Raw genomic sequence first — 443,110 nt, 5'->3', positions numbered from 1 at the left:
TCGACAATCCGGACGCCGCACCAAAAGGCGTTGGGCTTGGAGAGACGGACGCGCGCGACATTGTCTGGGCGAATGACGACCGGGTCTTCCTTCTTGCTTCTCAGTCAAGCCAGGTCAGCACTTTGTCCGGCATTGATACGATCGAATTCTTTCGCTGGCTGACAGTTTCGAAATCAAAAGAGAAAGCCAAAATTCTTCTCGGCAATGAACCCGGCTTCTTTGTCGCCAACGCCGGCGACCTCCTCTCCGTAATGCCGAACGACCCAAAGAAAGCGGTCTTCGCGCGCCATTCGTCTAGCGGCAAAAGAACCACCAGCGGCGGCCCGTCGCGGTTGAAAGACAATACGGTGCAACCTTTCGTCTATTCGCTTTTTCTTGTTGATGCAGAAAACGGCTCGCAAAAGCGCCTCGAGACCGGCGATGAATACACGATCGACTGGATCGTAAACGCCGATGGTGAGGCGGTCATGCGTATTGACATTGACCCCGCGACAGGCGGCAAAAAAGTCTACTACCGAAAAGACCCCAAGGCTCGCTTTGAGCTTATGGATCAGAACATCTGGAATTTTGATTTCTACAGCCAGGCGGACAAGCCGGACACCTTCTTCGCGGGCGCCGCGGCCAATAACAAGGCCGCTGTATTCGAAGTGAATCTCGCCAACGGCGACCGGTCAATTGTGTACTCGAACCCGACGTATGATGTAGCCGACATGATCTATGACCCCCGCAAAGCCAAGGTCACCGGCGCCCGCTATGTGGGCGATCTGTCACGCTCTTATCATTTCGACGAGACGCAGCGCGCGACCCAGGACAGCCTGCGAAATGCAATTCCCGGCTCAGAACCCATGATCATCTCCAAGTCAGCCGACGGAACGCGGATGGTTGTAAAAGTACTGTACACTGATCATCCGCCGCAATTCTACTTATATGACAAGACGGCAGGCACGCTGAACATGATCGCCGCCAGCTATCCCGAACTCGATGGTAAAATCGTCGCAAAAAAAGAGAAATATGACTACACAAGCCCTGACGGACTAACCATCCATGGTTATCTGACTGTACCCGCCGGCGGTTCTAAAGAAAATGCGCCGCTCATCGTTCTACCCCATGGCGGACCGGAAAGCCGGGCCGATCAAGAGTTCGACTACCAATCCTTCTTTTATGCGGCGCGCGGCTACACCGTCTACGAGCCAAACTTCCGCGGCAGTGAAGGATACGGCGTTTCTTTCCGCACCGCCGGTTATGGCGAATGGGGCCGCAAGATGCAGGACGACATTTCTAACGGCGTTAAGAAGCTGATTTCTGACGGAATCGCCGACTCGGATCGCATCTGCATCGTTGGCTCTAGTTATGGCGGTTACGCTGCGCTGGCCGGCGCCACGCTAACGCCAGAGCTTTACGCCTGCGCCGTTAGCATCAATGGCATCTCCAATCTGCCAGGCATGCTGGGCGATGTCGCCCGAGACAGCTCATTGGGCGAACAATATTGGACGACGCGAATCGGCAGCCGGTACCGTGACAACGATCAACTCACGGCAGTCAGCCCCGCCAGCAACGCAGAAACAGCCGGCGCGCCAATCCTTCTCATTGTATCGAAAGACGACGTCGTCGTGCCACAATGGCAAAGCACGCAAATGCGTGATGCGCTAAAGCAAAATGGCAAGCCGTATGAAATCGTCGAGCTTCCAGGTGAAGACCACTGGCTGTCCACATCTACCGCGCGCACAGAAATGCTGCAGCGATCAATCGACTTCATTGACAAGCATATCGGTCAGTGAAAGGGCGACTGCCTTAATTTCACTTCAAGGTGTGCGGACGAAACTGACCGTCAATGGGTGTGCTGGGATAGATACGAGACAGGCTAAACGCGTGTCACAAAACAGGCGTGGTGTTCATTCATCCGCAAAAATGCGGCGGATCATCACTAGAGTCGGCGCTGTTCCGGCAATACCGCCTGTCACGAGAGCGCCTTTTTCCGATCGAAGCCCGGTTTGCGACCCGGACCCTCAAAGATGGGCCAGACGCCTCGTTGCCGGAAGCAGAAGCTTCCGCAGAACGACAGTTTCTTGTCGCTTATGCGCTGGAGCGTGGCGTCAAATGCGTAACCGGACATGTGCCATACACCCCGGCGCTACAAATCAAATACGGTGACACGCACAAATTCATTACTGTCCTGCGCGAGCCGTTGGAGCGCTTCTGTTCGCATTTGCGCTACGCATATAATAGCGGCATGGAAACATCGGCTGGCGGCGATGTCGACGCCTTTCTCGAAAGCCGTCGCGCGCGATATAATGGCGCCCTTTACGCCTATTGTTTCGGCGGCTGGACCGATCTTGATGAACCTGTCACCGATAAACATATCAACGACGCCCGGGAAAATATTCTCTCACTCGACGCCGTTGGCTATCTGGACTGTTTTCCTGCATTTCTGGATGAGATCAGCACGCTTCTGGGCGCCCGGATCACAGCCGGTCATGAAAACAAAACGACAGACCTCAAAAGATCATGGCGCGGCGAGTTCACACCGTCGCAGATGACAAAGATACGCCAATTGTGCGCGCCCAGCATGGCGATTTACGAACATGTGCGGCAAAAGCGGCCGCCCCGAGACTAGATCGAAAGCCCGAGGCGCAGGCCCATCTGATCGAGGCCTTCATTGTCGGAGCACAGACCGGCATTGGAAATGTGGTTCCAGTGAAACGATGCTGAAAGGCGATCGGTGACTCGATAGCCGACATCGCCGGCGAGGCGGAACAACGCCCGGCATCCGAAAAAGATCGTGTCATCGACGCGCGCCGCATCGGCGATGGGGTCGTAACGGTCGGTTTCCCCATTATGGATCGCGGCGCCAACGCCGGCCGCCACAAAAAAGCGGGATACCTCAACGCGCCATTCCAGCCCGGTGTAAATCTGGCTGGTGGCGTCGCCATCCGTCGCCACCGTCGCGCCCACGACCGGGCGCGGCGAAGCCAGCACGCTCAGAAAGCGCGGCGACGAAAACACCGCTTCGCCGTTGATGGCCGCGCCGTCTTCCTTGCTTGACCCGAAGCCGCAGCAGCTTTGGGCAAAGACGCCGAAACGCACCTCATCCAGATCCACCGCCTGCGCTTGGCCAATAAGCGATGCCAAAGCGAACGCTGTAAATATGATATGTGACAGTCGTTTCATTTTTTCCGTCTCACCCCAAAAAGCGGGATATATTAGAGCCCTAAAGGGTTAACCTAGCGTTTACCGAAATCACGGACGCAAGGCCGTACGGCGCAATTCTTGCTCTGCGAGGGAAGCTTTTCTCCGATTTTCAAAGGAAATTCATGACACCCGCCGCGCCCCAGATAAAAACCGTTCACTCAATCCAGTTTCTGCGATTTCTTGCAGCGGCGCTGGTGGTCGCTTATCATTCATTTCATTTCGTGGATCTGAAAGTCCTCGCCCTTAGCGAGCGGCTGATGCATTTCACGACCTTCGGCGCCTCTGGCGTTCATATATTCTTTGTCATCAGCGGCTTCATCATGGTGTGGACGAGCGAAGGCAAATTCGGCAAAGCGTCGAGCATCAGCGGCTTTGCACCGGCGCTTTATCAGAATCTATCCGATCTACTGGGCGCTTGCGGCGGTCAACATTTTCATCGCCTACGCCTTTCATCTCGGCCTGCCCCAATCCACCAGTGAGGCTATAGGCGCAGCGCTGCTCGCGCCCGGACACTCGTCAAAACTTATTTTTGTGGGATGGACGCTAACCTTCGAGCTTTTCTTTTACGGTGTGTTCGCCGTGTTGCTCTTGTTGCCAAAACGCATGAGCGTGATTGCGCTTTCCCTTTTGTTCACCGCGCTCGCCGCCCTTGGTGTTCTCTTCAATCCCACACACCCCGCCCTGCATGTGGCGACCGATACCTTGTTGCTCGAATTTGTCATGGGCGCATGGATCGCCGTGGTCGCCAGATCGAACCTTGCCTTGCCGCGATGGGCCACACCGGCGTTTGTGGCTGCGGGTCTTGTAGGTTTCGCCGGAGCCGCGCTTATCGGTCCGGCGGCCTTGCCCACGGTCATCAGCTATGGCGGACCGAGCGCGCTTTTGATCTGCGGCCTTGTCTTGATGGAAAAGCAGGCCGTCTTTCGCAAACTATCAAACGCCTTAGTCCGCTAGGCGACAGTTCCTATTCGCTGTATCTTGTTCATGCAATGCTCTTGCCGCCTTTGACGATGCTCGCCGAGAGCGCCTTCGGCGCAAGCCTATGGGCAGCGATCGCCCTTGTAGTTGTGCTGACCCTTGTCTGCATTATCGTCGCTCATGGCGTATATCTGTGGCTGGAGCGTCCGCTGATCGGCACCGTCAGAACTTTCATCAGCCCACGGAAAACCTAGAGAAAAGAATAGGGATTGATGTCGACGGTGACGCGAACCGGCCCCGGCACTTTCACGGCGGCAAGCCAGTCTGCGAGATAAGCCTGAAGGCTCACATTGCGGCGCGCCTTGACGAGCAGGCGCATGCGGGCGACGCCCCGTAGCCGATAAATCGGCGCGCGCGCCGGCCCCAACACCTCGACACCATCGGCATAAGGCGCCGCCACCTTCAGGGCGTTCGCCGTCCTATCGAGCGCCTGCTCATCGAGCGAGCGCAAGGTCACAGCGGCAAGGCGCCCATAGGGCGGAAAGCCGAGATCGCGCCGGCCGATCGCCTCAGCCGCCAGAAAGGCGTCGCGATCGCCGGAGGCAAGCGCGGCCAGCACCGGCGCCTCAGGTTGATAGGTCTGGAGAAAGGCGCGGCCAGGCTTTTCTGCGCGCCCGGCGCGCCCTGTCACCTGGGACAGCAACTGATAGGTCCGCTCCGCCGCCCTCAGATCACCGCCCGCAAGTCCGAGATCAGCGTCAACCACACCCACCAGCGTAAGATTTGGAAAGTGATGTCCTTTCGCGGCGACTTGCGTCGCTATCAAAATGTCGATCTCGCCCGCCTTCATGGCGTCGAGCACGTCGCGCATAGATCGCGGTCCCGGCGCGGTGTCGGACGACAGGACTGATATGCGCGCTTGCGGCCAGCGCTCTTTTGCTTCCTCGGCGACGCGCTCGATGCCCGGCCCACAGGGGGTCAAGGCATCAACCGCATTGCAGGCGGGACATGCTGTTGGTTTCGGCATGGAAAAACCGGTGTGATGACAGATCAGGCGGTTTTCAAACCGGTGCTCCACCAGCATGGAATCCGAGCCCGGCGCCGTCATCTTGTGACCGCAGCGCCGGCAAAGCGTCAGCGGCGCATAACCCCGGCGATTGAGAAATAGGAGAGATTGTTCGTGTGCGGATAGATTCTTGTCGATCTCGCGCACCAGCCCCGGCGACAACCAGCGCCCCGCCTCCGGCGCATCTTCGCGCATGTCGATGAGATGGATGTCAGGCATCGCCGCATCGGCGAAACGCGAGGACAGCCCCACCGCTTCATAGCGGCCCTCATCGACATTGACGACGGTTTCCAGCGACGGCGTCGCCGACGCCAGCGCCACCGGAAAACCACCGAGACTGCCGCGCGCCACCGCCATATCACGGGCGTGATAGATAACGCCTTCTTCCTGTTTATAGGCGTTGTCATGTTCTTCATCGACAACGATGAGACGCAATTTCTGAAACGGCAGAAACAACGCCGATCGCGCGCCCACCACCAACCGCGCGCTTCCATCCGCCACGCGCCGCCAGCTGCGCCGCCTTTGCGCGCCCGTCAGGTCCGAATGCCAAGGCGCGGGGGCCGCACCAAAGCGCTCCTCAACGCGGGTCAAAAACGGAAGCGTCAGCGCAATTTCCGGAAGCAGGATCAGCGCCTGCGCTTCCGGGTCTTTCTTCAGCGCCGCTGCGACCGCTTCGAAATAAACTTCGGTCTTGCCGGACCCTGTGACGCCATCGATCAGGACCGCCTTGTGCCCGCCCTCCTCAACGATGGCGGCGAGCGTCTCCGCCGCAAATTGCTGGTCGTCCGAAAGCTCGGGGCCCTGGCGGTCAAGATCGGGCTGCGCAAATGGCGGGTCGGGATCGATGTCCACGCGGGCAAGCGCGCCCGCATCGGCGAGACCGCGCACCACCGCCTCGCTGACATTCACTTGCGCCGCCAGATCCGAAGCAGAGCGTGGGCTAGCCCCGGCGGCGGCGAGCACCGCCTTGCGCTGCGCCGTCATGCGCAGCCCTTCCGAGGCATCGGTGCGAATAAAAGCCGTCTGCATGCGCGGGCCCTCCAGCGCATCGGAGACCCGCATGACCATCCGCAGGAGCGCGCCCTTGGGAAACATCGTGTAAGCCGCCGCCCAGTCGATGAAGGCGATCAGATCAGGCGAGAGCGGCGGCGCATCGAACACACCAGCCAGCGTTTTCAGCTTTTCAAGCGGCGGGGCCTCCCCCTTGGACGGCCAGACAACGCCCGCAACCTCCCGCGGACCAAAGGGCGCCGTCACGAAAGAGCCCAGAGGCGGGACGTCGCCATCGCACGCATAATCATAGGCTTTGGGCAGCGGCATGGGGAAAAGCACGCTCACACGCTCAGGTTTTTGCGCCGCCGCGCCGTCTTCATGGCGGTTTTCCGTCAGGGGTGGAGCCTTATTCATCTCAGACGCGCTTGATCCTCAGGTCAGTTTCGGCTGAATTACGCACCAAACAAAGCGCCAATGTGGCGATCAGTAATTTCCGGGCCCTGCGCAATGCGTCTTATCCTTTTATCGATCCTGCTATTCGCCCTCAGCGCCGGCGGCGCCTCAGCCAAATATAGCTTCTGCAACAAGTCGAGCTACGCGCTTTCTGCGGCGATCGGCTATGTGGACGGCGACCGGCTCGCCACAAGAGGCTGGTGGCGGCTTCGACCCGGACAATGCAAGGTGGTGCTCACGGAAACGGCGAAACCAGGCCGCTATTTTGTTTACGCAGAGGCCATCCCCGGACACAAGGGCCCATTGAGAACATGGTCCGGCGATACTGCGCTTTGTGTGGAAAACAACGGCTTCTTCAATCTGCGCAATCAGGATGTCTGCCGCGACGATCCCATGCGCCAGCGAAAATTTTTCAATGTTGAAGTCACCGAGGCTGCAGGCGGCGCCTGGCAAACTGATTTCACCGAAGCATCAACTTACACGGTCTACTCAGCCGAAGTCGCGGGCGTACAGCGGCTTCTTTCCGATATCGGCAAGAATTCCGGCGATATCGACGGCGCCATGGGCCGGGAAACACAGCGCGCGCTCGCAAATTACCGTAAGGAAAAGGGCCTACCCGATGGCTACAATATCGACGACGAACTAATCGACGCCTTGATTGAAGACGCCAATTCGAGCGAAGCCAAGCTAGGTCTTTTCTACTGCAACAAAACCAACAATGCGGTCTGGTCCGCAGTTGCGGAATCAGAAGGCGATGAAAAATACCGCTCCAAAGGCTGGTGGAAGATCGAGCCCGGCGACTGCGCCAAGATCATCAAGGGCGCGCTCGGGAAAGATCATTATTACGTCTATGGCCTGATCGAAGATCCCGCCGGTGAGCGCGCCATGACCGGTGGCGAGAAAAATTTCTGCACCAATCTGGTGATGTTCAACAGCGCCAACGATCTTTCCTGCGCGGATCAGGATCTTGACGAGGCTGCGTTCCGGCGCGTCGACATCGGCGGCGCCGAGTCGGCGACGTTCGACTTCACGCCAGCGATGTTCGCGACCTCGCAGGACGACGCCGCACAGTGACGGCGGCGCCCAAAAGCCAGAACGTGACGCCGGATCTCACCCATGTGGAAAGCTGGGTCTTCGATCTCGACAACACGCTGTATTCCGCCGACTGCCAGCTTTTCGCACAAATCGACGCGCGCATGACCGAATTCATTTGCGGCCGTTTTGAGATGGAGCGCGGCGAAGCGCGGCGGCTGCAAAAAGCCTATTATGTCGAATATGGGACGACCATGAGCGGGCTGATGACTCGCCATGATGTCTGCCCCGATGAGTTTCTCGAATTCGTGCACGATATAGATGTGAGCGTCGTGCATGAAAATCCGGACCTTGGGGCAGCGCTGGCGGCCCTGCCGGGACGAAAATTTATTTTCACCAATGGCTCGGTGAAACATGCGGAGAATGTCGCAGGCGCACTCGGCGTACTTCATCACTTTGATGAAATTTTCGACATCAAGGCCGCTGGCTATGCGCCAAAGCCGCGACGCGAGCCCTATGAAAAATTCCTCGCCTCTCATGGGATCGCACCGCAAGGCGCCGTCATGTTCGAGGACATCGTCCAGAACCTCGAAGCGCCGCACGCGCTGGGCATGACGACGGTGCTGGTTCATTCCGACGCCGCCTGGCTCGATGACGAACCCCACGAAAAAAGACCGGCGCGGCGGGGAGACAATGCAGCCCATGTGCATTATGTCACCGATGACATCACCGCCTTCCTGAAGGCCGCGACCATTTCATCCTAAACGATCAGCCAAAGTAAAATCATGACAGACCATTCTTCGCTCCAAGCCGTCATCGACACCGCATGGGAAGACCGCGCAAACGTGTCGCTGGGCACAAAAGGCGAAATTCGCGACGCCGTGAACGAAGCGCTTTTATTGCTCGACAGAGGCGCCGCACGCGTCGCTGAGCCGCATAAAGGCGGCAATGTCATCGACTGGCGCGTCAATCAGTGGCTGAAAAAAGCGGTGCTGCTTTCATTCCGGCTAAATGACAACGGGCTGATCGAAGGCGCGAACGGCCCCTGGTGGGACAAGGCCGCAACGAAATTTGAAGGCTGGACAAAAGACGACTTCAAGAAAGGCGGCTTTCGCGTCGTTCCGCCCGCGACCGTGAGGCGCGGATCGTTCATAGCAAAAAACGCTGTTCTGATGCCGTCCTATGTCAATATCGGCGCATATGTGGATGAAGGCGCGATGATCGACACCTGGGCGACAGTCGGCTCCTGCGCGCAGATCGGCAAGAACTGCCACATCTCCGGCGGCGCAGGCATCGGCGGCGTTCTGGAGCCGTTGCAGGCGAATCCGGTCGTCATTGAAGACAATTGCTTTATCGGCGCCCGCGCAGAGGTCGCCGAAGGCGTCATCGTGCGCGAAGGCTCGGTCCTGTCCATGGGCGTTTATCTCGGCGCCTCGACGAAGATCGTCAATCGCGAGACCGGCGCCGTCACCTATGGCGAAGTCCCGCCTTATTCCGTTGTCGTTTCCGGTTCCATGCCGTCAGCGAAAGGCGGACCTAATCTTTATTGCGCCGTCATTGTCAAACAGGTCGACGAAAAGACCCGCTCCAAAACATCTGTGAACGAATTACTGCGCGACTAGGGCCTCGCCGATTGCATTTTCCAACGGAAACCGGCCTCTCCCCTTCCTGAACACGTTCAGTAAGCTTCACCGTTCTTGCGGAAGAATTTCCAGGCGCCGTTTTCCTTGACGACTTTCATATCACCCGCGGGATCGGTATAGCTCGCGACCTCGTCCTGCGCGCGGGTTCCCACTTCAAGCAAGACCGCATAGGCGTCTGAACGGTTGACGACCATATGACCGTTTGGGGCACCCGCTTTGAACGTCGCCACATCACCGGCGCGCAACACAGTTTCACCATCATCCTCGACCAGCACCGCTTCGCCTTCGAGCATATAGATCAGTTCGTCTTCCTTGAGGTGCCAATGCTGATGGGCGGAGGCGGCGCTCGGCGCGAGACGCGTCAGATTAACGCCGAACTGGTCGAGGCCCCCAAGATCGCCAAGGGCGATTTTCGACCGGCCCTTGCAGTGGTCCGCGAGCTTGCCCGGATAAACGCAGCTCGTCCGCACGGGAGCGTCGGAAAGGTCGAGTTTGGGCATAAAGAGGCTCCTGCTTGTTTCGGCTTCGCGGCTAGTCTACCTCAGGCCCATGAGCGAGATCGATACACAATTATACGACCCGGTGGAGATCGCGCGCGCGCTCATCCGCTGCCCGTCCGTCACGCCCGCAGATGAAGGCGCGCTGGATGTCTTGCAAAAAGCGCTGACCGGTCTCGGATTCCGCTGCACGCGCCTTCCCTTTGAGGAAGTCGACAATCTCTACGCAGAAATTGGCGAGGGGCGCCCGCATTTATGTTTCGCGGGGCATACCGATGTGGTGCCGCCGGGCGACACCGAAGACTGGACCTCACCGCCTTTCGATGCGGCAGTGAAAGACGGCAAGCTCTGGGGACGCGGCGCGTCCGACATGAAAGGCGCCATCGCCGCTTTTGTCGCCGCCGCGTCACGGGCGCTCAAAGACGGCAAGACCAAAGGCAAGCTCTCGCTTCTCATCACTGGCGACGAAGAAGCCAAGGGCGTCAACGGCACCGTCAAAGTTTTACAGTGGCTGCGCGATCAAAATATCAACATCGACCACTGCCTTGTGGGCGAACCTTCAAATCCCGACGCCATGGGCGACATGATCAAGGTCGGTCGCCGTGGATCGATCAATTGCTGGCTCACCATCACCGGCAAACAGGGCCATGTGGCCTATCCCCACCGCGCCTCGAACCCTATCCCGGCATTACTGCGCAAGCTGTTGCATTTGAGCGAAACGCCGCTTGATGAAGGCTATGAACGGTTCCAGCCGTCGAGCCTTCAGGTGACGGACATCCATATCGGCAATCCGGCGCATAATGTCATTCCCGGCAAGGCGTCGGCGCGGTTTAACATCCGCTTCAATCCCACCTGGACGGGGCTCAGCATTCAGGACTGGTTGCGCGCGCAACTCGATCCCATCGCGAAACAGATCAACGCCGCCTACCAGCTTGATTGCGTCGTTTCCGGTGAAGCGTTTCTGACAACGGACACACAGTTTCTCGGGCTGCTTTCCTCCTGCATCGAAGAGAAAACCGGACGCAAGCCGGAATATTCAACCTCAGGCGGAACATCCGACGCCCGCTTCATCAAGGACTATGCGCCCGTGGCGGAGTTCGGCCTCGTTGGCGCGACCATGCATCAAGTGGACGAGCATGTGGATGTGGGCGATATCGAGCTTCTAGCCGATATCTATGCGGCAATCATTGCACGCTATTTTGAGGTTGCTGCTAAATAGCGATCAATAGTCCGCGCGCAGAAAATAGAGGCCGTCAGGCGGCGCGACCGGGCCGCAGCGCGCGCGGTCGGCAGCCTCCAGCGCGGCCTTCAAATCGCGCGCGCGCCATTTGCCCTTGCCGACTTCAACAAGCGAGCCAACGAAAGACCGTACCTGATTGTGCAGGAAAGACCGAGCGGCGCATCGGATATAAATATCTTCGCCAAGACGCAAGACCGAAATTTCATTCAGCGTTTTCACCGGCGTCTCCGACTGGCATTTAGCGGACCGGAAGGTGGTGAAGTCATGCTTGCCCAACAAAACCTGCGCGGCGTTGTCCATGGTTTCGGCGTCGAGCCTGGAGGAAACCCGCCATGCGCGGCCGCGATCAAGCGCCAGCGGTGTCCGCCGGTTGACGAGGCGATATTCATAGGCCCGCCCTACACAGGAAAACCGGGCGTGGAAATCATCCGCGACCCTTTCCGCCGCCAAAATAACGATCGGGGCTGGCCGCAAATGCTGGTTCAGCGCGTCGCGCACAACATCGGGGCGCCAGTCCTTTTCCAACTCAACATGAGCCGCCATCGCGAGCGCATGCACGCCCGAATCGGTTCGTCCCGCCGCATGAGCGCTTACGGTTTCACCGCAAAAAGCCTTAACGGCGCGCTCAACGGCCTCTTGAATCGACAGCCCGTTCTCCTGGCGCTGCCAGCCGACGAAATCGGCGCCGTCATATTCGAGAATGAGTTTGTAGCGAACCATGGCGGGAGCTATATTTCCAACTTCACGGAGGATGCAATGCTTTCAAAACTGCCCTGGAAGAAGATCAGATCGGAATTCCTGTTTTTCGCCTGTATTCTCGCGGTCTTGCTGACCTTCCGGACGACCGCCTATGGCATGTATTTCATCCCCAGCGAAAGCATGTTGCCGACCCTGGCGGTGGGCGATCGCATTCTCGTCAATAAATTCGCTTATGGCTATTCCCGCCACTCCGTACCCTTTTCCATCGGGCCGGAAATCGCGACGCCCACTGGACGCCTTTTCGGCAGATTACCCGCACACGGCGACCTTGTGGTATTCAAACATCCGGACTCCAGAGAAACGCTGATCAAGCGGGTCATCGGCTTGCCAGGCGATACTATCGAGCTGCGCGAAGGCCGCCTCTTCCTCAATGACGCAGAAGCCCCGCGCGTGCTCGACGACCTGTTCCGCTATCGCGAACATCACGGCGGCGTCGCCAGCGTCGCGGCGTTTTCCGAAACCCTTCCTGGCGGGCGCGAACATGAAATCTATGAGCGCGGTGACAATTATCGCGGCGATGATTTCGGCCCGGCGGTCATTCCCGCAAACCATCTCTTTGTTATGGGCGATAATCGCGACAATTCCATCGACAGCCGCTTTCCTTATCCGGGCGTTGGGTTCCTGCCTGTCGAAAATCTTGTCGGGCGCGCTGATCTGTTGATGTTTTCTCTCAACAGACAGCGTGAGGAAGAAGACCTGAAGAAACTGAAACGCCAACGCAGTTTCATGGCGCCCCTGCAATAAAACGCCGCCTCGTTACGAAACACGCGCGCCTTGTTTCAAAGGAAATCCGCGCAGAAACTCTTCCGCGTTTTGTACTTTTTTACCGGCGCGCTGGAGACTGCTCAGCTCGACAGCGACGTCGCCGCAGGCGATCACGAGCTTTCCATCCGTATCGAGAATATCTCCAGGGGTACCGGTTCCAGCTGCCTGGTTTGACATCAGCGCTTTCACGCGTTCGCCATCGGCCTCAAACCAGGCGCCCGGGAAAGGCGACAGGCCGCGAATATTGCAATCAATCTCAGCAGCCGGGCGCGACCAGTCGATGCGCGCTTCCTTCGCGCTGATTTTATGGGCGTAGATGACGCCCTCTTCCGCCTGCGGCGTCGCCACAAGCCCGCCGCGCTCAAGCGCCGCCAGCGCAACCGGCGCAATCCGGGCCGCAACGCCGGAAAGCTTGTCATGGAGGCTGCCGGCAGTGTCATTGGCTGCGATGGGAACGGTTTCAGAGAGCAGGATCGCGCCCGTGTCGAGTCCCGCCTCCATCTGCATCACCTGGACGCCGGTCACCTTGTCGCCCGCCATGATCGCCCGCTGGATCGGCGCGGCTCCGCGCCAGCGCGGCAGGAGCGAGGCGTGGAGGTTGAGGCAGCCATGGCGAGGAGCGTCGAGCAAGGCTTGCGGCAGGATGACGCCATAGGCGACGACAATCGCCGCATCGAGATCGAGTGCCGAGAAGGCGTTGATCTCTTCGCGGGTTTTGAAATTTTTCGGTGTCCGCACCTCAAGACCGTTTGCTTGGGCGAAAGCATGCACAGGCGAGGGCTTCAATTTGTGGCCGCGCCCTGAAGGCGCCGGCGCCCGGGAATAGACCGCCGCAATCTCATGGCCCGCCGCGATCAGCTCGGCGAGCACAGCGACGGAAAAATCGGGCGTTCCCATAAAGGCGAGGCGCATGGGTCAGGTTCCTGCCGAAATCGCTGCTGCGGGAAGCCCCGCCCTACATGGCCGCGGCGAGGCGCTGTTCTTTCTTGAGTTTCTTCAACACCCGTTCGCGCTTCAGGCGCGAGAGGTGGTCGATGAAAAGAACCCCTTCGAGATGATCCATCTCATGCTGGATACAGGTGGCGATCAGCCCCTCGGCCTCGAGGATCTGTTCATTTCCGTCATAATCGAGATATTTGACGCGGCAGCGAGCAGGACGCTCCACCTCGTCGAAATATTCGGGCACGGAAAGGCAGCCCTCTTCATAGACGCTCATGTCCTCGGATGGATCAAGAATTTCCGGATTGACGAAATAGAGCGGCGCCGGCTCCTCGTCCTTGCCAGCCAGATCCATGACGATGACGCGGACGGGCGCGCCGACCTGGATCGCGGCGAGCCCGATCCCCGGCGCGTCATACATCGTCTCAAGCATGTCATCCATGAGCGCGCGCAACGCGTCATCCACCTTGTCGACGGGCTTTGACACCTCGCGCAGGCGCGGATCGGGCGCGGTCAGGATTTCTCTAATGGCCATGGCCCTCACCTATGGTCGGCGGCCTTGTCCGTCAAGACTCCGGCGCGGCTTCCCAATTACCCCACGCGCAACTCCCGGGCGAAACATGGTTAACGCTAAACCCTCGCTTTTGATGGGATTTTCCCATATGGTCGGCTCAGTTTGTGTTCCTTGTTGGGGGTTCGACAATGCAGACGCTGTCGCCGTCGGTCCAAAATCAGGCCGAAGGCATCGAAAGCGTGGGAGAAACTGCGCAGACTGAAACCCAGACACCGGCGCCGCTGATCAGCGGCCCGGCCCCTGCTCTATGGGCTGGAGTCGGCGCCTTTCTGCTTATCTTCATCATCGGCATGATGTTGATCATTCGCGGACGCGTCACTCGTCCGGCCAAGCGTCGCGCCGAAGTCGCTGGCACAACATATTTCGAACCGGCTGGCGAGGACGCCGACATCACATTCGATGATGACGACTCGCTTCACGCCGATGCTAAAACGGCGGACCCTGACGACGCGCGCTGGCGTGACGAAGAGGTTGGCGACACTGAAGTTATCATCGAACGCAGCGACGCCCAGGAAGCCGAAAGCACGGAGGCCCATCACGAGGAAGAAGTCGAACCGCTTTTTGACGAACCTCTCGATAAACCTCAGAAAAAGAAGTCAGCTTTCGCCGGCCTGTTTTCGAAGAAGCAACCGCAAGAGGTAGCCTCTGAGCCGGAAAGCGAACCTTTCTATGATGAAGAGGAAGAAGAAGGCTTCTTCGCCGCCGCTAAAGAGCATACAGCCGAACCGGTAGCGCAACCCATCCGCCACGAAGCTCCTTCGAGCGTCGACACCGAACGCCTGGCGCACGCTGAAGAGGCCGCGCAAGCGGCGCTAAAGCGCGCCGAAGAAGCCGAAGCCCTCGCCCGCGATTTAAAACTCGCCAATGAGGAAGCGCAAAACGTCATGAATATCGGTTTGCGGAAAAGAGAAGCGGCCCTCGACGAACGCGCCAGCGCGCTGATCGCCATGGAGAAACGGCTTGCGGCGCTCGCCGACGAATTTCAACAGCGCGGCGAGGCGGAGGCGCGAGCTGCGCAACTTTCACCGGGGCAAGCGGCTGCTTTCCATGACGCCCCCACAGGCGTTTCCGAAGCGCATTTCGCTGAATTCGCCGATCTGATGGGCGAGCAGTTTGATGCGCTGCGCGGCGCCGTCAACGCCGCTATCGAGAAACTGTCCCGGCGCATCGACACCCTGCCTGTGGCGCAGTCCGCCGCAGCAACGGCGACGGCGGCGCGTGTTCAGCTATCGGATCTGCTTGGCGATGCGCTGGCGCCCGGACGCTTCAAACTGGCGCAAAAACTTTCAACCGGCCGCACCGCAGACGCGCTCATCATCATGCCGGGCCCCATGGCCCCGATCGCCGTCGATGCGCGTTTTCCCACGGAGGCGTTCGACGCCTGGCAGCTATCGCGCAACGCCGGCACTGAAACCGAATTACGCCGGGCGATCCTGCGCCATATCGCGGACGGCGCCGAAAAACTGATCTCGCCGGAAGAGACCACAGACTGCGCAATGATGTTCGTGCCGTCAGAAAACATCCTCTCCGAACTGCATGCGCATTTTTCCGACCTGGTGCAGGAAAGCTATCGTGCGCGAGTCTGGATGGTGTCGCCGACCTCATTAATGGCGACGCTCCACACCATAAGCGCCGTCATGGCCGGCGCCGGCATCAAGGAAATGAGCTCGGTCAATATGGTCGACGAGCTTCACGATCTTCGCAGCCGCGTCGCGACGCTTGAAAGCCAGCGCAAGAACGGGTCGACCTCAACGCATGCGGAAAAGCCTGCGCCGAAACCGGAAACGTCCTACAAGCCGGCGGAGTACAGCGATGTCTTTGAAAACGTTCCGCATGAAGCGGGCGGCGAAGATAAACCGCCCTTCCCGCTGCGTTAATTGCGCTTACGCGGCATCCTGAGAATTGTCGCCATCGTCCTCTTCGAACAGATCGCCGCTGACGTCGCGTAAAAGCCGCGGCGTTTCTTCCACAGGCGAAAGCGCTTCAATGTCGGTTTCAATGCCCGGAATTTCATATTCCGCGAATTTACGGGCCCGGGAAAGAACACGGGATTCAAATCCGCCCACCGTAGAATTGTATTTGCCGATGGCGGTCGACAGCGCCTTTCCGACCCCGCCAAGATTTCTGCTCATGACCGACAAGCTGTCATACAAGTCCTTCGCCATAGCCGCGACCGCTTGTGCATTCTCCGTCATTTTTTCCTGACGCCAGTTAAGCGCCGCCGATTTCAACATCGCTATCAGGATCGTCGGCGATGCTATGAGAATCTTGCGGTCGAAAGCGTCCTGATAAAGCTGTGGGCGCGCTTCGAGCGCAGCGGAGAAATAATTTTCACCCGGCACGAACATGACAACGTAATCCAGCGAATCCTTCAGCGACGCAGCATATTCCTTCGCCGACAGGCTCTTCACATGCTTCCAGAGGTCGTCCGCATGGCGCGCAAGATGCGCCGCGCGCGCATCATCCGCCTCAGCATCGATCGCGTCGAGATAAGCCCCAAGGGAAACCTTGGAATCGACGGCGACGACACGTCCGCCGGGCAGGCGCACCACCATATCGGGTTGTTTGCGGCGCTGTTCAGCGTCGTCATGGCTCGCCTGTTCGACAAAATCCACATAGGCCGCCATACCCGCAATCTCGACCACATTGCGCAGCTGTTCTTCGCCCCAGCGGCCTCTTGTTTTCGGGCCCGCGCGCAAGGCCGCCGCGAGTTTTTGCGCTTCAGCGCGAACATCATGGGTTTGTTTTGTCAGCTCGCCGATCTGGCTCGCCAACTCGCCACGAGACTTGTTCTGCTCGTTACGCATTTCCGCAAGGCCTTTTTCATAGCGGGTGAGGGTCTCGCTGACGGGCTTGAGCAAATCATCAAGCGCCTTGCTGCGTTTTTCGCCTTCGCTCTGCGCCTTCTCGCTATAGCGCTGGAATGTTTCCGCTGCGCGTTTCAGAAACGCCTCATTAGCACCTTCCAGAAGCTGTGCTGTCGTCGCCTTGAATTCCGTTTCCATCCGGGTTTTCAATTCGGCGAGCGCGCGTTCACGCTCTGCGATGGTGGCGCGGCTTACCGCAACATCGCTTTGCAGATCTTCTCTTTGTTGTTTGACGTGATCCAGTTCGTCACGAACCGCATCAAAAGCGCTGAGTTGTTCTTCCGCTTTGGCGAGGCGGATACGCGCGTCTTCAAGCTCGCTGCGCCGGGCATTGGCGTTCTTGCCCGCGCGCCAGGACTGAACGGCGAAAAAGACCGCGGCGGCACACAACCCAAGGACCACCCAGAAGGCGGCGGCGTCCGGCGGCAGTCCTGCATCTTTGAGAAAAGCGTAGATCATCGCCCATTTTTAGGGCGATTCGGCCTCTTTTACCGGCGCTTCTTCCCCAGCCTTGAAGACCAGCATCGCGCTCGCGAAATAATTGATGAAAACGGTGACCGCGATGGCGGAAAATTTGGCGAGGAAAGGCCCGATAAGAGGCGCGAGCCAGAAAACCAGCCCTGTGGAAATCGCCAGAGATAAAAGATGGGCGGCGCAGAATTTGCCATACCCCCGAAGCGACAGCGCCGCCGGGCCGTTCACCCCCCGGAATGTCACCCGAGAATTGACCACATAGCTGAAGGGATTGGTGACGCCGAAGGCGAGAATATTGGCGATCGCCGGGGGAATCCCCAACAACACACCGGCGCTGTAAACGCTGAAATCGACGATCGTGTTGGCGACGCCCACAATGCCGAAAAGGATGAGCCCGCGCCCGTGTTGTTTTACTTTCTCGGGATATGAAGTCACGCCACGGACCGTCCGGTAGAGCTTGCGGCGCCCGCCTCATCTGTGGCCATGTCACCTGTAGCCGCTTCAACGGAAGACGCCTCGACCGCATTGGTGAAATAGAGCGGGCGCTGTTTCGTCTCGTTGAAGACCCGGCCGAGATATTCCCCCATCACGCCGAGCACCATCAACTGCACGCCGCCAAGAAACAGCGTGAGCGCGGCGAGCGTTGCAAATCCCTGCACCGGATCGCCGAAAATAAGTTTTTTCACAATGTAAAAGACGCCCAGCAAAAATGCGAAACCGGCGACAACAAACCCCAGATAGGAGGAAAGCTTCAGCGGCGCCAGCGTCGATGATGTCATTCCTTCAAGCGAGAGATTCCAGAGCTTCCAGTAATTCCATTTCGTCGTTCCTGCTTCACGGGACGCACGATCATATTGAACGGTCGTCGAAGGAAACCCGGCCCAGGCGAAAACACCTTTCATAAATCGATGCTGCTCGCGCAAGGTGCAGACGGCGTCAACCACCTTGCGGCTCATCAGTCGAAAGTCACCGACATTCTCCGGAATAGGGGTTGGACCGACATGACGCATCATCCGATAGAACGCGGCGGCGGTCGCCTTTTTCAGCCAGCTTTCGCCGGCGCGCGTCAACCTTTGTCCGTATACGACGTCATATCCCTTGCGCCACCCGGCAATCATGTCTTCGATCACATATGGCGGATCCTGAAGATCGGCGTCCATCACAACGACGGCGTCTCCGCGCGCATGATCAAGCCCGGCGGTGAGCGCAATCTCTTTTCCGAAATTGCGGCTCATATCCACAATCGTCGTGTTGGGATGAATATTCCGCAACTCACGCATCTTGAGAAGGGTGAGGTCGAGGCTGCCGTCATTTACGAAGACGATCTCAAAAGGCTGGGCAAGGCGGCGCATAGTTTTCGACACGGCCTTGTGAAAGGCGACGATCGTATCCGCCTCGTTATAGGCAGGGCAGACAATGGACAAAAGCGCCGGGGCCGTTTGCGGGCGCGGCGTAACGCCTGTGTCCGGATCGATGACGTCGTTCGGGGCTGGCAGCATGAGGCGGGCGCTTTCCAAAAGGTTGGTTAACCAGTTCCAAACTAAACCTTTCTTTATTTCCCAGAGGTAAACGGAAAGCCGTTATGACCGTAGAGACCGCCAGCCCTGCGCCCTCGCCCGGCGACGCGCCCAGCGCGCCATCCGGAAGCTTCGCGGCGCGCTATCCCTTGCTGTATGGGCTTGCGACCAATCCCGGCCTGAAAGTCCTATGGGCCGCGAGCGCTGTCGCGCTCTTGCTCTATGGCGCGACCTTCGCCCGGACCGTGCTTGCATCGAAGGATTTCGTCATATCCGACATCGCGGTGGTCGGCGGCGATTTCACGACGTTCTGGATCGCGGCCAAGACCCTCCTCGCCGACGGCCCGCTCGCGCTCTACCAACCGGACACACTGAATACACGGCTTGAAGCGGCCTTTCCGTTGAGCCGGGACGTCATGCTTTTCTGGCAATACCCGCCCACATTCTATTTCATTGTGGCGCCGCTAGCGTTCCTGTCTTACCCCGCAGCGCTTTGCGGCTGGATGGCGGTCACCACCAGCGCCGCCGGCGGTGCTCTTGCCATTCTTTGGCGGAGCAGAACCCCTCTACTCGTGGCTTTCGCTTCAGCCGCCGCATGGCAGGCGTGGATTACAGGACAAACGGGGTTTCTGACCGCGGCCCTGGTGACCTTGGCCGCGGGCTGGGCGGACCGGCGGCCTGTTATCGCAGGCATTGCGGCCGGACTGTTGACGGTGAAGCCGCAGCTTGGCCTTTTGATCCCTGTCGCTTACGCCGCCGCCGGATGCTGGCGCGCCTTTGGCGCGGCGGCGGTCACCGCCATCCTCCTCGCAGGCTTGAGCGTTGTCTTCTTTGGCGTTGAGAGCTGGGTTGGTTTTTTTGAAGCCATGGGCGCCCAGGGCGCACGCTTGAGCCTGTCCAGCTTCCCCCAATACAAACTGATCACCCCTTACGGCTTTCTCACCACATTGGGGACGCCGGCGGGCCTGGCGATTTTCATTCAGGGGCTCGTGGCGCTCGCTCTTGCAGCGTTTGTTTTTGGCGTCTGGCGAAAAAGCCTGTCATGGGAGACCCGGCTGATCGCACTGGCCGCAGCAACTCCGCTGGCGGCGCCATATGTCTTTTATTATGAGGCGCCGATTTTTTTCGCGGCGATGATCATGCTCGCCAAATGCGGAATTGAGCGCGGCTGGCTCCGTTTTGAAAAACAGGGCCTGATGGCTTTGTGGATTTTGCCAGCCTTTACGCCAGGGCCGGACTGGTTGCCCATCTCAGCGCTGATCGCCTTCGCCGCATTCGGCTTGTGCGCATGCCGCGTCCTGCACGACTGCCCGCTGGACTTACGCGACTACAGCTTTTCTACAAAGAATAAGGGACTTGTCGCCTAGGCGACGGACGAGACCGACACCGGGCCGGCGATGTTTTGTGATGACGCTTCGACGGTAGAGGCTTCAATGCTCGTTGTAAAATAAAGCGGGCGTTGCTTTGTTTCATTGAATATCCGGCCGAGATACTCGCCCATCACACCCAGCACCATGAGCTGCAATCCGCCGAGAAACAGGACCAGCGCGGCGAGCGTCGGAAAGCCCGGCGCCGGATCGCCCACCATCGCCGCTTTCGCAACCACAAAAGCTCCGTACACAAAAGAAAGCGCCGCAACGGCGGTTCCGATATAGGTGGAGATTTTTAGCGGCGCCAATGTGTGCGACGTGACGCCTTCAATCGAGAAATTCCAGAGCTTCCAGAAGCTCCACTTAGACGCCCCGGCATAGCGCGTTTCCACGTCGAATGGCACCGCCTTGGCGGGAAAGCCGACCCAGGCGAAAACGCCTTTCATAAAACGGTGATGCTCGCGAACGGAACGCACCGCATCCGCCGCCCGCCGACTCATGAGGCGAAAGTCGCCTGCATTGGGCGGAATGGGAGAGCGCCCGATGCTGTTCATGACGCGGTAAAACGCGGTCGCCGTGGCGCGGCGCAGAAAGCCTTCATCTTCGCGGCCTCTACGCTGTCCATAGACAACGTCATAGCCTTCGCGCCAGCCGGCGATCATCTCTTCGATCACCTGCGGCGGATGCTGAAGATCAGCGTCGATAATGACCACGGCGTCGCCGCGCGCATGGTCGAGACCGGCGGAGACCGCCACTTCCTTACCGAAATTGCGGCTGAGATCGATGATCGTCGTGTTGGCATGAGCCTCGCGCAATTCGCGCATTTTCAGGATCGTATCATCGCGGCTGCCGTCATTGACGAACACGACCTCAAAAGACTGCGCGATATGGCGCATGACTTTCGCCACCGCCTTGTGAAATGGAATGATGTTTTCCGCCTCGTTAAAAGCCGGGCAGACAATCGACAGGAGCGCGGGCGCGGTTTCGGCGCGCGGGCGCAGGCCCGGAGGGGCGTCACTTGTATTGTTCTGGCTGGGCGTCATGGAAAAGCGCTCTTCAAAGCAGTCGGTTAACCGGCCCTAAACTAAACCTTTCTTTATTTCCCAGAGGTAAACGGAATGGGTCATGACCACAGAGGCCGCCAGCTCCGCCCCTCCTCATGCAGAGGAGCGCATATGCCCGCCCGGCGGCTTCGCCGAGCGCTACCCAATCCTCTATGCGCTTTTTGGCGCTCCTTCGCCGAGGACGATCCTGCTGGTCTCGCTATTCGCTTTTGCGCTTTACGCGACCATTATCATCCGAGGCGCGCTCGAATCTGAGAACTTTGTCCTGCCCGGCATCGCCGTGATCGGCGGCGATTTCACTGTCTTCTGGATGGCGGCCAAAACCCTTTTCGCCGAAGGGCCGGGCGCGCTTTATCAGCCCGGCGTGTTGAATGAGCGGCTCGGCGCCGCCTTTCCCACCTACGGACAGTTCTCGCTGTTCTGGCAATACCCGCCGACAATCTATTTCCTGGTCGCCCCGCTTGCCGCCTTGCCATATCCTGCAGCGCTTGCCGCATGGGGCGCAGCAACCGCAGGGTTCGCCGCCGGCGTAATCAGAAGTCTGTGGCGCGCGCGCTTGCCGCTAATTGTCGGCTTCGCCTCAGCCGCCGCCTATCAGGGATGGATCACCGGTCAGACCGGATTTTTGACGGCGGCGCTTCTGACGCTCGCGGCGGGACATGCCGACCGGCGCCCCCTAATCGCAGGGATCGCGGCCGGGCTACTCACCTTCAAACCGCAGCTTGGTCTTCTCATCCCGGTCGCCTACGCCGCCGCCGGATGCTGGCGCGCTTTTGGCGCAGCGGCGGTGACGGGCGTGTTGATGGCGGGTCTTAGCGTTCTGTTCTTTGGCGCCGACACATGGCTCGCCTTTTTCGACGCCATCACCGCCCATGGCGAGCGCATGAGCGAATTGATCTTTCCCGATCACAAGCTGATTACGCCTTATGGGTTTTTCATGACCCTTGGTGCGCTGTCATCGCTCGCCTTCGCCGTACAAGCCGCGGCCAGTCTAGCGCTCGCCGTCTTTGTTTTCATGGTGTGGCGACGGAGCGACGCATGGGAGACGCGTCTTTTCACGCTCATCCCCGCCGCTGCGCTGGCGACGCCTTATGCGTTTTATTATGAAGCGCCCATCTTCATCCCGGCGCTGATCATTCTTGCAAAACGCGCCATGGAAAAAGGCTGGCTGCCTTTTGAAAAACAGGCGCTGATCGCCTTGTGGTTCCTGCCGGTGCTAACGCCGGGGCCCCACGCGATTCCGGTTCCGGCAATGATCGCCTTCGCCGCCTTCGCCATTTGCGCGCGCCGCGCGGCGCATGAATGCGGGTTCAAGCTCCCGCAGATCAAAGCGGCCTAAAAAGGCCTTCTTGATTTCATCGCCGCCGCCAGCGTTCCCTCGTCGAGATAATCAAGCTCACCCCCGACAGGTACGCCCTGGGAAAGCCGCGTGACGGCAAGCCCGGAGGTTTCGAGATGCTCGGTCAGATAATGCGCCGTCGTCTGACCGTCGACGGTCGCCGGGAGCGCGAGGATGATTTCACTGATCAGCCCGTCTTTCGCCCGCGCAATGAGCGAACCCAGATTCAAGTCGTCTGGGCCAATTCCGTCGAGCGGCGAGAGCAACGCGCCCAGCACATGATAGCGGCCCTTATGCGCCCCGGCGCGTTCGAGCGCCCAGAGATCGCCCACATCCTGAACCACGCAGAGAATGGAACTGTCGCGGTCAACGTCGGCGCAGACGGCGCAGGGGTCGATCGAATCCCAGTTGCCGCAGACCGAACACGCCTTCACTTTGTTGGCCGCATCGTCGAGGGCGAAGGCGAGCGGGCGCATCACCGGATCGCGTTTTTTCAAAAGATAAAGCGCAGCGCGTTTGGCCGAGCGCGGCCCCAAGCCCGGCATCTTTGCAAGGAGGTCAATCAGGCGCTGTAACTCGGGACCGATGGTGGCGGCGGGCATGAGGACGCTTTCACAAGGCAATCACAAAAGGTGGTTATGCTGCCTTCCGCCATGAACTGGCAAGCCATCGATTTGCCCTCGCGCAGGATTGATCCCTCCGGCATTCCTACCGGTCTGCCGGCAAAGGCCTTGCCGCCGCGCCCATCATCCCAAATACTGCCTAGAAATTGTTTGGAATATGCAGAGGAGAGAACCATGGTCGCAGCGCCGGAAACATCGAATGCAACGCTCGGCCGGCTCGCCGGCGCCGCCTATGTGAGCCTTGTGATTACCGGCATTTTCGGGCTCGCCTATGCGCCAAAAAAGCTGGGACTTTCTTCCGACGATCCGCAAGCCGTTTATAACGCGATTAGCGAGGCGACATTCTTTTACAGCGCGAGCGTGGTGACGGAACTTGTCTGCTATGCGCTGTTCGCAATTGTCGGCGTGTTTTTATACCGCCTGTTCTCCTCGCGCGCGCCGTCTTTGTCGCTGATCATGCTGGTGCTCGTCGCGGCGAGCGTGCCGATTTCTTACATAGCCATGGCGCAAAAGGTTGAAGTGCTCGACATTGCGCGCGGGTCGGGCGATTTCGCAGCGCTTGCCGCCAGCGAACGTCCGGCGGCGGTTGCGGAGATGCTGAACGCCTATTCAGCCTATACGAGCATGGCGGAAATTTTCTGGGGCTTGTGGCTGATCCCCTTTGGCATGCTGGTTCTGAAAACCCGCTATATTCCGCGTCTTCTCGGCCTGCTGTTGGTGCTCGGCGGGCTTGGCTATATCGCCAATGATTTCGGGCCGATGCTCTTTCCCGCCTATAAGGGCACGATGGCTTACGACATCGCCTCAATGCCTTCTTCCTTTGGCGAGATCAGCGCGGCGCTGTGGCTGCTTATCTTCGGCGCAAAGAAAGATGAGACCGCATAAACCTAGCCGATCTCCCGTACGCGATGCGGCGCGTCAGCGCTGCTTCGCAGAAACGGGATGACCGGGGAGTGGTTTAAAACGGCAGCTTCATGCCCGGCGGCAGCGGCAACCCCGCGGTCATTTTTTTCATCTGATCTTCGGTCTGTTTTTCGAGTTTCGCTTTCGCGTCGTTGATCGCGGCGGCGATGAGGTCTTCGAGGATTTCGGCGTCGTCTTCCTTCATCAGGGAACGCTCGATGGCGACGGCCTTCGCATAGCCCTTGCCGTTCAGCACCACTTTCACCATGCCGGCGCCGGCCTCACCCGTCGCCTCAATGTAGGCGAGTTTTTCCTGCATTTCCTGCATCTTGGCCTGCATCTGGCCGGCCTGCTTCATGATCTCGTTCAAATCCATTACGCTTTTCCTGTCTCTTTGCGCGCCGCTATCGCATCGGCCACCGCATCGTCATCGGGGTCGATAGGCGCGTCTTCTTCGTCTTCGTCAGTTACGGGGGCGACAATTGTGTCGGCCTCGCGGATCGCCGTCACTTTGGCGTCGGGAAATAGTTCCAGCGCCTTTTGCACCATGGGATGGGCCATCACTTCGCGCGTACGCGCGTCGCGCACCGTCTCCTCACCTTCATGCTCCGAAGTAACCGAGATGACCCATGGCTTTCCTGTCCATTCTTTCAGACGCAGGGTCAGCCGGTTGGCGAGATCGCGCGGCGCATCATTGTGAAGTCGAAGCTCGATCTTGCCTTCGCGGAACGACACGATGTGAACATAGGACTCAAGCTCGGTGCGGAGCTTTGCGTCGCGCATGCGGCCCGCGAGTTTAACCACATCATCAAACGCGCGAAGCCACGGACCTCCGTCCGCAGGCCGTTGCGACATGGACGGCTTGATGTCGATCACCTGCGCGGTGTGTTGCGGCGGCGACTCTTGATGGTGCGCGCTGGCGGGCGCCCGCTGCGGCGAAGATGATTGCGCCGTCGAGCCTACCCCGTCGCTATTGTTTTTTTTTAAGGCTTTGAGCGCCTCATCAGGCGTCGGCAGATCCGCCGCGAAGCACAGACGGATCAGCGCCATCTCTCCCGAGGCGGCGGCATCCGGCGCCATTTGCGTTTCCGTGAGGCCCTTCATCAATAGCGACCAGACGCGCGTGAGCGCATTCATTTCCAGCCCTGTCGCCATGGCTTTGGCGCGCTCTGCATCCGCCTCACCTGCGGGCCCATGTGACGCGGCGGTCGGGCCCGCAGCCTTGATCCGTGTCAGCAAATGCGTGAGGTCAAGGAGGTCGCGCAAAATCTGCGCCGGTTCCGCGCCTGCAGCATATTGCGACCGGAAGTTTTCGAGCGCGGTTTTGGCGTCGCCCTTCATCGCCGCTTCCAAGAGCGCCCAGACCGAGGAACGGTCCGCAAGACCCAGCATATCGCGGATCATGTCAGCGCTGACGATTTCTTCTCCTTGCGCAGCATGCTGAACAATCGCCTGATCGAGGATGGAGAGCGCATCACGGACCGAGCCTTCGGCCGCGCGCGCGATCATCCACAAACCATCGCGATCGACCTTCACCTTTTCCTGTTCGGCGATGCTGGCGAGGTGGTCGGTCAAGACTTCCGGATCAATGCGGCGCAGATCGAAACGCTGACAGCGCGACAGCACCGTGACGGGCAACTTTCTGATCTCCGTCGTCGCGAAGATAAACTTCACATGGGGCGGCGGTTCTTCGAGCGTCTTCAACAGCGCATTGAACGCCGCCGTCGAGAGCATGTGAACCTCATCGATGATGTAGACCTTGTAGCGCGCCTCAACCGGGGCGTAGCGCACGCCCTCAATCAACTCGCGAATATCGCCGACGCCCGTGCGCGAGGCGGCGTCCATTTCCATGACATCCGGGTGGCGGCTTTCAGCGATGGCTTTGCAGTGAAGCCCGTTCTCCGCCATGTCGATCTGCGGGCCATTGTCTTCGCCATTGGGGCCCACATAATTCAGGGCGCGGGCGAGAATGCGCGCCGTTGTGGTTTTCCCGACCCCGCGCACGCCAGTCAGAATATAAGCATGGGCGATACGGTTAGCGGCGAAGGCGTTTTTCAGCGTCTTCACCATGGGGCCATGGCCGATCAGATCATCGAAATTTTGCGGACGGTATTTGCGCGCCAGCACCTGATAGGCGCCGCCGCTTTTCCCGCTATCTGTTTCCTGTTCCGCCATTACGCTCCAGCCATACCCCCCGCCAGCGAATATGGCGGTGCGGGCCGCGCTTCTCAACCGTCCTTTTTCACCGCATTTTTCTGGAGCTTCAAAAAGGCGGCGTCGGCGTCCGGTTCGTACTGAAAGACATCGCTGAAGGGAACGCCGAAGACCGCGGCGATGCGGAACGCCGCCTCCAGCGAGGGCGCGTATTTGCCCTTTTCGATGGCGGCGACGGTCTGGCGGGTCATGCCAATGCGCGCGGCGAGATCGCCCTGGCTGATATCGCCATGTTCAGCGCGCAAAACACGAATGCGGTTGGTGACAGGCGTTTTCCCCATCCGGGTCAGGCGCTCCGGCGATAAAGGAACACCTGATAGGCATTCTTGGCGATCTCAGACGCGGCAAGGCCAAGAAAGAGAATGTTCGCGATAAGGTAGTAGCCCTTGAAGAGCGCCACCGCGAGGGCGGCGAAGGTCCAGGCGCCGAGCACGTAGCCCGCGAGTTCGTCCGACCGCAACGAGATCCGCCGGTCGCGCTCATCGGCGGCCTCATCGCCAGTCCGCACTGCGAAGATGGCGACAATGACATGCGCGACGACCACGATCACCACGAAGCCGATAATGGTTCCAAGCATCATTCCCGTCGTCCCGGCGCCGAAGTTTTCAGCTTCGCGGAGTGCAAGCGCATAGCAGCCGAACACCCAGACCATGGCCGCGAGCACGATCCACGAACTGATTTCCCTGAACGACATGGCTGTCTCTCCTGTTTATATAATGCAACATAATGTTAGATATGTTTTACATTATGTCAATAATAGAACACAGAAAATACACCCTACCGCGGGAGATTCTGTCGTACAGGCTTAAAATGTCATGAAAATCAGGGTGGAAGACTGAACGACCCGCGGCTGAAACTCGTTGTGGCTGCTTCCTTCCGGACCTGACCAGGTTGGCGAGAGCTACGTCCGCCAGTCTTCCGGGAGCCTATATCTGCGCTCGGCTTCGTGAATGCAAGGGGGCCGCTTCGTGATCCCGCGTGACCGGACGCTTGTGATAGATGGCGCTTCAGCATTCAGATCAGAACGGCGTCGCCGGGGCATGGCACGCATCAACGGGGGGGCGAACCCATGAAAAAACTCATCTCACTTTTCCCCTGGGCCGGCGGGCTCTTCATTTCGGCGATCTTTCTCGACTCGCTGCGCTTCAAATTCACCGGTCACCCAACGCCGCAGCATATCTTCTCAACGCTGAAGGAATGGTCCGGCATCGGGCTGTTTTATCCGGCAGGTCCCTGGATCATCGGGCTTGGCGAATTGTTATCGTCTATACTGTTGATCGGTCTGCCGGTGCTGTTTCTTCTCATGAACCGCAAGGCGCTGGTTGCGCCGGCGCAGTTTCTCGGCGCCCTTGTCGCCATTGGCATCATGAGCGGCGCAATCACCTTTCACCTGTTTACGCCGCTCGGCATCGAGACGCCGACAGAGTGGGTGAACGGCGCGCCGACAGAATTTTCCCCGGCGCTTTTCTATGCGGCATGCGTCAGCTGGGTTTGCGCGTTGATTATTCTCTTCATTCACCGCAGCGCCATTGGCTTTTTCCTGCGCCCGAAGGTGTAATTCCACAGCGCATGAAGCTTGCGCAGGGGCCGCGGGCGGGCGACAAACACGCCCATGAAACACGGAACCAATCCGAACTGGTTTGCGAACAGCCCCCTGTCGCGCGTCAATATCGAAAAGGATCAGGAGGCGTTTTTCAACGCGCGCCTCGCAGACCCAAAAAGCCTTGTCATCCCATTATGGCGCGGCGACCCGTTGATGACGGATGGAAGCCCCGCGTTTCTTTCCGTCGGCGCGCTGTCGCAATTTCCAAAAGATGCGCCAGTCATTCTTTTGGGAATGAAAGACGAGCGCGCCTATTTCGCCGTCGATGTCTCCGCCGCCGAGAGCGCGGAGACGGCGCCCTTTGCTGATATTGGCGACTATGTTCAACTTCGCATCGCCGCCGGGGTTTTAACACGCGACGACCTCGCCATTATCGGGCAAGGCCGCTGGTATTTCGAATGGCGCAGGAAACATAGATTTTGCGGCAATTGCGGCGGAGAAACGCGGCTTGAAGCGGGCGGCGCCAAGAGCCGCTGCACCCGATGCGAGGAAGAACATTTCCCGCGCATCAATCCGGTCGCCATCATGCTCGCTATTCATGACAACGCCTGCCTGCTAGGCCGCGGACATCAGTTCCCGCCAGGCTTTGTCTCTGCGCTCGCCGGTTTCGTCGAGGCCGGCGAAACGCCGGAAGAATGCGCACGCCGCGAGTTGTTCGAAGAAGCGGGCGTCGTCATCGACGATGTCCGTTACCAGTTCTCGCAACCATGGCCCTTCACCTGTTCTTTGATGATGGGCTTTATCGCCGAGGCCGAAGGGCGCGAAATCAATCTCGATATGGAGGAGCTTGCAGAAGCGCGCTGGTGCGACAAGGCCGACGTGATCGCCGTCCTCAATAACGAAACCCGCGACTTCAATGTCCCGCCCAAATTCACTATCGCCCGGCAATTGCTGGAACGCTGGGTGAAGGAATAGCGGCTATTCCCCGCGCTCACGGCCTTTTTTATAGACGCCCAAAATTTTCAGCGACGACGAAAAGAAGCTCAATTCCTCAAGCGCAAGGCGCACGGGCTCGTGGCTCGGGTGGCCTTCGACATCAGCGTAAAACATGGTCGCGGAGAACGATCCGCCAAGCTGATAGCTTTCGAGCTTGGTCATGTTGACGCCATTGGTCGCGAAACCGCCAAGCGCTTTATAGAGCGCCGCCGGAATGTTCCGTACCTCAAAGATGAAGCTCGTCACCACCGGGCCGTCATCAGGCGAGGCGTCCATGGGCTCATGCGCCATCTCAAGGAAGCGCGTCGTATTGTGAGGCGCATCCTCAATATTCCCCTTCAGGATATTGAGGCCGTAAAGCTCCGCCGCCAGAACAGAGGCGACCACCGCCTCATCCATGTGGTTTGACTCGGCAAGGCGGCGTGCGGCGCCCGCCGTGTCCCCGGCGGTTTCGGGACGGATATTGTGAGCGTGGAGAAACTCCCGCACTTGCGCGAGCGCCACCGGGTGGGAGCGCGCAATCTTGATATCCTCGAACTTCGCCCCGGGCTTCGCCATCAGATGGTGCTCAACGGGGAGGAAGTGCTCGGCGATGATATGGAGGCCCGCGCGCGGCAGAAGGTGGTGGATGTCCCCGACCCGGCCGGCAAGGGAGTTTTCCACGGGCAGCATGGCCCGCTCTGCCCGCCCTTCGGCCACCGCCTCGACCGCCTCGTCAAAAGCGCCGCAGGGCAAGGGCTCGTAATCGGGCGCATAGCGGCGGCAGGCGAGCTCTGAAAAAGCCCCCGGCTCGCCCTGATAGGCGATGCGTTTCTTCTGTCCTGCCGCGGCGTCGGTCATGGCGCGTTCCTGTCCGTTCTTCCAAACCCCTTCAGGGCCGTCGGGGCTTATGCACAAACAAGGCCTTAAGGGCAATCGCAGGGCCGCATCCCCCGCGCGAAAAGGCCGCGCGGGCCGTGCGCCAAAGCCGCATTGCGCGCCGCGGAGAAGGCCGTTAGAACCCGCCCGGCTTTATCTGGCATTCCCGCCCGCTTTGCGCCGGGCCAACCTACCGGGACGACACATGAAAGATCCGCTTTTTGGGAACAAGCTCGCTGCGGCGCTCCTCACCGCTGCGCTTTTGGTCTTCGGCCTGCCACAGCTGACGAAGGCGCTGATCGGCGGCGGTCATCATGGCGGCCATGGGGGCGAACTGCATCTGGCCTATGGCGGCGAACTTGACCTCGGCGCGAGCGCCGGCCCCGTTGAAGCTGCGCCGAAAGTCGATCTCGGCACGCTGCTCGCCAATGCCAGCGCAGCCGGCGGCGAGCGCCGGGCGGCGCTCTGCAAGTCCTGCCACACCTTCGACAAAGGCGGCGCTAACGGCACAGGCCCTAATCTCTGGGGCGTTGTCGGCCGCGAACTCGCGAGCCATGCCGGCTTCAACTATACGAGCGCGCTGCAGGAAGCCGGCGGCGCCTGGTCCTATGACCGCCTCGACGCGTATCTGAAGAATTCGCAGGAATATATTCCAGGCACCGCCATGGTGCAGCGCTTCGCCAAAGACGAGCAACGCGCTGATATTCTAGCTTATCTCTCAACACTTGATGACACGCCGGTTGCGTTCCCCGCGCCGGCCGCGCCCGAAATCGACACTGCCGAAGAAGTGCTTGAAAACGAGCCTGTTGAAGGCCCTGGCGACGCCAACCCGGAACCCGAAGGCCACTAACAACCTTCACTTTCAGTAATCAAAAAGGCTTCGCTTAAAGCGAAGCCTTTTTTGTAGGACGCTTACCGCAAGATCACCGCGGTGCCGTTGCAGGAAACCAGCAACATGGCGCCTTTCTGGGTGTCCATGGCTTCATAGTCGATATCGACGCCGATAACGGCATGCGCTCCAAGGCGCGCCGCCTCTTCCTCCATATCGCGCATGGCGTGATCGCGCGCTTCCCTGAGCGCCTTTTGATAGCCTTGCGAACGCCCGCCAAGAATGTCGGTGATCCCGGCGAAAAGATCGCGGAAAATATTGACGCCCAAAATCGCTTCGCCTGCGACAACCCCAAGGCTGTCCGACACTTCGCGGCCAGGCGCGGAATCTGTGGTGGTTACGATCATCGTGTCGCCTCCCTGTCGCGTTAAAAACATGGGAAGCGCGCCCGTCGCTTCAAGCCGCATCGCGATAAGCCGTCGTCATCTTGCGATTAAAAGAGGCCGAAGAGTTTCTTACGCTTGTGCTTTTTGAAATGCGCCTTGCCTTCCTTCGAGGAGAGAAAGACGTTGTAATCAAGCTCCGGGCGCTCAACACGTAAAGCGGTCGCGCGAAGCCCGCGGATCAAATCATCGCCCGAGGCGGAAAAAGCCGTCGCCGCAACGAAATCCTCCGCCTCGCTCGGTAGAGCGGCGTCGCCCTTAGCGTTTTTCTTCTTGGGCGAAAACAGTTTCTCTTTCTTCGCCAGATTCTCCCGCAAAGCAGAAAACGCCGCCGCCGCCGGTGTCGAAAAATCTTCGGGCAATGCGCCCGCATCAACGGGAGAATAGTCGGTGCGATGAGGAACCGGGATGTTTTCGACGCCCCGACCCGTCAATTGGCGGGTCGTCGTTTCGGTAAATCCGCTCCAGATTTGGTTCAGTCTGTCGGTCATTATTTAACCCCTAAAGCTCAGGCTTCTCGCGTTTCCATTCGAGCCCGCCATTGCGGGTGATGACGGCGACATCAATGGGACCGCCCACAGTTTCAACCGAATGCATGACTTTCTGCTGGAAAGAGTTGAGCTTGATTAACGAGGACGCCGTCTCGCCAAGCTCTTTCTTCGGCAGCGTGTTGATCGCACGCAGAATCGGCCGCGTATGCACTGCATACTGATAATTATCGACCGAGTTGAAAAACTCGTTCACCGCGCCGGCTAGATTGTTGTTTGAGTAATCGCGGAAGATGGTGGTCTTTTGCGCCTCGCTTAAGTTTGGCGTGCGCCCCACAATATCGGCGACAAGCCCGCGCGACAGTTTCAGCGTCTCGGAATAGATAAACATCCGCAAATACTGGTCCATGCCTGTCAGGAAGGTCCGGATCATGCGGTCCTGAGCGAAAGGTTGAAACACAGGGCCCGAATCCGCGCCGATATCGGCCCGCCGGTCCTGCTTGCGCTTGAGAATGCCCAGCACCACCGAAGACGCAAGATAGGAGCGCATGGAGGGAAACTTTTCCTTAGAGCCGAAGCCCGCGAAAACAACGCCCGTATAGTGCTCGAAAAACGCATCCTTGGTGACCGCAAAGACTGCGATTTCCCGCAACCGTCCAAGGGTTTCTTCACTGATCGACAAGCCCGGATATTCGTTTTTCAAGGAGCCCGTCAGGCTCATGATCAGTTGGTCAACCTCTCCGCCATAGCGGCGGCGCACCTGCTCGCCCATGCCTTTTGGAAAACAGCCCAGATCGCCGCGCGGCGAATCGTCGGGGCAGCGCTGATAATCGGCATGCATCTCCCCAACCACAAACTCGAAAATGGAAGAGATATGATCACGCACTCCGCCTGGATGAGTCTGCTGGAATTTCTGGACCTGATAGTCGAACTCTTCCGCAAGCACCGTATAAACGACGGCCACGACCTTGAAATATTCTGTATCCTGATGGTCAGCGGGAAAGATATCGGGATTGCCGGAAAGGAACTCCATGAAGTCCTCGGCATAGGCCGCAACTGTCTCCAGTGAGCGCCCCCGCGATTGCTCGCGATAGAGAGAGATCACCGTCTCCCAGGGCGTCGACATAATTTCGGCGTTGTTATAGATCATCACCGCGATCGGCTGGCCATCGACCAGCGGAAACAGCTTGTCCGCCGAATTATAGGTTTTGAGATAACGGTCGCCAGAGATGGTCACGGCGCTATCCGCCGCCATCGCCACCGCCTGACGGTTCATCAACACGACTTCAGACGTCATCGACCCTCACGACTCCCCAAGCAGGCCGGGCGAGCCCCTCCCGGCCCGGCGTTAAGGGGATGTTAACTGGAAAAAACCGGTTTGGAAACAAGCGCGGGCAAGGCGATTGGCGGGAAATATCGCGAAATCAGGCCTTTGGACGGTTACCCTGAATTAGCCAAGACCCCTGAAAAACTAGGCAAAATTTTCACTTCTCCAGATGAACATTTGTCCATGTCTCAGGGAGGAGAGCCCCATGGCTTTAGACATCGTAGCAAGCTATCTCACCGATCTCAGCCTCGTCGAATGGCTGATTTTCGGATTTATCGGGACCAACGCCCTTATCGCAGCAGTTTGCCTTATTGAGCGCAGCGTCCAGCGCGAGCCCGCCCGGATCAAGGAATAAACCGGTTCGCCTCAAAGCCGAACGCCTCACGCATTCGGCTGATTTCCTCTATCTTGGCCTCGAAGGGCGCCCAGTCGTCATTTTCGGCGATCGGCGCCCAGATCTTTTCGACCTCATCGATCAGCATGGTGCAAGGCTTGGCGCCTCTAAAATAATCATGGTCCAGCCGCTCCGGACTTTCCGGCGTCGCGGAAGTGAGCGCGTTGCGAATGCTTTTGAATTTTTCCTGGTCATAAAGCTCGGCGGCCGGGCTCTGCGCCGCTCGCTCCGCCGAGGCTGAACCGCAGAACCAGTCGAAGAAAACCCGCTCATAGGGCGCGCCAGTCTCGGTCATCCATCTCAGGAAATCGGCGACAAAAGCAAAGTCCCCTTCGCCTGATCGCTTCAATCCGAGGCGTGCAAAAAATGCCTCCGCCATCGCCTCTTCATAGGCGTCGGAAAAGCTTTGCAAGGCTTCATTCAGCGCATCCGCCGGCGCCAAGAGCGATAACGCCCCGCCGAGCTGTGCAAGGTTCCAGGCGACCGCCTCAGCCTGCCGGCCAAAAGCATAAAGTCCCGTCTGATCGAAATACGCCGCCGTGAAGGAAGGGTCGGCGACCGGCGCAAATCGCCACGGACCATAGTCAAAACTCTCGCCCGTTACATTCATGTTGTCGGTGTTCAAAACGCCATGAACAAAACCCGCAGACATCCATTGCGCGACAAGCTGCGCCGTGTGCTGAACAACGCGCCGGAAAAAAGCGGCGACCCGTTCCTCACCCATTTCATGAAGCAGCGAGGGGTAAAAATGCTCAACGCAGTAATCCACCAGCGCAGCGATCGCCTCCGCATCCTTCTCATAGGCAAGACGCTGGAAGGCGCCGAAGCGAATATGGGAATGAGAAAGCCGCACCAAGACAGATGACCGCGCGGGCGATGGCTCATCCTCACGATAAAGTTTCTCGCCTGTTTCGATAAGGCTGAAGCTCTTGGAGGTGTAAACGCCGAGCGCTTCGAGCATTTCCGTCGCCAGCACCTCACGAACGCCCCCCTTCAGCGTCAGGCGCCCGTCGCCAAAGCGCGAATAAGGCGTCTGACCGGAGCCTTTTGTGCCAAGATCAAGAAGCCGCCCGTCGCCGTCGCGCAGTTGCGCAAACAAAAACCCGCGGCCATCGCCAATATCGGGATTATAAGTGCGGAACTGATGGCCGTGATAACGAATGGCCAAAGGCGTCTTCAAGTTGCCGGGCAGCGGTTCAAACCGGCCATAATGGGCGATCCAATCATCATGCGACATCCCTCCGAGGCCAACCTGTTCCGCCCAGCGCTGGTTGCGGAAGCGCACAATATGATCTGAAAACGCCGCCGCCTGGACAACGTCGTAAAAGGGAGCGCCTTCAAATGTTTCAAAGGCGGGATCAGGACGGTAGGCCGCGGGTATAGGATCGGTCAAAGGCGTTCGCCTGCAAAGTTATTTTGCGTTTGGATCGGGCATGGAAATGAGAATCTTCTGCCCGACCTCACGACAGTCTTCAACGTCCTGATTGGTCGCATATAATTGGCCATGCTTTTCTTTCAAATACGCGTCGCCATTGGCGTAGGGAAGCGTGGAGCCTGCAGGAAGACTAAGCGATTCCCGCCGAACACGGGCGTAGACATTCAACCGGCCACGGATTTCAGTAAGAGATTTTTTAACGGTCTCTGTCCTGCTGTTCTGCTCCAGCCTCTCATACTCTTCCAGTAAGGCGGCCCCGTAATTCAAGGTTGCCGCACAGGCTTCAGCACGCAGATAGTCATTAGCAGGATACCCGGAAACGGCGCCGAGAGAAAAATCCAACCCTGAGGGCATATAGGATGCGCATTTTCTGGCGATAGAGCGAAGCTTCCACCGGGACATACCCTTCCCTGCAAACACATCTTGCGAGAGTTGAAATCCCGCCATCGAGGTGGCGACAAGCGCATAATAAGAAGCGGCGGTTTTATATTCATCCGCCACCCGCTCCCGCTCTTTCGTCGCCTGAAGGATCAACGCGCCCTGGCACAAATTCGCCCGGTCGGTCATGACTTTTTGCATCGTGGCGAAGAAATCTCCTTGGCCCGAGGCCCCTGCGTTCACGGAAAACACCGCAACCATCATCACCGCACCGAACACACGCCGCATCATTTCTCCCCTTAGCTCGCCCGGCCAACCGCCGCGTCCGAGATATAGCCGCCGGGACCGGCGAGAACCACCATCGCGGCGCTAACCAATACGGTTATCTTCGATAAATCGCCCGGCCATGATTATTTTCCACCGCGAATATGGACCTTCTTGACCATTTGCGCCAAAAGTCAGCGCTTGCTGCGGGCGCGAAAGACTGGCCCGTTTTTTTCAGACCTCGAAACCGAGATTGACCATGGACGCCGCCCGCCTTCCCACCGCTGATGATGTTCGCGCCGCCGCCGAACGGATCGCCGGCCGGATTAAGCGCACGCCGCTCGTCCATGCGCGCAAGCTTTCGGCGATCACGGGCGCCGACATCTATCTGAAGCTTGAAAACCTGCAATATACAGGCGCCTTCAAGGAACGCGGCGCGCTCAACAAACTGTTGCTGCTTTCCGAGGCTGACCACAAGCGCGGCGTCATCGCCGCATCGGCCGGCAATCACGCCCAAGGGCTCGCCCGCAATGCGCAAGCGCTAGGCGTTCCCGCCGTCATCGTCATGCCGGTGACGACGCCCGACGTCAAAGTCCGCCAGACCCGTGAACTTGGCGCCGAAGTGGTGTTGACCGGCCACGATTTCGACGAGGCGAAAGCCGCCGCCGCGGCAATCGAAAAAGAGCGCGGACTGGTTTTCGTTCACCCTTTTGACGACGCCGACGTCATCGCAGGGCAAGGCACCGTCGCCCTTGAGATGATTGAGGACGGACCTGATTTTAATTGCATGATCGTTCCGATTGGCGGCGGCGGCCTGATCGCAGGGATGGCCCTCGCGATCAAGGATTTGTCGCCCAAAACAGAAATCATCGGCGTTCAGGCGGCGCTGTTTCCATCCATGGCGAACGCCATTGACGGCGGCAAGCGCAACACCGGGGGCTCAACCCTCGCCGAAGGGATTGCCGTGAAAGAGGCCGGCGCCCTGACCCGCCAGATCGTTCGCGAAAATGTGGATGATATCGTGCTGGTCGAGGAACGCATCCTCGAGCGCGCCCTGTCGATGCTGATCATGGATCAGAAGCTTCTGGTAGAAGGCGCCGGCGCCGCCGGGCTCGCGGCCATCCTTGCCGACCCCTCGCGCTTCAAAGGCAAGACTATCGGGCTTGTTCTATGCGGCGGCAACATCGATGCACGACTGTTGTCGATGATCATCATGCGCGACCTTGCGCGTTCCGGCCGACTTGCACGGCTTCGCGTTCAGCTTCTCGATATGCCGGGACAACTTGTTCGCGTGGCCTCGATCATCGCCGAGAATGACGGCAACGTTATCGATGTGGGGCACCACCGCACCTATTCAGACCTGCCCGCCAAGATGACCTGCATGGACGTCACCATCGACACCCAGGGGCAAGAGCACTTGAACCGCATCATCGAGAATCTCCGCAAGGAAGGCTACGAAGTCGAGATTGCGGCCTATTAGGCGCGCCCTTTGCGCGTTCCCGTATCATTTTGAAACTATGGGAAAAGTTCTTTTCCGTTGAATCTCTCCCGCGCGAGCTTATCTTTATAGATGCACGTCAGGGGCGAGGGCGAGATGACGCGATTAAAACGGCTTTGGGGATTTTCCGCAATTTTTGCGCTTGCAGCGGCGATGGCGTGTTTCAGCGCCTTCGCGCAAGCGCCCGCTAATAACGCCCGCACCGGCGTCATCCTCACCCTCAACGGCGCCGTGACGCCTCCTGCCGCACAATATCTTGAACGCGAGATCAAGGCCGCCTCAGATGCTGGGCGCGAAATCGTCATCATCGAAATCGATACGCCCGGCGGGCTCATGGATTCCATGAAAACCATCATCAAGGCGATCCTTGCATCCGATACGCCGGTGGCGACGTATGTTTCGCCGCAAGGCGCACGCTCGGCGAGCGCTGGTCTTTACATCATGTATTCGGCCCACGTTTCGGCCATGGCGCCCGCGACAAACACCGGCGCGGCGACACCAGTTGAAATCGGCGGCGCTCCGTCTGAAGACAATCCGCTTGACGATAAAGCGCCGGCGGAAGGAACGGATAAGACAACCAACCCTATCGCCACCGAAGGCGGCGCTGAAGCCGAAGAGACCGACGACACGCGAGAGGCCGCGCCCGACACAATTCGCGACGCCGATCGCACTCTTTCCAACGACGACGCGCTGCGCTCCAAAGCAATTAATGACGCCGTCGCCTATATCCGCGCGCTCGCCGAAGAACGCGACCGCAACGCCGACTGGGCTGAAAGCGCTGTCCGCGACGCCGCTTCCATTACGGCCAATGAGGCGCTGGAGCTCGGCGTCATCGACCTTATCGCCACCGACATTGACGACCTGATGACCCAGATGAACGGCCGCACAGTAACAGTCGCCTCCGGCGAGAAAACGCTGAACACGGACAATGTCCGCCTTGAACGCGCTGAGCCAACCCTTGTGGAGCGCATCCTTCACTTTGTCGCCGACCCCAATGTGGCGGTGATCCTGATGTCGCTGGCGACGACAGGCATCATCATCGAAATGTGGAATCCGGGTTCGATCTTCCCTGGCGTTGTCGGCGTTTTGTGTCTCCTGCTCGGCTTCTACGCCTTTCAGGTTCTGCCGTTCAATTCGCTTGGCCTCGCCCTGATGGCGGTCGGCGCGGTGATGATCCTGATTGAAGCCTATACGCCGACCTTGGGACTGGTCGGCCTCGCTGGGCTCGCCGTCTTTGGGTTCGGCATGTTTGTCGTCTTCCCCGAAGGCTTCCGTGTCTCCGCAAGCGTTATCGGAACCATTCTCGTGATTGCAGGGGCATTTCTCGGCCTCATCCTCTTCGCCATTGTCGGTTCGCGCGGACACGGCCCCATGATCGGCGCAGAGGCGATCCGCAAGCGCGAAGGCCTGGTCGACGAATGGAACGGCAAGGACGGGTGGGTGATCGTAGAGGGCGAGCGCTGGCGCGCGCGGTCGGACAAACCCCTTGCCCCCGGCGACAAGATCCGCGTCGTCGAAGTCGACGGACTTGTCCTGGTGGTCAAACAGGCCAAGGCTTCCGGTCTGCTCTCAGCGATGCAGCCAAAAGAGGCGTGAACGGATGTTTGAGGTAACAGGGCTTCCAGACGATCCGTTAAGATTCATCGTCATTATGGTCGTCGGCGGTTTCGCCGCTGTCGCGGCCGCAAAAATTTACGGTCTTCTCTTCATGCGCTGGAAAACGCCCTTCCGCGTCGGAGAAGCCATGAACGTCAACCGTGCGGATGTCACCGAATGGGCGGACGGAAAAGGATATGTTTCAGCTGGTGGTGAGTTGTGGCGTGCAGTCTCTAAAGATGACCTCAAGCCCGGCGACCCCGTGACTATTCTCTCCGTCAACGGATTATTGCTTCACGTTAAAAAGAACGCGCCCTAGCGCAATGCGGGCGCAGCCGCGCCAATAGAACGATAAACAAGGAGGCCCCCATGGGCGGAATAGGTTTTCTCATCCCGTTGCTGGCGTTTGCATTCGTCATCGTCACCAGCATCATCAAAATCCTCAAAGAATATGAGCGCGGGGTCATCTTCACCCTTGGCCGCGTCGGCCGGAAAGCCGCAGGTCCCGGCCTCATTCTGCTGATCCCGATCATCCAGACCATGCGCAAGGTGGACATGCGCACGCTGGTTCACGACGTGCCGACGCAGGATGTCATTTCGCAGGATAACGTCTCGGTAAAGGTGAACGCAGTCATCTATTACCGTGTCGTCGATGCGGTTCGCGCGGTAGTGCAGGTGGAGAATTATATGGCGGCGACGAGCCAGCTCGCCCAGACCACGCTGCGCTCCGTTCTCGGCAAGCATGATCTCGATGAAATGCTGCAGGAGCGCGACAAGCTCAACAAGGACATTCAGGAAATCCTCGACACCCAGACCGAGGCCTGGGGCATCAAGGTCTCCAATGTGGAGATCAAGCATGTGGATGTTGACCAGTCCATGATCCGGGCCATCGCCCGTCAGGCCGAAGCCGAACGCGAACGGCGCTCGAAAGTCATCCTCGCGGAAGGCGAATTTCAGGCGGCGGCGAAACTTTCCGAAGCCGCGCAGGTGCTCGCCACATCGCCCGGCGCCATGGAGTTACGTTATCTCAACTCGCTCCAGGACATCGCCGGCGACAGGACCAACACCATTGTCTTTCCCTTCTCCATGAACGATCTGGCGAACCGCCTTCGCTCTTAGTCAGGCGTTCTCCACAATAAAAAAGGGGTGCGCAGAAACTGCGCGCCCCTTTTGCGCATGCGAAGGCCTGTTGAATTGAAGCAACAGGGGCGCAACGACTGCGTCTATCTGCATGAACTTCTATTACCGACCCCGCTTCCGCGCTACACTGGCGGTGGGAGTAACAGGAACAGGCGCCGGTTCTCCCAAAAAAAACGCATGACGCCGGAAAACCGGCGCGGCAACATCAGGGAGGACACCATGAAACTTGGCCTAATCGCCAGAACGTCTGTGCTTGCGCTCGCCGCAAGCATGGCCGCAGGAACAGCCGCTTCAGCCCAGACATCCGTCGAAACGCTCCGTGACACGATCTTTGTCACTGGCACCAAGAAAGCGAACGCAGAAGACGTGCAGGACGTCCCGCTCGCCATTACAGCTTATGGCGGCGATCAGCTCGACGCGCTGAAAGTTCGCGATCTTCAAAGCCTGTCTTATTCGATCCCCAACGTCTCCTTTGATGATATCGGGACGACCAGAGGCACGGCGAATTTTTCCATTCGCGGCGTCGGCATCAACTCTTCCATTCCATCGATTGACCCGACTGTCGGCGTGTTTGTGGACGGCGTTTATCTCGGCATCAATGGCGGTGTCGTGCTCGACATTTTCGATCTTGAATCCGTTGAAGTCTTGCGCGGACCTCAAGGCATTCTCTTCGGCCGCAACGTTACCGGCGGCGCTGTGTTGCTAAATTCGAAAAGGCCGACTGACGAATTCGAAGCCTCCTTCAAGGGCGCAGCAGAAAGCGGCCTCAATGGCGGCGGGGCGAATTATTACGCCATGGCCGCTGTCGGCGGCCCCATCATCGAAGATATTTTGAAAGCCCGTGTCTCTGTCTATTACAACAAGGATGAAGGCTATTTCCGCCGCTATCTCGGCGGGCCGGTGCCTAATGCGATAGCGCCCGCCGTGTTTGGCGCGCTGGCCCCACTTGTGGCGACATCCGGTCCCGACGCCTTTGAGGATTTCGGCGCGGCGGAAACATGGATGATCCGTCCATCAATTTCCTTCACGCCATCGGATGATTTCGAAATTCTTGTGCGTTACGAGCATTTCGATAGCGAAGGCGACGGCCCGCCAGCCCAGAACCATACCAATGGCGCAGGCGTTACAAACCCGTTCTTCAGCGCCGATCGCAACAGCTTTGATTTCTCCATCGACAATCCGGGCTTTTACACGTCCAAACGTGATGCTGTGACAGCGGAGATTAACTGGAACGTGCCTTTCGGCGACGGCGTTATCACGAATATTTTCGGCTGGCGTCAGGGCGAAGGCGAAACCGGAGGCGACATTGATGCGACCCCGCTGTTCCTGTTCCACTCAAATTCGACAACCGATCAGGACCAGATGTCGAACGAGCTGCGCTATGCCGGACGTTTCTTTGATACGGTGGACATAACCGTTGGCGGCTACTGGTTCACGCAAGATCTGGAATATAACGAGATCCGCAACATTCTGGGCGGCTTCCGTTTCTTCAATGGTGGCGGCGTTCAGGACCAGACCACTTATGCGGCGTTCGGTCAGGCTGACATTGATCTCGGTGAGAACTTCACCCTGATCCTCGGCGGGCGCTGGACCCACGAAGAAAAAGACGCGGTGATCTCAACCCTTGTCGCCAACACCACGCCTTGCGACGTCCGCATTTCAGGATCGTGTTCTGAAGATTTCGTCGACAGTGACAGCTGGGAAAACTTCACCGGCAAGATCGGTTTCGAATGGCGCCCGCGCGAAGACCTGAATGTCTATGCGCATTTCACACAAGGGGTTCGCTCCGGCGGTTATAACTTCCGCAACACATCTGCGGCGTCGCTGCCCTTCGTGCCAAACCCGGCGCCGCCGCCGGCGATCGTGCCAAACCCGGCCTATGATCCAATCTTCCTGCCAGGCCCGTTTGACGAAGAAAAAGTCAACGCTTGGGAAGTCGGCTTTAAGGCGCAGCCTGCTGAGGGCAAAGCGGTCATCAACGCCGCGCTCTTCTATAACGACATCAGCGATATGCAGCGCGAGCTGAACCTGTCCGACCCCATCGCCGGCGTGGTGCAGGTCATCACCAACACCGCAGACGCCACTATCTGGGGCTTCGAGATCGAGAGCCAGATCGCCCTCACGGACAATTTCCTTTTTGAGGGATCTCTTGGTCACACAAGGGGCAATTACGACTCGCTTCTGTTCGACATCGGCGCCCCGGCGGTCAGCCCCGGCGTCGTTGACGAGGCGGATCTCAATCTCGAAATCCCGCGGCTTGCGCCCTGGACCTATGGCGCAGGCTTTCTCTATTCTTGGGATCTTGGCGAAACCGGATCCGTCGACGCCCGGTTCCGCTATTACCACCGGGATCTATCCTATTACACGGATAACAATCTCGGCACACTGAACCCGGTCAGCTCGATCGACGCCAGCGTCAGCCTGACCACATTCAGCAATCGGGCGACGATCTCGCTCTATGGCAAGAACCTCCTCAATGAGGTCCAGTTCGGCGGCGACACCCAGCTTCCGGGGTCTCTGGGCGGCGGTTCATTTGCACCGCTGAATAAAGGCCGCATCGTGGGGATAGAGCTGCAACTCGCGACCAATTAAGGGCTAAACCATTGCAAGCCCGGGCTCCGCATCTTCGGATGCGGAGCTTTTTTTAACGCAACAGCCACTCGGTCTTGCCTGAACGTCGCCGCGGCTTCATTACTATCCTTCTGTTTTGCCTATTCTTTTTTTGGAGAGCCGCGTGACCGATGACGCCCCTCAAATCCTGGATGTCACTGGTTATCGTTGCCCCCTGCCGGTCATCCGGATGGAGGCGGCGCTGCGGCGTCTGACCCCAGGCACAGCCCTGCTCGTTCGCGCGGACGACCCCATTGCCGCCCTTGATATTCCCCATTTCTGTCAGGAAGCGCGCCATCAGTCCGTACGCCAGCCCGATGAAGGGCCGGCCGACAGGCCAGTTTGCGTCTTTCTGGTCACGCGGGGGCCGAATCCGGCCTGATTCAGCGGGCCTCAAGTCTGAGTGACGCCTTTGGGGCGCCCTTTTGCTTTCAGAAATGGTAAAGGTTAATATGGAGAGACACGCCGAGCCGTGCTTTAATGCGGATTCGACGGAGGTCGTGGACTAGCGAGCGACGCAAGCGCGCTGGTCGTGTGAAGCGCCGATCCGGGTCTGCTAGGGCCGGGGGAGTTTGTCAGGGGAAGCGGGGATATGAAGAGAGATCCAAAAATGCTGTTTGGAAAAGCGCGCCGTCTGGTCGGCGGCATGGCGGCAGCGTCTGTTTTGGCGCTGGCGGCGGTTTCGCCGTCTTACGCAACTTACGAAGCCGGTCTTGAGGCTTACAAAAACGGGCAATATTCGCAGGCGCTCGATATCTGGCGGCGTTTCGCGTTCGCTGGCGATATCCGGTCGAAGAAAATTCTAGGCGATGTCTATTCTGGCAAACCCCTTGAAGCCGCGCGTAACGCCGCTGCGCCGCTCGAGGAGCTTCCGGTGGACAATGTCCAGTCGCTGCTCTGGTACACCCTCGCCGCTTATCACGATTTCTCCGCATACCAACTTCCCACCGCTGATGAGGTGAATGCACAGATCCTCGCCGAAGCGCGCCTCACGGATATCCGTTTCCGCATGAGTTCATCCGATGTGACGAAAGCGGAAAACCTCGTGGCGCAGACATTCGAGGCTGGCAGCCCTTACGACATCTATCGCCTCGGCGAGATGTATCAGAAAGGCGCTGGCGTCGACAAAAGCAACTCGAAAGCCCTTCAGATGTATGCGCTCGCCAAGGAGCGCGGCGTCGGAGAGGCGAGCGCCGCTTACGAATTTCTCGAACCTCTGATGACGTCTAACGAAATCAAGCTCGCTAAAGAATCTGTCGAAGACTGGCAGCCGCCGCTGCCGCCCGAGCACACCGGCAAGACGCGCCAGCAGGAAGAGCTTGAGCGTCTCAAGCGTGAGCTCGAAGAAATCCGCATGGCCGACGCGCTTGAAGCGGTTTCCGACATCGATGTGGAACTGGTCCAGCGGGCGCTGAACGCCCTCGGCTTCCGCGCTGGTACGGTCGACAACAAGCTCGGGCCATCAACCCGCGACGCCATCCGCCGCTTCCAGTACTCACAGGTCGCACGCGACTATGAGATGACGCCGGAAGAAAAAGACGCTGTCGTGACCGGTGTTTTGACGCCGCGCCAGACCGTCGATCTCTTTGCCGACGCCGCCAAGGCGAAACATCCGATGTCTCAATATGTCTATGGCATCATGTTTGTGCGCGGCATTGGCGTCGAACAGGATGGCCAGCAGGCTGTGAAATGGCTCTCCGATGCGGCGAACCAAAACCTCGCCATCGCCCATTACGCGCTTGGCGTCGTCTTCCGCGACGGCACGACCGGCCTCAATGAAGTGGCGCCGGATGAACGCCAGTCGGCCTTTCACCTCGCCCGCGCTTCGGCGCTCGGCTACCGCCCGGCCAATGACGCGCTGCGTCGGCTGAGCTTCGAATCCACGCGTGATATTCAGTAGGGGGACTTGAGATGAAACGCATGAATAAATCCCAATTCGCCCTGAAGATGGCCAAAGCCGGCGCCGTCGGCCTCCTGGCGGCGAGCGTCGTGGCGACCAGCGCTTACGCGCAATCGCTCGGCGGCTTTCCAATCCGCGAGCCTGGCGCCGGGTCTTCTGGCTCGTCGGGCTCCACCGGCGGCGGGTCGAATAAAAAAGGCCCGATGCAGATCATTGTCGACGTCAACGGACCGGGTCCCTACAAAACCATTTCAGGCGCCATCAACGATGTCGCCGAAGGCGGCGTCGTTTATGTGATGCACGGCGTCTACAATGAATCCATTTCCCTCGAGAAATCGGTATTCATTCAGGGAGATCGCGGCCCTGGCTCCGGCGTTGAGATTTCCGCGCCCATGAACATGCCTTGCCTTAATTTCGCTCCCAAAGACGGCACGGCCCACGCGGTAGTAGCCAATGTGCATTTCGCCGCGAAGATCAATTCCGGAGCCGACGCCTGCATCAACGTGCATCAGGGCGTCTTCACGCTGAAGGAAAGCGACGTGCTCGGCTCCGGCGTGCGGCCTGCGGTGAAAATCAATGGCGGCACTGTGATGCTGGAGAAAAACCGCATTTCCGCTGGCTCCGAGGGCGTCTATGTTGCTCAGCAACACTCGCTCTCGCAGAGCTTCATCATCGACAACAAGATTTTGCAAAACAAAGTTGGCGTCGACATCGCCAATGGCACCCGTTCCGACGTGGTCATCGCCGGCAACGAGATTTTCGACAATCTCGACGCTGGCGTAAAATCTTCGGGCTACGGTTCGGCGAGCCTCATCGGCAACAAGATCCGCAACAACAAAGGCTCCGGCGTCATTCTCGACAAATACGCCAAGCTCTCTCTCGTGCGCTATAACGAAATCGCCCAGAACACGCGCGACGGCGTCGCCATTCCGTTCGGCGTCAATGGCGTCATTGAAGACAATGAGATCATCGGCAATGGCGGTCTCTCAATCTTCCTGCGTGACGGCCTGGAGCCGAAGATCACCAACAACACGATCGACAATAATGGCGGCGACAGATGCTCCAAAAAGGATCGCCGCAAAGGCCGCTGTTAGGTCTAAAAACAACCGTTTTGAAAAACCCCGCTTCGGCGGGGTTTTTTCATTCCTGAAAGGACGCCGAAAATGAGTGATCTGCCACCCTGCCCGCAATGCGGATCTACGCTTAGCTATGAAGACGGCGCAATGCTGGTTTGCCCCGAATGCGCTCATGAGTGGAGCCCTGCGGGGGTAGGCGCTAATACCGAACAAAGCGGTGTGGTCGACGCCAATGGAACGCCGCTCGTAGATGGCGATGCCGTCACCGTCATCAAGGACCTCAAGATAAAAGGCTCCTCGCAGGTCGTGAAAGTCGGCACGAAAGTGAAAAACATCCGCCTTGTGGACGGCGATCACAACATTGATTGCCGCATTGACGGCGTCGGCGCCATGAAGCTGAAATCGGAATTTGTGAAAAAAGCCTAGGCTCTGAAAAAACGAGCTGCCGCCACAACAAGAATGGTGCCCCCCGCCGGAATCGAACCGGCACTCCCGAAGGAACTGGATTTTGAATCCAGCGCGTCTACCAGTTCCGCCAGAGGGGCACAGATCACGGGCGACGTGAGGGCGGCATATTAGGTAGCGCGAAGGCGCGGTCAATGGCTCCCGAAAGATTTGTTAAGCCGGGCTATGTAGCATGAGCAAAACCGCCTAGATCACGGCGCAAGAAAGGGCGTTGCCGTTCATGACCATACCTGCCGATGACACAAAACCCATGCGCGGCGCGACGCGCGTGCTGCGCGACATTCTCGACGAGCTGACGCGCCTGGCCCCGGAAAACACCGCCGCCGACAATGAAGACCCGACCGCCAGATTGGGCGATGTCGTCGACCGGCTGGATGAACGCGCCTTCGGCTTTCTGCTGCTGTTGCTCGCCTTGCCTTGCTGTCTGCCTTTCATCTACGTCCTGCCGCAGATAGTCGCCCTGCCCATGCTGTTTCTCGCCGGACAGATGGCGATCGGCGGACGCCATCCCTGGCTGCCGAAAAAACTTCACGACCGCCGTTTCGCCATTCCCGCTTTTTCATCTGTTCTGACCCGCGCGGAAAAATATGTGGGCTGGGTTGAGCGCATCGCATCGCCACGCTTCCGTCCGGTGACAAGCCATCTGGCGCTGCGCATTATCGGCGCCTTGATGCTGGTCCCCATCGCATCGATCCTGACGCCCTTTCCCTTGACCAACACCGTCCCCGGCATCGGCGTCGCAGTGATCGCGCTCGGCCTGATTGAGCGTGACGGCCTTCTCGTCATTGGCGGCCTGTTGATCGGGTTTATCTGGGTGTTTCTGCTGGTGTTTCTCGGCGCAGAAACCCTGAGCCTGGTCAAAGCCTGGCTCCTTTCGCGAGGCTGACATTATTCGGCCTACCTGCATGTGACGATCCGCCAGAGGCGTCGCAGGGCTTGAAAGGTTATATATCGGGCATGTTCGGTTTTGTGAAAAACCTCTCTTTGACGGAACGCGCGCTCGGTCTTTCCTTCGCCGCGAGCGGCGCCATGCTCGCTGGCGCGCATCTGTTCGAGAAAGTCGGCGGCCTTGTCCCTTGCATTCTCTGTCTTGATCAGCGCGAAGCCCATTGGACAGCGCTAGGCTTAGCTGCCGCCGGCCTTGCTGCCTCGCGTCTTTTCAAATCTAAGCTCGCCGCCGCTGCTGCGGTTGGCGCCGCCGCGCTTGTCTATGCGGTAAGCTCAGGCCTCGCCTTTTATCACACGGGCGTTGAATACGATTACTGGCCCGGCCCCGCAATCTGTTCCGGCGGCGGCGGACTTGGCGATATCGACATCAACAATCTTGGCGCTTCCCTGACGGAAAAAACCGACGCGCCGTCCTGCGAAGATGTGCAGTGGCGGTTTCTCGGCGTTTCCATGGCGGGCTATAATCTGCTCGCTTCCGCCGGCCTGTTCGCCTTGACCCTGTTTGCGGCGTTTACTGAAACCCGCGCCGCGCGGCTCGTTCGACGGACGGCGTCCGCATGAACAATTCCCACAGTAAAGCGCCCCCAAAACCGGGGCCAAAAGCCGCCCAGATCGGCGACATGCTGCGCGTCGATCATGCGGGCGAATATGGCGCCGTCGCGATCTATCGCGGCCAGCGCGCTGTCTTTGACCGCCTGCCTCATAAAGCGCGCACCGCCGCATTGTTGAAAGACATGGAAGAAGGCGAGCACCATCATCTGTCGACCTTTGACCGGCTGCTTACCGAGCGCAACGTCCGCCCCACCCTGCTGGCGCCCCTCTGGAACGCCGCCGGCTTCGGGCTGGGCGCCGCAACGGCGCTGTTGGGCGAAAAAGCCGCCATGGCCTGCACCGAGGCGGTCGAGGACGTCATCGAAAAGCATTACGCACAGCAGATCGAAGATCTTGGCGAACGCGAGCCGGAATTGCGCGAAACCGTGCGCCAGTTCCGCGAGGATGAGCTCGGGCACAAGCATACGGCGGAAGAAGAGGGCGCGCGCGAGGCGCCGGGCTACCGCCTGCTCTCAAGGGCAATCCGGCTTGGCTGCAAGGCCGCCATCCGGGTTGCGGAGAAAGTTTAGCCCAAACTTTGCGACGGGCGGTTTTGCTTCCCTCCTCCCGTCCCGCTATCATAGCGCCAACTAAACTGTCTCAGGGAGTTTCCATGACAAAAAGACACCTCGCGCGCCCATTCGGCGCGCTCGCCGCCGTTTCCATGCTGGCGCTTGTCGCCGCCTGCGGCCAGGACACAGGCGACGCCGAAACCAGCGCCGCAGCGCCCGCCGCCTCCGCGCCGGAAAACACCGCCGAAGACGCTGCGCCGACCGACGCCGACGCCGCCAACTTCATCGCAGAAGTGGAGAAATGGACCCGGGATTTCGGTGAATATTACGCCCGCATCTCCTGGGTGCAGGCGACCTATATAAACTACGACACAAACTGGCTCGTCACAAAAGCGGACACAGAAGCCACGGAAAAAGGCGTTGAATTCGCCAATGAAGCAAAACGCTTCAACGATCTCGACCTGCCTGCCGGCATGCGCCGCAAACTTGAAGCGATCAAACTTGGCGTCAATCTCCCGGCGCCGTCGCGCCCGGGCGCCGCCGCTGAACTCGCCGAAGTCAACACCCGCATGGGCGCAGCATACGAGACCGGCAAGATTGAGCTCGACGGCGAGATGGTCCCCCGCTCCGACCTCGAAGTGATGATGGGTGAAGTGCGCGACCCGGCGAAACTTCAGGAAATCTGGACCAAATGGCGCGAAGTGCCGGTGACCGCCGACGCAGACGGCAACACCATCAAATCCGACTACGCCAAGATGGTGAAGCTCGCCAATGAAGGCGCCCGCGAGCTTGGTTACGCCGACGCCGGCGCCATGTGGCGGTCGCGCTACGATATGGACCCTGACGCCTTCGCGGCCGAGATGGACCGCCTCTGGGGTCAGGTGAAGCCGCTTTATGATGAGCTTCATTGCTATGTCCGCGCGGAGCTAAACGAAGAATATGGCGACGATGTCGTGCCGCTGGATCAGCCGATCCGCGCCGATCTTCTCGGCAATATGTGGGCGCAAACATGGAGCGGGCTCAACGATCTCGTCGCGCCTGAAGGCGCTGCACCCTCCTACAGCCTCACCGACCAGCTCGTCGCAAATGGCTATGACGCTGAAAAAATCGTCAAAACCGGCGAAAGCTTTTTCTCCTCGCTCGGCTTTGAACCGCTTCCCGAAACATTCTGGGAGCGCTCGATGATCACCAAGCCGGCCGATCGCGAAGTCGCCTGTCATGCGTCCGCATGGGACCTCGACTGGGCCGACGATATCCGCATCAAGATGTGCACATCGGTCAACGCCGACGATTTCCGCACGGTCCATCACGAGCTTGGCCACAACTATTACCAGCGCGCCTATCAGGACAAGTCGGTCCTGTTCCAGACGGGCGCCAATGGCGGCTTTCACGAAGCCATCGGCGACATGATCTCTTTGTCGATTACGCCGGAATATCTCAACAAAATCGGCCTTATTGACGAAGTTCCGGACGCCTCGAAAGACTTGGGGCTTCTCATGAACGAAGCCATGGAAGGCGTTGCGTTCCTGCCCTTCGGCCTCCTCATGGACAAATGGCGTTGGGAGGTTTTCTCCGGCGAGCTGACGCCGGAAACCTACAATGAAGGCTGGTGGAAGTTACGCGAGCAATATCAGGGCATTCGCCCGCCCGTCGCACGCGGTTCGCAATATTTCGATCCCGGCGGGAAATATCACATCCCCGGCAACGTCTCTTATGAGCGTTACTTCCTCGCCCGTATCCTGCAGTTCCAGTTCCATAAAGCGGCGTGCGAGATCGCCGGCTGGGAAGGCCCGCTGCACCGCTGTTCCGTCTACGGATCGAAGGCGGTTGGCGCGCGCTTCAACGCGATGCTGGAGCTTGGCGCGTCCGAGCCCTGGCCGGAAGCGCTCGCGGCATTCACCGGCTCGCGCGAAATGGACGGGTCGGCCATGGTCGATTATTTCCAGCCGCTGCTAGACTGGCTGCAAGAACAGAATGAAGGCCGCTCCTGCGGCTGGTGATTTGATCCTTAAAACAGCAAAAAGCCCCGGTTCTCCGGGGCTTTTTTATTGCGCCAGCGCCGCGCAGCCATAAAGAACGCAAGGCCCCATTGCCTTCGCCCAGGCCGCATAACCCGCTGCATTGAGATGCAAGCCATCCGTCGTCAGATCGGTGCGCAACGTTCCGTCCGCCGCCGCGAGCACCGGCGTCAGATCAAGATAAACATACCCGCCCGCCGCTGCGCGTTCTTCCAACAGCATATTTGTCGCTGTCACCGCCGCCATCGCTTTGTCCTGGCGCGGCAGGATCGAGATCACATAAAACTCTGTATCCGGCATATCCTGTCGAAGCGACGCGGCGGCGGAAACAACATTGCCTGCAATGTGTTCCGGTGTGTGATCGTAATGAAGGTCATTGGTGCCGATCAGGATGAATACGCGGTCCGGTTGATTGCGGGCGATCTGATCAAGGCGTAACAACACGCCATCGCTTGTCCCCCAGCCAATACCGTGATTGGCGACAGGAACGCCGGGAAACATCGACGCCAGAGGCGCATTTTTAGTGATGGAATCGCCAATGAAAAGCGCGCCGCCTGTTATGGACCTGAGACTTTCAAGCTCGCGAAGCCGGCGCGTCACATGGGTTTTTGCTTCTCGCTTGTAGCCGCTCCAGACACTGGCGGATATCAGCGCCGCATCATCGCCAGCAGGCAGCCGCTCACGCGTAAGGATAAGAAAAACAAACGAAACAGCGCACAAAAAAAGCACGCCAAGCGTGATTTTCCGCCTCACCGGCTTCATGTTTTGCGAGATGCTTTTTCGTCGTGTCCCGACCTTCCCTCCCGCGCGGCGAGCGCGTCGGCGACGTCATTGAGAGAAACATCTTGCTGCGCCAGCATAACGATGAGGTGGTAAAGCACGTCCGCCGCCTCGGCGGTGAGATGGCTTTTGTCGCCGGAAACGGCGGCAAGCGCAGCTTCAACCGCCTCTTCCCCGAATTTCTTGGCGCATTTTTGCGCACCGCCCGCGAGCAGTGACGCGGTGTAGGAACTATCCGCGCTGGCGCCCTTGCGCGAAGCGATGGTCGTCTCAAGACGCCGCAACACGTCGCCGATATCGTTACTTCCGGACATGCTTTCTCCTTATGCCGCTTTGGGAAGCCGCATGGGCAGGCCCGCCGCCGCCATGGCCGCCTTCGCCTCAGCGATCGTGATCTCGCCAAAATGGAAAATAGACGCGGCAAGCACTGCGGAGGCCTTGCCCTCTGTCGCCGCCTCAATGAGGTGCTCTACGGAACCCGCACCGCCAGAAGCGATAACAGGAACGTCCACCGCTTCGGCGATGGCGCGCGTCAAGGCAATGTCATAACCGGTTTTGACACCGTCGCGATCCATGGAGGTCAACAGGATTTCTCCGGCGCCGCGGCTCACAACATCTTTTGCAAATTCGACTGCGTTGACGCCTGTCGCATTGCGTCCGCCATGAGTGAAAATCTCCCAGCTATCTCCGACCTGCTTGGCGTCGATGGCGACAACAACGCATTGAGCGCCGAAACGCGCGGCCGCCGCGTTGATCAGGTCAGGATTTTTCACCGCAGCCGTGTTAATCGCCACCTTGTCGGCCCCGGCGAGCAGGAGCGCACGAAAATCATCGATCGAAGCGACGCCGCCGCCCACGGTCAGCGGCATGAAACAACGCTCGGCGACTGTTGAAACCTTGTCGAGCAATATCCCCCTGCCCTCATGGCTCGCCGAAATATCGAGAAAACAAAGCTCATCAGCGCCGGCTGCGTCATAGGCCTCTGCGGCGGCGGCGGGATCGCCAGCGTCGCGTAAGTTGACGAAATTGACGCCTTTGACGACGCGGCCGTCCTTTACATCGAGACAGGGAATAATCCGTATATTGAGCATTAGCTTTATCTGCGCCGCGTTTTCTGACAGAAAACCGGCCTCCACTTTTTCGGAAAACGCTAGGTCTCCCGCCAGAACGGCGTCATCTTTTCAAACGCCTCAAAGGCGGCGTCAATCTTTTTAGCGGCCTCGCGCGCTTCAGCGGCCTTGTAGCCTGAAATAAACCCAGCCGCGCGCATGGCGCCCTCACCATTCCCCTTTGCGCCGCCTTGCGCCGCCTCGTCCGCGAGATGCTGCGCGACAACTGAATCATTGACCGCGCCAAAGGCGTCCTGAAGTTCTGACAAGGCCGACATATACGGCTTGCGCCGCTCTTTCGGATAAAGGTCCCGGAAAAGCTGGACCGGGTAGCGCAGTTTTTTGAGCGCGATGCGCAAAGGGTGGCGCGCCGCCAGATCAACAGCGCCCTTCACCTCCTCCGCCGTACGGAAGGTCTTGCGCAAGGCGCGGTCGAGCGCTTTCGGCGCAAACTCCGTGACCGGCCGGTCGAGCGGCGCCCTGACGTCCTCCCGCCAGCGTTGAAGCGAGCCCGCCGCCGCGAGATCGATCAGAAACCGCGTGAAAGCTGGCGAACAGATGATGGCGACGGCTTTCGCCCAACCCTCAGCCCGCTTCGCCTCGGCTGTGGCTTTTAACGCCCGAAGGCTCTCCGGCGCATAGTCGGCCTCCAGCGCCGCCGGCAAGGTCTCGCCAAGGAACACGTCCCAATCCCGGGCGGGGCCCAAACCTGCTGCGAAAGTTTTCGCCCTTGCGGCGAGGTCGGCAATCTCGCCCGATTTCAGGTGGCGGCGGTAAATCCGCTCCATGGCGCGCAAGCGCCTCAGAACCACCCGCATCTGGTGAACGCCCTCGGTCCGGCGAAGATCGACCAGCGCGCCCTGAAGCGATGACGCGCGAGTTGCACATGCGGAAAGGGACATGGCCAGCACCTCTCCCGCACTCATTTCGGGATCGAGATCGACCCGCGCCGCCTTACCGACGGGGTCCGCGCCGGGAAGCCGCGCCAAAGCCGTTTCGAGTTTGCTCACTGTCGAAAAGCGCAAGGGCGCATTCGCGACAAGAAGCCGTGCGAAGTCGAACACCGCCGCCGGCTCGCCCGCAATCAGCTCCAACTCGACCTCGGCAAGCGGGCCCATATGGGCGCGCCCTTCCCCGTCCAGCGCTTCGGCAGAGCCTAAATCAACGGCGAGTTCGATTTCGGCGCCCTTGAACCGAATGACCGACGCCCAGCGATCAACGATGGTTTTCGCCAGCGGCAAGAGGCGATCACGATGTCCGGCGATCAACCGGTCAATATCCTCATCTCCGGTCGCGACCGGAAAGTCAGATGCGCGGTCCAGAAAAGTTTCGAACTCCAACCGGCGCGTCGCATCCTTGCTTTTGGCTTTCACGGCCTGAACGAGATCCGCCCCCTCCTCCCGCAGACGCATGCTGAGGCCCCGGGCCGCCAGGGCGCCGTCAATCGTGTCATAATAGGCTGAGGAAAGCCGCTCCCACGACCCGCCGCCTTCTCCAGATGAAGGCGCCAGCGCGGCAAAGAAGTCATTGGCCGGGAGTGCGGCCAAGTCCGCCGGCGGACCGGTGAATTTCAGTTCAAACTCGATGCGGCCCCTATCCATGACCCGGCGCCCGCCCCCAAAATACGCAACAGGGTCAATCATACTGGACCCAGCGGCAAATGACCAATTGCAGCCCTACCGGGCCGCGGCGATAGCCTCCGCCGGGTCGATGCGCCCGTCATAGAGCGCCCGGCCGATAATCACGCCCTCGATATTGTCATGGGCGGTTTTCAAGGCCTTGATATCGTCAAGCGACGCTACCCCGCCTGATGCGATCACCGGTATGGCCGAGACATCGGCAAGCGCCGCCGTCGCTTCCAGATTGACGCCCGCGAGCGCGCCATCGCGGCTGATATCGGTATAGACCACCGCGGCAACACCCTGATCTGCATAGCGTTTCACCAAATCGGCAGGACTTGTTTCAGTATCTCCATCCCAGCCATCGGTTTTCACCCGGCCATCGCGCGCATCGACGCCGAGAACAATCCGGCCCGGATAACGCTTGCAGGCTTCGGTGACGAATTCCGGGTCGTTGACGGCGGCCGTACCCAGGATCACACGGGCCATACCCGCCTCTAACCAGCGCTCCACCGCCGCGAGATCCCTCACCCCGCCGCCAAGCTGGGCTTTCAGGGATATGCGCTTGAGGATCGCGTCTACGGCCTCGCCGTTCACGGCGGCGCCGGCGAAGGCTCCATCAAGGTCCACAATATGCACCCAATTAAAGCCCGAAGCCTCGAACGCCGCCGCCTGCGAGGCTGGGTCTGTATTATAGACTGTTGAATCCTCCATACGGCCATGAAGGAGGCGCACGCATTCGCCGCCCTTGAGGTCGATGGCGGGATAAAGGGTGAGGCTTTTCGTCATGAAGGGGACCAAGAAAGAAAGCGGCCGAGAAACGCCAAACCGGCAGTCTGGGACTTCTCGGGGTGGAACTGCGCGCCCAGCAGATTATCCCGGCCTATTAGCGCAGCCACATCATGCTGGTGGCGGGTAACGCCATAAAGATGCGCATCATTTTCGGTTTCGAAATGGAAGGAATGGGCAAAATAGAAAGACTCGCCATCGAGCTCTTCGAACACCGCATGCGGGGTCGTGAGCCGCACCTCGTTCCAGCCCATCTGGGGCGCACGAAATTCCGCTGAATGGGGCAGTGGAACGACCTCGCCGAGGATCCAGCCGAGCCCTTCCGAGCCGCCAAATTCAAGGCCTTTGGTCGCAAGAAGCTGCATCCCGACACAAATGCCTAGAAATGGCCGGCCTTCAATCAGCGCCACATGTTCGATCGCTTCGAGAACCCCGTCGCGGGCAGACAGTCCTTCCATGCAGGCGGCGAAGGCGCCAACGCCCGGCAGGATGATCCGGTCGGCCTTCCGGATGATGTCAGGGTCATCAGTCACCGATACATGACGCGCGAGACCAGCTTCGCGCGCAGCCCGCTCCACCGCTTTTTCGACGGAGCGCAAATTGCCGGAGCCGTAATCTATGATCGCCAAGGTCTCAGCCATGGCCGAGGCTTGTAACCGCGCAGCGTCCCAGAGCAAGAGGGGCGAGGGGAGAAGCAAACAAAAACCGCGCCTTTAGCGGGGCGCGGTTTTCAACCTAGAGACGGAAAATGGCCTCAGGCAGCCGGGAAACAGGCCTGAATGGCGCCTTTAGCGTTATCGCTCAGCGCTTCAAGGTCAGCTTCCGAAGCAACCGCCATCAATTCGGCTGTCGCATCAGCATCAGCGGTTTCTGCGAGACACGAACATCCTGATGGGTCGGTGCCGTTCTCCGCCGCATAGGCTTCACAATGGCTTTCCAGCTCGCTCGCCATAGCGGGGGTGAGGGCGGGACTGAGAGCGAAACCTGAGGCGGCGAGGGCGATCACAAGTTTTTTCATAAGCGTTTCCTTCCTTTGTTCTGTTCAGATTTTAGCGTGTGCATTTATCCATGGCGGATTTCGCGTCATCGGACGCCGCGCTGTAGCGCTCGGCGGGATCGGCGATGTCGGCGAGCGCCAGAAATTCATCGGCGAGATCGCCGGCCTCGATTTCCGCCTCGAGACAGGCGCAACCCGACGGGTCCCGGCCATCGGCTTCGAGCGTCGCCGTGCAGGCGTCCGCCCATTCCCCCGCAACGCTTACGGACATCATGACGCCCGCAACCATGACGGCGGGCAGACCTATTTTGAAAAGCATGAATACTCCCTTGTTGCTTGGCGCGCTCGCAAGCCCTTGTTTCCGGGCGATACGCAACAGGAGCGCTTGGTTTCCTCCCAGTCCCCGGGCGGGATGTCACCTGAAAGCGCCGGGAGCGTCAATTGTCTTATGCTGCGGGTTTGGGGAAAGGAGAGGGAACAAACCGCGCCGGCGGCTGTTTTTCCTACATGACCCAAGCAACTACCGCATATGAACCCGGCTCCAAGCCTATGGAAAAATCACCGGAAGAAGCCGAAAACACCGACGCCACATTGCGCGTCGCCAATGAGGACACCGCTGCTCCCGCTTCCGAGAAGCGCACAACCGAAGAGGTCCGCCAGGGACATACAGGCGACCATGTCCGTTATATTCTGATTGCGTCGATCGCAGGCATTGCGTTTGTGTTTGCGATCCTGCTGGCGCTCTATGTATTTTAGAAAGAGCGTCTAGAGCGAGCCTTTGGTTGAGGGCGCGCCGCCGTCGCTGCGCGGATCTATTTCCAGCGCTTGGCGAAACGCGCGGGCAGTCGCCTTGAAACAGCTTTCAATGATGTGGTGCGTGTTTTCGCCATAGAGGTTTTCCACATGCAGGGTGAGCCCTGCATTCATGGCGAAAGCGTGGAACCATTCCTTGAATAGCTCGGTGTCCATATCGCCGACTTTAGGTCTCGCAAAATTGACCCGCCAAATCAGGTAGGGGCGCTTTGAGATATCGATAGACGCCCGCGACAGGGTTTCGTCCATGGGAATGTAGGATGCGCCGAAACGGCGAATCCCCGCGCAGTCGCCCAAGGCCTTTGCGACGGCCTGGCCCATCACAATGCCAACATCCTCCACCGTGTGATGCATATCGATATGGAGATCGCCCTCGGCGCGCACTTTAAGGTCAATCATGGAGTGCTTGGCGAAGGCTTCGAGCATATGATCGAAAAACCCAACGCCGGTTTCGATATCGTAATCGCCCGAGCCATCAAGCTCGACCGCTACGAAAATCTCCGTCTCCCGCGTTTTCCGTTCAACCGTCGCCGCGCGCATGATTGTCTCCTTTGACGCCGCCCTGCGAGGGTGGCATTGAACCTCTAAAATCTCAGGCGCCGGGGCCCGGTTTAGTGAAAAAACCCGCCGCCGTCCATGTAAAGCCCGTTCCCTGAAACGGTTATGAAGAGTTTAAAGGCAAAGTCATGAGCAATGCGTCAATGCACGGAACAACCATTCTGGCGGTCCGGAAGGGCAGCGCCGTCGCCGTAGGCGGCGACGGGCAGGTTAGCCTCGGCAATACGGTGGTGAAGGGGGATGCTCGCAAGGTGCGCCGGCTCGCCGGGGGCAAGGTGATCGCCGGGTTCGCCGGCGCCACCGCGGACGCCTTCACCCTTCTCGAACGTCTTGAGGCGAAGCTAGAACAATATCCCGACCAGCTCACCCGCGCTTGCGTAGAGCTTGCCAAGGACTGGCGCACAGACAGGTATTTGCGGCGCCTTGAAGCAATGATGATCGTCGCCGACAAGTCCGTCACGCTGACGCTATCGGGCGTCGGCGACGTTCTGGAGCCGCAATTCGGCGTCACCGGGATTGGATCGGGCGGCGATTATGCGCGGTCCGCAGCAAGGGCGTTGATGGAAGAGACCGATCTTTCCGCCGAAGAGATTGTGAAAAAAGCGATGGCGATCGCTGCTTCGATTTGCGTCTACACGAATGAGACTTTGACGCTCGAAACCATTTCAGAATAAGCGCCGCGGCGTTCCCGCCGTTAAGTATCTCTTTCACAACACTGGCCAGAAATCATACAAGGCCGCTTTTCGCAAGGCGACGCGTTAACCACGGCGCGCAGCGTCAAGCGCAGGTGATTAACTTAAAAACAAGTTGATTTTATTGGCGGCCCGTATGCTCTTTACACTCCCCCATTAAGAGCTTCGCCTGTTTGCCATAACCCTTGCATCTGGCGGTTGTATTGCGCCGCAACGATACATGATTGACGGCCGAACAAATTCCGCGTTCGGATTAGTTACAGTTTTCTAATGTTGCGTAAGGGTACTATCATGAAGTCGATTATCGGCCTCGCCGCCGTCGCAGCGCTGAGCATCTCCAGCGCACACGCGACAACCATCTACACAACCTCGGGCAGCAGCGACCTGGTGTCCAACAACGGCAGCTCGCAAGTCTACGAAGATGACGGTGTCACCATGACCCTGTCAGCGGGCCTGTTCACCGATACGCCTGTCACCGGCGATGCGGTCGTTACACCTGGTCAATATGGCGCCAGACCAATTGCCTACAGCCCGGGGACTGGGATCACCCATAACCAGAACGATGGCCAGCATCTGGTCGACGGCTATTTTCCGGAAGTGGCGATCCTCAGCTTTGACAAGACTGTGCAGCTCACCGGCGCGCTGTTTACGTATGTGGACACCTACGACACTTTCGATCTTTTTATCGACAGCAACAATGACGGCATCCTCGAGCGGGTTTTCGAAAACCTGTCGATGCCGAACAACAGCACCGCTTTCGTAGACTTTCTTTCTTTGAACCTGGTCGGCAAACTTTTCGGCATCGGGACCAGCTCTTACTCCTATAACTGCCGGATGACGATGCATGGTCAAAAGTGCGACAGCTACTCTTCAGCATGGAAGCTGAAGAAGCTGGCGTTCGAGGAAGTGCCGGATGTGCCGCTTCCGGCCGCGCTGCCGCTGTTCATGGCGGGCCTTGCCGGGTTCGGCTTTGCGAGCCGCAAGAAACAAGCCTGAACGCCGCATCTTTTGCGAAGAGGGGATGAAGGGTGCGCTTTTTAGCGCGCCCTTTTCTTTTTGGGGTTCTTTTCGGCCGCGGGATTGAGATTTGCGGCGGGAGGGCTATGTCAGGGCGATGTTTGTTCAAACCCTGAAGCTTCAATGACTGATTTTTCCCCACGCGAAATCGTTTCCGAGCTCGACCGTTTCATTGTCGGGCAGAACGCCGCCAAGCGCGCCGTCGCCATCGCCCTGCGCAATCGCTGGCGCCGCCGCCGCGTCGAGGGCGCCATGCGCGATGAGATCACGCCGAAAAATATCTTGATGATTGGCCCCACAGGCGTCGGTAAAACCGAGATTTCACGGCGGCTTGCAAAGCTTGCCGGCGCACCTTTTCTCAAAGTCGAGGCGACCAAATTCACTGAGGTCGGATATGTGGGCCGCGATGTCGATTCCATCATTCGCGATCTCGTGGAAATCGCCATGGGCATGGTGCGCGAGAAAAAACGCGAGGGCGTGAAGGCCGCTGCACAAAGCGCCGCTGAAGAGAGAGTCCTTGACGCGCTTGTGGGAGAAAATGGCGCCGAGGCGACGCGTGAGGCCTTCCGCAAAAAACTCAGAGACGGCGAGCTTGATGATCGCGAAATCGACCTCGACCTGCGTGAGCCTCAAGGCGGCGGTGCGCCCATGTTCGAAATCCCCGGCATGCCGGGCTCACAGATGGGGATGATCAACCTTTCCGACATGCTCGGCAAAGCGTTTCAAGGACCGAAAACAACACGCCGCATCAAGATCCGCGACGCGTATGATCCGTTACTTGCGGAAGAGGCCGACCAGCTGATGGACGAGGAAGCCATCGCTCGCGAGGCCGTGGATCTCGTCCAGAATGACGGCATCGTTTTCCTCGACGAAATCGACAAGATCGCGCGTTCATCGGATCGCGCGAGCGCCGACATTTCCCGCGAGGGCGTGCAACGCGATCTGTTGCCGCTGATCGAAGGGGCGACCGTCGCCACCAAATACGGGCCGGTGAAGACCGATCATATCCTGTTCGTCGCATCGGGCGCGTTTCATCTGTCGAAACCTTCGGATCTGTTGCCGGAGCTTCAGGGGCGCCTGCCGATCCGGGTGGAGCTCGACGCGCTTTCCCGGGACGATCTTCGCCGCATCCTGACCGAACCCGAGGCGAGCCTTATCAAACAATATTCGGCGCTGCTTTTGACAGAGGGCGTGACCCTTGATTTCACCGAGGACGCCATCGACGCGCTGGCCGATGCGGCGGCGGAAGTGAATGCGGGTGTGGAAAATATCGGGGCCCGGCGCCTCGCCACCATCATGGAGACGGTGCTGGACGAGATTTCCTACACGGCGGCGGACAAATCCGGCGAGACCGTCGCCATCAATAAGGACTATGTGACGGCGCGGTTGGGCGAAATCGCCAAGAACGCCGATTTGTCCAAGTATATCCTATAGTTATAAAGATCGATTTCGGTGCCGCAACGATTTCTCAGTGATGCCTTTTGGCGTCATCGGCGAAGAATTCCGGTCTGAAACCCCTCCAGGAGCCCCTGCAGGGCCGAATCCGCGCCATCCCGGCTAAATGCGGGCTTTCACGATGCTTAATGACAGGTTAATCTGTTTGTTCTTGAGGGAGTAGGAGCGGGGATTACTCATGGCGGACGGCGCATCACGGCCCTGGAAACGGCAAACCATGATGGCTTTTGCCGAGGATGCAGATCCCCGGTTCACTGAAAAAAGCGTCGAAACGGACGAGAAGTCCAAGAAGAAATTCGGGGCGCCTGAGAAAAAACCCGCGCGCATCGCCTTCACCGGCGAGGAGTGGGGCTTCGGCTACCAGGCGACGAAACAATTCCTCGATAGCGCCCGCAAGCGCGGCACCGTGCCCGACGCCGGCTTCGGCGCCATGGAGCTTCGGGTCGAACGCGAATTTGACGAGGCGAGCAAGAATAACCGCTTCGACTATCAAAACCCCGACACCCAGCCGTTGCGCACCAAAGAGCAGGCGCTCATGGCGGTGCAACAGAACATCGCCGATTTTGCGCTCGTTCCGTTTTACAATCCTTATTCGGGTTACGATTACGAGTCGCTGCGTGCGGTGGCGAGCCTTTCGCGTCTGCGCGGTGTGCAGCAGATTGAAGCGAGCGATCATTTCTGTCTCGCCGTACATGAATCCCAGCTTTACGACATCGTACAATCATCACATCCCGGCACCGGCTTCTCCGCGCTGCAAAGGCGCATGAGAAAATCATGGGGCCTGATTGATACGGGCAGCGGCAACACACCCGGCGGCGACGCCGGCTATGACGGAGAGATGCCGCGCGCTGGTCTGCCCATCGACATGGCTGACCAGAAAATGATCCGTGACCGGATTGATATGGTTTTCGCCGGTCCTGACGCTTCGCGCCGCTGCAAGGCGAAACTTGACGGCATGCGCGCTATTGGCGTCGATGTGCAGGAAACCGCGCAAATGGTCGAACCTCATCGCGAGCTTGCGCGAATGGCGCGCTCCGCGGTGTCGAACACGCGTCAGACGAACACATTTTTCGATCCGATTTCTGGCGATACGCGGCATTTCTCGACGCTCGGCGCAGAAGCCCAGAACGGCAAGCTGTTCGCCATGGTGCTGCCATATGAAGTCGCCATGCGCTCCTCGGACTATCTGATCATCGATCACAATTTCGAACAGGGCGACCCCATGAAGACCCGCTTCATGGTGGTTGAAAATAACCCGGACCATACGCTCTACGAAGATCGCTATCGCACCACAGACGCCAAAACCGGCTACTGGACAAAGCGCCTTGCAACGATTGCGAACCCCAATTTCGGCGATGCGATCCCTGCGGGCCTGATGCGCATGCTGGGCATGGCTGTCGGCGCTGTCGCCATTCTCCTGATGGTGTTCGGCCTTTACGGCTGGAGCGCTTCCATGACGGCGCTCAACCTGCCGAGCAGTCTTGAGTGGATTTCATCCCTGACCGCGACCGGCGCTCTAGGGCTGGGCGTCGCAGCGGCGATTGCTTCCTTCGTCATGCTTTCGTCGCAAGCGACTGGATCGCGTGGCGTGCGCGTCATGTTCCTGTTCCGTCGCGACAAGACTGCAGCGTCCATCGGCGACATCGAAGATTATCTACGCAATTACGGCGTGCGTCATACGGTGGTGCGCGTTGATGAGGACAGCAACAAGGATGCGCCAGCATCCATGGTGCTGGATGTCGAATTCGATCCGGAAGATTTCAAATACGGATTGTTTGCGCTGCTGACACGGCGGCTTCGCGGTTCTGTCGTCAATGGCGCGGTCAAGAAAGCCTTTGCGCGTTGGAAAAATCGCGGCGTCACCATTCTCGCCGCAATGCCGGTCGAAGCCGGTCAGTCGCAATTGCCGAAGCATCAGGCGCGCCGCTGGTGGAGCGAGGCGATCGGCGATTGGCTCGCCGATGCGACGGAAACGTGGTTCATCCGCTTGTCGCGCATTTTGTTCTTCTACATTTTCCCGGTCGCGCTTGTTCTCGCCGTTGCGCTGAAATTCCTCAACGCCTGGTAGACTTGAAAGGCGTCCGCTTGCGGCGCCCAGCTCTACCGTTTCAGGAACAGATAAAACGCCCCGGCGCCGCCATGGCGCTGATGGGCCGGGCTCGCACGAGAGACGAGCTTGCGCAGAGGGTCTTCTGCGAGCCAGTCCGACAACCGCGCTCTGAGGACTCCTTTACCGCCCGACGCCTCCCAGCCTCTTGCCCCTGAAGTGACAGAGCCTGACGGATCGGGCGCGCCCTTGCCGGTAATCACGAGGACGCATCTGGCGCCGCGCGCATGCGCCTCCGCCACAAACCGCTTCAATGTCATCTCCGCCGTCCGCTGCGTGTGGCCATGGAGATCGAGCGAGGCGTCGATGGCGAGACGGCCGCGCCCGGCAAGTTTATCGAGGCGCGGGTCGCCGGCCACGAAAGGGTGCTGCTGGCGGCTGGGCAGGGGGTCTGCATGGCGGACTGGGGGATATCCGGGGGTCTGGCGCGGTTTCAAAAGCCCCGGAGTCCCTGATTGCGCCCCCGAAACTAGGCTTTCCGTGACAGGCTTTTTGCGCCCATAGGCCGCCACATCGCGCATCGCCTTGCGCCACAGCGCCTCTTCTTCAGGCGTGAGGCCACGACCACGACGACGGCTCACGGGGCGTCTCTCAGATATTTCCGGGGGATGCGCTCAGCGAGCCGGCGCGGCAACAACACGGTCATCCGCCCCTTCGCGTTCATCGCCCCGGCGATGGCCGCTGCTTCATCCCCTGAGCCCCAGAAGACATCGCCGCGCACCGGCCCCTTGATGGCGCCGCCTGTGTCCTGCGCAATCATCAATCGGCGGATCGGCTTCTCGTCATATTCTTCGACCGGCTCGATATTGACCCACACAGGCGCGCCGAGAGCATGATAACGCCGGTCGACGGCAAGTGAGCGTTCCGGCGTCAGCGGCGCGCCCTGCGCGCCCAGCGGCCCCAATGCTGGATCGACATCATCGAGAGAGCGAAAATAAACATAAGAGGCGTTTTCTTCACGCAGCGTCTGCGCCTCTTCCGGCGGCGCCTCTTCAAGCCATCCGCGGATCGACTGCATGCTTACCGCTTCAAGCGGCATGATCCCGCGTTCCACCATGACGCGCCCCACCGCCTTATAGGCATGGCCGTTCTGCGCAGCATAGCCAACGCGCATCATCGCGCCATCGTCAAACACCAGCCGGCCCGAACCTTGTATCTGCAAAAAGAACAGATCGTTGGGATCAAGCCAGGCGAGGGGAGCTTGGTTTCCATGATCGGCGGCGTCGATGGCGGCGCGCGTATCGTAAGGAATGAGCCTTCCCCCCTCAACGCGGCCGGCGATGCGTTCGCCTTTCAGCGCATCGCGAAACTGGCCAAGATCGACTTCAATCAGATCGTCCGGACGCGGAAGAACCGGCGCTGTATGATCACCGTCTTGTTGTAATGAGGCTTCATAGACAGGTTCGAAATATCCTGTGAAAGTTCCGGTGTCTTCTATGCGCGGCGGCGCACGACGCGCAGGACCGTCCGGCAAAGGCGCGCGCGAAAGGGCAATCTCGACGGGCGAAAAATGAAATTCAAAAAACGCGCGGAGCGCGCCGCGCCGCCCGCCGGGATCGGAATAGGCGCTGACAAGCAGCGCCCGCGCCTCGGCGCAGGGCCGCAACCAGTCAGCCACCGCCCCGGAAAGGCTTAGCGCAGGATCGTCAATACCGAGATTTTCCAAAGGGTTGGCGGGCGTCTCCGGATCGCTTTCTTCAAACCTGGCGCAAGACCGCACAAAGGTTTCAAGCGCCGGGCCGGGATCGTCCTGAAGCCACCCCGAAAGATCGTCAAAGCGCACAAGTTTGAGATCGAGCGTGGGCGGTCCGAAATCATCATCGCTGAACTCGCGCTCATAATAAGGCGGCAAGACGCCACTGAAAACGAGCGCGGCCATTATCGCCGCGATCATTACTGCGCCGGCGAAAAACAGGCGCAGTTGTGTTCCGGAAAACGCTCTCATATTGGCGTGACTAGCGTCATGGAGAAACGGCGCTCCCTGAAAACTCGCGCCGCAAAGTTTTATTCGGCGCCGCCGGTCCCTACAAGCATCCAGTTGGGATCGTTGCTCGCGGTTTTGCGGGCGAAGGTCCAGCGGTCCTTGACGAGATCAATGCGATTGGGATCGCCGTCGACAATCTCGCCTTCCTTGTCGCGCGTGACACGCACCTGATCCGAGGTGAACTCAACCACCGCCGACATTACGCCATTTTCAACAGCGCTATCGACAACGCCAGCATGCTCGATGCCGACGAATTTCAGATCAGAGGAATAGCCAGCCGCATCGCGTTCCGTCACGGCGGACTTGAACGCGCCATATACAGATTCATCGATATAGGGACGAATGGATTTCAGATCGCCGGCGGCAAACGCCTCGACGATCATCTCATACGCGCCCTTGGCGCCGGCGAGGAATTCCGCTTCGTCAAAAGCGGGGTCCGCGTCACGCAATATGCGGGCGTTGGTGGAGACCGGCTTGGGCGGACGCGCCTCTTCGGCTTCCGCGTCATCGTCGCGCAGGGTTTCAGCAGCCTGAGCGCTCGCCGCGCGTTGCACCGCCTCCAGATCATGATTTTGCTCATGACCGGTACGCGTGCCCATCACAGAGATCAGGCGGAAAATGACAAACGCCGCTACACCGGCGAAAAAAAGAAGCACTGGATCCATATCGTCCAATATCGCTCCGAAACCTTAATATTGCTCAAGTTCGTTCTATATAGGAGCGATAGCTGAAGAATGCACCCGGGTCTTATGTTCTTTATCCTCCTTGCCGTGTTTATCCTTGGTCCAATCGCGGAAATTTACGTGCTTTTGACCGCCGCTGACGCTTTCGGCATCCTGCCCGTGATTGCGGCCTGTCTTGGGACCGCCTTTCTGGGCGGCTTTCTGATCCGCTTGCAGGGCCTTCGGGCGCTCAACGCCGCGCGTATGGACCTTGAGACCGGCCGGCTGCCCGTAGCCTCTGCTGTGGATGGAGCCCTGTTGGTGGTCGCCGCGCCGCTTCTGATGACGCCGGGCTTTCTCACCGACAGCATCGGCTTCCTGCTTCTTGTCCCGCCAGTCCGCCGGCTTCTCGCCCGATGGGCCCTCAAAGCCATTCGCGGTCATATCGTGCGCCACGACGACAGGATGGGTTAAGCCGGGTTGCAGCTTCGGGGTTGGGCGTGTATTGAGCGCCCTCTTTTTCCTCAGCCAAGACGGTGCGCTCCATGTCCGACACCCCCGCCACACCTAACGCCGATCCGCAAGGGGTCGATCCCAACGCCGCGCCTTCTCTGACGGTTCTCGCGCAATATCTGAAAGACCTTTCTTTTGAGAACCCTCGCGCGCCAGCGGTGTATCAGTCCAATTCAACGCCGAAGATCGACGTCAATGTGGATGTGCAGGGCCGCGGACTGAACCAGAATCAGTATGAAATCGAACTTTCCGTCGCGTCTCGCGCCAATCGCGAAAATGGCGACGCCATGTTCGTGGTCGAGGCGACCTATGCCGGCGTTTTCGAGATCGTCAATGTCCCGAAAGACCAGCTTGAAATGGTGATGATGGTTGAGTGTCCGCGGCTTTTGTTCCCGTTCATGCGCCAGATCGTCGCCGACGCCACACGCAACGGCAACTTCCCGCCGCTGATGCTGGAGCCCATCGATTTCATGGGAATCTACATCGCCAACGCCCAGCGCCGCGAAGCCCAGGCCGGACAGGCCTAAGCCTCAGGACGCCAGCACTTTTTTCCAGACCGCATCGTCGCCGAGTTCGGCGACAAACTCTGTATGCGCCTCACGTTCCGCATCGGTGACAAGTGAAGCGAGCGCGTGGGGACGCTGGCGCGCCGGCGCGCGCATGCGCTTGCCATTCGATCCGGTTGCGCTGTCGTCCCGGCGAAAATCGAGCCCCGCCTGCAGGCCTCCTGTCAGTTCGATATAGACAGTAGCGAGCAGTTTTGAATCGAGCAGGGCGCCGTGACCGTCGCGCTCGCGCGTCGAGGTGTCGATGCCGAAGCGCGAGCAAAGGGCGTCGAGGCTCGCCGGAGCGCCCGGAAATTTCCGCCGCGCCAGATGCAGCGTGTCGACGATATTATCCTTGTCGAGCGTCCTGAGCCCCGCCGCTTTCAGTTCCGCATTGAGGAAAGGCAAATCGAAGCCGATCCCGTTATGGGCGACCAGCTGGGCGTCGCCGATAAAGTCGAGAAAAGCCGCCGCGACGCTTTCATCGGTAAATACAGGCTTGTCGCGCAAGAACTCCGCCGACAGCCCGTGCACCTGATAGGCGCCGATGGGCATATCGCGCTCCGGGTTCACATAGGTATGGAAATTGCGGCCAGTGACGGCGCCATTGACCATTTCAACGCCGCCGATCTCAACAATCCGATGGCCTTCAGAGAATTTGAAGCCCGTGGTTTCAAGGTCAAATACGATCTGCCGCATGCCGCCGCCCTTTGATTTCCTTACTCTCGTGTCGCATCCGCCAATTCCGCGCGCCGCCAGCGCGCTTTATTCCGCAGGCGGATAGAGCGTATCCTTCACCGTCGAGGCGATGCCCTGCAGGGTGAAAGGCTTCTGGATATAGCCCGCGCCCTCAATCAGGTCGAGTTGGTCGCGCACCGCCGCTTCCGCATAAGCGGACATGAAGATGATTTTCGACTGAAGCCCCAGAGTTTCGCGCGCCTGTTTCACCATGGTGGGGCCGTCAATATCAGGCATCATCACGTCGGAAACGACAAGGTCGAAATCCATGTCTTCTTCGAGAAGCTCAAGCGCCTCTTCGGCGTCCGCCGCCTCGCTTACTTCATAGCCGCAATCGGTAAGCGTCGCGACGACGAAATTGCGCACCGGATCCTCGTCCTCAACGATCAGAACCCGGCCAGCGCCGGTGAGGTCCTGCGGCTCTCTTGCGCGCGTCTGCTTGGTCTCTTTCGGAGTCTCAACGACCGCCTCCGGCGCATCATAAGCGGGCAGATAAATCTCGAATGTGGCGCCTTTCCCTTCCTCGCTTTTCAGCGAGATAACGCCGTCAAGCTGGCGGATGATGCCGTAAACCGTAGAGAGACCCAGACCAGTGCCCTTGCCCATGGCCTTGGTCGTGAAGAAAGGATCGAAAATCTTGTCAGCAATTTCCTGTGGGACGCCGGGACCGGTGTCAGAGACTTCGATCAACACATATTCCTGATCCAGAAGACCTGGAATATTGCGCGCCTTCGCCTCTTCGGCGGAAACGCTCTGGGTACGGATGGTCAGGGCGCCGCCGCCTACGCCCATGGCGTCCCGAGCGTTGACGGCGAGATTCATCACCGCCGTTTCAAGCTGGTAGCGATCAACCTTGACGAAAGGAAGGGCGCGGCCATTGACCAGTTCCAGCTTCACCTTCTCGCCGATGGAGCGCGTCAGGAAGCGCGAGAAATCCCGAAGGATTTCGGTGATGGAGAGGACTTCTTTCTTCAATGTCTGCTTGCGCGAGAAGGCCAGAAGTTGCTTCGTCGTGTTCGCAGCGCGCTGGGCGTTTTCCTGAATCTGAACGAGATCGGCATAGGCCGGATCACCCGCCGGATGTTTCAGCATCAAGCGGTCGCAATGGCCGATCACCACTTGCAGGTAATTGTTGAAGTCGTGGGCGACCTTACTCGCCAGTTCGCCAATGCCGCGCAGTTTCTGGTCCTGCGCGTATTCTTCTTCCATCTGCTTGCGATCAGTAACGTCGACAGAATAAAGCAGTGTGCGGCGTACGCCGTAGCTGCCCCGTTTGCGGCGAACCGGGCGGGCGAACAGCGCATAGGTGCGCGAAGCGGCGCCGGCGCCGACTGTCGCCTCAATGGGCTTTGGCGAACCGCCGGCGCGAGTCTTGCGGCGAATTTCCTCGGCAAGTTCTTCTAACGTCGCCTGTGCAACGGATTTGACCAGCGGCGCATTTTTCTTGTGCGCGCCGAAAGCATCGGCGAACGCCTTATTGGCTTCCACAACGCGGCCGTCGCGATTGATTTCGCCTTCAATGATGGCGACGCCGAAAGGCGATTCAGAGATGTCGCCGGAAAGCGCTACATCTTCGACTTCATCGGCGCTTTCGTCGATGCTCATTTCCACGCAAGCAAAGCCTTCGCCGATGCCCCCGCGACGGAAAGCGGAAAAGCTCGCTTCGGCGGGCTCAGCGTTGCGCCGGCGCACCTGCGCCGTGATCGGCTCGCGATCGATACGCCACAGACCACTCACCAGATCGCTCGTCTCACCAAGAACGATATCGTCAATCGCCTGCAACTGGCCGCGCTGGGCGCCGAGCTTTTCACGCGCCGCTGCGTTCGCCCAGGCGATCTGGCCGGATTTCTCAAGCGCAAAAACAGGGCGCGGGAAATCCGCATAGGCCGCCGCAAGGCTGTCCTGCACTTCCTCTTCGACCGGAAGCTCGCGCAGGCGCCAGGCCACATGATCGTCAGCGCCGCGAATAGGGCGCACGCTCACCTCAAACCGGCGCCGTTCGCCGCCGCCAGCGAGCCCCATGGTCTGATAAATGATTTCCTCGGCGGCTTCAGCGCTCTTGGCCGCTTTGCAGAGACGGAAAACTTTTGTCGCTTCGGCGCCCTGCTGCGCAAAAAGCCGGTCAATGCGAGGCGGAAGACCAGACGGCCCCATGACGCCCGCCGCCTTGGCGAGCTGAAAATAGACACGGTTCGCATAAGTGACGACACCATCGCGGCGGGCGACAAGTCGCGCATCCTGATCGGCGTCCAGCACCCGTTCGGCCAGCCCCAGCGCGCCAAGAATTTCTGCGCCCGCCAGCTCGACCGCTTCGGCCGGTTTTTTACCGGTCGCCCTGCGCAGCATAACGCCAGCAACCAAAACCGGTGAAAACATCTTCATCGCCGCGCCAGTGAGAAACACAGCGATGAGCAGGGCGAGCCCGCCAGCAAGAATGATCCCGGCGCCGCCCGAATCGCGCGCGCTGATCACCACATACACAATGGCCGCGATCGCCGTGAAAACGCCTGCCCAGAGAAGCCAGAAGGCGGCGGCGTTGATCAAACCGCCATCATCCTTGTCGGGCTTGACCTGTGCCTCTCCGCCCGACTTCGCGGCGGCGGCGTCCATCAGCGCGATAATTTCCTCGCGCGTATGGGGGCGGGGACCATCCGAGCCGTCGCCGGTCTGGTCTAGGAGTTCTTCCCGCAGGGTTTTGACATTGTCTGCGCCGGACACTTGCGAGCTTCTCCAGTTAGGTGATTCGAACAGATGACTATGGCGCGCTTCGCCAGTTGCCGCCACCTTGGGGCCGCCTAGTTTTCCCCGCTTTTATAAGCCCTTTTCGGCCATTTGGGCGTTTCACGGAAGCCGCCTCCGCCTTAAGCTTCTGCAAGGCCGCGGCGCCGTTGACGGGCGCGGGCGCTGCCCCCATTTCCCCGACAGACAACATGAAAGCGGGCTCATGACGAAAAAACTCGGACTGGTCCTCGGCTCCGGCGCCGCGCGCGGATGGGCCCATATGGGCGTTTTGAAAGCGCTCAAGGAAATCGGCGCCGAGCCATACGCCATCGCCGGATGCTCCGTCGGCGCGCTGGTTGGCGGCGCGCATCTGATTGGCGCGCTCGACGAGTTCGAGCGCTGGGCGCGCACCCTGAAGCCGATCTCGGCGCTGCAAAGCTTCAACCTGAAAGTCCATCGCGGCGGGTTTATCGACACCGCGCCCGCTTTCGAGGCCTTCCGGCAATTTGACAAGAATATCGAAGACCTGCCCGTGAAATATGGCGCGGTCGCCGCCGACCTCGCCACCGGCGAGGAGGTGATCATCACCTCTGGCTCCGTCATTGATGCGGCGCGCGCGTCGAGCGCCATACCTGTGGTTTTCCATGCCGTTCACACGCGCGGTAAATGGCTGGTGGACGGGGCCCTCACCAATCCGGCGCCGGTTTCGCTGGCCCGGCAATTGGGCGCAGACGTAGTCATTTCTGTTGATTTGAATGCGGTGCCGCGGGTTCTCGACCGCTTCGACGCGCCGGACCAGCGCTTGCCGATCCCTGTCGCCGGTTCCGCTCCGCATCCGGCCACCATGACCGGCGCCGTCGCCAAGCTGATAGACGACACTGTCGCCGCCATCGACCACCAGGTCGCCATGGCCAAGGCGCGCGCCGGGGCGAAGCCGCATCTGTTTGAAACCGCCTACGCCGCCGCCGATATTTTCCAGATGCAGCTCGCCCGGGCTCGCGCCATCGCCGAACCCCCCGATATTCTGGTGCAACCCGACATGCGCGACGCCATGCCTACCGCCTTTGACCGGGCCGATGAATTTATCGAGCAGGGCTATCGCGCATTGATGGAACAGCGCCATGACATTGAGCGCTTGTTGGGCGCATAAACAGGGAGAGCGATGCGCTGGCGTATTTTTCTGAACAGCCTTTTTCAGCGCTGGTCCTTGGCGCGTCCGGCGGCATTGGCGCAGCCTTGACCGCCGCGCTTCGCGCGGACCGGAACTGCTCGCATCTTGTCGCGCTCTCGCGCAGCAGGAACGGCCTGGATCTGGCGGATGAGGAAAGCGTTGCCGCCGCGGCGCTAAATATCGCTCCGGGCGAGGGCTTCGATCTCATTTTCAACGCCGCCGGCATCCTCGAAGCAAATGGCGCAGCGCCCGAAAAAGCATTCAAGGACATTGACGCCGCCGCGATGATGCGCGCCTTCGCCGTCAATGCGACAGGAACTGCGCTCGCCTTCAAATATTTTCTGCCGCTGTTGAAACGCAACGGTCGAAGCGCCTTTGCAACTTTGTCCGCGCGGGTCGGGTCTATTGGCGACAACCGGCTTGGCGGCTGGATGAGCTATCGCGCGTCCAAGGCCGCGCTCAACCAGATCGTCAGATGCGCGGCGATTGAAGAAACCCGGCGCAACAAAAACAGCATCGTCGTCGCCCTGCATCCCGGCACAATCCAAACGCCCTTGACGAGAAAATACGCCCGGGGCCGCTATACGGCGAGCACCGAGACATGCGCCCGCGACCTCCTCGGCGTGCTTGCACGTCTCACTCCGGAGCAGTCAGGGGGCTTTTTCGATTACGCCGGCGAGGCTGTTCCCTGGTGAGTGATAAGCGCCTCATCCTGATCATGGGCGATCAGCTTTCGCGCGATATTTCCGCGCTCAAAGAAGCACGTAAGACAAAAGACGTCATTGTCATGGGCGAGCTTTGGGATGAAGCGACCAGCGTCAAACATCATAAAAAGAAAATCATTCTCGTTCTCTCGGCCATGCGCCATTTCGCTGAGGCGCTGAAAAAAGACGGCTGGCGTGTCGACTATCAAAAACTCGATGATGAAAACGCCGTAAAGTCTTTTTCCGCACTAGTTAAACGCGCCGTTAAGAAACACCGGCCTGCAACGCTTGTGGTGACGGAGCCGAGCGAACGGCGCGTGAGACAAGAGGTTGAAGCCTTTAAAAAGACGCTTTCCATTGACGTGGATATTCGCGCAGACGACCGTTTCATCGCAAGCCATGACGACTTTTCCCAATGGGCGGAAGGCCGCAAGCAATTGCGCATGGAGTATTTCTATCGCGAGATGCGCCGAAAAACCGGGCTTTTAATGGAAGGCGACAAGCCCACAGGCGGCGCATGGAATTACGATAAGGAAAACCGCAAACCAGCCTCCGCCGATCTATTCATGCCTGCCCCAAAAGCGTTCAAGCCGGACCGTATAACATCGGATGTGATTGATCTGGTGCAGACCAAATTCGCTGATCATTTCGGCGATGCCGAGCCTTTTCGTTACGCGGTGACTCGCAAAGAAGCGGTGAAAGCTCTTGATCATTTCATCAGTAAAGCGTTGCCGCGGTTCGGCGACTTTCAGGACGCCATGCTGACGGGTGAGCGCTTCCTTTATCACTCTGCGTTGTCGGCCTATATCAATATTGGTCTTCTCGATCCGCTCGAAGTCTGTCAGCGCGCGGAAAATGCGTATTTATCGGGCGATGCGCCGATCAATGCTGTCGAAGGCTTCATTCGCCAGATTATAGGCTGGCGCGAATATGTCCGCGGTCATTACTGGCGCGGCGGAGAAAATTACGTCCGCCAGAACTATTTCGAAAACAGGAGAAAATTACCCGCTTTTTACTGGTCCGGCGACACCGATATGGCGTGTATGCGCGAGGCGATAGAGCAAACACGCGAGGACGCCTACGCTCATCACATCCAGCGGCTGATGGTGACAGGGCTCTTCGCCATGCTTGCCGGGGTCGAGCCTTATGACGTGCACGAATGGTATCTGATCGTTTATTTTGATGCTTTCGAATGGGTCGAGGCGCCCAATGTTATCGGCATGTCGCAATATGCCGATGGCGGCGCGCTCGGCTCCAAACCCTATGCGGCGTCCGGCGCTTATATCAACCGCATGTCGGACTACTGCAAAACCTGCCGCTACGCCGTGACAAAAAAAAGCGAAGAGGGCGCCTGTCCCTTTAATGCGCTTTACTGGGACTTCCTCGCCCGCAATGAAATGAAACTGAAAGACAATCCGCGCCTTTCACAGATGTACCGGACCTGGGCGAAAATGGAGAAAGGAACGAAACTTTCCTATCGCGCCCATGCAAGAGCGACACTGGAAAAGCTGGATGCGGGTGAAAGGATTTAAGGCTCACAGAATATCCAGCACGTTTTCCGGCGGCCGGCCAATGGCGGCCTTCTCGCCATTGACGACAATCGGTCGCTCTATCAGCACAGGGTTCTCCGCCATAGCGTCGATCAGCGCCGTTTCCGCCGTCGCGCTGGCGAGATCAAGCTCGATATAAGGCGCCTCTTTGACCCGCATCATCTTGCGCGCAGAAGACAATCCTAGCTTTTTCACAAGGCCTTTCAACGTCGCCTTCGATGGAGGGTTTTCAAGGTAAAGGATAACCTCCGGCTCAATCCCTTTTTCTTCCAGAAGCGCCAGCGTCTGGCGTGATTTCGAGCATCGGGGATTGTGGTAGATCGTGACCGGCATCGTATTTCCTAAAGAGATAATCTGTACCCGCCGCTTTCGGTCAGGAGGATCGAAGCATTGGAAGGATCAGGTTCAATCTTTTGGCGCAGACGGTAAACATGGGTTTCAAGCGTATGTGTCGTAACGCCTGAATTATACCCCCAAACCTCGTCCAGCAGAACATCGCGGGTGACCGGCTTGCCGCCGGCGCGATAGAGAAATTTGAGGATCGAGGTTTCTTTTTCCGTGAGGCGGATTTTCTTGTCTTCCGGCGTCACCAGCATTTTCACTGCAGGACGAAACTCATAGGGCCCGACTTTGAAAACTGCGTCTTCGCTTTGTTCATGACTGCGCAAATGCGCCCGCACACGGGCGAGAAGAACGCCGAATTTGAACGGCTTTGAGACATAATCATTGGCGCCGGCATCCAGCCCGAGAATTGTGTCTGCTTCCGAGTCGGCGCCGGTCAACATGATGATCGGCGATTTGAACCCGTTCTTGCGCATGATGCGGCAGGCTTCGCGTCCATCCATATCCGGTAGGCCCACATCCAGCAGCATCAGATCGATATGCGCCTCTTCCTTGGCGCGCTCTATCGCGGCGCTCGCGGTCAGCACCGGCTCGACGGCGAAATCGTCATGCACGGAAAACTGATCGACCAGCGCATCGCGCAGCAATTCGTCATCGTCGACTAAAAGGATTTTCTTGACGCGGTTCATGGTTCTCTCGCCCAAATGATAATTTTTGTCCGGCGGGTCATAGCGCCGATTAGTCTGAGATTGCACATCAACGTTTCTACAACTTTTCGTTATAGGCCCGTGATCGCCTTAAGGAACAGGACGAGCGCCGAAAATCGCAGTCCCAATGCGGACATGGGTCGCCCCAAGCTGAGCTGCAAGGAGATAATCACCGCTCATCCCCATGGAGAGACCCGCCAGCCCCAGATTTTTCGCCATCTTCGCCAGCAACGCGAAATGCGGCGCCGGGTCATCTTCGGCCGGGGGGATGCACATCAGCCCGTCGATATCGAGGCCGAACTCATCCCGGCATTGCGCATAAAAAGCCGGAACCTCCGCCGGGGGGATACCGGCCTTTTGCGGCTCTTCGCCTGTGTTGACCTGAATATAGAGCTTCAGGCGCCGGCCCTGCTTTTCCATTTCGGCGGCAAGCGCCCGAGCCAGTTTGGGCCGATCGAGACTCTCAATGACATCAAAAGTCGCTACCGCCTCTTTCACCTTGTTCGTTTGTAAGGGGCCGATCAGTCGTAGTTCAACACCCGGGAAATCGGCTTTCAGCGCCGGCCATTTCGCCATCGCCTCCTGCACCCGGTTTTCGCCGAAGACCTTGTGGCCGGCCTCCAGCGCCGGGCGAATCCGCGCCGCCTCATGGAATTTCGAGACCGCCGTGATCGCGACGGAGCCCGGCGCGCGGTTCGCCTCTTTCAGTGCGCTCTCGATTTCTGCTGTTATGCTTGCGAGATTGGCGACTGGATCAATTGCGTCATCACTGGACTGAACATTGTGAGAAGACATGAAGGGCTCCGCTTGCGGGCCGCGAAACTAGCAGCCGCGGCTGCCGACCTCAAACGCCGTTCTGGTGTTGCGGCGCCTTTTTCGCTCGCCTTTCTGACCGACCAGCGCCGGGTTCCCCATCCACTCACCGTCGTCCGAGCGATGCCGCGAGGGGCCGCGGTGATCCTGCGCGATTATGGGCTGCCCCATCGGCAAGGGTTCGCGGCGCAACTGAAATCCATCGCGCGCGCCCGCGGCCTGAAACTGATCATCGGCGCCGACATTGACCTCGCCCGGCGGATCGGCGCGGACGGCGTTCATGTCCCGCGCTGGTTTTCACCCGCCGCGCCTTTCCCCGAAAACATGATCGTGACCGCCGCCTGTCACAGCATGGAGGAGCTTCAGCGCGCCAAGACGATGGGCGCAGATCTGGCGCTGTTGTCGCCAGCTTTCGTGACGTTCAGCCATCCTGGCGACGGCGCCATGGGCGCGGCCGCTTTTAAAACGCTGGCGGCTTCATCGCTACTGCCAGTGCTGGCCCTAGGCGGCGTCGATGAACGCAACGCCCGCCTTCTCGTAGGCCCGAATGTAGCGGGCCTCGCCGCCATCGGCGCTTTTCTTGACTAGTTACTCTTCCGCCTTGGTCCAGACGGCAAGCTCATTGCCGGAGGGGTCGCGGAAATGGAACCGCCGCCCGCCGGGGAAGTCGTGACGCTCGGTGATTTCCCCGCCCGCATCGACAACGCGTTTTTCACTCGCCTTAAGGTCATCCGCATAGAGAATAACGGTCGTAGACCCTCGAACCGGCTTTTCGCCGCCTCTTATCCCGCCATCAAGACCGGCGCCGGTGAAGCTCACATAGGTCTCGCCCCAGTCCTGAAACTCCCATCCGAATGCGGCGCCGTAAAACGCCTTGGCGACAGCGAGATCTTCCGCCGCCAGCTCCACATAATCGATATGATTGTTCTTCTGGCCCATGACGGTCTCCCCGGAAATTGACGTTTCGGATTTATCTGCGGGCGAACAGGCGACCGCAAACGTCAGCGTAGCAAGCAGAAACATGAGACGCATGGCTCTTTTCTCCCCATTGCGGTATTTGCGCTTTTACTACAGCGTTCACAGATGCAAACAGGGCGGCCCCGAAGAGCCGCCCTGTTCCATATCCCCTCTAAGCAGCAGGCGCTTAGAAACTTTAGAATTTGATCGAGCTCTCGATCACAACCGTGGCGGCTTCTTCAGGTCCGCCTGCGGCTGCAGGTTTCTTGGCTTCGGTATACTGGGCGGCGGCGCCGACCGTAATGCCGCGGCCAAGAACATAGGTCACGCCCGCTTGTGCGGTGCGCGTATCGCGGAAAAGAGTTGGGTCAAGCGGATCAAATCCCAGAGAATTCGATTCAGACTGGCCATAACCGAGCATGACGGCGACATCGCCTTCTTCCTCGCCGGTGCGGAAGGTGACGCCCGCATCGAAAGCGAGATAGCCGTCATCCTCAAACGAGGCGAGGCCAGCATTCGTGGTCTTGACCGAACCGCCCAGCGTAATGCCGCGATAGGCGAGGTTCAGACCCACCGAATAGGCTTCATAATCGTCGTAAACAGTCTGCGGCGTGTTGAGCACCGCATGCTCGTCCGCAGTCACGAAACTCGCGCCGACGCCCACAAACAGGCGATCGGAACCGCCCACCCGGATGCCTTTTTCGTAATAAAGCGCCGCTTCAATCGCGTCGTCCCAATGACTGTCCGTGGCCAGCATGACGCCGTCAGGCGCAATCACAAAACCGGTCTGGGGCGCGCAGAGCGGATCGCCGCAATTCTTCAATACCGGTGAATAGGAAACGCCGAGCTGCAAGCCGCCCAGAACCCCACCGAGGAAATTCGCCGGCGGCATATAGGTGAGCTTTGAAGAATAGCCGCTGAAATCGTTGATCGTATGAACATCATTGAGGCCGGAAAGATCCGTTTGCCAGTCATTGACGTTCACAGAGGAGAAGATCGTCGGCGATGATACTGAAAGGATACGCGCAACGCCCGCATCGCGGCCGACAATTATCTGGCCGAAGGAGCCGCGCGCATAGGCGTAGGCGCCCTGGAGATATGCATCGCTTGTGTCAGGCCCGACGCCGCGTGGCCCGCCGATCAGAAGGCCCGAATAGCGCCCGCCGCCGAAAAGCTGGCGCGGCTGGTCGGCATCAAGACGGCCCGTGAGCACGGCGCCGATTTCAACGCCGTTATCGAGAACCGTTGCGCCCTTGAAAGAGACCTTGGCGTTAACATCGCCTTTGGCGTCGCCATCGGTGAGACCGGCGACGGCGCTTGCTTCACCGCTGACATCGATCTTGATCGGGTCCGCGGCATAGGCAGCGCCCGCGGTCAGAACCGCAGCGCTCGCGCCTAACAAAATTGTCCGCAGACTGGTCACAGCCGTTAATCCGTCTCTACCTTTGAACAGACACCCGCAAAACCTTAAAGCCGCGAGGCCGCCTCGTTGTTTCTTCCATGCGCCCAAAGCCGTTTCCCCAAACCGCTTCAGACCTTCCGCCCCGGTAAACCGGCGCTTCTCCCAACGCAACGCCCCGAGCCCAAAAGCTTCGCCGCACCCGGAGAAAATCCGCCCCACGCAGATTCCCTTTATCCGATCATGCGCCTCACAAGGTTGCGAGTCACACGCAAGGGTTAACGGCATAAAGTTAACAGCTTTATGACCAGCCTCCATATTGGCGCCCGATTTCTCTCCATACAAGGGAAGCGGGGCCCGCCCGTTGTGTAATTGGCGGTTTGTGGTAGGAAAGCCACGGCTCATGCGGCATGGACCGCAACCGGCCCCTCCATGACACAGGATTAACGGTAATGAAGACCGAAAAAGTTACTATGTTCAAGGTATTAGCTTTAGCAACCGCGGCTGCGATTCTCGCCGCCTGCGGCGGCAACAGCTCTGGCGGCAGCCGCAACGCGACCCTGGCTGAATACAAGGCCGGCCGCGCCCAGGCGACCACGGTGAACCGTTATTTATGGGCGGCGTCGCTGGAAACCCTTGATTTTCTACCGGTCTTTTCAGCGGACCCGATCGCGGGCCTGATCATTACCGACTGGTATGTGAACCCGGAGACCCCGGGCGAGCGATTCAAGACCAATGTCTACATTCTTGACTCGGCGCTCCGCGCGGACGCCTTGCGCGTCTCCGTCTTCCGCCAGACCCAGGGCGAAAATGGCGTGTGGAACGACGCTACGGTGAACCCGGCCACCGGCCGCGAGATCGAGAATGCGATTCTCACCCGCGCGCGCCAGCTTCGCCTAAACCAGATCGAAGACTAGAATTCAGCGCCAGAATGATGGAAAGAACGGCGCCCCGGGCCTGTTGATAAACAGGCTCGAAAGCTAAGTTTGCGCATTTCCTGCAAAAAACCGGTGGCCACTTTTTCTGGAAATGCGCGGCGCCGTTTTTTATTGCCGGAAGATCAAGAAAATGTCCCGCTACAATCCGAAAGAAGTCGAGCCGAAATGGCAGCAGCGCTGGAACCAAGCGCGCTCCTTTGAAACCGGCGCCAGCAAAGACAAACAGAAATACTACGTCCTTGAGATGTTTCCCTACCCGTCGGGACGCATCCATATCGGCCATGTGCGCAATTACGCCATGGGCGACGTCATCGCGCGTTATAAAAAGGCCTGCGGCTATAATGTCCTGCACCCGATGGGCTGGGACGCCTTCGGCATGCCGGCGGAAAACGCGGCCATGCAGACGGGCTCGCACCCGGCGAAATGGACCTATGGCAATATCGACATCATGCGCGGGCAGCTCAAACAGATGGGGCTCGCCATCGACTGGTCGCGTGAATTCGCCACCTGCGACGCCAGCTATTATGTTCATCAGCAGCGCATGTTTCTGGAATTCTGGCAGGCAGGCCTCGCCTACCGCAAGGAAAGCCAGGTCAACTGGGACCCGGTCGATCAGACGGTGCTCGCCAACGAACAGGTGATCGACGGCAAGGGTTGGCGCTCCGGCGCGCCGGTTGAACGGCGCAAGCTGTCGCAGTGGTTTTTCAAAATCACCGATTACGCCGAGGATCTGTTGGCGGCGCTTGACGATGGCCGCCTTTCGGGCTGGCCGGACAATGTGAAGCTGATGCAGAAAAACTGGATCGGCAAGTCGAAAGGCTTGCAGATGAGGTTTCCTTTTGCACCGGATGTAAAAGCACCCGCAGGCTTCGAAGGCGGCGTTGAGGTTTTCACGACACGGCCCGACACGCTTTACGGCGCAAGCTTCGTCGCTATTTCACCGGACCATCCGATCACCACGGAACTCGCCAAAACCGACAAGGCGCTGGCGACGTTCATCGCCGAATGCGCAAGCGCCGGCACATCCGAAGAAGCGATCGAAAAGGCGGAAAAGCGCGGCTATAAAACATCGCTGGAAACCGGTCATCCGTTTGATGCCCGCAAACTGCCGGTCTATGTCGCGAATTTCGTATTGATGGGCTACGGCACGGGCGCAATCTTCGGTTGCCCGGCCCATGACCAGCGCGACTATGATTTCGCAACCAAATACGGTCTTGCGATCCCGCCCGTGGTCCTGCCGGACGGGGCCGATGCGGCGACATACAAGCTGGATGGCGAGCCCTATATCGGGCCCGGCAAGATCTTCAATTCTGATTTTCTGGATGGCCTTTCGGTCAGCGACGCCATCGCCGCCGCGATCAAAAAGATCGAAGAGATGGGGTTGGGCCAGGGCGTCACGCAATATCGCCTGCGCGATTGGGGCGTATCGCGCCAGCGCTATTGGGGCTGTCCGATCCCGGCCATCCATTGCGAAAAATGCGGGATCGTTCCGGTTCCTGAAAAAGACCTGCCGGTGGTGTTGCCCGAGGAAGCGGATTTCTCCGTCCCCGGAAATCCCCTCGACCGTCACCCCACCTGGAAACATGTGGATTGCCCCCAATGCGGCGGCAAAGGCCGGCGCGAGACCGACACCTTCGACACCTTTATCGATAGCTCATGGTATTTCGCGCGCTTCGCCTCACAGCCCGATGACAAGCCGGTGGATAAAGACGTCGCCGACTACTGGCTGCCTGTGGATCAGTATATCGGCGGCATTGAGCACGCCATTTTGCACCTTCTCTATGCGCGGTTTTACACCCGCGCCATGAAGAAAGTTGGGCATTTATCCGTGGACGAACCCTTTGCGAATTTGTTCACACAAGGGATGGTGACGCACGAGACTTACCTCGACCCGGATGACACAAAAAAACTAAGTGAAAGATGGATTCTTCCAGAAGACGTTACAAAGCAAGATAATGGCGTCATTTGGAACAAAACCGGCCAACCCGTTATTGTCGGCGCCATCGAAAAAATGTCGAAGTCGAAAAAGAACGTGGTCTCTCCGGAAGGGATCGCGCAGACCTATGGCGCGGACGCGGCGCGCTGGTTCATGCTGTCAGACTCACCGCCCGAACGCGATGTGGAATGGACGGATAGCGGCGTTGAAGGCGCCTGGAAGCTGATCAACCGCATCTGGGACGCGGTTGCGGCGTCGCCCGGCATTCTCAAAACCGTCGATCTCGAAAAAACCGCCGCCGGCGATGACAAAACCGAGTTGCGTCAGGCGACCCATGCGGCCATCGCCGGGGTGACCGACGACATCGACCATTTCCGTTTCAACAAGGCGATTGCGCGCGTCTATGAATTTCTGAACGCGCTGAAAAAAGCCGGCGGCGCGTCTGACTGGGCGAAGGCCGAAGCGCTTTCCGCGCTATCGCGCCTGGTCGCGCCATTTATTCCCCACCTCGCCGAGGAATGCTGGGAAACCCTTGGCGGAGAAGGCCTTATCTGCGACGCACCATGGCCAAAAGCCGATCCGGCGCTGCTCGCCAAAGACGAAATCGTCCTCGGCGTTCAGGTCAACGGCAAACGCCGCGCCGAGATCACCGTGCCTGCCGAAGCCGACAATAAAACTGTGGAAGAGGCGGCCCTTTCCGACGCCGACGTTAAACGGCATATTGACGGCAAGACCGTTCGCAAAGTGGTGGTGGTGCCCAAACGCATCGTCAACATCGTCGCGAACTGACCCCTCAGAACGGAGCCCGCATGAAACGCACCGCCGCCCTTTTCGCCGTCATTGCGGGCGCGCTCGCTGTTTCGGGCTGCGGGTTTCAGCCGATCTACGCCACAAGAGACGGCGACGCGCTGATCAGCAGCCAGATCAATCTTGAGCGGATCGTCGCGCCGGAAAATGTCGCGCCCTATCTTGAGGACGCGTTTAACGCCCGGATCGTCTCGGTCGAGGGCGTGGCGCCGCGTTACGATCTTTATGTGCAGGCGCGCGAAAAGGCCGACCGCCTCGCCGTTCAGATCGACGCCACGGTGACGCGCTATAATTACCGTCTCGTCGCGCGCTACTGGGTTATCGACAAGGAGACCGGAGAAAAAGTGCGCGGCGTCGCCCGGGCCATCACCTCCTACAACATCGTCAACTCGCAATATTCGACGCTTTTCGCAGAACGTGCAGCGGTGGAAAAAGCGGCGCGCCAGCTCGCTGAACAGATTGAGCGCGACATGCTGATCCGGTTTTCGCGACCGGCCGATGAACGCGACGATGTTGACCCGGAAGCGTTTGAAAGCGTTCTGGACCCTGATGAGATCTTGAACGAACGCCGCCAGCCGGCGCCGGACCAGCAGATCGACCTGCCTGAAGACCTGTATTATCTGGAGCCGGAGACCGAGCAGCCGGCGGACACGACGACAAATTCAGATAACACAGGCGTTGTTGAAACCGGCGCTGCCTCAGCGAGCGAAAACGCGACGCCCGATGTGCCGGACCCGGTGATTGATGGCCGCCCTTAAAGGCAAAGCGATAAAGAGTTTTCTCGCGGCGCGGGACGAGCGCATCGCCGCCGTGTTGCTCTATGGACCTGACAGCGGGCTTGCGCGTGAGCGCGCGCTGCTGCTCGCCGCCCGCGTCGTCGCCGATCTGAAAGATCCGTTCAACGCGCTTGAGCTTTCCGACATGGAATTGAAGGAAGAGCCGGGCCGTCTTGCCGACGAGATCACCGCGCTTTCCTTCGCCGGCGGCGAGCGGGTGATCCGCCTGCGGACCAGCGGCGAGGCGGCGGTGAAGGCCGTGCAAAATCTCCTCGACGGCCTCGATAGCGGTCATCTGAAACCCAATGGCATGGTGATCATTGAGGCGGGGGAATTGACCCCGCGATCGGGGCTCAGAAAAGCGTTCGAAAAAGCGAAATGCGGCGTGGCGCTCCCTTGTTACGCTGACGGTCCGGCGGATGTGCGCAGTATGGCGCAGGAAGCCGCCGCCGCCGAAGAGTTGCGTTTCGATCCGGACGCGCTCGATCTCGTTGTCGCCATTCTCGGCGAAGATCACGGCATCTCCCGCGCGGAAATCGACAAGCTGATCCTCTATAAGGGCCCCGCCGTTGTGCGAAACGGACCGGCCTCGATCTCCCTCGAAGATGTGCGCGCCTCGCTTGTGGACGGGCTCGGCGACGCCATGGATGACACCGCCTCTGCGGCGGCCGATGGCGCGCCCGCAAGGCTCGCCGCTGCACTCCACAAAGCCGCCGCCGCGGGGGCAAGCCCCATCGGTCTGTTGCGCGCGCTGCAGCGCAATTTCATGCGTCTTAAAACCGCACAGGATCTGATGGAGGGCGGCGCCAGCGCCTCGGCGGCCATGAAAAAGCTCCGCCCGCCGGTGTTTTTCGCGGAAGAGCGCGCCTTCGAAAATCGGCTCTACAAATGGCGCGGCCCGAAGCTGGAGCGGGCGCTGCGCATGCTGGTCGACGCAGAGCTCGACGCCAAAACCACCGGCGCCCCGCAGCGCGAGATTGTCGAGCGCGCCGCGCTGGCGCTTGCGGTGATGGGGTCGCGTTAAGCCAGGCGCAAAAGTTCAGGGAAGGGGCGACACATGCTGGGCCGGCCTTTTTTAGCGCTCGGACTTCTTTTGTGCGGCCTTTCAGGCGTTGAGTTCATTTTCGCCGCCCTCGACGCCACGGTCAGCGATGAAAACTGGCAGGGCTTTTTAATCAGCGCGATCATGTCCGGGCTGATCGGCGTCGGCCTTGTCAGCGCTTTCTGGAGCGCGGCCCATGACAAACATTTCGATTTGCGCAGCGGCTTTATCCTGACGGCCTTGAGCTGGACGGTTTTTCCGCTGATGGCGTCCTTTCCGTTTTTCTTCAGCGATCTCGACATTTCCCTTACCGACGCGGTTTTTGAAACCATCTCCGGGGTGACGACAACCGGCTCAACCGTGTTGACGGATCTCGATCATCTCGATCCGATGCTGCTCCTGTGGCGCTCCGTCCTGCAGTGGATCGGCGGGGTCGGCATCATCTTGATGGCGGTCTTGATGATGCCCTTTTTGCGCATTGGCGGCATGCAGCTTTTCCAGCTTGAAAGCTCGGCGCGTTCGGAAACCGGGCTCCATACGCGGCCGGGCGCGCTCATCCGCGATATCGCCGCGTTGTATGTCGCGCTGACGCTGTTATGCGCGGCGTGCTTTTCCATTGCCGGCATGTCGGCTTTTGACGCCCTCAATCACTCCATGTCGACGCTGGCGACGGGCGGCTATTCAACTCATGACGCCTCCCTCGGATACTTCAACAACGCTGCGATTTACTGGGTCGCGATCATTTTTATGGCCGCCGCCGCGCTGCCTTTCATGATGTATTTGCGGGCGATAAAGGAGGGTCCCCGGATCATCGCCAGCGACCCCCAGGCGCCGCTTTTTCTGTTGATGCTGGTCGGTATGTGGCTGATCGGGGCCGCTTTTCTCAATGAGGGGGGAGACTATTTCACGACGCTCACCCGCGTCGCCGTCAATGTCACTTCGGTGATCACGACCACCGGATTCGCCAGCGAGGATTACCAGCTCTGGGGCGCCGGATTTATTGGCTTTTTCTTCGCACTCACTTTTTTCGGAGGCTGCGCCGGATCGACCAGCGGCGCCATCAAGATCTACCGGCTGCAGCTCCTCGGCCTTTATGCGGGCGCCCATTTGCGGCGCCTGCATTCACCCTCCATCGTCCAAGCGACCACCTATGGCGGGGTCAAGCTCGACCGCGAAACCGGCCTCAGCGTGCTGGCGTTTCTGGCGCTTTTCGTCGGCGCCTTCAGTGTTGGCGCCTTTGCGCTGGCGCTCACCGGCCTCGATTTCCCGACCGCCCTTTCGGCGTCGGCGACGGCGCTCTGCAATGTCGGCCCCGGCCTTGGAGCGGTTATCGGACCGGCGGGAAATTTTTCAACGCTGCCCGATCTCGCCAAATGGATCCTGCTCGGATTGATGCTGCTGGGACGGCTTGAGCTGTTTGCCTTGCTCGTGCTGTTCGATCCCTATTTCTGGCGCTAGCGCCGAAGCAAGGGCGCTAGTCTTCCTTACGCGGAATAATATGCAGGTCGCGCTGCGGGAATGGAATGGCGATGCCGTATTTGCCCAGCGCGGTTTCAAGCTCCCAATTATAGGCGGCGTGAACCTTGGCCGGCCGCTTGACGGCGTCGTCGGTGAGCCAGACGACAAGCTCGAAATCAAGACTTGAATCGCCAAATCCGACGAGCCAGACATCGGGCGCTCTTTTTGCGTTATTTTTCAAGGTGAAAGGCACTTTCTCGGCGGCTTCCAGCGCGGCTTTTTTCACCAATTCCTTGTCGGTGCCATAGGCGACGCCGAAGGGCACCCGAATGCGCCGGTTCACCTCGCGCAAAGTCCAGTTCGTGACTCGGTTGGTGATGAATTCCGCATTCGGCACCAGGATGTCGACATTATCGTTGGTCGTCACCAGCGTGGAGCGAACATTGATCTCGCGCACTTCGCCGGTGATCCCGGATTCAAGATCGACGAAGTCGCCGACCTTCAAGGTCTTTTCCAGCAGGATGATGATTCCGGCGATGAAGTTGGAGAAAATCGACTGCAGGCCGAAACCGATGCCGACGCCGATGGCGCCGGTCAGGACCGCAAGGCCTGTAAGGTTCACCTTCGCGACAGAAAGCGCCAGCAGAATGGCGCCGGAGACGAGGCTGATCTGGATGAGCTGGCCCAGGAGACCGCGCACCGAGGGCGTCAGCTTCGATGAGCTATTGAGACGTCCCTGAATAATCCGCGAAGCGAAATTGGCGCTCCATAAAAGGATCGCCGCTAGCGCGATCGCCCAGAGAACATCGAAAGCGGAGACGGCGTTTTCACCGCCCGGCGGCAGTTTGAGCCCGTCGAGAAAGGCGATAGTCGGTGCCAGAAGATGCAGGATGTTGAGCGCCGCGGCGGTCCAGGCGAACAGGGCGAAAACCCGCGCCGCAAAAGGATCGCTGACGAGGGAAGAGACGAGCCGAATGCCGACCCAGGCGGTGAGGAGGCTGGCGACGATCCGCATCAGACTGATCGGCTGCCCAAGTCCGTTGAAAATCGCGATGGCCGCCCACAGGAAGGCGGCGCCGAGGGCGAGGGGGATCAGGAGGGAGAGGTTTTCAAAAAACCGCGCGACGGCGGAGTTCACAGCGGCCGCCTTTCGCGCGGCGACGGATTTGCGCGTCGGTTGCGCAAAGAGCCAGCCAAGGACCAGAGCCGCAGCAATGGCCCCGACCTGATAGAGCGCCGATACGGAGGAAAGCTGCTCACCGAGCCGGTCGGCCATTGCGGCGAGGGCGGTCTGAAATCCTTCGGTTAGTTGCTCCGTATCCGGAATATCACTGTCGCTCTCCATTAGACCTTGGCGCCCATGAGGCGGCGGCAAATATCGTCGAGCTGGTCAAGAGTGAGGTAGTTGACGGTCACCGACCCGGCGCCTTTTTTGGAATGCTCGATGGCGACATCGAGACCCAGGATCGCGGAAAGGTCGCGCTCAAGGGCGCGGGTGTCGGCGTCTTTTGATCCGCCAGAAGCTTTTGATTTTGCTTCGCTTTTTCCAGAGTCGCCTGCCTTGCCGGACGCCGCCCCGCCTTTGATCTCGGCCTCAGCCTCCCGGATATATTTCTCGGTCTCGCGAACCGACAGATCGCCCTTGAGGACGATGCCGAGCATCTGCACCGGGCTTGAGGAGCCGAGAAGCGCGCGCGCATGGCCCATGGAAATAGCGTTAGCCGAAAGCGCGTCGAGCGCCTTTTGCGGCAGGCCGAGCAGCCGCATGATATTCGCCACATGGCTGCGCGACTTGCCAACGGCCTTGGCGATGTCTTCCTGGGTTCGTCCGTATACATCAGAAAGTCGGGCGTAGGCGGCTGCTTCCTCGACCGGATTCAGATCGACCCGCTGGACGTTTTCAATCAGAGCGATCTCCGCCGTCTCTTCGTCCGTCAGTTGGCGGATGATGACCGGGACTTTGTGAAGCTGCGCTTTTTGCGCAGCGCGCCAGCGGCGCTCGCCAGCGACGATTTCGTAACTGTCGCGACCTTTGGGGCGGACAAGGATCGGCTGCAACATGCCCTTCGCGGCGATGGAGTTTGCAAGCTCCTCAATCGCGTCCTTGTCAAAGACACGGCGAGGCTGGTCGGCATGGGGTTTCAACTGTTCGATCGGAAGCTCACGCTTCGGCCCGGCGGGCGCGGGCGCCTCCCCGGCCGGCTGGCGCGCCGATGCATGAGAGGACGGCGCATCGCCCAAAAGGGCGTCGAGACCGCGACCCAATCCCTTGACATTGCTCTTCTTTTTCTCGGCCATCGCCATTTTGCGTCGCCTTCCCTTACGCCGCTTTCGGCCGCGTGCGCTCGCGTTGAATGACTTCCGAAGCAAGCTGGATATAGGCCTGGCTGCCCGGACATTTGAGATCGTAAAGAAGCGCCGGCTTGCCGTGCGACGGCGCTTCGGAGATGCGCACATTGCGCGGGATCACGGTGCGATAAACCTTGTCGCCGAAATGGCCGCGCACATCATCCTCGACCTGGTTAGTGAGATTGTTGCGCCGGTCATGCATGGTGAGCACCACGCCCTGAAGCTCCAGATCCGGATTAATTCGTGTACGGACTGTCTCGATGGTGCGGACGATCTGGCTGAGACCCTCCAGGGCGAAAAACTCGCATTGTAGGGGAATGATCACCGCCTGCGCCGCGGCGAGGGCGTTCACCGTCAACAAACTCAAAGAGGGCGGGCAATCAATCAGCACATAAGTGATGGGCGCGCCTTTTTCGCTCGCCGCGAACTCTTCGATCGCGTCTGCGAGACGGAAATGGCGCCGGTCGGCGTCGATCAGCTCGATTTCGGCGCCAGCGAGGTCGACCCCGGCCGGCGCCAGCACCAATCCCGGGATGTCGGTCTCGGTGACGGCCGCTTCGAGGCGGTAATCGCCCGACAACACCTCATAGGTCGTCACGCCGCGGTCGGCCGCGCGTATCCCAAGGCCTGTGGAGGCGTTCCCTTGAGGATCGAGGTCGATCAGCAGCACTTTTTCGCCCACCGCCGCAAGCGCAGTCGCGAGATTGATCGCGGTCGTGGTTTTGCCGACGCCGCCCTTCTGGTTGGCGATGGCGAGAACCCGGGGGGCGGAGGTCCGTCGTGAGGCGCTATTTCCGGACACGGGCAAGATTTCCGATTTCTAAAATGGCGGCGCGGGGGTCGGTCCGGCTCGGGTGTTTTATGACCTCCATATGCCAAGATTTAGCGGCCTCGGTCAATTCACCCTCTACATCTTGTCCCTTGAGCAGGAAATACCGGGTATTTTTACCTTGAATTCCAGCGCCATAGGCGAGCAATTTATCAAGCCGGGCGAGGGCGCGCGCGGTGATAATATCGGGCTTGAAACCAAGCCCTACCGATTCGATTCGCTCCGGCGCTACCTGCAAATTTTCGAGGCCCATTTTGGCGGCGGCCTCGCGCAGGAAGGCGCATTTCTTCTGCGTCGATTCAATCAGCGTGACCTGAACTCCCTTGGGCGCCAGCATCGCCGCGAGCACCAGCCCCGGAAAACCGGCGCCGGAGCCGAGATCCACCAGGTTTTTGGCGTTCCCGGGAAGCAGCGGCGCCAGTTGCGCAGAATCGAAGAAATGCCTCTCCCATCGGTCTTTAATGGTCGAGCGCGCAATCAGATTATGCCGCTCCGACCAATCGATCAGCACACGGTCCATCTCCAGCAGACGGTCGAATGTTTCACGTGGAACATTCGTATGGCTGAGAAAGTCTTCGGGGGTCATTGGCGGCGGTCTGTCGGCGGGATGTTTCTCCTTTCCCGTAAACGGGGGAGGAGAAGATCGCCACAGCAAATCATACCGCCTTCGCCTGCTTTTTTACCCAGGCCAGCAACAGGGCTAGAGCCGCCGGGGTGACGCCTTCAATCCGTCCGGCCTGACCGAGGGTCGCCGGTCTGGCGTCAACCAGCTTCTGGCGCACCTCATTTGAGAGGCCAGAGATCGCCGAATAGTCAAAATCGGCGGGCAGGGCGAGGCTTTCGTCCTTTTTGAAGGCGACAATGTCCGCCTCCTGCCGGTGCAGATATCCGGCATAGAGCGCGTCGAAAGCCAATTGTTCCGCCACCGCATCGTCCAGCTCGCCGATTTCCGGCCAGATCGCGCTCAGCGCCGCCAGATCGACCTCGGGCAGGGCCAAAAGGTCTGAAACTGAACGCCTCCGGCCATCCTGCTTCAGTTTGAGGCCATGTTTCGCCGCTTCGTTCGGGGTCAAGGCGGTTTCCGCCGCCCATTTGCGCGCCGCCGTCAGAGCCGATTGTTTCACGTGGAACAATTCGGCTCTATGCGTCCCGACAATTCCAGCGGCGATGCCGATGGGTGTGAGGCGCTGATCGGCATTGTCGGCGCGAAGCGTCAGGCGGTATTCCGCCCGGCTTGTGAACATGCGGTAGGGTTCTGTAACTCCGTTGGTTACAAGGTCATCAATCATCACGCCGATATAGGCCTCGGACCGGTCGAGGATGAAAGGCACCGGCTTGTCGGTCCCCGAAGAGAGCGCTGTCCGGGCGGCGTTCACCCCGGCCATCAGCCCTTGGGCCGCCGCTTCTTCATAGCCGGTGGTGCCGTTGATCTGGCCGGCGAGATAGAGGCCGGGCAGGGTGCGTGTCTCCAGCGTCCGGGTCAGTGAGCGCGGGTCCACATAATCATATTCGATGGCGTATCCATATCGTATGACCTCCGCATTCTCGAGCCCGGGAATAGTCTTCAGAAACGCCGCCTGCACATCCTCGGGCAGGGAGGTGGAGATCCCGTTGGGATAAACCGTCGTATCACCGCCCTGGCCGTCTTCCCCGGCGGGCAGGCCTTCCGGCTCCAGGAAGATCTGATGGCTCTCGCGCTCGGCGAAGCGCACCACCTTATCCTCGATGGACGGACAATAGCGCGGCCCCCGGCCGGAGATGGCGCCCCCATAGACCGCGGATTTACTGAGGTTCGCCTCGATGATCGCGTGGGTCTCCGCCGTCGTATAGGTGACGCCGCAGGCGATCTGCGGGACCGTGATTTCTGAGTTCAGGAAGGAAAACGGCACGGGCCGGGCGTCCGCCGGCTGCATTTCCAGCCGGTCCCATTCGATGGTGGCGCCATTCAGTCGCGCGGGCGTGCCGGTCTTCAGGCGGCCCATTTTGAGGCCCAGCCCGTAGAGCCGGTCAGCCAGACCGACCGACGGCGCCTCAACCCCGCCGCCCCAGGACTTGTCCTGCGCGCGCGCATTGGCGCGTCCCGCTGGAATGCGCTTGTCGCCAATGTGGATGACGCCTTTGAGGAAGGTGCCGGTGGTCAGCACCACCGCTCTGGCGGCGATACGCGTCCCGTCGGATGTAACGATTCCCGTGACACGCGGTCCGGTCACTGTTTCACGTGGAACATCGTCTTCGACAATCAGATCCTCGACCGCCGCTTCCAGAATATCGAGACCCGGATAGTCGCCCAGGATCGCCTGCATGGCCTCGCGATAAAGTTTGCGGTCCGCCTGTGCCCGCGGGCCGCGAACCGCCGGGCCCTTGGAGGCGTTGAGCATACGGAACTGGATGCCCGCCTGGTCGATGACCCGCGCCATGACGCCATCCAGAGCGTCGACTTCCCGCACCAGATGGCCCTTGCCAAGCCCGCCAATCGCCGGATTGCAGGACATTTCGCCAATCGTGTCGCGCCGGTGTGTGGCGAGCAGAGTCCGGGCCCCCGCGCGCGCGGCGGCGGCGGCCGCCTCGCAGCCCGCATGACCGCCTCCAATCACTATGACGTCGTAGTCTCTATCCATGTCCTGTTCCTATGGAGGCGGGATATAGGCCCCGGCCCGGCGCAATGCACCTGTTTTCCGGGCGCACTCTTTGTTTTTGAGGCCCGGAATGTTTCACGTGGAACAGATCAGTAAAAGCACGCGCCGGCGACGGTGACGACGATGAAGAGCCAGATCCCGTTGACGATCAGCGCCGGGACATGATCGAGGAGAACCTGCACAAGCCCGATCGGGCTTCGCGCGCCCAGCGCCTGCCGAAAAAGCTGGCGCAGCGTCAACAGGCACAAAAGGCTCACCAGAACCAAGAGCCCTGAGATGATCCAGAAAAACTGGCTGTCTGGCGCAAAACACATAGCCAAAGCCTAGCAGCCCGCGCTTTCCAATCCGTTCACGACCACAATCATAAGGCCTGGCGGAACGTGGGGGATGGATTTTTCCGTCACGAATTGTTGCGCAATATGGAGTGCGAAAGGCCCGAACTTTACAATTTGGAAAGCATAAGCCCGAAGCCCCTTTTCGGGCACGGGTGCTGCACTACCACCCCTATCGGAGCGCAACAAGACAAGAAGGGGCTCATACCTATGGCGCAAATCGCAATTCTTCGTTCCGGGGGAAAACCTTTATTCGGCGGGGCCGATCAGACCGACACGTCCCGTCTGGCCGCAACACAAGGCCAGGCGCTCGCCGACCAGCTCAATGAGCGCTTGAGAGAGAAATACCGCAATTACGAAAAAGCCGCCGCCCGGCTCGAACTCAGGGGCGATCACGATGCGGCGGAGCTATTACGCCGCGCCGCAGGCAAGGCGAGGATGCTGAAAAACGCCCCACCGGCCAAATAGGCTCACTTCCCGATACAAAAACGCGAGAAAATCTCGCCCAGAACATCCTCGACGCCCACGGCCCCGGTGATCTTGCCGAGGGACCGGGCGGCGAGGCGGGCGTCTTCGGCCGCCAGTTCCGGCGCGGCGGCAATATTTGCTTCCGCCCGGGTGAGGGCCGCGATCGCTTCTTCCACCGCAGCGGCGTGCCGCGCGCGGGTGAGGGCGGGGCCGTCATGATGCGCGCCCTCCACGGCCTTCTGCGTCAAAGCCTGAACAAGTTCGGCCATACCGGCGCCGGTTTTCGCCGACACGCTGAGCTCCGTATACGGAGAGTGTTCATTTTCGGGACTCGCAACAGCATTTAACTTGTCTGATTTGTTCCAGACGATGATGTCCCTGGGCTGAAGCAGATCGAGTGTTTCACGTGGAACATTTTCCACACCCCCCGATAACAATGTTTCACGTGAAACAACTGCGGCGGCGTCCAACACCAGTACGCGGACATCGGCCTCTTCGGCCCGCTTTTTCGCGCGTTTGACGCCTTCTTCCTCGATGACGTCACTGGCCATACCTCGCAGGCCGGCTGTGTCCGCGATGGTCGCCACAACGCCAAGATCGAGTCTCGTTTCGACAATATCGCGCGTCGTCCCGGCGATGTCGGAGACGATGGCGACCTCCGATCCCGCAAGCGCGTTGACAAGGGATGACTTGCCGGCGTTTGGCGGGCCGATGATCGCGATGGAAACGCCCTCGCGGATCTTCCGTGCACTGACGGACTGGTTAAGAAACGTGGTTAAGGAAGTCTTAAGGGCGGCGATGGCGGGCCCGGCGCGCGCGGCGACGGCGGCCGGCACATCGCCCTCATCGGGGAAATCGATGTCCGCTTCCAGCGGCGCCATGACCGCCAGAATGTCCTTTCGCCAGCGCTCCGCGGCCTCGGAAAGCCGCCCCTCGAGCTGACCCAAAGCCTGCTTTCTTTGCAGGCTCGTTTCGCTATCGATAAGGTCTGCGAGCGCCTCAACTTGGGCGAGATCGAGCTTGTCGTTTTTGAGGGCGCGGAGCGTGAACTCCCCAGCCTCGGCGGGCCGGGCGCCGGCGCGAGAGAGGGCGTCGTAAAGCGCCTCCTCCACCGCCCGCGACCCATGAAGGCTTAACTCTAAAGTGTCCTCGCCAGTGAAGCTTCTGGGCCCTTCAAAAAGTATGGCCAACCCCTGGTCGATGACAGACCCATCCGCCGGATCGCGCACGGCGACATAGGCCGCCTCGCGATTAACAATCGGTTTACCAACTAATTTCCTGAAAATACTGAAGGCTTCGGGGCCCGACAGGCGATAGACCGCGACACCGGCTTTTCCGGCGCCCGAGGCGCGCGCGAAAATGGTGTCCACAGCCATGGCGTCCGGCCTTCCGCTACTTCTTCTTCGGGGCCATGCCCATCATCGACTGGAACTGTTCGAAGCTTTTGCCGGACATCGCCATCCATTGCGCCATCAGCCGCTCCGGGTCGGCGAGGGTGTCCATATTCTCTTTCGCCCGCTTCTTCATTTCCTCGACGATCATGTTGTTCATGGGCTCAAGGTCCGGCTGGCCGAAAAACGCCCGGGCCTCCGCCGGGGTGCAGTCGATATTGACGGTGAGTTTCATCTTTGGGGGCTCCTTGGCTGGGCCACAAATGGTGGGGCCCAGCCCATAGCGCAATACGGCGCTAGGGGACAATCACTGCGGTCGCGGCAGGCCCAAATTGGTTAAATCGGCGGGACGGGAACCGGCGGGGCGTCTGGCTCCGCTTCAGCCACTTCGACAATGCCCCGCCCGAGATGACTGTGGCCGCGGCTATAGACGAAATAGACCGCCAGACCGAGCACCGCCCAGCCGGCGAACAAGGCCAGCGTATAGGCCGACAGGCTGAAAAAGAGATAGACGCAGCCCAAAATTGAAACCGGCGCGATCACATAAACCGCCGGGGTGCGGAATGGGCGGGCGCGGGCCGGATCAGTGCGCCGCAGCACCATGACCGCGACCGAGACCATGGCGAAGGCGAACAATGTCCCGGAATTGGAAATATCGGCGAGCGCGCCAACGGGAAAGAAAGCCGCGAAAATCGCCACGAAGATCCCGGTGACGATGGTGATGACGTGAGGCGTCTTAAATCGGGGGTGTACGGATGAAAACACTTCCGGCAACAGCCCGTCGCGGCTCATCACGAAGAAAATCCGGGTCTGACCGAACATCATCATCAGGATCACCGAAGGCAGGGCGATGCCCGCCGCCAGCCCCACAAGATTGCCGATCTGCGGCCAGCCGATTTCGCGCAAGGTCCAGGCGAGCGCTTCCTTCGAACAGACAACAGCGCCGTTATTGATGGCGTCGCAGGCGGCAGTGAGGTCAGCGCTGCCCGGATGGATCGCCGCGCCTTCAGGCGTCAAAAGCGGATGCGCTCCGACCGTGCCGATGACGCCCGCCGACACCAGCATGTAAAAGACCGTGCAGATCCCGAGCGAACCGATCAGGCCGATGGGCATATTGCGCTGGGGATTGCGGGTTTCCTCGGCGGCGGTCGACACCGCGTCAAAGCCCACATAGGCGAAGAAAATGGATGCGGCGGCGGCGGAAATCCCGCCAAAGCCAAGCGGCGCGAAAGGCTCGAAATTCTCCGCCCTCATGACGGGGAGCGCGAGCGCGATAAACGCCGTCAGGGCGACGATCTTGACGCAGACAAGCACCGCGTTGACGCGCGCGCTTTCCGTCGTGCCCACCACCAGCAAGGCGGTGACCGCAAGCGCGATCAGCGCGGCGGGAAGGTTGATGACACCCCCGGCGGCGGGGCCCAGGGTCAGGCTCGCGGGCAGATCGATCCCCGCAACATGGCTCAAAAGCCCGACAACATAACCGGACCAGCCCACAGACACCGCGCCCGCCGCAATGGCGTATTCCAGCACCAGCGCCCAGCCCACCATCCACGCGAAAAGCTCGCCCAGCACCGCATAGGTGTAGGTATAGGCGGAGCCCGAGACGGGAACCATCGCCGCGAGCTCAGCGTAACACAGCGCCGCCACGGCGCAGACCGCGCCCGCGATGACGAAGGAAACCATCATGCCAGGCCCGGCCTTTTGCGCCGCCTCCGCCGTCAGAACGAAAATTCCTGTGCCGATAATTGCGCCGACGCCCAGCATGGTGAGATGAAAAGCGCCAAGCGTGCGCGGCAACGCCTTCTTCCCGGCGGTGGCCAGGATGGCGTCGAGCGACTTCACCCGATCGAAAATCATATGAGAGAGGACTTTCAGAAAACCGGCCAAACGCCGGCGCGCAAAAGGCTACGCCGAATTTTACGCTGCGCAAGATGGATTTTCACGGGACGTCTGCGTGGCCTCGCTTCATCTTTCTGCTAAGCAAGGAGTAGCGACCAGCATGAAGGAGACCCTCTGAAGCCATGAGCAAAGCCGTCTTTCTCGATGACCATGGCGGACCCGAAGGGTTCTCCCTGCGCGATCATGACCTTCCTGCGCCGGGCTTTGGCCAGATCCAGCTGCGCCACACAGCCATCGGTCTCAACTTCATCGATATCTATCAGCGCAAGGGATTATACCCGGTTGAATTACCTGCGATTTTAGGGTCGGAGGCGGCCGGCGTGATAGAGGCTGTGGGCGAGGGCGCTTCCGGCTTCGCCCCCGGTGATCGCGTCGCTTGCCTCTATTCGTCCGGCGCCTATGCGGAACGCGCTAACTGCGCCGCCGTGATGTGCGCGAAAGTCCCCGACGGCGTCAGTGATGAACAGGCTGCGGCGGTCTTCCTGAAAGGGCTCACCGCCGAGATGCTGGTGCGCCAGGTCTATCCGCTGAAAGCCGGCGACACCTGTCTTGTTCACGCGGCGGTCGGCGGGGTCGGCACCTTGCTGTGCCAATGGGCGAAACATCTTGGCGCGCGCGTGATCGCGATTGTCGGGTCGCCCGAGAAAGAAAGCATCGCGCGCGAGAACGGCGCCGATGAGATTATCATTCGTACACAGACGGATAACATCGCCAGCGATGTGCGCCGCCTGACCGGCGGCAAGGGCGTCGAGGTGGTCTACGATTCCGTCGGCGAGGCGACATTCGAAGCCTCGCTCGACAGTCTGGCGTTGCGCGGCCACATGGTGACCTTCGGCAACGCCTCCGGCCCTGTCCCGGCGGTGGCCCCGCTGGAGTTGATGCGGCGCGGCTCCCTGACGCTGACCCGGCCCTCTCTGTTTCACTACGCCACCCCGGACCGGCTCCCGGCGATGGCCGCGACCCTGTTTGAGATGGTCGCGAAAGGCGCCCTTAAACCGAAGATTGAGCGCCGCTTTCCCTTAAGCGATGTTGCGGGCGCCCACCGCCTCTTGGAGAGCGGACAAAGCGCCGGGGCGATTGTGCTGTCCGTCTGACAAGTCTTCAGCTTTCAAAAGCAGACTTTACCGATTATTCTGCGGTTATTCATGCCGCTAATAATAAAGAGAGGATTCCCAATGAAGTTGTTGAACATAGCCGCCGCCGGTCTGCTCCTGGCGATCGCTGGATGCGCCAGCGCGACCACGACTGTGCTTGAGCCAACCAGCGTATCCGTAAAATCCTCCACCATCGCCGTCGCGCATGGCGACGACACGGTGCCGATTGATCCAGAATACAGCGCTTACTTCCGCACCAAGCTGGGCGAAGAGCTTTATAATGAAGGTGGTTTTGCTGAAGGCGGCGGCGTCACCTTGCGTTACCGTTTTCTGCAGCTCGACGAAGGCAGCCGCGCCGCCCGTTACATGCTCGGACCGATTGCCGGTAAAGGCTCTATGACCATCGAAATTCTGTTCCTTGATCCAGAAGGCGTGGAACTCTCTAAAATCCATACCGGCGGAGAAATCTCCGGCGGCCTCTTTGGGGGATCGTTCAAGTCCGCGCTGGACAAGGCCGCGAAAGAAGCGGCGGAATACGCCATTCACAACTTCCTTCAATAACCGCATCACCGACCGACGCCCCCGCCTTCATATGGCGATGGGCGTCGGGGCGAATGTGTTAACCTTACGTATTCAAGTGTTTTCAAATGGATAGATGGTTAATCGCCGTTAGCTTTTGCGCGCTCGCTGCTTGCGGTGACTCTGTAACCAACACGGATTCATATGGGCTTTCGTCTTCTGACGGCTGGTCGATCGCGCCGGACGGCGACCTCAACAGCTTTTTTGAGTGCCTTGAGGGGAACGGCGCGGCGCTCATTTCCGCCCATCGCGGCGGGCCCTATCCGGGCTATCCGGAGAACGCGGTCGAGACCATGGCGGCCCTGATAGCGGATATCCCTGCGATCATGGAGATCGATGTGGCGACCTCGGCCGACGGCGCGCTCTATCTCCATCATGACGACACGCTGGAGCGGACAACGACAGGCGCCGGACCCGCCGACGCGCTTTCCTGGGCTGAAATTTCCCGGCTCACCCTTGAAGACAATGACGGGCGCAAGACGGCGTTCGCCCCCACCTATTTCGCGGACGCGCTGCGCTGGGCTGAGGATCGCACGATCCTCCAGATCGATTTCAAAAAAACGACGCGCTATGAAGACGTGATCGCGGAAATAAAAAATCAGGATGCGGAAGATCGCGTCATCCTGATCGCCTATTCCATGGCGTCGGCGGCGAAGCTCCACAAGCTGCTGCCCCGCGCCATGATCTCGCTTTCCCTCGACACCCAGTCGGAGCTTAATCGCGCCGTCGCCGCTGGCATTCCCGACGATCACCTTATTGGTTTCACCGGAACCGAAGATCCGCGCCCGAGATTATTCTCGATTCTCAATGGCCGCGATGTGGAAGTGATCTTCGGCACGCTGGGCGGGCGCGATTCCATTGACGAAGATATCGCCCGCTCCGGCTATGAAGCGCTTTACGCCGATATCGCGAGCCAGGGCGCCGACATCATCGCCACCGACCGACCGCGCGAGGCCTATGCGGCGCTGAAAGCCGCGGGACGCGCGCCGGAAGCCGGCGAGTGCGGCATTACCCAGGAGAGTTCCTCTTGAAATTCAATGCCTTAGCTATCTTGTCCACAATCTTGCTGGCCGCCTGTAGCGACGCCCCGGAAAGCGCCGGCGCCAACGCAACACCGCCCATAGAAGCGGCGGCCGAGATCAACGCACCCGCCGGCGAATACCGGACCGACCCGGCTCATGCGACCCTCGTATTTCGCATCCTCCATATGGGCCTGTCGCATTATACGGCCGGGTTTTCGGACTTCAGCGCAACGTTGTATTTCGATCCGGCGGCGCCAGAGACCATGAATGTCAGCGCCGTCATTAATGTCCGTTCCCTGACAATTCCCAACCCGCCGGAAGGCTTTCACGATACATTGCTCGGCCCCGACTGGCTCAAAGCCGCGGATTACCCAAACATCACCTTCACCTCGACCAGGGTCACCCGGACCGGCGCGCGAACCGCCAATGTCGAGGGTGAGCTGACATTGCTGGGCGTCACCGCGCCGGTGACAATGGAGGCTGAATTTGTCGGCGGCTATCCCGGCTTTCATCCCCATGATCCGCAAGCCCGGATCGGTTTCTCCGCACACGGAATATTACATCGCGCCGATTTCGGCATGACCCAGTATCTGCCGACGAATGAGTCGCCGGGCGCCTTGAGCAACGAAATCGAGTTCCGCATCGACGCTGAATTTCTGGGCCCGCCAACCCCGCCGGAGATTACCGAGGCTCCTTAATTTATATTGTTTTACAAAGGCTTGCGCCATGATCGCCATCCACACCGTCGACTGGGTTCCGGATTTCGCGCGCGGCCTGTTGCGCGATCTGCGCCTGCGATGGGCGCTTGAAGAAGCAGGCCTTCCCTATGAAATGAAATTTGTGCCGCTGGGCGGGCGCGATGCGCAGGACTGGCGCGCGAGACAACCCTTCGGCCAGATCCCGGTCTATGAAGAAGACGGCAAGACCATGTTTGAAACCGGCGCCATTCTGCTTCATCTCGCAGAGAAGTCAGACAAGCTGGCGCCCGGCGACGCAGACGCCAAAGCGGAGATGACGACCTGGCTGTTCGCGGCGCTCAACACCGTAGAGCCGCAGTTACAAGCGCTCGTCATGCATGACCGTTTCCACCGCGACAAGGACTGGTATCAAGGCGCGCGCGACGGCGTAGAGGAGATCGCAAAAAAGCGGTTAGGCGATCTCGCATCGGTTCTCGAAAGCCGCGACTTCCTCGCTGGCGGCCGGCTCACCGTCGCAGACATCGCCATGGCGACGGTGTTGAGGATCGTCATGCACACTGATCTTGTAACGCGCGATAATCGCCTGGCCGCCTATCTGAAACGCTGCGAAGGCCGGCCCGCCTTCCAAAAGGCGCTCAGCGATCAGCTCGCCGATATCGACGCCCATGCGCCGAAGGGCTGATTGGCCAAAAAGCTGATCTGGAAGCCGCAGCCGCTTTTGGGCAGAATGGCCGCATGAAACGCACTATCGCCCTTTACGCTCTCGGATTGGCGCTCGCCGCCATGGCGCTGTCCTGGCTCGAATTCAAATATGTGACCCGGGTCCATGCGGGCGAGATTTATCTTCTCCTGATTGCGGCGGCTTTCACGGGGCTCGGCGCCTGGGCGGGCTCGCGCCTCACCCGCAAATCGGCGCCGCCCGCTTTTGAGATCAACCGCGCGGCCCTCGCCTCGCTCGGCATTACCGGCCGCGAACACGAAACACTGGCGGCGCTCGCCGAAGGCCTCTCCAACAAGGAGATCGCAAGGCGCTTCAACGTTTCCCCGAATACTGTGAAGACGCAGTTGTCGAGCCTTTATGACAAGCTCGAGGTCTCGCGCCGCACCCAGGCCATTCAGAAGGCGCGCGCGCTGGCGCTGATCCCTTAACCTGCTGAAATCGCCGTATTTCACCCTTTCGGGCGATGGCGAAACCCCTCCACCCATCCCAGACTTTTGCGCAAATGACGGCGCCGAAAGAGGGAAAAGATGGACGAATTCTGTCAGGGTCTCGATGACATGACAGCCGCGCTCGCCAAGGCGATCCATGACGCCGTCCGTCAGGGAGACAAGACCGTGACCATGAGTTTCAGCGCCTTTAACAACGCAAAAGCCGCCCTGCGCTATCGCGAACAGGACGTCATCAAATACGCCCTCACCCACACAGTGCGCGGCCTCAGCTTTCATTCCATGGTGATGTATTCAAGCGACGAAACCCTGCGCTTCGCCCGGGCCCGGCTGACGGGTGTGCGTCTCCAAAAGGGCTGTTTCACCATCACCGCCCCCTGCGCGTTCGACCTTCCCGGGTTCCGCGACTTCATAGGCTGCAACGCACGCCAGAACTTCCAGCCTGTGATTGAGCGCTATGCGCGCCGGGCCCGCCGCAAAACACTCGCCGCACAATAGGAGGAAACTATGGGGGCGCCTGTAATCCGTTTTGACATTGGCTGCCGCGATAAGGCGAAAACCGTCGCGTTCTATGAAAAGGTTTTTGACTGGACCCCGAAGCAAGCCCCGTTCAACACCGAAATGGAAACCGGCGGCGGCAAGGGCATCGACGGCGCCGTCACGGCGCTCGGCCATGAACCGCACAACTATGTCATGATCTATCTCGAAGTCGCGGATGTGAATGCGGCCTGCGAGGCGATCCGCGCCGAGGGGGGCCAAGTGACGGTCGGGCCGGTGGAAATCCCCGGTGAGGCCCCGGGCGGCGGCGGAAAATTCGCCTGGTTCAAGGACCCCGAAGGCAATCAACTGGCGGTTTTCGAGCCGCCCGCGACAGCATAAACATCAACAAAACGGGAGACCCAAATGCTTCGCATCGCTCTGATTTACGGCGCCATATCCGGCGCCATCACCATCGCCGTCATGAGTCTCGGCATCAACAGCACCGACACGCTCGGCGAAGGCTCCAGCAGCGCGATTTTCGGTTACACGGTGATGCTGGTTGCGCTGATCCTCATTTTCCTGGGGGTGAAGCGCTATCGCGATCGCGATCTTGGCGGCGTCATCAAATTCGCACCGGCCTTCGGCCTCGGCCTCGCGATCGCCAGCGTCGCAGGCGTTTTTTACGTGATTGGCTGGGAGATCAATCTCGCCGCCACCGACTACGCCTTCGTCAATCAATATCCCGAAGCAGTCATCACCCAGAAAGAGGCGGCCGGGGCAAGCCCGGAACAACTGCAAAAGCTGACTGACGACATGGCGAAATTTGCAGAGCAATATAAAAACCCGCTCTACCGGTTGCCGATCACCTTCCTGGAAATCTTTCCTGTCGGTCTCATCGTGGCGTTGATCTCAGCCGCGATCCTGCGCAACCCGAAAGCGTTTCCGGCGCGCTAGATTATCGCCGCACATTTCATCAGAAAATCGGTTTCCGCTTTTCCGAATGCGCTCTAACGCACTGAATCAATGAGGATTCTAAGGCGCGTCAGTTCGCCCAGCATGGCGCCCCAGTCAGCGCCGGGCGTTCCGTCCTTCAAGGCGGCGAGGCCCGGCGCAACCGCTTTGACGGCGCGGTCGCGCGCCGCCCGACCCGTCGGCGTCACCTTCACGCGCTTCACCCGGCGATCCTCCGTATCCGGAATAAGATCGACATAGTTCTTGTCCGTCAGTTTTTTCACAGTCGAGGACATAGAGGGCTGGGCCACCTGCATAGCCGACGCGATTTCACCGATCGTCTGCTGCACGCCAAGCCGCAATAAATGATTGAGGACGCCGAACTGCGCGAGCGTGAGCCCGCCCGGCATCAACCGTTCAAACTCACGATCGGCGAGATTGGAGATAATCGAGATCTCCGTCAGCACCTTGAAAAGAACCGGATCGCCCGGCAGCCCCGCCTGGGCTTCCGCGCTCGCGAGGCCGTCATTTTTATCATCCATCGGCGGCGATCAACCTCGTCTCGAGGGGCCACCGCGGCGCGGCCGGGCCGGGCTTGGCGTAGCCGAAGCGAAACAGCCCCTGAAGTCGTCCGTCGGTCGGACCCGCAGGCGTCTCGATCCCAGTAAAGTCATGAATTTCCTCATATATATCCGCCATCTCGGGAAACTCCTGCAGCGCCTGGCTGAATGGCTGCATGGAAAGACCGAGCGCCGTCGCCGCCAGTTGCATACGCACCCAACCCGCCCCGGCGCGCAACTGATCCGTACGGGAATTACTAGACGTGGAAAGCCAGCCAAAGGCCATCGAGGTGTCAATATTCTTATTATAGAAATCCAGGGTCGCCTGATAGGCGGCGGAGCCTTTTTCGTCCATCTTCTCTTTCGTCAGCATACCCATCAAATGCGCCGCTTCCATGGCCGGACCAAACAGGGAGATGCCGTCCGGATTGGCGTTGATTTGATCGTCGCCGATGCGCGTGAGCATGGCGGATTCATGGCGTGTCGCATCTGTCTCCAGTTCGACGCGCCAACCTGCGCGGCAAATGGTTTTCAACGCCGCAACATTGGCGGCGTCATTCACCCATTCGAATTCGCCGTCCCCGGGACGCAACGCCTTATCGAGCGCATTCAATGTCTCTGCGCTGACAGGCCGGCTCTGATCGAAAGCGACGCGAGATGTGCGACGGTTGAGAATCTGCGCAAATAAAGGGTCTTTCACATCAGTCTTCTTAACAAACCGGATGCTGGCGATGGACCGCCCGTCAAGGCGTGGTTGCGGTTCGCCTTCCGGAAAACGCTCAATGTCGAGCCCGAAACCCTGCTCGGCCGCCGCCAGACGAAGCAGCTCCAGAAACGCCCCGAGGCCGATGACGATCTGCCGGTCCTGCGGATCGGTGTCGCGCAGGAGCCGGGTCTCATCGCAAAAAAGCGTAAGCGCGTCATCGCCATCAAGACGAATAAGCCAGGGCTGCATATTGTGAGGGTTGGGCGCCAGCACCGCATAGGAAAGCGCATCGAGGCGTATGTCGCCAAAACCCGTTCCCGCCATCCGCCACGGCGCACGCGCCTTTGACAGATCCGAATGCAGCAGCGGCGCAACTCCGGCGCCCAACAGGACCACGGCGCCGGCGCCGGTCCACAAAATCGCGCGTCTCGTGACCATGGGTTTTCTCCTCCCACCGCCATATATAGACGCCTATTATATAGATGTCTATATATTTTACGCCACCTTGATCTACCAATGAAAAACCATGGCCAATTTATACAATCATGCGCTGAAAAAAGGGGGCATAGGATCGCCCGTGGCGCGCCAGTGGGAGAGCCGTTATCGCAACGGCGGCCCGCCATGACATCTCAAGGGGAGACCCGTGGGGGGATGGGAACGCCGCGGCGCCGTGAGGCCCGCGGTTTTTTCATGCGCGCCAATATTGCAATCGTCTTCTCAGGGTTTAAGCGCCGAAGCCTGCTTCCATCCATCACGCTCGGATAGCCGCGCAAAATACGCGGCGGTCTTTTCCCCCATCAATGCGCCATTACGAGAGACCTTCACCAGAAACAGGATGTAGCCGACAGAAATATCGGCCAGCGAAAACTCGTCCAGCAAATAGCCGTCAGCCTCGAGGTTGCTTTCAAGGAAGTTGAGGCATGTCTTCATCTCCCCTTCCGCCCAGAGACGCATGGATTCAATCCGAAATTCTTCCGGCAACAGCATGGAATGGCCGAGAAGCTGTCCCACATAGCCGCCCATGCCCGCCTCGCCGAACTCCATCCATTGCAGATAATCGCCATAATCCGTATGCGAAGCATTTCGGCTCAGCGCGCCCTTAGCGTATTTATTTGAAAGATATTCAATGATCGCGACGGATTCGATCATGCGTTTACCGCCATCGAAAAAGACCGGCGTCTTGCCGAGCGGATTGAGTTTCAAATATTCAGGCTCTTTCAGTTTCGCGCGATCAAAAACCCGTGTCTCAATCTCGAGATCAAGCCCAAGTTCATAGCCCGCCCACGCGACGCGTAGGCTACGCGTCATGGGAAAATGTATAAGTTTCAATGACATAAATCCTCCATTCCGCTCAGCATAAAACGCTCCCGCCGCGGGGCAAGGCTGATGCGCAGACGACTTGCCAATGATCCAATGCGGCAACAGGTCTCTGGGGTCGCAGCTTTCGCCCCAGTAAGCGACCGCCTATAGCAAGCGCACGCAACGGAGCTTCCTGATGGAACTTGACGCGTTAATTTTGTCGCGCCTGCAATTTGCTTTTGTTGTCGCATTTCACATCATGTTTCCCGCTTTCACCATCGGGCTCGCTTCCTTTTTGGCGGTCTGTGAAGGCTTGTGGCTGAAAACGAAACGCGACGTTTTCCTGAAGCTCTATCTGCACTGGGTAAAGATTTTCGCGCTCGCCTTCGCCATGGGCGTCGTCTCCGGCGTGGTGATGAGTTACCAGTTCGGCACCAACTGGTCAGTGTTCTCCGACAAGGCGGGGTCGGTCATCGGTCCGCTGCTTGGCTATGAAGTGCTGACGGCGTTTTTCCTCGAAGCGACCTTTCTCGGCGTCATGCTGTTCGGCTGGAAGCGGGTCGGCAAACGGCTGCATTTCATCGCCACCTGCGCGGTCGCCATCGGCACCACCATTTCCGCTTTCTGGATTCTTTCCGCCAATAGCTGGATGCAGACGCCGGTCGGCTACGCCATTGACGCCGCCGGTAATTTCTATGCGACGGACTGGCTCGAAGTGATTTTCAGCCCGAGTTTTCCTTCGCGCTTCGTGCACATGATGCTGGCGGCCTATATTACGACAGCCGCGGTGGTGATGGCCGCCGGCGCGATCCAGGTTTTGCGCGGCCGTGTGGCGCAGGCGACGCGCTATCAGATGCGCATGGCGGCGGGCACGTTGGCGCTGTTGATGCCGCTGCAGATCTGGGCCGGTCACTGGTCCGGCGAGATCGCCCATGAATATCAGCCCGCCAAAGTCGCCGCCATGGAGGGCTGGTGGGAGAGCGCCGATAAACAGGGAACAATTCTTTTCGGCATTCCTGACGAAGAAGCCGAGAAAACACGTCTCAAAGTCGAGATACCGAACACCAGCGATTATCTCTTCCCCGGGGCGGAAGAGTTGCACGGCCTTAAGGAGTTCTCAAAGCAGGATCGCCCGCCGGTCTTCATCACCTTCTGGGCGTTCCGCATCATGGTCGGCGCCGGGCTCGCCATGCTGGTCATAGGCTGGTGGGGCCTGTGGCTCTGGCGCAAGGACAGCATCCAGAAACCGGGTCTGTTTCACTGGCTCGCAGTCCCCGGCGGCGCGCTCGGCTTTATCGCTGTGATTTCCGGCTGGGTGACCGCCGAGGTTGGACGCCAGCCTTACACCGTATACGGAGTGTTGCGCACCGAAGACAGCGTCGCGCCCGTCGCCGCCGGCCAGGTCGGAACGACTCTCCTGATTTTCATGGTCGTCTACGCCATCGTCTTCACCGCCGGGGTTGTCTATATGGGTCGCATCGCGACGCGCGGCTTTGACGATGAGCCCGCCGGACCGCCAGAGGAAGAACGGCGCGCGCCAGGCTCTCCCATGGGCGCCGTCGATGAACCCGCCAAAACCGCAGAAGATGAGGATTAGGAGGCGAGTATGGATCTGCCGCTGATCTGGGCCGGGCTCATCGCCGTCGCGGTCATGCTCTATGTGCTCCTCGACGGGTTCGATCTCGGCGTCGGCATGCTCTGTCATTTCGCTGATGACGAAGAAGAACGATCAATGATGACGGCCACCATCGAACCGGTCTGGGACGGCAATGAAACCTGGCTGGTGCTTGGCGGCGGCGGACTTTTCGCGGCCTTTCCCCTCGCTTACGCGATCATCATGCCGGCTTTTTATCTGCCGATCACTATCATGCTGGCGGCGCTGATATTTCGCGGCGTGGCGTTTGAATTCCGGCACAAGGCGGTGCGCAAAACCACCAAACGCTTCTGGAATGGCGCCTTCGCCGGCGGCTCGTTCGCCGCTGCGGCGATGCAGGGGCTTATTCTCGGCGCCTTCGTACAAGGGATCGCAGTTGAAGGGCGCGCCTATGCAGGCGGACCGTTTGACTGGCTGACGCCGTTTTCAGTGCTCACTTCGGCCTCGGTGATTATCGGTTATGTGCTGCTCGGCGCCTGCTGGCTGGTCCTGAAAACCGAGGGCCCCACGCAACAGGGCGCGCGCAAATGGGCCCGCCGGGCGCTGCTCGGCGCCACCATCGCCATGGCCGCAGTGAGCCTCGCGACGCTCTCCATCGATCCGCGCGTGACGGAACGCTGGGGCGTTTCCATGAGCGCCATCGATTTTTCAAAATTCATCACGGTCGCGCCGGTGCCGATTATCACGGCGGCGCTGATTATCTGGCTGTGGCGCGATGTGGTGATGAAACCGGAAAAAGCGCCGGACTGGCGGCCCTATCTTCTCTCCGCCGGGGTTTTTCTCACCGGCTATGTCGGCCTCGCTATCTCGCTGTTTCCCTATAATGTGCCCTTCGCCAAAACCATCTGGGAAACCGCGGCGCGCGACAATGCGCTGGGTTTGATGCTCGCCGGCGCCGGCGTGATGCTGCCGGTGATCCTGATCTACACCGTCTATGTCTATTCCCTGTTCTGGGGAAAGGTGAAGCCCGGCGACGGCTATCATGGCTGAGCGCTTCACCCCCGTAGGGCCGCCGTCAGATAATGAAAAACCGGCGCCGCTCGGACGCCGGTTCTTTTGGTTTTTCGCGCTGGCTCTGGCAAGCCTCGCTGCGGTGGCGAGCCTTGCTTATCTCCTGCGGGCGATCCTGTTTTCCGCCTGATCCTTATGTGTTCATTGAATCGAAGAAGTCGCGGTTGGACTTCGTCTGTTTGAGCTTGTCGATCAGGAACTCAATAGCGTCGGAAACGCCCATGGGCGACAGGATACGGCGCAGAACAAAGATTTTCTGCATGTCGGCCTTGGAAGTGATGAGGTCTTCCTTGCGTGTGCCGGACTTGGCGATGTCGATCGCCGGATAGGTCCGCTTGTCCGCGACCTTGCGGTCAAGGATCAGCTCGGAGTTACCGGTGCCCTTGAATTCTTCGAAGATCACCTCGTCCATTTTCGAGCCGGTCTCGATCAGCGCCGTGGCGATAATGGTGAGCGATCCGCCTTCCTCAATGTTCCGCGCGGCGCCGAAAAAGCGTTTCGGGCGCTGCAGCGCATTGGCGTCGACGCCGCCGGTGAGAACCTTGCCTGAGGACGGCACAACGGTGTTGTAAGCGCGGCCGAGGCGGGTGATGGAATCGAGCAGGATCACCACATCGCGGCCATGTTCGACAAGGCGCTTGGCCTTTTCGATGACCATTTCAGCAACCGCTACGTGACGCGTCGCGGGTTCGTCAAAGGTTGAGGACACAACCTCGCCCTTTACCGAGCGCTGCATGTCAGTCACTTCTTCCGGGCGCTCGTCGATCAGCAAAACGATCAGGTAACATTCGGGATGATTGGTTGCGATGGAGTGGGCGATATTTTGCAGGATGACGGTCTTACCGGTTCGCGGCGGCGCGGTGATGAGACCGCGCTGGCCTTTACCCAACGGTGCCACGAGATCGATGACGCGGCCGGTAAGATCTTTGGTCTTTTCGCCTTCGGTTTCCATCTTCAGGCGCTCATCAGGATAGAGCGGCGTCAGATTGTCGAAATGCACCTTGTGGCGGGCTTTTTCGGGCTCTTCGAAATTGATCGTGTGAACTTTGAGAAGCGCAAAATAACGCTCGCCGTCTTTCGGGCTGCGTATCTCGCCCTTGACCGTATCGCCGGTGCGCAGCGCAAACCGCCGGATCTGGTTCGGCGAGACATAAATATCATCGGGACCCGCGAGGTAATTCGCGTCCGCCGAGCGCAAAAAGCCGAAGCCATCAGAGAGAACTTCCAGGACGCCGCCGCCATGAATTTCAACTTCCAGGTCGGCAAGCTCTTTCAGGATTGAAAACAGCATGTCCTGTTTGCGCATGGTCGAGGCATTTTCAACTTCGAGCTCTTCGGCGAAAGCCAGCAGCTCAGCCGGGGTTTTTTCTTTGAGCTCATCGAGCGTCATGGTCTTGGGCAGCATGGAAAGCCTCAATCAGGAAAAGACCCGCGCAGAAAAGGCGGGCAGGGGGGGAAACCAACGATGGAAATACGGAGCGCGCAGAGGGCGGCCTTGCGGGCCGGACGGCGCTGATAAGGAAAGTTTGGAGTAGATATAGGCGAAAAGTCCGCGCCGTCAATGATCGAGATCAAATCCCGCCCGGACCCAGCGAGTGTTCCAATCCGGGCTTATTCTGTGGGCGAGCGCCATGAAGGCTCCCCTGCGCTCGACAGTTCTAACCGGTTTCTTCAGCCCCTATTTACCGTTTTCGCCTTTAATAATCCCTCTCAATGGGGGCGTTTTCTATGGTTCGTCAGGGTCCGGTCCGTGCTGTGGCGGCTTTCGGCGCGGTTCTTTTCGCCGCCGGTTGCGGCGATGAAACCCCGAAGCCGACAATTCTCGACGCCGCCGCGATCTATGCCGATCACGAAGGTCTCCTGCGTTCTGTTCGGGCCGCCTATCCCGGCCCTTACGAAGACTTTGTCCGGATACCCTCGCGCGACCCGACGAAAGCCGACCCGATGGATGCGGACTTCCTTAAATTTCTCCGCGAAGAAATTCCCGTCGAGTTCATCGACTTCTTCCCGATTGGCGACAGCGGCAAGGATGAGCTTGATGTGGTTCTCTGGCGGTATCAGTCCGGCAATCACTGGAATACGGTGAGCCTTGTCTATTTCAGCATGGCCATGACTTTTGCTGAGGGCGAGGAGAATATGCGCGCTTTCGATCGCTGCGATGACGAAGCCCTAAACTGGCTTCAAAGTCAAAATCAGCCGGCCTCAGCCTTTTGCCATATCAACGATCACTGGCTTGCTTATCAGAAGGTGGAATAGGCCGCGCTAGTCTTCGTTCTGTTGCAGATTATCGAGCCAGCCCTTCATCGCCGCATCGAGTTCCTCGGCATAAAACAAAACCTCCGGCGGCTCTTCACGCCATGCGGTCCGGTTCTGGGTAAAGGCGATAAACATGTCCGATTCATGGGATGGATCGCCATAAGCCTCTTCCAGAACCTTGACGATTTTGTCCTTGTCTGCGGCTTCGACCATCACCCAAACCATTTGCAGCCGGTCATCGCCAATGACAAATTCCGTCCAGCGCGGCGCACCCATAAATTCAAGACCATCGCAATCGATCTGAACCTGCTTGGCCGGATCGTTGGGGAGAAATGGCGGATCAATCGGCCTGTTGATAAAGCCGTTGGCGCATTTGCCCTCAAGCGCCTTTTCAATCTCAGTGGCGCTAGCGCCCCATTTGATAACCTCAGGCACGATGGCGTCGCTTTCAGCACTCGCTGAACTCAACATGCTGATCATCATCATGATCAAGGCAAAAGTGGTTTTCATAGCGGCGGCTTTCCAATGCTCAACATCCGGCTACCGCCGTGAGATCTGCTTTGGAACCCGTTTTTCGACAAGCCGGTGCGGCGGCAAGGTCAGCGGTGTAAAAATCAGCGTCAGAACGGTTTCACAATCACCATGATCACAATGACGATCAGCGCAAGGAATGGCGCTTCATTCATGATCCGCCAGAATTTTTCGGTGCGCGGCCGCTCGCCTTTTTCAAATTTGCGGCGCGATGATGCGTAAAAGCCGTGGATCGCCGAGATGATGACCACCAGCGCCAGCTTCACATGAAACCACCCGGCGGACAGGATCGCCGGATTGGCGATCAGCATCAAAATCCCCAAGACCCAGACGAGAACCATCGAAGGATTGATGATGCCCTTCAACAGTCTGCGCTGCATCTGGATGAAATATCGTTCGGCCTCACCGCCCTTTTCCGATTGATGCTGATAGACGAACAGGCGCGGCAGATACATCATCCCCGCCATCCAGGCGATGACCATGATCAGGTGGAAAGATTTGATCCACAGATAGGCGCCCGACAGAATTTCAGCCATCAGCCATTTCTCCTGACAAACTTCACCAGCGCCGCCACATGGTCCGGCGGGGTTTGCGGTGTGAAGCCATGGCCGAGATTAAAAACATAGGGCACATCATGGAAAAGCCTGAGATAGGTTTCTGCGGCTTCTTCCATCGGTTTGCCGCCGGTGACGGTCAGTAGCGGATCAAGCCCGCCCTGCACAACAACGCGTTCTCCCAAATTCGCCCGCGCCCATGTGGGGTCCATGGCGTAATCGATCCCGAACCCGTCACAGCCCTGAAGCAGAACGTAATCCAGCGCCTTTTCGCCAACGCCTTTGGGGAAAAGGATTACAGGCACATGAGGCCGCGCCTTTTTCACCGCCTTGGCGATTTTGTCGAGCGGACGAATGGAAACACGATCGAGGACGGGCCAGGGCAATCCACTCGCCCAAGTGTCAAACAACTGCACCGCATCAGCGCCCGCATCGATCTGGGCAAGAAGATAATCAATGGTTTTCTCTGCGAGAATATCAATCAGCCCGTCGATCAGCTCGGGCTCCTCATAGAGCTTTTGACGCAGCACGCCCGGATCCTTCATGGGCCCACCCGCGAGCATATAGGTCGCCACGGTCCAGGGAGCGCCAGCGAAGCCGATCAGCGCCTTATCCGACCCCAACCCCGCCCGGGTTTTCGAAACCGTCTCAAAGATCGGCGAGAGTGTTTCAAGGACATCGCGTTTTCGAAAGGCGTCGAGGTCTTTCAGCGCTGCCACCGCTTCAAGGCGCGGTCCCTCATTTTCAACAAAACTTAGCTTCTGACCCAGTGCGTGCGGGATCAGCAGGATATCTGCAAACAGGATCGCCGCATCGAGATCGAACCGCCTGATAGGCTGAAGCGTCACCTCGCTCGCCAGGTCCGGATCAAAACAAAGATCGAGGAACGATCCCGCTTGTGCGCGAAGCTTTCTGTATTCGGGGAGATAGCGCCCGGCTTGCCGCATGAACCAAGTTGGAGGAGATGCGAAAACCTCGCCATCAAACACTCGCAGGAATTTTGAATCTGTCGTCATATGCCGCGAATGTTCCTTCTTAACTTTCTATAAAGGATTCTTAATAAAGGGTTAATATTAAGAGTCAGCCGGGAAGCCGGGGAAAACAGGCGGGGTCGAGTTTATCCCTTGAGTTTCAGCAAAAGACTCACAGGATTTCCCATGAGGAATAAGAGATCACTATGATGTTGAAAAGCGTCATAAACGCCGCATCTTCCATGCGAAATTTCACCAGGCCCTACCGGGAAACTGGATTCATCCCATGGATTTCGCCTTTATGGTGAAGAAAGTATGACCAGTATGACTTTACAGAGGGGGCTGGGCGCCAACCCGGTATGACTCGGGAGTTTTGGGCGCCCCAAAAAGCAGGCTCGCGAAAAGGCGGAACTTTCCCCTATAGTTCCCCAGACCAGAGCGTGTGTTTTGGATAACCGGACGGAGACGATGGCGAGAGCGCAGAGCAATGAGAAGAAAATGACGAGCGCCGCGCGCAAAACGCAGCCGATTGCGACTTTCTTCCATGTTCATCTTGTTTCGGACTCCACGGGCGAGACATTGAACGCAATGCTCAAAGCCACCGCCTCGCAATTTGCGGCGGCGAAACCGCTTGAGCATATTTATGCGCTGATCCGCTCACGCGCGCAGATGGAAAAGACCCTCGCCGAGATCGAAGCTTCGCCGGGTCTTGTTCTTTACACCGTCATCAATCCGGAATTACGGCGGCTTCTGGAAATCCGTTGCAGCGAGTTACAGACTCCGGCGATTTCGGTGCTTGATCCGCTTTTGCACGCCTTCACCGATTATCTTGGTCTGGAAACGACGTTGCGCGCCGGCGCGCAACATGAACTAAACGACGCCTATTTCAAACGCATCGGCGCGCTTGATTATACGCTGTCTCATGATGACGGCCAGATGACCTGGGATTTAGAGACGGCGGATGTTGTGCTGGTCGGCGTCAGCCGCACCTCAAAAACCCCGACCTGCATGTATCTGGCGAACCGGGGCATTAAGGCCGCCAATATTCCGCTGGTTCCGACATCAGAGCCGCCGCCGGAATTATTCACCTTGCGAAAACCGCTGGTCATTGGCTTGGTGGCGAGTCCTGAACGCCTTTCCCAGATCCGGGAATCCCGGCTCGGCGGATTAAATGCGGGCGACGCTGTGGAAGATTATTCCGATCTCGACCTCATCCGCCAGGAAGTGCTGCGCGCGAAACGGCTTTGCACGAAATATCGCTGGCCCATGATTGATGTAACGCGAAAATCCGTGGAGGAAACTGCCGCAGCGATCCTCACCAAACTTTCCGCCCGCCAGAACCAGTAATTCCATGACCAGCACTCCCCGTATTATTCTCGCATCCGGCAGCGCCATCCGCCGTGAAATATTGACTGGCGCCGATATCCCCTTTGAGGTCATGAAACCCGATGTGAATGAGGACGTCATCAAAGAGGCCGGGCGCGACGAGGGCCTCGATCTTGAAAGTCTCGCGATGCGCTTGGCGGAAGCCAAATGCATGGACATTGCCTCAAAGACCAATGCGATTGTCATCGGTTCAGATCAAATCATGGAATTTGAGGATCGCGCCTATGACAAGCCCGCTGACATGACAGCAGCGAAGGCGCGGCTGATGGAAACACAAGGCGCGCCGCATACGCTGATCAACGCCATTGCAGTTGCGCGTAATGGTGAGATCGTCTGGCGCAACCTCGATCGGCCGACGCTGGTTATGCGGGCGCTTTCGGAAACGGAAATCGACGCTTATCTTGAGGCCGCCGGCCCCGATATTCTCCATTCCGTCGGCGCCTATCAGATCGAAAAGCTCGGCAGCCGGTTGTTCGAGCGGATCGAAGGCGATCATTTCGCAGTGCTTGGCCTTTCCCTCTATCCGCTGCTCGATTTTCTTCGCCGCGAAGGGGCGATAGCGTTCTGATGGCGAAGACCCTTGAACAAACGCCCATTTTAGCCGGTGTTGTCGGCCATCCCGTTAGTCATTCCCTATCCCCGATCATCCACACGATCTGGGCGCAACGGGCCGGAATTGACGGCTATTACATCCCTATTGCGGTTCCGCCTGATTATGACGATTTCGCCCGGGTTATGGAAAGTTTGCGCAATGTGGGTTTCGCCGGGGTCAATGTGACGATCCCGCATAAAGAGCATGCGTTGCGCTATGCCGACATTGTCAGCGATGCCGCGCGCCAGCCTGGCGCCGCGAATATGCTGACTTTTTCCGAAGATGGATGTTTAGCGGAAAATTCCGACATCACCGGCTTCGCCGAAGCGGTGCGTGAAAAGAACTCCGCACCCGGAACATCGGCGTTGGTGCTCGGCGCCGGCGGCGCTGCGCGGGGCGTGGTTCTTGCCTTGAAGTCGCTGGGCCTCACCGATATTCGCATCGCCAATCGGACAATGGAGCGTGCAAAAGATCTCGCGGGGGCGTTTGACTTGGCCGTGATGGATTGGAAAAAGAAATCAGAAGCCATTGATAATATTGACTTATTGGTTAACACAACAAGCCTTGGCATGTCCGGCCAGCCGCCGCTGGAGATCGACATTAGCGGGCTCAATCCCGCGGCCATCGTCGCCGATATTGTTTACACGCCGCTGAAAACAGCCCTCCTTGAAGATGCTGAAAGCAAAGGCCATCCGATTGTTGACGGTCTCGCCATGTTGATGCATCAGGCGGTTCCGGGATTTCAAAAATGGTTTGGCGGGCATGCGCAAGTTGATGAGGCGTTGCGCGCGGCGCTGGTGAGCGAACTCGAAAGGCGGGCCAAGATATGATCCGCATCGGTCTCACCGGATCTATCGGCATGGGCAAATCCACCGTGTTGCAGATGTTCGCCGATCTCGGCGCCGCCACATGGGACGCCGACGCCGCCGTTCATCGTTTATATGAGAAAGACGGCGCGGCGGTTGAGCCCTTAAAAGAGTTGTTTCCTGACGCCATCATCGACGGCGCAGTTGATCGCGCGGCGCTGGCGAAGATCGTGCTGGCGGATACGCAAGCGCTCGCCAAACTTGAAGCGCTGGTGCACCCGCTGGTGGCGGAAGACCGCGAGGCTTTCATGCTCGCCGCCGCGGCGGCCGGGGAGGACGCAGTGGTGCTCGACATTCCGCTCCTGTTTGAAAACGGCACCGAAAAGTTCTTTGACGTTACCGTTGTCGTCAGCGCTCCGAGTGAAGTGCAGCGATCGCGGGTGCTCGCCCGGCCGGGGATGAGTGAAGAAAAATTCAACGCGATCCTGCGCCTGCAAACTCCCGACGAAGAAAAACGTCAGTGTGCGGATTACGTCATCGACACCGGCGCCCCGTTGGACGAAACCCGGGCGCAGGTGCGTTTAGCCTATAGCGAAATTCTGAAAAGAGTTTCAGAGGCTTAGAGTAGACCCGCCTGTTCAGCCAAAGCTTTCAAAGACTGTTCCGGGCGGGCGCCGAAATGGCTGATCACTTCGCTGGCGGCGAGGGAGCCAAGCGCCCCGGCGCTTTCCAGCTCAAAGCCGCGCGCAAGACCGAGCAACAGCCCGGCGGCATAGGCGTCGCCGGCGCCGGTGGTGTCCACAAGCTGGGCCGGTTTCACTGCATCGACTTTCACGACGTCTCCATCGCGCGGGATCAGGATAGAGCCTTTTTCAGAGAGCGTCACAGCGGTGAGCGGGCAGAGCTTGCGCGCTTTTTCCGCAATCACATCCAGATCGTCGGAGCCGAACAGGGTTTCAGCCTCGCGGTCATTGGCGAGCAGGATGTCGATATGCTGCGGAATGAATTGCTGCAAAACATCGAACTGACGATCGACGCAGCTTGCATCCGATAACGTCAAGGCGGCACGCTTGCCTTCGCGTTTGGCGATGGCGCAAGCGCGGATAAACGCCTGGCGCGCCACCGGCTGTTCGAACAGATAGCCTTCGAAAAAGGTGATTTCCGCCCGTGCGATCTGGCCTTCGTCGATATCGTCCGGGGAGACCAGACCGGCGGCGCCGAGAAAGGTCGTCATCGAGCGCTGGGCGTCCGGCGTCACATTGACAAGACAGCGCCCGGTCGCGGGTCCATCGCCTAAAGGTTTGGTGTCAAACTCGACGCCGATGGCGTGAAGATCGTGACGGAAAATCTCGCCCAGCGCGTCATCGGCAACCTTGCCAACAAAACCGCCCTTGCCGCCCATGGATGCGATGCAGGCGATGGAGTTCGCCGCCGACCCGCCGGAGATTTCAACGCCCGCCGCCATGGCGTCGTAGATCGTGCTCGCCTGGGCCTCGTCAATGAGGATCATGCCGCCTTTGGGGATTGAATGGGCGGCGAGAAAAGCGTCATCAGCTTTGGCGAGAACGTCAACGATGGCGTTGCCGACGCCGATCACATCGAGAGAAGCGGTCATGAAATATCCTTACAAGGCGAAAAAAGGTCTTGCGGGCTTATAGGAAGGGCCCAGTCCAGACGCAAGGAGAGGCGCGTATGGGGTCCAGCCTTTCCGGCTTGTCACTTCGGCGGCGCTTGATAGCGCCGATGACGAGGCTTAATCATCGCTTCAGAATTCTCGCCGTAAAGGTTTTCCATGAAATTCACGCGCTTCTTTTTGCCGTCATCTCTGATGCTGCTCGCCGCCGCTTGCGCCACTGCGCCGAATGTCGCGCAACAGCCTGCGAAAACGCCCGTAACGCCTGCGGCGCCGGTCTATGTGCTGGAGGATTTCCTTGGCGCGGGCGCGACTGCGCTTGACGGTCTTCTCGGTGAACCGGCGCTGACACGGCGCGAAGGAAACGGCGAATACCGCCGCTACGCGCTCACCACTTGCACGCTGATTATCATTCTGTATCCGGATGAACTGGGCGTGCAGAAAGTCACGCAAGTGGATGCGACGGCGACCACGTCAAACGCTGACAAGCCTGACCTGAACGATTGCCTCGCGGCGGGCTAGTCGGCGGCTTCCAGCTCCGCCGTCGCCTGTTTTCGGTCTATAGAAAACTTCTCTTCTGAATATTTCAGGAAGAAAACCAGGATGGCCGCGGGAATGCCGACAATCGCTGTGATCGCGAAAAACCAGGCGAAGCCCGCCGCCTCAACCATATAGCCGGAAAACCCGCCGACAAACTTGCCGGGCAGGGCGTAGAAGGAGCTGAACAGCGCATATTGCGTCGCTGTAAAGGCGGTGTTGGTGAGGCTCGACATATAGGCGATGAGGATCGTTCCCGCCGCGCCATAAGCGATATTGTCGACAATCACCGCAAAGGCGAGCCCGCCTGTGGTCGCGTCGGAGAGCGCCAGCCAGCTATAGATCAGATTGGTCAGCGACTGCGCGAGCACGCCAAACAACAGGCTCCACTTAAAGCTGAGGCGTGAAACGATAATCCCGCCTAGAAAAACCCCGCCCATGGTGGCGAGGAGCCCCGCACCGGATCGGATGGCGCCAATCGTCGTTTTGTCATAACCAAGGTCGATATAAAGCGGCCCGGTCATATATCCCATCAGGAAGTCGGGAACGCGGAAGAGGGCGATAAAAAGCAGGATGACAAGGGCGTGCACGCCATAGCGTTCGAAGAAATCGCGAAATGGTCCGATTACGGATTTTGACATGGTTTCGGTGAAGGACGCCTTTGGCGGCGGCACATATTCTCGCACCTCAACCTTCGGCGCGAACAGCGCGGTGAGGAACCCGATCCCCATCAACAGCGCCATGAACTGATAAGCCGCCGGCCAGTTTATATTGTCGGCGACGATCAGCGCGCCGGCGCCGGCGACCATGATCGCGACGCGATACCCATATTGATACATGGCGGCCATAACGCCTTGCTCTTCATCTGTGGCCGCCTCGATGCGCCAGGCGTCGATGGCGATGTCTTGCGTCGCGGCGGCGAAGGCCATGGCGACAGCGATGCCCGCGACAACCCAGAGATTTCCGGCCGGGTTCGCCATGGACATAGCGACCAATGTCAACGCGATGCCGATCTGGGCGGCCGCCATCCAGGCGCGGCGCCGGCCGACAAGCTTTTCGAGGAACGGCACGGGCGCACGGTCGACAACCGGCGCCCAGAGAAATTTGAAAGAGAAAGCGAAGCCGGTCCAGGCGAACAGTCCGATCTCACCCTTTTCCACGCCCGCTTCAGCAAGCCAGAGCGACAGGTTTTGGTAGATCATGTAAAACGGAAGCCCGGCTGAAAAACCGAGCAGCAGCATGACCAAACTGCGCGCGCGCAAATAGGCCGATAACGACCCGAGCAGGGTTTTTGTTTCGCCAGTCTGTTTTATCGTCTGGTCGCGGGTTTGCGGCGCATTTGCTTCTTGTGTCATGGCGCGGGAAGCTACTGGCGTTTTCCGGCGAAAGAAAGGCGTGAGACCGTTACAGAGCGGGCTGTCAGGACGCCTCACTCCACTCACTTTCACAGTCGCCCCATTTGTTGAGAAGCGCTGTCAGGTCTGACGGCTCAAAGGGCTTCGACAGGAAGTCATCCATCCCGGCGGCGAGACATTTCTGGCGGTCCGCCGCCATGGCGTTGGCGGTTAGCGCGATGATCGGCGCCTTGCGCATATGGCCGGGCAGTTTGCGGATCCGCCGCGTCGCCTCAAGCCCGTCCACATGGGGCATATGCATGTCCATGAGGATGAGATCGTAATCACCCTGTTCGCAGGCTTCGACCGCTTCGCCGCCATTGTGGGCGACATCGACGGTGTGTCCGGCGCGCTTGATGATGGTGGTGGCCAGCACCGCATTGATCTGGTTGTCCTCGGCGAGAAGGACACGGAAGGTTTTCTCGCCATTATGCGTTTTGGGTTTATCCTCGACCCGCGGCGTTTCTGGCAACGCCGGGGCTTCATTCATATCGTCGGTCAATTGTATGTGTAAGGATGATTGCCGGATCGGTTTGATAAAATAGCCGTCGAAGCCGGCTTCGCGTAATTCATTGATGCGTCCGCGCGCCAGTGGCGAGAGCAGCACATAGGAGCGCGCGGCCTTGCGCGCCAGCGGTTGGGCGCTTTCCCCGGCGATGTAGATATCGCACAGAAGAATGGCGTCAGGATGTTTGGTCATGGCGCCGATGGCGGCGGCGGGCGTTGTGACGGAAATGATGTTTTCCGCGCCGATGGCGGCGAGCTGTAATTCCAGGCTGCGCGAGAGAACCTCGGAACGCGCCGCGACGATCACGGGCGTTTCGAAGGGCTGCGGTTTCGCCGGCGCGTCGCCCTCAAAATCGAGCGCGACAGTGAAGGTGAAGGCGCTGCCCTCGCCGGGTCGGCTGGCGATGGCGATGTCGCCATTCATAGCGCGCACGATCTTACGTGCGATCGCAAGGCCAAGACCCGTGCCTTCGCGTTTGCGCTCGCCGGCCGTGTCGGTCTGGGAAAATTCCTCAAAGATCGCGGCCTGTTTGTCTTCGGGAATACCGATGCCGGTATCGCGCACGGAAAACGCCAGATGCGCCGCGCCATTATCGAGGGTCACAAGACGCGCTTCGATGCCGACGCCGCCTTCATCGGTGAATTTGACGCCATTGCCGGCGAGGTTGATCAGCACCTGACGAAGACGCGCTTCGTCGCCATAAAGCTCGGTAGGCACCGAACTGTCGACATAAGCGGTGATCTCGATCCCCTTGTCGGCGGCTTTTGGCGACAACAGCTCTGCCACGGATTGAACCAGGTTTAACGGAGAAAAAGCAGCGCGTTCAATGTCGAGGCGACCCGCCTCAAGTTTCGAATAGTCGAGAAGGTCGTTGATCAGCGCCAGCAAGGCGACGCCGGATTCGCGCACACTTTCAGCATATGCGCGCTGATTGGGTTCAAGCGACGTGTCGAGCAGCAGCGACGTCATGCCGAGAATGCCGTTTAGCGGCGTTCTCATTTCGTGGCTCATGGTCGCCAGCAACTGCATTTTCGGACCGGCGTTGACTTCGCGCGCGTCGTTGTTTTCAGTTTCGGCGCCGTCGCTTTGGGGCGCGCCGACATAAAGCCGCTCGCCGCCGGAAAGCACGGTTTCAACCCAGTCGACAATGAAGGCGCGCTCGCCGGCGCGCGCTTCCGTGCGATAAGAGGCCGGGGCGCCGGGCTCGGCCGCATTGCCGCCGGGCGCAAAGGCGCGGCCATGCCATGACGCCGCAGGGGCGCCGAAAAAGCGCGCAAAACTTTGCGAGACAAAACGAATGACGCCCTCGCCGTCACAGACGACGATAAGCTCACGAGTTGAATTGGATGAAACGCCTTTGTGCGATCCAAGATTCGGCATTGACAGTGAAACCCCATTACGCAACCGGCCTCATCATCGCGGCATGGCCTTGAAAAATGGTTGATGGAGTTGGTTAATTCGGACAGTAAAAAGCGATGGAAATGCCCATATAACAAGCGCTTCCTGCAAGTCTGTTGACTAAGCCTGAGCCGCGCGCCGAGTTGTCGCAGCGCTGCCGGCGCTTCTTTCGCACGCTTTTCTAAAGCTGACGGCTTCGGCGATATGCCGGCGCTTGACGCCATCGGCGCCGTCGAGATCGGCAAGGGTGCGCGCCACCCGCAGTATTCTTGTATAGGCGCGGGCGGAGAGAAACATGGCTTCGGCGGCGCGGGATAAAAGGCTCGCTCCTTCTGCATCGGGTGCGGCGATCTTCGAAAGGTCGGCGTCGCAAAGCGCAGCGTTGGACGCGCCTTCGCCGCTGCGCGCCGTTTGCGCTTCGCGTGCGCGCGCCACTCTTTGGGCGACGGTCGCGGTGGTTTCCCCATTTGCGGGTCCGGCGAGATCGGCGGGCGTGACGGCGGGAAGTTCAATCGACAGATCCATGCGATCGAGTAGCGGTCCGGAAATGCGCGACTGATAGATCTCCTCGCAATTGGGGCCTTTGCCGCAGGCGCGTCCGGACGCTCTTCCATAGCCGCAACGGCAGGGGTTCATGGCGGCGACAAGCTGGAACCGCGCCGGATAGCGGACATGAAAGTTTGCGCGCGCAATGAGGACGTCACCCGTCTCCAGCGGCTGGCGCAGACTGTCGAGCACCGGCGCGGTGAATTCCGGCAGTTCATCAAGGAAAAGCACCCCATGATGGGCGAGGGAGGCCTCCCCGGGTTTGGCGCGCACGCCGCCGCCGATCATCGCCGCCATGGAGGCGGAATGGTGCGGCGCGCGGAATGGGCGGGCGTGGGTGAGGCGCCCGCCCTCAAGCAACCCCGCCAGCGATTGCACCATGGAGATTTCCAGCATTTCCTTGGGCGACAGCGGCGGCAGGAGTCCCGGGAGCCGGGCGGCGAGCATCGACTTGCCCGCGCCCGGCGGCCCCACCATTAAAAGATTATGACCGCCGGCCGCAGCCACCTCGAGGGCGCGTTTGGCGGTCTCCTGACCTTTGACGTCGGCGAGATCCGGTATGGCCGGGGGCGCTTCGAGGGCGCCGGGCTTCGGCGCCGTTAAAACCTGCGCGCCCTTGAAGTGATTGACGAGCTGGATCAATGATTTCGGCGCCAAAATCGCGGCGTCGCCGCCTGCCCATGCCGCCTCCGCGCCGCTCGCCGCGGGGCAGATCAGGCCGAGCCCCATGGCGTTCGCCGCGACCGCGGCGGGCAAGGCCCCGGCGCAGGGCGCAATCGATCCATCGAGCCCAAGCTCGCCCATCACGGCAAAACCGGACCCGGCGTCATGGGGCGCCGCGCCCATTTCAATGAGAAGCCCGAGGGCGATGGCGAGGTCGAAATGACTGCCTTCTTTGGGCAGGTCCGCCGGCGCGAGATTGACGGTGATCCGCTTGACCGGCAGGCCGAGACCAACAGCAGACAAGGCGGCACGCACCCGCTCCCGCGCCTCGGAAACGGCCTTGTCGGGGAGGCCGACCACGGAAAAAATATTGCCGTTGCCATTGGTGAGCTGGACCTGAACGGTCACCGGGCGGGCGTCGACCCCGTGAAAGGCGAAAGTGGTGATCTGCGCGACCATGAGCTCTCCCCGTAAAGCCGTTAGAACATATCAGGAACAAACTCTAATGGAAAGGGTTAATCACCCTACGATTTTCCCCATGTTTTTATTGCAAAGTTTTTAGCTTAACCCTCTCGGCCTGCGGCCCCGATTCGCCTTAGAAGGGCGATTGCCCTCCAGTCCGCAGCCCTTGGGCGAACTTGATTGTCGCGATTTAGAAACGATTAACCCTCACACATGCCGATGTCCCCGATCTCCATTCTTCATGCTCCTCGCGATGAGGCGCTGGGCGCGAAAATCGCCGCCGCGCTTGCGCATGCCGGGCACGCGGCTACGCGCGTAAGCGCTGATCAGTGCGACCCCGGTCCGCAGGCTGGCGGCAATGGCGACAGCGCCGCGATTGTGGTCTGGACTCATGCGGCGGCAAAGCTCGCCAAGCTCCACCGCCAGGCCGAAGAGGCGATGGATCGCGGCGCATTGATTCCCGTGGCGGTCGGCGGCGCTCTCCCGCCTGGCGGGTTCGAGAATTTGCCGCCGGTGGATCTTTCCGGATGGACCGGCGCGCCGGATGATCCGCGCTGGCGCTTTGTGCTGGAGGAGATCCAGTTGACGACGCAGCGCATGGGGCTCAGCGATGCGGATGTCTGGTCAGCGCCCGATCTGGAGCCGCATAATGATGAGCCGGGGCTTATCGGCGATCAGGAGTTGTGGACGCCCGGCGCCGAGATGCTGGCGACAGACTATAGCGCCGCCAATGCGCCGTCAGAGCCAACGGAGCCGGTGACGGCGCGCCCCGCCTTATTGCACCGGCCAAAACCGAAACGGCGCTTCAGTGCGAAGGAAGTCGCCTTCGGCGCCACCGCGGGCCTCGTTTTGATGACGGTTGCGACGGCGGTGCTGGCGCCGGTGATCCTTCCCGCGCCGGAGCTTGCGGCGCAACCGCAACTCGCCGCGCGTTCCGCCGAGATTGCTTCACGTCCGGCTGAAAACGTGATCCCTGACCCTTCGGTTGAAACGCCGTCGTCGCTGGCTTCGCTGACGGTCAAGCCGGAAGATAATCCGTCTACGGAAATTATAATTCCGCCCGCCCCGGAAAGCGCTGACGATATGATAGGGGCGCAGGCTAACAGCGAAGAGCCGGTTCAGCTTGCGCTTACCGTGACGCCCGCCTCTGCTGAAACGGATATGGCAGCGTCAGGCGCGGCGGATGATGACGCGATCCAGACCCTGATCGCTGCTGTCGCTGCGGAGACGCCGCAAGAAAAAAGCTCTGCGGGCGATATTTTCCGCGATTGCGCCAACTGCCCAGATATGGCGGCCTTGCCTGCGGGCGTGTTTCAGATGGGCGCGCGGCCCGGCGAGGTCGGCGCCAAGCCCGCTGAAAGCCCCGTTCGCGACATCACCTTCAGGAATGGCTTCGCACTATCGTCGCGCGAAGTGACTTATGAGGAATGGGACACCTGCGTCGCCGATGGCGGCTGCGCCTACAAGGCGCCGGATCATGGCTGGGGGCGCGACCAACGCCCGGTCGTTTCCGTTTCTTACGAAGACGCGCTTTCCTATGTCGCCTGGCTTTCCAAAAAGACCGGCCAGCCTTACCGCCTGCCGACGGAAGCCGAATGGGAGTATGCTGCGCGCGCAGGCTCGTCGGCGCCGTTCGCCACCGGCTCGACGGTGCGCGCGGGACAGGCGAATTATAATGGCCAGTATCCTTACAGCGGCGAAAAAGAAACCTACCGTGGACGGACGGTTCCTGTGGCGAGCTTCGCGCCAAACGCTTTCGGCCTCTATGATATGCATGGCAACGCTTGGGAATGGACTGCCGATTGCTGGACGGAGACTCATGCGGGCGCGCCGTCAGACGGATCGGCGGTGGCGACCGGCGATTGCACGAAGCATGTGTTGAAAGGCGGCGCGTGGAACACGGGCGGCTGGCGCCTGCGGTCGGCGCATCGTATTGGCAAGCCTGCGGGTGCGCGCGAGTTTGACAACGGGTTCCGCGTCGCGCGCGATTTAGGATAGTCGAACCGCGTCCCGCGTCTCATTTTCGCCCCAATGTCTGCCGTAACTGTCAGCGGGCAGGGCGAGAGAGAGGGGCTATCTCATGAAAATTCAGCGGTTGTGCGTTCTGGCGGTTGGCGCCGTTGCGTTCGGATTGAGTGTGGGCGGCGCGCCTGCTTCGGCGCAGCAATTGTCAAACGGCGATTACCAGCAATGTAGCGTCTATGACGAAGACGGTGATTTCGCCGGCTATGACAGTGTCTGTCTGGAGCGCAAGCGCGCGCAGCTTCGCCGCTATCAGGAAGATGCAAGCGCCAGCTATTCAACTTATGCCGCAGTTTATTATTGCCCTTCCTGGGCCAATAACGGCAATGGCTATCCGGGTACGGTCTATTCTTATGGCGGGACGGTATCGACTGATCCCTACGGGACATATGACCGGCCGGTGGATGGCGTCAGGTGCATTGCGCGGCCGGTCTATTACGGCACTGGTTATTACTAAGGATGAGGCGGCCTAGGCCGCCTTTTTCTTCCGCTTACGGAATTTTTTGACCTTGGCGTCATTGCCGCAGGTGGCCATATCGCACCAGCGCCGCCGGCCGTTCTTGGACAAATCAATAAACAGCCACTCGCAGCTCTCGCCGCCGCAGGCATGCAAGCGGTCAAGGCGGCCATGAAGCAACAACTCTTCCGCCGCTTCGACAATGAGGCGTAAGGCGCGCTCAAGCGCCGGCGCTTCATCGGCGCAACGCCGTCGGAAGCCGTCGCCGTCATGCGCGATGCGGCAATGGCGCGCTGCGCGCACCTTACATTCATCGAGAAGAGCAAGGTCGCCCTCATCCACATCACCATGTGTGACGATGGCGTTGAAAATCCGCCATAAAGCTGCGCGTAGAGCGACGGCTGTTTTGAAGGCTTCTTCTCCGGCCTTGGGATCGTCCGCGATCTCTTTTTCAAGCCGCGCCATGTCATCCCCATAGAGAAGACCCGCGGCCGCGGCCCATTTCCCGAACCCTTCAGGCCCGCCCAGGCGGTCTTCCGGGTCGCCGGTCGTCCAATATGCGGCGGTGTTGACGAAATCGAGGGCGGCGTTGCCGCCGATCATGTCCTTCTCGGACCAGGCGTAAGAAGAAAATCTCATCACATAACCAGTAAAAATCGATTGAACGGTTACAATATAAGCGCTAATTCGTAACCGTCAATATGGATATGAAAGGTTACAAGCCGGAACCCACCGTTCCGCCAATAAAGGGAGAGCCGCTCCATGCCGAACGCAGTCTTCATTTCAGTTCTGTTGCTGACCACCGCTGTGGCGCTTGCATTGATCGAAAGCGTCATCAGCAACGGCGTTTAAGTCTTACCGCAGGTATAGCGCCTGTAGCGCGCGCCGCCTGCCATCAGGAGAAAGATCATGACCAATTCAACCGTATTCATTTTGCAGATTGTCGCGTTTGTCTTTGTCGTCGGAATTATCGGCCAGACCGTCGGCGGCGCTATTTAGGCGCTTTCATGCTGACGGCAGGTCAGGCGCCGGGCCGCCCCTCCTTGGCGCCTGACAGTTTTCAGAAGATGAAGGCTGCCGTATTTTCGCCCTTTCCGCCCGCCAGACTTCGTCCGGGCGTGAATTTGGGAGAGGGACTTCATGAAAATGAGATTATTGGCGGCGGTGTCCGCCGGAGCCATGCTGTTGATCGCAGCTTGTTCAACCACGGATGAAGCGTTTGAAGATCAGTTTGCGGAGGCTGAAGAGTCGGACACTGTCATCGTTACTGCGCAAAAAATGCAAGGCCCGCAGCCCGGATCCATGGCTTTCGCAAGCGTAGCGCGTCCGATGATGGCGCCCCCTCCGGAACCCGCCATCACCGAGCAATATGAAGAAACCGATCCGAACCCGGTGAAGCTCACCAGCGAAGAGCCGGTTTCCACTTTTTCATCGGATGTGGACACGACCGCCTATTCGGTGATGCGCCGATATATTTCTTCAAACAATATGCTGCCGCCGTCGGATTCGGTGCGGGTCGAAGAATATGTAAATTACTTTGATTATCAGTATACTGAACCAAAGAGCGCCGACGCGCCGTTTACACCGACCGTCTGGGTGACGCCATCGCCCTGGAACGCCGGGACAAGGCTCATGCATATCGGCGTGAAAGGGTTTGATCTCCAGCCCACAGAAACGCCGGACACGAATATCGTTCTCCTGCTTGATGTTTCGGGCTCCATGCAGGCCGACAACAAGCTACCGCTGGTCAAGAAATCTGTGGAATTGCTGGTCGATGAAATGTCGAAAGACGACCGTATTTCCATTGTCGTCTATGCGGGCGCTGCTGGCGTCGTCCTTGAACCGACGCCCGGAAACAAGAAAACCAAAATCATGGAAGCCCTGAATGCGCTCGAAGCGGGCGGTTCCACTGCTGGCGGCGAAGGGCTGTCGCTGGCCTATAAACTCGCGGAAGAAAATTTCGCTGACGACAAGGTGAACCGCATCATCCTGGCCACTGACGGCGACTTCAATGTCGGCGTTATCGACGCCGACAGCCTTGAGGACTTTGTCGCGCGCAAAAGAAAAAGCGGCATTTATCTCACGGTGCTCGGTTTCGGCGAGGGCAATTACAATGACGTCATCGCCCAGAAGCTGGCTCAGGCTGGCAATGGCGTCGCCGCCTATATCGATACGCTGAACGAGGCGCGCAAAGTGCTGGTGCGCGAGTTTCGCTCGACCCTGTTCCCGATAGCGAAAGACCTGAAATTCCAGGTGGAATTCAATCCGACGGTGGTCGCGGAATATCGCCTCATCGGCTATGAAACCCGGCTCCTCAACCGCGAAGATTTCAACAACGACGCCATCGACGCGGGCGATATCGGTTCCGGCCATACGGTGACGGCGCTTTATGAGCTGGCGTTGGCGGGCTCGGATGCAAGGCTGATCGATGACCGGCGCTATGGGGCGGCCCCTGCGGTTTCAGGCAAAACCGATGAAGTCGCCTTTGTGCGCCTGCGCTACAAATTGCCGGAAGAAGAGGACAGCCGCCTGATCGAAACGCCGGTGGCAACCGCGGATGCTTTTTCATCGCTCGATAAAGCGCCGGCTGATGCGCGCTTTGCCGCCGCCGTCGCCGCTTTCGGACAAAAGTTGCAACGCGCCGGTTACACGGACCGCTATTCCTATGAGGAGATCATTGCGCTGGCGCACGACGCCAAGGGCGACGACCCCTTTGGCGACCGTGCGGAATTCATCAATCTCGTGCGTGCGGCGGCGAAAATCGACAAGGAAAAAAGCTGAGATTTTCCGGAGACTTCATTCGGTTTTCCCCAAACACCTGCCGCAAGACGGGGTTGCTTAACGCATCGTAATGTCGTTGAGAGGTCCGTCGTGCAATCTTGCGCGCCTTAAAAGCAGCGGCGGCTTGGGGGCTAAGCTGTTTTCCTGCGCGGGCGATGTGACCGGGGATCATGCCTCAACAAGAGATAGAGCCGGGCGCCAAAGGCGTCGTTCAGCTGCTAGCGGCGAGCGCTAATGCGAACTTCGCGGATAAAATCGCGAAGGCGCTTTTGCGTGCGGGCTACAAGCTTGATCCCGGCGCCTTCGATCCGGCGCGCATCGACGCGGTGGTGGTGTTATGGACCGGCGTCGCGCTCGATAAGCCTGGTTTGATTGAGGTCGCCCGTGACGCCTGGAAAGCCCGGCGCCTGACGCCAGTCAGCATCGGCCGGGTTGAGCCGCCTTTTGGCTCTCGCGATGTGGCGCCTATGGATCTCGCCGGATGGCGCGGCGACGATGGTGATCCGCGCTGGCGCTTCGTCCTCTCAGATATCGAAGCGCTGAAGGCGCGGGCGGGACTCGATCAGCCCGCCCATAAGGATTTTCGCGGACCCGTTTCCGCGCCTCAATTCAGGGGAGAGGACGTTCCGGTTGAGCCCGTCGCCGCTTGCGGAGAAACGCAAGCCGGGACGCAGGCTGATGGTTCTGCGCCGCGCCTTCTCGATGATCTGTTTACGGAGGATGGTGCTGTTCCACATCATCCGGCGCGGGCCTTGTGGCGCAAGCGGCTTTTCCCAGCGGCGCCCCTTCTGGCCGGCGGTCTCGGTGTTCTCGCCTTTGCTGCGGGTGTTTCTTTCATGGTTGGGTCGCTGCGCTCGCGTCCGGCGCCGATCGCACCCGTGTCCGCGCAATCGGCGCCGCTGGAAGAGGAAGAAAAACCCGCGCCTGGCGCCAATATCGCGCTGGTGCGGCTGGCCCCCGGTGCGCCGCCGCCTGAAGAATTTACTGCTGAAAGACGGACGCTCAACAATCCAGAACCGGCTGAATCGGACGCTCCGGAGAATATTCCCGGCGCGGCGGAAAATGCTGACTTTGCGCAAGCCGAGCCGTTATCGGCGGAAGAGACCGATGACGACGAAACGTCGCCGGAAGAGCCCGCGACTGCGCCGGCGACGCTCATGGTTCCGAGCCTCAAGCCTCCGGCGCCAGTGGAGGAGCCGCTTGCTGCGGATCTCAATCAGGCGGCGCTGGCCCAGCTTGCGTCAGCGGTGGAGGCGGCGGCCCTCTCCGGCGACGAGGTCGCCCCTGAAAATCAGGCCGTCGCTGCGGCGCCCGATACCTATCTTGGTGATTATTTTACCGACTGCGAAGGTTGCCCCGATATGGCGGCGCTTAATGGCGGCGCTTTCATGATGGGCGCGCGCAATGACGAACAAGACCGCCAGCCCGAAGAAAGCCCGCAGCGGCGGGTCGATATCGGTTATCGCTTTGCCATCGCGACGCGCGAAACCACTTTCGACCAGTGGGCGCTATGCGTCGCCGAAGGCGGCTGCCGCAATTATGAACCCGATGACGCCGGTTGGGGCCGCGGCGAGCGGCCGGTGATCAATGTTTCCTTTGAAGACGCCTCGGCCTATGCGCGCTGGCTGTCGGCGAAAACCGGCCATTACTATCATCTCCCCAGCGAGGCGGAATGGGAATACGCCGCGCGTGCGGGCACGGGCGGCGCGTTTCATTATGGCGATCAGCTTTCCGCAGAGACGGCGAATTTCAACGGCCACTATCCTTATCGGGCGGGCGCGGCGATTTTCCGTGGACAGACGGTTCCGGTGACGCGTTTCCGCCACAACGCTTTTGGTCTTTTCGACATGCACGGCAATGTCGCCGAATGGACGCTCGATTGCTGGAATGCGAGCCATAATGGCGGGCCTGTCACCGGGGCCGCCCGGATCGACGGTAATTGCGCCCGCCGGGTGGTGAAAGGCGGCGCCTGGAGCTCGCCGGGCTGGCGGTTGCGCTCGGCCTCCCGGCGGAGCGAGGCCTCCGAAACCCGCAATAGCGAGACGGGCTTTCGCGTCGTTAGAACGCTCGATTGATGACGCAGTTTACCGCACGCGCAGCCATGCCTTACCGATGTGTAAATCTGGGCGGCCAAATCCACCGGGATTTTTTGCCCTCTAAGGGCTTTCACCGGGTTGCGGCGCCGAAACACCCTACTTATATCCCGCCCGAACGCGGGGGTTTGGGCTGTTTTCGGCCTTTTCCCCCGCATCCATCAACTGTCACCCCTAGGGGCGTGTCCACTTCCGGCGCTTTGCGGCGCCATAAGGGCCGATATGAAGGCCGGAAATAATGGGACCGCTCGCTGCGAATGGAGAATACAAGAATGGGTAAAGTTATTGGCATTGACCTCGGGACGACGAACTCCTGTGTCGCCGTCATGGAAGGCAAAGAGCCGAAGGTCATCGAAAACGCCGAAGGCGCGCGCACGACCCCGTCGGTTGTGGCCTTCACCGAAGATGGCGAGCGCCTGATCGGCCAGCCCGCCCGCCGCCAGGCGGTCACCAACCCCGAAAACACGTTCTTTGCGATCAAACGCCTGATCGGGCGTCCGTTTACGGATCCGACGGTCGCCAAGGACAAGGGCATGGTCCCCTATGAAATCATCAAGGGTGATAATGGCGACGCATGGGTCAATTCGCGCGGCGAGAAATACGCCCCGTCGCAGATCTCGGCCTTCATCCTTCAGAAAATGAAAGAGACCGCGGAAGCCTATCTCGGCCAGGATGTGGATCAGGCCGTGATCACCGTTCCCGCCTATTTTAACGACGCTCAGCGTCAGGCCACCAAAGACGCCGGCAAGATCGCCGGTCTCGAAGTCCTGCGGATCATCAACGAGCCGACGGCGGCCGCGCTCGCTTATGGTCTCGACAAGAAAACCGGCGGCCAGAAAATCGCGGTTTACGACCTCGGCGGCGGCACCTTCGACGTCTCGATCCTCGAAATCGGCGACGGCGTGTTTGAAGTTCTGTCGACCAATGGCGACACCTTCCTCGGCGGTGAAGATTTCGACCTTCGCATCGTCGACTATCTCGCCAGCGAATTCAAAAAAGATCAGGGCATTGATCTGCGCAAGGACAAGCTTGCGTTGCAGCGCCTGAAAGAAGAAGCGGAGAAAGCCAAGAAAGAGCTTTCCTCGACCTCTTCTTATGAAGTGAACCTGCCCTTCATCACCGCAGACGCCTCCGGGCCGAAGCACCTGACGATGAAGCTTTCGCGCGCCAAGCTTGAAAGCCTTGTTGAAGACCTCATCAAGCGCACGGTCGATCCGTGTAAAGCGGCGCTCAAAGACGCCGGCGTCACCCCCGGCGATATTGACGAAGTCATCCTTGTGGGCGGCATGACCCGCATGCCGAAAGTGCAGGAGACGGTGAAAGCCTTCTTCGGCAAGGACCCCCATAAGGGCGTGAACCCGGACGAAGTTGTGGCTCTTGGCGCGGCGATCCAGGCGGGCGTTCTGCAAGGCGACGTTAAAGACGTTCTCCTGCTTGACGTGACCCCGCTGTCGCTCGGCATCGAAACGCTCGGCGGCGTTTTCACCCGCCTTATCGACCGCAATACGACGATCCCGACCAAGAAGTCGCAAACCTTCTCCACGGCTGAAGACAATCAGTCGGCGGTGACGATCCGCGTCTTCCAGGGCGAGCGGGAAATGGCGGCCGACAACAAGATGCTCGGCCAGTTCGATCTTGTGGGCATCCCCCCGGCGCCGCGCGGCGTGCCGCAGGTGGAAGTCACCTTCGATATCGACGCCAACGGCATCGTCCACGTCTCCGCGAAGGACAAGGCGACCAACAAAGAGCAGTCGATCCGCATTCAGGCGAGCGGCGGCTTGTCCGATGACGATATCGAGCAGATGGTCAAGGACGCGGAAGCCAACGCCGACGCCGACAAGGCGCGCCGCGAAGGCGTCGAAGCCAAAAATCGCGCCGAAGCGCTGGTCCATTCCACCGAGAAAAATCTCGAGGAATATGGCGACAAGCTCGAAGGCGACGACCGCAAGGTGATCGACGAAGCGCTTGCGACGTTGAAAGAAAAACTCGAGGCCGAAAACGCCGACCTTGAGGAAATCAACAGCGCCGCCGGCGCCCTTGCGCAAGCGACCATGAAGCTTGGCGAGGCCATGTATAAAGCTGGCGCAGGCGACGAAGCCGATGCGGGCGCGCAGGCAGCGGCTGCGGACGCCGCCCGTGAAGAAAGCGGCGACGACGACATCGTCGACGCCGATTTCGAAGAAGTCGACGGCGACAAGAAAGACTAAAAAATGACAAGGGGGCCGTGCGATCAGTGCGGCCCCTTTTTTCTTCCCGGTCCATGTCAGCCTCAGGGGGAGGCCGGATCGGTTGAGTGGGGCGGCGATCAGAAAACCCGAACATCCGGGCGCGTGAAGTGTTATGGCGCAAGCTTGTTATTATGAAGTTCTAGGGATCGAGCGTGGCGCAGACAGCGCGGCGATCAAATCCGCTTTCCGCAAACGCGCCATGCAATATCATCCTGACCGCAACAAGGATGATCCGACCGCTGAGCAAAAGTTCAAAGAGCTTGGCGAGGCCTACGAAATTCTTTCCGATGATCAAAAGCGCGCAGCCTATGACCGCTTCGGCCATGCTGCCTTTCAAAATGGCGGTCCCGGCGGCATGGGCGGCGGTTTTGCGCGCGGTGCCGGTATGGGCGCTGGCGCGGGCGGTTTTTCCGATATTTTCGACGAGATTTTCGGCGAGTTCATGGGCGGCCAGCGCGGCGGGCGGCGCACCGGCCCCGGTCGCGGCGCCGATCTGAAATACAACCTTGAAATCAGCCTCGAAGAGGCTTTTCGCGGCAAGAAAACCGAAATCAAGGTGCCGGGCTCGGTCTCCTGTGAGAGCTGTGAAGGTTCCGGAGCCAAACCTGGTTCCGGTCCGACCGAATGCGGCACCTGCAAGGGCGTTGGCCGCGTGCGCGTTCAGCAGGGTTTTTTCACCATTGAGCGGTCCTGCCCTCATTGTAATGGAGAAGGCCGGGTGATCGCCGATCCGTGTACGGATTGCGGCGGCCAGGGCCGGGTCCGGCGCGAGCGGACCTTGTCCGTCGACATCCCTGCGGGTATTGAAAACGGCACGCGCATTCGTTTGTCAGGCGAGGGCGAGGCTGGCCCGCGCGGCGGACCCGAGGGCGATCTCTATATTTTCGTGCATGTCGCCGACAATGATCTGTTTGAGCGCGATGGGCCCGATCTTTTCTGCGTCATGCCGATCCCCATGACCACGGCGGCGCTTGGCGGCGATTTCGAAACGCCGACCATTGACGGCGGGCGCGTTAAAATCTCTGTGCCTGAAGGGTCGCAGACCGGCAAGCGCTTCCGCGTGCGCGGCAAGGGCATGACCCAGCTCGACAGTTCCGGCCGGGGCGATGTGCGCCGGCGCGGCGATCTCTATGTGGAGATTCAGGCCGAAACGCCGACCAATCTCAACGCCGAACAGAAAGAGCTCTTGCGCCAGTTCTGCGAGGCCGGCGGCGGCGAAGCCTCCTGCCCGCAGCATAAAGGCTTCTTCGAACGCGCGAAAAATTTCTGGGACAACGTCACCGACGGTCGGTAGCAGGCAGATCGAGTAGCGAGCGGCAACGCATAAATCTATCAATGCTTCGCTCTATTCCGATAATTCGATGCTATTGCATGATCGCCCAATTTTCTTCTACCCTCGGTTGCGCCAAGTTTTGTGCCGCATAACACGATTATGCACGTGGCGCTTGCGACCGTGTGCCGGTCAGCTGTTTGAAAAGAAACCGTTTTCAGACGGAGCAGCCCCAGTTGGGTAAGGTAAAATAGCCGTATCGGCTAAAACTATACTTGTTTTATTGGGAGATTTAATATGGCTGATGACGATAAGCAGATAAAGACTTGTCCGTTTTGTAAGGAAACCATCAAGGTAGGAGCAGTAAAATGCAAACATTGTGGCTCCGGCTTGAAATCGTCTGGGCCATCGCATGGTGGCGAATGTCCGTATTGCAAAGAAGATGTTCACCCCGAAGCAATCAAATGTAAGCACTGCGGATCAATGATCGGCGCCTCTCAAAAACCTGAATCGGGTTGTGGTTGCAAAACGAACGGCTGCGGTCCTGAAATGCGGGCGATGCGGCGGGCTGCACTGGGGGGCATGGGCGGCGGTTTTGGCGTCAATGACACGAATTGTGACGAGCAGCGCGCAGATTGCTATGTATCGTGCGGACTGAAATATCCAAATGATCCCGTAATGGAAATATTTTGTATGGACAGCTGTGACGCTGTCTACAACATGTGCAGGCGGGGTTTTGGTTCTGGATTTCGCTTCTGACAACTAGCTGCAGGTCGTAGTGTGTTCGTTGGAGCACCGTCCCCCAACTGTCACAAAAACTCCGTCTACGTCTTAAAATACTGTCACACGGATCAGTCATAAGCGCGGCCATCAAGGTGGCTCGGTCTTGCGTTTATGAAGGTCGGAAAATTCTTTCGCGCGCCTTTTCTGGCTCTTAATGCGCTGCTTTTTTGCGCACACGCTGCGCTTTCCGCGACGTCGTCTTACGCTGATGCGCCGCCGCCGCAAAACATCGCCAAAATCCCAAAGCTTCAGATCGACCCCATGCGCGGGACCGCGAGCGCCGAGCTTTCGGTCATGACCTACAATGTGGCCGGGCTTCCCTGGCCCATCAAAAAAGGGCGCGAAGCGGCCCTGAAGGATATCAAACATGAAATCGAAACGCTCCACGCGTCGGGCCGTGCGCCAGACATTGTTGTCCTGCAAGAGGCGTTCACGCCGGCTGCGGCGCGCATCGGCGCAGCCTATCCGAACCGGGTCCGGGGACCGGCAGCGTCAGACCGGAGCGTAACAGGCGCGCCGCAGATCAGCGACGCGTTTATCCGCGCGCGGCGATTTGAAAAGGGCGAACGCTCCGGCAAGCTGATGCCGTCCGGGCTTTATATCTTGAGCGATTATCCGGTGGTCGACGCGTCGATGACGCCGTTCCGGGCGACAAGCTGCGCCGGTTATGATTGCCTCGCCAATAAGGGCGCCATGATCGCCTCCATCCAGATTCCCGGCGCGCCGGCGCCCGTGCAAATCCTGACGACGCATTTGAACTCCAACCACAGTTCCGGCGTTTCCGAGGAACGCTCACGCGCCGCCCATCGCCAGCAGGTGGATGAGCTGGGCGATCTCGTGGCGCGCGGTCTTAATCCGCGCTGGCCGTTCATCTATGCGGGCGATTTCAACACCCGCCATTCGAAGGACCGGTTCGGCCATAATGCGCAAACCCTGCCGGGGGTTTTTGTGCGCCAGCATTGTTTCGATGCGGCGGCAGGCTGCGATGCAAGCAACGCGGTTGAGGGCGGCGCGGCGCCATGGCTTGAGACCCAGGACCTTCAGGGCTTTGTGAGCGGCTCGGACATCGAGGTGCGCCCGGTCAGAGCCGAAAAGATGTTTCATGAACCGGTCAACGGCCGCGTACTGTCAGATCATGACGCTTATCTCGTCACCTATCGGTTGACCTGGAAACTTGAGAAGCTGGCGGCGGCTGATTAGGGCGTTGGGGCCGTTCTTCCGCTTGCGATTATATCGGCATCCACTTCCTCAAACCGGTCCGCTTTTGACAAGGTCGGAAACAGCTTCAGCCATGAGGCCGCCGCGACCAGGGAGACGACGCCGCCCAAAATCACCGCGTTGATCGGCCCCAGGAACCGCGCCGCGACGCCGCTTTCAAAATCGCCGAGCTGGTTCGAGGCTGAGATAAAGATAAACGAGACGGAGGAGACCCGGCCTCTCATGCCGTCAGGGGTTGCGTGCTGGACGATGGACATGCGGATGAACATGGACACCATGTCGGCCGCGCCGGTGATCGCGAGCATCACCATGGACAGCCAGAAGGTTTTCGAGAAGGCGAAGCCGAACATGGCGAGGCCGTAAATCACGATCGAGCCGAGCAGCCATGGCCCGACTTTGCGAGACAGGGGATTGGCGGCGAGGATGAAGGCGACAATGGCGGCGCCGATAGCCGGCGAGGCGCGCAGGAGCCCGAGCCCTTCGGCGCCGACCATCAGGATGTCCCGGGCGAAGACCGGCAGAAGGGCGGTGACGCTGCCGAAAAAGACCACCACGAGATCCAGCGTGATCGAGCCGAGGACGAGCTTGTTGTCGAACACATAGCGAAGCCCCTCGATGATCATCGACCAGCCGCGCACATTTTCCACCGGCTCATGCGCCGGGGTTTCGGCGGTGGCGAACATCACGACGGCAAGCGCGGTCAGGCCGCCGGCGAAGGCGTAGACCACATGCGCGCCGGCGATGAACAGAAAGCCGCCCACGGCGGGGCCGAGCATCGCCGCGCCCTGCATGCCCAGCGAATTCCAGGCGATGGCGAGCGGCAACTCGTCCCGCGGCACCAGGCGCGGATAGAGCGAGTTGGAGGCGGCGGGCGTGAATGCGCTCACGGCGCCATTGCAAAAGGCGGCGAGAAAGATCAGCGGGATCGCCAGCGACGGCTTGGTAAAGCTCGCCCCCAGAAGCATCATGATGACGAAAAACCGGATGGCGTTCGAGTAAACGAGAATTTTTTTCCGATCGAAACGGTCCGCCGCCTGCCCGCCGGGCAGCGACAGGGCCAGCACCGGCACAAACTGCGTCAGCCCCACAAGGCCGAGCATGAAGGCGGATTCCTCGATGGAGCGGGTGAGGCGCGCCAGATCATAAATCTGCCAGCCAATGGCGATCGCGACCATCTGGCGTTCGGCGCTGATCAGCTGCCGCGCGATCCAGTAATGGCGATAGCCCTGGTGGCGAAAGATGGAAAAGGAAGGAACCGACCGCATGCGCGCCGGACAATAGAACGGCTTCGGGCTTGCGCAATATTGAATGTGAATTATTCGCGCGCTTTGCAAATTCGCCGCGGGCGCAGTAGCGTCGCCGCGCAAATCAGGAGGGGACTATGGCGCTAAAGGTAATCGGGGCGGGCTTCGGCCGGACAGGCACGGCGTCGTTGAAGCTCGCGCTGGAGCAGCTGGGCTTTGGTCCCTGCTATCATATGAGCGAAGTGCTCTCCAATGGCGGCCATATGGATCTGTGGAACGCCGCCGCCGGGGGCTCGCCCGACTGGGACGAAATCTTCAAGGGCTACGCCTCGACGACGGATTTTCCCGCCTCAATCTATTGGCGCGAGCTTGCCGAGTATTATCCCGACGCAAAAATCATCCTCTCCCTGCGCGATGCCGAGCGCTGGTTTGACTCGACGCAGGAAACCATCCTCAGCCGGAAGATGATGGCGATGTTGGAGGGCACGCCATGGCGCGCCATGCTTCGCAACACAATCGACGCCCTGTTTGACGGAAATATTCATGACCATGACACGCTGATCCGCGTCTTCAACGATCACACCGCCGCCGTCAAAGCCGCCTTCGGGCCGGACCGTCTTCTGGTCTTTGAGGCCAAACAGGGATGGGCGCCTTTATGCGCGTTTCTGGGCGTTGATGTTCCCGAGGCCGAATTCCCCCGCGTCAATTCGAAAGAAGAATTGCAGGGCATGATCGCCATGCTGGAATCGGATATGGGCCGCGATATGATGGCCGGCAAGGGCATGCCCAAGGCCGCCCGTGAGCAGGTCTTCGGCAAAGAGTAGATCACCAGACGATGCAGATCCTTGAAGACGACCTTTCCCGCAAGGCGGTGCGCGATCTTCTCGCTTATCATTTTGAGCAGATGCACGAGAACTCACCCCCGGGCATGGCCTATGTGCTTGATGTGGACGGGCTGAAAGCGCCCGGGATCAGTTTCTGGTCGGTGTGGGACGGCGACGAACTTCTCGGGTTTGGCGCGATGAAGGAGCTGTCGCCCACGCAAGGCGAAATCAAATCCATGCGCACTCATCCCAACCATTTGGGCAAGGGTGTTGGCGCGGTTATGCTCGACCATATTATCAAGATGGCGCGTGAGCGCGGTTACAAGCGCCTCAGTCTTGAGACCGGCTCAACGCCGAGTTTCGTTCCCGCGATCGCGCTTTACAAAAAGCGCGGTTTTGAAAATGGCGAGGTCTTTGCCGACTATGACACCAGCGATTTCAACCAGTTTTTTCATCTCGATCTTTAGGCGGATTTGATGACCCGGGACATTCTCTTTCTGCTGGCGCCGGGTTTTGAGGATATGGGCCGCCGCGAGTTCTGCCCGGAATGCGCTGAGGTCTGGGGCGTTCTCCATTATTTTCCGGCGATCAAGGAAGCGCTCGATATTCGCTATCAGCCGCTTGGCCATCCGCGCCCCGGTCTTGTGGAGCTTCTCGGCGACGGCGACTGGAATTGTCCGACACTAGTTCTCGCCGAAGATGTCGACGCTGGTTCGGCCGCAAAGGTTCAAACAGCGAATGGGTTGCGTTTTGTCGACAACGCCCGCGACATTGCCAGATATTTCACCCATCGTTACGGAACGCCGTCACCCCGCTAATTGCGGTGTGCGGGCTTCGCTTTTCTGCGGCGACTAGATGGGTTGATGAAATACGGGATAGTGCAACTACCCCCATTTTTCCGTGCGCCATGACGGAAAATCTATTCTTTATTTTTCTTTTTTCTCCTTATAGTTGTTAAGTAGAAGACTAATCACCAACGCGGGGAGAGCAATGGCGATGCGATCAACCACATTTATCCTTGTGCACGGCGCCTGGTGGGGCGGCGACTGGTTATGGCGTGATGTCACTGATCGCTTGCGCGCTGAAGGTCACCGGGTTTTCGCGCCGACCTTGACCGGGCTTGGTCCGCGCGAACATCTCGCAGGCAATGGCGTCAATCTGACAACCCATATTCAGGACATCGTCAATCTCATCAAATGGGAGGAGCTGACGGATATTGTTCTGGTCGGCCATTCCTATGGCGGCATGGTGATTTCAGGTGTCGCTGAACAGGTGCCGGAAGGAACGATCCGCTCCATCGTCTATCTCGACGCGTTCCTGCCCGAGAACGGACAGAGCCTTTCTTCCATCGCCCTTAATTTCAAAGATGTCGCCGGCGATCATGATCCTGTGCCGCCGCCGTTGTTTTTCGCCGGAGACAATCTTGAATTGCGCGCTGTTCTGGAAAAGGGCGGCACGCCCCATCCGCGCGCCTGCTTTGAGGAAGCGCTGACGCTCAACGGCGCGCGCGACCGGGTTGCAACCAAGACATATGTGCTGGCGGCGGTCGGAGATATCTTCAAACCCTTCTATGAAAAGGTCAAAGACGATCCGTCATGGCGCAAGGAAACAATTGGGTGCAGTCATATGACCATGCTTGAGGCGCCGATTGAGACCGCGGAGATTTTGCTGCGCGCAATGTAACCGATTTGATGGCGCGCTGACCGGGTTGCGCTTTTGCTCCGTTGCGCTAGGCCATTGCGCGAAGATTTCGAGTGAAGTGATCCATGGCCAAAACATCCATTCTTGTCGCCGGCGCCGGGGGCCGCATGGGCCGCGCGGTGGTCGCTGAAATACTGAAAACGCCGGGCGCGGCGCTCGCAGGCGGGTTCGAACGCCGGGGCGGGCCCGATATCGGTAAGGATATTGGCGTTCTCGCCGGGCTCGATGCGCTGGGCCTCGCGGTGGAGGATACGGCGGAGAAGGGCCTTGTCCGCGCAGGCGCCCTGATCGATTTTACGATCCCCGCAGCGACGGTCGGCAACGCCCGGGCTGCGGCGGAAAAAGGCGTCGCCCACATCATCGGGACCACGGGGTTTTCGGCGGATGACGAGGCCGCTATCGCCGAGGCCGCCAAAACCATCCCCATCGTCAAATCCGGCAATATGAGCGTCGGGGTGAACGTCCTGACCGCCCTTGTGGAGGCGGCCGCCAAGGCGCTGAACGATGATTACGACATCGAAATCTTCGAGGCGCATCATAGGGCTAAGGTCGATGCGCCGTCGGGGACGGCCCTAATGCTGGGCCGCGCCGCTGCTTCGGGCCGCGGGGTCGAGCTCGACGACAAAATCGCCTCAGGCGAGCGGGCGGGCGACCGTGAAAGCGGCGATATCGGCTTTTCGGTGATGCGCGGCGGCGGGATCGTCGGCGATCACCGGGTCGCCTTTGCCGGGATGCAGGAAGTCATCACCCTTTCCCATTCCGCCATCGATCGCGGGCTTTTTGCCAAGGGAGCGGTCGCCGCGGCGCGCTGGGCCATGGGCAAGCCGCCGGGACTTTATTCCATGCGTGACGTACTCGGTCTTGGTTAACCGGATAGAATAGAATTCGAACAAGCCCCTAGACCTTCGGGAAACCAAGCTTTGCCACAATAGGGCCCAAGGAAAGGGCCCTTCATGCGCACGGAAATCATCGCCGCCGCCGGAATTGTCGCCGCCGCTGTTATTGGTGTGCGCGTGATGGATGCGCGCGAGGCTGTGGCTGAAGCTCCCGAGCTTGAATCCATGACCGTGCGCGCGGCCTCGCTGACGCCCTCCGGTTCCGGCGTTTCAGGCGCTTGGGGCGATGAGGTCCGCATTTCCGCGTCCCCCGACCACCAGTATTACGTGAACGCTGATGTCAATCGCCGCTCGGCGCGGTTCCTTGTGGACACCGGCGCAAGCTATGTCGCCTTGCGTGATTCCGACGCCCGCAACGCCGGCATCTATACGTCCTACACGGATTATACTTATCCTGTGCATACGGCGAATGGTGAGACGAAGGCGGCCTTTGTCACCATCGACGAGATTGAAATCGACGGTCTCAGGATCGAAGGCGTAAAAGCGTTTATCCTTCAGGACGAACAGCTCGCCGTGAATCTTTTAGGCATGAGCTTCCTGTCGCGTCTTGAAAGCGTGGAAGCTCGCAGGGGCGAGCTGGTGCTCCGGGGCTAAATCCCTAACACCTGATCCGTCAGGTCTTGATTAGAAATACAAACTTTTGTACAAACATTTGTATGATAATAACAGACCAAAATTCCGAACAGGCATTTTCATACGCACCTGATTTGCGTCCTGGCTTTGTAGCGCATATGGCGAACCGGCTTGACGCGCTCATCTGTGCTCAAACCAAAGAGATTTTAGAGGCGGCCGAGGTTAAAACGCCGGTGCATTCAGTTTCTGTAATGCTGCACCTCTTGCGACAAGGGCCGGCAAGCATTGCCGATATTGCTCGCAGTCAGGAACGGTCGCACCAGCTGATCGTTTCACGCGTGGCTCCGCTTGAAAAGTCGGGCCTCGTGAAAATGGAAACAGATCCTGAAGACGAAAGGCGAAAAATCCTGAGCTTTACACGGGCGGGCGCCATCGATGCACGCAAGGCTGAAAGGGTCAGCCTGAAAATTGCAGCCTCTTTCACTGATCTCCATGAAGAGCTGGGGGTTGATCTGATGGCCCTTCTTGAAAGAGCGGAACAGCTTTTGCGGCAAAAACCTCTCGCTGTGCGGAATGCTGCGCCGGCCAAGAGGGTGAGAAGAAAGGCCTCTACTCGTGCGGCGTGAGCAACAGTTTATTCAGAGCGCTATAATTATTGGCCTTGTGTTATGCCTGAGCGCCTGCGTGGCCGCCCCGATTGGTGGCGAGGTTTGTGCGCCGGGCGCTTATAAGAGCGGTGTCGATAGGCTCGTGCTATATGAGCGCGAAACGAGCGATGGCGTAATAGCAACCAGATATATTTACACTGATGGAAGACGCGGTGTTGTTGGCGGCGAAGCCGCGGAACTGGACTGTGTAGATGGAGCGCTTTTTTCCTTCGAACATTCGAGTTTCGCGAAAATCAAACTCAATCAAACAGATGTGACGTTCACCAGCGACGGGCTTCGGCTTTCAGGGCGACTGATCGAGCTTGAAAACGACTCAGATGGCCGCAAGCCGCCTCTGGCCGTTTTTGTCCACGGTTCGGAATCAACACCGACAGTTGAATATTCTCCCTATCCTTATCTTTTCGCGGCTCAAGGAGTGTCCGTTTTTGTCTACGACAAACGCGGCACAGGCGCGTCTGAAGGCGAGTACACACAGGATTTCCATGCGCTGGCCGCCGACGCCGCAGCAGCTGCAACTGAGGCGCGGCGTTTGGCCAAAGGGCGTTACAGCCGGTTCGGATTTTTCGGGGGCAGCCAGGGCGGATGGGTGGTGCCTCTTGCCGCAAAGAAAACTGGCGCTGACTATCTAGTCATCGGATTTGGTCTCGCTCTCTCTCCACTTGAAGAAAACGCCGAGCAGGTTTTCGACGAAATGCGCAGAGCCGGTTATGACGACAAAGAAATTGAACTTGCGCATGAAGTGGCGGATGCAACAGGAGAGATCGTTGCATCGCATTTTTCAGACGGTTTCGATGAGCTAAAGCGCATAAAAACGAAATACAAAGACAAGCCTTGGCTCGCGGAAATTGAAGGCGAATTCACGGGACTGATTTTGCGCGCAAGCGATGAAGAGTTAGAGCTGGGAATGATCGACGGATTTGATGATGCAGAAGTTCCATGGCGCCATAATGCGTTGGCTGTGCTGCGAACATTGTCCATGCCGCAGGTCTGGATTCTTGCCGGTGAAGACCGGGCTGCGCCGGGCAAAGTCACTTACGACAGACTGTCTATGCTGCAGAAGGAAGGCCTTCCGATCACAATAGCGGTCTATGCGAATACGGATCACGGTATCGTGGAATTTACTCGAAATGACGATGGCGCGCGCATCTATACGAGATTTGCTGAAGGCTATTTTCGTCTTGTCACAGATGCGATGAAAGATAGATTCGACCCACCTTATGGCCGCGCAGAAATTGCAACGCCCGACTAACCCTCCCGCGCCATGAGGCTCGGCAGGGCGCCCATGTCGGCCCCCGCCTGGCGCATGAAAAATTCGCGCATGGGCTTGAATTTTCCAGCGGCGCTCATGCCTATGTCGCGGACAAGGCGCAGCGGACCGATATCGTTTGAAAACAGCCTCACGAGGCTATCGCAGCCCAGCGCCAGCGCAGCGGAATCGAACCGCCGCCATTTCTGATAGTTCTGCAATACGGTGAGTGCGCCGATATCAAGGCCCACATCGCGGCCGTCGGTCAAAACATCGGCAAGCGCGGCGATATCCTTGATGCCGAGATTGTAGCCTTGTCCCGCAATTGGATGGATCGCGTGGGCGGCGTCGCCAATCAGCGCAAGGCGCGGCGAAACATATGACTGCGCCAAGGTGAAGGCGAGGGGGTAGGACCAGCGCGGCCCGGCGGGCGCTACGGCGCCAAGATGTTCGCCGAAACGATTTTCAATCTCTATACGGAATTTATCGTCGTCAAGCGCCATATAGGCGGGCGCCGCCTCCGCGCGTTCGGTCCAGACAAGGGACGAGCGATAGTTCGTCATGGGCAAGATCGCGAATGGTCCCGACGGTAAGAAAAACTCATGGGCGACGCCGTCATGAGGTTTTTCATGAGCGACCGTGGCGACGATCCCCGCCTGACCGTAACTCCAGTCATTGGTTTTAATGCCGGCCTCGGCGCGCAAGGCCGAGCGGCGCCCGTCGGCAGCGATGACAAGCGCGGCGGAAAGGCGGCGCCCGTCGGCGAGATCAACAATCGCCTCGCCTGGATTGAACTTCGTTGCGGCGCGTGACGCCGGCGCCATCAGCGTGACATTGTCAGACGCGTCGATGGCGTCGAACAGAACATCGCGTATGACGCGGTTCTCGACGATCCAGCCGAGCGGCTGATCCGGGCCCAGCTCGCTGCTGTCGAAATGCAGGGAGAAGGGCGAGACGGCGCCGTCCGAAAGCCATGACCGAGCGCGCCCGTCTGTAACCAGTATATCGCGGATCGCTTCGGCGTCAGGCGCGATGGCGTCCCACAGCCCCAGCCGCTTGAACACACGCGCTGAAGCGTAGGAGATCGCTGAGGTGCGTCCATCAAAGGCCGCGCCGCGCATGACGCCCGGGTCGGCGGCGTCGACTAGGGCGCAGGAAAAGCCGCGCGCGGCAAGGGCGAGGCTCGCGAGCCCGCCAGCGGGGCCGCCGCCAATAATGACAATATCGAAATCGAGGGTGTCGCTCATGAGGGCCAACATCGCGCGTCGGGGCCCCTTCGTCCACTCACGGGGTCACCGCTGCGGCGAATGGCGCGGACCGGCTCACCTCTTCGGGAAGATAATCCCGAGCTTTAACCCTTCGGGAAACACTTCTAGGAGAGTGTGGCCTTGAACCTTTGATGGATGATGATGCGCCACGCCCGTTTTCTTTTTCCGGCATTTTTCCTCGCTCCTTCAGCGGCGTTCGCACAGGATATGTCCCCGGCCAGCGACGTGACCCGCTTTGTGCTCGACAGCGGGTTGTTGATCGTCGCTGGCGTCGCGGCGTTGATCGCGATTGCGGGTCTTGCACTGAAAGACATTGGTCTTGCGCGCACCCAGAACGCGCCGCAGGTGTGTCTGCGCACCATCGGCGCCCTTGGCGTGTGCGTCTTTGCGTTCTGGGCGGTCGGCTATCATCTCCTGTTCGGCATTGAAGAAGGCGGCTTTTTAGGGCCGTTTCAAAGCTGGTCCCTGATGGACGACAATCCGGCCGATACGGGGCGCGCGTCCGGCGCCCACTGGTTTTTTCAGATGACGCTCGCCGCGCTCGGTGCCGTGATTGTGTCGTCGGCGATTTCAGAGCGGGTGCGGCTCTGGCCGTTTCTGTTTTTCACGGCGTTATGGGCGGGACTTATCTATCCCATCAGCGCCTCCTGGGTCTGGGGCGGCGGTTATTTCGCCGATGAATGGAGCTTTCGCGACGCCGGCGGGGCGGCGGCGGTGCATTTATCCGCGGGCGCCGCGGCGCTTGCCGCCATTATCGTAATCGGCCCGCGCTCCGGGCGTTTCGGCCATGGCGTCAGCCGCCCGCAAGTCTCCACCGCCCTGCCGCTGTCGGCTTTTGGTTCGCTGCTCACCGTCGCCGGTCTTTTGTTGATCATTATCGGTCTTTTGGGTCCGATCAGTTCCGTTGAAGCTGCGATCACCGCCGGCGCCGTCACGGCGAACGCGCTTGTGGCGTCGGCCGCCGGTGCCCTCGCGGCGATGATCCTGACACAGACGGTCTACAAGCGAACGGGTCTCGTCTCGGCGATGGTCGGCTCGGTTGGCGGCATTGTCTCGATCGCCGCCGATCCGGTGTCGCCGCTGCTGTGGCAGGCGGCGATGATCGGCGCCATTGGCGGCGTGATCGTCACCGTCACCCCGCCCTTTCTGGACCGGCTGCGCCTCGACGACGCCGGGTTTGTCATTTCATGTCATTGTTTCTGCGGCGCCTGGGGGGCGATTGTCGCCTTCTGGATGACGGAGCGGATCTGGCTGCCGGGCCAGCTTCTGGGGACGGGCGCCATCGCCGGTTTTTCCTTTGTGATGAGCCTCCTCATCTGGACGGCGTTGAAATACACCATTGGCGTGCGCTCCGCGCCGCTGGAGTCCATCCATCCGGGCGATGCTGCAAATCGTTAACACCCGTTAACCCATTTTTGAAAAAGCCGTGGCAAAGTCCGCGTTAACGCTTTTTCGTCCGCAAACTGTCCGTTCCAAAGCCAGATTCAGTCGTCTTATGTCGTCTACATCCCGCACCTATTCCCGTTCGGCCCGAGGCCGCAGCCGGCCTGATCCGTTCGCTGATCTCGCTGAGCGCCTGCGGGCGTTTTCGCGCGGCGCATTGATGCGCGCGGGCGGCGCCGCGATGATCCTGCTGGCGCTTTGGCTGGCGGTTTCGCTGGCGAGTTTCACGATTTCAGATCCGACCCTCAACACGGCGACGCCGGCGCCGGTGCGCAATCTCGGCGGGCCTCTGGGCGCCATTGCGGCGGACCTCTTGCTGCAGTTTATCGGCGGCGCGGCGGTGCTGCTGGTTGCGCCGCTGGCGATCTGGGGCGGCGCGGCTTTGTTGCGCGGCGCGCCGGAAGAAACCCCTTCCGATTTCTGGCGGCGTCTTGCCGTCGCTCCGGCCGCGATTTTGGCGGGCGCGGCGTTTCTCGCCTCCTGGCTGCCGCCGCTCGACTGGCCTTATGTGGTGGGAACCGGCGGTCTCATTGGCGGCGTTCTGTTCAATGGCGTGACCGGGCTTTTGTCCTTTCTCGGCGCCGGGATCGCCCGCGCGTTGACGGCGGGTCTTTTCGCGATGGCGACGCTGGTCGCCTATTCCATTCTTTGCGGGGTCACGCGCGAACGCCTCGCCGACGCATGGTGGACGGTGGAAGACGGCGCCCTTGCCTTGCGCGATGCGGTTGAGGATTTGCGCGCGCGGTTTGCGGGCGAAGCGGCCGAGGAAGATGACGAAGAATACGAAGAAGGCGACGAGGAAGAAGACGAGTACGAATACGAGGATGAGTATGAAGACGAGGATGGCGACCTCGAAACGGAATATGACGAGGATGGAGAGCCCATTCTCGCCGCGCCAGCGCGCTCCAAACGCCGCAAGATCATCCGCAAAAAGAGCAAAAAGAAAGAAAGCAAGCGTGAGCGGCGCGAGGCGCAGCCGTCGCTGCCGGTCTTCTCCGCCGACGATTTCGAATTGCCGCCGCTTAATCTCCTCTCTAAGCCGAACGGTGCGCGCCGGGCGGTGGTCTCCGACGAAGCGCTGGAACAGAATGCGCGCATGCTCGAAAACGTGCTCGCCGATTTCGGCGTTCGCGGCGAGATCATCAATGTGCATCCGGGCCCGGTGGTCACGCTATACGAACTGGAGCCGGCGGCAGGAACCAAATCGTCCCGTGTTATTGGCCTTGCGGACGATATCGCCCGCTCCATGAGCGCGGTCGCCTGCCGCGTCGCAGTCGTCCCCGGACGCAACGCCATCGGCATCGAACTGCCGAACCAGGACCGGGAAATGGTGTTCCTGCGCGAACTGCTCGGCGCAGAAGACTATGAACATTCCGGCGGCGATCTGACCCTGGCGCTCGGCAAATCGATCGGCGGCGAGCCGACTTTCGCCGACCTTGCGCGCATGCCGCATCTTCTGATTGCGGGCACCACCGGGTCGGGCAAGTCCGTCGGGATCAACACGATGATCTTGTCGCTGCTTTACCGGCTCTCGCCGGAGCAGTGCAAACTCATCCTCATTGATCCGAAAATGCTGGAGCTGTCCGTTTATGAGGGCATTCCGCATTTGCTGTCGCCGGTCGTCACCGATCCGAAAAAAGCGGTCGTTGCGCTGAAATGGACCGTGCGCGAAATGGAAGAACGCTACCGGCGCATGTCGAAGGTTGGCGTACGGAATATTGAGGGTTTCAACACCCGCGTCGCCGAAGCGGAAGAGAACGGTGAGCTGCTGAGCCGGACCGTTCATACCGGCTATGACGAGGAGACGGGCGAGCCCGTCTATGAAACCGAAGAACTCGAATATGAGCCCATGCCGTTCATCGTCGTCGTGATCGACGAGGTGGCGGATTTGATGATGGTGGCGGGCAAGGACATCGAGGCGATGGTTCAGCGCCTCGCGCAAATGGCGCGCGCCGCCGGCATCCATCTCATCATGGCGACCCAGCGGCCGTCCGTCGATGTCATCACCGGCACGATCAAGGCGAACTTTCCGACCCGGATCTCGTTCCAGGTGACGTCGAAAATCGACAGCCGGACGATCCTTGGCGAGCCCGGCGCCGAACAGCTCCTCGGCCAGGGCGACATGCTCCATATGGCCGGCGGCGGGCGCTTGCGCCGCGTCCATGGCGCGTTTGTTTCCGATGACGAGGTCGAGAAGATCGTCAGCTTCCTCAAGAAACAGGGCGCTCCCGATTACGTTCAGGAAGTCACCGAATTGCGCGAGGATGACGGCGGCGCCTTTGACGGGCTGGATCTCGGCGGCAATACCGGGTCCGGCGATGCGCTCTATGACAAAGCGGTGGCGGTCGTTATCCGCGACCGCAAGGCCTCGACATCCTATGTTCAGCGGCGGCTTCAGATTGGCTATAATCGAGCGGCGACCCTCATCGAACGGATGGAGGATGAAGGGGTGATCTCGCCTGCGAACCATGCGGGCAAGCGCGACGTTCTGGTGGGCGACGACGCCGCCTGACGTGTTTTACCGGCTTGTTGCTGGCGCAATTCGTGCAGTGCGGCGCTATGTCCAAGGCGGAAATCCCTCAATATGCCCGTTTTTGATAGCCGAAACGATATAGAATGCTCCGCACGCGCCAGTTTTCTCTGCTTTGATTGCGAATCCGAGTTTTAACCATCGGTTTTCCGCAGGAAGCTTGCGTGATACGTTGTTTTTTACGATTTGTTAGGCATACTCCGAATGAGGGGAGAGTTTTATTTGGGGTGGCGTAATGTCGAAGAGCTACGAGAATCTCCCCGGCGCAGCCGGTAAGGCGCGGTTTTTCCGCCCGAACCGCTATGAGGCGTCGACGGTCTTTGCCGGGTCTCCCCCGCGCCTGACCTTTGAAGATGAAGTCTTCGATCTCGACAATATCAGCGCTGCTGGTGCCGGCTGCATCGCCCGTGGCCGCGGCGGCGATCTTGGCGCTCCCGCAGGTACGTCCGGCGTCCTGCGTCTCACCCAACATGGCCGTGAACTCTTTCTGGGCGCCGCTCGCAAGGTCCGCAGGCTCGCCGGCTCGAGCGGCGTCAGCGTCGGCTTCGAGCTTGAGGCGAACCGGTTCGACCTCGACTGGCTGATCCGCGAAAACGCCAGCGTGCTTGCGCGCGAAGGGCGCGGCGTCGCGCCGGACCTTGAGCCCGACATCCACTATAAATCATTTTGCGCTGACGCGACGGCCTTTCTCGGCGGCTATCTCCTGCGCATTCAAAAACATGTGGCGCCGATCGAAGACCGTTGCACGGCGGACGATCTCAATGACATCGCCCGCGATCTCGCCGCCGCCGCCGAGACCGAGTGGCTCGATCTCATCAGTCGGGGTAACGAGCTGACCGCACGGATCCATAACGACAAGCAAAAACGCATCGCCTACAAATCCTACACCGAACGCACGGTCTCCCAGGTTCTTATGGGCGGCCCGGGCTGGGCGCGCTGCTATTACAAACCGGCGGGCTATCCGGGCGACTACAAGATCATGAATTACGGGTATGATCCGAGGCCGGAAGGCGACACGGTCGCGCAGAAATTCCTCCACCTTCTCGGCATGAGCGCCTCGCGCTTCGTCATTACGCGCATGGAAACCGTGGCGAGCCTTATCGCCGACTATGCCGCGGCGCGTGGTTCCGAGGGCGGCGAGTTTACCGTCACCAGCGTCGGCGCCGGGCCCGCTCGTGAAATCAAAGACCTTCTGGAGCTGGCGCCTGAAAACACGCGCTGGCGCATCAATCTCGTCGATCAGGAGCCGGCCGCGCTCGACTACGCTTTTGACAGCGTCGCGCGCCTTTCGGAGCGGGATCGCCTGAGCATTCGCGGCCTCAATATTTCCTTCCGCGAGATGCTTCGTCCGTCCTCTGACAATACCGTCTTTGTCGGCAATGACGTGATTTATTCCTCAGGTCTTGTGGATTACCTGAACCCGCTGCTCGCCCAGCGCTTCGTCAAACGGCTTTATGATTTCGTGAAGCCGGGCGGTCAGGTGATTATCGGCAATGTGAACAATCTCGAGACTGGCCGGATCTGGCCGCTCGAATACGTCACCGACTGGAGCCTTTACTTCCGCAACGAGGACGAGATGCGGGCCATGGCCTGCGATATCCCCGGCGCGAAAGTCTCGGTCGTGTCCGATCCGCTCGAAGCGATCTACTTCCTCGTTGTCGAGAAACCGGCCGAGTAAGCCGCATTCTGTTTTGATTTTGACGCTGGAAAGCCCCGGTTCGTCAGGCGTAGCGCGCCTTTTTGGGCTTGCCTTCAGCTTTCGCTTTTGGCGGGTTGAACCGGACGATGGCGCAGGTGCCTGTATGCCCGTCAGAGGCGAGCCTGACAGTCGCGTTCTGATCTTCAAAAATATGCTTGGCGACGGTCAGCCCTAGACCCAGCCCTTCGCGCGACCGCACCAGCGCCGACTCGCTCTGGGTGAACGGCTTCATCGCTTTTTCGATTTGCTCCGGCGACATGCCCCGGCCTTCATCGCGAATAGCGAGTTCATAGGCGCCGTCTTCAAGTTTTTCTCCGCTGATATGCAGCGTCGTGCCCGATTCTGAGGCGTGTATCGCATTCTCGATCAGGTTGTTGATGGCGTAGCAGGTATGGACGATGTCGATATGGAGCGTTGCATCCTTAAGCGCTTCCGTTTCGACGCGGATGCCGGCCTTTTCCAGCGATGACCGCATGCGTTCTATCGCGACGTCGACAAGCTCTGTCGCCGATGTGTCGACGATTTCATATTTCATCTTACCGGCAGTGGCGTCGACAAAACGCAACATTTTCTGGATACGCGACAGAAGGATATGCGCCGAGCCGTGAATCTCGCTCAGGTGACGGGCGTTATTGCCGGGATCATTCGCCGCCTTGAAGGAATTAGAGACAACTTCGGCATAGCCAATGATCTGATGCAGCGGCGTTCTGAGCTCGTGGCTCATCATGGACAGGAAATTGATCTTTGACTGGTCGGCTGCGGTGGCTTCGATCAGGAGTTTCTCGATGACTTCATTGTCGCGCTTGCGCTGTTCGTCGCGCAGCCAGATCATCCGCGAGCGGATCTCCTGCATGTAACTCGTCGCCACGGCGACCGCGGCTATGGAAAGCATGAAGAAGTGGCCCGAAATTACATCCACATTCGAAAAGGCGGGTCGCATATTGAGAACCGCCAGATAGACCGCCGAGGTCGAGATATAGGCCGCCGCCGCCACCCGGAAGGGAATCCGCATGATGCAGGACGCCGCAACAAAAGTGACAAGGACGCCGATGATATAGGGCGGCGCGCCCTGCGGCGGGATGATCGCGATCATTCCGATGATGGAAAGCCCTGACAGCCAGATGCCGGCGGCGCTGAGCCAGCCGAAATGCGGTTTCACTTTCGGCACGAAGGAAAGCGGGATCAACGCCGCAATGGCGCAAGCGACGATCACCCGCATGGTGAGCACCGTTTGCAGCCCTTCGGAAATAGTCAGGACGTCGAGGATCCAGTAGCCGAGATAGGTGAAGATCACCGTGTACCAGAGCAGGCGCTCGGTCGGCAGGGTGGTTTCCACGAGCTTGTGGATATAGCGCCGCTCCGTGTCATCGGCTCTGAAGCGGGCTGTCCATGGCGAAATGCCGTCTCGTTCCAGGGTTTGCTGGAAGACGGTTAGCGGATTTGGCTTCTTCTGAAGATCCAATCCGGCGGAATTAAGAGGCGGCGCCATGATTTTTACTACCGCAAGAGAGTTAACGAGGTTTTGGCGGCGGCCAGTAAAGACGCGCCCTTTCGATTGATTTTCAGTAGGTTTTTCACGGCGGAAGTCGCTTGCGGGAAGGTAAACAAAGACTTAATGTTTCCTTATGACGGATGTTGGATCCCTTGATGCTTTTGCGCGGGCGCGGCCCGTAGCCCGCGGCGCCGCATGGCCGACCGTGGCGTTCTTCTTCGCGCTCTGGACCGGTCTTATCGCATCCGTAACGGCTTCTTTGAACGGGGCGTTTCCCCTCTGGGCGGGGTGTCTTGTGAATGCGGTGCTTCTTTATGTGCTGGCGCATGTCAATCACGAAGCCATTCACCGCAATATTTCCGGCGGCAATCCGCGCCTGCGCTGGCTGAATGAGGCCATTGGCCATTATGGCAGCATCTGGTTCTTTTTGCCTTTCCAAGCCTTCAAGGCGGTGCATCTTGCGCATCACCGCGCGCCCAACGATCCGGCGACGGATGGTGATATGTGGGTGGCGAAAGAAAATCCGGTGACGGTTTTTCTGCGCTGTTCGACCATTCTCTGGGGGTATGAGCTGCAGCTCTGGCGGATGATGCGCGAGGGGACGCTGAAGCGTAACGAGGCGATTTCGATTTACGGCCAGCGCCTTGTTGTCCTCGCCGCATGGATTACGCTGACGGCGCTTGGCTATGGCGCTGAAACATTCTTCCTCTGGATTTTGCCGGCGATGCTGGTGATGCCGGTGCTCGCGATGTTTTTCGCTTACATTGTGCACCGCCCCCATGACGAGACCGATCCGTACCGTTCAAGCAATGTCATTCTTGCGCGCGGTCCGCTTCAATCGATTGTGACGGCGGTCTTCGTTTTCCAGAATTATCACCTCATCCACCATTTGAATCCGCGCATTCCATTCTATGGTTATGGCGAACATTTTCGCGCCCGCCGCGCTGAGCTTGAAGCCAAGGGCGCATCGATTACGACGCTCTGACGTGCGCTTCTCCTGTTCAAGATAAGCCTGTAAAATAAGGGAAAGTCGAACGCCGCAGCATTGCGCGAACGCTTTTGCTTAAACCAGTCTTGCGCCGTTCGGTACGGCAACGTCCGGGCGAAACAGGACGATGTTTCTGTCATCATCCGGAAACCCCAGCACCAGCACTTCGGAAATGAACGGGCCGACCTGACGCGGCGGGAAGTTGACGACCGCCGCCACTTGTCTGCCCAGCAGCGCCTCGGGCGTGTAGTGCGCCGTGATCTGCGCCGAGCTTTTTTTAAAACCAATGCCGGCGCCGAAATCGACCTTCAGTTTGTAGGCGGGCTTGTGCGCCTCAGGGAAGGGCTCGGCGGCGATGACCGTTCCCACCCGGATGTCGACTGCAAGGAAGGCGTCGAAATCGATGTCTCCTGCGGCGGCGGCAGTGGGATCGAATACATTATGCATGAGCGGCTCCAAAGACTGGCCCGGCCCTGTCTAATGCGCCGGGCGGAAAAGTGGAATGCCTTGGCGGCGCTCTCACGACGCTTGGGCATGAAGCCTGAACCGTCAGCGGCCCCGCCGTATTTTCCGGGCTGCCGGCCCTGTCGCGAAAAGAGCCCTTGCGCCATATATATTTTTGAAATTCAAAATAAACTTCCTCGGCGGATATATTTAAGTCATTATAATCATATAGTTATGATCAAGTCATGGAATTTTGCAGCCGATATGTTTCGTTTTTCGAAACACTCTCTATAACCCCCTCATCACCATCATTTTGCCGGTGTGAGCTGCGTTGAGGCGCTTTGATGCGTCTTCCGCGTCCCGGCATTCAAAAACCTGCCGAAAAGGCGGGGCAACCAATCCGAGGGGATTACAAGTGAAACAGTACCTGACCGGCGCATCCATGCTCGCCGTTTCCACAGTCTTATCTTCCGCCGCCTATGCGCAGGTGGACCAGATCGTCGTCACCGCCACCAAGCGCACCGAGAATGCACAGGACATTCCCGTCGCCGTTCAGGCGCTCGGCTCCGACAGCCTCGACGAACTGCGCGTCGATAATTTCTCCGACTATCTGGTTCAGCTTCCGGGTGTCACCGCCGGGGGCAGCGGGCCGGGCCAGAACACGATCTATATTCGCGGCCTCGCCTCAACGACGCCGAACCTGACGACAGCGGGCGTTGCGGGTCTTGCGCCGAATGTTGCGCTTTATCTTGATGAACAGCCCCTGGCGCAGCCGGGCCGCAACCTTGATGTTTATGCGGTTGACCTTGAGCGCGTTGAGGTTCTGCCCGGACCGCAGGGCACCTTGTTCGGCGCCAGCTCTCAGGCCGGCACGATCCGTCTGATCACCAACAAGCCGCGCCTTGGCGAATTGCAGGCGTCGGCCTCCACCGGGGTTTCGACGACTGACGGCGGCGAGATGAGCGCCAAATTCGAAGGCATGCTCAATATTCCGGTGACGGACGATTTTGCTGTGCGCATCGTCGGCTATATCGATGATCGCGGCGGTTATATCGACAATGTGCCGGGCACACGCAACGCCTCTGAGTCCGCGCGCTTCCGTCCGGAAGGAACCGTTCGCGCCAATGGTGTTCCGGTTTCCGCGCAGCGCGCCGGTTTTCAGTCAACGGATGATCTGTCAGGCGTCACCTTCCTTGACGCTGACAACGCCAATCTTGTCGAGGAAGATTTCAACGACACCAAATACACTGGCTTTCGTGCATCGGCGCTATACGAAATCAATGACGACTGGCGCATTACGGTCGCCCATGCGCGTCAAAAGCTCGATTCGGAAGGGGTTTTCTTCACCGATCCCGATCTTGATGAATATGAGATCCAGCGCTTTTCCGAAGATCGTCTGGACGATGACTTCAACAACACAAGCTGGACAATCGAAGGCCGCCTTGGCGCGCTGGAAGCGCTTTACACCGGCGCCTTTACTGATCGCGACACCAATCAGCGCGTTGACTATTCCGACTATCTCTTCGCCGGTCAGTATCTGCCCTATTATATTTGCGACGGCGGGGTTTCTTACCCGGGCGGCGCGCCCATGGGGACGTGTCAGGCGCCGAACCTCCTGGTCGATTCCGTTACAGAGACACAGGTCTTCACCCACGAGTTGCGTTTCAACACGCCGGCGGAAAAGCGCCTTCGCGCCACTGTCGGCGGCTTCTACAGTGATCTGACGCTGGAAGAGCGCAATGATTTCACCTATCCGGGCTCCGTCCTCGCCGATGTTTTCGGACAACCGGTGCCGGGTCACCCCAATAACGGTTTTGCGCCTAACTTTCCGTTCACAACCGGCTTCACGTCCGATGCGGGTCCGTTCCCGGCTGACGTGATTTTCAGAAATGACATTCGCCGCACGGACAAACAATTCGGCTTCTTCGGTGAGGCGAGTTTCGAGCTTGTGCCCGATACGCTGACGCTGACCTTCGGCACGCGCTATTATGATATCGAAGTCGATTTCGAAGGCAGCGCGAACTCGTCTTTCTGTAACTCCTTCCAGGCGGACGCAAACGCGTTCGGCACGGATATCAGCGACATTTATAATGGCGACGGTCAGGTAACATTCCGCGGCTCGTGCGACACCAGCCGTCACATCACCTACAATCAAGGCCAGACTATCGCCGATATCATGGCGACGGACCCGGCCTTGTCGACAGCGCAGGCGACGCAGATTTTCAACGCCCTCAGCGCGCCCGACAAAGCGGCGACAGACGGTTTCATTTTCAAGGGCAATATAAGCTGGACGCCGACGGATGATCTGTTGTTCTACGCAACCTATTCCGAAGGCTTCCGCCCGGGGCTTCTCAACCGTCCCGGCGGTGCGACCAACGGGAGCGGCTACACCGTACCCTTCGCCATCGATTCTGATGAGGTGACCAATTACGAGCTTGGCTGGAAAATGCAGCTGTTTGAAAATCAGCTTCAGCTCAACGGCAATGCGTTCTTTGTTGAAATCGAGCGCCTGCAAACGACGATCTTCGATCCGAGCATCGTCAACCTCTTCTTCTCCGACAATGCGGCGAATGCGGAAATTCTCGGCGTCGAAGGCGATGTCATTTTTGCGCCCACCGCGATTGACGGCCTGACGCTCACTGGCGCCTTTTCGGTGCTCGACACGGAGATCAAGGAAGTCCTGATCCCGACCAATGACGTTCTTGTCGGCGGCGATCTTGCTTATGCGCCGAAATTCCAGGGCAATATCCGCGCCCGTTATGAATGGGAGCTTTCAACCGGCCTGCGCGCGCATCTGCAATCGCAGCTTGTTTATTCCGGCTCGTCTTTCAGCGACATCATTGAAATCAACAAGGCGAAAGTGAACGCCTGGACGACGGTGAGCGCCTCTTTCGGCGTCGCCGGCGAAAAATGGTCGATGGAAATTTTCGGCGAAAATCTCGGCAACACTTATGGCGAGCTTGCAAATAACTTTGTCTATGATCGCGATCGCACCACCGTCCTGCGGCCGCGAACCATCGGCGTGCGGCTCGGCTACACTTACTAGGGGACGCGCCGGTGAAAGTCGGTTCGTAACCCATCTCATGAAAGCGCCCCTTAGTCAGGGGCGCTTTTTCGTCAAAAGGCGGCGCCCTTGTCGGCAACGGAAGAAAGCACAGAGGCCAGACTTCGAGAAGCGCAGCGGTTGATGACCGCCGGGCGGTTTGAAGATGCGCGCATGGTGTTGGCGCCGATGCTTGATGAGGCGCCGGATAATGTCGATGCGCTTTATATGAGCGCTGTTTGCGCGCGCTATCTGAGCCAGCCCGAAAAGGCTGCGGCGTATCTGCAACAGCTGAAGTCCGCATCGCCGGATTTTGGCCGCGCCTATCAGGAAGAAGGCCACCTCGCGCGTTCGACAGGTGACTTGGAAAAAGCGTTGTCCGCCTACGGACAAGCCGTGCGGGCCAATCCGGGCCTTGAAGCGAGCTGGCGCGCGCAGGAAGAGATTCTGAGGGAGCTCGGCCGCACCGCCGCCGCCGCACAGGCGAAAGCACAGGCCGAAAGACTGGCGAGCATTCCCCGGGAGTTGCTTGCCGTCACGAATTTCATTCACGAAGGAAAATACATCAAGGCGGAAAATCTCTGCCGCCGGTTCCTTCAGCAACATCCCCGCCATGTGGAGGGAATGCGGTTGCTGGCCGATGTGGGCGCGCGTCTGGGTGTGCTTGGTGACGCGGATTTCCTTCTGGAAAGCGCCATCGCCTTTGAGCCGGACAATATTCAGCTTCGCCTTGATTACATTCAGCTGTTGCGCAAGCGGCAAAAATTTCAGGCGGCGCTGGACCAGGCGAAGGCGCTGTATGAGCGCGACCCTCACAACCCCCTGTTCCAGTCGCATTACGCCATTGAGAGCCTGCAAACCGGTGACTTTGAAAAAGCGCTGGGCCTTTTCGACAAGGTGCTGGAGACGCTGCCGGACGATCCGGCGACCCTGACATCGCGCGGGCACGCCTTGAAGACATGGGGGCGCACGGACGAGGCAATCAAGTCCTATCGCGCGGCCTTTGCAGCCAAACCCGATCAGGGCGACGCCTATTACGCGCTCGCCAATCTCAAGACTTATGAATTCACTGACGAAGAAATTGAGGCGATGCGGGTGCAAGAGGCGCGCAGCGAGGCCGCCTATCAGGACCGTTTCCATCTTTGCTTTGCGCTTGGCAAAGCGTGCGAAGATCGCGGCGATGTTGAAACGGCGTTTTCTTACTATGCGCGCGGCAATGAATTGAAGCGCCTGAAAAGCGCGTATCGCGCCGACGACATGGACAAGGAGTTCCAAGCGCAGGTCGATATCTGCACCGCAGAGCTTTTCAATGCGCGCGCGGGCGCCGGTTACGACGCGCCGGACCCGATTTTCATCGTCGGTTTGCCGCGCGCGGGCTCCACCTTGCTGGAGCAAATTCTGGCGTCGCACAGTCAGGTCGACGGCACGCTGGAGCTGCCGAATATCCTGTCGCTTTCACAAAGTTTGCGCGGGCGCCGTCGCGCTGGCGGCGAGTCCGATTATCCGAAGATCCTGCAAACCCTGCCGGCGGAAAAATTCGCCGACATGGGCAAGGCCTATATTGAGGATACGCGCATCCATCGTGCGGGTGCGCCCTATTTTATTGACAAGATGCCCAATAATTTCAGGCATATCGGGCTCATCCACCTGATCATGCCGAACGCAAAGATCATCGATGCGCGGCGCGAGCCCATGGCCTGTTGTTTTAGCGGCTACAAGCAACTCTTCGCAGAAGGCCAGGAATTCACCTACGGCCTTGAGGATATCGGGCGTTATTATCGCGGCTATGTGGAGCTCATGCGCCATTGGGATGCGGCGCTGCCCGGGAAAGTGCTGCGGGTGCAGCATGAAGATGTGATTGACGATCTCGAACGTGAAGTGCGCCGGATGCTCGATTTCTGCAGGCTTCCTTTCGAAAGCGCATGCCTGGATTTTCATAAAACCGAACGGTCCGTGCGCACGGCGAGTTCCGAACAAGTGCGCCAGCCCATCAACAAATCCGGCGTCGATCAATGGCGCCGGTTCGATCCTTTTCTTGACCCTTTGAAAAAAGCGCTCGGCCCAGCGCTGACGGAGTATCGCGCGTGACGAATGAGCATGAAGAATTATTGCCTGAAGAGCTGGCGCCCGAAGAGTCCGTTTATGAAACGGACTACACCACGGGACAGGACAATATCGAGGTGTTGGGACTTGATATTCATAACCCGGTCTTTTTCGCCAGCGCCGCGTTGATTTTAAGTTTCGCCGGGTCGGTGCTGCTTTTCCCCGACAGCGCCGGCGGGGTTTTGACCCATGCGCGTGACTGGACGCTTCAGCATTTCGACTGGTTCTTTGTCCTCGCGACTAATGTCATTTTTCTTTTTTGCCTGTTTATCGGCATATCGCGCTTCGGCGATATCCGGTTGGGCGGGCCTGACGCCAAACCTGATTTCGGCGTCTTGTCCTGGCTCTCCATGCTGTTTTCTGCTGGCGTTGGCATCGGACTGGTGTTTTACGGCGCGGCGGAGCCGACGGCCTATTACACGGACTGGTTCGGCACGCCGCTTGACGTCGCGGCGCGCACGCCCGAGGCGGAACGGCTCGCTTTCAGCGCAACGATTTTTCATTGGGGCGTCACGCCCTGGGCCGTCTATGCGGTGATGGGATTGTCGCTCGCCTTTTTCACTTTCAACAAAGGTCTGCCGCTCACTATCCGTTCCGCTTTTTACCCGCTTCTGGGTGAACGGGTCTGGGGCTGGCCGGGGCATTTGATCGATCTCCTGGCTGTTGTCGCCACGATCTTCGGTCTCGCGACATCGCTCGGTCTCGGCGCCAAACAGGCGGCGAGCGGCCTTCATTTTCTCTTTGGCGTTGACAACGGGCTTGGCACGCAAATCGTCCTGATCGCCGGCATTACTTCCATGGCGATTTTTTCTGTGGTGCGCGGGCTTGATGGCGGCGTGAAGCTGCTCAGCAACATCAACATCGTGATTGCTATCCTCTTGCTGCTCTTTGTGATTGTCGCCGGCCCGACACTGGCCATCTTCAAAGGCTTCGGCCTCAACGCCGTCGCCTATGCGATGGACAGTTTCCGCCTCAGTAACTGGATCGGCCGCGACGACACCGAATGGTTTCATGGCTGGACAATCTTTTACTGGGCGTGGTGGATTTCCTGGTCGCCTTTTGTGGGCATGTTCATCGCGCGGGTGTCGCGCGGACGAACAATTCGCGAATTCCTGATTGCGGTGATGGGCGTGCCGGTGATGGTCGCCATTGTCTGGTTCACGGCGTTCGGCATGACCGCGATCGATCAGGTCAAGGACGGCGTCGGCGTGTTGCCGGCTGGGATTACGGAAGTGTCACTTGTCTTGTTTCAGATGCTTGAGAATTTGCCGTTCCACCAGATCTCTTCTTTTGTCGCGATTGTTTTGTTGATCGTGTTTTTCGTCACGTCGTCGGACTCAGGCTCTCTTGTCATCGATAGCATCACGGCGGGCGGCAAACTTCATGCGCCGGTGCCGCAACGCATCTTTTGGGCGACCATGGAGGGGCTGATCGCCATCGTTCTGCTCGTTGGCGGCGGCTCTGCGGCGCTTTCTTCGTTACAGGCCGGGGCGATCACTGCGGGCCTGCCCTTTACGGTGGTGTTGCTGGCGTGTTGCGTGAGTCTTTTGCGCGGCTTAAGGGAAGAACTGACTGGTTAGGAAAAGAGCCAGCCTTGCAGGGGGAGCCACCTGACTTATGACCAGCCGGATCGATCACGCTCTTATCGCCCTGCGGCAGATTTTGCGCGCGACAGAGATCAGCTCGCGCGCGCTTGCAAAACAGTGCGGCCTGACGCCGTCGCAACTCATCCTGATGGAGATGATCGCCAAATCCGGCGGCGCGGCGCCGAGCGCGCTTGCAAAAGACATTTCGCTTTCTCATGCAACAGTAACTGCGCTGATCGACAAGCTGGAAAGCCGCGGGCTTTTACAACGCACGCCGGATGCAACCGACAAACGGCGAGTCACAGTGATGTTGACGGAACAGGGCGCGGCCATTCTCGAAAACGCGCCGAGTATTTTACAGCAGCGCTTTGAGCGCGGTTTTGAAAGGCTGGAAGACTGGGAGCAGTCTTTTCTGGTCGCGGGCCTGGAGCGGGCGGTGGCGCTGCTTGACGCCGAGGAGCTTGACGCCGCGCCGGTTCTCGATGTCGGCGCGATTGGCGAGCCGACCGGGTGAGGCGACGCCGAAGATTGGCCGCGAAGCCGCGACCTTCATCCAAGGAATTGATTTTATTGCGAAAATTGGAGCGGGCGATGCGATTCGAACGCACGACCTAAACCTTGGCAAGGTTTCGCTCTACCCCTGAGCTACGCCCGCTCACTGACGTATTCGACCGTCTTGATGGTCGATCGGGGCCGCTATATGCACGAGGGCCCGGCGCTTTGCAAGCCTCAATCTGTGGCGGTGGAAACAGCGGTGAAAGAAACGATTTGGGAGCTTTTCGATGAGCCTTGAGGAGAAGACCGACAGCGCAGACAGGGCTTCGGCGGCGGGCCCCCAACCTGGGCCGGACGCCAAGACGCGGTCGGAGCTCTTCAGTTTTTTCGATCAGGCTGACATCCCCAACAAGACCGTGGAGCATCCGGCGATCTTCACCGTGGAAGAGGGGCGCGACTACAAGAAGTCCATGCCCGGCGGGCATTCAAAGAACCTTTTTCTCAAGGACAAGAAAGGCGTTCTTTATCTTGCGGTGGCGCTGAGCGAGACCAGGGTCGATCTCGTGGGGCTTGGTAAAAGGCTCGGGGCGAAAGGCCGGCTTTCCTTAGGCAAGCCAGAGCTCATGACCGCCACCATGGGGGTCATTCCTGGGGCCGTTACCCCCTTTGCTTTGATCAATGAGAGCGCCCGGGCGCTCTCGACGGTGATCCTCGACAAGGCGCTTCTTGACCATGATCCGGTCTGGTTTCACCCTCTGGAAAACACCGCTTCCACCGCTATTCGCCCCGCCGATCTTGTGCGTTTTGTGGAAGCCTGCGGCTTCACGCCGCAAATTCTTGACCTCGCAGCTCCGTTTGAGGGCTGAAACGGCCCCGCTTGCCGGTTGCGTTTCGCTGCGTGCGCCCTCATTTATGAGGGAAGGTATGGAGACTAGGCATGACTGAGATCATCGGCGGCGGTGCGGCGCAAGGACAGGCGGATGCAGATCTGATCAAGGACTCAACGATTGAGACCTTTGAGGCGGATGTTCTCGCCGCGTCCATGAAAGTTCCGGTTATCGTTGATTTCTGGGCGGACTGGTGCGGCCCGTGCAAACAGCTCGGCCCCATGATTGAACGCGCCGTCCGGGCGGCGGGCGGCAAGGTGCGGCTGGTGAAGGTTGATATCGACAAGAACCAGATGCTTGCATCGCAGATGCGCATCCAGTCGATCCCTACGGTCTATGCGTTTTTCCAGGGTCGTCCTGTCGACGGTTTCCAAGGCGCCTTGCCGGAGAGCGAGATCAAGGCGTTTATCGATCGCTTGCCTCAGATGGACGGCGCCGCGGGCTCCATGGGCGGCCCCGATCAGGATTATCTCGCTATGGGCGATGCGGCGTTTGAGGCTGGCGACGTGACGACGGCGGCGCAGTTTTATGCGCAGGCCGCACAGTCGGACCCGGAAAATATTGCCGCGCTTGCGGGGCTCGCGCGCTGTCATCTTGCCCTCGGCGACAAGGATCAGGCGCGCGACACTCTCGCGATGATCCCGGAAGCCAAGCAAAACGACCCAGCGGTGGCGAGCGTCAAGGCCGCGCTTGCGCTAGCCGAGAGCGGTGGTAAGGGCGGTGATCTTGCGGCGCTAGAAGAAGCGGTGGCCGCGGCGCCGGACGATCTTGAAAAACGGTTTGCGCTCGCCAATGGGCTTCTCGGCGCCGGCGCCATGGAATCGGCGATTGACGCGCTTCTCGCGGTCATTGAACGCGAGCGCGACTGGAACGAAGGCGCGGCACGCGAAAAACTTCTGACGGTGTTCGAGGCGCTGGGCCATGGCCATCCCGCCACGGCGCGTGGCCGCCGCCGCCTGTCCTCGATCCTGTTTTCCTAAAGCCCGGAGCAAACGCCCATGAAGGGGACGAAAGGTCCCGCGAGACTGAAAGCGAAGCCGGAAACATTACCCTTGTTTCCGCTTGCTGGCGCCTTGCTGCTCCCCGGCGGACAATTGCCGCTGAATATTTTCGAGCCGCGTTATCTCGCCATGGTGGATGCAGCGCTCGCGGGCGACCGGCTGATCGGCATGGTCCAGCCGCGCGACGAGACCAACCCTGAAAACCCGGCGCTTTACGATGCGGGTTGCGCCGGTCGCATCACTTCTTTCGCGGAAACAGCTGACGGTCGTTATCTGCTCAATCTCACCGGCACCCACCGGTTCCGTCTGGCCGAAGAACTGGCCGGTGATGCGCCCTACCGCAGGGTGCGCCCGGACTGGTCGGCTTTCGGCGCCGATGATGAAACCGACATCACCGCCGATGCGGTCGACCGTGATGCGCTTCTCGCCGCGCTTCGCGATTATCTCGATACGGAGCAATTGGAAGTCGAATGGGAGAAGGCCGCCGCAGCGCCGATCGAGGCGTTGGTGGTGTCGCTCGCCATGGGGTGTCCGTTCCAGCCCAATGAAAAACAGGCGCTGCTCGAAGCCAAAACTCTTGCGGACCAGGCTGAATGCCTCACCGCGCTGATGGCGTTGGCGGGCGGCGGCGATGATGACGGCGCGCCCCTGCAATAGGGCGTTTGCGCAAACAGGAGACATGCGATCATGACGGAAATGGTGCCGCCGGAGCTCGACAAGCGGCTTTTGGAAATTCTTGTCTGCCCCCAGACCCGCGGGCCCCTGGTTTATGACCGCGAGCGCGGCGAGCTTTTGAGCAAAAAAGCGCGGCTCGCCTATCCGGTGCGTGACGGGGTGCCGATCATGCTGACGGATGAGGCGCGCAGTCTTTCCGATGATGAAGTGCGCGCGCTTTAAGCCGCAGCCGCGAGAGGCGCGAACCGGCAAGAGCTGTGCAAGAATTCGGGACAGGCGGGCGTAAAACCGCGCCTTTATGTGCCGTAAGAAAACAGGTTCGGAGACAAAGCGCCGGTGACTGCGCAGGGGGACATCATCGAAGGCGGGGCCAGCGGCGACAAAGTTCGCGCGGCGCTGATCTCGTGCGGTGAGGCGGCGGCGCTCGAGGCCGCCATGCCGGCCCTGTGTGAAGGACTGATTGAAGACAATCCCTTTTTTGCCCCGGCGGCGCTGTTCCCCGCGCTCAAGGCCTATGGCGATGAGAAAACGCGCCTCGCCTGTGTCTGGTTCGGCGAGCGGCTGATCGGCCTGTGGCCCGTCGAGCAACGGCTGTTCTACGCCAAGCTTCCCTATCGTTACTGGGCGACCTGGACACATCCTCATTGCTATTATGGCGCGCCGCTGATCGCGCGCGGATTTGAAGAGACCGCGCTTAAGGAGCTGTTTGCGCTATTATGTGAAAGCGATGAGGGCCGCAGTTTTGTCCGGCTTGGGCGTATCGAGCGGGATGGGCCGGTCTATGCCGCGGCCGCAACGACTGCCGGGTTGGACAAGCGCATGGCCTATGAGGCTGGCGCCATTGCGCGCGCGGCATTGCAGGGCGGGGCGAGTGCGGAGGCGACGCTGGCGGTCCATGTGCGCAAAAAGAAACGCAAGGAATTGCAACGGTTGCGCAACCGCCTCAACGAATTGGGCGAGATTGCCGTACGAGAAGCAACGCCTACGGATGATGTCGCCGCATGGGCGGAGGAATTTCTGCTTCTCGAAGACAAAGGCTGGAAGGGCAAGAAAGGCACCTCCCTGAAATCGAGCGATCACGACGCCGACTGGTTCCGTCAAACATTGAAACGCGCTCATGATGCGGGCGAGCTTCACCTGATGCGCATCGACCTTGACTGGCGGCCCATTGCGATGCTGGCGACGCTCGTCATCAACGGAGCCGGATATTCGCTCAAGATATGCCACGATCCCGATTTCGACCGGTTTTCTCCGGGCGTGATGATCGAGATTGAGGCGATGCGCTCACTATTGGGTCGTGCTGAATTCCGCTTTGCTGACAGTTGCGCCGCGCCGGATCATTCTATGATTAACGGCCTGTGGCGGGCGCGCCGCGTGATCACCGGGCTGAATGTCAGCGGCCGTGGGCTCGTATCGAAAGCGGGGTTAGCGCTGGCGAAAGCGCTTGAACAAGCGCGCGACCGGTTTCCGAAGGAGTAGGGCGATGGCGTTCGATCCCGCATGTCTTTCTGTGTTTTCGGCGCGCTATCCGGCTGCGGCGGCGCGGTTGCGCCACCATCTGACGGACCATCCTCTATTCGCCATGGACCGGCTGGTCGCGCTCGCCCAGACGCTGCCGGAAGCGTCCGTTGAATATAATTCCGGCGAGCTTCCCATTGGTCAAAACCCTGCGGAAACGCCCATGAACGGGCTGTCGGCGGAAGAAACGGTCTGCCGGATCGCGGAAAACAAGTCCTGGATCGTTCTGAAAAACATCGAACAGGACACGGACTATGCGGCGCTTCTTGAAAGCTGTCTTGCCGATGTGGCTCCGGCGGCGCGGGCTGCAACCGGCAAGATGCATATGCGCGAGGGTTTTATTTTTGTCTCTTCTCCTGGGTCGGTGACACCGTTTCATATGGACCCGGAACACAACATCCTCATGCAGGTGCGCGGAACGAAAGTCTTCACGATTTTTCCAAGCGATGCAGATAGTTTCCTCGGCGATGAGGCCCATGAGGTGTTTCATAAGCCGGGCGGACACAGAAACCTTCCTTACCAAGATGAGTATGAAGGCAAAGGCGACAAGATCGAGCTGGCGCCCGGCGATGCGCTTTATGTGCCGGTGAAGGCGCCGCATTGGGTGAAGGTCGGGCCGGATGTTTCTGTGTCGCTTTCCATCACCTGGCGCTCCGAGGCGTCTGACGCTGAGGCGCATTTGCGCCGGGCGAATGGCTGGCTGCGGGCGAGGGGTGTTGCGCCGCCGCGTCCGGGCGACGCCCCGCTGCGCGATCGCGCCGCCGTGCTGGCGTCCCGCGTCATTGAGCGACTTCGACGCTCCTGATCCTTTGATGTCCAGTGCGCTGGCTTCTGACGGCGCGGCGGTGTAAAGAGCGGGACTTTTTTTGATTTTCAGGAGGCAAGCATGGCGGAAATGCTGGATTTTGATGTCCCCGCCAGCGATCTCGTCGCCTGCGCCAGCCCGAAAGAGGCGACGGCGCGGCTCGAGGCGCTATATGAGGAAGCTCATGCGCAGATCCGAGCGCGGTTCGACCGGTATCTCGCCGGCGAGGCGGTCGATGATGTTAATCATGGCGAGGGCGGGGCTGTTTATCCCTATCTGTGCGCCGTGGTGCCGGCGGAGGCCGCGCCGCAGACCTCCAAGCTTGCTCTCGGCCAGATCGCCTCAGTAAGCGTGCATGGCGCCACAGTCACGCAGCCATCGCTGTTCTCGAATTATTTCGAAGAACAGCTTGCGCGGATCATGGACCGGTTTTCGGCGAAAGTTTATGTGGGCCGCTCTTTCACGCCCATCCCGCTCACCTTCGCGCTTGAGAAGGCGACGGCGAACCTTACGGCGGAAAAGCGCAACCATCTTCAATATCATTTCCATACGCCCAATCTCGTCTCCACTAATGACGATATTGTCGACGGTCATTTCATTCTGAAACGTCACGGCGCCATGCCCTTGTCGTTATTTACGGCGGAGCGTATCGATTATTCGCTTCACCGCATTCAGCATTACACCGCGACGAAGCCGGAGCATTTTCAGAATTATATTCTGTTCACGAATTATCAGCGTTATGTTGATGAATTCGTTGAATTCGCCAAAGCGGAAGTTGAGGCGGGCCGCGCCGAAGCGCTGATCGAGCCCGGCGACCGCGTCACCATGAAAGGCAAGGAGCCGAGCGCGCCGCCCACGGCGCGGCTGCCGCAAATGCCGGCCTATCATTTGGCCCAGAAGGGCCATGACGGCGTGACGCTGGTGAATATCGGCGTCGGCCCGTCCAATGCGAAAACGATCACCGACCATCTTGCGGTGCTGAGGCCTCATGTGTGGCTGATGATCGGTCACTGCGGCGGTCTGCGCCGGTCGCAGCGGCTTGGCGACTATGTGCTCGCCCACGCTTATCTCCGCGAAGACAATGTGCTCGACGATGTGTTGCCGCCGTCGGTGCCGCTGCCGACGCTTGCCGAAGTGCAGCTTGCGATGACGCAGGCCGTGCAGGAAGTGTCGAAAGTTGAAAAGCGCGAACTGAAAGAACATTTGCGCACCGGCACGGTTGTCACCACGGGCGACCGCAACTGGGAGCTTCGTTTTGAGCGCAACGCCGTGCGCCTCAATCAGGCGCGGGCCATCGCTATAGATATGGAATCGGCGACGATTGCGGCCAATGGCTATCGTTACCGCGTCCCGTACGGAACGCTGCTATGCGTTTCCGATCGCCCGCTTCATGGCGAAGTGAAGCTGCCGGGCATGGCCGATGCGTTTTATCAGGAGCGCATCAGCCAGCATCTCGATATCGGCCTTCGCGCGATTGATATCCTGCGCCAGGAAGCGCGCGGCGGCACGCTTCATTCGCGCAAGCTGAGAAGTTTTGATGAGCCGTTTTTCCGCTAGGCTTTTTAGTTAGTTCGTCAGCTCGACAAGTTCGATCTTGAAGAGCTTCGGCCAATATTTGCCGGTGACGTAAAGGACGCCGTCTTCACCGGCATGGGCGACGCCGTTGAGAACGTCCGTTTCACCGGGGACGATGTCTTCGGCTTCTAGCAGGCCGCGCAGATCGACGATGCTGGTAACGACGCCAGTCTCAGGATCGATCCTAACCAGCGCATTGGTCTTCCAGACATTAGCGTAGACGGCGCCATCGATCCATTCGAGTTCGTTGAGCTGCTTTAACGGCTTGCCGCGCAGCGTCACCTCGACACGGCGCTGTTCGGCGAAGTTGGCCGGATCGATAAAGCGCAATTGCGGCGTGCCGTCGCTCATGACGAGGCTTTCGCCGTCATAGGTCAGGCCCCAGCCTTCGCCTTTATAGGAATAGCTGTTCTTGAGGGCGAAATCCTCGGCGTCAAAGCGAAACGCCGAGCCTTCGCGCCAGCTCAGCATAAAGATATCGCCGTCTGCCAGCGTTGCGCCTTCACCGAAAAAGGATTGGGGCAAGTCGGTTCTGCGCATGACATCGCCGCTTGTCAGATCCACTTGGCGCAGGGAGGACTGGCCATATTGGCCGGTGGATTCATACAGTGCTCCGTCATGGAAAAAGAGCCCTTGCGTAAAGGCGTCTCGGGCGTGGGGATAGGTTTCAAGAATGCGGTAGCCATAAAGGATCGGCTCAGGCGCCTGCGCCGACGCGGCGCCGATCAACGCAACTAAAACGATACTGATAAGCCGGATTATCTTCACAGCGCTTTCTCATACATACGATAAGTTTTGTAAATCTCCGCGCCCATGTCGAGGAGCATGGTGAGCATGGATTCATTGCTTTCGAGTATCCATGACAGCTCAGAATGAACCACGCCGCGGGAGACATTGGCTTCCTGGGCCATGATGATCATTTTATAGGCGATCGCAGTGCCAACAGGTTTTCTTTGCAGCTTGCGGACAACGCCCATCAGCGGCATGCGCGCGCGCGGCACTGGCTGCATTTTCAGCCGCCATAACAGCTTCGCCCAGTTGAAGGGCAGCAACTTTCCGCCAAAATCGCGGGTGAGGTTGTTGACGTCAGGCAGGACCAGCGCGAACGCCGCCGGTTCGCCGTCATAATAACAGAACACAACATTATGTGGCGAGATGATCGGGCGCAGCTCCGCCGCCATATGCTCGATCTGTTCTTCCGTAAACGGAATAAACCCCCAATTATCGCTCCAGGCGTCATTGAAGATATGAATGACCCGTCTGATCTCCGCTTTGAAATCCGACATGTCGATGTTGCGAAACGAGACTTTGGGATTGGACAGCGCCTTGTCGATAAAGCGTTGGCGCTTTTCCGGCATCAATTGCGGGCGCGGCACATATTGCAGCGCGTGCATGTCCACGGCCTTGTGAAACCCTTCCGCCTCAAGAAGGCGCGCGTAATAGGGCCGGCCATGGGGCATCATCACATAAGGCGGCGTGTCGAAGCCGGAGACGAGAAGGCCTGTTTCCTCATTGATGCAGTTGTTGAAGGGGCCGAGGATCTTTGTCACGCCTTGGCTTTTCAGCCAGTCGCCTGCCGCCGCAATGAGCGCGTGGGCGACCTTCTGATCGTCGATGCATTCGAAAAAGCCGAAATGACCGGCGCCGTCCTGGTGACGGTCGAGATGTGACTGGTTCACCAGCGCCTGAATGCGTCCCGCCGGCGCGCCGTTTTTATAAGCGATCCAGCGTTTCAGTGGCCGGTCCTTGATTGACGGATTCTTGTTGGCGTCAAGCCGCGCCAAAAGCTCATATTCCAGCGGCGCCACATAATTCGGGTCGCCGGCATAGATGTCATTCGCCAGGCGGATAAAGGTTTTGAGATCGGCCGGTGTTTGAACGGCGCGGATTTCCAGCGCGGCGGTCTTGTCGAGCATGCGGGTTTCCTGAGCTGATATTGTCTCGCAGCTTAACGCGAATGAGGGTCTAGTAAAACGCAGCTCAAGCAAAGGCCGTCAATTAAGGTCTATATTGACATGGGCGGCGCTGTCCGCGCTGACGCTGAAAAGGGCCTTCTCCACCGGCGGCGGGGCGAACACGACTTTAGGATTGTTTGAAATCCCCCATGGCTCCGCGGGCAGGCCGAGACCGGTTTTGTCGAAATCGCCATTGGCGTTTTCATCGTGATAAGCCGAGAGCGCGAAAAGCCCGCTTTCCGGCGCATGCAGGCAGAGTTTCGTCACTGGCGCCTTGGCGGCGAACCTGACCTGATCGAGACGGCCGCGCCCGCGCAGAAAGCCTTCTTCCCTGTTCGGAAAGAGATCCACCGTGACGAGACCCACACTCTTCTTCACACCCGTGACAAGAACGCGGATTTCATTCGCCGCGCCAGTACAGCTGACATGCTCGAAGGCGAAATCCGTTTCACTCAGCTCCACTTTCTTGGCGAAAGCCGGCGCGGCTGCGCCCGCTAAAAATATTGCTGCGATGATCCCGACAGATTTCACTTTGGCCACCTCATCAAACATTTAACGCCAGCACTCACATAGTCGCTTTGAAGGCCGACCCTAGGGCTCAAATGCGGCGGTTTTGCGCCTGACGCATTTGTGACCACCGCGTTAGTCAGCCCCCTTAGCAAGGGTTTGCGACAGGGTTATGTCGCCGCCCTGACGGGCGTTCCGGGCTGCGGTGAGAACAGGGCGGCTGCTCAGGCGGCCCCGTCGACGCGCGCAGAAGGAAAAGCCTCGGCAAGCGCGCCATAGGCGGCGACAAGCCGGTCGATGTCCTCATTCGTATGTGCGGACGACACCGCCAGACGCAGGAGCGATTCCTTGCCCGGGGTGCCGGGCGGGATGGCCATATTTACGTAAACGCCCTGATCCAGAAGGAAACGCCATGCATCGAAGGCGTCTTCCCTGGTTGGCAGGAGCACTGAAATAACCGGTGCCGGCTTGGCGGCGAGGCGAAGGCCAAATTGCACGAAAGCGCCGTGAAGACGCCGCGCATTCTCCCAGAGTTTCTCGCGGATTGCCGGGTTCTCGCTGATATTGGCGAGCGCTGCTCCAGCCGAGGCGATTGTTGATGGAGAAGGCGAGGCGGTGAACCGGTAGGGATTGGAAGCGAACCGGATATATTCTGCTTCCGGATGATTGGACGCCATGAACCCGCCAATTGACGCGAGCGCTTTTGAAAAGGTGCCGGTGTAAAAGTCGATCTTGTCCATCACGCCTTCGGCCTCGGAAACCCCCTTGCCGGTCTCGCCATAGACGCCGAAAGAATGCGCTTCGTCGACGAGAAGGTGTGCGCCGTGTTTATGGGCGACCTCGACGAATTCCTTAACCGGAGCAATGTCGCCATACATCGAATACATGCCTTCGATGCAGACCAGCTTGCCGTTATATTTTGGATCGAGCCGGGAGAGGCGTTTATCAAGGCTTTCCGGATCGTTGTGGCGGAACCGGACGGTCTCCGCGCCGGAGAGCTGACAGCCGTCATAGATGCAGGCGTGGCAGTCTGCGTCGATCAGGACGACGTCTTCGTTGCGGTCCACAAATCCGGCGATTGCGCCGAGGTTGGCAGCATATCCGGTTGAGAAAACAACGCAGTTTTTCATCGAGAGAAAGTCTGCGATGTCACGCTCGAGTTTTGTATGCCCGGCGAAGGTGCCGTTGGCGACGCGCGATCCGGTGGTGCCGGTGCCGTCATGGTCAAGGGCTTCTTTCGCCGCCGCAATCGCCCTGGGTTCGAATGTTTGTCCGAGATAATTATGGGTGCCCGCGAGCACGGTTTCGCGGCCTTTAATCTTGGCGCGCGTCGGCCCTAGCACCTCTTCCATAACCACGGTGAAAGGGTTTTTTCCTGCTGCGGACAGTTGATCCAAGAGCGCCGCATTCTTTTCGAATTTGTCAAACAGGCTCATTGTCAGGTTTGTTCTTTCTTGATCTTGTGAATGGCGTCCACAAGCTCGCCAATGGTCTTGATCTCGGAGATCGTGTTGACCGGAATAGAAATGTCGTAATTATCCTCGATATCCATAACGACATCGAGAAGGGAAACGGAATCGATCTCGAGATCCGCAATGATGTCGGTCTCGCGCGTCAGTTTCACGCCCTTTTCGTTGAGCGGCTCGAGGAGCGCTGTGATTTTGTGGAATACGAGATCGTCGTCTTCCTGAATGCCGGACATGAGTGTATCTCCCTGGCGGCGTCGAACGTTGTCGCGCCGCGTCCGATTAAAGCAAATCGTGTTCTTGATACCAACAGGCGGTTTTTGCAAATCCTTCTTTCAGCGGTGTCTTGGGCCTCCAGTCACAGGCCGCATCAAGGAGGTTTTCCCGTGCGACCCAGTCGGGATGAAAAAACTCATTGATCTGGCCTTCCCGCACGCTGGGCGTGTGTCTGAGCGCGCCTTCCACCGTTCGCACAATCCCATGATAGCCCGCGATCAGGGGCCGTGGAACCGCAATCGGGCGGGGCCGCTTGCCAAGAACATCGCCCAGGGCCGCGCCGATTTCGCTCCAGGCCCAGCCTTCCGGGCGCTCGTCGCCAACCTCATAGACGGCGCCTGAAGGCGCGTTGACGGCGGCGAGCAGCGCCCCTGCGGCGTCCTCAACATAAAGGATCGAGGCGCGGGCCGCGGGATCGGTCTTCGGCGCTAGGGCGAAGCCGGTTTTGACCAGCTTGAAAAAGGGCAGGGTCACCATGTCCCGGGGGCCGTAAATCGCCGGCAGGCGCAGCGCCCGCCAGTCGCCGCCGGGCTCCGCGACAGCGCTTTCGCTGTCCGCCTTGCTGCTGGCGTAGGGCGAGACATCGGGCCGGCGCGCCGACATGGAGGAGGCGTGAATGAGTTTCGCGCCGGCGTCTTTGGCGGCGCGGGCCGCCGACCGCGCGCCCGCAACATTGACGCGTTCATAATCGGCGCGCTCGCGCGCATGGGTGAGCCCGGCGAGATGGAAAAACACATCCGCATCCTTGGCGAGCGCGGCGAGCGCGGTTTCATCCTCAAGCGGGCCTTTGACGGCGCGCAGCTTGCCGGCCTGCGGCAGCCGCGCCGGATCGCGCGCCAGGGCTGCAACGTCCCAGCCTTCTTGCAAAAGCAGATCAATAAGCGCGGCGCCGACAAAGCCGGTGCCTCCTGTTAGCGCAGCTTTCATTCTGACTTCCGGCGGCTAGAGCGTTTTCAGGAAAAACAGATACCGTTTTTCCGCCGAAAAAGCGACCAAACTAGACGCGCGCTTCAGCGAGCGGGCGCGGCTCTTCTTCTTCGCCTGCGTCTTCGGTAAAGGCGCCGCTTTGATATTTCTGTTTCACTTTCGCGCGTGACAGTTTGCCTGACGACGTCATCACCATTGAGTGCGGCCGGGCGAGCACGATTTCCGCCGGCGCGCCCACTGCGTTTTGCACGACGCTGGCGATTTCACGTTTCAGCGCCGCCAGCGCTTCGGCGTCCATGCCCCGGCGTTCCGCGACGACGACAATGCGTTCGCCACGGCCGTCATCGACGGAAAAGGCGGCGACGCCGCCGCCGCGCACGCCAGCGACTTTTTCAACCGCCCACTCGATGTCTTGCGGCCAGATATTACGGCCGTTGATGATGATGAGATCTTTGGCGCGGCCGGTAATCACAATCTGACCATTGAGGAAGTAGCCCATGTCGCCAGTGTCGAGCCACTCGCCGTCATACATCGCGTTGGTGGCGTCAGCGTCGGAAAAATAACCCGGCGTCAGGCTCGGCCCCTTGATGAAGATGCGGCCCACATGGCGCTCGTCGCAAAGCTCGCCATTCTCATTGCGCACGATGATCTCATGACCCTCAAGCGCGCGTCCGCAAAGGACGAAGCCGCGTGTGTTTTCCGGCGATGTCAGCGCAGAGGCGGGCTGGGCGACGCCAGAGCGCGTATAATGACGCATGTCGACTTCATCGACGGTCACCGGCGCGCCAAGCTCAGGGAAGGAAATCGCGAGCGTCGCTTCGGCCATGCCATAGCTCGGCGTGAAGGCGTTGCGATTGAAGCCGACCGGACCGAAGGCGTCTGCGAATGCGTTCAACGCTTCAGGGCGCACCATGTCGCCGCCTATGCCGGCGACACGCAATGTGGAAAGATCGATTGCGCCGGGCTCGGCCCGGCCGGAACGCTTCGCCGCGAGATCATAGCCGAAAGACGGGCTGTAGGTGATCGTCGTCTTGAGGTCGGTCATGATGCGAAGCCACAGAAGCGGACGGCGCACAAAGTCCGAGGTTGCAAGGAAATCAACCGGCACCTGCGCGGTCATGGGCGTCAGCACAAAACCGATCAGGCCCATATCGTGATAGAGCGGCAGCCAGCTTGTCGCGCGGTCGCCGGGCTGCAGACCCATGCCATGACGCGCGATCGCCGTCAGGTTAGCGCAGACCGAACGCTGCATGCCGATGACGCCCTTGGGCGCGCTTGTCGATCCTGACGAGTATTGAATGTAGCAATAGTCGTCCGGTCCGAAGCGCTGCGGTTCGGCGCCGTCGCCGTCAAGCGCATCGAGACCGACGAAGCTGTAAACGGCTGCGCCGCCGGCTTTGTCCGCCGCTTCGTCTAGGAATTCGCGCAAGGTTTCCGGTCCGATCGCGGCGGCGGCTTTCGCGCCTGCAATCATCTGTCGGATCTGGTTGATATAGCCGTCCTTGCCGCCAAGATTGACGGGCATCGGCATGGGCGCAGGAATAAGGCCCGCATACTGACAAGCAAAGAACGTGACGATGAATTCAGGGCTCGTCTCGGCGATGACGGCGAGTCGGTCGCCGCGTTCGAATCTGCCGGCGAGCTTTGCTGCGAGCGCGAGCGCTCGCTCACGCAATGCGGAATAGGACAGCGTAGCGGCGACATCGCCGCGCAGGTTGAAGAAGGTGTAGCCAGTCTCGCCTTGTGCGGCGTAATCGAGCGCGTCGCAAAGAGTCGCAAAGCCGCTGAGTTTCAGCGGCAGCGCCTCATTGCGGATCGGCAAAGCCGTCTGCTGCTCCGTTTGCTGACTGACGGTCATGATACGCCCCGCACTCTCTCCGGCTATCCCGGCTCTTTAACCGCCGGACGGAAAGCCGGCCTGCATGCGCCGCAAGCAGCGCGTCATGGGCGTATGCCCCTCGCCCCAACCCATGACATTAGCCATATGGTTCCGGGTAATCTTGAGCCGATACAAGGCCTTGGGTCAACGGGCAAGCCCTAGATGGGGTTTGACGGACCCTCAGCGCTTCAAGATTTGCGGCCGGATATTACAGCATGTTGCAAAGCGGGCACGATAATTGATCGCGCATCGCGGTTTGCGACGCTCTGGCTTCTTGAACCGCCGGGGCGGCAGGCCTAATTTCGCGACGCAAGGCGCCGGTCACGATCGCCGTTGCAGGTTTGGATTTTTGACCCACTGACCCCCCGAGGAGCGCCTGATGCGCCTGTTTATTGGCTATAAAGCCTGGAAAGAGGAAGAGTATCTCCTCAACCGGATGACATTCGACGACCTCGTAAAGGCCTATGTGACCTATCCGGCGATCCAGGTGTATGCGCTGATCCTGATCGCGGCGGTGACGGCGGGGGTCGCCACGATCCAGTCTATCCCCTTGTTTTTCCTTTCACTTGTTCTCGGCGCGCTGATTTTCCCGATCGCCTGGTACATTACGCACCGCTTCATTCTGCATGGAAGCTGGATGTATAAGACCCCCTGGCTCGCCGGGCTGTGGAAGCGGGTCCATTACGACCATCACCGCTATCCCAATGATTTGTCTGTGCTTTTCGGCGGCCTCCATACGACGTTGCCGCCAATATTGCTGATCGCCGGGCCTGTGGGCTGGCTCATCGGCGGACTGCCCTGCGCCTGTGCGGCGGTGGCGGGCACGGTCACGATGACCATGTACACGGAATTCCTTCACGCCGGAGAACATCTCGCCTTCGAACCGAAGTCGAAATTCTGGCGCGACATCAAGCGGCGTCACCTCGCCCACCACTTCCACAATGAAAACGGCAATTACGGCATCGCCGAATTCTTCTGGGACCGGACGTTCGGCACGTTCTATCCTGAAACGGCGGATGCGCCGCGCAGCGCCACGGCACGCAATCTTGGTTACACAGACGAAATGGCCGAGAAGTTTCCTTGGGTAAAAGAGCTGACAGAGGCCGAGGCTGGTCCGCGTAAGGCAATGCGCAATCGTGGCGCGGTTTCATAGGATTTCTTGTTTGCGCTCTTTCTCCGGCGCACATGGAAATCTCCATTGTTTATTCCCCAGCCCCCGGATCCGACCCCGGCGGGCTGTGCTGCGTCTCGCCCTTGTAACTTTTAGTTGATTTTGCCCAAGGGCTTTGTCAGGTTTCGCGCCGACATCAACTAGGGGGCTGGTTGAAGCGCGCGCGGGGAGTCCATCCCGTTGCTGCGGCCATGCCGGCGGCCATCAATCAAGAAAAATTTTTTCAGGAGAGGTTAAGACATGAGCTTAGCGCTTTGGCTGGTCATTGGGGCCGGCTTGCTTGCCATCGCTTACGGCGCATTCACCGCCAATAAGGTCTTGTCGCTGCCCACAGGCACCGACCGCATGAGAGAAATCGCCGCCGCTATTCAGGAAGGCGCGCAGGCCTATCTCAACAAACAATACACAACCATCGCTATCGCAGGCGCGGTTGTGTTCATCGTTCTTCTGCTCGCTTTCAAACTCGATTTTGTTCCGGCGTTCGGTTTCGCGATTGGCGCGGTTCTTTCTGGCGCCGCCGGGTTCATCGGCATGCTTGTTTCCGTGCGCGCGAATGTGCGCACAACGCAGGCGGCAAGCGAGAGCCTCCAAAAAGGTCTTTCCGTTGCGTTTGACGCAGGCGCGATCACCGGCATGCTTGTCGCCGGCCTCGCATTGCTCGGGCTTGTTTCCTATTACGCGATCCTCACCGTCGGCATGGGCCATGCGCCTGAAAGCCGTTCGGTAGTGAACGGCCTGATTGCCCTGTCGCTTGGCGCGTCGCTCATCTCCGTGTTCGCGCGTCTCGGCGGCGGCATCTTCACCAAGGGCGCAGACGTTGGCGGCGACATGGTCGGCAAGGTTGAAGCCGGCATTCCCGAAGACGATCCACGCAACCCGGCGACGATCGCTGACAATGTCGGCGATAATGTGGGCGATTGCGCTGGCATGGCCGCCGACCTTTTCGAAACCTATGTCGTCACCGTTGCGGCGACGATGGTGCTGGGTTCGATCCTTTTTACCGCCGACGCTGCGCAGTTCATGTTCTACCCGCTCGCCATCGGCGCGGTCTGCATCCTGACCTCTATCGCCGGCACGTTCTTTGTGAAGCTCGGTAAAGGCTCCACGAACATCATGGGAGCGCTTTACAAAGGCCTTATAGTCACTGGCCTGACTTCGCTTGTCGCGGTCGGGATCGTGACGTTCCAGATGTTCGGTTTTTCTGAAACCATCGGCCAGACGGAACAGGGCGCGCCCTTCACCGGCCTCTCGCTGTTTCTTTGCGGTGTGCTTGGCCTTGTCGTTACGGGTCTCATCGTCTGGATCACCGAATATTACACCGGCACCGCCTATCGTCCGGTGAAGTCAGTGGCGAAATCGTCGGAGTCCGGTCACGGCACCAACGTCATTCAGGGCCTTGCTGTCTCCATGGAGGCGACGGCGCTGCCGGCGATCGTCATCGTTGTGGCGATTGTCACCGCCTATAATCTCGCAGGCCTTTTCGGCATTGCGACGGCGGTGACGACCATGCTTGCGCTCGCCGGCATGATTGTCGCTCTCGACGCCTTTGGTCCGGTTACGGACAATGCGGGCGGCATCGCGGAAATGTCGGGCCTTGAAGGTTCAGTCCGCGACACCACCGACGCCCTCGACGCTGTCGGCAACACGACCAAAGCCGTCACCAAGGGCTATGCAATCGGTTCGGCGGGCCTTGGCGCGCTAGTGCTGTTTGCAGCCTACACCAAGGATATTGAGCACTTCATCACGCTCGCCAATGCGCCCGGCTCCACCGTGCATCCTTATTTCAAAGGCATGACGGAGCTGACCTTCTCGCTGTCTAACCCCTATGTGATTGCGGGCCTTCTGATTGGCGGCCTGTTGCCTTACCTCTTCGGCGGCATCGCCATGCAGGCTGTCGGCCGCGCAGCGGGCGCTATCGTTGAGGAAGTGCGCCGCCAGTTCAAAGAAAAGCCGGGCATCATGCAGGGCACCGAAAAGCCGGACTATGCGCGCGCGGTGAATATGCTGACGGGCGCTGCGATCAAGGAAATGGTCGTGCCGTCAATGCTGCCGATCCTGTCCCCGCTCGTCGTCTACTTTGTCGTGCTGGCGGTCGCCGGGAAAGTCGCGGCCTTGTCCGCGGTCGGCGCCATGCTGATCGGCGTCATCGTCACCGGCCTCTTCGTCGCCATCTCCATGACGGCCGGCGGCGGCGCCTGGGACAACGCCAAGAAATATATCGAAGACGGCCATCACGGCGGTAAGGGTTCCGAAGCCCACAAAGCCGCGGTGACCGGCGATACGGTGGGCGACCCATACAAGGATACGGCGGGCCCGGCGGTAAACCCGATGATCAAGATCACCAATATCGTTGCGCTTCTGCTTCTCGCGGCGCTCGCCGGTTAAGCGGTACAACATAGACGAAAAGAAAAGGGCCCCATTCGGGGCCCTTTTTGTTATAAGAAGCCGTCCAAGGAGAAGGGATAAACCATGACTGAAACCGCCCGCGCTTTTTTGATGTTTGTCGGCGACGCAGAAAAAGCGCTTTCGCTTTATGAAAAGACTTTCGCCAGCGCCGAGATTGTTTCCGTCGAGCGCTATGGTGACGAAAACGAGGCCATGAAGGGCCAGATCAAATTTGCTGAAATGCTGCTGGGCGGCCAGCGCTTCATCCTCAATGACACGCCGCCCGTGCATGACTTCACCTTCACTCCGTCCATGTCCATCTTCGTCGATGTGGAAACTGAAGTGGCTTTGGACTCAGCATTCGCCGCCCTGTCGGCAGACGGGAAAGTGATGATGCCTCCGGACAATTATGGCTTCAGCGAAAAATTCGCCTGGGTGTCGGACCGTTTCGGCGTCTCGTGGCAGATCAATCTTCCAGCTTCGTGAGCGTTGATCAATCCACGTAAAACACGTTTTTCGGAATCTCGCGGCGTTTGATCGACGTGTTCCGTAAAATGACGTCCGCGAGCGTGGTTTTCTTGACCATATTCTGTTCCACGCGGGTCAGGTCGCGCTCCCACCAGAAGCGGTCATGATCGCGCAGCGCCGAAAACTGCATCACGACAATCGCGCGGAATGTTTCGCCAAGCTGCGAGCCCTGACGCGCGAGGGCGTCCTCGGAAATGCCGCCGACCCACAGATCGACTTCATCCACATCGCCATAGGCGAGGCGCAATTTTTCCTGCAGTGCAGGGTCTGAGGTGATGTCGTCGAAATCCTTATGCGGCTTCAACCCGATGGCTTTGCGCACATCGTTGAGGCAGGGCAGGCCGCGATCGCGACCGCGCTGGATATTCAGCGAGGCGAGATCGAAACCGCCTGCGCCCGGCGGTCCGAAGAGAAAGTTTCTGAGATCATCAACAATCATGTTATCATAGGTCTGGCTTTCTTGCGCAGCGAGTCCGCGCAGAACCGGATCGATGTCATTGCGTTTTTTCAGGAGCAAGGGCGCGTTGAAAAACGCGTCGCGCAGGGGCAGGTGGCCCGCAGGGATTTCATTGCCGCGCCGATTGACGCGCATGATCCGGGCATTGATCAGCGTATGGCCAAGGCGCCAGGCGGCCCCGGAAAATTCGGTGAAAAGACCCGGATCGCCGGGCGTGTAACCGCCATAGCGCGGTAGGGGGCGCTTGCCGATCAGGGCGGGGAGAAATTCGTCATAGGTGATGATCTGGATTTCCGCGATCACCATGCGCCGCGCGGCCTGAAAAACGTCGTCGCCTGAAAGCCACGGCCGCGTACGCCGGATATGATCGGCCCAGCGATTATGCTCACGCACAAACAGCGTGTGCATGACGGTCAGCCCCACCTGCTCGTTTGAGCGTACATCGCCGGCGACAAACAGGTCCGCCGGATCAATCGGTCCTTCATTGGCGTTTGGAAGAAGGCTTGTGTTGAAGGGCAATAGATCGCCGGCGCTGGTTTTCAGGCGGCCTGTGCCGTCATTGGCGCGCAGCGCCGCCGCGCGTTCGTTGCTGGAGCCGTAAACTTGCGATCCGTCGAGCCAGGAGGTGATCTCGTTCATCTGCTCGCGTGGATTGGAAAGATCGGTGCCCGTCTCTTCGTCGAAAATGGCGCGGTCGAACCGGATCCATTTGTTCCCTTCGGAGAACGGATCGAAATGCGCATCGCCCAGGGGAACGGGAATGTCATGCGAGCGGTCGTCCGATTTAACGCCGTCGCCCAGCGCAAAATCATGATCGATGAACTGTCCCCACTGCCACAGGAAGTCGCTGGTGCCGAACGGGTTCGGATAGGATTGGCCAGCCTGATCGACGACAATATTGGAGATTTCCCGTGGGCTTTTGCGCAACGGGCCCGACATGCCGGAAATTCCGTCTGAATAGTCGTTGGGCATCATCCGGATCAGCTGTGAAAAGGCGGCGCCGGCGGACGGGTCGCGGCGGTTATTGCCCGAGCCGTCAAAGCTCCTGACCTCACGTCCCTGATGGAAGGCGGGCGCCGCTGGTCCCAGGCGGTCGCGTAGGCGCGCCTTCACCTGCGCCTTGACGTCCCGTTCAATATTCTGCGCCGGGGCTTGCGTGTCGGCGCGGTAATCCTTGTCCTTGCGGGCGTCGGCGCCCGCACTCATGATCAGCGCCGCCGCGCTCGCGCCCAATAAAATTCCTACCCGCATGGTCCGCCCCTAACGCAAAGTCCCTTACTTCGCGGCACTATCCCTCTTTTTAGGGGCTGTTTTCAAGGAAAAGCGGCGCCGCGAGCATGAAGTTTCGTTGACGTGCGCGCCTTAAAGGCGAGGCGTGCTGAAGACTCACACGCGGGGGGCGCAGGGCTTGAATGACTAGAACCGGCGACAAAAAAGCCAGCCGCGTTGAGGCGCGACCGGCTTTCAGCGTTGGGTGGTTATAGTCTAGTCAGCGAGACATTCGGCCAGCGCCGCGTCATAGGCGGTTTTTTGCTGCTGATAGTAAGCGCTCTCCTGCGCATAGCGCGCATCGGCCTTTTGCTGCTTGTCGGCTTTCACCGCCTGACCGCCTGCGGCGCCCGCTGCGGCGCCTGCGGCTGCGCCATAGCCGGCCTTATCGCCAATCACTTCACCGGCGACCGCGCCAATTGCGGCGCCCACGGCCGTGCCTTTGAGCACCTGTTTATTGCCCGCGTCCTGCTGCACCGGAACGGGGGTCGTCGCCGGATCAAAGCCGGTTTCCGCAGTCGCGAAGCTGCGGCAGTTGCGGGGCTCACTGGCGACGACGGCGCTATCGGCTTCAAATGCGGCGGTTTGCGCGCTTTCATCTTCAAACGCGCCTGTCATCGCGGCGCCAACAGCAGTGACCGCCAGCGCGGCGCCAATTCCCGTTGCGATAATCAAACTCTTACGCATGGCTAACTCCTATGTTCTGACACCGATGGTGGGTGCAGACGCGCTGCGCCCCCGGCGATGGAGCGCAAACGGTTGCGCTGATGGAGAGTTCCGCAAAAACATTTTTATGGGTCAGTCAGCCATGGCGTTTACGGTGTTTTCCCAATAGACAAGCGGCTCACGCAGAAAAGATGAAATATCGGTCATGACGCCTCAAACGGGAATTTCTTTCGACGCTATTATCTTTGATTGTGATGGCGTGCTGGTCGATTCAGAGGTGCTCTCGATCAAGGGGGAGCGCACTGCGCTTGAGGCGTTCGGGATTTTTTATTCGCCTGAAGACTATGTGCGCAAATTTGTAGGTCTCCATGACCGCGCGTTTTTCGATGCGCTGCGCGATGATTATCGCAAGGCCCATGACCGCAACGCGCCGGAAGGTTTTGAAGAGCAGATTCTGGAAGGCCGCCGTCGCGAGCGGCACTTGCTGACGGCGGTCGCTGGCGCTGATGTTGCGCTTAAAAAGGCGCGGCTCTATGCGCGCGCGATTGGCGTCGCTTCATCCTCGCGCGCGCATTTTCTGACGTCGAAGCTTGAACGGACCGGGCTTTACGATCTGGCGCACCCGCATGTTTATTCCGCCGATCTTGTCGCCCATGGTAAGCCGGCGCCGGATATTTTCCTCTATGCAGCGGAAAGGCTCGACGTCGATCCCGCACGGTGCCTGGTTCTTGAAGACAGTGAAAACGGGGTCAAAGCCGGTGTCGCAGCGGGTATGACCGTTTGGGGGTTTCTTGGCGGCGGTCATATTTTCGATGGCCATGGGGAGCGGCTCCTCAATGTCGGAGCGGCGCAGCTTGCAAAAAATTTCGCCGATTTCACGGATCAACTTGACGCGCTTTATCAGAACACCGAACACTCAGCCTTATGAGTTTTGCATCGGACAATTGGGCGGGCGCCGCCCCTGAAATTCTGGACGCCATTATACGCGCGAATGATGGCGCAGCTCCCGGCTATGGCGGGGACACGCTGACAAAAAAGGTGGAGGCGAAGTTCGCTGAAATCTTTGAACGCGATTGTGCGGTTTATTTTGTGGCGACCGGCGGGGCTGCGAACGGTCTTGCGCTTTCGGTGATGACGCCGCCTTACGGCATGGTGCTGTGTCATGAGGAAAGCCATGTGCAGATGGATGAATGCGCCGGGCCGGAGTTTTTCACCGGCGGCGCCAAGCTGCTTCCCATTGCCGGCGAGAACGGCAAGCTGAGCGCCGATGCAATCCGCAAGACATTAAAAGGATTTCCTCACCGCCCGCCCCATGGCGCCCCCGCGAGCGCCTTGTCGCTGACCCAGGGAACCGAATGCGGGACGCGTTATTCCGTAGATGAAACGTCTGTGGTTTGCGCCGCCGCGTGCGAGGCGGGCTTGTCCGTGCATATGGATGGCGCGCGTTTCTCCAACGCGGTCGCTGCGTCCGGCGCCAGTCCTGCGGAACTGACCTGGAAGGCTGGCGTTGACGTCCTTTGCTTCGGGGGCACCAAAAACGGATGTATTGCGGCGGAGGCGGTGATCTTCTTCGACCGTCACCGGGCCATGGATTTTGAATTCATGCGCAAGCGCGCCGGTCATCTGTGGTCGAAAATGCGTTTTATCGCGGCGCAGTTCGACGCTTATCTCGAAGACGGACTGTGGCTGAAGCTGGCGTCCCATGCGAACGCCATGGCGCAACGGCTCTCCTCCGGCCTTGCTGCGATTAATGGCGTCTCGATCATGTATCCAACGGATATCAACGAGCTTTTCGTGACCTTTCCGGATGGCGTTGCGGATAAACTCCGCGACGGCGGCGATATTTTCTATCCCTGGATCACGCCCGGCGATCCGGCGGACGGGCGCGGCCACCGGCTCATCTGTTCGTTTCGAACGACTGAGGAAGAAGTGGACGAGTTTTTAGAGCGTGTCAGAAAAGTCTGCGATTAAGCCTCTTTCGACCACCACCGCCGGGTTGTCCAGCCGAGCAGCAATACGAACAGGATTGCCGCGCCGAGCATCATCCAGCCGAGCCATGGCTGGTCGGTCATTAACGCGCCGATGGAAACAAAGGCGTAGATCGGCGGCGCCATACCGATGGCGGACGTCCATAAAAACGTGCGGAACGGAACCGGGGCCACGCCGGAGCCGTAATTGACCACCGTATAAGGGATCAGCGGTATCATCCGTATCAGGAGTAAAAAAGGCGTTCCGCGCTTTTTCACGGCGTGCTCGAAATGAGTGAGACGCTCCGCTGACATGAAGCGATGGACCAGCGGCCGGGCGATCGTGCGGGCGAGGAGAAAAGCGAGCGCGGCCGCAATCATGGCGCCGACCCATGTGAGGACGAAGCCTTCGGCGCGGCCGAAAACCATGCCGTTGGCGACGGCCACAGTTTCAGCGGGCAGAGGCAGGAAGGAAACAATGACCATGGCGGCGACCGCCATCACCGGCGCCCATGGCCCCATCTCTTCGATCAGCGCCTCATAACGCTCGCTGTCCCACAGAAAAGACCAGAAGGCGGGATCAAGAAATTCCATGCAGCGATCCCCTTGTTTCGCGATCTGGTGGAAAGCCCATGATGGCGCGGCTTTTCCCCGTGGCAAGCGTTCTCTCGGCGAGCCGCCGCGGCAGCAAGACAGGACGAGGACCGGTTAGGCGGTCCAGCCCGCGGTCTCGCGGCGAGCGATGGTTTCGAGGAGCATGGTCATTTCCGGCGCATCATTGAGGCAGGGGATGGCGGTGAATGCCTCGCCGCCCGCCGCCGTAAAGGTCTCGCGTCCGGCGATGTCGATCTCTTCAAGGGTCTCAATACAGTCGGCGACAAAACCCGGCATGATGACGCCAAGCTTTTTCACGCCCTCGCCGGCAAGGCGTTTGATCGTATCTTCCGTTGCGGGCTCCAGCCATTTTTCCCGTCCGAATTTCGACTGGAACGCCAGCGGCGCAAAATCCTCCGTCCACCCCATTCTCGCCCGCAAGAGCCGCGCGGTCTTGGCGCAATGGCAATGATAAGGATCGCCGAGATCGAAATAGCGCTGCGGCAGGCCATGGAAAGAAATAACCACGCGCTCCGGCGCAAAATCCTGAGCGGCAAGATGACGGCGCGTCACGGCGGCCAGCGCCTCGATATAATGCGGCTCGTCGTGAAAGGCTGGCGCGGTGCGCAGCGCCGGTTGCCAGCGCATGGCTTTGACGGCGTCGAAGACGGCGTCCGCGACGCTGGCGGTCGTCGTCGCGGAATATTGCGGATAGAGCGGAATGACGAGAATGCGTTCGCATCCGCTCTCTTTCATCGTCTCAAGGCGCGAGGCGACGGACGGATTTCCATAGCGCATGGCCCAATCCACGGTGACGCCGTTCAGCCGCGCCGCGAGACCTTCCGCCTGCGCGCGGGTGTAATAGCGCAAAGGGCTCTCATTGCTTTCGCTGCGCCAGATCTTGGCGTAGTTGCGCGCTGTCGCCGCTGGGCGGACATTGAGAATGACGCCATGCAGAATGGGCAGCCACAAGGCGCGGGGCAGATCCACAATGCGCTCGTCGCTCAGAAATTCGCTGAGATAGCGGCGCACGGCGCCAGGCGTCGGTTCGTCGGGCGTGCCGAGATTGACGAGCAGAACGCCAATTTTCGAAGGGGCGAGCGGGGGGTGATCCGCCGGCAAGGGAGAGGGCGCGCGCCCGTCTGTTTCCGTCATCATAACTTCTCTGTTCGCTTTCTTTGCGATCATTTCTCTGGTGAATTGACGATTTCCACCAGCCTTGTGGCAAAATCCGCCCCTTTGTCACAATAGTGAAACATAAAAAATAGAGGGTGCGCGCGACTTTGTGAGGCGGCGCTCTCGGTGCGCCGGACCTGTATCACGGCGCGGCCGGAAAAGGCAGACATGGATATTGATATCGGATTTTGGGCCGCCATCGGCTTTGCTTTCGCAGCCTATGCGGTCGTCGGCAATGACGCGCTGCAGACCCTCGGCACCTTTATCAATTCAAACCGCCGCCTTCCCTGGTGGGCGCTGTTTCTGTTCGCCTCCACCGTGCTCGTGATTGTCTTCGCCTATGGCTACATCACCAATGGCGGGGACCCGTCCTATGGGCGTCTCAACAATGTAGAGAAATATCCGATCCTGCAGCCAACCTGGTATTACGCAATTCCGCCGTTAGTGCTGGTCATCATCACGCGGCTCGGCATTCCGGTTTCGACGAGCTTCATGATCCTGTCGATCTTCGCGACGCTCGACGGCATGTATTCCATGCTGATCAAGTCGCTGATGGGTTACGCCGTCGCTTTCGTAACCGGCGGCGTTATCTATGTGGCGCTGGCGCCGACGCTGGAGCGCTGGTTTTTGAAAACCGCCGAACAGCAACACGCGCCTGTCTGGGTGTTGCTGCAATGGATATCCACGGGCTATCTCTGGTCTGTCTGGCTGATGCAGGATTTCGCCAACATCTTCATTTTCCTGCCGCGGGGCGTCGATGCGTCGGGCGCGCCTGCCCTCAACCCTTATGAAGCCAGCATCGCCATCGGCGGCATTATTGTTCTGCTCGCCTACACCTTCTGGAATGGCGGCGGTCCGGTGCAGAAAGTGCTGAAGTCGAAAACGAACGTCACCGATATTCGCTCGGCGACGATTATCGATTTCACCTATGCGTCGCTGCTTTTCTACTTCAAGGAAGTGAACAATATCCCGATGTCGACGACCTGGGTGTTTCTGGGGCTGATCGCCGGCCGGGAATTCGCCATCGCGACGCTGGATAAAATCCGCTCGCCCGGCGACACGGCGAAAATCGTTCTGACCGACATTGGCAAGGCGACGGTCGGCATCATCATCAGCGTTGTGCTGGCGCTTGGCTTGCCTTTTGTGGCGCAGTCACTCGCCGGCTAATCGCTCGGAGCCGTTCGGTCTTTCGCCGGTTTGAATTTCGCAGCCTTGTCTTTGACGCGGTAGCGCGCCTCGTCCTGACGGCGAAAACGGCGCCGCATCGCCTCATCGTCATCTTTCTGGGTGTATGTCGCGACGGACTTCTGCGCTTCGCGGCTGTCACGCAGTCCAGCCGGTTTGCGCGCCGTGCGATCTTTCAGGCGATATGAGGGGCGACGGCCATGTTTGACGAGATCGGGATCATCCTTGAGCGCGAGAAGCCCCAAAAGGCCATCGGAACGGGCCTCGGCGTTGCGTAGATACCAGATGATAACGACGGCGAAACTCGCGACGATCAGGAAAAATTCGATGCTGTCCATGGCCGTTCCATCATCCTTTCGCCGCCGATGATAGTCCCTCTTCCGGGGGCAAGGAAATATCAGGCGGCGGCGCAGTTTACCATGCAAGCTCCATGCTACGGCATGGTCAGACGTTAACCCTGAGCGTTTTCATGGACCGCCTGTGCGGATCAATCTAGACAGGCTGTCTTACTGAGGCTGGCATTGGGCAAGGATGGACGCCATGAAGTATAACGGAAAATGGGCGCTGATCACGGGCGCTTCGGCGGGCATCGGCGCGACTTTTGCGCGATCCTACGCCGCGAGAGGCGCCAATATCATTCTCGTGGCGCGGCGCGAAGACCGCCTCAAGGACCTCGCTGGCGAGCTTGAAAAGGCTCATGGCGTCAAGACCCGCATCCTCGCAGCCGATCTTTCGGAGCCCTCCGCGCCGCAGATGATTTTCGATGCGCTGTCGGCGGAAGGAACGCCGGTCGACATCCTCGTGAACAATGCGGGCTTCGGCATGCCCGGCGCCTATACCGAGAATGACTGGGCGCAACATCGCGCCTTTCTGGAGTTGATGGTGACGTCCTATGCGCAGATGACGCGGCATTTTCTGCCCGGCATGCTGGAGCGAGACTTCGGGCGCATCATTCAGGTGGCTTCACTTGCGGGGCTTGTTCCCGGCTCGGCGGGGCATACGCTTTATGGACCGTCAAAGGCGTTTCTTGTCAGCTTCGCGCAGTCGATTGCGGCGGAATGCGATGGGATGGGCGTGCATTCCACGGCGCTGTGTCCGGGTTTCACCTATTCGGAATTCCATGATGTGAACAACACGCGCGGGCTGGTCTCGCAGCTGCCAAAATACATGTTCATGGAAGCCGAGCCGGTGGTCGAGGGCGCGATTGAGGCGGTTGAAAACAAGCGCGCCGTTTATGTGCCGGGCGCTTGGAACAAATTCGCCGCCTGGCTGGCGCGCACGCTGCCGCGCTCTGTCGCAGAGCGAATGGTCAAGAACCAGTCAGCGCGGTTTCGCAAGAAACAGAGTTGATAAATGGGGCGGCTTCGCCAGCTTGCGATCGGAAAACGCCGTCTGCCGCCAGCGTTTCAGCGTCGCCAGGCAAGGCTCGGAGGCTCCCCACACGGCGACTATAGTCTTTTTATTGCAAGGCTGACGAAGCCTGCGCCGGCCTATTTCGCCGACGCAAATTGAGACGCGCCATTTTGCGCATGCATTCTGTTGAGGCGGGAATCGTTGATGCCCGCGATCCAGTCCTCGACGAGGGTCGCTTCGCATTGCGCCGCGGATTGCTTCGCGTAGAGCGCGCGGGCGGCATCGGCGCCGCAGACGCTTTCGGCGCGATTTTCAATGCGCTTGTACAGACTGCCTAGGCTGGCGGTTGATTGCAGTTCGCTCTGCTTGTAGCTGAATTCGGCATGATCGCCCGCATGTGCGGCGCCAAGAATGGCAAAGCTGGAAACAGCGGCGATAGCAATAGTTTTGAAAGCGTTTGAGTTAAGGGGCATGGGGTTTCTCCTTTGGCGATTTCGCCTTTGTTGTTGAAACTGACCCGCGCCCCGCGGCCACAAGGCCGCCGGATCGCACTCACGCGTCCTTGGCCTTGATGAAAATATAATAGGAATACGGATGATTTTTTGAAAGCCGTTTCGCCGCGTGCGTTGAACGGTTCGTCGAAAATTACTTCGTAAAAAGCGAACGAGGTGCGTTTAAGAAGATTTAATGACAGATCTGTGCGCCAGTCGCGCACAAACTGCCAAATGCGCTTAAGCGGTCTTTTCAGCCCAGTTGCGGTGCTCGGCGTCAAGCTCATACGCCGCCATCGCCGCCAGAGTGACCAGATCGCCCACGGGCGCGCCGACCTGCGCAATCTGCACTGGCCGTTCAAGGCCGATGAGAACAGGTCCGAGCACCAGAGCGCCGCCGACTTCGCCAAGAAGCTTGGTTGAGATCGCAGCGGAATGAACGCCCGGCGTGATCAGCACATTGGCTTCGCCTTTGAGTCGTGAGAACGGATAAATCCCGCGCACATTTTCATTCAGCGCCATGCGCGGCGTCATCTCGCCTTCATATTCAAAGTCGACATCAATGCGCTTGTCGAGAATTTCCACAGCGCCTGCGACCCGGCGCGAATGCTCCGTATCGGGATTGCCGAAATTCGAATAGGAAACGAACGCGACCTTTGGCGGGAAACCAAGATGGCGCGCCGCATGGGCCACCTGCATGGCGATTTCCGCAAGGTCTTCCGGGCCGGGAAGTTCGGTGACATTTGTGTCGGCGACAAAAAGCGTGCGGTTCTTGGTCAGAATGATGGAGACGCCGATCATGCGTTCGCCGGGGCGGGAGTCGAGCGCGAGGCGGACATTCGACAAGGCGACATCATAATGCCGGGTGACGCCTGTCACCATGCCGTCGGCGTGCCCATGGGCGAGCATGCAGGCTCCATAGACATTTCGGTCCGTGTTCACGAGGCGCACGGCGTCGCGGTGAAGGTAGCCTTTGCGCTGAAGACGCTTGTAGAGGTATTCCGTATAAAGATCGCTATGTTTGGCGGTGCGCGAATGGTGGATCTCGAAATCCGCGTCTTCGGGCAGGCCCGCGTCTTTCAGTCCCTGACGGATATATTCCTCGCGCCCGATCAGGATCGCCTTGCCAAGCTTTTCCTGCTGGAAGCCGTATGCGGCGCGAATGACCGATTCTTCTTCGCCTTCAGGGAAGACGACGCGCTTTGGCGTTTCGGCGGCGCGCAGCGATGAGTAGATGCGCTGCAGGAAGGAGGCGGCGGGGTCGAGCCTTGCGGCGAGGGTGTTTTTGTATTTCGTAAAATCTTCAATCGGTTTGCGCGCGACGCCGCTATCGACGGCTGCCTTGGCGACGGCGGGGGGAATCTCCGAAATCAGGCGCGGGTCGAACGGCGCCGGGATGATATAGCCCGGACCGTATTTGAGGCGCTTGCCATAGGCGGCGGCGACTTCGTCAGGCACGTCTTCACGGGCGAGCTTGGCAAGCGCCTGGGCGCAGGCGATTTTCATTTCTTCATTGATGGTGCGCGCGCGGGCGTCGAGCGCGCCGCGGAAAATATAAGGAAAGCCCAGAACATTGTTCACCTGGTTCGGATAATCCGAGCGCCCGGTGGCGATGATCGCGTCGTCGCGCACCGCCTGAATATCTTCGGGGGTTATTTCCGGATTCGGGTTCGCCATGACAAAGACGATGGGGTTCTTCGCCATGGATTTGATCATGCTTTGGGAGATCGCGCCGGCGACGGAAAGGCCAATGACAACATCGGCGCCGTCCATGGCGTCGGCGAGGCTTTTCTTGTCGGTCTCCACCGCATGGGCCGAGCGCCACTGATCGAGCTGGCGGCCCTTGGTCAGGATGCCTTTGGAGTCGCAGACAAAGGCGTTTTCATGAGGCAGACCCATGGCCTTGATCAGCCCGATGACGGAAAGGGCCGACGAGCCGGCGCCGGAAACCGCGACCTTGATGTCCTTGATAGACTTGCCGGTGACGTCGAGCGCATTGAGAAGACCCGCTGCGGCGATGATCGCCGTACCGTGTTGGTCGTCATGAAAGACGGGGATATCCATCAGCTCTTTGAGGCGCTGCTCGATCATGAAGCTTTCGGGCGCGGCGATGTCTTCGAGATTGATGCCGCCGAAAGCGGGCCCGAGATAACGAACCGCGTTGATAAAGGCTTCGGGGTCTTTGGTGTCTACTTCGATATCGACGGAGTCGATGTCGGCAAAGCGTTTGAACAGAACCGACTTGCCTTCCATCACCGGCTTCGACGCCAGCGCGCCAAGATCGCCCATGCCGAGGATCGCCGTGCCGTTGGAAATGACGGCCACCATATTGCCCTTGGAGGTGTAATCGTAAGCCTTATCCGGATCCTCTGCGATGGCGCGGACCGGCGCAGCGACGCCCGGAGAATAGGCGAGCGACAGGTCTCGCTGGGTCGACATCGGCTTGGTCGGCGTGATTTCCAGCTTGCCCGGCTTGCCGCGGCTGTGAAAATCGAGGGCTTCCTGATCGGTGTATTTGGTCGAGCTTTCGTCCATGGGGGCGTTTTCCGCTGTTCTGGTGTATCGCCGAGGCATACGCGGCTCGCCAAGCCCCTGCAATCCTGCAGGGCGAGGAATCCGGAATTCAATGAATTAGGTCGCGGGCGGCCGGGACTGATTGTTAGTTCTGACCGAAGCCGCCGCCGCGCAGTTTTTCCTGACGGATGCGGTCCTTGTCGCGGCGGATGATTTCGCCGAAATCGACATCAAGCCCGATACCGGAAAAACGAGGCCAGTCATCGTCGCCGATCCAGCGGCGGATCAACTTGTTGTCGAGCGAAAATTTCGCCTGTGTCGACATGACCGCCAACAAGGCTGAGCCAGAGAGCCCCAATATGGTAGCCGCCAGGAAAGGCGCGTTTGAAACGCCGGATATCTGCGCGACAATCAACATGGCAGCCGCGCAGGCAAGCCATGTCAGGGTCGCCGAAAGATTTCCCAGAGCATCCGTCCAGATCCGGAATACGCGAATACGCTGCATTTCCGATTGAAGGAACTTCTCCAGATACTCGATCCGCTTGGGCATCCACATCGCGAGACGCGCCCACCACTTTGCGCGATCTGTCCATTCGGCGCCGTCGGAATCGCGCCCGGAAAATTCCTCTTCGGCAATCGCCTTGTAGAACCGGGTATAATTCTGCCGGAGCGTGTTCATGCGCCGCTGCAACTTCGCGTTCAGATCCTTTGCATTGCCGCGAAACGCCGATGTCATATGGGTTGTGGTGATGCCGATCGTGATGCGAGTGACAAGAAAACCGATCAGGAGAAAGAGAGCCAATACGCCGAAAAAGGCCATGGATTGCGGCCCGAAAGAGAGCAACGCCTTCTGTCCGCCTTTAACGAGCGCGTCTGGCAGCAGCGCATCCTGAAACAAAGAGAGCGCGAGGGCTGGCGTCAGCATGGCAAAGGAGCCCGCAAACTGAAAAAGCCGTTTGCGGCGAATGTTTGTCGCCTGATTTTTACGAACGGTGATGTGATATGCGGAAATGCAGGCTCTAAGCGACATGTCGCGCGGAAACTTCGCTTCCATCATTTCGTCATTAATATCCGCGAACCAGGTGCGCGCGTTCCAGTCGAGCAGGCTCGCCCTGGCTTCATAGCCGGGAAAATAATCGATCCGGAAATTGAAATAGCGGTGCAGATCGGGATCGTAGGAATTGAAATCCTTGAACACTTCGAGATCCTGAGGTTCTCGCGGCACGTCCATGTCCTCGCGGAAGGTGTAATAGCCGCCGCACTTTTCACCGCGCGTTACGAAAGATTGCGCGAGGCGCCAGCGCTTGGCTGACAAGGGGAGCCGGCCGCGATTACGCGAGCGCATGGAGCGGGTGGTGTCGGCTTCATTTGGGGCCCGGTGCGCAGCGTTCGTTTCCGGATCGGGAAGCCGTTCGGTCGGGAAACCGCGTGGATCCTTGTCTCCGGAGTCCTCTTCCTCGGCATTGTGCTCATCAAGCATAGCGGACTCCCCTTCAGCGAGGAGATAGTATTAACCATGATCTATATTGGCCAGCGCTAAATTGAGAGTCGTCCCAATTTGGGAGAAGACACTAAAAACACTTTATCAGCGTAGGTGAAAATAGCGCGATGCGTGTCAGCGCCATTGTGTTCGCAGCTGGCCTCGGCGGCGTTGTATAAAGGCCTCGGCTGACCTAATTAAGGGGCAAGTCCACAGTGAAAGAAACGTCCGCCATGTTCATCCAGACCGAAGACACCCCGAACCCGCAATCCATGAAGTTCCTGCCCGGACAGGCCGTGCTTGGCCATGGCGCGCTGGGGATCGACTTCCCGACCCTTGAGGCGGCGGCGGCCTCGCCGCTTGCGGCCATGCTGTTCGAAACGGACGGGGTCATGGGGATCTATCTCGGCGCCGACTTCGTCACCGTTACCAAGGCCGAGGCCGTTGAATGGATGCATATCAAGCCGGCGCTGCTCGGCGCTATCGCGGATTTCTTCACTGCCGGCCTGCCTGTATTGGCTGAGGGCGCCGGCGCGCAATCGTCATCTCTGGCGACGCCGCTCGAGGATTATGAGGGTGAGGATCGCGAAATCGTCGAACAGATCGTTGAATTGATCGAGACCCGCGTTCGTCCCGCTGTGGCGGCCGATGGCGGTGATATCGTGTTCAAGCATTATGAACCGCGCACCGGCGTTGTGTTTCTCTCCATGCAAGGCGCCTGTTCGGGGTGTCCGTCCTCGACGCTGACCCTCAAAAACGGCATCGAGAACATGCTGAAGCATTATGTGCCAGAGGTTGCGCGCGTCGAGGCGGCGTAACGCCTGTTCTTCACCCGGCGGGCTGAACCCCGGCGGGCGGTCAAGTGTTCCTTATCTGGCGCGCCGGATGTGCGCCTTAGAACCGAAAGGAACGCCTCATGTCAGATAATGTCTACGCCGTCAGCAAGGTCGTCGGAACCTCGAAAACCTCGATCGAGGACGCGATCCATAACGCCATCGCGACAGCGTCGAAAACGCTGAAAAATCTCGACTGGTTTGAAGTCACTGAAACCCGCGGCCTGATTGATGATGACAAGGTCGCCTATTATCAGGTCGCGCTGGAGCTTGGCTTTCGCTATGAAAAATAGCATGAAGGGTGGCAACGACCGAGCCCATGGAGCAAGCCCCTCATGTCCGACAAGATGATCAACGACCAGGCCCTCGATATCATTTTCCGCGATGCGCGCACCCATAATGGCTGGGAGGCGCGCAAGGTGACGCGGCCGTTGATGCAGGCGGTCTATGACCTCATGAAATGGGGGCCGACGTCGGCCAATTGTTCGCCGGCGCGGTTTGTCTTCGTGTCGTCCGATGAAGCGAAGAAACGGCTTGAGCCGCATCTCGGCGATGGAAACAAGGCGAAAACCATGGCCGCGCCGTGCTGCGTCATTATCGGGCACGATATGGAGTTTCATCAAAAGCTGCCTGAGCTTTTTCCGCATACGGACGCCAAAAGCTGGTTCGCCGGGAATGACGACTTGATCAAAACCACGGCGTTTCGCAACGGCACTTTGCAAGGCGCCTATTTCATGATTGCGGCGCGCGCGCTGGGGCTCGATTGCGGGCCCATGTCCGGCTTTGATAATGCCGGCGTTGACAAGGAGTTTTTCGCGGGCACCAATTACAAGTCGAATTTCCTCTGCAATATCGGTTACGGCACGGAAGAAAACCTTTTCCCGCGCTCGCCCCGGCTGGAATTCGACGGCGCCTGTCAGGTTGTTTAAGATCGCTTTCTGGAAATGGCTGTGAAACAGCGGCTTGTTTCTCTTGCGCGCGCCGCCGGTTTGTTGCCTGCGTTCGATGCGTTGCGGTACATGCGCTCGAAATGGGCGAGCGCGAAGGAGAACGCCCGGTTTTGCGAGGCGCATCCTGATTTTATCCCGCCGCCGCTGTGGTGGATGCATGATATGTATCGCCACACTTCTTTCGATCTTTACTGGAAGACGGGCGGGGAAACGGCCGCGGCGCTCACCAGGCTGATTGACGCGCATGTGAAAACGGATACGCCGCGCGTCGCCGATTGGGGATGTGGGCTTGCGCGGGTGCTGCGCCACCTTCCGGCGCAATATCAACGCACGGGTTTTGATTATAATGAACATGCAGTTCAGTGGTGTGCGGATCATATTGAGGGCGCTCAGTTTTTCCACAACGGCCTGATGCCGCCTTTGCCCGCCGCCGCGGCGTCCTTCGATGCGCTTTATGCGCTGTCGGTGTTCACCCATCTGTCCGAAGCAGCACATGACGCGTGGATGCATGACATCGCCCGCGTGCTGGCGCCGGGCGGGATTTTTCTCGGCGCGTTTCACGTCAATCTTGCGCCAGGCCAGCTCCTGCCGGAAGAACAGGCGCGGTTCGACGCCGGGAAGCTGGTGGTGCGCGGCCGCGTCAAAGAAGGTTCGCGCACTTATGTTGCGTATCATCCCGAAAGCTGGCTCAGAAATCACCTCTTTCACGGTTGGGAAATTCTTGAAGGGCCGGTGGAGTTTTTTGGCCAGACCCTGTTTGTCGCCCGCCGTCCTTAATCCAGAACCATCGCTTTAAATTCCGCCCACGGAAAATTAGGGCCGGGGTCGGTGCGTCTTGTGGGGTCTAGGCGCGCATGGCTCACCACATGAGTGAGGTTTGGATATTTCCCTGCGGCGTAGCGCACAATGTCTGCGGTGGCTTCAAGTTGCCATGAAGAAAACGGATTCTCTCCATCTTGCCGGTTGACGATCTCAATGCCGAGGGAGGCGCGGTTGAGATTATTCGCCCCGCCGCAGATATCCGGATGTGCACATGACCGGCGCACATGCCAGGCGGCGAGGCGTTCGGGGCAGGTCGCCCAGACATGGACTCCATGAGTTGGTTCATCCTTACCCGGAACAATCCAGTGAAAGCTGGCGCGCGCCTCTTCCATGACGGAAACGGCTCCGTCGGTTGTTGCGCCTGCGGTCGCGTGAATGACGATGACTCGGACCGCTTCGCGCGTTTCGGCTCCCCGTAAAGAGGCGCAGCCGTCAGCCGCGGCCCAGGCGGTTTTGTGGATGCGTTCGGCAAGGGGCATGGGCGCCCAGTGACGGTCTGGCGGGAGGTCGAATTGAAATTCTGTCGGATCGGCCATGGCGGCCTCCTTTGCTTCAACAAGAAGGGATTTGCGGGAGAGCGCCGCTGCGCCTATGGAGGCGTCATGTTGGTCTTGGGATTGGATACGGCGCTTCAACGCTGCTCGGTCGCTATCATAAGGGGCGATGAGGTGCTCGCGGATGAATCCGTGGGGATGGAGCGCGGCCATGCGGAGCGGCTCGCCCCCATGGCGGCGGCTGCGCTGGCTAAAGCGGGGGTTTCCATTGGCGATCTGTCGCGGGTCGGCGTGGTGGTCGGGCCCGGCGGTTTCACCGGGGTCAGGGTCGCCTTATCCTTTGCGCGCGGGCTCGGCGTCGGGACCGGCATCCCTGTCGTCGGGGTTACGAGCCTTGCGGCGCTGGCCGCGCCTCATTGGGCGCAAGAGCTGGTCGCGCCCGTTATCGACGCCAGACGGGGGCAGGTTTACGCTGCACTTTATGGTCGGGGTGGTGAAATCATCCTGCCGCCATTTGTCTCGGAACCGAAAGAAGCATTGAAAAAACTACAGGATAAGGCTGCGGATCGTTCTGTCCGTGTTCTGGGATCGGGGGCGCGGCTGCTTGGCCCGGCGCCGGCTGGCTGGAGCGTGTCTGAGGCCCGGGAGGAGATCGACGCGAGGATCGTCGCCCTGCTTGCCGCCAAAGCGCCCGCGCCGGACGGACCGCCGGCGCCGCTCTATCTGCGCGCGCCGGACGCCAAGCCCGGCAAACCCGGCCTGTTTGACGGCGCCGCGCGATGATCGTTGAGTGGCGGATCTGGCCTGCCGGCCTCGAAGACGCCGACATGCTCGCCCGGCTTGAAGCGCTCGCCTTTGGCGGGCGCAGCTGGGGATCAGACAGCGTGAAGGAGAGTTTTGTCGCGCCGCGCGTGACAGTTCTTTTCGGCGGCGCCAGCGAAACGGCGCCGCAAGGCTTTGCAGTCTGGCGCGATCTTGGGCCGGAAGCCGAGATCCTCACCATTGGGGTCGTCGATGAGGCGCGCGGCGGCGGGCTTGGGCGCGCTCTGTTATCCGGCGTTTTAGAGGCGGCCCGGCTTGGCGGCGCAAAGCGGTGTTTCCTGGAAGTCGATGCGCGTAACGCTCCGGCGCAGGCGCTTTATGCGCGCGCGGGTTTTGCACAGGTGGGTGTGCGCCAGCGATATTATCGCGATGGCGGCGATGCGGTGGTGATGGCGCTCGACTTGTAGAGTTCGCCGCTGGTTCGCTTTCGAGTTGCATGGCGCGGCGGGGACGGCGATAAAGACGCCCGCTATCCCATGCCGGATCGAGGAGATTTCATGGATCGGCTAGAAAAAATTTGTGTCGCCAAAGGCATGCGTATGACGGAACAGCGCCGGGTGATTGCGCGCGTCCTGTCGGTCGCTGAGGATCATCCCGATGTGGAGGAGATCCACCGCCGCGCGACGGAGATCGACGACAAGATTTCGATCGCCACCGTCTATCGCACCATGCGCCTTTTCGAAGAGGCTGGCGTTGTTGAGCGCCATGATTTTCAGGATGGGCGCGCCCGCTATGAAGAGGCGACGGAGACCCATCACGACCATCTCATCAATCTCAAGTCGGGTGAGGTCATTGAGTTCGTTAATGAAGAGATCGAGGCGCTGCAAAAGAAGATCGCCGAACAGCACGGGTTCAAGCTTGTGGACCACCGGCTGGAACTCTACGGCGTTCCGCTAGATAAAGCCAAAAACTCTTAAATTTTTGACCAAAAATAGCGAACGACATAAGGAAATCTTGACGCCCTCAAGGTAAACTGGTCAGTGTAATAGCGAAGAGCCAGCGTGGCGGACCGTAGAGTTCAGAAGAAAAACCATCAGCGCGGCCTCTGATCTGCTTTGAGCCAGTTTTGGGAGGAACCACACATGGCGTCTTTGCGCGAGCTTTATCCGATCCCCGATATCGATCCTTGCTGGACCGTGCCCCAGAACTTCGAAACGACATTCGACTGGGAGTATGACGACGGCCGCAAGCAGATGATGCACCTTTATCAAAAGGGCAAGGACATGCAGTGGGATGCGCTCAATCGCATCGACTGGACCCTTGAGCTCGATGATGAAAATCCGATGCAGATCCCGGATGAGATGGGCGGCCTCGTCAACACGCCGGTCTGGGGCAAGATGAACAACAAGGAACGGGCGGAGCTGCGACGGCATTTGCAGGCCTGGACGACTTCGCAATTCATGCAGGGCGAACAGGCGGCGCTGATTTGCGCGGCGAAGATTGTCCAGCAGGTGCCCGACCTCGACGCCAAGTTCTACGCCTCAACGCAAGTTATGGACGAGGCCCGCCATGTGGAAGCTTACAAAAAGCTGCTGCATTGTTTCGGCGTCGCCTATCCGATGACCCATCCGCTGCAGACGCTGGTGGATCAGGCGCTGCGCGACTCGCGCTGGGATATGACTTATCTCGCCATGCAGGTGGTGATTGAGGGGTTGGCGCTCGCGGCCTTCAACAATATCCGTGAGACCTCGCAGAACCCGCTGGCGCAACAGGTCAACGCCTATGTGATGGAAGATGAATCCCGTCACGTCGCCTTTGGCCGGCTGACGCTGAAGGAATACTACCCGCATCTGACGCAGGCTGAGCGCGACGAACGCGAAGAGTTTCTGGTCGAGGCTTGCTACCATATGCGCGACCGCTTCGAGGCGCGCGAGCTTTATCAAAGCCTCGGCTTGCCGGTGGACGAGATTGTCGAAGCGCAGAACGCTTCGGGCTATCAGAAAATGTTCCGCACCATGCTGTTCCAGCGGATCGTGCCGATCGTGCGCGATATCGGCCTCTGGTCGGATAAAATCCAGGCGGCCTATGGCGAAATGGGTGTGCTCGGATTTGCTGATATTGATTATTCCGAGCTTTCCAAACGCGATGAAGAACGCGCCGAAGAGTTCGATGAGATCAACAAGCGCAAGCGGCAAGAATATGTAGAGAGTGTTGCGGCGCTGGGCGCATCTGGCGGCGTCGCCGCGGCTGAATAGGTCTTCCTAGCCTTGAAAACAAAATGGCGCGTCCCTGATCGGGCGCGCCTTTTTCTTTTTCAATAAATTGAATTCGCTTAAACGCCTGAAAGATTATTGATGAGCGGTCTTGGGGCGGGGGAAGCGTAATTTTCCGAGAGGTCGCGGTCGAGCCGGTCGGCCAGCCCGTCGGCGGCTTCGCCGAGATCGCGGATCGCATTATTATACGCTTCGCGAATGGCATCGAGGCGATCATCGTCCACGCGCTCGCCGAGCTTTTCAATCTGATGCGCGGCGCTCACATAAATCTGCCGATTTTCACGAAGCGTCTGAATGGCGCCCTCAACGATCGCGACGTCATTGCCGGTAAGGCGCGGCGCCATGACGGCGCTTTCGGCGACGCCCAGCAGCCGCTCAGCGGCTTTGAGATTCGATTTGGCGTCTGATTCCAGGCGGGAAAAGCGTTCGCCCACGGGCTGAAGCGTGCTGGCGTAGACCTCGGCGGCGTCGCTCTTGGAAAAGCCGTCATCAATAGCGCCGGCGGTCATGCGCGATACAAAGGAGACAGGCTCCGGCTTTGGCCAGGGCGCATCCGCCACATCGCGCGCCGCGTCGGCGAGGAGATCACGCTCCGCAGCTGGTTGATGGTTGACGCTGGATTGAGAGGAAACGGGGTTCACCGCGCATCCGCCGGTCAACGCCGTGAAAGTCAACGCTATTACCATTGCCGCGAAAGTCCGATTAAACGACTTGGCGGCCTGAACGCCCCTGATCACCAAACTCTTATCCCACAGAAAGACTTGTTACACATGCCTCTCCCCACTAAACGCTAACCGATTGAAAAAGGCTTGTCAGTAGGGAAATGACCGCGCTCCGCAATTTATATCCGCCATTTGAGCCGTTCGACGCCGGTATGCTGCGCGTCAGCGATGTCCATGAACTCTATTATGAAGTTTCCGGCGCGCCCGGCGGCAAGCCTGTCGTGGTGTGTCATGGCGGCCCGGGCGGCGGCTCGACGCCGTCCATGCGGCGCTATTTCGATCCATCGCGTTATCGCATTGTTCTTTTCGATCAGCGTGGATGCGGCAAGTCGCAGCCCCATGCGGACCTGACCGACAATACAACATGGCATCTTGTCGAGGACATGGAGAAATTGAGGCGGCATCTGGGCATTGAGCGCTGGCAGGTGTTTGGCGGCTCATGGGGGTCGACCCTCGCGCTCGCCTATGCGCAGACCCATCCGGACGTTGTGACGGAACTGGTGTTGCGCGGGATTTTCACGCTCCGCCGGGCCGAGCTCTTGTGGTTCTATCAGGAAGGGGCGAGCTGGCTCTTTCCCGATCTCTGGGAGAAATATCTGGCGCCGATTCCCGAAGAAGAGCGTGGCGATCTCATCGCCGCCTATTACAAACGGCTGACGGGAACCAACCGGGCGGAGCAGATGCGCGCCGCCAAGGCGTGGAGCATGTGGGAAGGCGGCACGGTTTCGCTTCTGCCCTCCGATGAACGGGTGCAGGCGTTTTCAAGCGACGCCTTCGCGCTCGCCTTCGCGCGCATCGAAGCGCACTTTTTCCAGCATGGCGGTTTTTTCGAGCGAGACGATCAGATTCTCGCCAATATTGACCGTATACGGAGTATTCCTGGGGTCATCGTGCAGGGGCGCTACGACGTCTGCACGCCCATGAAAACGGCGTGGGAGCTGCGCAAGGCCTGGCCCGAGGCGGATTTCAAGCTGATCGATGATGCCGGCCATGCGGCGAGCGAGCCAGGGATTATCGATGCGCTAGTCAAGGCGACCGACCGGTTTGCGTGATTGTGCGTTAAGGGTGAAATAACGAAGGAAGTGTTATATTTTCCGTGTACAAAATAAATTTCTGCAACGCCATTCGCCCATTGTATAGTCGTCATGAGCTTCCCATCTAAGAGTGGCGCCGGCAAATCAGTGCCGATGCAGATGGAAGTTCAGAAAATGTTTAAAAAAAGCGATAATCAAGGCGATAAAACCCCGAAACAAGCTGAAATAAAAGGCTCTGAAAAGGCGCCGGCCGCAGCCAATGAAGCAGCCAAGGCTGAGGAAACGACAACGCCAGCAACGGCCGAAGTCAAAAAAGCCTAAAAGCTCAATGGAGAGGCTTCGTGCTTCTCCGCGCTTTTACTAAAACGACGCTTACAACACCCTCGCGCCTCGCCGGCTGCGAGGGTGATGCTGCGCATATATCTGGCGAGCAGATCATCCGGCCGCCTTCTGCTGCGCGGCGCACGGCAATCAGGATATTTTTATGAACAATTTTCGAGCAGATTTTATTGATGTTCGCCGGGCGGTTTCGACGCTTGCGCTCATGCTTGTGGTTCTTGTTTTCGCAGGAGTTGCATCAGCGCAGGAGTCCGCGCTTCCCGCCAATTCGATCAGCAAAGGCTATCTTGGGGGTTGGGAATGCGCGCAAGGATTTACGAAACGATCTGATGCGTGTGTTGAAATCGCAATTCCCGAAAACGCATACGCCACGAACTCCTCTTATGACCGCGGCTGGGAGTGTCGGTATGGATATCGCCGCGAGGGTGAGGCCTGTATCGAAGTTATTATACCTGACAACGCCTATTTATCATCGCTTGGTTTTCAATGGAGTTGCGTTCGCGGATTTCAGAAGGTCGATACGTCGTGCCGGCTTATTACTGTTCCAGAGAACGGATATCTTTCCGGCGAAAGCTTTGGTTCAGGCTGGGAGTGCAAAAGAGGATTTCGCGCCAGCGAGAATGAGTGTGAGCCTATAGTTGTTCCGGAAAACGGCTATGCAACAAATTCAACTTATGGCCGGGGATGGGCCTGTGAGCGCGGATATAAAGAACGCGCCGGCGAATGTGCGCGGCTCGTGGCCCCGGTGAATGGATTTTTGGCGTATGGGCTGAGCGGAAGCGATTGGGATTGCGATCGCGGCTATAAAGTGGCCAGGGACGCTTGTGAGAAAGTGGTTGTTCCCGAGGGCGGCTATCTTACGGGCGCGTCATATGGCGCAGGCTGGCAGTGTGAGCGCGGGTTTCAGTCCAATGGCGCGGCTTGCATCGCTGTCAGGGTGCCTGAAAACGCACATCTGGATTACGCTGGCGATGGATGGGAGTGCGACGCCCCATACAGGCGCAATAATGATAGCTGCGTAGACGCATGACTGTTTTCATACGCTCTTAGCTAGTTCTTCCCGCCTTTTTTCTTTGGCTTTCCGTGAAAGACTTCTGTCGTTTGCGAGGCCGCCTGTTCAACCTTCTTGGGTTTGTTTTGTTTCGGCTTTTTCGCTTCACGATTGCTGCGTTGTTGACCTTTGGCCATGACAGAAATTCCTTATTTGCTATGGCTACTGAAGAGCCCGCGACTGTGCGTTGAGCGGTGCTTGAGATTGCGCTCTCCGCCCAAAGATCAGCCTGCCGGATATGCACACCGGCAGGCGATCAGTCTCCCCCAAGTTTTGTAGTGTTAGATTAGCGCTATCAGCGAATGCCAGTTGCTGAAGAATCGCGAATTGTTCGGGTCGTCATCATCTAATGCGCCTGAATCTACGTAAAGGCAATAGAATTTCCGTATACGAAATATATTCTCGTAATATTAATATCCGATGATGGCAGGCGCTGATAAGACATGAAGGCGAAGGCGACTGAAATAGCAACATAGGAGATTTTGCATGACGACAAAATTCATAAATAAAGAGACTGAGGGCGACGCGGCGCAGGTGATGCGGGAACATGGCGTGAAACGCGTCCCGGTCGATTATTTTCATGTCGGCGGTTATCGCTACACTGATATGAAGGACGCCATCGCGCAGGCAAAAAGGACAAAAAAGAAATCTTAAGGCGTGCTTTGCCTAAAGCGGGCAATAGACCGCCGCGCTGATGCGCTTTTGTCCGGGCTCCTGCACGATCAGGGCGCAGCTTTCGCCCTCTGAAGGTTTTTCAACCCACAATTCGCCGCCGCGTTTGCGGACAAGGCCCAGGGGCCGAATGCCGGTCACCACATTGGCCTCTGCGAAAATTTTGCCGGCATTGGCGCCGCCGGTAATGCGCGTCGATGTGCTTTTTTTAAAGGTGACGATATAGGCGTTGCCGCCGGCGTCGCTTTCGCCGATTTCAAACTGCATCCCGCCTCGCGAGAGCGACGCCTCAATCGGCGCGCCGGTTCGCGGCGCGGTCTCAATGAGGGCGCTTATTTTTTCTTTCTTGCCGCCCACTGTTTCCATCTCGCCGCCGACGACAATCTGCGGCGTATAGATCGAGCTTTTGTGACGGATATTCTTGTTGTAGCGCTTCTGGCGCGCGGTGAATTCCGATTTTGAGTAAGGGTCTTCCCAGCGGCCGTTCGCAGAACTGGTCATGTTCCAGTAATCGATATGCCAGGACAGGGCGACGACGTCGTCGCGGGCGGCGATTTCCGGAAAAAGCGCCGCCGCCGGCGGGCACATAGAGCAGGCCTGGGACAGGAATAACTCCACCAGAACGGGCGGCTCCCCCTCTGCGGAGGAAGGTTCCTGCGCGCCCGCCGGCTTCACGACCAGGCTCAATCCTGCTGCTGCGCCGCATAACGTGCGCAAAAAATACCGATTTGACGTCATCAACACCCTCAGAAAGCGATACGCGCTCTCTCCCTAGTGGTAGTTTGCCGCGCAACCAGTGCGCGATCAAACCAATAATGCTCACAAGCCCGCGATTTGGCGGCGATATCGCAGCCTCATTGCATTGCCGCGCTCGCCCGCCTAAATAGCGGCGCTTTCGTGATATAGATGACAAGAGACCATGACCGATCCGCGGCCAAAACAAGGTAAATCCGTCTTCATCCGCACCTATGGGTGCCAGATGAATGTCTATGATTCCGAGCGCATGGCGGGTCTGTTGAAGCCTTTGGGCTACACTGTCGCCGATGCGCCGGAAGCGGCGGACCTCGTCATTCTCAATACTTGTCATATCCGCGAGAAAGCCGCGGAGAAGGTTTATTCCGACCTTGGGCGGCTGAAACAGCTCAAGGCCGACAAGGCTAATGCCGGCGTCGATATGAAGATCGCCGTCGCCGGCTGCGTTGCCCAAGCTGAGGGGGCGGAGATCACGCGCCGCGCGCCGGTGGTCGACATGGTGGTGGGCCCGCAAGCCTATCACCGCCTGCCGGAATTGATTGCGCGCACAGCGCGCGAGTGCGGAGATGTTCTGGATACGGACTTTGCCGTTGAAGAGAAATTCGACCGGCTTGCGACCCGTGAGGCGGACGGCCCGACGGCGTTCCTGACAGTGCAGGAAGGCTGCGACAAGTTCTGTACCTTCTGCGTCGTTCCCTATACGCGCGGCGCCGAGGTGTCGCGCAATGTGGACGCAATTGTCGCTGAGGCGCGCTCACTCGCGGCGCAAGGCGTTCGCGAAATCACGCTGCTGGGTCAGAATGTGAACGCCTGGGGCTCAGCCCCGCCCGCTGGCGTCGCCGGAGATGAATGGGGGCTGGGAGAGCTCTGCCGTCATCTGGCGAAAATCGACGGGATCGACCGCATCCGCTTCACCACCTCTCATCCGCGCGACATGGATGACGGGCTCATCGCCGCTTTCGCTGAGGAGGAGAAACTGATGCCCTATCTCCACCTTCCGGTGCAGGCGGGCTCGGACAAGATCCTGAAGGCGATGAATCGCGGCCATACCGCCGAGCACTACGTCAAGCTGATTGAGCGTATTCGCGCCGCCCGGCCCGATATCGCCCTTTCCGGCGACTTTATCGTCGGTTTCCCCGGCGAAACGAGTGAGGATTTTGAAGCCACATTGGCTCTCGTCGAGGCTGTCGGCTACGCCTCGGCCTATTCCTTCAAATATTCCCGCCGGCCCGGAACGCCGGGCGCTGCGATGGCCAAACAGGTGGCCGAAGACGAAAAGGATGACCGTCTCGCGCGTTTGCAGAGCCTTCTTGAAGCCCAGCGTCAGGCCTTTAATCAGGCCCGGATCGGGTCCGAACTCCCGGTTCTGTTTGAAAGACCCGGCCGCAAGGAAGGCCAGCTCATTGGCCGCTCGCCCTATTTGCAAAGCGTTCACGTTGAGGCGCCACAATCTTGTCTTGGAACGATTGCTAAGGTGAAGATTGAAGGCGTCACGCCGAACGCCCTTGCGGGCGCTATGTTGAAAAGGGAAGAGGCCGCCGCTTGAGCGAACAGAAATCTTCAGGCGAAATCGAGCATATCGACTTTGACGACAATCGTCTGGTCGCGGCCCTTTCAGGCGAACATGACGCCCATCTCTCCATTCTCGAAGACGCCCTTGATGTGCGCATCAATCCGCGCGGCAACCGCTTTGCGGTGACGGGCGCGGCTGGCGCACGCGCGCGCGCGATTGCGGCGCTGTCCTCGCTTTATGCGCGGCTCGCCCACGGCGAGGCGGTGGGCGCCGGCGAGGTGCGCGCGGCTGCGAAACTTTCCGAGGCGCCGGTGGAGGTTCAGTCCATGAGCCCGGGCATCAAGACGCCCAAGCGCTTAATCACGGCGCGCACGCCCAATCAGGCGGCTTATTTGCGCGCCTTGTCGGAAAGCGACCTTACCTTTGGCGTCGGTCCCGCCGGCACTGGCAAGACCTATCTCGCGGTCGCCCATGCAGTGGGCCTGCTTTTATCGGGCCAAGTTGAACGGATCATTCTGTCGCGTCCCGCTCTTGAAGCTGGCGAGCGCATCGGTTTCCTGCCCGGAGAAATGCGCGAAAAACTCGACCCTTACATGCGCCCGCTTTACGACGCGTTGCACGATATGATGCATGCGGATTATGTGGAGCGGCGGATTGCGGCGAACGAAATCGAGATTGCGCCAATTGCGTTTATGCGCGGGCGTACGCTTGCGCGCGCAGCGGTCATTCTCGACGAAGCGCAAAATGCGACGCCAGCGCAGATGAAAATGTTCCTCACCCGTCTGGGCGAAGGCGCCCATATGGCGATCACCGGCGACCCGACGCAGACCGATCTTCCGTCGGGAGAGGTTTCGGGGCTCGCCGACGCGCTGAGCGTTCTCTCGGGCGTGAAGGGGGTCGCCGAAGTCCGCTTCGAGGCGTCCGACGTCGTGCGCCATCCGCTGGTGGCGCGCATTATCGCCGCCTATGAAAGCCGCGGCGCCCAGAAATGACCATCAGACGATGATTGAGGCCGTGATCGAAGATGAGGGCTGGACCGTGATCCTGCCTGACGCGGCCGCGCTTGCCGAGGAATGCCAGGGGCGGGCGGCTGTGTTCGAGGCCCCGATCGGACGCGAGATCGCTCTTTTATTCTGTGATGACGCCGCCATGGCGGACCTCAACGCCCGGTTTCGGGGCAAGGAGGGGGCCACCAATGTCCTGTCTTTTCCGTCAGGTGAAGAGGAGGGCTTCCTTGGCGACATCGCCCTCGCGCGTGAGACCTGCGCTGCGGAAGCGGCCGAGAAGCAGATTTCGTTGCGCGATCATGCGGCCCATCTCATTATCCATGGCATGCTCCATCTGATCGGTTATGATCATGAGACGGAAAGCGAAGCCGTTTTGATGGAGCGGCGCGAAACGGAAATTCTGTCAGCCATGGGCGTGGCGGATCCCTATGGCCAAGATGGCGAATGAAAGAGATAAGCGGCGAAGCTGATGACGATTGACGATAGCAGTGACGAAAACGGATTTGGCGACAGTATTATGGCGCGGCTGCGCTCCATGATTGGAAAACCCGGCCGCGCAGAAGACCTCGCCGCCCTCGAAAATGGGGACGAGGCTACGGCGCGGACTTTCGATCAGGCCCGCCGCGAAATGATTGAACGGGTCATCGCCTTTGATGAAAAGAAAGTTTTCGACGTGATGGCGCCGCGCGCGGATATTTCCGCGGTCGACATCGACACGCCGCTGCAGGAACTCATCAGACTGTTCTCCGACGCCGGCCATTCGCGCATGCCGGTCTATCGCGGCGATCTCGATGATCCCGTCGGCATGGTGCATCTGAAAGACGTCATCGGTCTCATCGCCGACGACGCCAAGCCTTTGCCGGCCTCGGGCCCGATCCTGAAAACCTTGCGCCGGGATGTGCTTTACGTGCCGCCCTCCATGCGCGTCACCGATCTGCTCCTGCGCATGCAGGCGTCCCGCATTCATATGGCGCTCGTCATCGACGAATATGGCGGCACCGACGGGCTTGTCACCATCGAAGACCTCGTTGAACAGATTGTCGGCGAGATCAATGACGAACATGACGACGAGGATGAACTTGTTATAGCACCCCTGCCCAGCGGCGGCTGGGAAGTGGATGCGCGCGTCGAGCTTGCCGATTTCGAAGAAGAGACTGGGCTTCACCTCGATACGGAGGATGATGAGATCGACACGGTCGGCGGTTTCGCCGTTTCGCTGGCGGGCCGCGTGCCCCAGCGCGGAGAGGTTTTGTCCGCCCCCAACGGCTTTGATTTCGAAGTGACTGAAGGCGATGCGCGCAAGGTCAGGAAGTTGCGCATCCGACCGTCCGCCGCGAATGCGCCGGGCAAGGCCGCGGAGTAGGCGTTTGCAAGACGTCTTGTCTCGATGTTCAGAGCTGTTAACGCGCGCCGCCGAAGGAATTCGCGGCGCTTCGGGCTGGCGGCGCTGGCTCATTTCCTTTGTCGCCGGGCTTGCCGCCGCAACGGCGTTGGCGCCGCTTTATCTTCTGCCCCTGATGGCGGTGGGGATGACGGTGCTGGTGCTCCTGATTGACGGCGCCGCCGCGCACAGCAAGCCAGGACGCAGCGCCTTCATCGCCGGCTGGTTCTGGGGCTTCGGCTATTTCCTCGCCGGGGTTTACTGGATGGCCCTGTCGTTTTTTGTGCAGGCAGACCAGTTCGCCTGGATGGCGCCTTTCGCCTTGGCTGGCATGCCAGCGTTTCTTGCGCTCTTTACAGGCGCCGCCGCGTTATGTTGTGCGGCGTTTCCGAAAACCGGCTGGGCCCGCATTGTTTTCTTCGCCGGCGTTTTCGCCTTGGTCGAATATGGGCGCGGCCATATCCTGACTGGCTTGCCATGGAACCTGACGGGACAGGTTTTCGCAGGCAGCGCTGTCGGGGCGCAGACGGCGGCATGGTATGGCGCATACGGATTAAGCCTTGTCGCAATTTTCCTGGCCGCGGCGCCTGCGGCCGGGCTTGAGGCCGATGACAAAACAAAGCCGCTTTCCGGTTTCTGGGTCATGCTTGGCGGCGCGGCGCTGTTGTTCGCCGCCGGGGCTATCCGCCTTGCGATGCCGGAGCCCCAAGGCGACGCCCGCCAGCTTGTGCGGATCGTTCAGCCCAACATTCCCCAGCGGGAAAAAATCCAGTGGAGTTACTGGGCGAAAAATTTCGAACGCCAGATGGAGCATTCGCGTGGGGCCGTGCCGCCCGATGCGCAGCTTTTCATTATCTGGCCGGAAAACGGCGCGCCGCTGTTGAGCGAATCGCCGTCGGCGCTGGAGGCGCTCTCAGAAGAACTCCCCGAAAACTCAGTGCTGATCGCCGGGACGGTGCGGCGCGAGGAGGCGGAGAATGGCGAGGAGCGCTGGTATAATTCCATCGCTGTTGTCGAGCAGGAAGAAGACCGCCGGCGCATAACCGCCCATTATGACAAGCATCACCTGGTGCCCATCGGCGAATATCTGCCCTTCTACGATTTTCTGAGCCAGATCGGCGTCGCAGCGCTGACCCCCTATCAGGATCGGGGGTTTTCATCCGGGTTGGGCCCGACGACACTCTCTGCAGGCGGCGCATCTTTCTCCCCCATGATTTGTTATGAGGCGATTTTTCCGGGCGCCTCCTATTTCAAGGGCGAGCGCCCCGACTGGCTCGTCGTCGCCACGAATGACGCCTGGTTCGGCGACAGCTCCGGGCCGCGCCAGCATCTCGATATGGCGCGGTTGCGCGCGGTGGAAACCGGACTGCCCATGGCCCGCTCGGCTAATACCGGGGTTTCCGCGCTGATTGATGCAAAAGGACGCATCCTTGCCCGAATCCCGCTCTATCAGGCGGGTAAGATTGACGCGCCTTTGCCGCCGAAATTACCGCGAACGCTCTATGATCGCGCTGGAGACTGGCCTTTTTTGCTGTTTGTGCTGATTTTCCTGATACTGCCTTTTCAGGGAAAATTGTTTGCCCGTGTATGAGTTGGGCCTTATCGCTTTGCGCCTTCAGGGGGCTGCACTATAAGCGGACAGTTCGGTAGCCGGGGCGAGAACGCCTCGTCAGTAATGCGTGGGGACTTAGCATGGCGAAACCGCAGAAAGCGGCGGAAACGACATCAGACGATACGGGCAAGCGAAGCGGGCCGCATCCGATTGATGTCCATGTGGGGTCGCGCGTCAAACTCCGGAGAATGATCCTCGGCATGAGCCAGGAAACGCTCGGCAAGGCGCTCGGGCTGACTTTCCAGCAAATCCAGAAATACGAAAAAGGCGTGAACCGGATCGGCGCAAGCCGGATGTTCGAGCTCTCGCGTTTGCTCGAAGTGCCGGTGCAGTTCTTTTACGACGATTTTGGCGACGGATCGGCCGCTGCGGGTTTTGCCGAAGGCGAGGCCAGCGAATCGCTTATGGCGCTGGTGAACTCGCCTGACGGGGTTCAGCTCTGCCGGTATTTTGCAGAGATCAAGGATCCCCAGGTCAAAAAACGGGTGCTCGATCTGGTGAAATCCATCGCCGAAACCGAGGGTGTCGAGATTTCATAAGGACCGCCCTGCGCAGCTGTGCTATTTCCCTGGTGTCTCGCACCTCTGGAAAAACGGTTCTCTTTCGGTTGGACACAGCCGCGCCGATTCTGTATAGCCGGGCATATAAAGTTTTCCTTATATGTGAGGTCCAGCATTTCTATGGCTCGTCAGTCCTATCTTTTCACCAGTGAAAGCGTTTCCGAAGGCCACCCGGACAAGGTTTGCGACCGCATTTCCGATGAGATCGTCGATCTGATCTATCGCGAGGCGCAGGCCGGAGAAATGAACCCGTGGGATGTGCGGGTCGCGGCTGAAACCCTCACCACCACCAACAAGGTTGTCATCGCCGGCGAAGTGCGGGCTCCGGAAGCGTTGATGGACGGGAAAGGCGGCGTGAAGCCGGCTGCGTTTGAAAGCGCGGCGCGGGAGGCTATCAAGGCGATTGGCTACGAACAGGACGGCTTCCACTGGGAGACCGCTGATATTGATGTGTTGCTGCACGGCCAGTCGGCCGATATTGCGCAAGGCGTCGACAAGGCGTCAGACGCCAATGCAGAGGGCGCCGGCGATCAGGGCATCATGTTCGGCTACGCCTGCCGGGAAACGCCGACGCTGATGCCGGCGCCGATCTATTACAGCCACAAGATTCTCGAAGACCTCGCCGCTGCGCGTCACGCCGGCAAAGGCGACGCCGGCAGCCTCGGCCCCGACGCCAAGAGCCAGGTGACGGTGCGCTATCGCAATGGCGAAGCAGTGGAAATCACCTCGATTGTTCTCTCGACGCAACATCTCGACGCCTCCTGGAATTCGGCCAAGGTGCGTGAAGTGGTCGAGCCTTATATTCGCAAGTCTGTCGCTGAGCTGCCGATTGCGGCGAACTGCGTCTGGCACGTCAACCCGACCGGCAAGTTCGTCATTGGCGGGCCTGACGGCGACGCAGGGCTCACGGGCCGCAAGATCATCGTCGACACCTATGGCGGCGCTGCGCCTCACGGCGGCGGCGCGTTCTCCGGCAAGGACACCACCAAGGTCGACCGGTCTGCGGCTTACGCTTCGCGCTATCTCGCGAAAAACGTTGTCGCCGCCGATCTCGCCGACCGCTGCACCATTCAGCTTTCCTATGCGATCGGCGTCGCTCAGCCGCTATCGATCTATGTGGATCTCCACGGCACCGGAAAGGTCGATGAAGAGGCGCTTGAGCGCGCGCTGGGCGAGGTGATGGATCTGTCGCCCTCCGGCATTCGCCGCCAGCTCGACCTCAACAAGCCGATCTATGCGCGCACCGCCGCTTACGGCCATTTCGGGCGCGAACCCGATGCAGAGGGTGGTTTCTCCTGGGAAAAGACCGATCTTGTCGAGGCGCTGAAAAAAACAGTCTAGCGCCGGACGCCAATCAGCGTTCCTTTGGTCCCCGTCTTCTCCAGGTGGAAATCGAAGTCGGGCCAGCGTTTGCGCCAGCGCCGGGCGATGATGCGCTCGCCCGGTCGCGCGCCGTCATCCATCAAAATGACGCCGCCTGACGGAATGCGCTCGAATACGCAGTCTGCTGCGCCCCGTCCGAAAGGATGCACCGCCCATGGCGGCCCGTCGACGATAAGCAAATCGATGCGTTCGGGAAGCGAGCCATGCATATACCAGCGCCCCGGCCAGTCTTTCGAGGTGGCGATAAGGGGCGCATGGCGGAGATCGGCTTCAAGTTCATGCTCCCATAGCCAGTCGCGAACTAACGCCACATATTCTTCATGCTGATCAAAGCTGATAAGCTGACCGCTATCATTCAAGGCGAGCGCCTGCGCAATGACAAGTGTTGTCGCGCCCATACCGAATTCCATGACGGTTTCGGGGCGCCGCTCCAGAACCGTTTCGGCGATGATATCCAGCAACGCCGCATCCGCCTTCCAGCTTCCGAGATTGGGCAGGGCGTCTTGCGGCAGGCCAATTTTCTCCAAGACAGCCGCCCGGCGTTCGGCGGAGCCGCCGGAAAGGCTGCGCAACAGCCATGGCCAGCCGATGGCGCCAAAGGCGAGAATATGAGCCCAATCGGAAAGGGATTTTCGGCGGATACGGTGATCGACGGTTTCGCGCAGCGGCAGATAGCTGGTGGCGTCTCGGCTCGTCAAAGGGGGAACTCCTCGCCGCAATGTTGAAAATATGGAACGGCAAGGGAGAAATTCAATTCGGTTCAGGGATATATTTTTATCCACATGCCGGTAAGGACCGATTGGGCGCAAGTCGTCGATTACGAGCCGCCATGATCGTCTATGACCGCAACCATTATCGGGAGGGGATCATGATCCGCACGTTGTTCACCCTTGTGGGGACATTGTTTTGGTTTGTTCAGCCTGTGGCGGCGGCGAGCCCGTCTGCGCTTCTTGTGCAACTGCAGGGCGAGTGGCGGTCCGATGGTTCGGCCTTTGGCGGCGCGGCGGAAAGCGAAATGGTCTGGGCGCCCGCGCTCAACGGCAAGTTCTATCGCCTCGATTACCGGGTTGCGGTGACGCGCGATGACGGCGCGGCTTTCACCTTTGAAGGCGTCGCTCATTATCAGCTTGGAGAAGGCGATGTCCTGTCGGCCTATTGGGCAGACAATTCCGGCGATCTGCATCCGATCCGCGCCGAGCGGGACGGCGATGCGCTGATCGCTCATTGGGGCCTCGAAGGCGCCAAGCAGGGCCGCACCCGGTATGAGCTTTTATCTTCCGGCGAGATCGATGTGACAGACTGGATCAGGACGGAAGATGGGTGGCGCCAGTTCAACCACAACAGGTTTTTTCGCGCCGCCAGAAAAGTCGATTGAAACCGGATTACGCCTTACGCGCAGCGCGATATAACGCGTTTCTTTAAGAAGCGGGTTTCAAATGCAGTCCAATATCTTGTTATATGCGGCGCCGGTGATTTTGTTGTCCCTGTCGAATGTCTTCATGACCTTCGCCTGGTACGGACATCTGAAATTCAAGGCCGCGCCGCTGATTATCGTCATTCTTGCGAGCTGGGCCATCGCTTTTTTCGAATATTGCCTCGCGGTGCCTGCGAACCGGATCGGCCATGGCGTCTATTCCGCCGTCGAACTGAAAACCATGCAGGAAGTGATCACGCTGGCCGTGTTCGCCGTGTTTTCGGTGCTTTATTTGAACGAGCCCCTGACCCTGCGCCAGCTTGGAGGATTTGCGCTGATCGCCGCCGGCGCCGCGCTGGTGTTCTACAAGGGTTGAGTGGCCGGTCTTGCGCCGCTAAGCACCGCCTCAATGAGCGACAAGACATACATCCCCCGGCTTTATGGCCGCCAGATCGACAAGCCTTTAAAGCCGCGTCAGGCGCAGCTGATGGAAACTTTGCTGCCGCGTCTCGCCATCCCGATGGAGGAGCCCGCCAAGGGCGCCATCGATCCGCAAGAGCTTTTTCCGCAGGCGGAGGAAATCCATCTCGAGGTCGGTTTTGGCGGCGGCGAACATCTCGCCTGGCAGGCGGCGCATAATCCGAAAATCGGTTTCATCGGCGCGGAGCCCTTCGTCAACGGTGTCGCCAAGCTGCTCGTTCATGTGGATGAAGGCAGGCAGGAAAATATACGCATTCATCACGGCGATGTGCGCCCCTTGATCGAGGCGCTTCCGGACGCCTCGCTCGCGCGTATCTATGTCCTCCATCCTGACCCATGGCCGAAGAAACGTCATCACAAACGCCGGATGATTTCACCCTGGTTTTTTGCGCAAGCCGCGCGGCTTTTAAAGTCCGGCGGGGAACTTCGCGTCGCTTCGGACATTCGCGACTATATCCGCTGGACCCTGATGCATGCGCAGCAGGCGAGTGAATTCGAATGGACGGCCACATGCGCCGCCGACTGGAAGAAGCGGCCCGGCGACTGGCCGCAGACGCGTTATGAGGCGAAATCCCTGCGCGAAGGGCGCACGCCCGCCTATCTCGTCTTTCGTCGCAAATGAGCGTCCCTTTCGGGATTTTGACTTGCGGTGATGGGCGGGGCGCAAGCAAATAGCCCCATGACAAAGTTCCTCACGCAACTGCTTTTCCTGATGGCGTCGCTGGCGCTGCTTTCCGGCTGCGCCAAGATGACCCTGGCATGGGCTGATCTCAAACCGGCCGGGCCCGTCGCCGCGCCGCAGGCGCTTGGGACTTTCGCCGGAGACGCCGCGGTTACAAATTCATCCGATTGGGAAGCGCGCAAGCCGGCTCTGCAAAAAGCGTTTGAATCGGAAGTTTACGGCGTCTTTCCTGACGCCTCGTCAACACGGATTCTTGGCAAGCTTGTGCTCAATGACAACGCCTTTGACGGGCGCGGCGTGCTTGAAGAATGGACCCTCTCGGCGGATGCGACCTTCAACGGCCGCACAGTGGAGACAAAGCCATTCCCCGGTCGCGACGGGTTTCTGCTCGAGGTCGCGTTGCCGAAAGAGGCGACAGGACCGGTCCCGATTATTCTGATGGAGACATTCTGTCCCTCGTGGGAAGTTGTTCCTGACCCTGCTGTTTCGCGGCCTTCCGATGCGCGGGAGATGGGCGGCGGACCTTTGGGCGGGGTCATGACCTATGTGTTCGGACGCTATATCTGCACACCGCCTTTCGAAATGATTCTGGAGCGCGGTTATGGTGTCGCTGTGCTCTATCCCAACTCTGTGCCGGATCAACGCGACGAGGGGCTTGCAGAACTGCGCCGCCTTTCCGCCGGCTATGAAAATGATGATACGCGCTGGGGCGCGGTCGCCGCGTGGGGCTGGCTATTTTCGCGAGCGGTGGATGCGCTGGAGCAGGACCCGCGTATTGACGCCAATGCCATCGCGACCTGGGGGCATTCGCGTTACGGCAAGGCGGCGCTGGTCGCCGCTGCCTGGGACCCGCGCATCGCCGCCGTCATTGCGCATCAATCCGGCACGGGCGGCGCCTCCCTTAATCGGGAGAAGAAAGGCGAAAGCGTCAGCGCCATTACGAGCGCCTATCCTCACTGGTTTGCCAAAAGTTACGCTGAAATTGCCGGTGAGGAAGAAACGATGGATGTCGATCAGCATCTTCTGATTGCGCTGATCGCTCCCCGGCCCGTCCTCCTCGGCAATGCGCGCCGCGACGTCTGGTCCGATCCGAACGGGGCCTTCCGGGCGGCGCTGGGCGCTGATCCGGTTTATGAGCTTTTGGGCTCGGACGGTTTGTCGCAGTTGCGTCTCGATGAATGGCGGCCGCAGGCCGGAATCGCCTTCTGGTTGCGTCCTGGGACTCACGGCGTTGTCAAAGAAGACTGGCCTGCTTTCCTTGAGTTTCTAGACGCTCACCTTGGTGACTGACAACAGCAGCGCTGTCCTAAAACTAAAAAAGTCTTGCCGGGAAATTTTCAAATCAATTTCTGCCCTTAGCGGGATGGTTTCTCCTTCTCGTATAAGTTGCACCACGCCTCGGGGGGAGGCGTGTGCAAGAGGCGAGAGAATGAACAACAGCTCCGATGAAAACCGCAAGAGTTTCCGCTTTGGGCTAACGGCTTCTGTCGACGTGATGGACGGTGTGGAGCGTCATGCTTTTGGAACGCTGATCGACTTTTCCCGGGACGGCGCCGGGATTCGCAGCATGACGCCTTTGAATATGGGGCGGAAATACAAGTTTCACGTTCGCGGGATCGGCACCTGGAGCGGCGTTGTGGTGCGCCGTTTTGACGGGCGCAGCTACGGTGTGCGTTTTGAGAATTCTGAAACGGAAAAGCGTCAGATCGACCGCATCCTGATGAGCATGATGGATGGCACGATGGACACCTCCACGATCTGCCAGATCCGTCCCCGCATTCGTGCATTCTGATCAAAGAAAAGACAGAGGCCGAATAACAAGGCGCCGCCTGTCGACTTCAGGCTCGCATGCGTCTCCAGCCGCGGCGGGCCTGTTTTGTAGGCCTGCAAAATTTCCGTATTCGGAAAAAAATATTGGTGGAAGGAATAATATGCTGAAAATTGTACTTAAATGACTCAGCATATTTTCCGCCAGGTTTTCTTCCTTACCTTATAAAGGCGTCTCCTGGGAGGACGCTATGACCAACGATAATAAACAAGGCGGTGTTGTCGGCCGCAAAAGCTTCCGTTTCGACTATGCCGCGCCGGTGGATATTTTGCGTGGTTCTGAACGCTATTCTTTTGGCGTGATGCTCAATGTCTCGCGCGGCGGCGCCGCGTTTCGCGCCTTTGCGCCGTTGCAGACGGGCGTTGCTTACGAGCTTCATATCCGCGGCGTGGGCACATATCCGGGCACAGTCGTGCGCCGGTTCAGCGGCGATTGTTATGCGGCGCGCTTTGATGTTGAGGAAGCCGTGAAGCGCCGTATCGACAAGACGCTTGCGGCGCTCTTTGGCCTGCAAAAACAGGATGCGGACGCAAAGACCCGCTTTTCGGCGTGACAACGCCCCGGTCTTTATGGTTTTAGAGGCGCAGTCCAAAAGGAATGCGTTTCCATGGCCGACGGCCTTGCCTTTGAAGAAGACCAAGAAACCGGTGCGGCGATGTTGCCGGCGGCTTACGCCAATGCGCCCTCATCGGTTTCGTTCAAAAAACTCAGGAAGCGGCTTTTGCGCCAGACACAAGAAGCGATCCGCCGTTTCGGGATGGACGGTCCGGCCGCGGATGGCGGACCGCAGAAATGGCTGATCTGTCTGTCGGGCGGCAAGGACAGTTACACATTGCTGGCCGCGCTGATGGATCTGAAATGGCAAGGCGCGCTGAAGGCGGAGCTTGTCGCCTGCAATCTCGATCAGGGCCAGCCGGGTTTTCCCAAGCATATCCTGCCTGACTATCTCAAGGGCCTCGGCGTCGCGCATCGCATCATCACCGAAGACACCTATTCCATCGTCACGGACAAGCTGCCCGAGAATAAAACCTATTGCTCGCTCTGTTCACGCCTTCGCCGCGGCATTCTCTATCGCGTGGCGCGCGAAGAGAGCTGCGATGCCATCGTCCTCGGGCATCACCGCGACGATGCGCTTGAAACCTTTATGATGAACATGTTCCATGGTGGGCGGATGGCCGCGATGCCGCCCAAGCTCGTCAATGACGAGGGCGATTTGTTTGTCCTGCGTCCGCTGATCCTGTGCGCCGAAGACGATATCGCCAAATTCGCCGGCGCCATGAAGTTTCCGATTATCCCCTGCAATCTTTGCGGATCGCAGGACGGTCTCCAGCGGCAGGCGATGAAAGAGATGCTGGACGAGTGGGAACGCCGCCGTCCCGGCCGGCGCGAGGTAATGTTCCGCGCGCTCCAGAATGTGCGGCTCTCCCATCTCGCCGATGAGAAGGTCTGGGATTTTGAAGGGCTGACGCGCAAGCCCTAGGCGTAGCGCCGCCCGCCGGTCATCGAGCCGAGCAAGCCGAAGATGAAGCTTGCTCCGCCCCACAGCACCGCAAAACCGCCGCCCGCATAGATAAGCCCGTCCGCAGTTGTCGGAATTGCGGGCTTATATTGTTCGTATACGGAAAGCGTAATGTCTTCGATCTGCGTTTTGGCGAGGACGAGCGGGCGCACCATATCTCCCGCCGCTTCAAGCTCGGCCATATGGACGCGCAACATTTCATAGCGTTCAACCGCCGACACATAGGCCGTGCATAACGCGTCAAGAAGACCTTCCGCAGACTGGCACTCAGCGATAGCGCGGGGCCGGTCATAGCCATATTGGGCTATATTGGCGTCGAATTCTTCAACGATCGGGGCAAGCTCGTCGATGCGCCCTTGCAGGTTCTGCATATATTGCAGCGTGAAGCCTGGTCCCTGACTGCCGATGACGGCGCCAGCGACACCCAATAAAAAAGCTAGAAATCTTCCCACGTTGGTCCCCTCCGGCAGATCAATCCCCAACGCGATCTTGGCCGATTGGCGCGCGAAAATCCAGAGTCGGGGAAGGCGCTGGAATTGTGGGCGTTTTCAGATGCGTGCGCGCTTGCCGGCCGCGAAAAGCGCGGCGAGGCCAGTGAGCATAAAGGGAAGCGCGCCCGGTATCGGCGTCACCAGCACAGGCGGCTCATCAATGCCGGGCGTTGGCCCGTCCGGGCCATTGGTGGTCGGTGGGCTGACGGGGCTTCCCGGTTCGCCGGGCGGAGTGTTGGTCACGGGAGGGAAGGCGCCTGGGATGATCGCGCCGGGATATCCGCCGGGTTTATTGACCGCCCCGCCCTGCATGACGCCGCCGCCCGGCGAGAGCCCGGGCGCCATGGCGAGGCTGAAAGGTGACGGCGCCTGGTCTTCGCCAGTCGCGGAGCCATCCGACACGCCGGAGGGGCCGCTGGAGATTGCGCGCAAAACCGCCTCGCGCAACGCCGCTGGTTTCGCCGATGGCGTGCGCGGTCCGAAAGCGGCGTTTGCATTCGGGCGTTCCGGAGCGGCTTGAATATCGTTTCCCGGTGAGCCGTCTTGCGGCGCCATGGCGAGAGAAATGGGCGCCTCAATCGCGTCAGCGCCTGTGCCATTTTGCAACAGGCTGTCGCGCGCGCCTGAATTGAGGCCCGCCCTGTCGGCGCCGCGCGCCTTGCCTGTCATGAACGCGATAGGCGTTGAAACCGCCGTGATCATCAGGAAATAGATGATCAACGCCAGTATCCCGCGTTTTTTCAGCCTGCCATTCATGGCCCGTTTGTCCTTCACTTGAAGGAACGGACATTCAAGAACGGCGCCTGTTGTCTATGGTTTTTTCGCTATGTCCGGCGGGGTGAAATCGGGGCTCGTCCAGATGTCGAGCGCGCGTCCCCTGGCGGTCTTTTTCGGCGCCTTCAGGGTCAGCGCCCGGGCGTAATTGACCGCGCGTCCGAGGAGCCAGAACAGATTGGCGGCGATCAGCCCAGTGCGCCCGTAATGATCGATGAAGTACCGCGACCGCGCGGCGTAATAATAGCGCGGCAGGGGTTTGTGCGCAGCGGCGGCGTCTTCTATCCCTGAAGATTTCGCCTCGAAATGTTTGACCGACGCCTCTTCGATGCGCGCCGCGCGCCAGCCATTCGCGGCCGCTTTCAGGCCATAGGCGCTGTCTTCGAAATACATGAAGTAGTTTTCGTCGAGGAGGCCGATCTCGTCGATGACTTCCTTGCGGATCATGACGCAGGCGAAGCTGATCCAGTCCGGGGCGTCGGCTTCGCCCTCGAAGATAGGCACCACATGTTCGCGATAGCGGCGATAAAAAAAGTCGAGGCCTGTCGCTTCCACAAACTCGCTGAAGGGCGTGCGTTTGCGAAAGCGGCTTACGGCGGGCGCGCCGTCTTCGTCGAGGATTTGAGGTCCGGCGAGACCGAGCTTTGGCCGTTCTTTCATGGCGTTGAGAAGCGCCGCCAGCGCGCCAGGAGCCGCCAGCGTGTCGGAATTGAGGAGGAGATAGAAATCGGCCTCGCCCGCCTTGATGCCGAGATTATTGCCGGCGGCGAAACCGCCATTGACCGCCGACAGGATGATCTCAACCGGCGCAGCCGGCCGTTGCGAGGCCCAGGCGCTGAGTAAGTCTGCGGAATTGTCAGGCGAGGCGTTGTCTACAAGGATCAGCCGTCCGCCAATCGCCTCAATCTCCGGCAGGACGCTTTGCGCGCTCGCAATAGCGAGGTCGGGCGTTCCGTAATTGAGAATGATGACGTTGAGCGGCGAGCGGGCCATATTAACCTTTTAGAGGGGCGATCCGCCCTGTTTTCCGCGGTTTATATGAAACCGGCCTTAACGAAAGCCTTTGCCGGCGTTCCACAGGGCTTAAATCAGTGACGAGGGGGCTGACAAAGGGCCTTTTCAGTCCTATATACGCGATCAAACGCTAATCGATTTGATAAGCGGGCCCCGCGGGGCCCGCTTTTTCATTACCCCCTCCGCGAATGCGGCGGAAAACCCGAAGGGCCTTATATTGCTGCTTGAAGACCGTCTTGTCGCGCTGATCGAACCCGTGGCCACCGCTGCCGGCTTCGAGCTTGTGCGCGTACGCGTCACGGGCGGCCAGACCAAGACCCTGCAAGTGATGGCTGAACGCCCGGACCGGACAATGAGTGCGGGCGATTGCGCCAAGCTTTCGCGCGCGTTGTCGCCGGCGCTGGAAGAGGCGGATCTGATTGACGGGGCCTATACGCTCGAAGTCTCGTCGCCGGGCATCGACCGGCCGCTGGTGCGGCTGAAAGATTTCCACGACTGGCAGAGCTGGCCGGCGAAGCTAGAACTGAACCGTCTTGTCGAGGGCAGGAAGCGCTTCAAGGGCGTTGTCGCTGGCGTCGATGACGGCAAAGTCGCCTTCGATATTGAGGGCGAAGAAGATACGGCGTTGTTTCCGCTTGAGTGGATCGCCAGCGCCCAGCTCGTCCTGACGGACGAGTTGATCAAACAAACCATGAAGGCGGACAAGCAAGCCCGCCAAGCTACAGGAGAAGATGAGATGGAGACCTCTCAATGAACGCGGTTAGCGCCAACAAGCTGGAGCTTATCCAGATCGCCGATGCGGTCGCACGCGAAAAATCCATCGACAAGTCGCTTGTCATCGAGGCCATGGAGGATGCGCTGGCCCGTGCGGCGCGCACCCGTTACGGCCATGAAACGCTGGTGAAAGCGGAGATTAATCCGAAGACCGGCGAGACCAAGCTGTGGCGTCTTCTCGAAGTGGTCGAAGAAGTCGAAAACGATCAGACCCAGATGGCGCTTTCTGAAGCGCTTCACCGCAATCCGGAAGCTGAAGTCGGCGCGTTCATGTCTGAACCGCTGCCGCCGATCGATTTTGGCCGTCAGGCCGCCATGGGCGCCAAGCAGGTCATCACGCAGAAAGTGCGCGAAGCCGAACGCGATCGTCAGTATGAAGATTTCAAGGATCGTCTCGGCGAGATCATCAACGGCATCATCAAGCGCGTGGAATACGGCCATGTGATCGTTGATCTCGGCAAGGCCGAAGCGATCATCCGCCGCGACCAGCAATTGCCGCGCGAGAATTACCGCAATGGCGACCGTGTGCGCGCCTATATCATGGATGTGCGCCGCGAAACGCGGGGGCCGCAAATCTTTCTGTCGCGCTCGCATCCGCAATTCATGGCGAAGCTTTTTGAACAGGAAGTGCCGGAAGTTTATGACGGCGTGATTGAGATCAAGGCCGTCGCCCGCGACCCGGGCAGCCGCGCCAAAATCGGCGTTTTCTCGAACGATCCCGGCATTGACCCGGTCGGCGCGTGCGTCGGCATGCGCGGCAGCCGCGTCCAGGCGGTGGTGAACGAGCTTGGCGGCGAGAAAATCGACATCGTGCCGTGGAATGACAATGACGCGACCTTCGTCGTCAATGCGCTCGCCCCGGCGGAAGTCACCAAGGTCGTCCTCGACGAAGACCTGAAGCGCATCGAAGTGGTGGTGCCGGACGAGCAATTGTCGCTCGCCATTGGCCGCCGCGGTCAGAATGTGCGTCTCGCCTCACAGCTCTCGGGCTACGAGATCGACATCATGACCGAGGAAGAAGAAAGCGCGAAACGCCAGGAAGAGTTCCGCGTGCGGTCCGAGCTGTTCATGGCGGGTCTTGATGTGGATGACATGATGGCCGGTCTGCTTGTCTCCGAAGGTTTCTCCAAGATCGAGGAGATCGCCTTTGTGGAGGTCGAGGAGCTGATGGATATTGACGGTCTCGACGAAGAAACCGCTGAGGAGCTTCAGGCCCGGGCGCGGGACTTCATCGAGGAAGAGAACAAGAAACTCGACGAAAAACGCCGTGAAATGGGCGTTTCCGACGATATCCTTGAAATGGACGGCCTCGATCTCAAAATGATTGTGACGCTTGGCGAAAATGACGTGAAGTCGGTTGAAGACCTTGCCGGCTGCGCCACGGACGACCTGACCGGCTGGACCGAGCGGGTCGATGGCGAACGCAAGCATTATGACGGTATGCTTGAGAAGTACAAAATCACCGCTGAAGACGCGGAAGATCTGATCATGCGCGCGCGGCTTCAGGCCGGGTGGGTGACGCAGGAAGATCTCGACGCCATGAAGGCGGCGGAAGAAGCTGCGGAAGACGAGGAGGCCGCGACTGACGTCAGCGATTGAAAAAGCCAAGGCCGCTTCCGAGCGGCGTTGCGTGGCGACGGGCGCCGCGCTGACGCCGGAGGAGGGGCTGCGGTTCGTGCTCTCGCCGCAGGGCGAGCTGGCGCCGGATTTTACGGGCAAGCTTCCCGGCCGCGGCGCTTGGCTGACGCCGCAACGGCAGGCGCTTGAAACGGCCCTGAAGAAAGGCGCTTTCGCGCGGTCTTTCAAGCAGGGCGTCGCCTCGCCTGAGGATCTTGCGGGGCGCGTCGAAGCGGGTCTTGCGAAACAGGCGCTCTCTGCGCTTGGGCTTGCGCGCCGGACCGGCGATGTGGCGACGGGCTTTGAGAAGGTCCGCGCCATGCTGGCGGACGGCGCTGCGGCGGCGTTGGTCAACGCCGCGGATGGCGGTGAGGACGGGCGCCGGAAACTGGAAGGCGCCGCCGGTGACGCGGTTGTTGTTATGTTGTTCGAGGAGGCCGAGCTTGCGGCAGCCCTCGGGCGGGAAGAGCCGACGGTTCATGTGGCCGTCAAAAAAGGCGCGGCGGCGCAGCGTTTTCTTAACGCGGCGCGGCGTCTCGAAGGATTTCGAAGCGGCGTATAAAGCCGTGAAACATTAGGGGTTCGCTGTGGACCCCGGCCCTGAGGGGCTGTATGTCGATGGCGGCTTCCCGAACAGGGGTCGCCGCTAAGAAAGGCGCTTCTGAAGAGGCGCATTTGGAGATTGGATGAGCGACGACGTCGAAACTGAAACCAGCAAACCGCGCCGGCCGCTGACGCTGCGCCGCACGGAGACGGGCGCCGTTAAGCAGAGCTTTAGCCACGGCCGCTCCAAGACGGTTGTTGTCGAGACCAAGAAACGCCGCGTCCTGGCGCCGAAGAAGCCCGGCGAGGCGCCGGCGAAGGCTGCTGATGTAAAGGAAGCGCCTGAGAAAAAGGCTGCGCCTAAAAAGCCTGTTGAGGATAAAGCCGCAGCGGCAAAGGCGGCGGCGGCCGCCAAAGCGGCTGACGATAAAAAGCGGGGCGCAGTTCTGCGCACGCTTTCTGCTGACGAAAAACAGGCTCGTGCGGCGGCGCTTGCGACCGCGCGCAAAGAAAAGGCCGAGCGCGATAAACGCGACGCCGCAGAACGGATTGAGCGCGAGGCTCGCGAAGCCGAAGAGCGCAGCCGTCTGGAAGAAGAGCGCAAGCGTCAGGCCGCGGAAGAAGAAAAACGCGCCCTCGAAGCCGAGGAGCGCCGCAAGGCCGAAGAGATCGCCCGCGAAGCGCTTGAAGAAGAAGAGCGCGAACGTAAAAAGCGAAATGCCGCCAAAACGGATGCGCGCGCCAAAGGGCGCGAGGAAGAAGAGCAGAAAGCCGACGCCAGCAAGGCGGCGGATGCGGATAATCCGCTTGCTCAACTCGGCGGCCGTCTCAAGACAAGGCGCAAGGGCGGCGACGATGATCGCCGCGACGCCACGAAGACGAAAGAAGCGCCGCGCCGGCGTTCAGGCAAGCTGACAATTGCGAATGCGCTCGACGACGAGGAGCGCCAGCGCTCCCTCGCGTCGGTGAAGCGCGCTCGCGAACGTGAAAAGCTCGCGCGCCAGCAGCGCGGAGGCGAACGCGTCCTGCGCGATGTCATCATCCCTGAAACCATCACCGTGCAGGAGCTTGCCGCGCGTATGTCCATGCGCGCTGTCGATCTCGTCAAGGAATTGATGACGCAGGGCCAGATGGTCACGTCGAATGAAATTCTCGACGCGGATACGGCGCAGCTCATCGCCGAAGATCTCGGCCATTCCGTGAAACGCGTCGCCGAGTCTGACGTTGAAGTCGGTCTTGAGGGCGAGCAGGACAACGAAGCGGATATGAAGCCGCGCCCGCCGGTTGTCACCATTATGGGTCACGTCGATCACGGCAAGACGTCGCTTCTTGACGCCATGCGTCAGACCGACGTGGTCGCCGGCGAAGCTGGCGGCATCACGCAGCATATCGGCGCTTATCAGGTCACGCTCGGCGACGATCGCAAGATCACCTTCCTCGATACGCCGGGCCACGCCGCCTTCACGCAGATGCGCGCGCGCGGCGCCAAGGTGACGGATATCATCATTCTCGTCGTCGCGGCGGACGACTCCATCATGCCGCAGACGGAAGAAGCGATCAGTCACGCCAAAGCGGCGGGTGTGCCGATCATTGTCGCCATCAACAAGGTCGACAAACCGGACGCCAATCCCAACAAGGTTCGCACCGATCTCCTCCAATATGAGATCCAGGTCGAAAGCATGGGCGGCGACGTTCAGGATGTTGAAGTTTCGGCGCTGAAAAAAATGAATCTCGATGGCCTTCAGGATGCGATCCTGCTGCAGGCCGAATTGCTCGATCTCAAGGCCAATCCGAACCGCCCTGCGAATGGCGCGGTGGTTGAGGCGCGCCTCGACAAGGGCCGCGGCGCGGTGGCGACTTTGCTGGTCGAGCGCGGCACCTTGAAACGCGGCGACATTCTCGTCGTCGGATCGGAATGGGGCAAGGTGCGCGCCATGACCGACGACAAAGGCAAACCCGTCCAGGAAGCGGGTCCCGCTTTCCCAGTGGAGGTCCTCGGTCTCAACGGCGCGCCGGAGCCGGGCGATACGTTCAACGTGGTCGACAGCGAGGCCAAGGCCCGCGAGATCGCGGAATTCCGTCATCGCCAGCGCCGCGAAAAAGCCGCCGCAAAAACCTCGGGCACCTCGCTCGAGCAGATGATGGCACAGCTTCAGGACTCGGAGATCAAAGAACTGCCGATCGTCATCAAAGGCGACGTGCAAGGCTCGATCGAGGCGATTGTCGGCTCGCTGGAGAAATTCAACAATGACGAAGTCCGCGTGCGGGTTCTGCATACGGGTGTCGGCGGGATTTCCGAAAGCGACGTCATCCTCGCCGAGGCGTCGAACGCGCCGGTTATCGGCTTCAATGTCCGCGCCAACAAACAGGCGCGCGACGAAGCTGAGCGGTCAAAGGTCGAAATCCGCTATTATTCGGTGATCTACAACCTGATCGACGACATCAAGGCGACGCTATCCGGCATGCTTGAGCCGGAACTGCGCGAGACCTTCCTGGGCAATGCGGAAATTCTCGAAGTGTTCAACATTTCGAAACACGGCAAGGTCGCCGGCTGCCGCGTGACCGAGGGCAAGGTGGAGCGCGGCGCGAAAGTCCGCCTCATCCGTGACAACGTCGTGATCCATGAGGGTGAGCTTTCTCAGCTCAAGCGCTTCAAGGACGACGTGCAGGAAGTGCCTGGTGGTCAGGAATGCGGTATGAGCTTCGCCAATTACGAAGACATGCGCGCCGGCGACGTCATCGAATGCTTCTCCGTTGAGAAGATTACGCGGACGCTGTAACGCCCGCTTTCGATGACGGAGAAGACCTATGCTCCGCTTTCTTGATCCCGACTGCGACGGGCGGGCGCTGCATGCGATCTTCGGCGACGAAGATTGCTGCACCTATCTCGCCGACCCGGCGACAACGTCTGTCGCTGAAACCGTCAGCCTCCTGAAGAAATGGAATGACGGGACGGAAAATACGACTTGGGCGATTGTCGAGCGTGAGGATGGCGACGCGCTGGGCCGGGCGACGCTGATCCCGCGTGAGCGCGATATCTGGGAGATCGGGATTATGCTCTGTCCTGGCGCACAGGGACGCGGCCTTGCGATGAAGGCCCTTGCCGACATCATTGATGACGGCTTTGACAATCGCGGCGCGCGGCGGATTTTCGCTGATATCGACACCGATAATACGCCTTCCATCCGCCTGTTTGAGCGGCTGGGATTTCAGCGCGAAGGCGTGTTGCGGGGAACCTGGCTCACCCATATCGGCGAACGCGACAGCGTTATTTTTGGCCTTCTTCGATCCGATAAGCGCGTTTGGGCGCGTTAAGGGGCCGACGTGGCGGGGAACCGAACGCCTTCTGCCGCCTTAGGGCAGGATAAGAAATGGCTTTCATTCTGTAAGGGTTACACAAGTGCAACACGAAGAGCGATTGCAGGCTTCAGGGCGCGCCGCTAGTTTCGTTGCGGTATAAGGTATGGGGGAGTTTTTGACCGCACGGTCTCCACATTTCATGTATGTCCTGGTTGCGCCCGGCCCCGGCTATTTTGCCGAAATGGCGGCTGTCTCCGCGACGACGCTCAAACGGGTTACGCCTAATGCGCGGATTACATTCATCACTGACGAGGCGACGGCTGCTCTTGAAACGCCTGCGACGGCGATTCTGCGCGACCTCGCCTCGGACTGGATAGCGCATCCGACGGGCGATTTCTCCCCGGCTATGTCCAGCCGGTTGTTAAAGCTGTCCAGCCGGTCGCTGGTCAAAGGCGATGTTGTCTTTCTCGATTGCGATACGCTGGTCGCCAAGGATCTGACGCCCCTCGCAAACCATCGCGGTGAGTTCGCCGTTGTTGAGGACAAGCCGGAGATGCCTGACCACATTCGCGACTATGCGCAGAAATCGGGGCTTTCCATTCCGGCCCGCTATTTCAACTCCGGCGTGATGGGCATGCGCGACACCCCTTCCGTACATGCGGCTGTCGGCGGCGCGCTTGAAACATGGCGCGCCAGTATGGGCGACGGATTTTATTTCGATCAGGTGTTTCTCAATTCGGCGCTGCATCGTTCCGGGCTTGAGATTGAATGGTTGCCGCCGGCGTTTAATGCGCAAATCTGGGCGAAAACCTATCACGCCATCCGGCCCAGATTGTTTCACGTCTTTGCCGAAGATTTTGAAAATCGCAATGAAACGGTGCTGCATGTCATGGCGAAAGGCCTCAAGCAAAACGGCGCCATTGATGAAGAAGAATTGGCGCGTTTTCTGGAAACCGGAAATCCGTGGACGGAGCTTTCGCGTCCGGGACAATATATTGCCCTGGCGCGCCCCGCATCGGCTGTAGCTTCCACCTTGCGCCTCGTCCTGCGCGGCAAGCTGTAAGGGTTAATGCGCCGATGCGCGAAAACCCTTTTCCTTTGCGGTTGAAACGCCTATTTTCCTCTCATGGCTAATCGATTTTCCAGTAAAAAAGGTCTCTCACAGCGCCAGCTTCGGGCGGGCGAGCTGATCCGTCATGCGCTTGTGGAGATTCTGCAGCGCGAAACACTGCGCGATCCGGCTCTTGCCGGGGTCTCCATCACGATCAGTGAGGTCCGTGTTTCGCCCGATCTGAAGCAGGCGACCGCCTATGCGGCCCCGCTTGGCGGAGGTCATGAGGGGGAAGTTGTGGCGGGGCTCAACCGCGTCGCGCCCTATTTGCGGGGGCTATTGGGTAAAAAGATCGCCATGAAGTTCACGCCGGCCCTGACGTTTGCTGTGGATGAAACCTTTGCCGAAGCGCAAAAAATTGACCAGCTTCTGGCGCGGCCTGACGTCGCCCGCGATCTTGGCGGAGAGTAAGGCCGCATTTACCTTGTTCGCCGACTGTCTGTAGTTTCAGCTTGGTTGATGATCTGTGCTTGAAATAGCGGATAGCGCCGTCTGCTGTGGGGACTGATGTTGGCATTGACGGCCTTTTTGCGGCACTCGAAGATTCAGGTTCCATTGGCGAATCTGCGCAGCCGCGCGGGCAGCTTGTGGCGCGGGGTCTTTTCCGCGATAGGCCGATATCAGCCGATCCCTCTCAGTGAAAAAGAAACTGTATCGGGTGAGCTGGCGCCCTTTAAAGGCGATATTCCTCTTTCCGCTGGTGACGAATTCGGCCAGCGGCGAATGACTTTCGTTACGGCGCGGCCGGTTTTCGAGGAAGTTGAGAATTTGTTGGTGACGCCTCGGGGCGGCGGCTGGAAGGATGGCGTCCTTTTTGAGAAATACAGCGCCCAGAAGCCCGGCCTCAGAATGCTGATGGCCAGCCGCCAGCCAGCGCGCACAGCGCCGGAAGGGTTCTTCATCCAATCGGAACATGTGGACACTTTTGGTGACTGGATGGGGGAATATCTGGTGCCGCTCGCGCAGGTTTCCCGGATTGATGCGCCGGTTTTTTTGCCGGCGGCTTTGGCGGCAAAGGGGTATGTGCAACGCGATGGCGCCCGTCTTGGCGTTGATTTTGTCGGTATAGATAAACCTCTGCTGATCAAGCGTGCAAAGGTGATGCGCCAGAACCGGTTCGTGCGCTATTGGCTGCCAGCGCAGGCCAGCGCGCTCAGAGCGTTGTTAAAGGTCGACCCGGTCCCTCCCGCGCCCGGCTCGCTATTATACCTATCGCGATATGGTGAGCGTTCCGAAGTGGCTGACCGGACACATCCAAATCTGATGCTGGAAGAGCAGGTGCGCGCCCGCGGAGGAACCGTCCTGCGCACCGCAGACGCGTCTCTTGAGGATTATCTAATGGCGGGTGAGCAGGCGGAAACGCTTTTGTATGATCACGGCTCGGCCGCCTATAATATGGTTTACTGGCGCCCGCGCCGCATAATCGAATTTGCAAGCGACGACTGGTGGATGAGCTCTTTCCTGTTTTTCGCGAATGCTTCCGGCGTTCGTGATTACACCATTATCTGTACGGATCGCCCAGGCGCGGCGGAGCGGTTAAACGCAGCGCTTGATGCGCCGGTGGAGGACGCGTGAAGCGGCTGACGAAGACGCTTTCAGCCGTATTGGGGCCTGTGCGCGCTGCAGAGTTGCGCAATGACATCTCCAGTTTCTGGCGTATGGGATTCGCCGCCGTCGGGCGCTATCGGCCGATTCCCGCCGAAGAAATGGAATTCGTTCTCGCCAAGCGGATGACGTATAAAGGCGATGTCCCGGTTCAGATCAAGGACGGCGTCTATGAACAGGGGCGCATGGCGTTTCGCTTGCCCCGGCCTCAGTTTGAAACCGCCGCCGGGCTGACCGTCACGCCCAATGGCGGCGCCTGGCGCGAGGGCTGCTTCGAGGAGCGGTTCAGCGCAGGGCGGCCGGGGCTGCGCCTGCTTCTGGAAAACCGCCGCGCTGCAGAAACGCTGCCTGCAGCGGTTGTCATTCAATGCGCCCATAACGATACATACGGAGATTGGGTGTCAGAATATCTGATCCCGGTTCTGCGCGCGGCTCCCTTATCCGCGCCTTTGCTGCTGCCTGCAAACATCGCGTCGAAACCTTTTGTCGCGCGCGACCTCGGCGTGCTCGGCGTTGACTGGCGGGCGATTGTCCGGCCGATCCATATCGAAAATGCGTGCGTGCTTCGTCAGCAGAAGTTTTTCGTTCATTTCTCCGAAGACGAGGTGAGGCTTTTGCGCCGGGTTTTTGGCGAGCCCGCATCAGAGCCTCGTCGCGGTGGCCTGATCTATCTCTCCCGTCACGGCGAGGGCTCCGATGTCGCGGACCGCGGCTATCCAAGCCTTGTGGTTGAAGCGATTGTTAAAGCCCGGGGCGGGCGCATCATCCGGACAGGCGAAGCGTCGCGTGGAGATTATGTCGCCGCGGCTTTGGATGCGGAAACCGTCATCTTCGATCATGGGTCCGCCTTTTACAATTCGCTTGGCTGGCCCGTGCGCCGCATTGTGGAAATCGTTTCGGACGATTGGTGGAACAATGCTTTCCTGATGCTGTCCCATGCCGCCGGAAACCGGGACTACACGATTATTCGCGGCGATCTGGGCGATGCGCATGTTGAAGATCTGCTCACGCATACGCTCGATGCGCCGCTTGACCTTAGCGCCGCAAGCTGATTGAAAGCCGCCCAATGCCCTCGCCGCCGTCCGATCCGGCGCGTGAGGTGGATTTGCAAGTTGCATCATAGAGAACAGGACCCCCCGAAAGATGGGAAGACGGCGCAATAAAAAGGGCCGGCCGGTTTCCGGCTGGCTGATCATCGACAAGGCGTATGATTTTGGCTCCACCGAGGCGGTGTCGAAGGCGAAATGGCTGTTTCAGGCGCAAAAAGCCGGTCATGCAGGCACGCTCGATCCGCTCGCGACTGGCGTGCTGCCGATCGCGTTCGGCGAGGCGACCAAAACTTCCGGCTATGTCATGGACGCCGAGAAACATTATCGCTTCACCGCGCGCTGGGGTGAGGCCCGCGCCACCGATGACGCCGAAGGCGATGTGATTGCGACATCGGATAAACGGCCGTCGCGAGAGGAAATTGAATCCGTGCTCGGGCGTTTCACAGGTGAGATCGAGCAGATCCCGCCGCAGTTTTCCGCCATCAAGGTGGGCGGCGAGCGCGCTTATGATCTCGCGCGCGACGGGGAGTCTGTGAAACTCGAGCCGCGCCAGGTCATGATTTATGATTTGCGCGTTGTCGAAACGCCGTCTGAAGATGAAACTGTCTTCGAAGCGGTGACCGGTAAAGGCGCCTATGTGCGCGCGCTGGTGCGCGACATGGCCCGCGCGCTTGGCACGCAAGGTTATGTGTCCTCGCTTCGCCGCCTCGCTGTTGGCTGCTTGCGCGCCGAAGACGGAATTACGCTCGCTGAACTGGAGGCGATGGACTCTCTTGAAGACCGCGATGCGGCGCTTCTGCCGATCAGCCACGCGCTCTCCTCCATGCCGCAGGCGATTATAGATGGTCCGCAGGCGGATAAATTGCGCCGGGGCCAGGCGGCGGTCGTGTCGCCTGCGACGGCGAAGGGCGTGCGTGGTGATGCGGCGGGCCTTATTGAGGGAGTTCTTGCGGTCCTCCATGACGAGGCGGTGGCGATTTGCGAACTGGATGGCCTTAAACTAAAACCCAGCCGGGTCTTCAACGCATAAGCTATATGGGCGGGTGCAACAGGGAAACGGCGTCATGGCGCATCACAAACGCAAAAAGCCCAAATCGGGGCGGGCGGGCTGTCTTTTATGCAAGCCCTATAAACGTCAAGGCGCGCCATTGAAGACGCGCCTCAAGGCTTCGGTGTTGCGCAGGATGCGGGTGGCGAACGCCCGCCGGACGGCGCTTTAACGCACAACTTTCCATGCCGTCACCGTGCCCGGATTCCAATTTGGAACGATAACGGTGTCGGCGAACATTGTGAGATCGTTCTGCAATGTTCCGGCCTCTCTGGTGTCGAGGAGTTCTGTTGTTTCGCCTTCCGGTGAGACATAATAGATCGCGCCCGGCCAGGACGAGACGAGCCATCCGCCGCCGGGAACAAGGCCGATGCCGTCGGCGTTTTCCATACCGTTTGCAATTTCGGTCAGATTTCCTTCGGCGTCCGCTGACAGCAGGGAGCCGGATGTCATGGTGCTGATGTAAAGCGCGCCGCCATCGCCGAGAAGGCCGTTCACGCCGTCAAGACGCTCATCTTCAAGCCACAGGGTTGCAGTTTCGCCATCGAGTTTGTGAATGCTCGCGCCCCCGGAATCGGAAACATAGACCGCGCCGTTCCAGACGGTTGCGTCATTCAGGAACCGCGCGCCGTCGATTGCGATCGACCCGGCGGGCTCCCCGGTTTCAGCGCTGAAGATGCGCACCTGATCGATATCGGTGACGTATAAGCGGCTGTCATGGACCGCCATGCCCTTGGGGGCGTCGAGACCTTCGGCGAATTTCTCCGTCACTATCTCGCCGTCTTCAGAAAGGACCGAGATCCAACCCTCACCGTCCTTTCCTGCGCCTTCGCCAACGATGTTGGAGATGAAATACCCGCCCTGCGGGGCGGCGGCGACGCCTTCGGGTGCGTTGAAGCCATCGGCGATCCAGGCTTGCTCCAGGTTCGGCGTCGTCGAGGCGCTGTCGCTGAGGGATTCCCCTGCGTTCGGGTCCGAACAGGCAGCGGTGAATGTAAGCAGGGCGATGGAGAAAAGGCGCATTTTCAACCTCAATTTCCTAATTTTCTGGCCAGTTCGGCCATGGCACGGTCAGCCCTCAGGCGCAAGCCGGCTTGTCGCACAGGCGGGTCGGCTCGCCCTTGCTATCCGTCTCCTTTTCCCCCATAAGCCGCGCACAATTTCGACCCTGCTGGACGGCGTCCCGGCGGGGCCGCCATTTTCAGGGGACGCCGCGGAGAAAAAGACATGTCGATTACGGCTGGCCGTAAGGCTGAACTTATCAAAAAATTCGCCACGAAAGCAGACGACACCGGTTCGCCGGAGGTTCAGGTTGCGATCCTGTCCGAGCGCATTGCGAACCTCACCGAGCACTTCAAAGAGCACAAAAAAGACAATCACTCGCGTCGCGGTCTGCTGAAAATGGTTTCCCAGCGCCGGCGTCTGCTCGACTATGTGAAACGCGGCGATGAAGACCGCTATAAAAAGCTGATCGAAGAACTCGGCCTGCGCCGCTAATCGTTCCGCCCTGCGCGTCTTAGGCCGGCGCGCACGGCGACATCCCTAAATCTGGCCCGGCCAGGAGACGCTTATATGAAATTTTCCGGAACCTCAGCGATCATTACCGGCGGCGCATCTGGCCTTGGCGCCGCGACCGCTGAGGCGCTGGCGAAAGAAGGCGTCAAAGTCGCGCTTTTTGACCTCAATGAGGAAAAAGGCGAGGCGCTGGCGAAGCAGCTGGGTGGGGTTTTCTGCAAAACCAATGTCGCCAATGAAGACAGCGTAAAAGCCTCTATCGCGAAAGCTGTCGAAGCGCACGGAACGCCCTTCATCCTCGTCAATTGCGCCGGTATCGGCACGGCGGAAAAGACCCTCGGTAAAAACGGGGTCCACAATCTCGACCATTACAAGCGGGTCATTGAAATCAACCTGATCGGCACGTTCAACTGCATTCGCCTTGTTGCGGAGCAGATGGAAAAGAACGATCCGCAGGCTGACGGTGAGCGCGGCGTTATCATCAACACGGCGTCCGTCGCCGCTTTTGACGGCCAGATCGGCCAGGCCGCCTATTCCGCTTCGAAAGGCGGCGTTGTCGGCATGACCTTGCCGATTGCGCGCGACCTCATGAATATCGGCATTCGCGTCAACACGATCGCGCCCGGCATATTCTGGACGCCGATGATGGCGGGCATGGACCAGAAGGTTCAGGATGCGCTCGCCGCTATGGTGCCGTTCCCCAAACGCCTCGGAAAGCCCGAGGAATATGCGTCGCTTGCGGTGGAGATTTGCCGCAATGTGATGATGAACGGCGAAACAATCCGGCTCGATGGAGCCATCAGAATGCAGCCGAGGTGAGTTCCCGCGCCGCCCTTACAGAGGCGGCGCTCTCATTTCAGGCTTCATGTAAAGGGCGTCATGCGATCCGCGTATGGCGCATCACGAAAGAGAAGAGAAAACATGTTTAATATCACTAAAAAATCGATTGAATGGGGCGGTCGCACGCTGACCCTGGAAACCGGACGCATCGCGCGTCAGGCCGATGGCGCTGTGCTCGCCACTTATGGCGACACAACCGTGCTCGCCGCCGTCACCGCCGCGAAGGAGCCGAACCCCAATTTCGATTTCTTCCCGCTGACGGTGCATTATCAGGAACGCTATTACGCGGCTGGCCGCGTGCCGGGCGGTTACTTCAAACGTGAAGCGCGCCCGACCGAAAAAGAAACGCTGACCTCACGTCTTATCGACCGTCCGGTCCGTCCGCTGTTCGCCAAAGGCTTCAAGAACGAAGTGCTCGTCGTGGCGCAGGTTCTCTCGCACGATCTTGAAAACGATCCTGACGTCGTTGCGATGATCGCCGTTTCCGCGGCGCTGACGGTTTCCGGCGTGCCGTTCATGGGCCCGATCGGCGCCGCCCGCGTTGGTTACATCAATGGCGAATATGTTCTGAACCCGCAGATCGACGAAATGCCGGAAACCCAGCTCGATCTCGTCATGGCCGGCACATCCGACGCCGTGATGATGGTGGAATCGGAAGCCAAGGAGCTTTCCGAGGAAGTCATGCTCGGCTCCGTGGCGTTCGGCCACAAGGCTGCGAAAGAGGCGATTGGCCTGATCATCGATTTCGCTGAAGAATGCGCGAAAGAGCCCTGGAATTTCACAGTGCCGGATAATTCCGACGTTGAAAGCAAAGTGCGCGGTCTCGTGGAAGACGATGTTCGCGCCGCCTATAAACTTACCGTCAAGCAGGAGCGCCAGAACGCCCTCGCCGCAGCGAAATCCAAAGCGGTTGAGGCGCTCTGCAATGATGAAGACGACGCTGCGCCGTCAAAATCGGTTGTCGGCGGGGCCTTCAAGTCCATCGAGTCCGACATTGTCCGCAACGGTATTCTCGATACGGGCGAGCGTATTGACGGCCGCGACACCAAGACGGTTCGTCCGATCGTTGCGGAAGCGGGCATTCTGCCGCGCACGCACGGATCGTCGCTGTTCACCCGCGGCGAGACGCAGGCGCTGGTCGTGGCCACGCTCGGGACCGGCGAAGATGAGCAATTCATCGACGCGCTGGCCGGCACCTACAAAGAACAGTTCCTGCTCCATTATAACTTCCCGCCTTATTCGGTCGGCGAAGTGGGCCGCATGGGCTTTACCGGCCGCCGCGAAATCGGCCACGGCAAGCTTGCCTGGCGCGCGCTGAAGGCGGTTGTTCCGAGCCAGGAAGAATTTCCTTACGTCATTCGCCTCGTGTCAGAGATCACCGAATCCAACGGTTCGTCTTCCATGGCGACGGTTTGCGGCGGTTCTCTCGCGATGATGGATGGCGGCGTGCCGATCAAGCGTCCGGTGGCGGGCATCGCCATGGGGCTTATTCTTGAAGGCGAAAAATACGCCGTTCTGTCGGATATTCTCGGCGATGAAGATCACCTCGGCGATATGGATTTCAAAGTAGCGGGCACCGATCAAGGCGTGACGTCGCTGCAGATGGATATCAAGATCGCGGGCATCACCGAAGAGATCATGCAGGTCGCGCTTGGCCAAGCCAAAGACGGCCGCATGCATATCCTCGGTGAAATGTCGAAAGCGCTCGAAACATCGCGCGCCGATCTTGGCGACTACGCCCCGCGCATTGAAACGATGCAGATCGCCAAAGACAAGATCCGCGACGTCATCGGCTCCGGCGGCAAGGTTATTCGCCAGATCGTTGAAGAGACCGGCGCCAAGATCAATGTCGACGATGAGGGCCTGATCAAGATCGCCTCCAGCGACAAGGAAAAGATCGACGCAGCCTATAAATGGATTCATTCCATCGTCGCCGAGCCGGAAGTTGGCGAGATCTACAAAGGCAAAGTGGTCAAGGCCATGGATTTCGGCGCCTTTGTGAATTTCTTCGGCGCCCGCGACGGCCTCGTGCATATTTCGCAGCTTTCCGACGGCCGTCCCGAGAAAACGACAGATGTGGTCAAGGAAGGCGACGAAGTTTATGTGAAGCTTCTTGGCTTTGACGATCGCGGCAAGGTTCGCCTTTCCATGAAAGTTGTGGATCAGGAAACCGGCAAGGAGATTGAGCGCGACTAAGCGCCGATCCCTTCGGGTTTTTCTTGAACCCATTGAAAAATCACGCGAAAGCGGCGCCTGTGGCAATCAGGCGCCGCTTTTGTTTTTTCCGCGCGCCATACAAGTCGCAAGCCTTTGGCGAAGCGGCGTAGGGCGTTAGACTTCGCTGAAATCGGGCCGCGGGAGCCCAGGGAGGGACGGGGATGCGCAATCTCAATAAACCGATGCTGGCGGTGATGAGCGGACTTGCCATGATGAGCCTCGCCGCCTGCGGTGAACGCCGGCCAGCGCCGGAAGAACAACAAGCGCCGGCGGCGGAAGCGCCAGCCCCGGTCCTGACCGCCAATGAACAGCTGGAGGCCATGGCGTCGCGCCACGCGGCGGCGGTTCTGCAATCATCGCCGGAACTCGCAAGCTTTCTCGGCGTCAGCGAGGATATTGCGGGCGCCGGCTACCGCGCGCGGCTAGGCGGGTATGGCTTCGCCGCCTTCGAAGATGTGCGCGCGCTCAACGAAGACTTCCTGCAGGATGTTCGCAGCATCGACCGCGCTTCTCTCTCCGGCCCGGCGCTCGTCACCTATGATGTCTTGCGCGACGCCTATCAGACGGCCGCGCGGCGCAACCAGTTTTCCTTTGGCGGCGCGACGCCCTACGCCTCGGCGAGCCCCTATCTGGTGACGCAGCTTTCCGGTCCGCATCTTTACTTGCCCCGATTGATGTTGACCCAGCACCGGCTGGAGAGCCGTCAGGATGCGGAGGATTACATTTCGCGCCTCGCAGAATTCAGCCGGGTTTTCGATGAAACCATCGAAACCGTAACCGGGGACGGCGCGCAGCTGGTGACGCCGCCGGTCTTCGCCATTGACGGCGCCATGAATTCAATCGCGGGTTTTACGGCGGCGGCCCCAGCGGACAACCCGCTGGTCAAGACCTTTGCGACGAAACTGGAAGATATTGACGGCCTTTCCGAAGAAGACCGTTCGGCCTTGACGGCGCGCGCTGCGGAAATGGTGGAGGCGAATGTCTATCCTGCCTACACACGCCTCGCCGCCGCTCTCGAAAATCTCAAATTTCAGGCGAGCGCCGACGCCGGGATCTGGCGTCTCGGCGATGAAGGTGCAGCGTTTTATGCGCTGGCGCTATCGTCTTACGGCGCCGGCGGGATGACCGCCGATGAAGTGCATGATCTGGGTCTTTCGGAAGTCGAGCGCATCTCGGGCGAGATGGATGCGATTTTGAAAGCCCTGGGGCTGACGCAAGGAAGTGTCGCTGAGCGGTTTTCGGCGATCGGCAAACGTGAAGGCATGCGCTATCCGAATAACGATGAGGCGAAAGAGGAGCTGCTCACCGATCTCAACGGACAAGTGGACGAGATCATGGCCCGCGCCGGCGATTGGTTTGGAACCTTGCCGACGCAGCAGGTCGAGGTGCGGCGCATTCCTGTATATGAGCAGGATTCCTCGCCGGGCGGTTATTATTCCGCGGCGCCGCTCGATGGCTCGCGTCCCGGCATTTTCTGGATCAATCTCAAAAACACCGCCGATTGGCCGAAGCACATGCTGAAAACCCTGACCTATCACGAAGCTGTGCCGGGCCATCATTTCCAGCGTTCGCTTGAACGATCCGCGGGACTTCCGCTTATCCGCACAATGCTTGGCTATTCTGAATTTTCAGAAGGCTGGGCGCTTTACGCCGAGCAGGTGGCGGCCGAGATGGGCATGTATGCGGACGATCCGCTCGGCGATCTGGCGCGGTTGCAATCGGAGCTGTTCCGGGCCACGCGCCTTGTGGTCGACACCGGCCTTCACCACAAGCAATGGACTCGCGAACAGGCGATCACCTATATGCAAGGCGTGACCGGCGATACGCACGATCAGGTGACGCGCGAGGTTGAGCGTTATTCGGTCTGGCCGGGACAGGCCTGCGCCTACAAGCTCGGTATGCTGAAAATCAACGAGCTTCGCAACAAGGCGGAAGAAGCGCTTGGCCCTGATTTCGATATTCGCGAATTCCACGACGAAGTGCTGCTTACTGGCGCCATGCCGCTGCCGGTTCTGGACCGCAAGGTCTCTGCGTGGATCAAGAAAAAACAGGGTGCTTAAGGCGCGCTTGCTCATCAACAAAAACAGACAGGAGCCGATATGATCATCCGGACTCTCGCGGCGATCTTTTTGCTGTCATATAGCGGCGCCTGCGCCGTGGCGCAGGAAGAAGACAAAAGCCAGGAAGCTGTGGCGGCGAAAGACGGGAGTGAGCCGCGCCGCTATGAAACGAAGGCCCGGGTGACCGCCGGCGGCGCCAATGTCGCCTATAGGGTTATCGCTGGCGAAACTTTTATCGAGAACGACAAGGGTGAGCCTGTCGCGTCGATTTTTTCGACCTCCTATATTGCAGACGGGTTCGCTGATCCGCGCGAGCGGCCGGTGGCGTTTATTTTCAATGGCGGGCCGGGCTCGGCGTCGCTATGGCTGCATATGGGCGTCTTCGGGCCGAAGCGCGTTCGTCTTCCGGAAGGACCCGATGATGACGGCGCTGCGCCGTTCGATCTTATCGCCAATCCGGAATCGATCATCGACGTCGCCGACATGGTGTTCATTGATCCGGTTGGCACGGGCTGGTCGAAGACCCTGGGTGAAGGCAAAACCGATGAATATTGGGGTGTCAAACAGGATGCGGCGTCAGTGCGTGAATTCATTCGCCGCTGGCTTGTCGAGCACAAGCGCTGGAACTCGCCGAAATATCTGATTGGAGAAAGCTACGGCACAACGCGTTCGGCCGCCCTTCTCGAAGCGCTTGAAAGCGGATGGACCGACATTGCCGTCAATGGCGTGGTCCTGATTTCGACCGTGTTGAATTTTGGCCTCGACGCCACCGATGCAGGTAACGATGTCGGCTATATCGGCCTGATGCCGGGTTACGCCGCGACCGCCTGGTATCATGACAAAGTCGACAAAGCCGCCTGGGGAGGCGACATGCAGCGCTTTCTCGATGAAGCGCGCGCCTTCGCCACGGATGATTATATGCCGGCGCTGCTCAAGGGTCAGCTTGCCTCGGCGGCGGAGCGCGAGGCGGTTGCGGCGAAGCTTGCAGCCTTTACGGGACTTTCCGAAAGCTATGTGACGCGCTCCAATATGCGTATTCCCCTGCGCCGTTTCATGCGTGAGTTGCTGCGCGATGAAGGGCTCGCCGTGGGCCGCCTCGACTCACGCTTTACCGGCGTGGAAGCTGACGGCGTTGGTGAAAATCCTGAATATGACCCATCCGCCTATGGCATCGACGCCGCCTATACAGCCGGCATGCTCGATTATTTCGGCCGCGATCTCGGCGTCGATATCGCTGAACCTTACACGACCCTTGGCGGCGTGCGCGGATGGAACTGGGATGCGGAAGATGGCGGCGGGCAGAACGCTTATGTGAATGTGGCGCCTTGGGTGGAGCGGGCGATGCGTCAGAACCGGGATTTGCGCGTCCTGTCCGCTAACGGATATTACGATCTGGCGACGCCGTTTTTCGGAACGGAAATGACGCTGGCCCAGCCGGGCTTCGACCGCTCGCGCCTGACCATCACCTATTATGACGCCGGCCACATGATGTATATCCATCAACCCTCTTTGGAGGCGCTGGCGAAAGACGTGCGCAGCTTTATCAGGAACGAGCCATGAGCCACTTTTTGAAGTCCGCTTGTGCGGCGCTGCTGTTTTTTACGGCGGCCTGTCAGCCGACATCGGAAGCGCCAGACACGCCGGAGGAAGTTGCGGCGCCATCTGAGGATGCTGCTGAGGTCGGCGGCCTGCCGATCGCTCACATCCTGTCGGGAAAGGTGGCGCTGAACACAGAAGACGGCGCAATTTCGATTATTGATATCGAGTCCCTGCTGGCCGCGCCCACCTACCAAAATCAGCCGACTTTTTTGCAGCCTTATGATGGCCGGTTTTACTACGTCGCCGGCAATGAGAACGATAAAACCGACCTTTGGGTTTACGACCTTTCCTCTGGCGAAAAGAGTCAGGTCACGCAAACGCTTGAGAAAAGCGAGTTCTCGCCAAAGCCGTCGCCCGATGGCGGGGTCTCGTTCATTCAGGAAAGCGAAGACGGTGAAATGACTCGCGTCCATGCGCTTCGCGAAGTCGGCGAAGCGGGCGCCGCCGTCATCGAAACCGGCCCGGTCGGCTATTATGAATGGCTGCAGGGTGGGGCGATGCTGGCGGTATTCTATCGCAGCGAACCGCCAATGCTGCAGTTTGTAGATGTTGCGAGCGGAGAGGCGCGCGACGGTTTTGAAAATGTTGGACGCGTTTTGTTGTCGTCTCCCGATGGCGCGACCTTGTTTGCGGCGCGCGGCGATGAGGCCGGAGACTATGAAATCGTCGCCGTCGATGTGGCCAGCGGCGCTACCGAAACTTTGTTGCCGCTGCTGCCCGGAGCGCAGGATTTTTTCCTCGTCTTCAGCGAAGAAGGGTTTCCCGCCATGGCGTATTCTTCCATGGGGTCCCAATTAGCGACCTATGACTTAGTCAATGATTCAGTCTGGCATGTCGCCGCTGACATTGGCGATCTGGGCTATGGCTCCATCACACGCATAAGCGTTGCCGGTGTTCCGGATCAGGACGGCAATCTGCCAATCCTCTTTGTTGCTCACCCGAGAGAGGAGTGACGCGGATCGAATAATCGCGTTGTTGAAGCCGTTCGTCGCAAACGCCTTTACGGCCGCATTTCGCGTGGGCACGGTGACGCTTGGCAAAGACGGGGACGGTCATGAAAAGATTATTAGCGCTTGTCGCATCATTGAGCGTGGCGGCCTGCGCAACCGCAGCGCCGGTTGAAAAAACGACGATGACAGAGCCGGACGCGGTTCAGGTTATGGTGATCGGCGCCTTTCATATGGGCAATCCCGCTCAGGATGTGGCCAACGCAGAAGTCGATAATATGCTGACCGATGAACGCCAGGCGGAAATCGCCGCCGTGGCGGATGCGCTCGTCGCGTTCAAGCCGACCATCGTCGCCGTTGAGCGCATCACCGAGGCGCCGGATTATATCGATCCGAAATTTCAGGCTTTTACGCCGGGTATGCTGAGTGAAAACGCTGATGAGCGTTACCAGATCGCCTATCGTCTTGCCAACATGTCGGGCGTGAAGCGCGTTTATGGCATTGATGAACAGCCAAGCGACGGCGAGCCTGATTATTTTCCCTTCGGCGCGTTGATGGCCCATGCGGAGGAGACCGGCCAGGCCGAGGCGCTGCAGGGACAGATCGCGGATATTCAGCAATTAATGGCGGATTTCAGCGCTGCGCAGAAAGATAATTCTGTCGCTGACATGTTGTTGATGTTCAATTCGGACGGGCCTCTATCGAGCCCCGATTTTTACTACCGCACCTTCACTTACGATCGCGGCGAGACGCAGCCGGGCGCCGAGCTTCAGGCCTATTGGTTCATGCGCAACGCAAAGATCTTTTCAAAACTGACGCAAGTGACGAAGCCCGGCGATCGCGTCGTCGTGGTTTACGGCGCCGGTCACAAATTCTGGCTCGATCATTTTGCGGAAAATACGCCGGGCTATGTGCTGATCGATCCTGCGCCTTATCTCGAAAACGCGGCGGCGGAATAATCAGCTTTCCGGCGTCCAGTCTTTCGGCGCCATTTCAAAGCCGGAAAATTCAAACGCTGGCGACACGGTGCAGCCCACAAGGGTGAAGTCGCCCAAGCTTTGCGCCGCTTGCCACGCATGGGGCGGTACAATCCATTGCGGCGCCTCGCCGTTTGAGAGATCAGGGCCGAGGATCAAATCTTCTTGGGCTTTTCCATCGGGTGAGATGGAAAGCTTCAACGGCGCGCCGGCGTGATAATGCCAGATCTCCGTTGCGTCGACGCGATGCCAGTGCGAGCGTTCGCCCGCCTTCAGGAGATAGTAGATCGCAGTGTCGCTGGCGCGCTCGCCGTCTTTTGTATCTGCGCGCCAGGTTTCGCGGAACCAGCCGCCTTCGGGATGGGCGCGGAGGTTCAGCGCCGCAATGATTTCGTCAGCGGTCAAGATGCGCCAATGCCGTCGGGCACGGCGACGACGTGGAAGCCGGCATCCACATGCAGCACTTCCCCGGTGCATGAGGCGCCGATGCCGGAAAGAAGATAAAGCGCTGCGCCGGCGACGCCTTCCATGGTGGTGTCTTCTTTCAGGAGCGACCAGTCGCGGCCCGTGGACATAAGCTGGCGCCCGCCGGTGATGCCTGCCATGGCGAGCGTCTTCATCGGCCCAGCGGAGATGGCGTTGACACGAATGCCCTTGGGGCCAAGGTCGCGCGCCACATAGCGCATGGACGCCTCGAGCGTCGCTTTGGCGACGCCCATGACGTTGTAATTCGGCACGACGCGTTCGGAGCCGAGATAGGTGAGCGTGATCATGGCGCCGCCGTCAGGCATGAGCTCCGCCGAGCGCCGCGCTGAGTCCACAAATGAAAACGCGGACACATCCATCGTATCCTTGAAGTTCTGGCGCGTGGTGTTCTCGACAAAGGAGCCCTTCAGCGCCTCCTTGTCGGTGAAGGCGATGGCGTGCACCAGAAAATCAATCTTGCCCCATTTGTCTTTGATTTCAGCAAACGCCTTGTCCATGTCATCGTCGCTCATGACGTCGGCTTCAACCAGAAACTCGACGCCGACGGTTTCGGCGAGCTGGCGCACCCGTCCTTCCATCGCTGGAATATAGGAAAAGCAAAGCTCCGCGCCTTGCGCGGTGAGCTGCTGCGCGATGCCCCAGGCGATAGAGTTCTTGTTGGCGACGCCCATGATGAGGCCGCGTTTGCCTTTCATCAGATCGCCTTTGGGGAAAGCGGATTCGTCGCTCATAAGTTCTGTCCTTGTTTGCGCCGGGCGCTCAGGCGCCGCTGCGGCCGATCATGATCATGACCACTATGAAATAAGCGAGCCAGACAATGGCGTAAACGCCGAAGCGCGTCGTTTTCGGCTGTTTTTTAACAACGGGCAGGATCAGCCTGAACCACCACAATCCGGCGCTGGCGATAAGCGCCGCTACCAGCCCGGCGATCAGGGATTCCTGGCTCAATTTTTTAGACTTTCGCGACGACGAGGCAGCCATTGGTGCCGCCGAAGCCGAAGGAGTTGGTCAAGAAGCAATCGACTTTCGCATTGTCGACGCGCTCGCGAATGATTGGCAGGTCCTCAAACTCGGGATCGATGTTTTCGATATGAGCGGAAGCGGTGAGAAACTTGTCGCGCATCATGATGAGCCCGTAGACAAGTTCCTGCGCGCCAACCGCGCCGAGGGAGTGGCCTGTCAGCGACTTGGTTGAAGAGAAAGGCGGGATTTCCGAGCCGAACACTTCGCGGATCGCCTGCGTTTCTTTCTGGTCGCCGACGGGCGTCGAGGTGCCGTGCGGGTTCACATAGTCGATCGGCTGGCGCACGCTGTCAAGCGCGCCGCGCATGCATCTGACGGCGCCTTCGCCGGATAATTGCACCATGTCGTAGCCGTCTGAATTGGCGAAATAGCCGACGATCTCGCCGAGAATATTCGCGCCGCGTTTTTTTGCATATTCATATTCTTCGAGCACGACGGTCGCCGCGCCGCCGGCGATGACGAAACCGTCCCGGTCTTTGTCATAGGCGCGGCTTGCGACGTCAGGGCGGTCATTGAAGTTTGTCGACATGGCGCCCATGGCGTCGAAAATATTCGCGAGGGTCCAGTCGAGTTCCTCTCCGCCGCCGGCGAAGACAACATCCTGTTTGCCCCACATGATTTGTTCGGCGGCCGCGCCGATGCAATGCACCGATGTGGCGCATGCGGAGGAGATTGAATAATTGACGCCGAGAATTTTGAACGGCACGGCGAGCGTTGCTGAATTGGTGGAGCCCATGGCTTTCGGCACTACGGTGGGGCCGATCTTTTTGGTCGCGCCGGTTTTGCGGGTGATGTCCGCCGCTTCGACAATGGCTTTGGTTGAAGGGCCGCCCGACCCCATGATGATGCCAGTCATCGGGTGGCTGACCTGATCCTCGGTGAGGCCCGACTGCTCCAGCGCCTCTTTCATGGCGATGTAGTTCCAGCCTGCGCCTTCGCCCATGAAACGCCGCGTGCGGCGGTCGAGGGCGTCTTCAAAATTGACGGAAGGGCGAGCCGAAACCTGGCATTTGAAACCATGCTCAGCGAAACTGGCGTCATGGGCGATGCCTGAACGGCCTTCGTAAAGCGCCGCCTTTACCTCTTCCACATTGGCGCCAATGGAAGAGACGACTCCCATGCCGGTAATAACTACGCGCCGCATAAAATTCCTTTCGCCTTCCGCCGAAATCGTATCTACGCCGCCTTACAGCGACAGTCCCGCGTCGAGCTGTTCGCGCGAGAAAAGTCCGACCCTCAGATCCTTCGCTTCGTAGATGGTCCGGTCGTCGACTTTCATGATGCCGTCAGCAATGCCGAGGATCAGGGGACGGGCCATCATGCGCCGTACATTCAGCTCGTAAGTGACGCGTTTAGCGCTCGGCACCACCATGCCGGAGAAACGCACATCCTTCGCGCCGAGAGCCCGGCCATGGCCTGGATGCCCTGACCATGTAAGGAAGAACCCCACCAATTGCCAGAGCGCGTCGAGGCCGAGACAGCCCGGCATCACCGGATCGCCTGGAAAATGACAATCGAAGAACCAGAGATCAGGATTGATATCGAGTTCGGCCGTCACGAAGCCCTTGCCATAGCCGCCGCCATCGGACGTGATCTTGGTGACCCTGTCGAACATCAGCATCGGGGGCACGGGCAATTGCGCCGTGCCGGGTCCGCGAAGTCCGTGATAGCCGCACTCGAGGAGCTCCTCGCGGCTGAAACTGTTTTTTTGTTCCGTCATGCGCCCTGTTCAGTTGTGGTTTACGCGTAGACGATTGTCGCGCGCTGTGGTCGCTTGGTAAAGGCGCGCCAGCACAGGGTCAATTATGCGTCGCAACATTCAGGGGCTTAGATTGCCCGCCAGCGGCGCATCTGCCCTTGCGCCCCAGAACGCCGATGCGCGGGCCCAGCCCTTGCGCCCGTCGGCGGAAACCCGCAGCCAGCCCTCTTTTCCGCCTTCCACATGAGCGATGACGCCGCGGCCGAGCCTCGCCCGGGCCGGTGCGCTGGGGTCCGGACGGGTCCGCAGCGCAAGCCCGTCTTCCAGCACCAGCGCGGTTTCGTCGCCGGAGAGCTTGGATTTATGGGTCCAGCACTCATCGCCTTCCGCGTCGCGAATCTTGCGCCAATGGTCCTTGGTCTCAGCCACGATCAACACTGGCAGACCGGCGCGCATGAAGGTCAGCCGCACCGGGTGGGAAAAGGTCGGGCCTGAACGGCAGAAAGTCTTGCTCGCCTTGAGGGAGACGAGCCGTGGGACGGGCAGGCCAGATGGGGTGTCGAGGCGCAGCTTCACCGGCGCGGGCGCCTTTGCGGCCTGGATATTTCCGTTTGTGGCGGCCTGGGCCAGCGCGATCGTGTTCACGGCTTGCGCCGGAGCTTTACTATTAGCGGCTTGCGCCGCGGGGGCGGCTCCGGTCAAATAGAGGGCGGCGAAAAGGCTGACGGACAACACTGAATATAAACGCGGCATGTACAAGCGCTCGAAACAATCAAAGATGGTGAATAAAGCCTTACCTGGCGGCAAAGCCGTTAATCTTGGGTTAACTTTGCGCTCTTTTTGGGATTTGCGGAAAACCGCAAGCCTTTCCACCATTGTCGCCGGGATTATCCGATGAGTGCGAAGCAGGTCAGGGTCGCGTTGACGCGAAAATTGCCGGCCCCGGTGGAGGCGCGGCTTTCTGATCTTTTTGACGCAGTCCTGCATAGCGCCGACGCTCCGCTTTCCCCGGCGGCGCTGATTGAGCGCGCCCGGGACGCCGATGTGCTGGCCCCGACGCTCGGCGACAGGCTCGATGCGGCTTTTTTCGAGGCCGCGGGGGAACGGCTCCGTCTTGTGGCGAATTTCGGCGCGGGGATCGATCATATCGACGTCGCCGCCGCCAATGCGCGCGGGATCACCGTCACCAACACCCCCTCCGTCCTCGCTGAGGATGCCGCCGACATGGCTATGGCCCTGATCCTCGCGGTGCCGCGCCGCCTTGTGGAGGGCGTGAGAGCCCTGGAGACGGGTCAATTTCATGGATGGTCGCCAACCTGGATGCTGGGCCGGCGGGTGCGCGGCAAAAAGCTTGGCATTATCGGCCTGGGCCGTGTGGGGGAGGCGATCGCACGGCGCGCTAAAGCCTTTGGTTTGTCCATCCACTATCACAACCGAACGCCGATCAATCCACATATCGAGGAAGAGCTTGGCGCGACCTATTGGGACAGCCTCGACCAGATGCTGGCGCGCGTTGACATCGTTTCCGTCAATTGCCCGCACACCCCGGCGACATTTCATCTCCTGTCGCGGCGGCGTCTCGAACTCCTCCAGCCGCAAGCTTATGTGGTGAACGTCTCTCGCGGCGAAATCGTCGATGAAGATGCGCTCGCTGAAATGATCGAAGGCGGACGTCTCGCCGGCGCCGGGCTTGATGTTTATGAGCGCGGCGCGCCCAGCGAAAAACTCCTCAAGGCGCCGAATGTGGTGCTGTTGCCGCATATGGCGTCGGCGACGGTGGAGAGCCGTATCGAAATGGGCGAGCGCATGATCATCAACATCAAGATGTTCGCCGACGGCCATAAGCCGCCGGACCGGGTGATCCTCGGACTTGATGACGGCCGCCTTCCAAAGGCAGGCTAAGCCTAAGAAGCCGGGAAAGGCGCGCTAAATCGGCTCTAAAACTTCACTGACAGACTGACGGCGCCGAAGCGCTGGGCGCTCGTCTGCGTTTCAAATTCCTTGGTGCGGGTGACGTAGGTGTAGGCGATCTGCGCCCGGCGGAATTGCAGCGCAATGCCGGCCTGCACCTCACCGACCAGCACATTCTTGTCGAGATTGGGATCGCTGTCGTTGAACAGACTGCCGTCGAGAAAAATATTGTGGGCCACCGCCGCGCCATTCACGCCTGCGAAAAAATACCAGCTGAACCGGTCCGCCGCAGAGAAGGAGCCGATGCCGGTAAGCGCCGGGCGCACGCGCGGCGGGCCGTAAGGGTTTGCGTAAAGATCATTGCCAATGCGCAAGGTGAAGCCGCCGCGCACGCGCGTGTCTACATTACCGAGGGTGACGCCGGCGCTTGGTGTGATATCCGCGCCAAAGCCGCCGTCGCCGAATTCATGCAGGGCGCGAAACTGCCGGTCATAAGAGAGCGTAAAGCCCGGTTCATTGCCGATCTGGTTGTCCCAGCCATTGACCGGGTCGCCGTCGATCAGGTCATGCCAGTTGTTTTGAACCCATTCGCCCTGCGCCGCCGGGCCGACCACGCCCGCCTGCAGTGTGATCTGATGGACGCGCTGGCGCTGCTGCACGAGGACGGAATATTCGCCATAGAGCCACCCGGCGTAAGGGTGCTGATCGGGGAGCGGCGCTGTCGCCGCCGTGTCTTCAGGGGTGAAAATAGAATGGCCGATGGCGAAGCCGCGGCGAACGCCGGCGTCATCATGCGCGCCTAGAATATCATAGGCGAAGAAGCTCGATACGCCTTCGGGCTTTTTGAGACCCGACAGGTAGGAAATTCGAACGCCATTCGTGTAGTTGCGATCGGTGTCAGCGAAATAATCGTTCTCCCAGACAAAGGACCAGGTGGCGAGATCGTCGTTCCGCAAAGGCTCCGGCGCATTTTCTGCGCGCAACGGCGTGGCGCTGAAAAGGGCGAGGCTTACGAGCAATGCTGAGATGACGGCGGCTTGTTGCATTAGTTTTCCGTTGTATCGCGAAGGGGGATAGGCGCGCGCGATAACACCCGCCATCCCATAACAAAAGTTAGCAACGCTTTAATATCCGATGGCTGTGCCCGCGCCACCTCTATCGCGATAATTCCTGTTTCCTTTGAAATCGGGTAAATGAAGTTATGGGTTTTTACGCCAATCATATTGAGCCGCGCCTCGTCTCGTGTGTCTGCGGGTCGGGACAGATATCAAAACAACGCGAGCGGATTGTCCCCAAGGCGCAGGGCCGCGTCCTCGAAATCGGCTTCGGCTCCGGCCATAATGTTCCCTATTACGATCAGTCGAAGATCACGCATCTTTATGCGCTCGAACCCTCGGCGGCGTGGCGCAAGCTTGCAGCGCCGCGGGTCCGCGATCTCGCCTTCCCGGTTGAGTGGCTCGACCTGCCTGGCGAACACATCCCTCTTGCCGATGAGAGCGTGGATTGTGTGCTGGTGACATTCGCTTTGTGCACCATTCCCGGCGTGGAAGAGGCGCTGGCCGGCATGCGGCGGGTGCTGAAGCCGGGCGGCAAGCTGGTGTTTCTGGAGCATGGGGCGGCTCCCGACCGGGGCGTGGCCCGCTGGCAGGACCGATTTGATGGGCTATGGAGCAAGGTCGCGGGCGGGTGCCACTTGAACCGCAAACCCGCAGAGATGGTGTCCGCAGCGGATTTCCGGATTGCGGAGATGGATCAACAATATCTGCCATGGACGCCGAAAATCGCCGGTTACGTCACCGGCGGCGTGGCTGTCCGGTAACATCTTCGGCACAACCGGCGGAATTTCCGCAATTTTAGTTGAATCGCAAGTTTCCGGGCGCATGATTAGCTTAACGATCAGTAAAAGCGCTTGCGTTGCGGCGCTTTTTCACTAGATGAGTTTTTTGCGGGTGCGAAGAGCGCCCGAGCTGATTGAGAAGCGGTCCATCCGAAATTCAGGACCGCCAGTTCACAGAGCCCGAAGGGGCGGTTGAAAGAGAGCGTATCGTGCGTCGAGTATTGGGGATCGGGGTGTTGTTGGCGGTTGCTGGCGCCGCTCATGCGGATTCTGTGCCTGCTGACCGCATTTTCGCCAAATATGCTGATCCGGCCCATGTGGTCGCCGCGGTGAACACTGAGTTCAACGCCGCGCCGGGCCAGGCGGTGCGCCTCACCATCTATAATAGCGAGGAAGCTTTCCTCGAGCAGGCATGGGCGAAATATGAAGCGCGCATCGACGAAGATGGCGTTGCGGTTCTGCCGCTCGGCGATCTTGAGCCCGGCGAATACGCCTTCGCTGCCTATCTCGACGAAAATGGCGACGGCGTTCTCAATCGCGGTAAAATTCTCGGCCGGCCGAAAGAGCCCGTGGCGTTTTCCAATGGCGTCAAGCCGAAGCTCAGAAAACCGCGCTTTGATGAAACCAAAGTTTCCGTCACCCATGGCAGCGTCGTCGTCATCACTCTCGACGACTAGTCTTCTAAAAAATCTATTTTGATCCGTGTGCGCTGCAATCGGGGCAGGCGGGATCGGCGTTGAGCCTGACAGTGCGAAACGAAGCGCTGAGGCCGTCATAGATCATCAGCCGCCCGGCGAGGCTGTCGCCAATGGAAAGAAGCTCTTTCAAAACCTCCATGGCGGCGAGCGTTCCCATGACGCCAGTGACGGCGCCGAGAACGCCTTCCTCGGCGCAATTGACCTGCTGGTCGCGGGGCGGTTCCTCCGGAACGAAACAACGATAACAGGGAAGAACGCCCGGCTGTGCAAAAGGTTTGAAGGTCGCAAGCTGCCCTTCGAACCTGCCGACGGCTGCTGAGACCAGTGGTTTTTCCGCCACGAGGCAGGCGCGGTTCAGCACATATCGTGCGGCGAAATTATCGACGCCCTCGACCACAAGATCATAAGCGGCAATGATTTCCTGTGCATTCTCCTGCGTGATGCGCGGATGAGTGACTACCTTCACATGAGGATTGAGCTGCGCGAGGGCGTCTTTCGCTGCGGCGGTTTTCTCCCGGCCCACATCTTCGGTACGGAAAAGGATCTGGCGCTGAAGGTTCGAAAGCGAAACGGCGTCGCTGTCGGATATTCCAATCGTTCCGACGCCGGCGGCGGCGAGATAGGAAAGAATGGGGCTGCCGAGCCCGCCCGCGCCCACCACCAGCACGCGCGCGGCGATCAGCTTTTGCTGGCCCTGTCCGCCCACTTCGCGGAGCAGGATATGGCGGGCGTATCGTTCTCTTTCTTCGGGGGTCATTTCGACAATAGCTCGGCGCGGACTTTCAGCGCGCGGGTTCCAATATCAATTTCCCGCACGAACAACATCAACCCGCCGGCCATGGCGAACATGGCGGCGATAAAGATCAGTGCGATAAAGGGCCCAATCGCGACATGGATGAAGTCGCCGATAAACATGGTTGCAATGACGAGACAGATGAGCAGCGCGGCGATTGAAAACAGGAGCACGGCGCGCTGAGCGAGTTGCATGCGTTTGTCGAGACTGATCAGCTCGGCGCGCATACGCCCAGCTTCTTCTTCGTTGCGCGGATTTAGCATCCGCTCCTCGAGCACACGGGCGCGGTCGATGACCCGGGCGAGGCGGGTCGTGACGACCCCAAGGAGCGACCCGGCGCCGGCGATCAGGAAGGCCGGCGCAACCGCGAGCTGGATAATGTGGGCGATGTCGGAAATATTGTTCATGAGCGTCTTTTGTGGCCTTAAGCGAAGAGTTCGTAAAGGACGCGGTTCAAAATCCGCCGTCCGTCGGTGGTGGCGGCGAGATTTTCTCCGTCCCAGGTAAGCAGCTTGTCGCCAATCAGGCGGTCGATGCGTTCATAGGCGCCGGCCCCGGCGGCCACGTCGGTGAAGAACGGATCCGTTTCGTGCAACGGGATGCCCTTGCGCAGCCGCAGCCCCATGGTGAAGCGCTCCATAGTCGCTCCACTCTTGTTCAGGATCGTTTGCGTATGAGGCGCCCCGGCGAGATAGTCTTTCGGCGCGAGCGGCGTTTCGGTCGCGACGCGGTCGCCCTTTTCGGTCAATCTGCCATGGGCGCCCGGTCCAACGCCGACATAATCGCCATAGGTCCAGTAAACGAGATTGTGCCGGCTCTCCTCACCCGGTCCAGCATGATTGGAGATTTCATAGGCGGGAAGCCCCGCCGCCGCCGTCATCTCCTGCGCGGCGTCATACATGTCTGCGGTGATGTCATCCTCAGGCGGCGACCAGCGGCCTTTCTCTACAGCGGTGGCGAATGCCGTGCCAGGCTCAATTGTAAGCTGGTAGAGTGAGAGATGCTGCGGCCTCAAGGCCAGCGCCTCGCCGAGTTCCGTGCGCCAGTCGTCCAGCGTCTGGCCGGGGCGGCCATAGATCAGATCGAAAGTGACGCGGGGGAAGGCGGTTTTTGCGGCTTCAATTGCGTGTTTGGCAGATGCTGCGTCATGATCGCGGCCAAGAAAGTTGAGCGCCTCATCGCGCAGGCTTTGCACGCCTAAAGATAGGCGGTTGATTCCTGCCTTGGCGAAGGCGTCGAAACGCGACTGTTCCGCGTCGGTCGGATTGGCTTCAAGAGTGATTTCGGCGGCCGGCTCAAATCCCCAAAGGCGCGTGCAAGTTTCGATCACGCTTTCGATGACCTGGAGCGGCGCTAGCGACGGCGTCCCGCCGCCAAAATAGAGGCTTGTCAGCTTACGTCCTTGCGTTCGCGCAGCGTAATGCTCGAGGTCGCGCTTCAGCGCAGCGATCCACGCCGCTTCATCCACGGCGCGGTTCTTATAGACGTTGAAATCGCAATAGGGGCAGATGCGCACGCAATAAGGCCAATGCATATAGACGCCGAGGAGCTTGGTCACTGCGCCGCGGCCGCCTTTTCCGCAAGCTCGATTGTGTGATCGAGAAGCTCCCGTCCACCCATGGGTCCGTGGGATGGGATGACGATCTCGGCGTCAGGAAAAGCCTCGGCGATGTTCCTCACGGCTTGCGCCCAGTGGCCCACATCACCGTCGGCAGTGTTGCCGAGATTTTTCGACGCGCCGGTTCGAATGAGACATCCGCCAAACAGCACTTTCGCCGGTGCGTAATAAACGACGATATTGTCGCGTGTGTGACCCGGGCCCGGATAGAAAACCGTCACGCCTTCCTCATCTTCAGCGCCGAGCAGCATTTCGCGGTCTGTGCCGTCGAGAATGGAATACATGGTCTTGCGCAAGCCCCGCGCCGGCGCGTCTTCATTTGTGAGAGGGTGGGCTCTCCCGCCAATGCCGTTCTTTTGTAGCGCGCCCATGCCGCCCATTTTGTCGGCATGCGCATGCGTTACGATGGCGATGTCTGGACTCTCTCCCACTTCGTTTTTGATTAGTGAAAGAAGCGCCTCGGTTTCTTCGTCCGTCCAGGCTGTGTCGACAAGGGCGACGCCGCCTTCGGTCCTGACCACAAGACCTTGCGACAAGACGAGACCCCAAGGGTCGACATAATCATAGCTTTTGTGAATCCAGACATTGTCGGCGATTTTTTCAAGCGTTGGCGCGGGTAGCGCTTCCGCTTGCTGGGACGTTTCTTCGTTTGTTGCGCAAGCTGCCAGAGCAACAAGGGCTAGAGCGGCGAGAAATTTTTTCAACATCAAAAATGCGCTTTCATCAGTTTACGGAACGCATCCGCGCGGTGGGAGATGTCGTGTTTTTCGTCCGGCTCCATTTCCGCGAAGGTGACATGATAGCCGTCCGGAACGAAGATCGGATCATAGCCGAAGCCTTTTTCCCCGCGCGGCGGAAAACACAGGACGCCCTTGATCTCGCCTTCGAAGGTTTCGGTGTGCCCGTCGGGCCAGGCGAGGCAGAGGGCGCAGACGAATTTCGCGGAAAAGTCCTCCGTGCCGCTGTCAAACAGCGCGGATTCCACCTTTTTCATGGCTGCACCGAAATCCCGGGGCTCGCCCGCCCAGCGGGCCGAAAATATCCCCGGGGCGCCGGAGAGGGCGGTTACGGCAAGGCCACTGTCGTCGGCCAGCGAGGGCAGGTTTGCAGCCTTCGCAGCGGCCAGCGCCTTCAATTCGGCGTTCCCGGCGAAGGTCGTTCCGGTCTCTTCAGGGTCATCCAGGCCAAGTTTTTTTGCCGAGACCGCCTCAATCCCCAGTGGGGCCAGTAATTCATTGATTTCCCTTACTTTTCCGTCGTTGTGAGAGGCGATCACAAGGCGTCCAGGCCCTAATTTCCGCACATTTTCGCCCATGTTTTTATCCCTTATCGAAAAAAAATTATCGTTTTTCGGCAAAAACCACTTGCATTGTTTTTCGATAAGTCTATATCGATAATCAACAAGACGGTGATCAACGCCGCAAGCACAGGGCCCCGGGGGCCGGAGAAATACCAGACCCGGGGTGAAAAGAAAAAGGCCGAAAAGACCGGGAGAACCGGCGAAAAGAGCCAAAATGGAGAAACCCGGGGAAAGGTCGGCCCCACCCGAGAAAAAGGGAAAACCGGCCAAACAACAGGGCCCGAAAGGCCCAAATAGCAGCCCGAAAAAAAGAGCGGCGGAAAAACCGCCGCTCAAGAAGATCAAAAACGAGCCGCTAACACAGGAAAGAAAAGGAGAAACCCATGCGCTTTGCTAACTCAAACTCAAGTGTCGATAAATTTGGCTACTTTGTCAATGGACTGGCCGTATTCCTGACCATTTCTGTCATCGCCGCCGGTTATGTCTCGGCGATCGGCTCCTTCGCAGGGGTGGCGTAATGTCCAAACTTTTCCACAGAACAGCGGCGGCGGCGTTCGCCGCCTTCGCGGCGGCGAGCCTTTATTCCCTCGCCGTCGCCTCCCCCGCCGAGGCCGGGGCTGACGACGCCCGGCAAAGCTGCGAAAAAGCCTTCTGCCTGATCGCCCTGTTCTAGGGACCGGGAAGGCTTTTTCGATTGCTCGCCAAAACGGAGATTTCAATATGCGCGCGATAGGCAAGGGATCGCTATCGTCGATTCTCGCAGTCGGCCTTCATGTCACGCGCGTGATCTTGTGGATCATGCTGGGCCTGGTGACGCTTGCGTTAATCATTCTCCCCTTTGCGCCGGCTGTCGCTGACCTTTTTTCGCAGTCTGACGGGATCAATATTGACGGCGTCGTCGACGCTGAAGACTTCATCAAGGTCTCCTACGCTTTTGTCACAACCGCAGTGATGTTGTTTGTAGTGAACCGCCTTCTCGAAATTTTAAAGGCGCTGCGCTTCGGCTCGCCTTTTGTCAGGGAGAACGCTGACCGGTTTCGCGGCATTGGCTATGCGCTGTTGATGGGCGAGGGCGCCAAATTCGCTTTCGGCTTTCTGTCGCTGATTTTTGACGCCGATGTTGATCTCAACATGACGTTCCTCGCCTGGCTCGCGATCATCACCGTGTTCGTGCTGGCGGAAGTTTTCCGTGAAGGCGCGCGCATGAAAGAAGAACAGGACCTCACCGTTTAATGTCGATTTCCGTCAAACTTGATCGGGTTTTGCTTGACCGCGGCATGTCGCTGACGGAGCTTTCCGAACGAGTAGGCGTGACGATCGCTAATCTTTCCATTCTGAAAACCGGCAAAGCCAAGGCGATCCGTTTTTCGACGCTCGAAGCGATCTGCAAGGAGCTCGACTGCCAGCCGGGGGATATTCTTTTCTTCGACGATGACGGCAAGATGGCGGCCGATTAGAACGCCCTATTGATAGGGCGCGGCGGCGGGTTCGCTGGTCGCTTCTTCCGGCACATCATCCGCATGGGGCGCAATCGCCGCGCCGACCTTCCGGCTTCTCCAGACAAAAACAAGCAAGAACATAGCGAGCGTGGTCGACAGGATGAACGGCGCCTGCGGCGTGTGGGCGTAAAGCCAGAAAGCGATGGCGGGCGAGACGATAAAGCCTGACGCCGTCGCCGCGCCGGCAAGGCTGATGGCGCCGCCCTGTTCGTCAGGTTCGACGGCGAGGGAGGCGGCGGCGGTCACCGCGGGGAAGGCCATGCCCGACCCCAGGCCGCTCGCCACCATGCCAAGAACTACAGGCCAGAGGTGGTCGGATAAAAGGATCGTTAAGTGGCCGGCGATCATCAGCGCAGGCGCGATCCGCATCAGCCGCGCCGGAGAAAGACGCAGACGCTGCACGATCACCAGTTGCGCAAAGAGTGACGCCATGGCGCCGGCGGTCAGCCCGATGCTGACATAAGCGGGCGCCTCAACCGTCGAATAGCCGAGGCGGTCGATGAAATAAAATGCAATGGTCTGGATCGGAATGGCGTTGATCACGGAGAATGTCAGCGCGGTGATGAGGAACGACGTCAGGCGTTCATCGCCGAGCTTGACGCGCTTCCCGTGCTTGCGCTGGGTCGGTCCAGTGCGTTCCGGGAGGAAGGCGAAGACCGCGAGCATCATCACAAAGCCAAGCGCGGAGGCCGCGAAAAACGGAACGATGCGGCCGAGCAGCGACGCCGCCGCGCCAAAGCCGGGGCCGAGCATGGCGCCGAAGCCGAAAGCGGCGGAAAAGCTGGCGATGCCTGCGGTGCGGTCATGCTTGGAGGTGCGGTCGGCGATATAGGCTTGCGCGGCCGGCGGCCCGGCGGAGCCTACAAGGCCGTAAATGCTGCGCATCGCCACCAGAAGCACATACAGCGGCAGGCCGGATAAAGCGCCCGCGAGCCCGAGCATGATCGAGCCGCCGAAAAGCGCCATGGAAAGCGCATAGCCGATCATGCCGATCAGGATGAACGGCTTGCGGCCCTTGTGGTCGCTCATTCGTCCCCAGATCGGGCCGGTGAACACCCAGGCGGTGGCGGAGACGGCGAAGATCGCGCCGACCTGAAAATTTGACAGGCCGATTTCCCGCGCCAGCGGCGGCAGCACGGAAAAGACAATGGTCTGTCCCATACCGGCGCAGACGGCGCCCACCAGCAGGAGCGCGATGGCGATCCTGCGTTGCGTGGCGGTGGTGGCGCCCGCGCCCGGCGGCGGCGCTGTTGAAGTCATGAGGCTGGGTTCTCCAAAGGCTCTCTCACCACGGTGCGCGCGCAATGGCAATCGTGAATGGCGCCCAATGTCGGCCTTGCGGCGTTTCGACTTCACCCGTTAAGCTGGGGCTTCCTATAGAGGGAGGCGGCGATGGAAGGCTCTTTTTCCGCTGAAGGCGGCTGCGCCTGCAGACAAGTGCGCTATCGCCTGACGGCGCGCCCGCTTTACGTTCATTGCTGTCATTGCCGCTGGTGTCAGCGCGAGGCCGGGGCCGCCTTCGCCCTGAACGCCATGATCGAGATGGATTGCGTCGAAATGCTGGGCGTGGACACGGTTTGCATCGATACACCTTCGGAGAGCGGACGCGGACAAAAGATTCATCGTTGTCCCAACTGCCAGGTCGCCTTGTGGAGCCATTATGGCGGGGTGGGTCCGGCCATCGCTTTCATCCGTGTGGGAACTCTTGATGATCCGGACCAGATTCCCCCCGATATCCATATCTACACGGAGTCCAAGCAACCCTGGCTCGAGTTGAAACACGATATTCCGGCGGTCAAAGGCTTCTACAAAAGGAGCGAGTACTGGCCGGAAGAGAGCGTTGAGCGCTTGCGCCTCGCCAAGGAAGCGTTTGCGGCGAAATAGGCGGCTTGCCGGGTGATTGCCGCCGCCCAATTGCGGGCCAATTGCGCGGCTCGGCCCAAACGCCTATATCCCCGGCCATCATGACTGAACTCGATCTCTCCGCGCGGCCCGCAAAAGCAGGGCTTCAAAATCTCGCCGGCATGACCCGCGATGAGATCGCGGGGCAATTGCGCGATGCGTTTGGGCTTGATGAGAAAAAGGCGCGCATGCGCGGGGCCCAACTCTGGCGCTGGATTTACGTGGCTGGCGCAACCGACTTCGCGGCCATGACCAATATTTCAAAGGACATGCGCGCCGATCTTACCGAGCGGTTCGTTGTGGCGCGGCCCGAAGTGACGGAGCGTCTTGTCTCTGTCGACGGCACGCGGAAATATCTGATCCGTCTCAGCCCCGGCGTTGAAGTCGAATGCGTGTACATCCCCGATGTGGGGCGCGCAGGCGCGTTATGTGTCTCGTCACAGGTTGGCTGCACGCTCGCCTGCACATTCTGTCATACGGGCACGCAGAAACTTGTGCGCAATCTGACCTCGGCTGAAATCGTCAATCAGGTGATGGCGGTTAAGGACGATCTCGAAGAATGGCCCTCCGGCGGCGACGACCGGCGGCTCTCCAATATCGTCTTCATGGGCATGGGCGAGCCGCTTTATAATCTCGATAATGTCGAACGCGCTATTGACGTCATTTCCGCCGATGACGGCATTTCGATCTCGCGCCGCCGCATCACCGTTTCGACGTCCGGCGTCGTGCCGGAAATGCACCGGCTCGGCGCGGAAACCTCGGCGATGCTGGCGATTTCGCTTCACGCCACAAATGACGCCCTGCGTGACGAGCTGGTGCCGATCAACAGGAAATATCCGATCAAAGAACTGATGGACGCATGTCGCGCTTACCCCGGTCTTTCCAATGCGCGTCGCATCACATTTGAATATGTGATGTTAAAAGGCGTCAATGACAGCGATGCCGAAGCGCGCGCGCTGGTGCGTCTTCTTAAGGGCATTCCGGCGAAGATCAATCTGATCCCGTTCAACCCGTGGCCGGGCGCGCCATATGAATGTTCAAGCTGGGAGCGGATTGAAGGCTTCGCCGACATCATTTCCCGCGCCGGATACGCCTCACCGATCCGCACGCCGCGCGGCCGGGACATCTTCGCCGCCTGCGGACAGTTGAAGTCGGAAAGCGTGAAGAAACGCGCGAGTGACGCGCGCAAAGAGCGAATGGCTCTGTAACTACGCCTTATCTTTCCCTCTCGCCTCGAATGCCGCCATCTGTTCCGGCGTGGCTTCTTTCTGGTGTTTCGATTTCCATTCTGAATAGGGCATGCCGTAAACGCGCTCGCGGGCTTCGTCTTTCGTCATCGACACGCCTTCCGCTTCCGCTGCTTCACGTTGCCAGTCGCCGAGGCAGTTGCGGCAGAAATCGGCGAGGATCATCAGGTCGATATTCTGCACATCCGGGCGGTTCTGAAGATGCGAAACAAGGCGCCGGAACGTGGCGGCGTCGAGTTTTTCCTGAAGCTCCGGCGAAATCTCGGTCATGGCGTTTGCCCTCAAAATCAGTTTTCGTTTTTCAACCTAAAGTGTATTGAGCCTCATGGCGATTTCAATTGGCGATATCACAATTCCCGACTGGGAGCTTGTTGAGACATTCATCCGCGCCTCCGGGCCTGGGGGACAGAATGTCAACAAGGTCGCGAGCGCGGTGCAGTTGCGCTTCAATGTGAAGAACTCGCCGTCACTGCCCGACCCCGTGAAGGCGCGCCTCAAATCCATTGCCGGGCGACGCATGACCCGCGAGGGGGAGCTGGTGATCGAGGCGAAGCGGTTCCGCTCTCAGGAGCAAAACCGCGAAGACGCCCGCGACCGCCTCGCCGCGCTGATTGAGCGCGCTGCGACGCCGCCGAAGAAACGGGTCAAAACTCGCGTGACGCCGAGCCAGAAGCGAAAGCGCCTCGACGACAAGCGACGCCGCGCCGAGATAAAAGCAGGCAGGACGAGAGTGACGGGCGATTAGTCGCGACGGGCCCTCTCCCTTTTCCGTCGCGCCCATGCCACGATAGGCGCGCCTGGAGGCGACGGATTTTACGATGAAACTTAACCCCACTCTCGACCCGGATGAGCTGCATCAGCGCTACAAGGCGCTGGGTCGCATCTCGATCCCAAAGGTGCTTGACGCCGAAGATGCAAAAGCGCTGCGCAAGGCGATCGACAGGGAGCCCCATAAAAATCTCGTCTTTTTCGCCAATGGCAAGCATTTCGATATCGACGCCGCCGGCTGGCGCGATCTCGATGCGGAGAAAGTCGGCACGACGGAAGACATCATTTATGTCGAGGCGCAGAAGGGTTTTTCCTATTACTACGAAAATATTCCCGTCTATGATCGCTGGAAGGCCGGAACCGAACTCGGAAGTCAGTTGAAAGCGGCGGTTGAGTTTTTAAACGCCGAGCCGTTCCTGAATTTCGTGCGCCGCGTGACAGGCTTTGGCGACATCGCCTTCGCCGACGCGCAGGCGACGCTTTACGGGCCCGGCCATTTCCTAACGCTCCACAATGATGCGGTGGAGGGGAAAAACCGCCGCGCCGCCTTCGTCCTGAACCTGACGAAGGAATGGCGCGAGGATTGGGGCGGATACCTTAATTTTTTCGACGAGGACGGGCATATTGAAGGCGCGTTCATGCCGTCCTTTAATACGCTGAATATGTTTTCGGTGCCGGCGGCCCATTCGGTCGGGTTTGTATCGCCATTTGCGGGCGAGACGCGCGTATCGATTACGGGTTGGCTGCGCGCCGGCGAAGATCAGGATTAACGGAAAAGCTTTTCAGAAGAGAACATTTATGGATCGAGCGGCGAGTATCGAAGAACAGCGTGCGGAATATGAAAAGCGCGGATGGACCATGGCGCGCAAGGTCATGCCCGTCGAAGTTGCCGATGCGACGCTTTACAAGTTTCAGCAAGAGCTCGGCGGCGACTGGGAAAGTTATCAGGGCGATTACATCAAGACCTTTCTGACCGACAAGAAAGCCTATGAGTGTTATTCCTTCGACTATACGCCCATGGCGATGCTGCAATGGGGGCTGACCTCTTATATGTCGACCGTTGTCGGAAAGGACCTGTTGCCCTCGCACGCCTATTTCCGCGTCTACCGTCAGGGCGATGTCTGTCACCTGCACAGCGACGCCATGAATTGCGAGCACGCCATGTCGCTGACGCTCGGCTATTCCAATGACTATATCTGGGAGCTGAATATCAGCGATAAATATTATGATGCTAAAGAGCGACGACCCGCCGATATCGCCAATGAGGAAGGCGACATCAGGCTGCATGGCGCGCCCATGGGGATTGGCGATGCGGTCATCTATAACGGCATCAATTATCTGCATGGCCGGATAAGCCCCAACCCCAATCGCTGGTCGGCGCACATCTTTTTTCACTGGGTCGATCGCGCAGGCAGCTTCGCCAAATACGCATTTGATGAAAAATGGCGCGATGTCGTGCGTCAGGCGGATTTCAAGTTTCCCGACGACGACGCGCCGGAAAAGGTCAATCCGAACCGCGCCGAAATGGTGAAAGAGCGCGGACGATAGAGCGCCGGGCGAAAATGGGAAGCTGGTTTTTCGCATTAGCGGCGCGACCAATAAAACTTAGATCATCGGCGCGATTCTCATTAACCGCCCGATGATCGCGTCCCCTATAATATTTGGTAATCCAGTCGCGCGGGCGGAGAAAGTCGCCTAGACTGCGCAGGACTATTTGATTCACCAAAGGGGAGTTTACGGTATGAAAAAACTGATCATGGCGATTGGCGCGGCGATGATGTTTGCGGCGGGCCCGGCTTTCGCGGGAGAGGCCGCGCTGACGGCGGATGCGGCGAAACGCTTTGTCGCCTCGCTTCCGTCCGTGGAGAGCCTCGGCAAAAAGCTTGAAGCCGAAGGCCGGACGGACGAGATGCGTGTTGATACGCAACCCAAGCCGGGCGAAGAGTTCAAGCCCTTTTCCAATGCGGTGAAGTCGCTGAAAGTGAAATATCCCTCCGATTACGGACAGCTTTCTTCCGCGTTGAAGCCTCATGGCTTCAACGCGGAGGATTGGGGCCTTGCCGGCGATCAAGTGATGATCGCTTATCTGGCGCTGAAGATGGAAAAGGAAAATCCGGGCGTCATGGCGCAAATGGAGGCGATCGACCCGGAAATGCTCAAGATGATGCCGCCGGAAATGAAGGCGCAAATGGAGCAGGCGAAAATGATGATGGCGACGGTCGCCGCCGCCTCGCCGGAAGATAAGAAAGCCGTAGCGGAAGTTGAAGACGAGCTTGACGCCTACATGGAGAGCCAGGCATCGCAACATTCAATGCACTAAGCCTTTGCAAGCTTTTGCGAACAGAGCTCGGACGTGGTTTTATCCCGTCCGGGCTTTTTATTTTACAACGTGACGAGGGGCGACCGATGAAACATATGATTGCAGCGATGGCGGGCGGTTTCGCGCTGCTCTCAGGCGCGTTTGCAAATGATACCGAGGCGGCGGTGGCGGCGGCGCGCGATTGGCGCACGGCGCATGGAGCCGACATTCTCAGCGGGTTCGTTGATTTGCTGTCGCTTCCCAATGACGCCAATGATGCGGAAAATATTCGCCGCAACGCGGACTATATCAGCGGTCTTTTTAAAGAGCGCGGTTTTCAAATGGAGTTGCTGGAGAGCGATGAGGCGCCGCCTCTGATATATGGCCTTCGCGAGACGCCGGGAGCCGAACGCACGATCGCTATCTATGTTCATTATGACGGGCAGCCGACGGAGCCTGCGGAATGGACCCATCCGCCTTTCCAACCGCGCCTTTATTCGCGTGCGATGACCGAAGGCGGAGAAGAAATTTCGTTTCCTCTGGCGGGTGAGGCGGTTGACGAAGACTGGCGGCTCTATGCGCGCTCTGCGAGCGATGACAAGGCGCCGATCCCGGCGCTTCTCGCCGCAATCGATGCGCTGGACGAGACAGGGATTGGTTTCACGTCGAACATCAAACTCATCTTCGACGGAGAGGAAGAGGCAGGCTCCGATTATCTCGACGACTATCTCGCGGCCTATGCAGATAAGTTCGCTGATGTCGATCTCTGGCTTTTTTGTGATGGGCCAACCCATCAGAGCGGCAGCCCGCAACTTGTATTTGGCGTGCGCGGCGTCACCGACATGGAGGTGACGGTCTACGGCCCTAATCGCGGTCTGCACAGCGGCCATTACGGCAATTGGGCGCCGGGGCCCGGCTGGCGGCTTGCACAGCTTCTCGCCAGCATGAAGGATGAAAAGGGCCGCGTGTTGATCAAGGATTTTTATAAATCCACGGCGCCGATTTCCAAGGCGGAGCGCGCCGCTATTGCAGCCATGCCGGATATTGACGATGAATTGCGCGAAACTTTCGGGCTTGCTGAAACGGAAATGGACAATGCGCCGATTGCCGAGCGCCTCCTGCTGCCGGCATTGAACCTCAAAGGCCTTAAAAGCGCGGAAGTGGGAGCGCTGTCGCGCAACGTCATCCCTCCTTCAGCGACGGCGTCAATCGGCGTCCGGCTTGTGAAAGGCAATGATCCCGAAGAGATGCTGAACATTCTTGAGGGGCACATCAAGAAGATGGGGTATTTCATTACGCGTGAAGACCCGGACGCGGATACTCGCGCGCGTCACCCGCTCATCGCAAAGGTCACGCGCAGCAGCGGCTATCCTGCAATGCGCAGCCGGATGGACGACCCGCGAGTGTCGCCGCTGGTCGGCGCCTTGAGGACGGTCGCGGGTGATGAGTTGATCCTCAATCCGAGCCTGGGCGGGTCTTTGCCGCTATACATGTTTGAGGTGGCGTCAACAGCGCCGATCGTGATCCTGCCGATCGCTAATTACGACAACAATCAGCACGCCGCCGATGAGAATATCCGGATTGGCAATCTCTTCTATGGCGTTGACGCCTATGCGGCTGTGCTGACCATGGGCGCCAACTAGCGTGCAATGAGGTGGGGGGCTCCCGCCGCAGCCATTCTTTGGGGCGAATGGACAAGCTGCGGCGGGGAGCCGGAGGGCTGTGGCGCGCTGTGTCCGTAGTCGGGGCGCTAGCCGGATCAGAACGCACACAAGAGGAAAACGTGCGGCGTCGAAAAATCCGGCGCGGAAAAGTCATAAAAATTTTTCGACGGAATGCGCGCGCGCGGCCGTTAGACCTGTGGCGATCAATATTTGTGTCTGGGTTTAGAATCTGGCGCGGGGCTGCGTGCGATGAAGCTGAAATTCGAGATTTTTTCTGTCGTTTTGATGGCGGCGCTGATGGCGGCTTGCGCCTTGCCGAGACGTGTTGGTCCCAATGGCGGCCCCAATGACGGCTTAGGGGGCGGGCCGCGCGGCGAGGTCGCTGCTGGCCCCTCCGCCGGTGCTGGTCGGCCTTCGGCGCTGCTGGCCGCCGCCCGCGAGCAGCAAGCGAAAGAGGGATGCGCAAAGGCCGCGCCCGCCTATCGCATCGTGGCGAGCTATGGCGAGGGGTATGAAATCGCGCAATATGAACTGGGCGCCTGCCTCATGCAGATGACCGGCGCCGGCGATCCGGAAACGATGCTGTTCCGTCAGGAGGGCGTGTTCTGGCTGTCGCGTGCGGCCTGGGCGGGCGATGCGCGCGCCCAGGGACGCCTCGCCGAAGCGCTCAGCGGCGCGCAAGGTTATGCAGCCTCGCATCTTGGTCCCGATCCCGAGGCGGCGCTGATGTGGTCGCTTGTTTATACGGCGAATGGCTCGCGCGACGTGTATGGTTTGCGGCCGCTGCCGTCGCTTGTGACAGAACATATCGCCAGCGTCCTTTCCGCAGATGCGGAGGAAAGAGCGCGCCAGAAGGCTGTGCAATTCACGCGCGTCACAATGGAGGCGTTTGTTGCGCCAGCCATGCCTCAAACCGCCAGAGGCGGGCGAGATAGCGGCTCCGGTCGTCCGCCGGGCGGCGGCGGGGACAGGCCGCCGCGGCGGCAATTGGAAACGGCGTCTTGAAACCGTCACAGCTAGCCCGCACTCTTCTCCTTGAGACGAAAAGGGGCGGGCGAGGATGGTCAAAAACGGATGGGTTTTTGCAGCGTTGGGGTTGATGTTGGCTGCGTGCGGCGGCCCGGCGCGGAAAGAGGCTGAGATAACTCCTGCCTGGACAACATTGGATGGCGCCCCGCCGCTGGTCATCGCCCATCGCGGCGCCAGCGGATATCTCCCAGAACACACGCTGGAGGCTTATGGCCTTGCGATTGAGCAGGGCGCCGATGTGATCGAGCCTGACCTCGTATTCACGAAGGACGGCGTCCTTGTGGCGCGTCACGACCGCTATCTTTCGACGACAACCGATGTCGCGGCGCATCCTGAATTTGCGGACCGTAAAAAGCCCAACGCAGACCCGAATGACGCGCCGCGCGAAGATTGGTGGATTGAGGATTTCACGCTTGAAGAAGTGAAAACCCTGCGCGCGGTGCAGCCGTTTCCAGGCCGGTCTAAAGACTATGACGGTCTTTATGAAATACCGACTTTTGATGATGTGCTGGCGCTGGTTTCTGCGCGGGCGGATGAAATAGAACGGCCCGTAGGCGTTTATCCGGAAACGAAACACCCCGGTTATTTTCAATCCATCGGCATGGATTTCGAACAGCCTTTGCTGGCGGCGCTCGATGATTTTGAGGCGGGACCGGTTTTCATCCAGTCTTTTGAGCCGGATATTTTGAAACGCCTCCGGGGCAAAGCTGACGCGAAACTCGTGCAGCTTGTTTATAAAGAAACGCCTGGCGCGGGCTCGAATATTCCGCTTACGGAGATAGTAAAGTATGCCGATGGGGTGGGGCCGTCTAAGTTTCTTCTTCTTGGCGAAGGCGGTGAGTCTACATCATTTGTCAAAGACGCTCATGCGCAAGGGCTAATGGTTCATGCCTGGACATTTCGCGATGACCAAAAGAATCCCGCCATTGAAGCCCACTTAACGAAGCAAGGCCTCATAAGTTTCGTTGTCAGTGATAGTTTTCAAGGCCTGCCGGAAGACATCATGATGGAGTATTTCTACATGACCAGCGCAGGCGTTGATGGAATGTTCACTGACTTTCCCGATACGGCCGTAGGCTTTCGCAAGGCGTGGACGAAGTAAATGACTATGCGCCTTGCCCCTTTTCCCCGCATCGCCTAGCTTCTCCGCCAATCGTCGGCGCCGCCGGCGCCAGCTATTTCGGAGCGTTTGAATGACCCTTTCCCGCAAGTTTCTTCTCACTGCTGTTGCTTTTTCCGCCCTGACCGCCGCCTGCGGACAAGGTGAAGCGCCAGGGCAAAACAGCGCCGCTGTCCCTGCCGGCGCCGAGGAAACCGAACAAACGGAATCGGAAAAAATCAACGCCTGGTTTGAAGAACAATTCGAAGCGGGCGTCGCCCGTTCGCCCATGTCACAGACTTTTCTGGGCCGCAAAACCAATTACGGCGAATGGGACAACGCCACGGACGCATATGCGCAGGAGACCCATGCGCTGGAAATGGCCGCGCTTTCGGAAATGCGCGAGACCTTTGACGCCGAAACGCTCGACCTGTCGGCGCAGCTTTCCTATCGCCTCTATGAATATGAAGGCGAACAGTCGGAGCGTAATTTCCCGTGGCGCAATCACTGGTATGAATTCAGCCAGTTCCGCGGACCGCACTCATCGGTGCCGGCGTTTCTCATCAATCAGCATCGTGTCGATACGCTGGAGGACGCAGAAGCCTATATTTCCCGGCTTCGCGGCGTTGAAACCTTTCTCGGCCAGCATCAGGAAAACGCTGAGGCGCAATTCGCCAATGGCGTGAACCCGCCGAAATGGTCCTATCCGCAGATGATCGCGACGTCGAAGAATATCATTTCCGGCGCGCCATTCGACGAGAGCGGCAAAACATCGACGATCCTTGAGGACTTCAACAAGAAGGTGAACGCGCTCGAGATCAGCGATGAGGTTAAGGAAGATCTGCGGTCGCAGGCTGTCGACGCCATGTTGAATTCTGTAAAACCCGCTTATGAATCGCTTATCGCCATGTTTGAAGAACAGATGGAGACAGCGGCCGTTGATGACGGCGCCTGGAAGCTGCCTGACGGCGGCGCCTATTACGCCAATCGCCTGCAACAGATGACGACGACGACAATGAGCGCCGAAGAGATTCATGATCTGGGTCTTTCCGAAGTCGCCCGCATCCATGCGGAAATGGAGGCGATCAAGAACCAGGTCGGCTTTGACGGAAGTTTGCAGGACTTCTTCGTCTATATGCGCGAGGACCCGGATGAGCGCTTCACCTATCCGAATACTGATCAGGGCCGGGAGGAATATCTCGCCGAAGCGACGGCGATTATCGACGATATGCGCGGCCGGCTCGACGAATTGTTCCTGACCAAACCAAAGGCGGACATCATCGTTAAGCGGGTTGAACCCTTCCGTGAGCGCGCAGCAGGCAAGGCGTTTTATCAGCGCCCGGCGCCGGATGGATCGCGCCCCGGCATCTACTACGCCAATCTTTATAATATGGCGGATATGCCAAGCTATCAGATGCGCGCGCTTGCTTATCACGAAGGCATTCCGGGCCACCATATGCAGCTTGCGATCGCGCAGGAGCTGGAAGGGGTCCCAAGCTTCCGCCGATTTGGCGGCTTTACAGCGTATACGGAAGGTTGGGGGCTCTATTCCGAGTTCGTGCCGAAGGAAATGGGGCTTTATGACGATCCCTATTCCGATTTCGGGCGTCTCGCCATGGAGCTTTGGCGCGCAGCCCGTCTCGTCGTGGATTCCGGTCTTCATGACAAGCGCTGGACCCGTGAAGAGGCGATTAATTATCTGCTTGAGAACACGCCGAACCCCGAAGGCGACTGCATCAAGGCTATTGAGCGCTATATCGTCATGCCGGGCCAGGCGACGGCCTATAAGGTCGGGATGTTGAAAATTCTCGAATTGCGCCGCCGTGCCGAGACGGCGCTTGGCGACGGCTTTGATGTTCGCGAGTTTCACGATGTGGTATTGCGCGACGGCGCCGTGCCGCTGGCGATCCTTGAGGAGAATGTGGACGCCTGGGTCGCTAAAAAACAGGCGAGCTAAGATAAGACAATGACGATGCGGCGCATGGAGTTCCCGTGCGCCGCGTTTTCTTTTATGTCTCACAGATGCAAACCGAATCGCGCCCGCCTGTTTCCGCCTATATCCGCACGCTTAACGAAGCGCGGATGATCGCCGATGTGGTGTGTGCGGCGTTGCAGGTCGCTGATGAAGTGGTCATCGTCGATTCCGGCTCAACGGATGGCACGCAGGAAATTGCGCGCAAAGCCGGCGCACGCATCATCGAGCGCGAATGGCTCGGCAATGGTTTTCAGAAACGTCTGGCGGAAGATGCCTGCCAGCATGACTGGGTCCTCGATCTCGATGCGGATGAAATTGTCAGTCCTGAACTGGCTGCGGAAATTGCCCTGCTTTTTCGTGGCGGCGAACCGGCCTACAAAGTTTACCGCACCATGCTGGCGCTTGTGCCGCCTGTGGGCGCGCCATGGCGTGAGTTCGGTCTTCAAGTCCGGCATAAGCTCTATGACCGGCGGGCGGTGCGCGCGCCGGCGCACAAGGCGTGGGATCAGTTCGAGATTCCTGACGGCGTCACAGCAGGGCGGCTAAACGAGCCCCTGTTGCATCACGCCTTTACCGGCGCTGCGCAGTTCATGGATAAACTCAACCGTAATTCAACGGTGCGCGCAGAGGCCCTGCCTCTGAAGTCGAAACCTTATCTGGCGGCGCGGATTATTCTGGGGTTTCCGTTTTATTTCGCGAAGAAATATTTCCTGCAGCAATATTTCCGCGGCGGCGTTTACGGCTTTTCGCTCGCCTCCATGTCGGCCTATGGCCGCTGGCTGCGCGATGTCAAAATGTGGGAGCGCGCAAAGCAGGGCTTGCGCGCTCCGGAAGAAAAAAGAGATTAGCGTTACCTAGTAGCGGCTGCCGCGCGTATATTCGAGGACGCGTCGTGCTTCATAAACGCTGGCGCTGCGCGGCGGCGGGTTATTGCCCATCACGACTTCGATCACGACAAGGGCGTCATCGTCATAGCGCGAGTCATAGCGCGGACGGTCGTTGTAATTGTCATTATACGCGCGGTATGGCTCGTAACGTCTGAAGTCATCGTCGCGGAATGTGCTGTTGCGGCTGATGATCTGAAACCAGTCATAGCGCTGATCAAGCGTCAATTCAGCGGCGCGGCGCAGCGCCCAGTCCTGCGCGAGCTGCAGGTCGCCATTTTCAATTCTGTATTGAACCCGGTAGCGATTATCATCGATCCGCGCGTCAGCATAACCATCGTCATATTGCGAGGTTGACGCTTGATAGACGGGGCCATAGCCGCCAGTTGCGCAACCGGCCATCGCAAGCGCAGCAAGCCCTGCAAAAGCATATTGTTTCATCACACCCTCCTGTTTGAGACGTGATAGAAACAGTTACTGTGGTTAATGGTTCCGGCGGGCGCTGTTATGCGCGCTCATCCTTGGGCGAAGACATGACGATATAGGAGGTGATGGCCGTAACACTTGGCGTCTGGCCGAGGACCTCCGTGTGGAAATGTTTATAAGCGTCGAGGTCTTCCGCCTCGATGCGGAGGATATATTCGACGGTCCCGGTGACATTATGGCATTCGCGCACTTCCCTCGCTGTCGAAATAGCGCGCTCAAAATCGCTCTGCGCGCGCTTGCAGTGCTCGGACAGGCCGACCGCCACATAGGCGGTGAAGCCTCCGCCCATGACCTTGCGGTCAAGGATTGCGCGATAGCCCTTGATGACGCCTGTGCGCTCTAGCTCCTGAACGCGCCGCAGGCAGGCGGATGGCGAAAGCCCCGCCCGAGCGGCCAGATCCGTATTGGAGATCCGGCCATCGCGCGCGAGTTCGCGCAATATTTTCTCGTTTATAGCGTCAATTTTCATCATTAAATGCAAAAATTGTATCATCTCAGCAAATTTTGCAAGCTAATTTACTTAATTTCGCCGTATCCTTGCGCGCATGTCCCTGGAGCTCCTCGCCGCCCTCACCGCCTTCGCCTTTATCGCCTCCGTCACGCCGGGGCCCAACAATCTCATGCTGATGGCGTCGGGCGCGAATTTCGGCGTCTTGCGGACGCTGCCGCATATGCTTGGCGTCGGCCTTGGTTTCATGGCGATGATCGTGTTGGTGGGGCTGGGGCTTGCCCGGTTGCTGGAGGCTTTTCCGGTTTTGTATTTGGTGTTGAAAACCGCAAGCGTTCTCTATCTTCTCTATCTCGCCTGGAAGATCGCCCATGCTGCGCCGCTGGCGAGCGATGCGCCGGCAGCCAAAGGCAAGCCTTTCACCTTCCTGCAGGCGGCGGCGTTTCAGTGGGTCAACCCGAAAGCCTGGGCCATGGCGCTGACGGCGCTCGGCGCTTATGCGCAGGCTTCGAACCCGGTCGTCAGTGTCCTGATTGTAGCGCTTGTTTTCGGCGCTGTGAATCTGCCGAGCATCAGTCTCTGGACATTCGCCGGGGCGCAAATGCGGCGTTTCCTGTCAAGTCCTGCGCGGCTGCGTGCGTTTAATATCACCGCAGCCTTGTTGCTTGCGGCGACTGTTGTTCCAATCATGATGGGGTATAGCGCTTAGCTATTTCGAATAGTAATCCGTAACGAGATTAAGCTCTTCCAGCGCCGGCTCATCATAATCACTGTCCTCGATATTGGGGCGCGGCGGCAGTTTTATCGGCTTGAAAGCATCTTCGTTGAATTCGTAAGGCACGCGTTCAAGGATGGCGTGAATGATGTTGAGCCGCGCCTTTTCCTTGTCATCGCCGTCGACCACCAGCCAGGGAGCGCCATTGGCGCCTGTGAGGGCGAACATCTTGTCGCGATAGCGCGTGAAGTCGATCCACAGATCGCGCGCCCTCAAGTCGATGGGAGAGAGTTTCCAGCGTTTTCTCGGATCGTTCGCGCGGTCCTGAAAACGCTGTTCCTGTTCTTCGGCGGAAACGTGAATCCAGAACTTGATCAGGATCATTCCGCTGTCAATCAGCATTTTTTCAAATTGCGGAACCTCGCGCAGGAAAGTTTCGTGTTCTTCCTGCGTGCAAAACCCCATGACCGGCTCAACGACAGCGCGGTTGTACCATGACCGGTCGAAGAGAACGATTTCGCCGCCTGCCGGGAGGTGCGCGGTGTAACGCTCGAAATACCATTGGGTGCGTTCGCGGTCGGAGGGTTTGGGCAGGGCGACAATGCGCCAGATCCGTGCATTCATCCGGCGCAAAATGGTTTTGATGGCGCCGCCTTTGCCCGCCGCGTCGCGGCCTTCAAAGATGATCGCCACCTTCATGTTTTTGCGGGCGACGGTTTCCTGTAGTTTCGCCAGTTCAAGCTCAAGCTCTTCCAGCTCTTCTTCAAAGTGTTTTTTCTTCATGGGTTTACTCCCCGGTTAGCGGCGCGCCCTCAGGTGAGAAACGATAATCCTTGCGGCAGAATTCGCAGGTGACGGTGATCGCGCCGTCCTCAACCATATCGCGCAGACCGTCTTCGCTATATCGCGATAGCACCGCTGAAATTTTTTCATCATTGCAGGAACAGGCGGCGCGCAAGGGCGACGCGTCAAACACCCTGACTCCGTCTTCATGGAAGAGACGATAGAGAAGGGTTTCTGCGCTGATCAGGGGGTCGAGAAGCTCGTCCGGCTGCACCGTTTCGATAAAGGCCTGCGCGCGCTCCCAGGTCTCGCGATCCTCGCCCGCCAGGGCTGACACGACGCCGCGCTCCCCGCCCTCCTGGGGGACGAATTGCGCCATCAGTCCGCCAGCCCGCCAATGTTCGCCCTTACCGGGAATATGGATGCGGCCGACGCTGAGCTTGACGATGGTGGGGATCTGCTCCGATTGCGCGAAATAAGCGGCCGCGACTTCGGCGAGACTTTCGCCTTCCAACGGGGTCACGCCCTGATAGCGGTCCATATCCGGTCCCTGATCGATGGTCATGACGATGGAGCCGTCGCCCAATAGCGGGCGCGCCCCGCGCGGCAGGTTTTCCGCAGAGGTCTTTGCCGTCGCACGTAAATTTCCGCCGGCGGTGTAGTCGGCGACGATCAGCGAAACAGGCCCGTTCCCCTGCGCCTGAAAAATCAGCTTGCCGTCGAATTTCAGGGAGGCGCCCATCATGGCGACCAGCGAGACCGCTTCGCCCAACAATTCAGACAGTGGCTCGGGAAATCCGTGAGCGGACAATATATCGTCGATGGCGCCGGCGAGCCTGACAACGCGGCCGCGGACCGCCGTATCGGCGACCTGAAAGGGAAGAACAACATCATCCATGGCGGTAAATTCTCTTGCAGGCTCGGCCATCAGTCCTTGATCTTGTAGCCGGACCGAAGGAGGAGATAACACGCAAAGGCAAAGGCGAAAGCGAGTCCGCTCGTGACGGCGACACTGACGCCGACAGGCGCTTCTGCGACGCCGGTGAAGCCCGAACGGAAACCGTCAATCAGATAGTAAACCGGATTATAGTGACTGATGGTGCGGAATGGCTCAGGCAGATTTGCAACGGAATAAAATGTTCCCGACAGAAAGGTCAAAGGCGTGATGACGAAATTGGTGACGGCCGCCATCTGATCGAACTTGTCGGCCCAGATGCCGCCAATGGCGCCGACGGCGCCGAAAATGATCCCCGCCACGACGGCGTAATAAAGGATCGCCCAAAGGCTTTCGATATGCATCGGCGATCCGTAAACCGCCATGTAGCCTGCGCAGGTCGCCGCCGTCACGGCGCCCACCAGCAGGCCCCGCGTCGCCGCGCCGGCGATAAAGGCGATGGCGAGTTCCGCCGCCGACAAAGGCGGCATCAGCACATCGACGATTGAGCCCTGCACTTTAGAAATCATGATCGACGATCCCGAATTGGTGAAGGCGTTCGTCAGTACAGCCATCATGGTGAGCCCAGGCGCCAGAAACTCAACGAAGGGAACGCCATTGACGTCGGGACGGATGCCGCCAAAGGCTTGGGTGAAAACGATCAGAAACAGAAGCGTCGAAATCACCGGCGCAATGATGGTCTGGAACACAACTTTCAGGAAGCGCCGGACCTCCTTGACGTAGAGGGTCCAGAGACCGAGCCAGTTCACCGCGCCGAAACGGCGGGCGCCAAAGGCGTAAGCGGGGTTCTGGGTTTTCTGGTCGGCGGTGTTGTCTGTCAGGGTCATGAGCATTTCTTTTTGCGTTGCAACGATGTCTCGCCCCGTGGGGCGCTCTGCGTCAAGTCTCGCGTCTCAGCGCCTCCTCGAAAGCGCGCAGATGTGATGGGTGCCCGCTCGCAGAAGCGGCTTGCCAGAAGTTGAAGCGGCCCTGAACCGGATTGGCTTTCCTGTTGGGTTGAACAGGCGCTCCGTGAGCATGACAGAACATCAACATGTGGTGGGCAAAAATATGTGGGGGCGCCATGTTGTGTTTCCGGTTCTATAGGATACTATATTTTGGAGCGCAGGGAGCGGCGCAATTTCAAACCACCAGATATAGATTTCGGGCGCAGCAAAGCGCCATCCGGGAAAAAGAGCAAGGAGACAGGCGCATGGCTTGGACGGATGAGCGGGTAGAGCTTTTGAAAACCCTTTGGGCCGAGGGGCTGTCAGCGGCCCAGATTGCAAACAAGATGGGCGGCGTGACCCGCAATGCGGTGATCGGCAAGGTCCATCGCCTCGGCCTTTCGGGCCGCGCGACCCCGGCGAAACCTCAGCGCGGCTGCGGACCGACCTTGGCGCGCCGCGAGGAAACGGCGCCGGTGGCGGCCAAACCGCAGCAGCGCCAGGAAATGAAGCCGGTGATCCCGGAACCGGAGTCGATTACCGCGCTGGTGCTCGATAGCGGCGACCTGACCACGGTTGCGACCATCAAAAACAACATGTGCAAATGGCCCATTGGCGATCCGGCGCGCGATGATTTCCATTTCTGCGGCCAGCCTGCGGGAACGGGAAAGTCTTACTGCACCTACCATGCGCGCATGGCCTTCCAGCCGCCGCAACGCCGTGAGCCTGTGCGGCGTCCGGCTGCAGCGCAGATCGCGCAGAGACGCGCTGCGGGTTAAGCGCTCAATATTCTGGATGAAAAAAAACCCGCCTGAAAAGGCGGGTTTTTTTATTCGCTCTATTTTACGTCCAGAGCGTAACCGGCGGAACGCACCGTGCGGATCGCCTCGCCCTGTTTATGGGTGTTCAGCGCCTTTCTGAGGCGGCCGATATGAACATCAACGGTTCTGACTTCCACAAACACGTCAGAGCCCCAGACCGCGTTCAATAATTGCTCTCGGGAAAAGACGCGCCCCGGATGCTGCATCAAATGGTCCAGGAGGCGGAATTCCGTGGGCCCCAGATGGATCTCCTTGCCGTCGCGCATCACCTTATGGGAGACGCGATCCACAGAGATGTCCCCGACTTCAACAATGTCGTCAGCGAGACCCGGACGGATGCGGCGGAGAATGGCTTTGACCCGCGCGATCAGCTCCGCCGTTGAAAAAGGCTTGGTGAGATAATCGTCGGCGCCGGTTTCAAGGCCGCGAATGCGGTCCGCTTCTTCGGAGCGGGCCGTCAGCATGATGATGGGAATATTGCGGGTTTCCGGTTTCGATCGAATGCGGCGGCAGACTTCGATGCCGGAAACCTTGGGCAGCATCCAGTCGAGAATGACGATGTCCGGGCCGAATTCCTCGACCTTCAGCAATCCATCTTCTCCGTCCGCGGCGACCGCGACTTCGAATTTTTCCTTGGCGAGATTGTATTCGAGGATGGTCGACAGCGCGTCTTCATCCTCAATGATGAGAACCTTGGTCTCAGGCATGATCCTCGCGTCCCATTAGCTGGCGGCTGTTCCGGACTGCTTAGGGGGCGCAACCACGATTGTCGAGGTATTGTCGCCCTTCGGACGACGCTCCAGCATGCGCGAGCCCGTCAGCAGGAAATGCAGGGCTTCGGCGATGTTGGTGGCGTGGTCGCCCACGCGTTCGAAATTCTTGGCCGTGAAAACGAGATGAGTGCAAGCGTTCACGAGAGCCGGCTCGCGCATCATGGCGACGAGAATTTCCTCAAAGACGGAATTGTAAAGCTCGTCGAGTTCATCGTCGCCGCCCCAGACGGCTTTTGCGGCAGTGAGGTTGCGGCTCGAATAGGCGTTGAGAATGTCCGAAAGCTGACGAAGGCTCGCTCGTCCCATGCGCGCCACCCCGGAGGTCGGGCGCGCCGGCGCTTCCAGGCTGACGACCAGGGTGCGCTTGGCGACATTCTTGGCGAGATCGCCCACGCGCTCGAGCTCGCCGGCGAGTTTGGAAATGGTCATCACCTCGCGCAGGGCCTCTTCCGGCAAGGGGCCGCTCAAGAGAAGGTCCATGACTTTCGCCTCCACGGCGTGATCCATGGCGTCGATGCGTTCATCGCCGTCGATAATCTTCCGGGCGGCTTCGAGATCGCGGCGCTCAAACGCTGAAACCGCGCCAGCCAGCTGGCTTTCAACTTGAGCGGCCATGCGGGATAGCGACGTCTCAAGGTCGAGACGAGCCTGATAGGAGGATTGCGGTGCGTGAGCGGCCATGGGCGTCTGATTTTTTCCGAAGGTATAAAGGAGGGCTTACATGCCCATTATTTATGACAAATTCTTGTCAGGCGCAAAGGAAAGGCGCATTTTTTGCGCCGTTCAGTGAGAAATTGCTGTGAGGCCCGGTCCGCGTGTCAGTCCGCGTGCTGGAAATAGCAGGTAAAGGCGGCGCCGCCGGCGAGCCGGCTCTCGATCTGAAAGCCGCCTTTGTGGCGGTTCATGATGTGCTTGACGATGGCGAGACCGAGGCCGGTGCCGCCGCTTTTGCGGCTGCGCTCAATATTGACCCGGTAAAACCGTTCGGTGAGGCGCGGCAGGTCGGCCCGTTCAATGCCAGGGCCGAAATCGCGGACTTGAACATAGACAAGATCGTCAACGCCGACGCCGAGACGCGCGGCCACCTGTTCGGCGCTGTCGCCGGCGCGATGGGCGGGCGGGCCGTCGCTGAACGGCGTCGGGGAGGCGCCGCGTCCGACACGCAGTTTCACCATCGCTGGATCGCCGCCATATTTTACGGCGTTGTCGATGAGGTTTTGAATCGCCTGAAAGATCTCGTCGTGATCTGCACGAATATTCGTAGACTGATCATTATCCTTGATGAAGTCGACAATGGCGCCGCCGGACTGGAGCAAGGGCGCAAGGCTATCGATGACGTCATTGGCGATGTCGGCGAGATCAACGCGCGCTCGCGGGGGGACATGTTCATTGAGTTCGATCCGCGATAATGACATGAGATCGGCGACAAGCCGCTGCATGCGCTCGGCTTGTGATTGCATCGTCGACAGGAATTTTTCCTGCGCTTCCGGATCGTCCTTGGCGTGCCCCCGCAAGGTTTCGATAAAGCCGAGCACAGAGGCGAGCGGCGTTCTCAGTTCATGGCTGGCGCTGGCGATAAAGTCCGCGCGCATCTGTTCCACGCGACGCTCGCTGGTGAGGTCGCGAATGAAAACAAGTGTGCGCGGATGCGGCTGTAAGTCGGCGTCGCCGGTGTCAATGGGCGTGATCGAAGCCCGGCAGGTGCGCTCGACGCCGCCAATTGTTGTGAACTCGACGCTTTGGGATTCATGCGAGGAGAGGACGGCTTCCGCCGCTTCAAACACTTCGGGCGCGCGCAGAACGGAAGCGAAATGCCGGCCCGCGGCTTCTTTCATGCCCACAAGCTCCAGCGCTGCGGGATTAGCGTGTTCGACTATGCCGTCCGCATCAAGAACGAATATCGGCTCAGGCAGGGCGCGGGCCACCCCTTGCACAATGCGCAACCGTGCGAGCTCCGCCTGTTGCGCCTCCATCTGCGTGTCGACGATGCGCTGCACCGGCGCCGCCCAGACGCGGCCGGATGAAAAGCGGTAGCGAACGGCGAGCGCCGCCATAAAAGCGGCCCAGACAATCAGCACGATTTGCCAGTCTGCATAGCCTGAAATCAGCAGTCCGGCGCAGACGCCCGCACTAATGCCAGCCGCCCATGCGAAATCTCGCGCGCGCACACGCGCGGCGGTATTGCGGATCATGGCTGCCAAGTCGTCCTGCATTGCCGCTCCTTAGCCTTTCAGCGAAGCAGCGGCAATGGGCCTTTGGCCAGACATCAGTTTTGCTGCTCGTCGATCCAGGCGTCGATATTGTCTTCGAGCACCGACAGGGGAACCGCGCCGCTGGCGAGCAGCGCGTCGTTAAACTTGCGCAGGTCAAACTCGCGGCCGAGTGCGTCTGACGCGCGTTTGCGCAATTCCTGCATTTTCAACTCGCCCATTTTATAGGCGAGCGCCTGGCCCGGATTGGTGATGTAACGGTTCACTTCCGCTTCGATATTGTGAAGCGACAGGGCCGTGTTGTCGGCCATATAGTCGATCGCCTGTTGTTTCGACCAGCCTTGCGCGTGAAGTCCGGTGTCGACGACGAGACGGCAGGCGCGCCACATTTCGTAAGACAGGCGTCCGAAGTCGGAATAGGGATCTTCATAGAATCCCGCATCGCGTCCAAGGCTTTCGGCGTAAAGGCCCCAGCCTTCGACAAACGCAGTGAAGAAGCCATATTTGCGGAAGTCGGGAATTTCCGTTTCCTGCGCCAGCGCGATTTGCAAATGATGGCCTGGCACCGCTTCATGCAGCGTCAGCGCTTCGATTTCATAAAGCGGACGTGTTTCGAGTTTGGATGTGTTGACGCGATATACCCCCGGACGGCTGCCGTCGCCGGCTGCGGGTTCGTAATAGGCGGTGGTCGTGCCTTCGGCGATTTCTTCCGGAATGGGCTTCAACGTGTAAGGCATGCGCGGCAGGCGTGTGAACAATTGCGTCAAAGCGCCGTCGGCTTTCTTGGCGACCAGTGCGTTCACCGCCATCAGTTCTTCCGGCGTTTTGGCGTAGAATTGCGGATCGGTGCGCAAGAATTCCTGAAACGCTTTGAAGTCGCCTTCAAATCCTGTCGTTTCAATCACCTTTTCCATTTCGGCGCGTATGCGCGCAACTTCGGACAAGCCGATTTTATGTATTTCAGCCGGCGTTTTGTCGGTGGTCGTATAAACCTGAGCGCGATGAGTGTAATAGGCGAGGCCGTCCGGCAGAGCGCTGGCGCCGACTTCTTGTTTGCACGCTGGCGCATATTCCGTCGCGTAGAAATCGGCGAAGGCCGTGAGGGCTGGAATAACCTTATCGTCGATGGCGTCGGCGGCGTCGGCTTTCAATTGGCGCCAGTTGCGTTTTGAAATCGTCGCTAGCGGCTTTTCAAACGGTTTCATCAAAACGCTGTCATTCGCGTCATCGATGACATGATATCGGATGGTTTCTTCAACGCCGTCCATGGCGGCGCAGGGGCGCGTCCAGCCGGCTTGCGCGCCAGCACGCAAGGTTTCGGTTGCGGCTTTCAGGAAAGTCGGCGCGGCTTCGAGGCGCGCCACATAGCTTTCATAATCGGCGAGGGTGAAAAACGGCAATTGACTGGGGAGATCGGTAATCTCGTTCTGGGGGCCGTAACGATTGCTCATCAGGAAATATTTGCCGCCGAACTGCGCCCCGTCGAGATCGTTTTTAAGGTCGAGCAAGAGCAGTTTGTAATTGATGGCGTCATCTGCGGATAAATTTTCAGTGTCCAATGCTTCGAGGCGCGCAATGAAGGCAGCAGTTTTTGTTTCGCGCCGCGCTTCGCCCTCAAGCGAGGGATCGCCAAGCTGGTCGTCATAATCGCGCACGCCAAGCGTGGTCGCAAAGGTCGGATTTTCCGACAGCGTCCAGGCCCAGTGATCGTCCATGATCTGATCGAGCGTGTCGGGCGGCGCTGTTTCGTCCTGCATGTTTTCTTCAGTCGCGAGTATGGCTGGCGCCAGCTCTTCTTGCACTTCCTCCTGTGCTGAGGCTGCGGAAAAGAAGAATGCGCCGGCGATGAGGCTGCGCAGGAATACCGATTTCATGAAGGCGACTCCAAAAAAGAAAACAAGGAAAGGGTTAGCGTGGGCGCATGAAGGCGAAGACGGCGCCGCCAAGGAAGCCGGCGAGAGTCTGCAAGGCGAGACCGGTTGCGTCGCGCGCACCGCCGATGACGCCGGCGCCGCCGCCAAGTTGCTGTTCGATCAGATACAGCATGAGCAGGATCGCCGCGCCGCCCGCTGCCGGATAGGCGATTGGCGCCAGCGGTTTCAGAACCCGCTTCACAAAAAAAGCGACGACGAATGCAATCATGAGCGCTATCGCGATCATGGCGGCCAATTGCCAAAGGCCGGTGAGATTGTCGACGAAAGTGTTGATCTGTTGCTGGCCTGAATAGACCGCGCCAACGGCCTGCATCTTCGCGATCACCTGCTGCGTGTAAAACGCGACGGACAGGAGATAGGCCGCAATGACAGAAAGCAGATAGGCGATTGCTGTTTTTATGGCGTTTCCGGCGTTCATCAGGCCCCTCACATGCCGCGGCGCAGTAAAATGGCGGCAATTGCTTCGTTCTTCATATTGACGGCGATAGCTGGCGCCGCCTACCCATGGCGGCGAAGTTTTATCCCAAATGAAAGGGCCCGGCCATGGCGATGACAACCCGTTTTTTCATGATGACCTGCTGTGCAGCGCTGGCGGCGGCGTGTTCCGGCGGTGGCGAGGCGTCGGCGCCAAAAGGCGGCGGTGATGAAAGTCTGCAGGAGACCCTGGCCGATCCGGCGCAGGAGGGCGAGGTTGCGCTCAATGTCGAGGTTCTGGCGGACGGGCTCGCTTTTCCCTGGTCCATCGCGTTTCTGCCGGGCGGAGATATTCTTTTCAGCGAGCGGGACGGGCGGCTTCGCGTCATTCGTGATGGCGAACTGGTGGCCGAGCCGGTCGCCGGCGTGCCGGAAGTGCTCGTCTTCAATCAGGGCGGCCTTTTTGACATCCTCCTCCATCCCGATTTTGAGGAAAATGGCGTACTTTACATCAGCTACGCCCATGGCACGGAGAAAGCCAATGCGACGCGGATTGCGCGCGCGGTTTTTGACGGGTCTTCGCTGTCCGATCTCGAAGTCCTGTACGACGCCAAGCCGTTGAAAGATACCGGGCACCATTATGGCGCCCGCATGGTGTGGGGCGGCGATGGCAAGCTTTATGCGAGCATCGGCGAAGGATCGAAATACAAGGAAAAGGCGCAGGACATGACGTCGAGCTTCGGCTCGATCATCCGCCTCAATGAGGACGGCTCTATTCCTGACGATAACCCGACCTTCGGCGACGGCGAACGGCCGGAGCTTTTCACCAAGGGCCATCGCAACCCCCAAGGCCTCGCCTATGACGCGGAGCGCGGCATTCTCTGGGAAAATGAGCACGGGCCTCGCGGCGGCGATGAAATCAACATTATCGAGCGCGGCAATAATTATGGCTGGCCGCTGGCGACCTATGGCATCGATTATAATGGCGCCAAGATTTCTCCGTTTACGGAATATGAAGGCACCACCCAGCCGGTGAAATACTGGACGCCATCCATCGGCGTTTCCGGGCTTGCTGTCTATCGCGGCGATCTCTTCGAGGGATGGGACGGTGATTTGCTGGCGGGCGGCCTGTCCGGCGCCGCGCTGCATCATATCATCATGGATGGCGACAAGCCTGCCGGTGAAGAGCGATATCTCCTGGATCGCGGCGAGCGTGTGCGCGATGTTCGCGTCGGGCCGGATGGCGCGATTTATGTTGCGACGGAAATCTATCAGGATAATACAGGCGGAAAAATCCTGCGCCTCACGCCTCAATAGGCTTTGCAATAAATCCGCTTACGGACTGAATTTACGAATCAATGGCGACGGCGAAACTTCTCGCCGCCGCCTGACGGGCGAAGCGTAAGGTGACCGCCTTGCGTCGCGCCGCGTTAAGCGGCCGGTCTTCGGCCGTGCGCGCAATGGCGCCGCCATATTCATCAGCGATGATAAGGCCCTCATCGCCGGGCAGAAGATCGCGGGGAAAGTCCGTGTCCACGGCGAAATAAAACTGGTCGCAATAATCGCGATAGTCAGGCCACTTCTGATCGACCTCGAAATCGGCGCGGCAGGATTTGACCTCGGCGATGATCAGCCGGCCCTTACGGTCTATGCCGGCGACATCTGCGCGCCGGCCATTGGCGAGACGAAATTCGCAAAGCGGCGCGAGGCCAAGATCGAGAAACAGGCGTGTCACGCCACGGGTCAGGGCGAGAGTGCGGTCAGGGCGGCAAGGGTCGGCGTCAGCCGCTTCCGGGAGCAATAAGGTGTTCTGCATTTGTTCATTGAAACCCGCGAGGCTGCACGACGTCAAGAACAAAGAGGTTAATCAGGTGAGCGGGTCGCGGCTTAGCCCTGGAATTCGGGCAGGCGCACGACGAGGCCATCAAGCGCATCGCTGACCGTGATCTGGCAGGACAGGCGTGAATTCGCCTTCGGCTCATAAGCGAAGTCGAGCATGGATTCCTCCATGGATTCCGCTTTGCCGGTTTTTTCAGCCCAGGCCTCGTCCACATAGACATGGCAGGTGGCGCAGGCGCAGGCCCCGCCGCAGTCGGCGTCGATGCCCGGCACCATGTTCTTGACAGCCGCTTCCATCACCGACACGCCTGTTTCGGCGTCGACGACATGTTCGGTTCCGTTATTTTCGATAAAAGTGATTTTGGGCATGAGACTCGGCTAGCGACTGAAATGGAAAACGAAGCCGTGGATGTAAGGGATCAGGGCGAGAGGGCAAGCTTTTTTTGGGCGAGTTTCGCGAGCGGAAAGGCCGTTGCATGCTCTTGAGGGCGTTGGACTTGGCGGATGAGCAGGCGACGGGGGCGTTGGGCGCGGCCCTGGCGCCGGTTTTACGCGGCGGCGACATCCTCCGGCTGGAGGGCGATCTGGGGGCTGGAAAATCCACCCTGGCGCGGGGGCTGATCGCCGCGCTCACCGGCGTTCCGGACGCGCCAAGCCCCACTTTCACCCTTGTTGAGACCTATGACGGGCCTGACTTCGCCTTATGGCACTTTGATCTTTACCGCCTCGAAGCGCCGGAGGATGTATGGGAGCTTGGCCTTGAAGAGGCGCTAGACGGAGGGCTCACGCTGATCGAATGGCCCGAGCGCATAGAGGGCCTCCTGCCGGATGGCGCCTTGACCGTGCGGCTTGAGGTCGCCGGCGCGGCGCGCGTCGCCCGGCTCGAAGGCGATGCGCCGTGGAAGCCCCGGCTCAGTGCGGCGGGAATCGCGTAAAACGCCAGTGGTAAACAGTGAACAGAAGCGAGTGACGAATTGTGAATAACCGGGATGAAGCGCGGCTCAAATTTCTGGACGCCGCCGGCTGGGGTGCGGCGGAGGCGGCGGCGCTTGCCGGCGACGCCTCGACGCGCAGTTATCAGCGCTTGCAACTGGATGGAAAACCAGCCGTGCTGATGATTGCGCCGCCAGGCGCCGAGACGCCCGCTTCTCCTCCCGATGCGGATGAGGCCTCACGGCGCGCCCTTGGCTACAACGCCATGGCGCGGCTCGCCGGACCCAACCTCAATGCGTTCACCTCCCTGTCCACAGCCTTGCGGGCGGCAGGGCTTTCCGCGCCGGAAGTTTACGCGGCGGATGCTGTCGCCGGCTTTGCTCTGCTCGAAGATCTTGGCGACGATCTTTTTGCGCGGGTTGTCGGGAAGGTCGATGAAGAAACACTTTATCGCGCGGCGATTGATGCGCTGGCGCGGCTCCATGGCAGCGGCGCGAAGCCGCCGCGGGACGACGCCTATACAATGCTGGACTATGATGCGCTGGCGCTCGAAACTGAGGCGGCGTTGCTGATTGAGTGGTATTGGCCGTTGAAAAAGGGTGCGTCCGCCAGCGATGATCTGATGGCGGAATATTTAGCTCTCTGGTGCGATGTCGTCAGCGGACTTTCGGCCCCGCATGTCTATGTGCTGCGCGATTATCATGCGGAAAACCTCTTATGGTTGCCGGAACGGGACGGTGTCGAAAAGGCGGGCGTTATTGATTTTCAGGACGCGCTGTTCGGTCACGCCGCCTATGATCTCGTCTCCCTGTTGGAGGACGCGCGCCGCGATGTTGATCCGGCGCTCGCCGAAAAAATGATCGCCTATTATAGGAGCCTGGGCGGGCCGCAATTCGACTCTGACGGGTTCAGGCGCGATTACGCGATCCTGGCGGCGCAAAGAAACGCCAAAATTCTCGGCATCTTCGCGCGTCTCGCCAAGCGCGATAACAAGCCGCGCTATCTTGACCTGTTGCCCCGGGTCGAGGCTCACTTCCGGCGCGATCTGTCGCGAAGCGAAATTGCGCCGCTGCGCGCCTTCTTCGCCCAGCATTTGCCGGAGCTTGTGTAATGGGCATACCGCACACCGCCATGGTGCTTGCCGCGGGGCTCGGCACACGCATGCGGCCCCTGACGGATGACACGCCGAAGCCGCTGATCCCCGTCGCCGGAAAGGCGTTGATGGATTATGCGCTGGACCGTTTCGCCGATGCGGGCGTTACGCGTGCAGTCGTCAATGTGCATTATCTCGCAGATCAGGTGGAGACCCATGTGGCGGCGCGTCCGGCGCCGGAGATCATTATTTCCGATGAGCGCGGTCTGTTGCTGGAGACCGGCGGAGGCCTCAAAAAAGCGCGGGCGCGGCTTGGCGACGATCCTGTCTTTTGCACGAACACTGATGCGATCATGATTGATGGCGATGGGCCGGAAGCCTGTGCAGCGCTTTCAGAAGCTTGGAAAAGCGCAGAAATGGACGCCCTTTTACTGCTTGTGCCGATTGCACGAACCAGCGGCTATGACGGGCGCGGCGATTTCAATCGCTCCGCTAACGGACGAATTGCGCTGCGCGCGGGCGATGCGGCGCCTTATGTTTTTACAGGGCTTCAGATTTTGTCGCCGTCGCTGATCGATGAAGGGCCGGACGGGGCGTTTTCAACGCGCATGCTCTGGGACAAGGCGGCGGCGCGCGGGCGCCTTCATGGCGTCGTTTATGGCGGTGACTGGTTGCATGTGGGAGATCCGCAAGGCCTTCAAGACGCTGAGGCGCGACTTTCCCAATCGGCGCCAGACGGGCGCCAGTGATGGCGCTTATCTTTAAAGCGCCCGGCCCGCGATACTTCTCCATCGCCTCGGGGCGTCCGTTTTTGAGCGATCTCGCAAGCGGGCTCGCGAGGGCGATCCACGAGGCGGGGTTCGATCTTCCCGACGCGACCATCTATCTGCCGACCCGGCGCGCCGCGCGCGCCCTCGCCGAAGCGTTTCTGGGGACGGCTTCCGGGGCCGCGACCTTGACGCCGCATATCAAGGCGCTGAGCGATATCGACGAAGATGAATTCGCGCTCGACGAACCTGAGACCGGCGCAGGATTTGAGGATGAGCTGGCGCTCGCGCCGGCGGTTCCGTCTGCAGAGCGGCGGCTGGTCCTGGCGCGCTGGATTGCGGAGCGGGACAAGACCTGGTTCGATGGTCAACGGCGCTGGGCGGGCGCCATCTCGGCGGCGGATGAGCTCGGCCGTCTGCTAGATTCTCTTTATACGGAAGAAATACCGGCGGAGCGTCTTGAAAAGATTGTACCCGAGGATCTTGCGGTCCATTGGGGCCAATCGCTGGAATTTCTGAAAATCGTCACGGAGGCCTGGCCCGACCATCTCGCCGCGCAAGACCTTCTCGACCCTGCGGCGCGGCGCATCGCTCTCATTGAGTTGCAGACAAAACGCTGGGAAGAGACGCCGCCGCAAAAGCCGGTGATCATCGCCGGCACGACCGGTTCCACGCCGGCGGTGGCGCGGATGATGAAACTGACAGCGTCTTTCCCTTATGGATGTGTTGTGTTGCCGGGGCTTGATCTCGCCGCCAGCCCTCATGTCTGGGCGGCGGTGGATGAGCCGCACCCGCAAAGCGGGTTGAAGGCGCTATTGGATTCCCTTGATATCGCCCGCGAAGATGTGCGGCCATGGCCGGTTGAGAGGCGCGCGGAAAATCGCCGCGCTGCGTTGATCACCGTCGCCTTACGCCCCGCTGACGCTTCCGATGACTGGCGCGACTGGGCCGAAGCCGCGAAAGCCTCGCGTGATGATGTCGCCAGCGCGCTTGACGGCCTCACGCTTGTGGAAGCGAAGGACGAGGAGCGGGAGGCGGCTGCAATCGCGTTGAAATTCCGCGAAGTGATCGAGACGCCGGGACGAACGGCGATGCTGGTGACGCCGGATCGCGATCTCGCCCGGCGCGTCGCCATGAAAATGCGCCGCTGGGGCGTTGTTGTCGATGACTCTGCGGGCGCGCCCTTCGCCAATACGCCTTGCGGCATCTATCTCCGGCTTGTTGCGCGCTGGCTCACCGACCCGGCTGATCCAGTGCGCCTGATGGCGATGATGGATCACGGGCTGTTTTCGGGCGGCGCCAGCGCGGCCGATTGCACTAAAGCCATCCGCCGTATGGATAAGGGATTGCGCGGGTTGAAGCCGGGCGCCGGGCTATGCGGCGTTCGCCGCAAGCTTGAAAACAGCGGTGCGGTAAATGAAGGCGTAGAGCGGCTGCTGATGTCGCTGGAGGCGGCGTACGCCTTGTGGCCGGGCGCAGATGCTGCGTTTTCGGAACGGTTTGAAGCTCATCTTGCGGCGGCGGAAAGCTTGGCCGCGAGCGATGTGGAAACCGGCGCTGATCGGCTCTGGAGCGGTGAAGACGGCGATACTGGTGCGGCGCTGCTCAACAACCTCCGCCCGGGTCTTGCGCTCATAGTTCATGATGAAGCGGCGGAATATGCTGATATTTTCGCGCGGCTCATCTCCGGCGGGACGGTGCGCCGCCGTGCGCCAGCTCATCCGCGGCTGTCGATACTCGGGCCTCTCGAAGCGCGGTTACAGTCGGCTGATCTCGTTATTTTAGGGGGCTTGAACGAAGGCGTGTGGCCGCGTGACGCGGCGATTGATCCGTTCCTGTCGCGGCCTATGCGCAAGGATCTGGGCCTGCCGTCGCCGGAGCGGCGCATCGGCCTTGCCGCTCATGATTTTGCACAACTTGCGGCCGCGCCTGAAGTGGTGCTGACGCGATCATCGCGATCTGCGGGAAAGCCCACAAAGCCCTCACGCTGGATTGTCCGTCTCAAGAACATTCTGAAAGGAGCCGAACTTCTGGAGCTTGTCGAAGAGAGCGCGGAGGCGGAGGCGCTCGCAGCGCTGCTGGACAAACCGCGCGCAGTTGTGGCGGCGCCCGCGCCTCGGCCGACGCCGCCAGTCGAAGCGCGCCCGCCATCTCTTTCAGTCACGCAGATCGGCACGCTTCTACGCGATCCATACGCCATCTATGCAACGAAAATTCTCGGTCTCAGAAAGCTCAACCCTTTGGGAGAGGCGTTCGATCAGCGTTATCTGGGCATTCTCTTTCACAAAGTGATGGAAGACTATGTCGCGGAGCCGCAGCTTGCGTCGGAGGCGGAGCGACTAGCGCGGCTTACCGAGCTATATGAAAACCACGCGGCCGATCACGGCCTTGACGCCGCGCATGAGCAATTCTGGCGCGCGCGCGTAAGTGATGCGTTCCGGTTCCTGGCTGACTGGGAAAATGCACGCCGCAATATTGGCGAGCCTGTGGTCATTGAAGGCGAAGGCGCTGCAACGCTCGATATCGATGGGGAAAGCTTCACCCTCACCGCACGGGCGGACCGTATCGACAGGCTCGCTGACGGCGCCGCTTTTATCATTGATTACAAAACCGGCGCGCCGCCAAGCCTTGACCAGGTGAAGACCAATTTCAGCCCGCAACTGCCGCTGACGGGATTGATCGTCGAGGCGGGCGGGTTCGCGGATCTTGGCGCCGCGCCGGTCGCCGGGTTTGAATATGTGCGCGTTATTTCCCGCAAGCCGGACGAAAAATTCGCCGGCGCCGAAGGCGATGACGCAACAGAATTTATCGAGGATGCGCGGGACGGGCTAAGAGAAATCCTGCGGCATTTCGCTGACGCGGGTCAGGCTTATCTTTCTCAGCCGCGTCCGCAATTCATGAATGAGTTTGGCGATTATGATCATCTCGCACGCCGCAAGGAGCGCAATGCGCAAGGCGCCGATGGGGGTGCCGAAGACGGGGCCGGTGATTTTGGCGGAGGCGGCGAGTGACCCCGCTTCAGGAAACCACCAATAATCAGCGTCATGCGGCTGACCCGGCGCGTTCGGTCTTTGTGATGGCCAATGCGGGGTCGGGCAAGACGCGGGTGCTTACCAATCGCGTGGCGCGGCTTCTGCTCGATGGCGCGCCGCCGCAGAAAATTCTCTGCATCACCTTCACCAAGGCGGCGGCGGCGGAAATGGCCGAACGGTTGTTCTCCGTGCTTGGCGAATGGGCGCTCGCCAGCGATGAAAAATTGCTGGAGGAGCTATCTGAGCTGGAAGGCGCTGATACGACGCCAAAATCGGCGGACGATCTGGCGCAGGCGCGGCGGCTTTTCGCGCGCGCGCTCGAAACACCGGGCGGCCTTAAGATCCAGACGATTCATTCCTTTTGTGAAAGCGTCCTCCGGCGTTTTCCAATCGAGGCTGGCGCCCCGCCGGGCTTCACCGTGGTTGAAGACGCACAAGCGGCGGCGCTGATGAACGCTGCACTTGATGCGGTCGCCCTCAGCGCCAGTGAAGACGCCGCCCTGGCGTCGGCGTTCGACCGGCTTTCGCGCAAACGCATTGAAGGCGATCTGCGCCAGTTGTTGATTGCCGCTGCGTCAGGCGGTGGTGTTGCCGATATCGACGCTGCGGCGGCGGCGCTTGCAAACAAGCTTGCCATCAATCCGGATGAAACAGCGGATACGATCAAGCGTGATTTCCTGAAAGAAATCTCTGTTGACGAGTTGCGCCGCGCTCATAACGGTCTCGCTGCGGAAGGCAAGCAGCCCCAGGCGGCGGCGCAACGGTTATCCGCTTATTTTACTGCGCAGAGCGATGAAGAGCGTTGGGACGCACTCACAAGAACTTTTCTTGTCGCCAATCAATCCAAGACCGTAGACAAAATCGCGTCGAAAGCGACCGACAAACATGATCCGTGGGTCGGGCCTTATGTGAACACGCTGAAAGAGCTTGTTTTCTCGGAATTACAGGCGATCCGGGCGCATACGCTGTATGACGACACGCTCGCCTTCTGGCGGCTGACGGCGGCGCTGGCGACAGCATACGCCGAGGCGAAGGCGGCGCGGGCGATGCTCGATTTCAACGATCTGATTGCGCGCGCCGAAGCCTTGTTTCAGCGCCATGAAGCCGCCTGGATCATGTACAAGCTCGACTACGGCATCGATCACATTCTGATTGACGAAGCGCAGGACACCTCGCCCGGGCAATGGGCGGTGGTTGAAAATCTGTTTGCGGATTATTTCTCGGGCCTTGGAGCGCGCGAAATTTCACGCAGTTTCTTCGCCGTGGGCGATATGAAACAGTCGATCTATTCCTTTCAGGGCGCTGATGTAGGGCTTTTTAAAGCCAAGGAATTCGATCTTGGTGAGAAACTCAGCGCTATCACGGAATACAGAAATATACCGCTCACCATGTCTTTCCGAACGACAGAGCCTGTGCTCTCTTTCGTGGATGCGGCGTTCAACGACCCAGCGGCGGCGGAAGGCCTTGGCGAATTTCCGATCCCCGCGCACGGCGTCTGCCGCGAGGGCGCGGCGGGGCTAGTGGAAATCTGGCCGCTGACGCCGCGCCCGGAAAAGCCGGAAATCAATCCCTGGGATGCGCCGGTGGACGCGACGGAGGCGAGCCATCCGGTGCGCGTTTTGTGTGACCGCGTAGCGGCACAAATCAAGGGCTGGTTGGAGTCAGGGGAGCCGTTAGAGTCGCGCGGCCGGGCAATCCGGGCCGGTGATATTATGATCCTGGTGCAAAGCCGGGGGGCGCTTTTTCGTGAGATTATCCAGCGCCTTTCCACGGCGGGCGTGCCTGTCGCCGGCCCTGACCGGTTGAAGCTCGCCGACGATCCGGCGGTGGAAGACCTTCTTTCCTATGCTCGGTTTGCGCTGACGCAAAGCGATGATCTTTCACTTGCGGAGATATTGAAAAGCCCGCTTTTCGGTTTTGACGATGACGATGATTTGTTCCCGCTCGCCTATGGGCGGGGGAAGAGCGTGACTCTCTGGCGATCACTACGGGCGCGCGCCGGCGAAAATGAAAAATGGAAAGCCGCCGCTGAAGAAATCATGGCGGCGCGCGTGCTGGCGCGTGCGCAAGGGCCCTATTCGTTTTTCTCTCATGTGCTGGAGACAGGTTCCATTGCCGGCCGCCAGCGGTTTTTTGAACGGCTCGGCGAAGCGTCTTCAGACGCCATGGATGAGCTGCTGCGACAGGCGCTTGATTTCGAAAATGGCAATCCGCGTAGTCTTCGCGAATTTGTCGCCTGGTTTGACGGCGCGTCGGGCGACATCAAGCGTGAGATGGAGCGGGAGAACCAATCGGTCCGCGTCATGACTGTCCACGGCGCCAAGGGGCTGGAAGCCGATATTGTTTTTCTTCTCGATGCGCATCGCGAAGCGAATATAAGGAATATCGGCCCGCTTCTTGTTCCGCCGTCAGACGCCGGGCTGCCGAATGGCGCACCGTTGCTGGCCTGGTCCAAAGCTGAGGATGCGCCGTTGAGCGCTGAGGCGCGGGAGGAAAAAACCCGCCTCGCCTATGAGGAATATCGCCGTCTGTTTTATGTGGCGGCGACGCGCGCGCGCGACCGGCTTTTCATTTGCGGCATCGAGCAGGGCAACCGCAAAAACCCGCAAGATAAAGAGACAGGCCTTAAATCCTGGCATTCGCTGGCCCATGACGGATTTGCGCGCCTGCTGGAACGGGTTGAAACAGGAGAGACGCCGTTTTGGGAAGGCGGCGATGCGCCCTTGCTACGCCTTTCCTGTCAGCAAACGGCGGCAGTGAAAAACGATGACCCCCCCGGCGCCAAAGCGAGTGTTGAAACGCCGCCTTGGCTGAAACAAAAAGCGCCCGAAGAGCCGGCGCCATTGCGGCTGACGCCGTCGAAGCTAGACGGTGAGGAAGAGCGCGCTTCTGCGCCGTTGGTAGGTGACGGCGCCGCCTATTCCCCTGTGGCGGGCGGCGATAAATATTTCCGTGGACGGACATTGCACAGGCTGCTTGAGCTTCTGCCCGAGGTCGCTGCCGAAAAGCGCCGCGGCGCCGCGGACCGGCTGCTTGAGCGATTGGCGCCGGATATTGATGATGGCGAACGCGCGCGCTGGCGCGATGAAGTTTTGCATGTCCTTGATGACCCGCAATTCGCGCAAGTGTTTGCGCCGGGCTCCATAGCGGAAACGCCGATTGTCGGGCGGCCCAAGGGGCTGCCGGATAGCGCAAGGCTGAACGGCCAGATTGACCGGCTGGCGGTGTCGCAAACTCGCGTCCTTGTGGTCGATTACAAGACCAACCGGCCGCCGCCAAAACGGGTCGAGGATGCGGACCCGGCCTATGTGGCGCAGCTCGCCGCTTACCGCGCGCTTTTACAGGAAATCTATCCAGACCATGAGATCGTCTGCGCGCTGTTATGGACCTTTGACGCCCGGTTGATGGCGGTCCCTTCCGAAATGCTTGATCACGCTTTCGCGCGCCTGAGACTGACCTGAAACTGACGGGTTGAAACAAACCCGGCGCGCGCTATCTTCTCAGTTCCAGCGTTTCAGGAGATTCCCATGGCTGCCAAAACCGTCACCGACGCCAGCTTCAACGCCGACGTTCTCGATTCCGGCGACACTGTACTAATCGATTTCTGGGCTGAATGGTGCGGTCCGTGTAAGCAGATTGCGCCCGCGCTCGATGAGATTGCAAAAGACTATGAAGGCAAGCTCACCGTGGCGAAGGTGAACATTGACGAAAACCCGGAAACCCCTGGCAAGTATGGCGTGCGCGGCATTCCGACCCTGATGATTTTTTCGGGCGGCGAACATGTGGCGACCCGCGTCGGCGCTGCGCCGAAGAGCCAGCTTGCCGCCTGGGTTCAGCAAGTGCTGAGCGAAACCACCGCTTAAGCGTTTTCGGCGAGAATTTCGCCGGACAGATAAAGCGAGCCGCTGATGAGGATTCTCGGCGGCTCGTTTTCTTTATCCGTACACGCCTTTTTCATGGCCTCTTCGAGAGAAGCGCAAGCTTGCGCCGAGAGACCGCCAGCGCGCGCGGCTTTGGCCACCTCTTCCGGCGACAGAACGCCGTCATGGTCAGCGGCGACGCAGAAAACCTCGCGGGCGAGCCCTGCAAAAGGCGCGAAATATCCGGCGGCGTCTTTATTGGCCTGCATGCCCGAGATCATCACCAGCGGTTTTGAACTGCGCGCCTCCATGTCGGCCATCAGAGCCGAAATGGCGCGCCCCGCATGGGGGTTATGGCCGCCGTCGAGCCAGATTTCCGGTTCCTGGTTCAACAGGCTCTGGGCGAGGTCGATCAGCGGACCTTTGGTCAGGCGCTGCATCCGCGCAGGCCAGTGAGCGGCGGCGATGCCTTTGGAAATGGTTGCATCGCTCAGCGACAGCCTCGCGGCCCGGAGGGCGGCGATGGCGGTGCCGGCGTTTTCAATTTGATGCGCGCCGGGCAGGCGCGGCAGGTCGAGGTCGCAAAGCCCGTCATCGTCCTGGTAGATCAGTCGTCCGTGCTCTGAATAAGCATTCCACTGTTCGCCAAAGGCGTGAATCTGCGCGCCGATGCGGCGCGCATGATCCTGCAACACGGCCATGGCTTCCGGCGTCTGGCGGGAGATGACGGCGGGCGCGGCGCGGCGGAATATGCCGGCTTTTTCGCCCGCGACTTCGCCGAGGGTGTTCCCCAAAAACGCCTGATGGTCGAGATCGACCGGGGTCACGACAGCCGCAAGCGGCGTTCCCATGGCATTGGTGGCGTCGAGCCGTCCGCCAAGACCCACTTCGATGACGGCGTAGTCAGCTTGTGTCTCTGCGAAAGCGAGAAACGCCGCACAGGTCGTCGTTTCAAAATAGGTGAGCATGTCGTCGCCAATGGCGCTGTCGACGCGCTGCAAGGCGTCGATCAGGTTTGCATCGGAAATTTCTTTTCCGGCGACGACAATGCGCTCATTGAACCGCACGAGATGGGGCGAAGTGTAGACGTGGACCGAATGCCCGGCCGCTTCGAGCGCCGCGCGCAGGAAAGTCACCGTTGAGCCTTTGCCATTGGTGCCGGCGACATGAAAAAACGGCGGTAGTTTTTGTTGCGGATCGCCCAGCCGCGTGAGAGCCGCTTTGATGCGGTCCAGCGACAGATCGATAATGACAGGGCGCCGGTTCGCGATCTGCGCGAGCACGGGTTCGATGTCGCTCACGGGCGCTTCCTTCCGGTCATCGGAATAATCAGTATGGGGTCTATTCCGCCGCCTTGTCGAGTTTTGGCGTTTCTTTCAGCGCCGTTGTTTTCGGCTTTGGCAGTTTTGCAATTTTCGCAGGCGCTGTGGCTTTCGCCGGCGCGGATGCGACGCCCTGGCGGCGTTCCTTGACGAGAACGCGGATGAGTTTCGACAGGGTGGCTTTCATGTCGGCGCGGCGCACCACCATGTCCACCATGCCTTTTTCCAGCAGGAACTCGGAACGCTGGAACCCTTCCGGCAGCTTTTCGCGAATGGTCTGTTCGATGACGCGCGGGCCGGCGAAACAGATCAGCGCACCGGGCTCAGCGATATTGACGTCGCCAAGCATGGCGTAGGAGGCGGTGACGCCGCCGGTCGTCGGGTCCGTCAAAACAACAATGTAAGGAAGGCCCGCTTCTTTCACCATCTGCACCGCGATGGTGGTGCGCGGCATCTGCATCAGCGAGAGAATGCCTTCCTGCATGCGCGCGCCGCCGGATGCGGCGAAGACAATCAGCGGCGCCCGGCGCTCGATGGCGGCTTCGGCTGCTTTCAGCATCGCTTCGCCTAGCGCCATCCCCATGGAGCCGCCCATAAATCTGAAACTCTGCACCATGGCGACGACAGTGACGCCATCGACCGTTCCATGGGCGGCGCGCATGGCGTCCTGCTGGCCGGTCTTGCGCCGGTTTTCTTTCAGCCGGTCGACATATTTCTTTTCGTCGCGAAACTTGAGGGGATCGGTGACCGGCTCCGGCAGGTCAATCTCTTCAAACTCGCCATTGTCGAACAACAGCGCTAGGCGTTCCGCCGGGCCAATCGCCAGATGGTGATCGCAGGACGGGCAGACCTGATGCGCGGCGTCGAGGTCGCGCTGGAAAATCATCTCGCCGCACCCCGGGCATTTCGTCCACAGCCCATCAGAATTGTCGTCCTTGGGTTTGAAGATGTTTTTGATGCCCGGAGGAATGTTGGAGAGCCAGCTCATATACGACAGCGCTTTCTACGTTACCTTATTACAGTTGCGTGTATTGGGGCCGTAACCGCTCATTAGCGTGCGGCGCGGATCGCCCCCGAAATATCCTGCGCCAGCCTCAAAACTGCGTTAATGGCATTATCGTCTTCGCCGGGGCTGGCTTCAAGGGTCTTGGCAAATTCGTCCACCAGGGCGGAGCCAACCACTACCGCATCCGCGAAGGCGGCGAACTCCCCAGCCTTTTCACCCGTTTTGATGCCGAAACCAATGGCTGCTGGCAAGCCCGATGCGGTTCGAATCCGGTCGAGCGCAGTTTTGACCGTCTCGGTCTCGCCTGCGCCTTTGCCGGTGATCCCGGCGACCGAGACGTAATAGACAAAGCCGGAGGTATTGCGCACCACCATGGGCAGGCGCTCGTCATCGGTGGTGGGGGTCGCGAGGCGAATGAAATCGAGGCCGGCCGCGCGGGCGGGCAGGCACAATTCGGCGTCTTCTTCCGGCGGCAGATCGACAATGATCAGGCCGTCGACCCCGGCCTCATGCGCGTCGGCGACGAATTTCTCCGGCCCATAGGCGTAAAACGGGTTGTAATAGCCCATGAGGATGATCGGGGTTTCATCGTCTCCGGCCCGAAAGGATCGAACCATTTCAAGGGTTTTGAGGAGGGTCTGGCCGGATTTGAGGGCGCGCAGCCCGGCGGCGGCGATGGCGGGCCCATCCGCCATGGGATCGGTGAACGCGACGCCTAGCTCAATCAGGTCAGCGCCCGCGCCTGGCAGCTTTTTCATCAGCTCAAGCGACAGGGGGCCGTCCGGATCGCCCGCCATGATGAAGGGGATGAAGGCGGCGCGGTTCTCGGCTTTTAGTTTTTCAAAGCGGGCTTTGATGCGGGACATGGAAAGGGGCCGCCTGTTAAAAAATCGAAGCCGCCTGCCTAACGCCCCCGCCGCGGAATGCAAGAGGGACGGATTGCAAGGAAAAGCTGCGTGGCTATATCCCCTCCATGGAAGAGGCGGCGAAAAATGCGGGGTTACGGTCGGGGTCGGCGGGGCGGTTGATCCTCGGCCTCATCTGGGTCTACCGGCGAACGCTCTCGCCGGCGCTTTATCTGATTGGCGTCAGATGCCGGCATCAGCCGACCTGTTCGCAATATGGCGTCGATGCCTTCCATAAACACAAATTCGCCCGCGCCTTCTGGCTGACTTTTTCGCGGGTGACGCGGTGTCATCCGTTCGGCTCTCATGGTTTCGATCCTGTGCCTAAGGACGCGCCGCAGGTAGGGTGGAAATTCTGGAAGCTCGGCGACTGGCGCTGGTCTGAAAGAAGTGGTCCCGACTGAAAACGGAGCGATGGTTGCCCATCGCTCCGCTTGCAGTGAACGGTCAATAATGGGCGTCGGTTACTTGCGTAAATAACTCATGGAGGGGCCTGGCCGCCCAACGAAGCAGGACTTCGTGAAGCCGTAATATTTAATGACGTTGATCACTTCCTGCGCTTCGGCTTGCGTCGGCGCAGTGAACGCATAGTGGTTGCCATTGGAGACAATGGTGAAGTGGCTTCCGGAATTCTGGATCGAAAGATTATTGGGATTGATGTTGATGCAATCCTCTCCGGAAAACGATCCCGAGGGCGCCGCGCCGCTTGTCAGCCAGTAGCTCAGCGACGGATCGGGTCGCCCCACAAAACAATGCTGGTTGAAACTGTAATGCTGGATGATTTGCTTGGCGCGGTCCATTTCCGATTTGTTGGCGCCCGCATCAAGCAGCCAGTGAGAACCGTCGACAACTTTCCAGCTGCCGTTTTTGTTTTCAACGGAGACTGTATTCGGGTTTAGGGAAACGCAATCTTCCTTGAAGTTTTTCAGCGGCGTCGCGACGATCACGCCCGGAACCGGTGTGAAGACAAGCGGCGCCTTTTTCAGCGAGACATGCGAGACGTAATCGTCACGGCCGCTATTGTCGGTGAAATGCGTGTAAATATGGGCGCGCATGGTGTTTCCCGCGCGCCCGTCAAGAACGACGGTTTTGGTCGCGAAGCCCTGATTGTAGGTTGCGATGATCGCTTCGGTGTTTGACGCCGGGTCTGTCGCCGCCGAGTTGGAATAAGCGGTCGCCGGCGCAGAGCCCCAGTCACAGGGATTGGGCGTGCATTCTCCCTTGACGGAAATACTCAGGTTGCCGCCGCTGTTTGAAACCGACAGGCTGTCGAGCCCGTCTGTGTTTTTGACGTAATTGCCAAGCCAGTCATTCAGCGGCTGACCGGCATAGGCGGATGTGATGGTGAAAAAGGCTGCGGCGCCCGCAGCAAAAGCTTGCTTGATCATGGTTCTCCCCCATTTTTAAGCGCCCTGAGAGTAACGCTGCATGCGCATCAAGGCACGTTAAGGATTGGCAGGAAACATGTCGCAAATGGGGCCGCGACGAGGAGATTTCCCGTCTCTTGTGATCTGTGTCACAGGAAAGCGTTAGAAAAACAGGGCGACGGAATTTATTTTAGTCGGCGCGATCAAACACGAGTGTGAAGCCGCCTTCCTCACCGTCTTCAACGAGGACGATGTCGGCCTGCAATGTGTTTTCGCCGGTCTTGAAATAGCGAATGGATTTCACCGTTTCCGACGGCGGGTCGGCGCTGAAGGTGACGTCGTTTTCTTTCGCATCGGTCAGCATCAGGATGATCGGCCCGCCGTCCTCCCAGGTGGAAAAATCGCGGCGGAAATGTTTGAAGCGCATGACGACCGCGTCTTCTTCCGCAGAGACGACGATATATTCGAGGACTTTCAATTCGCCCGAAGAAACGCCGCGCGCCATGCCGGTCATGACGCCGCCTTCGGCGCCGTTCCAGGTTTCTTCGAAGACAAAGTCTTCGCCGCCGCGCCAATGGCCTTCGAGAAAGGCGAGGTCATCAAGGGAGCGCACCGTTTCCGCCGCAGCGGAGACTGTCTGCATTGCGCCGAAGGCGATTGCGAAAAGCGCTGAAATCAGCCTCGAGTTATGTATCTTCATCGACTTCCCAGTCCTGTTTGACCCACAATAGGTTGCCACATATCACCTGACGTTTCACGCCCCTTTGAATCGGCAAACACAATGACAAAAAATATCGTTTTTGCGACCTGCCTTGCGCAGCCGGCTTTTCAGGCAAGCGATGCGGTTGCGGCGCGCGCGCTAGAAGGACGGGGCGGCGTTGTCACGGCCGCGGCGTGGAATGGCGATCAGGCGACGTTTGAGAAGGCCGACGCGATCGTCATTCGCTCGACTTGGGATTATCAGAAAACGCCGGGCGCCTTTGCCGGGTGGCTTCAGGCCCTTGACGATGGGCGGCCTGTTTTTAATTCGCCGGCTTTGGTGCGCGCGAACATGTCGAAGCGCTATTTGCTGGATCTGGCCGACAAGGGTGCGCCCCTGGCGCCGACATGCTGGGTGGAGCCGGACGCGGGCGCCATCCTCGCGGCCATGAACGAGATGGGTCTTGAGGAGGCGGTGGTGAAGCCGGAATTCGGCGCCACGGGCAGCGGGCTCTCTCTTGTGCGCCGGGCTGATGAAGCAGGGCTTGCCGCAGCGGCGGCGAAAATGGGGATGCCCGGCCTCGTTCAGGCGCTGGTCCCCGAAATCGCGGCCAATGGCGAGACCTCCTTCATGTTTATTGGCGGGGAATTCACCCATGCGGTGACCAAACGCCCGAAATCCGGAGAAATCCGCTGTCAGGCGGAATATGGCGGGACCTCCGAGCTGGCGGCCCCGCCGGACTGGGCGATCGCCGAGGCGCGGCGGCTATTGGGGCTGATTCCGGGCGCGCCGCTCTATGCCCGTGTGGATGGGGTGGTCCTTGACGGGGCGATGCGGCTTATGGAAGTCGAACTCATTGAGCCGGAACTGTTTTTCACCTATGCCCCGGATGCGGCGTTGCGCTTCGCCGACGCCTTGATGGAACGCCTGTAAAGCAAACGCAGTAGAATAGAAGTCTGAAAGCCATGGTCGCCATTACCCTTCCCGACGGTTCCGTTCGCCAGTTTGACGGGGCGGTGACGGGAACCGAAATCGCCGAGAATATCTCCAAATCGCTCGCCAAAAAGGCGCTGGCGGTGAAGGTCGATGGCGAAGTCTGCGACCTGTTCGGCGAAATCGATCATGACGCCAAGGTCGAGATCATCACCCGCGATCATGACGATGCGCTCGACATCATTCGTCACGATGCGGCGCATCTGTTGGCGCAGGCGGTGCAGGAGCTTTATCCGGGCACGCAAGTGACCATCGGCCCGAACATCGAGGACGGGTTCTTCTACGACTTCGCGCGCGACGAGCCCTTTTCCAGCGATGACCTTGCCGCCATTGAAAGACGCATGGGGCAGATTGTCGATCAGGACCGACCGACCCGCAAAGAGGTCTGGGACCGCGCCGCCGCGATCAAGCATTTTGAAGAGATCGGCGAAAAATACAAAGCCGAGATTATCGCCGACCTTCCGGGCGATGAGGATGTGAAAATCTATTATCACGGCGACTGGCACGATCTCTGCCGCGGCCCGCATCTTCCCTCGACCCGCCATATCGGCAAGGCCTTCAAGCTGACCAAACTCGCGGGCGCCTATTGGCGCGGCGACCATCGCAACGCCGTCTTGCAACGGATTTACGGCACCGCATGGGCGAATGAGAAAGACCTGAAGGCCTATCTTCACCGCATTGAAGAGGCGGAAAAACGCGATCACCGCAAGCTTGGCCGCGAAATGGATCTCTTTCATTTCCAGCAGGAAGCGCAGGGGTCTGTCTTCTGGCACCCGAAAGGCTATCTCGTGTGGCGCCAGCTTGAAGCCTATATCCGCCGCCAGCTCGACGAGGACGGCTATGTGGAGGTGAAGACCCCGCAATTGCTGGACTCAGTGTTCTGGGAGCAGTCGGGCCACTGGGCGAAGTTTCGCGAAAATATGTTCGTCGTGCCTGACGAAATTCCGTCTACGGAAGATGAAGGCCCGGTGCTGACCGGCAAGGCTGATCTCATGGCGCTGAAGCCCATGAACTGCCCGGCGCATGTGCAGATATTCAAGCAAGGCATCAAATCCTATCGCGACCTGCCGATCCGCATGGCCGAGTTTGGCTGTTGTCACCGAAACGAGGCTCATGGCGCCTTGCATGGATTGATGCGTGTGCGTCAGATGACTCAGGATGATGCGCATATTTTCTGCCGAGAAGATCAGATTAAAGACGAAACCAGCCGTTTTCTCGATCTTTTCAGCCGCGTCTATACCGACATGGGCATGACCGAGATCGCCTATAAGCTGGCGACGCGCCCGGAAGCGCGCGCGGGCGATGACGCAACCTGGGATCGCGCGGAAAAGGCGCTTGCCGATGCGCTCACCGCCGCCGGTCTTGAGTTCGAGTATGCCGAAGGTGAGGGCGCATTTTACGGGCCGAAGCTCGAATTCCATCTGACCGACGCGATTGGCCGGACCTGGCAGGCGGGCACCTATCAGCTCGACTATGTGCTCCCCGAACGGCTCGACGCGACTTATGTGGATGAAAGCGGCGCGCGTCAGCGTCCGGTGATGCTGCATCGCGCGGTCTTCGGCACGTTTGAACGCTTCATTGGTCTGCTGATAGAGCATTACGCCGGGCGCTTGCCCTTGTGGTTGTCGCCGGTGCAGGTGGTCGTGACGACGATCACCTCTGCGGCGGACGATTATGCGAAAGAGACCGCCGAGGCTCTGCGGGCCAAAGGCCTCCGCGTCGATCTCGACATCCGGTCGGAGAAGATTAATTACAAGGTGCGCGAACACAGCCACGCGAAAATCCCGGTGATCGCCGTCGTTGGCGCGAAAGAAGCAGAGGAAAAGGCTGTGTCGCTCCGGCGTCTCGGGTCGAAAGACCAGGAAACTATGTCGCTCACTGAGGCGGCTGAGACGTTGGCGCATGAAGCGCTGGCGCCGGACCTCAAACGCGCATAGCGCCCGGTTCATGACCGCGCACTGGAAAGACACACGAGACAAGGCAAGCCGACGCTGGTTTTATGCGTTGTTTTTCCTCCTGCCTTTAACCGTCGTGTTTGGGCATCGCGGGCTGGCGCCGTGGTTGTTGCTGGCGAGCCTTCCGGCTTTTGCGCGCGGCGCCTTCTGGCAGGCGGCGTTCGGCAAACTGTTTGACCATCCGTCCCTGACCGATCCGAAATTCGCGAGTTTCGCGGCGCTTCTGTTTTTATGTTTCTGGATTTTTCTGTCAGGCTTCTGGTCGCCCAAGGGCGATCCGGGCATGTTCCTTTACGTGCTTGGCCCGGCGCTGGTGGGCGCCAGCATCATCTGGTTTTCACTGACTCTCACACGCGAATGGGCGTGGCGGCTGGGCCGCGCCTTTTTGTGGGCGCTCGTCGCCGGGATGATCATTTTGTCCTTCGAAGGCGTTACTGATGGCTTGTTGCGCCGCTTTCTGCCGCCGAGCGAGCCGAGCACATCTCGCGATATTATCGCTCTGGGGCGCGGCGTGACGGCGCTGGCGCCGGCGCTGTTTCCCGCGGCGGCGATCGCCGTGCGGCAGTGGTCGCGGACAGCGGCGGTGTTCGTGCTGGCGCTGGGCATTGTCGCTGCGGCCACCAACGACGTCCTCGCCAATGTTCTCGCCATCGGGGCGGGGGTCGCTGCGGCGCTACTGGCGCTCAATGCGCAGCGCTTTACGCTAAAGCTTGTGGGCGGCGGCGCGATTGCAATGCTGTTGCTGGCGCCGCTGGTCGCCTCGCAGATCCCGGTAGAGGCGATCTACGCCAGCGCTGAAAAAAATCTCTCGCCGGAGGTGTTGTCCCAATTGTCGTCATCGCTGCACCGCCTTGCGATCTGGAAGGCGGTAGGCGTTGAAGCGTTTTCCTGCCAGCCATTCGGATGCGGCGCCGACTACGCCCGCATGTGGAAGGAAACTGCGCCCATGGTGGAAGTGCCCGGCGCCAGCGTTGCGCTCTCGGTCAGCCCGATCCATCCGCATAATGTGTTCATGCAATTATGGCTTGAGCTTGGACTGCCGGGCGTATTCGCCATGGCGGCGTTCCTGTGGTTCGGATTGGCGACGCTGTTGCGCGCGCGCCTGTCGCGCGCTGTGGGCGCCGCGATCGCCGGCGCCTTTGTGGCGATCCTGATTTCCGTTATGGTTGAGGGAAGTCTCTGGCAGGTGTGGCGCCTTGCGGCCATGGCGCTTGCGGCGAGCGGCGTCGCGCTTGCGCATATGCTCGAAAAACGCTGAAGGCGGCCAGTAGTGGAAAGCAGCGACAACACAGTCACGCCATGCATCTCCGCTGTTATGGTGAGTTATTTCACCGGGCCGGTTTTGGCCCGCTCCATTGCTGCGTTGCGCGCGCAGCCGGAGATCGCCGAGATTATCCTCGTCGATAACGGCAACTTTCCGGGGGATGTGAAAGAGGCCACAGCGGGTGCCGGTGCGCCGGTGCAGGTAATCTCCGGCCAGGGCAATGTGGGCTTCGCCGCAGGGTGTAATCTCGGCGCCAGGAACGCGTCCGCCGACTATCTTCTCATCATCAATCCCGACGCCCTGATGCCGCCGGGCGGGGCCGCGCGCCTGTTGGCGGACAGCGCTGAACTTGACCGGCCATGGCTCATGGGCGCGAAGCTTGTCGATCCTGACGGAGCCGAACAACAAGGCTCGCGCCGCCGCGTCTTAACGCCGGGGACCGCTTTTGTTGAGGCGACGCGTCTTTACAAGCTGGCTCCGCAACATCCTTACTTTCGGCGCTTCAATCTTCATACGGATGAGTGTCCCAATGAAGTTGTCACTGTGCCGACTTTGTCGGGCGCAGTCATGTTCCTTCCGAAAGCGGATTACGACGCTATCGGCGGTATGGATGAGAATTATTTTCTCCATGTTGAGGATGTGGACTTTTGTCTGCGTTTTGCAAAGGCGGGTGGTGAAGTCTGGTTCAACCCCCATGTGGCGGTCGTGCATTTCAAGAGTTCAAGCCGCGCCAATCCGGTGAAGATCGAAGCGCGTAAAACCGCCGGAATTATCCGCTATTTTCACACGCATTTTTCGGGCGCCTATCCGAAGCCTTTTCTATGGCTTGTGGATGGTCTTCTCTGGGCGCTTTTTGGCGTTCTGTTTTTGAAGCGTGCGGTCCTGAAAGGACTGCGGCTTATCGGTTTCCGGATGCGGGTCGGCGGACGCGGGCTGACACGCGCCCGGGCGCTGGCGCGGCGCCAGTCAGAGCGGTGACAGATATTTTCGAGCGGTTCTAGGGAACCCGTTTCCCGTAAAAACCTGACAGTTCGTAAAGCGTATAGCTGCGCATCTGCCCGGCGCCCGGCTCCGCTGTGATCCGGCCGAGCCGTTTAATGTCATGAAAACGGTAATCCACATGGGCGTCGTCATCGCGCGTCGTCACGAACAGGACGCGCTTCATGCGAGTAGGGTCGAACGGCCGGAACGCTTCGAAGTGATTATCGATGGACGCATTGGGATCGATTGCGGCGATCTCAACCGGGCTGTCTTTTTGATGATACAGCATTTCACTGATGAGATAGCGGTCGTCCACAAGGACGGCGTCATAGCCGGGCGCATAACTCATGATGTCATCGGTCTGCGCCTTCCAGCCGCGCAAATCGCGAACTGCGCTTGATAATCCTGCGCGCTCGATGAGCGCTGGGCTCAAAACGCCAAGGGTGAATGCCACGAACAGGACGGCGTGAATCCCGGCGTTGAGCTTGACGGCGCCTTCACGTTTTTCGCGGCATAAATATCCGGTGACGAGCATCAATGCCGCCGGATAGGCCGCCGCCGCCCAATTGGCGTGGGCGCGGGATAAAAATGCTTGTCCGGCGACGATAAGGAGCGGCGTCAGCGTGAACACGACCAGCAAAAAATCGCGGTTGTTGATCCGCCATGCGGACCGCTGGGCGAGAACATAAATCAGCGCTGCGAAGGGAATGATCCCGAACACGGCGAATTGGCCGCCAAAGAACTCCAGAAAGGCCAGGGGATGAAAAAGCTGCGCGCCCCAATTGGCGTTGTCCGCTGTGTGGGAGAGCGTCTGGAAATCATGTTGCGCATTCCAGACAATGTTTGGCGCAAACAGCGCCGCCGCGATAAGTGCGGTGATCGCCAGTCGCGGCGTCAGCAATTTCTCGCGCAACGGTTTTGACAAAAGCAGGAGCGCCAGACCTGTAGGGAAATAGATCATGGCGTATTTCGACATCAGCCCGAGGCCGATGGCGCCGCCGAGCCCGGCAAAATCGCTTATTCGCGCTACAGGCCCGGTGACGATGCGGGCGAGAAAAAACAATCCTGCCGACCAGAAGAACAAGAGCGGCGCATCCGTCGCCATGATGAAAGATGAGAGGAGGACGCCGGGCATCAACAGCCAGCCGAGACCCGTCCAGAAGGCTGTACGTTCGTCGTAAAGGCGTCTGGCCGCCAGATAGAGAAAAGACGCGGCGCTTAGATGAAAGAACGGCGCCGAAAGGCGAACGGCCCAGTCGGCGTTTCCGAACAGACCTGTGGTCAGGCCGATCGCCCAGGCGATCAGCGGCGGCTTCGAATAATACCCGAAATTGAAATCGCGCGACCAAAACCAGTATTGCGCTTCATCGGGACCGATACCGAGCGGGCTCATGATGAGAGTCAGGATGCGCAGCCCCGTCATTACGGCGGCGATCATCCAGAAATTTCGCCAGAACGGCGCCGCGAGAGGGGTGTGGTTGTCGGCGGTCATCAGGCTCCCGGCGGTGGGTTACGGCGCGAGAATGTAAATGGTGAGGCTCACATCCTGGCCGTTGGAGTAATTGAGCCCGTCTATTACGGCAAGGCTGGCGACGCGCGCGCCTTTCAGCTGGGCGAGAAAGGCCTCTCCTTCACGCGCTTCGACAATAGCCGCGCTTGCGGCGCCGGATGTCAGACGCGTCGCGGCTTCGCGGCCAGAGCCGAGCATGGTTTGCGTGCCGAGGAGGAAGATAGCCGAGGGTTCGGAATAACCGGCGAGCGCGACCGGCGCCAATCCATCGTGCAAGGGGTGACGGTCGGCCAGCTCCAGCGTCGTTGACAGGCGCGGGCTGACGGCGAGTTGTGAGAGGTTTGGGAGCACCATGGTCAGGAGCGCCCAGGCGTAAGCCGCCGCGACAAATGATGCAGCGACGCCGCCATCAAAAGGCCGCCCGCGCCAGAAAAGAGAAGACACGAAAAGCGTCGCCGCGGCGGTGATCGCTCCGGTGGTGAAACCGGTCGCCAGCATCGGGGCGTCGCTGAAATAGACCGGCGGCAGGGCGATAATTGCAGATGCGGCGAGACCGGCGCCTGCGTAGATCAGCGCGCCGAGCTTTTGCGTCCAATCCCGCCGCATTGCGGCGACCGCACCATGGGCGGCGATAATCGCCAGCGCCGGATAAAGCGGCATCACATAATGCGGCAGCTTCGTCGCCGCGATTTCAAACACGATCCAGGCGGGGATTAGCCAGGACAGGAGAAAGCGCGCGCGCCAGTCTGAACGCTCTTTCCACGCCTTGACGACGCCGGGGATGATCAGCGCCGCCGCGGGCCAGAAAAGCAGCCACAGCAGGGCGACATGATAGCCGGGCGGACCCACATGGCCTTCCTGTGCGTCGCCGACCTTGCCCAGCATGTCGCCGCCCACGGCGTCGGTGAAAAACCGACCCTCGGTCGCCTGCCAGATGGCGAACGTCCATGGGCCAACCATCAGTATAAGGATTAAAACGCCCGTAAAAGGCTTTAAAGCGGTGATCCATTTGAAACGCGGCGCGCCTGTCGCAAGGCCAAGGCCGGTCAGCAGCGACACCAATGGCGCGATTGGGCCTTTCACGAGAATCCCGGCGCCGTGGGCGGCCCAGAAAGCGAGCGGCCAGCGCCAGCCGATTTTTTCGCCGGTTTGGATGCGCGCATAGATTTCGGCAAAGGCATATTGTGCGAGGCAGATGAGGGCGAGAAGAGCCCCGTCGGTTTTGGCTAACCCGCCTTCGGCGACGACGATCGGCGCGCTTGCGAGCAACAGCCCGGCAAGAAATCCCGTGCGCACATCATAAAGCCGCGCCCCGGCGAGAAAGGTGAAAAGTGCAGCGAAGGCAACGCCGATCATGGAGGGGATGCGATAGGCCCAGATGTCGCGGTTCTCGACGTCGGAGAACGTCGCGACGCTTGCGGCCTGCAGCCAGTAAATCCCGGCGGGTTTTTTATTGCGTTCGCTGTCCTGAAACCGGATGGCGATGTAGTCGCCGCTTTCGAGCATCTGGGCGGTGGCCTGGGCGAACCGGGCTTCGTCGCGATCGCGCGGGGGAAGGGAGAAAACGCCTGCAACAGCTGTCGCTGCCGCGAACAGCGTGACGACAAGCATTGCGGCGCGGCGAGACAGGCCGGCCCCGCTCGTGATCCCGCTGAACAGTCTGGTCTTTGATTGGCCCCTCATGACCGGGCAAGCTTACCGGCATCCGCAGGATTTGTCTTCGCTCTACAGCCTTGATGACGTGACCGGCGCGCGCAGATCAGATATGAGCCTTGCCTTATGGAAAAGGCTCTGTCCAACACCCCTGCGCTCAGCGTCATTGCGCCCATGCATAATGAAGCGGGAGGCGCTGGTGTTCTCGTGGATGAAATCGCCGCCGCACTCAGCGGCGTCGATCACGAGATCATCATTGTCGATGACGCGTCAACGGATGACACCGTCAGCGTCCTCAAGGCTGCCGGAGCCCGCCATCCCCAAATGCGCATCCTGCGCCACGAAAAAAACGCCGGGCAAAGCCGCGCCGTGCGCACCGGCGTTCTCGCCGCACGCGCGCCGGTGATCGCGATGCTTGACGGCGATGGTCAGAACAACCCGGCCGATATTCCCACGCTCTACACACAACTGATGGATGCGGATGACAGCCTCGCCATGGTCGCGGGAGAACGGCTTGGCCGTCAGGACAGCGCTGCAAAAAAAATCGCTTCCCGCGCGGCGAACGGGATCAGGCGGCGGTTATTGAAGGACGGCGCCGCCGACACGGGATGCGGTCTGAAAGTCTTTCGGCGCGATGCGTTTTTGCGGCTTCCCTATTTTGACCATCTTCACCGCTATCTGCCTGCGCTCATGGCCCGCGAAGGCTATCAGGTCGCCTTCGCCCCTGTTTCGCATCGCGCCCGCGCCCATGGCCGGTCCAAATACACCAATTTCGGGCGCGCACTTGTTGCGGTTCGCGACATGATGGGGGTGATGTGGCTCAACGCCCGCGCCCGCCAGCCCGGCAGAATTGAGGAAGATCGCTGATTTTCCATCAGGATTTCCATTTTGGCGGGGAGCCTTCACCGTGTTAAGGTCTTCTTAACCGGGGACCGCCAGACGCCCGCGCTTTCACTGCGAGGGGCGATTTTCAAAGGGGGGCGGCGGTAGAAGAAGGGTCGAGGATTACCATGTATCAAATGTTTCCATTGCTGGCGATCAGCCTGATTATTTTCGCCGTGTTGTCGCTGACGGGCGCAGCCGGTCCGGAATGGTGGGAAATCACCTTTGTCGAGCTGCCGATGGTGTCGACCGATGTCTGGAACGTCACTTGGGGCGACGTCTTCCTGCTGGCAAGCATGGGGCTGTTGTTCGTCGAGCTGCTGCGCTCCACCAAGACCGGCTCGGACTCGATCATGAACCATGCTCTGTCGGTGGTGGTTTTTGTGGTTTCGCTGCTGCTCTTCATCATTGTGAAGGGCTTTGGCAACTCGGTCTTTTTTCTGTTTATGTCGATGACGTTTCTCGACTTCATGGCCGGGTTCATCGTCACCACGGTTACGGCGCGCCGGGATCTGTCCGTCGGCGGTGGCGTATCAGCTTAGCTGATGTCACGTCTCGATTGAGAGGCGTAATAAGGCCTAGAAATAAACATCAAGCGCATGTGGCCCATTTTGGGACGCAAGCGTTTTGACGTGTCCGTAAACCTTATCAGTGTCAGATTGGCCGGAGTCAGGTAGGCGAGGCGGCTGTGCGCGGCGGGTGTCGGTCGCGAGGATGACGCGGGTTGCCTCTACCGGGGCGACTGCGCGCGCCAGCGGGGCTGGGCGGCGGGCGAGAACGGGAAGGTTAAGAACCGGCTGCATACCCGGTTTCGGAGCAAGTTCGGCGCCATTGCCGGTTTTAAGGGGTTAAATTGGGATCCCCGCTGCTTTCCGGCTTATTGATTAACCGCCCCACGCTTCAAATTTTATTTACGGCTTTGGGTCTAAGGTCCCTACGTAAATAAGTGAGTGGGTTTAATGGCCGATAACGCTAAGGCGTTCTTTCAAGCGAATTCTGATTCTGGCAAGGCGCCTCAAGCGGGTGAGCCTCAAGCCTCGGCCGCGCTATCTGTCGCGCCGCAGGACGGGGACGTGTCCGATCGCGGTCTTCAAACCATGTTCGAGTTTGATCCGGCGGCGGGCAGCCTAAAATGGTCGGACGATGAGGCTGCGGCGCGCATTTTCGGTGTCGCGCGCGAGGACGTCGCCGCAACGGGCAACGCCTTTTCCGCACGTATCGAGGGCCGGGAAGACGAAACGCGGATCGCCGCCTTTGCGGGCGAGCGCACGAGCTATGCCTGCGAATATCAGTTGAAGCGCGATGGCGGCGACGGTCATTGGGTGGAGGAGCGCGGCGGCTGGATCGGCGCCGGCGCGAGCCGTCGCCTGATCAGCGTCATTCGCTCCATCGAAACCCGCAAGCGCCGCGACGAGCAGCTATCGTGGCTCGCCGTCAATGATGAGCTTACAGGTCATCTCAATCGCAGCCATCTCAAGAAAGCGCTCGATGCAAAAATCGCCAGCATGATCTCAAGCGGGACAGCGGGCGCTTATCTGATGGCGGGGATCGACGATCTCGGCGCCGTCAATTCCGATTTCGGCTTTGAAGCCGCAGACAAGGTCATTGCAGAAGTGGGCGCGCGCCTCGCCAGCATTCTCGGTCCTGATGATCGCATCGGCCGCGTCGCCGGCACCAAATTCGGTGTCATCATCGCTGAAACCGATCCTGACCGTCTGCGCCAGATCTGTGTGCGTCTCCTCAACGTCGTGCGCGAAAGCGTTATAGAAACCAAGGGCGGCGTCATCGCCGCCTCCATCTGTCTGGGGGCGGTCAGTCTGCCGCAGCAGGCCGACAATTCGAACGCAGCCATGACCCGGGCGGAAGCCGCCCTCGATGCCGCCAAACGCATTGGCAAGTCGAGCTGGTCGGCGTTCACAGACAAGACTGACGTCGTCTCCATGCGCCGCCGCAATACGCATATGTCGGATGTAATCCTCACCGGCCTGAATGAGCGCCGCGTAAGACTCGCATTCCAGCCGATTGTCTCCGATCTCGATGAGACGCCGAAAAAATTCGAATGCCTGATCCGCATGCGCGGCGATGACGGCCAGAACATCCCGGCGCCGGAATTCATTCCGGCCGCAGAGCGTCTCGGCCTTGTCCACCTTCTCGATCGCCGTGTGCTTGAGCTGGCGCTCAATACACTCGCCGTTAATCCCAACATTCACCTCAATGTGAATATTTCCATGGAGACGGTGAAGGATTTTGTCTGGGCCGAGGGCTATATTGCGCTTCTTCGCGCTAATCAGGAATTTACGCGGCGTATCACGGTTGAGCTGACGGAAACCCAAGTTATCGATTCCATCGACGCCTCGATCGAATTCGTCTCCGAGATCAAACGCCTCGGCTGCTCTTTCGGCATTGACGATTTCGGCGCCGGCTACACGTCTTTCCGCAATCTCAAGGCGATGGATATCGATATTCTGAAGATCGACGGGTCCTTCGTCACCGGCGTTTCCTCCTCGCGCGAGAACCAGCTTTTTGTCAGGACGCTACTCGACCTCGCCCGCAATTTCGGCATGCAAACGGTCGCCGAATGGGTCGACAATGAAGCGGATGCGATGCTTCTCAAAGGTCTCGGCGTTGACTATCTGCAGGGCTTCCTGATCGGCAAGCCGGAAACCAATCCGGACTGGCTGCCCGACGGCGCCCCAAATGAAGCGCCGCAACGGGCCGAACGCCGTCAGTCGTAAGCCCGGATTTCGGGGTTACTCGCCGCCGCCTTCAAGATTGTCGAGTTTGCGCTGGAGCGCGGCGACCTGGTTTTTCAACGCATTGATGTCGTCATCGCTTTCAGCTTCTTTTTTCGGCGCTGAGGCGCCGCGCTGGGGCGTGTAAGACGGGCCGAGCGGTGAAAACATTTTCATCGCCTGCTCATAAAGCTCCATATTTTTGCGGACGCTTTCCTCGAACATCATATAGCCAGGCGCGCCGCCAAAAGCGTCGCGCATGCGGCCGCGCATTTCTTCCTGATTGCGTGAAAACGCATCCATGCTCATTTCAAGATAGGACGGCACAAAGCTTTGCAGGCTGTCGCCATAGAACTTGATCAACTGGCGCAGGAACTGGATGGGAAGAAGATTCTGGCCCTTGCTTTCTTCTTCGAAAATAATTTGCGTGAGCACTGAGCGCGTAATTTCTTCGCCGGACTTTGCGTCGAAGACGACAAAGTCTTCGCCTTCCTTCACCATCTCCGCGAGGAAATCGAGCGTCACGTAAGACGACGTCGCCGTGTTGTAGAGGCGGCGGTTCGCATATTTTTTGATGACGACCGGTTCGCCTTCGGCTCTGCCCCGGCCTTTTGATTTTTCTGACATGTTTTGCCCTCCCTTCGCCTACCGCGCTGCAGAAATGATGCGGCGCTGCGGCGCAGTGATTTTGTGCGCTTGCTAATCCTGCTATAGCATGAAAATAAGGTTTGCATACGCGTTAACCACAAGTTTTCGCGGCTTTAAACCATTGAGATTGTTTATCCTTCGCGTTTGAAGGGCGGGGCGGGCAAGAGGCCCTCCCGCCATTTGGCGCATAAATTCAGGTCAGGAGGCTCCTATGACGAGGGCGGTTATCGTTTCGGCGGCGCGAACAGGCGTTGCGTCTTTCGGTGGAAGTCTGGCGTCCGTTCCGGCGGCGAAACTCGGTGAAACCGTGATTGCTGCGGCCCTCAAACGCGCCGGCCTTTCCGGCGGCGATGTGGATGAGACCGTGATGGGCCATGTTCTCCAGGCGGGGCAGGGTCAGAATACGGCGCGGCAAGCCTCTATCGGCGCGGGGATCGATCAGGAAAAGCCGGCCATGACCATCAACCAGGTCTGCGGTTCAGGCCTTCGCGCCGTCGCCATGGCGGCGCAGGCGGTGCGGCTTGGCGACGCGTCTGTCGTCGTCGCTGGCGGCCATGAGAATATGTCGCTGGCGCCTCATGCGGCGCATCTGCGCGATGGTCAGAAGATGGGGCCGAAGAGCTTTATCGACACGATGATCACCGACGGCCTGTGGGATGTTTATAATGATTATCACATGGGGATGACGGCCGAAAATCTCGCCGAGAAATACCAGATCACGCGCGAAGAACAGGATGCTTTCGCGGTCGCCAGCCAGAACAAGGCGGAAGCGGCGAAGCTGGAAGGAAAGTTTGAAGAGGAAATCACGCCGGTCACGATCAAGACCCGCAAAGGCGACATTGTTTTCGCCGAAGATGAATATATCCGCGCGGGCGCGACTCTTGAGGGCATCGCCGGATTGAAGCCCGCGTTCAAGCGCGATGGCGGCACGGTGACGGCGGCCAACGCCTCCGGCCTCAATGACGGCGCCGCAGCATTGGTGGTGATGTCCGAGGAGGCGGCGAAAGCGCGCGGCCTCGAACCGCTTGCTACTATCGCATCTTGGGCGCATTGCGGCGTTGACCCGTCGATCATGGGCATTGGCCCGGCGCCGGCGACGCGTCTTGCGTTGCAAAAAGCTGGCTGGTCTCTTGACGATCTCGACCTTATCGAAGCCAATGAAGCCTTCGCGGCGCAGGCGTTGTCCGTCGGTAAAGAGCTTGGCTGGGATGCGTCGAAGGTGAATGTCAATGGCGGCGCAATTGCGATCGGCCACCCCATCGGCGCCTCGGGCGCACGCATTTTGACAACGCTGCTTTACGAGCTGAAACGCTCGGGCAAGTCGAAAGGCCTCGCAACGCTTTGCATCGGCGGCGGCATGGGCGTCGCGCTTTGCGTCGAGCGCTAAAGCCGGGCGAACGGGTGGAGTTGAGAGCAGATAAAAAAATCGGGAGAAACATCATGGGCAGGAACGCAATTGTTACGGGCGGCACGCGCGGCATTGGCCGCGCGATTTGCCTCGCGTTGAAGGAAAAGGGTTGCACTGTCGCTGCGACCTATGCCGGCAATGACGAAGCGGCGGCGAAGTTCAAGGAAGAAACCGGCGTCAACGTCTATAAGTGGGATGTGGGCGACTACGAAGCGTGCAAGGCCGGCGTCGCCGACATCGAGGCGGAGCAAGGCGCCACCGATATTCTCGTCAACAATGCGGGCATCACCCGCGACGGGATGTTTCACAAGATCGGCCCTGAACAATGGTCACAAGTGATCCGCGCGGATCTCGATTCGGTGTTCAACATGTCCCACCAGGTTTTTCCGGGCATGCGAGATCGCGGGTTCGGGCGCATCGTCAACATTGCGTCGATCAATGGCCAGAAAGGCCAGATGGGCCAGACAAACTATTCCGCCGCGAAAGCGGGCATGATTGGCTTCACCCGGGCGCTGGCCCAGGAAGGCGCCTTCAAGGGCGTGACCGTCAATGCGGTGGCGCCGGGCTACATCGCTACCGAGATGGTGGCGGCGATGCCGGAAGAGGCGTTGAAAAAAATCACCGCCCAGATTCCGGTGGGTCGGCTCGGCGAAGCCTGTGAGATCGGCGATTGCGTCGCCTTCCTCGCCGATGACAAGGCGGGCTTTATCACCGGGACGGTGCTGACGGCCAATGGCGGCCAGTATATCGCCGCCTGAGGACTGTAAGGCGTTGATTTCTAAAAGGGCTCCGGGGCGGAAATTTGCTGCCGGGGCCCTTTTTTCACCAAATTCGCAGGCTAGGTTTTGATCATGACTATGACAGGCCCCGGCCGGGGCGACTTCTGGATGGCGCAGCTTGCTGCACTTGTCATCGCCCCATTTCTAATGGCGGCGAGCCTTTTGTTTGCGTCCGCCTTTATCTCTACCGCGGCTGCGCAGGAGGCACCGCAGGACAATGTCTTGCTCAAGCTCGCTCAGGTCTCGGACAATCCGTTTTCGGCGCTTGTGGGCAAGCGCAGTGACCGCGACAGCGATTATGGTCCGGCGCGCGCTGTGGAGCGGTATGTGCTGGCGAGCGATGACCGGAGCTTTCTTTTTGAGGAGCATGGCGCCAGCGCGCGCGTCCGGTTTTTGTGCTCTTCGGAAGATACGCGTCTTGATTGCGTTCTCGACGCCGCAGGGCCGGCGCCGGAAATCCATCTGCTAAGCGCGACGCGCGGACCGCGCGGTGACGTCATTTACAAAACGGCGGAAGGCGAGACCCTGCTCAGAATTGCGGCCTATGGCGGTGCGACCGTGTTCTGGCCGGGCGAGCATCAGGGCGTTGCGGCGTCTAAATCCTTTGGTGATGACCGTCCGCTGACGCTTGTCTATGAAGACTATGATGCGGCGCTTCGGCGGGCGCAGGGCGCCTCCGCGCAATTAAGCGCGATTATCGGCTCGCCGATTTTCTTTGACGTCAGCGCCGGCCGCCGCGCCACGGGCGATAATGCGGCGGTGTTGTCGGATGCGGTGCTGACGGCGGCCAAAGGGCTCGCCATGGTCGCTGACGACGCTATCGGCGCGCGGGTCATCGCCGAGCGCATTCGCCGGGTCGCGTTCCTGCCGGGCGCGGCGCCCGGCGTCGCCCTCAACGGTTCGGTCCTTGAAGTGCTCTATGTCCCAAATCAGGACCTCAGCGGGCGGCCATCCTCAGCGAAAGTCGCCCGCTATCTGGAAGAAACCCTTTAGAGGGCCCATTTTTCCTGAGTGTTGTTTAGAAATTTCGCAGTTTTCGGTCTTAAAACAGCCGCAATGAGAGGGAAGACTGCGCCCATGATGCACGCAAAAGGCATATTCCAGAGACGCGCCCTGTTGGCCGCCGCTGGCCTTTTATGTGCGGCGCCAACGGCGGTGATGGCCCAGTCTCTGCGGGCGATGCGCGCCCAGGAAGCCCAGGAAGAGGCGCTTCAGCGCGAAGCGGCCTTCACCGAACAGCTCTGCGGCATCAGTCTGCAAGCCTCCATCAACTGGCGCAGTTTTTCCGATTGGCCGGAAGGCGCCAATGTCGCCAAGGCGTGTGACAGGGGGCTTTCCGATATTGAAACCCGCTGCCGCAAGGGCGCAGCGCCGCGTGTTTCGCGCTTTGTCTGCACCGGTGACGGCTCCGGCGCAAACTATAGCGGCGCAACGATGACTTATGGCGCCAGTTCCCGCTAAAGCGTTTTAGCCCGCGCTGATCTTTTCCAGAATTCCGACGCGCACGCCGTCGAAGACATATTGCGTCGATAGCGCCATCAGCAGCATGCCGAGGATGCGGGTGATGGCGTTCATGCCGGTCCGCCCGAGCGCATCGCCGATGCGGCTTGCAAAAGCCATCATGCAAACCGCAATGCTCAGTACAATGACCATAGCGATGATCGCGGCGGTCTTGTCGAGACCGCTGACGCCGGGGCCCATGAGGAGCATGACGGTTGCGATGGCGCCCGGCCCGGCGAGCATCGGCATCGCGAGAGGGAAGAAGGCAATATTGTCCCGGGCGGAAGCTTTCGGGCCCGGCGTTTTCGCCTGGGTCTCCGAGTCGGGATCGAAAAACATCCTGAAGCCCATGATGAAAAGAATAATCCCCATGGCGGCGCGGAAAGCGTCCAGCGTGACGCCGAGATGATGCAGCGTCGCATTCCCCGCAAAGCCGAACGCCAGCAAGATCCCGACCGAGTAAAGCGCCGCCATGAAGGCGATGCGCAGCCGCTCGCGTGGCGCTTCGTGCTTCGTCACGGAGGCGAAGATCGGCGTCACCAAAATCGGGTCGATGACGATGAAAAGCGTCACAAAGGCTGTGGTGAAGGCGGGTAGGATATCGGCGAGCATGGATCGGCTCCTTTGCCCGCCTTCTGCCTTTATGCGTCCGGCGGGGCAAGAAAAAAGGCGGCCCAAAAGAGCCGCCTTTTTCAGGAAATCATGCTCTCCCGGTCAGAAAGGCAGGAAGCCCCAGACCGCAATCCAGGCGGCGAGGGCGACGCCCGCCGCGCCTGTGAGGATGAGGCCGAGGCTGACGCCGATGGGCAAGGGCGTGCGCATGCGCGCCTTTACGGTGAGCCATAACAGCAAGAGCCCGAGCGGGCCTGCGGCGAGACCGGCGAGCGCTGCGAGTTTTGTCCAGCCCGGCAGGCCTGTCAGCAACAAGAGCGCATTTTCCTGCGCCGCCATGGCCGCGCCGGCTGCGATCCCGCCAATGGAAGCCGCGCCGGCGAGCGCTGTGATCCAGGCGATGATGCGCGCCCCGCCGGTTGGCATGGCGCCCGAGCGGTTGATGATGCGGGCGACAGGCGAAAGTGTGTAGACGATGGCGCCGAAGACGAAGATCACCGCGGCGAGGCCGATCCAGATTGCCGGAAAGGCGATGGACTTCTTGTCTTCCGTGAACATCACCGCGAGATTGGTGAGCCCGTTCGTGGCGAACAGGGGTCCGGAAAATTCCGGCCGTTCCATGCTTTGCGGGCAGGAGAGGTCCAGTTCGCCTTCGGGATCGTCATAGAATTTCGTCAGGAACTCACCCGCGCATTTGACCGAACGTGTCGGCCCGTGTCCCGCATAGGCGAACTCCACATAGGTGCCGTTGGAAAAGCCGGGGAGGATGAGTTTCGCCAGCGGCGGCGGCGTAATCGGGTCCATGGCGCCCTCCACCAAGAGCGTGCGGATATTGGTTTCCACCGGCAGATATTCTTCCGCCGGCCGTGCGTCCGCGCCATAGCGCTTGCAGATTTTCGCCTGTTCGTCGGCGAGAGAGGGATCGCCGAAAATCATCGACAGGACAGGATGATCGAGCCCGTCCTCTTCAAATGATTTGCGGATGCCGGGCGCCCAGCCGTCATTACAGGAAATCGCGTTGTACATTCCCTGGCTAATGTCGAAGCCGTCGCCCCCGCCGCCAGCGGTGGCGATGCGCAGGGCGTCATAATTTTCTTCCTCGACCATGCGCGTCAACGCCGAGATGAAGGCGGGAAGCGAGGGGTAATTTTTCTGCTCGTAAAACAGCGAGAAGGGCGCCCCGCCGATCAGGTCATGAAAGAAATAGGCTTTCCCGCTCGGGAAAAGCTCCTCGTCCAGTGCATCGAGTTCAATCGGGTTCGCCGCGACTTTCTTGATCGCGTTTTTATAGCGCTCCACAAGGTCGGGAAAATCGCGCGCGCAGGCGCTGTCTTCCTTGCAGGCGTCTTCCAGCATCGTCAGTACACGGTCGTAATGGCGCGCGATATGAAAGAAGGTGATGTCCTGTTGCAAGGGAACAATGGCGTCGATCACAGCGGCGCGAACGCCTTCCGGATCTTCTTTCAGATAGGCCTGGCCGAGGATCGAGCCATAGGAAATGCCCCAGACATTCCACTGCTCGAAGCCGAGCGCCCGACGCAGGGCGTGAACGTCGCGGGCGTTTTCCACCGTAGAATAGCCGGAAAGATCGACACGGGCGGCCTTTGCCTTTGCGAAACAGGCCTCCATCGCTTCGAGGCCAGCCTGTTGATAGGTCTCCCAGTCGGGGGCGTTCGCCGCCGCTGGATCGAACAGCGAATAATCCTGACAGAAATCCGCCGACCAGCCGATGCCGCGCTGTTCAAGAATATAAAGATCGCGCGCATCGCGAATGCCGTGATCCTTGAACCGGCTCACATAGCCTTGGGCCTTCGCGCCCGGTCCGCCGGTGAGGTAAATGATCGGGTCTTCGCGCTTTTTCCACTCACCCTTTTCTTCTGTGTCCCAATCGTCCGGCTGTCTTGCGTGCAGTTTGGTGATGCTGAGTTCGATCATGCGCGAGCGGGATTTCTCGCGATTTTCCGGGACTTCCAGAAGGCTGCAGGAAATTTCGCCGGGCTTGTAGTCAACTTGGCCTTTGAACGGGCAGATGACGGTGCGCAGGCGGAAGGTGTCTCGGGCGAATAAATCGGCGGGTTCGTTTTCGGAGCCGTCGCTTTCCTGCGCCGGGTCTTCCGACAGTGCGGCGGCGATGTCTGCCGGCTGCGCATCTTGCGCAAAAACCGTTGTCATCATGATGAAATAGGAAAGAAACGCCGTCCGCGCCGCGCGCAAGAATAATGTCATGTCAGCCCCGCCTTGAATGCCCCGCCGGGAGACTAGCAAAAGAAGGGCGGCGCGCAATGACGGCGCCTGTAATACCCGTTAAACGGGTATGGGTGCGCTGCAAAAAAGGCGGCCCTTGTGGGGCCGCCCTTTTTTTACGCTACTGAATTTGTGGCTGGAAAGCCGGCTTACATCATGCCGCCCATTCCACCCATGCCGCCCATGCCGCCCATGTCAGGCATGCCGCCGCCGGAGCCTTCTTTTTTCGGCGCGTCGGCGATCATGGCTTCGGTGGTGATCAGGAGGCCGGCGACAGAAGCCGCATCCTGAAGCGCGGTGCGTACGACTTTCGCCGGATCGACGATGCCTGCCGCGATAAGATCGACATATTCGTCGGTCTGAGCGTTAAAGCCGAACTTGTAGCTGTCCTGCTCCATCAGCTTGCCCACAACGATCGAGCCTTCGCCGCCAGCGTTTTTGACGATCTGACGGATCGGAGCCTGAACGGCGCGGCGCACGATGTTGATGCCCGCAGTCTGGTCGGCGTTTTCGCCTTCGAGACCGTCAAGCGCTTTTGAGGCGTAGAGTAGGGCCGCGCCGCCGCCCGGAACGATGCCTTCCTCGACAGCCGCACGGGTTGCGTTGAGCGCGTCATCGACGCGGTCCTTGCGTTCTTTCACTTCCATTTCGGTCACGCCGCCAACCTTGATCACAGCAACGCCGCCAGCGAGTTTCGCCAGACGTTCCTGCAGTTTCTCACGGTCGTAATCGGAAGTCGTGTCTTCGATCTGCTTGCGGATCTGGTTGGTGCGGGCTTCGATGTCCGCTTTTTCGCCAGCGCCGTCGACGATGGTGGTGTCGTCTTTATTGATCGTGACTTTTTTGGCGGTGCCGAGCATGTCGAGGCCGACATTTTCAAGCTTGATGCCGAGATCTTCGGAGATGACCTGGCCGCCAGTGAGGATCGCGATGTCTTCGAGCATCGCTTTGCGGCGATCGCCAAAGCCAGGCGCTTTCACGGCTGCGATTTTGAGGCCGCCGCGGAGCTTGTTGACGACGAGGGTCGCCAGCGCTTCGCCTTCGACATCTTCTGCGATGATCAGCAGCGGACGCGAGGACTGAACCACTGCTTCCAGAAGCGGCAGCATGGACTGAAGATTGCCGAGTTTTTTCTCGTGCAAGAGGATGTAGGGGTCTTCAAGCTCCGCAATCATCTTGTCAGCATTGGTGATGAAGTAAGGCGACAGGTAGCCGCGGTCGAACTGCATGCCTTCAACGACGTCGAGTTCGGTTTCAGCCGTCTTGGCTTCCTCAACCGTGATGACGCCTTCATTGCCGACTTTTTCCATCGCTTTTGCGATCATTTCGCCGATTTCTTTTTCGCCATTGGCGGAAATCGTGCCGACCTGCGCGATTTCAGAAGAAGAGGCGATTTTCGTTGCGCGATTTTTGATGTCCTCGATGACTTTCGCTACAGCGAGATCGACGCCGCGTTTCAAATCCATCGGGTTCATGCCGGCGGCGACAGCTTTTGCGCCTTCTTTGACGATCGCCTGGGCGAGAACGGTTGCGGTCGTGGTGCCGTCGCCGGCTTCGTCATTGGTTTTCGACGCCACTTCGCGCACCATCTGGGCGCCCATATTCTCGAACTTGTCTTCAAGTTCGATTTCTTTTGCGACAGTTACGCCGTCTTTCGTTGTGCGCGGTGCGCCGAACGATTTGTCGATGACGACGTTGCGGCCTTTCGGGCCGAGAGTCACTTTCACCGCATTGGCGAGAATATCGACGCCGCGCAGCATTTTATTGCGCGCTTCGACATCGAACTTGACTTCCTTGGCAGCCATTGATGCTTCTCCTTAAGTCTGTGTACTGAGGGTTAGTCGATAATCCCGAGGATGTCGGATTCTTTCATGATCAAAAGATCCTCACCGTCGATTTTCACTTCTGAGCCGGACCATTTGCCGAACAGAATCTTGTCGCCTGCCTTAACGTCTAGCGGGACGATTTCATTGTCATCGCCGCGCGCGCCTGAGCCGCAAGCGACCACTTCGCCCTGCTGGGGCTTTTCCTTGGCGGTGTCGGGGATGATGATGCCGCCCGCGGTTTTCTGGTCTTCTTCGATGCGGCGGACCAGCACGCGGTCATGGAGAGGCCGAAAAGCCATGATTGAGGTCTCCCTAGGCTGTGTTTCTGAATAAAAACAACAGGTTAATCCAATAAACAGACAGCTGAAGCGTCTGTTGGCACTCACTCCAAGCGAGTGCTAACGGCGATTTAGGAGCGTGGGGGGGAACCGTCAAGGGGGTGGGCTCGAAGGAAGATTTACGGTTGCTGACAATTGTTTCGCGGTTGGGGGGAAACTTTTATCCTACTTACCTGTTTTTAATGGCGGAGCGCCCTCAATCAGCCCATATTCCGGGCGATATTTCAGGGCCGGACGGGGGCGCGAGGCTGCCCGGACGATGGGTCAATGCAACGCTGAAAGGAACTACAGCAATGCGGAAAATGCTTATTCTTGCGTCGGTCGCGGTTTTCGCGGTCGGCTGCACCACCAATCCCTATACAGGCGAAAAGCGGGCGAGCCGGACGGTGACGTCAGGCGCAGCGGGCGCTGGCGCCGGCGCCGCGGCGGGCGCGATTGTCGGCGCAATCGCTGGCGACGCCAAGAAAGGCGCGATTATCGGCGCAGGCGTCGGCGCGGCCACGGGCGTCGGGATTGGCGTCTATCAGGACCGCCAGCAGGCGAAACTGCGCGAACGGCTCGCCAATTCGGGCGTTTCGGTGACGCGTCAGGGCGACAATATCATTCTCAACATGCCGTCGGACATCACCTTTGGGGTGAACCAGTCGGATATTACGCCGGGCTTTTACGAGACGCTGAATTCCGTGGCGCTCGTTTTGAAGGAATATAAAAAGACCTCAGTCAGCGTGTACGGCCACGCCGATTCCACGGGCTCTGATTCCTATAACCAGGCTCTGTCCGAACGGCGTGCGCTTTCTGTTTCGAACTATCTCGCCTCGCAAGGCGTAGCGCCCGCCCGCCTTCAGGCGGTTGGTTATGGCGAAACTCATCCGATCGCGGACAATTCCACCGAGTATGGCCGCGCGGCCAATCGCCGGGTTGAAATCGTCATTGATCCTATCGACAGCCAGTTCAACAGTTAACGCGGTCTTAAAGCGTCATTCGAAAGCCCGTCAGGCGTCATGCCTGGCGGGCTTTTTTATTCTCATCTTGTCGGTCATGTCCTGAACCGGAGCTAATCTTAAGCGCTTTTTTAGAGTGTTTTCCTAAAACTGTTTCCTTAGTCGCGATCGGGGAGGGCGACGTATGGGAATGAAAGTGCGGGGCGCCAATATGAATCTGCGTCAGAAAAGTTCACGCTATTGCGCCGCGGTGCTGTTTGCCGCCGGGGCGGCTGGCGCCTTTCTTTTGATGGCGGCGATCCGGGCGAATTTCAAACCGGATCTTGAGATTTGGCTCGCTGCGGCGCTTGTGGTGACGCTGATCCTGCATGCCCGCGCAGGTTTCGCCCTTTCTCGTGCGCAACAGGAAATTGAACTGCTGCGCAATCTCGTCAATCGCTTCCGGCCATCGCCCGCGAAAACGCCTCCATCGCTCGAATTCGAACCTGTTTCCTCCATCGATGAAGCCGACGCCAAGGCGCTTAATTGCGTGAAAAGCGCCATCGAAAACGACCGCGTTGATCTTTACCTGCAGCCGATCGTCAGCCTGCCTCAGCGCAAGATGCGTTGCTTCGAAGCGTTCTCTCGCCTGCGCCATGAAGATGGCGGGGTCATCAAGCCGGCGGATTACATTGACGCCGCGGAACGCGCAAATCGCATCGGCGTCATCGACAACATGATCTTGCTGCGCTCGGTGCAGGCGTTGCGCCAGCTTGGGCCCCAGAGCGCGCATTACCGTATTTTCTGCAACATTTCGCCGGCGACGATTTACGACGTCGATTTCTTCACACGCTTCACCGATTACCTCGACGCCAATGAAGACCTCGCCCAGCGGCTTGTGTTTGAATTCACCTATCCGGCCGTAGAAATGATGCATGACCGGGTGAAGAAAAATCTTCGTCTTGTCGCCGATCGGGGCTTCTCCTTTTCGGTGGATCATATCCGTCGCTTCGATCTCAACTGGACGGCGCTGCGTGAACAGAACTTCCGCTATGTGAAGGCGTCGGGCGCGCTTCTCTTAAGCGAAAGCTGCAAGGGCGATGTGGGCCAGGCGCGCATTCGCGCTTTTAAGAAAGCGCTCGCCGAAAATGAAATCGATCTGATCGTCGAAAAGGTTGAGTATGAAGAACAGATGCCCGAGATCTTGAAGCTCGGCATCGACTATGGCCAGGGCGCCCTGTTCGGCGCGCCGCGCATCGCCAGCGATTATCTGTTTGTGGAGAGTTCTGCGGCGAATGTGACGGAACTGGCGGCCGCATCCTGAGGTACCGGGGGGGGGGGTGCAATGCCATATGAAACCACCTGGAGCGACCGCGGCGTTCATTGGCGTTACTATGGCGATGTGACGGCGGCGGAAACCAGGCTGGCGGACGCTGAGTTTTACGGCGATGCGCGCGCAGATCGCTCCATCTTTCAGCTCATCGATCTACGGGACGTGACGCGGCTCGATTTTCCGGAGCATGATCAGGAACTGACGGCGGCGATCGACGGCGCGGCGAGCATCTCAACGCCGCTGGTGAGGGTCGCCTTCATCGTGCCCGATGATCGTTTTGACGAGGCTTTGAAGATTTATCTCGAGCTTATCAACCGCACGAGCTGGTCGGCGCGCATCTTCACCGACCCGCAGACGGCGGAAGACTGGTGTGAACGTCGCGGTGAAAACCCGATCTCGGAAAGCCGGCGGCGCTTTGTAGCGGGTGGATCGGGCGCTTGACCGGCAGGCGCATCGGCCTTATCGGCCTTGGGCCTTATGAGCGATATCGCTGTCATTTCCTCCCTTGAATCCGTCGCCCAGCGCTATGACGCGCTCTTGTGCGACGCTTGGGGCGTTATTCATGACGGTGTTACGCTGTTTCCCGGCGTCGCCGAAGCGCTTACCCGGTTTCGCGAAACGCGGGGGCCGGTCATCATTCTCACCAATGCGCCGCGCCCGTCCTCCGTCATTCCGGCGCAATTGGACAAGATCGGGCTGCCGCGAAGCGCCTGGGACGATATCGTTACCTCGGGCGACGCCACCCGCGCAGCGATTGAGGCGCGGCTGCCGGCGCCGGCTTTTCGTCTGGGCCCTGCGAAGGACGATCCCTTGTTCGAAGGGCTCGACATCGATTTCCGGCCTCTGGAGGAAGCAGCGTTCATCATCTGCACGGGCATGGAAGATGACGCCCATGAGACGCCGGATGATTATCGCGGGCTGTTGGAGCGGGCGGCGAAGAGGCGTTTGCCCATGATCTGCGCCAATCCCGATATAGTCGTGAACTGGGGCGGGCGGCTGATCTGGTGCGCCGGTGCGCTCGCTGAAATCTATAAAGAACTCGGTTGCGAAGTTGTTTATGGCGGCAAGCCGCACGCGCCGATCTACGATCTGGCATTGAAGCGTATCGAAACGCTGCGCGGCCAAACGGAAACCGCCCGCATTCTTGCTGTGGGCGACGGTCTGAAGACAGATATTCTCGGCGCCAATAACAAGAAGCTGGATGTTCTCATGATCGCTGGCGCTGGCGGCGTTCACGAAGGCGACCGTGATGCGGACGCCGTCGCGGCCAAGCTGGAAGAGGCGGGGCTTCACGCTATGGGCGTTGCGCAGGCGCTGCAATGGTAGCTGGAAAAAACATCATCGCCGCGCTCGGCAATTTTGACGGCGTCCATCTCGGTCATCAATATTTGCTGAAGCAAACAAAAGAGTTTGCCGAGGCTCATGGCGCGGCGGTGGGCGCTATTCTTTTTGAGCCGCATCCACGCCGTTTTTTCCGGCCCGACGATCCGCCGTTTCTTTTGACTCTGCCGGAACAGCGCGACGCCTTGTTGCGCGCCGCCGGAGCCAAAGAGATTTTCGCTCTGACCTTCGACAAGGCGCTTGCCTCCATGACCCCGGAGGCTTTCGTTACCGATGTGCTCAAAGACCGGCTTGGCCTTGCGGGCGTTGTCACCGGCGCCGATTTCCGGTTCGGCAAGGGGCGCGCTGGCGATGGCGAAGCGCTGCGGTCTCTCGGCGAGACGGTGGGCCTGAAGGTGAAGCTTGCTGAAGTTCTGTCAGAAACTCCGAATACGGAGAAATTCGGCTCCAGCGCGGTGCGCGCCGCCTTGCAAGAGGGCGCCGTCGAGCGGGCTTCTGCGATGCTCGGGCGCGACTGGTCCGTAACGGGCGTAGTCACTGAGGGCCGCAAGGTCGGTCGCACGATTGGCTTTCCGACGGCGAATCTGACCCTTGGCGAGCTGATCGAGCCGCGCAAGGGCGTTTACGTCACCCGAACCACAGTGGGGGGAGCGACTTATGGCTCGGTCTCCAATTTTGGCCGCCGTCCCACTGTCGGCGACAGCGCGCCCTTGCTCGAAACCTATCTGTTCGATTTCGACGGCGATCTTTACGGCAAGGAAATCGACGTCTCGTTCGCGGCGTTTTTGCGCGACGAGGAGAAATTCGACGGCCTCGACGCGCTCAAAGCCCAGATCGCCGATGATTGCGTGAAGGCGCGAGCCATTCTTGGATAGTTGGCTCGGTTAATATTCGCTCGCGGTTTTGTGCGGGCGGCGGCGTGTATCGGCACGGGTTTTGCCTCATTCTCGACACAAACCACGACAAAATGGCGTCATGGTTCAGTTTCCCCGCATCTCTTCCGGCGGGGTTCCTTAAAAGTGTTTTGGGGAGGCGTTATGGCCCGCAAACTCATTCTTTCTCTCGCCGCGGCGAGCCTGGCTTTCGGCGTTGCAGCGCCTGCTTTCGCCAAGGGCTATCACCACGGTCATCGCGGTCATCACCGCCATGGCGGCGGCGGCAAGGGCGCCGCGATTGCGCTCGGCGTCATCGGCGGCGCCATTATCTTGAATGAACTCGCCGAAGACCGAGCGAGAGACCGGTATTATGAGGATCGCTACTACCGTGACCGCGCTTATGAGAGCCGGGCCCGTGAGCGCGCCTATGACAGCGGTTATTATGACGGCCGCGCCGATGAGCGCCGCTATGATGACCAGTATGACGACCGCTATGAGAGCGGCGACGACGACGGCTATTATGACGATGACTATGACGATAGCGGTCTCGCCGGGGCCGGACCGGTCGACCCGGCGCCAGTCTATCGCACCCCGGATACGAATTATGACCGGGCGCCCCGCCGGATTTCTGCGGCGGCGGCGTATCGGGTCTGTCTCGATCAGGCGCGCGGCGCTCTCGGCGAGCGGGGTTTTGTGATTTCCGCGCCCTATGCCCCCGACACGGTGGAGGATCGCGGCGGCGCGCTCCTCATGACCGCTACGGTCAGGGCGCAACGCGGCGGCGACAGCTGGGCCCGGGCCATGTCCTGCGAGGCGAGCGAGAACCGGGTCTACCGGCTTGAGCTGATCTAGAAAAGAATCTCCTCCCCCGCATGCGGGGGAGGTGTCAGTGAAGCTGACGGAGGGGGTAAGCCCCCATCGCCTCGCCCCTGCGCGCTACGCGCGCAAATTATAGATTGGTCGCCTTCGCGGCCGGGGCTCGGCACTTCCCCCGTTAACGGGGGAAGAGATGCGCATCCTCTCTTGCCTTTTATCGTGACTGACCATGTCGTCCCTGATATGAAGCGGGCCATGTTGAGCAGCATCCTCATTATTGCGGCGCGGCGCGCGCCAACACCCGCTCTGGCCCCCGGCCGAATAGGCCAGGCCGCCTAAAGCCGTTCAAAGGCTTGACAAAGGCGCCCGGGACCGGGCCTTCCTGACCTTTCCACGATCCGTATTTGAAGAGAGATATGACGATGCCAGACGCATCGAAAGACGCGACTTCTGAAGGGCGCGATTACAAGGATACGCTGTTCCTTCCCGAAACCCAGTTTCCCATGCGCGCGGGCCTGCCGAAGGCCGAGCCTCAATGGCTGAAGCGCTGGGCCGACATGGACCTGTATAAGCGCCTGCGCGAGAGCGCGAAGGGCCGGACCAAATACATTCTCCATGACGGCCCGCCTTACGCCAACGGCCACCTCCATATGGGCCACGCCTTCAACAAGGTGTTGAAAGACCTGGTGGTGCGCTCTCGGCAGATGCTGGGTTATGACGCCAATTACGTGCCCGGCTGGGATTGCCATGGCCTTCCCATCGAATGGCAGGTCGAAAAAGAGTTCGCCGAAAAGGGGCGCGCCAAACGCGATGTCTCCAAGAACGAATTCCGGTCCGCTTGCCGCGTCTATGCGGAGAAATGGGTCGACATCCAGCGCGGCGAGTTCAAGCGCTACGGCATCGAGGGCGACTGGGATCATCCCTACACCACCATGGCGTTTGACGCCGAGGCCGCCATCGTCAATGAGCTGTTGAAGTTCGTCGACAAGGATTTGCTTTATCGCGGATCGAAGCCGGTGATGTGGTCGCCGGTGGAACAGACGGCGCTCGCCGAAGCCGAGATCGAATATCACGACCACCAGTCGACAACGATCTGGGTGAAGTTTCCGGTTTCCAGGATCGCGCCGAGTAGCGCAAAAGCGTATGCAGAGTTTTGGAAACTTGACGACCCGAAGAGCGGTGCTCAATTTGAGCAGGCCTTTAAACAGTCATCAATCGTCATCTGGACGACGACGCCATGGACAATCCCCGGCAACCGCGCGATCTGCTACGGCCCGAAAATGTCCTACGGGCTTTATGAAGTAGTGTCCATGAAGGATGACCTCGGCTTTGAGCCGTGGTCAAAGCCAGGTGATAAATTAGTTGTCTCTCATGCGTTAGCCGAAAGTGTGAAAGAGGCGGGCCTTATTAAGGAATGGAAGTGCCTTTTTGAGGTTCCTGGCGATCTTTTGGAAGGCGTCACCTGTGACCATCCGCTAAAGGGTCTTGCCGGCGGTTATGAGTTTACCGTGCCTCTGCTTGCGGGCGACCACGTCACAGACGAAGCGGGCACGGGCTTTGTGCACACCGCGCCCGGTCATGGTCAGGAAGACTATATCGCATGGGTCACCGCCTTCGGCATGGAGGCGGAAATTCCGCATACGGTCGATGAGTACGGCGCCTATACGGAAGAAGCGCCGGGCTTTGAGGGTGCGCGCGTCCTCGTGATCGAGGGCAAGAAAAAAGGCAAGGAAGGCGACGCCAACAAACGCGTCATCGAGGCGCTGATCGAGCATGGCAATCTGCTCGCGCGCGGGCGGCTCGTGCACTCCTATCCCCATTCATGGCGCTCCAAGGCGCCGGTGATCTTCCGCAACACGCCGCAATGGTTCATCCGGCTTGGCGGCGTCGGCGAGGGCGGGCTGCGCGACACGGCCCTGAACGCCATCGACGACACGCAGTTCACGCCTGCGTCCGGGCGAAACCGCATCCGCGCCATGGTCGAGGGGCGGCCCGACTGGCTGGTGTCGCGCCAGCGCGCCTGGGGTGTTCCCATTGCGATCTTCGTCAATGCCAAGGGCGAGCCGCTCAACGATGCAAAAGTGAATGCGCGCATTGTGGAAGCGGTGAAGCGCCATGGCGCCGACGCCTGGTTCGACACCCCCGCGCAGGAATTTCTTGGCGATGACCACTCGGCGAATGAATATGAAAAGGTCGAGGATATTCTCGATGTCTGGTTCGATTCCGGATCGACCCACGCCTTCTGTCTTGAAGGCCGGGATGATCTGAAATGGCCGGCTGATCTTTATCTCGAAGGCTCTGACCAGCATCGCGGCTGGTTCCAGTCGTCGCTTCTGGAAAGCTGCGGCACGCGCGGCCGGGCGCCCTATGACAGCGTTCTGACCCACGGCTTTGTGCTCGACGATCAGGGCCGGAAGATGTCGAAGTCCATCGGCAATGTGGTCGATCCGGCGGAGATCACGCAGCAATATGGCGCCGACATTCTGCGCATCTGGACGGCGAGCTCCGACTATTCCGACGATCTGCGCATAGGCAAGGAAATCATCGGCTCTGCAGTCGACGCCTATCGGAAGTTGCGCAATACGCTGCGCTATCTCATCGGCGCGCTTGACGGTTTCTCTGACGCCGAACGGCTCGATCCGAAAGACATGCCGGAGCTGGAGCGTTATATCCTGCATCGTCTTGCGGTGCTCGATGATGAAGTGCGCGCGGGCTATGAAAAGTTCGACTTCAAAGGCGTCTGGCGCAAATGCCTCGACTTCGCCTCGCTTGAGCTTTCGGCTTTCTATCTCGATATCCGCAAGGATTCGCTTTATTGCGACCGTCCGGATGATGTTGGCCGCCGCGCTGCGCGCACGGTGATGGCTGAAGTGTTTGACCGGCTCGTCACATGGCTTGCGCCGGTTTGCGTCTTCACCATGGAAGAAGCATGGCTTGCACGGCATCCGTCGGATGACGGCTCCGTGCATCTTCAGCAATTCCCGGAAACGCCGAAAGCGTGGCGCGATGATGTGCTCGGCGCCAAGTGGAAGAAAATCCGCGAGGTTCGCCGTGTCGTCACCGGCGCCCTCGAAGTCGAACGCCGCGAAAAACGCATCGGCGCCAGCCTTGAAGCGGCGCCCGTCGTTCACATTGCTGACGCCGATTTGCTGAAAGCCTATGACGGGCTCGATGCGGCGGAACTCTTCATCACCTCGGGCGCAACCCTGACCAATAAACCGGCGCCGGAAAATGCATTCCGCCTCGAAGGCGAAACGCAAGCGGTCGCTGTCGTGCCGGTCGAAGCAGAAGGCGAGAAGTGCCGCCGCTGCTGGCGCATTCTGCCGGAAGTGGGCGCGCATGAAGCGCACGCGGATATCTGTGAGCGCTGCATCGACGCCGTCGAGGATGCAGACGCAAGGAAGAGCGCATGAGCGTGAACGACGCCATGGCGAAACTGAAAGACTGGTGGGGCGAGGCGCGATCCAACCGATTGTTCTGGCGCGGCCTCGCGCTTGCGGCGGTGGTCATCGTCGCTGATCAGGCGTCGAAAATGTGGATCGTTCACGGCATTGACCTGCCGCGCCTCGGCAAGATCGAAATCTCCGGCATTTTCGATCTGTCCTATGTGGAAAATCGCGGCGCGAGCTTTGGCATGCTACACGGCATGCGCTGGCTTCTGGCGCTGATTTCCCTCGGGGTTTCGATGGGGCTCGCCTGGTGGCTGGGACGCCTCCAGCGGCCTGTCGCAGCGATTGGCGTAGGGCTGATCATCGGAGGGGCGCTGGGCAATCTCTATGACCGCCTCGCTTATGGCTATGTGGTCGATTTCCTCGATTTTTCCGGGCTCTGGTTCCCTTGGGTCTTCAATATCGCGGATGCGGCGATCAATGTGGGCATCGCCTTTCTGCTGCTCGACGCCTGGCGCACAGGGCAGGCTGAAAAACGCGCGGAAAAACAGGGGCAGTAGGGCGTTTCGCCTTTGCGGCGAGCCGGAGCCATGGCTATAGTGCGCGCCATTCGGCGGGCGGGTGAAAAGAAGTCTGGAGTGATGCACATGATCAAGAATTCTGCGATGCGCTTTGCCGCTGTGATGGCGCTGATTGCTGTCGGCGCGAGCGGGTGCGGCATCTCGAAGGCGGTGGGCGGCAAACAGGCGCCTGATGAATTCGCCATCGCCACCAAGGCGCCGCTGGTTGTGCCGCCGGATTACGCATTGCGGCCGCCGCGTCCGGGCGAGGCCCGCCCGCAGGAATTGTCGCCGTCAGAGCGCGCGCAGCAAGTGTTGCTCGGCGACGCTTCGTCCGCACCGCCGTCGGCTGGCGAACAGATGCTGTTGCGCAAGGCGAACGCCTTCGGCGCCGATGCGTCGATCCGCCAGCTTCTGGATGCTGAAAATGGCGGGCGCGGTGAGAAAGACCGCTCTCTCGCCAATCAGGTCATGTTCTGGAAGTTCAATGGCGGTAAGGTCGATGACTCCGCCGCGCCATTGCGCGTCGACAATCCCGAAGAATGGATGGCCGCGCGTGACGAGGCGATCAAGGCGGTGATCGGCGAAGAAGGTCAGGTCGAAATCAAGAATTCGAAATCGCTCGGATTGCCCGGCGTCTTTTGATCCGGCTAAAATGATCATGAAAAAACGCGGCTCTTGCGTGCCGCGTTTTTTTGTCAGCGTATGGCGTCAAGCTTAGTGACCGCTGTGAAAACACGCGGCGACGGCGTGTTTCACATCGTCATCTGCGTGTTCGTAGTCAGCAACGCTGTGAATTTTCTCGATCTTGGCTTCGAGTTCATGATGAGCGTCCGCCGCTTCGGCGAGGCAATGACAGACGCTGGCGTCGCCGTGATGATCGTTGGCGTAGGCGGCGCAGTGGTTTTCGACTTCATTGGCGTTTGCTGCGAACGGCGCAATGGAGAAGAGAGCGGCGGCGAAAAGTTTTTTCATTTATGGGAGATCCTCAAAACTTGTCGGCTGGTTTTTTTCCAGACCGTTGGGTTGTTGTTGTGGCGAGGCTTCTCTCGGGAAGCCGCAACCGGATGCTCGCAGGTCAGGGCTAAGAATCCGCCAACAGAGATGGTTAAAATTGAAACTATTTTAGTGGCGCAGCGGAGCGAGCCGGACAAAAGAAAACGCGGCCTCCGAAGAGGCCGCGTTCCCTCGCAAGACTGAACAAATACGTTTCCCGGGACGGGGGAGAAAGAAAATTTCCCGATTAACGCAAGTTCGCCTTGTCGAAGCCTTTCAAAACATCGTGCTCGCCAAGCATTTTGACGATGTCCAAAAATGCTGAATACGCCATGGCGTCGGCGCGGTTCAGGTCTTCCATGGGCTGCTCAAGATCAGCGGTGTCCCAGCGCCACATGGCCAGCTTGTAGAGAAGGTCGCGCAAGCAACGGGCCGGCAGCGATGCGGCGGTGCGCAGGACAATGGTTTGCGCCTCTATCAAGCCGGTGAGCCTTGTCTCGTTTTCTGTTTCATTCTCCGGGGTGCAACGGCCGATTTCACTGTCGATCTGGCGGAAGACTTCGAACAGCTTCTCATGATGGTCCTCACGCAGGTTTGCCTGCGGCAGGGCCTTTTCCTGAATTTCAGTTATCTCTTTGCGAAGACTGGCGATGTCCATCGCGGTTTCTCCCGCCGCTATCCATTGTCTGGACGGCGGGTCATACGCCCGGGCAATGGGGGTGTCTGTCACGTGAATAACCGACATTCTTAGGACGGCTGACCTATATAGATATAGGGAATGATAATTTAGAAAAAGATAGTATTACAGAATATTAAGACTCGCCCTTGGTTGGGCGAAGAGACCGATCGCTAAGAAAAAAGCGCCGCTTCAGGCGACGAGGGAAAGACCCGACCGGCAGGCGGCGATGACCGCTTCGGTCCGGTTATTCACGCCGAGCTTGTCAAAGCTGCGGTTCACCAGCGTGTTGATGGTGCTCAGGGAAAGATCAAGACGGCGGGCGATCTGCTTGTTGCTCTCGCCGCGCGCGAGGCAGGAGATAATCTGACGCTCTTTCGGCGATAATTCGCGAACACTGTCAGTTATCAGAAGGTCGCCGGCGTGCCGCACGAACATTTCAACGCAGGCCTGGATGCGCCGGAGCTCAAATTCCGACATGTCGGAAAGGCTGTAATCATAGGCCATGCAGAAATAGGTAAGACGGCCTGGCCTGTCTGAAATATGCATGGCGAGACCGTCGACAAGATTGTTGGCTCGCAGCAGGCTGAACAGGCCTTCTATTGTGTCGCTAGGCTGGAGGCTGTCCTCTGTATCCTGAAACCGGACGGGCATCGTAGAGCTGAGCGCTGCACGCATATAGGGATCGTCGCTTACGCAGTTTTCGGTCCGGTAATAGGCTGCGATTTCCGCGGGGAAGGAGCTGAACATTGGCGTCCAGCGCTCTGCGGCTGATCTGGTCCCATAGTTGAAGTTGTTCAGCACGGCGAATTTGGCGCCGGAATCGGCGACAAAATCGGCGAGCGCTGACATGACTGTCTCTTTATCCTCGCAGTCGGCTATGAGTGAAGCGAGGGCGGATGTGTACAGGGAACCGGAGATGGCTCTGTTCCTTAAAAGCAGGTTAACGGTTTTTCAGGATCTGGCAGCCTCATACGCGAAGCGTAAAGGCTTGTATGTCCCATAATCACGGGACACTAATATATTATTCCATGTTTATGGCAGAATTATGCCCATGGCAACGCCGGCCAGCGCCGCCTCCACCCGAGAGGTGACCCCCAGCTTGTCGAAGCAGCGGCGCACCAGCGTGTCCACCGTGTTGGGAGAGACGCCAAGCATGGCGCTGATGACCGGATTGCTTTTTCCTTGCGCAATCAACTCCAGCACCTCGGTTTCTCGCTTTGACAGTTTCCGCTTGCCGTTCTCGTCACGCGTGAGTTCGTGGAACCGTAAATGCATCTGCTGGCAGATGGCTTGCAGCTCCAGCAGTTGTGCGCGGGTGAATTCGACCTCTCGCTCTGTCGAGCCAAGGCAGAAATAGGCGACTTCGCCGGGGCGCCCGTAAATGGAGAAAGCGGCGCCAGTGGTCACATTATATTCGCGCGCCGCTGCGAACATCGCCTGTTGTTCTGCCGTCAGATTGGGCCTTGCCGCGATGTCGCTCCAGAGGATGGGGCCGCCGCGTTTCCGCGCTTCGTCCATGATGGGATCGAATTCAAAACATTTATGGTCGATGAAGTAGCGGATATAGCCTTCTGGAAAAGTCGAAAGGCGAAACCCTTTATGCAGCGGGACGCTCTTAAAGCCTTCAACAAGCACGTGATAATTGACGATATTATAACCGAGATCAGCGATAAATGCTTCAAAGTAACGCTTAAGCCGCCCAACGTCATTGATGCGGAGCGTCGCTTCGATGAAAGCATCAATATTACTGCGCACAACTCTCCCTCGGAACTAAAGTTCAGCCTGTTGCGCCAGTCCTGACTTGAATTACATCGCCTTTATTCAAAAGTTTTAGGACAGCGCGACAATCGTACCTTTTGAAGCGCCGCAAGTGCAATTAAAATCGGGTGCGCCAGCCTGTGCAAAACCTCTTTTTCAGGCCTATTTGCGAGGCGTTATCGCCTTGGCATAATCAGTCATGACGAATCGCGCAGAACCCGTTTCAAAAAGCCCTTCCCGCATCCGCCGGCTGCCGCCAGGCGCGGTTAACCGCATCGCCGCAGGTGAGGTGATTGAACGGCCGGCGGCGGTTGTCAAAGAAATCGTTGAAAATGCAATTGATGCTGGCGCGACCCGCATCGACATCGAAATCGAGCATGGCGGAAAGTCACGCATTACTATTATTGATGATGGTTGCGGGATGGGAGATGAAGATCTTATTCTCGCGGTGGAGCGTCATGCCACGTCGAAGCTGACGCCCGGCGCCGGCGGCGATTACGATCTCATGAATATCGCCACCATGGGATTTCGCGGCGAGGCGCTTCCCTCCATCGGCGCTGTCGCCCGGCTTTCCATCACCTCGCGCGCAAAGGTCGAGACTGGCGGCGCGCCTGACGCATGGTCGTTGAGCGTTGAAGGCGGCGCCATGACGGAGCCGCAGCCGGCGGCGTTTGGCGGACACGGCACGCGCATTGAAGTGCGCGATCTGTTTTATGCGACGCCTGCGCGACTGAAATTTCTGAAATCCGATCAGGCGGAGACGACGGCCGTGGGCGAAGCGGTTCGCCGCCTCGCCATGGCGCGCCATGAAATTGCGTTCACGCTTGCCTCGGGCGGGCGTAAAATGTTGAACCTGCCAGCCGAAGCGCCGGGAGAGGCGGGGCGGTTGAAGCGTCTCGCCGCGATCATGGGCCGGGAGTTCGGCGATAATGCGCTCGCCATCAATGCCGAACGCGACGGCGCACGCGTGACAGGCTTTGCAGGATTGCCGACCTATAATCGCGGCCTTCCGGACAAACAGTTTTTGTTCGTGAACGGACGGCCTGTGCGCGACAAGCTGATTGTCGGCGCGATTCGCGGCGCCTATGCGGATTTTCTCGCCCGCGACCGGCACCCCGCCGTGGCGCTGTTTCTCGATCTCCCGGCGGAAATGGTCGACATCAATGTTCACCCGGCGAAAACCGAAGTGCGGTTTCGCGACGCCGGCGGGGTGCGGGGGCTGTTGATCGGCGCCTTGCGTCACGCCCTCGCCGAAGCGGGCCATCGCGCCTCGACGACGGTCAGCTCCTACGCCCTTGGCCGCATGGCCCCGCAAACACCCGGCTTGTCTTCCGGCGTCACGCCGATGCGGCCCGGCTATGCGCCGCCGCGGCCCAATCCCTATTTTCGGGAGGCGTTTGCGCCGTCCGTCGAAGGACAGGGTCTTGAAGATCGCCAGCGCGGCTTTGAGGGCGGTCTCGACAGCGTCGGGGCGCCGAGCGCCCGGGTTGAAGCTGTATCCGACGCGCCGGACAGCGAGCATCCCTTGGGCGCAGCGCGCGGGCAATTGCACGAGACCTATATCGTTGCGCAAACGCCAGATGGTCTTGTGATCGTCGATCAGCATGCGGCGCATGAGCGGCTTGTCTACGAGAAAATGAAAACCGCTCTCGACGGCGGCAAAGTCCCGAGCCAGGGACTTCTCTTGCCAGAGATTGTTGATCTGACTACGGATGAAGCGAACCGGCTGGAGCCGCTGCTCGATGATTTTGCATCGCTTGGTCTCGTGATGGAGCGTTTTGGCGACGATGCGGTGATGGTGCGCGAAACCCCGGCCATGCTGGGTGAGGTTAATATCAAGGGGCTGGTGCAATCGCTCGCCGACGATCTTTCCTCGCTGGGCCAGGGGCTCGCGTTGAAAGAAAGGCTTGAGGAAGTTTGCTCCTCCATGGCGTGCCATGGCTCCGTGCGGTCGGGCCGGCGTTTGAATGTCGAGGAAATGAATGCGCTGCTCAGGCAGATGGAGGCGACGCCCCATTCCGGTCAGTGCAATCACGGACGACCCACCTATGTCGAACTAAAGCTCGCTGATATCGAGCGACTCTTTGGGCGGCGCTAACAATGGCCTCAACCACGCGCCCAGATTAAAGTCGTGTCGAGCCGGTCTTCGCCCCAGAAAAGTTCGTCACCAACGGTGAAACTCGGCGCGCCGAAAACGCCGAGCGCTTGCGCCTCCTCGACGCTGGCGCGAAGGCGCGCCTTGTTTTCCGGATGGGTCGCTTTTTCCTGAATGTCCTCAGGCAGGCCTAAGTCTATCGCGATGGATAACAACACCGCCGGATCGGAGATGTCTTTTTCCTCTTCGAATTCGGCGAAGAAGACACGGCGGCAGAAGTCTTTTCCTTGCGGGCAGTCGAGCGCGACAAGCGCCATTCGCGCCGCCATGACCGTGTGTTGCGGAAAGTCCCGAGGGTCATCCGGGCCGGGGCGCTTGAAAGGACGGCCCAGCTCCGCCGCGCGCCGTTCCACATCGCGCCACATATACCGGCCCTTGGCGGGATAAACGACAAAAGGCGACGTGTTCCAGCCATGCCGGGCGAAGATCGGGCCGAGCAGGATTGGCCGCCATCGCACATCGACGCCCCGCGCCAGCGCCGTCTCTTCCAGGCGCGCAGCGGCGAGATAGGCGTAGGTGGAGGCGAAATCGAACCAGAAATCGACAGACTTGGTCATGGCGTTGCTCTCGGGAGCTTGAATTGCGCAGGGCGCGGTCGCGGTTATAGTTCGGCGGCGTCAAGGGAGGTGCAAGGATGAAAAGCAGCAGGATTATCGCGGCGCTCGTGTTCGTTGTCGCCAGCATGACAGGCGCAGCCAGCGCTGAAGAGAAAATGGCCACCGCCTATGAACCTATGGCGCCTTTCATGAAATTTGCGGGCACGGCTTGGCGCGGCGAGGGAACAGGCCCGGACGGCAAACCCATCGTCGACATTGCAGTCTATGACATGATCCTTGGCGGGCGCGCTTTTCAGTCAACTCATCGCCTTGAAGGCGGGACTTATGGCGGCCGCACCATTATTTTTTACGATGAAGGCGCGAAGGAATACATCTTCCACTATTTTACAACGGCGGGCTTTCATACGGTCGGCGAAATTGTTCCGACAGATACGGGCTTTACTGCGGTGGAGCAGGTAATGAACCATCCCGAATATGCCCAGGTTCGCTCGGAAGCGATCTTCGGTGACGCAACCATTCGCGTAAACTCAAGTCATGTTGCGCATGATGGAACGGTGTCTGACGGTGACGGGCTTTCCTATAAACAAATCCCCAGAGAGGGCGTTCTGTTGTTTGACGAGGCGGATGCGGCTTTCGGCAAGCGCACTGACGTGAAAGATGCGCATCACAAATACGAAGATGACGATTGATGACAGAAAAAAAATTTACCGCCCTTTCGGCGCTTGGCGATCAGGTTGCGCGCAGCGACGGGGAAATGCGCGCCCGGTCCGCGGAGTTTTTTGATGAGATTCGCCGCCGACACACCGTGCGTAATTTTACCGATCAGCCCGTGCCGCGCGAGGTGATGGAAAACTGCATCGCCGCCGCCGGGCGCGCGCCCTCGGGCGCCAATCACCAGCCATGGTTTTTTGGCCTTGTAGGCGACCCCGGCTTGAAGCGGGAAATCCGTCTCGCTGCGGAAGAAGAAGAACGCGCGTTTTACGGCGGGCGCGCCGGGTCGGAATGGCTGGAGGCGTTGGAGCCGATCGGCACTGATGCGCAAAAACCTTTCCTTGAAACTGCGCCATGGCTGATCGCCGTCTTCGCCCAGCGCCGCGGCGGCGTTGAAGACGGCATGGACAAGAAAAACTATTATATTCACGAGAGCGTCGGCATCGCCTGCGGGTTTTTGATCGCCGCCCTGCATCATGCGGGGCTTTCGGTTCTGACCCACACGCCCAATCCCATGAGCTTTCTGAACGATAAACTCGCTCGTCCGGCTACGGAGAAGCCTTATCTCCTGATCGTCGCCGGTCACGCCGAGCCCGATGCGCCGGTGCCCAACCATGCGCTGATCAAGAAGCCGCTCCCGGCGATCATGAAAGTCTATTAAATCACCAAGGCTGATACCCGTTTCATCTTTGCCCGGGTTGCAAATCGCTTTAGACCGCAATCCTTAAATTGATTCGATCCCACGGCGGGGGTGGCTTCGATCCAGCAGGCAGAGAGGGAGGCCTTCATGGGCATCATCAAAGAATTTCAGGATTTTGCCGTTAAGGGCAATGTCGTCGATATGGCCGTCGGGATTATCATCGGCGGCGCGTTCGGCACCATCGTAAAGTCGCTTGTAGATGACATTATCATGCCGCCGATCGGCAAGATGATGGGCAATATCGATTTCTCGGATCTCTTCATCAATCTGACTGACATTCAGTATGACAGCCTCGATGCAGCGAGAGAGGCTGGCGCGCCGGTCATCGCCTACGGCTCTTTCATCAACAATGTGATTTCGTTTCTGATCGTCGCCTGGGCGGTGTTCATGCTTGTGAAAGCCATGAACAGCCTTAAGAAAAAGGCCGAAGAAGAACCCGCCGCCGCGCCGGAGCCGCCGAAAGAACAGGTCCTGCTGACCGAAATTCGCGATCTGTTAAAGGCGCGCGGCTAAAACAACACCGAACTACCCCTACCCAGTGAGAAGAAACCCGGCCCCCGAGAAATCAGGGGCCGGGTTTTTTTGAGGCGAAGCGGCATGGTCGGGGCTGTCAGGGGCGCCTGCCCACTAGTCATTATGCAAGGGCCATTGTCCCTCGCCTGCCGCCCGTCTATATGCCTCGCTCGTTTGTTCATTTTTCCATAGGCACGACGCGCTTCATGACGCCGCTCAAAAACATCCGCAATTTCTCCATTGTCGCCCATATCGACCATGGCAAATCGACCCTCGCCGACCGCCTGATCCAGGTGACGGGGGGGCTGACCAACCGTGAGATGAAGGAGCAGGTGCTCGATTCCATGGAATTGGAGCGTGAGCGCGGCATCACCATCAAGGCCCAGACCGTGCGCCTCAACTACAAGGCGAAAGACGGCGAGGATTACGTCCTCAACCTGATCGACACGCCCGGCCATGTGGATTTCACCTATGAGGTTTCACGCTCGCTCTCGGCCTGCGAGGGCGCGCTTCTGGTGGTCGACGCCAGTCAGGGCGTCGAGGCGCAGACGCTGGCTAATGTTTATCAGGCGATAGATGTGAATCTTGAGATCCTGCCGGTGCTGAACAAGGTCGATTTGCCCGCCGCTGAACCCGACCGGGTGAAGGCGCAGATCGAGGATGTCATCGGCATCGACGCCTCGGAGGCCATCGAGATTTCGGCGAAGACCGGCATGGGTGTGCCCGACGTGCTGGAAGCCATCGTCACCAAATTGCCGCCGCCTCAGGGCGACCGCGACGCGCCGCTAAAGGCGCTGCTGGTCGATAGCTGGTATGATCCCTATCTCGGCGTTGTGGTGCTGGTGCGGATCATCGACGGCGTCCTGAAAAAAGGCATGCGGGTGCGCATGATGGGCGCCAAGGCGGTCTATCTCGTCGACCAGGTGGGCGTGTCGACGCCCAAGAAAACGCCGGTGGATGAGCTTGGCCCCGGCGAGATCGGCTATCTGACGGCGCAGATCAAGGAAGTCGCCGACACCGCGGTGGGCGACACCATCACCGATGACCGCCGCCCCTGCGACAAGCCGCTCGCCGGCTTCAAACCTTCCGTACCCGTTGTTTTCTGCGGCATCTTTCCGGTGGACGCCAACGACTTTGAAGATTTGCGCGAAGCCATGGGCAAGCTGCGCCTCAATGACGCCAGCTTCGAGTTCGAGATGGAAACCTCCGCCGCGCTCGGCTTCGGCTTCCGGTGCGGCTTTCTGGGGCTTTTGCATCTGGAGATTATTCGCGAGCGTCTGGAGCGCGAGTTTAATCTCGATCTCATCACCACGGCGCCCAGCGTTGTCTACGACATCCATATGACCGATGGGTCGGTGATGGAGCTGCACAATCCCGCCGACATGCCGGACCCAGTGCGCATCGACCATATCGAAGAGCCATGGATCAAGGCGACGATCATGGCGCCGGATGAATATCTCGGCGGCATCCTGAAACTGTGTGAGGAGCGCCGCGGCATCCAGCAGGATCTCACCTATGCGGGTTCGCGCGCCATGGTGGTCTATGAATTGCCGCTGAACGAAGTGGTGTTCGATTTCTATGACCGGTTGAAGTCTGTGTCGAAAGGCTACGCCAGCTTCGATTATCATATTACGGATCATCGCGCCGGCGACCTCGTGAAGATGCAGGTGCTTGTGAATGATGAGCCGGTGGATGCGCTCTCCATGATCGTTCACCGCGACAAGGCTGACTATCGCGGGCGCGGCATGTGCGAGAAATTGAAAGACCTCATCCCGCGCCATCAGTTCAAGATTCCGATCCAGGCGGCGATCGGCGGGCGCGTCATTGCCCGCGAGACGCTGTCGGCGCTGCGTAAAGACGTCACCGCGAAATGCTATGGCGGCGACGCCTCGCGCAAGCGTAAGCTTCTGGATAAACAGAAAGAGGGCAAGAAAAAGATGCGCCAGTTCGGGCGTGTCGAAATCCCTCAGGAAGCCTTTATTAAAGCCCTTAAAATCGACAGTTAGGCCAGTTCCGCCCTTAACTTGCGCCGTTTTTTTCTGGCGCTAGACTATTCCCTGCGGGATGGTGAGGGGCTTTTCATGAAAACTGTGACGACTGTAATTGCAGTTCTGATAGCGCTGTTGGGAAATGTTCTGGCGCAAGAGGAAGAAACGCCTGCGACGCCTGTTTCCCGGACGCCGCCGCCTTACCCGGCGGAGTGTTTTGCGAAACTGCCTGCGGACGCGCCAGCCCAATCCGTAACATTGATGTTTGACATCACCCGTCAAGGCGATGTGGAGAATGTGCGCGTCCGTGAAGCGAGCGACCCTTGTTTTGAGGCGGTCTCCATCGCGGCGGCGCTCCAGTGGAAATATGAACCGCGCCGGGTCGGTGGCGTGCGCAAGTCTCAGACGGACATGGAAGTCTTGCTGACTTTTGTGATCGATAATGAAACGCTGGCTGAAGATTATGATGCGCGCCCTGCCGTTCGGGTCCCGCCGCGCTATCCTGAAAAATGTATGCGCCGGGCGAAAGATGAAGAGGCTGTGCTGGTCGGGTTCGACGTATCGGCGACGGGCGACACCGAAAACATACAAGTGCTGGAATCGACAAATAAGTGTTTGAACGACGCCGCGACAGAGTCTGTCGCCCGATGGAAATACCGTCCGAAAACCGTGGGCGGCGAGGCGGTTTCCCGCCGCGGCGTGCAAACGGTGATTACGTTTATGCTGGGGCGAAGCTCGCAAGCTGACTATCGCATGCGTAGTTATGTGCAGCGAAACCTCCTGCGCGCGCAACGCTACAGCAAGCAACCGGAAAAGCTGGAAGAAGCAGAAGCGATTCTCGACGAGGTTTACGAGAAATATGGTGAGAGCTTTTCGGAAACCGAACTCTCCGCCTATCATCAGGTGCGCGCTGTCGTAAAAATCAATAAGAAAGAGTATGCGGCGGCGCTGGACAGTTTGCGCATTGTGCACAGTCTAGGCCGGACTTCCGGTGAAGCGCGTGAAGCGATTGAAGATACGATTTATCAACTCGAACAGATATTGAATGTCGGGCCGACTGCGCCGGTGAATGATGTCGGCGATGAAGAGCCCGCGCCTGACGGGGAATGATAAATTTCAGCGTGGTTGGTTTTAACTCCTGACGAATCTGCTACATGTGTAGCGTTTTCGCGGGAGGAAGATCATGTTCCGGAATTTCGGGTCATTTCTTTTGTGCTGCGCGCTGGCGGCCTGCTCGCCAGCGGCCACTGATGCGCCAGGCGCACTGAGTGTTTCGAAGGCGGCGCTTCATGAAGCCGAGGCGCCGTCACGGAGCGCACGGGGGTATGTCATCCCCAATTCGGCGGTCATTCCACTGACCTCCAGAACTAACGGCGTCGACTACGAGCTCTATGTGAAGCTGCCGGACGGCTATGACGAGAGCGAGAAAAGTTATCCGCTGCTCGTCACGCTCGACGCCGATTACCAGTTCGCCGTCGTCTCGAACCATGTGCAGCATCTGGCGCAACGCGGTCAGGCGCCGGAGATGATCATCGTCTCCATCGGCTACGCTTACGATCCTGCCGACAAGAACGCCTATCGCCTGAACCGCACGCGCGACTATACGCCGGCTTACGCCATGGAAGGCGGCTACGGGCCGGAGTATCAGAAGGTCTCCGGCGGCGGACCGAAATTCGCGGAAGTGATCGCAAAGGAAATCCTGCCGCTGATCGGGGAGCGCTATCGGATCGACCAATCCGAGCGCGTCTTTGTGGGCCATTCCTATGGCGGGCTTTTCGGCGCTTATCTTTTGCTGTCGCACGCCGACATCTTCAATCGCTATATCCTCGTCAGCCCGTCTCTGTGGTTCAACGACAAGATGATGCTGGCGGCGGCGCAAAGCGCAGAACCCTTTGATCGCAAAACCTATGTCTATATGGGCGTCGGTTCATGGGAGGAGCAGCCGGAGCGCTCTTACGCCATGGTCTCCGATCTCAACGCCTTCGCCGCGTCTCTGGCTGCGCATGACGATCCCAATTTGATCCTTGAAACGCGCGTCTTTGACGACGAAACCCATGCGAGCATTTATCCCGCCGTTTTGTCCACCGGCGTGAGGCATTTGTTTCGGGTGATGGAGTGACGGACGCGCCGCTGTTGCGGCGCGTCTCATGATCTATGACTTTGCGCAGATCGGCCGCCCGGAAGGGCACCCGTCCGGATTGTAAGCGCTGACGGCGCTTTCAAACTCGGACCAGGAAACAGCCTTGCGCCCATGTGCGGAAAGCAGCATTTCGACGTTGAGATCTAGGCCGTCGATGGCGTTTTTCAAACTGACGGCGCTCGAACCGGCGGGCGCGACGGCGTCATCGTAAAGCCCGTTATAGTGATCGGCCTGAAAGGCAATTCCGGGCGCGACATAGGCCAGCGCATAGCTTTCCGCATGATTTGTGGCGATGTCGTACACCTCTACGGGGCCTATCGTGGCGGCGCCGTCGAGAACCATCAGCCTGTCTTCGGGAATGTCGGCTCCGGCGGCGGTGTTAAGATTGTCTACGGCGTTCGCAGGCGTCACAAAGGTTGCGCCAAGCTCCAAGGCGTCAGCCATGCCGCCCAAATGATCCGTATGGTGGTGGGTGACAATCTGATAGCGCAGCGGCTTGTCACTTCCCGTCGCCTCCCTGTAGGCGGTAAAACGATCGGCTAGACCGGCATAACCGCCGACGCCGATAACGTAATCGCCGGCGTCGACAAACATCGTGTAGGCGTTGCCGGTTCCGGCGAGATGCGTTCCTTCCGCGATCTCGTCAACCGTCATTTCTGAGGTGTCGACGCGCGCCGGTTCTTCGTCGACTCCGCGGTCGATCCTGAAGACCGAATCGCGCACCGTGTTGACGGAAAGCGTCTGGTTGAGGCTCACGATATTTGCATCTTCACCGACGAAGAATTCAAAATTACGCCCATAACCGACGCCGCCGGATTTTGCATGATCGCTGAACTGGTAGCTGAGATCGCCGAATGCGGTTTCGCGCGCCATTTTCGAGATCCAGCCGCTTTCTGCGTCCACATAAAGCGTAAGCGGCGGCGAGTTTGGAATTTCGAAAGAGATCAGCTCATGCGGACGCCCAAGATAGGTGCGCTCGCCCAGATGTTCCGCAGTATCCGGCCGCTGCGAAAGTTCGTAGGCCAGCAGCGTGTCAGTGGACCGGATGTTGGGGCCGAACGCGGTGTAGTAATCCGGCGCAGCCGCGGGTTGATAGTCGCCAGTGTTGTAGTTGACCGCAACGACATCGTCGCCGATCGAAACTGTGCGCGTGTGAAACGAAAAATTATAATTGGACGACCAAGCTTCGGCGCTTGCGCGACTATTCGCAAGGTCGAACTGTATGTCCTGTTTCAACGGCGTGAACTCTACATAGCCGGATGTATAGCCTTGTCCCGGAAACGCGTTTTTGCTTTCAACCTGAAACCGTAATGAGCGCGCGTTCGTCAGTGCAGGGCCGCCATAGGCATTAACGACTTTAGCTATGACCGCGTCTTCTTTTTCTCCTGCCATGGCGCCTGTCGTCAGCATCAATGCAGGCGCCGAAAGGATTAGCGCTCTGGCGAATAATTCCACCCTTTTCATCATCATCACCCTCTGATTATTGATAAGGCGCCCCAGCCCGCACGCAGAAGCGCATATAGCGCGCCGGGCGGCAACGCGCGGGTCTTCGCTTCGGCGCGCAATCCGCACGGCTCGGCGCGCGGATCACAGGAATGTTATTGGATTGGAGGGTGAGCGCTCCGGATCGGTTAGTCCGCGCGCTTCACATATTCCAGGGTTTCGGTGTTGACGATGATCTTCTCGCCAACGGTCATATAGGGCGGGATCATGATCCTGAGGCCGTTGTCGGCTTTGGCCGGTTTGTAGGATGACGACGCGGTCTGGCCTTTGACGGTGGGTTCGGTTTCCACCACTTCCAGCGTCACATGTTCAGGCAATTGCACGCCGATAGGCCGTTCTTCATGAATTTCGACAATGACGCTCATGCCGTCCTGAAGGAACGCCGCGCGATCGCCGATCATGTCTTTCGGAATATTGATCTGTTCGTAGTTTTCAGTGTCCATGAACACCAGCATGTCGCCCTCGGCGTACAGATAGGTGTGGTCTTTTTGCTCAAGGCGCACACGCTCAACGGTTTCCGATGCGCGGAAACGCTCGTTCATCTTGCGGCCGTCGATCAGGTTTTTCAGCTCGACCTGCGCATAGGCGCCGCCTTTGCCGGGTTTGACCGCATTCACCTTGACCGCGGCCCACAGGCCGCCCTGATGTTCGATGACATTGCCGGGGCGAATTTCGTTGCCGTTGATTTTCATAAAGAGTGCCTTGCCGAAGGGGCTATGAACGCTGGAAAGGCGCGCCTTTACCAGCCCCCGTGGGCCTGCGCAAGGCGGGATGGTTACATCCGGAATGTATGGCCCAGCCGCAGGGCGAGGCTTGAGCCCTGGGAGCGGAAATCGCGAGGGAAATCCACCCGGTCAATCAGGGCGGTATGGCCGAAAGACAGGAACACCTCCCGCTCGGGGATCGGCTCCCAGCTGAAGCGGGAGAAGAAAGTGAAGGCTTGCGAAATATTGTCGTACTGGACTTCGGTCTTGATGGTCATGTCCGGCGTAAAGGCGATGACGGAATCGAGGGAGGCGATGTGGATGCCGATCTGGCCGGAGGGCATGTCGAAGTCGATATATTCATATTCGGCGGCCAGCTCGATGAACCGGTTCGGGCGCACGCTTAAGCGGTTTTCAATGCTGAGATAGTCGCCGTCATAAATCCCGCCCCAGCGCACCTCGACGCCGCCGCCGACAGCGCGGGCGTTCGTCGCGGACAATTCTACCTCATACTGGTTCCAGCGATAATCGCCGGTCGCGACAGGCACTTCGCCGGCGATCAGAAAGGGCTCTTGTATATTCACAAAGCCATGTTCGTAATTGAACCAGAGCGCATCGCCGGGATTGTTGTTGCCGCCTGCGAAGGCGCCGAAATACTGGTCGAGCCGTTCACCATGACGATCCGATATATAATTGGACCAGCCGCCGATCTCCGCATAACGGATGAAGCTGTTCTCCGGCCGGAAAGCGCGAAACCCGTTTGCATTATAGCGGCGAATACCGGTGCGGTTGGAAAAGCCGAGTTCGGGCGCGTAATCCTCGCCGATATCGCGAAAGCGTAGTGTCGTGTTCCATGTCTGGCTGCGATAGGCGGTTTCATGGGCGATCATGTGGTCGCTCTCGCCGCCGGTGAAGCTCTGAATATAGGCGCTGTCGCTATAGAGCGTGCCATTGCCGAAAACGTTGGAGCGTTTGAACTGGAAGTCAGCACCGGCGACGGCGCTGTTGTCCGCGCCGGTGGGGTCGCCATGGGTGAAGATCGCGCCAAGCTTCGATTCGGAAAGGACGGGTACGGAAAGCCGCGCCGCGGAGAGAAATTGCCCATCGGTGCCCGCGACCTCCGAAGCGCCGGTGTGCGTTGAAATGACGCCGACATTGGCGGGCCCGAGCTTGCCGCTGAGTTTCGCGCCGGCGATAAGGTCCACGGGCGCGCCGCTGACAATGCCGATATTGCGCGAAAAGAAGGGAAGGCCGTTCACCTGATCCTGAAAGACGCGGCCCCCGAACTCGAATACCTGCGCATCCTGGAGAAAGAAGTCGCGGGTTTCGGGAAAGAAAAGTGAAAAGCGGCCGGTATTCACCTGCCGCGCATCGAGCCCGGTGTCAGAGAAATCGGTGTTTACGGTCAGGGACCCCGTAAGGGACGGCGTGATCTTGTAAAAAGCGTTGCCGCTGGGTTTGAGATCATAATCGGTGTTGTCAGTTTCCCAGTCATAGGCCGCCGAACCCGTGACATAGGCCTGCACCTCCAGTCCTATCCCGCTCTCCACGTCGCGCACGCCGGCGAGACGGCCGGGATTGGTCATATCGATGCGCCGGCGGCTGCGATCGATATTCGACCAGCGGATTTCTTCATTGTTGCGGCGTATGGTCCGCAGAATTTGAAAATTCCATTCTTCAAGCGCGGGATCGAAGGAGATTGACTGAAACGGAATGGCGAATTCGGCGATCCAGCCATCCTCGACGACTTTCGTTTTTGCGCGCCAGATAGTGTTCCACTGATCCTGAAACGATCCGTTGTTCTCAATTAGCGCGTCGCTGCGCGCGCCATTCGGATTGACGCCGAAAAAGTAGGCGTCGCGAAAGGAGCCGAAGGTGTCGAGATAAATGCGGACAGCGTCATCGTCGCTGAGTTGTGGATCGCGCTTCATTTGAGATCGCCGAATCTGGTCCGGCTGATCATCATAGTTGTAAATGCCGACATAGAGATTGCGGTCATCGAACAGAATATAGGCTCGGGTCGGCTGGCTTGGCGCGCGGCCCTCTACGGGTTCGACCTGATAGAATTCCTCGATCGGCGTCGCCCGCCGCCAGATAGGGTCGGAAAGATCGCCATCAATGATCGGAGCGTCTTCATGGGCGATGCGAACAGCCTGCACGCAAGGGATGAATTCCGCGAAGTTGCGAATGGGGGAGGTGTTGCGTTCGAGCTCGTTCGATTGCGCGGCGACGCCAGCAGCCTCGGCGACCGCCCCGTTCATGGCGGCGAGCGCAGCCAGCGCCTGTAAAAGCGGCCATTTTCCGCGTTGGCGCATTTCATCCCCCCAACTCGCAACAATGGCTTTTTATAAGACGCCAGGCTTTTAAAAAGACTTAGATCGCCCGGGACGCCATATTTGGCGCTTTTTTGCTTCACAGGCGGCCATGGAGCCGCACCGCTACAGATGTCGCTGAACGATCCTAGCCACGCCGGGGAATAAAGACAGACGGTTCATCGACGAAAACCATCGCTTCACCGCAAGCGCGGTTTGGCTGGCCGGGCGACTTAGCTCGCCAGTTTTTCCATTTCCTCGTCGGAAATCTCGAAATTGGCGTAGACGTTTTGGACGTCGTCATTGTCTTCCAGCGCGTCGATCAGTTTGATCAGCGTCGCGGCCTTGTCGCCATCCACGTCAATTGTGTTTTGCGGACGCCACATCGGCTTGACGGATGCAGCTTCGCCGAACTTTTCTTCCAGCGTCGAGCTGACTTCCGCGAGTTGGTCGAAAGCGCAGTAGATTTCATGGGTTTCATCCGAAGACTGAACATCTTCCGCGCCCGCCTCGATAGCGGCTTCGAGCATTTCGTCTTCCGAGCCTTTATCCGCCGGATATTCGATATAACCCACAAGGTCGAACATGAAGGAAACCGAGCCGGTCTCGCCCATATTCCCGCCATTCTTGGAAAAGGTCGCGCGAATGTCGCTTGCCGCGCGGTTGCGGTTGTCGGTCAGCGCCTCGACAATAATGCCGACGCCTGCGGGCCCGAACCCTTCATAGCGGATCTCTTCGAAGTTCGATTCATCCGCCGTAGATTTCTTGATCGCGCGGTCGATATTGTCCTTTGGCATGGACTGGGCCTTCGCCGCCTGAATGGCGAGGCGCAAACGCGGATTAAAATCCGGGTCGGCCGCGCCCATTTTCGCCGCGACGGTGATCTCTTTTGACAATTTGGAGAACATTTTGGAGCGCTTTGCGTCCTGACGCCCTTTGCGGTGCTGAATGTTCGCCCATTTGCTATGCCCTGCCATGGGGTCCTCATGATACTTGAATTCGGGGTTGATTTTCCGCCCGTTATGCCGAGGACGTGTAAAAATTCAAGTGCGGAGGATTTATGAGCGATTTGACGGACAAGACGGTGCTGGTCACGGGGGCCTCCCGGGGCATTGGCGCGGCGACGGCGAAGGCGGCGCAGAAGGCGGGCGCCAGGGTGCTGCTCCACGCCTCGGCCCCCAGCGACGCGGCGGAGCAGGCGGCGGCTGTCGCCGGCGGAGAGGTGATTTTCGAGGACTTGTCCGCCCCCGGCGCCGGGGCCCGGGTGATGGCCGGCGCCGTCAAGGCGGCGGGCCGGCTCGACGCTGTCGTCAACAATGCCGGGATTTACATTCCAACGCCGCTGGCCGGCGGCGAGGAAGAGTGGGCTGACGGCTGGGCGCAGACCATGGCGGTCAATGTCCAGGCCCCGGCGGATATCTGCCGCGCCGCCATTACGCATTTTCGGGCGACAGGCGGCGGGATCGTCGTCAATGTGGCGAGCCGGGCGGGCCATCGCGGCGACGGGCCCGATCACGCCGCCTATGCGGCCTCGAAAGGGGCCGTCCTCGCCATGACCAAGACCTATGCTCGCGCTTTGTCGGGTGAGAATATTCTCTTTTACGCCATTGCGCCGGGCTGGGTCGAAACGCGGATGGCGCCGCAGGATATCGAGAACCGCAAAAACGCGATCAGGGATATTCCCCTCGGACGCGTCGCAAGCCCTGATGAAGTCGCCGAGATGATTCTGTTTTGCGCCTCGGGCGCCTGCCCGTCGGCGACCGGCGCGACGTTCGATGTGAACGGCGCAAGCTATGTGCGGTGAAATTCTTACATCCAGAATGGCTTGGGAAGATCGCCTTTGAGGGACTGGTCTGCAATCTCAAACAGGGTTGCGAGGGCTTGCTCCATAATGGCGGGCGAGGCGAAGTCTTCCTGATACACCACATAAGCAGGGTAGGGGAAATGCGGCGCCTCTTCGATCTGGAACAGCATTTTGTTTTCCAGATGCGGCTGGACGATGCGTTCGGGAAAATACGCCGCACCGCCATTATTCAATAACATGTTGATGCCGAGCGCGCCGAGATCAAGCGTCAGCGCGGGTGTGACCAGATCGGGATGCGCCGCTGCATGCATTGTGCGAAAGCCTTCACCCCAATCCGCATAGATATAATTATCTTTGTACGGAATGGTTAAGTCCGTACTGACCAGAACCAGCTGATCTTTCAGCAGCTCGCGCACAACCATACCCGGCCGGTGCTCTGGTTGATAGATCACGGCGAGGTCCATCACTCCTTCCGCCATTTCGCGCATCAGGCGTTGCGGCATGCCGATCTCGCAGCGCAGAGCAACAGTCGGCGCCGCTTTTCTGAATGCGGGAACCCACCACAACAGCAAGCGGTTCCACAGGCTGTATTGTCCGCCGACGATGAGCGTGTCTTCAAACCCGTCGGGCACTGCGACCTGATGCTTGGCCTCCTCCCAAACCCTGACCATTGAGCGCGCATAGCGATGGAACTGGTGACCGGCCGGGGTGAGATCGCAACTCGCCTTGGTGCGGATGAACAGTGTTTTCCCGAGCTGCTCTTCGAGCGACTTGATCCGGGCGCTGACTGTGGACTGGGTGACATTCACCCGCCGGGCGGCGGCGACGAAATTGCCGCCTTCTATGACGGCGAGAAAGGTCTTGGCGGCGGTGATGTCCATCGGCGCAATCCATAATATGAAAAAACCGATACTATCATGCAATTATATTCGTTTGCAAAATATATGTGAAGTCACGATGTTTGCGTCAGCGGGCCTTTAACCCGCGCTGCATGAAAGGACTACGCCATGAAAAAAGAACTGTTTGTCACTGCCGCCGCGATTTTGGCGCTGAGCTCTTTAGGTGCTACTGGCGCTGAAGCAGGCAAGCCGAAAGAGATTGTTGCGCCACTCGCCGTCTCCGCCGGTCAGGCGGAAAACGCAAATGAGTTGGCAGCGCTGTGGGTCGACGGCCGCCGCCACGAAATGACGGGCCTCGCCCAGATCGAGGACGGCGAAAAGCTAATCCGCAAGGGCCAGAAGGATGAGCGCAAAGCGACCGAGAAACTCGCAAAAGTAATTGCGATTTCCGACGAACAGCGCGCCGCCTATATTCGCCTGGTCGCTGGCTTTGGCGGCGCGGCGACACCCGCTGCGGTCGAGACGGAAATAAAGGCGCTGAAAAAAGCCGCCGACGATTGGAAAGACGCTTTTGAGCGTGTCGAGAAAGCTCAATCGAACCTGAAAGATGCGCAACTCGATATCGCCAACGGTCAATCGGCTGTGCGCACTGGCAATGAACTAATCGCCTCAGGTCGCGAAAAGATGCGCCGTGCGGAAATCGAGAGCCGTCCGGGTTATGTCGCCCAGATTACAGCCCCTGCGCAGCAGGTCGCAGTTGAACCGGTAGAATTTGAGGACATTAACTAACTCCTCTTGGGGAGGCGCCGTGGAGCAGGGGCCTTGGTGAAGGCCAGGGTCCCTCTTTGCGGTGGGGACTTCTTGCTCGTTACTCTGTGATTCGGGAGGCCTAAGGTATTATCGAATTCACCAAAGCGGTTCTTTCGGGTCCTGTTTCACGCGTTCGCGTTTTTCTTCGTGCGGCAGGGACAGCTCTTTCATCACGTCAGCGCGGGCTTCGTCGAGATTGGGCGCGGGTGGACGTGTCGGCGATTGTTCATAGCCGGAAATCTTGAATGCGCTGCCCGCCATTTTGAGTTTGCCCATTTCCGCATCGTCGACTTCGACGAACATGTTGCGCGCTTTTAATTGTGGATCGTTGACGACGTCGGCCATGGTGTGGATCGGCGCCACGGGAATGCCGAGAGGGCGCAATTTTTCAACCCAGCCCGCAACCGTGTCGGCCGCCAGCACTTTTTCAAGCTCGATTTTCAACGCCGGCTGATTGGCGTAGCGCGCAAACAGATTGTTGTAGTGCGGATCTTCTTTCAGCGCAGGTGCGCCGATGGCGTCGCAAAGCTCGTTGAAAAGATGATCATTGGCGCAGGCGACGGCGATAGGGCCGTCTTTCGCCTGAAAAACATCAAACGGCGTAATCACCGGATGGCGCGAGCCCGTGGGTTTTTGCGACTCGCCGGTAGCGAACTGGCGCACCAGCGCACTTTCGAGAAGCATCGTTTGCACGTCAAGCATGGCGATATCGATAAAACGCCCCTGTCCTGAGGCGCGGCGCTCATAAAGCGCCGAGGAAATCGCGAGCGCGGCGAATGTTCCCGCGGCAAGATCGCCAAGGGAAATGCCGAGCCGATAGCCGCCAGAGCCTTCCGGGCCGTTGATGGAAATCATCCCGCCCAGGGACTGAACGATCAGATCGTAAGCGGGAAGATCGCGATAAGGCCCGGTGTTTCCAAAGCCGGAGATCGCCCCGTAAATAACGTCGGGAAACTTTTCTTTCACCGCATCATAGCCATAGCCGAGACGCTCCATGGTTCCGGGCCGGAAATTTTCCACCAGCACGTCAGCGCGTTCGAGCAGGCCATCGAAGACTTTTCGATCCCCTTCATTTTTCAGATCGAGCGCCAGCGACCGCTTGCCGCGATTGATGCTCGCGAAATAGACGCTTTCGCCATTCTGAAAAGGCGGAAAGGCGCGGGTGTCGTCGCCATGGCCCGGCATTTCGATCTTCAGAACATCGGCGCCAAGCTCCCACAACAGGGTGGTGCAATAAGGCCCGGCGAGCACTCGCGTCAGGTCAAGAATGCGCACCCCCGAAAGCGGTCCGCGCGGTTGTTCGCTCATTTGCGCTCTCCTGTCATCATCACCTAATGTCGGCACGGCTGTTTTTATTCTCTATACGGACCCTTAAAGGCGTTGCGGCGCGGGTTTTTCATTGCGCTAGCGTGCTCAGTCAAAATAGCCGCTAATCGTGTTTCGCCTCACACTTGCGGGCTGGCTTTTTTCCTCATCCCACAAGGCCGCGAGATTATTCTCAAACTGCTTTACAACTTCGCTTTCGCAAGAATGCTGCGCCAGCATTTGATCGACGCCTTTATAAACTTCCAGCGCCGCCATTTTTTCACTGGAGCCTTGCGCCAGCCGCGCGGTCAGCAGGATTCCGCCATTTTTGTTGCAGATTTTATCGCAAGCGGCTTTCAAAACAGGTGCAACGGAATAAGCGGTTGTGTTGGTGTAGCCCTCGTCGCGGCCCAGATAAACGCCGCCAACCGTTTCATAAACCTGGTCAGGGTAGGTTGTGGTGAACGTCACCTTATGCGCGCCCGAGGGGTAACATTTCGGGTTGCCGTTCCACTTGCGCGATGTCGCCAGCATATAATAGCCGATGACATCTTCGAGATAGGTGAAGTTATTTCCCTGCCCTCCGAGGCTGTTGATCAACACGCCAATCGCCATGGCGTCGCCGCCGCCCATGACGGCGACCTGGTAGAGGTAATTTTTCGCCAGCTTGTCCTGAGTTTTAAAGTCGCCAGCGTAGATCGCTTCCAGATAATGCCCGCCCGGCAATTTGCACAGCTTGCAATTTTTCTCATATTCAGCGCGCGCCGCTTCTCGCTCCGCGCGTTCTCTCGCCTCCCGGATAGCTGTGGTTCTTTCAATTTCTCCGTCGCCGCAAAGAACAGGAATATCGCCCGGCATTTTGTCGGGAGTGAAACTTTGCAGTTTCGCCATGAAGTCCGGGTTTTGGTAGATTGTGGGATCAGTGAGGTCGTATCCCAGCAGAATGACATAGGCCTCCATCATCGGGACAATTCCATTTGTCTTGCGGCTGTAGAATTGATGATCGCCCTGAAGCGCAAAAAATTCAGCGTCTCCGGCGAGGGTTCGATATTCAGCTTCGGAAAGCGGAGGCGTCCCGTTTTTTTGATGATAGATCTTCATGCCGATTTCGCCGGGAATTAACGGGCACTTCTCAACCGTTCCGGTCCTCACATCCTCCAGGGTGTAAAAGCTGATGCCGTCACGAATAGATTGAGCGTGCGCCATCTGAGCGGGGAGTAAAATCAACGCGAGCCAAAAAAACAGTTTCAAAACTTTAGCGCCCTTCATTCCAGTCATGGAGTTCTTCCAAGTGACCTTTGAGGTGAACCATATACGGCTTTTTCCCGAGGTCCATGCGACGCAGCTTCATACGCATCGATAAGGTCCGGTCTTGCCTTGCACCGCGCTGACGCTAAAATGCGCCGCGTCAGAGGAACTATGTCCGAGATTGTCACCCGCTAAACCGCTTTGAGCGGCGCAAGAGAAACGGCGATCCGCCAAATGGCGGAACCCATTCGTGCGCCCAGTTTAGTGAAAATTTCGGACGACCTTTCCATGAACATTTCGAAAGCGGAGCAAAGAACGCTCCATGCGCTCGCGCGCGGCGGCGCCATTCTCGTTGAAAAAGACAACAACGGGAAAATCATCGCGATCAATTGCGCCACCCGTGAAGGCTGGACCCTAGAGGACTGCACACTGGCCGTCTTCAAGCGGCTGAAGCGGCGGCGGCTGATCGCCTCCTCCAAGGGCGGGCCTTACCGGGCGACGCTGCTGGGGCGGCGATCGGTGCGCGCCCAGCTCGATAACAGGGCGTAAGTCCTGAGGGAGGCGCATTGTCTGTGGCTTCGGGTCTGTTAGGTTGCCCCGGCCAAGGGAGACAGATGATGCGCCTTTTTCTCACCGTTTTGCTGATGCTTGCTGCGACGCCTCTATGGGCGCAGATTCCGCCGCCCGACGCTTCGCCCTCGACGCCGGTGGATGAGGTGGCGCTGCCCGCCTTTGAGCCGACCCGTGAGGAGGCGGTGCTTGAAGGCTATGTGGACGGCGTCATCGCCGCTCATATGCGTGAGCATGATCTCCCCGCCGTGACGGTGAGCGTCGTCAGAAACGGCAAGATCGTTTTCGCCAAAGCCTATGGTGAAAAGGACGTTGACGCCCGCACTCCTGCAAGCGGTCAGGAAACAATGTTCCGTATCGGCTCGGTCTCCAAGACATTCACCTGGACCGCAGTGATGATGCTTCAGGAGCGCGGGCTGATCGATCTCGATGCGGATGTGAACACCTATCTGAAAGACATGGCGATCCCGGAGGCGTTCGGCGCCCCGGTGACGATGAACGATCTGATGGCGCATCGCGCCGGCTTCGAAGATACGCTCGCGGTTTTCACTTACCCCGATGATGGCGACATCTCGCTGACTGATGCGCTGAAAGAAACAATGCCGAAGCGTGTTTATGCGCCTGGCGCGCGCACGTCCTATTCGAATTGGGGTTCGGCGCTGGCGGCGAAAATTGTCGAAGATGTTTCAGGCATGCCCTTTCGCGACTTTCTTGAAGCGGAAATTCTGAAACCCCTCGCCATGACGCACACAACCATTGCGGCGCCGTCGCAAATGACGGAGGCGCAGCGCGCTGAACTGGCCACGGGTTACGACGTCAAAGCGGGCGCCCTGAAACCCGCCGAGTTAATGCAGATCGGGCCATTCGCGCCCGCCGGCGCCATCGCCTCGACATCGGATGATATGGCGCGCTGGATGTTATTTCACCTGGGGCGCGGCGAACAGGACGGCGTCCGGTTGATGCGCGCAGACACCCATGACATCATGTGGAAGCGCGCCTTTGACGACCGCGCCTCTGGCGCTGATCTCGCCCATGGCTTCATGACGAATATCTATCGCGGCGTTGAAACCTTCGGTCATGGCGGCGCCACCACGGCGTTCTACACCTATATGATGCTTGTCCCGGAATACGATCTCGGGGTCTTCGTGTCACAAAGCACGACGAATGACCGCGGGCTGGTTTCCGATCTCGGCCCGCTGGTGATCGATCATGTGCTGGACCGGCCCGCAACGCCTGCCAAAGCCGATCCGGCTTTTGAAGAAAAGGCCGCTTCCTTTGCAGGCAACTATTTTAACAATCGGCGCTCCTTTTCGATGTTTGAAAAACTATTCGCCTCCAGCGATCGGGCGTCCGTCGCGCCGGCGGAAGGCGGCGGGTTGACGGTCACCAAAGGCGGCAAGTCGGATCATTACGCGCCATTGCCCGGCGCACCCGACACGTTTGAAAACCGCAAAGGAGAGCGCATCACCTTCGGCCGTGGCGAGAAAGGCCGCATTACGCATTTCAGCGACGGCTCGGGCGTTCATTCCTTTGACCGGGAGACGGTTGCGACAAATGCCGATTATCTCAATCTCGGTCTTGGGGCGGCGTTGTTCTTCGCCGTGACGACATTGCTGGGCGCTTGGCGCCGTCAGGGGCGTGACGTTCCGCAGAGCGGGACGGGCGGCCTGATCGGGCTTGGCGCGATGGCCGCGGCGGTGGTGACCTTTGTCTTTGCAGGCGCAACGCTGTGGGTTCTGACAGATTTGTCGAGCCTTGGCGCTGCTGGCTTGCAGGCCTATCCGCCGGCATCAGTCGTGACGCTGCGGCTCATCGGGCTTGTTGTCTTTGCTGTCGCCCTGCTGGGAGTGGCGAGCCTTTGGCCGGCATGGCGCGCTTCCGGGTGGGGCGTTTTCAGAAAGCTCCATCACACAGCGTTCGCGATTGCGCTGGCCGGATTGACGCTGACGCTCGTCTTCTGGAATGTGATCTTCGCAGCGACGGCCTAAAGCTCAAGCCTGAAATCCGGGCCTAAAACTCCGGCATGGCGCGGCGCAAGCGCCCGTCGACGCGAACAGGATGAATGCTGGAAGCGAGTCCGGTCTTCGGGTCGGTGTCAATGACGACGCCGCAAAGGGTCGCCTCGCCATTGGCGGGGCTGAAGCGCCCGCCATTCATCTTGGTGGTGAAACGGCGCAAGGGTTCCGACTTTTCCATGCCGATCACGCTGTCATAATCGCCGCACATGCCGAGATCGGTGATATAGCCGGTGCCGCGCGGAAGGATCTGATCATCCGCAGTCGGAACATGTGTGTGCGTTCCGACCACAAGGCTCGCGCGCCCGTCAAGAAAATGACCCATGGCCATCTTTTCCGAGGTCGCTTCGGCGTGGAAGTCGACGACAACAGCGTCGATGTCTTTGCCGAGAACCGCGCCCGCGAGTTCGCGATCCACGGCGGCGAAGGGATCGTCGCAAGGATGCATGCCGATCTGGCCCTGGGCATGGACGACCAGAACGCTGGCGCCGTTTTTAGCTTCGAACATGCCGCTGCCGCGCCCGGGATTTGAGGGCGCGAAATTCAGCGGTCGCAGAAGCCGGTCTTCGCGGTCGTAAATATCGATATCGTCGCGCTGGTCATAGGCGTGATTGCCGGTGGTGAGCGCATCAGCGCCGGCGTCGAGAAACGCCTCTGCGATGTCGCGCGTAACGCCGAAACCGCCGGCGGCGTTCTCCACATTGACGATAATGAAATCGAGGGCGAGTTTTTTTCGCAAACCCGGCAGCCGGTCGAGCAGACCAATACGCCCGCTTCTGCCTACAACGTCGCCAAAAACCGCAATCCGCAAAATACGCTCCGCACTGGTCCTAACATTTCACCGCTCCGCGTTCGGTGACTATCCAGTCTAGCGGCTGATCTAGGGGGGAGAGGGGGAGCGCGTCAACTTCCTGGGCGCCAAAGGCGTAACCGACGGCCAGCGGCGCGCCGGTTTTGCGCAGTTTTTCAAGGGTCCGGTCATAATAGCCGCCGCCATAGCCGAGTCGCCCGCCATCCCGGGTGAAGGCCAGAAGCGGGATCACGAGAATATCCGGGGTCGCCTCCGGCGCGGTTTCTGCGGGAATCTGTTCGCCATAGGAGCCTGCGATCATGGCGTCGCCGGGCGTATAGGCGCGAAAGACAAGCGGGGATTTTTTTCGGGCGACGACGGGCAGGGCGACAGTGACGCCCTCTTCGATCAGCGCCGCGACGAGCGGCTCGGTGTCGAGTTCGTGGCGCATGGGAAAATAGAGCGAGACGACCGCGCTTTCACCGCGCGGGATCGACTTCATGAAATTTGCGGCCGCATGCACGCCGGCGTCCGGCCGGGCTTTCGCCGCGGCGCGCCGCTCCCCCTTCATCCGTTCGCGCAGGACGGCCTTTGGATCGAATAAGGATGCGATTGGCGGCAGCATGAATTCCTCCTAACGCCCGGCCAGCAATTGCTCGAGGGGCAAGGCGAAGCCGTATTTCACCGACCGCAAGACAACGCTGGTTTCAAATCTCGCGACGAAATTGTCCTCGGTGAACAAGCGGTTTGAAAAGGCTTCATAGCCATGTGTGTCCTTTGCGGCGACAAGCAAGCAGAAATCGAACGCGCCTGAAATATGAAAACACTGCACGACTTCTTCCGTCACGCCCATCAGCGCCCGGAAGGCGCCTATCGTGTTGTGCTTGGTGCGGATGAGCTGGACATTGACGAGGAAGAGCGACACGCCGCCCAAGGCATCGGCCGAGACAATGGCGGCCTCGCGCTCAATCACGCCGCCGGCGCGCATCTGGCGCAGGCGTTTCTGCACGGCGGAGGCGGAAAGCCCCACCTCTTCTGCAATTTCATCCGCCGTTAAGGCGGCGTTCTGTTGCATCAGGGTCAGGATTTGAACATTCGCCTCGTCAAGTTTCGCCATAATCGCGGTTAAGCCCTCACTTCTGTTCTGGTTATCCGCACATGCCGCCCAGCTTATCCGGAAAAGAGAGTTTGTGTCTGCTATTCTGGCGCGATCTTTCAAGAGATCTTGGCATTGTGCGATATTTTGCCATTTTGTGCGTTTTACGGCTCGTGGGAGGGGCATCTTCCAGCCGTAGAAAACCCGCTTCTGCTGTCAGCGTGGTGATTGTGGGCAATGAATGGAAATCGTCGACGGCGATCTCATCATGCGGCGTGGCCGCTATTCGCCTGAAAAAATACTGCAAGAAATAAGCGCCGCCCTGGCCGTTGGATTTTTTGTTCGCCCTGGACCCTAAGGTACAGGTGGGCGCCGCGTGAGAAGGGCCACGGCCCTAACCAGAGACAGCTCCCGATCGATTGGATAAGGCCCCGGGGAATGTCATCCTGACGGGCCGGGCAGCTTCTGGAAAATAGGCGCGCGGATGGCGCCCTGCAAGGGGTGTTAGAAAGCGTCGTCAACCGCGGCTGTTTTCTTGTCCTCTTCGCCGTTCATTGAGCGCCAGCTTGGATAAAGAAGACAGCCGAGGAACGAAAAGGACGCCGCCAGAAGCAGCGCCAGCGCAAAAACGCCGCCGCCGGCTTCGCCCAGCCAATTAGCGACGAGGCAGGTGCTGGCGATGATCAGATAGGGATATACGGGCGGGTCCTGCGTCATATAGCGTTTGACGAACAGCCCCATGGACGCAAGCAGCAGCGCGAGCGAATAAACGTCAAAAATCGTGAACATGGGGTCCCCCTCTCATGTATAAGGATCAACCTAGCCCGGGCTGGTTAAGGTGGACTTAACCTCGACGAAGGCTTGGTTAACGGTTCGTCGTACGAAAGGCGCGCCTGCCCGACAGGGCGCGCAGCGCATCGTGCCTAGCACGCGGTCCGCCGCTTTGCGGCGCCTTTTCTCGCGAGGCAGGCTATAATCGAGGCGACTTCAAGACGAGGGCGATTATGATGATCCGGACACTTATGGCTGCGCTTGCTGCAGCAATAGCGGCCCCGGCCGCTGCGCAGGAAACTGAAACTCCAAACGCGGCGACTGCCGCGCCGATGAGCGTCACCGCTGCGGGACTTGAGGGGCCGGGCGCGGCGCTCATTCTTGAACGGCTTCCCGATGCGCAGTTCATTCTCGTGGGCGAGGATCACGGCTTCGCCGGCTCGCCGCAAATCACCCGGGCGCTTGCCGATGCAGCGCGGGGCGGCGGCGTCATCCATCATGTTGTGGAGATCGGCCCGATTTCTGCCGACTGGGTGAGCGGCGTCCTGAAGCGCGACGGCGTCGATGGGCTTGCCGCAGCGCTTGAGGGCAAGCCGCTGGCGGCTCCGTTTCTCAATATGCGGGAAGACGCAGACCTCGCCGCGTCAATCCTGGAGAATGGCGGCGACCTTTGGGGCGTCGATCAGGAGTTTATCGGCTCGCCTCTGTTGCATCTTCAAACGCTGCTTGATCGCGCCCGGGGCGATACAGCAAAGGCGCGTCTTGCTGAATTGCTCGCCAATGAAACGGAAGCCTTCGCGACTGGCAATCAAGACGCAATGTTCATGTTTATCGCAACGCCTGAAGTTTTCGCTGAACTTGAGTCCTTTTTTACGCGCGATAAGACAGCGCTGGCGCTGATCGAGGCGTTGCGTGAAAGCGCCGATGTCTATCAGGCCTTTGCGCGCGGTGAGAATTATATAAGCAATGTGGATCGCGTCGCGCTGATCCGACGTCAGTTTCTTGACGCGTATGGAAGCGCGCGCGGGCGAGCTCCGCGGGCGATCTTTAAAATGGGCGCCAATCATCTGGGGCTGGGCACCACGTTCCTGAACACGTTCGATATTGGCTCTCTGGTTGAGGGCGTCGCCGCCGCCAATGGGCGCTCCGCCTTGCGCATTGTGATTTATCCGCTCGCAGGCGAAAAGACACAGATCATGCCCTCAGCAGACGGCGTTTTCAAAACCGTTGAACACTCTGGTGAGGAAGCCTCCGAGTTTCTGGAGCTAGCCGGACTGACGGCGAAGGATATTCCGCAGGACGGCTGGGCGGTGATTGCGCTTGAACCGCTTCGGCGCAGCCTCGGCCAGAAGAAAATCAACTCGCTTTCCCCGGAAGCCAAATTCATGCTGCTCGGTTATGATTTTCTGGTGACGACACGCGGCGCCAAAGCGGCGACGCCGCTCGCGAACTAACCGGTGTAGATATAAATTCCGATCTGGGCGGCGCCGTAACTGCGGCGATCCTCCTCCGTGAAGGCGTCGACAGCGACCGGCGTTTCATCGGCGCCCTGTTCAACGATCACGATGGCGCCGGGTTTCAGCCAGCCTCCGGAATGCAGGATCTCCAGCGCCGGGACACAGAGGTCCTTGCCATAAGGCGGGTCAAGAAAGGCGAGCGTGAAAGCCGGGCCGACCCCGGCGGGTTTGGAGCCGAGGTCGGCGGCGGAGCGGCGGTGAATGCGGGTCGATCCGAACAGGGCCAGCGCCTCGATATTATCCCGGATCGCGCCGCGCGCGCCTGCATCAGTCTCGACAAACAAACACCAGTCTGCGCCGCGCGACATGGCCTCAAGCCCCAGCGCGCCCGATCCCGCGAACAGATCGATCACCCGTGCGCCTTCAAACGCGACATCGCCGCGCGAGGTGAGAATGTTGAACAGCGCTTCGCGCGTGCGCTCCGCCGTGGGGCGGGCGACCATGCCTTTGGGAGCGATGATTTTTCTGCCGCTGAATTGTCCGCCGATGATGCGCATGAGAGCCTTTTGGGAAAAGCGCTCTCTTATCAGCAAGCTCCACGATCCCGCAATCGTCCTTGGGTCTTTGTCATGGGGCCATTGCCCTCAGACCATTGCCCGGCGCGCGGTTTGGAGCCACGATGAAAAAAAGAGGAGTCTCATGAAAAACCAGATTGCAGCTTTTGCTGGCCTGCTTGGCGTTTTCTCACTGGCCACAGCCATGCCGGCCGCCGCCGAGAATGCGCCCGTCGTCTATCATGCGTCATTTGAGAACGCGGCCCATCACGAAGCGCGGATCACCGCGAGTTTTCGCGATCTCGCTGAAGGGCCGTTTGTGTTTCGCATGTCGCGCGCCTCTCCCGGGCGCTATGCGCTGCATGAGTTCGCCAAGAATGTTTATGAGGTCAGCGCGGTGGACGGCAAGGGCCGTGCGCTCAAACTTGAACAGCGCGATCCCTATAGCTGGCGGGTCGAGGGGCATGACGGCGCGGTGACGGTTTCCTATACGCTCTATGCTGATCGCGCCGACGGCACTTATAGCCAGATCGATCGCACCCATGCGCATCTCAACATGCCGGCGACCTTCGTCTGGTCCGAAGGTCTGGAAGATCGCGCCATCGAAATTTCATTCGCGACTCCGAACGGGCGCTGGAAAGCCGCGACGCAATTGCCGCCTGCGGGCGGGCGTTCGCGCTTTACCGCTCCCAATCTTCAATATCTCATGGACTCACCGACGGAGCTTAGCGATTTTGATCTGCGGTCATGGAAACTCAGCGACGGTCAAACGATCCGCCTTGCGATTCATCATGACGGCAACGCCGATGATATGGACCGCTATGCGCAGGAGGCGAAAAAGATCGTCGCCGAGCAGATCGCTATTTTTGGTGAGGCGCCGAAATTCGATCATGGCGTTTACACCTTTATCGCCGATTATCTGCCGCACATTTCCGGCGACGGGATGGAGCATCGCAATTCGACAATCATTTCCAGTTCAAACGGGCTTTATGAGTCGGACTTTGCGCAGATCAGCACTTTGTCTCATGAGTTTTTTCACGCCTGGAATGTGGAGCGCATGCGCCCGGCGGAGCTGGAGCCGTTTGATTTCGCGCGCGCCAATCCGACGCCGAGCCTGTGGTTCGCTGAAGGCTTCACCAATTATTACGGCGATATCGCGCGGGCGCGCAGCGGCGTGACGCCTGTCGATGACTATCTGGACGATCTCGCCGGTACGCTGACATTCATCATCAATGCGCCGGGACGCGAAGTGGGTTCGCCGCAATCGATGTCGCTCGAAGCTGCGTTTGTCGATGCGGCGCGCGCTATCGATCCGGATAACCGCGCCAATATGTTCGTCTCTTATTATCCCTATGGGGAAGTGATTGCGGTTGCGCTCGATCTCACCTTGCGAACGGAGTTCGAGAACATCACCCTCGACGATTATATGCGTCACATGTGGAAGCTTCACGGCGTCACAGAAAAACCCTACACCCATGACGATCTGCGCAAAGGGCTGGCCGACGTTACGGGCGACGCCGATTTCGCGGCGGCGTTTTTCGCCTCCTATATTGAAGACGGGGAGTTGCCGGATTTTGCGCCGCTTTTCGCGGAGGCGGGCTTCAAACTCGAAGCCGCCGATCCGGAAAAGGCCAGCCTCGGCGGGGTCTCGTTTGAAGAAAAGGGCGACGCCCTTTTCATTGCATCGAACACATTGACGGGAACGCCGCTCTATGAGGCGGGGCTTGATCGCGGCGATGAAATTTTGAGCGTTGGCCGGTTCACGATCGACAGCGAAGATGAATACGAAAAGGCGATGAAACGTCACGAGCCGGGGCAAGAGGTCGCCATCCGTTTCCGGAGCCGCGGCGAAGAGTTCACCGCCAACGCCACTTTCGCCACAGATCAAACGCTCAAGATCACACCCTATGAAAAGGTGAAGATGGACATCACCGACGCGCAAAAGGCGTTCCGCAAAAGCTGGCTGAAAACTGAAATAAACCCCGACGAAGAAGACTAGCGCAGGGCCGACGCTTTCGCGAGTTCCTCGTCGACCTTCACGCCTTCCTCTGCGCGCGGTTTCGACAACCGTGCAAACAGCAGGAAGGAGACCGGCGTCAGGAACAGGGTGAAGATGGTGGCGAAGCCGAGGCCGCCGAAAATCACCCAGCCAAGGGCTGCGCGCGCCTCGGCGCCAGCGCCTGAACCGAAGATCAGCGGCAGGCTGGCGAGCAGCGTCGACATGGCGGTCATCAGAACTGGCCGTAGGCGCGTCATCGCTGCGGTTTCAATCGCCTCGCGAATGCTCAGGCCCCGGTCGCGTAGCTGGTTGGCGAATTCGACGATCAGAATGCCATTCTTGGCCATGATCCCGATCAACAGCACGAGCCCGATCTGGCTGAAATAATTGATGGAGCCGCCGGTCAGAAGAATGGCGTAGATCGCCGCTGCGAGGCCGAACGGCACCGTCACCATGATGATGATCGAGCTGACGAAACTTTCAAACTGCGCCGCGAGAACGAGGAAGACGATGATCGCGGCGAACCCGAAGACCAGGAGGGTTGTTCGGTTCGAGTCCTGCAAAATCTGCGCTTCACCGAGCAGTGTGATCGATTGCGCGCCGGTGAGCACGTCGGGGGCGATCCGGCGCAATTCGCGCACTGCGTCGCCAAGAGGCGCGCCTTCGATCAGGCTTGCGGACACAGGCACGGCGCGGCGGCGCTGTTCGCGCGAGAGGTTTGCGGCCACGGCTTCTTCCTGGATCGTGGCGACCGAAGACAGCGGCACGAAATCGCCGCTTGCTGTGCGCACATAAAGATTGGCGAGGTCGGTCGGATCGTTTACCGGCTCGCCGCCGGAAGAGACGAGAATATCAATGATGTCATCGCCGACAAAAACTTCGGCGGCGCGGAATTCATCCGCCATCGCCTGAATGGTTGTAGTGATCGCGCTTATGGGAACGCCGAGCGAGGTCGCCGCTTCCCGGTCGATGCCGATGGAGATCTGCGGCTGCGAAACCTGAAAGTTGAGGCGCGCATCAGTGATGGTGGGGGTTTGCTGGAGTCGCGCCGCGATTTCCTCCGCCGCCGCTGCGGCGCCTTCATAATCATCGCTGACAACAGCAAATTGCAGGCCCTGTCCGCCGCCGCGAATGCCGAGGGAATTGCCGGAGCGAACGAAGACAGTCACGCCTGCGATATCGCCGACAAGCTGACGCACTTCGCGTTCATAATCCTGCTGTGATTTTTTACGCTTGCTCCAATCGGGCAATTTGATCAGCACGAAAGCGCGGTTGCCGCCGCCGACGCCATTGATCGACATCACCGCTTCGACTTCACCGTCATCCACCAGGCCTTGAAGGCGGGTTTCGATTTCGAGCACCTTGCGGTCAAGATATTGGAAGCTTGCTCCCTCCTGACCCGAGATCAGGGCGAACACCCGGCCGCGATCTTCCGTCGGCGTCAGTTCTTTCGGCGTCATGGAGAAGGCGGTTACGGCGCCCGCCGCGAAAACCAGCGACAGGACCGCCGGAATGATCGGGCGCTTGAGACAGGCTCTGATCGCTGGACCATAGATCGCGGTCAGCGGACCCGCCGGTTTTTTCGGCGCTGCGGGATCGTCGCTGTCGAGATTGGCCATTTCTTCACGGAACTCGCGGCCGAGTTTGACGGTGAGCACCGGGCACAAGGTCAGCGCCACGATAGAAGACGCCATCACCGCGAAGGCGAGCACGAAGCCGAATTCGGAAAACAGCGCGCCTGCCTGTCCCGGCAGGAACGAGATCGGAATGAAGACAGCGACAAGCGTTGCGGTCGTCGCGAGAACGGCGAACACGATTTCGCGCGTGCCGAGAACCGCCGCCGCGCGTTTGCCCGCGCCCATACCGCGCCAGCGCTGAATGTTTTCGGTCACCACAATGGCGTCATCGACGACAAGGCCGGTCGCCATGACGAGCGCGAGAAGGGTGATGATATTGATGGAGAAACCGGCGAGCCAGAGCGCGGCGATGGTGCCGAGCAGGGAAATCGGAATGGTGACGGCTGGAATAATCGTTGCGCGCAAGGATCTGAGAAACAGAAAAATTACGATGACGACAATGCCGGTCGCGAGCAGGAGGCTTCGGAAAACCTCGGTGATGGCGGCGTTGATGAAAATGGAATCGTCGATGGTGACGTTAACTTTCACGTTGGTCGGCAAGGACAAGGTGAGATCGTCTATGGCGGCCTGCACATCCTTTGAGACCTGAACGGTGTTCGACTGCGCCTGACGGACAATGCCGATGCCGATGCCCGGCGCGCCATTGACGCGCGCGGTGCGGGTTTCGTCCTCAAAGCCCCATTCCACAATGGCGACATCGGAAAGGCGCGTTTCGTCATCGAGCCTCAGGGCGCCGACCTGCTCCGGCGTTTCCGCAGAGGATTCCGCGCGGATCAGGAGCTGCTGGGAGGAATTGCGCAACCGCCCGCTCGGCGCCGATTGTGCGGCCCCGCGCACGACCCGCGTCACATCTTCGATAGTGAAGCCGCGCGCCGCAAGCGAAACCGGCATCACGCGCACACGGATGACGCGGTTCTTGACGCCATAGGCGTCAGCTTGCGCGACGCCTTCCACGCCCTGCAGCCTGGGCAGAATGACATCGTCCACGAGGTCCGCAAGATCGCCCGGGTCCATGCCGTCGGCGGAAACCGAAATGCGCATCACCGGGGAGGCGTCGGTGTCGGCCTTGATAACCTGCGGTTCCTCTACGTCTTCGGGCAGTTCGTCGGTAATCGCTGAAACAGCGTTCTTTACATCTGTCGCCGCGACATTGATGTCGACGCTTGAGGAGAACTCGGCGGTGATCCGGCTCTGCGCAAAGCTCGATGAGGATGAGATCGCGCGGACACCGTCAACTTGCGCGACGGCGCCTTCGAGGATCGCGGTCACTTCCGCGTCGATCGATTCCGGCGAGGCGCCGGGATAGCTGGTGCGAATAGAAACAACCGGCTGGTCCACATCGGGAAGCTCGCGCACCTCGACACCATTGAGTGCGGCGAGGCCGGCGATCATGATCAGCAGGCTGACGACTGTCGCGAGAATTGGCCGTTGAATGAAGATGCCGACAAAACCGCCAGAGGCGGTCTTGTCCGGTCCGGAGGCGTTGGAAGGCTTGTCGCTCACCGGGCTTATTCGCTTCCGCCTGCGGCGCCCGGGCCGGCGGCATTGGTCGCGCCAGCGCCCGTGGACACGGGGTTCTGCGTTGTCAGGCCGGGTAGGGGCACGCCGCTGCGCACCCTGTCGGCGCCTTCCCACACCACCACTTCGCCGGGATGAATGTCGCCGGCGACCAGCACGACATCATCGGTGCGCTGCAGGATGGAGACATTGACGCGCATCGCAACGCCTTCGGCGCTGCGTTTCCAGACGAAAGGACCTTCGCGGTCCCACTGAATGGCGAGGCCGGGGATTGAAACGGCGGGTTCGCCGCGGCTTGTGGTTGAAACGGAGAAGATTGCGCCGGGCAGCAGCGCGTTGTCGTCATTGGCGAAGGTGGCTTCGACTTTGAGCGTGCGTGTCTCCGCGGCGACGCGGCTGTCGATGGCGCTGATGACGCCCTCATGGGGCGCCGAGCCGCCGGAGGCGAGCTGCGCTGTGACAGGCTGACCGATTTCCACGGCGCGCGCCGCTTCCTGCGGGATCGCGAATTCGATGATCACCGAGGAGGTGTCGTCAAGCGTGGTCACCATATCGCCGGCGCGCACATAGTCGCCCGCTTCGATTTCGGTGAGGCCGATGACGCCGTCGAAAGGCGCGCGGATGGTGCGCTGCTGCACGGCGAATTGCGCGGCGCGCAGATCCGCCTCGATGGTCTTGTAATTGTTGAACGCGGCTTCAGCCTCAAGTTCCGAGGCGGCTTCGGTGTTTAAAAGATCCTCATAGCGCTCGGCGTTCTGTTTCGCGATCGGGTATTGCGCTTTTGCGCGCTCTAACGCGATGCGCTGTTGCTCATCATCGAGACGCAACAGGACGTCGCCTTTGGCGACCTGTTTGCCCGGGGCGATGTTGACCTCAGTGACGATGCCCGTCGCTTCCGATGTCAGCGCCACGCTTTTGAGCGACCGGCCCTCGCCGATGACGTCAAGGGTCTTGCCGACGGCGGCGGCCTGCGCTGCGGCGACGCTGACGGCGGGCGCATAGGCGCCCCGGCCCGGGCCTCCGGCCGCGGAGGCTCCGGGCGCGCCACCCGCAGATGCGCCGTCGCTCTCACGCCCCGACAACACAAAGGCGGTTGCGGCGGCGCCGATAACGAGGCCGATCAGTGCGCCGGCGGCCAGTGAACCCGGCAATTTCATCAGTTTCGGTCTCCAGTCCGGGCCAGAGGGGCCCCGGGAACGACGATATGGCTAATATAGAGTAACGTATGAAGTCTTACGATCCGTCTATCGAAACGGAAGATCCGCGCTCCAATGCCGCTTTTCATACTGTGCAGATGCACAAAACACAAAGCAGGAAAGGAAATCTCCATGTCCTCACGCCGATTTGAACACTCCCGCCGCGCCATTCTCGGCGGGGCCGCGGCCCTGGCGGCGGCCTCCGCCGCCAAATCCCAACCCGCAAGCCCCGCCAGCACTGCGCAGGACCTTTCCGGCCGGTCGGTGCTGATCACCGGGACGAGTTCGGGCTTCGGGCGGCTGACGGCGCTGCATCTGGCGCGCCTTGGCGCCACGGTGATCGCCTCCATGCGCAATTACGATGTCGGCAAGCGGCCTGAGGCGCAAGAGCTCGCCCGCATCGCCAAAGACGAACAGCTCAAGCTTCATCTGGTTGAGATCGACGTCCTCGACGAGGGGCTGATCGCGTCAGGCGTCGCCCGCGCAGAGGAGATCGCCGGCGGCCCCCTTGATGTGCTGGTGAACAATGCCGGAGTCGGTCTCAGCGGCCCGGTGGAACTCGCCGACATGGAGGCGACGCGCCTGATTTTTGAGACCAATTTGTTCGGCTATCTGCGCATGGCGCGCGCCGTTTTGCCCGGGATGCGCGGCAAGGGCGAGGGGCAGGTGTTCAATGTCTCTTCCCAGCTCGGGCGTATATTGATCCCCGGTCTCGGCATGTATTGCGCGACGAAATTCGGCGTCGAAGCGATGTTCGAAACCATGGCCTATGAACTGGCGCCGTTCGGCGTTGAAGTGACGATCATACAGCCGGGCGGCTATCCGACGAAAATCTGGGAGAATGGAAGCCGCTACACGGATGCGCTTTTTGAACGCGCCGATGACGACCGTCTCAAAGCCTATGACGCCCATGTCCAGATGGCGCGCGGCATTCTCAGCGGAGAATATTCCACCGACGCCAATGACGTGCCGCGCGCGATTGCGGAGACCATGGCGATGCCCGCCGGAACGCGGCCCTTGCGCCGTCCGGTGCATCCGAACACAGCGGCGACCGATGCGGCGAATGCGGCCATGGCGCAAATTCAGGCGCAGGTGCTTGGCGGCGGCGCCTTCAAGAGCTGGCATGACGCCGTGACCGATTAAACCGCAAGAAACGGGTGGCGCGCCGTCGCGCCGCGACTACCGTCGCGGCGCAAAAGACAAGGAGGGCATGATGATTACCTGTTTCATCAAATATGAAATCGACCCGTTCAAGAAAGACGCTTTCGAGACTTACGCCCGCAATTGGGGGCAGGCGATCCCGCGTTGCGGGGCCGATCTCATCGGCTATTTTGCGCCTCATGAAGGTTCAGCGACAACTGCCTATGGCGTCTATACGCTGCCCTCGCTTGCGGCGTATGAAGACTACAAGGCGCGGCTGGCGGCGGACCCGTTGGGCAAGGAGAATTACGAGTTCGCCAGGACCGAGCGGTTCATCACACGCGAAGACCGCATTTTCCTGAAGCTAGCTTCCGCGCCTCACGGGTCTTTGAAAGCATTTTAGTCGGATGAAGGACATGAACAGCAACGAAAAAGCCGCCGCCTTTCGCGCCCTGCATCAGGCCGGAAAGCCCTTTGTCATTCCGAACCCCTGGGACGCCGGATCGGCGCGGATGCTTGAAGGGTTGGGCTTCAAGGCGCTGGCGACGACGTCGTCGGGTTTCGCCATGACCCTGGGCCGCAAGGATTACGGTGTGACGCGCGAAGAGGCGCTGAGCCATGGCGCCGCCATCGCCGACGCGGTGGAAATCCCTGTGAACGCCGATCTTGAAAATGGCTTTGGGCTGGCGCCGGAAGATGCTGCTGAAACAATAGCCCGCGCTTGCGCGACGGCGCTGGCGGGCGGGTCCATTGAAGATTCAACCGGCGAGTCTCGAAATCCCGTCATCGAAGATGATGCGCTCGCCGTCGCGCGCATCGAGGCCGCGGTGGAGGCGCGTAACCGGAGCGGCCGGGATTTTGTGCTGACCGCGCGCGCCGAGGCGTTTCTTTACGGCAATTGCGACCTCGACAAGGTGATTGCGCGGCTCAACGCCTTCGCTGAGGCGGGCGCGGACGTACTCTATGCGCCGGGCCTGCCGGATATGGATGCTGCGCGCGCCGTCTGCAAAGGCGTTTCGAAGCCGGTGAATATTCTCATTCTCGGGGCGCTGGCGAAGCATTCCGTTGAGGACTTTGCGAGGGCCGGCGCCGCGCGGCTTTCCATTGGCGGCGGGCTCGCCTGGAACGCCTATGGCACGCTCGGCGCCGCAACAGAAATGCTTACCGAAGGCCGTTTCGACATGCTTTCCGCCAATCGCGACGGCGCCAAGAAAATCGCGCCATACTTAAAAGCGTGACTTTCCCGCAACCGTGAACGCCGAGTGACCACGGCCCCCTTTCGCCGTGGGACCAGACCGGCTAAGGACGCCGTCCCTCCAGTGATGGAGGACGGAGAGAGTATTCGTGACGACAACAGTTTCCATGACGCCGGGCGCCGAAAAGGGGCCCTGGCGACGCGAATTTTTCGCGCTCATGGCCATCGGCTTGCCGATGGGCCTGACTCAGCTCGTCCAGTTTTCCATTAACACCGTCGACATTTTGATGATCGGGCGGCTGGGGCCGGAACCGCTCGCGGCCGCGGCGCTTGGCATCGTCATATTCTACGTCTTGTTCGTCGCCGGCATGGGCCCGGCCATGGCGGTGTCGCCCATGGTGTCTCAGGCGCTGGGCGCTGACGAAAACGATACGCGCGATGTGCGCCGGTCTGTGCGTATGGGGCTCTGGCTTGTCGGCATCTGTGCGCCGATTGCGTCGCTGATCTATTTCTTCGTTGAAGAGTTCGCGGTGATGACCGGCCAGCCGCCGCAAATCGCGGCGCTTGCAGAGCCTTATGTGCTGGCGTTGACGCCGGGACTGCCCTTTGCGCTCGGCGTCATTGTGCTGCGGAACTTTCTCGCCGCGATTGATCGCGCGCGGGCGCCGCTTTACGTCATTATGCTGACGACGCTGATCAATGCGTTTCTCAACTATCTCCTGATCTATGGCAATTGGGGTTTCCCCCGGCTCGAGCTTGTGGGCGCGGGGATCGCCTCATCGATCTCCCATGCGTTCGGGTTCTTCATGCTCGCCGCCTATATCGGCTGGGAGAAACGCGCGAAGACGTTCGAACTTTTCCACAATTTTTTCAATCACGACTGGCCGCGTTTCGCCGAAGTGGCGCGGCTCGGCTGGCCGATTTCCATCACCATCGGTTTTGAGGCGATGCTGTTCAACGCCGCCGTTTTTCTGATGGGCCGCATCGGCGTCAATGAAATGGCCGCCTATCAGGTTGCGCTGAACGTCGCCGCGATCGCCTTCATGATGCCGCTGGGCCTTTCCATGGCGGGATGCGTTCGTGTGGGATTGATGGAAGGCGCGAAAAACCGGCAAGGCGTCCGCCGCGCCGCCGCCATGGCGGTGACATGCAGCGTCGGCGCGATCATGATCGTCGCTATTCCGGTGATGATCTGGCCGATGACGATTGCAGGGTTTTACCTTGAACCGGGCGACCCCCATAATGGGCGGGTCCTGGGGCTGGTGGCGTCATTTTTGCCGATTGCTGCGGCCTTCGCGCTGTTCGACGCCATTCAAGTTGCGGCGGGTCAGGCGCTGCGCGGCCTTAAAGATGTCCGTATACCGATGATCCTGACGGGGATCAGCTACTGGGTTGTCGGCTTTCCGGTTGCGTCATATCTCGGCCTGTCCACGCCGCTTGGCGCCGTCGGCGTATGGTGGGGCCTGCTGGCGTCGCTCGCGGCTGCGGCAACCCTGCTGGGCGGGCGATTATGGCTGATCACCCGCGATTAAAGCCGGACCACATATTCCTTGCGCGTGGTCTCGATCACCTCCCATGCGCCTTTAAAGCCGGGGCGGATGATGAAGCTGTCGCCGGGACCGACGCGCCGTTCTTCGCCGTCTTCCCCGGTGATCACTGAAACGCCGGAGAGAATGCGGCAATATTCCCATTCGTCATATTCGATGCGCCATTTGCCCGGCGTCGATTCCCAGACGCCGGCGTAAAGTCCGCCGGGCTGTTCCTCCATATTCCAGGTCTTGAATTTCGGATCGCCGGAGATGATGCGTTCCGGCGGCGGGGCGCCGTCTTCGACGACAATATTATCGATGGAAAGGTCGAAAAGGTGCGTGGTCATGATTTACTCATTGTGCTCAACAAAGGCGTCGAGGTCCGGCATGAAGGGAATGTCCGTATCCGCCGGTTTTGCGCCAGCGGCGGTGAGCATGGCGTGAGCCTGTCCGCGATGATGGGTCTGGTGATTGAAGAAATGCGTTATCAGCACCCAGCGCGCCATGGTGAATTCTTTGTTCACAGCGATCGGAGTCCAGGTGAGGTCGCCCTCAAGATCGGCGGCGGTGACGCTATGGGCCCATGCCAGGATCTGCGCATCGGTCTTGCCCCGTTCCGCGCGCAGGATCTCCCAATCCTCAATCAACCGCGAGGAGTCAGCGATCTTCATGTTTGGCGCGGGCGCAGGCGTGAACCGGGAGAGCCAGACCCGGTCGCCCCAGAGAATATGGGACAGCGTGCCGTGGATAGAGTTGAAAAACGCGCCGCGATCCAGATGGCGCGCCTCATCGCTGAGGCCCGCCGCGGCGCCGTACAGGCTCGTATTTTGCCACTCATTATAGGCCGCCATCAGGCGCAGATAGGCGGGTGAGATCATGGTTGTTTCCTAAAAGGGCGCTCCGGTCGCGTCACAGAGAAATTTCATCATCGGCTTTGCGTCGGCGAAGGCGGCGGCGACATCGTCCACAAAACCAGGTTTTTTCGCTGAAGCCGCCTTTCCCGGCGCCATCGCGAAAAAGCTTTTGCGCTTCAAATCTTCGATCATCGGGTGATCGCCGTCAAAGCCGCGCGGCGGGCGGGTCAGCGCATCACCGCGCAGATCGCCAAAGCGTTTTGTAAAAGCGGCGCCAGTGGTCGCTTTCTTCCATGCGGAGGATTTATCCCGGATCGCTTCGCGGATGGCCAGCAGAGACGGGGAGGGCGGCGTCCAGACGCCGCCGCCATAAAAAATCTCGTCCGGATCGAGATGCACGTAAAAGCCCGGCGCGTGGGCGTCCTTGCCGAGCGCATGGCGGAACTGCACCGCGCCATGGGTTTTGTAGGGGGCCTTGTCCTTCGAGAAGCGCGTGTCCTTATAGATGCGAAACACCGACCCGCCATTCAGGCGCGGATCGGCGACAATATGTTTTGAAATCTTTTTCAGTTTCGGCGCCATCGCTTCCACAAAAGCCGCGAGCGGCTCCTGCACGCTTTCCCGGAATCGCGGCTTGTTGTCATTGAACCATTCGCGATTGTTATTCTCGCGAAGCTCTTTGAAAAACTTGAAATAGTCGTTCGGCAGGCCGGCGAATTCACTCATCATGCGTCTCCGGTATGGGACTAGGCGAGAATTTGGCTCGCCCGTTTGTCGGCGGCGATTTTGGACTCCTTCAGGCCAAGGCCGGTATGCTCACGGATGACCTTGATCGCCTCGATTTTCTTCTTGTCCATTAACAGACGATCCACATCAGACTGAATCGACGGGGAGAGAGAAGCAAATGCATCCGCCGCCCTGGTTTCTTCGGCCATGCGCCGCGCCTCGCGCGCTTCCGGCGCCTCGCCGCTCTTGGACATGCGGCCTATTGTGAACGCGACATAGGCGAGGAAGGCGATGAGGAGCCATTGCTCCATGGAAAAGTCGAACATGGCGGACAAGCCTCCGGTTGCGTCATAAGGAGGCTAGCCTGCTTTCACCGGCCTGAAAACGCATAGCGGCGTCAGGCGGCGGCGTTGCGTCTTTCAATTTTTGAGTAGTGCTCTTTCAACAGCTCCGCATTGCGGAGATTGGCCTTGAAGGCGAAGTCGAAGAGATCGCCGAGGATCGGCACCGCGCCGAGAATGGTGTCGGCAAGCATGTTATAGACCATACGCAGAACAAGGCCGGGCCCCGCGCCCGCGCGCCGCGCCTCCCAGATCAGATAGACCGACATCAGTCCGGCGACCGCGTCGCCAATGCCGGGGATAAGGCCCAGAATACTGTCCCAGCCGAAACGATAGCCGAGGCCGGGAATGCGATATTTGGTGTCGAGGAAATCGGCCAGCCACTCGACCCGCGTCTTCGCCGCCTCGTGGGGCGGGACGACGCGCTCCAGTTCCGCCGCCCGAACGGCGGCTGTGTCAGTGGTGCGGTTAGGGCTCATGGCGTCCTAACACCGGAGGCGCCGGAGCGTTCCCGCAAAGCCCGTCAGGTGAGCAAAAGCGCCAGAACATTGCGCGCCGCAATGATCATCAAAACGACGCTGCCCGCCGCGAAAACCATGAAGCGCGGCATGACTTTTCTCAGGACAATCTGGATCAGCGAGTGGACGATGCGCAGCGCCACATAAATCCACGCCAGCATGATGTTGAGCCCGTCTCCGACGCCAACCAGAAAAGAATATGTCGCCAGCGCATAGAAAATCGTCGGCTGTTCATGCAGGTGATTGTAATTGTCGGCGATCACCCTCGCTTCTATCGGCAGGGAGTTAAGCGAGCCGGGATGAATGGCGTCGTCCGGGTTGATCTTGGCTTTTTGCATCGCCGGAATACGCAGCGCATACATCCAGCACCAGACAATCAGGGTCCAGACGATCAGGGCGAGAACGGGGGTGAGCATGGTCATGGATGGGCCTCCCTTTTTCGCGCAAATCTATCATGCGTCGCCGGATGCGAAACCGGCTTTCGCAGCCGCGTTTCAGGGCCGGGGAATCTGGCGGGTCTGCGCGACAGGCTTGGTCAGCAGCATCACGCCTGTGACGGTGAGGACAAGCGCCAGCGCTTGTGGCGGGCCGAACGGTTCATGCAGGATCAACGCGGCCGCCAGTGCAGTGGAGGCGGGGCCGATGCCGCCGGTTGCGCTGGTCAGGCCGGGGCCGATCCGGGCGATCGCCTCGGCGATCATCAGGCCCGGCGCCACCGTACACAAGACGGCGAGGAAAACACCGATCATCAAAATTTCCGGCGAGAGCGGCGCTGTTTCGAAGGCTGAAATCGCAAAGCTGTGAATGAGGATCGGAACCGCCGCGGCGCTCATAGCGATGCTGATAAACAGCGGTGAACCGAGTTTCGTGATCGCCGGTTTGCTGGCCGTGACATAGAACGCGAAGAGGACTGCGGCGGTGAAAACAAGTCCCGCGCCGAGCGCCGCGTTCGGTCCGGCGTCCTTGAATTCATTCAACGCCAGCAGCGCAACCCCGCCATATGAAAGTAACAGCGCCAGCCCATGACGCCAGGTGATGCGGTCGCCATAAGCAATCCACGCAAACAGCGCGACAACAGTCGGATAGAGAAACAGGATCAGGCGTTCGAGCTGCGCCGAAATGTATTTGAGCCCCGTGAAGTCGAGCCAGGTGCAGACATAATAGCTGAGAACGCCAAGCGCCGCCGCGGTCGCGATCAGCCGTGGCGCCGGTTTCACCTCCCTGCGTTTCGCCGCCCGCCAACCGATCCACAGAAAAAACGGCAAGGCGATGCCCATGCGCAGGGACATCATCTGTTCGACATTCGCGCCTTGTGTGAAGGCGATCTTCATTGCGACGCCCTTGAGGGAAAACAGCGTCGCCCCGGCGGCGGCGAGCGCCAGGCCGGATGTATGTCGGAAAGAGGGATGCACAAAACGCCTCGAACTTGCTGTGAAGTCGTTTAGTTTAGTTTCACCAGCAATGGTAGGGCGGGGCGGCGCTGTCGCGTGCAATCACGCCGCCCGCAAGGGATTAGTCTGACGCGGTCTCGCTGGCGCAGGCGGCGGGCGCACTGACCATGAACATGCCCGCATTCATTGATCCTTCAACACCGAGTTCGTCGCGAAGTTCTTCGGTTGTTTCCATGTCGCCAGTGATGCTGGCATAGGCGAATTTGCGTTCGATCGGCGTCAGGTCCGCCTCGGCTTTTTCGTCGATGCATTCGCAAATCTCTTCGGGAACATTAAGCGCCTCGCCGCATGCTTCTGCGAATTGTGCGCCTGTGGGGCCATCATCTTTTTTGGCGTTGTCGCCGCCGCAAGCGCTCAGCGCCAAAGCGGCAAGCGACGCGAAAAACAAATGTTTCATTTCTTTCTCCTTAGAATGTCGGCTCATCTATTGCGCCCGGGGCGCCGTCGCCGGCAGCCCGTCACGCCGCGTTCGAATGTTTCTTGAACTCGATCCGCGAGATTGCGCGGCAATGGACCTCGTCGGGCCCGTCGGCGAGGCGAAGTGTGCGGATGCCGGAATAAACCCGCGCAAGGCCGAAGTCGGTCGTAACGCCGGCGCCGCCATGGGCCTGGATCGCGTCGTCGATGACTTTAAGCGCAACGCGCGGGGCGGCGACCTTGATCATGGCGATTTCCTGCTGCGCGGCCTTGTTGCCGACCGTGTCCATCATCCAGGCGGCTTTAAGCGTCAAAAGCCGCGTCATCTCAATGTCGATGCGCGCTTCGGCGACGCGCTGCTCCCAGATTGAATGTTTATAAATCGGCTTGCCGAACGCCTCGCGCGTCAAAAGCCGCTTGACCATTTTCTCAAGCGCGACTTCAGCGGCGCCGATGGTGCGCATGCAGTGGTGAATACGGCCAGGCCCAAGGCGCCCTTGCGCAATCTCAAAGCCGCGCCCTTCGCCGAGGATCAGGTTTTCCTTTGGCACGCGCACATTATCGAGCTCCACTTCCATATGGCCGTGGGGCGCGTCGTCATAACCGAAGACCGGAAGGTGGCGCAGGATTTTCACGCCCGGCGCATCGGACGGCACCAGAATTTGCGACTGCTGCTTGTGGCGGTCCGCGGTTTTGTCAGTCTTGCCCATGACGATGAAAATCTTGCAGCGCGGATCGCCGGCGCCGGAGGACCACCATTTGCGGCCATTGATGACATAGTCATCGCCGTCTGCGGTGATCTCGGTTTCGATATTGGTGGCGTCGGAGGAGGCGACGCGCGGTTCGGTCATCAAAAAGGCGGAGCGGATTTTCCCGTCGAGCAGCGGCTTCAGCCACTGCTCCTGCTGCGCGGGGCTCCCGTATTTCATCAGGACTTCCATATTGCCGGTGTCGGGCGCGGCGCAGTTGAACACTTCCGGCGCGATGTGGCAGCGGCCGGTCAGTTCCGCGATCGGCGCATAATCTGCGTTGGAAAGGCCGGGGCCAAATTTCGGGTCCGGATGGAACATGTTCCACAGACCTTCGGCTTTGGCCTTTTCCTTCAGCTCTTCGATGATCGGCGGGACTTTCCAGCGGCCTTCGCCGGGACCAAATTCCGTATGCTGACGTTCATAGGTTTCATCGCCTTCATAGACATATTTATCCATGAAGTCGGAAACGCGTTTCAGATAATCCTTGCAACGGTCGGAATAGGCGAAATCCATGACGGCGGTCCTTTTTCATACGCATTATGTTTGGCGCGCATGATAGCGCTCGCGCCGCTGAGGGAAAGCTGCAAACGCAGTTAGCGCCGGGCTTTGAAAAAGGCGCGCAGCATGTCGCCTGATTCATCGGCGAACGGCCCGGCGACCACTTCAGGGCGCCAGTGACAGGTGGGCTGTTCAAAATATCTGGGTCCATGCCAGACGGCGCCGCCCTTGGGGTCGGAGGCGGCGATCACGAGGCGTTTGATGCGGGCGATGGAGATCGCCCCGGCGCACATGGCGCAGGGCTCAAGCGTCACATAAAGCGTCGCGCCGGTGAGGCGATAATTGCCCAGCTTTTCGGCGGCGGCGCGAAGCGCGCGAATTTCAGCATGGCCCGTGGGGTCATGCGTTGCGATGGGGGCGTTCCCTGCGGCGGCGAGGATCTCGCCCTCAGCGCTCACCAGGACCGCGCCGATGGGGGCTTCGCCCGCCTCGGCGGCCTTGCGCGCCTCATCCAGCGCGCGGCCCATCAACGTCTCATCGGTCTCCATGGCCCGCCTTGTAGCGGGCGGCATGCGGCTGCGCCAGTTTCGCCTTTTTCCTTTTCGCCGATAATGTGCTACCGGCGCGCCTCACTCAGAAAGACCGCTCCATGGCCGACCTTAAAGACACTGATGGCGAACGCATCGCGAAGTTTCTCGCCCGCGCCGGCGTCGCTTCGCGCCGGGACGCCGAAAAGCTTATCGAACAGGGAATTGTCACCGTCGACGGCAAGACCCTGACGACGCCCGCCTTCAAGGTGACGCCGGCAATGGACATCCGTGTGGACGGAACTCGCGTCGGCAAGCCGGAAAAGACCCGGCTCTGGCGCTATCACAAACCCGACGGCCTTGTGACGACGCATAAAGACCCGCAAGGGCGCCCGACGGTTTTCGATGGTCTCGCCGGGCGTCTGCCGCGGGTGATTTCCGTGGGGCGGCTCGACCTCACCACCGAGGGGCTGTTGCTGGTGACCAATTCCGGCGCGCTCGCCAGAAGGCTGGAGCTGCCGTCAACGGGCTGGGCGCGGCGTTATCGTGTGCGCGCCCATGGCCGCGTGACGCAAAACAAGCTGGACAAATTACAAGACGGCGTCGAGATCGAGGGCGTTCAATATGGGCCCGTTCGCGCGACGCTGGATCAGGTGCAGGGCGGCAATGTCTGGATCACGCTGTCGATCAATGAGGGTAAGAACCGCGAAGTCAGAAACCTGATGCGCCATCTCGATTTACAGGTGAACCGCTTGATCCGCGTCGCCTATGGGCCGTTTCAACTGGGCAAGCTCGGCAAGGACGAGATTGAAGAGGTGCCCGGCAAGCAGTTGAAAGAACAGCTCGGCGCGAAGATTTGCGAAGAAGTCGGGCTCTAACTTTTCGACGTGGGCGCCGCGCGAGGCTTGACACATCATCGTCCCGGCAGGTTAGATTTTCAAATCGTGTTTGGTGCAGGGGCGGCGGCGGGTTGCCGGCGTAGGCGGGGAAATACATGTTTGAAGACAGGAAGCTGACGACGCTTCAAAGCTATCAATGCTTTGAGCCGGTCGAACATCTTGATTTTGGCGCGGAGACGAAAGCCTCCTATCTCGATCCTACTGGCGGGGTGTGGTCGATCCCGACGGCGATGGCGGCGCTGTTCGACGGGGTCAGAAAGCTTGATCAGCATGGCAAGAGACTGCGGCGCATCAACACGCAAATCGCCAATGACATTCAGCACAAGGGTGAGTTCGCCTCTGTCATGGGACACAAGATCACCATGTGGATGAAGATGTCGAGCGCGGCGGGCGCGTCCTGGGACGACATCCTGCAATTGCTCAAAGACATTTATGTTGAATATGACGCCAATGGCGAGGCGCGCTCCTTTGAAGACTGGGAGTCCTGCCGGGAGCAATTTTACGAGACTCTGTCGAAACGGGACAAACAAAAAGGCGACAAGGTCACGCAGTTTTACCGGCGCGTACGCGTCTCGCTGAACAAGACCGACAACGAGCTCGCGGATTCGGTGAAGTTTCTGGCGGCCGCCATTCAGGCGGCGAAAAACCCGAATCTGACGCAAGAGCGACGGGAAGCGGAATTCGGGCGTTTCGCCGGGCTGCATATCAAGGCGCTCATCCGCTCCCTCGAGCATTTCGGAGATATGTTGAAGGGCGCCGAAACGGCGTTGCGCGCATTTGACTGAGATCATCAACCTCAACCGCTTCCGCAAAAAGAAAATCCGTATGGAGGCGGAAAAACGCAGCGAGGAAAATCGCGCGAAATTCGGCCGCACAAAAGCGGACAAGGAAAGCGCCAAGGTCAAAGACGATCTCGAAAAGCGCCGCCTTGACGGGCACGAAATAAAGCCGGAGACGCCATCCGAATAATCCCTAACGGCGAAACTATTTCTTACGAGGGCTGTTCTTATCTGATGGCCAAAACGCCCGAAAAAAACCGCCCCGCCTCCAATGAGCCTGCTTTTTTGCGGCTGTCGCCGCGCCATTGGCGCCGCCTGCCGGGGCGTATTTTCGCGCAGATCAACAATGACCGCATCGGCCTGACGGCGGCGGGAATCGCCTTTTACGCGCTTCTGGCGATTTTTCCGGGCATTGCTGCGGTGGTGTCTTTATGGGGGCTGGTGGCGGACCCGCTGACCATCTCGCGGCAGATTACAAGCTTTGCGCCCATTCTTCCCAGCGATGTCGTGCTTGCCCTGCGCGCGCAGGCGATTGAAGTGGCGAGCAGCGACGAAGGGTCCATCGGCCTCGCGCTTGTAATCAGTCTTCTGGTCTCGATCTTCAGCGCCTCGCGCGCGATCAAGGCGATCATGCAGGCGCTCAATATTGTCTATAATGAAAAAGAAACGCGCGGATTTTTTCTGTTCAATGCGCAAGCCTACGCCATGACCTTCGCAGTTATGGTCGGCTTTGCGACAGCGCTCGCCGCCGTAGCGCTCGTTCCTGTGGTTTTCCGGTTTGCTGGAATAGATTCTGTGCTCGGGCCTCTAATCGGATTTATCCGCTGGCCGATCTTATTCGCAGGCGCATGGGTCGGCATTGCGGCGCTCTACAAGTTTGCGCCGTCGCGCAAAACGTCCGTGTGGAAATGGATGAGCCCCGGCGCCGGGGCAGCCGTGATTTTGTGGCTAGTCGCGTCGGTCCTGTTTTCTGTCTATGTCCAGAATTTTGCAAATTACAACGAGACCTACGGCTCGATCGGCGCCGTCGTCGTGTTGCTCATGTGGTTCTGGGTGTCGGCTTTTGTTTTTCTGGTGGGCGCTGAAATCGATTCAGAGATAGAGCAACAGGCTCATCTCCGGCCAAAAAGAACGGCGCCCGTTGAGGGGGCGCCGCCGCAACATTAGTCAGGATTTCGTTAAAGCGCTTCGGCCGCTTCCGTCGTCGCCTGTTTGGCGTCGCGGTCCATGCGTTTCATGGCCTTTTGCAGTTTTTCAAAGGCGCGCACTTCGATCTGACGCACGCGCTCGCGCGACACGCCATACTCCTGGGATAATTCTTCCAGCGTCGATGGATTATCTTTCAGGCGCCGCTCGGTGAGGATGTGCTGTTCACGCTCATTCAAGGTCGCAAGCGCCGTTTCGAGCAGCCCCATGCGCATGTCATACTCGTCTTCATTGGCGAGTTTGGCTTCCGGATTGACAGCGTTTTCGTCCACCAGCCAATCCTGCCATTCGCCGCCGCCTTCGGCGTCCTTGCCCATGGGCGCGTTGAGCGACGCTTCGCCGCCTGACATGCGCCGGTTCATGGAAATGACGTCGTCCGTTGTCACGCCGAGTTTCGTGGCGATGTGCTCCACCTGCTCAGGGCGCAGATCGCCATCATCGACCGCTTCGATCTGGCCTTTGATTTTGCGCAGATTGAAGAAGAGTTTTTTCTGCGCGGCGGTGGTGCCGATTTTCACAAGGCTCCAGGAGCGCAGCACATATTCCTGAATGGACGCGCGGATCCACCACATGGCGTAGGTCGCGAGACGGAACCCTTTTTCCGGATCGAATTTCTTTACCGCCTGCATCAGGCCGACATTGCCTTCGGAAATGACCTCGCCGATCGGCAGGCCATAGCCGCGATAGCCCATGGCGATTTTCGCCACGAGTCTCAAATGCGAGGTGATCAGTTTTTGCGCCGCTTCCGGGTCTTCATGCTCGGCGAACCGCTTCGCGAGCATATATTCCTCATCCTTTTCCAGCATGGGAAATTTGCGAATCTCGGCGAGGTAGCGCGAAAGACTGCCTTCAGGCGTCAGGGCGGAACCAGTGGTTGTCAGTGCATTGCTCATCAGCGCGGGTCTCTCCTGTCAGCGCCAGCTGGACGGCTAGCGCATATTCTAACACGGGCGCGGCTCTTAATGTTCGGTTGAATTGCCCCAAGGATAGAGCGCCTCTTATCGGACGCCTTTGTGGCGGATATAGGAAGAAGCCAGCGAATATCCAAGGGGTTTTCTCATAAACCGCTGTTTTTCATGATATTTTATTGATTTTTCCACGTCGTGTGTCATCTGGTTTTCCGCCAGAGTGGACCAAAAAGCCAGTGAATTTCGGTCGCGTCCGGGCACAATGACGTGAGCCGCCGTCTGGCCTCAGGGCCGTCAGGGGGTTTGAAAGCAGCGCCCGCGCTCTTAAATATTCCTTGGACGACAGGAAGTATGAGGCTTTTTAAGTTGGATCGCCGACATTTAATGAAAAGCGGGCTGGCCGCGGCGGTTGCTGGTCCATGCCTTATAAATGCAGGCGTTATGGGCGCGGGCGCAGCATCGGCCGCTGAGCCCGGTCTTGGGTCGCCGCTCGTCAAGCTGGCCAAACGGGTGCTGGAGCAAAGCCAGGGCCGCATCGTCCATCGCGATCTGGTGGGGCTGGCCGATTTTTCCGCGCCTTCCTGGCGCGCGCGTTTTCATCTCGTCGATATGGTCAGCGGTAAGGTCTCGTCATTTCTGGTCGCGCATGGGCGCGGCTCCGATCCCGGCCACACTGGCAAATTACAAAAATTTTCAAATGAGATCGGTTCCAATGCGACCTCCGCCGGGGCCTATCGCACCGGCGTTCAGTATACGGGAAAATACGGCGCCTCCATGCGGCTCGATGGTCTTGATACGGAGAATTCCAATGCGCGCGCCCGCGCCATCGTGGTTCACGCCGCTTGGTATGTGGGCGACGACATGATCAAAAAATATGGAAAACTTGGCCGCAGCGAAGGCTGTTTCGCCTTTTGCGAAGCCGACCGCACCGAGGTCGTCTCGCGGCTTGGCGAAGGGCGCCTTTTATATGCTGGAAAACTCTGACGCTTAGAGGTTTTCGGGAAGCGCCGCATCATTGGCGCTTTCAGGACAGGCTTCCTCAATCAGCGACTTGATGGGATCGCCGCCTTCAGCCGGCGCGCCGCCGAACCGGGCGAGCAAAGGCGCATCCAATCCATAGGCGTCAGCGTAAAACGCGACGGCGCCATCCTCTGCGGCGAAAGCGGTGAAATAGGATACGTACACCGGCAGCGGCGTATCAAGATCGATTTCCACTGTCCGTCTTTTCGAAAGAATGTCCTTAAATTCATCGTCACTGATCGCGTCGCCGAGCAGGATGCGGGCAAAGCCGGTCGCGTCCTCAACCCTTATGCAGCCATGGCTGAGGGCGCGGGGTTCGCGCTGAAACGCGTCCTTTGAGGGCGTGTCATGAAGAAACACCGAATAGGGATTGGGCATGACGAGCTTCATCTGGCCCAGCGCATTGGCGGGGCCCGGTTTTTGCCGCACGCCGCCATCGGTTCCCAGATAATAGCCAAGGCGTTTTGCCCGCGCCGGGTCGTTCTTTAACAGCGCGCCGACGCTCTCCCGCACGATGCTGGGGGGTACAAACCAGGTGGGGTTGAAGATGACGCCCGTGACAATCGCTTTCAACTGCGGCGTCGGAAGGGCTGGCGATCCTGTAACGACGCGGCGGCGGGCGGTTATTTTTCCACCCCGCACAAGCATTAGTTCGAAGGCTGGGACATTGACCAGAATATAATCCGCACCAAGATCATGCGGCATCCAGCGCCAGCGCTCCATGTTGAGCCGCAGGCGCGCTTTCTGTTCTGGATCGAGCCCTTCGGCGGCTAACGCCGCTTTCAACTGACGGTATTGCGCATGCCGCGGCGCGAGTGTGGCGAAAGCCTGCGCGAAGTCGCCCGTGTCAAAGGCTTTCTCTTCTAATGCGGCAAGTGCGCCAGGATCTGGCGCGTCGTTTTCCATGCGCCAGCCGAGACGCGCCTCGGGCGGCGTGAGGCCGCCGCTCAGCTCCGCCGCAACCAAGTTGAACACGGCGCCGGCGCCGGTGCGAATTAACGCGGGATCGTTCGCCGTCATAGCGGCTTCAAGCGCAGTCACCTCATAATGTGTTTCCGGCACGCCGTCCGGGCCCAGATTTTTGACGGCGGCGATCAGGGCGCTCGCATCCTTGCGGTCAACGTCTGGAGCGATCACAGCGTCAGTTTCGCCAATCGACGCGAGCGAACAGGCGGCCAACAGCGTGCAGGCGATGATACCGGAAAAAATGGCGGCGAATATTTTCAAATCGGCCCCGCGTCCCCAAGCGTTTCTTATAGCGCTCGTAGCGCCGCCAGCAATATTTGAAAATCTTCCGGCGCCGGGGCCTCAAAACGCATGGTCTCGCCGGTGATGGGGTGCGCGAAGCCGAGCACCTTGGCGTGGAGCGCCTGACGCCTGAAATTGCGGATGGTTTCTATGGCGTGATCGGCCGCCGGTTCGCCGGGTTTCAGGCCTGACAGGCCCGGCCCCCGCCCATAGACCTGATCGCCGATCAGCGGGCAGTTGATGGAGGCGAGGTGGACGCGGATCTGGTGTGTGCGGCCGGTCTCCAGCGTGCATTCGATCAGCGAAGCGAGGGCGTCGCCTTTCAGTTTTGCGCGCGAGCGGCCAAACGCCTCGATCACCTTGTAATGGGTCACGGCGTGCCGGGCGCCGTGTTTGGGAATATGGGCGTCCTGTTCCTCGTCATATTCCCAGGCGTCGACGACCGCCATTTTCGTCCGGTCACGGACATTTCGCCCGAGCGGCGCGTCAACGGTCCCGACGCCGGGGCGCGGCGCGCCGACAGCAATGGCTTCATAGACGCGGTCGATGTCATGAGCGGAAAAGGCGGCGGACAAGCCCTGATGGGCGGCGTCATGTTTGGCGACCACGAGAAGGCCCGAGGTTTCCTTGTCGATGCGGTGAACGATGCCGGGCCGGCGCGCGCCGCCTATGCCTGAAAGCGTCTCGCCGCAATGATGGATCAGCGCATTGACCAGCGTGCCGGACCAGGCGCCGGGGGCCGGGTGCACCACGAGGCCCGCCGGCTTGTTAACGACGATGAGGTCATCATCTTCGTAAATCACATCGAGGGGGATCGCTTCGGGCAGCGGCGCCGGGTCTTCGAGCGGCGGCGGGATCAGCCGGTATTCCTCGCCTTCGCGCAGTTTCCATGACGGGGAGGTGAAAGCCTTGCCGTCGCGGGTGAGCGCGCCGCTTTCGATCAGTGTCTTCAGCCGGGTGCGCGTCAAACCGCTGATTTTCTCAGCAAGCCATTTGTCGAGGCGCGCGCCGGCGGCCTCTTCATCCACAAGAAGGGTGTAGGCGCCTGTGTCATCAGGCGCCCCTTCTGACTTGAGGGTTTCGTCATCACCGGTCATAGAGGGGGCGGTTTAGCTGGCAATGACCGCATCCGCCAGCCCCAGCCTTTCAGGAGCGACGATCCCCTATGAGCGAGACCCAGAGCGAGAACACGCAACCACAAACAACGCCTGCGCCCGATGCGGGGCTGGGCGGCCTCGCCCATTCCATCGGCACACGCAATCTCTGGCTCATCATCCTGACGATGCCGGCGGTGTTTCTCGTTGCGGTGGCGGCGATCATCGCAATTTTCGGCAAACCCAAAAAAGACGAGGCGGAGCTTGCGGCGCCGGTCGCGGTTGAGGACACCGCCGTGGCGGAGACGCCGCCTTCCGATAGGGCCGCGCTTGCACTCGCCCCCGGCGAGGCCGCCGGCGCCATCGCGCTTGACGGCGACCGCCTTGCGGTGCGCATCTCGGGACCGGATGGCGAATGGGTGTATGTCTACGATTTAAGAGACGGTGCGACGATCGCCAGGCTTCCAATCGTCATGACACCAGTCGAATAATCAGAACTGCAAGGCTTCAAATTCCTGTTGAAAGCTTTCCAGCTCCTCTGGCGTTGCTGATAGAAGCGTTACCGCCGCGGTAAAATCCGCTTTTAGTTCTTCCATATTGGCGGCGTATATTGCGCGTGCAAAGTTTCGGTCTTGCTCGGAGATTTCGAAATTTGGCGCGTGATAGCAAACGTTTTGACTCGCGTTTTGATAATACTCTGCTTCCAGAGAATAATTCATCACGGATTTGGGATCGTAAGCGGAAGCCTCGACCGCTTCGTAAGCGGCCTGCTCGAAATTTTTTTCAATTTCCTTTTCCGACCATTTGTAGGGAGGTTTGGTAAGTTTGTTCTTGACCTTGTCCATAAGTAATTGTGCGGCGCAATTGACATTTGGTGATTGATGCTCATGCAGTAGACCAAGGGCGTGGCCGAATTCATGAAGGACCAGTCGGTTGAACTCTCGTATTTCGTAGCGCCGCTTATGAATATCGCCAAGGCTCATGGTTTCTTCATATGTCGGGACTGAGTTGGCTCGGTTCCCGACGAGAGAGTAGAAGCGCTGGTCACCGAAGTCGATACGAATGTCGGCTGTTGAGGGGCCCCCATGTTCGCTGCAAAGTCTAATAGCGAAGTCATCACCAAAATCGAATTCGATCGTGGAGCCGCTCACTTCCCACAGTCTTGCGACGTCAGCGATTTTTTCACGCAAATCATAAGTGGGATTTGCCTTATCCATGACGCAAACCCGGATGGCTTCTGCCCGCCACCTGGAATGTCTTTCATATACGGACTGAATGGTTGTCATGGCGAAAGCGCGCTGGGCGTCGGTCAGGTTTGATTTAGTTGCCTCATCCTCCAATTGCAGGAAAAATTCGCGCGCCTTGACGTCGGCTTTACTCGCCGGATGTGACACTTCGAGGAAATGCCCAGGAAACATCTCATCGTCACTCTCCTCCTGAGCAAGCGCCGGAGCTGCACAAGATATGACGCCAGCGGCGGCTAAAAGTACGGAAAAAGAGGTCTGTTTCATTCTGATTAGTCGCAGTATTCGGAAGAACCATTTTCGGCATCAAGCAGGATGCACGCTTTCTTGCGTTTCATCCGGGCAATCTCTTTCGCGATCTCTGTTGTCGCTTTGTCGAGCTCTGCTTGGGCTGTGGCGACGGCAATTTGTGCGTCCAGTAAGTCTTTTTCTTTCTTTTCTGCACCTTCCGGTTTGACGGCGTTCGTAATCGTGGAGGCGATATCCTTTTTCGTGCCTTTCAAGAACCCTGCAATAAATTTGGCTGCGTCACTTGGTTCTTTTACTTGAGTGTTTTTTACAGTGAACAGGACCGGCATTAAGTTCATCAGTTCAGTGTCGTTTTGATAGGCCGCCAGGGATTCCTTCGTGATGCCTGGAATCTTCATCCAGCCGCTTTTGTCGCCTTTAGCGCCTTTTGCAAAATCATTCGGCGAAACGGTTGTTCCCGCGCGTACTTCTCCAAAATTCAAGGAGGCAAGCATATACCGTTCTGAGTCAGGGGTTTGCCCCGGCCCGCTTAAAGCGAATGAATATGTTTGGCCTGGGTTCCTGGCGCTGCTGTTGTTGGTGCGATCAACATGCAAAAACTGGCTGCGAATGCGCATAGCTGTCTTGTCGTCAGATGCTTCGAGTTTTCCTTCGTAAAGGGAATATATTTTATCGGCCGGAATCTGGATTCGAAAATCAGCAAGTCGCTTCTCTGCACCGCCTAGAGTGAAGCACGATCCGGAATTATCATCCGCGCACTTTTCCAAATTCAACATATACGGAAGTTCAGCACCGGTGCGCGGTCGGAATTTAGGATCGAATACCCGTGCATTTGATTTTAAGAATTGTCCCGTAACGACAGTGACACATGAAAATTTCGGGTTTAGCGTTGGAAACCTTGCCGCCGTCGGCGTATCGGCCTCTCCGTCTTTTTCGGTTGCGGATTCTTTGCTCTCCGGGGCTTGGTAAAGGTAGAAATATTCGTTGCTTTCAAATTCGTATTTGCGGATTTTGGTCAGCTCCTCTGCGGCCTGATCAAACACAAAATCAATAATATACGGCAATACAATTCCGACGAAAGCGCCAAGAAAGTTGGCGCCTTGCGCGGGTTCTTCATATTGTAGGATGCAGGAGTCGGTCAGATAGGCGCGTGTTTCGATGGATGTGTATAGATCGTCCTGCGCACTGGCTGGCGTGACGGCGATGAGAGTTGTGAATGACAAAATTGTGGCGGCACAGGCGGCCATTATGGTTTTCGAGCGCATCAGCGCATCCCCCCTAAAAAAGTAAGTTTGAACGCTGAATACAGATCGCCGAAAGGCAATTGAAGCTTAGGTGAAAATATAGATTTGGTCAAATTTCAGAAAAGCTAGTGATTATTTATATTTAGTAGTCTTCAAGAATAGTGTTCTGTGTGAATGCCATCACTGGATAGGAGCGCCGTTAAAGCGCGTCGAAACTTTGCACCATGCGCAAGCGCAAATCGCGATCCGGCATCGATCCTGACAGCGCGCCCATATTCTCGCGCATGTGATCGACCCTGCGCGTCGCCGGAATGGCTGCGGTGATCGCCGGATGCGAGATAATGAATTTCAGCAGAAACTGTGCCCAGTTGGCGGCGCCGATTTCCGCTGCGATCTCGGGCAGGGGATGGCGCTTTGCGGCGTTGATGACGGCGCCTTCACCGAAGGGGCGGTTCGCGATGACGGCGACGCCCTTTTCGTGCGCCATTGGCAAGAGCCGGTTTTCAGCGCGCCGGTCGGCCATATTGTAGGTAAGCTGAATAAAATCGATCGGATGATCGCGGAGGATGCGCTCCATTTCATCATAGTGATGACCTGAATAGCTGGTGACGCCCACATGAGCGAGCTGGCCTTCGGCTTTCATGGCGAACAGGGTTTCCAGATGCGCGCGCCAGGAAACAAGATTGTGCACCTGTAACAGATTGAAACGGTCGACGCCCCAGCGCCGCCGGCTCTCGTCGATTTGCGCCGGCCCCTGCGCGCCGTCGTCGATCCAGACCTTGTCAGCGGCGAAGGTCCGGTCGGGACGGCCGAGTTCATCAAGCGCATGGCCGATCACCGCTTGCGACGTTCCATACATGGGCGATGAATCGATGACCGCGCCGCCAAGCCGGAAGAACTCGCGCAGCACCTCCGTGCGCGCTGCGCGCAACTGGGCGTTCGCGCCGACATCGAAGGTGAGCCAAGAGCCCATGCCGACCGCCGGGATCGCAATCCCGGTGGAGGGAATGGTTTTGTAAAGCTGCTGTGGGGGCTGCGCATTTGCAAAGGCCGGGACCGCGAGCGCCGCCGCCGCGCCTGTCAGAACGGTTCGGCGATCTGGCGTTGATGCATTCATGGCGGAACCCGATTGCGGAACTTTCCGGCGAAAGAAAATCAGACCTGCGGCGTTGTTCTGGGTCAATCCGGTTTATCGCCCCGTCTGTGCGTCTCGTCGCTTAATTGCTTTCGACTTTTTCTCAGGTCATGTGCTTTTGCGAACCTTGGGGGCTTGAAAATAAACAAAAGAACTTTATTTTGTAAAGTGAAGATGAGGGAGGCGGCCATGAGCACCAGCGACGAGGACTATCTGAAACCGGGCGGATCGGCGCTGGCGAGCGATCTCGCCTATGTGCGCAGCCTCGCCGAAGAGGGGCGCGACGCGCCGCTGGTGGGCGGCGTTTATTATGTAATCTGGGGCGGGCTGATGGCCGCGGCTTCGCTTTGCGCCTATTTGATCCTGACCGGCGTCGCGCCGATCCGCGGCGTTCCGGTGATTGCGCCCTGGATTGTCGCCGGACTGATTGGCTGGTGTGCGTGCCTGTTGATGAGGCGCATCACGGGGCCAAAGCCCGGCGCCCTGACCATGGGCAATCGCACGGCGCAAGCAGTCTGGTTTTCCGTCGGGATTTTTGTGACGGCCTTTTGGGTGGGGCTGATGATTGTCCATGACGATTTCACCCAGTACGGCGTGCCGCGCTATTTTCTGTTCAGCCTGATGTTTCCTATATCGTTTGGCGTTTACGGCGTCGCATTTTACGCAACCGCAACGGCGGCGCGGCTGTCCTGGCTCAAAGGATTTGCCTTGCTATCCTGGGGCTTTTCAGTCGCCGCGCTTTTTCTTATGACGAGCAACTATCAGTTTCTCTTGGGCGCGGCGGGTTGTTTTCTGTGCGCGGGTCTGCCGGGACTTTTATTGATGCGCCAGGAACCGAAAGACATTGTCTGATCTATGAATGGCGACCCCGACTTTGATTATCGCGAGATCGACGACATCATCCACGGGCGGGTGCGCCTTTCCGTCATGGCGTTTTTGTCGGGCGCGGGCGCGGCGGATTTCAATGAACTGAAAGCGCGGGTTGGCGGCACCGACGGAAATCTGTCCGTACACCTTAGAAAGCTCGAAGACGCCGGTTATGTGAAGGTCGAAAAGGGCTTTCGCGGCCGGCGTCCGCAAACCACGGTGCGCTTTACCAAAAAGGGACGAGAGGCGTGGATCGCCTATATCGCCCGTATGGAAGATTTGCTGCGCCCGAAAGCGGCGGAGTAATCGTTATTTCTTCGACGACAACAGCCGCGAGATCAGCCAGATCGGAATGACGATCCCGGCGCCGATGACGAGATAGGTGAGCAACGTCAGAACCACCTCGCCGACATTTTCTCCCAGCATCCCGATGAAATCCTTCACATTGTGAAAGATCCCGCGCCAGAATTCTGCGACCCCAATGCCCAAAACTGAAAAGACCGCGCCGACAATGATCGACGCGATGATGAGTTTGATCGCCGTTCTTCCGGCGCCGCCGCCAGTTATCCGGTCTTTGAAGGAAGGTTCGCTCATCGCTGCTTTCCGCTGCCTGCATACTGTCTGTAGCGAATTTAGGCGTGAATGGCGCCATGTTCAATCAACTTGTCAGCCGCGGCGTCAGGGCCGCCATTCAAAGCGCCAGCCGATTGAGAGCCGCCAGTCCTGATCGAAACCAGGGACCGGCTGGTCGAGCGGTCGCGCCAGTTCGATCTCCAGAACGCCTTTATCCTCATAGGCGGCGCGCAAGCCAGCGCCAAAGGAGCCGAGATCGAAACTCGCCGTAGCGTCCGTGAAGCGCGAGAAGATGTCGCCTGACGCATAGTCGGTGAAAATGTAGATTTCGCTTTTTGAGAAGTCGCCGCCGCTGATCGGGCGCCAGGCGTTTTCGGCGGAGATCCCGAAACCGCGATCGGCGTTCAACAACGCCGTTTCAAAGGCGCGGCCCCATGGCGCGCCGCCGATGGAAAAGCGCTCATTGGCGGGCAACAGATCGTCGGTCCATTGCGCCCCGCCGGAAAGGCGCAGGAACCCGCGCTCGCCGATGCGGCGGGTCAATCCCGCCTCGATTTCTGCCTTGGTGTATTGCTCTTCTCCAATCATGGGAGAAACATCGGCGCCAAGCGCCGCGAAGCCTTGGGCCACTTCGCCTTTGAGGCGCAGGCCAGTGCGCTCATGATTGTCGCTATAGCTTGCAATCACACGCGCCGCCCGCGTCTGTTCGGTGGCGATCAGCGATCCGAAGGCGGCGTTGTCGCTGTTCACCGCATCGAGAGACGCACGCGTTACAAGATTGCGTTTGTAGGAGCGGATCACCGGCATGGTGAGCGCCAGGTTGTAAATCTGCGCATCGCCTTCAATCACGGTCGTTGCGGGGCGCGAGCGCACAATCGTCGCGCTCGCCTCGGCGCGCAGGCCGGATGTGCCGATGGGTGTCGAATGAGAAAGGCCCGCCTGAAGCGAGTCCTTGAAATTCACCGATGCGGCGAGGCGCATGGTGGTCAGATCGCCGTCGCGCAACAGGCGGTAAGCTTTGCCGAGGGCCGATAGTTGTCCGTCGCGCACAAGCCGCGTGGTGCGGTTGGAGAAGCCGGCTGTCAGAGTCGGCTTCTGGTAATCCAGCTTCATGTCGATATCGATCGTCCCCGGTTCGGCGCCATAGCGGATGACAGGTTCGATTTTCAGGCCGGGTATGTCGCGGGTGAGCGAGACTGTGCGTTCCAGCGTCGCCTGCCGCGTCGGCGTATCGCGCTTCAACCGCTCGGCGTAGGCGGTGACCATATAGTGATTGCGGCCATCGGTTTCGCCCGAGAAATTGACGTTGGCGACGCGGCCCTCGGCGGCGCGCACGCGGATGACGCCGTTCTCGAAGGACTGGTTCGGAATGATGACAGTAAAGAACGCGATGCCTGCGTCTTTATAGGCCGCGCTCATATCGGCGGCCATTTTCGAGAGAACCTCTTTTGTCGCCGTCCCGCCGATAAAGGGTCTTGCGGCGTTGGCGACGGCCTCGGGAACCTCGGTGCCTTCAAAGCTGACGCCGCGAATGAGGAAGGGTTCGAAAGGCTCTGCGTCGCTGCGGACTTCCTGAGCAGGTTTTTCCACATCGCCCGGCCGCAAGCGCTCTTCCTCACCGCGCGCTGCCGGGGAGGACAGTGAAACGACAAGGAAGAGCGACAGAAGGAGCGCGCATGCGCGCACCATCATCCGTGAACGGAGGGCGGGAGAAAACATGAAAACCCCAAGACAGCAAAGGCGGGAAGGGGCGGCGCGCGGCGCGGCCCCTTCAAAAATGTGTGTTAGTTGTTGCCGAGAAGGCCGCCAACCAGACTGCCGCCAGTATCGACGGTGTCTTCCAGCGTTCCTGTCGGGTCATCGAGTATGCCGCCAACAGTATCGGTGAGGTCGCCCGTGATATCGCCGGTCAGGCCGCCGCCAATATCGCCCGTAAGGTCGCCTGTAAGATCGCCGACCACATCACCACCGAGGCCGCCGACGGGCAGGACTTCGGTTACGCCGGTCGTCGACGCCAACGCGCCGCTGAGAACGCCTTCAGGGTCAGATGTTACAGTCTGGTCAAAGGTAAGGAGCTCGCCGCCAGAACCTATGCCCAGGGTTACCGCGTCTCCACCCTGCTGTTCGCCCGCAAGAAGGCTGACGCCGAGGAGCGAGTCTCCATTCCCCAGAAGGGTGGCGTCCGTCAGCGATGCGGTGATGACGTCGCCGAGCACCGCATTGGCGTCAACGAGAGAATAAAGGTCTCCGGTGTCGGTCTGTAACAAGGTCTGACCAGTCTCGTCCGCAACACCAATTATCGTTCCGGTGATTTCATCGGCTTCGGGCGATATTCCACGGAGGAGATTTCGCGAGGTGCCGGCGATGATCATGGGGTCAGTCTCACCGATATTGATGCCGCCGTCTGCGCCATCGGCGCCGGCCGGACCTTGGGCTCCCGCCGGTCCTTGCTGACCTTGAGGGCCTTGCGGCCCTGCTTTTTCAATGCTGCTTGTCTGACCGAGGGTCGAAACGCGCGTCGTGCCATGCGAACTGCATGCGGATACAGCAAACGCGCAAGCGCATGAAAGCGCAAGCGCGCGTTTAAGTGAAAGAGGATGGCTACGTGACATTCAGATGCTCCCTTGCGGCCTTGCTTTTTTGACCCTGAAAGGCGTTCGCCGCACAAGGTCTGATTGAATCATGTTCCGGGAGCGTACGGCATTCGTGTTAATTCCAATTCAAACCGTATACGGAATTTCATCAGGAATTTGCGGCATGCAAAACATTTTCTGAAAATTGCGCAAGAATAAACCGGCTTGACAAGCCGGATTTCTGCATGGTGAAAAATGTTCTGTTATGCGGGATAAGCGCCTGATCATCAGGAATTTCACAGGAAAAGTCTGATGATCAGCTGCGTTAAAGCGCGCCCGGCGCTAGGCCGCGTTTTCCATATAAACGGAGCGGCAAGGGAAGGGGATAGAGACGCCGTCAGCGTCAAAGCGCTGTTTCACGGCCTTTGTCAGCGCCCATTTCACACCGAAATAATCGGCGCGGTCCATCCATACGCGGCAGAGAATATTGACGGAAGAATCGCCGAGGCTGTCGACTTCGAACACCGGTTCCGGATCGGCGTGAACGCGGCTGTCTTTCTCGACTTCCGATTTGATCAGCGTCATCGCCTTGTCAATGTCGTCCGCATAGGAGATGCCGAAGATGAGATCGATGCGGCGCGTGGCGTATCCCGAGTAATTCGTGATGACGTCATCGAAGATCTTTCCATTGGGAACGATGATTTTCTTGTTGTCGGGGGTCGCCAGTTCAGTGGTGAACAGGCCAATATGTTTGACAGACCCGGCGACGCCTGCGGCCTCCACATAGTCGCCGACATCGAAGGGGCGGAAACCGAGCATCATCACACCTGACGCGACGTGACCGAGCGTTCCCTGAAGCGCCAGACCGATAGCGAGGCCGGCGGCGCCGATGATGGCGGCGAAACTTGTGGTCGGCACGCCGAAAATGCCCAGCGTCGTGATCAGGACCAGCGCGATCAGCCCGTAATGCACCAACGAAGATAAAAAGCCTTTGAGCGTTTCGTCGATCCTGCCGGACCGTCCGAGGCCTGCGGCGACAAGCTTTTTGACCCGGCCCGCAACCCAGAGGCCGACAATCAGCACAATCAGCGCGCCGACAACGCTCGGCAAATAGGCGGCCGCTTTTTCCGCGAGCCCTTCGAGGAAAGTCACCGCCATGTCGAGATTTTTATCAGCGCCTTGCGCTGCGGTCGTTTGTGCGCCGTCTTGCATGATCGTCTCCTTGCTGTTCATCGGGGATATAAAGCGATCCGCCGCAGGGGCAAATTTTTGCGCCCCAATAAGTTGATCGGCGCGCGGGAAATTTCATCATATCTGTTGAATTCGGGCATGTTTTCCAGTGTTGGTGAATAGTTATCCACCACTTCGCCAGCGGCCTTAAGATGCGCGCAGTTGAATTTTGCGTAGCTTTCGGAGCCGGTTGATGGAGCAATCTCCCCGCCTTTCCCTTTCCTATGTGGCGCCCAGTCAGGCGCAAAAACATGTGACCGTGAATGAAACCTTCCGGCGTCTCGATGCGCTGGTGCAGGGCGTTGTCTTGTCGCGGACGACAACGGCGGAGCCGGGCTCCCCTGCGGACGGCGACGCTTATATTTTGCCGTCCGGCGCCAGCGGCGCTGCGTGGGACATCTACGCAGAACACGATCTCGTCGCCTATCAGGACGGCGCCTGGGCGCGGATTGCGCCGTTTGAGGGCTTGCGTCTGTGGGTCAGCGATGACGATGAATTTGTCGCTTTTGACGGCGCCGCCTGGGGCGCGATCACAGGCGGGTCACCGGAAACAGCGACGAAGTTCGGCGTCAACACGATAGCCGATGCGACCAACAAGCTCGCGGTGAAGTCGGACGCCGTGCTGTTCAATCATGATGACGTCACGCCCGGCTCGGGCGATTGTCAGGTGAAAATCAACAAGGACACAGCGGGCGATACCGGCGCCCTGCTTTTTCAGACAGGCGCATCGGGGCGTGCAGAATTCGGTCTCGCGGGCGATGATGATTTTCATGTGAAGGTGAGCGCAGACGGGGCGGCATGGACCGAAGCGCTGATTATCGACAAGGATAACGGCTATGTCGGCCTTCTCGGCGCGCCCGCCGCGCATCTGCATATTCAGGATACGGATGCGGCGCTGCGACTTGAGGATACGGCGGGAAGCCATCTCCAGCTATCCGATGAAAGCGCCAGTCAGGCGGTGATTTCGAAAACCGCAGCCAGCGGTCAGGCGCTGATCGATTTCGTTCCCGATCCGCAGGACGGAACCAGCAACGCTTTGTTTCGTTTCTTTCGCACGACGAACACCACCGGCGTCGCGCGTTTTGACATTCATGTGGGAAACAATACGGCGGCGCGAAACTGTTCCTTCGCCGGCAATGACGATTGCTTTGTTTGCGACGCCAGCGGCGATTTCGGCGTCGGCGTCAACAGTCCCGGCGCCAAGCTCGACATACAGGGCGGGGGTGTTCTTGTGGGCGCCCCGGCCGGCGGCGACAAGGGCGCAGGCGCGATCAACGCCGAGGCGGTCTATGACAATAACGCTCTATTGAGTTGCTATGTCTTCGATCAGTTTATCGACGGCGTTATCGACCAGGCGAAATGGGATGCGCGCGCGCCAGATCGCCATGTCCGCGCAACCTTTGAAGATATCGAAGACCCGGAAACCGGCCTTGTCAGCCAGCGCGAAAAAACCCCGGCGCGGGTGGAGCCGCGCCTGCACGCGCCCATGCGCAAATTCGCTGCGCGCGTTGGCACGCCCTATGATCCCTTGACCCTCGATGGCTATGCGCAGCACTGGAAAGACAAGCGCCATCTCAGCGCCATGCCGAACGAAGCGGAGTTCGATCCGGTCAACGGTCAATTGACCACGGGCGAATGGATTCAGCGTCTCGTGGAGACGGCGGAGATCCAGGCGGTGCTGATCGAGGAGTTGAATGCGCGCGTGAAAGCGCTGAGCCCAAAGGGACAGCAATGAACCTAGGCGGGCTTGAAGGTCAGCGCGACGCCGTTATTGCAATAGCGCAGGCCGGTCGGCGCCGGACCATCCTTGAAGACATGGCCCTGATGGCCGCCGCAGCGCGCGCAATGATATTCGGTGCGCGGAACAATCAGCTTGATGTCGGTCTTGGTGCCAAGCGCGCCGGGAATATAGTCCCAGAAAGACGGCCATCCGGTGCCGCTCTCGAATTTCGTATCGGATTTGAAAAGATCCAACCCGCAGCCGGCGCAGGCGAAAATTCCCTCGCGCTTTTCTTCGTTGAGGGGGCTCGTGCCTGCGCGCTCCGTCGCCTCGCGGCGAAGCACCGAATAGGCCTCAGGCGACAGGCGCTCTTTCCACTCCGCATTGGAAAGCTGCCATTTGTCGTAATCGGGAATGGAAGACGGATCGGGGTTTTTGGCCATTGCTTTATCCTGTGTTTGCACGCCGCAGCCTGCAGCCGCGCCCAGAAGGGAAAGAGTCAAATGGCGGCGGGTCAGTCGGGGCATGTGCGTAGTCCTCGCAGGCTTGAGCGTCAACAAGGTCTGCTATGTAACGGTTCCGCCGGTCAAAGAGAACGGATGGCGAGTTCACAAAGCGGCGAGAGCAGCAGGAGAAGCCCCGCATTGCGGTTCGATTTGAACAGGCCGAGGCAGATATTGCTGTCGTGAATATCGAGATGTTTCAACTGCCAGACGAAATGCGCGGCCGCCGGCAACAGCATGACATAATAAAGCACATGGGCGTGAATGAGCGTCCCGGCGAGGGCGAAGAGAGTGATGGTCATCGCGAAGAAGAGCCCAAGCGCGGGCAGTGTTTTCCGGCCGAGCCGCAGAGCCGTCGATTTGACGCCGATCAGCGCGTCATCCTCCGTGTCCTGATGGGCGTAGATGGTGTCGTAAAAAAGCGTCCAGCAAATTCCGGCGGCGTAGATTGCGAAGGCCTGAGGCTCGAGTGTTCCCGACGCGGCGGCGTATCCGACAAGCGCGCCCCAGTTGAAGGTGAGGCCGAGCCAGGCCTGCGGCCACCAGGTGATGCGTTTCATAAACGGGTAGGCGGTGACCAGCGCCAGCGATCCGACGCCGAGCAAGATCGTGAAGCGGTTGAACTGCAACAGGACAGCGAGGCCGATGAAGGAGAGAAAAACCAGAAAGCCCCAGGCTTGTTTTACGGAAATCTGTCCGGCGGGGATGGGCCTGAGCGCCGTGCGTTCCACCTTGGCGTCAAAGTCGCGGTCGACAATGTCGTTATAGGCGCAGCCCGCCCCGCGCATGACATAGGCGCCGGCGGACATCAGCGCGGCATACCAGATCAGGTGAAGCCCTGCGTAACCGGCGGCGGCCGCGAGCGCGAGGCCCCAGAAACAGGGAATCAAGAGCAGCCATGTGCCCACGGGCCGGTCGGCGCGCATGAGCCGCAGATAAGGCTGCGCGAAGCCGGGCGCGCGGGCGACCCAATTGCCGGGAACGGCGTCAGGCGTGGCTATGGGGGCGGCTGGGTTATTCATCGCCATGATGTAGCGTGGCGCCGTTCACTGTGCAAAGTACGTTTTGTCCATATGAGGAAAACCTGCCTGCATTTGCGGGGAGCGAACGGAGACAAAAACGAAACGATGATTCCACGCCTTTATATCGACGGGCCTTTGCATCCCGGCCTTCCCGCGCCGCTGTCGGCGGAACAGGTTCATTATCTGAAAAATGTTCTGCGCCGGGCGGAAGGCGATGAGGTTCGCCTGTTCAACGGCAAGGACGGTGAGTTCGCCGCGAAAATTATCGAGTTCCGAAAGAAAGCCGGCGCCGCGCAGGTGGGTGAGAAGACTCGCGATCAGGAACCGGAACCGGATTTGACCTTGTGCTTCGCGCCGGTGAAGCGCGGCCCCCTTGAAACCATTGTGCAAAAAGCGGTGGAGGTCGGCGCCGCGCGCCTTCAGCCCGTCCTTACCGAACGCACGGTCGCGCCGAAACTCAATATCGACCGGTTACAGGCGATCGCTACCGAGGCGGCGGAGCAATGCGGCCGGCTCACCATTCCCTCCGTAGGCGAACCAATTAAGTTTGCAAAACTATTGGATGAATGGCCGGAGGACCGGCGTCTTTTGTTCTGCGACGAGGCTGGCGACGACGAGACCGAAGAATGGGGCGGGCGCGAAGGCCGCGCGCTGCCAGTGTTAGATGCTCTAAAGAACGCCGATAGCAATGCTGACAGCTGGTCGGTGCTCACCGGCCCGGAGGGCGGCTTTTCCGGCAGCGAACGCCATGAACTGAGAGCGAAGTCATTTGTGACGCCGGCGACGCTCGGGCCCCGCATTTTGCGCGCCGATACTGCAGCGATTGCAGCGCTTGTGTTGTGGCAGGCGGCGCTCGGCGACTGGCGCAAACCTTAACGTCGCGAGAGCGTGATGGTCTTAATGCTTGGCGTTCCGGCTTTCAGGGGATAGAGCGGGATAAAGCTATAGCGGCATCTGCCGGAGAGTGATGTGACGACTGCGAATGAACAGACCGGCCTGTCGCCGAAAATCGAATCCCTTGACCAGTTGACGGAATATCTGGCGAGCGGTTGCAAGCCCAAAGACGAGTGGCGCATCGGCACCGAGCACGAAAAATTCGTGTTCTGCCGCACATCGCTGAAGCCCGTTCCCTATGAAGGCGAAGCGGGCATCCGCGCCATTCTTGAAAAACTCGGGCAGGAAACCGGCTGGGATATTATCGCCGAAAACGGCAACCCCATCGGCCTGAAAGGCGAGGGCGCCAGCGTCAGTCTGGAGCCTGGCGGGCAGTTCGAACTGTCCGGGGCCCCGCTTGAAAATATTCATGAGACCTGTGACGAGGTGCATCGTCATCTCGAAGCGGTGAAAAAGGTTTGCGATCCCCTGGGCGTCGCCTTTCTCGGCATGGGTTTCACGCCGACCTGGACGCGGGCGGAAATTCCGCACATGCCCAAGGCGCGCTATACAATCATGCGCAACTATATGCCCAAGGTCGGCGATCTCGGCCTCGACATGATGCACCGGACCTGCACGGTGCAGGTCAATCTCGACTTCTCGTCGGAAGCCGACATGGCGATGAAGTTCAAAACCTCGCTCGCGCTGCAGCCGATTGCGACGGCGTTGTTCGCCAATTCGGGGCTCTATGAAGGAAAGCTCTCGGGTTACGCATCCTGGCGCGCGCATATCTGGACCGACACCGACCCTGACCGCACCGGGCTTTTGAATTTCGTGTTCGACGACGGGTTCGGCTTTGAGCGCTATCGCGATTACATGCTCGATGTGCCGATGTATTTCGTGCGCCGGAACAACAAGTTCATCGACGCCGCCGGACAATCTTTCCGCGATTTTCTGGACGGAAAATTACCGGCCTTGCCCGGCGACAGGCCCACTATGGAAGACTGGGAAGATCATTTGTCCACGGCGTTTCCCGAAGTGCGTCTGAAAAAATTTCTTGAAATGCGCGGCGCCGATGGCGGTCCCTGGGCGCGCATTTGTGCGCTGCCGGCCTTCTGGGTCGGGTTGTTATATGACGACGATGCGCTCGCCGCCGCTTGGGATGTCGCAAAAGACTGGACGACGGAGATGCGCGAGGCTTTGCGCGATGACGCCGCAAGAATCGGGTTTCGCGCTGAAGTCGGCGGGCGCACGGTGCAAGATATCGCGCTGGAAGTTCTCGAAATTTCCCGTGAAGGCCTCCGGAGACGCGCGCGCATGGGCAATCTGAAAGAAGACGAGACGACCTATCTCGACCCGCTCGTCAAGATCGCCAAAAGCGGCGTCACCATGGGCGAGTTTACGGCGTCGCATTTCCTTGGCGACCTTAATGGCGATGTGAAAAAGCTGTTTGAAGAGTGCAAATATTAGAGGCGTGGTGAAGCGCAACGTGACTCGTTTTGACCGCACTCCAGGCAAAACAAAACGTTCGCAGGATATGCGAAGAGATATGCCGCCTGCCGAAGTGCTTTTGTGGTCTAGGTTGAAAGGTCGTCAGCTGAATGGGCTTCGTTTTCGAAGGCAGCATCCTGTCGGGCCTTATTTTCTCGATTTTTATTGCGCAGAAATAAAGCTCTGTGTCGAACTTGATGGCGATCAGCATGGGCAAGAAAATGCTTTGCGAAAAGATCAGCAAAGAACCGGTTTTTTAGAAACGAAGAGCGTTACGGTTCTGCGCTTTTGGAATGATGAAGTTTATAAAAACCTTGAAGGCGTCATTGATGCCATTTCTGAACAAGCGCTGTATTTGAGGAAAGAAGCTGCTAGCCAGCAGGGCGGTGTTTCCTCCCCTTGAAAAGGGGAGGTGTCGTCCCTGATTTGATCAGGGGCGACGGAGGGGATCAAAAGGCTTTTGTCTATGATCCCCCTCGACGTCCGGGGCTCTCACCCCCGGCCGCCACTCCCCCTTTTCAAGGGGGAGAACAGCCCGCGGCAAATGAAGGCGAGAAACATTTAGATGACCAACCGCCTCGACGTTTTCGGCGACACATCCGAAGCTTGTGCGGCGCTCGCTAAAAAAGACGCGTCGCTCGCCCGCGCGCTCGATGCAATTGGCGAACCGCATATCCGCCGCCGTTCCGGCGGATTCGAGGCGCTGTTTCGCATCATTGTCGAGCAACAGGTGTCGGTGCCGAGCGCGCAGGCGATCTGGGCGCGCTGTCAGGCGGGAATGGACTGCGCTGACCCGGCGCACGCCCTTCGTCAGGGTGAGGACGGATTGCGCAGTTTCGGCCTCTCCGGCCCCAAGGTTCGCTATGTCACCGCGCTTGCCGAACACTGGACGTCGGGTGAGATTGACGAAGAAAAACTGGCGCGCCTCGGCGATCAGGACGCATCTGTTGCGCTGCAAAAGGTCAAGGGAATCGGGCCGTGGACCGCGGCGATCTATCTCTTGTTCTGCGAAGGCCGCGTCGATATCTGGCCGCCGGGCGATGTGGCGCTGCTCGGCGCCTATCGCTCCACAAGGCTTCGCGGCCCTGAGCCCGACATGAAATTTCTCGATTCCCGCGCGGCGAAATGGCGTCCCTATCGCGGCGTCGCGGCGCATATTCTCTGGACTTATTATGCGCATTTGCGCGGCCGCCAACCAATTTAAGCGATTTTTGAGACTGTTGCGAAAATATCCCCCAAACCTTCAAACTTCTGTCATGCAGAATCAGTTATAGGCAGAAGGGAAATGAACCGGCTAAACTGTCACGACAGCAGGGGAGATCCCGCTTTCACGAGTTTGAGTCAGAATCTTCGGTTTCCAGGGGCCTTCGCAGTGAGGCGGTCGTCATGACCCTTGCGTTGCGATCACCTGATGGCTGTCCTGCGCTGGTGTTGAACGCGGATTTCCGCCCGCTCAGCTACTTTCCGCTTTCGCTCTGGTCGTGGCAGGACACGCTGAAAGCCGTGTTCCTCGATCGTGTCGATGTGGTCGCGCAATATGACACCAAAGTGCGCAGCGCGAATTTTGAAATGCGTCTGCCGTCGGTGGTGTCGCTGAAAAGCTATGTCAGTCATTCGCGTGCGCCGGCCTTTACGCGCTTTAACGTTTTTCTGCGCGACAGTTTCACCTGCCAATATTGCGGTTCGACCGCGCGCGATCATCTGACGTTCGACCATGTGCGGCCGCGCTGCGAGGGCGGGCGCACCACCTGGGAAAACATCGTCGCCGCGTGCAGCGCCTGCAACATCAAAAAGGGCGGGCGCACGCCGCAGCAGGCGAAGATGTTTCCCGCGCGCTCGCCGAAGCGGCCCACCATGTTCGAACTGAATGAGCGCGGCCGCGCCTTCCCGCCGCATTATCTCCATGAGAGCTGGCAGGATTTCCTCTACTGGGATTGCGAACTCGAACCCTGATCAGGGGTTATGTATTCGAAAATCCGTTCCGTCTCTCGCATTGAGGGCGGGGCGGCGATGGCTTATGCTCGCATTCAGATACACGCTGCGGTTTTGGGGCGTCAGGGAGGAACCACATGAAATCCTTACTAAAAACAAATTCGACACGCGGATGGCGCGGCTATGCGGCGCGCGCCGCCGCGCTCGCGGGCGTGCTGCTCGCCGGCGCCTGCGCCTATAATGAAACGCTCGGGCGCAACCAGCTTCTGTTTGTCAGTCAGGGCCAGATGGCCGAGCTCGCCAGCTCCGCCTGGACGGACCTGAAGCAGAAAGAGCCGATCACCACCGAAGCGAAATATGTGAACCGGGTGAACCGGGTTGCGCCGAAGATCATTCGCGCGGCGGGCGGCAATCCGGCGGAATGGGAAGTGCGGGTCTTCAAATCCGATCAGATCAACGCCTTCGCGCTGCCCGGCGGCAAGATCGGCATCTACACCGGCATCCTCGACATCATGGAAAACGACGCGCAGATCGCGGCGGTGATGGGCCATGAAGTCGCGCATGTGAATTTCAATCATTCAGGCGAACGCTACAGCCAGACAGCGGCGGCCCAGACCGCGCTGAGCGCCGGCAGCGCCATCGCCGGCGGCGGTCAGGTTTCCACAGCCGCGGTTCAGGCTCTTGGCCTCGGTGCGCAATATGGCGTCCTGTTGCCGTTCTCGCGCAAGCATGAGCTGGAAGCCGACAAATTCGGCGTCCGCTATATGGCCCGCGCCGGGTATAATCCGAACGAGGCGGTCAAGTTCTGGGAGAAAATGTCGGCCCAGAAGAATGGCGCCCCGCCGGAATTCATGTCGTCCCACCCGTCGGACGCCACCCGGATCGCCCAGCTCAAAAAAGAGATCGCGCTCATCAAATCGGGCTCTTAACGCCCGTTTTGCAGAGGCGGAAAAAGCGCTGAAAAACGCTTCAGGCCCGCTTGAAATAAGGGGCGCTGGCGCGTAGGTTCCGCGCCTTCCCAAGCAGGCTGCGAAAAGCCGCCAGCGTTTTTTCGCCGTCATCCTGCGCCGGGAACACCAAGGGCCGCCTTAGCTCAGTAGGTTAGAGCGCTAGATTGTGGATCTAGAGGTCGGTGGTTCGAGACCACCAGGCGGTACCATTTTCAAGTCGTATTTTTAAAGATAGCCCAGCGCCGTGAGCGCGGGTCTGGCGGCGTCTTCCAGCTGCCGGATGACGTCTGGCTGAAGGACGCGGCGATGACGCCCAATCCGCGAAGAGGTCATGGGGCCGAGCATCATCGGCAGGCTGTCGCGCTCAAGGCCGATATAGTCCTCATTGGCCAGCGGCGGGCGCAAAGGCTCGCCTGAGGGCCAGTCGATATCGAGAAACTCACAAACGGCTTTCATGGCGCTTTCGGGCCGCACGGCGAGGTCTTCATAGCGCAGCCGAAAGATGCGCCCGTGGTCCTCGAGCGTCTTTTCCGCAGCGAGGCCCGTCGCGACGAGACCCGCCCAATAGCCAATCGCCGCCTTGCGGTCGCTGACATGGGGGAAGGGCTGACCGGTCGCCGGGTCGCGCCAGCTTCGCTCCAGAAGGGAGGTTGCGACGTCTCGTCCATCGCGCACCACATGAATGAATTTCGCCGCCGGCAGGATGACGGCGAGCGCTTCGAAGGCGGCGACATTGAGGCTTGTCTTTTCTACGATGATGCGGCTTTCGCCCTCGGCGCGTAAAATGGTTTCGAGAAACCGGCCCATGGTTTCGGCGACATAATCCGGTTGCAGGTCGAAGTATTTCTCATGCAGGCCGCCGAGAGATTGCGCGTAATTGCGCCACTGAAAGGCGATGGAGGGCGCGGCGCCGGTGTCGGGGCCGGCGAGGATGCGGGGATGGCGGGCGATGACCTTGCGCAACAGGGTGAGGCCGCTGCGCGGACAGCCGCCAGCGAAAACAAGCCCTGCTCCCAGTTGTTTCGCCCCGTCTTTGTGGTGTTGGTCAGACGGCTCAGACATAACCATAGCGGTCAAGCCATGGCCCCGCCGCCGCCTTCACGCTGGCGAGCTGGCCGGGAGCGAGATCCTTGCGCCAGCGGCCGATCGCGGTGGCGTCGATGGGCTCGGCGACGCGTGCGGCGCTGGCTTCGTTCTCGCCTTCCAGCACGTCGAATGTCTGGTCGTGATAAAGCGCAAGGTTTGGCGTCGGTTCGCCGAGAAAGTCGAAAAGTTTTGCGATTTCCTCTGCTGGCGAGCGCACAAGATTTTCGTAGCGCAGGGAGTAGAACCGCTTGTCGCCCGCCATGACCTCGTCATTGGCGACGCTGGCGGCCCAAAGATTGGCGGCAATGTGCGGCGATCGGGTGACCGCCATGGGCTCGCCGCTGCGGTCGTCCCGCCAGGTCATTTGCAGCAGTGAGGAAACGACATCGCGGCCGTCGCGCACGATGCTGATCAGATAAGCGTCCGGAAACAGGCGGCGCAGAGTCGGGAAATGCAGAATATTGGTCGGGGTTTTCTCCGCCGCGCGCACGGCGCCGGATGTCTGTTTCGCCGGCGCCAGAAAAGCGGCGATCGCCGTCGCGGCGGCGGCGTCTACGCGGTTGGCGTCAACGCCGTAGCCTCGTGAGAGTGCAGGGCCGGAGGCGGCGGTGATGTTTTCACAGAGGGCGCATAATGACGGGATCGTCCGCAATTCTGGCCCGCAAAAAATATTGCTGCTGGCGCCAATGATCGCGCGTAAAAGCGTTGTGCCCGATCGCGGCGCGCCGCCGATCAGGATGAGGTCATCGCCACGGTTCATGAAGCTTCAAATCTACTGTTACTTTCGTGGCCAACCTTTCAGTGAACGCGCGGCATGGAAAGTGGTCATCCGACGACCGGATTGAAAAACGCGGTGAATGGAGGGCCGGATGGCTGGTGCGTGTCGGCGAGCCATGCTCCTCCTCCCGATCTGTTCCGGCGTGATCTGGAAGAACCGCTTGTGTCAAAAAGTCTTTCCGGCGCGCATGCCGGCGGGCGCGCCGGAGCCGGTACCGCGAGAATTATTTTTTCTTCTTTTTCAACCCGTTGACCAGTGTCATCCGGCTCCCCTATTCCATCTTTTAAGCGGCCGGGGAAACTGGCTGTTAACCATTCCTTTCGCAATGGCGGCCAAAGTCGGCGGTTAGTGTGTTACCCTTTTTTCAACCTCAGCGCTCCGGCTCATGCGAATCGCCTTTCTGACGCCTCTCTGGCCGCCATCCATGGCGCAAAACGGCATTGCCACTTATGTCGACATCATGACCCGTGCGCTGGAGCGCAGGGGGCATGAATGCATTGTGATCGCCATGTGGCCGATGGGGACGGTTGATGACCCTCGCATGAGGCGCCTGCAGACGCCGCAACTAAACGGGGCGGAAAAGTTGCTCCGGCGGGTGCGCCACAAGCTCGAGGGCGCTAGGTCATTCGACTACAATCTGTTCGGGCAAGGGGTAGCCAATGCGCTGGTCGCGGCCGACCGGGAGCGCCCGGTGGATATCTTTGAAGCCGAGGAGAGCTTTGGTCTTGCACGCTATAGCGTGGGCGCCACCGGCGCGCCGGTGATTTTACGCGCTCACGGGCCGCACTATCTGGTGCATCAGCCGCCTTTCGACCGGAGCGACCGACGCCGCGAAAGAAAAGAAGGCCACGCCTTCAGGGAAGCGACCGCCGCCTCTTTTCCGTCAACGGCCCTGCGCGATGCTGTCTCTTCGCATTATAGCGCAAATTTTCCCCTATGCGCCGCCTATCCAAATCCGGTCGACATTGCGCCTGCGGAAGAGTGCTGGACGCTTGATGGCTGCGACCGGAATACGATCCTGTTTGTTGGCCGCTTCGATACGGTCAAAGGCGCCGATATTGCGCTCAAGGCGTTCGAAAGTGTTGGGAAAACTCGTCCGGATCTCCGGCTTGTGATGGCGGGCGCTGATCATGGGTTGCGTGCGCCCGACGGGACGATTTTGAAATTCGCGGATTATGCGCGCGCCCATGTCTCGCCCTCTGTTCGTGAACGGATAGACTTTCTCGGCCCGGTCCCCCGCGAGGAGATCGCGCGATTGCGCCGGCGCGCGCTCGTCAATCTCACGGCGTCACGGTTCGAGACCTTTTCCTACGCCGCCGTCGAAGCGCTTGCTCTCGGCGCGCCCGCGGTGGCGACGGCGACGCCGGGGCTTACCGAATATCTCACTGACGGTGAGGAAATTCTCTTTGCGCCGCCTGGCGATGCCGAGCAATTGGCGCAGCGGATCGGGCGCTGTGTGGACGACCATGAGTTTGCTGCGCGGTTGGGCGCGAAGGGCCGCGAAGCGGCGGTGACTCTTTTTTCACCCGACGCAATCGCTGAGCGCGCCGAAGCCTTTTACGGCGAAGTTTCAGACCGCGCCTCGCGGAAAAAGGCGGCGCTGTCATGAATCCGAATATCGTCGCCATTGCGCTCACCGTTTTTGCTGCGTTTCTCGTTCTGGTGCTGATGCCCAAGGAGGATAAGCCCTTCACAGTAGCAGTGTGCGGCGCCTGGGTGGTTGCGGCGGCGATCGCGTTTTTGCTGTCCGAAGCGTCGGTCGCTTTTATTGCGCTCTTCATCATGCTTGCGGTGTTTGGTTCGGTGAGCCCGCGCGGCGCGGTTTATCTTTATATCGCTGTGATGGCGGCCCTGCCTGCGGGGCTGGTTTACGACGTGCCCATGATAGGGCTGAATTATCTGGTTTCTCTGGATTACCAGAAGCTCGCGGCGCTTGTTCTGTTGGGCCCGGCATTCGTGAAGGCGCTGTTTTCGCGGGCGCCGCCGCACTTTCGCGGCGTTGAAAATCTCTTGTTGTTTTTCGTGCTGTTCACCGGCGTCATGTCTTTCCGCGATCTTCCGTTCACTAGCGTATTGCGGACAATCTTTGATTTGTTTGTGCTGGTGTATTTGCCCTACATCGCGATCAGCAGAACGCTCGTCACCCAGAAAGATATTGACTGGGCGTTGCGGGCTCTGTTTGCGTCGTTCCTGTTGCTGGCGATGATTGGCGTGATCAGCACGTTGCGCCACTGGAACTATTACGCCTCCATCGGCGACAGCAGCTTCGGCAAGGCCTATTTCGATGTCAGAAACGGATTGTTGCGTGTTGGCGCGACGGTGATCCCGTCATTGCTCGCGGCGCTCACTGCGGCCGGGATAGTGCTAGCGTTCATGTTGAAAGCGCGAAAACAGATTTCCCCGCTCTTCGCCTATATCTGCATCGGGGCGTCTGGGTTGACCTGCTTCGCCACCGGCGCCCGCGGGGGCTGGCTTGCTGCAATCGCCTGCATCGGGGCTTACTTTATTTTCTACTACGGCAGCGCCGCGCTGCGCCGGTTGGCCTATGTCGCCGCGATTATCTGCGTCATCGTCGGATTCAATCTGATCTTCAGCGATAGTGATGTGCTGAACGATGAATATGGCACCATGAATTACCGGGCGGAACTGATCCGGACCAGCGTTGCGCAAATCCAGGAGCGCCCGCTTTTCGGCTCAAGCGATATCTTCAACCTCCCCCGCTTTCAGCATCTTCGTCAGGGCGAAGGCATTATCGATCTCGTCAATGCGTATATCCAGATCGTATTGTTTTATGGAATGGTGGGGCTTGGCGCCCTTGTCGGCGCGCATGCCCTCGGGGCGGCGGCGGCGCTCAAGGAACTAAAAGAATTGCCCGGACACCGCGAGCTGACGCCAGCGCAAGACGAGCAGCGCCGGTCTCTCGTTTTTCTGATCGCTTTCCAGGGAGGATATCTTGTCTTGATCGGAACGATCAGTCTGGTCGGACAGGTGCCTCACTACGGATATCTCATTCTGGCTGTTCTGATCGCACAGGCGCGCATTCTGAAAACGCAAAGGCTCGCGGCGTCGCAACCGGATGAGGTTGTGGATCAAACAGACGACATTGCGTCAGCTCCTTCCCAGACGGCGGATAGCCCCCCCATGCCGGCCCCTTCCGGCCCGGTTCCTTATGGAGCGCGTTTTGTCCGCCGTCGGTGAAATAAGATCGGTCGTCGCGCGCATTCGTCCTGCGCTGGGTGACGGTTCAAGCCTGTTGATCGTCTCCCACTTCCTGCAGCTCTTGCTGCGGGTTGGCAGCAGCATGATTGTCACGCGGCTTCTCTCGCCTGAGGCCTATGGCGTGATCGGCATCGTCTCATCGGTTTCGTTTATTCTCGTCATGATCTCCGACATGGGTCTTCGCGCCTATATCATCCGGCACGAGCATGGCGGCGATGAGCTGATGCAGTCCGTCTGGACCGTGCGCCTGATGCGCAACATGGTGATCTTCTCGATCATGTTTGTCGGCGCCGGTGTCTTCGCTGATATGTACAAGGCGCCCGAGATTGCGACGGCGATCCGCATTTGCGCCTTTCCCTTTATTATTGAGGCTTTTTCGAGCCTCGCCTATCAGACGACAGAGCGCAATCGCGGGGTGGTCAGGCTCACCGTCCTGGAATTCATCCGGTTTCTTCTTGTCACCATCACGACGATTGTCGCCGCGTTCATTCTGCGCAGCTATTGGGCGATCATTGTCGCGATGTTCGTCAACGCGTTTTTCTCGTTCTTTTCGAGCTATTTTCTATTGAAAGGACCGCCCGTGCGGTTCCGGCTCGACCCTGCGCATATTCGCGACCTCTGGGGGTTCTGGCGCATCATCATTCCATCAAGCGTTATTACGCTGATCCTGACCCAGACGAATACGGTCGTGATGGCGCGGTATTTTCCTTTGGAGGAGCTTGGGAAGTTTACGATCGCGACGACGCTAAGCGCCGCTGTGGTGACTGTCTCGGGAGAATATGTGATCCGCGTGTTTTTTCCGCGCTTCGCCGAGGCCAACCGGAAGGGCGCCGAGCTGGCGAAAGACATGTATTACGCCGCGCGCCGTCCGGTCACGCTGTTCTTCGCCTTTGGCATTGGCGGGCTGATCGGCGGCGGCGAATTGCTCGTCCGCATCCTTTATAATTCCGAATATCTCGGCGCCGGATTTTACTTGTCTCTGCTTTGCCTCGCCCCGCTGGTCAGGTTGAGCTCCCTGCCGGCCGAACAGGCGATCATTACCAAGGGCTTTGTCAAAGTCGCACTGGTCAGCAATGCGGTCAGGCTCGCCTGGATCGCGGTTGCAGGGCCTGTCGCCTATTTGAATTTCGGGCCCATGGCCCTGATCATCGTTTTCTGTCTCTCCGAGGCGGCGGCGGCGCCTTATTTCCTGTGGAAACTGAAGCAATATGACTTGCTGAACTTGCGTGAAGAATTTTTCATAATCGTCGCAATGCTGATCGGCGCCGCGATTGGGTATGGCTGTTTCGCCAGCATTGAAGCCATGATCGCGGCCGGAACGCTCCCTGATTTTTAATTTCAAACCTGATTTCTTAAACGCCGAAACGGTGCCGGCCGCCGTTCGTTAAAAACTAATTAAATCCTTCGCGGCGATATTTTAAGAAAGTTTCATTTCCATTCCTACGTTCAATCCGGCAGTTGGTCCGCCGAATTAAGCCTTTTTCAGTGATCTCGTCCTAATAAGGTTTTGGTTAACCTTAACGGTGATCGCTGCTTCCGGGGGAGCAATGACCGTGTAGTTGAACAGGTGCGTATAATGATAAGGCTGCAGACGATTTTTCTTTCTGGCGCCGCATTATGCGCAGTTTTTTCAAGCCCTGCATTCGCGACTTCCCAAGAGCCGGAATATTACGGGTCCGTCTATCCGGATGATACGGCCGCGCCCGTCCAGAAAGCGTCGCTTGCTCAACCCGCGCAGCTTGTCGACCGCGCCGCCGCGCGTAGCGCCAGTGTTGATCCAAAACTTGAAAAGGCGCTTGGCGCCGCCGGTTATCTCGTTGCTCAGCAAGGCGCCGCCGGCGATTTTAACGCCGCCATCCGGCGCGCAGTTGGGCGCCATCCCGCCTATCACGCGCAGGCGTCAAATCTCGATGAAGCGGGCGCCATGCGCCGTCAGGCGCGTTCGGCGCTCTACCCGCAATTGTCGACGCAATTGCGTGGAGACTATTCGCTGACCCGCGATTTTGCAGCCGATACGGACAATGTGGTCGAATCTCTACGCCCTCGTGAACAGTTTACGGCTGGCGTCTCCGCGTCGCAGCTGATTTTCGACGGCGGCGCCACGATCAATCGCATTCGCAGCGCTCGCGCCCTCGATACGGAATATCGCAGCGCCTTGAGCACACGGATTAACGATCTCGCTCTGGGCGCGCTCACCGCCTATCACGATGTCGCCGCGCATCAGGGGCTTGCCGCCTTCAGTCTTGATTTCATCAAGCGTCAGGAGAGCATTCTTTCCGATGTGAAAGAACGCGAGCGTCTCGGAGCGGGATCACGGGCCGATGTTACGCGGGCCCAGGCGCGTCTCGCCGCGGCGCGCGCACGATTTGCCGAGATCAATGAAAGCAAACGGCTGGCGGATGTGCGCTATGAGGAATTTTTCGGTGAAGCGCCGCCCATGCTGGCGCGTCCCGGGCTTTCGACGCCAGACCTGACGGGCCGCAGCGAGGCTGTGGCTGCGGCGCTGGATGAGAATCCGGAAATTGCAGCAGCCGAGGCGCGCGCGCAAGCGCGCCAGGCTGACTTCAAGGCGGCGAGGTCATCGCGCATGCCGGAAGTGCGGCTCGCCGTCGATGCAGTCAAATATGATGTCTTCGATACGGGCGATGATTTCGATGTGCGCGCCGGCGTTACGGTTAATTACAATATTTTTGGAGGCGGCGCCCGCGCGGCGGAGATTTCAATCGCCCGGTCGCGCGCAAAACGCGAACAGTATAATGAGGCGCAAGCCCGTCAGGATGTCGCCCGTGAAGCGGCGATGTCTTATGAGCGGCTGCAAGGCGCCGATGAGCGTCTCGCCGCGCTTGCCGACGCCGTAATCGCTCATGACCTGACCCGCGATCTGGTGCTGGAGCGCTACAAACTCTCGCGCGGCGATCTTATCGATGTGCTGCAAGCGGAGAACGACTATTTCGAAGCCGGCGTCGCTTATGTCATCGCCCTTTCCGGCCGCGACATGGCGAATTATGCGTTGATGGAATATACGGGCGATCTCCTCCGCCTGTTTTCGCCGCAAACCGATTACGAAGACGCTGTCTTCGGGGCTGCGCAATGAAAAAGTCGAGTTTCCTGAAGGATATCGTCCCGACGTCGCACTGGCTGTTCGGCCCGTTGCGCGACAACATCAAGATTTACGGTCAAACGGTGCTGGCGGCGGCGGTCGTCAACCTTCTCGGGCTCGTCTCTTCGTTTTTCATCATGACGGTTTACGACCGGGTGTTGCCGAACCAGGCGATTGAATCGCTGGTGGCGTTGACCATCGGCGTTATCCTCGCGCATATTTTCGATTTCCTTCTAAAGTCGCTGCGCGGTTATTTCATCGATATCGCCGGCCAGCGCCTCGACGCGACCGTTGGCGCCAGCGTTTTCGATAATCTGATGTCGATGCGTCTCGATGCGCGGCGCGGTGCCACGGGCGCCATCGCGGGCCTCGTCAAGGAATTTGAAAATCTCCGCGACTTCTTTTCGTCGGCGACGCTGGTCACCATTGTCGACCTGCCCTTTATCTTTTTGTTCATCGGCGCCATCGCCCTCATTGGCGGACCGATCGCCCTGATCCCGCTGATCGGCGTTCTGATGGCGATTGCTTCCGGCATTATCATCCAGCCGCTGATCATGAAGCGCACGCAGCAGGCCATGGCCGAAGGCCATCATAAAAATGCGGTGCTTATTGAAACGCTGGGCGGGCTTGAAACCATCAAAAGCGTCAAGGCGGACGGGCTGATGCGTGCGCGCTGGCGGTCGGGGGTCGCGCGTCACGCAAAGATTTCCGCCATCGGCCGTTTCCTCAACCAGTTCGCGGTCAACGCCTCCGGCCTTGCGCAGCAGGCGAGCCAGGTTGGTGTAGTCGTTGTCGGCGTCTTTCTGGTCGGCGCCAATGAAATCACCACGGGCGCGCTGATCGCCTGCGTCATTCTGACGGGCCGGGCCATGGGGCCGCTGGGTCAGGTTGCTTCGCTGTTGAGCCGCGTCAATGGCGCGCTGGCGTCATACAAATCGCTCAATCTGTTGATGACGGCGCAAAGCGAAACCGACGCGACGCGCCAATATCTGTCGCGGCCGGAGCTGCAAGGCAAAATTGAATTCCGCGATGTGAGTTTCTCCTATCCGGGCGTCACGACAAAGGCGCTGGACGATGTTTCCTTTGTGATCGAACCCGGCGAGCGGGTGGCGATCCTTGGGAAAAACGGTTCCGGCAAGAGCACCATTGTGCGCCAGATCACTGGCATTTATCAGCCTACGGAAGGCTCCGTGCTGGTCGACGATACGGATATCCGCCAGCTCCGCCCGGCGGATTTGCGCGGGAATATCGGCGCGGTGCTTCAGGATGTGTGTCTCTTCTCGGGCAGCATCCGCGAAAACATCGCGCTCGGTCTGGATAATATTTCCGATGAAGACATTCTGGAGGCGGCGAGGATCGCCGGCGTCCACGATTTTGTCGGCGCCACAGCCGGCGGCTACGACCAGCACTTGACCGAGCGCGGGGAGGGACTTTCCGGCGGCCAGCGTCAGGCGATTGCGCTCGCCCGGGCGCTGGCGCCCAAACCCTCGATCCTGTTGCTCGATGAGCCCTCCAGCGCGCTCGATGCGCAGGCCGAAGCCGCGCTTATCGCGCGCCTCGAACACGCAACCCGCGGACGCTCAATCCTGATTGTCACTCATCGCATGTCGATGGTGCGCCTCGTGGACAGAATCATCGTGCTCGATCGCGGCCGTGTGCTTGTGGACGGGCCGCGCGATACGGTGATGCGCGCCATGGCCTCGGCGCGGCAATTAAAGGCCAAACGCATTACGACGTCGAAGCCAAAACTCGTTTCGACGACGAGGGCGGCGTAAGATGACGGGACGCGATCTGACAACACATATGCGCGCTGATGCGGCTCCGGAAATTGACGAGGCGATGCCGATTGAGCCGGCGAAGGCCGCGCAATATTTGCTCTATCTCATTTGCGGGCTGGTTGTGGTCACCCTGGTCTGGGCGTCGCTCGCCAAGCTCGACCGCGTAACCCGGGGACAGGGCTGGGTCGTTACATCAAACCAGTTGCAGGAGCTGCAATATCTCGAAGGCGGCATCGTCAAGGAGATCCTTGTTTCCGCCGGCGATCAGGTGGCGGCGGGTGATATTCTCGTCAAGCTCGATCCGACGCAGATGAATGTCGCCTTCGAACAAGGACAAGAGGGCTACAATACGCTCGCTGCGAAAATCGCGCGGCTTGAGGCGGAGGCGGCGCTGGCGCCGCTGGAGTTTCCGAAGGGTTTCGTTGAGGCGGCGCCGCGCGTTGTCGCCAATGAGCGCCAGCTATATGAAGCCCGCCAGGCCGAACTCTTCGCCTCGCTTGAGATTGAAGAAAAGAAATTGAGCCAGCGCAAAAAGGCCCATGACGATGCGCGTGTGGCGCTTGTCACCGCGAAAGAAGCGCATACGCTGGCAAGCGAAGAACATGAGATCATGCAACGGCTGGTCTCGCGCGGGATCGAACCGAAGGTGGAGTTATTGCGCGCGCGTCAGCGGGACGCCGCCGCCAGGGGAGAGGTGCAGCGCGCGGAAATCGCAGTCAGCCGTATCGAGTTGGAGATCGGTGAAGCCGAAGGTGAAATCCAGCGCATCCGGAAGACCTTTTCCGCCACGGCGGCGGATGAACTCAATAGGGCGAAAGCCGAACTTGAAGAGTTGAAAGGCGAACTGCCGGCGCTTCAGGATAAGGTCGCCCGTACGGATGTGCGCGCGCCGGTGGCGGGCGTTGTGAATCGCGTCATGGTTGCAACCATTGGCGGTGTTGTATCTCCGGGTGAAACCATCGTCGAACTGGTGCCGAGTGAGGATACGCTGCTGGTCGAAGCGCGGATCAAACCGGCTGATATCGGGTTTCTCAAAATCGGCCAGGAAGCGCGGGTCTCGATCACCGCCTATGACTCGTCGGTTTACGGGTCGCTTGATGGGACTATCGAAAATATCAGCCCCGACGCCATTGAGGACGAAAAAACCGGCGAGCGGTTTTACAATATTACGGTCAGGACGGCGGCGGACGCCCTTGCGAGCAAGCGCGCCGGCGATTTGAAGATCCTGTCCGGGATGGCGGCGGAAGTGTCTATCCTTAACGGGAAGCGCACTGTGCTCGCCTATATCATCAAGCCGATGTCGCAGATGGGCGAAAAAGCCCTGCGGGATAAGTAGTCCTCACCATTAATTTAGTTTAGCCGCTGGCGTCTTCCCGTTAAACTGGGTCCACAGCCTAATATAAACATGGCCTTGTTCAGTTAATGAACAAAAGGCGGGCTGCGCTGAGGTCAGGTTCAGCATGAGCAAACGAAAATCGACCGGTGAGGCCTGACTTTTGCTCTCGAAGGTTGTGAGTGTTTCGTTGTGAGATTTTGCGACGGGGTCGCAAAACCACATGGGAGATTATGATGGCTACACCAAATGAATGGCTGGCGGAATTCCAGGCGAATACCGGCGTCGCTGAGACCGGCAGTCAAAACCAGCCGCAGATTATCGGGTTGTCGAACGGCAATATTCTTATTGCATGGGACGAACTCTCCGAGGGCGTCGGGTCTGCCGACGGAACGGATATCGTCGGCGTCATTCTGGATGCTGAAGGCAATGTCGTCCGTGCGCCGTTTCAGATCAACGACGCCAGAAATTTCGACGATGAGGGTGACTTCGACATCGCCGCCACAAATGACGGCGGGTTTATCGTGGCTTATGTCGACGCCGACCTCACGGACACAGACCGGTCAAGTATCATTTGGGAGCGCTTCGACTCAAATGGAGATGCGGTTTCTTTCAGTCAGGTCGCCGATGAGAACATAGCCGGTGATAATCTGAGAAACCCGCAGATCGCGCTCGATCTGACCGATAACAGTTTCATGTTGACCTATACCGACGAGGTTGGCGTCGACACGGATATCAACGCAGTGTCGGTGACCTTTACGAATGTGGCGGGGACCACCTTCAATGTGAGCAGTGAGTTCGCCGCGGCCCAGAACAGCAACGACGTTGATGATCAGGGCGACATTGCGATCCTGTCGAATGGCAATTATGTCACCGTCAATCGCGAGTTTGACGGCGCTGTTCCCGGCATCGATATCCGCATTTTGCAGCCGGACGGGACCTACGTTGCTGACCGCCAGAACTTCGCGACTGGAAACAACGCCGCGCCGCGCGTCACCGGACTTGCAAATGGCGGTTTTGTGGTGGTCTGGAACCAGACCGATGCGAATAACGGCGATATTCTGGGACGTGTCTACGATTCAGCGGGCAATCTCGTCACAACGACCTTCACCATCGCGGGGACTTCGGCCGGGGAAAACGAACCTGATGTCGTTGCGTTGCCTGACGGCGGGTTCATTGTCTTCTGGGACGATGAATCCTTTGGTCTGCGTGCGCGGGCCTTTCATGCGGACGGAGCGACGAATGGCGCCGTCTTCGATGTTGCCGAAGGCAACGCGGCGGATAGCGACGTTGGCGTTACGGCTGACGGACGGATCCTTTTTGCCTGGCAAGAAAATAACGAAATGCAAGCTTCGATCTGGGACGGCAGAAACAGTCCTATCGAGGCCAGTGATTATCAGGCGGGCGCTACGAATTTTCTGGACAATACGGGCCCGGTCACCAGTCTGATCGGCGGCGCCGAGATGAACGGCACAGCGAACGAGGATGAATTGCTCGGCAATGCCGGCAACGACACGATTCGCGGCGGCGACAGCGCCGATACGTTATCCGGCGGCGCTGGTTTTGATCTGATCTTCGGCAATAATGGCGATGATTATATCGATGGCGGGTCGGAGAATGACGATCTGCGCGGCAGCGCCGGCAACGACACTATCCTTGGCGGCTTTGGCCGCGACGTGATCCGCGGCAATTCGGGCGACGATGACATTCGCGGCGGCGCCGGCGGCGACACCCTGGCGGGCGGTCTCGATAATGACGAGATCCGCGGGGCGTCGGGCGACGACGCCATGAAGGGTGAGGCCGGAAACGATCTTATTTCCTCGGGGATCGATGACGATCTCGCCAAGGGCAATGAGGGCGCCGACACGCTGTTGGGCGGCGACGGGAACGACTCCCTTCAAGGCAATCCCGGCGACGATGAGCTCTACGGTCAGGCCGGGAATGACGATCTTCGCGGCGGCAACGACAATGATACGCTGGACGGCGGCTCGGGCAATGACACCCTGCGCGGCAATTCCGGCGACGACGTCTTTGTCTACGCTCCAGGAGCCGATGACGATCTGATCATCGGCTTCGAGGGCGGCGCCGGCGCCGGGGACGTCATCGACCTTTCGGTCTATAACGGCGTCTTCGACAATTTCGCGGACGTCCTGGCGGCGGCGAGCGATGTGGGCGGCAATGTTGTCATCGACCTCGGCGGCGGGGATAGCATTACGCTCCTAAACACGACCGAAGCCTCCCTGAATGCCGATGATTTCCTGTTCTAGCATATGACGGGATTGCGATAGGAGGTGTGCTCAGTACGCCTCCTAAATCGTAACAAGGCGCAGCCCAATAATCTTTTAGCGCGCGTCCTGCGCAGCGGCGGCGATTGCTTGAGCAATGTGTTCCGCTGCTGCCGGGCGCCCGTTTCGCATCTATAATCAGCGATATGCAGGCGAATGACGTCAGCTAGAGAGATGTCATGTCTGCGCAAGGCCGGCTGCTATGGCCATGCCGGGCGGCGAGGCTGGGCGGCCTAATGTCAATCTGAACCCCTGCATGCGCCCGCAATCCTGAAAGCGGGGGGTCGGCGCGGGCGGCCTCCTGCCCTCAGGCTGAGGCAGGCAGGAAAGGTGTGCGCCGGCCGTTTGGCTCCTTCTCTCCGCTTCGGAGGGGCGGATTCTATGGCTCTTGCGGCGCAAAAGGGTGTGGAAATCCAGCTAAAGGCTGGGTATTAATGGTTTTGAAGAAGCCTCATTATATTGGCGTATGTCCGCGCCACGGAGTTGCAATAACAAAGATAGGCTCGAATTTTCGCGCCGCCGGAAGAGTTAGCGTTAACGCGAAAGGACCTGCCGAAAATGTGGACGTATGCCGAAGGGAATACGAGCGGCGCCAGTCAGGGGCAAGTCGATCTCGTAATGAGCCTGGTTGAAGACGCAGCGAATTACTGGGGCCGCTATCTTGATTTTCACGCGAGCGCCTCGCTCGACGTTCTCGTCAACATTGTCTCACTTGGCGGCGATACATTAGCGCAGGCGGGCACAGACTTTTTTTTCCAGGGCAGTTCCGGCGGCTCCGACATATATCAAGCGGTTACGATCAACGAAATCGACACTGGCGCCGATCTGAATGGCGGTTCAGCGGATATTGAAATTGACGTCAATCTCGATTCCATTCTTGCCGAGGAGTTTTATTACGGCGGCGAAGATGAGCCCGGCGTTCCGTTTTCAAAATACGATCTGTTCACTGTGTTGTTGCATGAGATCGGGCACGGGCTGGGCTTTCTTTCATTTCTTACCGAGCCCGGTACGGACAAGGCTGTTTACGATCTCTCAGTACAGCAATTAAGTGGGGATTATTATTTTACCGGCGCGACGGCCGTGTCTGTATATGGCTCAAATGTTCCGCTGGATACAGAACCAAGTCATATTGCAACCTCTCCTATTGATCTGCTCGGCGCCTCGCTGTTCAACGGTCAGCGTCTCGTTTTATCTGCGCTCGATCTCGCGATTCTTGCTGATGCGGGTTTGCCGGTGCTGGCGCCGACCAGCGGCGCAGACGTGATTTATGGCTTTGAATCCAGCCTTTATGGCGTCTCTTATGTCGGCGGTGACGATAACATCAACCTTCTGGACGGCGCGGACGTTTATTATGGCTTGTCAGGCGACGACACCATTCGCGGCGGCGGCGATAACGACACGATTGAGGGCGGCGCCGGTTTTGATTTGATCTATGGCGACAATGGCGACGATTATATCGACGGCGGGTCGGAGAATGACGATCTGCGCGGCAGCGCCGGCAATGACACGGTATTGGGCGGTTATGGCCGCGACGTGATCCGCGGCAATTCCGGCGACGACGATATTCGTGGTGGCGCTGGCGGCGATACGCTGGCGGGCGGCCTCGACAATGACGAGATCCGCGGGGCGTCGGGCGATGACGCCATGAAGGGTGAGGCCGGAAACGATCTTATTTCCTCGGGGATCGATGACGATCTCGCAAAAGGCAATGAGGGCGCCGACACGTTGTTGGGTGGGGATGGTAACGACTTTCTTCAAGGCAATCCCGGCGACGACATGCTGTTCGGCCAGGCCGGGAATGACGATCTGCGCGGCGGAAACGACAATGACACGCTGGACGGCGGCTCGGGCAATGACACCCTGCGCGGCAATTCCGGCGACGACGTCTTTGTCTATGCGCCGGGCGCCGATGACGATCTGATCATCGGCTTTGAGGGCGGCGCCGGCGCCGGGGACGTCATCGACCTTTCGGTCTATAACGGCGTCTTCGACAGTTTCGCGGATGTTCAGGCTGCGGCGGTTGATGACGGGTTCGGCAATGTGGTCATCGAGCTGGGCGGGGGGGATAGCATCACCCTGGCGAACACGATCGAAGCCTCGCTCAACGCCGATGATTTCCTGTTCTAGCGATGTAGGCCACAAGGTTTCGTAATCGCGAGGTCGGGTCTCTGTGGCGACTTTCGCGCCCGCAGATACTTGCCATGAGGCCGAATATCGCCGAAGACGGGAGCCAATTTTTGGCCTGCCTGGCGGCGGGTCTGCTCGCAGATAATCAGGATTAATGTGATGACGAACAAAACAGCTCTGATCACGGGCGTGACGGGGCAAGACGGCGCTTATCTCGCGCGGTTGCTTCTCGAAAAAGGCTATATCGTGCATGGCGTCAAGCGCCGGTCTTCCTCGTTCAATACGGGCCGGGTGGACGATATCTACAAGGATTTTCACGAGCCTGAAGCGCGGTTTTTCCTGCATTTCGGCGATTTGACGGATTCAACCAATCTGATCCGCCTAGTTCAGGAAACGCAGCCCGACGAGATCTATAATCTTGGTGCGCAATCCCATGTGCATGTGAGTTTTGAAACGCCGGAATATACCGCGAATGCGGACGCTGTTGGTGCGTTGCGTCTCCTTGAGGCGATCCGTATTCTGAAAATGGAAGACCGGGTGCGGTATTATCAGGCGTCGACATCGGAGCTGTACGGTCTCGTTCAGGAAACGCCACAATCAGAAACAACGCCTTTTTATCCGCGCAGTCCTTATGCGGCCGCGAAACTTTACGCTTACTGGATCACAGTGAACTATCGCGAGGCCTATGGCATGCACGCTTCCAACGGCATTCTCTTCAACCATGAAAGCCCGATGCGCGGCGAAACATTCGTTACGCGAAAGATTACGCGCGCCGTGGCGCGCATCGCAAAAGGCCTTCAAAAGAAGATCTTCCTCGGCAATCTCGACGCAAAGCGCGACTGGGGGCATGCGCGCGATTATGTCGAGGGAATGTGGATGATGATGCAGCAGCCGGACGCCGATGACTATGTGCTGGGGACGGGAGAGACGCATTCCGTACGCGAATTCGTCGAAAAGGCTTTCGCGCTTGTCGGTATCGGCGTTGAATGGCGTGGCCAGGGGGTTGGTGAGACCGGCGTCAACAAGGAAACCGGCGACACCATCATTGAAGTGGATTCGCGCTATTTCAGGCCCACAGAAGTCGATTTGTTGCTGGCCGATCCCAGAAAAGCCAACACCAAACTCGGCTGGAAGCACAAGGTTACTTTTGACGAGCTTGTCCGCGATATGGTCGAGGCGGACGTGAAGGCGCTTGATGGAGAGCGTTAGCGTTTCCGCAGTTGCGCCTGCATCTTCTGGTCGGCCTCATTGGCGCTGCGCATGAGCTCCCATGAACTCCGCATGCGCCAGAGCAGCGCGGCGGCTTGCGCGAGGGGAGCGGGCAGGGTGAACGGCTGCGTGCTCATGACTTCTTTGCGATAGTCTTCTGCGTTCACCGTCGACATATTTTTTTCGTGACGGCGAAATCCGCCGAGTACGGAAGGAATAACATCCAGTGGAGCGTGGCGCGCAAACCGGCGCCACAGATAATAGTCCCCTGCGAGTTTCATTTTGCGAATCTGTGAGGTCTCGTCCGGCGTCAGCCTTTCTAGAAGCCGGCGGGAAAAGAAGATGCTTTCCTGCTGCAGATTGCCGAGCAGCCTGTCGTGATGCCAGCCTGCGGCGATGCGCTTTTGGGAATAGCGCCCGGCGGGTCTCAGATACCGCAAGCGCCCCTTGTCGTCCCAGCAGGCGGGAACGCCCGTGACCCAGTCGCATTCGGTATGGTCCGTAAATTCGTCAATAGTCGCCAGCGCCCAGGATGTGTAGAGATCGTCGCTGTTTAACCAGCCGATCCACTCTCCCCTGGCTTGCGCCAGCCCCTTGAAGAGCGCGTCATACATGCCGGCGTCCGGTTCGGTGAAGAGGCGGATGCGGTCATCGGCTTCAGCAAGCTCTCGCGCAATCGCTACGGACCCGTCCGTTGAACCGCCATCCGCAATGATCAGTTCCCAATCACGTTCCGTTTGCGCCTGAACGCTTGCTATCGCGGCAGGCAGGAACTGCGCGCCGTTTAGAAGGGGCATAATGATGGAGAATTTCATATAAGTGACGGCGCTGATCTCTTCAGGGGGCTGGGCGCAGATGCGATGATGAATCGCGCCACAGCAATTGTCCACCGACGCGGCTTGTCACGAAAGGCCCCTCTAGCGCGGCCGGGCCAAGCCTGCGGCGCCCCGGTTGGGGGACGGCGGTTCCTCTTGAATATGGACAAAATTGGACTGCGATCTTATGTAGGACGCCAGTCACAAGCATGTAATTCAACCTTGGCGTGTAATATTCGTTCAGGGCTTGGCGCAAAGGCTCATTCAGGAGATTGTGCGGGCAGAGACTGTACGGGCAGAGACTGTACGGGCAGGAGACGGTGCAAGCGGACTGGTTAAAGCAGGCGTGGCGCAGTCGCGCGGGGCAGAGCAGGGGAGAGGCATGTCAAACTTGAAGCCGTCATCCAGTGCGGATTCGCCCCAATACCGCTCTTTCCGGGATGATAACAGCTACGCCGCCCTCGGACGGGCTGTCAGCTATCTGATGACCAAGCCCAATTTCAAGGATCTCAAATTCGGGTTCTGGTCGAGAACGCTTGTCGGGCAAATCAACCGGAAACATTATTTTTTCACCGCTGAGGGGGGTAAAATCGTCGGATTTATCGGCTGGGCGCTTGTCGATGAGGATATGGCGAAGGCCTGGCTGGAGAATTCGGCGGATTTTAACTCAGCCGATTGCGTAAATGGCGACTGTATGGTCATTAACGCTTGGGCGGCCGATACGGACGCCGTTAACCGGTTTAATTTGCGCGAAATCAGACAGCATCTTGTCGGCCTCAAAGCCGCTTACGCCAAACGATTTTACAAGGATGGGCGGATCCGTCCGCTCAGGGTCGGGATCACGGATCTCGTGGAAAGCCATATTGAAAAACAGGCTTAAGGCCGCGCCGCCGGGGAAATGAACCCCCTTGTGTGATGAGGGTCACAGATGCCGGCTGACGCCTCGTGCTTAACATGAACGCGCCCCATTTAGGCCCGATTTACAAACTTTTTAGTGGGGTGCGCACCGTTGGCGGACCATTATTTGCAAGCCTTTCAACGGAATCGCCGCCGCCCAGGATGTCCTCGGCGGTATTAGCATGGAAAGCTATCTGGGGAGATTATTATGACTACGTTTGACATTTCTGCGTCCAATCAGGGGTTCAACATGCAGTTGACCACTGATGTGGATTTCGACGTCCAAGACGGCAACATGTTTTCGACGAGCTACTCGTGGCTCTCGGATAACGGTCATGACATCGTTTTGAACGGTTCCGGATTCACCTACAGCGGAGCAACCGTAACCGGCGGCACTGTAACGAGTGGAACGATTGACCTCGATAACAACAATACCACCGACATCACCATTAGCGGCATACCCAACGGTAGCCTTGTCACCATGACCAATGGCGCTGCCAATGGGAACTCCATCGGGTTTTATGAAGAGATGCTCGATTCCAGCGATGATGAGGTTACTGGCAGTAACTTTGCCGACAACCTGAAAGGGCTCGGCGGCTCCGACACCCTGCTTGGCGGCGGCGGCCACGACACCCTGCTGGGCGGCGCTGGCGACGACAGCCTTGATGGTGAAAACGGCAATGACAGCCTGAATGGCGGCTCCGGCAATGATTTTCTTATTGATGGCAATGGTAATGACACGCTGAATGGTGACGATGACGACGATTACATCTCGGTACAGAGCGGGATTGCTTCAGATGTTTTCATTGGCGGCGATGGCGTCGATACGATCGACTGGGGTGCATCGGGTGAGAATGGCGCCGAATTTAATCTGCAAGCCGGAACGGCGTCTCAGGGGGGCGCCACAGAAACCATGAGTGGCTTTGAACATCTTAAAGGCACTGGCGGTGATGACACCATTACAGGCAGTAGCGCCGCTAATGACATCGCCGGCAATGGCGGGGATGACATCATTGATGGCGGGACCGGCAATGATACGCTGCGCGGCGATGACTTTTTCGCCAGTATCAACGGAAACGACACCATCATGGGTGGAAACGGATTCGATGAGCTGTACGGCCAGGGCGGCAATGACTTCATTGAGGGCGGCTTCAATTCGGACACGATTGAAGGCGGCGCAGGCAATGATGTCATTTATGCGATGACGGAAGCTGATCGTGACGGATCGGTCGAAGGAGACTCGCTGTTTGGCGACCTTGGAGCCGACTCGATCACCGGTTCCAACGGGGACGATACTATCGACGGTGGCTCCGGCAACGATACGATCCGCGGCCGCGGCGACAATGATATGATCGAAGGTGGTTCCGGTTTCGACCTGATCTTCGGCGACAATGGCGATGATTATATCGACGGCGGATCGGAAAATGACGACCTTCGCGGCAGCGCCGGCAACGACACAGTGCTGGGCGGCAATGGCCGCGACGTCATCCGCGGCAATAGCGGCATTGACGACCTTCGCGGCGGCGCCGGCGGCGACACGGTCGCGGGCGGCATCGACAATGACGAGCTCCGCGGGGCGTCGGGCGACGACGCCATGAAAGGCGAGGCAGGCGACGACTTGCTGCTCGGCGGGACGGATGACGATTTGCTCAAAGGCAATGAGGGCGTCGACTCCTTGTACGGGGGAGACGGGAATGATTCGCTGCAAGGCAATCCTGGCGACGACCTGTTGTTCGGCGATGCTGGAAATGACGATCTTCGCGGCGGCAACGACAATGACACGCTGGAAGGTGGGGCCGGGAACGACACCCTGCGCGGCAATTCCGGCGACGACGTCTTTGTCTACGCTCCGGGCGCCGATGACGATCTGATCATCGGCTTCGAGGGCGGCGCGGGCGCCGGGGACGTCATCGACCTTTCGGTCTATAACGGGGTCTTCGACAATTTCGCGGACGTCCTGGCGGCGGCGAGCGATGTGGGCGGCAATGTCTTCATCGACCTCGGCGGCGGGGATTCGATCACCATCGCAAATACGACCGAGGCCTCCCTGAATGCCGATGATTTCCTCTTCTGAGGGTGATCTGATCAGCAAAACCGTTAATTTTAGCGGTTTTGCTGAAAATTATTCATTGGTCTAGAATTTGTCTGATAGTTTTGAGAGCGATCTTGGCGCGGCCCGGATCGCTCTCAGCAAGAGAGACCAAAGTGACAGCAAGCAAGCAACTTAACAAAGCCGAACCGAAGATCGCCGCCGCGCTTAACGCCGCGAAGCGATTTCTTATGGTTGCAGGGGGCCTCAGCTTTTTCGTTAACCTTTTGATGCTGACCGGCCCTTTGTACATGTTGCAGATTTACGATCGGGTGATTGGGAGCCGCTCCTATGAGACGCTGGCCGTCATCACGATTTTGACCTTTGCGTTATTCGCCGGCATGGCCGTTCTCGATTTCATCCGCGGCGCCCTTCTGGCGCGCGCCGGCGAGACGTTTGAGAAGGAATTACAGGATACCGTTTTTGATCTGTCGATGGATGCAGGGCGCGCCGGCGCCAAGTCGCCGGACATGCCGATCAAGGATCTGCGCCAGATCCGGCAGTTTGTGGCGAGCCCGGCGCTGACGGCGGTTTTTGATGCGCCATGGGCGCCGTTCTTCCTGCTGCTCGTTTTTATGATGCATTGGCTTCTTGGTGTTGTGGCGACAATTGGCCTGATCGTTTTGCTGGGGCTGGCGATTGCGAATGAGCGCTTGTCACGCAAGGCGACGGCGTCTGCTCTGACGATGTCGAGCGGCGCCGATCAAATTGTTTTTTCTTCAATTCGCAACGCAGCAGCGGCTGACGCCATGGGAATGCGCGAGCGCCTTTTGAAAAAATGGCGCGACCAAAGCGAATCCGCGAGTGGCGATTCTCTATTGGCTTCAGATAGCATTGGCGGACTAACGGCCGCGACGAAAGCCAGCCGGTTGTTTTTGCAATCGGCGATTTTGGGCACTGGCGCCTTGCTGGCAATACAGGGGCAGGTGACGCCGGGCGTCATGATTGCTGCATCAATCATCGCCGGTCGTGCGCTTGCGCCAGTTGAAACCGTTACGAGCCATTGGCGGCAATTCGCCCTGACGGGGGTTTCTTTCAAACGCCTGCGAGGCTTTGTCGGCATCGCCAGAGAAAAAACACCGCGTACGGAACTGCCGGCGCCGCAAGGAGCGCTTAGTGTTGAAAAGCTCATCTGCAGGCCCGGAGCGGCGCAAAAGCCGGTTTTGAAAAATGTCAGCTTTGATCTCGCGCCAGGCGAAGCGGTCGGGGTTATCGGGCCGAGCGCGGCGGGTAAATCCACCCTTGTGCGCGCTCTGGTTGGCGTTGAGGCGGCGCTGTCGGGCGAGGTCAGACTGGACGGCGCCAATATCGCGCATTGGGATCAGACGGCGCTTGGAGCGTTTCTGGGATTCCTGCCCCAGGAAGTAGAGCTTTTTAACGGAACGATTGCTCAAAATATCGGCAGGTTTCATGAGCAGATTGACGATGGCGCGGTTGTCGCGGCGGCGAAGGCGGCCGGCGCTCATGAGATGATCCTTGGCCTGCCGGACGGGTATGAAACCGATATTGGCGATGGTGGGCGTCATCTCTCCGCAGGACAACGTCAGCGGGTCGGCCTGGCGCGTGCGCTTTACGGAGATCCGAAACTGATTGTGCTCGATGAGCCCAACTCCAATCTCGACTCAGATGGCGAGGCGGCGCTGGTTCGGGCCATGAAAGGCGCCAAAGAACGCGGCGCCACGATTGTTATTGTCGCGCACCGGACAACCGCCATCGGCTCCGTAGACAAGCTTCTCCTGCTTGTGGATGGCGAGGTTCGCGCTTTCGGTCCGCGTGACGAGGTTCTGAAAAAAATGGCGCCGCGGCAGGTTGCTTCTTTTGACGCCGGCGCGCGCGACAAAATAAAAAGAGCTTCCGGCAATGACTGATACCTCACCCAAAAAACCGGCTAGCGCAGATTTCTATATCAAATTTGGCCTCTATACGGTGCTCGCCCTTTTTGGCGGACTGATATTCTGGTCTGTTGTCGCGCCTGTGGACGGCGCTGTGATTGCGGTTGGTCAGGTTGTGGTCGAATCCAACCGGAAAGCGGTTCAGCATCTTGAAGGCGGCGTTATTGAAGGCATTCTCGTTCGTGAGGGCGAGGAAGTCGAAGCCGGCGAAGTGGTTGCAACGCTTGAAGATACCGTCCAGGCCGGCAGCCTCGCCTTGATCGACGGTCAGTTGACGGAGCTTTACGCCCGGCGCGTCAGGCTTGAGGCGGAACGTGATGGAGCGGACCGCCTTGCGCAACCGAGAGGAAAGGCTGCGGTTCTCAACGGCGATGCGTTCGAAGCGAAGCTCGCAGGCCAGACGCAGTTGTTCGAAGCGCGGCGCACGACCAGGCTTACGCAGGTTGATCTGCTTCAGGAGCGCATTACGCAACAGAAGGAACGCATTGGCGGCCTGAACGCGCAAATCGATTCCCTTCGCGATCAGCGCCGGTTGATCGAAGACGAACTTGCGGGCGTTCGGGAATTGAATGAAAAGGGTTTTGCGCCAACGACGCGTGTTCGCGCGCTGGAACGCGAGTCCCGCAGGCTTTCAGGAGAGCGCGGCGCGTTGCGCGCCGCCATCGCCGAGGCGACCAGCATTATTGCGGAAGCCGAACTTGAAATCGAACGCTTGCAGGAAAAAGCGCGCGAAGACGCCATTTCCGAGTTGCGCGATGTCGAGGTCTCGATTGCCGAGCTTGAGGAGCGACGCATTGCAGCCGATGAAAAGCTGGAGCGCACCCAGATTCGCGCGCCCTATGCCGGCCGGGTCATGGGGCTTACGGTGCATACGGAGGGCGCGGTGATTTCGCCCGGGGCGCCGCTGATGGAAATCGTTCCGCGCGGCGATAAATTACAGATCGCCGCCCGTGTCGCGCCGAGGGATGTGGACAAGATTCAGGCTGGGCAGGAAACGCTTGTGCGGTTTTCGGCGTTCGGCGCGCGGATGACCCCTGAAACAACCGGCGTCGTCGATTTCGTTTCCGCCGACAGTTTTGTTGATGATAAAACAGGCATCCCTTATTACCTTGTCATGGTGGATATTCCGCAGGGTGAAGAGCTGAACAAAATTTTGCATAATGCTTCTCTCGTGCCCGGCATGCCGGTGGAAGCCTTTATCAGGACGGGGTCGCAACCGGCGATCAGTTATTTTCTGAAACCGTTGACTGACGCGCTCGCGCGCTCCATGCGCGAATAAAAAAGACGCCTATCCGTGCAAATCCTTTTTCTTCACGACAACTTCCCCGCTCAATTCGGCGTGTTCGGACAATATCTGGCGCGTCAGGGGTGGGATGTATGGTTCGGTACGCAGCGGAAAAATTCCCAGCTGTCCGGCCTGAAAACGTTCAATTATTCTCCTCATCGGGAAGTGACGGAAAAAATTCACCCTTATGTTGGTGGATTTGAAAAAGCCGTCCTGAACGGCCAGGGGTTTGTGCGCGTCGCGCTGAAGATGAAAGAAAAAGGCCTGTCGCCCGATATTGTGATGGCCCATTCGGGATGGGGGCCGGGCCTTTATGCCAAAGATTTATGGCCCAGGGCGAAATATGTCGGCTACTTTGAATGGTATTACACCTCACAGGCGCCGGACATAAAGTTCCTGAATGAAAAGGGGCGCAATCTGGATGACGATTTGCGCACGCGCACGCGCAATGCGGCGATACAGATGGATTTGACAAGCTGCGATGCGGGCATTGTTCCGACCTCCTTCCAGAAGGCGCAGTTTCCTCCCTGTTTCAGCGACAAGCTGATTGTCATGCATGACGGCATCGACACCGATACCTATAAGCCTTCTGAAAAGGCGGGGCTGCAGCTGCCGAATCTTGATCTCTCCAGCGTTGATGAGCTGATCACCTATGTGGCGCGCGGCATGGAGCCCTATCGCGGTTTTCCGGAATTCATGAAAGCGCTGGAGATCATCCTCGAAAAACGGCCTAACGCCCATGCGGTCATTGTCGGCGAAGACCGTGTGGCCTATGGGCGCAAGCTCAAAGAAGGCGACAGTTACAAAAAACGCGCGCTCGAGGCGTGCAATCTCGATCTGAACCGCGTGCATTTCACCGGGCTTCTGCCGCGCGACCAGTATCTAAAAGTGCTGCAAGCGTCGTCGGTTCACGTCTATTTCACGATCCCTTTCGTTCTGTCATGGTCAATGATGGAATCTATGAGCGCTGGTTGCGCCATGGTCACATCCGATGTGGAGCCGGTGTGGGAAATGGCGAGCGACGATGAAGAGCGGCTTGTGCTTGTCGATCATCGCCAGCCGACCGAGATTGCAGACGCCGTGGGACGGCTTCTGGATGATCGCGACAAGGCGTCCTCCCTGGGGGCGGCCGCCCGTAAATTCATCGTCGAGAATTATTCCCAGCGCGACATCTTTGCGAGAAAAGAAGCGTGGCTGAAAACGGATGTCATGCAACTATGCTAGGCCGTCTTTTCCGCAAAAAAGATTCTGAACTCGATCACGCCGCCGCCTTGAAGCGTATGGCCGGACGCGGCGTTGAGGTGCAGACCTTCATCGATGTCGGCGCGGCCAAGGGCGCCTGGAGCGAAAAGGCGATGCGCCTATGGCCGGCCGCCGGGGCTCATCTTATTGAAGCCAAGGAAGATTGGCGGCCGGAGCTGGAAGCGTTTCAGGCGCGTCATCAAAATGTAAGTTTTGAAACCGCCGGCGTCTCACGCGAGCCGGGAACCATCTATTTTCCGAAAGCGGCGGACCCCTATGGCGGGGCTGTTTTTCATGATTGCGCCGATCGCGATGACCTTGAAGCGATCAAGGCCACGTCGATTGATCATGAGGCGGCGCGATTGCAGCTTAAAGCGCCGTTCGCCATCAAGCTCGACACGCATGGCACTGAGGTCGATATACTCGACGGAGCCGCAAAAACCCTGGAGCAGACGGCGTTTTTGTGTATCGAAACCTATAATCTGATTGGCCAGAAACGCTTTCCGGAACTGATCATCGACCTGCAGGAGCGCGGGTTTCGATGCGCAGATGTTGCTGAGCCGCTGTTCAGAAAAGGCGATCAACTGCTCTGGCAGATCGATTTTTATTTTATGCGCGCCGATCATCCGGCGTTCGGTAATTTCAAATATACGCCGCAGGCTTGAGGCTATCGGAAAGTGAAATGGGCGCCGCGCTGTTCATGCGAGCGCGGTGATCACCATTGGTGGGTTTTCCGGAAAGGCCCGTCTTCGCGGACGAAAGCCAGGTCGACCTGACCGAGTGCGTTGTCGTGAGGACGATACAGACCATCCAGTATATCGTAGAGCGCAAAGCCGCGATTTTGCATGAAGCGAACGATTTCCGTGAAGTCCGGATGATGCTCACCCCAGAAGCGGAACAAAGACGCCTCGACGATGACAACGCTCACCTTTTTCAGCGTTTCAACGCCACCCTTGAGAACAAAGAGATCGGCGCCCTGACAGTCTGTTTTCAACAGAACGTCGCCAGAGAGACGGTTCTCTCCAACGATGTTGTCAAGCGTGTCCACTTTTACAGAGACCTGGTTGTCGTGACTTTTTTTGTTTTTATGCATCAGCGAGGATCCATAGCGGTCCGGATGGCGGAGGAGGCTTTTCTCCCCTGGCGTTTTCATCAGGGCGCAAAAATGGATCTCGTGTTTGTAGGGCTCTAAAGTATTTTCAAGCTCTTCACGAAAGTCCGGCAAAGGCTCGAAAACGATGTGAAAGGCGTCTGGAAATGATGAGTAGATGATCTTTGTTCCGCCCGCCGCGCCGACATCGATGCAATAATCCGGGGCGAAACCGAGCCGTTTGAGATGCTGGAAAAAGGCGGCGAAGTCGCGGGTTGGTTTTTCGGGTGTGCGGCCGGCGGCCTCCGGCGCGGGGCCCGCATTGCGCGATGGCTTCAGGAATGAAAAGAAATTACCTATTTTGGGTTTAGGCATGTTCCAAAGCTCTTGACCGGGCTGTGAATATAGGATCAGGCGAGGGTTTATCTTGGCGGGGCGCCGTGATATTTGCGCTCTTCGTTTTGGATTTGAAGCGCATTCAATGTCAAGCTATCGCTATGAATATCAGGCCGGAGTATCCAATTGGAGCCGCGCATTAGGCGATATTCAGGACGCCTGGTCGCGGCGTTTGCTGTGGACCGACATGGCCTTCCGCGAATTCAAGGGAAAATATCGCGGCGCGACCTTCGGCGCATTCTGGTTGACGCTGACCACGGCCATGACGGCGATCGGTCTGGGCGTTCTCTATGGCTATCTGTTTGGCCGACCGCTCGCAGAACATCTTCCTTATGTGACATGCGCCATTTTGTCATGGGGGCTTATTACCGGGTTCGTGAATAGCGGCTGCGCGGTTTTTGTCGGGAACGCGAACACGTTTAAGGAGTTTCCGCTCCCTTCTGCTTTGTTTGCGTTCAAGCTCGCCCTGAGCCAGATGATCGCATTTTCTTATCGCAGCATTGTTCTCGTGATCATGCTCTTGATCTTCTCAAAAAGCTTGACGCCCCTGGCGCTGTTGTCGGTTGTCGGGTTTTTGCTCTTGGTCTGGATTGGTTTCTGGTCATCGCTGGCGCTCGGCGTCATTAATGCGCGGTACCGCGATTTTGGCCAATTGGTGTCGGCTTTTATGACATTCGCATTTTTTCTGACGCCGATTTTCTGGCTGCCTGACAGGCTGAACGAATACGCCGTGTATCTCAATTTCAACCCGTTTTTTCACATGATCGAAGTGATCCGGGGTCCGATTATGGGGCATGACAATCTGGCGCTGCATTTTGGCTTCGTCGCTGCGTTTGCTGTCATTGCGCCCGCGATCGGCATTTTTGTCTATGGCAAGCTTTCTCATCGACTTGCATATTGGTGCTGACCCGTGGCGAAAATTGAACTCACAAAAGTCGCTGTAGAATATCCTGTTCCGCATATGCAGAACCGGAGTTTTGTCGGCGCAGTTAAAAACGCCGCCATTGGTGGATTGATCAAACGAGAAAAAGTGCTCCGAATAAGGGCGCTTGACGGCGTTACGCTGACATTGCGCGATGGCGACCGGCTAGGCATTTTAGGCAGAAACGGCGCTGGCAAAACGACGCTATTGAAAACCATGGCGGCGATTTTGCCGCCGACCGAGGGGCGTGTTTGCGTCGAGGGGCGGATATCGCCGCTCATCTCCATGATGCTTGGGCTGGATAATGAAGCGTCAGGATATGAAAATATCCGTATTCGCGGGCGGTTGATGGGGTTGAACGACAGCCAAATTGACGAAGTCATGCCGGAAATCGCCGATTTCACAGAGCTCGAGGACTATCTGGAATTGCCGCTCAAAACATATTCGAGCGGTATGCGGATGCGATTGACATTTGCAGCATCGACGTCGTTCCGGCCTGAAGTCCTGTTGCTGGATGAATGGCTGGGCACGGGAGATGTTGAGTTCCGGAATAAAGCGGCTCGGCGCTTGCGGGCGCTGATCGATAAATCCGGTGTCTTTGTATTTGCTTCGCACAGCCGCAGTTTGCATCAACGCATTTCGAACAAGGGCGCCGTTCTGGAGAACGGAAAGCTTTTGTTTTTTGGCGATATTGATGACGCTTTTGAATTCCAGGATGAGCGCCGCGCCAAACACGAAAGACGAGAAAAAACACGGCAGGCCGCGCGTGCAAAAAAGAAGAGCGGCTAGACAACCCTCAGACACAATTGAAAATATCCGGTTCGCCGGCGGCGGTTTTATATGCAACGAGAAACGCAGGACTCACTGACAACCGTCTCCGCGCGGCAATGGGTGGGAGCGCATCAGCGCTATCCGGACACCACCGGGAAGCGGCGCGCCGAAGGCGGCGCGCGCATGAATGCGGGCGCCGCCCGGAAGCAAGAGACGTCATCGCCGCGCGTGTCGATTGTTACGGTGGTGTACAACCGGGCGGAAACAATCGAGCGGTCGATCAAATCCGTTCTCGATCAGCGTTATCAAAATATCGAATACATCATTATTGATGGCGGCAGTTCAGACGGCACAATTGACGTCATTCAAAAATACCGTGAGCGGATAGACTATTTCATTTCAGAGCCTGACAATGGCGTTTACAGCGCCATGAACAAAGGAATTTCGCTTGCTGCTGGCGATTATATTTGTCTTCTGAACGCTGACGATTATTACGACGAGAATTTCGTTTCGTCACTTATTGAATGCGCCGCCCGGACAGATAATCCCGATATTGTCTGCGGCGCCATTCGGATGAATGACGCGCTCATTTCGCCGGGGGAGATGAGCGACGGGGTTTATTTTGGTCATCTGAATTTTTTTCACGGCACGTTTCTGGTCAAGAAAGAATGCTACGATGAGGTCGGGCCCTATAATGAAGACTATCGCATTGTCAGCGATGTGCTGTGGGTTCAAAACGCCTATGCCGCCGGGATGTCATTCGCCAAATGCAAGGATGCGATCGTGCATTTTTCCGATGGCGGCCTGTCATCCGGCAACACCCCTGAGCGGCGGGAATTACTGATTTCGGAAACCGCGAAAATGTATCGGGCGCGCTTTCCTTTTCTGACAGATGAAGACGCGCGCGCGATCTATCTTTACCGGTTTCACAAAAAACATTCCTTCATAGTAGAAAAAATCGTCGACCGCTATTCGAGCTGCAGTGAAAAATTCAATGCGGCGCTGGCCCTCTATGTAAAATATTGTCTGTGCGAACGCCCGGCTTTTGTTTTTGAAACGGCGGATGTCGACCCCTTTCTGCCGGTCAGTTTCCGGCTCGCGTCGCGGTTGGGTGTTGATTTACCTTCTCTCCGCTTTGCGCTTCCCGATATGGATGTGTCTGCTCTTATTCACACAATCGATGATGTGATCGAGCGCGCGCTGCAGGCGAGAGCTGGCGGAAAGAAAGTCATTCTCCATTTTGCGGAGAAGTTTTCGTCGCCGTCAGAGACATTTATTTACGATCTGCTGATGCGCATGCAGGGCGCGGGCTGGGCGCATAATGTCATGCTCTGCGATGAGCGGCGCCTTGAAAAAGAGCGGCCCTATCCGGATTGTCTGGAGCTGCCATGGCCAAAGCTTCCTCCGGCGCTTCGTGAAATTTTATATGTGCGCTTTTTTGAAAAGCTTGGGCCTGACGCGCTGATTTGCCATTTCGCAGCAAGCGGCCGCTGGCTTTATGCGCGGATGACGCCGCTCGGGCTGCATGCGCCGACCATTCATATGACGCATGGCATCGATGTTTTCGCGATCAGCACCAATCCTGAATATAAAGAGTTCATTCAAAAACACGCGGTGCTGGACCCGCAGACAGAATTCACGGCTGTTTCTGAATATCTGGCGACTGAATTGGTTGCGCGCGGCGTGCCGCCGGAAAAAATCACGCTTAGTCCGAATGTTGTGCATCCGCGATTTTTCGAGCATCGAAAAACCGAGGATTTCTACGATGGCGAGCGCGAGCTGCGTTTGCTGAATGTCGGCAGGTTGATCCCGCTGAAGGGGCATCGTTACCTTCTGGAGGGCTTGCGTTATTTTATCGACCATGTGTCGAAAAATGTTCGCCTGACAATTCTTTATGGCGGCGACGACCGGGACCTGGAAGGGCTGAACCGCCTAGTGGGTGAGCTTGGTTTGAGCGGCCATGTCGATCTCATTGATTATGTGAATTTCAGGGAACGGCCCGACTTTTTTTCGAATTTCGACTTGTTTGTGATGGCGTCGACTTATTCCGACGATCACTGGAAGCGCTCGGAATCATTTGGCATCGCCACGCTGGAGGCGATCGCCGGCGGTCTGCCCGTGATAGTCACCGATGCGGGCGGCTCCGCCGAGGTCGTGGGGCGAGAGCACAAATTTGCGAAAATTGTGCCTCATGCAAATGGGCGGGCGATCGGTGAAGCCATAGAGGCGTTCTATCGTGAGCGGGACGGTTTCTCGGACAATCTCGACTATGCGCAAGAGCGGCTGGCGGCGTTCGCTTCTCAAAAGCAGCTCTCAACGCTGCGAGGGCTTATTGAAAAGGTATCGGCAAAACCTCTCAATGTCGCCTTGTTCTCGGCGATTGCCTCCGGCGGCGCCGGAGGGGCGGCGATGCGTGTGCATGAAAGCCTCTTGCGCGCGGGTGTGCGATCAAACTTTCTGACGCGCTATGGTCAGGCCGTTGACCGGCAAACGCCGTTCGTGAACGCTGTGAGGGCCGATCTCAAGGGTGAGTGGGATCTTTTACAGTCCGGCGCCAACCAGCATGACGGGAATACGATCTTCACCGTGAACGAGCCGCGCCTTGAGCAAGCCACGATTGCGCGCCTCGTCAAGGATGCAGATGTCATCAACATACAATGGGTGGCGCGGATGCTCTCGGTTGAGAACATCGCCTATCTTTCCAATCTCGGAAAGCCGCTCGTCATCACGATCAGGGATATGCAGCCGCTCGCCGGCGGTTGCCATTTCTTTCACGGGTGCGAGCATTGGCGCCAGGATTGTTTTGCCTGTCCGCAGCTTGTCGGTGACGATCGGCAGATCCCGTATCATACGCAGCGCTTCAAGCTGGATAACTGGAACCGCAACAATATTACCGTGGTCACGCTCAGTGAACACACCGCGCGTCTTGTCCGTCAGTCCCCGCTTTTTGAAGGCTGTGAAATTGAGCGGATCGCCAATCCGATTGACCTCGACACGTTTGTGCCGATGCCTCAGGAGCATGCCCGCCAAAGTCTGGGTTTGCCGGAATCTGGAAAGATTGCTTTCTACATTCCGTCCTTCAACAGCAAGGTAAAGGGCAGAGCTGAACTGAGAGAGGCGCTGGCGCTGCTGCATCAAAAGCATCCTGACCTCGATCTTCATATTGTGACGGCTGGGGCCGCCGGCGCCGAGGAGGGTGAGTTTCCCTTCAAGACGACAAATCTTGGCAGGATTGATGACAAACTCATGCTCGCCAAAGCCTATGCGGCGGCGGACATCACCTTGATCCCCTCCCTGGAAGAGACATTCTCCAACACGGCGGCTGAATCAGTCGCCTGCGGAACGCCGATTGCGGGGTTTGAGACGGGCGCGATTGGTGAAATCGCGGGGGGCGGAGAGCGCGGCGCGACAGCGCCGGTGGGCGATTGCCCCGGCCTTGCGGCGGCGATTTACAGCGTGCTCACCGGTGCGGCGACCAACACCGATTGCCGTGACTATGCGCTAGAGCGGTTTTCGTTTGAGGGTCAGGGCCAGCGCTATCGCGACTTGTTTCACAAGCTGGCCTCGCGCGCCGCATCGGCGAAAGCTGAGGCTGTTCCCGAAGCGCTTGCGCCGCCGCTCTTTAGTGAACAATCCGGGCAATATCTTTTTGAGCGCCAGGCGATTGTTTTTGACGCAAAGAAACGGGCGGCCATCAAAGCGGAACAGGACCAAACCGCCGGTCAAATTGCAAACCTGCAAAGCCGGCTTTCGCGGTTGAAGGCAATGACGGCGCATGCGTCCGCGCAAGGCGAGCCGGCGCCCGCCGCGCCGCCGCGTTTTGCGGCGCCGCTATTGCGCCTTGCCTCATCGCTCGCCAAGCGCAGCCGGCTGGCGTCCCTGCCTGTGAAACTGTTGCTGCAAGCCACGCAGATCGCCGCCGCCCGACCGTTTATGACCGCGCTTTACTGTTTGCTCTTTGTCGCCGGTGTCGCCGCCATATTTGTTCTGGCGCCGGCGCCAGACGCCTGGAAGCTCGTCCTTGGCTGGAGCGGTTTCATGGTTGCTTGCGGCGGCGCCTATATCGTGGCTTCTTTTGTGAAAAACCGGATTCTGGCTTTGAACTTGCGCGTTCATCAGGAAAACCAGTTTCGACAGCGCCTGCTTTCAGAACTGAAAGCGTATAAATAAAGCTAAGGTCAATGACGCTTGGGACGCGCGCTTACCCCGTCATGTGCTTACGGATTTCATTATCCGCATCCCAGTCGATTTCCTTTTCGATATATCGCTGGGCCTCATCGCTGAGAACACGTTCCTTATCCAGAATCTTCATGCTGTCGGCGATGTAGTTTTGCACTTTTTCGCGAAGGGCGTCGTCGCAGGAAAGGTCGAGCTTTTCAAACATGCCAAGCGCGTAATCGGCATCTGAGTGCAGCTTTGTGTAGTCCGTTATATAGAATTTGACGTCCTGCCCGTCCGCAGCGTTCATGGCCTCGCAGATGGCGCGATTATTCGTGTTGAGATCAAAGCAGGCGTGTTTGTAACTCCACTCGTCCATGCTGCGTTTCTTTTTATGTTCGTATGACCAGCAGACATCTTCGATGCTTCTGTAGATATGAAAGACACGTAATTTTTTGTCTTTGAACTGACTCATGGTGATGGGCGCGCTGTAAGAAAAATTCGGCCGCTTGTCGCCAATCCAGGCGCATGTGCGTATTTTCTTGTGCAGGCGCTCCATCGGCTTGATGTGACGATGCGTCTTGTGGCCGGGGGAGTATATGTTTTCTTTCAAAAACATATCCGGGTGATAGCCGAAATAAGGCGTAAAGCGCTCCGTGAAGATAGCGATCTCGTTATGTAGATTGAGAATCCGTCCGAAAGACGTAGTGCCTGATCTCGGCGCGCCGCTAATGAAAACAAAATCCTGATGGGGGTTCTCCACGGGCTTTCCCAGAAAGGGCAAGCCATTCGTGACATAGCGGTTGAAATCGAATTGCGGCGGGTTGGTCTGCAGCGTCCGGTAGAGCTGATCGAGCTTTTGGGTGTCTTGATTGTTCCGGAAGCAAACAACAAGCAATGACAAAAATTGCTGCTGCGTCGGCTCAAGCGTCACGGCGCGCTCAAGAAGACCGGCGGCCTCATTCCATTTCCCGATCTCCATGAAATCTTTCGCCTGACTGGCGAGGTCTTTAGCTTCCTGATGAGCGGCTGATGGAGGGGTCTCGGTCATGGGGTCTGGATCTTGTGTTGCTATGGCGTTTTCTTGGTGTTGGGCATCGAGGCGGGAAGCAGTGCGGCCTGTTCCAAGGTTTAGAGCAACTCCCTGCTCAAGACCGCTTTCGCCTCTTCGCCCTCTTTGGCGAAGATAATCTTGTCGCCGAATGCCTGTTCATTATTGAATCCGTAAACGTCGAGGCAGGCGGCGTATTTTTCTGCGGTGCGCGCCATGCTTTCCTCGTCAAAATGTTCCTTATAGTTTCCAAACTTGACCTGACGCACATGGTGTTCAGGTCTTTCCTTAGATGGGCGGATATCATGTTTCTCGGCGACTTTCTCAATCAAAGCCGGATCATATGTTGCGCCTGAATATTCGATTACATCTGCAAGGAAATCTTTCTTGCGGAAGATGATGTCCTCATAGCGGTAAATGCGTGTGCTGTTCGGCGGAAGGTTTTTGTGGAAGCCGTTTAGTCCGGCCAGAAAGTTGTGAAACTCCTTCGGCTCCGATCGCACCCACTCATTCACATTGCCGAGCTGTTTCGCCTTCTGGCGTTCGGCGGACATCGTGTTGCGCAACCCCCCGCTATCGGGAATCGAATGTGAGTGGGCGACGGAGAAATAGGATGAGACGAGACGGTCCCGGGGATCGCGCACAAGGAGGATGTTTTTCACCTTGTCAAACGGAAAACCCTTGGCGCGAAGCGCGGCCGGATTGCGCCAGCCAATATAGGCGTAGCCTTCTGAAAAAAGCGTCTTGCGATATTGCTCCGCGCCGATATTGCTCGGCAGCCCGTTTCTGAAAAGAAGTCCGGGCACGTCAATGCGGGGATAGGAGATGGCTGAAAAATAATCGTCGAGCATGCGGGTGAGCAGTGTGCTGCCGGCCTTGTTCAGGCTCCACGCAAAGAAGCTGGGAAATCCGGCCTTTGGCGCCGGAAGCGCGATTTCCACATCCGTATCGCTGTTCTCCGGACGAAGTTTGATCAGTTTTTCCGTCATGACTTTTTCAATTTCACTAACTCGGCGCTCTTGATCCGCTGCCCTAAAAAGGTAGTGAAACAACGCTTTCAAAGCGAGGGCAAGTGGCAGATGCAAGTTTATGAGGGCTCAACGGTCTAAAAGACCTTTGATTGCTTATCCCAACGCATTTGGCGTTCTTTTTTGAGCGGCTTTTTGCCGCCGCCGCTCGGCGAGCACGTACCGCAGGGCGCGCAATTTCAATATGGAGCCCACATTAGGCGCGAGCGCCTGTTCAAGCTGGCGGTTTTTGTTTTTCATGCTTTCCAGCGCTGAGCCGGTTTGCGCGAGGGAGGCCGCGTTAGACGCGAGCTGTTGTTCAAGGTCTTGCAGTTTCGTTCTGTAGCCGCTGATTTCATTGCGCTGCCGGTCGAGCTCATCCCCTTGGCGCGCTGACAGTTTCGCGAGTTCTTCGATCTTTTTCGCCTTGATCTGGAGGCGCATATTCAGATCATCCGCATAGCGGTCGCGCGCGTCAAAATTTTCAGATAAGCGGGTCACCTTGTTTGTCAGATTGCTCAGCGGGCTGATCCGGAATTTTCGAAGCTTTTCTGATTGCGATATGATCGCGCTTTTGACCGCCGACATATTGTTTTCAGCAGTAATCGAATAGCCCAGTTCCTGCATGAGATCGCCATGCATGAATTGCAGGAAAGTCAGTTCCTTCTCCGTCAGCTCTTCACGATTGCGCGTGTTGGACCCTGACCTGAAAAATTCAGGAAATTTTTCATTCAGTTTTGAAAAGTCCGGCGGCATGTCTTTGCCGTAATCAAGGCCGGTGAAGTCGGCGATCTTTTTGATGGACCCGGCAACGTCTCCTGTCAGCTCCTCGAATTTCAAAAGCAATGTGTTTGGCCGTTGGGCCGGGTTCCAGTCATGATAGTGCTGGCTCCAGTCGCCGAAGGAGACGGCGCCGGCGATGACATCGCAAATATCCGCTTTGTAGGTGGAGAACCGCTCTAGGTAGTGATAATATGACACCACCGTCGCTGTTGCATCGCGGATGACATAGATCGCTTTTTGATCGTCCGGAGGCGCGTCATGGGTTTTGATGATGTGCAGCTTTTCCGATTTAACGGCGTCGTCGTAAAAAGCATCCCAGGCGCCGGGGTAGTTTTTATGGCCGACAGCGTTCGCCAGACTGGCCGATTTGCCGATATCGCTGCTGTCATTATATTTGGAATATGTCGCCTGCCCAAAACATTTGAACAAAAGCGTTCTCAAAAATGTATTGCCCGAGCGAGGGTAGGATGCGAGCCACAATATCATGAGGTTTTCCGTTGTTTCTCAACCGATTATTTGGCGTGATTTTGGGGAGAACAAAACCCCCCGTAAAGACGGCGCGCGGTTTCGCCTGTAACCGCGGCTTAAATGGTGGCTCATCAGCCCGCCATATATGTTACGGCCCAAAGGGGCTGTCGAAGCGCCAGGTCGGGCAGGTTCAATGAAATTGTCTTGACGACCGTATTGAGTGCTTTATGGCGGAAATATCAGGAAATGTGGCGAGGGGCGAGGCTCCAGGATCGTAACGCGTGCGGCATGACGAATAACCCGGAAAACGGAAATGACCGCGCCCTTGTCTCGGAAAATGGCGCGACCGACGCGCCGCAAGGCGAAGCTGAAAGGCTGAGAGCCGAGCTGCATGACGCCAGAACGGCATCTGTTAAGATGGCCGCCGAGATTGAAGCCCTGCAACACAAGCTTGAAAGAGCCCATCACGCGCTTGAGCCGAGATTATTATCGATTCTGGCCTTGCGACCGCTTCGCTATGCGTTGGCGGCGAGAAACCGGATAAAGCGGGAGGCCAAAAGCGGTCTTGCCGCGGGCGAGGCCGCGCCGTTCTCGGTGCTGGATAAAAAGAGGGCGGCGATACGCGTCACCGCCGCAGAGCTTGTCGATCAAATCAGAGCGACGGCCGCCGCCCATGAAGCGTCTGTGGCGCCAACAAAAGCCAAAGATATCGGCATAGCGGTTTTTGCGCATAACCGGGCAAGTCATGTCACGCATGTGCTGCATGCGCTGGACCTGCAGGGCGCGTCCGGATTCACACATGTTTTTATCGATGGAGACCACGGCAACTCGAACAAGAGAGCGCAGGTCGATCTCGTTCATGATTGCGTTGCTCATTTTCCGGTGAAGGGCATTCATCGAAATCGCGGGAATTTCGGATTCAGAAAAATGATGTTGCTCTCGATGCGTTTCATGATGGAGCGATATGAGAAAATCATTTTTCTGGAGGACGACTGTTTCCCGGCAAGCGGCGCCGTTGACGGATTCGATCAGGCTCTTTCGCGCGCCGCGGATGACGATCGGCTGTTTTCGGTTTATGGCCATCCTTTTGGCGGGCCTGACGAGGCGCGTGGTTCAACGCGCTTCCAGAGTTGGGGTTGGGCGACAACGGCAGCGAAGCTGCGGCCTGTCTGGGATGCGCTTATGGAGTGCTATTTGCAGACCGAGGAAGAATATCTCGACTTTGTGGAGCGGCATCTGACGCCGGAAATTGAGGCGATGATTGATGTGACGCCCGGCAGACAGCCATCGGAGACCTTGAGAAAGTTTTTCGCCTGGGATGAAACTCTTTGCCTGCTGACGGCGATGCGCGGTATGCGCCACCAGATGACGGAAGAGAGATTGATCTACAATTTTGGCGCCGGTGAAAGCGCATCTCATTTCGAGCATGTTGAGTATTTCCGGCAGCCTCCGTTTAATATGGTGTCTGCGGATGAAATATGGAGCCATTTTTAACGTAATGGGCGTCACTGTTTATGCATAAAGATGACAAGATTTTCGTCGCCGGACATCGCGGCATGGTGGGCGGCGCCATCGTCCGCGCGTTGCGGACGCAAGGCTATGAGAATCTGACGCTTCGCACGCGCGCCGAAGTTGACCTTCTCGACCGCAATGCGGTCAACGATTTTTTCGCCGCGGAGAAAGTCGACCACGTTTTTCTGGCGGCGGCGAAGGTCGGCGGGATCATCGCCAATGACACCGAGAGCGGCGACTTCATCCGCGATAATCTATATATCCAGACCAATGTGATCGACGCCGCTTATCGCCATGGCGTGAAAAAGTTCATGTTTCTGGGGTCGAGCTGCATCTATCCGAAATTCGCAGAACAACCGATCAGGGAGGAAAGCCTCCTGACTGGTGAACTGGAGCCGACCAACTCCGCTTACGCCATTGCGAAAATCGCCGGCAAGGAAATGTGCGACGCCTATCGCAAACAATTCGGATTTAACGCCTTCACGGTCATGCCGTCGAATGTCTACGGCGTCGGCGACAATTTCGACCCGCAATCGAGCCATGTGGCGGCCGGGTTGATGCGCCGCTTTCACGAGGCGAAGGAGGCCGGTCTTGATGAGGTTGTCGCCTGGGGAACCGGCTCTCCCTTGCGCGAGCTGATCTATGCGGACGATCTTGCTGACGCCTGCGTCTTTCTAATGAACAATTATGACGCCGGCGGCATGATCAACGCCGGATCGGATCAGGAAGTGTCTATTCGCACGCTGACCGAACTGGTGGCGCAGACAGTGGGTTTTGACGGCAAGATTTCCTGGGATGCATCGAAACCTGACGGCACGCCGCGCAAGATCATGGACAACAGCCGCCTGCGGGGGCTCGGCTGGACGCCGACAACATCGCTGCGCGACGGGCTTGCGGCTATGTATGCGTGGTTTCTCGAAAACGTCGCGCGATCTAGCCGCTAGAAGAATTCTCCTCGCGCTCTGCATCCAGGCAGCGCCGCCAATATGACTCCATACTATTGGCGGCGACGAAGTTTTCGCGTTCGTTTTTCGCGCGCGCGCTGAAGGCTGCGCGGGCGCCATAGACTTCCAGAATTGCGTCGGCGAAGCTGGCGGGGGTGTCTGCAGTAAGGCCGCCATGGGTATGCGCGGCTTTGCCCGGATAGGTGTTGGCTGTCGCCACGATGGTTTTACCGGCGGCAAGCGCTTCGGTGACGACGGCGGAGCCGCGGACGCGATATTCATGTTCGCCATAGGGGAGCAGTACGACATCGCTCGCCAGCAGCAAGTCTTGATAGTCATCGTCTGAAAGCGGCTCCAGCAGGAGATGCGCTTGCCCTTCAGGCCGCGCTTGCAGCCGGTTAATCGCCTCCGTGATCTTTGGGTCGCGCCCGACAATCTGCGGACTGGCGTGAAGGATGAAGCGGATGTCGCCCGTTGCACGCTCGAACACATGCGCCACGATGTCCGGAATATGCTGGAAGCCTTTTTCAAGGCGCGCCGACCCAAGCGAGACGATCAGAAAACTGTCGGGTTGAAGGCGGAGCTTTTCACAAAGGCGCGTCCGGGCGGCGTCGCAAGCGTTTGCCTCTGGCGCGCTCGCTGGGATGGGCAGGGGCCGCACCGTGGCGGGCCATAATTGCGAAAGGTGCTCGGCGAGATAGGCGTTCTCGGCATAGAGAAACAGCTTGCGCCCGAGCGCGCCGGCCTCTTTCAGTTGCTCAAGGGTTTGTTCGAATCCCTCCATCACCTGACGCTTTGGCATCACCCCGACCGGGTCATAGGGGGTCGCCACATGGAAAACAGGGAGCGCCTCCAGCGGCGTTTCTCGGATTATGCGGGCGACAGCGGGGAGGCTTTCGCCGTCCGCTGTGTGCAGGAGGATGCGGTCTTCAGGACCGATCTCCCACTGCGCCATGGCCGATTGGAGATCCTCGAAAAACCCGCCCATGGGCGCCGGGGGAGGCGCGTCCCGCCGGCCTGTCAGTTTGCGTTTGAGGCGGGTGAGAAGGTCCGGCTTCTTCGCCTGCTGTTGCTGGCTGATATAAGCGTCATACATGGACGATCGGAAAACCGGCGCCACGGTCGCCTTTTCAGCGTCGAGCGCGCCTGAAAACCCTTCGGAACAAAGCCAGACAACGTCGAAGCCCAACTGCTGGGCGGATCGCGTGGCTTCGCGGGTCATCATGTAATGATGGCCGCGTATATCTTTCAGCGATGGATCGACAATGAAAAGGCGTTTCATGATCTGGGGCTTCGGGCGGAGAGGGCGTTCCTCCATAGGGGGGATCGCCATAGAGTTGAAGACATCGTCTGTCCGCCCAAACAAAAACGCGCCCCTGAAGGGCGCGCTTGATGAAGCTGTTTTTGGGCTGGGTTAAGCGTTGCCGGCTTTCATCAGCTTTTTCCGCGACGCGCCGAGAAGGCCCGCTCCGCCGAACAGGAACAGGATGAAGGCTGCCGGGATCGGGTTGGTGAGCGTCTCACCGTTGCTGAGCGAAGCGAAGATCGAGTGCTCGGCCTTGTTGGCGGTGCTGTCCGCGACCGAGGCCCGAATCGCCCGGATCGTGTTGCTGACGGATGTGCCCCAATATTTGCTCAAATCGAGCACCAGCACGGTGAGTTTGCGGTTTGTGCCGAGGATCAGCTCACCATCGTCAACCAGAGAATAATCCGACAGGCTCTGGCCATTAATGGTCATATTGTAGAATTCGACCCGGCTGGCGTTGATGCCGAACTGGATCAGTTCGACGCTGTTGCCGGCGTCGACGCTGGGGCCGACTGCGGCCATTGATTCCATATGCGCGGCCTGTTCAAGGCTCATTGGCGCTGCATGAGCGGCTGCGAGCGTCGATAACGCCGCGCTTGCTGCAAGTGCGAAAAACTTGTTCAAATTCATACCCTTATACTCCACCAGCTGTGTCGCGAACGCTTCGCGCGGCCAATTGGTTCCAAATCGAAGAAAATAGTTAACAACTACTGTTGCTTAATACTCCCAAAGCAAAAGTTTTACCAACCGTATGTGGCGAGATTACGATAAAGTTAACCGTTTTTTCTATCAATACGTGTGTTGAAACTGGAGTTTCTCCCTCGAATTTGAGCAGAATCTTTTGTTGCCGGACCCCGATTAGGACACCGGGTGATCCTGTTCTCTTGAATTAGGACGCTTGCGAGGGCGGCGCTCATTGCCCGGGCGCGCAACGATGGTTAAATCCGGCCGCTTGCAGGGATGTTCGCGGCTGCCGGGCGCGGCCCCGCCAAGAGGACCTGATGAGCGCAGCGACGCCGCCGGCGGCCCAGTCGGTTACCCTGATCATCGTGAACTATAATTCCGGCGCACGGCTCGGCCGCTGCCTGGACTGCCTTTCACGCCAGACGGTCTCCTGCTTTGACATCATCATTGTGGATAACGCCTCGAGCGATGATTCTCTGGCCCAGGCGGACCTAGCCGCCCGGGACGTCCAGTTGATCGAGGCGGGGCGCAATGCCGGCTTTGCGGCGGCCAACAACATGGCGGCGAAGGCGGCCAAGGGCGAATGGCTGGCTCTGCTCAATCCCGACGCCTATCCCGAACCCGGCTGGCTTGAGGCGCTGTTGCGGGCGGCGGCGCATCATCCGGAAACCGATGCGTTTGGCTCCCGCCAGCTGGACGCCGGAGATCCGGCGCGGCTCGACGGAGAGGGGGATGTCTGTACGATCTTCGGCGTCGCCTATCGCGGCGGGTTTGGCCATGCGGCGGCGCCCTGCGGCGCGGACGGTGAGTGCTTTTCTCCCTGCGCGGCGGCGGCGCTCCTTCGGCGATCGGTGTTTCTGGATCTGGGCGGCTTTGACGAGCGTTTCTTCTGTTACGGGGAGGATGTGGATTTCGGATTCAGGCTGCGCAATGCAGGGGGGCGGGCCATTCAGGTGAACGGCGCCGTCGTGCTCCATGAAGGCTCGGGCGTTTCCGGGCGCCATAGCGCCTTCACCCTCTATCACGGCCATCGCAACCGCATCTGGATGTTTTACAAGAACATGCCTGCAGCGCTTTATTGGGCGAGCGCCCCCTTGCGGCTCATCGCGGATACGGCGCTGTTCGTGAAAGCGGCCGCGGCGGGTGAAGCAGGCGCCTACCTCAAGGCTATGCGCGACGGCTATGGCGGGCTTGGCGCATTGCGCGAAGACCGGCGAAAGATTGCCGCCTTGCGCCGGAAGAGCGGCGCGGCTATCGCTGCCGCCTTGTGCTGGTCGCCGGTGAAATTTCTCCGGCGCGAGGCTGATTTGAGGCCGCTGGATGGAGCTGATCCTTCAGCGGCGAGCGAACAACAGAGCAGTTAAGCCCGTGCCAGCGCAGCCGACCTTTGCGATTTCCGTGCCCATAGGCGCTTATCATCCGCTCTTGCGCGATTGCCTCAACAGCCTTGCAATCCAGACGCCGCGCCCGCAGGTCGCTGTCCTTGACGCCTCTGGCGATCCGCGCGTCGCCGAGGCGGTCGCCGAGTTTCCCGATCTTGTCGTCTATCACCGCGCCGGTCCTGACGGCGGACAGTCCGATGCGATCATCGAGGGCTGGGATAATCTCTCCGGCGATATTCTTGGCTGGCTGAACGCCGACGACGCGCTCTATCCGGGGGCGCTCGAAGAGGCTGCGCAAGCCTTCATCAATGCTCCCGATACGGATTTATTTTACGGCCACACCATCATCAACAATGACGATGATGTTATCGTGGGCTATCATTGGGCGGTGGAGCCGCCGAGCGACATGATTCTCGCAGGCGACATCATCTCCCAGCCGTCCTGTTTTTTCCGCCGCAAGAAACTTGACGAGATTGGCGGCCTTGATCGCGATCTTCATTACACGATGGACTGGGATATCTGGGTGCGGCTTTGGCGCGCCGGCGCTGACTTCGCCTATACGGACAATGTCTTGTCTCGAGTGTTGTGGAGCAAGGACGCCAAGACCGGCGGTTTCAACCGCCGCCGCCGCGAAGAGCTGGAACGCATTATCGGCGCCAACGCCAGTCTTATCCGGCGCCTCAAAAGCCGGTTCGGCTTCACCCTGCATCATGCTCTTGAATATCTGGCGCCGGATTTCATCGCTGACTTTTTGCGGTCGGCGCCGGGCCGGACATTGCGCGCCATCAATGGCGTCGATCGCAATGGCGGTTTGTCCGGTGAGGCGTTTTTGCCGCTGGTCCACTACGCCCCTCAGCCGATGACGGCGCTTGAGGTCACGCTGGAATGCGAAAGCGCCGTCGTCCTGTCGGCGGCTGGCGCAAGGAGCGAGGTTGATACCTCCGGCGTCCATCGTCTTGTGTTTGAAAAACCTGTTGCGGCGGGAGAAACTGTCGCCTTGACCTTGAACGCACATGGCGCGCGCGCCCGCTTTCTCGGCGCGAAGTGGCGGTAAGATCTGATGGAACGGCGCATTCTTGTTTTCACCGTTCACAAAGCCGCCTCGCTCGGCGTGAGCGATGTCATGCGCCGGGTTGCAAAAAAACAGGGATGGCCTTTTCATTCCGCCAATTTGAAAAAGGCGACGCTGGTTGAGCCCAAGGCGCCGGGCGATGTTGATTTCCTTGCGCAGCTTGACGGAAAGACAGGGCTGGTTGGCCCCATCCGCATGCCGGTGGCGCTGGCGGGAAAAGCGGCGAACGACAAGCTCATCCTGCACCTGCGCGATCCGCGCGATGTTTTGGTGAGCATGTTTTTTTCCTGGAGCTACAGCCATCCGGGTGTGGATGAGGCGTTGCGGGCGCGCTTGCGCGATAAAGGCCTCGACGAATTTGTCCTGCGCGAAAGCGCCGGTCTGAAAGAAAAATATGCGCTTTATGTCCGGGACTATCTGAGCCTTCCGGATACGGTCCTGCTGAAATATGAGGATTTCGTTCTTGACCGGCCCGCCTGGCTGGACGCTTTTTTAAAGGCTTGCGACATAGACCCGGCGCAGCGTTTTTACACCCGGCTTGGCAAGGACAATCCCGCCGCCAAAGTGCGCGAAGAGGACAAGTTTTCTCATATCCGCAAGGCGGCGCCGGGCGATCACAAAGAAAAGTTAAAGGCTGAAACCATCGCGACGCTCAATGGCGAGTGGGCCGAGCTGTTGCAGGCGCTCCACTATTAGCGCTGTCTTGCGATCTTAAAAGGGCGAGTTGAACGCGGCCCAGCTTTGCGCTTTGGCATCCTTTTCAGACAAGGATGCCTCGCTTTCGCTGACGCCCCAATCAATGGCGAGACCGGGATCGTTCCATTTGACCGAGCCGTCGCTGGCGCCGTCATAAAAGGCGTCCACCTTGTAAGCGACCTCCGTATCGGGCTCGAGAGTCAAAAAACCGTGCAGGAAACCTTTGGGCACGAAGATCTGCTTTCCGTTTTCGGCGGAGAGTTCCGCTTTCACCCATTTGCCGAATGTCGGAGAGGATTTGCGAGCGTCAACGGCGACGTCGGTGATCGAGCCTTTAAGGACGCGCACCAGTTTTGACTGGGCGAATGGCGGCGCCTGAAAATGCAGGCCGCGCACGGTCCCCTGTTTTGCCGAATAGGAATGATTGTCCTGAACGAAATCGACCTCAACGCCGGCCGCCTTGAAGGCGCGGGCGTTATAGGTTTCGGAGAAAAAGCCCCGGTCGTCGGAAAACCGGCGCGGGGTGATGATTTTCACCTCGGGAATATCGAGCGAAATAACGTCCATGACGGGCCCTTTTTATCCACACTGAGAACAATAGAAGTTTTATCTGACCAAAGGGTGAAGCGGGCGTAAGCCCTGAAAAAGCCTATCCACCGTCAATCGCTTTGCGAATCTTTGACGACAGGAAGATTGCGTTCGCCTGATTCCACTGGCTATGCCTCGGGCCGACCTTTTCCTTATGATAAAGCCCGATTTTCACATCATCCAGTGAGTGAAGGCTGTAATCATACCGGACGAGAAACTCCCACAGTTTCCATAGCAGCGGCTGGTCCAGATATTTTTGAATAAACACGACCTCGGTAATGATCAGATCGATAGCGACGCCGCCAAGAAAATCTTGTGCGCCATGCAGGGCGTCCAGTTCGCCGCCTTGCAGATCGAGTTTCAGGATGTCGATATTGCTGAGGCCGCGTTGTCTGCATTCGCCGTCGATGGTCACAACGTCGACCTGCGTTCCGCCGGACAGCGTCGCCGCCGCCGGGTAATAAGGCCGGCCTTTGGCTGCGGGGCGCTTTAACAGCGAATTGGTGCCCGAGAATTTTCCCCGAAAAAATTCAGAGCGGCCGTTCTTCGCGCCAAGGGCGGCGTTGATAATTTCCACATTCCGGGCGTGGCAAAGGTTTTCCGAGCCGATTTTCCAGCTGTCCGGATCGGGCTCAAAGGCGAGGACTTTTGCATCGGGAAAAACCTCAAGCGCCTGCTGGGTGAATTTCCCGTGATGCGCGCCGCCATCGATGATCGTAATGTTTTCGGGAGCGTCGCGCCGGCTCCCTAAAAGCTCGCTTGCTGTTTTCAGTAGTGACATTGCTGCTTTTCGTCAGGAGGGCGCTCGCTTTCGAGCGATGCGGGATGCGCCTGCATGTAGTCAAAAACGGTGGACAAAGTCGAGGCGGGCGCTGTCTCAAGGGCGAGGCCATGACGTTTGATTTTCATTTTCGGGTCGAATCGGTGGAAAAATTCCGGAAAAGGAGATGCCTACCGTATCTTGCGGAGCTTCAGGAAACGGGGCACAAGATATAGGGTTACCAGCGCTCTTCCCGCCGCCGCTTCTTACTTGGATTCAGGATCAGAATAATGCTCAATGCCGCCGAAACGACCGTTGAATTGCCTGGGCTTTTGACCCCGTCCTTCGCCTACAAGCCGTTCCGTTACCCGTGGGCGCATGATTTCTGGAAGAAGCAGCAGCAGGTCCACTGGATGCCCGAAGAGGTGCCGCTGGGAGAGGACTGCAAGGACTGGGCGAACAAGCTCGATGACAGTGAGCGCAATCTCCTGACCCAGATTTTCCGTTTTTTCACCCAGTCCGACATCGAGGTGAACGACAATTACATGGAGCGCTACAGCCGCGTCTTCAAACCGACCGAAGTGAAGATGATGCTGTCGGCCTTCTCCAACATGGAGACGATCCATGTCGCCGCCTATGCGCTGCTCCTTGAAACCATCGGCATGCCGGATTCGGAGTTCTCGGCGTTCCTCGAATATGAGGCGATGCGCGACAAGCACGATTTCATGCAGAAGTTTGGTGTGGACAGCCACGAAGACATTGCGCGCACGCTCGCCATGTTCGGCGCCTTCACTGAAGGGCTGCAGCTATTTGCGTCTTTCGCGATGCTGATGAACTTCCCGCGCTTCAACAAGATGAAGGGCATGGGCCAGATCGTCACCTGGTCGATCCGCGACGAGTCGCTTCACTGCGAAGGTATGATCAAGCTCTATCACGCCTTTGCGCGCGAGACGGGCTGCGTCACCAAGAAGGTCGCGGACGATATTGTTGAGTGCTGTGAAACGGTCGTCGGCCTTGAGGACAAGTTCATCGACCTCGCCTTCGAGATGGGCCCCGTGCAGGGGATGACGGCGCAGGACATCAAAAACTATATCCGCTATATCGCCGACTGGCGCCTCGGCCAGCTTGAGCTGCCAAAACTTTACGGCGTCGAAAAGCACCCGCTGCCCTGGCTTACGGAAATTCTCAACGGCGTCGAACATGCGAACTTCTTTGAGGCGCGCGCTACGGAATATTCCAAAGCGGCGACCCGCGGCGAATGGCATGGCGATGACGGCGTCTGGTCGAATTTCGACAAGATGATGGAAAAGCGCAAACAGGCGGCGAATCTATAGGCCGCCGCCTTAACCTATAGACAAATGCATCATCTGCGGCCTAGTTTGCGCCGCAGTATGTTTCCTAACCGCCTAAAAGGTCACCCATGTCCAACGATCCCGAACGCATCACCATCATAGCCCGCGAGTTCACGGCGGCCGCACTGGAATTTCACCGCGGCAAGATGGCGGAAAAAGGATATCGGATGGAGGGCTCGATCACGCCGCGCACCTTCAAAATGATCGAAGGCATGGATGCGCCGAAGGATCTGTTCGAGGGCGAGCCCTTGTTTGCCGTGACCTTCGTCAAAAAAGACTAGGCTTCCTCCCAAATTCGACTTTTGCGGGCGCGTCCGCTAGATTTGTCTTCTCCGCCCATCGCTGAAGACAAGTCAAGCGAGATCAATGATCGCAGAACTGAATGCTTTGCTCTGGGGCAAAGTTCTTATCTTTGTCCTGATCCCCGTCGGATTGTGGTTCACTTTTCGCTCCCGCTTTGTGCAGTTCCGTCATTTCGGAAGCATGTTCGCGATCTTCGGCGAGGCGCTGAAACACAACGCCGATCATCCGTCTTCATTTCAGGCTTTGGCGCTGTCCGTTGCGGGACGCGTCGGCGCCGGCAATATCGCCGGCGTTGCGGTGGCGATCACGCTTGGCGGGCCCGGCGCCATTTTCTGGATGTGGCTTGTCGGCCTTGTGGGGATGGCGACGAGCTTTTTTGAATGTTCTCTCGCGCAGCTTTTCAAACGCCGTGAGCCTTCGGGTGATTTTCGCGGCGGCCCGGCCTTCTACATCCAGCACGGATTGAGAAAGCGGCTGGGGCCGGCCGCGCCTGTCCTGGCTGGCGTTTATTCCATCTTGTTGCTGGTCGCCTTCGGTTTCGCCTTCAACGTATTGCAGAGCTACGCCGTGTCGACATCCATGAGCGGCGCCTTCGGGTTTGATCCGCGGGTTATCGGCGTTGTGCTGGCGGCGCTGGTGGGGCTGGTGATTTTCGGCGGCGTGCGCCGCATCACCCGCGTTGTCGAAATTGTCGTGCCGGTTATGGCGCTCAGCTATATCGGGCTGGTGCTGTTCATCCTTGCGACGCGCATTGCGGATGTGCCGGGCGCGCTCGGTCTGATCGTGGAAAGCGCGTTTGGTTTTAACGAAGCCGTTGCGGGCGGGATTGGCGCCGCCATGGCGCAGGGCATTCGCCGTGGACTGTTTTCAAATGAAGCGGGGCTGGGTTCCGCACCCAATGTGGCGGCGGTCGCCTATGTCGCGCATCCGGGTCAGCAGGGGATTGTACAGGCGTTTTCCGTCTTCATCGATACGCTGATCATCTGCACCTGCACGGCGTCGATCATTTTACTGTCCGGCGTGGACTTAACGGATCCGAATATCGACGGTGTCATCCTGACGCAAACGGCGCTGGCCGCTCATGTGGGCGGCTGGGCCGATGAGTTTGTAGCGACGGCGCTGTTCCTCTTTGTGTTCTCATCGATCATGTATAATTATTTTCTCGGCGAGAACGCGCTCGATTTCTTTACGCGCGAAAGCAAAGTGGCGTTCACGATTTTCCGCATTGCGACGCTGGGTTTTGTGCTGGTCGGGTCCAATCTCGATCTCAGCGCCGCCTTCGGTTTTGCGGACGCGGCCATGGGTCTGCTTGCTCTGGTCAATCTCTTTGCGCTGGCGCTGTTATTTCCGATTGGTCTGCGCGTCATGCGCGATTTCGACGCTCAGCGGAAACAGGGCGTGAAACCCGTCTTCGACCCTGAGGACTATGCCGATCTCGATATCGATGAAAGCGCATGGGCGCTGGAGCCGGAAGACGCGGCGCGACTTCAACAAAAACGCGCTTAGCGGTTACCCGTCAGCTTGCCGTAAAGCTCAGGGCGGCGGTCGCGGAAAAAGCCCCAGCTCGCGCGGCGCTCGTCAAGATGATCGAGATCGACGGTCGCTGCTGCGAAGCCTTCTTCGTCACGCGACATGTCGGTGAGGAAATCGCCGCCATCGTCGACAATGAAAGACGAGCCGTAAAAAATCTGGCCCTCTTCATCGCCGATGCGGTTCGCCGCTGCGACGGGAACAACATTTGAAACGGCGTGACCGGTCATGGCGCGGCGCCAGCGGTCGCGCGTGTCGAGGGTCGGGTTTTCAGGCTCGGACCCGATGGCGGTGGGATAGAACAACACTTCTGCGCCCATCAGCATCATCGCGCGCGCCGCTTCCGGGAACCATTGATCCCAGCAGATGCCGACGCCGATGCGGCCGAATTTTGTGTTCCAGACCTTGAAACCGGTGTCGCCGGGGCGGAAATAGAATTTCTCTTCGTAACCGGGACCGTCGGGAATATGGCTCTTGCGGTAGAGGCCCAACAAAGCGCCATCCGCATCGACGGTGACGAGGCTGTTGTAAAATTCCTGGCCATCGCGCTCGAAGATCGACAGCGGCAGGACGACGCCGAGCTCCTTCGCAAGCGGCGCCAGCGCGGTGACGACAGGATGCTCTTTCCACGGATAAGCGGTCGTGAAATGCGCCGTGTCTTCGGTCTTGCAGAAATAGGGGCCCTGAAACAGCTCCGGCGGCAGGATGATTTGCGCGCCGTCTTTTGCGGCCGCGCGGATTAGCTTTTCAACTGCCTGGATGTTTGCGCTCATGTCGCCGCCAAAGGCGGCTTGCAAGACGGTGAGGCGAAGGGTGCGGGCCATGAGGTCTCTCCTGGTGGCGGCGTCTGGTGAGGGCGCTTGACGCGATAGCGGAGCGGCGGTGATGTTGCAATCAAGCCGGATGAAACTGGCGTGCGCAAATAGGCGGCGGAAATAATCTGGGGGGCGAGGAAATTCAATATGGCCAAGCTGGAAATCTACTGGTCCTTCAGAAGCCCCTATTCCTATCTTGCGATAGACCGGCTCTGCGCGATCAGGGAGCATTACGAGGTTGATGTCGCATTCCGGCCGGTTCGCCCGCTCGCCATGCGCGAGCCTGATTTCTTTGAACGCGGCCGCAAGCAATTCGTTCCCTATCTGATGCAGGATTTTCCGCGAGAGGCGGAGCGGCTTGGCCTCGCTTTTGGTCTGCCGAACCCCGATCCCATCGATATGGATATGGGAACGGGAAAGGTGGCGCCCGAACAGCCCTTGATGGACCGGGTCATGGCCTTGGGGATTGCGGCCTGTGAAAATGATCGCGGGCTCGATTTTGCGAAAGCGGTGTCGGCGCGCGTGTGGACCGGCAAGCCCTGGTCCGATGACGCGTCTCTTGGCGATGCTGCGCGCGAAGCGGGGCTTGATCTCGCCGCGCTTGAGGGATGGGCGAGCGCGAATGCGGCAAAGATCGCGAAAACCATCGAAGCCAATGAAGCCGAGCAACTAAAGCATCACTGGGGTGTTCCGCTGATGGTGCTCGATGGCGAAGCTTTTTTCGGGCAGGACCGCCTCGACTCGCTTGAGTGGCGGCTTGCGAAGCGTGGTCTGCGCAGAGACTAGATAACTCATCACCGGCGCTTCGGCCCCCGTGGACCAGCGCCCGCAATCGGGCTAGGTTGCAGGCCGGTTTCAGGGAGAAAACAATGTTGAAAAAAAGCATATTGATTTGCGCGGTTTTATCGCTTGCGGCTTGCGCAACCATTTCGCCGCGCTCGCGCATTGAAAATCGGCTGGTCGATATTGGCCTTTCTGAACGCAAGGCCGAGTGCATGGCGCATGAGCTGGATGAGCGTCTCGACCGCGATGATCTCAATGACGTCGCGGATTTCCTCGGCGACGTCAATGAAGCGTCATCCGACGGAGAAAATTACGACGCGCTTTTGAACATTGACAATGCCCGCGCCGCCGCGGCCATCGCCGCCGCTGGATTATCCTGCGCCTTTGGCAATTAAAAGTGCCTGCCTGGTCTGACGCTCGCGTCGCCGGTTCCGCCGGCGTGATTGCTCCCGGCTTTGAGGGCGTGGGCGAGGCGTTCGCGCAAAATTTCGACGAAGGGCTTGAGCTTGGCGCCTCCTTCGCTGTGGTCAAAAACGGCGAGACGGTTATCAATATTCGCGGCGGCTATTCGGACCGCGCCAAAGAAACTCACTGGGACGAAACGACGATCGCCTGCATCTATTCCAGCGGCAAGGCGGTATTGAGTTTTCTCATGGCGCGCGCGGTTTTCGATGGGTTGCTCGATTACGACGCGCCGGTTGCACGCTACTGGCCGGAATTCGGCGCCGCCGGAAAAGAAAACATTACGGTGGCCGAAGCGCTTTCCCACCAGGCGGGGCTCTGCGGTTTTCCCGATGAAATGCCGCCCGAAACATGGCTCGACTGGGACGCGATCTGCGGCAAGCTCGCCGCGATGGCGCCTTTGTGGCCGCCTGGAACGGCCAATGGATATCATCCGCAGACGGTCGGCTTCATTGCGGGCGAGCTTTTGCGGCGCGTCACCGGGAAAAGCGTTGGCGCGCTTATCGAGGAGCTTTCCGCCGCACATGATCTCAATCTTTTTTGCGGGATGAACGAAAAAGACGGCGCCCGCGCCGCCTATATGCCCAAGCCGCCAAAGGCGCCGGACCTTGGGCCCATGAATGAATTCAAACAATATGCGTTCTTGAAACCGTGGTCCGCGCCGGCGAAAGTGAGCCGCGAAGACTGGATGGCGGCGGAAATGCCCGCTTCGAACATGCATGCTGATGCATTGTCGCTCGCCAAAATCGTTCATCCGCTGGCGAATAAGGGCTGCGATATTTCCGGCGCCGAGGTTTTAAGCGAAAACGCCATTGAGCGCGCGCTGGTCGAACGCAGTCGCGGCGACGATCTCGTGTTGCCGTTTCATCTGTCCTGGGCCGCGGGATTAATGCGCAATATCAACCGCCATTTTGGCCCTAATGAAAATGCTTTCGGTCATGCGGGTTTTGGCGGGTCTTGCGTTATTGTCGATCCGCAAAACAATCTCACCGCCGCTTATGTCATGAACAAAATGTCACCTTATCTTGTGGGCGATCCGCGTGCGGTGAGATTGCTCGATGCGGTTTACGCGTCTCTTTGACTAAAATTTGAGTCTAAAATCGACGCTCACAAAAGCCGGTTGCGGATAGCCCGGAAACACTTTTGACATGCTTCTGCTCTCATAGAGATGCGCCCGCCGCAACGGCGTATCGGCGCGCGCACGCTGCGTAACGGCGACCATTTCCACGCGCTTTGCGGCGAGAGAAAACCCCGCCACTGGCCGCGGTTGCGCTCGATAAGCCGTCTTATGGTCGAGGCGTTCTCCGGCATTCGCCGGGATTAGCCCCAAGCTTAGCGTCATCGCCAGAATAGCTGCAATTGCCCGCATATGTCCCTCGCCCTGCTTGTTTATGGCGAAAGCGTGGCAGGCGCGGGTGAGCGAAAGTTTAGGCGAACCGCGGAGTTTTATCTCAAAGCTTGCAGGGAAACTTGCGAAAATTAGATTGAAAAACGACGCTTCAGCCAGTCCAGCATCAGCGCGTTTGCAGCATCCGGTTTCTCCCACATCACCCAATGACCGCAATCGGCGATGATGTGTTTTTCAAGATCGGGAACCAGTTTTTCCATTCCTTCAGCCGTTTCCGGCGGCAGGAAAAGATCAAGCTCGGCGCCAATCCACAAAGAGGGCGCGGCGACCGTTTCGTCTCGTCCCTCCATGATGCGCCAGTTCCGGTCGATATTGCGATAGAGATTAATCCCGCCGTGAAAGCCGCTGCGGTTATAGGCGTCTACATAAACCTGAATGTCCGCCTCCGGAATAATCTGTTCGTCTCTGGACGGCGCGGGCCCGTCCCGGAACCGGCCGGGCAGGTCAAAAACATTGCGTCCAAGCGACGCCCGTTTTTCCTTGGGCGCCGGCTTGCGGAACATGAGATGAAAAAACCGGTCCGGGTCGGTTTCAAACAATGCTTCGGGCGCATCGCGCTCCTGAAACTGAATGAAATAATGTTTCGGGCCAAAGCGTTTTTCGATGATCGCAAGCGGCGCGACGGGCGGGCGCGGATGCAAGGGCGTACACAAGCCGATCACCCCGGCGACACGGTCCGGGTGAAGCTGCGCCATGGACCAGACAAGCGCGCCGCCCCAGTCATGACCGCAGAAAATCGCCTTGTCGATGGCGAGCGCGTCAAGCAGCGCCGTGAAATCGCCCGTCATGTGAAGGGCGTCATAGAGCGCCGGATCTTTGGGCGCATCGGAGCGGCCAAATCCCTTGAGGTCGATGGCGATGGCGCGCAAGCCCGCCGCCGAAAAAGCCGGAAGTTGCCGCTTCCAGGAATAAGCGATTTCGGGCCAGCCATGAATGAAAATCACCGGTGGGCGCTGGCGTTCCGGATCGCCATCCATCTCGTACATGGCGAGCGCGCCATTCGCGGCGTCAATCATGCGGGGCTTCGGGAAATGGTTCATGGGTGAACTTTGTTCGCGCGCGCCGGGCGCATCAAGAAGAAATCTCAGTACGGGCCTTTTCCCTGTGTGAAAATGTTTCTGTTGCAAACAAGATCGGCTATGCAGGCCTCATGAGCACTGATCTGCATTCTGAAAATTTTCCTCCGGCGCCAGATGGCTGGAGCCTGCAATCCCACAGCGGAACCTTCAGCAGCCATGCGGGGCCATATTACTTCCGCAAGGAGGGTGGTCCAGCGGGCGTCGCCTTCTATTCCGAACAACACCACGCCAACGGCCTTGGCGTTGTTCACGGCGGCGCCTTGTTGACGCTCGCCGACATGGCGTTGTGGGACATCTGCCGCCGCGAGGTCGGTCTCTTCAAGGGTGTGACGGTGACGCTGAATGCAGAGTTTGTCGGGCCCGGACCGATTGGCGCTTTTATTGAGGCCACGGGCGAGATGGTGAAGGCGGGGCGGAAGATGATGTTCGCGCGCGGGATCGTCAGCGCCAATGGCGATGCGCTGATGAGTTTTTCGGGAACGCTGAAACGGGTGAGTTAAGCGGCTCTGTTAAACGGCAGGCGCGCGAGCTTTGCGATTCTGGCGCACGGCGTCAATGCTTAAAACCGCGAGCGCCGACCAGATCAGGCCGAAACAGACTGCGTGATAAAGCGTAAAGGGTTCGCCGTAATAGAGCCCGAGCAGAAACTGACCCGTAGGGCCGATATATTGAAGAAAGCCGAGCGTTGTGAACCGCAATCGCCGCGCCGCGAGGGCGAACAGCATCAGCGGCAACACGGTCACCGGCCCCGCTGCGATCAAAAGCAAATCAAGTTTCAGATCGCCCTGCCCGAAAGCGAGACCGTGCGAGCCTGCAAACCAGATCAGGAAGATGAGCGCAAAGGGCGACAGAACCGCGGTCTCGATGAAAAGGCCGGGCATCGCGCCGACATTCAGCATTTTTCGGACATAGCCATAGGCGGTGAAAGAGAAGGCTAGGATCATCGAGACCCACGGAAAAACACCGGCGCCAAATGTCAGGATGGCGACGCCAAATGAGGCCATGGCGACAGCCGCCATCTGCAGCCGGTTCAGCTTTTCCTTGAGAACGAAAACGCCTGCGGCCACGAACATCAGCGGGTTGATGTAATAGCCGAGGCTCGCTTGCAGGACGCAGTCATTCGCGACGGCCCAGACATAGACAAGCCAGTTGCCGCCGATAACGGCTGCGGAAAAGCCGAGCAACAAAACCATTCGCGGGGAGGCGAAGGCCTTGAAGGTTTCGCCCCACTGTTTGCGGAATGTCAAAATCAGCGCGCCGAAGGGAACGGACCACAAAATGCGGTGGCCGACAATTTCCATCGGCGTGACGTCGCCAAGCGCTTTCAGATAGACCGGCAACAGCCCCCACAGCCCATAGGCGAAGACGCCGCAGATCAGGCCGAGCCGGACTGCGCTGTCATGGGGAGTGTTGGGCGGCGTGCTGGACATAGGCTTTTGGTTTTGGATATGCTGGCGTTGATCGTTTTGCTGCGGGTCTTGACGGTATGATGAGTTGCGTCTGGCTGTCCGCCCGAAACTTGCGCGGGACGAACTGAAGACGGGATGGATGTTTCGTCACGCCTATGCGACTCGCGGCGCTGATGCGCAAGCCTTCAGCGCAACAAATTACCGTATCGAAAGCGTAGAAATTCTATTGCGTGATACCTTGCGTGCGCAGCCGCGCAAGGATGCGATCCATCGCGCCGGGTGATCGAGCGGCGGCGTAGCGCGCCGTGATGATGATCCGGTCGTCTTCGGTTTCCGCCGCCGTGATGCCTTCATAGACAAAATTTTCGTCGAAAAGCGGCTGGGGCGCCCGATAAAATTTCGGGTTCTCATTGAGCTTGTTCAGCTCCTGCTCCAGCGCGCGGCGCACGATGAATT

443 protein-coding genes, 3 tRNA genes and 2 other RNA genes (2 of these 448 cut by a window edge) are annotated in these 443,110 nt (G+C 59.1%); 259 read left to right on the top strand and 189 right to left on the bottom strand.

Annotated elements, in window-relative coordinates; genetic code table 11:
* Nucleotides 1-1,778, top strand: the 3' portion of a protein-coding gene (locus ACFOOP_RS05385) for an alpha/beta hydrolase family protein (protein ID WP_379879838.1). The gene continues 217 nt to the left of window position 1, outside the view; only the last 1,778 of its 1,995 coding nucleotides appear in the window; the start codon falls outside the window, past its left edge; the stop codon is at nt 1,776-1,778.
* 107 nt (nt 1,779-1,885) lie between these two features.
* Nucleotides 1,886-2,614, top strand: coding sequence for a hypothetical protein (locus tag ACFOOP_RS05380; RefSeq protein ID WP_379879837.1), 729 nt, complete (start codon nt 1,886-1,888; stop codon nt 2,612-2,614).
* Here the strand turns inward: ACFOOP_RS05380 and ACFOOP_RS05375 are convergent.
* A complete protein-coding gene (locus ACFOOP_RS05375) occupies nt 2,611-3,168 on the bottom strand; it encodes an acyloxyacyl hydrolase (protein WP_379879836.1) in 558 nt (185 codons plus the stop codon). The two genes, ACFOOP_RS05380 and ACFOOP_RS05375, sit on opposite strands and share 4 nt — an antisense overlap.
* Nucleotides 3,169-3,311: 143 nt before the next feature.
* On the opposite strand from ACFOOP_RS05375, the gene ACFOOP_RS05370 reads away from it, so the two are divergent.
* Genes ACFOOP_RS05370 through ACFOOP_RS05360 form a run of 3 tightly spaced genes read left to right on the top strand, consistent with a single transcriptional unit; the run spans nt 3,312 to nt 4,361 of the window.
* Nucleotides 3,312-3,668, top strand: a complete 357-nt coding sequence (locus ACFOOP_RS05370; protein WP_379879835.1) for an acyltransferase family protein — start codon at nt 3,312-3,314, stop codon at nt 3,666-3,668.
* On the top strand, nt 3,562-4,143 hold the full coding sequence (locus ACFOOP_RS05365) for a hypothetical protein (protein ID WP_379879834.1): 582 nt from the start codon (nt 3,562-3,564) through the stop codon (nt 4,141-4,143). The genes ACFOOP_RS05370 and ACFOOP_RS05365 overlap by 107 nt, the downstream gene beginning before the upstream one ends.
* 35 nt (nt 4,144-4,178) lie before the next feature.
* Entirely contained in the window at nt 4,179-4,361 is a 183-nt protein-coding gene (locus ACFOOP_RS05360; RefSeq protein ID WP_379879833.1) for a hypothetical protein, read from the top strand.
* Here the strand turns inward: ACFOOP_RS05360 and ACFOOP_RS05355 are convergent.
* Entirely contained in the window at nt 4,358-6,580 is a 2,223-nt protein-coding gene (locus ACFOOP_RS05355) for a primosomal protein N' (RefSeq protein WP_379879832.1), read from the bottom strand. The genes ACFOOP_RS05360 and ACFOOP_RS05355 overlap by 4 nt on opposite strands.
* A gap of 93 nt (nt 6,581-6,673) precedes the next feature.
* Here ACFOOP_RS05355 and ACFOOP_RS05350 point away from each other — a divergent pair, with 93 nt between their 5' ends.
* Genes ACFOOP_RS05350 through dapD form a run of 3 tightly spaced genes read left to right on the top strand, consistent with a single transcriptional unit; the run spans nt 6,674 to nt 9,273 of the window.
* Nucleotides 6,674-7,693: a DUF1036 domain-containing protein gene (locus ACFOOP_RS05350; RefSeq protein ID WP_379879831.1), complete on the top strand. Its 1,020-nt coding sequence runs from the start codon at nt 6,674-6,676 to the stop codon at nt 7,691-7,693.
* Entirely contained in the window at nt 7,690-8,415 is a 726-nt protein-coding gene (locus ACFOOP_RS05345) for a pyrimidine 5'-nucleotidase (RefSeq protein ID WP_379879830.1), read from the top strand. The genes ACFOOP_RS05350 and ACFOOP_RS05345 overlap by 4 nt, the downstream gene beginning before the upstream one ends.
* Nucleotides 8,416-8,436: 21 nt before the next feature.
* On the top strand, nt 8,437-9,273 hold the full coding sequence (dapD, locus tag ACFOOP_RS05340; RefSeq protein ID WP_379879829.1) for a 2,3,4,5-tetrahydropyridine-2,6-dicarboxylate N-succinyltransferase: 837 nt from the start codon (nt 8,437-8,439) through the stop codon (nt 9,271-9,273).
* 56 nt (nt 9,274-9,329) lie between these two features.
* Here dapD and ACFOOP_RS05335 read toward each other — a convergent pair whose 3' ends face one another.
* On the bottom strand, nt 9,330-9,794 hold the full coding sequence (locus ACFOOP_RS05335) for a cupin domain-containing protein (protein ID WP_379879828.1): 465 nt from the start codon (nt 9,792-9,794) through the stop codon (nt 9,330-9,332).
* Nucleotides 9,795-9,843: 49 nt separating this feature from the next.
* On the opposite strand from ACFOOP_RS05335, the gene dapE reads away from it, so the two are divergent.
* The gene (gene dapE, locus ACFOOP_RS05330; protein WP_379879827.1) at nt 9,844-11,010 is read left to right on the top strand and encodes a succinyl-diaminopimelate desuccinylase; all 1,167 of its coding nucleotides are present in this window, start codon (nt 9,844-9,846) and stop codon (nt 11,008-11,010) included.
* Between the two features lie 3 nt (nt 11,011-11,013).
* Here dapE and truA read toward each other — a convergent pair whose 3' ends face one another.
* On the bottom strand, nt 11,014-11,751 hold the full coding sequence (truA, locus tag ACFOOP_RS05325; RefSeq protein ID WP_379879826.1) for a tRNA pseudouridine(38-40) synthase TruA: 738 nt from the start codon (nt 11,749-11,751) through the stop codon (nt 11,014-11,016).
* A 36-nt stretch (nt 11,752-11,787) separates the two neighbouring features.
* Between truA and lepB the strand changes: the two genes are divergently transcribed.
* Nucleotides 11,788-12,534 carry a signal peptidase I gene (gene lepB / locus ACFOOP_RS05320; RefSeq protein ID WP_379879825.1) on the top strand — a complete coding sequence of 249 codons (747 nt, stop codon included), beginning with the start codon at nt 11,788-11,790 and terminating at the stop codon, nt 12,532-12,534.
* Between the two features lie 12 nt (nt 12,535-12,546).
* Here lepB and fmt read toward each other — a convergent pair whose 3' ends face one another.
* Complete coding sequence (gene fmt / locus ACFOOP_RS05315) at nt 12,547-13,467, bottom strand: methionyl-tRNA formyltransferase (RefSeq protein WP_379879824.1); 921 nt, start codon at nt 13,465-13,467, stop codon at nt 12,547-12,549.
* 43 nt (nt 13,468-13,510) lie between these two features.
* On the bottom strand, nt 13,511-14,029 hold the full coding sequence (gene def, locus ACFOOP_RS05310) for a peptide deformylase (RefSeq protein WP_379879823.1): 519 nt from the start codon (nt 14,027-14,029) through the stop codon (nt 13,511-13,513).
* 167 nt (nt 14,030-14,196) lie between these two features.
* On the opposite strand from def, the gene rmuC reads away from it, so the two are divergent.
* Nucleotides 14,197-15,945 (top strand): DNA recombination protein RmuC, encoded by a 1,749-nt coding sequence (gene rmuC, locus ACFOOP_RS05305; protein WP_379879822.1) that lies wholly within the window; start codon nt 14,197-14,199, stop codon nt 15,943-15,945.
* Between the two features lie 6 nt (nt 15,946-15,951).
* On the opposite strand, the gene ACFOOP_RS05300 is transcribed toward rmuC, so the two are convergent.
* From ACFOOP_RS05300 to ACFOOP_RS05290, 3 genes are read right to left on the bottom strand one after another with little or no spacing between them, the layout of a single operon-like run.
* Complete coding sequence (locus ACFOOP_RS05300; protein ID WP_379879821.1) at nt 15,952-17,394, bottom strand: DNA recombination protein RmuC; 1,443 nt, start codon at nt 17,392-17,394, stop codon at nt 15,952-15,954.
* 9 nt (nt 17,395-17,403) lie between these two features.
* Nucleotides 17,404-17,844: a GtrA family protein gene (locus ACFOOP_RS05295; RefSeq protein WP_379879820.1), complete on the bottom strand. Its 441-nt coding sequence runs from the start codon at nt 17,842-17,844 to the stop codon at nt 17,404-17,406.
* Entirely contained in the window at nt 17,841-18,908 is a 1,068-nt protein-coding gene (locus tag ACFOOP_RS05290; RefSeq protein WP_379879819.1) for a glycosyltransferase family 2 protein, read from the bottom strand. Before ACFOOP_RS05290 ends, ACFOOP_RS05295 begins: the two co-directional genes overlap by 4 nt.
* Nucleotides 18,909-18,991: 83 nt before the next feature.
* Between ACFOOP_RS05290 and ACFOOP_RS05285 the strand changes: the two genes are divergently transcribed.
* Nucleotides 18,992-20,293: a glycosyltransferase family 87 protein gene (locus tag ACFOOP_RS05285; protein ID WP_379879818.1), complete on the top strand. Its 1,302-nt coding sequence runs from the start codon at nt 18,992-18,994 to the stop codon at nt 20,291-20,293.
* Here ACFOOP_RS05285 and ACFOOP_RS05280 read toward each other — a convergent pair.
* Nucleotides 20,290-21,339, bottom strand: coding sequence for a glycosyltransferase family 2 protein (locus ACFOOP_RS05280; RefSeq protein WP_379879817.1), 1,050 nt, complete (start codon nt 21,337-21,339; stop codon nt 20,290-20,292). The genes ACFOOP_RS05285 and ACFOOP_RS05280 overlap by 4 nt on opposite strands.
* 82 nt (nt 21,340-21,421) lie before the next feature.
* Here ACFOOP_RS05280 and ACFOOP_RS05275 point away from each other — a divergent pair, with 82 nt between their 5' ends.
* Entirely contained in the window at nt 21,422-22,699 is a 1,278-nt protein-coding gene (locus tag ACFOOP_RS05275; RefSeq protein WP_379879816.1) for a glycosyltransferase family 87 protein, read from the top strand.
* Here ACFOOP_RS05275 and recR read toward each other — a convergent pair.
* Nucleotides 22,696-23,301, bottom strand: a complete 606-nt coding sequence (recR, locus tag ACFOOP_RS05270; protein WP_379879815.1) for a recombination mediator RecR — start codon at nt 23,299-23,301, stop codon at nt 22,696-22,698. The two genes, ACFOOP_RS05275 and recR, sit on opposite strands and share 4 nt — an antisense overlap.
* 195 nt (nt 23,302-23,496) lie before the next feature.
* On the opposite strand from recR, the gene ACFOOP_RS05265 reads away from it, so the two are divergent.
* Nucleotides 23,497-24,207, top strand: a complete 711-nt coding sequence (locus ACFOOP_RS05265; protein ID WP_379879814.1) for a DUF4386 domain-containing protein — start codon at nt 23,497-23,499, stop codon at nt 24,205-24,207.
* Nucleotides 24,208-24,280: 73 nt separating this feature from the next.
* Here the strand turns inward: ACFOOP_RS05265 and ACFOOP_RS05260 are convergent, their stop codons facing one another.
* The 5 genes from ACFOOP_RS05260 to ffs form a co-directional block, all read right to left on the bottom strand.
* Nucleotides 24,281-24,601: a YbaB/EbfC family nucleoid-associated protein gene (locus tag ACFOOP_RS05260; RefSeq protein WP_379879813.1), complete on the bottom strand. Its 321-nt coding sequence runs from the start codon at nt 24,599-24,601 to the stop codon at nt 24,281-24,283.
* Nucleotides 24,601-26,400, bottom strand: coding sequence for a DNA polymerase III subunit gamma/tau (locus ACFOOP_RS05255; RefSeq protein WP_379879812.1), 1,800 nt, complete (start codon nt 26,398-26,400; stop codon nt 24,601-24,603). Before ACFOOP_RS05255 ends, ACFOOP_RS05260 begins: the two co-directional genes overlap by 1 nt.
* Before the next feature lie 53 nt (nt 26,401-26,453).
* Complete coding sequence (locus ACFOOP_RS05250; RefSeq protein WP_379879811.1) at nt 26,454-26,720, bottom strand: helix-turn-helix transcriptional regulator; 267 nt, start codon at nt 26,718-26,720, stop codon at nt 26,454-26,456.
* A 5-nt stretch (nt 26,721-26,725) separates the two neighbouring features.
* Entirely contained in the window at nt 26,726-27,133 is a 408-nt protein-coding gene (locus ACFOOP_RS05245) for a hypothetical protein (protein WP_379879810.1), read from the bottom strand.
* Nucleotides 27,134-27,262: 129 nt separating this feature from the next.
* Nucleotides 27,263-27,362: signal recognition particle sRNA small type (gene ffs / locus ACFOOP_RS05240), an RNA gene on the bottom strand.
* A gap of 146 nt (nt 27,363-27,508) precedes the next feature.
* On the opposite strand from ffs, the gene ACFOOP_RS05235 reads away from it, so the two are divergent.
* Both ACFOOP_RS05235 and nudC read left to right on the top strand, forming a co-directional pair.
* Nucleotides 27,509-27,997 (top strand): hypothetical protein, encoded by a 489-nt coding sequence (locus ACFOOP_RS05235; protein ID WP_379879809.1) that lies wholly within the window; start codon nt 27,509-27,511, stop codon nt 27,995-27,997.
* A gap of 54 nt (nt 27,998-28,051) precedes the next feature.
* Nucleotides 28,052-28,957 (top strand): NAD(+) diphosphatase, encoded by a 906-nt coding sequence (gene nudC, locus ACFOOP_RS05230; protein WP_379879808.1) that lies wholly within the window; start codon nt 28,052-28,054, stop codon nt 28,955-28,957.
* Nucleotides 28,958-28,960: 3 nt separating this feature from the next.
* Here the strand turns inward: nudC and ACFOOP_RS05225 are convergent, their stop codons facing one another.
* A complete protein-coding gene (locus ACFOOP_RS05225; RefSeq protein ID WP_379879807.1) occupies nt 28,961-29,818 on the bottom strand; it encodes a prephenate dehydratase in 858 nt (285 codons plus the stop codon).
* A 223-nt stretch (nt 29,819-30,041) separates the two neighbouring features.
* Between ACFOOP_RS05225 and ACFOOP_RS05220 the strand changes: the two genes are divergently transcribed.
* Entirely contained in the window at nt 30,042-30,686 is a 645-nt protein-coding gene (locus ACFOOP_RS05220) for a c-type cytochrome (protein WP_379879806.1), read from the top strand.
* Between the two features lie 62 nt (nt 30,687-30,748).
* Here ACFOOP_RS05220 and ACFOOP_RS05215 read toward each other — a convergent pair whose 3' ends face one another.
* The 3 genes from ACFOOP_RS05215 to ACFOOP_RS05205 form a co-directional block, all read right to left on the bottom strand.
* A complete protein-coding gene (locus ACFOOP_RS05215) occupies nt 30,749-31,072 on the bottom strand; it encodes a YbjQ family protein (protein WP_379879805.1) in 324 nt (107 codons plus the stop codon).
* Between the two features lie 86 nt (nt 31,073-31,158).
* Nucleotides 31,159-31,599: a hypothetical protein gene (locus ACFOOP_RS05210; protein ID WP_379879804.1), complete on the bottom strand. Its 441-nt coding sequence runs from the start codon at nt 31,597-31,599 to the stop codon at nt 31,159-31,161.
* A 10-nt stretch (nt 31,600-31,609) separates the two neighbouring features.
* Nucleotides 31,610-32,893, bottom strand: a complete 1,284-nt coding sequence (locus ACFOOP_RS05205) for a hypothetical protein (RefSeq protein ID WP_379879803.1) — start codon at nt 32,891-32,893, stop codon at nt 31,610-31,612.
* 235 nt (nt 32,894-33,128) lie between these two features.
* Here ACFOOP_RS05205 and ACFOOP_RS05200 point away from each other — a divergent pair, with 235 nt between their 5' ends.
* Nucleotides 33,129-33,278: a hypothetical protein gene (locus ACFOOP_RS05200; protein WP_379879802.1), complete on the top strand. Its 150-nt coding sequence runs from the start codon at nt 33,129-33,131 to the stop codon at nt 33,276-33,278.
* Here ACFOOP_RS05200 and ACFOOP_RS05195 read toward each other — a convergent pair.
* Nucleotides 33,268-34,710 carry a protein adenylyltransferase SelO gene (locus tag ACFOOP_RS05195; RefSeq protein WP_379879801.1) on the bottom strand — a complete coding sequence of 481 codons (1,443 nt, stop codon included), beginning with the start codon at nt 34,708-34,710 and terminating at the stop codon, nt 33,268-33,270. The genes ACFOOP_RS05200 and ACFOOP_RS05195 overlap by 11 nt on opposite strands.
* 18 nt (nt 34,711-34,728) lie before the next feature.
* Nucleotides 34,729-35,421, bottom strand: coding sequence for a hypothetical protein (locus ACFOOP_RS05190; protein ID WP_379879800.1), 693 nt, complete (start codon nt 35,419-35,421; stop codon nt 34,729-34,731).
* Between the two features lie 232 nt (nt 35,422-35,653).
* Between ACFOOP_RS05190 and ACFOOP_RS05185 the strand changes: the two genes are divergently transcribed.
* From ACFOOP_RS05185 to ACFOOP_RS05145, 9 genes are all read left to right on the top strand, one after another.
* Nucleotides 35,654-36,874, top strand: coding sequence for a threonine ammonia-lyase (locus ACFOOP_RS05185; protein WP_379879799.1), 1,221 nt, complete (start codon nt 35,654-35,656; stop codon nt 36,872-36,874).
* A gap of 114 nt (nt 36,875-36,988) precedes the next feature.
* A complete protein-coding gene (locus tag ACFOOP_RS05180; protein WP_379879798.1) occupies nt 36,989-38,488 on the top strand; it encodes an NfeD family protein in 1,500 nt (499 codons plus the stop codon).
* Between the two features lie 4 nt (nt 38,489-38,492).
* Complete coding sequence (locus tag ACFOOP_RS05175; protein ID WP_379879797.1) at nt 38,493-38,807, top strand: NfeD family protein; 315 nt, start codon at nt 38,493-38,495, stop codon at nt 38,805-38,807.
* A 50-nt stretch (nt 38,808-38,857) separates the two neighbouring features.
* Nucleotides 38,858-39,607: a slipin family protein gene (locus ACFOOP_RS05170; protein ID WP_379879796.1), complete on the top strand. Its 750-nt coding sequence runs from the start codon at nt 38,858-38,860 to the stop codon at nt 39,605-39,607.
* A gap of 240 nt (nt 39,608-39,847) precedes the next feature.
* Nucleotides 39,848-42,220, top strand: coding sequence for a TonB-dependent receptor (locus tag ACFOOP_RS05165; RefSeq protein WP_379879795.1), 2,373 nt, complete (start codon nt 39,848-39,850; stop codon nt 42,218-42,220).
* Between the two features lie 142 nt (nt 42,221-42,362).
* Complete coding sequence (locus ACFOOP_RS05160) at nt 42,363-42,620, top strand: sulfurtransferase TusA family protein (protein WP_379879794.1); 258 nt, start codon at nt 42,363-42,365, stop codon at nt 42,618-42,620.
* Between the two features lie 228 nt (nt 42,621-42,848).
* Nucleotides 42,849-44,138: a peptidoglycan-binding protein gene (locus ACFOOP_RS05155; protein WP_379879793.1), complete on the top strand. Its 1,290-nt coding sequence runs from the start codon at nt 42,849-42,851 to the stop codon at nt 44,136-44,138.
* An 11-nt stretch (nt 44,139-44,149) separates the two neighbouring features.
* Entirely contained in the window at nt 44,150-45,232 is a 1,083-nt protein-coding gene (locus tag ACFOOP_RS05150; protein WP_379879792.1) for a right-handed parallel beta-helix repeat-containing protein, read from the top strand.
* A gap of 69 nt (nt 45,233-45,301) precedes the next feature.
* A complete protein-coding gene (locus ACFOOP_RS05145; RefSeq protein WP_379879791.1) occupies nt 45,302-45,640 on the top strand; it encodes a zinc ribbon domain-containing protein YjdM in 339 nt (112 codons plus the stop codon).
* Nucleotides 45,641-45,674: 34 nt separating this feature from the next.
* On the opposite strand, the gene ACFOOP_RS05140 is transcribed toward ACFOOP_RS05145, so the two are convergent.
* Nucleotides 45,675-45,759, bottom strand: a tRNA-Leu gene (locus ACFOOP_RS05140).
* A gap of 140 nt (nt 45,760-45,899) precedes the next feature.
* On the opposite strand from ACFOOP_RS05140, the gene ACFOOP_RS05135 reads away from it, so the two are divergent.
* From ACFOOP_RS05135 to ACFOOP_RS05120, 4 genes are all read left to right on the top strand, one after another.
* On the top strand, nt 45,900-46,565 hold the full coding sequence (locus ACFOOP_RS05135) for an exopolysaccharide biosynthesis protein (RefSeq protein ID WP_379879790.1): 666 nt from the start codon (nt 45,900-45,902) through the stop codon (nt 46,563-46,565).
* A 50-nt stretch (nt 46,566-46,615) separates the two neighbouring features.
* Nucleotides 46,616-47,188, top strand: a complete 573-nt coding sequence (locus ACFOOP_RS05130; RefSeq protein WP_379879789.1) for a disulfide bond formation protein B — start codon at nt 46,616-46,618, stop codon at nt 47,186-47,188.
* On the top strand, nt 47,185-47,748 hold the full coding sequence (locus ACFOOP_RS05125) for a demethoxyubiquinone hydroxylase family protein (protein ID WP_379879788.1): 564 nt from the start codon (nt 47,185-47,187) through the stop codon (nt 47,746-47,748). Before ACFOOP_RS05130 ends, ACFOOP_RS05125 begins: the two co-directional genes overlap by 4 nt.
* Before the next feature lie 83 nt (nt 47,749-47,831).
* Nucleotides 47,832-49,730, top strand: coding sequence for a M2 family metallopeptidase (locus ACFOOP_RS05120; protein ID WP_379879787.1), 1,899 nt, complete (start codon nt 47,832-47,834; stop codon nt 49,728-49,730).
* Between the two features lie 45 nt (nt 49,731-49,775).
* Here the strand turns inward: ACFOOP_RS05120 and ACFOOP_RS05115 are convergent, their stop codons facing one another.
* The 8 genes from ACFOOP_RS05115 to ACFOOP_RS05080 form a co-directional block, all read right to left on the bottom strand.
* Nucleotides 49,776-50,510: a GDSL-type esterase/lipase family protein gene (locus ACFOOP_RS05115; RefSeq protein ID WP_379879786.1), complete on the bottom strand. Its 735-nt coding sequence runs from the start codon at nt 50,508-50,510 to the stop codon at nt 49,776-49,778.
* A complete protein-coding gene (locus ACFOOP_RS05110; protein WP_379879785.1) occupies nt 50,507-50,842 on the bottom strand; it encodes a phosphoribosyl-ATP diphosphatase in 336 nt (111 codons plus the stop codon). The genes ACFOOP_RS05115 and ACFOOP_RS05110 overlap by 4 nt, the downstream gene beginning before the upstream one ends.
* A gap of 9 nt (nt 50,843-50,851) precedes the next feature.
* Nucleotides 50,852-51,619, bottom strand: a complete 768-nt coding sequence (gene hisF / locus ACFOOP_RS05105; RefSeq protein ID WP_379879784.1) for an imidazole glycerol phosphate synthase subunit HisF — start codon at nt 51,617-51,619, stop codon at nt 50,852-50,854.
* Nucleotides 51,620-51,678: 59 nt separating this feature from the next.
* Complete coding sequence (locus ACFOOP_RS05100) at nt 51,679-53,238, bottom strand: CYTH and CHAD domain-containing protein (protein ID WP_379879783.1); 1,560 nt, start codon at nt 53,236-53,238, stop codon at nt 51,679-51,681.
* Nucleotides 53,239-53,313: 75 nt separating this feature from the next.
* A complete protein-coding gene (gene hisA / locus ACFOOP_RS05095; protein ID WP_379879782.1) occupies nt 53,314-54,045 on the bottom strand; it encodes a 1-(5-phosphoribosyl)-5-[(5-phosphoribosylamino)methylideneamino]imidazole-4-carboxamide isomerase in 732 nt (243 codons plus the stop codon).
* Nucleotides 54,042-54,686, bottom strand: a complete 645-nt coding sequence (gene hisH, locus ACFOOP_RS05090) for an imidazole glycerol phosphate synthase subunit HisH (protein WP_379879781.1) — start codon at nt 54,684-54,686, stop codon at nt 54,042-54,044. The genes hisA and hisH overlap by 4 nt, the downstream gene beginning before the upstream one ends.
* Before the next feature lie 113 nt (nt 54,687-54,799).
* Nucleotides 54,800-55,063 carry a hypothetical protein gene (locus tag ACFOOP_RS05085; protein ID WP_379879780.1) on the bottom strand — a complete coding sequence of 88 codons (264 nt, stop codon included), beginning with the start codon at nt 55,061-55,063 and terminating at the stop codon, nt 54,800-54,802.
* Nucleotides 55,064-55,094: 31 nt separating this feature from the next.
* Nucleotides 55,095-55,361 (bottom strand): hypothetical protein, encoded by a 267-nt coding sequence (locus ACFOOP_RS05080; RefSeq protein ID WP_379879779.1) that lies wholly within the window; start codon nt 55,359-55,361, stop codon nt 55,095-55,097.
* A 188-nt stretch (nt 55,362-55,549) separates the two neighbouring features.
* Between ACFOOP_RS05080 and ACFOOP_RS05075 the strand changes: the two genes are divergently transcribed.
* Entirely contained in the window at nt 55,550-55,798 is a 249-nt protein-coding gene (locus tag ACFOOP_RS05075; protein WP_379879778.1) for a hypothetical protein, read from the top strand.
* Nucleotides 55,799-55,807: 9 nt separating this feature from the next.
* Here the strand turns inward: ACFOOP_RS05075 and hisB are convergent, their stop codons facing one another.
* Complete coding sequence (hisB, locus tag ACFOOP_RS05070; RefSeq protein ID WP_379879777.1) at nt 55,808-56,395, bottom strand: imidazoleglycerol-phosphate dehydratase HisB; 588 nt, start codon at nt 56,393-56,395, stop codon at nt 55,808-55,810.
* A gap of 146 nt (nt 56,396-56,541) precedes the next feature.
* Here hisB and hslV point away from each other — a divergent pair, with 146 nt between their 5' ends.
* From hslV to ACFOOP_RS05050, 4 genes are all read left to right on the top strand, one after another.
* Complete coding sequence (hslV, locus tag ACFOOP_RS05065; protein WP_379879776.1) at nt 56,542-57,087, top strand: ATP-dependent protease subunit HslV; 546 nt, start codon at nt 56,542-56,544, stop codon at nt 57,085-57,087.
* 309 nt (nt 57,088-57,396) lie between these two features.
* Nucleotides 57,397-58,101 (top strand): VPLPA-CTERM sorting domain-containing protein, encoded by a 705-nt coding sequence (locus ACFOOP_RS05060; RefSeq protein ID WP_379879775.1) that lies wholly within the window; start codon nt 57,397-57,399, stop codon nt 58,099-58,101.
* Nucleotides 58,102-58,245: 144 nt separating this feature from the next.
* A complete protein-coding gene (hslU, locus tag ACFOOP_RS05055) occupies nt 58,246-59,556 on the top strand; it encodes an ATP-dependent protease ATPase subunit HslU (protein WP_379879774.1) in 1,311 nt (436 codons plus the stop codon).
* A 199-nt stretch (nt 59,557-59,755) separates the two neighbouring features.
* A complete protein-coding gene (locus ACFOOP_RS05050; protein ID WP_379879773.1) occupies nt 59,756-61,645 on the top strand; it encodes a hypothetical protein in 1,890 nt (629 codons plus the stop codon).
* Nucleotides 61,646-61,677: 32 nt separating this feature from the next.
* Here ACFOOP_RS05050 and ACFOOP_RS05045 read toward each other — a convergent pair whose 3' ends face one another.
* The 3 genes from ACFOOP_RS05045 to ACFOOP_RS05035 form a co-directional block, all read right to left on the bottom strand.
* Nucleotides 61,678-62,265, bottom strand: a complete 588-nt coding sequence (locus ACFOOP_RS05045; RefSeq protein ID WP_379879772.1) for a Smr/MutS family protein — start codon at nt 62,263-62,265, stop codon at nt 61,678-61,680.
* Entirely contained in the window at nt 62,262-63,578 is a 1,317-nt protein-coding gene (gene mltA / locus ACFOOP_RS05040; RefSeq protein ID WP_379879771.1) for a murein transglycosylase A, read from the bottom strand. The genes ACFOOP_RS05045 and mltA overlap by 4 nt, the downstream gene beginning before the upstream one ends.
* Nucleotides 63,579-63,688: 110 nt before the next feature.
* Nucleotides 63,689-64,333, bottom strand: a complete 645-nt coding sequence (locus tag ACFOOP_RS05035) for a Tim44/TimA family putative adaptor protein (RefSeq protein WP_379881514.1) — start codon at nt 64,331-64,333, stop codon at nt 63,689-63,691.
* 84 nt (nt 64,334-64,417) lie between these two features.
* On the opposite strand from ACFOOP_RS05035, the gene ACFOOP_RS05030 reads away from it, so the two are divergent.
* On the top strand, nt 64,418-64,804 hold the full coding sequence (locus tag ACFOOP_RS05030; RefSeq protein ID WP_379879770.1) for an FxsA family protein: 387 nt from the start codon (nt 64,418-64,420) through the stop codon (nt 64,802-64,804).
* A 71-nt stretch (nt 64,805-64,875) separates the two neighbouring features.
* Complete coding sequence (gene secB, locus ACFOOP_RS05025; protein ID WP_379879769.1) at nt 64,876-65,370, top strand: protein-export chaperone SecB; 495 nt, start codon at nt 64,876-64,878, stop codon at nt 65,368-65,370.
* A gap of 3 nt (nt 65,371-65,373) precedes the next feature.
* On the opposite strand, the gene dnaQ is transcribed toward secB, so the two are convergent.
* Together dnaQ and ACFOOP_RS05015 are read right to left on the bottom strand one after the other, a co-directional pair.
* Complete coding sequence (gene dnaQ, locus ACFOOP_RS05020; RefSeq protein WP_379879768.1) at nt 65,374-66,087, bottom strand: DNA polymerase III subunit epsilon; 714 nt, start codon at nt 66,085-66,087, stop codon at nt 65,374-65,376.
* Between the two features lie 66 nt (nt 66,088-66,153).
* On the bottom strand, nt 66,154-68,844 hold the full coding sequence (locus ACFOOP_RS05015; RefSeq protein WP_379879767.1) for an ATP-binding protein: 2,691 nt from the start codon (nt 68,842-68,844) through the stop codon (nt 66,154-66,156).
* 226 nt (nt 68,845-69,070) lie between these two features.
* Here ACFOOP_RS05015 and ACFOOP_RS05010 point away from each other — a divergent pair, with 226 nt between their 5' ends.
* Genes ACFOOP_RS05010 through ACFOOP_RS05000 form a run of 3 tightly spaced genes read left to right on the top strand, consistent with a single transcriptional unit; the run spans nt 69,071 to nt 72,254 of the window.
* The gene (locus ACFOOP_RS05010; protein ID WP_379879766.1) at nt 69,071-69,997 is read left to right on the top strand and encodes a patatin-like phospholipase family protein; all 927 of its coding nucleotides are present in this window, start codon (nt 69,071-69,073) and stop codon (nt 69,995-69,997) included.
* Complete coding sequence (locus tag ACFOOP_RS05005) at nt 69,994-70,713, top strand: SDR family NAD(P)-dependent oxidoreductase (RefSeq protein WP_379881512.1); 720 nt, start codon at nt 69,994-69,996, stop codon at nt 70,711-70,713. Before ACFOOP_RS05010 ends, ACFOOP_RS05005 begins: the two co-directional genes overlap by 4 nt.
* A gap of 23 nt (nt 70,714-70,736) precedes the next feature.
* Nucleotides 70,737-72,254, top strand: coding sequence for a cryptochrome/photolyase family protein (locus ACFOOP_RS05000; protein ID WP_379881511.1), 1,518 nt, complete (start codon nt 70,737-70,739; stop codon nt 72,252-72,254).
* Between the two features lie 3 nt (nt 72,255-72,257).
* On the opposite strand, the gene arsC is transcribed toward ACFOOP_RS05000, so the two are convergent.
* The 3 genes from arsC to ACFOOP_RS04985 all read right to left on the bottom strand — a co-directional run bounded on the left by arsC (nt 72,258) and on the right by ACFOOP_RS04985 (nt 74,116).
* Nucleotides 72,258-72,605: an arsenate reductase (glutaredoxin) gene (arsC, locus tag ACFOOP_RS04995; RefSeq protein WP_379879765.1), complete on the bottom strand. Its 348-nt coding sequence runs from the start codon at nt 72,603-72,605 to the stop codon at nt 72,258-72,260.
* 8 nt (nt 72,606-72,613) lie between these two features.
* Nucleotides 72,614-73,303 (bottom strand): response regulator transcription factor, encoded by a 690-nt coding sequence (locus tag ACFOOP_RS04990; RefSeq protein WP_379879764.1) that lies wholly within the window; start codon nt 73,301-73,303, stop codon nt 72,614-72,616.
* A gap of 108 nt (nt 73,304-73,411) precedes the next feature.
* Nucleotides 73,412-74,116, bottom strand: a complete 705-nt coding sequence (locus ACFOOP_RS04985) for a YggS family pyridoxal phosphate-dependent enzyme (protein WP_379879763.1) — start codon at nt 74,114-74,116, stop codon at nt 73,412-73,414.
* Between the two features lie 12 nt (nt 74,117-74,128).
* Between ACFOOP_RS04985 and ACFOOP_RS04980 the strand changes: the two genes are divergently transcribed.
* Nucleotides 74,129-74,722 (top strand): thiamine phosphate synthase, encoded by a 594-nt coding sequence (locus ACFOOP_RS04980; RefSeq protein WP_379879762.1) that lies wholly within the window; start codon nt 74,129-74,131, stop codon nt 74,720-74,722.
* On the opposite strand, the gene ACFOOP_RS04975 is transcribed toward ACFOOP_RS04980, so the two are convergent.
* Together ACFOOP_RS04975 and ACFOOP_RS04970 are read right to left on the bottom strand one after the other, a co-directional pair.
* The gene (locus ACFOOP_RS04975) at nt 74,723-75,166 is read right to left on the bottom strand and encodes a VOC family protein (RefSeq protein WP_379879761.1); all 444 of its coding nucleotides are present in this window, start codon (nt 75,164-75,166) and stop codon (nt 74,723-74,725) included.
* 121 nt (nt 75,167-75,287) lie between these two features.
* A complete protein-coding gene (locus ACFOOP_RS04970; RefSeq protein ID WP_379879760.1) occupies nt 75,288-76,514 on the bottom strand; it encodes a porin in 1,227 nt (408 codons plus the stop codon).
* Nucleotides 76,515-76,942: 428 nt separating this feature from the next.
* Here ACFOOP_RS04970 and ACFOOP_RS04965 point away from each other — a divergent pair, with 428 nt between their 5' ends.
* From ACFOOP_RS04965 to ACFOOP_RS04945, 5 genes are all read left to right on the top strand, one after another.
* The gene (locus ACFOOP_RS04965; RefSeq protein ID WP_379879759.1) at nt 76,943-77,407 is read left to right on the top strand and encodes a DUF3576 domain-containing protein; all 465 of its coding nucleotides are present in this window, start codon (nt 76,943-76,945) and stop codon (nt 77,405-77,407) included.
* 151 nt (nt 77,408-77,558) lie between these two features.
* Entirely contained in the window at nt 77,559-80,153 is a 2,595-nt protein-coding gene (gene leuS / locus ACFOOP_RS04960; protein WP_379879758.1) for a leucine--tRNA ligase, read from the top strand.
* 20 nt (nt 80,154-80,173) lie between these two features.
* The gene (gene lptE, locus ACFOOP_RS04955) at nt 80,174-80,929 is read left to right on the top strand and encodes an LPS assembly lipoprotein LptE (RefSeq protein ID WP_379879757.1); all 756 of its coding nucleotides are present in this window, start codon (nt 80,174-80,176) and stop codon (nt 80,927-80,929) included.
* Entirely contained in the window at nt 80,916-81,971 is a 1,056-nt protein-coding gene (holA, locus tag ACFOOP_RS04950; RefSeq protein ID WP_379879756.1) for a DNA polymerase III subunit delta, read from the top strand. The genes lptE and holA overlap by 14 nt, the downstream gene beginning before the upstream one ends.
* 33 nt (nt 81,972-82,004) lie before the next feature.
* Entirely contained in the window at nt 82,005-83,447 is a 1,443-nt protein-coding gene (locus tag ACFOOP_RS04945; RefSeq protein WP_379879755.1) for a TrkH family potassium uptake protein, read from the top strand.
* Nucleotides 83,448-83,463: 16 nt separating this feature from the next.
* Here ACFOOP_RS04945 and ACFOOP_RS04940 read toward each other — a convergent pair whose 3' ends face one another.
* The 6 genes from ACFOOP_RS04940 to ACFOOP_RS04915 form a co-directional block, all read right to left on the bottom strand.
* A complete protein-coding gene (locus ACFOOP_RS04940) occupies nt 83,464-84,792 on the bottom strand; it encodes a mechanosensitive ion channel family protein (RefSeq protein WP_379879754.1) in 1,329 nt (442 codons plus the stop codon).
* Nucleotides 84,792-85,751 carry a ParB/RepB/Spo0J family partition protein gene (locus ACFOOP_RS04935; protein ID WP_379879753.1) on the bottom strand — a complete coding sequence of 320 codons (960 nt, stop codon included), beginning with the start codon at nt 85,749-85,751 and terminating at the stop codon, nt 84,792-84,794. Before ACFOOP_RS04935 ends, ACFOOP_RS04940 begins: the two co-directional genes overlap by 1 nt.
* Nucleotides 85,752-85,767: 16 nt before the next feature.
* Nucleotides 85,768-86,604: a ParA family protein gene (locus ACFOOP_RS04930; protein WP_379879752.1), complete on the bottom strand. Its 837-nt coding sequence runs from the start codon at nt 86,602-86,604 to the stop codon at nt 85,768-85,770.
* Entirely contained in the window at nt 86,585-87,211 is a 627-nt protein-coding gene (gene rsmG, locus ACFOOP_RS04925; protein WP_379879751.1) for a 16S rRNA (guanine(527)-N(7))-methyltransferase RsmG, read from the bottom strand. Before rsmG ends, ACFOOP_RS04930 begins: the two co-directional genes overlap by 20 nt.
* 70 nt (nt 87,212-87,281) lie before the next feature.
* The gene (mnmG, locus tag ACFOOP_RS04920) at nt 87,282-89,243 is read right to left on the bottom strand and encodes a tRNA uridine-5-carboxymethylaminomethyl(34) synthesis enzyme MnmG (RefSeq protein ID WP_379879750.1); all 1,962 of its coding nucleotides are present in this window, start codon (nt 89,241-89,243) and stop codon (nt 87,282-87,284) included.
* Between the two features lie 107 nt (nt 89,244-89,350).
* Nucleotides 89,351-89,575 carry a hypothetical protein gene (locus ACFOOP_RS04915; protein ID WP_379879749.1) on the bottom strand — a complete coding sequence of 75 codons (225 nt, stop codon included), beginning with the start codon at nt 89,573-89,575 and terminating at the stop codon, nt 89,351-89,353.
* A 228-nt stretch (nt 89,576-89,803) separates the two neighbouring features.
* On the opposite strand from ACFOOP_RS04915, the gene ACFOOP_RS04910 reads away from it, so the two are divergent.
* Nucleotides 89,804-90,061, top strand: coding sequence for a hypothetical protein (locus ACFOOP_RS04910; protein ID WP_379879748.1), 258 nt, complete (start codon nt 89,804-89,806; stop codon nt 90,059-90,061).
* A gap of 2 nt (nt 90,062-90,063) precedes the next feature.
* On the opposite strand, the gene mnmE is transcribed toward ACFOOP_RS04910, so the two are convergent.
* From mnmE to ACFOOP_RS04895, 3 genes are all read right to left on the bottom strand, one after another.
* Nucleotides 90,064-91,437, bottom strand: a complete 1,374-nt coding sequence (gene mnmE / locus ACFOOP_RS04905; RefSeq protein ID WP_379879747.1) for a tRNA uridine-5-carboxymethylaminomethyl(34) synthesis GTPase MnmE — start codon at nt 91,435-91,437, stop codon at nt 90,064-90,066.
* 16 nt (nt 91,438-91,453) lie between these two features.
* Nucleotides 91,454-91,687 carry a DUF6489 family protein gene (locus ACFOOP_RS04900; protein ID WP_379879746.1) on the bottom strand — a complete coding sequence of 78 codons (234 nt, stop codon included), beginning with the start codon at nt 91,685-91,687 and terminating at the stop codon, nt 91,454-91,456.
* 101 nt (nt 91,688-91,788) lie between these two features.
* Nucleotides 91,789-93,309, bottom strand: coding sequence for an amino acid permease (locus tag ACFOOP_RS04895; protein WP_379879745.1), 1,521 nt, complete (start codon nt 93,307-93,309; stop codon nt 91,789-91,791).
* A 164-nt stretch (nt 93,310-93,473) separates the two neighbouring features.
* On the opposite strand from ACFOOP_RS04895, the gene ACFOOP_RS04890 reads away from it, so the two are divergent.
* From ACFOOP_RS04890 to ACFOOP_RS04850, 9 genes are all read left to right on the top strand, one after another.
* The gene (locus tag ACFOOP_RS04890; protein WP_379879744.1) at nt 93,474-94,445 is read left to right on the top strand and encodes a quinone oxidoreductase family protein; all 972 of its coding nucleotides are present in this window, start codon (nt 93,474-93,476) and stop codon (nt 94,443-94,445) included.
* Between the two features lie 81 nt (nt 94,446-94,526).
* The gene (locus ACFOOP_RS04885) at nt 94,527-95,006 is read left to right on the top strand and encodes a DUF4410 domain-containing protein (RefSeq protein ID WP_379879743.1); all 480 of its coding nucleotides are present in this window, start codon (nt 94,527-94,529) and stop codon (nt 95,004-95,006) included.
* Nucleotides 95,007-95,092: 86 nt separating this feature from the next.
* On the top strand, nt 95,093-96,055 hold the full coding sequence (locus tag ACFOOP_RS04880; protein ID WP_379879742.1) for a glycerophosphodiester phosphodiesterase family protein: 963 nt from the start codon (nt 95,093-95,095) through the stop codon (nt 96,053-96,055).
* Entirely contained in the window at nt 96,052-96,744 is a 693-nt protein-coding gene (locus ACFOOP_RS04875; protein ID WP_379879741.1) for a YceI family protein, read from the top strand. The genes ACFOOP_RS04880 and ACFOOP_RS04875 overlap by 4 nt, the downstream gene beginning before the upstream one ends.
* A 28-nt stretch (nt 96,745-96,772) precedes the next feature.
* Nucleotides 96,773-97,426, top strand: a complete 654-nt coding sequence (locus tag ACFOOP_RS04870) for a glutathione S-transferase family protein (protein ID WP_379879740.1) — start codon at nt 96,773-96,775, stop codon at nt 97,424-97,426.
* Between the two features lie 53 nt (nt 97,427-97,479).
* Complete coding sequence (locus ACFOOP_RS04865; RefSeq protein ID WP_379879739.1) at nt 97,480-97,893, top strand: response regulator transcription factor; 414 nt, start codon at nt 97,480-97,482, stop codon at nt 97,891-97,893.
* Nucleotides 97,894-97,992: 99 nt separating this feature from the next.
* A complete protein-coding gene (locus ACFOOP_RS04860) occupies nt 97,993-98,409 on the top strand; it encodes a hypothetical protein (protein WP_379879738.1) in 417 nt (138 codons plus the stop codon).
* 9 nt (nt 98,410-98,418) lie between these two features.
* A complete protein-coding gene (locus ACFOOP_RS04855) occupies nt 98,419-98,790 on the top strand; it encodes a VOC family protein (protein ID WP_379879737.1) in 372 nt (123 codons plus the stop codon).
* Nucleotides 98,791-98,814: 24 nt separating this feature from the next.
* Nucleotides 98,815-99,345 (top strand): DUF4199 domain-containing protein, encoded by a 531-nt coding sequence (locus ACFOOP_RS04850; RefSeq protein WP_379879736.1) that lies wholly within the window; start codon nt 98,815-98,817, stop codon nt 99,343-99,345.
* 53 nt (nt 99,346-99,398) lie between these two features.
* Here the strand turns inward: ACFOOP_RS04850 and ACFOOP_RS04845 are convergent, their stop codons facing one another.
* The 3 genes from ACFOOP_RS04845 to ACFOOP_RS04835 all read right to left on the bottom strand — a co-directional run bounded on the left by ACFOOP_RS04845 (nt 99,399) and on the right by ACFOOP_RS04835 (nt 101,943).
* The gene (locus ACFOOP_RS04845) at nt 99,399-99,884 is read right to left on the bottom strand and encodes a MarR family winged helix-turn-helix transcriptional regulator (protein WP_379879735.1); all 486 of its coding nucleotides are present in this window, start codon (nt 99,882-99,884) and stop codon (nt 99,399-99,401) included.
* Nucleotides 99,877-101,046, bottom strand: coding sequence for an Acg family FMN-binding oxidoreductase (locus ACFOOP_RS04840; RefSeq protein WP_379879734.1), 1,170 nt, complete (start codon nt 101,044-101,046; stop codon nt 99,877-99,879). Before ACFOOP_RS04840 ends, ACFOOP_RS04845 begins: the two co-directional genes overlap by 8 nt.
* Nucleotides 101,047-101,325: 279 nt before the next feature.
* Nucleotides 101,326-101,943: a glutathione S-transferase family protein gene (locus ACFOOP_RS04835; protein WP_379879733.1), complete on the bottom strand. Its 618-nt coding sequence runs from the start codon at nt 101,941-101,943 to the stop codon at nt 101,326-101,328.
* 160 nt (nt 101,944-102,103) lie between these two features.
* Between ACFOOP_RS04835 and ACFOOP_RS04830 the strand changes: the two genes are divergently transcribed.
* From ACFOOP_RS04830 to ACFOOP_RS04820, 3 genes are read left to right on the top strand one after another with little or no spacing between them, the layout of a single operon-like run.
* Nucleotides 102,104-103,504 (top strand): cytochrome ubiquinol oxidase subunit I, encoded by a 1,401-nt coding sequence (locus tag ACFOOP_RS04830; RefSeq protein ID WP_379879732.1) that lies wholly within the window; start codon nt 102,104-102,106, stop codon nt 103,502-103,504.
* Between the two features lie 9 nt (nt 103,505-103,513).
* Nucleotides 103,514-104,551 (top strand): cytochrome d ubiquinol oxidase subunit II, encoded by a 1,038-nt coding sequence (gene cydB, locus ACFOOP_RS04825; protein WP_379879731.1) that lies wholly within the window; start codon nt 103,514-103,516, stop codon nt 104,549-104,551.
* Nucleotides 104,544-104,702 (top strand): hypothetical protein, encoded by a 159-nt coding sequence (locus ACFOOP_RS04820; RefSeq protein WP_379879730.1) that lies wholly within the window; start codon nt 104,544-104,546, stop codon nt 104,700-104,702. Before cydB ends, ACFOOP_RS04820 begins: the two co-directional genes overlap by 8 nt.
* A gap of 3 nt (nt 104,703-104,705) precedes the next feature.
* Here the strand turns inward: ACFOOP_RS04820 and rho are convergent, their stop codons facing one another.
* Nucleotides 104,706-105,977 carry a transcription termination factor Rho gene (gene rho / locus ACFOOP_RS04815; protein WP_379879729.1) on the bottom strand — a complete coding sequence of 424 codons (1,272 nt, stop codon included), beginning with the start codon at nt 105,975-105,977 and terminating at the stop codon, nt 104,706-104,708.
* Between the two features lie 323 nt (nt 105,978-106,300).
* Here rho and ACFOOP_RS04810 point away from each other — a divergent pair, with 323 nt between their 5' ends.
* Nucleotides 106,301-106,828 (top strand): hypothetical protein, encoded by a 528-nt coding sequence (locus ACFOOP_RS04810; protein WP_379879728.1) that lies wholly within the window; start codon nt 106,301-106,303, stop codon nt 106,826-106,828.
* A 6-nt stretch (nt 106,829-106,834) separates the two neighbouring features.
* Here ACFOOP_RS04810 and ACFOOP_RS04805 read toward each other — a convergent pair whose 3' ends face one another.
* The 3 genes from ACFOOP_RS04805 to hemE form a co-directional block, all read right to left on the bottom strand.
* Entirely contained in the window at nt 106,835-107,338 is a 504-nt protein-coding gene (locus tag ACFOOP_RS04805; RefSeq protein ID WP_379879727.1) for a hypothetical protein, read from the bottom strand.
* 110 nt (nt 107,339-107,448) lie between these two features.
* Nucleotides 107,449-107,886, bottom strand: coding sequence for a protoporphyrinogen oxidase HemJ (hemJ, locus tag ACFOOP_RS04800; protein ID WP_379881509.1), 438 nt, complete (start codon nt 107,884-107,886; stop codon nt 107,449-107,451).
* A gap of 8 nt (nt 107,887-107,894) precedes the next feature.
* On the bottom strand, nt 107,895-108,929 hold the full coding sequence (gene hemE, locus ACFOOP_RS04795) for a uroporphyrinogen decarboxylase (protein ID WP_379879726.1): 1,035 nt from the start codon (nt 108,927-108,929) through the stop codon (nt 107,895-107,897).
* Between the two features lie 453 nt (nt 108,930-109,382).
* Between hemE and ACFOOP_RS04790 the strand changes: the two genes are divergently transcribed.
* The 4 genes from ACFOOP_RS04790 to coaE are packed head-to-tail and all read left to right on the top strand — an operon-like array spanning nt 109,383 to nt 112,291.
* Nucleotides 109,383-110,231: a pyruvate, water dikinase regulatory protein gene (locus tag ACFOOP_RS04790; RefSeq protein ID WP_379879725.1), complete on the top strand. Its 849-nt coding sequence runs from the start codon at nt 109,383-109,385 to the stop codon at nt 110,229-110,231.
* Nucleotides 110,232-110,235: 4 nt separating this feature from the next.
* Nucleotides 110,236-110,838, top strand: a complete 603-nt coding sequence (locus tag ACFOOP_RS04785) for a Maf family protein (protein WP_379879724.1) — start codon at nt 110,236-110,238, stop codon at nt 110,836-110,838.
* Nucleotides 110,838-111,692: a shikimate dehydrogenase gene (locus tag ACFOOP_RS04780; protein WP_379879723.1), complete on the top strand. Its 855-nt coding sequence runs from the start codon at nt 110,838-110,840 to the stop codon at nt 111,690-111,692. The genes ACFOOP_RS04785 and ACFOOP_RS04780 overlap by 1 nt, the downstream gene beginning before the upstream one ends.
* On the top strand, nt 111,689-112,291 hold the full coding sequence (coaE, locus tag ACFOOP_RS04775) for a dephospho-CoA kinase (RefSeq protein ID WP_379879722.1): 603 nt from the start codon (nt 111,689-111,691) through the stop codon (nt 112,289-112,291). Before ACFOOP_RS04780 ends, coaE begins: the two co-directional genes overlap by 4 nt.
* Here coaE and ACFOOP_RS04770 read toward each other — a convergent pair.
* Entirely contained in the window at nt 112,288-113,283 is a 996-nt protein-coding gene (locus tag ACFOOP_RS04770; protein WP_379879721.1) for an adenosine kinase, read from the bottom strand. The two genes, coaE and ACFOOP_RS04770, sit on opposite strands and share 4 nt — an antisense overlap.
* A gap of 177 nt (nt 113,284-113,460) precedes the next feature.
* Here ACFOOP_RS04770 and ACFOOP_RS04765 point away from each other — a divergent pair, with 177 nt between their 5' ends.
* Nucleotides 113,461-113,823, top strand: coding sequence for a hypothetical protein (locus ACFOOP_RS04765; RefSeq protein WP_379879720.1), 363 nt, complete (start codon nt 113,461-113,463; stop codon nt 113,821-113,823).
* Here the strand turns inward: ACFOOP_RS04765 and ACFOOP_RS04760 are convergent.
* The 3 genes from ACFOOP_RS04760 to ACFOOP_RS04750 all read right to left on the bottom strand — a co-directional run bounded on the left by ACFOOP_RS04760 (nt 113,820) and on the right by ACFOOP_RS04750 (nt 118,806).
* Nucleotides 113,820-115,193 (bottom strand): AmpG family muropeptide MFS transporter, encoded by a 1,374-nt coding sequence (locus ACFOOP_RS04760; protein WP_379879719.1) that lies wholly within the window; start codon nt 115,191-115,193, stop codon nt 113,820-113,822. The genes ACFOOP_RS04765 and ACFOOP_RS04760 overlap by 4 nt on opposite strands.
* A 64-nt stretch (nt 115,194-115,257) precedes the next feature.
* A complete protein-coding gene (locus ACFOOP_RS04755; RefSeq protein WP_379879718.1) occupies nt 115,258-117,120 on the bottom strand; it encodes a response regulator in 1,863 nt (620 codons plus the stop codon).
* Nucleotides 117,121-117,258: 138 nt separating this feature from the next.
* Nucleotides 117,259-118,806: a YifB family Mg chelatase-like AAA ATPase gene (locus ACFOOP_RS04750; protein WP_379879717.1), complete on the bottom strand. Its 1,548-nt coding sequence runs from the start codon at nt 118,804-118,806 to the stop codon at nt 117,259-117,261.
* 216 nt (nt 118,807-119,022) lie between these two features.
* Between ACFOOP_RS04750 and ACFOOP_RS04745 the strand changes: the two genes are divergently transcribed.
* Together ACFOOP_RS04745 and ACFOOP_RS04740 are read left to right on the top strand one after the other, a co-directional pair.
* Nucleotides 119,023-120,807, top strand: a complete 1,785-nt coding sequence (locus ACFOOP_RS04745; protein WP_379879716.1) for a formylglycine-generating enzyme family protein — start codon at nt 119,023-119,025, stop codon at nt 120,805-120,807.
* Between the two features lie 82 nt (nt 120,808-120,889).
* Entirely contained in the window at nt 120,890-121,288 is a 399-nt protein-coding gene (locus tag ACFOOP_RS04740; protein ID WP_379879715.1) for a hypothetical protein, read from the top strand.
* 12 nt (nt 121,289-121,300) lie between these two features.
* Here the strand turns inward: ACFOOP_RS04740 and ACFOOP_RS04735 are convergent, their stop codons facing one another.
* The gene (locus tag ACFOOP_RS04735; protein WP_379879714.1) at nt 121,301-121,927 is read right to left on the bottom strand and encodes a CGNR zinc finger domain-containing protein; all 627 of its coding nucleotides are present in this window, start codon (nt 121,925-121,927) and stop codon (nt 121,301-121,303) included.
* A 501-nt stretch (nt 121,928-122,428) separates the two neighbouring features.
* On the opposite strand from ACFOOP_RS04735, the gene ACFOOP_RS04730 reads away from it, so the two are divergent.
* From ACFOOP_RS04730 to ACFOOP_RS04705, 6 genes are all read left to right on the top strand, one after another.
* Nucleotides 122,429-124,069 (top strand): vWA domain-containing protein, encoded by a 1,641-nt coding sequence (locus ACFOOP_RS04730; protein ID WP_379879713.1) that lies wholly within the window; start codon nt 122,429-122,431, stop codon nt 124,067-124,069.
* A 170-nt stretch (nt 124,070-124,239) separates the two neighbouring features.
* Nucleotides 124,240-126,144, top strand: coding sequence for an SUMF1/EgtB/PvdO family nonheme iron enzyme (locus ACFOOP_RS04725; RefSeq protein ID WP_379879712.1), 1,905 nt, complete (start codon nt 124,240-124,242; stop codon nt 126,142-126,144).
* 290 nt (nt 126,145-126,434) lie between these two features.
* Nucleotides 126,435-128,369, top strand: coding sequence for a molecular chaperone DnaK (dnaK, locus tag ACFOOP_RS04720; RefSeq protein WP_379879711.1), 1,935 nt, complete (start codon nt 126,435-126,437; stop codon nt 128,367-128,369).
* A 133-nt stretch (nt 128,370-128,502) separates the two neighbouring features.
* Nucleotides 128,503-129,684 (top strand): molecular chaperone DnaJ, encoded by a 1,182-nt coding sequence (gene dnaJ, locus ACFOOP_RS04715; protein ID WP_379879710.1) that lies wholly within the window; start codon nt 128,503-128,505, stop codon nt 129,682-129,684.
* 273 nt (nt 129,685-129,957) lie between these two features.
* Entirely contained in the window at nt 129,958-130,419 is a 462-nt protein-coding gene (locus ACFOOP_RS04710; protein ID WP_379879709.1) for a double zinc ribbon domain-containing protein, read from the top strand.
* A gap of 135 nt (nt 130,420-130,554) precedes the next feature.
* Nucleotides 130,555-131,643 carry an endonuclease/exonuclease/phosphatase family protein gene (locus ACFOOP_RS04705; RefSeq protein WP_379879708.1) on the top strand — a complete coding sequence of 363 codons (1,089 nt, stop codon included), beginning with the start codon at nt 130,555-130,557 and terminating at the stop codon, nt 131,641-131,643.
* On the opposite strand, the gene ACFOOP_RS04700 is transcribed toward ACFOOP_RS04705, so the two are convergent.
* Nucleotides 131,640-132,926 (bottom strand): MFS transporter, encoded by a 1,287-nt coding sequence (locus ACFOOP_RS04700; RefSeq protein ID WP_379879707.1) that lies wholly within the window; start codon nt 132,924-132,926, stop codon nt 131,640-131,642. The two genes, ACFOOP_RS04705 and ACFOOP_RS04700, sit on opposite strands and share 4 nt — an antisense overlap.
* A gap of 116 nt (nt 132,927-133,042) precedes the next feature.
* Here ACFOOP_RS04700 and ACFOOP_RS04695 point away from each other — a divergent pair, with 116 nt between their 5' ends.
* The 8 genes from ACFOOP_RS04695 (at nt 133,043) to ACFOOP_RS04660 (ending at nt 138,816) form a co-directional block, all read left to right on the top strand.
* Nucleotides 133,043-133,729 (top strand): sulfotransferase family protein, encoded by a 687-nt coding sequence (locus tag ACFOOP_RS04695; RefSeq protein WP_379879706.1) that lies wholly within the window; start codon nt 133,043-133,045, stop codon nt 133,727-133,729.
* A gap of 11 nt (nt 133,730-133,740) precedes the next feature.
* Nucleotides 133,741-134,196, top strand: a complete 456-nt coding sequence (locus ACFOOP_RS04690; protein WP_379879705.1) for a GNAT family N-acetyltransferase — start codon at nt 133,741-133,743, stop codon at nt 134,194-134,196.
* Between the two features lie 9 nt (nt 134,197-134,205).
* Nucleotides 134,206-134,547, top strand: a complete 342-nt coding sequence (locus ACFOOP_RS04685) for a DUF3088 family protein (RefSeq protein WP_379879704.1) — start codon at nt 134,206-134,208, stop codon at nt 134,545-134,547.
* 172 nt (nt 134,548-134,719) lie between these two features.
* Entirely contained in the window at nt 134,720-135,412 is a 693-nt protein-coding gene (locus tag ACFOOP_RS04680) for an alpha/beta fold hydrolase (protein ID WP_379879703.1), read from the top strand.
* A gap of 83 nt (nt 135,413-135,495) precedes the next feature.
* Entirely contained in the window at nt 135,496-136,299 is an 804-nt protein-coding gene (dapB, locus tag ACFOOP_RS04675) for a 4-hydroxy-tetrahydrodipicolinate reductase (RefSeq protein WP_379879702.1), read from the top strand.
* A gap of 84 nt (nt 136,300-136,383) precedes the next feature.
* Nucleotides 136,384-136,920: a retropepsin-like aspartic protease family protein gene (locus ACFOOP_RS04670; protein ID WP_379879701.1), complete on the top strand. Its 537-nt coding sequence runs from the start codon at nt 136,384-136,386 to the stop codon at nt 136,918-136,920.
* Nucleotides 136,921-136,946: 26 nt separating this feature from the next.
* Complete coding sequence (locus ACFOOP_RS04665) at nt 136,947-137,525, top strand: MarR family winged helix-turn-helix transcriptional regulator (RefSeq protein WP_379879700.1); 579 nt, start codon at nt 136,947-136,949, stop codon at nt 137,523-137,525.
* A gap of 58 nt (nt 137,526-137,583) precedes the next feature.
* On the top strand, nt 137,584-138,816 hold the full coding sequence (locus ACFOOP_RS04660; protein WP_379879699.1) for an alpha/beta fold hydrolase: 1,233 nt from the start codon (nt 137,584-137,586) through the stop codon (nt 138,814-138,816).
* Here the strand turns inward: ACFOOP_RS04660 and ACFOOP_RS04655 are convergent.
* The gene (locus ACFOOP_RS04655) at nt 138,813-140,072 is read right to left on the bottom strand and encodes a UbiH/UbiF/VisC/COQ6 family ubiquinone biosynthesis hydroxylase (protein ID WP_379879698.1); all 1,260 of its coding nucleotides are present in this window, start codon (nt 140,070-140,072) and stop codon (nt 138,813-138,815) included. The genes ACFOOP_RS04660 and ACFOOP_RS04655 overlap by 4 nt on opposite strands.
* Nucleotides 140,073-140,288: 216 nt before the next feature.
* On the opposite strand from ACFOOP_RS04655, the gene ACFOOP_RS04650 reads away from it, so the two are divergent.
* From ACFOOP_RS04650 to ACFOOP_RS04640, 3 genes are all read left to right on the top strand, one after another.
* Nucleotides 140,289-141,479 carry an ammonium transporter family protein gene (locus ACFOOP_RS04650; protein WP_379879697.1) on the top strand — a complete coding sequence of 397 codons (1,191 nt, stop codon included), beginning with the start codon at nt 140,289-140,291 and terminating at the stop codon, nt 141,477-141,479.
* 97 nt (nt 141,480-141,576) lie between these two features.
* Nucleotides 141,577-144,036 (top strand): DNA translocase FtsK, encoded by a 2,460-nt coding sequence (locus ACFOOP_RS04645; RefSeq protein ID WP_379879696.1) that lies wholly within the window; start codon nt 141,577-141,579, stop codon nt 144,034-144,036.
* A gap of 253 nt (nt 144,037-144,289) precedes the next feature.
* Nucleotides 144,290-145,732, top strand: coding sequence for a class I SAM-dependent methyltransferase (locus ACFOOP_RS04640; RefSeq protein WP_379879695.1), 1,443 nt, complete (start codon nt 144,290-144,292; stop codon nt 145,730-145,732).
* Nucleotides 145,733-145,775: 43 nt separating this feature from the next.
* Here the strand turns inward: ACFOOP_RS04640 and ACFOOP_RS04635 are convergent, their stop codons facing one another.
* Complete coding sequence (locus ACFOOP_RS04635; RefSeq protein WP_379879694.1) at nt 145,776-147,242, bottom strand: sensor histidine kinase; 1,467 nt, start codon at nt 147,240-147,242, stop codon at nt 145,776-145,778.
* Nucleotides 147,243-147,378: 136 nt separating this feature from the next.
* Here ACFOOP_RS04635 and ACFOOP_RS04630 point away from each other — a divergent pair, with 136 nt between their 5' ends.
* Entirely contained in the window at nt 147,379-148,230 is an 852-nt protein-coding gene (locus ACFOOP_RS04630; RefSeq protein WP_379879693.1) for a fatty acid desaturase, read from the top strand.
* A gap of 78 nt (nt 148,231-148,308) precedes the next feature.
* Here ACFOOP_RS04630 and ACFOOP_RS04625 read toward each other — a convergent pair whose 3' ends face one another.
* Nucleotides 148,309-148,680, bottom strand: a complete 372-nt coding sequence (locus ACFOOP_RS04625) for a tRNA-binding protein (protein ID WP_379879692.1) — start codon at nt 148,678-148,680, stop codon at nt 148,309-148,311.
* Nucleotides 148,681-149,119: 439 nt separating this feature from the next.
* Here ACFOOP_RS04625 and ACFOOP_RS04620 point away from each other — a divergent pair, with 439 nt between their 5' ends.
* From ACFOOP_RS04620 to ACFOOP_RS04605, 4 genes are all read left to right on the top strand, one after another.
* Nucleotides 149,120-151,723 (top strand): TonB-dependent receptor, encoded by a 2,604-nt coding sequence (locus tag ACFOOP_RS04620; protein WP_379881507.1) that lies wholly within the window; start codon nt 149,120-149,122, stop codon nt 151,721-151,723.
* An 87-nt stretch (nt 151,724-151,810) separates the two neighbouring features.
* Nucleotides 151,811-153,808, top strand: a complete 1,998-nt coding sequence (locus ACFOOP_RS04615) for a tetratricopeptide repeat-containing sulfotransferase family protein (protein ID WP_379879691.1) — start codon at nt 151,811-151,813, stop codon at nt 153,806-153,808.
* Nucleotides 153,805-155,403: a BCCT family transporter gene (locus ACFOOP_RS04610; RefSeq protein WP_379879690.1), complete on the top strand. Its 1,599-nt coding sequence runs from the start codon at nt 153,805-153,807 to the stop codon at nt 155,401-155,403. The genes ACFOOP_RS04615 and ACFOOP_RS04610 overlap by 4 nt, the downstream gene beginning before the upstream one ends.
* A gap of 37 nt (nt 155,404-155,440) precedes the next feature.
* A complete protein-coding gene (locus tag ACFOOP_RS04605) occupies nt 155,441-155,923 on the top strand; it encodes a MarR family winged helix-turn-helix transcriptional regulator (protein WP_379879689.1) in 483 nt (160 codons plus the stop codon).
* Between the two features lie 66 nt (nt 155,924-155,989).
* Here ACFOOP_RS04605 and ACFOOP_RS04600 read toward each other — a convergent pair.
* A tRNA-Gly gene (locus tag ACFOOP_RS04600) sits at nt 155,990-156,064 on the bottom strand.
* A gap of 127 nt (nt 156,065-156,191) precedes the next feature.
* Here ACFOOP_RS04600 and ACFOOP_RS04595 point away from each other — a divergent pair.
* From ACFOOP_RS04595 to ACFOOP_RS04565, 7 genes are all read left to right on the top strand, one after another.
* Nucleotides 156,192-156,770, top strand: coding sequence for a prolyl-tRNA synthetase associated domain-containing protein (locus ACFOOP_RS04595; protein ID WP_379879688.1), 579 nt, complete (start codon nt 156,192-156,194; stop codon nt 156,768-156,770).
* 71 nt (nt 156,771-156,841) lie between these two features.
* A complete protein-coding gene (locus ACFOOP_RS04590) occupies nt 156,842-157,771 on the top strand; it encodes a tetratricopeptide repeat protein (protein ID WP_379879687.1) in 930 nt (309 codons plus the stop codon).
* Nucleotides 157,772-157,789: 18 nt separating this feature from the next.
* A complete protein-coding gene (locus ACFOOP_RS04585) occupies nt 157,790-158,449 on the top strand; it encodes an LON peptidase substrate-binding domain-containing protein (RefSeq protein ID WP_379879686.1) in 660 nt (219 codons plus the stop codon).
* Nucleotides 158,450-158,479: 30 nt separating this feature from the next.
* Nucleotides 158,480-158,689, top strand: a complete 210-nt coding sequence (locus tag ACFOOP_RS04580) for a Trm112 family protein (protein WP_379879685.1) — start codon at nt 158,480-158,482, stop codon at nt 158,687-158,689.
* A 114-nt stretch (nt 158,690-158,803) separates the two neighbouring features.
* Complete coding sequence (locus ACFOOP_RS04575; protein ID WP_379879684.1) at nt 158,804-159,946, top strand: GNAT family N-acetyltransferase; 1,143 nt, start codon at nt 158,804-158,806, stop codon at nt 159,944-159,946.
* A 4-nt stretch (nt 159,947-159,950) separates the two neighbouring features.
* Nucleotides 159,951-160,790, top strand: a complete 840-nt coding sequence (locus ACFOOP_RS04570) for a cupin-like domain-containing protein (RefSeq protein WP_379879683.1) — start codon at nt 159,951-159,953, stop codon at nt 160,788-160,790.
* An 81-nt stretch (nt 160,791-160,871) separates the two neighbouring features.
* The gene (locus ACFOOP_RS04565) at nt 160,872-162,347 is read left to right on the top strand and encodes an AMP nucleosidase (RefSeq protein ID WP_379879682.1); all 1,476 of its coding nucleotides are present in this window, start codon (nt 160,872-160,874) and stop codon (nt 162,345-162,347) included.
* A 9-nt stretch (nt 162,348-162,356) separates the two neighbouring features.
* On the opposite strand, the gene ACFOOP_RS04560 is transcribed toward ACFOOP_RS04565, so the two are convergent.
* The 7 genes from ACFOOP_RS04560 to ACFOOP_RS04530 form a co-directional block, all read right to left on the bottom strand.
* The gene (locus ACFOOP_RS04560; RefSeq protein ID WP_379879681.1) at nt 162,357-163,133 is read right to left on the bottom strand and encodes a glutaminyl-peptide cyclotransferase; all 777 of its coding nucleotides are present in this window, start codon (nt 163,131-163,133) and stop codon (nt 162,357-162,359) included.
* Nucleotides 163,130-164,281, bottom strand: coding sequence for a dATP pyrophosphohydrolase (locus tag ACFOOP_RS04555; protein WP_379879680.1), 1,152 nt, complete (start codon nt 164,279-164,281; stop codon nt 163,130-163,132). Before ACFOOP_RS04555 ends, ACFOOP_RS04560 begins: the two co-directional genes overlap by 4 nt.
* 78 nt (nt 164,282-164,359) lie before the next feature.
* A complete protein-coding gene (locus ACFOOP_RS04550) occupies nt 164,360-164,872 on the bottom strand; it encodes a DUF2141 domain-containing protein (RefSeq protein ID WP_379879679.1) in 513 nt (170 codons plus the stop codon).
* Nucleotides 164,873-165,051: 179 nt separating this feature from the next.
* A complete protein-coding gene (spt, locus tag ACFOOP_RS04545) occupies nt 165,052-166,263 on the bottom strand; it encodes a serine palmitoyltransferase (protein ID WP_379879678.1) in 1,212 nt (403 codons plus the stop codon).
* Nucleotides 166,264-166,265: 2 nt separating this feature from the next.
* Nucleotides 166,266-166,529, bottom strand: coding sequence for an acyl carrier protein (locus ACFOOP_RS04540; RefSeq protein ID WP_379879677.1), 264 nt, complete (start codon nt 166,527-166,529; stop codon nt 166,266-166,268).
* Between the two features lie 46 nt (nt 166,530-166,575).
* Nucleotides 166,576-167,496 (bottom strand): NAD-dependent epimerase/dehydratase family protein, encoded by a 921-nt coding sequence (locus ACFOOP_RS04535; RefSeq protein ID WP_379879676.1) that lies wholly within the window; start codon nt 167,494-167,496, stop codon nt 166,576-166,578.
* A 70-nt stretch (nt 167,497-167,566) separates the two neighbouring features.
* The gene (locus ACFOOP_RS04530) at nt 167,567-169,354 is read right to left on the bottom strand and encodes a fatty acyl-AMP ligase (protein WP_379879675.1); all 1,788 of its coding nucleotides are present in this window, start codon (nt 169,352-169,354) and stop codon (nt 167,567-167,569) included.
* Nucleotides 169,355-169,754: 400 nt separating this feature from the next.
* Here ACFOOP_RS04530 and ACFOOP_RS04525 point away from each other — a divergent pair, with 400 nt between their 5' ends.
* From ACFOOP_RS04525 to ACFOOP_RS04515, 3 genes are all read left to right on the top strand, one after another.
* Nucleotides 169,755-170,528: a sterol desaturase family protein gene (locus tag ACFOOP_RS04525; protein WP_379879674.1), complete on the top strand. Its 774-nt coding sequence runs from the start codon at nt 169,755-169,757 to the stop codon at nt 170,526-170,528.
* A 258-nt stretch (nt 170,529-170,786) separates the two neighbouring features.
* A complete protein-coding gene (locus ACFOOP_RS04520) occupies nt 170,787-172,931 on the top strand; it encodes a sodium-translocating pyrophosphatase (protein ID WP_379879673.1) in 2,145 nt (714 codons plus the stop codon).
* Between the two features lie 84 nt (nt 172,932-173,015).
* Nucleotides 173,016-173,417: a VOC family protein gene (locus ACFOOP_RS04515; RefSeq protein ID WP_379879672.1), complete on the top strand. Its 402-nt coding sequence runs from the start codon at nt 173,016-173,018 to the stop codon at nt 173,415-173,417.
* Nucleotides 173,418-173,424: 7 nt separating this feature from the next.
* Here the strand turns inward: ACFOOP_RS04515 and ACFOOP_RS04510 are convergent, their stop codons facing one another.
* On the bottom strand, nt 173,425-175,167 hold the full coding sequence (locus ACFOOP_RS04510; RefSeq protein ID WP_379879671.1) for a peroxidase family protein: 1,743 nt from the start codon (nt 175,165-175,167) through the stop codon (nt 173,425-173,427).
* Nucleotides 175,168-175,401: 234 nt separating this feature from the next.
* Complete coding sequence (locus ACFOOP_RS04505) at nt 175,402-175,872, bottom strand: YMGG-like glycine zipper-containing protein (protein WP_379879670.1); 471 nt, start codon at nt 175,870-175,872, stop codon at nt 175,402-175,404.
* Between the two features lie 184 nt (nt 175,873-176,056).
* Here ACFOOP_RS04505 and ACFOOP_RS04500 point away from each other — a divergent pair, with 184 nt between their 5' ends.
* The gene (locus ACFOOP_RS04500; protein ID WP_379879669.1) at nt 176,057-176,779 is read left to right on the top strand and encodes an HAD family hydrolase; all 723 of its coding nucleotides are present in this window, start codon (nt 176,057-176,059) and stop codon (nt 176,777-176,779) included.
* Entirely contained in the window at nt 176,776-177,822 is a 1,047-nt protein-coding gene (locus ACFOOP_RS04495) for a threonine aldolase family protein (protein ID WP_379879668.1), read from the top strand. Before ACFOOP_RS04500 ends, ACFOOP_RS04495 begins: the two co-directional genes overlap by 4 nt.
* Here the strand turns inward: ACFOOP_RS04495 and ACFOOP_RS04490 are convergent.
* Together ACFOOP_RS04490 and hemH are read right to left on the bottom strand one after the other, a co-directional pair.
* Entirely contained in the window at nt 177,819-178,412 is a 594-nt protein-coding gene (locus ACFOOP_RS04490; protein WP_379879667.1) for a TVP38/TMEM64 family protein, read from the bottom strand. The two genes, ACFOOP_RS04495 and ACFOOP_RS04490, sit on opposite strands and share 4 nt — an antisense overlap.
* A 114-nt stretch (nt 178,413-178,526) precedes the next feature.
* Nucleotides 178,527-179,570 (bottom strand): ferrochelatase, encoded by a 1,044-nt coding sequence (hemH, locus tag ACFOOP_RS04485; protein ID WP_379879666.1) that lies wholly within the window; start codon nt 179,568-179,570, stop codon nt 178,527-178,529.
* A 192-nt stretch (nt 179,571-179,762) separates the two neighbouring features.
* Between hemH and ACFOOP_RS04480 the strand changes: the two genes are divergently transcribed.
* Nucleotides 179,763-180,755, top strand: a complete 993-nt coding sequence (locus ACFOOP_RS04480) for a hypothetical protein (protein WP_379881506.1) — start codon at nt 179,763-179,765, stop codon at nt 180,753-180,755.
* Here ACFOOP_RS04480 and ACFOOP_RS04475 read toward each other — a convergent pair.
* Entirely contained in the window at nt 180,752-181,111 is a 360-nt protein-coding gene (locus ACFOOP_RS04475; RefSeq protein WP_379879665.1) for a hypothetical protein, read from the bottom strand. The genes ACFOOP_RS04480 and ACFOOP_RS04475 overlap by 4 nt on opposite strands.
* A 202-nt stretch (nt 181,112-181,313) precedes the next feature.
* On the opposite strand from ACFOOP_RS04475, the gene ACFOOP_RS04470 reads away from it, so the two are divergent.
* Complete coding sequence (locus tag ACFOOP_RS04470; protein WP_379879664.1) at nt 181,314-182,123, top strand: SDR family NAD(P)-dependent oxidoreductase; 810 nt, start codon at nt 181,314-181,316, stop codon at nt 182,121-182,123.
* Between the two features lie 140 nt (nt 182,124-182,263).
* Here ACFOOP_RS04470 and ACFOOP_RS04465 read toward each other — a convergent pair whose 3' ends face one another.
* From ACFOOP_RS04465 to ACFOOP_RS04455, 3 genes are all read right to left on the bottom strand, one after another.
* A complete protein-coding gene (locus ACFOOP_RS04465; RefSeq protein ID WP_379879663.1) occupies nt 182,264-182,599 on the bottom strand; it encodes a UrcA family protein in 336 nt (111 codons plus the stop codon).
* A gap of 258 nt (nt 182,600-182,857) precedes the next feature.
* Entirely contained in the window at nt 182,858-185,152 is a 2,295-nt protein-coding gene (locus tag ACFOOP_RS04460) for an NADP-dependent malic enzyme (protein ID WP_379879662.1), read from the bottom strand.
* 124 nt (nt 185,153-185,276) lie between these two features.
* The gene (locus ACFOOP_RS04455) at nt 185,277-186,611 is read right to left on the bottom strand and encodes a hypothetical protein (protein ID WP_379879661.1); all 1,335 of its coding nucleotides are present in this window, start codon (nt 186,609-186,611) and stop codon (nt 185,277-185,279) included.
* A gap of 233 nt (nt 186,612-186,844) precedes the next feature.
* Between ACFOOP_RS04455 and ACFOOP_RS04450 the strand changes: the two genes are divergently transcribed.
* The 4 genes from ACFOOP_RS04450 to ACFOOP_RS04435 all read left to right on the top strand — a co-directional run bounded on the left by ACFOOP_RS04450 (nt 186,845) and on the right by ACFOOP_RS04435 (nt 189,171).
* Nucleotides 186,845-187,429, top strand: coding sequence for a NifU family protein (locus tag ACFOOP_RS04450; protein WP_379881504.1), 585 nt, complete (start codon nt 186,845-186,847; stop codon nt 187,427-187,429).
* A gap of 98 nt (nt 187,430-187,527) precedes the next feature.
* Nucleotides 187,528-187,737, top strand: coding sequence for a dodecin (locus ACFOOP_RS04445; RefSeq protein WP_379879660.1), 210 nt, complete (start codon nt 187,528-187,530; stop codon nt 187,735-187,737).
* A gap of 42 nt (nt 187,738-187,779) precedes the next feature.
* Nucleotides 187,780-188,373 carry a malonic semialdehyde reductase gene (locus ACFOOP_RS04440; protein WP_379879659.1) on the top strand — a complete coding sequence of 198 codons (594 nt, stop codon included), beginning with the start codon at nt 187,780-187,782 and terminating at the stop codon, nt 188,371-188,373.
* 21 nt (nt 188,374-188,394) lie between these two features.
* On the top strand, nt 188,395-189,171 hold the full coding sequence (locus ACFOOP_RS04435; protein WP_379879658.1) for a class I SAM-dependent methyltransferase: 777 nt from the start codon (nt 188,395-188,397) through the stop codon (nt 189,169-189,171).
* Here ACFOOP_RS04435 and ACFOOP_RS04430 read toward each other — a convergent pair.
* Nucleotides 189,168-189,752, bottom strand: a complete 585-nt coding sequence (locus ACFOOP_RS04430; protein ID WP_379879657.1) for an N-acetylmuramoyl-L-alanine amidase — start codon at nt 189,750-189,752, stop codon at nt 189,168-189,170. The genes ACFOOP_RS04435 and ACFOOP_RS04430 overlap by 4 nt on opposite strands.
* On the opposite strand from ACFOOP_RS04430, the gene tsaB reads away from it, so the two are divergent.
* The 4 genes from tsaB (at nt 189,729) to ACFOOP_RS04410 (ending at nt 192,727) form a co-directional block, all read left to right on the top strand.
* Nucleotides 189,729-190,493 carry a tRNA (adenosine(37)-N6)-threonylcarbamoyltransferase complex dimerization subunit type 1 TsaB gene (gene tsaB / locus ACFOOP_RS04425; protein WP_379879656.1) on the top strand — a complete coding sequence of 255 codons (765 nt, stop codon included), beginning with the start codon at nt 189,729-189,731 and terminating at the stop codon, nt 190,491-190,493. The genes ACFOOP_RS04430 and tsaB overlap by 24 nt on opposite strands.
* A complete protein-coding gene (locus tag ACFOOP_RS04420) occupies nt 190,490-190,939 on the top strand; it encodes a GNAT family N-acetyltransferase (protein ID WP_379879655.1) in 450 nt (149 codons plus the stop codon). Before tsaB ends, ACFOOP_RS04420 begins: the two co-directional genes overlap by 4 nt.
* 90 nt (nt 190,940-191,029) lie before the next feature.
* Nucleotides 191,030-191,449: a Fur family transcriptional regulator gene (locus tag ACFOOP_RS04415; protein ID WP_379879654.1), complete on the top strand. Its 420-nt coding sequence runs from the start codon at nt 191,030-191,032 to the stop codon at nt 191,447-191,449.
* 165 nt (nt 191,450-191,614) lie between these two features.
* Entirely contained in the window at nt 191,615-192,727 is a 1,113-nt protein-coding gene (locus ACFOOP_RS04410) for a ferritin-like domain-containing protein (RefSeq protein WP_379879653.1), read from the top strand.
* Nucleotides 192,728-192,804: 77 nt separating this feature from the next.
* Here ACFOOP_RS04410 and ACFOOP_RS04405 read toward each other — a convergent pair whose 3' ends face one another.
* Nucleotides 192,805-193,431 (bottom strand): hypothetical protein, encoded by a 627-nt coding sequence (locus tag ACFOOP_RS04405; protein WP_379879652.1) that lies wholly within the window; start codon nt 193,429-193,431, stop codon nt 192,805-192,807.
* A 137-nt stretch (nt 193,432-193,568) separates the two neighbouring features.
* Here ACFOOP_RS04405 and pip point away from each other — a divergent pair, with 137 nt between their 5' ends.
* The 3 genes from pip (at nt 193,569) to ACFOOP_RS04390 (ending at nt 195,870) form a co-directional block, all read left to right on the top strand.
* The gene (pip, locus tag ACFOOP_RS04400) at nt 193,569-194,519 is read left to right on the top strand and encodes a prolyl aminopeptidase (protein ID WP_379879651.1); all 951 of its coding nucleotides are present in this window, start codon (nt 193,569-193,571) and stop codon (nt 194,517-194,519) included.
* 129 nt (nt 194,520-194,648) lie between these two features.
* Nucleotides 194,649-194,822: a hypothetical protein gene (locus ACFOOP_RS04395; protein ID WP_379879650.1), complete on the top strand. Its 174-nt coding sequence runs from the start codon at nt 194,649-194,651 to the stop codon at nt 194,820-194,822.
* Nucleotides 194,823-194,985: 163 nt separating this feature from the next.
* Complete coding sequence (locus ACFOOP_RS04390; protein WP_379879649.1) at nt 194,986-195,870, top strand: hypothetical protein; 885 nt, start codon at nt 194,986-194,988, stop codon at nt 195,868-195,870.
* A 20-nt stretch (nt 195,871-195,890) separates the two neighbouring features.
* On the opposite strand, the gene ACFOOP_RS04385 is transcribed toward ACFOOP_RS04390, so the two are convergent.
* On the bottom strand, nt 195,891-196,028 hold the full coding sequence (locus ACFOOP_RS04385; RefSeq protein WP_379879648.1) for a hypothetical protein: 138 nt from the start codon (nt 196,026-196,028) through the stop codon (nt 195,891-195,893).
* 349 nt (nt 196,029-196,377) lie between these two features.
* Here ACFOOP_RS04385 and ACFOOP_RS04380 point away from each other — a divergent pair, with 349 nt between their 5' ends.
* Nucleotides 196,378-196,545, top strand: coding sequence for a CBS domain-containing protein (locus tag ACFOOP_RS04380; RefSeq protein ID WP_379879647.1), 168 nt, complete (start codon nt 196,378-196,380; stop codon nt 196,543-196,545).
* A gap of 12 nt (nt 196,546-196,557) precedes the next feature.
* Here ACFOOP_RS04380 and ACFOOP_RS04375 read toward each other — a convergent pair whose 3' ends face one another.
* On the bottom strand, nt 196,558-197,301 hold the full coding sequence (locus ACFOOP_RS04375) for a DUF1223 domain-containing protein (protein WP_379879646.1): 744 nt from the start codon (nt 197,299-197,301) through the stop codon (nt 196,558-196,560).
* Between the two features lie 181 nt (nt 197,302-197,482).
* On the opposite strand from ACFOOP_RS04375, the gene miaB reads away from it, so the two are divergent.
* From miaB to metK, 7 genes are all read left to right on the top strand, one after another.
* A complete protein-coding gene (gene miaB / locus ACFOOP_RS04370) occupies nt 197,483-198,862 on the top strand; it encodes a tRNA (N6-isopentenyl adenosine(37)-C2)-methylthiotransferase MiaB (protein WP_379879645.1) in 1,380 nt (459 codons plus the stop codon).
* A complete protein-coding gene (locus ACFOOP_RS04365; RefSeq protein WP_379879644.1) occupies nt 198,859-199,821 on the top strand; it encodes a PhoH family protein in 963 nt (320 codons plus the stop codon). Before miaB ends, ACFOOP_RS04365 begins: the two co-directional genes overlap by 4 nt.
* Before the next feature lie 10 nt (nt 199,822-199,831).
* Nucleotides 199,832-200,284, top strand: coding sequence for an rRNA maturation RNase YbeY (ybeY, locus tag ACFOOP_RS04360; RefSeq protein WP_379879643.1), 453 nt, complete (start codon nt 199,832-199,834; stop codon nt 200,282-200,284).
* Between the two features lie 21 nt (nt 200,285-200,305).
* A complete protein-coding gene (locus tag ACFOOP_RS04355; protein ID WP_379879642.1) occupies nt 200,306-201,199 on the top strand; it encodes a hemolysin family protein in 894 nt (297 codons plus the stop codon).
* 16 nt (nt 201,200-201,215) lie between these two features.
* Nucleotides 201,216-202,808 (top strand): apolipoprotein N-acyltransferase, encoded by a 1,593-nt coding sequence (gene lnt / locus ACFOOP_RS04350; protein ID WP_379879641.1) that lies wholly within the window; start codon nt 201,216-201,218, stop codon nt 202,806-202,808.
* 101 nt (nt 202,809-202,909) lie between these two features.
* Nucleotides 202,910-203,368: a helix-turn-helix domain-containing protein gene (locus ACFOOP_RS04345; RefSeq protein ID WP_379879640.1), complete on the top strand. Its 459-nt coding sequence runs from the start codon at nt 202,910-202,912 to the stop codon at nt 203,366-203,368.
* A 141-nt stretch (nt 203,369-203,509) separates the two neighbouring features.
* Entirely contained in the window at nt 203,510-204,730 is a 1,221-nt protein-coding gene (metK, locus tag ACFOOP_RS04340; RefSeq protein WP_379879639.1) for a methionine adenosyltransferase, read from the top strand.
* Here metK and ACFOOP_RS04335 read toward each other — a convergent pair.
* Nucleotides 204,727-205,470 carry a class I SAM-dependent methyltransferase gene (locus tag ACFOOP_RS04335; RefSeq protein ID WP_379879638.1) on the bottom strand — a complete coding sequence of 248 codons (744 nt, stop codon included), beginning with the start codon at nt 205,468-205,470 and terminating at the stop codon, nt 204,727-204,729. The genes metK and ACFOOP_RS04335 overlap by 4 nt on opposite strands.
* A gap of 170 nt (nt 205,471-205,640) precedes the next feature.
* Between ACFOOP_RS04335 and ACFOOP_RS04330 the strand changes: the two genes are divergently transcribed.
* From ACFOOP_RS04330 to ttcA, 7 genes are all read left to right on the top strand, one after another.
* A complete protein-coding gene (locus ACFOOP_RS04330) occupies nt 205,641-206,147 on the top strand; it encodes a hypothetical protein (protein WP_379879637.1) in 507 nt (168 codons plus the stop codon).
* A gap of 61 nt (nt 206,148-206,208) precedes the next feature.
* Nucleotides 206,209-206,562, top strand: coding sequence for a DMT family protein (locus ACFOOP_RS04325; RefSeq protein ID WP_379879636.1), 354 nt, complete (start codon nt 206,209-206,211; stop codon nt 206,560-206,562).
* 33 nt (nt 206,563-206,595) lie between these two features.
* A complete protein-coding gene (gene trmB, locus ACFOOP_RS04320; protein ID WP_379879635.1) occupies nt 206,596-207,288 on the top strand; it encodes a tRNA (guanosine(46)-N7)-methyltransferase TrmB in 693 nt (230 codons plus the stop codon).
* 57 nt (nt 207,289-207,345) lie between these two features.
* On the top strand, nt 207,346-208,638 hold the full coding sequence (locus ACFOOP_RS04315; protein WP_379879634.1) for an alpha/beta hydrolase family protein: 1,293 nt from the start codon (nt 207,346-207,348) through the stop codon (nt 208,636-208,638).
* A gap of 139 nt (nt 208,639-208,777) precedes the next feature.
* Nucleotides 208,778-209,140 carry a PilZ domain-containing protein gene (locus ACFOOP_RS04310; protein WP_379879633.1) on the top strand — a complete coding sequence of 121 codons (363 nt, stop codon included), beginning with the start codon at nt 208,778-208,780 and terminating at the stop codon, nt 209,138-209,140.
* 226 nt (nt 209,141-209,366) lie between these two features.
* Nucleotides 209,367-209,729 (top strand): PilZ domain-containing protein, encoded by a 363-nt coding sequence (locus tag ACFOOP_RS04305; RefSeq protein WP_379879632.1) that lies wholly within the window; start codon nt 209,367-209,369, stop codon nt 209,727-209,729.
* 102 nt (nt 209,730-209,831) lie between these two features.
* The gene (gene ttcA, locus ACFOOP_RS04300) at nt 209,832-210,656 is read left to right on the top strand and encodes a tRNA 2-thiocytidine(32) synthetase TtcA (protein ID WP_379881502.1); all 825 of its coding nucleotides are present in this window, start codon (nt 209,832-209,834) and stop codon (nt 210,654-210,656) included.
* Here the strand turns inward: ttcA and ACFOOP_RS04295 are convergent.
* The 3 genes from ACFOOP_RS04295 to ACFOOP_RS04285 all read right to left on the bottom strand — a co-directional run bounded on the left by ACFOOP_RS04295 (nt 210,653) and on the right by ACFOOP_RS04285 (nt 212,953).
* Nucleotides 210,653-211,147 carry a DUF2937 family protein gene (locus ACFOOP_RS04295; protein WP_379879631.1) on the bottom strand — a complete coding sequence of 165 codons (495 nt, stop codon included), beginning with the start codon at nt 211,145-211,147 and terminating at the stop codon, nt 210,653-210,655. The genes ttcA and ACFOOP_RS04295 overlap by 4 nt on opposite strands.
* Before the next feature lie 96 nt (nt 211,148-211,243).
* Nucleotides 211,244-211,942: a hypothetical protein gene (locus ACFOOP_RS04290; RefSeq protein ID WP_379879630.1), complete on the bottom strand. Its 699-nt coding sequence runs from the start codon at nt 211,940-211,942 to the stop codon at nt 211,244-211,246.
* A gap of 54 nt (nt 211,943-211,996) precedes the next feature.
* Entirely contained in the window at nt 211,997-212,953 is a 957-nt protein-coding gene (locus tag ACFOOP_RS04285) for a glycosyltransferase family 2 protein (RefSeq protein ID WP_379879629.1), read from the bottom strand.
* A 238-nt stretch (nt 212,954-213,191) separates the two neighbouring features.
* On the opposite strand from ACFOOP_RS04285, the gene rimP reads away from it, so the two are divergent.
* The 10 genes from rimP to truB all read left to right on the top strand — a co-directional run bounded on the left by rimP (nt 213,192) and on the right by truB (nt 224,003).
* Nucleotides 213,192-213,728 (top strand): ribosome maturation factor RimP, encoded by a 537-nt coding sequence (gene rimP / locus ACFOOP_RS04280; RefSeq protein ID WP_379879628.1) that lies wholly within the window; start codon nt 213,192-213,194, stop codon nt 213,726-213,728.
* Nucleotides 213,725-215,347 carry a transcription termination factor NusA gene (gene nusA, locus ACFOOP_RS04275; protein WP_379879627.1) on the top strand — a complete coding sequence of 541 codons (1,623 nt, stop codon included), beginning with the start codon at nt 213,725-213,727 and terminating at the stop codon, nt 215,345-215,347. The genes rimP and nusA overlap by 4 nt, the downstream gene beginning before the upstream one ends.
* 31 nt (nt 215,348-215,378) lie before the next feature.
* Nucleotides 215,379-215,927 (top strand): DUF448 domain-containing protein, encoded by a 549-nt coding sequence (locus tag ACFOOP_RS04270; RefSeq protein WP_379879626.1) that lies wholly within the window; start codon nt 215,379-215,381, stop codon nt 215,925-215,927.
* A gap of 124 nt (nt 215,928-216,051) precedes the next feature.
* The gene (gene infB, locus ACFOOP_RS04265; protein WP_379879625.1) at nt 216,052-218,688 is read left to right on the top strand and encodes a translation initiation factor IF-2; all 2,637 of its coding nucleotides are present in this window, start codon (nt 216,052-216,054) and stop codon (nt 218,686-218,688) included.
* Nucleotides 218,689-218,716: 28 nt separating this feature from the next.
* Nucleotides 218,717-219,223, top strand: coding sequence for a GNAT family N-acetyltransferase (locus tag ACFOOP_RS04260; RefSeq protein WP_379879624.1), 507 nt, complete (start codon nt 218,717-218,719; stop codon nt 219,221-219,223).
* Between the two features lie 160 nt (nt 219,224-219,383).
* Nucleotides 219,384-220,271, top strand: a complete 888-nt coding sequence (locus tag ACFOOP_RS04255) for a glycosyltransferase (RefSeq protein WP_379879623.1) — start codon at nt 219,384-219,386, stop codon at nt 220,269-220,271.
* A 63-nt stretch (nt 220,272-220,334) separates the two neighbouring features.
* Nucleotides 220,335-220,730 carry a 30S ribosome-binding factor RbfA gene (gene rbfA, locus ACFOOP_RS04250; protein WP_379879622.1) on the top strand — a complete coding sequence of 132 codons (396 nt, stop codon included), beginning with the start codon at nt 220,335-220,337 and terminating at the stop codon, nt 220,728-220,730.
* Between the two features lie 312 nt (nt 220,731-221,042).
* Complete coding sequence (locus ACFOOP_RS04245; RefSeq protein WP_379879621.1) at nt 221,043-221,894, top strand: glycosyltransferase family 61 protein; 852 nt, start codon at nt 221,043-221,045, stop codon at nt 221,892-221,894.
* Nucleotides 221,891-222,976 carry a glycosyltransferase family 61 protein gene (locus tag ACFOOP_RS04240; RefSeq protein WP_379879620.1) on the top strand — a complete coding sequence of 362 codons (1,086 nt, stop codon included), beginning with the start codon at nt 221,891-221,893 and terminating at the stop codon, nt 222,974-222,976. Before ACFOOP_RS04245 ends, ACFOOP_RS04240 begins: the two co-directional genes overlap by 4 nt.
* A gap of 91 nt (nt 222,977-223,067) precedes the next feature.
* Nucleotides 223,068-224,003 carry a tRNA pseudouridine(55) synthase TruB gene (truB, locus tag ACFOOP_RS04235; RefSeq protein WP_379879619.1) on the top strand — a complete coding sequence of 312 codons (936 nt, stop codon included), beginning with the start codon at nt 223,068-223,070 and terminating at the stop codon, nt 224,001-224,003.
* Nucleotides 224,004-224,189: 186 nt separating this feature from the next.
* Here truB and ACFOOP_RS04230 read toward each other — a convergent pair whose 3' ends face one another.
* Nucleotides 224,190-225,050, bottom strand: a complete 861-nt coding sequence (locus tag ACFOOP_RS04230) for an NHL repeat-containing protein (RefSeq protein WP_379879618.1) — start codon at nt 225,048-225,050, stop codon at nt 224,190-224,192.
* A gap of 198 nt (nt 225,051-225,248) precedes the next feature.
* Between ACFOOP_RS04230 and rpsO the strand changes: the two genes are divergently transcribed.
* The 7 genes from rpsO to ACFOOP_RS04195 all read left to right on the top strand — a co-directional run bounded on the left by rpsO (nt 225,249) and on the right by ACFOOP_RS04195 (nt 234,158).
* Nucleotides 225,249-225,518 (top strand): 30S ribosomal protein S15, encoded by a 270-nt coding sequence (gene rpsO, locus ACFOOP_RS04225; protein WP_379879617.1) that lies wholly within the window; start codon nt 225,249-225,251, stop codon nt 225,516-225,518.
* Nucleotides 225,519-225,593: 75 nt separating this feature from the next.
* On the top strand, nt 225,594-226,355 hold the full coding sequence (locus ACFOOP_RS04220; protein WP_379879616.1) for a 3-hydroxyacyl-CoA dehydrogenase: 762 nt from the start codon (nt 225,594-225,596) through the stop codon (nt 226,353-226,355).
* Nucleotides 226,356-226,457: 102 nt separating this feature from the next.
* On the top strand, nt 226,458-228,572 hold the full coding sequence (pnp, locus tag ACFOOP_RS04215; protein ID WP_379879615.1) for a polyribonucleotide nucleotidyltransferase: 2,115 nt from the start codon (nt 226,458-226,460) through the stop codon (nt 228,570-228,572).
* A 182-nt stretch (nt 228,573-228,754) separates the two neighbouring features.
* The gene (locus tag ACFOOP_RS04210) at nt 228,755-230,653 is read left to right on the top strand and encodes a DUF885 domain-containing protein (RefSeq protein WP_379879614.1); all 1,899 of its coding nucleotides are present in this window, start codon (nt 228,755-228,757) and stop codon (nt 230,651-230,653) included.
* Between the two features lie 39 nt (nt 230,654-230,692).
* Nucleotides 230,693-232,213, top strand: a complete 1,521-nt coding sequence (locus ACFOOP_RS04205; protein ID WP_379879613.1) for a S10 family peptidase — start codon at nt 230,693-230,695, stop codon at nt 232,211-232,213.
* Nucleotides 232,210-233,205: a TolB-like translocation protein gene (locus tag ACFOOP_RS04200; RefSeq protein ID WP_379879612.1), complete on the top strand. Its 996-nt coding sequence runs from the start codon at nt 232,210-232,212 to the stop codon at nt 233,203-233,205. Before ACFOOP_RS04205 ends, ACFOOP_RS04200 begins: the two co-directional genes overlap by 4 nt.
* Before the next feature lie 101 nt (nt 233,206-233,306).
* Nucleotides 233,307-234,158 carry a DUF5694 domain-containing protein gene (locus ACFOOP_RS04195; RefSeq protein WP_379879611.1) on the top strand — a complete coding sequence of 284 codons (852 nt, stop codon included), beginning with the start codon at nt 233,307-233,309 and terminating at the stop codon, nt 234,156-234,158.
* On the opposite strand, the gene ACFOOP_RS04190 is transcribed toward ACFOOP_RS04195, so the two are convergent.
* The 6 genes from ACFOOP_RS04190 to ACFOOP_RS04165 form a co-directional block, all read right to left on the bottom strand.
* Nucleotides 234,159-234,581 carry a cupin domain-containing protein gene (locus tag ACFOOP_RS04190; protein ID WP_379879610.1) on the bottom strand — a complete coding sequence of 141 codons (423 nt, stop codon included), beginning with the start codon at nt 234,579-234,581 and terminating at the stop codon, nt 234,159-234,161.
* The gene (locus ACFOOP_RS04185; RefSeq protein WP_379879609.1) at nt 234,578-235,393 is read right to left on the bottom strand and encodes an enoyl-ACP reductase FabI; all 816 of its coding nucleotides are present in this window, start codon (nt 235,391-235,393) and stop codon (nt 234,578-234,580) included. Before ACFOOP_RS04185 ends, ACFOOP_RS04190 begins: the two co-directional genes overlap by 4 nt.
* A 28-nt stretch (nt 235,394-235,421) precedes the next feature.
* The gene (locus ACFOOP_RS04180) at nt 235,422-235,610 is read right to left on the bottom strand and encodes a hypothetical protein (protein WP_379879608.1); all 189 of its coding nucleotides are present in this window, start codon (nt 235,608-235,610) and stop codon (nt 235,422-235,424) included.
* 4 nt (nt 235,611-235,614) lie between these two features.
* On the bottom strand, nt 235,615-236,829 hold the full coding sequence (gene fabB, locus ACFOOP_RS04175) for a beta-ketoacyl-ACP synthase I (protein ID WP_379879607.1): 1,215 nt from the start codon (nt 236,827-236,829) through the stop codon (nt 235,615-235,617).
* Nucleotides 236,830-236,871: 42 nt separating this feature from the next.
* Complete coding sequence (gene fabA / locus ACFOOP_RS04170) at nt 236,872-237,405, bottom strand: bifunctional 3-hydroxydecanoyl-ACP dehydratase/trans-2-decenoyl-ACP isomerase (protein ID WP_379879606.1); 534 nt, start codon at nt 237,403-237,405, stop codon at nt 236,872-236,874.
* A 99-nt stretch (nt 237,406-237,504) separates the two neighbouring features.
* Nucleotides 237,505-238,029: an SH3 domain-containing protein gene (locus ACFOOP_RS04165; RefSeq protein WP_379879605.1), complete on the bottom strand. Its 525-nt coding sequence runs from the start codon at nt 238,027-238,029 to the stop codon at nt 237,505-237,507.
* Between the two features lie 249 nt (nt 238,030-238,278).
* Here ACFOOP_RS04165 and ACFOOP_RS04160 point away from each other — a divergent pair, with 249 nt between their 5' ends.
* Nucleotides 238,279-239,286 (top strand): 2-hydroxyacid dehydrogenase, encoded by a 1,008-nt coding sequence (locus ACFOOP_RS04160; protein ID WP_379879604.1) that lies wholly within the window; start codon nt 238,279-238,281, stop codon nt 239,284-239,286.
* Between the two features lie 35 nt (nt 239,287-239,321).
* On the opposite strand, the gene ACFOOP_RS04155 is transcribed toward ACFOOP_RS04160, so the two are convergent.
* Nucleotides 239,322-240,341 (bottom strand): lipid A deacylase LpxR family protein, encoded by a 1,020-nt coding sequence (locus tag ACFOOP_RS04155; protein WP_379879603.1) that lies wholly within the window; start codon nt 240,339-240,341, stop codon nt 239,322-239,324.
* A gap of 155 nt (nt 240,342-240,496) precedes the next feature.
* On the opposite strand from ACFOOP_RS04155, the gene ACFOOP_RS04150 reads away from it, so the two are divergent.
* Both ACFOOP_RS04150 and ACFOOP_RS04145 read left to right on the top strand, forming a co-directional pair.
* Complete coding sequence (locus ACFOOP_RS04150; protein ID WP_379879602.1) at nt 240,497-241,114, top strand: class I SAM-dependent methyltransferase; 618 nt, start codon at nt 240,497-240,499, stop codon at nt 241,112-241,114.
* Nucleotides 241,115-241,341: 227 nt separating this feature from the next.
* Complete coding sequence (locus ACFOOP_RS04145; protein WP_379879601.1) at nt 241,342-241,809, top strand: DUF2141 domain-containing protein; 468 nt, start codon at nt 241,342-241,344, stop codon at nt 241,807-241,809.
* A 13-nt stretch (nt 241,810-241,822) separates the two neighbouring features.
* On the opposite strand, the gene ACFOOP_RS04140 is transcribed toward ACFOOP_RS04145, so the two are convergent.
* Genes ACFOOP_RS04140 through rdgB form a run of 5 tightly spaced genes read right to left on the bottom strand, consistent with a single transcriptional unit; the run spans nt 241,823 to nt 245,556 of the window.
* Complete coding sequence (locus tag ACFOOP_RS04140; RefSeq protein ID WP_379879600.1) at nt 241,823-242,587, bottom strand: HesA/MoeB/ThiF family protein; 765 nt, start codon at nt 242,585-242,587, stop codon at nt 241,823-241,825.
* Entirely contained in the window at nt 242,584-243,030 is a 447-nt protein-coding gene (locus tag ACFOOP_RS04135; protein ID WP_379879599.1) for a DUF2721 domain-containing protein, read from the bottom strand. The genes ACFOOP_RS04140 and ACFOOP_RS04135 overlap by 4 nt, the downstream gene beginning before the upstream one ends.
* Nucleotides 243,031-243,047: 17 nt before the next feature.
* The gene (gene hemW, locus ACFOOP_RS04130) at nt 243,048-244,181 is read right to left on the bottom strand and encodes a radical SAM family heme chaperone HemW (protein ID WP_379879598.1); all 1,134 of its coding nucleotides are present in this window, start codon (nt 244,179-244,181) and stop codon (nt 243,048-243,050) included.
* Nucleotides 244,178-244,948, bottom strand: a complete 771-nt coding sequence (gene bla, locus ACFOOP_RS04125) for a subclass B1 metallo-beta-lactamase (RefSeq protein WP_379879597.1) — start codon at nt 244,946-244,948, stop codon at nt 244,178-244,180. The genes hemW and bla overlap by 4 nt, the downstream gene beginning before the upstream one ends.
* A complete protein-coding gene (rdgB, locus tag ACFOOP_RS04120; protein WP_379879596.1) occupies nt 244,948-245,556 on the bottom strand; it encodes an RdgB/HAM1 family non-canonical purine NTP pyrophosphatase in 609 nt (202 codons plus the stop codon). The genes bla and rdgB overlap by 1 nt, the downstream gene beginning before the upstream one ends.
* A gap of 368 nt (nt 245,557-245,924) precedes the next feature.
* Here rdgB and ACFOOP_RS04115 point away from each other — a divergent pair, with 368 nt between their 5' ends.
* The 4 genes from ACFOOP_RS04115 to ACFOOP_RS04100 are packed head-to-tail and all read left to right on the top strand — an operon-like array spanning nt 245,925 to nt 246,998.
* Nucleotides 245,925-246,059, top strand: coding sequence for a hypothetical protein (locus ACFOOP_RS04115; RefSeq protein WP_379879595.1), 135 nt, complete (start codon nt 245,925-245,927; stop codon nt 246,057-246,059).
* Nucleotides 246,059-246,214 (top strand): hypothetical protein, encoded by a 156-nt coding sequence (locus ACFOOP_RS04110; RefSeq protein ID WP_379879594.1) that lies wholly within the window; start codon nt 246,059-246,061, stop codon nt 246,212-246,214. The genes ACFOOP_RS04115 and ACFOOP_RS04110 overlap by 1 nt, the downstream gene beginning before the upstream one ends.
* A gap of 47 nt (nt 246,215-246,261) precedes the next feature.
* Nucleotides 246,262-246,774 carry a DUF2975 domain-containing protein gene (locus tag ACFOOP_RS04105; RefSeq protein WP_379879593.1) on the top strand — a complete coding sequence of 171 codons (513 nt, stop codon included), beginning with the start codon at nt 246,262-246,264 and terminating at the stop codon, nt 246,772-246,774.
* Nucleotides 246,774-246,998 carry a helix-turn-helix domain-containing protein gene (locus tag ACFOOP_RS04100; protein WP_379879592.1) on the top strand — a complete coding sequence of 75 codons (225 nt, stop codon included), beginning with the start codon at nt 246,774-246,776 and terminating at the stop codon, nt 246,996-246,998. Before ACFOOP_RS04105 ends, ACFOOP_RS04100 begins: the two co-directional genes overlap by 1 nt.
* Nucleotides 246,999-247,004: 6 nt before the next feature.
* Here ACFOOP_RS04100 and ACFOOP_RS04095 read toward each other — a convergent pair whose 3' ends face one another.
* Complete coding sequence (locus tag ACFOOP_RS04095; protein WP_379879591.1) at nt 247,005-248,300, bottom strand: MFS transporter; 1,296 nt, start codon at nt 248,298-248,300, stop codon at nt 247,005-247,007.
* A 132-nt stretch (nt 248,301-248,432) separates the two neighbouring features.
* Here ACFOOP_RS04095 and ACFOOP_RS04090 point away from each other — a divergent pair, with 132 nt between their 5' ends.
* Both ACFOOP_RS04090 and rlmN read left to right on the top strand, forming a co-directional pair.
* Nucleotides 248,433-248,924, top strand: a complete 492-nt coding sequence (locus ACFOOP_RS04090) for a GFA family protein (protein WP_379879590.1) — start codon at nt 248,433-248,435, stop codon at nt 248,922-248,924.
* Between the two features lie 77 nt (nt 248,925-249,001).
* Nucleotides 249,002-250,150 (top strand): dual-specificity RNA methyltransferase RlmN, encoded by a 1,149-nt coding sequence (gene rlmN, locus ACFOOP_RS04085; protein ID WP_379881501.1) that lies wholly within the window; start codon nt 249,002-249,004, stop codon nt 250,148-250,150.
* On the opposite strand, the gene ACFOOP_RS04080 is transcribed toward rlmN, so the two are convergent.
* Nucleotides 250,151-250,459 (bottom strand): DUF1244 domain-containing protein, encoded by a 309-nt coding sequence (locus tag ACFOOP_RS04080; RefSeq protein WP_379879589.1) that lies wholly within the window; start codon nt 250,457-250,459, stop codon nt 250,151-250,153.
* 55 nt (nt 250,460-250,514) lie between these two features.
* Here ACFOOP_RS04080 and arfB point away from each other — a divergent pair, with 55 nt between their 5' ends.
* The 9 genes from arfB to ACFOOP_RS04035 all read left to right on the top strand — a co-directional run bounded on the left by arfB (nt 250,515) and on the right by ACFOOP_RS04035 (nt 259,871).
* Nucleotides 250,515-250,934, top strand: a complete 420-nt coding sequence (gene arfB, locus ACFOOP_RS04075) for an alternative ribosome rescue aminoacyl-tRNA hydrolase ArfB (protein ID WP_379879588.1) — start codon at nt 250,515-250,517, stop codon at nt 250,932-250,934.
* A 73-nt stretch (nt 250,935-251,007) separates the two neighbouring features.
* On the top strand, nt 251,008-251,727 hold the full coding sequence (locus ACFOOP_RS04070; RefSeq protein ID WP_379879587.1) for a 2OG-Fe(II) oxygenase: 720 nt from the start codon (nt 251,008-251,010) through the stop codon (nt 251,725-251,727).
* A gap of 28 nt (nt 251,728-251,755) precedes the next feature.
* Nucleotides 251,756-252,505: a hypothetical protein gene (locus ACFOOP_RS04065; protein WP_379879586.1), complete on the top strand. Its 750-nt coding sequence runs from the start codon at nt 251,756-251,758 to the stop codon at nt 252,503-252,505.
* 193 nt (nt 252,506-252,698) lie between these two features.
* The gene (locus ACFOOP_RS04060) at nt 252,699-253,277 is read left to right on the top strand and encodes a hypothetical protein (RefSeq protein ID WP_379879585.1); all 579 of its coding nucleotides are present in this window, start codon (nt 252,699-252,701) and stop codon (nt 253,275-253,277) included.
* A gap of 86 nt (nt 253,278-253,363) precedes the next feature.
* Nucleotides 253,364-254,899: a M20/M25/M40 family metallo-hydrolase gene (locus ACFOOP_RS04055; protein ID WP_379879584.1), complete on the top strand. Its 1,536-nt coding sequence runs from the start codon at nt 253,364-253,366 to the stop codon at nt 254,897-254,899.
* A 270-nt stretch (nt 254,900-255,169) separates the two neighbouring features.
* A complete protein-coding gene (locus tag ACFOOP_RS04050; RefSeq protein WP_379879583.1) occupies nt 255,170-255,925 on the top strand; it encodes a hypothetical protein in 756 nt (251 codons plus the stop codon).
* Between the two features lie 55 nt (nt 255,926-255,980).
* Nucleotides 255,981-257,051, top strand: a complete 1,071-nt coding sequence (locus ACFOOP_RS04045; protein WP_379879582.1) for a glycerophosphodiester phosphodiesterase family protein — start codon at nt 255,981-255,983, stop codon at nt 257,049-257,051.
* Nucleotides 257,052-257,142: 91 nt separating this feature from the next.
* Nucleotides 257,143-259,005, top strand: a complete 1,863-nt coding sequence (locus tag ACFOOP_RS04040; RefSeq protein WP_379879581.1) for a DUF885 domain-containing protein — start codon at nt 257,143-257,145, stop codon at nt 259,003-259,005.
* 35 nt (nt 259,006-259,040) lie between these two features.
* Nucleotides 259,041-259,871, top strand: coding sequence for a glycosyltransferase family 2 protein (locus ACFOOP_RS04035; RefSeq protein WP_379879580.1), 831 nt, complete (start codon nt 259,041-259,043; stop codon nt 259,869-259,871).
* A gap of 6 nt (nt 259,872-259,877) precedes the next feature.
* Here the strand turns inward: ACFOOP_RS04035 and ACFOOP_RS04030 are convergent, their stop codons facing one another.
* Together ACFOOP_RS04030 and ACFOOP_RS04025 are read right to left on the bottom strand one after the other, a co-directional pair.
* Nucleotides 259,878-260,348, bottom strand: coding sequence for a CC0125/CC1285 family lipoprotein (locus ACFOOP_RS04030; RefSeq protein ID WP_379879579.1), 471 nt, complete (start codon nt 260,346-260,348; stop codon nt 259,878-259,880).
* A gap of 64 nt (nt 260,349-260,412) precedes the next feature.
* Nucleotides 260,413-260,865 (bottom strand): Lrp/AsnC family transcriptional regulator, encoded by a 453-nt coding sequence (locus tag ACFOOP_RS04025; RefSeq protein WP_379879578.1) that lies wholly within the window; start codon nt 260,863-260,865, stop codon nt 260,413-260,415.
* 73 nt (nt 260,866-260,938) lie between these two features.
* Here ACFOOP_RS04025 and ACFOOP_RS04020 point away from each other — a divergent pair, with 73 nt between their 5' ends.
* The gene (locus tag ACFOOP_RS04020) at nt 260,939-261,550 is read left to right on the top strand and encodes a LysE family translocator (protein WP_379879577.1); all 612 of its coding nucleotides are present in this window, start codon (nt 260,939-260,941) and stop codon (nt 261,548-261,550) included.
* Here ACFOOP_RS04020 and ppk2 read toward each other — a convergent pair whose 3' ends face one another.
* From ppk2 to ACFOOP_RS04005, 3 genes are read right to left on the bottom strand one after another with little or no spacing between them, the layout of a single operon-like run.
* A complete protein-coding gene (gene ppk2, locus ACFOOP_RS04015; protein WP_379879576.1) occupies nt 261,551-262,339 on the bottom strand; it encodes a polyphosphate kinase 2 in 789 nt (262 codons plus the stop codon).
* Nucleotides 262,340-262,343: 4 nt separating this feature from the next.
* Complete coding sequence (locus ACFOOP_RS04010) at nt 262,344-263,267, bottom strand: Hsp33 family molecular chaperone (RefSeq protein WP_379879575.1); 924 nt, start codon at nt 263,265-263,267, stop codon at nt 262,344-262,346.
* The gene (locus ACFOOP_RS04005; RefSeq protein WP_379879574.1) at nt 263,267-264,121 is read right to left on the bottom strand and encodes an ABC transporter permease; all 855 of its coding nucleotides are present in this window, start codon (nt 264,119-264,121) and stop codon (nt 263,267-263,269) included. The genes ACFOOP_RS04010 and ACFOOP_RS04005 overlap by 1 nt, the downstream gene beginning before the upstream one ends.
* A 365-nt stretch (nt 264,122-264,486) precedes the next feature.
* Between ACFOOP_RS04005 and ACFOOP_RS04000 the strand changes: the two genes are divergently transcribed.
* On the top strand, nt 264,487-264,999 hold the full coding sequence (locus tag ACFOOP_RS04000) for a GcrA family cell cycle regulator (protein WP_379879573.1): 513 nt from the start codon (nt 264,487-264,489) through the stop codon (nt 264,997-264,999).
* A gap of 59 nt (nt 265,000-265,058) precedes the next feature.
* Here ACFOOP_RS04000 and phoB read toward each other — a convergent pair whose 3' ends face one another.
* From phoB to ACFOOP_RS03975, 5 genes are all read right to left on the bottom strand, one after another.
* The gene (gene phoB / locus ACFOOP_RS03995; protein ID WP_379879572.1) at nt 265,059-265,748 is read right to left on the bottom strand and encodes a phosphate regulon transcriptional regulator PhoB; all 690 of its coding nucleotides are present in this window, start codon (nt 265,746-265,748) and stop codon (nt 265,059-265,061) included.
* A 15-nt stretch (nt 265,749-265,763) separates the two neighbouring features.
* The gene (gene phoU, locus ACFOOP_RS03990) at nt 265,764-266,495 is read right to left on the bottom strand and encodes a phosphate signaling complex protein PhoU (protein WP_379879571.1); all 732 of its coding nucleotides are present in this window, start codon (nt 266,493-266,495) and stop codon (nt 265,764-265,766) included.
* Nucleotides 266,496-266,632: 137 nt separating this feature from the next.
* A complete protein-coding gene (locus ACFOOP_RS03985; RefSeq protein ID WP_379879570.1) occupies nt 266,633-268,027 on the bottom strand; it encodes an ATP-binding protein in 1,395 nt (464 codons plus the stop codon).
* 53 nt (nt 268,028-268,080) lie between these two features.
* The gene (locus ACFOOP_RS03980) at nt 268,081-269,898 is read right to left on the bottom strand and encodes a DUF885 domain-containing protein (protein WP_379879569.1); all 1,818 of its coding nucleotides are present in this window, start codon (nt 269,896-269,898) and stop codon (nt 268,081-268,083) included.
* Between the two features lie 34 nt (nt 269,899-269,932).
* The gene (locus ACFOOP_RS03975) at nt 269,933-270,376 is read right to left on the bottom strand and encodes a hypothetical protein (protein WP_379879568.1); all 444 of its coding nucleotides are present in this window, start codon (nt 270,374-270,376) and stop codon (nt 269,933-269,935) included.
* 125 nt (nt 270,377-270,501) lie between these two features.
* On the opposite strand from ACFOOP_RS03975, the gene ACFOOP_RS03970 reads away from it, so the two are divergent.
* Nucleotides 270,502-271,689 carry a PQQ-dependent sugar dehydrogenase gene (locus ACFOOP_RS03970; protein WP_379879567.1) on the top strand — a complete coding sequence of 396 codons (1,188 nt, stop codon included), beginning with the start codon at nt 270,502-270,504 and terminating at the stop codon, nt 271,687-271,689.
* 31 nt (nt 271,690-271,720) lie between these two features.
* On the opposite strand, the gene ACFOOP_RS03965 is transcribed toward ACFOOP_RS03970, so the two are convergent.
* Together ACFOOP_RS03965 and ACFOOP_RS03960 are read right to left on the bottom strand one after the other, a co-directional pair.
* Nucleotides 271,721-272,188 (bottom strand): MmcB family DNA repair protein, encoded by a 468-nt coding sequence (locus ACFOOP_RS03965; RefSeq protein ID WP_379879566.1) that lies wholly within the window; start codon nt 272,186-272,188, stop codon nt 271,721-271,723.
* A gap of 71 nt (nt 272,189-272,259) precedes the next feature.
* Nucleotides 272,260-272,580 carry a 2Fe-2S iron-sulfur cluster-binding protein gene (locus ACFOOP_RS03960; RefSeq protein ID WP_379879565.1) on the bottom strand — a complete coding sequence of 107 codons (321 nt, stop codon included), beginning with the start codon at nt 272,578-272,580 and terminating at the stop codon, nt 272,260-272,262.
* 107 nt (nt 272,581-272,687) lie between these two features.
* On the opposite strand from ACFOOP_RS03960, the gene tsaE reads away from it, so the two are divergent.
* The 6 genes from tsaE (at nt 272,688) to trxA (ending at nt 281,899) form a co-directional block, all read left to right on the top strand.
* On the top strand, nt 272,688-273,146 hold the full coding sequence (gene tsaE / locus ACFOOP_RS03955) for a tRNA (adenosine(37)-N6)-threonylcarbamoyltransferase complex ATPase subunit type 1 TsaE (protein WP_379879564.1): 459 nt from the start codon (nt 272,688-272,690) through the stop codon (nt 273,144-273,146).
* 41 nt (nt 273,147-273,187) lie between these two features.
* Nucleotides 273,188-274,255 (top strand): aminoglycoside phosphotransferase family protein, encoded by a 1,068-nt coding sequence (locus ACFOOP_RS03950; protein ID WP_379879563.1) that lies wholly within the window; start codon nt 273,188-273,190, stop codon nt 274,253-274,255.
* On the top strand, nt 274,255-274,986 hold the full coding sequence (locus ACFOOP_RS03945; protein WP_379879562.1) for a nucleotidyltransferase family protein: 732 nt from the start codon (nt 274,255-274,257) through the stop codon (nt 274,984-274,986). Before ACFOOP_RS03950 ends, ACFOOP_RS03945 begins: the two co-directional genes overlap by 1 nt.
* Nucleotides 274,986-278,015: a double-strand break repair protein AddB gene (addB, locus tag ACFOOP_RS03940; RefSeq protein WP_379879561.1), complete on the top strand. Its 3,030-nt coding sequence runs from the start codon at nt 274,986-274,988 to the stop codon at nt 278,013-278,015. Before ACFOOP_RS03945 ends, addB begins: the two co-directional genes overlap by 1 nt.
* Nucleotides 278,012-281,497 (top strand): double-strand break repair helicase AddA, encoded by a 3,486-nt coding sequence (gene addA / locus ACFOOP_RS03935; RefSeq protein WP_379879560.1) that lies wholly within the window; start codon nt 278,012-278,014, stop codon nt 281,495-281,497. The genes addB and addA overlap by 4 nt, the downstream gene beginning before the upstream one ends.
* Nucleotides 281,498-281,563: 66 nt before the next feature.
* Complete coding sequence (gene trxA / locus ACFOOP_RS03930; protein WP_379879559.1) at nt 281,564-281,899, top strand: thioredoxin TrxA; 336 nt, start codon at nt 281,564-281,566, stop codon at nt 281,897-281,899.
* On the opposite strand, the gene ACFOOP_RS03925 is transcribed toward trxA, so the two are convergent.
* The 3 genes from ACFOOP_RS03925 to trpA all read right to left on the bottom strand — a co-directional run bounded on the left by ACFOOP_RS03925 (nt 281,896) and on the right by trpA (nt 285,090).
* On the bottom strand, nt 281,896-283,197 hold the full coding sequence (locus ACFOOP_RS03925) for a bifunctional folylpolyglutamate synthase/dihydrofolate synthase (protein ID WP_379879558.1): 1,302 nt from the start codon (nt 283,195-283,197) through the stop codon (nt 281,896-281,898). The genes trxA and ACFOOP_RS03925 overlap by 4 nt on opposite strands.
* A gap of 40 nt (nt 283,198-283,237) precedes the next feature.
* Nucleotides 283,238-284,206, bottom strand: a complete 969-nt coding sequence (gene accD / locus ACFOOP_RS03920) for an acetyl-CoA carboxylase, carboxyltransferase subunit beta (protein ID WP_379879557.1) — start codon at nt 284,204-284,206, stop codon at nt 283,238-283,240.
* A gap of 62 nt (nt 284,207-284,268) precedes the next feature.
* A complete protein-coding gene (gene trpA / locus ACFOOP_RS03915) occupies nt 284,269-285,090 on the bottom strand; it encodes a tryptophan synthase subunit alpha (RefSeq protein ID WP_379879556.1) in 822 nt (273 codons plus the stop codon).
* 158 nt (nt 285,091-285,248) lie between these two features.
* Here trpA and yidD point away from each other — a divergent pair, with 158 nt between their 5' ends.
* Nucleotides 285,249-285,533, top strand: coding sequence for a membrane protein insertion efficiency factor YidD (gene yidD, locus ACFOOP_RS03910; RefSeq protein ID WP_379879555.1), 285 nt, complete (start codon nt 285,249-285,251; stop codon nt 285,531-285,533).
* 60 nt (nt 285,534-285,593) lie between these two features.
* Here yidD and ACFOOP_RS03905 read toward each other — a convergent pair whose 3' ends face one another.
* Entirely contained in the window at nt 285,594-286,517 is a 924-nt protein-coding gene (locus tag ACFOOP_RS03905; protein ID WP_379879554.1) for a hypothetical protein, read from the bottom strand.
* A 169-nt stretch (nt 286,518-286,686) separates the two neighbouring features.
* Nucleotides 286,687-287,196: a DUF6265 family protein gene (locus ACFOOP_RS03900; RefSeq protein ID WP_379879553.1), complete on the bottom strand. Its 510-nt coding sequence runs from the start codon at nt 287,194-287,196 to the stop codon at nt 286,687-286,689.
* Nucleotides 287,197-287,277: 81 nt separating this feature from the next.
* Between ACFOOP_RS03900 and ACFOOP_RS03895 the strand changes: the two genes are divergently transcribed.
* Genes ACFOOP_RS03895 through ACFOOP_RS03880 form a run of 4 tightly spaced genes read left to right on the top strand, consistent with a single transcriptional unit; the run spans nt 287,278 to nt 292,386 of the window.
* Nucleotides 287,278-288,129: an ATP-grasp domain-containing protein gene (locus tag ACFOOP_RS03895; protein ID WP_379879552.1), complete on the top strand. Its 852-nt coding sequence runs from the start codon at nt 287,278-287,280 to the stop codon at nt 288,127-288,129.
* Between the two features lie 32 nt (nt 288,130-288,161).
* Nucleotides 288,162-290,126, top strand: a complete 1,965-nt coding sequence (gene thrS / locus ACFOOP_RS03890; protein ID WP_379879551.1) for a threonine--tRNA ligase — start codon at nt 288,162-288,164, stop codon at nt 290,124-290,126.
* A gap of 10 nt (nt 290,127-290,136) precedes the next feature.
* Complete coding sequence (locus tag ACFOOP_RS03885) at nt 290,137-291,402, top strand: O-antigen ligase family protein (protein ID WP_379879550.1); 1,266 nt, start codon at nt 290,137-290,139, stop codon at nt 291,400-291,402.
* A gap of 12 nt (nt 291,403-291,414) precedes the next feature.
* Nucleotides 291,415-292,386: a glycosyltransferase family 2 protein gene (locus ACFOOP_RS03880; RefSeq protein ID WP_379879549.1), complete on the top strand. Its 972-nt coding sequence runs from the start codon at nt 291,415-291,417 to the stop codon at nt 292,384-292,386.
* A gap of 19 nt (nt 292,387-292,405) precedes the next feature.
* Here the strand turns inward: ACFOOP_RS03880 and ACFOOP_RS03875 are convergent, their stop codons facing one another.
* Together ACFOOP_RS03875 and ACFOOP_RS03870 are read right to left on the bottom strand one after the other, a co-directional pair.
* Nucleotides 292,406-293,881 carry an ArnT family glycosyltransferase gene (locus tag ACFOOP_RS03875; RefSeq protein ID WP_379879548.1) on the bottom strand — a complete coding sequence of 492 codons (1,476 nt, stop codon included), beginning with the start codon at nt 293,879-293,881 and terminating at the stop codon, nt 292,406-292,408.
* Nucleotides 293,882-293,899: 18 nt separating this feature from the next.
* On the bottom strand, nt 293,900-295,582 hold the full coding sequence (locus ACFOOP_RS03870) for an ArnT family glycosyltransferase (RefSeq protein ID WP_379879547.1): 1,683 nt from the start codon (nt 295,580-295,582) through the stop codon (nt 293,900-293,902).
* A gap of 96 nt (nt 295,583-295,678) precedes the next feature.
* On the opposite strand from ACFOOP_RS03870, the gene ACFOOP_RS03865 reads away from it, so the two are divergent.
* From ACFOOP_RS03865 to ACFOOP_RS03855, 3 genes are all read left to right on the top strand, one after another.
* Nucleotides 295,679-296,419, top strand: coding sequence for a glycosyltransferase family 2 protein (locus tag ACFOOP_RS03865; protein WP_379879546.1), 741 nt, complete (start codon nt 295,679-295,681; stop codon nt 296,417-296,419).
* A gap of 143 nt (nt 296,420-296,562) precedes the next feature.
* On the top strand, nt 296,563-296,976 hold the full coding sequence (locus ACFOOP_RS03860; RefSeq protein WP_379879545.1) for a hypothetical protein: 414 nt from the start codon (nt 296,563-296,565) through the stop codon (nt 296,974-296,976).
* A 531-nt stretch (nt 296,977-297,507) separates the two neighbouring features.
* Nucleotides 297,508-299,169 (top strand): EAL domain-containing protein, encoded by a 1,662-nt coding sequence (locus tag ACFOOP_RS03855; protein WP_379879544.1) that lies wholly within the window; start codon nt 297,508-297,510, stop codon nt 299,167-299,169.
* 15 nt (nt 299,170-299,184) lie between these two features.
* On the opposite strand, the gene phaR is transcribed toward ACFOOP_RS03855, so the two are convergent.
* The gene (phaR, locus tag ACFOOP_RS03850; protein WP_379879543.1) at nt 299,185-299,793 is read right to left on the bottom strand and encodes a polyhydroxyalkanoate synthesis repressor PhaR; all 609 of its coding nucleotides are present in this window, start codon (nt 299,791-299,793) and stop codon (nt 299,185-299,187) included.
* 232 nt (nt 299,794-300,025) lie between these two features.
* Between phaR and ACFOOP_RS03845 the strand changes: the two genes are divergently transcribed.
* From ACFOOP_RS03845 to ACFOOP_RS03830, 4 genes are all read left to right on the top strand, one after another.
* Nucleotides 300,026-301,201 carry an acetyl-CoA C-acetyltransferase gene (locus ACFOOP_RS03845; protein ID WP_379879542.1) on the top strand — a complete coding sequence of 392 codons (1,176 nt, stop codon included), beginning with the start codon at nt 300,026-300,028 and terminating at the stop codon, nt 301,199-301,201.
* A gap of 53 nt (nt 301,202-301,254) precedes the next feature.
* Nucleotides 301,255-301,980, top strand: coding sequence for an acetoacetyl-CoA reductase (gene phbB, locus ACFOOP_RS03840; RefSeq protein WP_379879541.1), 726 nt, complete (start codon nt 301,255-301,257; stop codon nt 301,978-301,980).
* 93 nt (nt 301,981-302,073) lie between these two features.
* Nucleotides 302,074-302,994 carry a DUF4908 domain-containing protein gene (locus ACFOOP_RS03835; RefSeq protein ID WP_379879540.1) on the top strand — a complete coding sequence of 307 codons (921 nt, stop codon included), beginning with the start codon at nt 302,074-302,076 and terminating at the stop codon, nt 302,992-302,994.
* 84 nt (nt 302,995-303,078) lie between these two features.
* Nucleotides 303,079-303,462 carry a hypothetical protein gene (locus ACFOOP_RS03830; RefSeq protein ID WP_379879539.1) on the top strand — a complete coding sequence of 128 codons (384 nt, stop codon included), beginning with the start codon at nt 303,079-303,081 and terminating at the stop codon, nt 303,460-303,462.
* Nucleotides 303,463-303,468: 6 nt separating this feature from the next.
* On the opposite strand, the gene ACFOOP_RS03825 is transcribed toward ACFOOP_RS03830, so the two are convergent.
* From ACFOOP_RS03825 to groES, 4 genes are all read right to left on the bottom strand, one after another.
* Nucleotides 303,469-304,113 (bottom strand): MarC family protein, encoded by a 645-nt coding sequence (locus tag ACFOOP_RS03825; RefSeq protein ID WP_379879538.1) that lies wholly within the window; start codon nt 304,111-304,113, stop codon nt 303,469-303,471.
* Nucleotides 304,114-304,215: 102 nt separating this feature from the next.
* Nucleotides 304,216-306,339 (bottom strand): alpha/beta fold hydrolase, encoded by a 2,124-nt coding sequence (locus ACFOOP_RS03820; RefSeq protein WP_379879537.1) that lies wholly within the window; start codon nt 306,337-306,339, stop codon nt 304,216-304,218.
* 167 nt (nt 306,340-306,506) lie between these two features.
* Nucleotides 306,507-308,162 carry a chaperonin GroEL gene (groL, locus tag ACFOOP_RS03815; RefSeq protein ID WP_379879536.1) on the bottom strand — a complete coding sequence of 552 codons (1,656 nt, stop codon included), beginning with the start codon at nt 308,160-308,162 and terminating at the stop codon, nt 306,507-306,509.
* 32 nt (nt 308,163-308,194) lie between these two features.
* Nucleotides 308,195-308,482, bottom strand: coding sequence for a co-chaperone GroES (groES, locus tag ACFOOP_RS03810; RefSeq protein WP_379879535.1), 288 nt, complete (start codon nt 308,480-308,482; stop codon nt 308,195-308,197).
* A gap of 332 nt (nt 308,483-308,814) precedes the next feature.
* Here groES and ACFOOP_RS03805 point away from each other — a divergent pair, with 332 nt between their 5' ends.
* The 9 genes from ACFOOP_RS03805 to ACFOOP_RS03765 all read left to right on the top strand — a co-directional run bounded on the left by ACFOOP_RS03805 (nt 308,815) and on the right by ACFOOP_RS03765 (nt 318,400).
* On the top strand, nt 308,815-309,483 hold the full coding sequence (locus ACFOOP_RS03805) for a YiaD family glycine zipper/OmpA-like lipoprotein (protein ID WP_379879534.1): 669 nt from the start codon (nt 308,815-308,817) through the stop codon (nt 309,481-309,483).
* 163 nt (nt 309,484-309,646) lie between these two features.
* On the top strand, nt 309,647-310,765 hold the full coding sequence (locus ACFOOP_RS03800; RefSeq protein ID WP_379879533.1) for an EAL domain-containing protein: 1,119 nt from the start codon (nt 309,647-309,649) through the stop codon (nt 310,763-310,765).
* A 21-nt stretch (nt 310,766-310,786) separates the two neighbouring features.
* Nucleotides 310,787-311,215, top strand: a complete 429-nt coding sequence (locus tag ACFOOP_RS03795) for a hypothetical protein (RefSeq protein ID WP_379879532.1) — start codon at nt 310,787-310,789, stop codon at nt 311,213-311,215.
* A gap of 36 nt (nt 311,216-311,251) precedes the next feature.
* Nucleotides 311,252-312,100 (top strand): TIGR01459 family HAD-type hydrolase, encoded by an 849-nt coding sequence (locus ACFOOP_RS03790; protein WP_379879531.1) that lies wholly within the window; start codon nt 311,252-311,254, stop codon nt 312,098-312,100.
* Nucleotides 312,094-312,990 carry a bifunctional riboflavin kinase/FAD synthetase gene (locus ACFOOP_RS03785; protein ID WP_379879530.1) on the top strand — a complete coding sequence of 299 codons (897 nt, stop codon included), beginning with the start codon at nt 312,094-312,096 and terminating at the stop codon, nt 312,988-312,990. The genes ACFOOP_RS03790 and ACFOOP_RS03785 overlap by 7 nt, the downstream gene beginning before the upstream one ends.
* Before the next feature lie 162 nt (nt 312,991-313,152).
* A complete protein-coding gene (locus ACFOOP_RS03780; protein ID WP_379879529.1) occupies nt 313,153-313,842 on the top strand; it encodes a hypothetical protein in 690 nt (229 codons plus the stop codon).
* 380 nt (nt 313,843-314,222) lie between these two features.
* Nucleotides 314,223-317,219: an isoleucine--tRNA ligase gene (ileS, locus tag ACFOOP_RS03775; RefSeq protein ID WP_379879528.1), complete on the top strand. Its 2,997-nt coding sequence runs from the start codon at nt 314,223-314,225 to the stop codon at nt 317,217-317,219.
* The gene (gene lspA, locus ACFOOP_RS03770) at nt 317,216-317,755 is read left to right on the top strand and encodes a signal peptidase II (RefSeq protein ID WP_379879527.1); all 540 of its coding nucleotides are present in this window, start codon (nt 317,216-317,218) and stop codon (nt 317,753-317,755) included. Before ileS ends, lspA begins: the two co-directional genes overlap by 4 nt.
* Nucleotides 317,756-317,842: 87 nt before the next feature.
* Nucleotides 317,843-318,400, top strand: coding sequence for a DUF3035 domain-containing protein (locus ACFOOP_RS03765; RefSeq protein ID WP_379879526.1), 558 nt, complete (start codon nt 317,843-317,845; stop codon nt 318,398-318,400).
* Nucleotides 318,401-318,472: 72 nt separating this feature from the next.
* On the opposite strand, the gene ACFOOP_RS03760 is transcribed toward ACFOOP_RS03765, so the two are convergent.
* The 4 genes from ACFOOP_RS03760 to ACFOOP_RS03745 all read right to left on the bottom strand — a co-directional run bounded on the left by ACFOOP_RS03760 (nt 318,473) and on the right by ACFOOP_RS03745 (nt 321,185).
* On the bottom strand, nt 318,473-318,730 hold the full coding sequence (locus ACFOOP_RS03760; RefSeq protein ID WP_379879525.1) for a hypothetical protein: 258 nt from the start codon (nt 318,728-318,730) through the stop codon (nt 318,473-318,475).
* Nucleotides 318,731-318,998: 268 nt separating this feature from the next.
* Nucleotides 318,999-319,409 carry a hypothetical protein gene (locus tag ACFOOP_RS03755; protein ID WP_379879524.1) on the bottom strand — a complete coding sequence of 137 codons (411 nt, stop codon included), beginning with the start codon at nt 319,407-319,409 and terminating at the stop codon, nt 318,999-319,001.
* Between the two features lie 210 nt (nt 319,410-319,619).
* Nucleotides 319,620-320,279, bottom strand: coding sequence for a helix-turn-helix transcriptional regulator (locus tag ACFOOP_RS03750; protein WP_379879523.1), 660 nt, complete (start codon nt 320,277-320,279; stop codon nt 319,620-319,622).
* A gap of 183 nt (nt 320,280-320,462) precedes the next feature.
* Nucleotides 320,463-321,185: a helix-turn-helix transcriptional regulator gene (locus tag ACFOOP_RS03745; RefSeq protein WP_379879522.1), complete on the bottom strand. Its 723-nt coding sequence runs from the start codon at nt 321,183-321,185 to the stop codon at nt 320,463-320,465.
* Between the two features lie 202 nt (nt 321,186-321,387).
* Here ACFOOP_RS03745 and mutL point away from each other — a divergent pair, with 202 nt between their 5' ends.
* Nucleotides 321,388-323,286 (top strand): DNA mismatch repair endonuclease MutL, encoded by a 1,899-nt coding sequence (gene mutL, locus ACFOOP_RS03740; protein WP_379879521.1) that lies wholly within the window; start codon nt 321,388-321,390, stop codon nt 323,284-323,286.
* A gap of 8 nt (nt 323,287-323,294) precedes the next feature.
* Here the strand turns inward: mutL and ACFOOP_RS03735 are convergent, their stop codons facing one another.
* Entirely contained in the window at nt 323,295-323,900 is a 606-nt protein-coding gene (locus ACFOOP_RS03735) for a 2-hydroxychromene-2-carboxylate isomerase (protein ID WP_379879520.1), read from the bottom strand.
* Nucleotides 323,901-323,977: 77 nt separating this feature from the next.
* On the opposite strand from ACFOOP_RS03735, the gene ACFOOP_RS03730 reads away from it, so the two are divergent.
* The 6 genes from ACFOOP_RS03730 (at nt 323,978) to ACFOOP_RS03705 (ending at nt 329,931) form a co-directional block, all read left to right on the top strand.
* Nucleotides 323,978-324,589 (top strand): hypothetical protein, encoded by a 612-nt coding sequence (locus ACFOOP_RS03730; RefSeq protein ID WP_379879519.1) that lies wholly within the window; start codon nt 323,978-323,980, stop codon nt 324,587-324,589.
* The gene (locus ACFOOP_RS03725) at nt 324,589-325,272 is read left to right on the top strand and encodes a nitroreductase family protein (protein WP_379879518.1); all 684 of its coding nucleotides are present in this window, start codon (nt 324,589-324,591) and stop codon (nt 325,270-325,272) included. Before ACFOOP_RS03730 ends, ACFOOP_RS03725 begins: the two co-directional genes overlap by 1 nt.
* Before the next feature lie 126 nt (nt 325,273-325,398).
* Nucleotides 325,399-325,824 (top strand): large conductance mechanosensitive channel protein MscL, encoded by a 426-nt coding sequence (mscL, locus tag ACFOOP_RS03720; RefSeq protein WP_379879517.1) that lies wholly within the window; start codon nt 325,399-325,401, stop codon nt 325,822-325,824.
* 206 nt (nt 325,825-326,030) lie between these two features.
* A complete protein-coding gene (gene lepA / locus ACFOOP_RS03715; protein ID WP_379879516.1) occupies nt 326,031-327,830 on the top strand; it encodes a translation elongation factor 4 in 1,800 nt (599 codons plus the stop codon).
* 75 nt (nt 327,831-327,905) lie between these two features.
* Nucleotides 327,906-328,922 (top strand): energy transducer TonB, encoded by a 1,017-nt coding sequence (locus tag ACFOOP_RS03710; protein ID WP_379879515.1) that lies wholly within the window; start codon nt 327,906-327,908, stop codon nt 328,920-328,922.
* 73 nt (nt 328,923-328,995) lie between these two features.
* On the top strand, nt 328,996-329,931 hold the full coding sequence (locus ACFOOP_RS03705) for an alpha/beta hydrolase (protein WP_379879514.1): 936 nt from the start codon (nt 328,996-328,998) through the stop codon (nt 329,929-329,931).
* A gap of 33 nt (nt 329,932-329,964) precedes the next feature.
* On the opposite strand, the gene ACFOOP_RS03700 is transcribed toward ACFOOP_RS03705, so the two are convergent.
* The 4 genes from ACFOOP_RS03700 to ACFOOP_RS03685 form a co-directional block, all read right to left on the bottom strand.
* Nucleotides 329,965-331,422 carry an MBL fold metallo-hydrolase gene (locus ACFOOP_RS03700; RefSeq protein WP_379879513.1) on the bottom strand — a complete coding sequence of 486 codons (1,458 nt, stop codon included), beginning with the start codon at nt 331,420-331,422 and terminating at the stop codon, nt 329,965-329,967.
* A 161-nt stretch (nt 331,423-331,583) separates the two neighbouring features.
* Nucleotides 331,584-332,147: an elongation factor P gene (gene efp, locus ACFOOP_RS03695; RefSeq protein WP_379879512.1), complete on the bottom strand. Its 564-nt coding sequence runs from the start codon at nt 332,145-332,147 to the stop codon at nt 331,584-331,586.
* An 83-nt stretch (nt 332,148-332,230) separates the two neighbouring features.
* Nucleotides 332,231-334,474, bottom strand: a complete 2,244-nt coding sequence (locus ACFOOP_RS03690; protein WP_379879511.1) for a carbohydrate binding family 9 domain-containing protein — start codon at nt 334,472-334,474, stop codon at nt 332,231-332,233.
* Between the two features lie 230 nt (nt 334,475-334,704).
* Nucleotides 334,705-335,448, bottom strand: coding sequence for a YebC/PmpR family DNA-binding transcriptional regulator (locus ACFOOP_RS03685; protein WP_379879510.1), 744 nt, complete (start codon nt 335,446-335,448; stop codon nt 334,705-334,707).
* Nucleotides 335,449-335,531: 83 nt separating this feature from the next.
* Here ACFOOP_RS03685 and ACFOOP_RS03680 point away from each other — a divergent pair, with 83 nt between their 5' ends.
* Nucleotides 335,532-336,275, top strand: coding sequence for an SDR family NAD(P)-dependent oxidoreductase (locus ACFOOP_RS03680; protein WP_379879509.1), 744 nt, complete (start codon nt 335,532-335,534; stop codon nt 336,273-336,275).
* Between the two features lie 5 nt (nt 336,276-336,280).
* Here the strand turns inward: ACFOOP_RS03680 and ACFOOP_RS03675 are convergent, their stop codons facing one another.
* Nucleotides 336,281-337,156, bottom strand: a complete 876-nt coding sequence (locus tag ACFOOP_RS03675) for a LysR family transcriptional regulator (RefSeq protein ID WP_379879508.1) — start codon at nt 337,154-337,156, stop codon at nt 336,281-336,283.
* A gap of 126 nt (nt 337,157-337,282) precedes the next feature.
* Between ACFOOP_RS03675 and ACFOOP_RS03670 the strand changes: the two genes are divergently transcribed.
* Entirely contained in the window at nt 337,283-337,903 is a 621-nt protein-coding gene (locus tag ACFOOP_RS03670; RefSeq protein ID WP_379879507.1) for a hypothetical protein, read from the top strand.
* 117 nt (nt 337,904-338,020) lie between these two features.
* Here ACFOOP_RS03670 and ACFOOP_RS03665 read toward each other — a convergent pair whose 3' ends face one another.
* On the bottom strand, nt 338,021-339,232 hold the full coding sequence (locus ACFOOP_RS03665; protein ID WP_379879506.1) for a CaiB/BaiF CoA transferase family protein: 1,212 nt from the start codon (nt 339,230-339,232) through the stop codon (nt 338,021-338,023).
* A 105-nt stretch (nt 339,233-339,337) separates the two neighbouring features.
* On the bottom strand, nt 339,338-340,507 hold the full coding sequence (locus ACFOOP_RS03660) for a hypothetical protein (protein WP_379879505.1): 1,170 nt from the start codon (nt 340,505-340,507) through the stop codon (nt 339,338-339,340).
* 258 nt (nt 340,508-340,765) lie between these two features.
* Between ACFOOP_RS03660 and ACFOOP_RS03655 the strand changes: the two genes are divergently transcribed.
* Both ACFOOP_RS03655 and ACFOOP_RS03650 read left to right on the top strand, forming a co-directional pair.
* The gene (locus ACFOOP_RS03655) at nt 340,766-341,026 is read left to right on the top strand and encodes a YjhX family toxin (protein ID WP_379881499.1); all 261 of its coding nucleotides are present in this window, start codon (nt 340,766-340,768) and stop codon (nt 341,024-341,026) included.
* A 65-nt stretch (nt 341,027-341,091) separates the two neighbouring features.
* On the top strand, nt 341,092-343,035 hold the full coding sequence (locus tag ACFOOP_RS03650) for a serine hydrolase domain-containing protein (RefSeq protein ID WP_379879504.1): 1,944 nt from the start codon (nt 341,092-341,094) through the stop codon (nt 343,033-343,035).
* A 22-nt stretch (nt 343,036-343,057) separates the two neighbouring features.
* Here ACFOOP_RS03650 and ACFOOP_RS03645 read toward each other — a convergent pair whose 3' ends face one another.
* From ACFOOP_RS03645 to ACFOOP_RS03625, 5 genes are all read right to left on the bottom strand, one after another.
* Nucleotides 343,058-343,873, bottom strand: coding sequence for a TIGR00282 family metallophosphoesterase (locus ACFOOP_RS03645; protein ID WP_379879503.1), 816 nt, complete (start codon nt 343,871-343,873; stop codon nt 343,058-343,060).
* A gap of 19 nt (nt 343,874-343,892) precedes the next feature.
* The gene (locus tag ACFOOP_RS03640; protein ID WP_379879502.1) at nt 343,893-344,477 is read right to left on the bottom strand and encodes a 5-formyltetrahydrofolate cyclo-ligase; all 585 of its coding nucleotides are present in this window, start codon (nt 344,475-344,477) and stop codon (nt 343,893-343,895) included.
* 9 nt (nt 344,478-344,486) lie between these two features.
* On the bottom strand, nt 344,487-344,969 hold the full coding sequence (locus ACFOOP_RS03635) for an Lrp/AsnC family transcriptional regulator (protein WP_379879501.1): 483 nt from the start codon (nt 344,967-344,969) through the stop codon (nt 344,487-344,489).
* Nucleotides 344,970-345,258: 289 nt separating this feature from the next.
* Nucleotides 345,259-345,416: non-coding RNA, 6S RNA (ssrS, locus tag ACFOOP_RS03630), on the bottom strand.
* Nucleotides 345,417-345,452: 36 nt separating this feature from the next.
* Nucleotides 345,453-345,737: an XrtV sorting system accessory protein gene (locus tag ACFOOP_RS03625; protein ID WP_379879500.1), complete on the bottom strand. Its 285-nt coding sequence runs from the start codon at nt 345,735-345,737 to the stop codon at nt 345,453-345,455.
* A 215-nt stretch (nt 345,738-345,952) separates the two neighbouring features.
* Here ACFOOP_RS03625 and ACFOOP_RS03620 point away from each other — a divergent pair, with 215 nt between their 5' ends.
* Nucleotides 345,953-347,173 (top strand): hypothetical protein, encoded by a 1,221-nt coding sequence (locus ACFOOP_RS03620; protein WP_379879499.1) that lies wholly within the window; start codon nt 345,953-345,955, stop codon nt 347,171-347,173.
* Here the strand turns inward: ACFOOP_RS03620 and rsmD are convergent.
* Nucleotides 347,170-347,733, bottom strand: a complete 564-nt coding sequence (rsmD, locus tag ACFOOP_RS03615; protein WP_379879498.1) for a 16S rRNA (guanine(966)-N(2))-methyltransferase RsmD — start codon at nt 347,731-347,733, stop codon at nt 347,170-347,172. The genes ACFOOP_RS03620 and rsmD overlap by 4 nt on opposite strands.
* Nucleotides 347,734-347,875: 142 nt before the next feature.
* On the opposite strand from rsmD, the gene ACFOOP_RS03610 reads away from it, so the two are divergent.
* Nucleotides 347,876-349,729 carry a M61 family metallopeptidase gene (locus tag ACFOOP_RS03610; RefSeq protein ID WP_379879497.1) on the top strand — a complete coding sequence of 618 codons (1,854 nt, stop codon included), beginning with the start codon at nt 347,876-347,878 and terminating at the stop codon, nt 349,727-349,729.
* Here the strand turns inward: ACFOOP_RS03610 and ACFOOP_RS03605 are convergent.
* Both ACFOOP_RS03605 and ACFOOP_RS03600 read right to left on the bottom strand, forming a co-directional pair.
* Nucleotides 349,726-352,869, bottom strand: coding sequence for an efflux RND transporter permease subunit (locus tag ACFOOP_RS03605; RefSeq protein WP_379879496.1), 3,144 nt, complete (start codon nt 352,867-352,869; stop codon nt 349,726-349,728). The two genes, ACFOOP_RS03610 and ACFOOP_RS03605, sit on opposite strands and share 4 nt — an antisense overlap.
* A gap of 5 nt (nt 352,870-352,874) precedes the next feature.
* Nucleotides 352,875-354,041: an efflux RND transporter periplasmic adaptor subunit gene (locus ACFOOP_RS03600; protein WP_379879495.1), complete on the bottom strand. Its 1,167-nt coding sequence runs from the start codon at nt 354,039-354,041 to the stop codon at nt 352,875-352,877.
* Between the two features lie 68 nt (nt 354,042-354,109).
* Here ACFOOP_RS03600 and ACFOOP_RS03595 point away from each other — a divergent pair, with 68 nt between their 5' ends.
* The 5 genes from ACFOOP_RS03595 (at nt 354,110) to ACFOOP_RS03575 (ending at nt 357,947) form a co-directional block, all read left to right on the top strand.
* The gene (locus ACFOOP_RS03595) at nt 354,110-354,232 is read left to right on the top strand and encodes a hypothetical protein (RefSeq protein WP_379879494.1); all 123 of its coding nucleotides are present in this window, start codon (nt 354,110-354,112) and stop codon (nt 354,230-354,232) included.
* Nucleotides 354,213-355,223, top strand: a complete 1,011-nt coding sequence (locus ACFOOP_RS03590) for an SDR family oxidoreductase (RefSeq protein ID WP_379879493.1) — start codon at nt 354,213-354,215, stop codon at nt 355,221-355,223. Before ACFOOP_RS03595 ends, ACFOOP_RS03590 begins: the two co-directional genes overlap by 20 nt.
* Before the next feature lie 70 nt (nt 355,224-355,293).
* Nucleotides 355,294-355,623, top strand: coding sequence for an NIPSNAP family protein (locus ACFOOP_RS03585; RefSeq protein WP_379881497.1), 330 nt, complete (start codon nt 355,294-355,296; stop codon nt 355,621-355,623).
* A 13-nt stretch (nt 355,624-355,636) separates the two neighbouring features.
* Nucleotides 355,637-356,458 carry an isocitrate lyase/PEP mutase family protein gene (locus tag ACFOOP_RS03580; RefSeq protein ID WP_379879492.1) on the top strand — a complete coding sequence of 274 codons (822 nt, stop codon included), beginning with the start codon at nt 355,637-355,639 and terminating at the stop codon, nt 356,456-356,458.
* A gap of 106 nt (nt 356,459-356,564) precedes the next feature.
* On the top strand, nt 356,565-357,947 hold the full coding sequence (locus tag ACFOOP_RS03575) for an MATE family efflux transporter (protein WP_379879491.1): 1,383 nt from the start codon (nt 356,565-356,567) through the stop codon (nt 357,945-357,947).
* On the opposite strand, the gene ACFOOP_RS03570 is transcribed toward ACFOOP_RS03575, so the two are convergent.
* The 10 genes from ACFOOP_RS03570 to ACFOOP_RS03525 all read right to left on the bottom strand — a co-directional run bounded on the left by ACFOOP_RS03570 (nt 357,944) and on the right by ACFOOP_RS03525 (nt 364,049).
* On the bottom strand, nt 357,944-358,291 hold the full coding sequence (locus ACFOOP_RS03570) for a cupin domain-containing protein (RefSeq protein WP_379879490.1): 348 nt from the start codon (nt 358,289-358,291) through the stop codon (nt 357,944-357,946). The genes ACFOOP_RS03575 and ACFOOP_RS03570 overlap by 4 nt on opposite strands.
* 3 nt (nt 358,292-358,294) lie before the next feature.
* Nucleotides 358,295-358,822 carry a DinB family protein gene (locus ACFOOP_RS03565; RefSeq protein ID WP_379879489.1) on the bottom strand — a complete coding sequence of 176 codons (528 nt, stop codon included), beginning with the start codon at nt 358,820-358,822 and terminating at the stop codon, nt 358,295-358,297.
* A gap of 9 nt (nt 358,823-358,831) precedes the next feature.
* Complete coding sequence (locus ACFOOP_RS03560) at nt 358,832-359,527, bottom strand: DUF2461 domain-containing protein (RefSeq protein WP_379879488.1); 696 nt, start codon at nt 359,525-359,527, stop codon at nt 358,832-358,834.
* Between the two features lie 17 nt (nt 359,528-359,544).
* Entirely contained in the window at nt 359,545-359,850 is a 306-nt protein-coding gene (locus tag ACFOOP_RS03555) for a ribosomal protein L7/L12 (protein WP_379879487.1), read from the bottom strand.
* A 71-nt stretch (nt 359,851-359,921) separates the two neighbouring features.
* Entirely contained in the window at nt 359,922-360,344 is a 423-nt protein-coding gene (locus tag ACFOOP_RS03550; protein ID WP_379879486.1) for a DUF4112 domain-containing protein, read from the bottom strand.
* Between the two features lie 44 nt (nt 360,345-360,388).
* Nucleotides 360,389-360,805, bottom strand: a complete 417-nt coding sequence (locus tag ACFOOP_RS03545) for an MAPEG family protein (protein ID WP_379879485.1) — start codon at nt 360,803-360,805, stop codon at nt 360,389-360,391.
* A 72-nt stretch (nt 360,806-360,877) separates the two neighbouring features.
* A complete protein-coding gene (locus ACFOOP_RS03540) occupies nt 360,878-361,795 on the bottom strand; it encodes a DMT family transporter (RefSeq protein WP_379879484.1) in 918 nt (305 codons plus the stop codon).
* Nucleotides 361,796-361,895: 100 nt separating this feature from the next.
* Nucleotides 361,896-362,231: a hypothetical protein gene (locus tag ACFOOP_RS03535; protein ID WP_379879483.1), complete on the bottom strand. Its 336-nt coding sequence runs from the start codon at nt 362,229-362,231 to the stop codon at nt 361,896-361,898.
* A gap of 61 nt (nt 362,232-362,292) precedes the next feature.
* A complete protein-coding gene (locus ACFOOP_RS03530) occupies nt 362,293-363,516 on the bottom strand; it encodes an acyl-CoA dehydrogenase family protein (protein WP_379879482.1) in 1,224 nt (407 codons plus the stop codon).
* Nucleotides 363,517-363,596: 80 nt separating this feature from the next.
* Nucleotides 363,597-364,049, bottom strand: coding sequence for a nucleoside deaminase (locus ACFOOP_RS03525; RefSeq protein ID WP_379879481.1), 453 nt, complete (start codon nt 364,047-364,049; stop codon nt 363,597-363,599).
* A gap of 101 nt (nt 364,050-364,150) precedes the next feature.
* Between ACFOOP_RS03525 and ACFOOP_RS03520 the strand changes: the two genes are divergently transcribed.
* The 4 genes from ACFOOP_RS03520 (at nt 364,151) to ACFOOP_RS03505 (ending at nt 366,873) form a co-directional block, all read left to right on the top strand.
* The gene (locus tag ACFOOP_RS03520; RefSeq protein WP_379879480.1) at nt 364,151-364,906 is read left to right on the top strand and encodes a pseudouridine synthase; all 756 of its coding nucleotides are present in this window, start codon (nt 364,151-364,153) and stop codon (nt 364,904-364,906) included.
* Nucleotides 364,907-365,022: 116 nt separating this feature from the next.
* On the top strand, nt 365,023-365,712 hold the full coding sequence (locus tag ACFOOP_RS03515) for a hypothetical protein (protein ID WP_379879479.1): 690 nt from the start codon (nt 365,023-365,025) through the stop codon (nt 365,710-365,712).
* Nucleotides 365,705-365,896: a DUF4169 family protein gene (locus tag ACFOOP_RS03510; protein ID WP_379879478.1), complete on the top strand. Its 192-nt coding sequence runs from the start codon at nt 365,705-365,707 to the stop codon at nt 365,894-365,896. Before ACFOOP_RS03515 ends, ACFOOP_RS03510 begins: the two co-directional genes overlap by 8 nt.
* Nucleotides 365,897-365,940: 44 nt before the next feature.
* Nucleotides 365,941-366,873 (top strand): YihY/virulence factor BrkB family protein, encoded by a 933-nt coding sequence (locus ACFOOP_RS03505; RefSeq protein ID WP_379879477.1) that lies wholly within the window; start codon nt 365,941-365,943, stop codon nt 366,871-366,873.
* A gap of 11 nt (nt 366,874-366,884) precedes the next feature.
* On the opposite strand, the gene rpoH is transcribed toward ACFOOP_RS03505, so the two are convergent.
* Nucleotides 366,885-367,805: an RNA polymerase sigma factor RpoH gene (gene rpoH / locus ACFOOP_RS03500; RefSeq protein WP_379879476.1), complete on the bottom strand. Its 921-nt coding sequence runs from the start codon at nt 367,803-367,805 to the stop codon at nt 366,885-366,887.
* A gap of 399 nt (nt 367,806-368,204) precedes the next feature.
* Here rpoH and ACFOOP_RS03495 point away from each other — a divergent pair, with 399 nt between their 5' ends.
* The gene (locus ACFOOP_RS03495) at nt 368,205-368,804 is read left to right on the top strand and encodes a murein L,D-transpeptidase catalytic domain family protein (RefSeq protein ID WP_379879475.1); all 600 of its coding nucleotides are present in this window, start codon (nt 368,205-368,207) and stop codon (nt 368,802-368,804) included.
* A gap of 3 nt (nt 368,805-368,807) precedes the next feature.
* Here ACFOOP_RS03495 and ACFOOP_RS03490 read toward each other — a convergent pair whose 3' ends face one another.
* A complete protein-coding gene (locus tag ACFOOP_RS03490) occupies nt 368,808-370,067 on the bottom strand; it encodes a L,D-transpeptidase family protein (RefSeq protein ID WP_379879474.1) in 1,260 nt (419 codons plus the stop codon).
* A 26-nt stretch (nt 370,068-370,093) separates the two neighbouring features.
* The gene (locus tag ACFOOP_RS03485; RefSeq protein WP_379879473.1) at nt 370,094-371,185 is read right to left on the bottom strand and encodes an RluA family pseudouridine synthase; all 1,092 of its coding nucleotides are present in this window, start codon (nt 371,183-371,185) and stop codon (nt 370,094-370,096) included.
* 68 nt (nt 371,186-371,253) lie between these two features.
* Between ACFOOP_RS03485 and ACFOOP_RS03480 the strand changes: the two genes are divergently transcribed.
* Nucleotides 371,254-371,673, top strand: coding sequence for a hypothetical protein (locus tag ACFOOP_RS03480; RefSeq protein ID WP_379879472.1), 420 nt, complete (start codon nt 371,254-371,256; stop codon nt 371,671-371,673).
* On the opposite strand, the gene ACFOOP_RS03475 is transcribed toward ACFOOP_RS03480, so the two are convergent.
* The 3 genes from ACFOOP_RS03475 to ACFOOP_RS03465 all read right to left on the bottom strand — a co-directional run bounded on the left by ACFOOP_RS03475 (nt 371,674) and on the right by ACFOOP_RS03465 (nt 375,102).
* A complete protein-coding gene (locus tag ACFOOP_RS03475) occupies nt 371,674-372,693 on the bottom strand; it encodes a M12 family metallopeptidase (protein WP_379879471.1) in 1,020 nt (339 codons plus the stop codon).
* Nucleotides 372,694-372,698: 5 nt separating this feature from the next.
* Nucleotides 372,699-373,940 (bottom strand): hypothetical protein, encoded by a 1,242-nt coding sequence (locus tag ACFOOP_RS03470; RefSeq protein ID WP_379879470.1) that lies wholly within the window; start codon nt 373,938-373,940, stop codon nt 372,699-372,701.
* A gap of 178 nt (nt 373,941-374,118) precedes the next feature.
* A complete protein-coding gene (locus ACFOOP_RS03465; RefSeq protein ID WP_379879469.1) occupies nt 374,119-375,102 on the bottom strand; it encodes an aldo/keto reductase in 984 nt (327 codons plus the stop codon).
* A 141-nt stretch (nt 375,103-375,243) separates the two neighbouring features.
* On the opposite strand from ACFOOP_RS03465, the gene ACFOOP_RS03460 reads away from it, so the two are divergent.
* Together ACFOOP_RS03460 and ACFOOP_RS03455 are read left to right on the top strand one after the other, a co-directional pair.
* Entirely contained in the window at nt 375,244-375,906 is a 663-nt protein-coding gene (locus ACFOOP_RS03460) for a hypothetical protein (RefSeq protein ID WP_379879468.1), read from the top strand.
* Between the two features lie 3 nt (nt 375,907-375,909).
* Complete coding sequence (locus ACFOOP_RS03455) at nt 375,910-376,227, top strand: winged helix-turn-helix domain-containing protein (RefSeq protein WP_379879467.1); 318 nt, start codon at nt 375,910-375,912, stop codon at nt 376,225-376,227.
* 3 nt (nt 376,228-376,230) lie between these two features.
* Here the strand turns inward: ACFOOP_RS03455 and ACFOOP_RS03450 are convergent, their stop codons facing one another.
* The 4 genes from ACFOOP_RS03450 to ACFOOP_RS03435 form a co-directional block, all read right to left on the bottom strand.
* Nucleotides 376,231-376,515, bottom strand: coding sequence for a DUF6460 domain-containing protein (locus ACFOOP_RS03450; protein WP_379879466.1), 285 nt, complete (start codon nt 376,513-376,515; stop codon nt 376,231-376,233).
* An 84-nt stretch (nt 376,516-376,599) separates the two neighbouring features.
* Complete coding sequence (locus ACFOOP_RS03445; protein WP_379879465.1) at nt 376,600-378,213, bottom strand: ShlB/FhaC/HecB family hemolysin secretion/activation protein; 1,614 nt, start codon at nt 378,211-378,213, stop codon at nt 376,600-376,602.
* 65 nt (nt 378,214-378,278) lie between these two features.
* Complete coding sequence (locus ACFOOP_RS03440) at nt 378,279-379,106, bottom strand: hypothetical protein (protein WP_379879464.1); 828 nt, start codon at nt 379,104-379,106, stop codon at nt 378,279-378,281.
* Nucleotides 379,107-379,409: 303 nt separating this feature from the next.
* Entirely contained in the window at nt 379,410-380,279 is an 870-nt protein-coding gene (locus tag ACFOOP_RS03435; RefSeq protein WP_379879463.1) for a mechanosensitive ion channel family protein, read from the bottom strand.
* 211 nt (nt 380,280-380,490) lie between these two features.
* On the opposite strand from ACFOOP_RS03435, the gene ACFOOP_RS03430 reads away from it, so the two are divergent.
* Complete coding sequence (locus ACFOOP_RS03430) at nt 380,491-382,032, top strand: DUF2793 domain-containing protein (RefSeq protein WP_379879462.1); 1,542 nt, start codon at nt 380,491-380,493, stop codon at nt 382,030-382,032.
* A 2-nt stretch (nt 382,033-382,034) separates the two neighbouring features.
* Here the strand turns inward: ACFOOP_RS03430 and msrB are convergent, their stop codons facing one another.
* Both msrB and ubiA read right to left on the bottom strand, forming a co-directional pair.
* The gene (gene msrB, locus ACFOOP_RS03425; RefSeq protein ID WP_379881496.1) at nt 382,035-382,460 is read right to left on the bottom strand and encodes a peptide-methionine (R)-S-oxide reductase MsrB; all 426 of its coding nucleotides are present in this window, start codon (nt 382,458-382,460) and stop codon (nt 382,035-382,037) included.
* 143 nt (nt 382,461-382,603) lie between these two features.
* Nucleotides 382,604-383,542, bottom strand: coding sequence for a 4-hydroxybenzoate octaprenyltransferase (ubiA, locus tag ACFOOP_RS03420; RefSeq protein WP_379881494.1), 939 nt, complete (start codon nt 383,540-383,542; stop codon nt 382,604-382,606).
* 105 nt (nt 383,543-383,647) lie between these two features.
* On the opposite strand from ubiA, the gene ACFOOP_RS03415 reads away from it, so the two are divergent.
* From ACFOOP_RS03415 to ACFOOP_RS03385, 7 genes are all read left to right on the top strand, one after another.
* The gene (locus ACFOOP_RS03415) at nt 383,648-384,418 is read left to right on the top strand and encodes a 16S rRNA (uracil(1498)-N(3))-methyltransferase (protein ID WP_379879461.1); all 771 of its coding nucleotides are present in this window, start codon (nt 383,648-383,650) and stop codon (nt 384,416-384,418) included.
* 93 nt (nt 384,419-384,511) lie between these two features.
* Entirely contained in the window at nt 384,512-385,885 is a 1,374-nt protein-coding gene (locus ACFOOP_RS03410; RefSeq protein WP_379879460.1) for a glutamate--cysteine ligase, read from the top strand.
* Between the two features lie 7 nt (nt 385,886-385,892).
* Entirely contained in the window at nt 385,893-386,309 is a 417-nt protein-coding gene (locus ACFOOP_RS03405; protein WP_379879459.1) for an endonuclease domain-containing protein, read from the top strand.
* A 162-nt stretch (nt 386,310-386,471) separates the two neighbouring features.
* Nucleotides 386,472-387,110: a DNA-3-methyladenine glycosylase family protein gene (locus tag ACFOOP_RS03400; RefSeq protein ID WP_379879458.1), complete on the top strand. Its 639-nt coding sequence runs from the start codon at nt 386,472-386,474 to the stop codon at nt 387,108-387,110.
* 182 nt (nt 387,111-387,292) lie between these two features.
* A complete protein-coding gene (locus ACFOOP_RS03395) occupies nt 387,293-387,859 on the top strand; it encodes an HNH endonuclease (protein ID WP_379879457.1) in 567 nt (188 codons plus the stop codon).
* 116 nt (nt 387,860-387,975) lie between these two features.
* The gene (locus tag ACFOOP_RS03390; protein ID WP_379879456.1) at nt 387,976-388,767 is read left to right on the top strand and encodes a M48 family metallopeptidase; all 792 of its coding nucleotides are present in this window, start codon (nt 387,976-387,978) and stop codon (nt 388,765-388,767) included.
* Nucleotides 388,768-388,920: 153 nt separating this feature from the next.
* Nucleotides 388,921-388,997: transfer RNA gene (locus tag ACFOOP_RS03385), tRNA-His, on the top strand.
* Between the two features lie 16 nt (nt 388,998-389,013).
* On the opposite strand, the gene ACFOOP_RS03380 is transcribed toward ACFOOP_RS03385, so the two are convergent.
* Nucleotides 389,014-389,850, bottom strand: coding sequence for a sulfotransferase family protein (locus ACFOOP_RS03380; protein ID WP_379879455.1), 837 nt, complete (start codon nt 389,848-389,850; stop codon nt 389,014-389,016).
* Entirely contained in the window at nt 389,843-390,634 is a 792-nt protein-coding gene (locus tag ACFOOP_RS03375) for a sulfotransferase family protein (protein ID WP_379879454.1), read from the bottom strand. Before ACFOOP_RS03375 ends, ACFOOP_RS03380 begins: the two co-directional genes overlap by 8 nt.
* 403 nt (nt 390,635-391,037) lie before the next feature.
* On the opposite strand from ACFOOP_RS03375, the gene ACFOOP_RS03370 reads away from it, so the two are divergent.
* From ACFOOP_RS03370 to gmd, 9 genes are all read left to right on the top strand, one after another.
* Nucleotides 391,038-392,261, top strand: a complete 1,224-nt coding sequence (locus tag ACFOOP_RS03370) for a glycosyltransferase family 4 protein (protein ID WP_379879453.1) — start codon at nt 391,038-391,040, stop codon at nt 392,259-392,261.
* On the top strand, nt 392,258-393,850 hold the full coding sequence (locus tag ACFOOP_RS03365; RefSeq protein WP_379879452.1) for an O-antigen ligase family protein: 1,593 nt from the start codon (nt 392,258-392,260) through the stop codon (nt 393,848-393,850). Before ACFOOP_RS03370 ends, ACFOOP_RS03365 begins: the two co-directional genes overlap by 4 nt.
* The gene (locus ACFOOP_RS03360; RefSeq protein WP_379879451.1) at nt 393,834-395,207 is read left to right on the top strand and encodes an oligosaccharide flippase family protein; all 1,374 of its coding nucleotides are present in this window, start codon (nt 393,834-393,836) and stop codon (nt 395,205-395,207) included. Before ACFOOP_RS03365 ends, ACFOOP_RS03360 begins: the two co-directional genes overlap by 17 nt.
* Nucleotides 395,208-395,447: 240 nt before the next feature.
* Nucleotides 395,448-396,965 carry a TolC family protein gene (locus ACFOOP_RS03355; protein WP_379879450.1) on the top strand — a complete coding sequence of 506 codons (1,518 nt, stop codon included), beginning with the start codon at nt 395,448-395,450 and terminating at the stop codon, nt 396,963-396,965.
* Nucleotides 396,962-398,746: a type I secretion system permease/ATPase gene (locus tag ACFOOP_RS03350; RefSeq protein ID WP_379879449.1), complete on the top strand. Its 1,785-nt coding sequence runs from the start codon at nt 396,962-396,964 to the stop codon at nt 398,744-398,746. The genes ACFOOP_RS03355 and ACFOOP_RS03350 overlap by 4 nt, the downstream gene beginning before the upstream one ends.
* A gap of 1 nt (nt 398,747) precedes the next feature.
* On the top strand, nt 398,748-400,085 hold the full coding sequence (locus ACFOOP_RS03345) for an HlyD family type I secretion periplasmic adaptor subunit (protein WP_379879448.1): 1,338 nt from the start codon (nt 398,748-398,750) through the stop codon (nt 400,083-400,085).
* Between the two features lie 230 nt (nt 400,086-400,315).
* Nucleotides 400,316-402,349: a calcium-binding protein gene (locus tag ACFOOP_RS03340; RefSeq protein WP_379879447.1), complete on the top strand. Its 2,034-nt coding sequence runs from the start codon at nt 400,316-400,318 to the stop codon at nt 402,347-402,349.
* A gap of 576 nt (nt 402,350-402,925) precedes the next feature.
* Nucleotides 402,926-404,494 carry a calcium-binding protein gene (locus ACFOOP_RS03335; RefSeq protein WP_379879446.1) on the top strand — a complete coding sequence of 523 codons (1,569 nt, stop codon included), beginning with the start codon at nt 402,926-402,928 and terminating at the stop codon, nt 404,492-404,494.
* A gap of 159 nt (nt 404,495-404,653) precedes the next feature.
* On the top strand, nt 404,654-405,703 hold the full coding sequence (gene gmd, locus ACFOOP_RS03330) for a GDP-mannose 4,6-dehydratase (RefSeq protein WP_379879445.1): 1,050 nt from the start codon (nt 404,654-404,656) through the stop codon (nt 405,701-405,703).
* Here gmd and ACFOOP_RS03325 read toward each other — a convergent pair.
* Nucleotides 405,700-406,593: a glycosyltransferase gene (locus ACFOOP_RS03325; RefSeq protein ID WP_379879444.1), complete on the bottom strand. Its 894-nt coding sequence runs from the start codon at nt 406,591-406,593 to the stop codon at nt 405,700-405,702. The genes gmd and ACFOOP_RS03325 overlap by 4 nt on opposite strands.
* A gap of 307 nt (nt 406,594-406,900) precedes the next feature.
* Here ACFOOP_RS03325 and ACFOOP_RS03320 point away from each other — a divergent pair, with 307 nt between their 5' ends.
* The 6 genes from ACFOOP_RS03320 (at nt 406,901) to ACFOOP_RS03295 (ending at nt 414,588) form a co-directional block, all read left to right on the top strand.
* The gene (locus ACFOOP_RS03320; protein ID WP_379879443.1) at nt 406,901-407,398 is read left to right on the top strand and encodes a toxin-activating lysine-acyltransferase; all 498 of its coding nucleotides are present in this window, start codon (nt 406,901-406,903) and stop codon (nt 407,396-407,398) included.
* A 225-nt stretch (nt 407,399-407,623) separates the two neighbouring features.
* The gene (locus tag ACFOOP_RS03315) at nt 407,624-409,489 is read left to right on the top strand and encodes a calcium-binding protein (protein ID WP_379879442.1); all 1,866 of its coding nucleotides are present in this window, start codon (nt 407,624-407,626) and stop codon (nt 409,487-409,489) included.
* A 131-nt stretch (nt 409,490-409,620) separates the two neighbouring features.
* On the top strand, nt 409,621-411,372 hold the full coding sequence (locus ACFOOP_RS03310; RefSeq protein ID WP_379879441.1) for a type I secretion system permease/ATPase: 1,752 nt from the start codon (nt 409,621-409,623) through the stop codon (nt 411,370-411,372).
* Entirely contained in the window at nt 411,365-412,675 is a 1,311-nt protein-coding gene (locus ACFOOP_RS03305) for an HlyD family type I secretion periplasmic adaptor subunit (RefSeq protein ID WP_379879440.1), read from the top strand. Before ACFOOP_RS03310 ends, ACFOOP_RS03305 begins: the two co-directional genes overlap by 8 nt.
* Before the next feature lie 15 nt (nt 412,676-412,690).
* Nucleotides 412,691-413,905: a glycosyltransferase gene (locus ACFOOP_RS03300; RefSeq protein ID WP_379879439.1), complete on the top strand. Its 1,215-nt coding sequence runs from the start codon at nt 412,691-412,693 to the stop codon at nt 413,903-413,905.
* Complete coding sequence (locus tag ACFOOP_RS03295; protein WP_379879438.1) at nt 413,899-414,588, top strand: FkbM family methyltransferase; 690 nt, start codon at nt 413,899-413,901, stop codon at nt 414,586-414,588. Before ACFOOP_RS03300 ends, ACFOOP_RS03295 begins: the two co-directional genes overlap by 7 nt.
* A 50-nt stretch (nt 414,589-414,638) precedes the next feature.
* On the opposite strand, the gene ACFOOP_RS03290 is transcribed toward ACFOOP_RS03295, so the two are convergent.
* Entirely contained in the window at nt 414,639-415,388 is a 750-nt protein-coding gene (locus tag ACFOOP_RS03290; protein WP_379879437.1) for an FkbM family methyltransferase, read from the bottom strand.
* Nucleotides 415,389-415,494: 106 nt separating this feature from the next.
* Between ACFOOP_RS03290 and ACFOOP_RS03285 the strand changes: the two genes are divergently transcribed.
* The 3 genes from ACFOOP_RS03285 to ACFOOP_RS03275 are packed head-to-tail and all read left to right on the top strand — an operon-like array spanning nt 415,495 to nt 421,272.
* Nucleotides 415,495-416,316: an ABC transporter permease gene (locus ACFOOP_RS03285; RefSeq protein ID WP_379879436.1), complete on the top strand. Its 822-nt coding sequence runs from the start codon at nt 415,495-415,497 to the stop codon at nt 416,314-416,316.
* Between the two features lie 3 nt (nt 416,317-416,319).
* Nucleotides 416,320-417,120: an ABC transporter ATP-binding protein gene (locus tag ACFOOP_RS03280; protein ID WP_379879435.1), complete on the top strand. Its 801-nt coding sequence runs from the start codon at nt 416,320-416,322 to the stop codon at nt 417,118-417,120.
* A gap of 51 nt (nt 417,121-417,171) precedes the next feature.
* Nucleotides 417,172-421,272: a glycosyltransferase gene (locus tag ACFOOP_RS03275; RefSeq protein WP_379879434.1), complete on the top strand. Its 4,101-nt coding sequence runs from the start codon at nt 417,172-417,174 to the stop codon at nt 421,270-421,272.
* 31 nt (nt 421,273-421,303) lie between these two features.
* On the opposite strand, the gene ACFOOP_RS03270 is transcribed toward ACFOOP_RS03275, so the two are convergent.
* From ACFOOP_RS03270 to ACFOOP_RS03260, 3 genes are all read right to left on the bottom strand, one after another.
* Nucleotides 421,304-422,311: a sulfotransferase domain-containing protein gene (locus ACFOOP_RS03270; RefSeq protein ID WP_379879433.1), complete on the bottom strand. Its 1,008-nt coding sequence runs from the start codon at nt 422,309-422,311 to the stop codon at nt 421,304-421,306.
* An 80-nt stretch (nt 422,312-422,391) separates the two neighbouring features.
* The gene (locus ACFOOP_RS03265; RefSeq protein ID WP_379879432.1) at nt 422,392-423,300 is read right to left on the bottom strand and encodes a sulfotransferase domain-containing protein; all 909 of its coding nucleotides are present in this window, start codon (nt 423,298-423,300) and stop codon (nt 422,392-422,394) included.
* Between the two features lie 135 nt (nt 423,301-423,435).
* Nucleotides 423,436-424,587: a sulfotransferase domain-containing protein gene (locus ACFOOP_RS03260; RefSeq protein ID WP_379879431.1), complete on the bottom strand. Its 1,152-nt coding sequence runs from the start codon at nt 424,585-424,587 to the stop codon at nt 423,436-423,438.
* A 270-nt stretch (nt 424,588-424,857) separates the two neighbouring features.
* On the opposite strand from ACFOOP_RS03260, the gene ACFOOP_RS03255 reads away from it, so the two are divergent.
* Nucleotides 424,858-426,063: a hypothetical protein gene (locus tag ACFOOP_RS03255; protein ID WP_379879430.1), complete on the top strand. Its 1,206-nt coding sequence runs from the start codon at nt 424,858-424,860 to the stop codon at nt 426,061-426,063.
* A gap of 20 nt (nt 426,064-426,083) precedes the next feature.
* On the top strand, nt 426,084-427,025 hold the full coding sequence (locus tag ACFOOP_RS03250; RefSeq protein ID WP_379879429.1) for a GDP-L-fucose synthase family protein: 942 nt from the start codon (nt 426,084-426,086) through the stop codon (nt 427,023-427,025).
* On the opposite strand, the gene ACFOOP_RS03245 is transcribed toward ACFOOP_RS03250, so the two are convergent.
* Nucleotides 427,015-428,307 carry a glycosyltransferase gene (locus ACFOOP_RS03245; protein WP_379879428.1) on the bottom strand — a complete coding sequence of 431 codons (1,293 nt, stop codon included), beginning with the start codon at nt 428,305-428,307 and terminating at the stop codon, nt 427,015-427,017. The two genes, ACFOOP_RS03250 and ACFOOP_RS03245, sit on opposite strands and share 11 nt — an antisense overlap.
* Nucleotides 428,308-428,439: 132 nt before the next feature.
* Complete coding sequence (locus ACFOOP_RS03240; RefSeq protein ID WP_379879427.1) at nt 428,440-428,961, bottom strand: hypothetical protein; 522 nt, start codon at nt 428,959-428,961, stop codon at nt 428,440-428,442.
* 371 nt (nt 428,962-429,332) lie between these two features.
* On the opposite strand from ACFOOP_RS03240, the gene ACFOOP_RS03235 reads away from it, so the two are divergent.
* Genes ACFOOP_RS03235 through ACFOOP_RS03225 form a run of 3 tightly spaced genes read left to right on the top strand, consistent with a single transcriptional unit; the run spans nt 429,333 to nt 432,165 of the window.
* Nucleotides 429,333-430,379: a glycosyltransferase family 2 protein gene (locus ACFOOP_RS03235; RefSeq protein ID WP_379879426.1), complete on the top strand. Its 1,047-nt coding sequence runs from the start codon at nt 429,333-429,335 to the stop codon at nt 430,377-430,379.
* 4 nt (nt 430,380-430,383) lie between these two features.
* Nucleotides 430,384-431,451 carry a glycosyltransferase gene (locus ACFOOP_RS03230; protein ID WP_379879425.1) on the top strand — a complete coding sequence of 356 codons (1,068 nt, stop codon included), beginning with the start codon at nt 430,384-430,386 and terminating at the stop codon, nt 431,449-431,451.
* A gap of 6 nt (nt 431,452-431,457) precedes the next feature.
* A complete protein-coding gene (locus ACFOOP_RS03225) occupies nt 431,458-432,165 on the top strand; it encodes a sulfotransferase domain-containing protein (protein ID WP_379879424.1) in 708 nt (235 codons plus the stop codon).
* A 15-nt stretch (nt 432,166-432,180) separates the two neighbouring features.
* Here the strand turns inward: ACFOOP_RS03225 and rfbC are convergent, their stop codons facing one another.
* From rfbC to ACFOOP_RS03210, 3 genes are all read right to left on the bottom strand, one after another.
* Nucleotides 432,181-432,732, bottom strand: coding sequence for a dTDP-4-dehydrorhamnose 3,5-epimerase (gene rfbC, locus ACFOOP_RS03220; RefSeq protein ID WP_379879423.1), 552 nt, complete (start codon nt 432,730-432,732; stop codon nt 432,181-432,183).
* An 82-nt stretch (nt 432,733-432,814) separates the two neighbouring features.
* Nucleotides 432,815-433,534 (bottom strand): FkbM family methyltransferase, encoded by a 720-nt coding sequence (locus ACFOOP_RS03215; RefSeq protein WP_379879422.1) that lies wholly within the window; start codon nt 433,532-433,534, stop codon nt 432,815-432,817.
* Nucleotides 433,522-433,662: a hypothetical protein gene (locus ACFOOP_RS03210; protein ID WP_379879421.1), complete on the bottom strand. Its 141-nt coding sequence runs from the start codon at nt 433,660-433,662 to the stop codon at nt 433,522-433,524. The genes ACFOOP_RS03215 and ACFOOP_RS03210 overlap by 13 nt, the downstream gene beginning before the upstream one ends.
* A 141-nt stretch (nt 433,663-433,803) precedes the next feature.
* On the opposite strand from ACFOOP_RS03210, the gene ACFOOP_RS03205 reads away from it, so the two are divergent.
* The 3 genes from ACFOOP_RS03205 (at nt 433,804) to ACFOOP_RS03195 (ending at nt 436,674) form a co-directional block, all read left to right on the top strand.
* Nucleotides 433,804-434,847 carry a ribonucleotide-diphosphate reductase subunit beta gene (locus ACFOOP_RS03205; protein WP_379879420.1) on the top strand — a complete coding sequence of 348 codons (1,044 nt, stop codon included), beginning with the start codon at nt 433,804-433,806 and terminating at the stop codon, nt 434,845-434,847.
* An 86-nt stretch (nt 434,848-434,933) separates the two neighbouring features.
* The gene (locus tag ACFOOP_RS03200) at nt 434,934-435,146 is read left to right on the top strand and encodes an AMP nucleosidase (RefSeq protein ID WP_379879419.1); all 213 of its coding nucleotides are present in this window, start codon (nt 434,934-434,936) and stop codon (nt 435,144-435,146) included.
* An 85-nt stretch (nt 435,147-435,231) separates the two neighbouring features.
* Nucleotides 435,232-436,674: an alanine/glycine:cation symporter family protein gene (locus tag ACFOOP_RS03195; RefSeq protein WP_379879418.1), complete on the top strand. Its 1,443-nt coding sequence runs from the start codon at nt 435,232-435,234 to the stop codon at nt 436,672-436,674.
* Here the strand turns inward: ACFOOP_RS03195 and aguB are convergent.
* Nucleotides 436,671-437,522 carry an N-carbamoylputrescine amidase gene (gene aguB / locus ACFOOP_RS03190; RefSeq protein WP_379879417.1) on the bottom strand — a complete coding sequence of 284 codons (852 nt, stop codon included), beginning with the start codon at nt 437,520-437,522 and terminating at the stop codon, nt 436,671-436,673. The two genes, ACFOOP_RS03195 and aguB, sit on opposite strands and share 4 nt — an antisense overlap.
* Before the next feature lie 138 nt (nt 437,523-437,660).
* Here aguB and ACFOOP_RS03185 point away from each other — a divergent pair, with 138 nt between their 5' ends.
* The 3 genes from ACFOOP_RS03185 to ACFOOP_RS03175 all read left to right on the top strand — a co-directional run bounded on the left by ACFOOP_RS03185 (nt 437,661) and on the right by ACFOOP_RS03175 (nt 439,839).
* Nucleotides 437,661-438,299, top strand: coding sequence for a 2-hydroxychromene-2-carboxylate isomerase (locus ACFOOP_RS03185; RefSeq protein WP_379879416.1), 639 nt, complete (start codon nt 437,661-437,663; stop codon nt 438,297-438,299).
* Nucleotides 438,300-438,382: 83 nt separating this feature from the next.
* Nucleotides 438,383-438,691 carry a hypothetical protein gene (locus tag ACFOOP_RS03180; RefSeq protein WP_379879415.1) on the top strand — a complete coding sequence of 103 codons (309 nt, stop codon included), beginning with the start codon at nt 438,383-438,385 and terminating at the stop codon, nt 438,689-438,691.
* A 2-nt stretch (nt 438,692-438,693) separates the two neighbouring features.
* A complete protein-coding gene (locus ACFOOP_RS03175; RefSeq protein WP_379879414.1) occupies nt 438,694-439,839 on the top strand; it encodes a serine hydrolase domain-containing protein in 1,146 nt (381 codons plus the stop codon).
* Here the strand turns inward: ACFOOP_RS03175 and ACFOOP_RS03170 are convergent, their stop codons facing one another.
* Entirely contained in the window at nt 439,840-440,127 is a 288-nt protein-coding gene (locus ACFOOP_RS03170; RefSeq protein ID WP_379879413.1) for a hypothetical protein, read from the bottom strand.
* 110 nt (nt 440,128-440,237) lie between these two features.
* Nucleotides 440,238-441,182 carry an alpha/beta fold hydrolase gene (locus ACFOOP_RS03165; RefSeq protein ID WP_379879412.1) on the bottom strand — a complete coding sequence of 315 codons (945 nt, stop codon included), beginning with the start codon at nt 441,180-441,182 and terminating at the stop codon, nt 440,238-440,240.
* A gap of 134 nt (nt 441,183-441,316) precedes the next feature.
* Here ACFOOP_RS03165 and ACFOOP_RS03160 point away from each other — a divergent pair, with 134 nt between their 5' ends.
* Nucleotides 441,317-441,745 (top strand): PaaI family thioesterase, encoded by a 429-nt coding sequence (locus tag ACFOOP_RS03160; RefSeq protein WP_379879411.1) that lies wholly within the window; start codon nt 441,317-441,319, stop codon nt 441,743-441,745.
* Between the two features lie 9 nt (nt 441,746-441,754).
* Here the strand turns inward: ACFOOP_RS03160 and rarD are convergent, their stop codons facing one another.
* Nucleotides 441,755-442,675, bottom strand: coding sequence for an EamA family transporter RarD (rarD, locus tag ACFOOP_RS03155; RefSeq protein WP_379879410.1), 921 nt, complete (start codon nt 442,673-442,675; stop codon nt 441,755-441,757).
* Nucleotides 442,676-442,877: 202 nt separating this feature from the next.
* Nucleotides 442,878-443,110, bottom strand: the final stretch of a protein-coding gene (locus ACFOOP_RS03150) for a hypothetical protein (RefSeq protein ID WP_379879409.1). 520 nt of this gene lie beyond the right edge of the window; 233 of the gene's 753 nt are visible here — the last part of the coding sequence; the start codon falls outside the window, past its right edge — the gene reads right to left on this strand; its stop codon occupies nt 442,878-442,880.

The organism is Hyphococcus aureus (assembly GCF_042643165.1).
Taxonomy (GTDB): Bacteria; Pseudomonadota; Alphaproteobacteria; order Caulobacterales; family Parvularculaceae; genus Hyphococcus; species Hyphococcus aureus.
The sequence above is the reverse complement of the archived record's forward strand: the minus strand, read 5'-3'. Positions and strand labels throughout refer to the sequence as shown.

What these genes read in the sequence shown, in the direction of transcription:
- ACFOOP_RS04605 (WP_379879689.1), top strand. Translation starts at nt 155,441, where the DNA reads ATGACCAGCCGGATCGATCACGCTCTTATCGCCCTGCGGCAGATTTTG.
- ACFOOP_RS04490 (WP_379879667.1), bottom strand. Translation starts at nt 178,412, where the DNA reads ATGGAATTTCTTGATCCCGCCTTCTGGTCTTTTCTGTGGGACAGCGAG.
- ACFOOP_RS04645 (WP_379879696.1), top strand. Translation starts at nt 141,577, where the DNA reads ATGTCGTCTACATCCCGCACCTATTCCCGTTCGGCCCGAGGCCGCAGC.
- ACFOOP_RS03805 (WP_379879534.1), top strand. Translation starts at nt 308,815, where the DNA reads ATGCGGAAAATGCTTATTCTTGCGTCGGTCGCGGTTTTCGCGGTCGGC.
- ACFOOP_RS04260 (WP_379879624.1), top strand. Translation starts at nt 218,717, where the DNA reads ATGCTCCGCTTTCTTGATCCCGACTGCGACGGGCGGGCGCTGCATGCG.
- ACFOOP_RS03365 (WP_379879452.1), top strand. Translation starts at nt 392,258, where the DNA reads ATGAATCCGAATATCGTCGCCATTGCGCTCACCGTTTTTGCTGCGTTT.
- ACFOOP_RS04790 (WP_379879725.1), top strand. Translation starts at nt 109,383, where the DNA reads ATGACGAGCGCCGCGCGCAAAACGCAGCCGATTGCGACTTTCTTCCAT.
- ACFOOP_RS03750 (WP_379879523.1), bottom strand. Translation starts at nt 320,279, where the DNA reads ATGTCAGCGCTCGCCGATTTTGTCGCCGATTCCGGCGCCAAATTCGCC.
- ttcA (WP_379881502.1), top strand. Translation starts at nt 209,832, where the DNA reads ATGTTGCCGGCGGCTTACGCCAATGCGCCCTCATCGGTTTCGTTCAAA.
- ACFOOP_RS04535 (WP_379879676.1), bottom strand. Translation starts at nt 167,496, where the DNA reads ATGAAAGCTGCGCTAACAGGAGGCACCGGCTTTGTCGGCGCCGCGCTT.
- ACFOOP_RS04245 (WP_379879621.1), top strand. Translation starts at nt 221,043, where the DNA reads ATGACTTTCGTTACGGCGCGGCCGGTTTTCGAGGAAGTTGAGAATTTG.
- ACFOOP_RS04915 (WP_379879749.1), bottom strand. Translation starts at nt 89,575, where the DNA reads ATGTGTTTTGCGCCAGACAGCCAGTTTTTCTGGATCATCTCAGGGCTC.
- secB (WP_379879769.1), top strand. Translation starts at nt 64,876, where the DNA reads ATGTCCGACACCCCCGCCACACCTAACGCCGATCCGCAAGGGGTCGAT.
- rmuC (WP_379879822.1), top strand. Translation starts at nt 14,197, where the DNA reads ATGCAGACGCTGTCGCCGTCGGTCCAAAATCAGGCCGAAGGCATCGAA.
- rfbC (WP_379879423.1), bottom strand. Translation starts at nt 432,732, where the DNA reads ATGGACGTTATTTCGCTCGATATTCCCGAGGTGAAAATCATCACCCCG.
- ACFOOP_RS04430 (WP_379879657.1), bottom strand. Translation starts at nt 189,752, where the DNA reads ATGGCCGATCCGACAGAATTTCAATTCGACCTCCCGCCAGACCGTCAC.
- ACFOOP_RS03340 (WP_379879447.1), top strand. Translation starts at nt 400,316, where the DNA reads ATGATGGCTACACCAAATGAATGGCTGGCGGAATTCCAGGCGAATACC.
- ACFOOP_RS04460 (WP_379879662.1), bottom strand. Translation starts at nt 185,152, where the DNA reads ATGGACGAAAGCTCGACCAAATACACCGATCAGGAAGCCCTCGATTTT.
- ACFOOP_RS04670 (WP_379879701.1), top strand. Translation starts at nt 136,384, where the DNA reads ATGCGCACGGAAATCATCGCCGCCGCCGGAATTGTCGCCGCCGCTGTT.
- ACFOOP_RS03610 (WP_379879497.1), top strand. Translation starts at nt 347,876, where the DNA reads ATGAAAAACCAGATTGCAGCTTTTGCTGGCCTGCTTGGCGTTTTCTCA.
- ACFOOP_RS05060 (WP_379879775.1), top strand. Translation starts at nt 57,397, where the DNA reads ATGAAGTCGATTATCGGCCTCGCCGCCGTCGCAGCGCTGAGCATCTCC.
- ACFOOP_RS04655 (WP_379879698.1), bottom strand. Translation starts at nt 140,072, where the DNA reads ATGTTGGCCCTCATGAGCGACACCCTCGATTTCGATATTGTCATTATT.
- ACFOOP_RS04055 (WP_379879584.1), top strand. Translation starts at nt 253,364, where the DNA reads ATGAAACATATGATTGCAGCGATGGCGGGCGGTTTCGCGCTGCTCTCA.
- ACFOOP_RS03395 (WP_379879457.1), top strand. Translation starts at nt 387,293, where the DNA reads ATGACCCTTGCGTTGCGATCACCTGATGGCTGTCCTGCGCTGGTGTTG.
- ACFOOP_RS03460 (WP_379879468.1), top strand. Translation starts at nt 375,244, where the DNA reads ATGAGCACCAGCGACGAGGACTATCTGAAACCGGGCGGATCGGCGCTG.
- ppk2 (WP_379879576.1), bottom strand. Translation starts at nt 262,339, where the DNA reads ATGAAGAAAAAACACTTTGAAGAAGAGCTGGAAGAGCTTGAGCTTGAA.
- ACFOOP_RS04070 (WP_379879587.1), top strand. Translation starts at nt 251,008, where the DNA reads ATGAAACTTAACCCCACTCTCGACCCGGATGAGCTGCATCAGCGCTAC.
- ACFOOP_RS03820 (WP_379879537.1), bottom strand. Translation starts at nt 306,339, where the DNA reads ATGACATTATTCTTGCGCGCGGCGCGGACGGCGTTTCTTTCCTATTTC.
- ACFOOP_RS04820 (WP_379879730.1), top strand. Translation starts at nt 104,544, where the DNA reads ATGGCTGAGCGCTTCACCCCCGTAGGGCCGCCGTCAGATAATGAAAAA.
- ACFOOP_RS03170 (WP_379879413.1), bottom strand. Translation starts at nt 440,127, where the DNA reads ATGCGGGCAATTGCAGCTATTCTGGCGATGACGCTAAGCTTGGGGCTA.
- ACFOOP_RS05050 (WP_379879773.1), top strand. Translation starts at nt 59,756, where the DNA reads ATGGCGGACGGCGCATCACGGCCCTGGAAACGGCAAACCATGATGGCT.
- hisB (WP_379879777.1), bottom strand. Translation starts at nt 56,395, where the DNA reads ATGCGCGCGGCGACGGTTGAACGGAAAACGCGGGAGACGGAGATTTTC.
- ACFOOP_RS03380 (WP_379879455.1), bottom strand. Translation starts at nt 389,850, where the DNA reads ATGTCTGAGCCGTCTGACCAACACCACAAAGACGGGGCGAAACAACTG.
- ACFOOP_RS04345 (WP_379879640.1), top strand. Translation starts at nt 202,910, where the DNA reads ATGGCGAAACCGCAGAAAGCGGCGGAAACGACATCAGACGATACGGGC.
- pnp (WP_379879615.1), top strand. Translation starts at nt 226,458, where the DNA reads ATGTTTAATATCACTAAAAAATCGATTGAATGGGGCGGTCGCACGCTG.
- rarD (WP_379879410.1), bottom strand. Translation starts at nt 442,675, where the DNA reads ATGTCCAGCACGCCGCCCAACACTCCCCATGACAGCGCAGTCCGGCTC.
- ACFOOP_RS05215 (WP_379879805.1), bottom strand. Translation starts at nt 31,072, where the DNA reads ATGATCGTAACCACCACAGATTCCGCGCCTGGCCGCGAAGTGTCGGAC.
- trxA (WP_379879559.1), top strand. Translation starts at nt 281,564, where the DNA reads ATGGCTGCCAAAACCGTCACCGACGCCAGCTTCAACGCCGACGTTCTC.
- ACFOOP_RS05180 (WP_379879798.1), top strand. Translation starts at nt 36,989, where the DNA reads ATGACGCGATTAAAACGGCTTTGGGGATTTTCCGCAATTTTTGCGCTT.
- fmt (WP_379879824.1), bottom strand. Translation starts at nt 13,467, where the DNA reads ATGCGCCTCGCCTTTATGGGAACGCCCGATTTTTCCGTCGCTGTGCTC.
- ACFOOP_RS04050 (WP_379879583.1), top strand. Translation starts at nt 255,170, where the DNA reads ATGAAGCTGAAATTCGAGATTTTTTCTGTCGTTTTGATGGCGGCGCTG.
- ACFOOP_RS04000 (WP_379879573.1), top strand. Translation starts at nt 264,487, where the DNA reads ATGGCTTGGACGGATGAGCGGGTAGAGCTTTTGAAAACCCTTTGGGCC.
- phoB (WP_379879572.1), bottom strand. Translation starts at nt 265,748, where the DNA reads ATGCCTGAGACCAAGGTTCTCATCATTGAGGATGAAGACGCGCTGTCG.
- ACFOOP_RS04325 (WP_379879636.1), top strand. Translation starts at nt 206,209, where the DNA reads ATGCAGTCCAATATCTTGTTATATGCGGCGCCGGTGATTTTGTTGTCC.
- ACFOOP_RS04700 (WP_379879707.1), bottom strand. Translation starts at nt 132,926, where the DNA reads ATGCGGTCGGTTCCTTCCTTTTCCATCTTTCGCCACCAGGGCTATCGC.
- ACFOOP_RS03550 (WP_379879486.1), bottom strand. Translation starts at nt 360,344, where the DNA reads ATGAGCCCTAACCGCACCACTGACACAGCCGCCGTTCGGGCGGCGGAA.
- ACFOOP_RS03865 (WP_379879546.1), top strand. Translation starts at nt 295,679, where the DNA reads ATGGAAAAGGCTCTGTCCAACACCCCTGCGCTCAGCGTCATTGCGCCC.
- ACFOOP_RS04835 (WP_379879733.1), bottom strand. Translation starts at nt 101,943, where the DNA reads ATGTCATTGAAACTTATACATTTTCCCATGACGCGTAGCCTACGCGTC.
- ACFOOP_RS04725 (WP_379879712.1), top strand. Translation starts at nt 124,240, where the DNA reads ATGCCTCAACAAGAGATAGAGCCGGGCGCCAAAGGCGTCGTTCAGCTG.
- metK (WP_379879639.1), top strand. Translation starts at nt 203,510, where the DNA reads ATGGCTCGTCAGTCCTATCTTTTCACCAGTGAAAGCGTTTCCGAAGGC.
- ACFOOP_RS04475 (WP_379879665.1), bottom strand. Translation starts at nt 181,111, where the DNA reads ATGGACAGCATCGAATTTTTCCTGATCGTCGCGAGTTTCGCCGTCGTT.
- ACFOOP_RS04210 (WP_379879614.1), top strand. Translation starts at nt 228,755, where the DNA reads ATGCGCAATCTCAATAAACCGATGCTGGCGGTGATGAGCGGACTTGCC.
- ACFOOP_RS04620 (WP_379881507.1), top strand. Translation starts at nt 149,120, where the DNA reads ATGCTCGCCGTTTCCACAGTCTTATCTTCCGCCGCCTATGCGCAGGTG.
- ACFOOP_RS04030 (WP_379879579.1), bottom strand. Translation starts at nt 260,348, where the DNA reads ATGAAACAATATGCTTTTGCAGGGCTTGCTGCGCTTGCGATGGCCGGT.
- ACFOOP_RS03240 (WP_379879427.1), bottom strand. Translation starts at nt 428,961, where the DNA reads ATGAATTTGAACAAGTTTTTCGCACTTGCAGCAAGCGCGGCGTTATCG.
- ACFOOP_RS04940 (WP_379879754.1), bottom strand. Translation starts at nt 84,792, where the DNA reads ATGGAGAGCGACAGTGATATTCCGGATACGGAGCAACTAACCGAAGGA.
- ACFOOP_RS03590 (WP_379879493.1), top strand. Translation starts at nt 354,213, where the DNA reads ATGTCCTCACGCCGATTTGAACACTCCCGCCGCGCCATTCTCGGCGGG.
- ACFOOP_RS05110 (WP_379879785.1), bottom strand. Translation starts at nt 50,842, where the DNA reads ATGTCCGGAAGTAACGATATCGGCGACGTGTTGCGGCGTCTTGAGACG.
- ACFOOP_RS04080 (WP_379879589.1), bottom strand. Translation starts at nt 250,459, where the DNA reads ATGACCGAGATTTCGCCGGAGCTTCAGGAAAAACTCGACGCCGCCACG.
- ACFOOP_RS05080 (WP_379879779.1), bottom strand. Translation starts at nt 55,361, where the DNA reads ATGCTTTTCAAAATAGGTCTGCCCGCCGTCATGGTTGCGGGCGTCATG.
- lepB (WP_379879825.1), top strand. Translation starts at nt 11,788, where the DNA reads ATGCTTTCAAAACTGCCCTGGAAGAAGATCAGATCGGAATTCCTGTTT.
- ACFOOP_RS05350 (WP_379879831.1), top strand. Translation starts at nt 6,674, where the DNA reads ATGCGTCTTATCCTTTTATCGATCCTGCTATTCGCCCTCAGCGCCGGC.
- ACFOOP_RS04975 (WP_379879761.1), bottom strand. Translation starts at nt 75,166, where the DNA reads ATGCGTCTCATGTTTCTGCTTGCTACGCTGACGTTTGCGGTCGCCTGT.
- ACFOOP_RS04990 (WP_379879764.1), bottom strand. Translation starts at nt 73,303, where the DNA reads ATGAACCGCGTCAAGAAAATCCTTTTAGTCGACGATGACGAATTGCTG.
- ACFOOP_RS04695 (WP_379879706.1), top strand. Translation starts at nt 133,043, where the DNA reads ATGGCGCTAAAGGTAATCGGGGCGGGCTTCGGCCGGACAGGCACGGCG.
- ACFOOP_RS04185 (WP_379879609.1), bottom strand. Translation starts at nt 235,393, where the DNA reads ATGAGCGACGAATCCGCTTTCCCCAAAGGCGATCTGATGAAAGGCAAA.
- ACFOOP_RS03530 (WP_379879482.1), bottom strand. Translation starts at nt 363,516, where the DNA reads ATGGATTTCGCCTATTCCGACCGTTGCAAGGATTATCTGAAACGCGTT.
- ACFOOP_RS04135 (WP_379879599.1), bottom strand. Translation starts at nt 243,030, where the DNA reads ATGAACAATATTTCCGACATCGCCCACATTATCCAGCTCGCGGTTGCG.
- ACFOOP_RS03655 (WP_379881499.1), top strand. Translation starts at nt 340,766, where the DNA reads ATGAACATTTCGAAAGCGGAGCAAAGAACGCTCCATGCGCTCGCGCGC.
- coaE (WP_379879722.1), top strand. Translation starts at nt 111,689, where the DNA reads ATGATCCGCATCGGTCTCACCGGATCTATCGGCATGGGCAAATCCACC.
- ACFOOP_RS05225 (WP_379879807.1), bottom strand. Translation starts at nt 29,818, where the DNA reads ATGACCGACGCCGCGGCAGGACAGAAGAAACGCATCGCCTATCAGGGC.
- ACFOOP_RS04010 (WP_379879575.1), bottom strand. Translation starts at nt 263,267, where the DNA reads ATGGCCGAGCCTGCAAGAGAATTTACCGCCATGGATGATGTTGTTCTT.
- ACFOOP_RS04840 (WP_379879734.1), bottom strand. Translation starts at nt 101,046, where the DNA reads ATGGTCACGAGACGCGCGATTTTGTGGACCGGCGCCGGCGCCGTGGTC.
- ACFOOP_RS03275 (WP_379879434.1), top strand. Translation starts at nt 417,172, where the DNA reads ATGCAACGAGAAACGCAGGACTCACTGACAACCGTCTCCGCGCGGCAA.
- ACFOOP_RS03450 (WP_379879466.1), bottom strand. Translation starts at nt 376,515, where the DNA reads ATGAGCGAACCTTCCTTCAAAGACCGGATAACTGGCGGCGGCGCCGGA.
- ACFOOP_RS03985 (WP_379879570.1), bottom strand. Translation starts at nt 268,027, where the DNA reads ATGCAGGACGACTTGGCAGCCATGATCCGCAATACCGCCGCGCGTGTG.
- hemE (WP_379879726.1), bottom strand. Translation starts at nt 108,929, where the DNA reads ATGACGACAGATTCAAAATTCCTGCGAGTGTTTGATGGCGAGGTTTTC.
- nusA (WP_379879627.1), top strand. Translation starts at nt 213,725, where the DNA reads ATGAACGCGGTTAGCGCCAACAAGCTGGAGCTTATCCAGATCGCCGAT.
- ACFOOP_RS04550 (WP_379879679.1), bottom strand. Translation starts at nt 164,872, where the DNA reads ATGTTTGATGAGGTGGCCAAAGTGAAATCTGTCGGGATCATCGCAGCA.
- ACFOOP_RS04450 (WP_379881504.1), top strand. Translation starts at nt 186,845, where the DNA reads ATGTTCATCCAGACCGAAGACACCCCGAACCCGCAATCCATGAAGTTC.
- ACFOOP_RS03960 (WP_379879565.1), bottom strand. Translation starts at nt 272,580, where the DNA reads ATGCCCAAAATCACTTTTATCGAAAATAACGGAACCGAACATGTCGTC.
- ACFOOP_RS05170 (WP_379879796.1), top strand. Translation starts at nt 38,858, where the DNA reads ATGGGCGGAATAGGTTTTCTCATCCCGTTGCTGGCGTTTGCATTCGTC.
- ACFOOP_RS05175 (WP_379879797.1), top strand. Translation starts at nt 38,493, where the DNA reads ATGTTTGAGGTAACAGGGCTTCCAGACGATCCGTTAAGATTCATCGTC.
- ACFOOP_RS04100 (WP_379879592.1), top strand. Translation starts at nt 246,774, where the DNA reads ATGTCGATTTCCGTCAAACTTGATCGGGTTTTGCTTGACCGCGGCATG.
- ACFOOP_RS04730 (WP_379879713.1), top strand. Translation starts at nt 122,429, where the DNA reads ATGAAAATGAGATTATTGGCGGCGGTGTCCGCCGGAGCCATGCTGTTG.
- ACFOOP_RS03640 (WP_379879502.1), bottom strand. Translation starts at nt 344,477, where the DNA reads ATGCTGCCGCCAATCGCATCCTTATTCGATCCAAAGGCCGTCCTGCGC.
- ACFOOP_RS03255 (WP_379879430.1), top strand. Translation starts at nt 424,858, where the DNA reads ATGACGAATAACCCGGAAAACGGAAATGACCGCGCCCTTGTCTCGGAA.
- ACFOOP_RS03980 (WP_379879569.1), bottom strand. Translation starts at nt 269,898, where the DNA reads ATGAAATCGGTATTCCTGCGCAGCCTCATCGCCGGCGCATTCTTCTTT.
- recR (WP_379879815.1), bottom strand. Translation starts at nt 23,301, where the DNA reads ATGCCCGCCGCCACCATCGGTCCCGAGTTACAGCGCCTGATTGACCTC.
- ileS (WP_379879528.1), top strand. Translation starts at nt 314,223, where the DNA reads ATGACGATGCCAGACGCATCGAAAGACGCGACTTCTGAAGGGCGCGAT.
- ACFOOP_RS05185 (WP_379879799.1), top strand. Translation starts at nt 35,654, where the DNA reads ATGGACGCCGCCCGCCTTCCCACCGCTGATGATGTTCGCGCCGCCGCC.
- ACFOOP_RS05290 (WP_379879819.1), bottom strand. Translation starts at nt 18,908, where the DNA reads ATGCTGCCAGCCCCGAACGACGTCATCGATCCGGACACAGGCGTTACG.
- ACFOOP_RS04650 (WP_379879697.1), top strand. Translation starts at nt 140,289, where the DNA reads ATGTCCCCGGCCAGCGACGTGACCCGCTTTGTGCTCGACAGCGGGTTG.
- ACFOOP_RS04890 (WP_379879744.1), top strand. Translation starts at nt 93,474, where the DNA reads ATGAGCAAAGCCGTCTTTCTCGATGACCATGGCGGACCCGAAGGGTTC.
- ACFOOP_RS03390 (WP_379879456.1), top strand. Translation starts at nt 387,976, where the DNA reads ATGAAATCCTTACTAAAAACAAATTCGACACGCGGATGGCGCGGCTAT.
- ACFOOP_RS03560 (WP_379879488.1), bottom strand. Translation starts at nt 359,527, where the DNA reads ATGATGAGTGAATTCGCCGGCCTGCCGAACGACTATTTCAAGTTTTTC.
- ACFOOP_RS03285 (WP_379879436.1), top strand. Translation starts at nt 415,495, where the DNA reads ATGTCAAGCTATCGCTATGAATATCAGGCCGGAGTATCCAATTGGAGC.
- ubiA (WP_379881494.1), bottom strand. Translation starts at nt 383,542, where the DNA reads ATGAATAACCCAGCCGCCCCCATAGCCACGCCTGACGCCGTTCCCGGC.
- ACFOOP_RS04985 (WP_379879763.1), bottom strand. Translation starts at nt 74,116, where the DNA reads ATGTCTTCTCACAATGTTCAGTCCAGTGATGACGCAATTGATCCAGTC.
- ACFOOP_RS05200 (WP_379879802.1), top strand. Translation starts at nt 33,129, where the DNA reads ATGGCTTTAGACATCGTAGCAAGCTATCTCACCGATCTCAGCCTCGTC.
- ACFOOP_RS05210 (WP_379879804.1), bottom strand. Translation starts at nt 31,599, where the DNA reads ATGACCGACAGACTGAACCAAATCTGGAGCGGATTTACCGAAACGACG.
- ACFOOP_RS03160 (WP_379879411.1), top strand. Translation starts at nt 441,317, where the DNA reads ATGAGCACTGATCTGCATTCTGAAAATTTTCCTCCGGCGCCAGATGGC.
- ACFOOP_RS03485 (WP_379879473.1), bottom strand. Translation starts at nt 371,185, where the DNA reads ATGACCGGTGATGACGAAACCCTCAAGTCAGAAGGGGCGCCTGATGAC.
- ACFOOP_RS03185 (WP_379879416.1), top strand. Translation starts at nt 437,661, where the DNA reads ATGGCCAAGCTGGAAATCTACTGGTCCTTCAGAAGCCCCTATTCCTAT.
- ACFOOP_RS03965 (WP_379879566.1), bottom strand. Translation starts at nt 272,188, where the DNA reads ATGCAGAACACCTTATTGCTCCCGGAAGCGGCTGACGCCGACCCTTGC.
- ACFOOP_RS04285 (WP_379879629.1), bottom strand. Translation starts at nt 212,953, where the DNA reads ATGGCCCGCTCGCCGCTCAACGTCATCATTCTCAATTACGGAACGCCC.
- ACFOOP_RS05010 (WP_379879766.1), top strand. Translation starts at nt 69,071, where the DNA reads ATGACGAAAAAACTCGGACTGGTCCTCGGCTCCGGCGCCGCGCGCGGA.
- ACFOOP_RS03215 (WP_379879422.1), bottom strand. Translation starts at nt 433,534, where the DNA reads ATGTCACTACTGAAAACAGCAAGCGAGCTTTTAGGGAGCCGGCGCGAC.
- ACFOOP_RS04140 (WP_379879600.1), bottom strand. Translation starts at nt 242,587, where the DNA reads ATGACCCCCGAAGAAAGAGAACGATACGCCCGCCATATCCTGCTCCGC.
- ACFOOP_RS03785 (WP_379879530.1), top strand. Translation starts at nt 312,094, where the DNA reads ATGGTAGCTGGAAAAAACATCATCGCCGCGCTCGGCAATTTTGACGGC.
- ACFOOP_RS04380 (WP_379879647.1), top strand. Translation starts at nt 196,378, where the DNA reads ATGACGACAAAATTCATAAATAAAGAGACTGAGGGCGACGCGGCGCAG.
- ACFOOP_RS03430 (WP_379879462.1), top strand. Translation starts at nt 380,491, where the DNA reads ATGGAGCAATCTCCCCGCCTTTCCCTTTCCTATGTGGCGCCCAGTCAG.
- ACFOOP_RS04865 (WP_379879739.1), top strand. Translation starts at nt 97,480, where the DNA reads ATGAAACGCACTATCGCCCTTTACGCTCTCGGATTGGCGCTCGCCGCC.
- ACFOOP_RS04765 (WP_379879720.1), top strand. Translation starts at nt 113,461, where the DNA reads ATGAAATTCACGCGCTTCTTTTTGCCGTCATCTCTGATGCTGCTCGCC.
- ACFOOP_RS03290 (WP_379879437.1), bottom strand. Translation starts at nt 415,388, where the DNA reads ATGCCTAAACCCAAAATAGGTAATTTCTTTTCATTCCTGAAGCCATCG.
- lepA (WP_379879516.1), top strand. Translation starts at nt 326,031, where the DNA reads ATGACGCCGCTCAAAAACATCCGCAATTTCTCCATTGTCGCCCATATC.
- ACFOOP_RS04625 (WP_379879692.1), bottom strand. Translation starts at nt 148,680, where the DNA reads ATGCATAATGTATTCGATCCCACTGCCGCCGCCGCAGGAGACATCGAT.
- ACFOOP_RS04060 (WP_379879585.1), top strand. Translation starts at nt 252,699, where the DNA reads ATGAAAAAACTGATCATGGCGATTGGCGCGGCGATGATGTTTGCGGCG.
- ACFOOP_RS04110 (WP_379879594.1), top strand. Translation starts at nt 246,059, where the DNA reads ATGTCCAAACTTTTCCACAGAACAGCGGCGGCGGCGTTCGCCGCCTTC.
- ACFOOP_RS04710 (WP_379879709.1), top strand. Translation starts at nt 129,958, where the DNA reads ATGGCTGATGACGATAAGCAGATAAAGACTTGTCCGTTTTGTAAGGAA.
- ACFOOP_RS03435 (WP_379879463.1), bottom strand. Translation starts at nt 380,279, where the DNA reads ATGCAAGACGGCGCACAAACGACCGCAGCGCAAGGCGCTGATAAAAAT.
- ACFOOP_RS04855 (WP_379879737.1), top strand. Translation starts at nt 98,419, where the DNA reads ATGGGGGCGCCTGTAATCCGTTTTGACATTGGCTGCCGCGATAAGGCG.
- dnaK (WP_379879711.1), top strand. Translation starts at nt 126,435, where the DNA reads ATGGGTAAAGTTATTGGCATTGACCTCGGGACGACGAACTCCTGTGTC.
- ACFOOP_RS04515 (WP_379879672.1), top strand. Translation starts at nt 173,016, where the DNA reads ATGACTGAAACCGCCCGCGCTTTTTTGATGTTTGTCGGCGACGCAGAA.
- ACFOOP_RS04445 (WP_379879660.1), top strand. Translation starts at nt 187,528, where the DNA reads ATGTCAGATAATGTCTACGCCGTCAGCAAGGTCGTCGGAACCTCGAAA.
- ACFOOP_RS04045 (WP_379879582.1), top strand. Translation starts at nt 255,981, where the DNA reads ATGGTCAAAAACGGATGGGTTTTTGCAGCGTTGGGGTTGATGTTGGCT.
- ACFOOP_RS03900 (WP_379879553.1), bottom strand. Translation starts at nt 287,196, where the DNA reads ATGAAGATACATAACTCGAGGCTGATTTCAGCGCTTTTCGCAATCGCC.
- ACFOOP_RS03705 (WP_379879514.1), top strand. Translation starts at nt 328,996, where the DNA reads ATGTTCCGGAATTTCGGGTCATTTCTTTTGTGCTGCGCGCTGGCGGCC.
- holA (WP_379879756.1), top strand. Translation starts at nt 80,916, where the DNA reads ATGGCCGCCCTTAAAGGCAAAGCGATAAAGAGTTTTCTCGCGGCGCGG.
- efp (WP_379879512.1), bottom strand. Translation starts at nt 332,147, where the DNA reads ATGAAAATCAACGGCAACGAAATTCGCCCCGGCAATGTCATCGAACAT.
- ACFOOP_RS04405 (WP_379879652.1), bottom strand. Translation starts at nt 193,431, where the DNA reads ATGGTAATAGCGTTGACTTTCACGGCGTTGACCGGCGGATGCGCGGTG.
- groL (WP_379879536.1), bottom strand. Translation starts at nt 308,162, where the DNA reads ATGGCTGCCAAGGAAGTCAAGTTCGATGTCGAAGCGCGCAATAAAATG.
- ACFOOP_RS04115 (WP_379879595.1), top strand. Translation starts at nt 245,925, where the DNA reads ATGCGCTTTGCTAACTCAAACTCAAGTGTCGATAAATTTGGCTACTTT.
- ACFOOP_RS04755 (WP_379879718.1), bottom strand. Translation starts at nt 117,120, where the DNA reads ATGCCGAATCTTGGATCGCACAAAGGCGTTTCATCCAATTCAACTCGT.
- ACFOOP_RS04770 (WP_379879721.1), bottom strand. Translation starts at nt 113,283, where the DNA reads ATGACCGCTTCTCTCGATGTGATCGGCGTCGGCAACGCCATCGTTGAC.
- ACFOOP_RS05300 (WP_379879821.1), bottom strand. Translation starts at nt 17,394, where the DNA reads ATGATCTACGCTTTTCTCAAAGATGCAGGACTGCCGCCGGACGCCGCC.
- ACFOOP_RS04845 (WP_379879735.1), bottom strand. Translation starts at nt 99,884, where the DNA reads ATGGATGATAAAAATGACGGCCTCGCGAGCGCGGAAGCCCAGGCGGGG.
- lptE (WP_379879757.1), top strand. Translation starts at nt 80,174, where the DNA reads ATGAAACGCACCGCCGCCCTTTTCGCCGTCATTGCGGGCGCGCTCGCT.
- ACFOOP_RS03730 (WP_379879519.1), top strand. Translation starts at nt 323,978, where the DNA reads ATGAAAAGCAGCAGGATTATCGCGGCGCTCGTGTTCGTTGTCGCCAGC.
- ACFOOP_RS04330 (WP_379879637.1), top strand. Translation starts at nt 205,641, where the DNA reads ATGATCCGCACGTTGTTCACCCTTGTGGGGACATTGTTTTGGTTTGTT.
- ACFOOP_RS04530 (WP_379879675.1), bottom strand. Translation starts at nt 169,354, where the DNA reads ATGACCGTCAGTCAGCAAACGGAGCAGCAGACGGCTTTGCCGATCCGC.
- ACFOOP_RS04415 (WP_379879654.1), top strand. Translation starts at nt 191,030, where the DNA reads ATGGATCGGCTAGAAAAAATTTGTGTCGCCAAAGGCATGCGTATGACG.
- gmd (WP_379879445.1), top strand. Translation starts at nt 404,654, where the DNA reads ATGACGAACAAAACAGCTCTGATCACGGGCGTGACGGGGCAAGACGGC.
- ACFOOP_RS04020 (WP_379879577.1), top strand. Translation starts at nt 260,939, where the DNA reads ATGTCCCTGGAGCTCCTCGCCGCCCTCACCGCCTTCGCCTTTATCGCC.
- ACFOOP_RS04355 (WP_379879642.1), top strand. Translation starts at nt 200,306, where the DNA reads ATGACGATTGACGATAGCAGTGACGAAAACGGATTTGGCGACAGTATT.
- ACFOOP_RS03235 (WP_379879426.1), top strand. Translation starts at nt 429,333, where the DNA reads ATGAGCGCAGCGACGCCGCCGGCGGCCCAGTCGGTTACCCTGATCATC.
- mscL (WP_379879517.1), top strand. Translation starts at nt 325,399, where the DNA reads ATGGGCATCATCAAAGAATTTCAGGATTTTGCCGTTAAGGGCAATGTC.
- ACFOOP_RS05155 (WP_379879793.1), top strand. Translation starts at nt 42,849, where the DNA reads ATGCTGTTTGGAAAAGCGCGCCGTCTGGTCGGCGGCATGGCGGCAGCG.
- ACFOOP_RS05235 (WP_379879809.1), top strand. Translation starts at nt 27,509, where the DNA reads ATGAAAAAACTCATCTCACTTTTCCCCTGGGCCGGCGGGCTCTTCATT.
- infB (WP_379879625.1), top strand. Translation starts at nt 216,052, where the DNA reads ATGAGCGACGACGTCGAAACTGAAACCAGCAAACCGCGCCGGCCGCTG.
- ACFOOP_RS04155 (WP_379879603.1), bottom strand. Translation starts at nt 240,341, where the DNA reads ATGCAACAAGCCGCCGTCATCTCAGCATTGCTCGTAAGCCTCGCCCTT.
- ACFOOP_RS04785 (WP_379879724.1), top strand. Translation starts at nt 110,236, where the DNA reads ATGACCAGCACTCCCCGTATTATTCTCGCATCCGGCAGCGCCATCCGC.
- ACFOOP_RS05265 (WP_379879814.1), top strand. Translation starts at nt 23,497, where the DNA reads ATGGTCGCAGCGCCGGAAACATCGAATGCAACGCTCGGCCGGCTCGCC.
- ACFOOP_RS04595 (WP_379879688.1), top strand. Translation starts at nt 156,192, where the DNA reads ATGAGCCTTGAGGAGAAGACCGACAGCGCAGACAGGGCTTCGGCGGCG.
- ACFOOP_RS04500 (WP_379879669.1), top strand. Translation starts at nt 176,057, where the DNA reads ATGACGCCTCAAACGGGAATTTCTTTCGACGCTATTATCTTTGATTGT.
- ACFOOP_RS03455 (WP_379879467.1), top strand. Translation starts at nt 375,910, where the DNA reads ATGAATGGCGACCCCGACTTTGATTATCGCGAGATCGACGACATCATC.
- hemH (WP_379879666.1), bottom strand. Translation starts at nt 179,570, where the DNA reads ATGATGACGGAAACAGACGGGCGCGCGCCCTCTCCCTTGCCGGCGGAT.
- rsmG (WP_379879751.1), bottom strand. Translation starts at nt 87,211, where the DNA reads ATGACCCCCGAAGACTTTCTCAGCCATACGAATGTTCCACGTGAAACA.
- ACFOOP_RS03505 (WP_379879477.1), top strand. Translation starts at nt 365,941, where the DNA reads ATGGCCAAAACGCCCGAAAAAAACCGCCCCGCCTCCAATGAGCCTGCT.
- ACFOOP_RS03885 (WP_379879550.1), top strand. Translation starts at nt 290,137, where the DNA reads ATGACCGCGCACTGGAAAGACACACGAGACAAGGCAAGCCGACGCTGG.
- ACFOOP_RS03835 (WP_379879540.1), top strand. Translation starts at nt 302,074, where the DNA reads ATGACTATGACAGGCCCCGGCCGGGGCGACTTCTGGATGGCGCAGCTT.
- ACFOOP_RS05150 (WP_379879792.1), top strand. Translation starts at nt 44,150, where the DNA reads ATGAAACGCATGAATAAATCCCAATTCGCCCTGAAGATGGCCAAAGCC.
- ACFOOP_RS04420 (WP_379879655.1), top strand. Translation starts at nt 190,490, where the DNA reads ATGATCGTTGAGTGGCGGATCTGGCCTGCCGGCCTCGAAGACGCCGAC.
- ACFOOP_RS03265 (WP_379879432.1), bottom strand. Translation starts at nt 423,300, where the DNA reads ATGACGGAAAAACTGATCAAACTTCGTCCGGAGAACAGCGATACGGAT.
- def (WP_379879823.1), bottom strand. Translation starts at nt 14,029, where the DNA reads ATGGCCATTAGAGAAATCCTGACCGCGCCCGATCCGCGCCTGCGCGAG.
- dapD (WP_379879829.1), top strand. Translation starts at nt 8,437, where the DNA reads ATGACAGACCATTCTTCGCTCCAAGCCGTCATCGACACCGCATGGGAA.
- ACFOOP_RS04065 (WP_379879586.1), top strand. Translation starts at nt 251,756, where the DNA reads ATGGATCGAGCGGCGAGTATCGAAGAACAGCGTGCGGAATATGAAAAG.
- ACFOOP_RS05075 (WP_379879778.1), top strand. Translation starts at nt 55,550, where the DNA reads ATGACCCAAGCAACTACCGCATATGAACCCGGCTCCAAGCCTATGGAA.
- ACFOOP_RS03250 (WP_379879429.1), top strand. Translation starts at nt 426,084, where the DNA reads ATGCATAAAGATGACAAGATTTTCGTCGCCGGACATCGCGGCATGGTG.
- ACFOOP_RS04495 (WP_379879668.1), top strand. Translation starts at nt 176,776, where the DNA reads ATGAGTTTTGCATCGGACAATTGGGCGGGCGCCGCCCCTGAAATTCTG.
- dapE (WP_379879827.1), top strand. Translation starts at nt 9,844, where the DNA reads ATGAGCGAGATCGATACACAATTATACGACCCGGTGGAGATCGCGCGC.
- ACFOOP_RS03210 (WP_379879421.1), bottom strand. Translation starts at nt 433,662, where the DNA reads ATGAAAATCAAACGTCATGGCCTCGCCCTTGAGACAGCGCCCGCCTCG.
- ACFOOP_RS03620 (WP_379879499.1), top strand. Translation starts at nt 345,953, where the DNA reads ATGATGATCCGGACACTTATGGCTGCGCTTGCTGCAGCAATAGCGGCC.
- ACFOOP_RS03195 (WP_379879418.1), top strand. Translation starts at nt 435,232, where the DNA reads ATGATCGCAGAACTGAATGCTTTGCTCTGGGGCAAAGTTCTTATCTTT.
- ACFOOP_RS03650 (WP_379879504.1), top strand. Translation starts at nt 341,092, where the DNA reads ATGATGCGCCTTTTTCTCACCGTTTTGCTGATGCTTGCTGCGACGCCT.
- ACFOOP_RS04525 (WP_379879674.1), top strand. Translation starts at nt 169,755, where the DNA reads ATGCGCCTGTTTATTGGCTATAAAGCCTGGAAAGAGGAAGAGTATCTC.
- hisA (WP_379879782.1), bottom strand. Translation starts at nt 54,045, where the DNA reads ATGACGAAAAGCCTCACCCTTTATCCCGCCATCGACCTCAAGGGCGGC.
- ACFOOP_RS03790 (WP_379879531.1), top strand. Translation starts at nt 311,252, where the DNA reads ATGAGCGATATCGCTGTCATTTCCTCCCTTGAATCCGTCGCCCAGCGC.
- ACFOOP_RS04965 (WP_379879759.1), top strand. Translation starts at nt 76,943, where the DNA reads ATGAAGACCGAAAAAGTTACTATGTTCAAGGTATTAGCTTTAGCAACC.
- ACFOOP_RS03535 (WP_379879483.1), bottom strand. Translation starts at nt 362,231, where the DNA reads ATGAAACATTTGTTTTTCGCGTCGCTTGCCGCTTTGGCGCTGAGCGCT.
- ACFOOP_RS03580 (WP_379879492.1), top strand. Translation starts at nt 355,637, where the DNA reads ATGAACAGCAACGAAAAAGCCGCCGCCTTTCGCGCCCTGCATCAGGCC.
- ACFOOP_RS04540 (WP_379879677.1), bottom strand. Translation starts at nt 166,529, where the DNA reads ATGTCCGGCATTCAGGAAGACGACGATCTCGTATTCCACAAAATCACA.
- arsC (WP_379879765.1), bottom strand. Translation starts at nt 72,605, where the DNA reads ATGCCGGTCACGATCTACCACAATCCCCGATGCTCGAAATCACGCCAG.
- trmB (WP_379879635.1), top strand. Translation starts at nt 206,596, where the DNA reads ATGAGCGACAAGACATACATCCCCCGGCTTTATGGCCGCCAGATCGAC.
- ACFOOP_RS03345 (WP_379879448.1), top strand. Translation starts at nt 398,748, where the DNA reads ATGACGGGACGCGATCTGACAACACATATGCGCGCTGATGCGGCTCCG.
- ACFOOP_RS03315 (WP_379879442.1), top strand. Translation starts at nt 407,624, where the DNA reads ATGACTACGTTTGACATTTCTGCGTCCAATCAGGGGTTCAACATGCAG.
- ACFOOP_RS04160 (WP_379879604.1), top strand. Translation starts at nt 238,279, where the DNA reads ATGAGTGCGAAGCAGGTCAGGGTCGCGTTGACGCGAAAATTGCCGGCC.
- dapB (WP_379879702.1), top strand. Translation starts at nt 135,496, where the DNA reads ATGGCCAAAACATCCATTCTTGTCGCCGGCGCCGGGGGCCGCATGGGC.
- ACFOOP_RS04520 (WP_379879673.1), top strand. Translation starts at nt 170,787, where the DNA reads ATGAGCTTAGCGCTTTGGCTGGTCATTGGGGCCGGCTTGCTTGCCATC.
- ACFOOP_RS05260 (WP_379879813.1), bottom strand. Translation starts at nt 24,601, where the DNA reads ATGGATTTGAACGAGATCATGAAGCAGGCCGGCCAGATGCAGGCCAAG.
- ACFOOP_RS04850 (WP_379879736.1), top strand. Translation starts at nt 98,815, where the DNA reads ATGCTTCGCATCGCTCTGATTTACGGCGCCATATCCGGCGCCATCACC.
- ACFOOP_RS03355 (WP_379879450.1), top strand. Translation starts at nt 395,448, where the DNA reads ATGATAAGGCTGCAGACGATTTTTCTTTCTGGCGCCGCATTATGCGCA.
- bla (WP_379879597.1), bottom strand. Translation starts at nt 244,948, where the DNA reads ATGTTGAAAAAATTTCTCGCCGCTCTAGCCCTTGTTGCTCTGGCAGCT.
- dnaQ (WP_379879768.1), bottom strand. Translation starts at nt 66,087, where the DNA reads ATGCGGCAGATCGTATTTGACCTTGAAACCACGGGCTTCAAATTCTCT.
- pip (WP_379879651.1), top strand. Translation starts at nt 193,569, where the DNA reads ATGACCGCGCTCCGCAATTTATATCCGCCATTTGAGCCGTTCGACGCC.
- ACFOOP_RS04150 (WP_379879602.1), top strand. Translation starts at nt 240,497, where the DNA reads ATGGGTTTTTACGCCAATCATATTGAGCCGCGCCTCGTCTCGTGTGTC.
- ACFOOP_RS03625 (WP_379879500.1), bottom strand. Translation starts at nt 345,737, where the DNA reads ATGTTCACGATTTTTGACGTTTATTCGCTCGCGCTGCTGCTTGCGTCC.
- ACFOOP_RS05335 (WP_379879828.1), bottom strand. Translation starts at nt 9,794, where the DNA reads ATGCCCAAACTCGACCTTTCCGACGCTCCCGTGCGGACGAGCTGCGTT.
- ybeY (WP_379879643.1), top strand. Translation starts at nt 199,832, where the DNA reads ATGATTGAGGCCGTGATCGAAGATGAGGGCTGGACCGTGATCCTGCCT.
- ACFOOP_RS04565 (WP_379879682.1), top strand. Translation starts at nt 160,872, where the DNA reads ATGGCGGAAATGCTGGATTTTGATGTCCCCGCCAGCGATCTCGTCGCC.
- ACFOOP_RS05205 (WP_379879803.1), bottom strand. Translation starts at nt 32,893, where the DNA reads ATGACGTCTGAAGTCGTGTTGATGAACCGTCAGGCGGTGGCGATGGCG.
- msrB (WP_379881496.1), bottom strand. Translation starts at nt 382,460, where the DNA reads ATGGCCAAAAACCCCGATCCGTCTTCCATTCCCGATTACGACAAATGG.
- ACFOOP_RS04630 (WP_379879693.1), top strand. Translation starts at nt 147,379, where the DNA reads ATGACGGATGTTGGATCCCTTGATGCTTTTGCGCGGGCGCGGCCCGTA.
- ACFOOP_RS03555 (WP_379879487.1), bottom strand. Translation starts at nt 359,850, where the DNA reads ATGTTCGACTTTTCCATGGAGCAATGGCTCCTCATCGCCTTCCTCGCC.
- ACFOOP_RS05085 (WP_379879780.1), bottom strand. Translation starts at nt 55,063, where the DNA reads ATGAAAAAACTTGTGATCGCCCTCGCCGCCTCAGGTTTCGCTCTCAGT.
- ACFOOP_RS03660 (WP_379879505.1), bottom strand. Translation starts at nt 340,507, where the DNA reads ATGACTGGAATGAAGGGCGCTAAAGTTTTGAAACTGTTTTTTTGGCTC.
- ACFOOP_RS03400 (WP_379879458.1), top strand. Translation starts at nt 386,472, where the DNA reads ATGACCAACCGCCTCGACGTTTTCGGCGACACATCCGAAGCTTGTGCG.
- ACFOOP_RS04745 (WP_379879716.1), top strand. Translation starts at nt 119,023, where the DNA reads ATGCCGATGTCCCCGATCTCCATTCTTCATGCTCCTCGCGATGAGGCG.
- phoU (WP_379879571.1), bottom strand. Translation starts at nt 266,495, where the DNA reads ATGGCCGCTCACGCACCGCAATCCTCCTATCAGGCTCGTCTCGACCTT.
- ACFOOP_RS03845 (WP_379879542.1), top strand. Translation starts at nt 300,026, where the DNA reads ATGACGAGGGCGGTTATCGTTTCGGCGGCGCGAACAGGCGTTGCGTCT.
- ACFOOP_RS03945 (WP_379879562.1), top strand. Translation starts at nt 274,255, where the DNA reads ATGGGCATACCGCACACCGCCATGGTGCTTGCCGCGGGGCTCGGCACA.
- ACFOOP_RS04935 (WP_379879753.1), bottom strand. Translation starts at nt 85,751, where the DNA reads ATGGCGATGGCCGAGAAAAAGAAGAGCAATGTCAAGGGATTGGGTCGC.
- ACFOOP_RS05375 (WP_379879836.1), bottom strand. Translation starts at nt 3,168, where the DNA reads ATGAAACGACTGTCACATATCATATTTACAGCGTTCGCTTTGGCATCG.
- ACFOOP_RS03760 (WP_379879525.1), bottom strand. Translation starts at nt 318,730, where the DNA reads ATGAAAAAACTTTTCGCCGCCGCTCTCTTCTCCATTGCGCCGTTCGCA.
- truB (WP_379879619.1), top strand. Translation starts at nt 223,068, where the DNA reads ATGGGAAGACGGCGCAATAAAAAGGGCCGGCCGGTTTCCGGCTGGCTG.
- ACFOOP_RS03305 (WP_379879440.1), top strand. Translation starts at nt 411,365, where the DNA reads ATGACTGATACCTCACCCAAAAAACCGGCTAGCGCAGATTTCTATATC.
- ACFOOP_RS04750 (WP_379879717.1), bottom strand. Translation starts at nt 118,806, where the DNA reads ATGGTCGCGCAGATCACCACTTTCGCCTTTCACGGGGTCGACGCCCGC.
- trpA (WP_379879556.1), bottom strand. Translation starts at nt 285,090, where the DNA reads ATGTCCCGCATCAAAGCCCGCTTTGAAAAACTAAAAGCCGAGAACCGC.
- ACFOOP_RS04310 (WP_379879633.1), top strand. Translation starts at nt 208,778, where the DNA reads ATGAACAACAGCTCCGATGAAAACCGCAAGAGTTTCCGCTTTGGGCTA.
- ACFOOP_RS03670 (WP_379879507.1), top strand. Translation starts at nt 337,283, where the DNA reads ATGAAAAAAGAACTGTTTGTCACTGCCGCCGCGATTTTGGCGCTGAGC.
- ACFOOP_RS03600 (WP_379879495.1), bottom strand. Translation starts at nt 354,041, where the DNA reads ATGAAATTGCCGGGTTCACTGGCCGCCGGCGCACTGATCGGCCTCGTT.
- ACFOOP_RS04375 (WP_379879646.1), bottom strand. Translation starts at nt 197,301, where the DNA reads ATGACGTCAAATCGGTATTTTTTGCGCACGTTATGCGGCGCAGCAGCA.
- rdgB (WP_379879596.1), bottom strand. Translation starts at nt 245,556, where the DNA reads ATGGGCGAAAATGTGCGGAAATTAGGGCCTGGACGCCTTGTGATCGCC.
- ACFOOP_RS04680 (WP_379879703.1), top strand. Translation starts at nt 134,720, where the DNA reads ATGGCGATGCGATCAACCACATTTATCCTTGTGCACGGCGCCTGGTGG.
- ACFOOP_RS03440 (WP_379879464.1), bottom strand. Translation starts at nt 379,106, where the DNA reads ATGTCACGTAGCCATCCTCTTTCACTTAAACGCGCGCTTGCGCTTTCA.
- ACFOOP_RS04640 (WP_379879695.1), top strand. Translation starts at nt 144,290, where the DNA reads ATGTCGAAGAGCTACGAGAATCTCCCCGGCGCAGCCGGTAAGGCGCGG.
- ACFOOP_RS05115 (WP_379879786.1), bottom strand. Translation starts at nt 50,510, where the DNA reads ATGAAGCCGGTGAGGCGGAAAATCACGCTTGGCGTGCTTTTTTTGTGC.
- ACFOOP_RS03225 (WP_379879424.1), top strand. Translation starts at nt 431,458, where the DNA reads ATGGAACGGCGCATTCTTGTTTTCACCGTTCACAAAGCCGCCTCGCTC.
- ACFOOP_RS04945 (WP_379879755.1), top strand. Translation starts at nt 82,005, where the DNA reads ATGCTGGGCCGGCCTTTTTTAGCGCTCGGACTTCTTTTGTGCGGCCTT.
- ACFOOP_RS05245 (WP_379879810.1), bottom strand. Translation starts at nt 27,133, where the DNA reads ATGTCGTTCAGGGAAATCAGTTCGTGGATCGTGCTCGCGGCCATGGTC.
- ACFOOP_RS03870 (WP_379879547.1), bottom strand. Translation starts at nt 295,582, where the DNA reads ATGAGGGGCCAATCAAAGACCAGACTGTTCAGCGGGATCACGAGCGGG.
- ACFOOP_RS04705 (WP_379879708.1), top strand. Translation starts at nt 130,555, where the DNA reads ATGAAGGTCGGAAAATTCTTTCGCGCGCCTTTTCTGGCTCTTAATGCG.
- ACFOOP_RS03565 (WP_379879489.1), bottom strand. Translation starts at nt 358,822, where the DNA reads ATGATCTCACCCGCCTATCTGCGCCTGATGGCGGCCTATAATGAGTGG.
- ACFOOP_RS04760 (WP_379879719.1), bottom strand. Translation starts at nt 115,193, where the DNA reads ATGACACAAGAAGCAAATGCGCCGCAAACCCGCGACCAGACGATAAAA.
- ACFOOP_RS03830 (WP_379879539.1), top strand. Translation starts at nt 303,079, where the DNA reads ATGATGCACGCAAAAGGCATATTCCAGAGACGCGCCCTGTTGGCCGCC.
- ACFOOP_RS03375 (WP_379879454.1), bottom strand. Translation starts at nt 390,634, where the DNA reads ATGAACCGTGGCGATGACCTCATCCTGATCGGCGGCGCGCCGCGATCG.
- ACFOOP_RS03415 (WP_379879461.1), top strand. Translation starts at nt 383,648, where the DNA reads ATGATTCCACGCCTTTATATCGACGGGCCTTTGCATCCCGGCCTTCCC.
- ACFOOP_RS05125 (WP_379879788.1), top strand. Translation starts at nt 47,185, where the DNA reads ATGAACAATTCCCACAGTAAAGCGCCCCCAAAACCGGGGCCAAAAGCC.
- ACFOOP_RS05165 (WP_379879795.1), top strand. Translation starts at nt 39,848, where the DNA reads ATGAAACTTGGCCTAATCGCCAGAACGTCTGTGCTTGCGCTCGCCGCA.
- ACFOOP_RS04290 (WP_379879630.1), bottom strand. Translation starts at nt 211,942, where the DNA reads ATGAATGGCAGGCTGAAAAAACGCGGGATACTGGCGTTGATCATCTAT.
- ACFOOP_RS03260 (WP_379879431.1), bottom strand. Translation starts at nt 424,587, where the DNA reads ATGATATTGTGGCTCGCATCCTACCCTCGCTCGGGCAATACATTTTTG.
- ACFOOP_RS03165 (WP_379879412.1), bottom strand. Translation starts at nt 441,182, where the DNA reads ATGATTGACGCCGCGAATGGCGCGCTCGCCATGTACGAGATGGATGGC.
- ACFOOP_RS03905 (WP_379879554.1), bottom strand. Translation starts at nt 286,517, where the DNA reads ATGATCAAGCAAGCTTTTGCTGCGGGCGCCGCAGCCTTTTTCACCATC.
- ACFOOP_RS04860 (WP_379879738.1), top strand. Translation starts at nt 97,993, where the DNA reads ATGGACGAATTCTGTCAGGGTCTCGATGACATGACAGCCGCGCTCGCC.
- arfB (WP_379879588.1), top strand. Translation starts at nt 250,515, where the DNA reads ATGGCGATTTCAATTGGCGATATCACAATTCCCGACTGGGAGCTTGTT.
- hisH (WP_379879781.1), bottom strand. Translation starts at nt 54,686, where the DNA reads ATGGCTGAGACCTTGGCGATCATAGATTACGGCTCCGGCAATTTGCGC.
- ACFOOP_RS03520 (WP_379879480.1), top strand. Translation starts at nt 364,151, where the DNA reads ATGGCCGACCTTAAAGACACTGATGGCGAACGCATCGCGAAGTTTCTC.
- cydB (WP_379879731.1), top strand. Translation starts at nt 103,514, where the DNA reads ATGGATCTGCCGCTGATCTGGGCCGGGCTCATCGCCGTCGCGGTCATG.
- ACFOOP_RS03570 (WP_379879490.1), bottom strand. Translation starts at nt 358,291, where the DNA reads ATGACCACGCACCTTTTCGACCTTTCCATCGATAATATTGTCGTCGAA.
- ACFOOP_RS03680 (WP_379879509.1), top strand. Translation starts at nt 335,532, where the DNA reads ATGAGCGATTTGACGGACAAGACGGTGCTGGTCACGGGGGCCTCCCGG.
- ACFOOP_RS04200 (WP_379879612.1), top strand. Translation starts at nt 232,210, where the DNA reads ATGAGCCACTTTTTGAAGTCCGCTTGTGCGGCGCTGCTGTTTTTTACG.
- aguB (WP_379879417.1), bottom strand. Translation starts at nt 437,522, where the DNA reads ATGGCCCGCACCCTTCGCCTCACCGTCTTGCAAGCCGCCTTTGGCGGC.
- phaR (WP_379879543.1), bottom strand. Translation starts at nt 299,793, where the DNA reads ATGTCAGAAAAATCAAAAGGCCGGGGCAGAGCCGAAGGCGAACCGGTC.
- ACFOOP_RS05275 (WP_379879816.1), top strand. Translation starts at nt 21,422, where the DNA reads ATGACCACAGAGGCCGCCAGCTCCGCCCCTCCTCATGCAGAGGAGCGC.
- ACFOOP_RS05120 (WP_379879787.1), top strand. Translation starts at nt 47,832, where the DNA reads ATGACAAAAAGACACCTCGCGCGCCCATTCGGCGCGCTCGCCGCCGTT.
- ACFOOP_RS03895 (WP_379879552.1), top strand. Translation starts at nt 287,278, where the DNA reads ATGACAAAAAATATCGTTTTTGCGACCTGCCTTGCGCAGCCGGCTTTT.
- ACFOOP_RS04465 (WP_379879663.1), bottom strand. Translation starts at nt 182,599, where the DNA reads ATGCCCCTTAACTCAAACGCTTTCAAAACTATTGCTATCGCCGCTGTT.
- ACFOOP_RS04880 (WP_379879742.1), top strand. Translation starts at nt 95,093, where the DNA reads ATGGATAGATGGTTAATCGCCGTTAGCTTTTGCGCGCTCGCTGCTTGC.
- ACFOOP_RS03685 (WP_379879510.1), bottom strand. Translation starts at nt 335,448, where the DNA reads ATGGCAGGGCATAGCAAATGGGCGAACATTCAGCACCGCAAAGGGCGT.
- ACFOOP_RS04095 (WP_379879591.1), bottom strand. Translation starts at nt 248,300, where the DNA reads ATGACTTCAACAGCGCCGCCGCCGGGCGCGGGCGCCACCACCGCCACG.
- ACFOOP_RS03470 (WP_379879470.1), bottom strand. Translation starts at nt 373,940, where the DNA reads ATGCGCTCGAAAACCATAATGGCCGCCTGTGCCGCCACAATTTTGTCA.
- ACFOOP_RS04470 (WP_379879664.1), top strand. Translation starts at nt 181,314, where the DNA reads ATGAAGTATAACGGAAAATGGGCGCTGATCACGGGCGCTTCGGCGGGC.
- ACFOOP_RS04440 (WP_379879659.1), top strand. Translation starts at nt 187,780, where the DNA reads ATGTCCGACAAGATGATCAACGACCAGGCCCTCGATATCATTTTCCGC.
- ACFOOP_RS03735 (WP_379879520.1), bottom strand. Translation starts at nt 323,900, where the DNA reads ATGACCAAGTCTGTCGATTTCTGGTTCGATTTCGCCTCCACCTACGCC.
- mnmG (WP_379879750.1), bottom strand. Translation starts at nt 89,243, where the DNA reads ATGGATAGAGACTACGACGTCATAGTGATTGGAGGCGGTCATGCGGGC.
- ACFOOP_RS03700 (WP_379879513.1), bottom strand. Translation starts at nt 331,422, where the DNA reads ATGATGATGAAAAGGGTGGAATTATTCGCCAGAGCGCTAATCCTTTCG.
- fabA (WP_379879606.1), bottom strand. Translation starts at nt 237,405, where the DNA reads ATGACGGAACAAAAAAACAGTTTCAGCCGCGAGGAGCTCCTCGAGTGC.
- ACFOOP_RS04040 (WP_379879581.1), top strand. Translation starts at nt 257,143, where the DNA reads ATGACCCTTTCCCGCAAGTTTCTTCTCACTGCTGTTGCTTTTTCCGCC.
- ACFOOP_RS05145 (WP_379879791.1), top strand. Translation starts at nt 45,302, where the DNA reads ATGAGTGATCTGCCACCCTGCCCGCAATGCGGATCTACGCTTAGCTAT.
- ACFOOP_RS04570 (WP_379879683.1), top strand. Translation starts at nt 159,951, where the DNA reads ATGGCGTTCGATCCCGCATGTCTTTCTGTGTTTTCGGCGCGCTATCCG.
- dnaJ (WP_379879710.1), top strand. Translation starts at nt 128,503, where the DNA reads ATGGCGCAAGCTTGTTATTATGAAGTTCTAGGGATCGAGCGTGGCGCA.
- ACFOOP_RS04685 (WP_379879704.1), top strand. Translation starts at nt 134,206, where the DNA reads ATGACCCGGGACATTCTCTTTCTGCTGGCGCCGGGTTTTGAGGATATG.
- ACFOOP_RS04870 (WP_379879740.1), top strand. Translation starts at nt 96,773, where the DNA reads ATGATCGCCATCCACACCGTCGACTGGGTTCCGGATTTCGCGCGCGGC.
- ACFOOP_RS03545 (WP_379879485.1), bottom strand. Translation starts at nt 360,805, where the DNA reads ATGACCATGCTCACCCCCGTTCTCGCCCTGATCGTCTGGACCCTGATT.
- ACFOOP_RS04505 (WP_379879670.1), bottom strand. Translation starts at nt 175,872, where the DNA reads ATGCGTAAGAGTTTGATTATCGCAACGGGAATTGGCGCCGCGCTGGCG.
- addB (WP_379879561.1), top strand. Translation starts at nt 274,986, where the DNA reads ATGGCGCTTATCTTTAAAGCGCCCGGCCCGCGATACTTCTCCATCGCC.
- ACFOOP_RS03205 (WP_379879420.1), top strand. Translation starts at nt 433,804, where the DNA reads ATGCTCAATGCCGCCGAAACGACCGTTGAATTGCCTGGGCTTTTGACC.
- ACFOOP_RS05250 (WP_379879811.1), bottom strand. Translation starts at nt 26,720, where the DNA reads ATGGGGAAAACGCCTGTCACCAACCGCATTCGTGTTTTGCGCGCTGAA.
- rpsO (WP_379879617.1), top strand. Translation starts at nt 225,249, where the DNA reads ATGTCGATTACGGCTGGCCGTAAGGCTGAACTTATCAAAAAATTCGCC.
- ACFOOP_RS04635 (WP_379879694.1), bottom strand. Translation starts at nt 147,242, where the DNA reads ATGGCGCCGCCTCTTAATTCCGCCGGATTGGATCTTCAGAAGAAGCCA.
- ACFOOP_RS03475 (WP_379879471.1), bottom strand. Translation starts at nt 372,693, where the DNA reads ATGAAACAGACCTCTTTTTCCGTACTTTTAGCCGCCGCTGGCGTCATA.
- mutL (WP_379879521.1), top strand. Translation starts at nt 321,388, where the DNA reads ATGACGAATCGCGCAGAACCCGTTTCAAAAAGCCCTTCCCGCATCCGC.
- ACFOOP_RS03585 (WP_379881497.1), top strand. Translation starts at nt 355,294, where the DNA reads ATGATTACCTGTTTCATCAAATATGAAATCGACCCGTTCAAGAAAGAC.
- rho (WP_379879729.1), bottom strand. Translation starts at nt 105,977, where the DNA reads ATGCTGCCCAAGACCATGACGCTCGATGAGCTCAAAGAAAAAACCCCG.
- truA (WP_379879826.1), bottom strand. Translation starts at nt 11,751, where the DNA reads ATGGTTCGCTACAAACTCATTCTCGAATATGACGGCGCCGATTTCGTC.
- ACFOOP_RS04390 (WP_379879649.1), top strand. Translation starts at nt 194,986, where the DNA reads ATGAACAATTTTCGAGCAGATTTTATTGATGTTCGCCGGGCGGTTTCG.
- ACFOOP_RS05190 (WP_379879800.1), bottom strand. Translation starts at nt 35,421, where the DNA reads ATGATGCGGCGTGTGTTCGGTGCGGTGATGATGGTTGCGGTGTTTTCC.
- ACFOOP_RS04690 (WP_379879705.1), top strand. Translation starts at nt 133,741, where the DNA reads ATGCAGATCCTTGAAGACGACCTTTCCCGCAAGGCGGTGCGCGATCTT.
- phbB (WP_379879541.1), top strand. Translation starts at nt 301,255, where the DNA reads ATGGGCAGGAACGCAATTGTTACGGGCGGCACGCGCGGCATTGGCCGC.
- ACFOOP_RS04005 (WP_379879574.1), bottom strand. Translation starts at nt 264,121, where the DNA reads ATGACCCTGACAGACAACACCGCCGACCAGAAAACCCAGAACCCCGCT.
- ACFOOP_RS05370 (WP_379879835.1), top strand. Translation starts at nt 3,312, where the DNA reads ATGACACCCGCCGCGCCCCAGATAAAAACCGTTCACTCAATCCAGTTT.
- ACFOOP_RS03710 (WP_379879515.1), top strand. Translation starts at nt 327,906, where the DNA reads ATGAAAACTGTGACGACTGTAATTGCAGTTCTGATAGCGCTGTTGGGA.
- ACFOOP_RS03875 (WP_379879548.1), bottom strand. Translation starts at nt 293,881, where the DNA reads ATGACCGCCGACAACCACACCCCTCTCGCGGCGCCGTTCTGGCGAAAT.
- ACFOOP_RS05360 (WP_379879833.1), top strand. Translation starts at nt 4,179, where the DNA reads ATGCTCTTGCCGCCTTTGACGATGCTCGCCGAGAGCGCCTTCGGCGCA.
- ACFOOP_RS03495 (WP_379879475.1), top strand. Translation starts at nt 368,205, where the DNA reads ATGAAAAGCGGGCTGGCCGCGGCGGTTGCTGGTCCATGCCTTATAAAT.
- ACFOOP_RS04455 (WP_379879661.1), bottom strand. Translation starts at nt 186,611, where the DNA reads ATGCTTGATGAGCACAATGCCGAGGAAGAGGACTCCGGAGACAAGGAT.
- ACFOOP_RS04895 (WP_379879745.1), bottom strand. Translation starts at nt 93,309, where the DNA reads ATGATTTTCGATCGGGTGAAGTCGCTCGACGCCATCCTGGCCACCGCC.
- ACFOOP_RS04830 (WP_379879732.1), top strand. Translation starts at nt 102,104, where the DNA reads ATGGAACTTGACGCGTTAATTTTGTCGCGCCTGCAATTTGCTTTTGTT.
- ACFOOP_RS03780 (WP_379879529.1), top strand. Translation starts at nt 313,153, where the DNA reads ATGGCCCGCAAACTCATTCTTTCTCTCGCCGCGGCGAGCCTGGCTTTC.
- ACFOOP_RS04900 (WP_379879746.1), bottom strand. Translation starts at nt 91,687, where the DNA reads ATGAAACTCACCGTCAATATCGACTGCACCCCGGCGGAGGCCCGGGCG.
- ACFOOP_RS04740 (WP_379879715.1), top strand. Translation starts at nt 120,890, where the DNA reads ATGAAAATTCAGCGGTTGTGCGTTCTGGCGGTTGGCGCCGTTGCGTTC.
- ACFOOP_RS04580 (WP_379879685.1), top strand. Translation starts at nt 158,480, where the DNA reads ATGACGGAAATGGTGCCGCCGGAGCTCGACAAGCGGCTTTTGGAAATT.
- leuS (WP_379879758.1), top strand. Translation starts at nt 77,559, where the DNA reads ATGTCCCGCTACAATCCGAAAGAAGTCGAGCCGAAATGGCAGCAGCGC.
- ACFOOP_RS03725 (WP_379879518.1), top strand. Translation starts at nt 324,589, where the DNA reads ATGACAGAAAAAAAATTTACCGCCCTTTCGGCGCTTGGCGATCAGGTT.
- ACFOOP_RS03200 (WP_379879419.1), top strand. Translation starts at nt 434,934, where the DNA reads ATGTCCAACGATCCCGAACGCATCACCATCATAGCCCGCGAGTTCACG.
- ACFOOP_RS04315 (WP_379879634.1), top strand. Translation starts at nt 207,346, where the DNA reads ATGACAAAGTTCCTCACGCAACTGCTTTTCCTGATGGCGTCGCTGGCG.
- ACFOOP_RS04205 (WP_379879613.1), top strand. Translation starts at nt 230,693, where the DNA reads ATGATCATCCGGACTCTCGCGGCGATCTTTTTGCTGTCATATAGCGGC.
- rpoH (WP_379879476.1), bottom strand. Translation starts at nt 367,805, where the DNA reads ATGAGCAATGCACTGACAACCACTGGTTCCGCCCTGACGCCTGAAGGC.
- groES (WP_379879535.1), bottom strand. Translation starts at nt 308,482, where the DNA reads ATGGCTTTTCGGCCTCTCCATGACCGCGTGCTGGTCCGCCGCATCGAA.
- ACFOOP_RS04735 (WP_379879714.1), bottom strand. Translation starts at nt 121,927, where the DNA reads ATGAGATTTTCTTCTTACGCCTGGTCCGAGAAGGACATGATCGGCGGC.
- rsmD (WP_379879498.1), bottom strand. Translation starts at nt 347,733, where the DNA reads ATGCGCATCATCGGCGGACAATTCAGCGGCAGAAAAATCATCGCTCCC.
- ACFOOP_RS03245 (WP_379879428.1), bottom strand. Translation starts at nt 428,307, where the DNA reads ATGAAACGCCTTTTCATTGTCGATCCATCGCTGAAAGATATACGCGGC.
- ACFOOP_RS03800 (WP_379879533.1), top strand. Translation starts at nt 309,647, where the DNA reads ATGGGAATGAAAGTGCGGGGCGCCAATATGAATCTGCGTCAGAAAAGT.
- ACFOOP_RS05355 (WP_379879832.1), bottom strand. Translation starts at nt 6,580, where the DNA reads ATGAATAAGGCTCCACCCCTGACGGAAAACCGCCATGAAGACGGCGCG.
- ACFOOP_RS03350 (WP_379879449.1), top strand. Translation starts at nt 396,962, where the DNA reads ATGAAAAAGTCGAGTTTCCTGAAGGATATCGTCCCGACGTCGCACTGG.
- ACFOOP_RS03595 (WP_379879494.1), top strand. Translation starts at nt 354,110, where the DNA reads ATGAAGTCTTACGATCCGTCTATCGAAACGGAAGATCCGCGCTCCAAT.
- ACFOOP_RS05220 (WP_379879806.1), top strand. Translation starts at nt 30,042, where the DNA reads ATGAAAGATCCGCTTTTTGGGAACAAGCTCGCTGCGGCGCTCCTCACC.
- ACFOOP_RS04810 (WP_379879728.1), top strand. Translation starts at nt 106,301, where the DNA reads ATGGTTCGTCAGGGTCCGGTCCGTGCTGTGGCGGCTTTCGGCGCGGTT.
- ACFOOP_RS03320 (WP_379879443.1), top strand. Translation starts at nt 406,901, where the DNA reads ATGTCAAACTTGAAGCCGTCATCCAGTGCGGATTCGCCCCAATACCGC.
- ACFOOP_RS05030 (WP_379879770.1), top strand. Translation starts at nt 64,418, where the DNA reads ATGTTCTTTATCCTCCTTGCCGTGTTTATCCTTGGTCCAATCGCGGAA.
- ACFOOP_RS04885 (WP_379879743.1), top strand. Translation starts at nt 94,527, where the DNA reads ATGAAGTTGTTGAACATAGCCGCCGCCGGTCTGCTCCTGGCGATCGCT.
- ACFOOP_RS05280 (WP_379879817.1), bottom strand. Translation starts at nt 21,339, where the DNA reads ATGACGCCCAGCCAGAACAATACAAGTGACGCCCCTCCGGGCCTGCGC.
- ACFOOP_RS05135 (WP_379879790.1), top strand. Translation starts at nt 45,900, where the DNA reads ATGACCATACCTGCCGATGACACAAAACCCATGCGCGGCGCGACGCGC.
- lspA (WP_379879527.1), top strand. Translation starts at nt 317,216, where the DNA reads ATGAGCGTGAACGACGCCATGGCGAAACTGAAAGACTGGTGGGGCGAG.
- ACFOOP_RS04105 (WP_379879593.1), top strand. Translation starts at nt 246,262, where the DNA reads ATGCGCGCGATAGGCAAGGGATCGCTATCGTCGATTCTCGCAGTCGGC.
- ACFOOP_RS03445 (WP_379879465.1), bottom strand. Translation starts at nt 378,213, where the DNA reads ATGTTTTCTCCCGCCCTCCGTTCACGGATGATGGTGCGCGCATGCGCG.
- fabB (WP_379879607.1), bottom strand. Translation starts at nt 236,829, where the DNA reads ATGCGGCGCGTAGTTATTACCGGCATGGGAGTCGTCTCTTCCATTGGC.
- ACFOOP_RS04585 (WP_379879686.1), top strand. Translation starts at nt 157,790, where the DNA reads ATGAAGGGGACGAAAGGTCCCGCGAGACTGAAAGCGAAGCCGGAAACA.
- nudC (WP_379879808.1), top strand. Translation starts at nt 28,052, where the DNA reads ATGAAACACGGAACCAATCCGAACTGGTTTGCGAACAGCCCCCTGTCG.
- ACFOOP_RS05285 (WP_379879818.1), top strand. Translation starts at nt 18,992, where the DNA reads ATGACCGTAGAGACCGCCAGCCCTGCGCCCTCGCCCGGCGACGCGCCC.
- ACFOOP_RS03970 (WP_379879567.1), top strand. Translation starts at nt 270,502, where the DNA reads ATGGCGATGACAACCCGTTTTTTCATGATGACCTGCTGTGCAGCGCTG.
- ACFOOP_RS03675 (WP_379879508.1), bottom strand. Translation starts at nt 337,156, where the DNA reads ATGGACATCACCGCCGCCAAGACCTTTCTCGCCGTCATAGAAGGCGGC.
- ACFOOP_RS04385 (WP_379879648.1), bottom strand. Translation starts at nt 196,028, where the DNA reads ATGGCCAAAGGTCAACAACGCAGCAATCGTGAAGCGAAAAAGCCGAAA.
- thrS (WP_379879551.1), top strand. Translation starts at nt 288,162, where the DNA reads ATGGTCGCCATTACCCTTCCCGACGGTTCCGTTCGCCAGTTTGACGGG.
- ACFOOP_RS03825 (WP_379879538.1), bottom strand. Translation starts at nt 304,113, where the DNA reads ATGCTCGCCGATATCCTACCCGCCTTCACCACAGCCTTTGTGACGCTT.
- ACFOOP_RS03860 (WP_379879545.1), top strand. Translation starts at nt 296,563, where the DNA reads ATGTATCAAATGTTTCCATTGCTGGCGATCAGCCTGATTATTTTCGCC.
- hisF (WP_379879784.1), bottom strand. Translation starts at nt 51,619, where the DNA reads ATGCTCAATATACGGATTATTCCCTGTCTCGATGTAAAGGACGGCCGC.
- mltA (WP_379879771.1), bottom strand. Translation starts at nt 63,578, where the DNA reads ATGATCGCGGCGATAATGGCCGCGCTCGTTTTCAGTGGCGTCTTGCCG.
- ACFOOP_RS04805 (WP_379879727.1), bottom strand. Translation starts at nt 107,338, where the DNA reads ATGAAAACCACTTTTGCCTTGATCATGATGATGATCAGCATGTTGAGT.
- ACFOOP_RS03295 (WP_379879438.1), top strand. Translation starts at nt 413,899, where the DNA reads ATGCTAGGCCGTCTTTTCCGCAAAAAAGATTCTGAACTCGATCACGCC.
- ACFOOP_RS04510 (WP_379879671.1), bottom strand. Translation starts at nt 175,167, where the DNA reads ATGCGGGTAGGAATTTTATTGGGCGCGAGCGCGGCGGCGCTGATCATG.
- rbfA (WP_379879622.1), top strand. Translation starts at nt 220,335, where the DNA reads ATGGCTAATCGATTTTCCAGTAAAAAAGGTCTCTCACAGCGCCAGCTT.
- spt (WP_379879678.1), bottom strand. Translation starts at nt 166,263, where the DNA reads ATGAGCCTGTTTGACAAATTCGAAAAGAATGCGGCGCTCTTGGATCAA.
- ACFOOP_RS03795 (WP_379879532.1), top strand. Translation starts at nt 310,787, where the DNA reads ATGCCATATGAAACCACCTGGAGCGACCGCGGCGTTCATTGGCGTTAC.
- ACFOOP_RS03665 (WP_379879506.1), bottom strand. Translation starts at nt 339,232, where the DNA reads ATGAGCGAACAACCGCGCGGACCGCTTTCGGGGGTGCGCATTCTTGAC.
- miaB (WP_379879645.1), top strand. Translation starts at nt 197,483, where the DNA reads ATGACCGATCCGCGGCCAAAACAAGGTAAATCCGTCTTCATCCGCACC.
- ACFOOP_RS03635 (WP_379879501.1), bottom strand. Translation starts at nt 344,969, where the DNA reads ATGGCGAAACTTGACGAGGCGAATGTTCAAATCCTGACCCTGATGCAA.
- hslV (WP_379879776.1), top strand. Translation starts at nt 56,542, where the DNA reads ATGAGCAATGCGTCAATGCACGGAACAACCATTCTGGCGGTCCGGAAG.
- ACFOOP_RS03690 (WP_379879511.1), bottom strand. Translation starts at nt 334,474, where the DNA reads ATGCGCCAACGCGGAAAATGGCCGCTTTTACAGGCGCTGGCTGCGCTC.
- ACFOOP_RS04780 (WP_379879723.1), top strand. Translation starts at nt 110,838, where the DNA reads ATGGCGAAGACCCTTGAACAAACGCCCATTTTAGCCGGTGTTGTCGGC.
- ACFOOP_RS04090 (WP_379879590.1), top strand. Translation starts at nt 248,433, where the DNA reads ATGGAAGGCTCTTTTTCCGCTGAAGGCGGCTGCGCCTGCAGACAAGTG.
- ACFOOP_RS04555 (WP_379879680.1), bottom strand. Translation starts at nt 164,281, where the DNA reads ATGCTCGACAAGACCGCCGCGCTGGAAATCCGCGCCGTTCAAACACCG.
- ACFOOP_RS04220 (WP_379879616.1), top strand. Translation starts at nt 225,594, where the DNA reads ATGAAATTTTCCGGAACCTCAGCGATCATTACCGGCGGCGCATCTGGC.
- tsaE (WP_379879564.1), top strand. Translation starts at nt 272,688, where the DNA reads ATGCTCTTGAGGGCGTTGGACTTGGCGGATGAGCAGGCGACGGGGGCG.
- ACFOOP_RS03335 (WP_379879446.1), top strand. Translation starts at nt 402,926, where the DNA reads ATGTGGACGTATGCCGAAGGGAATACGAGCGGCGCCAGTCAGGGGCAA.
- ACFOOP_RS03480 (WP_379879472.1), top strand. Translation starts at nt 371,254, where the DNA reads ATGAGCGAGACCCAGAGCGAGAACACGCAACCACAAACAACGCCTGCG.
- ACFOOP_RS05255 (WP_379879812.1), bottom strand. Translation starts at nt 26,400, where the DNA reads ATGGCGGAACAGGAAACAGATAGCGGGAAAAGCGGCGGCGCCTATCAG.
- ACFOOP_RS03370 (WP_379879453.1), top strand. Translation starts at nt 391,038, where the DNA reads ATGCGAATCGCCTTTCTGACGCCTCTCTGGCCGCCATCCATGGCGCAA.
- ACFOOP_RS03975 (WP_379879568.1), bottom strand. Translation starts at nt 270,376, where the DNA reads ATGAACGCCGGAAACGCCATAAAAACAGCAATCGCCTATCTGCTTTCT.
- ACFOOP_RS03180 (WP_379879415.1), top strand. Translation starts at nt 438,383, where the DNA reads ATGTTGAAAAAAAGCATATTGATTTGCGCGGTTTTATCGCTTGCGGCT.
- ACFOOP_RS04410 (WP_379879653.1), top strand. Translation starts at nt 191,615, where the DNA reads ATGGCGTCTTTGCGCGAGCTTTATCCGATCCCCGATATCGATCCTTGC.
- ACFOOP_RS04025 (WP_379879578.1), bottom strand. Translation starts at nt 260,865, where the DNA reads ATGATGAAAATTGACGCTATAAACGAGAAAATATTGCGCGAACTCGCG.
- hslU (WP_379879774.1), top strand. Translation starts at nt 58,246, where the DNA reads ATGACTGATTTTTCCCCACGCGAAATCGTTTCCGAGCTCGACCGTTTC.
- ACFOOP_RS03755 (WP_379879524.1), bottom strand. Translation starts at nt 319,409, where the DNA reads ATGGACATCGCCAGTCTTCGCAAAGAGATAACTGAAATTCAGGAAAAG.
- ACFOOP_RS04590 (WP_379879687.1), top strand. Translation starts at nt 156,842, where the DNA reads ATGACTGAGATCATCGGCGGCGGTGCGGCGCAAGGACAGGCGGATGCA.
- ACFOOP_RS05000 (WP_379881511.1), top strand. Translation starts at nt 70,737, where the DNA reads ATGGGCGATCAGCTTTCGCGCGATATTTCCGCGCTCAAAGAAGCACGT.
- ACFOOP_RS04195 (WP_379879611.1), top strand. Translation starts at nt 233,307, where the DNA reads ATGAAAAGATTATTAGCGCTTGTCGCATCATTGAGCGTGGCGGCCTGC.
- ACFOOP_RS04305 (WP_379879632.1), top strand. Translation starts at nt 209,367, where the DNA reads ATGACCAACGATAATAAACAAGGCGGTGTTGTCGGCCGCAAAAGCTTC.
- ACFOOP_RS04910 (WP_379879748.1), top strand. Translation starts at nt 89,804, where the DNA reads ATGGCGCAAATCGCAATTCTTCGTTCCGGGGGAAAACCTTTATTCGGC.
- ACFOOP_RS05035 (WP_379881514.1), bottom strand. Translation starts at nt 64,333, where the DNA reads ATGGATCCAGTGCTTCTTTTTTTCGCCGGTGTAGCGGCGTTTGTCATT.
- ACFOOP_RS03765 (WP_379879526.1), top strand. Translation starts at nt 317,843, where the DNA reads ATGATCAAGAATTCTGCGATGCGCTTTGCCGCTGTGATGGCGCTGATT.
- ACFOOP_RS03515 (WP_379879479.1), top strand. Translation starts at nt 365,023, where the DNA reads ATGTTTGAAGACAGGAAGCTGACGACGCTTCAAAGCTATCAATGCTTT.
- mnmE (WP_379879747.1), bottom strand. Translation starts at nt 91,437, where the DNA reads ATGGCTGTGGACACCATTTTCGCGCGCGCCTCGGGCGCCGGAAAAGCC.
- accD (WP_379879557.1), bottom strand. Translation starts at nt 284,206, where the DNA reads ATGAGCTGGCTCTCCAACATTCCTCCGGGCATCAAAAACATCTTCAAA.
- ACFOOP_RS03525 (WP_379879481.1), bottom strand. Translation starts at nt 364,049, where the DNA reads ATGGAGACCGATGAGACGTTGATGGGCCGCGCGCTGGATGAGGCGCGC.
- ACFOOP_RS03270 (WP_379879433.1), bottom strand. Translation starts at nt 422,311, where the DNA reads ATGACCGAGACCCCTCCATCAGCCGCTCATCAGGAAGCTAAAGACCTC.
- ACFOOP_RS05100 (WP_379879783.1), bottom strand. Translation starts at nt 53,238, where the DNA reads ATGGATAGGGGCCGCATCGAGTTTGAACTGAAATTCACCGGTCCGCCG.